The organism is Streptomyces sp. Inha503 (genome assembly GCF_047215865.1).
Taxonomy (GTDB): domain Bacteria; phylum Actinomycetota; class Actinomycetes; order Streptomycetales; family Streptomycetaceae; genus Streptomyces; species Streptomyces lycopersici.
The window spans coordinates 3490249-3947333 of record NZ_CP178360.1; the positions used below are offsets into that span (position 1 = coordinate 3490249).

Below are 457085 nucleotides of genomic sequence, written 5' to 3' on the forward strand. Positions count from 1 at the left end.
ATCAGGCCGAGGCTGACGCTGAAGGGCACCTTGGCGACGTTGACGATCAGGAAGAACCAGGCCGAGGTGCCCAGGAAGCCGAGCTTCCGGAAACCGGCGGAGAGCAGGTAGAGCGACATCACGGGGCCGCCCGCGTTGGCCACCATCGTGGTGAAGCCGCCGAGCACCCCGTACGAACCGGCCTTGAGCCGTGCGCCCGCCCCGTCGGCGGCCGGGACCTCCGGGGCCGCCGCCCGGGCGGCCGCACGGCGCCGCCACACCGTGACGCCCGCCATCAGGAGCAGGATCGCGCCGATGGAGGTCCGCACCTCCGCGTCCCCGGCCCACAGCATGAACACCGTCCCCACCACGACCCCGACCGCGACCGCCGGGAACAGCCGGAGCAGGGTCCCCCAGTGCGCGTGCCGCCGGTAGGTGCCCACGGCGAGCACATCGCCGACGATCAGCAGGGGCAGCAGCACACCGGTCGACTCCCGGGCCGGAAGCACGGCCGCGAAGATCGCGAGGCTGACGGTATTGGCGCCGCTGACGGCGGTCTTCGAGAAGCCGACGAGTATGGATGCCGCCGCGAGCGCGGCGAACTCCCAGAGGGTAACGGTGTACATGCCACGGAATCATTCCAGGCCACCGCAACCCCCCAGAGCCGGGGACCTATGGGATGCCCGGCGGAGCGTGACGCCTGCGGCGAGCTGTTCCCCTACCCGCCCCTTCCCACAACTGGGGCTCCGCCCCAGACCCGGGGGTCCAGGGACGGAGCCCCTGCCACGCGGCGGACACCCCCTCAGCGCACCGAGCCCTGGAGCGGCTCGGTGTCGAGCGTGACGCCGACCGGCGCGGGCAGCGTGAGCGGCTTGCCGAACGGCACGGTCTTGGTGCTCACAACTCCTCCGGCAGCATCTGCGGGTGCCCGGGGACAGCTATCAGGTCCTGTCCGTACGCCAGTCCGAGCAAATGTCGGGGTCGTCCTGGCGTTCCTTGCACACCTGCCAATGGATGACATCACGGCCACCCACTGACACGCTGTAATCCCTGGCCCCGGGGACGTCCTGCGGGTGCGACCTCCTCATTTCGGGCTCATGGGAGGCCACCCACGAGAAGTCGACGTAGCAGTAGTCGTCGTCATTCAGGTCCCGGTCGTCGATCCGGAACTGGTTCTGGGATGACAGCCACCGCGCCGCGCACTGCCTCTTGGACGATTCGTAGACCCAAGGAGTGTCGGCCACCGCCAGCGACGGACCGGCAAACATTCCTGCTGCGGCCATCGATACGATAACTCCACTACGTAACCGGGAAGCCCGGACTTTGGCTGATTTCATCGATTGCCTCTCCTCTCGAAGCGATTTCCCATATTCGCGCTCCTGTTCCTTACCTTGGCGGTGAGTCGTTCCGGGGGCACGCTGAAACCTCTGCCATAAAGCGCTGGCCACGGCCTTCCGGAGTGTCATACCGTCATGAAAACCGTAGGAGACGCCGTACCCGCTGAGCAATGTGCATAGTGTTCAATTCCGGGCGCCAATTGTGCACGGTGCTCAAAGGGCCCGCGCGGCGGTGATACGGAAGGCGTGGACGGCGTCGTGGATACCGACGCCGGTGGTGAGCAGATCGCGGCCGAGTGCGGCTTCGGCGGTGCGCAGATGGGCTCGGACCGTGTTGCGGCTGATGCCGAGGCGGCGGGCGGTCTGCTGCGCGTCGGTGTTGGCGTCGATCCACGCCCGCAGGGTGCGGTGCTGCGGGGCGTGCAGAGTCCCGAGGAAGCTCTGGGCCCAAGCGGCGGCGCGTTCGGTACGCAGCAGGCTCTCCAGAGTCGGGGGAGGTTGCTGCTCAACGGGTTCGGAGGCGAAGGAGGCGCTGGTGAGAGCGAGCGCCAGGTGGACGGCGGCGCGAGAGCGGACATCTGCCAGTTCCAGGCCGAGGGCCCGTTCCGCGCGTCTGATGTGGGCGGTGACGGTGTTGCGGCTGAGGTCGAGAAAGCGGGCCACAGCCGCTCGGGGTGCGCTCATGAAGAAGCGGGTGACGTCGACGGTGAGCGCCGGGAGAGAGTCCAGCGGGCGCAGCAAGTTACGGGACCAGGCGAGGGCGGGCTCCCGGGGCAGAACACCGTCCAACGACGTCTTTCCCGCATAGACGGCCACGCGGCCGGGCATGGTGCGGGCGGCGGCCAGGGCGTGGACGGCCTGGCTGTAGGCCCTGGCCGTCGCGCTGAGCGGATGCGGGCCGCTGACACCCAGCGCATAACCGGAGTTGTCGCGTACCAAGCGGGACAGCGTCTCGCCCCGGCCACCGGGCTGGATGCTGGAGCGTGTCTCATCACCGACGCCCCCGTCACCGGGTCCGTCGGTGATGAGACAGATCAGATGTTCCTTGAAGGCGGGGCACCGCACCATCAGATCCGGGCCGTGGTAGCCGGAGGGATCCTGGTAGGCCCGCTCGATCCGGTCGCGGTCGGCCGGCGGACAGTGCAGCAGATGGACCCGCAGCCGGTCGGCCTCCAACAACGGTGGAACGGCACCGGTCGTCATGCGGCGGGCCAGCATCGGCTCGCCCACCAGCAGCGCCTGGAACACCGCGAACCGCACCTGGTATGCCTTGTCGTGGAAGCCGTGCCAGGCCCGGTCGCCATTCCCGACACGGCGCAGGAGCGTGATGAGGCTGCCAGTGTGCGAGATCAGTGCGACCGCTTCCGGGCTCAGCTCCGACCGCGCGGCAGCCACCAGTACCAAGCGCGACCCATGCGCGCCGAGGGCTTCACAGCGCACGTGCCACACAGCGGTCTGGGTCGCGGCCGCGGCCAACTTCCCGCCGGATAATCGCGCGAGCAGCGGAGCGAGCGGTCGCAGAATCTCCCGGGGAAATCCCGTAGTGGACGATTCCACCGTGCCCTCATCGTCCACGACCAGCCCGATGCCCGCGCCGGTCTGTTGGTGCAGCCAGTCCAGGACCTCCCGCACATCCGGCTCGGCGTCGCGGGCCATTTGGCGTCTCATCTCGCGCAACAGCCCGGTCAGCCGTTCAACGTACCGCTGCTCCTTCGTGTCCGCCACGACGCCGTACCCCCTCTGCCCGACATCCCGTTGTCCTCTCGCACATCTCACGATGGCACCCGCGCCGCACCGGCGGGAGATGTCTGTCTCCGACTGCTCCAGGCCGATAGGGGAAAGCCGGGGATGCCGAAAATTTGCCCGCCCTCTGAACCGCGGGCTACTTGCATCCGTGTACATCCGTATGGCTCATGCCCCCAACCAGCCTTAGGGACGACTATGAGTTCCGCGCAAGCGATAGACGAACTGGCCCGCCGCCTGAGCGAGCGGTTGCGGGCCGACCGCCTTTTCCGTCCGGGCGATCCGTCGTATACCGACACGACAACACTCTGGAACGGTGCGGTGACCGCCCGACCGTCCCTGGTCGTACGGCCCCGCACCAGCGTGGAGGCCGCCGCTGCGGTCACCTCCGCGCGGGAGTTCGGTGTGGGTCTGTCCGTACGCGGAGGAGGTCATGACTGGGCCGGGCGTGCGCTCCGCGGCGGGTTGGTGATCGATCTCGGCTCTATGCGTGACGTACGGGTGGAGCGGGATACGGCTGTCATCGGAGGGGGGGCCGGGCCGGTGACGTCATAGCGGCTGTCGCTTCGTACGGTATGAACGTCGCCGCGGGCACCGCCGGTGTCGTCGGCATGGCCGGGCTCTCCCTTGGCGGAGGCTACGGCCCGTTGCTGGGCACGGCCGGGCTGGCCGCCGACAACCTGCTCGGAGCGGAGGTCGTACTCGCCGACGGCCGGCTCATCTCGACCGAGGACGACCCCGAACTGCTCTGGGCGCTGCGGGGTGGCGGCGGGAACTTCGGCGTGGCCACCTCGTTGCGCGTCCGCCTCCACCCCGATCGCGGACTCGTCGGCGGCATGGCCTTGTTCCCCTGGCAGGAAGCGTCGACCGTGCTGTCCCGTTTCGCGGGACTGATCGCCGACGCTCCCGACGGGCTCACCCTCCTGCTCGAGATGACCGTCGCCCCCGATATCGGACCGTGCCTGGTCGTCGTGCCGGTCTGGTCCGGTGAGCCATGGCATGCCGATGCCGCCATCGGCGCAGTCAAGCGACTCGGCACGCCGATCAACAGCACCGTCGCTCCGACCACACAGAAGGACCTCTGGGGGCAGTTCGATCAGAGCGTCCCCAACGGGATGCACTGGGAGCTGCGCACCCGCAACATCGCCGAACTCACACCCGACATCATCGACCTCCTGACCGGCTGGGCAGAAACACGCCCCGGACCCGGAGCAGGGATTGGGTTGCGTCAATTCCACGGCGCCGCCACTCGTGTAGGTGCTGACGACAGCGCCTTCGGCCTGCGTACCAACCATGTGGCCGTCGAAATCTCGGCGGGCCACGGACCTGATGAGGAACCTGCCGTCTACAGAGACTGGGTCGACAACGTCAGCAACGCCCTCGCACCCTTCGCTCTGCCCGGGGGCTACCCCAACTTCCTCCTGCCGGACCAGGCCGAACAGGTCGCGCACGCCTACGGCGCCCACCCGGAGCGCCTGGTCAGGGCCAAGGAATCCTACGACCCCGAACACGTCTTCACCGCGACCCCACTCCCCGACCGTGACATGCTGAAGAACTACACACCACAGAGCGAACTCAGGAGGTAATCACATGGCGGTCTGGGAGATGGTTCGAATAGTGGTGCCAGAGGGCAAGCAGGACGAATTCGAATCCATTGTCCGGTCGCATCTGCCGATCCTCGAGGAGGACAAAGGCTGTCTGGACCTGAAACTGTTTCGGGCCATTGACAAGGAAGGAGTAATCCTGCTGTGCGTTCAATGGGAGTCGCTGGAATACCATACCGAGGTGTTCGCGAAAACTGAGGGGTTCGTCAAGTTCGCCAGCGCGATGGCGCCCTTCTTCGCAGTGACCCCTGAGGCGTTTCACGCGAACGCCGTCATTGAGGGTTTCTGACGAGCGAGCTCGCCCGCAGGGTCTGGCCGCATGAGTTCCTGAGTCAACCTCACCGCGTGGGATTTGCCGGACGCTCGGGTGACGGGGGCGACGCCGGTCTCGGCGATGAACTGCTCGCAGGACTCGACGCGCTCCAGGATCGGGCCGATCTCGCCGATGATCTGCCCGAGGTTGACCTTCCCGATGCGGGGCAGGGAGGCCAGCAGCGGCGCGTAGGGATGCGCCCGAGGGTAACGGTGTACATGCCACGGAATCATTCCAGGCCACCGCAACCCCCCGGAGCCAGGGACCTCAGCGCACCCAGTCCTGAAGTGGCTCGGTGTCGAGCGTGACGCCGACCGGCGCGGGCAGCGTGAGCGGCTTGCCGAACGGCACGGTCTTGGTGCTCTCGTACCGGACCCCGTCGGGTTCACTGAAGACCGTGAGCTCACCGGCCTCCCGATCGACCAGCAGATACACCGGGATGCCCGTCTCGGCGTAGGCGCGTGGCTTCTCCACCCGGTCCCTGCGGTCGGTGTCGGAGTCGTACGAGGTGACCTCCACGACCATCAGGACGGGCTCGGCGTCGGCCCACTCCCCCTGGCCGACAAACGCGTCGCTGTGGGCGAGAGTCCCGTCGGGGCGGGCGTGGCCGTTGCGGTACGTCTCGACCTTGAGGCCCTGGTCGTGCAGCCACAGGTCGGGATGAGTCTGAATGCAGATCCGCGCCAGCCACTGGATGATCCGCCCGTGATCGCCGTCCGGCACCGGCGTGACCCCGATCTTTCCGTTGATGAACTCCCACCGCACCCCCTCCGCCACGCGGGCCGCCAACCGCGCGTACTCCTCGAACTCCTCCGGCAGCATCTGCGGACGATCGTGGGTCGCGGTCATGACCGGGAGCCTCCTTCGGGTGCGGTGCGCTCTCAGCGTAGCCGCTCTCAGTGGCCACTACCTGTGCGACTAAGGTGCACGCATGGTGACAAGGCGAACGCGGGACGGGCTGTTGGAGCTGGTGGACTGGCTCGAAGGGGAGCACGGGCCTGTCACCGAGGAGGAGCGCGCCGCCGCTCAAGCAGAGCTACGCGAAATCGACGCGGAACATGATCGCCGAACGGGCTCGCCCGCAGGGTGATACTGGGCGCATGAGCAGCCAGGAGTTCGTGCGGGCCGGGGGCGGGCTCGGGCATGGGCTCGGGGGGATGGTGGTGACGGCGGTCGGCTATCGGTCCCAGGGGGCGGCGCCGACGCTGCACCGGGGGCTGCCCTCGCCCTATCTGACGCTGATCTTTTCCCTCGACGGGCCTGTCGTCGGCGGCGTCACGCCCGAGCAGGCGCGGGGGCCCGATGCCTCGCGGGCCGAAATCGTCGTGGGCGGGCTGCACCAGCGACCGGCGTATATCGTCCAGCCCGGCCGCGAGGCCGGAGTGCAGCTGGCCGTACATCCGCTGGCGGCGCGCACGCTGCTGGGGCTTCCGGCGGGTGCGCTCGCCTCCGACGACGACCTGGTCACTTCCGGGGCCGACGTGCTGGGCAAGCGGGCCGCCGAAATTCGCGAGCGGCTGTGTGGGCAGCAAGCGTGGGAGGACCGGTTCGCCACGCTCGGCGCGTATCTGCGGGAGCGCGCGGCCGTTGGTGAGGGCGGAACGCCGGTGCGGAGCGAGGTCGGCGAGGCGTGGGCCTGGCTGGCCCGGCATCGGGGGGCCGGGACGCTGACCGGCCTGGCCGAGCATGTGTCGCTCAGCCCTCGTCGGCTGACCAGCGTGTTCCAGGCCGAGACGGGGCTGAGCCCCAAGCAGGCGGCGCGGCTCATGCGCTTCCAGCACGCCAGGAACACGGTGGTCCGGGCCGTCGCGGCGGGCCGGGCGCCGGACCTGGCCCGGGTCGCCGCCGACTGCGGCTACTGCGACCACTCCCACCTGGTGCGCGACTTCCGGCAGTACACCGGGGTGAGCCCCACCGCCTGGCTGGCCGAAGAGTGCCGGAATATCCAAGCCGGGGGCCATCTCTACGGCGAAGAGTAGAGCCCATGGACAACACCGCACCGAACCAGCAGCAGAAGCAGCACCGTGACCCCGCCATCTGGCCCACCCTCCAGGCCCACGACGCCGTCGCCCTGATCGACTTCCTGGTCGACACGGTCGGCTTCCTGCGCACGGCCGTCTACCAGGACGGGAACCGCGTCGCCCACGCCCAGCTCGACTGGCCCGAGGGCGGCGGCATCATGCTCGGCTCGTACGACCCGGAGACCAAGACCTGGTGCCTGGAGCCCGGCACCTTCGGGGCGTACGTCGTCACCGACCACGTAGACGCGCTGTACGAGCGCCTCACGGCGGCCGGTGTGCGGGTGCTCCGGCCCATCGAGGACCAGCCGTACGGCAGCCGGGAATTCGCCATCGCCGACCCGGAGGGCAACAAGTGGTCCTTCGGTACCTATCGCGGTGAGCCCCGGCCCGCCGACGGCTGACGTACGGCTATTCCTCCAGGTAGTGGAAGCCCGGCCGGGGGTGCATCAGGAACTCGTGGTGCGAGATGTTCCACGCGTACGCACCCGCCATCGCGAAGGCCACCCGGTCCCCCACCCGTAGCTCCGCGACCGGGATCCGGCTGGCCAGCACGTCCTTGGGGGTGCACAGCTGGCCGACCAGCGTGACCGGCTCCTCCCGTACGGCCGGGCGCGCCCACGGCCGGGTCCACACGGTGTCCGTGGGCAGCACCTGGAAGGGCTGGTCGTGCTGTTTGGTGGCGGGGGTGCGGATGTGGTGGGTGCCGCCGCGCACCACCGCGAACGCCTCGCCGCCGCTGTGCTTGATGTCCAGCACCTCGGTGACGTACCAGCCGCAGTAGACGGTCAGCGCCCGGCCGGGCTCGATCCGCAGGGTGAGATCGGGGTGGCGCAGGGCGAGGACCGCCATGCCCCGGCCGTAGGCGGCCCAGTCGAAGCGGCGGTCGGGGCGGGCGTAGTCCACGCCCATCCCGCCGCCGACGTTCACCTCGGTGATCTCCAGATCGTGGCGTTCGGACAGCTTCCGCGCCCAGTCGGCGATCGCGGCGGCCACGGCCACCTGGGCGGGGGCGTCAAGGCCGCTGGCGAGGTGGGCATGGATGCCGCGCAGCCGGAGGGGGCCGCCCGCGCCGCCCGGGGAGAGCTGGGGGAGGCAGCGCTCGACCGCCTCGGGGTCGAGCCCGAAGGGGCTGGGACGGCCGCCCATGGCGAGCGCCGCGCCGCCCAGGGCCGCGCCGAGCGCCCCTTCGCCATCCGCCCGCTCACCGGCCAACGGGGGATTGACCCGCAGGAGGACGTCCACGGTGTCGATCGCCGCGTCGTCCGCCGCCCCGGCCAGCAGCCGCAGCTCCTGCTCGCTCTCCACATGGAACCGCTCCACGCCCAGCGTCAGCGCCCGCCGCAGCTCCCCCTCGGTCTTGCCCGGTCCGCCGAAGGCCAGCGGCGCCCCGGGCACGGCCGCGCGGACATGCTCCACCTCACCGCCGGAGGCGACCTCGTAGCCGGTGACGTGGGGCGCGAGAGCCTGGAGGACGGCGGGCGCCGGGTTGGCCTTCGCGGCGTAGTACAGCTCGAGGCCCGGCGGCAGCGCGTCCCGTACGGCCCGCGCGTGCGCGCGGAGCGCGGCCAGGTCGTAGACGTAGGCGGGAAGGTCGTCGCCGGTGAGCTCCGTGGCGAGGGTACGGACGGCGGGGGTGATCAACGGCTGCTCCCGGGGTGCATGACGTGGGCCGCCTCGGACAGCAGGGCGGAGGCGAGCGGACTGGCGATACGGACATAGCCCGCGTGGCGGTCGGCCCGACGGCCCCAGCGGGTGAGGAGGTTGGCCTTCGCGGGCAGCGGCACGCCCGCCACGAGGGCGCGCAGCGCGGGCGGGTGGTCATGGGCCGCCGTACGCTCGCACAGCACCCGGCGGACCGCCGACCACAGCGCGGGCTCCAGCCCCGGGCAGCGGTCGGCGAGGGCGGCCACCATCTCGGCGATGTGGTTGACCAGCAGGCAGTACACCACCCGGTCCCAGCCGCGCTCCCGCTCGTACGTCAGCGGGCGGGCGACGGCCTCGGGCAGCGCGGCGAGCGCGGCGGTGTGGTGCTCGGGCACCAGCTTGGTGCCCTCCAGATCGCGGAAGAGCACCTGGTGCGGGGTGCCGTCGGCGGGATCGACGCCGATGACGACGTTCTGGAGGTGGGGTTCGAGGACCACGCCATGGTCGAAGTAGGCGGCCAGTACGGGCGGTACGAGCAGTTCCAGATACGCCTGCCACCACGCGGAGAGCCGGTCGGGGCCGGCGTCGGGGAGGAGCCGGGAGATCTGGGCGCCGCTGGTCGGGTACTCATCGGCGACGGCCGCCGCGAGCAGCGCGGTCAGGCCGGGCCGCAGCCGGGCGGCCAGCCCTTCGCGGACGATCACCCCGAAGCCCTCGATCAGCTGCCGGTCGCCGCCGTCGCCGCCGCTTTCGCGGTCGCCGAGGTCCAGCGTCCGGTACGCGGGTTCGCGCAGCAGCTCACAGCCGGGGAAGCGGGCGGCGAGATCGGCGGCGACCGGCTCCAGCAGCCGGGTCAGGGCGACGGCGCCGGACAGCTCGTAGTCGGCGTTCTTGCGCAGGCAGTTGGTGATCCGCACGTTCAGGCTGAACTTGAGGAAGTCCCGGCCGTCGTAGAGCGTACGGACCGACGCGGTGGGCGCGAACTCGGCACCGCCCGGCCCGAGGTCCAACACCTCGCCCCGGCTGATGGCCGCCCGCAGCAGCCGGTGCTCGCGCAGCATCGCGTACTGCCAGGGGTGCGCGGGCAGCAGCCGGTAGCCCTCGGGGACGGCGCCCTGCCGGTCCAGCGCGGCGAGCGCCCCGGGCCGCGCGGACTCCTCGCGCACGTACTCCTGGCGTACGGCGAGGTGGTGCAGGGGGAAGCGGGCCCCGGCCTCGGGGGCGAACCGCGACCAGGAGTCGGCGCTGCCGGTGCGGGCCTTGGGGGTGGGGTGGAAGCGGTGGCCGAAGAGGAGAGACTGCTCGGAGGCGAGGTAGAGGTCCTGGGCGCTATCGCTCTCCGCGCTCCGGTCCTCCAGGGAATCCAGGGCCTCCAGGGCGGCCGTCATCCCCTCGTGGCTGGAGGCCACTTGGCCCAGGAACTCATCGTTGGTCACCCCCGTGCGCAGCTGGAGCTCCCGGTGGATCCGCTCGGCCAGCCCGCGCCAGGACACCTCGGCCCATGTGCCGTCGCGCTCCTCGCTGACCGGCCCGGTGAAGCGGTGCGCCCCGATGAGGGAGGTGCGCCGCAACTCGACGCGCAACAGCACCCCACAGCGCGGCAGCCTCAGCCGCAGCCATCCATCGGCCACGACGGTCTGGTGCTCCGGTCCCGACACCTCACGGAGCAGACAGTTGAGGAGGGTGTGGGCGGTGGCGTGGTCGGCGGAGGCCACGGTCGCGGCGGGCGAGGAGGTCATGGGCATGGGGCGGCTCCAACGGGTGCGGAGGAGAGAGGTACGGAGGGAAAGTGCGGGGTTCGGGGGTCCGGGAAAACGGGCCGATCGGGCGCGGCGGTCATCTGCCGCTTCCCCGCAGCAGATAGTTCGGCCCGGTGACGTAGTGCTTGTTGATGTCCGCGGCGCCCGAGCGCTCCTTGGTGAACAAGGTGCCGGCGGTGACCATCGCCTTGACCGGCAGCCGGTCCGCGTCCAGCACCCGTCTGCGCAGCAGCGCGGCGGCCGCGCCGGGCCGGGTGACGGCGAGCCGGTCGACGGCGTCGGTGAGCCGGTCGCGCAGCCGCCGCAACAAGGTGTCGAGCGGGGCCCGGCCGAGGCGGGCGAGCTCGAAGAGGGGGGCGGCGGCGCAGAGGTGGACGGTGATGGTGGTGAATACATCGGCCACCGGCCCGTCGCCGGACGTCAGGATCCTGCGGTCGTCGAAGCCGCACAGATCGGCGGCCGGTCCTCCGCCGATCATGGCGGCGAGGCGTATCGCGTGGACGCGGGGGCCGTCGTGGTCCTTGATGAGCAGCCGTAGCCGGGGCACCGCACCGCCGTTCTCGCTGCCGTCCTCGAAGACCAGCGACGTGTTCTGCTGATGGGACTCCAGCGCGATGCCGTACGCGAAGAGGGTGGTGTGGAAGTCGAACAGCAGCGTGAGGTAGTCGTCCAGCAGGGCGAGGACGTCCCCGCCGTAGTGGCGTTCGGCGAGCCCGTCGATGACGAGCGTGCCGTCCGGGGCGGGGGCGAGCAGCCCGGCGAGCGGCACGATGGTGGCGTTCTCCAGACCGGGCGGGTAGCGGCGGACGAGCGTGGCGAGCAGTTCGTGTCCGGCGTGGAGGTGGGTGGTCTCGTCGGCGAGCAGCACGGTGGCGCCGAACCTGGGCTCGCGCTCGATCACGGCCGCCACGAGCCGCTGCCCCACTTCGCCGTCGATCAGCGTGCCGGGTTTGACGGACCGCCGGTTGCGCTGCCCCAGGGTGGAGGTGGTGAGGGGCAGTTTGAGGTGGACGAGGGGGTCGTCGGCCAGGTCGTCGGCGACGGCCACGGTCCGCATGGAGAGGGTGGGCCGCACGTCCAGCAGGGGGCGCTCGGCGAGCCGGGCGGCGTCGTGGAGCCCGGCCGCGCGGAGGGCGTTCTCCAGCGGGGGTCCAAGGGTGAGCGGATGTACGGGGAGGGCGAGGTGGCCGTCGCTCGGCCCTGGCCCGAGGTCCCCGGGCGCGGGCCACCAGCCGGGCAGCCGCGCCGGATCCCCGCACACCGCCTCGCGCGGGAGAACGAGCCAGCGCAGCGGAAAGGTGGGGTGGAACTCGGGTGCGTGGGCCCGTAATTGCTCCTCGCTGAAAACGGACCGCCCCCGGCTGGTCGGATAGACCGGATGGTCGCGGAAGGCGGCGAGCGTGTCATACGCGAGGGCTCCGGCCATCCCGCCCCACCGCTGCCCGTACCGCGCGCCCAACTCGGCGACGACGCGGGGCCGCACGCGGGTGTGCAGCCGCATGGCGTCGAGCGCCTGACGGCATTCGTCCACGAAGACGTCGTAGAGCGCCCGGTCCTCGTCGGGCACGGCCCGCCGCAGCCGCCCGAGGACGGCGTCGAGCCCGGTCAGCACGGTGGGCGCGGAACGACGACCGGGCGCGGACGGCGGCGCGGCCACGCCGGCACGGCCCCCGTCCCGGCCACGGTCCCGGTCGCGGTCCGGGCCGACGACGCCCGATGCCGCCCCTGCGACGTACGGGCGGCCGGGCACGGACGACGTCGCGTGAGCGCCCGAGCCCGGGTGGCGCTCAGCAGAACCGGGGCCGGGCGGGCCGGGCTCGGCGCCACCCAGCGGGGCCAGGGCCTGCTCGGCGGCGGCCGGTTCCCACTCGCCGTGCGCGGACGCACAGAGCAGCCGGGCCGGGCGGCGGGTGCGGATGTCGCATTGGAAGCCTTCGGGTTCCACCGGCAGCAGCACGCTTTCGCCCCCCTCGGACCCCTCGACCCCCGGGAGCGCGATGCGCAGCCAGTCGCCGTCGGCGCGCCGCACCGGGACGGCGTGGCTGCGCAGCTTGTAGGCGTCCTCTCGGAGGAGCGTGTCGAGCACCCGTCCGAGAAGCTCCTCTTCCTCTGTCACACGATCTCCCATCGGTGGGCCGCGAGGAACCGCGCCACCGCCGCGTCGATCCGCCCCTGGTCGGTGCCGGTGGCCCGGAGCACGCCGAGGAAGTCGCGGTTGGTGCGGTGGAGCGGGTGCTCCTCGCCGACCCCGCGCAGCGGCCGGTAGTCCAGCCGTACGCCGTCGCGCTCGGTCACACTGGCCGGAGGGGCGGAGGCGAGCCGCCCGGCGCGGTCGGCCATGACGTACTCCATGCGAACCTTGCCGTCGGTGCGCGCGCCGAGGTCGTCCGGCAGCGGCTCGCCCATGTGCGTACGGAGGATGTACTCGAAAAGGGGGATGCCGAGGAGTTCGGCGAGGACGAGGTCGCACTGGTCGCCTATGGCACGGTAGTTGACCTCGATGAGGCGGGCCCGGTCCCCCTGGACGACGTACTCGGTGTGGCACACGCCGAAGCCGACGCCCAGCGCACGCAGTTGCGCCAGCACCTGATCGGTGTGCGGTTGCGGCGGCGGGGCGGGCAGCAGGTGCAGCCGTTCCTCGATGAAGTGCGGGGGCGGCGAGAGCTCGGTGCGGAAGGCGCCGAGGACGTGGAGGGTGCGGCCGTCGCCGAGGGTTTCGAGGGTGCGCAGCTCGCCGTCGAGGAACTCCTCGACGACCAGGGCCGCGCCCGGTCGCCGTTCCCGTATCTCGGCGCAGCGCCGGACGAGTTCGTCCGCGTCGGCGACGAGGACGACGTCCTCGCTGGCCACGCCCTCGCGCGGTTTGAGCACACAGGGGTAGGGCGCGTCGAGCCCGGCGAGGGTGGCGGGGTCCTGTCCGGTGGCGAGTTCGGCGGACCAGACGGGGTCGGCGACGTCCGGGCCCGCGGCGGCGAGGGCGCGGCGCAGCTCGGCCTTGTTCTTGGTGCGCAGCGCGGCGCGCCAGTCCTTGCCCGGGAGGCCGAAGTACTGGGCGGCGAGGGCGGCCTGGGCCTGGAGGTGGTCGCTGTTGGTGAAGACGGCGCGGGGGCGGGGGCCGTCGGCGGCGATACGGCTGATGACCTCGGCGAAGTCCCGTACGTCACAGGGGGCGATGTCGAGGGCGGGGAAGTCGAGGGCGGGGAAGTCGAGGGCGGGGAAGGGGTGCGGGGCCGCGCCGTCTTCTTCCCGTCTGCCATAGGCGCGCTCATGGGCCTCGGGCTGGTCGGTGAGGAGGGTGACCGCCAGGCCGAGCCGGGCCGCCGCGGGGAGGAAGCCCTCGGTGACGGAGTCGGTGGGGTTGAGGGCAAGGAGGTGGAGCCGAGGCGGCCGCGGGGCGGCCGAGAGGCCGCTGCGGGCAGGGGAGGAGAACGGCCGTGACGCCGCATCGAGATCATTCTCGTTCACGGCCCGAGATTAGGTTAGGCATGCCTAAGACCGCTAATTCGACGTTCCGGTCCGCCCGTTTGGCCCCAATTGGCCGTCAAGATCGTCAACGCTCGGCGTCAACGGGGTAGTCCGATACGGCGATGGCGGACCCGGCGCGCGGCGAGCCGCTCGTCCGGGTCCTGGGCGCGGAGGGCGGCGAGTTCGGCGCCGAGGAGTTGGCCGAGGCGGCTGAGGAAGACATCGGGCGCCCCGAAGCCCTCCGAGTCCCCCGCCACGTCCTTCTCCACGTCCTTCTCCACATCCTCCTCCGCATCCTCCTCCACGATGCGATCGACGATGCCCTGGGCGAGGAGGTCGGCGGAACGTACGCCCTGACGTGCGGCGACCTCGTACGCCCGCTCCGTGGTGCGGTGGAGGATCGCGGACGCGCCCTCGGGCGGCAGCGGCGACAGCCAGGCGTGGCGCGCCGCCACGACCCGGTCGGCGGGCAGCAGCGCGAGCGCGGCGCCACCGGCTCCCTGGCCGAGCAGCAGACAGAGGGTGGGCGCGGGCAGGGTCACCATGTCGGCGAGGCACCGCGCTATCTCCGCCGCGAGCCCGCCCTCCTCGGCCTCGCGGCTGAGCGCGGCGCCCGCGGTGTCGATGACGGTGAGCAGCGGCAGCCCGAGCTCGGCGGCGATCCGCATCCCGCGCCGCGCGGTCCGCAACCCGGCAGGCCCCAGCGCCTGCCCCTCCCCCGGTCCCTCGGCGGTCTCGCCCTTACGGGCACTGCGCCGGTTGTGCCCGAGGACGACGCAGGGAGTCCCCCCGACCCGGGCGAGCGCGAGCAACAACCCGGGGTCGTGCTCCCCGGCCCCCGTACCACTGAGCGGACTCACATCCTCGGCGGCCACCCGCAACAAATCCCGCACCCCGGGCCGCTCCACCCGCCGCGAAGCCCGTATCGACACTTCCGCGGTCGGCACGACCGCCCCCGCGTCCGTGTCGTCGAGTGCCCCGGGTGCGGATGCCACGGAACCGCCCGGCGCCCCCGGCGCCCCGCTCCCTGGTCGACCAGGGACGGCCGCCGTGGCGGACCCGGGCGCGGCGTTCTCGCGCCGCCCGGGGTCTTCCGCCGCGGTCCCGGCGTCGGCGGTGGGGGCCGGGGCCCCGCTCTCCACACCCTCGGGCGCCTCGCCGGCCCCGGCGGAGGCCGCGAGCGCGGCCTGATCGTGGGCGGCCGACACACCCCCGGCGGGTCCGGCCGCCTCCGCCGTGGCGGCGCCCCTCGCGCCGCAACGCCCACTGCCGCCCCCGGCGGGCGACACCCCGCCACCGGGCACGTCACCCGGCGCGCCGCGGTCCGCCGCGGCGGCCCCGGCCGCGCCCCAAGCGCCCGCCGATGCGGGCGGGACGGCCGCCGGGGCGGCGGCGGGTGCGGGGGCGCCCGCGCAAAGCACCCTCAGTACTCGGGCCGCCACGCCCGACAGGCGACTGTGCGGGAGGACCGCGTCGATCAGGCCGTGGTTCATCAGGTTCTCGGCGTTCTGGACGCCGGGCGGGAACTCCTCGCCGTACAGCGCCTCGTGCACCCGTGGGCCCATGAAGCCGATGAGGGCGCCCGGCTCGGCGGCCGTGACGTGGCCCAGGGAGCCCCAGGAGGCGAGGACGCCGCCGGTGGTGGGGTGACGGAGGTGGACGAGGTACGGCAGGCCCGCCGCCTTGTGGTCCGTGATCGCCGCGGCCACCTTCACCATCTGGAGGAACGCGACCGTGCCCTCCTGCATCCGGGTGCCGCCCGACGCCGGTGCCGCCAGCAGCGGCAGCCGCTCCGCCGTGGCCCGCTCCACGGCCCGTACCAGCCGCTCCCCCGCTGCCACGCCTATCGAACCGGCCAGGAAACGGAACTCACAGGCGATCAGCGCCACCCTCCGCCCCTCGATGCGGCCCTCACCGGTGATGACCGACTCGTCCAGCCCGGTGCGCTCGCGTGCCCGCTCCAGGTCGGCCCGGTACTCGAGGTCGTCCGTCGTGATCTCCACCGGTTCGTCCCAGCCGTGCCAGCTGCCGGGGTCGACGATGGCCTCGATCAGCTCACGGGCCGACGGGCGGGAGGCGCGGGAGCCCGTGTCGCGGGAGGCGCGGGAGCCCGTGGCGCGGGAGCCGCCCTCGGGGCGGGAGCCCGTGTCGCGGGAGGCGCCCGTGGCGCTGGGCGAGTTCGTACCGGTCATATGTGTCACCCTTCCACGCCACCGACCCCTCGCAACCATCGGCGATCACCTCGGGTGGATCACCTCGGGTACCCCCGCGCCCCGCCCAGTCTCAGCTGGGCCTGAGCTGCTCCTTAACGGCGCCATAAGACCGGCGGGGAGGCCCGTGGGCGGGGCTAGCGTGCTGCGCGTCACCCCCCACCGAAGGAGTCCCCGACGATGACCGTTCGTGCGACCGTTCGCCGCAGAACCGCCCGCATCGCCGTACTCGGCATGGTGCCGCTCGCCCTCACCGCGCTGAGCGCCGACCCGGCCTCCGCGCACGGCTCGATGACGGACCCGGTCAGCCGGGTGTCGGCGTGTTTCGCGGAGGGGCCGGAGAGCCCGGACTCGGCGGCCTGCAAGGCTGCCGTCCAGGCGGGCGGCACCCAGGCGCTCTACGACTGGAACGAGGTCAACATCCCGGACGCCGCCGGGCGCCACAAGGAGATCATCCCGGACGGAAAGCTGTGCAGCGCGGGCCGCGACAAGTACAAGGGCCTGGACCTGCCGCGCGCCGACTGGCCCGCCACCGCCATGACGGCCGGTGAGCACACCTTCACCTACCGGGCCACCGCGCCCCACCGCGGCAGCTTCGAGCTCTACATCACCAAGGACGGCTACGACCCGACGAAGCCCCTGACCTGGGCCGACCTGGAGGCGAAGCCGTTCGCCAAGGTCACCGACCCCACGCTGCGGGACGGGAGTTACGTCTTCTCGGGGAAGGTGCCGGCCAAGTCGGGCCGCCATCTGATCTACAGCGTCTGGCAGCGCTCGGACAGCCCGGAGGCGTTCTACACCTGCTCGGACGTGACCTTCGGCGGAGGGGCCGCCGCGGCCGAGGGAGCCGGGACGAAAGCGGATTCCGCACCCACGCCCGCCGCGCCCAACGACGCCCAGATAGCGAAGGGCGCCGAGAAGTCCACGGTCGATCACCACGGCCACGGCGGTGACAGCGGCGCCGAGGCCAACCACCAGCCGAAGGCGGCGGAGGCGGCGGACGAGAAGGCCATGGAGGCCAAGAACGCCGAGGTCATGGCCGCGAGCACCGGACCGGAGGGCGCGCAGGGCTCGCAGGCCGGAAGCGCCGCCGACGGGCAGCGCCTAGCCGAGACCGGGGACGACGGGTCCACGGGCCCCATGGCCATCGGCGGCGCAGCGGTCCTCGCCACCGGCGCGGCCGTCCTGTTCGCCGTCGCCAACCGCCGCAAGACCGTACGGCGAGGCCGTGACTGAGGTCCCGCGTCACCACTGAGGCCGTACGTCACGGCTGAGGCCGAAGCCTTACGGCGACGCCGTTGACGCCGTGTCCGTGGCTGTAGCGGTGGCCGTGGCCGATCGGACGGAGTCGGTTCCGGGGCGGATGACGGCACCCCCGGGACCGGCTCTCTTCGCGCTCTTCCCCGTCGCCTTCCCCGTCGTCACTCCAGCTCAGTGATCACATCGCCCGCCACATGTTGGTAGATGATCGAGCTGCGGAAGTCCACGACCTCCTTGCGCCCCGACACCCGGTCCATCAAGAACGCGTGCAGCCGGTCCACATCGCGTACCGCGACATGCACCAAGAAGTCGTCGCCGCCCGCGACCACATACACCGACAGCACCTCGGGGAGTGTGACCAGATAGGCCTTGAACCCCTCGATCACCTCCCGGCTGAGCGGCCGGATTCGGACCGCGAGCAGTGCTTGCACCGGCCGCCCCAGCGAACGCAGATCGACCGTCGCGCGATAGCCAGTGATCACTCCGCGGTTGCGCAGCCCCCGCACCCGCTCCAGGCAGGTGGAGGCGGCGATGCCGAGCGTCCGGGCGAGTTCGCGGTTGGTCTGCCGTGCGTCGCGCTGTAGTTCGCGGACGATCGCCGTATCAAGTTCGTCCATGACGCCCACTTCCCGGCCCCGCCGAATTTCCTTCGGCAGGGCCGTTTTCCCCATGTTCATCCAGCTAGCTTTCTCCGGCATGACCGTACAACGCACTCCTACCACCGCTCCACACACCTCCCCCTCACCCTCCGTCCCCTCCCCTCGCCGTCTGGGGATCGGCGGCGGTACGGCGCTGTATGTGGGCGCCGTCCTCGGGCCCGGGGTGCTCGCCCTGCCCGCGCTCGCCGCCGCGGCCGCCGGACCCGCCTCGATCCTGGCCTGGGCCGTGCTGCTGGCGACGAGCGTGCCGGTGGCCGCGTGTTTCGCCGCGCTCGGCGCCCGGTTCCCGGACGGCGGCGGGGTGGCCACCTATGTCCACCGTGCGTTCGGGCCGCGCGCGGCGGCCACGGTCGGCTGGTGGTTCTACGGCTCCGTACCGGTCGGCGTGGTCGCGGGCGCCTGGATCGGCGGGCAGTACACGGCCGCCGCCGCGGGCTGGGACCGTACGGGCGCGGCGGCCGTCGCCGCGCTCGTCCTGGCGGCCGCCTTCGCCACCAACTCCCGTGGGCTGCACCTGTCCAGCCGGGTGCAGTTGCTGCTGGCCGGGCTGCTCGCGGCCCTGCTGCTGGCCGCCGTGATCGCGGCGGCGCCGCATCTGCGCACCGCGCACTTCACCCCCTTCCTGCCGGGCGGCTGGCACTCGGTCGGCTCGGCGGCGGGGGTGCTCTTCTTCGGCTTCGTGGGGTGGGAGGCGGCCAGCCATCTGTCCGCCGAGTTCGCCGATCCCCGGCGCGATCTGCCACGGGTCACCACCTTCACGCTCACCGTCGTCGGGGTGCTGTATCTGGGGCTCGCGGTGGCGACGATCGGCGCGCTGGGCCCCGGCGCCGCGACCACTGACACCCCGCTGACGGCGCTGCTGACGCTGAGCGTGGGGGACGCGGCCCGGCCGGTGGCCGCCGCCGCGGCACTCTTCCTGTCCTTCGGCGCCGTCAACACCTATCTCGCGGGCGCCGCCCGCCTCGGCGCCGCCCTCGCCCGCGACGGGGCCGCGCCCCGGGCGCTGGCCCGGGGCGGCGCGCCCGGCGAGGTGCCCCGGCGCAGTCTCGCGGTGCTGGCCGTGGGGTGTGCCGTGGTCGGGGCGGTGACCGCGACCGGCACGGCCGGGCTGGACCGGCTGATGCGGGCCACCTCGACCTGTCTCGCGGCGGTCACCCTGGCCGGGCTGCTGGCGGCGCTGACGCTGCTGCCGCGCCGTACACCGCTGTGGTGGGCGGCGGTCGGCAGCGTGGCCGCGACCTCGACCGTGCTCGCCCTCTCCGGCCCGCTGCTGCTGATTCCGCCGGCGCTGGCGGTCGTGGCCTTGTGCTTCCAGGCGTGCCGAACACTCCGGAGCCGCCGACCGCTCCCGATGTTCCAGACCTTCCGCACCCGCAACGGCACCGACAAGGCCACTACGACCGCCACGACCGCCACGAGCGAGGAGAACTCCGGATGACCACCTCCGCCGAAGTCCATTACGAGCGGCTGCTGGCCGCCCACTACACCTGGATGACTGGGGGCGATCTCCGCGCGGCGGCCGAGGAACAGACCGCGCTGCTGCGTGAGCTGGGCGTGTCCCCGGGCCCCGGCCCCGCCCGGGCCCGCGCCGTGGACCTGGGTTGCGGACCGGGCGCCCAGACGCTCGCCCTCGCCGCGCTGGGCTTCTTCCACATCACCGCCGTGGACACCAACCAGACCCTGCTCGACGAACTGGCCCTGGCCGCAGCCGGAACGTGCGGCACGGACGCCCCGGACGCCCTGGACTCCGCCGCCCCCGCGATCCGTCCCGTACGGGCCGATCTGCGCGGTGCGCTGCCGCGGTTCACCTCACCGGGCGGGGTGTCGGCGATCGTCTGCATGGGCGACACGCTGACCCATCTGCCCGCCAAGGAGGACGTGCCCGCACTGCTCGCCGACGCGGCCCGAGCCCTCGCCCCGGGCGGCCGGCTGGTCGTCACCTACCGCGATCTGACCCGGCCGCTCGAAGGGACGGCCCGCTTCCTGCCGGTCAGAAGTGATGCGGAGCGCATACTGACCTGCTTCCTGGAGTATCGCGACGCGGACACCGTCGAGGTGCACGACCTGCTCCACGTCCGTACGCCCGAGGGCTGGACGCTGCACACCAGTTCGTACCCCAAACTGCGCATCGGCACGGACTGGCTCGCCGACCGCTGCCGGGACACGGGGCTCGAGGTGGTCCATGCCGCCCCGGGGCCGCGCGGCCTGCACGTCTTGGTGGCCGTGGCACCCGCCTAGGGTCTGCCTGCTCCGGGTCCACCTACGGCGTCTCCTCGGCCAGCGCCGCGTCCAGGGCCGCCGTCAGCCGCCGGACCCGCGCCTGGAGCTCCACCGCCTCCTTCAGGTCGAGGCCGCTGGCCTCCATCGCCGCCAGGGGTACGCCCTGGGCGCGCTCCTTCAGCGCCACCCCCTCCGCCGTGAGCCGGACCGTCACCGAGCGCTCGTCGTGCGCGCTGCGCTCGCGCTGGACGAGTCCGGCCGACTGCATCCGCTTGAGCAGCGGCGAGAGGGTGCCGGAGTCCAGCCGCAGATGCTCCCCCAGCCGCTTGACCGGCATCTCCCCGTGCTCCCAGAGCACCAGCATGGCCAGGTACTGCGGATAGGTCAGCCCCGTGTCGCGCAGCACCCGGCGGTAGAGGCCGTCGAAGGCGCGGGAGGCGGCGTGCAGGCTGAAGCAGAGCTGCCGGTCGAGCCGGAGCAGTTCGTCGGAGGGCCGCGGCTCGGGGGTGGTGGGGCGGTCGGTGCCGCGATCGGCAGTGCTGTCGGTGGTGCGGTCGGGCTGGTGTGACATGCCCCCAGCGTACCCTTTAGTTGTGCGCAACTTAATTGTGTGCTCTACTTCTGCTCAAGAGGCGGGGCACCCCGAGCCCCCACCTCCATCCGACTGCCGGAACACGAAAGGGATGGTCTTCATGGACGCTCTCTACACCGCGGTGGCCACGGCCAACGGACGCGACGGCCGGGCCGTGAGCTCCGACGGACAGCTCGACCTGCCGCTGGCCATGCCGCCCGCCCTCGGCGGCAACGGCAAGGGCACCAACCCCGAGCAGCTGTTCGCCGCGGGCTACGCCGCCTGCTTCGCCTCCGCGCTCGGCCTCGTCGGCCGCCAGGCCAAGGTCGACACCAAGGACATCTCCGTCACCGCCGAGGTCGGCATCGGCAAGGACGCGGCGGACGACGGCTTCGGGCTCAAGGTGACGCTGCGCGTCGAGCTGCCGGGCGAGCTGGAGAACGAGACCGGCCGCAAGCTGGTCGAGCAGGCGCACCAGGTGTGCCCGTACTCCAAGGCGACGCGGGGCAACATCGAGGTCGAGCTCATCGCCGAGTAAGAGGTCGAGCTCATCACCGAGTAGGTCGAGCTCGTCACCGAGTGATCGGACGGCGGCCGGCCCGACGGACGACGCGCCCTGCTCGTACGGACCGAGGCAGGGCGCGCCATGACGTGCGCTTCATCCACGTGCCGTCAAGCGTCAGTCGTCCGACGCACACGTCGTCGGCGTGGCGTGTTCCGGATCGAGGGCGTTGACGGCCTCATGGAAGGCCAGACCGTCGGTCAGCCCGATGGTCACATGCTCGGAGATGTCGGTCGGGCACAGATCCTGGATCACCACGTTCTTGACGTTCGGACCGGAGAGGAACTGTGCCCGGTAGGGCGTGGCGACCTCGTCGTACTTGGTCGAGATGACGGTGTAGCGCACTCCGGGGACGGTGTCGCCGCCCTCGTTGAGGCGCCGCAGGAAGTCCGAGCCGACCACCTGGTCCATCAGCCCCGGGGCGCCCTTGGCGATGATGTCGCCGGCCCCGGGGAAGTAGTCCAGCAGCTTCGTCAGCCCGGACAGGGTGGTTCCGTGGTTGGTGGGGGCGATGCCGACCAGTGCGTTCACCTTCGGCGCGCCGCCGAGGAACTTGAGGTAGTAGCGGGGCATCATCCCGCCCTGCGAATGCCCGACCATGTCGACCTTGGCGGCGCCGGTCGCGGCGAGCACCCGGTCCACGTAGGCGGACAGCTGCTTGGCCGACTGGTCGATCGGCCCCAGGCCGTTGAACAGCGGGACGAGGGGCAGTTGGCCGTAGTCGAGGGAGAAGACGCAGTAACCGCGCTGGACCAGGTAGGGGGCGAAGCCCAGCCAGTTGTCGACGGAGTTGCCGAAGGTGCCGTGCACCAGGACGACGGGGCGGGGGTGTTGGGCCGATGGCTTGCAGGAGTAGTCGTTCCAGCCGCCGCTCGCCGCCTTCGACGCGGTGTCCGTGGCGAGCGCGGCGGTGGGGGTCGCCGCGGTCGCCGCGACCGCGAGGGCCAGGGCGGGTAGTAAGGTGCGGGTCTTGGTCTTCCGGAATCGCCGGATACGCCTCCAGGGCAGCATCACATGAACTCCTCGCTGGTGGGGGAGAGAGTCGCGCTGACGGTGCGCTTGCGCTGCGCCCTGCGATCCGGATCACAAGAGTGGTGCGCTCACTCGAAATTACGCGCGAGTAGCAAAGCCATCCAGCCATTCGTCAGTGAAGGAACGTCCACGCGATTTTCACGTGACGTCCAGGAATGCGCCGGGTTAAGCGAAGTGGGGAAATCCAGTGGGACTGGTGGGACCTGCGGCTTACGCGACGCCGAGGAACGTACGCGACGAGGAACTTACGCGACGTCGAGGAACCCGGCGGGCCGGACCGCGGAGACGCCGAAGCGGGCGCGGGCCCGGTCGGCGGCGGCCTCCAGCCTGCGTGACTTCTCGTCCGCGGGGTCGAACGTCAGCTGGTGGGAGGCGAGTCCGGCGTCCGTCAGCCCCTCGACGCGCAGCGCCACGGACCGCACCCGGGCCCGCTGGAGCCCGAGCGCGTCATGCAGCGCGTACGCGGCGGCGGTCAGCGCCGGGGTGTGGGCGGTCGGCTCGGTCAGGGTGCGGGTGCGGGTGGTCGTGGAGCGGTCGGCGTAGCGGACGGTGAGGCTGATCGCGGCCGCCACCTGCCCGCTCGTCCGCAGCCGGACACCGAGCCCGTCGGCGAGGGTGAGCAGCGCGCGGCGACGGCGGACGGGGTCCAACTCGTCGCGGCGGAAACGGTGTTCGGCGCCCATCGCACGGGCGGGGGCGTTCGGGGTGACCGGCGCCGGGTCGATACCGCGCGCCCAGGCGTGGACGCGGCGCGCGGTCGCCGCGCCGAGGATCCGCTGGAGGGTGGACAGCGGCGCGGCGGCGATCCGCGCCGCGCTGTCCAGACCGTACGCGCTCAGGGTGCGCGCGGTCGCGGGCCCCACCCCGGGCAGGGCGATGGGCGGCTTACGGGCCAGGAACGCGGCGACGGCGTCCGGATCGCCGGGTACGGTACGGACCGCCCCGGACTCCTGAGCGCCCTGAGCCCCCTGAGCACCCCGGGCCTCCTGGGCCTCGTGGGCGGCCATGCGCGCGAGCAGGGGGTTGGCGGCGACGCCGACGGTGCAGTCCACGCCGTACCGGGCCAGCGCCCGGACCCGTACGATCTCGGCCAGCCCCGCCGCGTCCCGCCCGAAGTACCGCAGCGCGCCCCGCACATCCGCGAGCGCGGCATCGGGCGGCAGCGCCTCGACGACGGGCGTCAGCTCGCCGAGCAGGGTGAGCAGCCCCTGGTAGACGTCCTCCCCGGGCGCGGGGTGGAACCGCACGTACAGCACATGCGGCACCTCGACCGCCCGCTCGGGGCCCACGGCCCGGCCGCCGCCCGGCAGGGCCATGTCCATCAGACGGGTCGGGAAGGGGGGCCGGCCGGTGGTCATCCCGCGCTCCCCGGGCTGGAGTGCCACAGTTTGCGGCCGGTGGCGGCCTGGTCGCCCGCGGGCCGGAGGTCGGCCCAGGGGTGCATGGCGTAGCCGGTGGGCATCTCGATGCGGCGGCCGGAGTCCGCTTCGCCCGTCTCCGGGCCCGCCCCCGCCAGTTCGGCGGCGACCGCCCCGAGGCCGCCCTCCTTCCTGAGCTGGGCCAGCTCGGCGAGGTTCCACACGGCCGAGCCGACGACGCTGAGGCTGCGCGGACCGCGCCGCTGGACCACGCCGCGGACGAGCAGCAGCCAGGAGTGGAAGACGGTGTGCGCGCACGCCGCGTGGCTGTCGTCGAAGAAGGCGCAGTCGACCAGCCCCGTACCGTCGTCGAGCGTGGTGAAGATGACCCGGCGCCCGGAGCGGATCGGCGGGGTCTGGGTGGCGGCCTTGGCGCCGGCGACGAGCACGACCTCGCCGTGCGGCGCGTCGCGCAGCCGCTTCGCGGGGATCGCGCCCAGCTCCTCCAGGAAGTCCCGGTGGTCGCCCATCAGATGGCGGGAGACGTCCATGCCGAGGATGCCGAGTTCGGCGCCGAGGCGTTCGTCCGCGTCGAGGTCGGGGAGTCCGGCGGGGGCGGCGGGGCCGGTTTCGGCCAACGGAAGCTGGCCCTCCGCGTTGTGCCGGGCGGCGGCGCCCCGCTGCTGCCGGTGCAGTTCGGCGATCTGGAGCAGCAGATCGCGGCGGCTCGCGCCGAACGCGTCCAACGCGCCGACCTGGGCCAGCCGTTCGGCGACCGGCCGCCCGGGGTGGGCGCGCAGCCACAGGTCCTGGAGCGAGGAGTACGGCTGTCCGGCCGCGATCCGCTCGGTCTCGGCCTCGCTGATGCCGTGGACGTCGCTCAGCGCCAGCCGGATACCGACGTCCGCTTTATGACGGCTGTCGCTCTTACTACCACTGTCATGTTTGCTACTGCTATCGCATTTGCTACCGCTGTCATGAGAAGCGCCAGACGTCAGTTCGATTCGATAGGCGACCCCCGACCGGTTCACATCCAGTGGCAGGATCGGCACCCCGCGCCGCCGCGCGTCCGCCAGCAGCAGCCGCTTCGGGTACATCCCGGGGTCATGGGTGAGCAGCCCGGCGTAGAAGGCGGCCGGATGGTGGGCCTTGAGCCAGGCGGACTGATACGTCGGAACCGCGAAGGCCACGGCATGCGCCTTGCAGAAGCCGTACGAGCCGAACGCCTCGACGATCTCCCAGGTGCGCGTCAGCACCTCCGGCGCGTAACCCCGCTTCTCCGCCTCCGCGTGGAACCAGGCCCGCACCCGCCCCTGCCGCTCGGGGTCGGACAGCGCGCGCCGCGCCTCGTCGGCGAGGTCCCGCTCACATCCGGTCATGATCGACACGATCTTGATGATCTGTTCATGGAAGACCACGACCCCGTATGTCTCGCGCAGCGCGTCCTCCAGATCCGGGTGCGGATAACGCGGGGGCTTGCGGCCGTGCCGGGCGTCGATGAAGGGCCGGACCATGTCGGCGGCGACCGGGCCGGGCCGGAAAAGCGATATGTCGACCACGAGATCGTGGAAGGAGGTGGGCTGGAGCCGGCCGAGGAGATCGCGCTGACCGGGCGATTCGATCTGGAAACAGCCAAGGGTCTCGGTGGACCGGATCAGGTCGTAGGTGGCCGAATCGCCGGGCCGCACCTGTTCGGGGTCGTCGATGTCCACGACACGCCCGGTGGCCCGCTGGATCTCGGCGACCGCGTGCGCCATCGCGGACTGCATCCGCACCCCGAGGACATCCAGCTTGAGCAGTCCGAGCTCCTCCACGTCGTCCTTGTCGAACTGCGACATGGGGAAGCCCTCGCCGCTGGTCGGCACGATGGGCGTACGGGCCAGCAGCCCGGCGTCCGAGAGCAGCACCCCGCAGGGGTGCATGGCGATGCCACGGGGCAGCCCGTCAAGCGCCTCGACCAGCTCCCAGAATCTGCCAAAACGTTTCTGCTCGGCGGTCGCCTCTCGTAGCTCCCGCAGCTCGGGCAGTTCCGCGAGCGCCGCGCGGGCATCGCGGGCGCGGATGTGCGGGAAGGACTTGGCGAGCCGGTCCACCTCGGCCGGGTCCATGCCGAGCGCCGCGCCCACGTCCCGTACGGCGTGTCGCACCCGGTAGGTCTCGGGCATCGAGACGGTCGCGACCCGCTCCGCCCCGAACCGCTCGAAGATCGCGCGATAGACGTCGAGCCGGCGCGCCGACTCCACGTCGATGTCGATATCGGGCAGCGCGGCCCGCCGCACCGACAGGAAGCGCTCCATCAGCAGACCGTTGGCCACGGGGTCGGCATGGGCGATGCCCAGCAGATGGTTGACGAACGATCCGGCGCCGGAGCCCCGGGCGGCCACCCGGATGCCCAGCTCCCGGGTGTCGTCGACGACCCGCGCGACGGTGAGGAAGTACGAGGCGAAGCCGAGCCGTTCGATGGTGCGCAGCTCGTCCTCCAGCCGCTCCCAGCGCGCCTGGTCGCGGTCGTACCCCCGCAGCACCATGGCGGCGGCGCAGCGCGACCGCAGCACCCGCTCGGCGCTCCGCCGCCCGGCCCCGACCAGCCGGGGCTCGGGGAAGTGGACGCTGCCCAGGCCGATGTGGTCCTCGGGGTCGACCAGACACCCGGCGGCGGTGCGCCGGGTCTCCTCCAGCAGCCGGTGTGCGGCGTCCCGCCGCATCCCCGCCGCCTCCACGATCCGCTCGGCCGCCTTCGCCATGTCCCGGGGGCCCTTGAGCCAGCGCTCACCGCTGTCGAGCGCCCCGGGGGTGCGCGGGTCGATGGGGACGAGCCGGCGGGCCGCGTCCAGGACGTCGGCGACCGGCCCCTCCCCCGGGTCGGCGTAGCGCACGGCGTTGCTCAGCACGGCCGGGACGCCCTGCTCGGCGGCGAAGCCGACGGTACGGGCGGCGAGCCGCAGCGAGCCCGGTCCGGTGCCGGTGCGGCCGTGCCATACGGCCTCCAGCCGCAGCGCGTCACCGAAGAGTTCACGCCAGGGGGCGATCAGCCGGGCGGCCCGGTCGGGGCGTCCGGCGGCCAGCGCCCGGCCGACGTCGGAGTCCGGGCCGAGCAGCGCGGTCAGCGGGGCGAGCGCGCCGGGGTCGCCCACCAGATCGCGCCAGTGCAGCAGGGGCGGTCCTTCGCCGTTCGTCCGGGCGGTTCCGGGGTGGCCGAGCCCCGCGTGGGCGGCGGAGACCAGCCCGCACAGCGCGGCCCAGCCGGGCGCGCCGTCCCGGGCGAGGAAGACCACCCGGGGCGCGGACTCGTCGATGAACGCCCCGCCGCGCACCGGCGTACGGCGCCGGGCCGTGCGCCCCGGCTCCGGGGCCTCCATCCGTACGGCGAGGTCCACCCCGAACAGCGGCCGCACCCCCGCGCGCTCACACGCACGGGCGAACCGCACCGCTCCGGCGAGGCTGTCGCGGTCGGTCAGCGCGATCGCGTCCATACCGCGCTCGGCGGCACGCTGCGCCAGCCGCTCCGGGTGCGCGGCCCCGTACCGCATGGAGAACCCGGACGCGGTGTGCAGATGCGTGAAGCCTGGCATCCGCACCTCCCGCTGCTCACACCCCCTGACCGACCCTGCATCTCCCACGCCCCACCATAACCCCATTCTCGAACACGCGTGCGAGTCGGCTTCGATGGCACTTCCCTCTCCACCATAAGCACCCAAAACGCCCTTTAATCCCGCGTGTCGCCTTGTGAACGCGGCACGCGGAAGCCGGTGGGTCGAAGCGGAGGCCGACGTGTCGAAGCGGAGGCCGGTGGGTCGGATCAGTAGGCGGGCCACCGGCCCGTGCGTATGCTGATCACCATGACGGAGGGATCCCTGCTCGATCTGCTACGGGAGCAGCGCACCGGCGCGCTCGTCACCCTCAAGCGGGACGGACGGCCACAGCTGTCCAATGTCGCCTTCACCTACGATCCCGCGACGCGCCTCATCCGGATCTCCGTCACCGACGACCGCGCCAAGACCCGCAATCTGCGCCGCGATCCGCGCGCGAGCTTCTATGTCACCAGCGGGGACCACTACTCCTATCTGGTGGCCGAGGGCGATGCCGAGCTGACGCCGGTCGCCGCCGACCCCCATGACGCCACCGCCGATGAACTGGTGGAGGTCTACCGCGCGATCCAGGGCGAGCATCCGGACTGGGAGGAGTTCCGCGCGGCGATGGTGGCCGAGCGGCGGCTGGTGGTGCGGTTGCGCGCGGAGCGCGGCTACGGCTGGGGGAGCCGGACCGGACCCCTGAGCGGAGGGCTGGGCCAGGGCGACTAGGGGGCCGCCAGGGATATTGACGCCTGCGGCGAGCCGTCCCCCCTCCCCACCCCTTTCCGATACCAAGGGCTTCGCCCCTGGACCCCCGCGGCGCCGGGGCATCGACCCCGGGGCAGGAGTCTGGGGCGAAGCCCCAGCTTCCGGGACGGCCCCGAGGGGCCGCGGATTCCGGGCTCCGACCCCATTCCGCCGGTCGGCTTGCCCTGGCAGGTTCTCGCTCTAGCGTGGTACGCGACAGCCCTCACCCCAGAGGCATCACGAACATCACTCGATCCCGCTCACCTGAGCACCCTTGAATCGATTTGAGCGCCTCGGCCACCTCGCTGAGCACGCCATCCACAGGAGCGCGAGACGGCGGACGAGGTCCATCGAGGGGCGCAATGCGCGCGGCGCCGCGCACCCGGTCGCCACGCGGCGTTCCGCGCCCGGACATCCACCGCACGCGACAATAAGCCACCGAACGACTACTTGTAGCGACCGGAAGTGCTCGATCGACGTGCGTTCCTGACGCACACCGCGTAGAACTCCGTCCGGTATCTGCAACGACGAGCAAGGGAGTGTTCGAAATGCGGAAGACTACTGGGGCGATCGGGCTGGGAGCCGCACTGGCCGTGAGCGCCGTGCTGGGGATCGGCACGAGCGGCGCGGCACATGCCGCGCCCGCCAAGCCGCAGAGCCTGTATCCGCCGTCCGCGCTGGTCCTGACCGTCGGCTGGGGGGCCGACGCGGCCACGACCGAGGTCCAGCGGGCGGTGACTCTGAGCTGTCGCCCCACCCCCACCGGTACCCACCCGGCTCCCGCCAAAGCATGCGCCGAACTCCACTCCGTAGGCGGCGTGTTCGGTCAGCTGCGGACCGGGGCGGAGGCCGGCCGGGTGTGCACCAAGGAATGGCACCCCATCACCGTCACCGCCGAGGGAATCTGGGACGGCCGCCGGGTGTCGTACGAGCACACCTTCGCGAACAACTGCTTCAAGAGCGCGGCCCCGACGATGGTCTTCGAGTTCTGATGGGCTGAACCGGAAAAACAGACTGACCGGAAAAGGGGAAGGCCCCCGGACACCGTCCACGGGTGTCCGGGGGCCTGCTTTGGTTCACACGGGAGCGGACCGCGGGAGCGAAACGCTCACCAGGCCGGCCAGATCGGCCGGATCAGCCGATCTCGGCGCCGAACGCCTGAAGCGCCTCCGGCACCGGCTGGAAGAAGGTCTCGCCGCCCGAGGAGCAGTCACCGCTGCCACCGGAGGTCAGACCCAGCGCCGTGTCGCCCGCGAAGAGCGCGCCGCCGCTGTCGCCGGGCTCGGCGCAGACGTTGGTCTGGATCAGCCCTTCGACCGACCCTTCCTGGTAGTTGACGGTCGCGTTGAGGCCGGTGACCTCGCCGTCGTGCACCTGCGTGGTGGAGCCGCTGCGCGTCACCTTCTGGCCAACGGTGGCGTCACCGGCCTTGGTGATCTCCTGGCTGCTGCCGTTGTAGAGGTCGACCGCGCTCGGGTGGTCGGTGTCCTTGGTGTACTTGACCAGGCCGTAGTCGTTACCGGGGAACTCGCTGCCCTCGTTGGTCCCGATCTCCTCGCCGCCCTGCGAGTCCGACCAGCTGCTGATGGCCTCGGTGCAGTGACCGGCGGTCAGGAAGTACGGCTGGCCGCCCTTGACGACGTTGAACCCGAGCGAGCAGCGCCCACCGTCGCCCCAGATGGCGTCGCCACCCGCGATGAAGGTGGAGAACTTCCCGGCCGAGCGCTTCACCTCGACCTTGTCGCCGAGCGCGTCGGCGACCTTGTTGAGGGTGGCCATCCGGGTGCCCTTGACGGAGCTGTCCGCGGTGACGACGACCTTGTTGCTTCTGGGGTCAACCGACCACGAGGTGCCGGGGATGGTGGCCTTCTGCTTCAGCGTCTCACGCGCCTTGCTCAGCTCGGCCAGGGTGTTCGTGACCACCTTGGCCTCGGCCCCGGCCTCCCGGACCTTGTCCACGACGCCCTTGTTGACCACGTTGACGACGAGCTTCTTGGCCTTGGCGTCGTAGTACGAACCCGCCGTGTCGCTCTTGAGCGAGGAGGTGAGCGTGCTGGCGAGCTTTCCGGCGGCGCCGACCGAGAGGGTGTCGGGCTGGGGCTCACCGGGGGCGGCGTTGGCGCTTTGCAGGGTGATGCCCGTGGCGACCAGGGCCGCTATGCCGGCTCCGGCGATGGCGACACGACGCTTGGGTATGCGGCGGTGCTTCAACTCTCTGCCTTCCAGTGGGGGGTTGGGCCCGTCGGCAGTGGGGTGCCAGGGCCCGGAGGGCGTAACGGCATAGCGCATCTCCCCACTCGGGGGCGCGTCCATGCCAATTTGCGCCGCCGAGTATTCCCATCACCACCGGGCGCGCACAAGGGCGCGTTCACGTCATGGGCGTGAAATTTACACTGCGGACTCATGTCCGGACATGGTGGTGCCCGCACACCTTCGAGGTGTACGGGCACCGAATCAGATATCCGGATGAGCCGTCAAACCAGGCGGATCACCCCATGGAGCCCCTAACGGAACCCCGCGACGGAATCCCCTCGCGGGGTTCCGTCGCGGGGTTCCCTAGCAGGATTCCCTCGCGGGATTCCGTGCCGGGTCACCTCCCACGGCTCATCGCTCGACCGTATGCGGCTCCGGCTCGCGCTCGGTGAGCGTCGGCATCGCCTGCCGAGCGGGCTGGGCCGGCTGGCCGGGCTGCGCGGGCGCGGCCTCCCGCTCCGGCGCGGCGGCCGGACCGGCGGCCGGGGCGCCGCCCTCCGCGCCGCCCCCCGTCCGCGCCGCCGCCGGGATCTCCTGCTGACCCTTCTCCAGGAAGCGCAGCAGCTCGACCGGGATGGGCAGCACCAGTGTGGAGTTCTTCTCGGCGGCGACCGCCATGACCGTCTGGAGCAGTCGCAGCTGGAGCGCCGAGGGGGTGTCGGCCATCTGGGAGGCGGCCTCGGCCAGCTTCTTCGACGCTTGCAGCTCCGCGTCCGCGTTGATCACCCGGGCGCGGCGCTCCCGGTCGGCCTCCGCCTGGCGGGCCATCGACCGCTTCATGGTCTCCGGCAGCGACACATCCTTGATCTCCACCCGGTCGATATGGACGCCCCATCCGACCGCCGGGCTGTCGATCATGAGCTCCAGGCCCTGGTTGAGCTTCTCCCGGTTGGAGAGCAGATCGTCCAGATCGCTCTTCCCGATGATCGACCGCAGCGAGGTCTGGGCCATCTGGGAGACGGCGAAGCGGTAGTCCTCCACCGCGACCAGCGCGTCGGCCGCGTCCACGACCTTGAAGTAGACGACGGCGTCGACCCGCACGGTCACATTGTCCCGGGTGATGCCCTCCTGGGCGGGGACGGGCATCGTCACGATCTGCATATTGACCTTCTGGAGCCGGTCGACAAACGGAGCGATCATGGTGAACCCCGGCCCCCGGATATCCGAGCGGAGCCTCCCGAGCCGGAAGACCACCCCCCGCTCGTACTGCTTGACCACTCGGGCCGCGGCCAGCACGCCCAGGGCGCCGAGGCAAGCCAGTACCACTATCAATGTCACGAGCGCATCGACCATCACGGCCACCTGCCGTCCGTATCGCGAACAATGCCCCTCGTGGGGTACTGATGTCCACGATAGTCCGACCGCCGAACAGTGGGGAGGGCTGTGGAAAACCCCCGTCAGGCCGCCCCGTAGGGCGCTTCCCACCGGCGCGGAGAGCCCCCGCCGAACGCGGAGAGCCCCCGTCCGGCAGCACGGACGGGGGCTCTCGTTCAGCCTGGTGCGGAGCTGATCAGCTTCGGGAACGACGCCGGTCAGTACACGCTCACGCCGTACGCGTTCAGCGCCTCGACGACCGGCTGGAAGAACGTGGTGCCACCGGAGGTGCAGTTGCCACTGCCGCCGGAGGTGAGGCCGAGGGCGGTGGAGCCGGCGTAGAGCGGGCCGCCGCTGTCGCCGGGCTCGGCGCAGACAGTGGTCTGGATCATGCCGTAGACGATGTCGCCGTTGCCGTAGTTGACCGTGGCGTTCAGCGCGGTGACCCGGCCGCTGTGGATGCCGGTGGTGGAGCCGCGCCGGGTGACCGTCTGGCCCACGGTCGGGTTGGCGGCCGAGGTGATGTCCTGGCTGCCGACGGTGCCCTGGGGGGTGACCGAGCCGCTGTACCGGACCAGACCGTAGTCGTTGGTCGGGAAGCTGGAGCCGGCCGTCGGGCCGATGGTGGTGGTGTGGCCGGAGTTCGACCACCAGGTGCCGGCGCCGTCGGTGCAGTGGCCGGCGGTGACGAAGTAGTTGGCCCCACTGCTGTTGCGCACGTTGAAGCCGAGGGAGCAGCGCCAGCTACTCGCGTAGATCGCGTCGCCGCCCGAGATCAGCTTCTGAATCTTGCCGGAGGTCCGCTTGACCTCGATCGCGTCGGCGTTCGAGCCGGCGGTGTTCTTGATCTTGGCTATCTCACTCTGGGACACCGTGCTGTCGGCGGTGACCACGAGCTTGTTGGTCCCCTTCTCGACATACCAGGCGGTGCCCGCGACATCGGCCTCGAGCACGGCGCTGCTCGCCGACTTGGCCTCGGCCGCGCTGAAGGTGCGGGCGCCGTCGCTACCGGCGTAGGCGGCGGGGGCGGCAAGCGCCGTTCCGGCCACCAGGGCGGAGGTCGCGGCGATCAGGGCGATACGTCTCGCCTGCTTGCTGTGGGGGGCGTTGCGCTTGATCCTCAACTCTTCCTCCGGGGGAATCGGGGGTCCGCTTGGGTGGGCAGGCCCGTGAGGCGCAGTCAATGAGCACGCCGATATGACCGATTCGGCGTGCCCCTGACAAGCGCTTCCGGAAGTATTCGTGGCTCCGGGCGCAGTGCGCAAGAGGACAATTCGGAACAGCCGTCGGGCACACGCCACATAGCCCCGGCGGGTTCAGGCCGCCGGGGCTTGTGCTCCCATCCCCTTGGGTATCCGGTGAGACGGACGCAAGGGCGATCGGGTTCCGTTATGGCGCGGACGTATCGCGTCCCGGCGGCCGGGCCGCCGCGCGGCCGCTCAGCCCCGCTCCCCCGGATGCCGAAGTCCCAGGTGATCGCGGAGTGTCGGGCCGGTGTACGCGGTGCGGAACACCCCGCGCTCCTGAAGCAGCGGCACCACCCGGTCCACGGAGTCATCGAGTCCGCCGGGGGTCAGATGGGGTACGAGGATGAAGCCGTCGGCGGCGTCGGCGGCGGCGAATTCCGCCATCTCCGCCGCGACCGCCTCCGGGGTGCCGATGAACGACTGACGCCCGGTCGCCTCGATGACGGTCTGCGGGATGGACAGCCCTTTCTCCTCCGACAGCGCCCGCCACTTGGCGGCCACGGCCAGCGGATCGCCGTGCCGCACCCGGCCCTGGACCAGTTGGGACCCGGGGTCGGGATCGCTGTCCGGAAGTGGCCCGTCCGGGTCGTAGCCGGACAGGTCCACACCCCAGATCTGCTCCAGGGTGAGGATCGCGGTCTGCGGCGAGACCTGCTGCCGCCGGATCTCGGCGGCCCTCTCCCGGGCGTCGGCCTGGGTGTCGCCGAGCACCAGGGTCACTCCGGGCATGATCTTCAGGTCCCCGGGGGCGCGTCCGTACCGCGCGAGCCGCCGCTTGACGTCGGCGTAGAAGGCGCGCCCTGCCTCCAGTGAGCCGTGCCGGGTGAAGATGATGCCGGCGGTGGAGGCGGCGAACTCCCGGCCCTGATCGGGCTCACTCCTGCTCAGTCTTCAGGAACGGTGATGTGGAAGCCGTTCACGGCACCGGCGTCATGCCGTACGGCGATCAAGTCCCGCGAGCTCCACCGGTCCCCCGCGGTACAGCGGAGGTCCGCCGGGCGTGTCGGTCAGCCGGACCGGCGCACCGCCCGTGGCCGGGGAGTTCCCGGGCGCGCCCTCCCCGTCGAGTCACGGCTTGGGCAGCCCGGGCGGGTTGATCTCGGACTTCTTCACCGCCTCGCTGGAGAGCCCCCACCGCTTCAGGACCTTGGCGTACGAACCGTCCTGGATCACGTGGTCCAGGGCCGCGGCATAGGCGTCGACCAGCCCGCTGCCCTTCTTGGTGGTCGCCGCGATCTTGCCCTGCACCTGGTCGCCACCGCCCGAGAACCGGCCGATGATCTGGGTCTGGCCGGCCGAGGCGACATGGTAGGCGGAGGTGGGGTTCGGACCGAAGTAGGCGTCGATACGGCCGGACTGGAGGGCGAGGTAGTAGTCGGTGTCCTTCTGGAAGTACTTGATGTCCACGGGCTTGCGGCCCGCCTTCTCGTTCTGCTTGCTCCAGCCGACCAGGATCTTCTCCTGATTGGTGCCGGAGGCGACCGAGACGGTCTTGCCGGCCACGTCCTTCGGCCCCTTGACCCGCCAGGAGGTGCCCTTCTTGGCCTCGAAGGCGAGGTCGTCCAGGCGGTAGGTGGCGAAGTCGTACTTCTCCTTGCGCTCCTCGGTGACCGTCACATTGGAGAACACGCCGTCGAACTTGGAGCTGTCCAGGCCGACGAAGAGGTTCTCCCAGGAGACCGGCTGGAAGTCGACCTTGAGCCCGAGGGTGTCGGCAACCAGCGTGGCGATGTCGAGCTCGGAGCCGATCCGGGTCTTGTCGTCGGTCGCGTAGAAGCCGAGCGGGGCGGAGGCGTCGGCGCTGCCGCCGATGCGCAGGGTGCCACGCTTACGGATCGCGGCCGGGACCTTCGCCGCGATCGAGTCGACCTTCTTCCCTCTGATGCGGTGCTGGTCCGGGCTGATGTTGATGGCGTTCTTCGAGCCCTTGGAGCCCACCGTCTCCTGGGCGTCGCCATCGCCGCAGCCGCCGAGCAGGGCGGAGGCGGTGAGCGCGGCGACGGCGGTGATGAGGGTGCGGCGGGTCTTCACGGGGGTGCTCCTTGCGTAGGTGGATATCGGTGATCTGGTGGAGATCTGGGATCTAGTGGACATCGGTAGCCTCAAAGGACCTTGGAGAGGAACGCCTTGGTGCGCTCGTGGCGCGGGGCGTCGAGCACCTCGGCGGGCGTGCCCCGCTCGACGATCCGGCCGCCGTCCATGAAGACGACGGTGTCGGCGACCTCCCGCGCGAAGCCGATCTCATGGGTGACGACGATCATCGTGGTGCCCTGGTGGGCCAGGTCCTTGATGACGTCGAGGACCTCGCCGACCAGTTCGGGGTCGAGGGCGGAGGTCGGCTCGTCGAAGAGCAGCAGCTCGGGCTCCAGGGCGAGGGCGCGGGCGATCGCCACCCGCTGCTGCTGTCCGCCGGAGAGCTGCCGGGGGTACGCGGCCGCCTTGTCGGCCAGACCGACCCGTTCGAGTAGCGCCTGGGCGGCGCCCACCGCCTCCTTCCTGGGGCGGCGCAACGCCGATATCGGCGCCTCGACGATGTTCTCCAGCACCGTCAGATGCGGGAAGAGGTTGAAGTTCTGGAAGACGAAGCCGATCCGGGTGCGCTGCCTGAGGATCTCGCGTTCGCGCAGCTCGTAGAGGCGGTCGCCCTGACAGCGGTAGCCGACCAGCGAGCCGCCGACGCTGATCCAGCCGCTGTCCACCTTCTCCAGGTGGTTGATGGCGCGCAGCAGGGTGGACTTGCCGGAGCCGGAGGGGCCGAGGACGACGGCCACCTCCCCGGAGCGCACCTCCAGGTCGATGCCGCGCAGCACCTGGAGCGACCCGAAGCTCTTGTGGACGGAGCGGATGTCGACCATGGCGGTCATCGGGTGACTCCCCGCGAGAAGTGGCGCTCGATGTAGTACTGCGCGATCGAGAGCACGGTGGTCAGGATGATGTACCAGACGGTCGCGACCATCAGCAGCGGCACGACCCGGCCGTTGCGTCCATAGATGACCTGCACCTGGTAGAAGAGCTCGCCGATCGCCATGACGGAGACGATCGAGGTGCCCTTGAAGAGCGAGATCACCTCGTTGGCGGCGTTCGGCAGGATCGACCGCATCGCCTGCGGGAGCACGATCCGGCGCAACTGCCGCAGCCGGGGGATGCCGAGCGCGGCCGCCGCCTCCAACTGTCCGCCGTCCACGGCGAGGACGCCGCCGCGCACGATCTCCGCCGCGTAGGCCGCCTGGTGGAGCGCGAGCCCGAGCACCGCCGCGCTCATCGCCCCGACCAGACCCGCGGTGTCGAAGGAGAAGAAGCCGGGGCCGAAGGGGATGCCGAAGTCCAGCCGCTTGTAGAGATAGGTGAGGTTGAACCAGAACAGCAGCTGGACGATGAGCGGGATTGAACGGAACGCCCAGATGTAGGTGAAGGCGACCGACTTCAGGAAGGGGCTCTGGGACAGCCGCATGAAGGCGAGGACGATGCCGAGGGCGAAGCCGAGCGCGGTGCCGTAGAAGGTGAGCTGGATGGTGATCCAGACCGCCTTGAGGATGGTCCGGGTGGTGAAGAAGTCGGCGAAGACGTCCCACTCCCAGCCGGAGTTGGTGACCAGGCCGTGGGCGAACTGGGCCACCAGGACGGCGGTGACGACGACGGCGGCCCAGCGCCAGGGGTGGCGTACCGGGACGACTTTGAGGGCGGAGTAGTCCTCGCGTTCGGCGCCGCTTGCGGCGGCCTTGCCGACGGGTGGATCGGAGGTCAGGGACATGGAGGGTCCTTCGGGGGAGAGCTGGGGGTTGTGCGGGGGATGGGTTTCCGGGGGCGGTTTCCGGGAGGGCGGTTTCCGGGGGCGCTCAGTCGGCCGGGCCATAGGCGGTGAAGCTCAGGCGGTGAAGCTCAGGCCGTGAGACTCAAGCCGTGAGGTCCAAGCCGTGCGACTCAGGCCGTGAGACTCAGCCGTGAGGGTCAGGCGGTGACCGTGGCGCGACAGGACAGCTCGCGCAGACAGCGCAGCAGGGCGCGCGCGGTGGCGTCGTTCTGCCGGAACGCGGGTGCGTTGGTGCGGGGCCGGGCGAAGGCGCCCGAGGCGCGGGCGTCGGTGTGCGGGCCGAGCGCGAAGCGGCGCGGATGCGGGCGGCCCGCCCGGTCCAGGATCCGGCCGTCGGCGGGGCTGACGGCGAGCAGTCCGGCCGGGGTGGCGGCGGCGCCGTCGCGGTGCAGGGAGCGCAGCAGGGTGTCGCGGGAGCGGTCCACGGTCGGCTCCGGCAGCCGGGCCTCGACCAGCGCACGGGCCTCGACGGCATGGCCGGGCACACTGGCGGAGCTCGCCCGGAACACCCCGCGCGCCGGATCGGTGGTCACGGTCATCTCGGCGCCGAGGAAGCGGACCACTCCGGCGCGGGAGAGCGCGAGCAGCTGCTCGAGCCGCGGTCCCGGCGGGCCGGAGGCGAGGAAGCTGAAGAAGCCGTGCCACCAGCCGCCGATGTCGCCGAGCCGGATCAGCTGACCGTAGACGGAGAGCAGGGCGAGGAAGACGGCCAGGTCGGGGCTGTGCGCGGGGTCGTGGCGACGGGCGAGGTCGGCCTCGATATGGCCGCGCAGCGCCTGTTGCAGGGTCTCGTGGTCGCTGAACCGCAGCCCGGCCAGGGGGCGGTCGAGGGTGTCGAGGTCAAGCCGGTCGGCAGGGTCGGGGACGGCCGCGGCGACCAGGACGTCCAGATCGGGGCCGCCGGGCGGGCAGGCGGCGTACTTCTCCTCGAACGCGGACCACTCCCCGGTCACGCGCTCCGGATGGGCGGTGAACAGCCGGTGGTAGTGGGCGAACCCCAGCTCCTTGGCGATCAGCGGCCAGATGTCGCGCCGGAAGTCCGGCCGCCCGGGGCGGGAGAGCAACGTATCGACCTCGGCGGGGCCGAAGAAGCGCGGCACCGGGGGCCGCTCACCGCTCAGCGAGTAGCCGATCTTGGCGTGGTACGGCACACCGCGCCGCGAACCGGCGTACAGCACGGGCTCGCGGCCGGAGGGCCGGTAGACCAACTCGCCGTCCGGGCCGCGCTCATAGCGTCCGCCGCGCCCCTCGGTGAGCAGCACCATCAGATCCACGAAGGCGAGGCCGAGGCCGCGTACGATCACCGGCTCGCCGGGACGCAGCGCGCTCACATCGCTGTCGGCGGTGAACTCCGGTGGGAGATGGACCAGTTGGTGCTCGGCGGCGAACGCGGTGAGCGCCCGCTGCTCGGCGTCGGGTTCGGCGTCGAGGTGGCCGAGGGCGAGGACCACGGCGTCGGCGGTGAGCGGCGCGGTACGCCCCTCCAGCCACACCTGCTGCCGCCCGTCGCGCGGCCCGGTGACGCGTACGGCCCGGTCCCGGTGCTCGTGGACGATGGTGCCGGGCGGCAGATCGGCCACCGAGCGCTCGTACACCCAGCGCAGATAGGCGCTCTGGAGCCGTCTGGTGGCGAAGCTCCGCCCGGTCAGGGCGGCGGCCTCGGCGGCGAGTTCGGGCGGCAGGGCGTACGGCGGCTCCGCTCCGCGGACCTCACGGGCCTCGCGGACTCCACGGGCCTCCCGGGCCTCGCGGGCCTCCCGGGCCTCCCAGGCCTCGCGGGCCCATTCGGCGAGGGAGGGGCCGGGGCGTATCGGGCCTTCGCGCTCCACCGACTCGTCGGTGAACATGGTGACGTCCTCGGCCATGGAGTTCATCCACAGCAGCGGAGACTGGTCGGGGCGCCAGATGCGGCCGCCGCCGGGCGGATGCGGGTCGACCAGGTGCAGCTCGAACGGGGCGCCATCGCCGTACAGCTCGGGGGCGTTGGCGGCGATGCGCTCGATCAGACCGGTGGCACGCGGGCCCGCGCCGACGATGACGACCGTGGCGGGTGAGCGGAAGGGTTGGTCCGAATGCGCGGGATGGTCCGGGTTCGCGGACATGCGGAGGCTCCGTGAGTTCTGAAGTGAACACACGCATGGCCTTCACACACGCCGAGCCCCTCAGCTCGACAACGGCCGGGCCCCTCAGCCCGGCATGGGCCCGAGAGTAAGACGACCCCATGGTGCGCTGTCAAGGCTGTCCGAACTGTGAGCAGTGCGTCTCACCGCGGTTGACGCGGAAGCGGAAGGCTGCTCCACTTGCCCCATGGACTCAAGGCAGCGACTGGTCACGCGCGACCACATCGACTTCGGTCGGGTGTGGTCGTCGTCCTGTTCGGGCTGACTGCCCGCCTCCGCTGCCGTAAGGGGACTCCCTTCCCCAGCACTTCGAGGCTTCGCCCGCGCCTGCCGGGCTCCCTCCCCCGGTGTGGCCGCAGCACATCCGCGTCGTCACGCGCCTTTGGCCTTCCCACACACGTCAGCGTTTCAGCCCACCCCTTCCCTCAACTCGTCGTTCGGCTACGGGGGTGTGCGGCGGTTCTCTCCCCTCCCCGCCCCTTCCCGTAACCATGGGCTCCGCCCTGGACCCCCGCGCCCGAAAGCGGAGCCCCGCCATGCGGCGAAGCCGCACACCAATGCCACGGAAAAGGACAAAGCCCCGGCCCGGGAACTGAAGCAAAGCCCCCACCCGGGGCCCCACCCCGAGCCTGAGGCCAAGCCCCCGCCCAAAGCCCGGAGCAAAGCCCCCGCCCAGGGCCTGGAACAACCCCCGCCCGGAGCCTGAGGCCCGAAGCCAAATCGCCGCCCGGAGCCCGGAGCGAAACTTCCGCCCGGGGTCTGGGGCGAAGCCCCAGTTTCGGAGGTCTGGGGCGAAGCCCGGTCCGGGGCCTGGGACGGAGCCCCGGGTCGGGGCCTGGGGCGACGCCCGGTCCGGGGCCTGGGGCGACGCCCGGTCCGGGATCTGAGGCGAAGCCCGGTCCGGGATCTGGGACGGAGCCCCGGGTCGGGGGCTGGGGCGGAGCCCCGGTTTCGGGAAGGGGCGGGGAGGGGAACAGCGCGCCGCAGGCGGCGAGGCCCGAGGGGAACAGCTCGCCGCAGGGGGCACGAGCCGTCGGGCGCCCCCGGGCGGCTAGCAGTCGCAGCCGCAGTCACACCCATCACAGCAGTCGCAGCTACAGCAGTCACCGCAGTTGCTACAGCAGTCACAACAGTCGCAGCAGTCACCGCACTTATGGCACAGGCCCTCGCGCGGCTGCCCGGACCACGGGTCGTGGTACGGATCGCGGCAGCACACCTGGCAGGTGCAGCAGAGCCCGGTCCACACCAGGCAGCCCGCGATCAACCCCCGGCGGCGGCCGTGCGGCGGCTCCGGGGGCGCGCCGCCGGGGCCGCCCGGGTTGATCCACGGCGACTGCGGCGGCCCGAAGGAAGACTCCGGGGCGCCCGGAGCGCCCGCGCCCTGGCCTCCGGTGTGCGCACAGCCGTTGGTGCCGAAGGCGCGGTCGACCGCGCGCCCCAGCTCATGGACCAGCAGTACATGGGCGAGCCGCCCGGCCCCCTTGCCCGCGAATTCGGTGTCCTTGAGCGCCAGCCGCACCCCGTGCACCGCGTCGTCGCACAGCCTGCGGACCTCGGCGAGGTCGGTCCCGGTGGCCGCGATCGGGTTCCAGGCGCCGGTCTCGGCGTCCTGGGCCAGGTCCTCCACCGCGTCCAGCAGATGCGCAAGCCGCCCGAAGAGTCGGCCCGCCTCCTCCAGCGGGCCCCGGTTGCCGGGCCGCCCGGCCAGGACCGCGGTGTGCCCGAAGGCCGCGGCGGTCGCGGTCTCGGTGGGCTCGGTGACGGTCAGCAGAGGGGTGCCGGGGCCCGCGAGGGACTCCAGCTCGCCCTGCCGGCCGACCGCGTCGAGCAGCAGCGCGGTGTCGAAGCCGAGCGCGGCGCCGCTGCGCTCCCCGGCCCGGTCCCACCGCCCGGCCACCCGGCGGGCGGCCGCGGCGACCGGCCGCCGGGCCAACGCCCCGTCGCCGTCCGCAACATGGTCGCGTACCTTCGCCGAGGCCAGCACCAGCGAGACGGTGGCCGCGAGACGCGCCCCCTCGCCCCGGGCGACCGACGCCGTCCGCATCCCGCGCAGCGGACAGGGCCCGGCGGTCCGCCGCCAGCCCTCCGACCGCCCGGCCTGGGCCTCCACCAGCACCGATATCACCAGGCCGTCGTAATTGGTGGCGATGCGGGCGAACTGCCCGTGGTCACCCCTCAACGCGAGGCACAGCCCGCACAAATGCGCCATCCACTCGGTGCGCAGGTTTTCCGACAGCCGATGCCGACAAGGCCGGATAATGCCAAACACCACGATCCCCGTTCACCCGTACGTCCCCGACGTCACCCGTCCGGCAGCGGCGGAGTCTACCCACCGCTCCGTCAGCCTTCGTAAGCAGGTGGAACTCTGATATGGCGCCAGCCGTTGTGCACCAGTAACGTCACGAATCCCCTGTGCGGCCGCAATCCACGTGGCAGACCATCCGCATCATGGACGACCATAGAGGGGCGGACAGTACACACCATCAGGGAGAGGAGGCGTCCATGGGATCGGTACGCAAGGCAAGTGCCTGGCTTGGCCTCGTCGACGACAGCGATGACGAGCGCTACTACGACGACGACTACGCCGAGGGGTCCGAGCCCGGCGACTCCTGGATGACCGACCCGCGTGCGCGGGTGGCCGACGAGACCGCGCGGGACCAGGGCACCCGGATCGCCACGGTCACCCCGGACGGATTCCGGGACGCCCGCGGCATCGGCGAGCTGTTCCGGGAGGGCGTACCGGTCATCGTGAACCTCACGACGATGGAGTCCGCCGACGCCAAGCGCGTGGTGGATTTCATGGCCGGGCTGATCTTCGGGCTGCGGGGCTCGATCGACCGGGTGGCCAATCGCGTCTTCCTCCTCACCCCGGCCGACTTCCAGATCGTCAGCGGACAGTCCGGCCACGCCACGGGCTTTTTCAACCAGAGCTAGGCCCGAGCAGGGCCCAGGCCCCGGGGCCGCTCACCGGAAGGCATCGATTCCGGTGAGCGCCTTGCCCAGCACCAGCTGGTGCATTTCGACGGTGCCCTCATAGGTGAGCACGGACTCCAGGTTCGTGGCGTGCCGCATCACCGGATACTCCAGCGAGATTCCGTTCGCGCCCAGAATCGTCCGGGCCGTACGGCAGATCTCGATCGCCTCCCGCACATTGTTCAGCTTGCCGAAGCTGACCTGCTCGGGGCGGAGCCGCCCCGCCTCCAAGCGCCGCCCCAGATGGTGGGCGAGCAGCACCCCCTTGTGGAGCTCCAGCGCCATATCGGCCAGCTTGGCCTGGGTGAGCTGGAAGCCGCCGATCGGCCGGCCGAACTGCTCCCGCTCCCGCGCGTACTCCAGCGCCGACTCGAACGCGGAGCGGGCCGCGCCCATCGATCCCCAGATGATGCCGTAGCGGGCGTGGCTCAGACAGCTCAGCGGCCCGCGCAGGCCGGTGACCTCGGGCAGCACCGCGTCGGCGGGCAGCCGCACCTCGTCCAGGACCAGCTCGCTGGTGACCGAGGCGCGCAGCGACCACTTGTGCTTGATGTCGGGGGCCGAGAAACCGGGCGCGTCGGTGGGGACGACGAAGCCGCGGATGCCCTCGTCGGTACGGGCCCACACCACGGCGACCCCGGCCACCGAGCCATTGGTGATCCACATCTTGCGGCCGGTGAGCACCCAGTCCGAACCGTCCCGCTTGGCGTAGGTGCGCATACCGGCCGGGTCGGAGCCGTGGTCGGGCTCGGTCAGCCCGAAGCATCCGATGACCTCGCCGGCGGCCATCCGGGGCAGCCACCGCTCCTTCTGCTCCTCGGAGCCGAAGCGGTGGATGGCGTACATGGACAGGGAGCCCTGCACCGACATCAGGGAGCGGATCCCGGAGTCGGCCGCCTCCAGCTCCAGACAGGCCAGGCCGTACTGGATCGGGCCGGCGCCCGCGCAGCCGTAACCGCTGAGGGACATCCCGAGCGCGCCGAGGGAGCCGAGCTCCCGGGCCAGCTCGCGGATGCCGGGCACCTCACCGCGCTCGTACCAGTCGGCGATGTGCGGCAGTACGCGGTCGGCGGCCCACTGCCGCATGGTGTCGCGGACCGCGAGATCCTCGGGGTCGAGGAGATCGTCGAGCCCCAGCGGGTCGCGCGGATCGAACGACGGCAGGGTGCCAGCGGACATGGGTGACGGCCTCCGGTGGATGCGGTTCCGGGTACACCGAGCGGATACCGGCCGCCGGGGCACGTCCTCCCGCCCGGCGGCCGGGTTGATCAGCCCGGCCGCTCCGACGCTACGACCGGGTAACCCTCGGCGTCCAGACCTGCTCACGCCGGGTCATCAGGGGCCGGGCAGCGATCGCCCAGGGCGAGGCCGGGCCTCGGGCGAGCTGCCCCGGCCCCACGACGGCCCGCCCCCCCTCCCCCCAGCGTCGCTACGCGGCCCCACCGCACGGCAAGGGCTCCACCACACGGCAAGGCCCCCGCCGCACGACAGGGATCCCGGCCCCACGGCAGCGGCTCCGCCCCACGACAGGCACTCCGCCCCACGGCAGGGGCTCCGGCCGCACGGCAGCGATAGGGACCCGACCGCACAGCAGCGGCCCCCGCACACGGCAAGGCCCCCGACGCACGACAGCGGCAAAGGACCCCGGCCGCACAGCAGCAGCCCCACCCCACGACAGGCGCTCCACTACACGACTGCGGCTCCACCCCACGGCAGGGACTCCGCCCCACGACAGAAACCCCCACCGCACGACAGCGGCAAGGACCCCGGCCGCACAGCAGCGGCCCCAGCACACCACGGCAAGGCCCCCGCCGCGCGGCAGCGGCTCCGCCGCGCGGCGGGGGCTTCGCCTCCGGATTCCGGGGTCTGGGGCGGAGCCCCAGTTGTGGGAAGGGGCGGGGAGGGGAAAGAACCGAGAACCGCCGGACACCCCGTGGACCCAGCCCAGCCCGGGTCGGGTCACCCCAGCCCGGGTCAGCCCAGCCCACCCCAGGCCGGTCAGGACTCGGCGGCGACCGTGGCGCGGTCGAGGCGGGCCGGAGCGTTCGCGCCGTCCGGCCCCTGCTGATCCGTCGGCCCCTGCTGATCCACCGACCCTGGCTGATCCGCCGGGCCCTGCTGCTCCGGCAGGCCCTGCTGGTCCGCCGGGCCCTGGGTGGACCCCTCGTCGTCGTCGGCGGCGCACTCCATGACCTTGGGCAGCCGCATCGCGGCCAGCGCGCCAAGCGTCAGCAGTCCGGCGCTGACCGCGAGCGTGACGTGCAGACCGTGTACGAAGGCGGCGCGGGAGGCCGAGCGCAGGGCCTCCCCCGCGTGGCCGCCCAGCCGGTCGGAGACCTTGTACGCGGCGCCCAGCGACTGGCTCGCGTCGGAGCTGGCGGAGGCGGGGACGCCGGGCACCGAGGAGACGCCGGGCTTGTAGGCGGCGTTCATGACGCTGCCGAGGAGGGCGATGCCGATCCCGGCGCCGAGCTGGTAGGAGGTCTCGCCGATGGCGGCCGCGCCGCCCGCGGAACCGGACGACGCCTCGTTGAGCATGGACTCGTACGCGCTGAAGAGCGTGGTCTCCAGGCCGAAGCCCAGGACGATGAAGCCGCCGACGAGCACGGCGGGCCGGTCGGACTGGCCCATGGCGGTGAGCGAGAGCACGGCGAGGGCGGTGAGCGCGAAGCCGACCGCGACCATGACCCGCGGGCCGAGCCACTGGAGCATCCGGGACCCCACGAGCCCGGCGGCCATGGCGGCGAAGGTGAGCGGCAGCAGCCGCAGACCCGTCTCGAGCGGGGTGAGCCCGAGCACGAGCTGGAGGTACTGGGCGGCTATGAGCTCCAGGCCGACGAGCGCCAGCAGGGCGAGCACGATACAGCCGACGGAGATCGAGAAGGCGGGCCGGGCGAACAGATTGAGGTCCACCAGCGGATGCGTACGGCGGCGCTGGCGGCGTACGAAGAGCACCAGCAGGACGACCCCGACCAGCACCGGGGCGGCGGTCTCGGCGTCCAGCGGCCCCACGCCGCTGCCCACCCGCTTGACGCCGAGGACGACGCAGAACAGCCCGCAGGCGGCCATGAGCGCGCCCAGCACGTCCCAGGGGCCGTTCTTGTCGCCGGTGGACTCCGGCAGCAGCCAGCGGCCGACGGGCAGCGCCACGATCATCAGGGGCAGGTTGACCAGGAAGACCGAGCCCCACCAGAAGTTCTCCACCAGGAAGCCGCCGAGCAGCGGGCCGACGGCCGCGCCGACGGCGGCGACCGCGCTCCAGACGCCTATCGCCAGCGCCCGCTCCCGGCGGTCCGGGAAGACCTGGCGCAGTATCGACAGGGTGGCAGGCATGATCATCGCGCCGCCGACGCCCAGCAGGGCGCGGGCCACGATGAGAATCTGGGGGTTGGGGGCGAAGGCGGCGATCGCGGAGGCGGCGCCGAAGAGCCCGTAGCCGAGCAGCAGGACGCGTCGTCTGCCGACGCGGTCGCCGAGGGTGCCGAAGAGGATCAGCAGCGAGGCGCAGACCAGTGGGTAGACGTCCACGATCCACAGCAGTTCGATCCCGCCGGGGCGCAGATCCTCGGTCACCGCCGGGACCGCGACATGGAGCACGGTCGCGTCCACGGCGACGAGCAGCAGACTGACGCAGAGCACGAGGAGCACGACCCAGCGGTTCGCCCCGCCGCTCGCCTCGGTGCCGCGCCATTGCCGGGGAACGCCCGCCGTCCGCCGATTGCCGGCCGTGGTCGTCCCGGACATGTACGCACCTCCCTGGGTCTTGCGCTCGCGGTCCGCCCTCGTGACGGCGGTACGCCACGTCGTAGGGACGTCCGGGTGACCCCGGTGGCGAAGGCGCGAGTGAGAGGTCAGGGTACGCGAGTCCCCGCGCGAGCCGTGTGCCGCAGGTCATGTTGGAACCTGCCCGCGGATGGTTACGGAGGCGTACGTTCCAGACTTCCCCTTTTGTCCCCCGTCCCTCTGCCGTCCCTCCTGTGTCCTCCCGGCCCCCCGCGACTCCTCCGCGGAGCGTTGTCCACAGGCTCCGCGGGCGGCCCGGATCATCCTTGATAATCGTCGCCGTGACTGATCTCGCCCAGGCCGGCACCGCGCCGCTCAGCGACGACGGCCGACCGGGCCGCGCCGCTGGTCGCGCGCTGCGCCGGGCCGCTCCAGCACTGCTCGCGTATGCGGGGACGCGCCTGCTCGGGCTGGTGGTTCTCGCGATCTGGGGAGCCTTCGCGGACAAGAGCCCGCACCAGCTGCTCTCCGCGCGCTGGGACTCGCTCTGGTACGCCCGCATCGCCGCGGAGGGATACGGCTACACGCTCCATCTGCCCGACGGCTCGGTCCACTCCAACCTGGCGTTCTTCCCCCTGCTCCCGGCGCTGGAGCGAGTGATATCGGCCATGACCCCGCTGGACGTGGCCGACGCCGGTCTGCTGGTGAGCTCGGTCACGTCCCTGTTCGCCGCCTGGGGGATCTTCGCGATCGGTGACCTGCTGTACGGGCGGCGGGTGGGCGTCACGCTGGCCGTCCTGTGGGGTGTGCTGCCGGTCGGCATCGTGCAGTCGATGGCGTACTCGGAGTCCCTCTTCACGGCGCTGGCCGCCTGGGGGGTCTACGCGGCGCTCACCCGGCGGTGGCTGTGGGCGGGGCTGTGCGCGGCGCTGGCGGGGCTCACCCGGCCGGTGGGGGCGGCGGTGGTCGCGGCGGTCTGGGTGGCGGCCGCGGTGGAGCTGCTGCCGGAGGCGCGCCGGCGCCAGGCGTGGCTCACCGCCCCTCCCGTCACCCACCACCACCCTCAGCGGAGGCGCTGCGCGCCCTTCCTCCGGCTTCTCGCGGGCGTCGCGCTCGCGCCGCTGGGCTGGCTGGGCTACGTGGTGTGGGTCGCCCTCCGCACCGGGAGCGTCACCGGCTACTTCGAGGTGCAGAACGGCTGGGGCAACGGCTTCGACGGCGGTCTGGCCTTCGCGGGCTTCATCGGGGGGCTGCTGATCGAGCCGCCCTTCGTGGGCGGGCTCGGGCTGCTGCTCGGCGTGGGGGCACTGATCTGGCTCGCGGTCCGCTGTGTGCGGCAGCGCCAGCCGCTGCCGCTGCTTGCCTACGGCGGGGCGGTGCTCGTCCTGGCGCTGGCCGCGAAGGGGTACTTCGGCTCCAAGCCCCGGCTGCTGATACCGGCCTTCCCGCTGCTGCTGCCGATCGCGGTCGCCCTGGCCCGGCTGCGCCCGGTGCGCACCGCGCTGGTCCTGGGGTCGGTGGGGCTCGCCTCGGCGGTGTACGGGGCCTTCTGGCTGCATGGCTCCGGGCCGCCCTGATCCGGCCACCGCCGCGATCCGGCCACCCCGACCGGCCGGGCGGAGCCCCACGGAGCACCGCGGAGCCCCACGGAGCACCGCGGACGATCACTCCCGGCCACCCGGCGACGCCAAGGGAAACTTCGGGGAACGCCATGGCTAATAAGCGATAAACACGCCCTGTAAGAATTCCATAAAGCCCCCGAGACACGCCCATTGGAAGGTGGGGAGCGGAAAAGTCCCGGGGCCTCGTGCATTCCTTGGAAAGGGCGCGGCCAAAAGGCGTGGACGAGACGTACTCCACATCACATCGTCATCACAAAGCGACCTGATCGACTGAACCCACCTGTCACGCAATGTAACGTCGATTAGGTGCGTACCGAAGACAAGCTCCCCGCGACCGAGGAGCGAAGGCCCGATCTCGCGCGACCGCGCATGACCCGAACACGCTTCTGGCTGCTCGGGACCACGCTGGCGGTCTACGCGGCGACCGTGATCGGCGTGCTCACCACCTCATGGCTGGTGAAGCTCGACTGGCAGGTCATGCTCTTCCGGCCCTACAAGCAGTGGCCCGAGTTCCATACCTTCCTGGACTACTTCGTGGTCATGGGCCAGCGCGGGCCCACCGCCGTGGCCGTCGCCGCCTGGCTGGGGTGGTGCTGCCACCGGCAGCGCACCCTGCGCCCGCTGCTGGCGCTGGGCACGTCCCTGCTGATGCTGAACGCCACCGTGGGCGCGGTGAAGATCGGCTTCGGCCGGCTCGGTCCGCACTACGCGACCACCGTCGGGTCCAACGAGATGTGGGGCACCGGCGATATATTTCCTTCGGGTCACACCGCGAACGCCGTGGTCACCTGGGGCATTCTGGCCTATCTGGCGACCACCCCCGTGGCCCGCAGGGTCGCCTCGCTGATCGCCGCGGGCTTCGCCTTCGGGGTCGGCATGACCACCGTCTACCTCGGCACCCACTGGCTGAGCGATGTGGTGCTTGGCTGGGCCGCCGGGGTGCTGGTGCTGCTGGCGCTGCCTTGGCTGGAACCCGCCATGGCCCGCGCCGAGGTGCTGCTGCTGACCCTGTGGCGCCGGTTGCGCGAGCGCCGGGCGCCCGTACCGGTGCCGTCCGGGCGGCCGGTCGCCGGGACCCCGCTGGCCACCCCGCGCACCGCCCGCGACGACGAACTGCCCGCCCGCGAGACCGTGGCCGTGGTCAGGCCCGGCACCGCCACCGGCCGGAGCCCCGACGGGCGGCCACTCCACCCGGTCCGCCAGCACACGATGCGCTCCGAGCGCACCCCGGTCACCCCGGTCGGCAGCCGCCGGCCGCCGCACGCCGACCGGGTGCCGCGCGCCACGGCGCCCTTCGGCCCGTCCGGCGCCTCCCGGGGCCGGACGGCCACCGGAGGCTGAGCCGAGCCGCCCACCCGGGCCGCGGGGCGGTACGCACCTCCTCCCCCGCGCCAACCGGCCACATCCGCGCCACGGCCCCGGAACGCTCCCTCAAGAGCGTTCCGGGGCCGTCGTCGTATCCGCGGCCGGGCGCACCGGCCCACCGTCGCGCACCGGGCACACCGGCGCGGACCGGCGCGCGCCGACGCGGACCCGGGCCGGTCGGCGGGCGGCCCGTCAACCGCGCCCGGTCAGCGGCCACGCCCGGTCAGCCGCGCCAGCAGCGCTTCACCGTGCCGTCGTCCACCTCGAAGTCGATCCGCCCCCGCAGATACTCCATGGTGATGATCGCGCCCGGCGGAAGCGTCCGTACGGTGCTCCAGCCGCGTGCGCGCGCCCTCTCCTCGGCGGTGCCGGCATCGAGGCCCACATAGCTGTCGAGGTCGTCGTCGGGTTCGGCCGGAAGGTTCGGTACAGGTCCCATGAGAGCCACCGTAGGTGGCTGCCCACGGGGGGCAAACCCAGAGTTGTCTTGGACCGGCATGGGACTACCACCGTCCCATGCCTCTCACGGCCGCCATTCGTCACACTTGTGTCACAGAAAACACGCCCGGGTTTGTGAACGACTTCATCACTCTTCCGGGGCTTGTGTTGACGCCTCGAAGATGATTGCGAGTTTCCGTCGATATCCCCCGCCAAACGACCGGCTCCGGTATGGGCGGCGGCGCGCGGGCGAGATCTGCCGAACAATTCACGCGGCGGCCGGAAAAGCACGGCCCGGCCCCATCCGGAGCGCACAATTCCGCCACAAATCGCCGGGGGTTGGAGTCCGAGGTTTACCCCCACCCGGGCGCGGTACCCGCCGCCCCGGAGCCAACATGACTGACAGATCCGATGAGACCCCCGAGAAGACGGCGGCCGGCGGCCCGAGCCCGCTGGCACTCCTGCGTGGCGCCCGTGAGCAGCTCGTCGAGCTGACGGGCCTGTCCCCCGAGTCCCTCCCCCGTCTGGAGCGGACCGACGACGGGTGGCTGCTGGAGGCCGAGGTGACGGAGCTGGTCCGGGTGCCGGAGACGATGAGCCTGATGGCCCTGTACGAGGTGACCCTCGACCCGGACGGCCTGCTCACCGGCTACCGGCGCCTGCGCCGCTATGAGCGCGGCCGGAGCGACCGCCGCTGACGCCGGCGGGGGACCGGACGCCACCGGAAACGAGAGGAACACACCCGACATGACCACCGTTGTCCCGGCACAGCAATCCAGGGGCGGGGGCGGCACCAGCGGCCTGTACGACGTCCTGGAACTCATACTCGACCGAGGGCTGGTGATCGACGCGTTCATCCGAGTCTCCCTGGTCGGCATCGAAATACTCAAGATCGACATTCGGATCGTGGTCGCGAGTGTCGACACCTATCTGCGGTTCGCCGAGGCGTGCAATCGCCTCGACCTGGAGTCGGGCCCGAACAAGTCCCCCGGGCTGCCCGAGGTCGTCGAGGGCGTCACCGAGAACGGCGCGCGGTCCAAGACCAAGGGCGCCCTCTCCGGCGCCGGCGACACCGTCTCCAAGGCCGCCCAGTCCGTGGCCAATGCGATCCGCCCGTCGGAGGAGGACGAGGAGGAGGAGCCGCACCGGCGCCGTCCGGCCCGTAAGGCGGCGCCGCGGAAGTCCGAGGAGTCCTCATGACCACGTATGTCTACGGCATCGCGCGCGGCGAGGTCCCGGACCTGGGCGATCGGCTGCTGGGCATCGGCGACCCCCCACTGCCGGTCCGGGCGCTGAACGAGGGAGAGCTGGCCGCGATCGTCAGCGACTGCCCGCCCGAGCTCAAACCCCGGCGCCGCGATCTGCTGGCCCACCAGCACGTACTGGCCGAGGTCAGCGACTCCCGCGCGGTGCTGCCGATGCGCTTCGGCAGCGTCTCCTCCAGCGACGACGACGTCCGCAGCGTGCTGGCCGAGCACGCCGACCGCTACCAGGACCAGCTGAACCGGCTGACCGGCCGGGTGGAGTACAACGTCAAGGCCGTGCACGACGAGGACTCGGTGCTCCACCAGGTGCTCGCCGAGGAGCCGGAGCTGCGGATGATGGCGGACGCCAACCGGGCGGCGGGCGGCGGCACCTACGAGGACCGGGTGCGCTTCGGCGAGCTGATGGCGGGCGCGGTACGGGCCCGTGAGGTGCGGGACGCCAAGCTCGTGGAGGAGGCGCTGGCTCCGACCGCCGAGGAGGTGCGGCCCGGCCCGGAGAGCGGCGGCTGGTTCGTGAGCCTGTCGCTGCTGCTCGGCAAGGACGCCGCCGATCCGCTGCTGTCGGCGGCCGCCGAACTGGAGCGGGCCCACCCCTGGCTGAAGCTGCGGATCAACGGTCCGCTGCCGCCGTACAGCTTCGTCGAGTCCTGATGCTGATGATCGGCTGGGTGCTGAGGCAGGTCGTCGCCGCGGCGGAGCGGGAGTACTACGACCCGGCCAACATCCAGCGCGCTCTGGCCGAGTTGGAGACGCGGCTCGACCAGGGCGTGATCGACGAACGAGAGTTCGAGCGGCAGGAGGACGTGCTGCTCGACCGGTTGGAGGAGGCGCGCCAGTGGGCGAACGGGACTCTGTGACCACCCGGGGCGGTGTGGCCCCGACGGCCGGCGCCTACGGCTCACCGGCGTCGTCGCTCGGCTCCTCGGGGTCGTACGGCCTGGCCGGACGGGGTGAGGGCGGGGCGAACCTCGCCGACATCCTGGAGCGGGTGCTCGACAAGGGCGTGGTGATCGCGGGCGATATCCGCATCAATCTGCTCGACATCGAACTTCTCACGATCAAGCTGCGGCTGATCGTGGCCTCGGTCGACAAGGCGAAGGAGATGGGCATCGACTGGTGGGAGCACGACCCATCGCTCTCGTCGCGCGCCCGGACCGGGGTGGACGGCGGCGAGCAGGCCGAGGCCACCCGCAGGGACGGCCACGAGAACACCGAGGTGACCAGCGGGCGGAACCGGGAGACCACCGAATGACCGAAGGACTGCGGTACGCCTACGCGGTCGTGCGCGACACCGGTGCGCCGGACGCCGCCCTGGACGCCCTCACCGCCCTGGAGGGGGTGCCCGGCGTCGCGGACGAATCGGTGTACGCCGTACGCCATCTGGGGCTCGCCGTGCTGGCGGGCGCCGTACCGGCCGAGGACTACGACGAGGGCTCGCTGCGGAAGCGGCTGGAGGACATGGCCTGGCTGGAGAAGATGGCCCGGGCCCACCAGCGGGTGGTCGACACCGCCGCTGCCGAGTCCTGTGTCATACCGGTCCGGCTGGCCACCGTGTGCCACGGCGACGAGGGGCTGCGGCGGCTGCTCGCCACCGGGCGGGAGCGATTCGTCTCGGCGCTGGACCGGCTGGAGGGCAGGGTCGAATGGGGCGTCAAGGCGTATGCCACCCAGCCCGCCGCCGAGGAGCCGCCCGCCGGGACCGCCAACGCCGCGCGCTCCCTCAGCACCGCGGACGTCCCGAGCGCCCCGAACTCCCCGGGCGCCATGTCCGGCCGCGACTATCTGCGCCGCCGCAAGGCCCAGCGGCAGGCCGCCGAGCGGCGCTGGGGCGATACGGAGGAGGGCGCGCGGCTGGTGCACGACACCCTCAGCGGGCTGGCCGAGCAGTCCCGGCTGCATCCGCCGCAGGACCCCCGGCTGTCGGGCATCTCCGACCGCAATGTGCTGAACGCCGCGTATCTGGTGCGGCGCGAGGACAGCGCCGACTTCGCCGAGCGGGTCGGTGAGCTGGCCGGGCGTACGCCCGCGCTGCGGGTGGAGCTGACCGGCCCCTGGGCGCCGTACTCCTTCACCGCCGTGGACGAGACCTCCGGCGCGGAAGGCTCGGAAGGCGCGGAAGCGGAGACCGAGAACGCGGAAGCGGAGACCGAGAGCGCGGGGGCGGACGGATGACGATGGCCCCCGAGGGCCCCCTGGCCCATCAGCGGATCGCTCTGGTGGACGTGTTGGACCGGCTGCTGGCGGGCGGCGTGGTGATCACCGGTGATCTGACCCTGCGGATCGCCGACGTCGATCTGGTCCGCATCGATCTGCGCGCGCTCATCAGCTCGGTCAACGCCAATGTGCCGTCCCCCTGGGAGGAACCGTGAGCCGCAAGCTGGAGCTGGACCAGGACACCGTCGAGCGCGATCTGATGAAGCTGGTGCTCACCGTCGTGGAGCTACTGCGCCAGCTCATGGAGCGGCAGGCGCTGCGTCGGGTGGACCAGGGCGATCTGACGGAGGACCAGGAGGAACGGATCGGACTGACGCTGATGCTCCTGGAGGACCGGATGGGCACGCTCTGCGACCGCTACGGCATCGCGCCCTCCGATCTCAATCTGGACCTTGGGCCACTCGGTCCGCTCCTGCCCCCGAGGGAGTGACGCTCGGGGCAGCTCCCCGGATCACGCCGCCCACCGGGCGATCATGGCGATACCCGCCCAGGACACGGAGGAGTCCCGATGGCGACAGAGACCGCGCGGACCGCCGGTCCAGTACAGGAGACGCGGCAGGGAAGCGTGCTGGTGGACTGGCTCACCACCACCGACCACAAGAAGATCGGGCATCTGTATCTGATCTCGTCATTCGGCTTCTTCCTGGTCGGCGGCGTGCTGGCGCTGGTGATGCGTGCCGAGCTGGCCCGGCCGGGCCTCCAGATCGTCTCGCAGGAGGAGTTCAACCAGGCGTTCACCCTGCATGGCACGATCATGCTGCTGCTGTTCGCGACCCCGGCGTTCGCGGGGTTCGCCAACGAGATCATGCCGCTCCAGATCGGCGCGCCCGATGTGGCCTTCCCACGCCTCAACATGCTGTCGTACTGGCTGTATCTGTTCGGCGGGCTGATCGTGGTGGCCGGTCTGCTGGTGCCGGGGGGCGCCGCGGACTTCGGCTGGACCGCCTACGCCCCGCTCAACAGCCCCATCCGCTCCCCCGGTATCGGCGCCGATATGTGGATCATGGGGCTGGCGCTGTCGGGGTTCGGAACGATCCTGGGCGCGGTGAACTTCCTGACCACCATCATGGCGATGCGCGCGCCGGGCATGACGATGTTCCGGATGCCGATCTTCACCTGGAACACCCTCTTCACCTCGATCATGATCCTGATGGCGTTCCCGGTGCTGGCGGCGGCGCTGCTGGCGCTGGAGGCGGACCGGCGGTTCGGGGCGGTGGTCTTCGACCCCCGGTACGGCGGGCCGCTGCTGTGGCAGCACCTCTTCTGGTTCTTCGGCCATCCCGAGGTCTACATCATCGCGCTGCCGTTCTTCGGCATCATCTCCGAGATCATCCCGGTCTTCTCACGCAAGCCGATCTTCGGCTATGTGACGCTTATCGGCGCGACCATGGCCATCACCGGACTGTCGATGGTGGTCTGGGCCCATCACATGTTCGCCACCGGATCGGTTCTGCTGCCCTTCTTCTCCCTGATGTCGTTTCTGATCGCCGTGCCGACCGGGGTGAAGTTCTTCAACTGGATCGGCACCATGCTGGGCGGCTCGGTGTCCCTGGAGGCGCCGATGCTGTGGGCGGTCGGGTTCCTGGTGAGCTTCCTCTTCGGGGGGCTCACCGGCGTCATCCTGGCCTCACCGCCGCTGGACTTCCATGTCACGGACACCTACTTCGTCGTGGGCCACTTCCACTACGTGGTCTTCGGGACGGTCGTCTTCGCGATGTTCGCCGGGTTCTACTTCTGGTGGCCCAAGTTCACCGGAAAGCTGCTGGACGAGCGGCTGGCCAAGATCCACTTCTGGACGCTGTTCACCGGCTTCCACACCACCTTCCTGGTGCAGCACTGGCTGGGCGTCGAGGGAATGCCGCGCCGCTACGCCGACTATCTGGCGGCGGACGGCTTCACCGCGCTCAACACCATCTCCACGATCGGCTCCTTCCTGCTGGGCATGTCGACCCTGCCGTTCCTCTACAACGTCTGGAAGACGGCCAAGTACGGCGAGAAGGTGGAGGTCGACGACCCCTGGGGGTACGGCCGCTCCCTGGAGTGGGCGACCTCCTGTCCCCCGCCCCGGCACAACTTCACCACGCTCCCCCGGATCCGCTCCGAATCGCCGGCCTTCGATCTGAACCATCCCGAGGTGGCGAGCCTCACGCAGGGGAGGGACCAGCGGCCGGGGCCACGGGGCTCGGTCAGCCCAGGGCCCGGTCCAACCGGTTCCTGAGCTCCCGGATGTGGTCGTTCAGCTCCACCGGCTCGCGCACCTCGAAGTCAAAGCCGCTCAATCCGATGTGGATCACCAGCGCATCGAGGCTGTGGGCGCCGGTGTGCAGCAGACAGCTGTGCTCGTCCACGGCCTCCAGCACCCCCACCGTGGGCGTGAAACGCTCGGCCGCCCGCTCGGCGGGCACCCGCAGCAGCACGGTGGCCCGCTGGGCGTAGACGGAGGTGGTGATGCCCCGGGCCACATAGGCGGCGATGTCGTCGGCGGGCGGGCGGCGCGGGGGGAAGCGGGGGCCGTGCGGCGGGGTCGGGGTGATCCGGTCGACCCGGTACGTACGCCAGTCGGCCCGTTCCACGTCCCAGGCCACCAGATACCAGCGGCGCTGCGCGGCGACCAGCCGGTGCGGTTCGACCGTGCGGCGGGTGACCGCACCGCCGTGGTCGCGGTACTCGAAGCGCAGCTGATGGCAGTCCCGGCAGGCGGCGGCCAGCTCGGTCAGCACCCCGGGGTCCACCCCGGGGCCGCCGCTCCAGCCGGACAGCGGCACGGTGAAGGCGGTCAGCGCGCCCACCCGGCGGCGCAGCCGCTCCGGGAGCACCTGCTCCAGCTTGGCCAGGGCCCGCACCGAGGTCTCCTCGATGCCCTCGACCCCGCCGCCGGTCGCCTGGCGCAGCCGCACCGCGACCGCCACCGCCTCCTCGTCGTCCAGCAGCAGCGGCGGCAGTTGGGCGCCCGCGCCCAGTTGATAGCCACCGCCGGTGCCCGGCGCGGAGTGCACCGGGTAGCCGAGCTCGCGCAGCCGGTCGACATCGCGGCGCACGGTGCGCGGGGTGACCCCGAGCCGGTCGGCGAGGTCCGCGCCGGACCATTCGCGGTGGGCCTGCAACAGGGAGAGCAGGCGGAGCAGTCGGGCCGAGGTCTCCAGCATGCGGCCGAGTCTGCCACCGGTCGAGGACAGCCTTGGTCCTCAAGGCTGTCCTCGGCTCGCTCTCAAGATGTCCTCGGCTCGCCCCAAGGCTGACCTCGGCTCGCCCTCGGACTCCCGGGCTCAGACGAGCGCCTCGATCCGCACCGCGAGATCGTTGTCCCGGGTGTAGTACGGCCGGGCCAGTGCCTCCCCGCCCCGACCGGCCACCGTACGCGGCGGATAGGTGAAGATCTCCTTCTTGTCCGCGACATCGTCCAGGATCCGGGCGAGCCGCGCCGGGGCCATGTTCTGGTCCGCCGGGCGCAGCCACAGGTCCCAGACGTCCGCGCCGCCGCCCCAGGTCCGCGCGAGCTCGGCGTAGGAGAGCGTGAAGGCGAAGTCCGAGCCCTCCACCTCCAGCGGTGCCGTGCGCACCGGGGCCTCGCCCCCGCGGCAGCGGGCCTCGACCACCGCGTCGGCGAGCCACTCGGACGGGTACGCGACACGGTAGAGCCGCCCCCGCACCGCCATCGTGTCGTCCTCCAGCCGGATCTCCCCGGCCTCGGCGTGGGGCGCCCGCCGCCAGCTGCGCAGCGAGAGGTTGCCGTGCTTGGTGGCGTACGGGATGCGCACGGACAGCGGGGACGTGCTCGGGCCGGGGCGGCGGTCCACGAGCGAGCGCAGGTCGTTCAGGCCCGGGGCGAGCCGCCGCGGCTCGGCGTCCCGGTGGGCCACATGGACGTCCCAGCGGCCCTCGGGCAGGGCAACGGTGCTGGGCAGGGCGGCCTGGAGCCCGCCGTCCGCGGTCGGGCCCAGCGGCAGCCGCACCTCCCCGTCGGGGGCGTCCCTCCCGCCCCGGCGGATCAGTACCAGCGCACCGCTCCAGTCGTCGTGGCCGCCCGGGGCCGGGCGGGCCCGGTCGGCGATGTGGAAGGTGAGCCCACCGGCGGAGTCCGCCACGCAGTCGGCGCGGGCGGGGGCGCCCTCGGCGGCCTCACTCATTCTGTCCTCCTCGACGTGCTGCGTTGCCTGTGCTGGTGCACTCATGCGACACGCACCTTCCGCAGGGAGTCCTTGGCGGCGAACGCGCCGCCGATCAGGGAGCCACGGGCGCGGTGCAGGGAACCCCGCAGGCCGCTGCGGCCGATCAGCTCGGAGAACAGCGTCTCGTAGCGCCCGGCCACCCGCGAGGGGTCGAAGCGGGCCGAGTCCTTCAACGCGGCCTGCCCCATCTGCTGGCGCAGCTCGTCGTCGTTGATGAGGTCGAGCAGCGCGGCGGCGATGGCGTCGGTGTCGCCGGTGGGCACGAGACGGCCGTCCACACCGTTGTCGATGATCTCCGCCGGCCCGTGCGGGCAGTCGGTGGACACCACCGGAAGGCCGCAGCGCATGGCCTCCACGATGGTCATGCCGAACGACTCCAGGCTGGAGGTGACGGCGGCTATGGAGCCCTTGGCCCACTCGGGGTCGAGCGGATTGGCCGGGCCCATCAGGAAGACGTTGTTGTAGAGGCCGAGCCTGTCGATGAGGGCGCGCAGCTTGGCGTGCTGGGCGCCGCCGCCGTAGATCCGCAGCCGCCAGTCGGGGCGGGCCTCACTGACCTTCGCGAAGGCGTGTATCAGCAGGTCGTAGCGTTTCACCGGGGCCAGCCGGCCGGCCGCGACCACCCACTTGCCGGTGCCGTCGGCGGGGTCGAGACCGGGCGCGGGCACGCTGTTGGGGACCGCCTCGACCCGCACGCCGGGCAGCCGCATCTGGCCGCGGTAGGTCCGGGCGTCGGCCTCGGTCACGGTGGTCACCGCGTCCAGCCGAGGGTAGACGGCGCGCAGAGCCCGCTTCAGTCCATTGGAGTGGGTGCTGAGCGTCAGATGCTCCTGGCCCACCCGTACCGGACCGCGGCGGGCCTCCCGGGCGATGTGGACATTGAGCCCGGGCCGGGTTCCGACGACGATATCGGCCTCCAGCGAGCGCAGATGATCCGCGATACGGCGGTCGGTGAGCGCGCTGTACTGCTTGTAGCGGCCCTCGGTCACGGGGAAGACCTGCGCCGGGCGACCGTGGTCAGGGTCGCCGCCGTCGTAGGACGGGCTGCTCTTCCGGAGGTCCACGAGATGGCTGAGCCCCACCCGCGGACCGGGGTCGAAGATCGGCTGGTCGCGGTGGCGGAAGACCGACACGATCTCCACATCGTGCTGCTCCCCCAGGGTGCGGGCGAGGTTGTACGTGGTCCGGATCGTCCCGCCGATCCCGTACGCGTTGTGAATAAGGAAAGAGATGTGCATCCGGCCCCGTATCCCACTGCTTCCCCGCGGACGGGTGTGTCGTCCGCCTACCACGATGTAAGACCGGGAAAAGTGGCACAGGGTTGGGTTTCATCACCTTCTTGTGCTCCAACAGATGTGAAATCGGTAGGGAGTCGGGGGAACTTTTCGGCCCGACGGCGCATCAGACCGCGGGGTGGCCGGGCGCGTGACCCCCGCCCCGCATGGCCCGTTGTCTACGTATGAGCCGGGAAACCACTCGGCCCACCCACCGAGACCGAGGAGCCACCCGTGCCGCGCATGCTCGACGTCAGCGATGACGTACGCGCCGAGATCGGCGACGAAGAAGCCGACCGGCTGCTCGCCGGGGACAACGCCCCGGGCGCTTACGACTGCACGTCCTGCCGCACCCCCGGCAACACCGAGCAGGAGCGGACCAGCACCGTGCTCTTCGTGGGGCAGGAGACGGCGGTGCTGGCCTTCGCGCACGCCACCTGCGTGCCCTCCCAGGTCGTCCCGGTCTCGGAGGACCAGTTGCGCGGCGCGGTGCGGTCCATCACGGGTGAGGACAGCGCGCCGCCGACCGCCGAGGCCTCCCACGCGCCGCCCGTACCGGCCGCGTCGCACGCCGCCACGTCGTACTTCCCCGGCCCGACGGCCCCGGCCCCGGCCACGTCGCCCGCCCCGGTCCCGTCACCGGTGTCGCCCGGCACCGTGTCCCACACCCCGGAGCCGTCCGGGCAGGCGCCGGCGCCGCAGCAGGCGGTGCTCGGTGTGACCAGCGGGGTGGTGCTGGTCGGTCAGGAGGCGTGCGCGGCGCTGGTGGTGGAGCCGACCGCGCCGATCATCCGCCCCGGTTCGATCGGCCACGGCGATGAATTCCTCCAGCTCCTCAGCGAGCAGGGGTTCGCCCCGGTGGTCGACCTGGGCCGGCCGCCCGCGCCCAACCCCGGCTGGTCGGTGCTGCTGGCCATGGGGCGGCTGCACGCGGTGCTGATGCCGGCGCCGGGCAGCGGCCGACCGGTGGCCTGGTGGCAGGCGCACAGCCCGATGCCGCTGAGCGAGGGCTGGCGGAGCGCCGTCGGCCGCTCCCAGAAGGTGCTGGTCTACGCCGCGGCCGCGGGCACGATCGGCACCCAGCCGCGCGAGGACCAACTGCGCGCGGCGCTGGACCGGGCCGCCGCGCGCGGCGCTCTGGTCGGCGCTTCGATGCCGCTCGCGGGCACATGACCGCCATGGCCGCCGCCGCCCCGGGCTCGCCCCCGGACCTCACCGATCCTTGGTGGGCAGCCCATTCGCCACCGATGCCGCATCCGACGGGCGGCCGGGTCGTTGGCACATACGTGCACGCATACGACCTCTCCTACCGTTCCCCCTCATACGGCTGCATTCCAGCCATGCGCCCAGCGCTGGAGGCGGCGCACGATCCCTGGCGCCACTCCGCCACGCCGATCTACGACGCGTTGTACGCGGAGTACCGCAGGCTGTTCCGGGCGCTGCCCGGTGACCGCTCGGACGAGGAGAACATGGAGTTCGTGGCGTTCGCCGCCATCGGTCAGCCCCGGGGCCTCGTCAGCGGCTACGGCCGCCCGGACGACCACGGCGGGGCCTGGCACACCGACGAGCTGTACTACCGCGGCTACCTCCCCGCGCTCCCGCCCGGCCGGGGTGAGGAGCCGGGGCACACGTACTGACGCGGTGCCGGGGGCCGGGGCGGCAGGAGCCCCCCGGCGCGGCCGCCGCCATGTCCCGCGGCCGCGCCACCGCCACTTCCTACGGCCCCACTTCTTACGGCCGCGCCCCCGCTCCGTCTCGCGGCCGCGCCTCCGCTACTTCTTACGGCCGCGCTTCTCGCGCACCCGCACCGAGATCTGCAACGGCGTCCCCTCGAAGCCGAACTCCTCGCGCAGCCGCCGCTCGATGAAGCGGCGGTAGCCCGCCTCCAGGAAGCCCGAGGCGAAGAGCACGAACCGCGGCGGCCGGGTCCCGGCCTGCGTCCCGAAGAGGATCCGCGGCTGCTTGCCGCCCCGGATCGGATGCGGATGGGAGGCGACGATCTCGCCGAGGAAGGAGTTGAGCCGCCCGGTCGGGACGCGGGTCTCCCAGCCGGCCAGCGCCGTCTCGATCGCCGGGACCAGCTTCTCCATATGGCGGCCGGTGCGGGCGGAGACATTGACCCGCGGCGCCCACTGGACCTGCACCAGCTCCGTCTCGATCTCGCGCTCGAGGTAGTAGCGGCGCTCCTCGTCCAGGGTGTCCCACTTGTTGTAGGCGATGACGAGCGCGCGCCCGGCCTCGACGGCCATCGAGATGATCCGCTGGTCCTGGACGCTGATGGACTCGCTGGCGTCGATCAGTACGACCGCGACCTCCGCCTTCTCCACGGCGGCCGCGGTGCGCAGCGAGGCGTAGTAGTCGGCGCCCTCCTGGAGGTGGACCCGGCGGCGGATACCGGCGGTGTCGACGAACTTCCAGGTGATGCCGCCGAGTTCGATCATCTCGTCGACCGGGTCGCGGGTGGTTCCCGCCACCTCGTTGACGACCACCCGCTCCTCGCCCGCGACCTTGTTGAGCAACGAGGACTTGCCCACGTTCGGACGGCCGATCAGGGCGATCCGGCGCGGGCCGCCGATCGTGGCCCCGAAGGTCTGGGCCGGGGCCTCGGGCAGCGCCTCCAGGACCGCGTCGAGCATGTCGCCGGTGCCGCGGCCGTGCAGCGCGGAGACCGCGTACGGCTCGCCGAGGCCCAGCGACCACAGCATCGCGGCATCGGCCTCGCCGCTGGGCCCGTCGACCTTGTTGGCGCACAGCACCACGGGCTTTCCGGCCCGGCGCAACAGCTTGACCACGGCCTCGTCGGTGTCGGTGGCGCCCACCGTGGCGTCCACGACGAAGACCACCGCGTCTGCGGCGTCGATCGCGAACTCGGCCTGGGCGGCCACGGACGCGTCGATGCCGAGCACGTCCTGTTCCCAGCCGCCGGTGTCGACCACCTTGAAGCGGCGGCCGGACCACTCGGCCTCATAGGTCACCCGGTCGCGGGTGACGCCGGGGCGGTCCTCCACGACCGCCTCCCGGCGGCCGATGATCCGGTTCACCAGGGTGGACTTGCCGACGTTGGGGCGGCCGACGACGGCCAGCACCGGCAGCGGGCCATGCCCCGCCGCGGCGAGGTCGCCCTCGACCTCCGCGGGGTCGAAGCCCTCTTGCGCGGCGAGCTCCATGAACTCCGCGTACTCGGCGTCGCCAAGCTCCCCGTGCTCGTCGCCGCCGCTGTGGATCTGGTCGTTCATGAAGATTTCCTCGTCGTCCCTCAGTACCGCGCACCGCCCCTGGGGGCTCGCGGGTCTATGTCTGTTCCGGGCGGCCGGTGAGCCGCCTGGCGGTATCCAGATGCGTGGCCAGCCGCTTCTGGATGCGCTCGGTGGCCTGGTCCAGGGCCGCCCGCGTCCGCCTGCCGCTGCCGTCCCCCGCCTCGAACGGGTCGCCGAACACCACGTCGATCCTGCCGCGCAGCCGGGGCAGCGGCCTGGACCGGCCGTCGTCACGCGGGGTGGCGGTACCGAACACCGCCACCGGCACGATCGGCGCGCCGGAGCGCACCGCGAAGTACGCGAGCCCCGAGCGCAGCGAGGCGAAGTCGCCCTCGCCCCTGGTGCCCTCGGGGAAGATGCCCAGCACCCCGCCGCGCTCCAGCACCCCCAGGGCCTGGCCGATCGCGGTGCGGTCGGCGCTCGTACGGTCCACCTTCAGCTGACCGATACCGCGCAGGAACGGGTCCAGCGGGCCGATGAACGCCTCCTTCTTGACCAGGAAGTGCACCGGCCGCGGCGAGGTGCCGATCAGCATCGGGCCGTCGATGTTGTGGGAGTGGTTCCCCGCGAGGATGACGGGCCCGGCGGACGGGATCCGCCACGCGCCCAGCACCCGCGGCCGCCACAGCCCGTACATCAGACCGATGCCGATCCGCCGCCCCACGGCGGCCCCGGCCGCGCTGGGAAGTGTCCCGTCGGTGGTGCTCACGCGACCGTCCGCTTCTCCTCGACGAGGGTGACCACGCACTCGATGACCTGGTCGAGGGTGAGCTCGGAGGTGTCCACCTCGACCGCGTCGTCCGCCTTGGCCAGCGGCGAGGTCTTGCGGCCGGAGTCCAGGGCGTCCCGCTTGGCCAGCGCGGCCTGGGTGGCGGCCAGGTCGCTGGCCTCCTTGCCCTTCAGCTCACCGCTGCGGCGGGCCGCCCGGACCTCCGGGGAGGCGGTCAGGAAGATCTTCAGGTCGGCGTCCGGGAGGACCGTGGTGCCGATATCCCGGCCCTCGACCACGATGCCGCGCGGCGCCTCGGCGGCGATGGTCCGCTGGAGCTCGGTGATCACGGACCGCACCTCGGGCACCGCGCTGACCGCGCTGACCCGCGAGGTGACCTCCTGGGTGCGGATCGGCCCGGAGACATCGGTGCCGTCGACGGTGATCGTCGGGTTGGCCGGGTCGGTGCCGGAGACGATGGCGGGCTTGCCCGCGGCGTCGGCCACGGCCACGGCGTCCTCGACGTCGATGCCGTTGGCCACCATCCACCAGGTGATCGCCCGGTACTGGGCGCCGGTGTCCAGGTAGCCCAGGCCCAGCTTGGCGGCGACGGCCTTCGAGGTACTGGACTTGCCCGTGCCTGCGGGGCCGTCGATCGCGACAATCACTGCGGCCGGGGCGGTCCGGGCGGCGGTTTCCACGGTGACAGACACCTTTCGTGTGCACGGGGCTGGGTTGAACGGGCCATGTGGGCCTCGGACAAGGTTACTGGCTTCCCCCGGGCGGCTTCGCACCGCTGGGGGGCGGCCCCGGGGCCGGGGCCGCGGGCGGTCCGGTCCGCCGCTACTGCCGGATGGACCATCCCCGCTCCCGCAGGGCCTGGGTGAGCCCCGGGGCCGCCGAGGGTTCGACCACCAGCTGGATCAGACCGGCCTGCTGCCCGGTGGCGTGCTCGATCCGGACGTCCTCGATGTTGACACCCGCCCGGCCCGCGTCGGCGAAGATCCGGGCCAGCTCGCCCGGCTGGTCGCCGATGAGCACCGTCACGGTCTCATAGGCGGCCGAGGCGGCGCCGTGCTTGCCCGGCACCCGCTCGCGCCCGGCGTTGCCCCGGCGCAGCACGTCCTCGATCCCGGCCGCGCCATCGCCGCGCTTGGCCTCGTCGGCGGACTGGAGCGCGCGCAGCGCCCGGACCGTCTCGTCCAGGTCGGCGGCGACGGCGGCGAGCACGTCGGCCACCGGGCCGGGGTTGGCGGACAGGATGTCGATCCACATGGCGGGGTCGGAGGCCGCGATCCGGGTGACGTCGCGGATGCCCTGCCCGCACAGCCGCACCGCCGTCTCATCGGCGTCCTGGAGCCGCGCGGCGACCATGCTGGACAGCAGGTGGGGGGTGTGCGAGACGAGCGCCACCGCCCGGTCGTGGGCCTCGTCCTCCATCACCACGGGCACCGCCCGGCACAGCGCGACCAGCTCGAGCGCGAGGTTGAGCACCTCGGTGTCGGTGCCGCCGGTGGGCGTGAGCACCCAGGGCCGCCCCTCGAAGAGGTCGGCGGTGGCGGCCAGCGGCCCGGAGCGCTCCCGGCCCGCCATCGGATGCGTGCCGATGTAGCGGGTCAGATCGCAGCCCAGGGCCTCCAGCTCACGGCGCGGGCCGCCCTTGACGCTCGCGACGTCCAGGACGCCGCGGGCCAGCCCGCGGCGCAGCACATCGGCCACCGTCGCCGCCACGTACGCCGGGGGCACGGCGACGATCGCCAGGTCCACGGGTCCCTCGGGCTGGCCCTGAGTCCCGGCGCCGCGCGCCTCGGCGGTCCGGGCCTGGGCCTCGTCGTGGTCGGCGAGGTGCACCTGGACGCCACGGCCGGCCAGGGCCAGCGCGGCGGAGGTGCCGATCAGGCCGGTGCCGATGACGAGGGCGGTTCTCATTGGGCGATGTCCTTGCGGAGGGAGCCGGCGGCGCCCAGGTAGACATGGGCGACATCGGACTTGGACAGGGAGGTCTCGATATGCGCCAGGATGCGGACGACGCGGGGCATGGCCCCTTGTATGTCCAGCTCCTGGGCGCAGATCAGCGGTACGTCGGTGATGCCCAGCTTGCGGGCGGCGACCGCCGGGAAGTCGCTGTGCAGATCGGGGGTGGCCGTGAACCACACGCTGATCAGGTCGTCCGGATCGAGGGCGTTCCGCTCCAGGATGGCGGTCAGCAGCGCGGAGACCCGCTCATGCATGTGCTCCGGCTCGTCCCGGTCCAGCTGGACGGCCCCGCGGACCGCTCGTACCGCCACGTCTCGCTCCCCTGTGCGTGCTGTGCCTGTCGTGCGTCGGGCGCGGCCGCGGTGTCCGGCCACACTCCCGATCAGCGTAACGAGCGGGTCGGACAGGCTCCCGGGGCGACCGCTGGGCGAGACGCCGCGGCCCGCTGACGACGCTACGGCCCGCCGACGGCCGGGTCCTTCAGCGGCGCCGGGTCCGTATCAGAGCTCGACCTCGCGCATGAGCATGCCGACCTCGGTGTTGGTCAGCCGGCGCAGCCAGCCGGACTTCTGGTCGCCGAGCGCGATCGGGCCGAAGGCCGTCCGCACCAGCTTGTCGACCGGGAAGCCGGCCTCGGCGAGCATCCGCCGCACGATGTGCTTGCGGCCCTCGTGCAGGCTCACCTCGACCAGATAGTTCTTGCCGGTGTTCTGCACCACCCGGAAGTGGTCGGCGCGGGCGTAGCCGTCCTCGAGTTCGATACCGCTCTTGAGCCGCTTGCCCAGGTCGCGCGGGAGCGGGCCCTGGATGGCGGCGAGATAGGTCTTCCGCACGCCGTAGCGGGGGTGGGTGAGGCGGTGGGCCAGCTCACCGTGGTTGGTGAGCAGGATGATGCCCTCGGTCTCGGTGTCGAGGCGGCCGACGTGGAAGAGCCGGGTCTCGCGGTTGGTCACATAGTCGCCCAGGCACTGGCGGCCGTCGGGGTCCTCCATGGTGGAGACGACACCGGCGGGCTTGTTCAGCGCGAAGAAGAGGTACGACTGGGTGGCCACGGTCAGCCCGTCGACCTTGATCTCGTCCTTCTCGGGGTCCACGCGCAGCCCCTGCTCGGTCACGATCTTGCCGTTGACCTCGACCCGGGCCTGGTCGATCAGCTCCTCACAGGCGCGGCGCGAGCCCATACCGGCGCGGGCGAGCACCTTCTGGAGCCGCTCGCCCTCCGGCTCGCCGAAGGTCTTGGGCATCTTGACCCGCGGCTTGTCGTGGCGGGCGCGGTTGCGCTCCTCTATCTGCGCCTCGTACTCGCGCGGCCGGGCCGGGCCGGGCTTGCGGCCACGGCCGCCGCCACCGCCCTTGGGGCCACCGCCCTTGGGGCCGCCACCCTGGGAGCCCTGGGAGCCCTGAGAGCCCGTCCTGGGGCCGCCCTGGGAGCCCTTCGGGCCTGCCTTCGGACCCGCCTTGGGGCCGCCACCCACGTCGTAGCGGCGCTCTTCGGGGCGGGGGCGGCCGGCGCGCTGCTGCTGCTCGTCGCGCCTGTTCCCCGCGCCTCGGTAGTTCTTGCCGCCGCTACCGCTGCCCCTGCTGTTCCTGCCGCTGCTTCGCATCAAGTTTCCGTCTGAGAGTGGCCGCTGCCGGCTCGGTGTTCTACGTCGTCGTGCGTTCTGCGTCGTCCTGCGCGTCATCGCCGTCGATGGCGTCCGGGTCGAACGACGGCACGCCCTCCTGGGACTCGCCCTCGACCGCGTCCGCCTCGGGGAGGAACGGCGCGAGCTCCGGGAGCTCGTCCAGCCCCCGCAGGCCCATCCGCTCCAGGAAGTAGTTCGTCGTCCTGTACAGGATCGCACCTGTTTCGGGTTCCGTGCCCGCCTCCTCGACCAGGCCCCGCTGGAGGAGGGTCCGCATCACGCCATCGCAGTTGACGCCGCGGACGGCCGAGACTCGGGAACGGCTGACCGGCTGACGGTACGCGACCACCGCGAGGGTTTCCAAAGCGGCCTGGGTGAGCCGGGCCTGCTGGCCGTCCAGGACGAACCCCTCGACGGCGGCAGCGTAGGCCGGGCGCGTGTAGTAGCGCCAGCCGCCCGCGACCAGCCGCAGCTCGAAGCCCCGGCCCTGGGTCGCGTACTCGTCGGCCAGTTCGCGCAGCGCGTCCGCGACGGCGCGGCGCGGCCGCTGGAGGACCTTGGCGAGGTTCTCCTCGGTGGCGGGCTCGTCGACGACCATGAGGACGGCCTCCAGGGCGGGCTTGAGGTCCAGCTCGGCGACCTCGGAGAGCCCGGCGGGTGTCCGCTGCTCGCTCAACTCGCTACCTCCTCCTTCTCCTTCTCGGGCGTGACCGTCTCCTTCTCGGGCTGCTTCTCGGGCTGCTTCTCGGGCTGCTTCTCGCGCTCCTTACGGGGCACGGCCTCCTGGTCGAACTCGTCGGTGACCAGTGGCCGCTCGCCCGCCTCGCCCGTCCAGCGGACCATGAGCGAGCCCAGCGCCTCCGGCTGGTCCAGGAGGATCGCGCGCTCGCGGTAGAGCTCCAGGAGCGCCAGGAAGCGCGCGACGACCGTAAGGACGTCGGGAGCGTCCTCGGTGAGCGCGGCGAAGGTCGCCTCCCCCAGCTCCCGCAGCCGCGCGACCACCACCTCGGCCTGCTCCCGGACGCTGACCAGCGGGGCGTGGATGTGGTCGACGTAGACCTGCGGCTTGGGCTTGGGCTGCATCGCCTTGACCGCCAGCTTGGCGAAGCCCTCGGGGCCGATGCTGATGACAACGTCGGGGAGCAGCTCGGCGTGGTGCGGCTCCAGGCCGACGGTACGGGGGTGACGGGCGGCCTCGGCGGTCAGCCGGTCGTTGAAGATGTCCGCGATCTGTTTGTACGCGCGGTACTGGAGCAGCCGGGCGAAGAGCAGATCGCGCGCCTCCAGCAGCGCCAGGTCCGCCTCGTCCTCGACCTCGGCGGCGGGCAGCAGCCGGGCCGCCTTGAGATCCAGCAGGGTCGCCGCGACGACGAGGAACTCGGTGGTCTGGTCGAGGTCCCAGTCCGGCCCCATGGCGCGGATATGGGCCATGAACTCGTCGGTGACCTTGGAGAGGGCGACCTCGGTGACGTCCAGCTTGTGCTTGGAGATCAGCTGGAGGAGGAGGTCGAAGGGCCCCTCGAAGTTGTCCAGCCGCACGGTGAACCGGTTGCCACCGTCCTCGGCTCGCGCCTCGCCCTGACCGCCCCCACCACCCGCCTCGGCCCCCTCACTCGCCTGGGCCCCCTCACCCGCCTCGGCCCCCTCACCCGCCTGGGCCCCGTCGCTCACGTCGGCCTTGTCGCTCCCGCCCCCGGCCGCCGCACCGCCGTGCCCGCCCGCGGAGGGCGCCACGTCGAGGTCGGCCCGAGCGTGCACCGGCTCCGGCTCGTCCGCCGACGCATCCTTACGGCCGCGCCCACCGCCCGCGTCCCGCCGCGCGTCCCGGGCAGCGGCGTCGACCGTCGCCGGAGACGGCTCGGGTCCGGCGTCCGGCGCCGTGAGTTCCTCCGAGGCGGCCTCGCGCACCTCGGGCGCGCCCGACGGCTCAACGGTGGCCTCGGGAGCCGTCTGAGCGCCGTCCAGCGGCCCTCCGGCCGCCGAAGGCGAGGCGGGCTCGGCCGTCGCCGTGGCAGGGGTGGCCTCCGTCGCCGTGCGTGGGGCGGTTTCGCCGCGCGGCGCGGGGCGCTCCTCCGCGGCGGTGTCCGCCTGCGGGGCCGGTGCGTCCAGGGCGGGGGACGGCGCGTCGCGGTGCTGCGTGGGCGCGGTGGACCGGTCCGGATCCGTCCCGGCCGGCGCCGTGCCGGGCCCCCGGCCGAGGGTGCGGCGAGAGGGGCGGGGCGGCGGGGCGGGGGTGTCGTTCGTCGGCATCGCGGTCCAGGGTGTTCAGGGCCGGGCGGGGCAGCCCGTACGACCGGGCAGGCTATCGCCCGGCCCGGTCAACGGCCGCGGAGGCGGCGCACCAGGATGCTCGCGTCGCCGCGCGACTCGAGGTCGGCGAGGACGACCGCGACCGCCTCGCGGACGATCCGGCCGCGGTCGACGGCGAGCCCGTGCTCGCCGCGGAGCACCAGACGCGCGTGCTCGAGGTCCATCAGCTCCTCGGCGGAGACATAGACCGTGATCTTCTCGTCGTGGCGCTCGCGCCCACTGGGCCTTCGGTTCGGGGTACGGGCGCGGCGGCGGGCCGGGCCGTTCTGCTCGGCCGCGGCCGAACCGCCCTGGGCCTGACGGCCCTTGGGCCGGTCCCCGGCGGCGGGGCGCCGCTCGCCGACCGCGTCCGGGGAGGCCGTCTCCCGTCCCGTGTGTTCGCCCGAGCCGGACTGCTCGCCGTCCGCGCGCTGCTCCTGTCCTTCGCGCGGCTCGGCGCCCGCGTCGGGTTCGGCGGCGGGCGGGGGTACCCGGGGGCCCTCGCCGTTCGCCTGGCGGCGCCCGGCGGCGGGGGCGGAGGACTGGAGGCCCATCCCTCCCGTGGTGCGGAACAGTTCGTCGGCTCCCGGCAGACTCACTCGGCGTGACACCGGGCGAGCACCTCCCTGGCGAGCTGGCGATAGGCGGCGGCACCGACGGAGTTGGACGCGTACGTGGTGATCGGCTCACCCGCGACCGTGGTCTCGGGGAAGCGGACCGTACGGCCGATGACCGTGTGGTAGACGTGATCGTCGAACGCCTCGACCACGCGGGCGAGGACCTCACGGCTGTGCACGGTGCGCGAGTCGTACATCGTGGCGAGGATGCCGTCCAGCTCCAGGTCGGGGTTGAGCCGCTCCTGGACCTTCTCGATCGTCTCCGTGAGCAACGCCACACCGCGCAGCGCGAAGAACTCGCACTCCAGCGGCACGATCACCTTGTGCGCGGCGGTCAGCGCGTTGACCGTGAGCAGACCGAGCGAGGGCTGACAGTCGATGACGATGTAGTCGTAGTCGGCCATCAGCGGCTTGAGCGCGCGCTGGAGGGTCGACTCCCGGGCGACCTCGCTCACCAGCTGCACCTCGGCGGCCGACAAGTCGATATTGCTGGGCAGCAGGTCCATATTGGGCACGGCCGTCTTCAGCAGCACCTCGTCGGCCGACATGCCCCGCTCCATGAGCAGGTTGTAGACCGTGAGGTCGAGCTCCATCGGGTTGACCCCGAGGCCGACCGACAGGGCGCCCTGCGGGTCGAAGTCGACGAGCAGGACCCTGCGGCCGTACTCGGCCAGGGCCGCGCCCAGGTTGATGGTGGAGGTGGTCTTGCCGACCCCGCCCTTCTGGTTGCACATCGCGATGATCTTCGCGGGACCGTGGTCGGTCAGCGGCCCGGGGATCGGGAAATACGGCAGCGGACGCCCGGTGGGGCCGATCCGCTCGCGGCGCTGGCGGGCAGCGTCGGGCGCGAGCGTGGCCGCGTATTCGGGGTCTGGCTCGTACTCCGCGTCCGGGTCGTAGAAGTGCCCGTCGGGGAGGTCGTCGTAGTCGGCGAAGCGGGCGGGATCCGTGCCCCCCTGGTCGCCGGCCATGGCGTTCACGTGATGGCCGTCCATGCTGTGGCTCTGGTGGGCTGTCGTCGGGCTCTGGCGGGTTGCGAAGGTACGGACAGCGACGGAGCCGACAGCCTCGAGCCCCGAGGGGCCCTGGCCCCGCGCAGCCGGTCCTGGTTGACCACCCCCGGGAGAAAATGTCGACTCATTCACAAGTCGTCCTACCTCCTTGGTGACCAGGAAATTTCTCTATAGGTCAGCGTGACACCATGCCGACGGTTGGCGACTCTATGGCGTGTCACCGGTCCGCAGCAACACAATCCACCGGACACGGCACGATGTGTCGGCAATCGAACACCCCGATGTCAAGGGCGTGTGAACGGTGCCGCGGAGATTTCACCACCGTATAAAGCGTCTGAATAGTTGCATTTAGGGCGAGTTGGCCGAGCGGTGGCCAGCAGGCGATACGGGACACAGCGGACACACCTTCGGCCGGGCCTCGTCCTTCGACAAGACCCGGCCGGATGCCCGATGTTGACATGTGGTTGACGGCCGGGGTTGACCGTCCGGCAACCGGGGTCGACGGGCCCCGGCGGCCGGGGCCGGTGAACTCCGGTCGCCCTTCAGCCGATCAGCGAGCCCAGTTCGACGACGGGCAGCTCATGGGCCTCGGCGACCGGGCCGTAGACGACCTGACCCTCATGGGTGTTGAGCCCCTTGGCCAGCGCGGCGTCCCGGCGCAGCGCGTCCCGCCAGCCGCGGTTGGCCAGCTCCACGATGTACGGGAGCGTGGCGTTGGTGAGCGCGTGGGTGGAGGTGTTCGGCACCGCGCCGGGCATGTTGGCCACGCAGTAGAAGACCGAGTTGTGGACCTCGAAGGTCGGCTCGGCGTGGGTGGTGGGACGGGAGTCCTCGAAGCAGCCGCCCTGGTCGATCGCGATGTCGACAAGGACACTTCCCGGCTTCATCCGGGACACCAGCTCGTTGGTGACCAGCTTGGGCGCCTTGGCGCCCGGGATGAGCACCGCGCCGATGACCAGGTCGGCCTCGAGGACGGCCTTCTCCAGCTCATAGGCGTTGGAGGCGATGGTCTGCACCCGGTTGCCGAAGATCCGGTCGGCCTCGCGCAGCTTGTTGATGTCCTTGTCGAGCAGGGTGACGTGGAAGCCCATGCCGATGGCGATCTGGGCGGCGTTCCACCCGGAGACACCACCGCCGATCACGACGGCCCGCCCGGCGGCCACACCCGGCACCCCGCCGGGCAGCACACCGCGGCCGCCGGCCGAGCGCATCAGGTGGTACGCGCCGACCTGCGGCGCGATCCGGCCCGCGACCTCGGACATCGGCGCGAGCAGCGGCAGGGCGCGGTTCGCGGTCTCGACCGTCTCGTAGGCGATGGCGGTGGTGCCGGACTCCAGCAGCGCGTCGGTGCAGGCCCGGGAGGCGGCCAGGTGCAGATAGGTGAAGAGCGTCTGGCCCTTGCGCAGCCGGTGGTACTCCTCCGCGATGGGCTCCTTGACCTTCAGCAGCAGGTCGGCCGTGGCCCAGACCTCGTCGGCGGTGCCGAGGACGCGCGCGCCGGCGGCGGTGTACTCCTCGTCCGTGATGGACGAGCCGAGGCCCGCACTCCGCTCGATGACGACCTCATGGCCGCCTCGGACCAGCTCGTGCACACCGGCGGGGGTGATGGCCACACGGAACTCGTTGTTCTTGACCTCGCGGGGGATGCCGACCTTCACGTCGATCACGGTCCTTGAATGGGGGAAAAGGAACATATCGCCACAACCGGCCATGGGCCGATACACCATCGACCATAGACAGGCAAACCGGCAGGCGCGTCCGCATGCCGGAGACGACCGCAACAATCGCGGTACAGCCAGTCTAATGAAGGACCTCGCGCTGTCTAGCCTTGCAATGCATCAATCTTTTGGAAGACCACTACTGATTTCGTAGGTCGACAGGGTTTCAGGCCCCACTCTGAGGTGACGGACCGGTGTCTTCCGCTTCGCCCGCCTCGATCCTCCGGGCGGTGCGCCGCAGCGACCGCGCCACCGCGGGGTCCCCGCCGAGCCGGTCCATGGCATCCGCCGCATGGCGCGCCAGCTCGGCGTGCAGCCCGGTGTCACCGCAGGTCCGGGCGGCCGCGGCGGTCTCCGCCCAGGTGCGCAGCGCCTCCCTCGGCCGCCCCGAGCGCTCCTGGGCGTCCGCGGTGCCGCTGAGCGCCCGGGCGTACCCCGGCCGGTCGTCCGCCCGGCGGCACGCGGCCGCGGCGGCCCGCCAGTCGCGCAGCGCCTCGCCCCACCGCCCGGCATAGCCGTGGACGGTGCCGAGCCGTGCGTACAGCCGGGCCGCCGCGGGCGTGTCGCGGCGGCTCAGCCGCAGCTCCAGGGCGCGTCCGAACCAGTCGGCCGCCCGGTGCCAGTCCTCCAGCGCCTGGTACGTGCCGCCGATCGACTCCAGCGCACGGCCGGTCGTATACGGATCGCCCGAGGCGCGGGCGGCCTCCAGCGCGCTCTTGTAGCGGGCGAGGGCCTTGTCCACCCGGCCCGCCCCGCCGTCCAGATCGCCGAGGTTCAGCAGCGCGGCCGCCCGCTCCACCGGCAGATCGCGGCGCCGGGCCACGTCCAGCACCAGCTCATGCAGCCCGTACAGCTCCACCGCCGCGCCCTCGAAGCCCCGGTGGGCGGTCAGGGCGTGGGTCAGCGCGGCCACCAACCGCCGTGCCAGAGTGTCGAGTTGACCGGTCTCGACGGCCAGACGGGCGGCCTCGATCAGCGTGGGCAGCCGCTCCTCCAGCCAGCCGGCCGCCTCCGCCGACGACGAAAACCGCAGCGGCCTCGGCATCCCGGCCAGCTTCTTCCGGCCCGGCGAACCGGCGGGCTCGGCGGCCAGCCGGCAGGCGTGCAGCTGCCGTACGGCGCGCTCCAGCATCCGCGCCCGCGCCAGCTCCACCTCCGCCGGGCGCTCCTCGGCCGCCAGCCGCTCCCGCAGCAGCGGATCGAGACAGCCGGGCACCAGGTAGCGGCCGGGGCCGCGCGGGCGCAGCATCCCGTACGCGGCGAAGCCCTCCAGCGCCGCCTCGCCGTCCGCCACCGAGCAGCCGGCCAGCGCGGAGGCGATCTGGGCGTCGGCCGATCCGCCGGGCGCCAGCACCAGCAGCCGCAGCATCCGGGCGGCGGCCGACGGCAGCGCGGCGTAGGCCAGCCGGAAGGCGCGGGCCAGCGGGCGGGCGCCGTGGTCGTGGTCGCCCTCGTCCGGCGGCAGTTCGCGCAGCCGGGCCAGGGCGTCGGCCACCGACGCCTGGGGACGGGCGGCGAGCCAGCCGCCGACCAGGACGAGCGCCGCGGGCTGGCCCGCGCACTCCTCGACCAGGGACTGCGCGGCCACCGGATCGCAGGTGATCCGGGTGGGGCCGGTGTACTGCGCCAGCAGCCCGACCGCCGCGCTCACATCCAGCCCGCCCACCGTGCACGGACGCACATCCGGCACTCCGGTCAGCGGCCCGCGCGAGACGGCGACCACCAGGCAGTCGGGCTCATCGGGCAGCAGCGCGTCCACCTGCTCGGCCCCGGCCACGTCGTCGAGCAGCAGCAGCACCCGCTTGCCGTCGAGCGCCTCGCGCAGCGCCTCGCTCAAATCGTCCTCGTCCGCCCCCGGCGGGGCGGTCACGCCGAGCCGTCCCAGCAGCTCACGGGCGGTGCGCTCGGTGGGCACGGGATCGCCGGCGGAGGTCGTCAGCCGGGCGGCCAGCACCCCGTCGGGGTAGTCGTCGGCGAGCCGCCGGGCGAGCTCCTCGGCCAGCGCCGTACGGCCCCAGCCGGGGCGGCCCGCGATCAGCAGCACCCGGCTGCGGGCGGCCTTACGGCCGGCGAGGGTGTCCAGGCCCGCGCGCTCGATGTCGGCCCGCAGCGAGAGCAGCTCCCGCCGCCGCCCGGCGAACCCCCGCCCCACGGAGGCGGCCGCCGCGAACAGCACGGCCCGGGTGGCCCCGCTCCACACCCCGCCGTCCTGGGCGTCCGCGGTGGAGCGCCGTTGCCGCGGCGGGGTGTCGGAGGACGATGCCCCATCCTTGGGCGGACGACCGGGGGCGGATTCCGACGGGCGGCCAGGGGCGGGTTCCGGCGGGCGGCCGGTGGATTCCGGCGAAGCGCCGGGGGCGGACGAAGCGGATGAAGCGGACGCGGTGGGCGGCGGCTGCCGCTTCCCTGGGGCCGCCGGCTCCCCATCGGTGTCGACCGCCTGCTCCGCCACCGGCCCACTCCCGTCCACCTGCGCGTACGAGCCCCTTCGGCTCACTATGAGCGTAGTTCACTCCGCGTCAGGTACCCGGTACTCGCGGCCCACAGCACGGACCGAAAATCACTCCATCGGATCTTCACCGAGGCCGAGCGGGGCCCATGCGCCCCATCAGTGGCTCAGGCGTCGAAGGGCCGGGCGGGCCAGGAGGCGTCGGCGGGCCGGAGGGCGTCGAGGCCGTCGCCGGAGAGCGCCGCCCGCAGCGCCAGCGCGCCCGTCGCGAGGCAGGTGTTGTGCAGCTCGCCCGCGAGGGCGCCGCGCACCAGCTCCTCCAGGGACACCCGGGCGAGCTCCATGTCGGCCTCCTCCTCGGCGACCTCGAACCGCTCGCCCTCGGCCGCGGAGATCTCCCGGGCCAGGAAGATCCGCACGGCCTCGTCACTGCCGCCGGGCGAGGTGTAGAGGTCGATGAGGACCCGCCAGTCCTCGGCCTTGACGTGCGCCTCCTCGTACAGCTCCCGCTGGGCGGCGTGCAGCGGGTTCTCACCGGGGACGTCCAGGAGACCGGCCGGGATCTCCCACAGCCGCTGGCGGACCGGGTGCCGGTACTGCCGCAGCACGATCACGCGGTCATCACTGTCCAGGGCGAGGACGGCCACGGAACCGGGGTGGACCTGGTAGTCGCGCTTGGCCCGGCTCCCGTCGGGCATCTCCACCTCGTCCGTGCGCACGCTCGTCTTGTTGCCGGTGAACGGCGTGGCGGTGGCGGTGACCGGCCATTCCTCGGGGGTGTCCTGGATGCGCATGCTTGCCTCAGCGTCCTTTCCGCGTGCGGTTGACGGGGCGGTGGCCGCGCCGGCGCCGCCCGCCCCTGCCAACCGTAACGGTCAGGCGCGTGCGCCAGGCGTCTGAGCTGCGACCTGTCGCTCGACCGCCGCCTTCACCAGGCCCGCGAAGAGCGGGTGCGGACGGGTCGGCCGGGAGCGCAGTTCGGGGTGGGCCTGGGTGCCGACCAGATAGGGGTGGACCTCGCGCGGGTACTCCACGTACTCCACCAGCTTGTTGTCCGGTGAGGTGCCGGAGAAGACGATCCCGGCCTTCTTCTCCAGCTCACCGCGGTAGGAGTTGTTGACCTCGTAGCGGTGGCGGTGGCGCTCCTCGACGTACGGCTGGTTGTCGTAGACCTCGCGGACGATCGAGCCCTCGGCCAGCTTGGCCGGGTACATGCCCAGCCGCATGGTGCCGCCCATGTCGCCGTCGCCCGCGACGATGTCGAGCTGCTCGGCCATGGTGGAGATCACCGGGTCGGTGGTGGCGGGCTCGAACTCGGTGGAGTTGGCGCCCTCGATGCCCGCGAGGTTGCGCGCGGCCTCGATGACGATGCACTGGAGTCCCAGGCAGAGGCCCAGCACCGGGATCTTGTTCTCCCGGGCGTAGGTGATCGCGCCGACCTTACCGATGACACCGCGGTCGCCGAAGCCGCCGGGGATGCAGACCGCGTCCACGCCGTCGAGCTGCTCCCGGGCGCCGGCCGCCGTCTTACAGTCGTCGGAGGTGACCCACTTGATCTTCACCCGGGCGTTGTTGGCGAAGCCTCCGGCGCGCAGCGCCTCGGTGACCGAGAGATAGGCGTCGGGCAGGTCGATGTACTTGCCGACGAGTGCCACGGTGATCTCGTGGTCGGGCTCGTGGACCCGCTTCAGCAGGTCGTCCCACTGGGTCCAGTCCACGTCGCGGAAGGGCAGGTCCAGCTTGCGGACGACATAGGCGTCCAGCCCCTCGGAGTGCAGCACCTTGGGGATGTCGTAGATCGACTTGGCGTCGATGGCGGCGACCACGGCGGCGTCGTCCACGTCACACATCAGCGAGACCTTGCGCTTGATGGAGGTGGGGACCTCGCGGTCGGCTCGCAGCACGATCGCGTCCGGCTGGATGCCGATGTTGCGCAGCGCGGCCACCGAGTGCTGGGTGGGCTTGGTCTTCAGCTCGCCGGACGGGCCGATGTAGGGCAGCAGGGAGATGTGCACCACGAACACGTTGTCCCGGCCGACCTCGTGCCGGACCTGGCGGACGGCCTCCAGGAAGGGCAGCGACTCGATGTCGCCGACGGTGCCGCCGACCTCGGTGATGACGACGTCCACGTCATCGGTGGCCATGCGCCGGATGCGGTGCTTGATCTCATTGGTGATGTGCGGGATGACCTGCACCGTGTCCCCGAGGTACTCACCGCGCCGCTCCTTGGCGATTACGGTGGAGTAGACCTGTCCGGTGGTCACATTGGCCGAGCCGTCGAGGTCGACGTCGAGGAAGCGCTCGTAGTGGCCGATGTCCAGATCGGTCTCGGCGCCGTCGTTGGTGACGAACACCTCGCCGTGCTGGAAGGGGTTCATCGTGCCCGGGTCGACATTCAGATACGGATCGAGCTTCTGCATGGTGACGCGCAGACCGCGCGCCTTCAGCAGCGCCCCCAGACTGGAGGCGGTAAGGCCCTTGCCGAGTGAGGAGGCGACACCCCCGGTGACGAAGAGGTGCTTGGTCGTCATGGGCTTAGCGGCAATGGCCAAGAGGGGGCTCCCGTGGTCGCGTCGTGAGGTTGCGTACGGCAGCCGCTCCGGGGTCCGGGGGCGTCGCCGCTGAGGTTCGGGGGTTTTGTGCCCGCCGCTCCACGGGCTACCAGGGTATCAGCGCCCCGGAGCGGTCGCTGCTGACCGGGTTCCCGCGTTCGGTCTGCGCAATCGTCCGAACACCATGCGTGACCTGGCCACCCGATCGGCCGTGAGATGCGAGCCACGATGTGGACGGGCTCAAGCGGATCACCGTTGTCCGTCGTATCCTCATCGGACGCACGCATGCGAGCCACCCCGGCACGGCACCACCAGCACGCCCCCGGAACAAGAGCTCGTCAGAATTTTCCGAGACCGTAAGCAACGCCCTCCGGGGTAATACGGCCGTTCGAATGGGGAATGCACGTGGCCGGGCGTATCGAGGATTACGCACTGATTGGTGATATGCAGACGGCCGCCCTCGTCTGCAGAGACGGGACCGTCGACTGGCTGTGCCTGCCGCGGTTCGACTCCCATGCCGTCTTCGCCGGTCTGCTGGGCACTGAGGAACACGGCTTCTGGCGGCTGGGGCCCGCCGCCCCCGCGGGGAGTCGGCCGCCCGCCGCCGACCGCCGCCGCTACCGCGGCGACTCCCTGGTCCTGGAGTCGGAGTGGGACACCCCGCGCGGCACCGTCCGTGTGATCGACTTCATGCCGCCCCGTGACGGCGCCCCGCAACTGGTGCGGATCGTCGAGGGGGTCAGCGGCCGGGTGCCGATGCGCTCCGCGCTGCGGATGCGGTTCTCCTACGGCTGGGTCGTGCCCTGGGTGCACCGGGTGGACACCCGTACCGTCGCCGTCGCCGGTCCGGACTCGGTATGGCTGGACACCGAGGCCGACACCTACGGCAAGGACCTCACCACCTACTCCGACTTCACGGTGGGCCCCGGCGACCGGATCGCCTTCACCATCAGCTGGCAGCCCTCGCACAGCGAACCGCCCGCCCTGCCCGAGCCGGAGGGCGCGCTGGAGGCCACCGAGGCGTTCTGGCGGGAGTGGGTCGAGCACTGCACGTACCACGGCCCTTACCGGGACGCGGTGGTCCGCTCGCTGATCACGCTGAAGGCGCTGACCTACGCCCCCACCGGCGGCATCGTCGCGGCGCCCACCACCTCCCTGCCCGAGGAGATCGGCGGCGTCCGGAACTGGGACTACCGCTTCACCTGGCTGCGGGACGCGGCGATCACCCTCTCCTCGCTGCTGCGCACCGGCTACCGCGAGGAGGCCCGCGCCTGGCGCGAATGGTTGCTCCGCGCGGTCGCGGGCGACCCGGAGAATCTCCAGATCATGTACGGCATCGCGGGCGAGCGGGAGTTGGCCGAGGCCGAGCTGACCTGGCTGCCCGGCTATGAGAACTCCCAGCCGGTCCGGGTCGGCAACGGCGCGGCGGGCCAGGTCCAGCTGGACGTCTACGGCGAGGTCACCGAGGCGCTCCACCTGGCCCATATGACCGGTCTGGCGCGCAACGACTACGCGAGCGTGCTCCAGCTGAAGCTGATCCGCTACCTCGAGGAGCACTGGGACGAGCCGGACGAGGGCATCTGGGAGGTGCGCGGACCGCGCCGCCACTTCGTGCACTCCAAGGTGATGGCCTGGGTCGCGGTCGACCGCACCGTCAAGCTGATCGAATCCGGCGATGTGGACGGGCCGTTGGATCGCTGGCGGGAGCTGCGCGACGAGATCCACCGGGACGTCTGCGAGCGGGGCTACGACGCCGAGCGGAACACCTTCACCCAGTCCTACGGCTCCCGGGAGCTGGACGCCTCGCTGCTGCTCATCCCGCAGATGGGCTTCCTGCCGCCGGACGACAAGCGCGTCATCGGCACCATCGAGGCGATCCAGCGGGAGCTGTCCACCGAGGACGGCTTCGTGATGCGCTATCCCACCGCGGGCGAGGACGCCGGGGTGGACGGTCTCGAGGGCGACGAAGGGGCCTTCCTGGCCTGCTCGTTCTGGCTCGCCGACGACCTGGCGATGATCGGCCGGGTGGACGAGGCCCGCAAGCTCTTCGAGAAGCTGCTCGCGCTCCGCAACGACCTCGGGCTGCTGGCCGAGGAGTGGGACTCGCACAACCAGCGTCTGGTGGGCAACTTCCCGCAGGCGTTCAGCCATGTGCCGCTGATCGACACCGCGCTGCGGCTGACGGCGTCCGGCGCGTACGGAGGCTAGCCCCCGGCCCGGGCCCCCGGGGTCCGGGCACCCCGCGTCCGGGCACCCCACGCCCGGGCTCGGCCCGCCGGGCGGCGTCCGCTGGGCGGGCCCAGGCGGGTCGAGGCGGGGCATCGAACGAGCGGCTGAGCAGCTCGGAGGAAGTCCGCTACGGTTCGGGCCGCGCCCCGAAGGAGCGCGGGGCTGTGTCGATGTGCGTCTCCGCCGCGGCTGTGTCGATGTGCGGCTCCGCCGCGTGGGCGACCAGCCACGGCGGCGCCGCAGCTGGCCGACGGCCCATCGCGACACTCCGAGCGGAGCGCTTAGCGTGGCGGCATGGAACCAGAGGGAACGATCACCGTGGCGCGGGCCCTCGGCCTTCCCGCCCTGCGCCGCGGACTCCCCGAGGTGGTGTCCGGGCAGGAGCTGCTGGACCGCCCGGTGCGCTGGGTGCACGCGGGCGAGGCGCCGAACATCGCCGCGCTGCTCAAGGGCGGCGAGCTGCTGCTGACCACCGGCCTCGGGGTCGGGCCGCGCCCCGCCGAGCAGCGCGCCTTCGTCCGCCGGCTCGCCGAGCGGGGCATCGCGGCCCTGGTGGTGGAGCTGGGGGCCCGGTTCCGCACCCTGCCGGGACCGGTCGTGGACACCGCCCGCTCGTGCGGGCTGCCACTGGTGCAGCTCCATCGCGAGGTGCCGTTCGTGACGGTCACCGAGGAGATCCACACCGAGATCGTCAATGAGCACTACGCCCTGCTGCGCCAGGCCGATGTGGTGCACCGGCAGGCCACCGAGGTGCTGCTGCGCGGCGGCGGGGTGCCGGAGATCGTGCGCCACTTCGCCGCCTTCGCGGCCAATCCGGTCTTCCTGGAGACCCCCGACGGACGGCTGCTGTACGCGGCCGGGCCGGGCGGCACGCCCCCGGCGGGCGCGGCCGATCCGCTCCAGGTGTGGGAGGGGCTGCGGGCGCCGCGCGCGGCCGAGCGGCCCGAGCCGCCGGCGGGCAGCGTGATCGCGGACATCCCGGGCGGCGGGCCCGGCCCCGGTGCGGTACGGGCGCGGCTGACCGTCCTTCCGGTGGCCGGGCCGCTGGGCCCGGTGCACCGGATCGCCGCCGAGCGGACGGCGGACCTGCTGGCGGTGGTGCTGCTGCGGGCGCGTCAGGAGGAGGAGTTGGCGGCGCGCGGGCGCGGTGACTTCCTCACCGATCTCGCCGAGGGCCGGATCGAGGCGTCGGACGCCCCGGCCCAGGCCCGGGTGCTGGGCTTCCGGCCGGGCCCGGGCGGACCGCTGCTGCCGGTGGTGATGCGGCTGGTGGAGGATCCGCGGCCGCTGGCCGGGGGCGGGGAGAGCTGGGCGGCTCTCGCCCACGCCGTGCAGGAGGAACTGGCCGGGGTCGGGGTTCCGGTGCTGCTCGGCGTACGACTTCCGGAGGGACGGGTTCCGCTGCTGGCGGGGCTGCGCGGCGCGACCGAGCGGAACGCGGTGGCCGAGCGGATCGCGGCGGCGCTGCGGGCCGGGGTGGAGCGGGCCTGGCCGGACCGGGCCGACGCCCGGCCGCCGGTGGTGGTCGCCGGGCTCGCGGTCGGCTGGGACACGGCCGGAGCCGAGCTGCGGCATGCGGCGGAGGCGGCGAACGCGGCCTGCGGAGCGCCGCCCGACCGGGGCTGGTACGACGTACGGAGCCTGGATGTCGACCTGTTGCTGTGGCGACTGCGCGAGCACGGCGATCTGGCCGCCTTCGTGGACCGGGTGATCGGACCGCTGCTGACCCATGACCGCACCGCCCGCCCGCCGCTGGTGCCGACGCTGGAGACATATCTGCGACATGCGGGTCGCAAGGCGGAAACGGCCCGCGCCCTGCACCTCAACCGCCAGACGCTGTACGACCGGCTGGCCCGGATCGCGTCACTGCTGGGCAGCGACCTGGAGGACCCTCAAACAGTGCTCGCCCTGGGCGTCGCCCTCCAGGCCCGCCGCCATGTCCGGTAACACAACGGCACCCCACCCCGCCCGACCCGGACAAGGCCCGCCTGACACGGATGCGACCCCGCCCGACGCGAACACGGCCCACCCTGGAGCGGATACGACCCGCCTGACACGGATGCGGTCCCGCCCGACGCGGGCACGACCCACCCCGAAGCGGACACGACCCGCCTGGCGCGGGTGCGGTCCCGCCCGACGCAGGCGGGCCGTGCTGCGCTACAGCTCTTCTCGCTGGTGGCGGACGCGGTGGGGGCGTCCGACGAGCCGGTGGAGGAGGAGTCCGCCGAAGGTCGGACGGTGCGCCGCGCGGCCCCGCCTGACGCGGACGCGGCCTACCCCGACACGGTCGCGGCCCACCCGACACGGATGTGGCCCACCGCGACGCAGGCGCGGCCCGCTGTGTCTGTGCGGGTCCCGCCCGGCGTTCCCCGGTGTCGCCGGGCGGGGAGGGGCTCCCTCGCCGTTCGCCGCGCTGCCCTCGCCGTGCGCCGCGAACACCTCCCCGCCCGGCTGCCCTGTGCCGGGCCTCGGCGGGCCCCTGCCCGGCCCCTGCCCTGCCCGGCGGATCTTCGCGGCCCCGCAAGCCCTGGCACGGCGCCCCCGGCCACCGCTGGGAGGCACCCCCCGCACCAGATGCCGCGGGCGCGAAGACGATCCACCGGACGGGCCTACGAGCCGTCCGGCGGACCTCGCCCCTGGATCCCGGGGTCTGGGGCGGAGCCCCAGTTTCGGGAAGGGGCGGGGAGGGGAACAGCCCGCCGCAGGCGTCAAGACCCGCCGGACACCCCCTACCCCCCACCCCCTAGAACGGGGTCAGCGTGAGCGTGATCCCCTTCGGGGCGGTGTCCTGGATGTAGGACGCGAACTCGGCCACGTCATCGAAGGCGAAGCCGTACGCCTTGCCGTCCACGGTCGCCGCGTGCATGGCCTTGGCGTAGTGGTTGGTGACGTCCTCGCCGTAGAAGGCGGCCGGGTCAGTGGTCGGCTGGGCGTCCGCGTTGTGCAGCGTGGAGCGGTTGAAGCCAGCACCGAGGATCGCCGCGACCGGGCCCGTGGTCCCGTCGTTGGGGGCCGCCAGGGCCCCGTCGCAGAACAGCACGTCCTTGGTGGAGGGCTTGTCGAAGGAGACCGAGGCCGGGCCGGTGAAGGCGAACTTCCCCCCGCTCACCCGGCCGGTGAAGGTGCCCGCGTTGGTGGTGACCTTGAGGTCCTTCGATCCGTAGGTGTCCCAGACCTGGTCGATGTACGACGCGAAGTAGTCCTCCGCGAACACCCCCGCGCCCATGCCATGACCGGGAGCGATCACCCGCAGATTGTCGCCCACGATCAGCTTCTTGAAGGCGTCGACGCCGGCGATGTCGGAGAAGACCTTGGCGCGGGCGCCGTCCTTGAGGGTGCCGGTCGTCTGGTCCTGGGCACCGGTGAGGTGGATCGACAGCGGAACGCTGAACATGTCCACCATGGTGGTGTTGCAGAACATCCCCGAGGAGTTGTACGTGAACTCCGCGCAGTCGTGCATGATGTCGTAGTTCGGGTCGCCGGACACCCAACCCGCCGGGTACTGGAGCGCGGCCTTGCCCGCCCCGTCCTCGACCACCTTGAGCTTGAGCTTGGAGCCCAGCGCCACATAGATCCGGCCGGACATCTGAGGCAGGTTCAGCTTGGTCTCACCGCTTCCGGCCAGCGGGATCGCGTAGTCGGTGAAGCCGTCCGAGCCGTTGTCGGAGAGCTCGACGGGGGCGATGTTGCCGTCCGGGGTGACGTGGACCTGCCGGTCGCCCTCGTTGCCGACGATGTAGAGCCATACCGAACCGTTGTCGTACTGCCCCGTCTTGTTCACGACGGTCAGGGGCAGGGAGGCGGCCGCCTTCGCGCCCGGGGCTCCGCTGGCGCGGCCGCCGGCGAACGCGAGGCCGGTTCCCGCGGCGGCGGCGGAGGCGGCGATTCCACCCAGCAGCTTCCTGCGACTGATCATGATGATGGTGCTCCTCGGCGTAGTGGGGGTTGCCGGGAAAATGGCGTGGGGGGTGACGGGAGGCGCGAAATTGAGAGCGCTCTCTCGTTCCTCTGCCCAGCACCCTGCCGATCAACGACCGGGCCCGTCAACCCCTTCACGCAGAAAGGTCTGCACCAACTCATCGTAGACGCTGAGGACATGGGCGACGGTGTCGTCCTCCGTCGGCCAACCCGCCGTCCGCGCCCGCCCCGCCGCGGCGAGCTCCACCCGGCGCACCGGATCGGCGAGCAGCCCGGTCACGGCGTGCGCCAGGGCCTCGGGGTCTCCGTACGGCACGAGTTCGGCCGCCTCCCCCACCAGCTCCGGCACCCCGCCGACCGCCGTGGCCACCAGGGGCACCCCCGCGTGCAGCGCCTCCTGGGCCAGCAGCGACCGGGCCTCCCAGCGGCTGGAGAGCACCGCGACATCGGCCGCGGAGAGCAGCTGCGGCACATCCTCGCGGCGGCCGAGCAGCCGCACCGGCAGCCCCTCGGTGTCGATCCGGCGCTGGAGCACCGCACGGTCCGGCCCCTCCCCCGCCACCACCAGCAGCGGCCGCGGATCCAGCACCCGCCAGCGCCGCGCCGCGTCCAGCAGCGGGCCGTGTCCGGCCATCGCCTCCAGCCGCCCGGCCGTGACCAGCAACGGCCGCTCCACCACGCCCAGTTCGGCCCGCGCCTTCTGACGGCGGCCGTCGGCGGTCTCCGGCGGCCGCCGCGGGGCGGGCACCGCGACCGGGGCCAGCCGGGCGTCGCGCGCACCGCGGGCCCGGGCCCGGGCTACCAGATCCGAGGAGGCCCCCAGCACGATCGCGGCGGCCCGCGCCACCCGACGCTCCATCAGCCGCACCAGCCGGGCCCGCGCGCCCTCGGCCTCCACGCGGGTGTGCCAGGTGACGATCAGGGGGACGTTCCGGCCACGCAGCGCGACCGCCGCCAGCAGCCCCGAGCGCAGCCCGTGGGCGTGCACCAGGGCCGCGCCCTGGGTGGCCCTGCGCAGCGACGCCATGCTTCCGGCGTCCGTCAGGGCGTCGAGCCCGGTGAACCACGCTCCGGTCTGGGTGAAGCCGTACCCCTGCTCGGCGCTCCAGGGACCGCATACGGTCACCCGCAGTCCGCGCGCCACCAGCCCGGCCGAAAGCGACCGCACATGCACCCCGCTGCCCGAACTCCCCTCGCCCAGCACCTGGACCGCGTGCAGCGACGACCGCCCGTGCGGCGGGACCGGGTTGTTGCTCACGGTACTGCTCACGCGGGCGGAGCTCCTGAGACGGTGTCGGGGCGATGGGGGGGACGGTGCGGACGCGCTCCGCCCAAGAATGCCAGCACTCGCCGAGCCCTCGTCGCAACGCTCCCAGGTGACGCCTGCCCCGAACTCGCCCGCGCGTCCGCGGTACCACCCGTTCGGGTGAAGGATCGGAGAAGCGTCGCGTGACGGTTCGGGGGAAGCGATGGGCAAGGGCCGGGGAAGCGTCGCGTTGAGGGTCAGCGTCCCGCGCGGGCCGCCTCCAGGAGCTCTTCCGCATGCGCCCGCGCGAGTTCGGAGTCCTCCTGGCCCGCGAGCATCCGCGACAGTTCCCGTACGCGGTCCTCGCCCTCCATGGCCTTCACACCGCTTCGGGTCACCGACCCGTCGTTGGTCTTCTCGACCACCAGATGCCGGTCGGCGAAGGCCGCGACCTGCGGCAGATGGGTGACCACCACGACCTGCGCGGAGCGGGCGAGCTTGGCCAGCCGACGGCCCACCTCAACCGCCGCCTTACCGCCGACGCCCGCGTCCACCTCGTCGAAGAGATACGTCGGTACGGGGTCGGAGCCCGCGAAGACGACCTCGACCGCGAGCATCACCCGGGACAGCTCACCGCCGGATGCGCCCTTGGCGATCGGCCGGGGCGGGGCGCCCGGATGGGGCGCGAGCAGCAGCTCGACCTCATCGGCGCCGTGCGGCCCGAAGACCACCGGGCGGCCGCCCACCTCGATGCCGTCCGCCTCCGTCTCGGTCTGGCGGATCGCGAACGTGACCCGGGCGTGCGGCATCGCCAGGGAGGCCAGCTCGGCGGTGACCGCCTCCGCGAACCGCCCCGCCGCCTCCGTACGGGCGTCGGTGAGCGCCTGCGCCAACTCGCCCAACTCGGCGCGGAGCGCGTCGTGCTCGGCGGTCAGCTCGCCGATGCGGTCGTCGTCGCCGTCGAGTTCGGCCAGCCGCGCGGCGCCCTGCTCGGCCCACGCCAGCACGTCCGCGATGGTCTCGCCGTACTTGCGGGTCAGCTGGGTCAGCGCTGCGCGGCGCTCCTCGACGGCCGCCAGGCGGATCGGGTCGGCGTCCAGGTTGTCGGCGTACCCCGCGAGATCCCCCGCCACATCGGACAGCAGGATGCCGACCTCGCCGATCCGGTCGGCGAGCCCGGCGAGGGCCTGGTCATGGGAGCGTACGGCCTCCACGGCGCGGTGGGCCCCCGCGACCAGGGTGGCCGCGTCCACGCCCTCCGGATCCTCCGGGTTTCCGGCGAGGGCGGCGTGCGCGACGGCGGCGGCGGACGCCAGGGCCTCGGCGTGCCCCAGCCGTTCGGCCTCGGCCGCCAGCTCCTCGTCCTCCCCGGGGCGGGGCTCGGCGGCCGCGACCTCCTCGAGGCCGAAGCGCAGCAGATCCGCCTCCTGCGCCCGCTCGCGGGCCCGCGTGGTCAGCTCCTCCAGCTCGGCCGAGACTGCGCGCAGCCGGCGGTAGGCCTCCGCGTACTTCTCCAGCGGCCCGGCCACCGCGGCGCCCGCGTACCGGTCCAGCGCCTGCCGCTGCCGGGCGGGCCGCAGCAGGCCCTGCTGATCGGTCTGGCCGTGCACGGCCACGAGATCGTCGGCCAGCTCGCCCAGCAGGCCCACGGGGACCGAGCGGCCGCCCACATGGGCGCGCGACCGCCCTTCGGCGGAGAGCGTACGGCTGATCAGCAGCGCACCGTCGTCGAGCTCGGCCCCCGCTTCCTCGGCCCTTACGGCCGCCGCCGAGCGGGCGTCGACCGTAAGGCGGCCTTCGACGACCGCCGCCTTGGCCCCGATCCGCACCAGGGCGGCGTCGGCGCGGCCACCCAGCAGCAGCCCGAGGCTGGTGACGACCATGGTCTTGCCCGCGCCGGTCTCACCGGTCACCGCGGTGAAGCCGGGCGACAGCTCGACGACCGCGTCGTCGATGACGCCCAGCGCACGTATCCGCATCTCCTCCAGCACGTGCACGACCATACGAGGTTTGGTCGGTGCGATGCGACGAAGGGGCGCCACTTATGGGGGCCACCCGCACATCTGCCCGGGGTGGGGTGGGGGGTGGGGCCGTGGGCGCCTCCGGAGAAGAGCCCCCACCCCGCCCCTTCCCGAACCGGTGCTCCGCCCCGGCCCCGCTCCTCAAACGCCGGAGGGGCTGGGTTGCGCCGGAGAGACTGGGACTGCGGGGCTCCGCCGCGTGGGTGGGGCCTCGTTCCCGGATCATCCCGGGGGCTGGGGCGGAGCTCCGCCTTTCAGCCCCTCCGGCGTTCGAGGAGCGGGGCCCGGGGGCGAAGCCCCCGGTTTCGGGAAGGGGCGGGGAGGGGAACAGCCCGCCGCAGGCGCCACAACCCGCCGGAGATCCCCCAGCACGGTGCCCCTTCAGCACGGTGCCCCTTTAGCGCGGTGCCCCGCTAGTGCGGCGCCCCCCGCCACCCCGCCACCGGCAGGGCGAACTTGGCGACCAAGCGGTCCGTGAACGACGCGTGGTGGAGGCGGGCCAGCCGGACCGGGACCGCGCCCCGGCGCACCTCGACCCGCGCGCCCGCCGGGAGCTCCACCGTGCGGCGGCCGTCGCACCACAGCACCCCGTGCGGGGTCTGCGGCTGCACCTCGACCGCGAGCACCGACTTCGGCGAGGTCACCAGCGGCTTGGCGAACAGCGCGTGGGCGCTGATCGGCACCATCAGCAGCGCCTCCACCTCGGGCCACACCACCGGCCCGCCCGCCGAGAAGGCGTAGGCCGTCGAGCCGGTCGGGGTCGCGCAGACCACGCCGTCGCCGCCGAACCGGGAGACCGGGCGGTTGTCGACCTCCGTGACCACCTCGAGCAGCCGCTCACGCGCGGCCTTCTCGACCGACGCCTCGTTCAGCGCCCAGTCCGTGTGCACGATGTGCCCGTCGTTGCGGACCAGCACATCGATCGTCATCCGCTCCTCGACCTCGTACTGCCGGGTCACCACCCGGTCCACGACCTTGTCGAGGTCATCCCGCTCGGCCTCGGCCAGGAAGCCCACCCGGCCGAGGTTCACGCCGAGCATCGGCACGCCCGAGACCCGGGCGAACTCCGCGCCGCGCAGCAGCGTCCCGTCCCCGCCGAGGACGACCAGCAGCTCACAGCCGTTCAGCACATCACGCTCCGCGTCGACGCGCTCGACAGCGGGGGGCAGCGGCAGATCCGCCGCCTCGGCAGCGAGTACCCGCACCCCGATTCCGCTGCGCAGCAGCCCCTGAACGACCAGTTCGGCGCTGCGGATGGCCGCCGGGCGGCCGGTGTGCGCGAGGAGGAAGACGGTGCGGTCCGCCGTCGCCTCGGCCGCCGGCATCATCGGCTCGACCGCCGGTGCCGCCACGGCGTCCCCGGCACCGGGCACGGGCACGGCTCCGGCTCCGGCTCCGGGCACGGCTCCGGGTTCGGGCACGGGCACTGCTTCCTTCTGCTGCGCTGCTTCTGAAGTGGTCAACTGGGCCCCTCCGCCACTGCACGGTCAACATCCGCCGGGTCCAGTGCCGGCGCCCCGGCGCGCATCCACAAAAAGTACTCGACGTTACCCGACGGCCCCGGGAGCGGGCTGGCCGTTACGCCCAGCACTCCCAGCCCCAGGTCCGCCGCCCGTCCGGCCACCGTGCGCACCGCCTCGGCGCGCAGTTCGGCGCTGCGGACCACTCCCCCGCTGCCCAGCCGCTCCTTGCCGACCTCGAACTGTGGTTTGACCATCAGCACCAGATCGGCGTCGGGCGCCGCGCACCGCACGAGGGCGGGCAGGACGAGCCCGAGCGGAATGAAGGAGAGATCACCGACCACCAAGTCCACCGGTTTCCCACCAATCCGCTCAAGTGTCAGCTCGCGTACGTTTGTACGGTCGTAAACACTGACGCGTTCATCGCTCTGGAGCGACCAGGCGAGCTGCCCGTAGCCGACATCCACGGCGAGCACCTGAGCGGCGCCCGCGCGCAGCAGGACGTCCGTGAAACCTCCGGTTGAGGCGCCCGCGTCCAGCGCCCGCCGCCCGGCGACCTCGAGCCCCGCACCGGCTCCCATGGCCGGGCGTACCCCGGGGTCCTGCCCCGCGCCCGCGCCCTTCCGGTACTCCTCGCTGAAGGCGTACAGCGCGCCCGCCAGCTTGTGGCCACCGCGCGAGACATAGTCCGGATCGCTGGCGTCCTCGATCACGACGACGGCCGCGCTGGTCTCCACCTGGGTGGCCGGTTTGGTCGCCACCGCCCCGCCGACGGTGACCCGGCCCGCGGCGATCAACTGGCTGGCATGCTCACGCGAACGCGCCAGCTTGCGGCGCACCAGCTCCGCGTCGAGTCGTGCGCGTCGTGGACGGGTCACTGCCACGGGTGGTTCAGCTCCTGAGGTCGTTTACGTAGCGGACGGGGGCCGTGGGCCGGGCGCCGGGGGGCCGGGCCGCCGGTCGAGTGCGGTCAACGTGTCGCGCAGGCCCTGGTGGACATCCTCGTACACCTCCAGATGTCCGCTCGTCCCGAGGTGGTCGGCGTCGGCCAGCCGGGCCAGCCGGGCGTCCACCTCGGCGACGCCGGTCGGCGTACGGTCGACGCCGAGCGGGGCCGGATCGGCGGGGCCGGGCGGCTCGGGCACGGCCTCGGGCACCGGCTCCGGCGCGACGCCCTCGGCCCCCTCGGGCACCGGCTCTGGCGCGACGTCCCCAGCCCCCTCAGCCCCTTCGGGCACTCGCTCCACCGCGACGTCCCCGGTCCCGTCGGCCCCCTCGGCCCCCTCGGCCCCTTCGGGCACCGGCTCCGGCGCGGCCTCCCGGGCCTCCTCGGCCGCCGGACCAGGCCGCGGGCCGGGCCACCCGGCCGGCATCGGCTCACTCATGGCCCCGACGCTACCGCGAATCCCTCGTTCTCCGACGTACGAGACCTGGGGTAACGTCGTCCGCGATGGCGACCTTGGAACAGTGCCGCAGCGCACTCGACAAACTGGCGGAGAACCTCGCGACCGCGAACGGGGACCTTCGCAGCGCTGCCGCGCTCGATCGCTCGGTCAGTTGCTGGATCACCGATCTGGACACCACTTTCGTCGGCCGTCTCGTGGACAGCCGGATCGAGGACGTGACGACCGCGTCGGGCCCCCCTGCCGAGCGTGCGCAGATCCGGCTGGCGATGACCGGCGACGACCTGGTGGCCCTGGTCGATGGCGAGCTGCACTTCGCACGGGCGTGGGGCGCCGGACGGATCAAGCTCGAGGCCGGGCTGCGCGACCTGCTGCGGCTGCGGAAGCTGCTCTAGACACAAGCGCCCCCGGCGCCCCGGCGCGAGCCCCGCCCCGCGCCGGTCGTCAGGACTCGCTCGCCGCGGCGGTCGCCAGAGGCGCCTCCACCCGTGCCGTACGGGACCGTCGGGCGGCCGGGATGACCAGCGGCGTCCCCGTCTCGGGGTCGTCGATCACCTGGCAGCGCAGCCCGAAGACCCGCTCCACCAGCTCCGCCGTGACCACGTCCCCCGGCGCCCCCTCCGCGACGACCTCCCCGCCCCGCATCGCGATCAGATGGGTGGCGTAGCGGGCGGCGTGGTTCAGGTCGTGGAGCACGGCGACGAGGGTGCGGCCCTGCTCCTCGTGGAGCTGGGCGCACAGGTCCAGCACATCGATCTGGTGCTGGATGTCCAGATAGGTCGTGGGCTCGTCGAGGAGCAGCAGCGGGGTCTGCTGGGCGATGGCCATGGCGATCCACACCCGCTGGCGCTGACCGCCGGACAATTCGTCGACATAGCGATCCGCGAGCTCCGCCACCCCGGTCGCCGCCATCGATTCGTCGACGATCCGCTCATCCGTCTCCGACCACTGCCGCAGCAGCCCCTGGTGCGGATAGCGGCCGCGGGCGACCAGGTCGGCGACGGTGATCCCGTCCGGGGCGATCGAGGACTGGGGCAGCAGTCCGAGGGTGCGGGCGACCTTCTTGGCGGGCAGCGAACCGATCGACTGCCCGTCCAGCAGCACCAATCCGGCAGCCGGCTTGAGCATCCGGGACAGTGCGCGCAGCAGGGTCGACTTCCCGCAGGCGTTGGGCCCGACGATGACCGTGAAGGAGTGGTCGGGGATGGTCACGGACAGCTCCTCGGCGACCGTGCGCCGGTCGTAGGCGAGGGTCAGCCCCTCCGCCATGAGCCGCTGCCGCTGGTCCTGGGTGCCACTCGTGCGGGAAGCCACGGTCTGCCGGGTGTCCTTGTCCATGTCGTCTTCCGTCCGGGTCGTATCCACAATTTCCGTCCGGGTCGTGTCCACAGTCGTCATATCCGCCCCGCCCTGCGCTCGGTCACCAGCAGCCACAGCAGATAGGCGCCGCCCAGCATCCCGGTGAGCACCCCCACCGGCAGCTGATCGGCCCCGAAGGCGCGCTGGGCGGCCCAGTCGGCGCTGACCAGCAGTGCTGCGCCCATCCAAGCCGCGGGGAGCAGGTTCGGACCGGGCGAGCGGGTGAGCCTGCGGGCCAGCTGCGGGGCGACGAGCGACACGAAGGCGACGGGCCCGGCGGCGGCCGTGGCGGACGCGACCAGCAGCACGGCCGCGCCCATCAGCACCATCCGGGTCCGCTCCACCCGCACCCCGAGGGCGTAGGCGCTGTCGTCGCCCATCTCCAGCATCCGCAGGTTCCGCGCCTGCCCGAGGACCACGGGCATGAGCACCGCGCAGACGGCCAGCAGTGGCCAGACCTGGTCCCAGTCGCGGCCGTTCAGCGAGCCGGTCAGCCACATCACCGCACGGGCCGCGTCCTCCTGGTGGGCCTGGGTGAGCAGATAGCCGTTGACGGCGGTGAACGTCGCGGAGGTGCCGATGCCCACGAGGACCAGCCGATAGCCGTGGACGCCCTGCCGCCAGGCCAGCGCGTAGACGGCCAGTCCGGTCAGCACCCCGCCGAGGACGGCCCCGGTGGCGACCACGTTCGGATCGCCCTTGATCAGCACGATGGCCGTGAGCGCCCCGGCCGCCGCCCCCTGGCCGAGGCCGATCACATCCGGACTGCCCAGCGGATTGCGGGAGATGGACTGGAAGATCGCCCCGCCCAGCCCCAGGGCCGCGCCGACCAGCAGCCCCACCAGCACCCGCGGCAGCCGCAGTTCGTTGACGATGAAGTCCTGCGCCACGGTGCCGCCGCCGAACAGCGTGCGCACCACATCGGCGGGGGCGATGGGGAAGTCGCCGGTGCCGATCAGCACGACGCCCATCACCAGCGCCACGGCGATCAGCAGCAGCCCCACGACCGCGCCGCGGACGTCCAGGCGCAGCGAGAGACCGGCGGTGCGCAGCGTGACCCCGCGCGTCCCGGACTTGGCGGTGCGCTTGTTCGCGTTCACAGTTGGGCCATCCTTCGGCGACGTACGAGGTAGATGAAGAGGGGCCCGCCGATGAAGGTGGTGACGACGCCGACCTGGAGCTCCGCGGGCCGGGTGACCAACCGCCCGATCACATCGGCGCCCAGCAGCAGAACGGGCGAGAGCACCGCGGCGTACGGCAGGATCCAGCGCATATCGGGGCCGGTGAGCGCGCGGACCAGATGCGGCACGATCAGCCCGACGAACGCGATCGGCCCGCAGGCGGCGGTCGCGGCCCCGCACAGCAGGGTGACCGCGATCATCGACAGGGCCCGGGTGCGGTTGAGGTTGCTGCCGAGCGCACGGGCGGTGTCGTCGCCGAGCGCCACGGCGTTCAGCGAACGGCCCAGCAGAACCGCCAGCACGACGCCGACCAGGAGGAACGGACTCACCTGCCGGACCACCGTCATATTGGCGGAGGCCAGTGAACCCACCGTCCAGAAGCGCATCTTGTCGAGCGCCGCGGTGTCCAGCAGCTCCACCGCGTTGACGTATCCGTAGAGCGCCGCGTACACCGCCATCCCGGCGAGCGCGAGCCGCACCGGGGTGGCGCTCCGGCTGCCGCCGAGCGCGTAGACCAGCACGGACACGACGGCGGTGCCGAGGAACGCGAACCACACATAGCCGGTGAGGGAGGTGACGCCGAGGAAGCTGATGGCCGAGACGACGGCGGCGGACGCACCCGCGTTCAGCCCCAGCAGCCCGGGGTCGGCGAGCGGGTTGCGGGTGAGGGCCTGGATGACCGCGCCCGCGAGGCCGAGACCGACGCCGACGAGCAGCCCGAGGATGGTGCGCGGCAGCCGTACGTCCCGGATCACCACATCGGTGTCACTGCCGGTGTAGTGGAACAGCCCGTGCCACACCTGGTCCAGCGGAATCGGTTTGGCACCGATCGCGATGGACGCCGCGGCGATCGCCAACAGCACGCCCAGGGAGACGACCAATCCGGTCGCACGGCGCGCGGTGCGCCGCCGGGGCGGCGCGCTCGCTGTCTCGGCCCCGGCTTTCGCCGGACTGACCAGGGTCACGCGGAACTCCACCTCACAGCACGGCCGATCAGGACTCAGGTTAAGTTAGGTTACCCTAAGTCCCACTGGTCGCATCCATGCGGGCTTCCCGGAGCGCGAGTTCGGCCTCACAGCCCTCGTCGGCTCAGGGCCCTCAGCCGCGTCGGCTCACAGCCCCAGCCGGGCCAGAGCCTTCCCCGCGTCCGCGCCGCTCACACCGTCCCCCGCCTCGGACCACGCCGCCGCGCACAGCGCCCGCAGCCCGTCCAGCGGCTCCTCGCCCCCGCCCTCCAGCACCAGCGCGCCCTTCTCGACCCACGCGGCCCAGCCGCCGCACCGGAAGCCGCCCGACTCCCCGTCGTGCGCCACCTCCGGCTGCGGGGTGAGCAGCCCCCGCAGGTCGCGGTCCACATACGACGGCCGGTGCCCGGGCTCGGCGGCCAGCAGTTGCGCGGGGGTGGTCACGCCGGTCAGCACCAGCAGCGAATCCACCCCGCCCGCGTATGCGCCCTCGATATCGGTGTCCAGCCGGTCCCCGACCACCAGCGGCCGCCGGGCGCCGGTCCGCAGGATCGTCTCCCGGTGCATCGGCGGCAGCGGCTTCCCGGCGGCCTGCGGGGACGTGCCCGCCACGATGCGTACGACCTCCACCGCCGCGCCGTTGCCGGGGGCGATGCCCCGGCCGCTGGGAATCGTCAGGTCCAGGTTGGAGGCGAACCACGGCACCCCGCGCGCCACCGCGTACCCCGCCTCCATCAGCCGTGCCCAGGGCATGTCCGGCCCGCCGTACCCCTGCGCCACCGCCGCCGGGTCGTCATCCGCCGAGTCCACCGGCGTCAGCCCGCGCTCGCGCAGCGCCACCCGCAGCCCCTCCCCGCCGATCACCAGCACCCGCGCCCCCTCCGGCAGCTGCTCGGAGATCAGCCGGGCGACCGCCTGCGCGGAGGTGATCACGTCGTCGGGGGTGGCAGGCATCCCGAGCCGGGTCAGATGCTCGGCCACCGCCTCCGGCGTCCGCAGCGCGTTGTTGGTCACATACGCCAGCCGCATCCCACCGTCCCGCGCGGTGACCAGCGACTCCACGGCATGGTCAATGGCCTCGCCGCCCGCGTACACCACCCCGTCGAGGTCCAGCAGAGCCGTGTCGTACGCCTCGTTCAGCGACTGCCGGCTCGACTCGGGCCGGGTGCGGACGGGCTGGTTCATGGGGGCCACTCCTCGCAGATCTGTGCGCTTCTCCCCCGATCATCGCGTATCGCCGCGCGGGGCATAACATTCACTGATGAGCATTCCAGGGCCTGCCGGACAAGGTCTTCAGCTCACCCCCTTCCGGGGGCTGCGCTATGTCGCGGAGCGGGTCGGCAGTCTCGCCGCCGTCACCTCACCGCCCTACGACGTGGTGGTCAGGCCCGAAGGTCTGCGCGAGCTCGAGACGTCGGACCCGTACAACATCGTCCGGCTGATCCTGCCGCAGGCCGGGACCCCGGAGGCCCGCCACCGCCAGGCCGCCGAGACGCTGCGCCGCTGGCAGGCGGACGGAGTGCTCGCCCCGGACCCCGAACCCGCGCTCTACGTCTACGAACAGCGCGACGGCCCGACCCTCCAGCGCGGGCTGATCGGCGCGCTGCGGCTGAGCCCCCGCGAGGAGGGCATCGTCCTCCCCCACGAGGAGGTCATGCCGCATATCGTCGAGGACCGAGCCGATCTGATGCGCGCCACCGCCGCCCATCTGGAGCCGCTGTTGCTCGCCTACCGCGGCAACGGAAACGGGGCTTCGGCGAACGGGGCCTCAGGGAACGGAGCCGCCGGGCAGGGGACCGGCGGGCCTGGCACCGGCGGGGCGGCAGAGGTCATCGAACGCACCATCCTGCGCGAGCCGTTGCTCTCCACGACCACCGAGGACGGCGTCGACCACCATCTGTGGCGGGTCACGAACCCCACCGATCTCGTGGAGGTCTCCACCGACCTCCGCCACCACCAGGCCCTCATCGCCGACGGCCACCACCGCTGGGCCACCTATCTGCGGCTGCGCGAGGAGCGACGGGAGCCCGGCCCCTGGGACTTCGGGCTCGTCCTGCTCGTCGACACCGCCCGCTATCCGCTCCGGGTCCGGGCCATCCACCGGCTGCTCCGCCGGCTGTCCCCGGACCAGGCGCTTCCGGCGGTACGGCGCGCCTTCCGGGTGCGGACGATCGACGGCCCGCTGCCGCGTGCCCTGGAAACCCTCGCCGAGGCCGCCGAGGCGGCGCGCGCCAAGCCCGGCGCACCGAACGCCTTCCTGCTGGCCGGGGGCGGCCGGTTCCACCTCCTGGACCGGCCGGATCCGGAACTGCTGGCCCGTACGATCCCCGACGGACGCCCGGAGGCATGGCGCACGCTGGACGCGACGGTGCTCCACCACACCCTGCTGGACCATCTGTGGAACGTCCCTGACACGCCCGAGCACATCGGCTACCTCCACGATCCGACGGCGGCCGTCGAGCAGGCGGAGCGGCTGGGCGGCACGGTGGTGCTGATGCATCCGGTGCGCGAGGACGTCGTGCACGAGCTGGCGCGGCAGGGCATCGCGATGCCCCACAAGTCGACGTCCTTCGGGCCGAAGCCCGCGACGGGGCTGGTGCTGCGGAGCCTGACGCTGGGGTGAGCGAGCGGACATGCGAAGGGGGCGGGATCCCGGTCCGGGATCCCGCCCCCTCATGTCATGGCATCAGCGGTCGTCGCCGTCCTCGTCGGGCCCGGCTGCCTGGCCCTCGGACGTGACCTCGGCCACCGGCTCGATGTCCTCGGCGTCGTCGGCCTCGGGCTCGACCAGGTCCTCGTCGGACGGAACCTCGTCGACCTCCGGCTCCTCGGCCTCCGGCTCCTCGACCTTCGGCTCCTCGACCTCCGACTCCTCGACCTTCGGCTCCTCGACGGGCTGGAGAGCATCGCCATCCGCCGCCTCCTCGGGGTCGAGGGCGTCCACGAACTCGACCCCGTCCAGCTCGGCGAGCCGGTCCGACGCGTCCGTGCTCCCGCTCTGATCCGCCTCGAGCGCCTTGGCGAACCACTCGCGGGCCTCGTCCTCACGGCCGACCGCCAGCAGCGCGTCGGCGTACGCGTAGCGCAGCCGGGCGGTCCAGGGCTGGATGGAGTTCGAGGCCAGCTCCGAGCTCTGCAAGGTGACCACGGCGGCGTCGGCCTGGCCCATGTCACGCCGGGCACCGGCGGCCACCATCCGCATCTCGACCTGACCGGCCCGGTCCAGCTTCTGCACCTCCGGCTCACCGGCCATGGCCAGCGCCCGCTCGGGACGGCCCATGCCGCGCTCGCAGTCGGCCATCACCGGCCACAGCTCGGAGTTGCCGGTCATCCGGCGCGCGGCGCGGAACTCCGCCAGCGCCTCGGCGTACTTCCCCACGGCGTACGAGGCGAAGCCCGCGGCCTCGCGCACAGCGGCCACCCGGGAGGCGAGCCGCAGAGCGACGCGCGAGTACTGGTACGCCCGTTCGGGCTCGTCGTCCAGCAGCTTGGCCACCATGACGAGGTTCCTCGCGACGTCCTCGGCGAGGGTCTTCGGCAGGCTCATCAGCTCCTGCCGCACGCCCTTGTCGATCTCTTCGCCGGTGACGTCCTCAGGGATCGGCAGCCGCTTGATCGGCTCGCGGTCGCGGTCCCTGCCGCGCTCCTCGCGACGCCCGTAGCCGCCGCGGTCGTCACGGCGATTGAACCCACCGCCGCCGGAGCGCCGGTCGTCGCGGCCCCGGCCCTGACCGTACGGACGACGCGGCCCGCGGTCGTCCCGACCGCCCCGGAAGCCACCGTCCCGGTCATCCCGGCGAGGCCCACGCGGCCGCTCGTCACGACGGTCATCCCGACGATCGTCATGGCGCTCATCCCGACGGAACCCGCCGCGGTCGTCATCGCGGCGGTACGAAGGCCGCTCATCCCGACGCTCGTCACGGCGAAACCCGCCACGGTCGTCATCGCGGCGGTACGAGGGCCGCTCATCCCGCCGGTCGTCACGCCGGAAGCCGCCACGGTCATCGTCACGGCGGTACGCAGGCCGCTCATCCCGGCGGAACCCGCCACGGTCATCATCGCGACGCGGCCCACGCGGCCGCTCATCCCGACGCTCGTAGCCGCCGCCCCGGCCACCACGGTCACGATCACGGTCATCGCGGCGGAACCCGCCGCGGTCATCATCGCGACGCGGCCCACGCGGCCGCTCATCGCGGCGGTCGTCACGCCGGAAACCACCACGGTCATCGTCACGGCGGAAGCCCGGCCGATCATCACGGTCCCGGCGGAAACCGCCCTGTCGGGAGCCACCGTCGCGGTCATCCCGGCGAGGCCCACGCGGCCGCTCATCACGGCGGTCATCCCGACGATCGTCCCTGCGGTCATCACGACGGTCGTCCCGGCGCTCAATTCGCCCGGCGGGACGGCCACCCCGGTCATCGCGGCGCCCATAACCGCCGGAGCGGCCTCCACGCTCATCGTCCCGACGCGGGCCACGCGACCGGTCGTCCCGGCGATCATCCCGGCGCTCGTCCCGCCGGTCGTCTCGCCGGAAGCCGCCACGGTCATCGTCACGGCGGTACGCAGGCCGCTCATCCCGGCGGAACCCGCCACGGTCATCATCGCGACGCGGTCCACGCGGCCGCTCATCGCGGCGGTCGTCACGCCGGAAACCACCACGACCGCCGTCGCGTCGCGGCCCGGAGCCGCGGGCCTCCCGCCGGTCGCCGGCTTCCCGGCCCCGCGGCTCGCGGCCCGACCGGTCGTCGGGAGAGTTGGTGGACATCGGCGTGACTCCTGTCTTCATGTACTTCAGCCATTCTCCCGCATCGGTCATGCCGATGGGGGCCCAGCAAAAACAAAAAGGACCCTTGGTCCCAGCATGCACGCTGGGACCAAGGGTCCTTCAAAGATTGTTCGGCGGCGTCCTACTCTCCCACAGGGTCCCCCCTGCAGTACCATCGGCGCTGAAAGGCTTAGCTTCCGGGTTCGGAATGTAACCGGGCGTTTCCCTAACGCAATGACCACCGAAACCCTATCGGGTTCTAGCGAACAAGCACACTCTTCAATTAAGTAAAGTGGAACTGATTCACCGGTGCGACTGTTCGCAACCCGGGAACCACACAGTGGACGCGAGCATCTGAGGACAAGCCCTCGGCCTATTAGTACCAGTCAACTCCACCGGTCACCCGGCTTCCATATCTGGCCTATCAACCCAGTCGTCTACTGGGAGCCTTAACCCATCAAGTGGGTGGGAGCCCTCATCTCGAAGCAGGCTTCCCGCTTAGATGCTTTCAGCGGTTATCCCTCCCGAACGTAGCCAACCAGCCATGCCCTTGGCAGAACAACTGGCACACCAGAGGTTCGTCCGTCCCGGTCCTCTCGTACTAGGGACAGCCCTTCTCAAGACTCCTACGCGCACAGCGGATAGGGACCGAACTGTCTCACGACGTTCTAAACCCAGCTCGCGTACCGCTTTAATGGGCGAACAGCCCAACCCTTGGGACCGACTCCAGCCCCAGGATGCGACGAGCCGACATCGAGGTGCCAAACCATCCCGTCGATATGGACTCTTGGGGAAGATCAGCCTGTTATCCCCGGGGTACCTTTTATCCGTTGAGCGACGGCGCTTCCACAAGCCACCGCCGGATCACTAGTCCCGACTTTCGTCCCTGCTCGACCCGTCGGTCTCACAGTCAAGCTCCCTTGTGCACTTACACTCAACACCTGATTGCCAACCAGGCTGAGGGAACCTTTGGGCGCCTCCGTTACCCTTTAGGAGGCAACCGCCCCAGTTAAACTACCCACCAGACACTGTCCCTGATCCGGATCACGGACCCAGGTTAGACATCCAGCACGACCAGAGTGGTATTTCAACAACGACTCCCCCTGAACTGGCGTCCAGAGATCACAGTCTCCCACCTATCCTACACAAGCCGAACCGAACACCAATATCAAGCTGTAGTAAAGGTCCCGGGGTCTTTCCGTCCTGCTGCGCGAAACGAGCATCTTTACTCGTAATGCAATTTCACCGGGCCTATGGTTGAGACAGTCGAGAAGTCGTTACGCCATTCGTGCAGGTCGGAACTTACCCGACAAGGAATTTCGCTACCTTAGGATGGTTATAGTTACCACCGCCGTTTACTGGCGCTTAAGTTCTCAGCCTCGCCCCATCGAAACAGAGCTAACCGGTCCCCTTAACGTTCCAGCACCGGGCAGGCGTCAGTCCGTATACATCGCCTTACGGCTTCGCACGGACCTGTGTTTTTAGTAAACAGTCGCTTCTCGCTGGTCTCTGCGGCCACCACCAGCTCAAGGAGCAAGTCCCATCACCAGCAATGGCCCCCCTTCTCCCGAAGTTACGGGGGCATTTTGCCGAGTTCCTTAACCATAGTTCACCCGAACGCCTCGGTATTCTCTACCTGACCACCTGAGTCGGTTTAGGGTACGGGCCGCCATGAAACTCGCTAGAGGCTTTTCTCGACAGCATAGGATCATCCACTTCACCACAATCGGCTCGGCATCAGGTCTCAGACACATACTGGACGGATTTACCTACCCAGCGTCCTACACCCTTACCCCGGGACAACCACCGCCCGGGCTGGACTACCTTCCTGCGTCACCCCATCACTTACCTACTACCACCTTGGACCGTCGGCTCCACCACTCCCCTCAACTCCGAAGAGATCAGGGCGGCTTCACGGACTTAGCATCAGAGGATTCGATACTGGGCGTTTCAAAGCGGGTACCGGAATATCAACCGGTTGTCCATCGACTACGCCTGTCGGCCTCGCCTTAGGTCCCGACTTACCCTGGGCAGATCAGCTTGACCCAGGAACCCTTAGTCAATCGGCGCACACGTTTCCCACGTGTGTATCGCTACTCATGCCTGCATTCTCACTCGTGAACCATCCACAACTCGCTTACACGGCTGCTTCACCCGGCACACGACGCTCCCCTACCCATCACAGCCCCCGTTAGGGGCACATGCTGCAATGACACGACTTCGGCGGTACGCTTGAGCCCCGCTACATTGTCGGCGCGGAATCACTTGACCAGTGAGCTATTACGCACTCTTTCAAGGATGGCTGCTTCTAAGCCAACCTCCTGGTTGTCTCTGCGACTCCACATCCTTTCCCACTTAGCGTACGCTTAGGGGCCTTAGTCGATGCTCTGGGCTGTTTCCCTCTCGACCATGGAGCTTATCCCCCACAGTCTCACTGCCGCGCTCTCACTTACCGGCATTCGGAGTTTGGCTAAGGTCAGTAACCCGGTAGGGCCCATCGCCTATCCAGTGCTCTACCTCCGGCAAGAAACACACGACGCTGCACCTAAATGCATTTCGGGGAGAACCAGCTATCACGGAGTTTGATTGGCCTTTCACCCCTAACCACAGGTCATCCCCCAGGTTTTCAACCCTGGTGGGTTCGGTCCTCCACGAAGTCTTACCTCCGCTTCAACCTGCCCATGGCTAGATCACTCCGCTTCGGGTCTTGAGCGCGCTACTCAACCGCCCTATTCGGACTCGCTTTCGCTACGGCTTCCCCACACGGGTTAACCTCGCAACACACCGCAAACTCGCAGGCTCATTCTTCAAAAGGCACGCAGTCACGACGCAGGGACAAGTCCCTGCGCGACGCTCCCACGGCTTGTAGGCACACGGTTTCAGGTACTATTTCACTCCGCTCCCGCGGTACTTTTCACCATTCCCTCACGGTACTATCCGCTATCGGTCACCAGGGAATATTTAGGCTTAGCGGGTGGTCCCGCCAGATTCACACGGGATTTCTCGGGCCCCGTGCTACTTGGGAAATGAGCAAGCAAGCCATCACGATTTCGGCTACGGGGGTCTTACCCTCTACGCCGGACCTTTCGCATGTCCTTCGCCTATCGCAATGGTTTCTGACTCACCCAGCCGCCGGCAGACGACTGAAGCTCACTCCCACAACCCCGCATGCGCAACCCCTGCCGGGTATCACACACATACGGTTTAGCCTCATCCAGTTTCGCTCGCCACTACTCCCGGAATCACGGTTGTTTTCTCTTCCTGCGGGTACTGAGATGTTTCACTTCCCCGCGTTCCCTCCACATACCCTATGTGTTCAGGTATGGGTGACAGCCCATGACGACTGCCGGGTTTCCCCATTCGGACACCCCCGGATCACAGCTCGGTTGACAGCTCCCCGGGGCCTATCGCGGCCTCCCACGTCCTTCATCGGTTCCTGGTGCCAAGGCATCCACCGTGCGCCCTTAAAAACTTGGCCACAGATGCTCGCGTCCACTGTGCAGTTCTCAAGCAACGACCAGTCATCCACCACCTACATGGACTCCGGCTCGTCGAGGGATTCATTCCCTCAGACACCCAACAGCGTGCCCGACACGATCTCCGATCCGACCCGCGTTCCACGCCCCAGGAGGGCAGTACTAGCGGTCATCACACGAAGAACCGTGCCGAGTAGTCAACGTTCCACCCATGAGCAACCGTGCAGGACACTTGCCTACAGTCGGCTATGCGCTCCTTAGAAAGGAGGTGATCCAGCCGCACCTTCCGGTACGGCTACCTTGTTACGACTTCGTCCCAATCGCCAGTCCCACCTTCGACGGCTCCCTCCACAAGGGTTGGGCCACCGGCTTCGGGTGTTACCGACTTTCGTGACGTGACGGGCGGTGTGTACAAGGCCCGGGAACGTATTCACCGCAGCAATGCTGATCTGCGATTACTAGCGACTCCGACTTCATGGGGTCGAGTTGCAGACCCCAATCCGAACTGAGACCGGCTTTTTGAGATTCGCTCCACCTCACGGCTTCGCAGCTCATTGTACCGGCCATTGTAGCACGTGTGCAGCCCAAGACATAAGGGGCATGATGACTTGACGTCGTCCCCACCTTCCTCCGAGTTGACCCCGGCAGTCTCCTGTGAGTCCCCATCACCCCGAAAGGCATGCTGGCAACACAGAACAAGGGTTGCGCTCGTTGCGGGACTTAACCCAACATCTCACGACACGAGCTGACGACAGCCATGCACCACCTGTACACCGACCACAAGGGGGCACCCATCTCTGGATGTTTCCGGTGTATGTCAAGCCTTGGTAAGGTTCTTCGCGTTGCGTCGAATTAAGCCACATGCTCCGCCGCTTGTGCGGGCCCCCGTCAATTCCTTTGAGTTTTAGCCTTGCGGCCGTACTCCCCAGGCGGGGAACTTAATGCGTTAGCTGCGGCACGGACAACGTGGAATGTCGCCCACACCTAGTTCCCAACGTTTACGGCGTGGACTACCAGGGTATCTAATCCTGTTCGCTCCCCACGCTTTCGCTCCTCAGCGTCAGTATCGGCCCAGAGATCCGCCTTCGCCACCGGTGTTCCTCCTGATATCTGCGCATTTCACCGCTACACCAGGAATTCCGATCTCCCCTACCGAACTCTAGCCTGCCCGTATCGAATGCAGACCCGGGGTTAAGCCCCGGGCTTTCACATCCGACGCGACAAGCCGCCTACGAGCTCTTTACGCCCAATAATTCCGGACAACGCTTGCGCCCTACGTATTACCGCGGCTGCTGGCACGTAGTTAGCCGGCGCTTCTTCTGCAGGTACCGTCACTTGCGCTTCTTCCCTGCTGAAAGAGGTTTACAACCCGAAGGCCGTCATCCCTCACGCGGCGTCGCTGCATCAGGCTTGCGCCCATTGTGCAATATTCCCCACTGCTGCCTCCCGTAGGAGTCTGGGCCGTGTCTCAGTCCCAGTGTGGCCGGTCGCCCTCTCAGGCCGGCTACCCGTCGTCGCCTTGGTAGGCCATCACCCCACCAACAAGCTGATAGGCCGCGGGCTCATCCTGCACCGCCGGAGCTTTCCACCACCAGACCATGCGGTCGGCAGTCATATCCGGTATTAGACCCCGTTTCCAGGGCTTGTCCCAGAGTGCAGGGCAGATTGCCCACGTGTTACTCACCCGTTCGCCACTAATCCCCGGCCGAAACCGGTTCATCGTTCGACTTGCATGTGTTAAGCACGCCGCCAGCGTTCGTCCTGAGCCAGGATCAAACTCTCCGTGAATGCTTCCGGGCTATCCCGGCAACACATCACGAGAGCGGAACGGAACCGGAGGAATAACCCGGCCCGTCCACAGCGTCCTCGCTGTGTTTTTCTTCAAAGGAACCTCGTCCACGAGTGGACGGGGTATCAACATATCTGGCGTTGACTTTTGGCACGCTGTTGAGTTCTCAAGGAACGGACGCTTCCTTCGAAACCGTTTCACCGGCTTCTCCGGGCGCTTCCCTTCGGTGTTTCCAACCTTACCAGACCCGATTTCCGGTCGTTTCCGATCCGAATTCCGTTTCCGGCCCCCTGCTGGAGCGGGGTCTTTCGCGCCTTCCGGCGTGTCCACTACTTTAGCGAATTTCCCGCTCGGCTCCTAATCGGAGCCCCAGGCCCTGATTTCGCGCAGCGAAACAAAACCCTGTTGGGGAATCGTCGTAGTGGTTGGCCGCTCCGGGGCCGCGGTGACTCGATCCTGGGATCGTGACGACAGCGCTGCCCGTCTCAAGCGGCTCGGGCTACGTTAGGCGTCCCGCCCAGCGGAGTCAAGTTCCGATCTGACGGCGCGTCGAATTCCGGCGACGCGGGGTGTGGGCCCGGTAGGGGCTCACCGAGGGGTCGCCGTCGATCCAGAAGCGCCAGGGGTGGGTTGCGCCCTCGCCGCCCACCCCGGTGCGCGGACCGCTGAGCACCTGCTCGGGCCGGGCCGGGTGGCCGCTGAGTATGGCGAGCGGGGCGTCGGGGCTCCCGCACACATCGCAGCCGTTCTGTCTGCGGTCCACGCCCAGGGCCGTGGCCAGCCGGGCCGGGCCCTTGGCCAGCTCATGGTCGTTGCGCGCCTTCGGCCTGCGCTGATGGGCCCACTCATGGCCGTGCAGCACCTCGCCCGCGCGCAGCAGCACCCCGCTGGCGTGGCCCTCCGGTCCGCAGACCAGGTTGAGGCAGTGCCACATGCCATAGGTGAAGTAGACATACGCATGACCCGGGGGGCCGAACATCACGGCGTTGCGCTCGGTGCGGCCACGGTAGGCGTGCGAGCCGGGGTCCGCCGGGCCCGCGTACGCCTCGACCTCGGTCAGGCGCAATTCGATCGGTCCGTCCGGGGTACGCCGGACCAGGACGCGGCCCAGGAGGTCGGGGGCGACCTCGAGGACGGGCCGGTCGAAGAAGGCACGGTCGAGGGGGGTGCGGTCAGGTCCTGCTGTCACGCGCCCCGAGCGTAGTGGAACAGATACCAACCGGTGGTTGGAGGCGGCACCGGTCCGCTGGAAGGGTAAGAGCCGCGGAACCGTCCACGGCTGTTTCGCGTTTCTAGGTGTCAACAGTGATCGAATGCGATCGAGTCAAGACGCAGTCGCGTCCTTGAGAGGGAGAACATGGGCTTCAAGAAGCTGCTCGCGAGTATGGGTGCCGGTGGCGCTTCAGTGGAGACGGTGTTGACCGAGGAGAACGTCGTCCCGGGCGGCATTGTGCAGGGCGAGGTCCGGATCCAGGGCGGCTCGGTCGCGCAGCAGATCGAGGGGCTCTCGGTCGGCCTGCAAGCGCGGGTCGAGGTGGAGGGCAACGACCAGGAGTACAAGCAGGACGTGGAGTTCACCCGGCAGCGGCTGGGCGGCGCGTTCGAGGTGCAGCCGGGCGCGGTGCACGCGGTCCAGTTCGGCCTGGAGATTCCGTGGGAGACCCCGATCACCATGTTCATGGGCCGCCATCTGTCCGGTATGAACGTGGGGGTGACCACCGAGCTGGCGATCGCGCGCGCGGTGGACTCGGGTGACCTGGACCCGGTCAATGTGCATCCGCTCCCCGCCCAGCAGGCGATCCTGGACGCCTTCGGCGCCCTCGGCTTCCGGTTCAAGAGCGCCGATCTGGAGCGCGGGCACATCCGCGGCACCCGCCAGCGGCTGCCCTTCTACCAGGAGATCGAGTTCTACGCGCCGGAGCAGTACCGGGGCCTGAACCAGGTGGAGTTGTCCTTCGTCGCGGACGACCGCGAGATGGACGTGGTGCTGGAGATGGACAAGAAGCCGGGGCTGTTCTCCGAGGGCAGTGACACCTACCGGTCGTTCACGATGAGCCTGGCCACCTTCCAGGACACCGACTGGGCCGCGTATCTGAACCAGTGGCTCGCCCAGGTCGGCGGCAAGCGCAACTGGTTCTGAGGTTCCCCCCTCCCCGGACCGGACTTCCGCGCGGGGCGTGCACCGAGGGCGGCTCGGCGCACGCCCCGCCTGCGTGTGCGAGGGGCCCCGCGGTCCCCGCAAGGGCCTTCCCGTGCGGTCAGGGGCCGTCGTCGTAGCGCACCACCAGGGGCCGTCCCCGCGCCGCCCAGTACGCCTCCGCGTCGGCCAGGATGTCGGCCGCGATCGCGGCGGCGTCGGGGTCCGCGTCGCGGAAGGCCGGCCAGCCCTGGATGTCCAGCAGACAGCCGCTGGGCTCGCCGCCCTCGGCCCACCAGGACAGATCGGTGACGCAGTCGGCGAGGGCATCCCAATTTCGCCCGTACCAGTCGGGAAAGCGCAGGTCCCGGGCGCAGCGGGCGAGGAAGCCGTCCTTGTCCGTCACGCCGTCGAGGCGCAGGTGGAGGGCGAGGGTGGGGCCGGTCATGGGCGCCATGGTGCCAGCCCGCCGGGTACCGGTCTCGTTAGGCTGGCCGCGGAGATGATCCACTGCGACTTCGAGGAGGTTCTCGACGTGTCCGAGCAGAACCGGGCCCCGCTCCCCCACGACTTCCATCCGCCGGTGCCGTCGTTCACGGTGGTGAGCGACGATGTGGCACCGGGCGGCACGCTCAAGTCCGCCCAGGTGCAGGCGGCGGGGAACACCTCTCCGCAGCTGCGCTGGGAGGGTTTCCCCGAGGGGACGAAGAGCTTCGCCGTCACCTGCTTCGACCCGGACGCGCCGACGGGCAGCGGGTTCTGGCACTGGGTGGTGTTCGACATCCCGGCCACGGTCACCGAGCTTCCGGCGGGTGCGGGCAGCGGTGGCTTCACCGGCCTGCCCGAGGGTGCCGTACAGGCGCGCAACGACTATGGGACCCGTGACTTCGGCGGGGCCGCGCCGCCGCCCGGGGACGGTCCGCACCGCTATGTGTTCACCGTCTACGCGGTGGACGCCGAGAAGCTCGGCCCGGACGCGGATGCCTCGCCCGCGGTGGTCGGCTTCAATCTGCGGTTCCACACGCTGGGGCGGGCCCAGTTGATCGGGGAGTACGAGGTGCCGGCCGCGGGCTGACGCGGCGAAATTGCGTTGTTCTCGGCCAGGCTCCCGGCCAGAGTTGATCCCGGTCCCGCCGATCTCCGGCACGGGACCGGGACACCGGGATGCGGGGGTGGTCGGGATGCGCGAGACGCTGGTTCTGAACGCGAGCTTCGAGCCGCTGGCGACGGTCACGCTGCGGCGCGCCGTGGTGCTGGTCCTCCAGGACAAGGCCGTCGTGGAACACGCTCACCCGGGGCTGCGGGTGCGGGCCGCGGAGGTCGATCTGCCGCTGCCGCGGGTGATCCGGCTGTGCCGTTACGTACGGGTCCCGTTCCGAAGACGTGCGCCGTGGTCGCGGCGCGGGGTACTGGTCCGGGACCAGCACCGGTGCGCGTACTGCGGCCGCCGGGCGACGACCGTGGACCATGTGGTGCCGCGCTCGCGCGGGGGCGGGGACACCTGGCTGAATACGGTCGCCTCGTGTGCCGAGGACAACCACCGTAAGGCGGACCGGACACCGGAGCAGGCCGGGATGCGGCTGCTCAAGGCGCCGTTCGAGCCGACGCCTTCGGATGCGCTGGTGCTGGCGCTGGGGGCGGCGGAGCGGGACGGTCTGCCGGAGTGGCTGGCGCTGCCTGCCTAAGCGCTCCGCGGGAAGCGCCGCGAGGTGCGGTCGTTCATCCGCGGCTGCGTCGTGGCCGGTCGCCCACGCGGCGGAGCCGCATATCGACACAGCCGCGGCGGAGCCGCATATCGACACAGTCCCGCGCCCCTTCGGGGCGCACCCGAACCGCACCGGACTTCAGCGAGGCCTCTTAGGCAGGGCCTGGGCACGGCCCGGGCCCGTTTTCACAGCCGCCTGGGAGGGGGCCGCCGGAGTGCCGTCCCGCCGCCGTCCGTTCAGTCGATCGTGGGCTGTTCGCGGCGCGGGGCGGGCTCCTTACCGGTGGCGGCGGGGGTGCCGCCGCCGTTTCCGCCGCCGGTCAACGGGCCGAAGTTGCCCATGGCCCCGCCGAGGCCCTTGAGGGCGTCGCCGATCTCGCTGGGCACGATCCAGAGCTTGTTGGCGTCGCCCTCGGCGATCTTCGGCAGCATCTGGAGGTACTGGTAGGACAGCAGTTTCTGGTCCGGGTCTCCGGCGTGGATGGACTCGAAGACCGTACGGATGGCCTGGGCCTCGCCCTCGGCGCGCAGCGCGGCGGCCTTGGACTCACCCTCGGCCCGCAGGATCGCGGACTGCTTCTCACCCTCGGCGCGCAGGATCTCGGACTGCCGGACACCTTCGGCCTGGAGGATCGCGGCGCGCTTGTCACGGTCGGCGCGCATCTGCTTCTCCATCGAATCCTGGATGGAGGTGGGCGGCTCGATGGCCTTGAGCTCGACGCGGTTGACGCGGATGCCCCACTTGCCGGTGGCCTCGTCGAGGACGCCGCGCAGCGCCGCGTTGATCTCCTCGCGGGAGGTCAGGGTGCGCTCGAGGTCCATGCCACCGATGATGTTCCGCAGGGTGGTGACGGTCAGCTGCTCGATCGCCTGGATGTAGCTGGCCACCTCGTAGGTGGCGGCGCGGGCGTCGGTCACCTGGTAGTAGATGACGGTGTCGATGTTCACCACCAGGTTGTCCTGGGTGATCACCGGCTGCGGGGGGAAGGGCACGACCTGTTCACGGAGGTCGACGCGGTTGCGGATCGAGTCGATGAACGGGACGACGATGTTCAGGCCCGCGTTGAGGGTGCGTGTGTAGCGTCCGAAGCGCTCCACGATGGCGGCACTGGCCTGCGGGATGACCTGGATCGTCTTGATCAGTGCGATGAAGACCAGCACCACCAGGATGATCAGGACGATGATGATCGGTTCCACAGCGGCTCCCCGTGCCCTTCATGCGGCGATTCGGATGGTCGGGATGATCAAGTCTGGCGGTTCCCGAGGGTGGAGTCTGTCAGATCGACGGTCGACTCCGCAGCTCAACCGGGGCGCCCTCAACTCCTGGTAGGACACTCCCGGTACGGCGTCTACATGACGACGGCCGTCGCACCGTCGATCTCCACCACGTCGACCTGCTGCCCTGGTTCATATGCCTGGCCGGGGTCGAGCGAGCGCGCGGACCACACCTCGCCCGCGAGCTTGATCCGGCCGCCACCGCCGTCGTCGACGCGCTCGAGGACGACGGCCTGGCGGCCTTTCAGCGCTTCGATGCCGCTGCGCAGCTCGGGCTGCTGACGGCGGCTGCGGACCGCCATCGGGCGTACGACGGCGACCAATGCCACGGAGACGGCGCAGAAGACGACGACTTGAAGCACGATGCCGCCACCGAGCGCGTCGGTGATGGCACCGGCCACGGCGCCGACCGCGACCATCCCGAATTCGGGCATCGCGGTCAGCACGAGCGGAATGCCCAGTCCTACGGCGGCGATCAGCCACCACACCCACGGATCCACATGGTCATGGTAGTTGTCCCAAGTCGCCGGGGACAGTGCGCGGATCACCTGCCGGTGGCACGGTGGGCGCAAGGGGCGGACATCAGGTCAGCGGCAGGCCCTGGGCGGTCCAGCGGTCGCCGTTGCGCTCGACGACCAGCGGGAGTCCGAAGCAGCGGGAGAGGTTGCGGGAGGTCAGTTCGGTCTCGACCGGGCCCGCGGTGAGCACCTTCCCCTGGCGGATCATCAGAACATGGGTGAAGCCGGGGGGGATTTCCTCGACATGATGTGTCACCATGATCATCGATGGGGCGAGCGGGTCGCGGGCGAGCCGTCCGAGGCGGCGGACGAGGTCCTCGCGGCCACCGAGGTCGAGTCCGGCCGCGGGCTCGTCGAGGAGCAGCAGCTCGGGGTCGGTCATCATGGCGCGGGCGATGAGGGTGCGCTTGCGCTCGCCCTCGGACAGGGTGCCGAACTTCCGGTCGAGGTACTCGGTCATGCCGAGGCGGTCGAGGAAGGCGCGGGCGCGGGTCTCGTCGACCGCGTCGTAGTCCTCCTGCCAGTGGGCCGTCATGCCGTACGCGGCGGTGAGGACGGTCTCGAGGACGGTCTGGCGGCGCGGCAGCTTCTCGGCCATGGCGATGCCCGCCATGCCGACGCGGGGGCGCAGCTCGAAGACGTCGACGCGCCCGAGTCGCTCGCCGAGGATCCGGGCGGTTCCGGTGCTCGGGAAGAGATAGCTGGAGGCGAGGTTGAGGAGGGTGGTCTTACCGGCGCCGTTGGGCCCGAGGATGACCCAGCGCTCGCCTTCTTTGATCGACCAGGAGACCTCGTCCACCAGAGCCCGCCCATCGCGGACCACCGATACGTCCAGCAGCTCCAGAACCTCGCTCATGAGCGCGTTGTCTCCCATTGCAGTCTCGAGTCGTGCGTGCGCCTGTGGGCGCAGCCCCCTGGGGAAAACCTACGCCACACCTTGTCGGTGGCAGTCCTTAGGCTGGTTCCATGCTCGATGAACCACGTTCAGGGCGCCTCGCAGCTTGGGGAAATGCCCTTCTCGCCGGACTTGTCTCCCCCGATGAGGCGGCGCATCGCATCGCGGGTGAGGACGCGTCGCACCGGGTGGCCGGGCTTCCGGGGGAGTCCGGGCAGGTGGGGCTCACCTTGGCGCTGGGGCGGCTGCGGGCGCTCGGGGCCAAGGGGCTGCGGGTGGCGCTGCCCATAGCGGGGCATCCCCTGGGGCTGAGCGGCCCGCCGGAGTTCAACGCCCACGCGCTCGACGCGGGCGAGGCGGTGATCGCCACCGGGGCGGCGCTCGGCCTGGTGCCCGAGGTGTCGGCGGCCGGGCCCGAGGGCGATCAGCACATCGAGGTGGTGTGGCGGTGTCAGGCCGTGCGGGAGGCGCCACCGGCCGATGTGCCGTCGCTGAGCGAGGCCGAGCGGGAGCTGGCGGAGGCGCTGCGGGAGGCCACGGAGGTGCTCTCGCGGCTGAACGTGGCCGGATCGGGCCCGGTGGCCGATGCGGCCCTGGAGGCGTATCGGGCGCGGGCCGAGCGGGGGCGCGAGGTGCTGGCCCCGGGCTATCCGCCGCGGGCCATACGGGTGCTGGAGCTGGCGCAGCGGGTGGGTGCGCTGGTGGACATCGCCTATATGGCGGGCGGGGACGGCCGGGAGCACGGCGGGGCGGTGAGCGCGTCGGAGATCACGGCGCGGGCCGAGGCGCTGCGGCCGGTGGAGCGCACCTCGCGCCGGGCCCAGGTGGCGGCGTACAACGCGTATGTGGAGGAGCGGGAGCGGGGCGGTCTCTGACCTTCGCGGGGGCTGGTCCTCGCGGGTGTGATGTCTCGTGTCTCGGGCCGTCTTCGGGGCTCGGCCGCCGACATGGGGCCGGCCCCGGAGGCGGGTGCCTCCGGGGCCGGCCGGTGGTGCGTCGGGATATCCGCCAGGGGGTCGGTCAGCAGACGCCGGGGACGCCGAAGACCGGGTTCATGGCCCCGACGGCCGTGACGCCGTTGCTGCATACGTTCACGGGCACGTGGATGGGCGCCTGAATGTTGTTGCCGGAAACGGTGCCCGGGGAGGTCATCGCCCCACCGTCGGCCTGGGGGCCCTGGGCGGAGGCGACACCGGCACCGGCGACGGCGAGTCCGCCGGCCACGATCGTGAGGGCAGCGAACCTCTTGATGTTCTTCACTTCTCAAGACCCTTCATTCATCAGCGCATCACCGCGGCGGTCCGCCGCGGTACGCCGTGAAGAACGGCCCGGCCGATGGCGAGTTGCGCTGTTCGAGTGATCGCCACACGTTGGTGTGATTTCACGGAGAAACGCTGGTCATGCTCCGATTCCGTGCCGTACCGCCCATAGAGCGGCCTGGGTGCGATCGGCGAGGTCCAATTTCATAAGAATGTTGGACACATGAGTTTTCACGGTCTTTTCGGACAGCACCAGCGCACGGGCGATCTCCCGATTGGACCGGCCGTCCGCGATCAGCGCCAGCACCTCGCGTTCACGCTCGGTGAGGGACCCGCCGCGGCCCTGCCCACCGCCGTCCTCCTGGGAGAGCAGCGCGAGGGCCACCTCGGGCTGGAGCAGCACATGCCCGGAGTGGACGGAGCGGATGGCGCGGGCCAGCGCCTCGGGGTCCACGTCCTTGTAGACATAGCCCGCGGCACCCGCCCGCAGGGCGGGGACCACGGTGCGCTTCTCGGTGAAGCTCGTCACCACCAGCACCCGGGCGGGGTTGTCGAGGTCGCGCAGGGTGCGCAGCGCCTCGATTCCGTCCACGCCCGGCATCTTCACGTCCATCAGGACGACGTCGGGGCGCAGCTCCTCGGCGCGGGCGATGCCCTCCTCGCCGTCCGACGCCTCGCCGACCACCTCGATGTCGTCCTGGACCTGGAGGAAGGTCCGCAGGCCGCGCCGCACCACCTGGTGGTCGTCGACGAGCAGCACCCGAATCCGTCCCGGGTCAGCCACCGGGCACCTCCATCTCGATCACGGTGCCCCCGCCGGGCGCCGACTCCACCGTCAGACCGCCGCCTACGCCACCGGCCCGGTACCGCATCGACACCAGCCCGAGGTGGCGCCCGGCGCGCCGTACGGCCGAGGGGTCGAATCCCCTGCCGTCGTCGGCGACGCGGAGCCGGGCGCCCTGGCCGTGCCGGGCGAGGGTGACGTCCACCTGCCGCGCGTCGGCGTGGCGCAGCGCGTTGTGCAGCGCCTCCTGGGCCACCCGCAGCACGGCCTCCTCCTGGGCGGCGGGCAGCGCCCGTACGCCGTGACAGGCGAAGGTGACACGGGCGGAGTGGGCCCGGTCGAGCACTTGCACCTGGGTCCTGAGGGTCGCCGCGAGGCCGTCCTCGTCGAGGGCGGCGGGGCGCAGTTCCACCACGGCGGAGCGCAGCTCGTCGGCGGCCTCGGCGGCGAGCAGCGCGATCTGCTGGAGCTCGTCCTTGGCGCGGCCGGGGTCGCGGTCCACCAGGGCCGTGGCCGCCTGGGCGGTCAGCCGCAGCGAGAAGAGCTTCTGGGAGACCGCGTCGTGCAGCTCATGGGCGAGCCTGGCCCGCTCCCCCGCGATGGTGAGCTCGCGGCCGCGCTCGTGGAGCCGGGCGTTGGTCAGGGCGATGGCGGCGTGCTGGGCCAGGATGGACAGCAGTTCCTCGTCCTCGGCGGTGAAACCGCAGCCGCCCTCGGGCTTGGGGCATCGCTTGTTGGCGAGGAATACCGCGCCGAGAACTTCATCGCCGTCGGCAATGGGAAGTCCCAAGAAATCCGACATAACGGGATGAGCTGATGGCCATCCCTCAAAACGGGCATCCAGTCGCACATCGGCGAGTCGCTGTGGAGTGGCGTCCTTGAGCATCGCGGCGAGAATGCCGTGCTGTCGCGGCAGCGGTCCGATGGCCTTCCACTGCTCCTCACTGACCCCATCTACTACGAACTGGGCGAAACCTCCGTGATCATCCGGAACCCCCAGAGCGGCATACTCCGCATCGAGCAGCTCACGGGCGGACACAACGATGGTCTTTAGGACATCACGGACTTCCAGATGTCGGCTCATGGCGAGCAGCGCCGCGCTCACCCGGCTCAGCCCGGCCTCGGCTCCGCCGCCCCGTCCTTTCGTCATGGGCATTACCGTACCCACCCCCATCCGGTGGGCATATCGGCCGGTCGGCGGCCACCTGATAAGACCTGAGCCCTAGGTCGAACGGCGCACACGAGACCCCCAAAGGGGCTGTTACAGGGGTGGAAAAAACAAACACCCTGAGCATTTGCGTGGGCACAGCCCGCAATATGAGAAGCTCCGCGATGTGAGCCCGGACACACGACCTAAATCACGTACGAACGTGCTTAGTGGACGTTTCATAGGCGACTGAGCGGGGATGACGGCCGTCCGCGTGGGCATGAACGGCCTACTTATCCACTAAGCAGCATCGTATGTCACGCCTTTGCGACAACTTTTTGCGGCAGCTAAGAATTTCACCCAGTCGCACGGCGCCGTAGATCCAGGAACGGCGCTCTGCGCGCCGATTTGGCCTGCGACTCAAGCGATTGGAAGAGGTCTACTCCGCCATGCCCCTGCCCCACATCCCCGGTTACAACCGTCTCACCAAGACGCACAAGTACTCCGCCGCCGGAATCGCAGCCGCCGGTGCGGCCGCCATAGCCTTCGCCGTCGTCCCCGGTGGTGACGCCGGCGCCAAGACCACGGCCCAGGACCTGCCGAACAAGCCGGTCGCCCTCACCTCTCAGAAGGCCGACGCCCAGGCCCACCACGAGGCCCTGGCGAAGCAGTCCGCCCTCGCCGCGAAGCAGGCCAAGGACGAGGCCGCGAAGAAGGCCGCCGCCAAGAAGGCCGCGGAAGAGGCCGCCGCGAAGAAGGCGGCCGAAGAGGCCGCCGCGAAGAAGGCCGCCGAGGCCAAGGCCGCCAAGGAGCGCGCCGCCAAGCAGGCCGCGAGCCGCTCCGCCACGCGTATCGAGACGGTCGCCGCCGAGAAGAAGACCTACCCGGACAACCTCGACGGCTGGATCCGGGAGTCCCTCGACATCATGAAGGAGAAGGGCATCCCCGGCTCCTACGAGGGCATCCACCGCAACATCATCCGGGAGTCCGGCGGCAACCCGCGCGCCATCAACAACTGGGACATCAACGCCCAGAACGGCGTGCCCTCCAAGGGCCTGCTCCAGGTAATAGCCCCGACCTTCCAGGCGTACCACGTCGAGGGCACCTCCTGGGACCCGTACGACCCGGTCGCGAACATCACCGCCGCCTGCAACTACGCCGCCGACCGGTACGGCTCGATGGACAACGTGAACGGCCCGTACTAAGCCCGAAGGGCCCGTCCAGAACCCGGCGTTCCCACGCCGAAGGGCGACGGCACCCCCTGTGTGCGAGGGGTGCCGTCGCCCTTTTCCGTAGCCGTGCCCTTCGCGACTACTTGCGCATGACCTCCGGCTCATGGCGGCGCAGCAGCCGTGCGACCGCGATGCCGCACACGATGCCCAGGACGATCAGCGCGACCATGTCGATGCCCCACTGGGTGGTGGTGTGCTCCCACAGCGGGTCGGTGTCCAGGGGCTTCTTGCTGTCCCACGGGGCCATCATGTGACCGGCGCCCGGACCCAGGTCCAGCGTGGCACCGGCCGCGCCGATCGCCCAGCGGGACGGCATCAGCCAGGCGAACTGCTCCACACCCGGCGATCCGAAGATCTTGAACAGCACACCGGTGAAGACCACCTGGACGATCGCGAACATGACCAGCAGCGGCATGGTCTTCTCGGCGGTCTTCACCAGGGACGAGATGACCAGGCCCACCATCATCGAGGTGAAGCCGATCGCGATGACGGCCACGCAGAGCTCGGCGGCCGGCGGCATCAGCAGGCCCTCTTCGGGCAGCTTGCGCGTCGAGAGACCGATGGCGGAGATGATGACGCCCTGGCATGCGGTGATGACGCCGAGCACGATCACCTTGGACATCAGATACGCGGAGCGGGACAGGCCGACCGCCCGTTCCCGTTCGTAGATGACCCGTTCCTTGATCAGTTCTCGTACGGAGTTGGCCGCGCCGGTGAAGCACATGCCGACCACAAGGATCAGCAACACCGTCCCGGCGGCCTGGTTGAAACTGCCCTTCGGGGCCATCTGGAGGCCGAACTTCGCCGGGATGACGACGCTCACCGCCCCCAGCACGGCGGGCAGGATCACCATCAGCCCCATGAAGCCCTTGTCGGAGCCGATCACCGACAGATAGCGGCGGATCAGCGTCCACAGCTGCGAACCCCAGCTCTGCGACTTCTGCATCCGGGCCGGCGGCGCCTGGACGTTCACCGACTGCGGGGCCACGGAGTCGAGGTCCGCCGCGTACATCTGGTAATGCTGCGAACCGCGCCAGCGGCCCGCCCAGTCGTAGTCGCGGTAGTTCTCGAACGCCGAGAAGACATCGGCCCAGGTGTCGTAGCCGAAGAAGTTGAGCGCCTCGTCCGGCGGGCCGAAGTAGGCCACCGAACCGCCCGGCGCCATCACCAGGAGCTTGTCGCACAGCGCCAGCTCGGCCACCGAGTGGGTGACCACCAGCACCGTACGGCCGTCGTCGGCCAGACCGCGCAGCAGCTGCATGACATCGCGGTCCATGCCCGGGTCGAGACCGGAGGTCGGCTCGTCCAGGAAGATCAGTGACGGCTTGGTGAGCAGTTCCAGCGCGACCGAGACCCGCTTGCGCTGACCGCCGGAGAGCGCGGTGACCTTCTTCTCCCGGTGGATGTCCAGCTTGAGCTCGCGCAGCACCTCGTCGATCCGGGCCTCGCGCTCGGCCTCGGCGGTGTCACCGGGGAACCGGAGCTTGGCGGCGTAGCGCAGGGCCTTCTGGACGGTCAGCTCCTTATGGAGGATGTCGTCCTGGGGCACCAGACCGATGCGCTGGCGCAGCTCGGCGAACTGCTTGTAGAGGTTCCGGTTGTCGTAGAGGACATCGCCCTGGTTGGCCGGGCGGTAGCCGGTGAGCGCCTTGAGCAGCGTGGACTTACCGGAGCCGGATGGGCCGATGACCGCGACGAGGGACTTCTCCGGGACGCCGAAGGAGACGTCCTTGAGGATCTGCTTGCCGCCGTCGACCGTCACCGTCAGATGGCGGGCCGAGAAGGAGACCTCACCGGTGTCGACGAACTCCTCGAGGCGGTCGCCGACCAGCCGGAAGGTGGAGTGACCGACGCCGACGGTGTCGGTGGGGCCGATGATCTGCTGCCGGACCGGCTGACCGTTGACATAGGTGCCGTTGTGGCTGCCGAGGTCACGTATCTCGAAGCGGCCGTCGGGCAGCGCCTGGAACTCGGCGTGGTGGCGCGAGACCTGGAGATCGGAGACGACCAGGTCGTTCTCCAGCGCACGGCCGATGCGCATCACCCGGCCGGCGGCCAGCTGGTGGAAGGTGGTCGGGCTGCGGTCACCCTGGGCGGTCGCGGTGCCGGCCGGGCCGGAGGGGCCGGCGCCGGGACCGCTCTGCGCGAGGTTGCCCAGCGGGGCCTGCTGCTGCGGCTGCTGGTGCGGCTGGGGGGCCTGCTGCTGCGGCGGCTGATGGGGCGCCTGCTGCTGCGGGATGAACGGCTGCTGCTGGTTCGGGGCCTGGGGCTGCTGCTGCCAGCCTTGGGGCGGCCCTTGGGGCTGTGCCTGGGGCGGCCCTTGGGGCGGCTGCCCGCCCGGCTGCGGCCAGCCGCCGGGGCCGGGCTGCGGCGGCGGCTGCTGGGCGGGGGGCTGCTGACCCTGGTGAGCCTGCTGGCCCTGCTGGGGCATGCCCATCGCGGCCTGCTGGCCGTAGGCGCCCGCGGCACCCATCGAGGGGGCACCGCCCGAGGGGGCACCGCCGCCGGAGACGCTGAGCCGGGGGCCATCGGTGGCATTGCCGAGATGGACGGCAGAACCTGGGCCGATTTCCACCTGTTGGATTCTCTGGCCCTGCACATAGGTGCCGTTGGTGGAACCCTGATCCTCAATGATCCAACTGCGCCCGCCCCAGCGCACCGTGGCATGTCGCCAGGAGACCCTGGCGTCGTCCAGCACCATGTCGCCCTGTGGGTCACGCCCCAGGCTGTACGACCTGGATGGATCAAGTGTCCAGGTCTGTCCGTTCAATTCCAGTACGAGTTCCGGCACTCCATGCCCCACTAGTTGTCCCCCGAGTTACCCCCTGACACAGGGAGTCTAGGGATGGCGAACATCGTGAGGAACTATTTCAGGCTCAGTCCCTTCACCGGAAGTCGGGTTTTGACAAGACCGCATCTCGGGCGTCATTGACTCATCCGAAAGGCCCTCGGAAAGTGGTAAGCCCTGACGGATAGTGCGGATCATGGTTTATCCGGGCAACTCGCGACGATCGGGGGGCGGCGGTATGAGCGCGAGCGGCGGTGTACGAGTGCCCTGGGGGCCCGCGCTGCTCGCCGCGATCGCCTCGGTGAGCTGGGCGTTCCTGGCCATGGTCGGTATCGGCGCGCTCGGTCTGCATCTGATCGGCGCGGACGGTGCGGGCGCGTTGGGGCCGATGGCCGCCGCGGCGACGGTGCTGGCCGTCGGCGGTTCCGTCACTCCGTACGGCGATGTGGGCGTCTTCGGGCTGGAGGGCGCGCAGGCCCACGCCGCCATCGATATCGCGCCACTCGGGGTGAGCCTGGTCGGCGCGCTGCTGCTGGGATGGCTGTTCGTACGGTCGTTGCGGGGCGCGGGGGCGGTGATCGGCCGGGCCGAACTCGCCGCGCGGGCCGGCCTGGTGGTCCTGCTCTTCCTGCTGCTGCTCGCCGGGCTGACCTGGGTGGGCAACGATACGGTCACGATCGACGGCGCCACGCTCGTCCGCCGCGGCCTCGGCACCGAACAGGCCGAGCACGATCTGCTGAGCCGGCTCCCCGAGCAACTGGGCGACATCGCGGACATCGGCGGCGGGCTGCTGCCGGACCGGCTGTCCGACCTCGTCGGCGCGAAGGCGTCCGTCGGCTTCACCGTGGCCCCCGGCCGCTCGCTGCTGGGCGGCCTGGTGTGGGTCGTCGCCATCCTGCTGCTCGCGCTGCTCGCCTCGCGCCGCACCCCGCTGCCGCCCGGCGGATGGGCGCTGCACCGCACGGTCCGGCCCGCGGTGTCCGCGCTGTGCGGGATGCTGGTGCTGGCGGTGGTCGCGGGCCTGGTGGCCGGGGTCTACGCGGCGATCGGGGACGACCATCCGCGGCTGGTGCTCGGGTCGGCGCTGCTCGGCGCGCCCAACGGGGTGTGGATCGGCGTACCGCTCGGGCTGTTCGTCCCCTGGTACGGCCGGGCGAGCGGTGCGCTGCGCCATGTGCTGCCCGCCCCGGTGGACGATCTGCTCGCCGGGCCGGGCGGGGAGCGGCTCACGGTGGGGCGGCTGGCCGAGTTCGACGGCCGGGTCTGGCTGCTGGTGGTCGCGAGTGTGCTGCTGATGCTCGCGGCCGGGGTGCTCACCGCGGCCCGTACGCCCGTGGCGGGCCCCCGGCCGTCACCTGCGGAGGATTCCGGGCCGTCGCCCCTTGGGGGGTCCCGGCCACCACCCCCGGGGGGCTCCCGGCCGTCACCCGTGGAGGGCTCCCGGCCGTTCGCCTTCGCGGGGTGGTGTGCGCTGCGGCTGGGCGTGGTGACCGCGCTCGCGCTGCCGCTGCTGGTGGGGCTGACCCAGGTCTCGGCGGGGGCGAGCCTGTCCGTGCTCGGCTTCGACGCCTTCGGGGCGGGGATCGAGCTGTACGGGAACGCCGCGCTGGCGCTGGCACTGGGCGCGGGGTGGGGCGCGGTGGCGGGGGCCGCCGGAGCGCTGGCGGCATGGGCGACGGGCGCGGCGGGGCGCCGGGCGGTGGCGCTCGCGCGGCTGGAGGAGGGCGGCGGCGGGCCCCGGGGGCCGGGCGGCGGGCGTGGCGCATGACGTCGCCGATCATGCGAGGGGTGACATCACGGCGACCTGGAAATGAACGTTCCGCCTCGGTCGGCCGTCCACGGTGCGGGCTGCCGCGCGCGGCGCGCGAACAGCCGGATACGGTGGGAAGACCATGAGCGCATCGCGGATCCTCCCTGTCACCACCGTTCCGGACGACGATGTCCCCACCCTCCTTGTCAAGATCTTCGGCAAGGACCGCCCCGGTATCACCGCCGGGCTCTGCGACACCCTCGCCGCCTATGGCGTGCACATAGTCGACATAGAGCAGGTCGTCACCCGGGGGCGCATCGTGCTGTGCGTCCTGGTCACGGCGCCCAAGGCCGACGGGGCGGAGGGCGATCTGCGGGCCACCGTGCACAGCTGGGCGGAGTCCATGCGGCTCCAGGCCGAGATCATCTCCGGCCGGGGCGACAACCGGCCGCGTGGCACGGGCCGGTCCCATGTCACCGTGCTCGGGAATCCGCTGACCGCCGAGTCGACGGCCGCCATCGCCTCCCGGATCACCGGCACCGGCGGCAATATCGACCGGATCTTCCGGCTGGCGAAGTATCCGGTGACGGCCGTGGAGTTCGAGGTGTCCGGCGCCGAGACGGAGCCGCTGCGCACCGCGCTCGCCACCGAGGCCGCCGATATCGGCGTCGATGTGGCCGTGGTGGCGTCGGGGTTGCAGCGCCGGGCGCAGCGGCTGGTGGTCATGGACGTGGACTCCACCCTGATCCAGGACGAGGTGATCGAGCTCTTCGCCGCGCACGCGGGCTGTCAGGCCGAGGTCGCCGAGGTCACGGCCCGGGCGATGCGCGGTGAGCTGGACTTCGAGCAGTCGCTGCACGCGCGGGTCGCGCTACTGGCGGGGATCGACGAGTCCGTGGTGGAGAAGGTGCGCGCGGAGGTCAGGCTCACGCCCGGCGCCCGTACGCTGATCCGCACCCTGAAGCGGCTCGGCTATCAGGTGGGCGTGGTCTCCGGTGGCTTTACGCAGGTCACCGACGACCTCAAGGAACGTCTTGGGCTGGACTTCGCCTCCGCCAACACCCTGGAGGTCGTGGACGGCAAGCTGACCGGCCGGGTGATCGGCGAGGTGGTGGACCGGGCGGGCAAGGCCCGGCTGCTGCGGCGCTTCGCGGCCGAGGCGGGGGTGCCGCTGGTGCAGACGGTCGCGATCGGCGACGGGGCGAACGACCTGGACATGCTGAACGCGGCGGGGCTGGGGGTCGCCTTCAACGCCAAGCCGGTGGTCCGGGAGGCCGCGCACACCGCCCTGAACGTGCCGTTCCTCGACACCGTGCTGTATCTGCTGGGCGTGACCCGCGAAGAGGTCGAGGCGGCGGACGCACACGTGGACTGACGAGCGACCGACGAGCGACCGACGAGCCCGGTCCGGAACGCGGGACGGCCCCCGCCCCCCGTACGACGGCCCCCGCTCCCAGTACGTCAAAGACGACGGTGGAGCGGGGGCCGGTGCGTTGTGGGGCGCGGCATCACGCCCGGGGCGGCACGTCCGGCGAGCGGATCATTCGTGGGGCGCCCAGAAGCTGGTCAGCCGCCCACAGCCGATCTCGACCGACTTCCACGAACCGCTGAACGTCACGACCGCGAACGCGGAGGTGGGGAAGGCGCCGCGGTCCATGCGCTCCTTGGCGTCCTCGTCGGCCTCGCCCGCCAGCGCGTCGGCGAGGCCGTGCATCCCGGGGTTGTGACCGACGACCAGCAGGTCGGTGATGTCGTCCGAAGTCTCGTTGATCACCTCGATGAGCTGACCGACCGGGGCGTCGTACAGCCGCTCCTCATAGACGGTCTTGGGGCGCCGCGGCAGCTCGTGGACCACCAGCTTCCAGGTCTCACGGGTGCGCAGCGCGGTGGAGCAGAGGGTGAGTTCGGGGGTGAGACCGGCGTCCGCGATCCGGCGCCCGGCGAGCGGGGCGTCATTGCGGCCGCGCTCCGCGAGCGGGCGCTCATGGTCGGCCACCTGGGGCCAGTCGGCCTTGGCGTGTCGAAGGAGGACAATCCTGCGGGGCACATCGACGCTCATGCGTCCCAGCTTCGCATGAATCGGTGCACGAGGCGCAGGGTGTTGGAACGACCTCGTCAAACGTGAGCACACCCGCGATACGGCGGACACAACTGATCTCCACCGCCTACCGTGGTCACGGTGCCGCCTCCCCGAAGGTCCGCCGCACCAACTCCACGACCTGCGAGACCGGCCCGGAGCCACCGCTGTCGGCGTGGGCGTCGGAGGGTCCGGTCAGCAGGAGCAGCAGAGCCGCGAAGGCCACGGCCGGGAGGGCCACGGCCCACCACGGCAGCCGGGTATCCATACCGCTGTCCACCGGATGCGCGGGCCGGGTCTGGGTGCGGGCGGACATGGGATCGCCTCCGGGGTCGCCGAACGTGTCGATGGTCCGACGGTACGGAGCGGGCGCGGCGTCTCCCATCCGGTGAGCCACCCAGTTACCCCTGAGCCCTGCCCCCTAGGGGATGGTGGGGCCAGCCCCACCATCCGGCATCCGCACCAGGTCAGGGCGAGGCGATGGTGGCGATCACACCGATGATCACGGTGATGCCCAGCATCACGCCGAAGATGACGAGGAGCTTCTTCTGGCCGTTCGGGGGGTTCTCATCGAGCACTGGCATGGCACCAGTGTCCCATCCCCGGTACGCGGGACCGCTCAGCCCTCGCCCGGCTCAGGCTTTGCGCTCGTCAGGCCTTGTCCTCGTCAGGCTCCGTGCTCGTCAGGCCTCGTCCTCGAGGTGGCGGTCGCGTCCGGCCAGTACGCCCGCGACGATCTGCGGCACCATGAACCCGGCCATCAGCGCGAGCGGCTGCCCCCAGCCGCCGCTGTGCTGGTAGAGCACGCCGACCAGCAGCGGGCCCGGGATGGACAGCAGATAGCCGACGCTCTGCGCGAAGGCCGACAGCCGGACGACGCCCGTGTGGGTCCTCGTCCGCATGCCGATCATGGTGAGGGCGAGCGGGAAGGCGCAGTTGGCGATGCCGAGCAGCACGGCCCACGCCCAGGCGCCCCCGGCCGGGGCCAGCCACAGCCCGGCGTAACCGGTGAGCCCGAAGACGCCGAGGATGACGACCAGGACGCCCTGGTGCCGCAGCCGGGCGGCGATCCGCGGCAGGACGAAGGCGAGCGGCACACCCATCGCCATCATCACGGCCAGCAGCAGACCCGAGGTGGAGGCGGAGACCCCCGCGTCCCGGAAGATCTGCGGCATCCAGCCCATGGAGATGTACGCGGCGGTGGCCTGGAAGCCGAAGAAGACGGCCATCGCCCAGGCGAGGGGGGAGCGGGTGATCCGTATCGCGGGGGCGGCCGCGGGGGCCGCGGCGGTCTCGGCCGCGGGAGGTGCGTCGGTGTCCGTACCGCCCGCCTCCGTACCGCCCGCCTCCGGTCGGCTCGCATCGGCGCGAGCGGACCGGGCGAGGAACAGCCAGGGCACCAGCGCCACCGCGGCGAGCAGCGCCCACACCCCGAGTCCGCTCCGCCAGGAGCCGCCCAGTGCGTCGGTCATCGGCACGGTGGCCGCCGCGGCGGCGGCCGTGCCCAGCGACAGACCCATCGAGTACAGCCCGGTCATCGCGCCGACCCGGTCCGGGAACCAGCGCTTGACGATCACCGGCATCAGGATGTTGCTCACCGCGATCCCGGCCAGGGCGAGCGCGCTGGCGGCCAGGAAGACCACGGTCCCCCCGGCGAAGGGGCGCAGCAGCAGACCGGTGGCGATGGCGGCGAGCCCGGCGCAGACGATGGCCCCCGGCCCCCAGCGCCGGGCCAGCCGGGGCGCGGTGAGCCCGAAGAGCGCGAAGCAGGCCGCGGGCACGGAGGTGAGCACTCCGGCGACGGTGCCGCTCATCCCGAGGTCATCGCGGACCTCCTCGAGCAGGGGGCCGAGGCTGGTGACGGCGGGGCGGAGATTGAGCGCGGCGAGCATGAGCCCTGCCGCCATGACGCGGCCGCGCCAGGGCGAGGCGGCGCGGCGCGGTCCTCCGTGGTCCGCCGGACGGGGCGCGGAGGCGGCGGTCTCGGGCGTCGCGAGGTCGTCGGACGGGGGCGTATGCATGCCGACCATCATAGAATCATGGGATGAATGCTCGTCCAGTGGATAACGACCACCAGGTAACGGCCGGACGGCATCATGGAAGGGTCGTCCGTTCGCCCACCTCGGGCCGCATCCGCATCGCACCGCATCCGGATCCGCACCCGCACCGCATCCGCCGCACGCAGCCGCACGCACAGGAGAGTCATGCCGCTGACCTCGCCCCGGCGCTCCGCCCTCGCCGACCAGGTGATCGCCCAGCTGCGCGCCCAGATCACCTCGGGCGAATGGCCGGTGGGCTCGCGGATCCCCACCGAGCCCGAGCTGGTCGAGCAGCTCGGGGTCGCGCGCAACACCGTACGGGAGGCCGTGCGCGCCCTCGCGCACAACGGGCTGCTGGACATCCGCCAGGGCTCGGGCACATACGTGCTGGCGACCAGCGAACTGGCCGGGGTGATGCACCGCCGCTTCGCCGCCGCCGACCCCCGTCATGTGGCCGAGCTCCGCAGCGCGCTGGAGACCAAGGCGGCCCATCTGGCCGCGGAGCGCCGTACCGAGCAGGACCTCAAGCAGCTGGACGCCCAGCTGGACCGGCGCGAGCGGGCCTGGGAGGCGGGTGACCCGGACGCCTTCGTCGAGGCGGACGCCACCTTGCACATGGCGGTCGTGGCCGCCGCGCACAACGATGTGCTGGCCGAGCTGTACGCGGATCTGGGCGCGGTCGTACGGGACTTCCTGCGCGCGGACGTGGACAGCGGGATGGGCCCTGACACCTATGTGGACCACGGGCGGCTGGTGGAGGCGATCCGGGAGGGGGACGGGGGACGGGCGGCGGCCGAGGCCAGCACCCACCCGTTCGGCTGCCGTTTCCGCAGCCGCTGAGCAGCCCCGCGCTCAGCGGTGGCTCACCCAGGCCTTCCGTATCTCCTTCCAGCAGCGCTCGGCGAGCCGCACATACTGCGCCGGGCCGACCTCCACCGGACGGGCGTCCATGTCCGGGTCCCACCAGTGGGCGCATTCGACATGCAGCTGCACCCGGTCGGCGCGGGGATTGGGGTTGAAGCAGCTGGCGGTGGCGTGCGAACCGCGCACCGTGGTGCTACAGGCGGCCTCGCGCGGCCGGGGCCGGTCCTGCGCGGCGGAGTTGGAGGCGGCGATGACCAGACCCACCGTGGCGACGAGCAGCACCGCGGCCGCGACACGGCGGGTCGTACGCATGCGGGACCTCCTCGGCCGTACCGCTGGCGCCGGCGCTCCGGTGAGTCGGTTCGTCGTATCAGGCGTATCGGGCGTATCAGGTGTTACGGGGTGTATGGCTCCACAGTGCGCGTGCCCGCCACCCGTACGCGCGTCCTGCTCCCCCGAACGGGTGAACGCGGAAGCGGAACGGCCGCCGCCCGGACCCGCGGTACGCGGGAGCGGGACGGCGGCCGTCGCGCGGAAACGCAGTGGGCGAGGCCGTGGGCTCAGGCACCCATCATGTGCACACCGCCGTCGACATGCACGATCTCGCCCGTGGTGCGCGGGAACCAGTCGGACAGCAGGGCGACGACGCCGCGGCCGGCCGGCTCCGGGTCGGTCAGGTCCCAGCCGATCGGCGCCCGGTGGTTCCACACGTCCGCGAGCTCCTCGAAGCCGGGGATGGACTTCGCGGCCATGGACTTGATGGGCCCGGCGGAGACCAGGTTGCAGCGCACGTTCTTCTCGCCGAGGTCGCGGGCGAGGTAACGGTTGGTCGACTCCAGCGCCGCCTTGGCCACGCCCATCCAGTCGTACTTCGGCCAGGCGAACTGTGCGTCGAAGGTCAGGCCGACGATCGCGCCGCCGCGCTCCATCACCGGCAGGCACGCCATGGTGAGCGCCTTGAGCGAGTAGGCCGAGACATGCACGGCCGTGCCGACGTCCTCCCAGGTGCCCTCGAGGAAGTTGAACGCGCCCTGCGGGCCGAAGGCGATGGAGTGCACCACGCCGTCGAGGTCGACACCCTCGCCCAGATGCTCGCGCACCTTGTCGGCCAGGCCGTCCAGCTGCTCCTGGTTCTGCACGTCGAGCTCGATGACCGGGGCGGGCTTGGGCAACCGTTTGGCGATCCGCTCGACGAGGGAGACCCGGCCGAAGCCGGTGAGGATGACCTCGGCGCCCTCCTCCTGGGCCAGCTTGGCGGCGTGGAAGGCGATGGACGCCTCGGTGATGACGCCCGTGACCAGGATGCGCTTACCGGCGAGAATTCCACTCATGACGTTCAGTGACCCATGCCCAATCCGCCGTCGACGGGGATGACGGCTCCAGTGATGTACGCGGCCTCGTCGGAGGCCAGGAAGCGGACCGAGGCGGCGATCTCCTCGGGCTGCGCGTAACGCGCGAGCGGTACCTGCTTCACGATGTTCTCGCGCTGGTCGTCGTTGAGCGCGCGCGTCATGTCCGTGTCGACGAATCCGGGCGCGACGACATTGACGGTGATGTTGCGCGAGCCCAGCTCACGGGCGAGGGAGCGGGCGAAGCCCACCAGGCCCGCCTTGGACGCGGCGTAGTTCGCCTGACCGGCCGAACCCATCAGCCCGACGACCGACGAGATCAGCACCACGCGCCCCTTACGGGCCCGCAGCATCCCCCGGTTGGCCCGCTTGACCACGCGGAACGTGCCGGTGAGGTTGGTCTCGAGGACGGCGGAGAAGTCCTCCTCGGTCATCCGCATCAGCAACTGGTCGCGGGTGACCCCGGCGTTGGCCACCAAGACCTCGACCGTGCCGTGCTTCTCCTCGATCTCCTTGTACGCCTGCTCGACCTGCTCCGGCTCGGTGATGTCGCACTTGACCGCGAGGAAGCCGGCCGGCGGCTCACCGGACCGGTAGGTGATGGCGACCTTGTCGCCAGCGTCGGCGAAGGCACGCGCGATGGCGAGGCCGATGCCGCGGTTGCCTCCGGTGACGAGAACCGAGCGGCTCAAGGGACCACCTTCTCTTGTCGATCTCTCATGTCGGTGTCGAGCCGGACGTCGCAGTGCGTGCCGACCCCTACCCTCGCAAACTATCGGTCCAAGGCCCCCGAGGAGGAATCGGGCAGCCACAGGGGCGTGTGTCCCTCCCTGTCGACTTCCTACAGAAGCCCAGTGGTCACTGAGCGCCCGCCGGACCCGATCACGACCCTGATATCACCCGGCCGCTCCGTCACCAGCGGACGGCCGTGAAGTCGATCGGCCGGGGCCGCAGCAGCGCCGAGCGCTCCGCCAGCGCCCGCAACCGCCGGGACATGTCGTCGGCGTCCAGACGGCACCGGTCCCCGTGGCCCGGCAGGATCCACTCGAAACGCAGCCGTCCGGCCACCCTCGCCAGTGAGGCGGCCAGCTCCTCGATGGAGTGCCAGGTCACGCTCTCCGCCACGGCCAGATCCCCGAGCGCGCGCGACCAGTAGACGCTGTCGCCGCTGAAGCAGTACCGGTCGTCCGCGAGGTAGAGCACGCTGCCCAGGGTGTGGCCCGGCAGCGGATGGGCGATGACCCCCGGGCCGATCTCCACGGGCTCCAGGCCCCGGATCACCTGGTCCGCGTCGGGCGCCGCGTCCAGGTCGCCCTCGTGGATCCACAGCCGGGCGCCGAAGTGATCGGCGTAGCGACGGCCGTGTGCGGCGTGGTCGCGGTGGGTCAGCAGCACATCGGTGACGGGGCCCGACGCCGCGTAACGCCCGGCCAGCTCCCGGCTCCAGCGCGGCGTGTCGATCATCATCGCCGTGCCGGACGGCCGCGGCAGCAGATAGGAGTTGGCCCCGGCGGTGTGCTGGGAGTTGTGGCCGCAGATCAGCACCCCGTCGTCCAGGGGCATGGGGAACGGGTCGAGCGCCCGGTCCGGCTGCCCGGACGCCGGGCGGATCGAGCGGGTGGGGCAGGCGAACACGGCGGCGTGCAGGCGTCGCGTATCCGCCTCGTCGCGCGGCTGACGCACGACCTCCGACCGCCCGCCGACCTCGCTGATCAGCTCGGGCGCGAACTGCCGGGCGACATCGCAGTTGGTACAGCGCTGGTCCACGTACCAGTCGTCCATGACCGGGCTCCTTCCAGGGATGCGGCCCTGATCCGGACCGCCCCTCCAGGGTCAGCCCGCCGTGGACAAAACCGGTAGACCCTGCCGATCTTGTACTTTCGGGCCGGGACCTCTCTCACGGTCCCGTGAATCTCGGCGTTGGTCCAGACCTTTGGGTTGACCCATTCATCACGCCGCGTCGCGCGGCGGTCACCAGTGGTGTCAGTCACCTGTGCGAAGATGGCCCGCATGTTTGGGGGAGGGGACAGCAGACCACCTGGTCAGCCCGGCAAGCAGACACTGGCAGACCTCATCCGCCAGGAGACCGCCGCGCGGATGACGGAGCGGGAGAAGTGGGCGGCGCTGCGGAAGGCGCGGGTGTACTTCCAGCGCCCGGAGGAGCCGGGCTTCCTGGTCTCGGAGACAGCCGAAGGCGGCCCGCTCGTGCCGGTCTTCACCTCGCTCGAAGGGTTCGCGCGCTTCGCGGGGGCGTGCGGATGGGCGTCCACGACCGTCGAGGACCTGGTGGGCCTGCTGCCCGAGGGCGTACGGGCGCTGGTGGATCCGCTGGGCGAGCGCCCCTTCCTGCTGGACGCCGCGACACTGCGCGACACGGAGGGGGCCGACGGTGGCTGATCCCGACGCGAGGAACGCGAACCGCGCCCCCAGCGAGGGCGGCGAACACGGCAAGTACGGCGGCAATGAGGGTGCCGACGGCTACAAGATCGAGATCGAGTCGGTGAAGGGTCTGATCGCCCCGCTGGAGGAGTCGGTCGTCGGGGCCCGGGCGGTGAAGAACGGCCAGGAGAAGCTGACGGCATATCTCCAGCACTGCGGCGCGCCCGAACTCCTGGAATCGGGCAAGGGCTTCCTCCGGGCGTGGGGCTTCGGCATGGGGGAGCTGGCCGATCACGCGGACGCGGTGGTGGAGCGGCTGTACGAGGCGATAGCCGGGTACATGCTGGCGGATCTGATGCGGATCAAGGACTTCTGGCCCTCGGACGAGAACATGGCCAAGCTCCCCTCGGGCGCGGCGGGCAAGTGGTCCTGGGAGCACGTGGGCGCGCCGGAGATGGAGAAGCGCCCGGAGGACACGGCATTGTCGAAGTTCTCGCGCAAGCTGCTGAGTGAGTACGGGGACGAGTCGTAATGGGCGATCCGGACGCGGGGCGGCCCCCGCAGATACGGATACCGGCCGATGCCAAGCCCAAGGATCTGATCCCCGGCAATCCGGACGACATCGACGACCTGGTGCTGGAGCTGCGCGCGTACGCGGGCGCCTTCCAGGACGGCAAGGACAAGCTGCGGCCGCTGGAGCTGGCGGACTGGTCGGGTAAGGGCGCGAGCGAGTTCCGGAAGTCGGTCGACCGGCTGCCGAAGGAACTGACCTCGGGCCACGACCAGTTCACCCATGCGGCGAGCGCGCTGGCGGCGTACGCCACCAAGCTGCGGTCGGTGCAGAAGCGCTGTGAGCCGATCATCGAGGACGCGGACGCCGCGCGGGCGGCGTCCAAGGCGTACGGCAAGAAGGTCGAGGCGTACAACGACGCGGTGACCCGCGGCGACGAGCATCTGCCGGAGAAGCCTTCGGAGACCGATCCGGGCATCGCCGCGATGGAGAGCTGTGTCGGTCGGCTGGACAAGCTGATCGAGGAGTTGCGGCTGGTCGTCGACGCGTCGAAGAAGAAGATCGACAAGGCTGCGGAGAAGGCCCCGGACAAGCCGAGCAACTGGCAGAAGGCCGGGGACAGCCTCAAGGACGGGCTGTGGAAGGTCCACCACGGCATCCTGGGCGTGGCCGAGCTCCCCGCCTCGCTCCTCAAGGGCGACGCCCAGGGCTTCGCGATGCAGCTGGCCGGCATGGTGGACGGCGCGGCGTACGCGGCCCAGCACCCCAAGGAGTTCGCGAAGGCGGTCACCAACTGGGACATGTGGTCCAAGGACCCGCTGCGCGCGGCGGGCGAGATCACCCCGTCGCTGCTGCTCGCCCTGGCCACGGGCGGTGCGAGCGCGCTGCGCAAGGAGCTCCAGACGGGCAGGACCGCCGCCCAGCGGCTGGCGGCGCGCAAGAAGGTCCTGGGCCGGGACGGCGAGGCGTCCGGGCGGGCGGACAGCGAGGGCACCCACGACCGGCACACCCGCGACAGGGACTGCGAGGACGACCCGGTCGACGTCGCGACCGGCGAGATGGTCATGTCGGCCACGGATGTGTCCCTGCCCGGGGCACTCCCCCTGGTCCTGGAGCGCACCTTCGTCTCCGGGCACACCTGCGGCGGCTGGTTCGGCCGCACCTGGGCGGCCACGCTCGACCAGCGGCTGGAGCTGGACGCGGACGGGATCGTGTTCGTCACGGCCGACGGCATGGTGCTGCGCTACGGGGTGCCGACGCCCGGGGAGGACACCTATCCGGCGCGGGGCCCGCGCTGGCCGCTGCGCTGGGACGGCGCTGCGGGCGGCACGATGCGAGTCGAGATCCCCGAACAGGGGCGCACGCTGCGCTTCGACCCGCTGGCGGGCAACGAACTCCCCCTGACGGTGATCGAGGACCGCAACGGCCGGTCCATCACCTTCAGCTACGACGAGGACGGCACCCCGCGCGAGGTGGTCCACTCCGGTGGGTACCGCATCGCGATCGACACCGATCCGGAGCTGATGCGCATCACGGGGCTGCGGCTGCTGGGCGTGGGTGACGCCGAGGAAGGGACCTTGCTGGTCTCCTTCGGCTACAACGGCGCGGGCGACCTGACCGAGGTCTTCAACTCCGCCGCCGAGCCGATGCGGTTCACCTACGACGACCAGCACCGCGTGACGTCATGGACCGACCGCAACGGCACCAGCTTCGGGTACGTCTACGACCACCGGGGCCGGGTGCTGCGCACCATCGGCTCGGACGACATGATGACCGGCCGCTTCCACTACGACGAGGCGTCCCGCACCACCGTCTACACGGACTCGCTCGGCCACCGCGTCACATATGTCTTCGACGAGGCGTACCGCGCGGTGGCCCGCACCGATGCCCTGGGCCACACCACCCGCACCGAATGGACCCCGGGACCGGGCCGCCGTCCGCTGTCGGTGACCGACCCACTGGACCACACCACGCGCTACGCGTACGACGACTCCGGCAACCTGATACGCGTCGACCGCCCGGACGGCACGGCGGCCACGGCCGCGTACGACGCGTACGGCCGGCCGCTGGAGGTGCGGGAGCCGGACGGCGCGGTGTGGCGCCACGCCTATGACGAACGGGGCAACCGCGTCCGGACGACGGACCCGGCGGGCGCGGAGACGCACTACACGTACGACGAGTCGGGGAACCTGACCTCGGTCACGGACGCGCTGGGCCACACGGTGACCGTGGTGTGCAACGCGGCGGGCCTGCCGATAGAAGTCACCGACGCGTTGGGCAACACGACACGGGTCCGCCGGGGCACCCATGGCCGCATCACCCGCGTCACCGACCCCCTGGGCCATGTCACCCGCCAGGGCTGGACCATCGAGGGCAAGCCCGCCTGGCGCGTCCGGCCGGACGGCAGCCGCGAGACCTGGACCTGGGACGCCGAGGGCAACCTCCTCGAACACACCGACCCCGCGGGCAACACCACCCGCCACACCCACACCCACTTCGACCTCCCGGCGACGCGGACCGACCCGGACGGGGCGACGTACGCCTTCGCATACGACACCGAGCTGCGCCTGACCGGGGTTACGAACCCGCAGGGCCGGACGTGGACGTACACGTACGACGGAGCCGGGCGGCTCACCGCGGAAACGGACTTCAACGGCCGCACGCTGTCGTACGAGCACGATGCGGCGGGCCGCCTGATATCCCGGGTGAACGGCGCGGGCGAAGCGCTGGCCTACACGCGTGACGCGCTGGGCCGCACGGTCGCCACGCGCACGGCGGACGGCACGGAGACGACGTTCGCGTACGACGCCGCGAGCCGCCTGACGCGGGCGGCGAACCCGGACACGGCGCTGAGCCGCACGTATGACGCGCGGGGCCGGGTGCTGGCGGAGACGGTGGGTGGTCGTACGACATCGTACGCGTACGACGCGGCGGGCAACCGCACCGAGCGGATCACGCCGAGCGGTCTGCGGTCGGCGTGGACGTACGACGCGGCGGGCCGCCCCGCGTCCCTCACCACGGCGGACAACGCGCTGAACTTCGCGTACGACGCGGCGGGCCGGGAAACGTCGCGCACCTTCGGCGACGACGTGACCCTGACCCAGGCGTGGGACGCCCTGGACCGCCTGACGGGCCAGACCGTCACCGGCCCGGCCAACGCCCTCGTCCAGCACCGGGCGTACAGCTACCGCCCGGACGACCACCTCACCGAGATCCGTGAACTGACGTCCGGCACCCGCCGCTTCGACCTCGACCCGGTCGGCCGGGTGACGGCGGTCCACGCCCACGGCTGGACCGAGACCTACGCCTACGACGCGGCGGGCAACCTGACGCACGCCACGGCCCCGGGCCATGAGTCGCCCGGCGACCGCGAGTTCACCGGCACGGTGATCCACCGCGCGGGCCGCACGGTTTACGAACACGACGCCCAGGGCCGCCTGACCCGCCGCACCCGCAAACTCCTGAACGGCCGGACCCGGACCTGGACCTACACCTGGAACGCGGAAGACCGCCTGACGGACGCGACGACGCCGGACGGCGAGCGCTGGCACTACACGTACGACCCGCTGGGCCGCCGCACGGCGAAACAACGCGTTGCGAAGGACGGCACGACCGCCGACCGAATCGACTTCGCGTGGGACGGCACGAGGCTGGCCGAACAGACGACGGCCGAGGGTACGACGCTGACGTGGGACTACACCCCGGACACCCACCGCCCCCTGACCCAAACCGAGCGCCACACGTCGCGTGAGTCGGCGGCGGAAACATCACCGGTCCTCCGTCGCTTGACCGATACGACCCCGCAATCGGAATACGACGCCCGCTTTCACGCCATCATCACCGACCTGGTCGGCACCCCCACGGAGTTGGTCACCCCTGACGGCACCCTCTCCTGGCAGCACCGCACCACCCTGTGGGGCACCCCGCTCCCCGCCCCACCCGGATCAGCCGACTGCCCCCTCCGCTTCCCCGGCCAATACGCGGACGCGGAAACCGGCCTCCACTACAACTACTTCCGCCACTACGACCCGGAAACGGCGCGGTACGCCTCTCCTGACCCCCTCGGGCTTCGGCCAGCGCCCAACCATCACGCCTATGTGCGGAACTCTCTCACGCGAATAGACCCACTAGGTCTGGAATCGGGAGCACGCGACGAAGACGAATATCTCTATCGCGGGGTTCCGAACGGACACTATAAGTACGATGAAGCCAAACAGGGGCGTGCAGTACCGCTGGGTGGCCACGATGATCCCGCAAGCCATAATGGAGGCAACACAAACAGCGAGTTCACCTCATGGACCACCGACTTCGATGGAGTAGCGGTGGACGCGGCCGACGAATTGGGATCTGGAGGAATAGTCATGAGGATTCCGAAATCCACCATACCCGAATCGCGAATAGTCGAGTCACCTGACATCTATGGCGAAAGTGAGATATTGATCAGGGGCGAAGTAACAGGGGCCCAAGTGTCCATCAACAACGGGAAGAGCTGGAAGTGTCCAGGTTGATCAAATCTCTCGAAAGGGCGATCGATCGAGGCGTTATCGACGCATCATTTCTATCGCTCATCGGAAACGCAGAGAGGGTGGATCATTCACATTCCGAAGTAAGCGTCGAGTCACTCAAACGAACTTACCAAAGGAGAATCAATAGGTTCTCCTCGGACACAACAGAATATGCGGAGATAAGTCGCCTCCTACAAGCCCTCGAGTCGGTTGCAACAGATTCCGTCAGATTGTTCACCCTGCATGGCAGCGAAGGCCGGAAGACCCTTCTTTTGGCTGACGAAACCGGCACTGAGGTCCTCTACTGGTCCCCTATGTGGGTAAGCCAATAGGCATTCACCCAGGTGCTGGCGGCCATGCCTTGAGCGATAGCAGCGAGCCAGAGTCGGCCCGAGTACGGCTAGCGCAGGCATGAATGGTTGACGCCAGGGTTCCCCACTTCCGGGGGAATTGCCGCGCCCCGGGCCCAGCCACATGGTTCACCGCCGACGGGCAACCACGCCACGTACCCGCTGACCGCCGTCAGCGGTCCTCGGGATAGGTCCGCAGGTCCGTGGTAGCAAGGGTCCAGTCACCGATGGTCACCTCGTCGCCAAAGGCGTAATCACTGCGGGTGCGGTAACGGGGGCCCTCACCGCCGAGCCCGGGACCGGGATCGGACAGGGCCGCGATGGTGCCCTTCCGTGGATCGACGAGAAGATAGAGAGGGATGCCCATCGTCGGGTAGTCGTGCATCTTCTCGACGTAGTCGGTGGAGTGATTCGACGGCGAGACGATTTCGGCGACCAAAGCGACATCTCGAGGATGGAACGGCGCCATCGTGTTCTCGGCGAACACCGCGTCCGGAACGACGATCAGATCAGGGCACCGAAGTTTCCCAAGAGAGGCATCTTCCACCTCGCCACCCGTGTGAACGACCAGAAAAGACGGGATTTGCCGGTCAAGCTGCTGGCGGATACGCAGAGCGATGAACTCGTGCGGACGCGAGCGCGACATCATCATGACGATCTCGTCACCACTGATCTCATAGCCCCGGAACGGGTCCGGCGCGTGCTCGGCAAGCCGCTCCCCGATTTCCCGTAGACGTCCGTATCCCACGGCCGACGCTCCTTCGCCACGGCGAACCTGCTCGCCGGTGCCCCCATCATCGCGCATCGCCGGCTCCACTGTCTCCCGCGACCTGCTGCGACCGGCACCCGTCCGGAGCCAGGGCGTATTCACACCACACCGTCTTCCCGACGCCCCGTTCCGCCACCCCCCACTTCGACGCGAGCGCGTCCACGAGCAGCAGCCCGCGCCCGCCCTCCGCCTCATCGTCCCGGTCACGGAGCACCGGGCGCCGCTCGTCACGGGTGTCGGACACCTCGATGCGGGCCGAGACCGGGGCGCGACTGCCGTCTCCGCCGGGCGGAGGCTGCACGCTGAGCCGCAGATAGAAGTTCCGGCCGGGCACATGCCCGTGGTTCACGGCATTCGCCGCGAGTTCGCCCGCGATCAGCGCGAGGCTCTGCGAAGCCTCGCCGTCCCGGGGGATGCCCCACTCCTCCAGTCTGCGGACGACGATGCGCCGGGCGAGCCGGGCACCGCGCCGGGAAGAGGTGAAGAACATCTCGAATGTACCGCTAGGGGGATTTTCGCCATTCACGTCACCGAGCGTGGCGAAACGCACCTAGCCTGACCAGACGGGCGGCGGGTACGCAGGGTCGCGGTACGGGCACGACGGGTGCCCGTACGGGAGGACCGCCGTGACGCCGAGGGGAAGGGGCGCGTTCTCGCGCAAGGAGGTGGGTGGGTCATGGCGGGTGACATCGTCAAATGCATCGGCAGGCAGGTGAAGCTCTTCCGCGAACGGGCGGGGCTCACGCAGGCACAGTTGGGTGAGGCGATCGGGTATAGCGAGGAGCAGGTCTCCTCGGTCGAGCAGGGACGCCGGGTGCCACAGCCGGACTTCCTGGACGCGGCGGACGAGGCACTGGAGGCGTTCGGGGTGCTGCGGGCGGCCAGGGAGGAAGTCGCCAACGTACAGCTCCCGGCGTTCTTCCGGGGCGCGGCACGGCTGGAGGCGCAGGCGGTCGAGTTCCACGCGTACGAATGCCTGGTGGTCAACGGGTTGCTCCAGACCGAGGACTACGCCCGTGCGGTGCTCAATATGCAGCGGCCGTTACTGGAGGAGGAGGCCATAGAGCGGCTGGTGTCAGCGAGGCTGGCCCGGCAGGAACTCCTCTCCCGGCAACCGGCCCCGATCATGAGCTTCGTCACCGAGGAGGCGGTACTGCGCCGACCATACGGCGGTACAGCGGTGCTGCGCGGGCAGTTGGAGCGCCTTCTGCAAATCGGGCGGATGCGAAACGTAGAGATTCAGGTCATGCCGATCAACGTGGACGATCATGCCGGAACCGCAGGTCCCTTTGCCTTGCTGGAGCCCAAAGGACGGCAGACGATGGCCTACGTCGAGGCCCAGAGCATCAGCAGGCTGCTCACGGACCGGAAATCGGTCCGGGAGATCGAGCTGCGCTACGGCATCATCAGAGCACAGGCTCTCAGGCCACGCGAGTCGTTGGAGCTCATCGAGAAGCTGCGGGGAGAAATATGAGCGACAAGCACGTCAACCTGTCCTGGTTCAAGAGCAGTTACAGCAGTAGCGAGGGCGGCATGTGCGTCGAGGTGGCCGCCACCGCCGACACCGTCCACGTACGGGACTCCAAGAACCGCCACGGAGCACGACTCGCCTTCTCCATACGCCAGTGGGACGCGTTCATCGGTCGCCTCACGGCTGAAGAGTTCGGCGCGTAACCACCCGTTCGGCCGCCCTGGGCAACCGGGGCGGCCGTTGGGCGGTCCAGGGGCAATTACCGCGCCCCACCCCGCATCGGCATGGTTCACTGCCGACGGACACCACGCGACGTACCCGACGAAGAGGAGCCGCCCGTGACGCATGAGATTGATCCGTCCTTCCTCGCGCTGCCGCTCAGGGCACTCGCGGACGCGGCGCTGGCGCGGGCCCGGGCGCTCGGGGCCGAGCATGCGGACTTCCGGTTGGAGCGGGTGCGTGGTGCCGCGTGGCGGTTGCGGGATGGCAGGGCGGCCGGGGCGTCCGACACCACCGATCTGGGGTACGCGGTGCGGGTGGTGCATGGCGGGGCGTGGGGGTTCGCCTCCGGGGTGGATCTGAGCATGGACGCCGCCGCCCGCGTGGCCTCGCAGGCCGTGGCGATGGCCAAGCTGTCGGCCAAGGTGATCGAGGCGGCCGGGTCCGATGAGCGCGTGGAGTTGGCGGACGAGCCGGTGCACGCCGACAAGACCTGGGTTTCGTCGTACGAGGTCAACCCGTTCGATGTGGCCGACTCCGACAAGACCGGACTGCTCGCCGAGTGGAGCCGGCGGCTGCTCGCGGCCGATGGGGTCGCGCACGCGGACGCGTCGCTGCTGACCGTGCAGGAGAACAAGTTCTACGCGGACACGGCGGGCACCACGACCACCCAGCAGCGGGTGCGACTCCATCCGCAGCTGACGGCCGTCGCCGTGGACCCGGCGAGCGGGGAGTTCGACTCGATGCGCACCCTGGCCCCGCCGGTCGGGCGCGGCTGGGAGTATCTGACCGGTGGGCCGGGCGCGGGCGGCTGGGACTGGGACGCGGAGCTGGCGGAGATCCCGGAGCTGCTGGCCGAGAAGATGCGCGCGCCATCCGTCGAGGCCGGGTCGTACGACCTGGTGGTGGACCCGTCCAATCTGTGGCTGACCATCCATGAGTCGATCGGCCACGCCACCGAGCTGGACCGCGCGCTCGGTTACGAGGCGGCGTACGCGGGCACCTCCTTCGCCACGTTCGACCAGCTCGGAAAGTTGAAGTACGGCTCCGAGGTCATGAACGTGACCGGGGACCGGACCGCCGAGCACGGGCTGGCCACCATCGGGTACGACGACGAAGGCGTGGCCGCCCAGTCCTGGGACCTGGTGAAGGGCGGCACGCTCGTCGGCTATCAGCTGGACCGCCGGATCGCCCGGCTGACCGGTTTCGAGCGGTCGAACGGCTGCGCCTTCGCCGATTCGCCGGGCCATGTGCCGGTGCAGCGGATGGCGAACGTATCGCTCCAGCCCGCCCCCGGCGGCCCCTCGACGGAGGAGCTGATCGGGGACGTCGAGAACGGTCTGTATCTGGTCGGCGACCGCTCCTGGTCGATCGATATGCAGCGGTACAACTTCCAGTTCACGGCGCAGAGGGCGTATCGCATCAGGAACGGCGCCCTCGCCGGGCAGGTGCGCGACTTCGCCTACCAGGCCACCACCACCGACTTCTGGGGTTCGATGACGGCCGTGGGCGGCCCGGGGACATATGTCCTGGGCGGCGCCTTCAACTGCGGCAAGGCCCAGCCCGGGCAGATCGCGGCGGTCTCGCACGGCTGCCCGTCGGCGCTGTTCCGCGGCGTCAACATCCTCAACACCACCCAGGAGGCCGGACGATGAGCGTGAAGCCCCATGAGATCGTCGAGCGCGCCCTGGAGCTGTCCCGCGCGGACGGCTGTGTGGTGATCGCCAACGAGACCTCGACGGCCAATCTGCGCTGGGCGGGCAACGCCCTGACGACCAACGGGGTCACCCGCGGCCGCACCCTGACCGTCGTGGCCACCGTGAACGGCGGGCAGGGCACCGCCTCGGGCGTGGTGTCCCGGTCCGCGGTCACCGCCGAGGAGCTGGAGCCGCTGGTCCGGGCCGCCGAGGCGGCCGCGCGGGAGGCCGAGCCCGCCGAGGACGCCCAGCCGCTGGTGGAGCGGGATCCGGGCGCGGCGGTCTCCCCCGGCTTCGCCGACGCCCCCGCCGTGACCTCCTCCGAGGTGTTCGCGGGCTTCGCGCCCGCCCTCGGCGAGTCCTTCGCCAGGGCCCGCGCGGGCGGCCGGGAGCTGTACGGATTCGCCCACCATGAGCTGGTCTCCAGCTATCTCGGCAGCTCCACCGGGCTGCGGCTGCGCCATGACCAGCCCACCGGCACGCTCGAGGTCAACGCCAAGTCACCGGACCGGACGCGTTCGGCCTGGGCCGGGCGGGCCACCCGGGACTTCACCGATGTGGACCCGGCGGCGATCGACGCCGAGCTCGCCCAGCGGCTCGGCTGGGCCGAGCGCAGGGTCGAGCTGCCGGCCGGCCGCTACGAGACGCTGCTGCCGCCGAGCGCGGTGGCCGATCTGCTGATCGACCAGCTGTGGTCGTCCTCGGGCCGGGACGCGGCCGAGGGCCGTACGGTCTTCAGCAAGCCGGGCGGTGGCACCCGGGTCGGCGAGAAGCTGTCCGAGCTGCCCTTCACGCTGCGCAGCGACCCGGCCGAGCCGGGTCTTGAGGCGGCGCCGTTCGTGATCGCGCACTCGTCCGGGGGCGATGTGTCGGTCTTCGACAACGGTCTGCCGCTGTCCGCCACCGACTGGGTCCGTGACGGGGTGCTCCAGCAGCTGATCACCACCCGGCACACATCCGCCCTGACCGGGCTGCCGCTCGCCCCCGGGGTCGACAACCTCATCGTGGACGCGGGCGGCACCCGCTCGCTGGAGGAGATGGTCGCGTCGACCGAGCGGGGGCTGCTGCTGACCTGCCTGTGGTACATCCGCGAGGTCGACCCGGCGACACTGCTGCTCACCGGGCTGACCAGGGACGGGGTCTATCTGGTGGAGAACGGCGAGGTGGTCGGCGAGGTGAACAACTTCCGGTTCAACGAGTCGCCGGTGGATCTGCTGGCCCGCGCCACCGAGGCGGGCCGCACCGAGCGGACACTGGCGCGGGAGTGGAGCGACTACTTCAACCGCGCCGCGGTGCCGCCGCTGCGCATTCCGGACTTCAATATGAGCTCGGTCAGCAAGGGGGTGTGAGGAGCCGAATAGACTGGTCCACGCCCATCCGAAGCGACCGTTTCGGATCCATCCATTTCCGTTTCGTCTATCCCCAGGAACGCCATGACACGCCTCGGCGAATCCGTCGCCCGCGCCAGCGAGCTCCTCAGCCAGGATCTCTCCTCCGACAAGACCGTCGAGCGGCTGCTCGAGGAGACGGGCTCGCGGCGCTATATCGACCTGACGGACCTCTCGCCGACGGAGCAGGCCGAGCTGATCGCGTCCCGTACGGTCGAGATCCTGCCCGGCGTGGCGGACCTGGCCAAGCGGATCGAGGAGCGCCGCGGCGCCGGCCAGGGCCTGGCCATCAAGCTGGGCATCGACCCGACGGCCGCCGATGTGCACCTCGGCCATGTGGTGCCGATGATCATCCTCAACCGCTTCCAGCGCATGGGGCATGACGTCACACTGCTGATCGGCGACTTCACGGCCAAGATCGGCGACCCGTCGGGCCGTACGGCCGAGCGCCCGCCGCTGACCGACGAGGACATCGCCCGGAACCTCGCGGGCTACCAGGACCAGGTCCGGCCGTTCTTCGACTTCGAGAAGGTCAACTTCCGGCAGAACAGCGAGTGGCTGGCGCCGTACACCTTCCCGGAGCTGCTGGGGCTGCTCTCCCAGGTGCCGGTCTCGCAGCTGCTACAGCGCGAGGACTTCCGCAACCGGCTGGCCGCCGGCTCCGGGCTGACCATGTCCGAGCTGCTCTACCCGATCGCGCAGGCCCTGGACTCGGTGGCCCTGGAGTGCGATGTGGAGCTGGGCGGCGCGGATCAGCTGCTCAACCTACAGATGGGCCGCAAGCTGATGGAGCTGCGCGGGCAGCGGCCGCAGCTGGTGGTCACGATGCCGCTGATCGAGGGCACGGACGGCACCGGCGCCAAGATGTCCAAGTCCAAGGACAACTATGTGGCGCTCTCCGCGACCGCCGAGGATGTCTTCGGCAAGATCATGTCGATTCCGGACCGGCTGATGAAGCCGTACCTGGAGGCATGGACCGAGTGGACGGACGCGGAGATCGCCGCCGCGACCGCCCGGGTCGAGGAGCGGTCGCTGCACCCGATGGATCTGAAGAAGGTCCTGGCGGGCGAGGTGGTGACGGCGATGTACGGCCTGGAGAAGGCGATGGCGGCCCGTGCGGGCTTCGTCGCCCAGTTCTCCAAGAAGAGCTTCACCGATGTCGAGACGCCGGTGGTCGACGCCGGGGAGCACGGCACCCAGTCCATCGCGACCGTGCTGAGCAAGGTGCTGGAGTTCCAGCCCAGCGCCTCGGCCGCCCGCCGGGTCGCCAAGCAGAACGGTCTGCGGCTGGTGATCGAGACCGAGGCCGGCCAGGAGTCGGTGGTGCTGCCCGAGGCCCAGGCGGTGCGCCCGCTGGCCGAGGTGGTCACGGAGACGCTGGCGTCCGCCGGGCTCACGGGGGCTTCCGGCGGGGTCTACCTCAAGGCCGGGCGGAAGATCGCCCAGGTGCGCGGGGTGTAGCCCGCGCACCCCACGACGGGAGCCCCGCCACGGGGCCCCGCATCCGCGAGGAAGCGGCGGCCGGTGCGCGTCCACCACGCGCACCGGCCGCCGCCGTCGCCGTACCGGCCGTCGTATCGGCGGCCGCCGCCGTCGCGCACCGGATCACACCGCCGCCGCGCCCCTCAGGTCACGCTGCGTCTGCGTCCGCCACCGCGGATCGAGTGCCACAGCGGGGTGCCCAGCGCGACGATCAGCACGGCCCCCGCCAGCTGGAGCAGATGCCGGATCCAGTCGAAGCCCCCGGTGTGCCTGACCCCGATCCAGCCCGCCACCGCATTGCCCAGCATGCCGCCGAGGATGCCGTAGACGCAGGTCAGCCAGAGCGGAATGGCCTGTTTGCCGGGCAGGATCGCCCTGGCGATCACACCCAGGATCAGGCCCACGACGATCGCCCATAGCCAGTTCATGTCGCCTCCCTGACACGCGGCGAGGGGATGCACATCGCTTCCAGTGTTCGGCCACTTCGAGTACGGCGCACGCCGAAGGGCCGATACGCACGTCGGCGCGGCCGGAGACGGCACCCATCAGGGTGCCCCGGTCTCGAACCGACAGCAGGCGCGGCGTAACGTTGAGTACGTCCCAGAGCGGGGGAAGCCCGCTCGGTGATCAGGTGGTGGAACGTGATGCGGAAGCACGGCGATGCGGAGGTCTTCCGAATCACCGGAGCGCGGCAGGGGCTGGCCGACGATGTCCGTGGCCGGCAGCGCCGCTATGTGATCTCGATGTCGGTCCGGACCGTCGCGGTCGTGCTGGCGGCGGTGTTGTGGAACGTGGAGCGCCATGTGGCCATAGTGGCTCTGGTGCTCGGCGCGGTGCTGCCCTACATCGCGGTCGTGATAGCCAACGCGGGCCGGGAGAACGTCACTTCGCTGCCCACCACCTTCATCCCGACCCCGCCCCGTCCGATGCTGATCGCCGGGCGCGGAGAGGAGCCGAGTGGGCCCCACGGGGCGGAATCCGTCCCGGAGGACGTCGGACATATCAGCGAGCCTGGACGCGGTGAACGTGGCTGACCTGCCACGTTTCCGTAAGCTCAAGAAAAGCTCAGATCAATAGTGCAGTACCGGTGCACCGGGCCCCATCCCTCGTGACATACTGCGTACGCGCTCCGCATCCCCCGTCGGAGCGACGGACCGACGCCGGGCGGCTCCCCCCGTGGCTGCCCGGCGTCGTCATGTCCGGCGGGCTTTTCGTAGAGTCTGCGGTGTGAACACCCGCGAGACCGCCGCCGAGACCGATACCGTGATCTGCTCCGCCAAGGGCTGCCACGCCCCCGCCGTATGGGTGCTGGCCTGGAACAACCCCAAGATCCACACCCCGGAGCGGCGCAAGACCTGGCTCGCCTGCGAGGAACACCGCGAATATCTCTCGGAGTTCCTCGGAGTGCGGGGCTTCCTCAAGGACGTGGTGACGCTGGAGGAATGGTCGGCCGCCGAAGACCGGTGATCAACCCCCGATCGCCGACATCGGTCGGTCCGGCTGGAGGAACGAGGGGTCATCGAGCCCGGATCCGGCCTTCTTGCCCCACATCGCCAGCCGCCACAGCCGTGCGATCTCCTCGTCCGGGGCGCCGGAGCGCAGCGCTCCGCGCAGATCGGACTCCTCGCGCGCGAAGAGGCAGGTGCGCACCTGCCCGTCGGCGGTCAGCCGGGTGCGGTCGCAGGCGCGGCAGAACGGGCGGGTGACCGAGGCGATAACGCCGACCCGGGCCGGGCCGCCGTCGACCAGCCAGCGCTCGGCGGGCGCGGAGCCACGCTCGTCCTCGCCCTCGGGGGTGAGGGTGAAGCGGGTGCGCAGACTGGCCAGGATGTCCCCGGCGGTGATCATGCCGTCGCGCTTCCAGCCGTGCTGCGCATCGAGCGGCATCTGCTCGATGAAGCGCAGCTCATAGCCGCTTTCCAGGGCCCAGGCGAGCAGCTCGGGGGCCTCGTCCTCGTTGAGTCCGGGCATCAGCACGGCGTTGACCTTCACCGGGGTCAGCCCAGCGGTGTGCGCCGCGTCGAGGCCGCGCAGCACATCGGCATGGCGCTTGCGCCGGGTGATGGCCTGGAACACCTCCGGACGCAGGGTGTCGAGCGAGACATTGACCCGGTCCAAGCCCGCGTCGCGCAGGGCCTGGGCGGTGCGCTCCAAACCGATGCCGTTGGTGGTGAGCGACATCCGGGGGCGCGGGTCGAGGTCCGCGCAGCGCTCCACGATGCCGACCAGACCGGGGCGCAGCAGTGGCTCACCGCCGGTGAAGCGGACCTCGGTGACCCCGAGGTCGGTGACGGCGATCCGGATCAGCCGGACTATCTCGTCGTCGGTGAGCAGATCCGGTTTGGCCAGCCACTGCAAACCCTCTTCGGGCATGCAGTAGGTGCAGCGCAGATTGCAGCGATCGGTCAAGGAGACACGCAGGTCGGTGGCTACGCGACCATAGGTGTCGATCAGCATGGTGGCGGCCCCTCCACGGTTGGCGTGCGTGCACTGCTCAATTCTCTCGCAGCGTACGTGACGGGTGTGACATGGAGGGGCCGCACGGTGGGAGTGGCTGGTCAGTGGGCTCCGTGCCCGGTGAGCGAGCGCACCTCCAGCTCGGCGTACTTCTCCTTGTCGGGCTGTTCCTTGGAGACGAGGGTGCCCAGCCAGCCGAGCAGGAAGCCCAGCGGGATGGAGATCAGTCCGGGGTTCTCCAGCGGGAACCAGTGGAAGTCCACGTCCGGGAACATCGAGGTCTCCTTGCCCGAGACGACGGGCGAGAAGAGCACCAGGAAGACCGACGAGATCAGTCCGCCGTAGATGGACCACAGCGCGCCCTGGGTGGTGAAGCGTTTCCAGAACAGGCTGTAGAGGATGGTCGGCAGGTTGGCGGAGGCGGCGACCGCGAAGGCGAGCGCCACGAGTCCCGCGACGTTGAGATCTCGTGCGAAGACGCCGAGGACGACGGCGACGGTGCCGATGCCGACGGTGGCCCAGCGCGCGGCCGAGATCTCCTCCTTCTGGGTCGCCTTGCCCTTGCGGATGACGTTGGCGTACAGGTCGTGGGCGAAGGACGACGAGGAGGCGAGGGTGAGCCCGGCGACCACGGCGAGGATCGTCGCGAACGCCACCGCGGAGATCACCGCGAGCAGGATGGCGCCGCCGGTGGAGTCCGGTCCACCGCCGATCTCCTCGGCGAGCAGTGGGGCGGCGGTGTTGCCCGACTTGTTGGAGGCGATGATGTCGTCGTGCCCCAGCAGCGCGGCGGCGCCGAAGCCCAGCGCGATGGTCATCAGGTAGAAGAGGCCGATGATGCCGATGGCCCAGTTGACCGAGTTACGGGCGGCCCGCGCGGTGGGCACGGTGTAGAACCGGATGAGGATGTGGGGCAGGCCCGCGGTGCCCAGGACCAGGGCGATGCCGAGCGAGATGAAGTCCAGCTTGGTGGTGGCGTTGAGCCCGTACTTCAGCCCCGGCTCCAGGAACGCCTCCCCCATGCCGCTGTTCTTGGCCGCCTCGCCCAGCAGGTCGGAGATGTTGAAGTTGAACTTCAGCAGCACCAGGAAGGTGATCAGCAGCGTGCCCGCGATCAGCAGCACGGCCTTGACCATCTGCACCCAGGTAGTGCCCTTCATACCGCCGATGGTCACGTAGAGGATCATCACGACGCCGACGAGGACGACGATGAGGATCTTCCCGGCCTCGCTGGTGATGCCCAGCAGCAGGGAGACCAGCACCCCCGCGCCCGCCATCTGCGCCAGCAGGTAGAAGATCGAGACGACGATGGTGGAGACGCCCGCGGCGGTGCGCACCGGGCGCTGGCGCATCCGGTAGGCGAGCACGTCGCCCATCGTGTAACGGCCGGAGTTCCGCAGCGGCTCGGCGACCAGCAGCAGGGCCACCAGCCAGGCGACGAGGAAGCCGATCGAGTACAGGAAGCCGTCGTAGCCGGAGAGCGCGATGGCGCCGGCGATGCCGAGGAAGGACGCGGCGGACATGTAGTCGCCGGAGATGGCCAGGCCGTTCTGGAAGCCGGTGAACTGGCGGCCGCCGGCGTAGAAGTCGGTGGCGTCCTTGGTCTGGCGGCCCGCCCAGACGGTGATGGCCAGGGTGGCCAGGACGAAGACGGCGAAGAGCGTGATGATCAACGGCCGGTTGTCCGAGGCGCTCTCGGCGGCGAGCAGGTGGGGGCTCATGAGCGCTCCTCCAGACGGGACTTGATGGCCTGGGCGCGGGGATCCAGCTTGGTGGCGGCGTGCCGGGAGTACCACCAGGCGATCAGGAAGGTGGTCAGGAACTGGGCGAGCCCGAACACCAGGGCCACGTTGATATGGCCTGCGACCTTGGTGCCCATGAAGCCGTCCGCGTAGTTGGACAGCAGGACGTAGAGCAGGTACCAGCTGACGAACGCGATGGTGAGCGGGAAGGCGAACGAGCGGTGGGCACCGCGCAGTTCGCCGAACTCCGCGCTCGCTTGGACCTCGGCGTAGGCAGAACGGTCAAATTGCCGCTGATCGTCGGGGCGATCGTTGGCCGGTGCGGTATCCACGGTCTCTCCTGGTGAGTGGGTCCGACGGGAATGAATACGGCGGCGAGTGATCCAGATCACGCATGGTAGGGCGGCGCGGACCCGTACGACAGAGGCCGGTTGATTGAAAGACGGATAAGAATTCGGGGGAGGGATCGGCTCCGGGTACTGTGGCGGGTTTTCTTCCGGAATGCATTGATGTCAGACCTTGATCAGCGATAGCTTCCTTCGTCATGTACCCGCCCAGCCGCCGAGGGCGTCCGGGCGGCCCGTAAGGATGAAGTGGAGACCCCATGGCTCATCTGAGATCGGCTCCTCCAAGACCCGGACGGCGGGCTTTTGACGACCCGTCGGCTTCGCACCACCCCCTCACCACTCCCCGCCGCCTCTGCCCCGGTTCCGCGGCGTCCCGGGGTATCGAGGCGGCGCGCGGGAGCCGCGCCGCGAGGGCGCGCACATTCGCTTGTGCGGATGACCCCGGCCGGACCGCCGCCGTTGACGCGGCCCGCCGGACCGCCGCCCGCGCCCGGGGGCTCCGCGTCCCCCGAGTGGCGCGCTGAGCGCGCGTCCGCGCCCCCGGTCCGGAACGCTGACGATCCAGCCCGGTCCGCCCGCCCAGAGCCTTCTCATCCACCTCGAGATGCGCCTCGAGAGAACCGTCGAGAGAACCGGAGTACCCATGACGCCGCGCCGCACCTCCCTGCCGCTGCGCACCGCCGCGATACCCGCCGCCATGGCGCTCACCACCGCGCTGGCCTTCCTGCCCACCACCGCCACCGCGCTCGGACGGGACGGCCACGCCGCCGCGGCCGCCACGGCCGACGGCCCGTCCCTGAGCTATGTCGTCAACACCCGCCCGGGCCAGGACCCGTCCCGGATCCGCAAGGCCATCGCCCAGGCCGGCGGCACGGTCGTGGTGTCCTACGACCGGATCGGCGTCATCGTCGTCCACTCCGCCAACCCGGACTTCGCCAAGACCGTCCGTAAGGTGCGCGGCGTCACCTCCGCCGGGAACACCCGCACCGCCCCGCTGCCCGCCCAGTCCACCGACGACATCGACACGCCGAAGCTGCTGAGCGAGAAGCAGCGGCAGGCGGTGGCGGCGAAGGCGAAGGCCGGGCAGGACCCGCTGGAGCCGCTCCAGTGGGATCTGCCGGCGATCAAGGCGGACAAGGCGCATGAGAAGAGCCTGGGCAGCCGTAAGGTCACCGTCGGGGTCATCGACACCGGTGTGGACGACACCCACCCCGATCTGGCGCCGAACTTCGACCGTAAGGCGTCCGTCAACTGTGTGACGGGCAAGCCGGACACCGCCGACGGCGCCTGGCGGCCGAGCGCCGAGGAGTCCCCGCACGGCACGCATGTGGCGGGCGAGATCGCCGCCGCGAAGAACGGCGTCGGCGTCACCGGTGTGGCCCCGGGCGTCAAGGTCTCCGGGATCAAGGTGTCCACGACGGCCGGGTTCTTCTACACCGAGGCGGTCGTCTGCGGCTTCGTCTGGGCCGCAGAGCACGGCGTGGACGTCACCAACAACAGCTATTACACCGACCCGTGGTACTTCAACTGCACCACGGACCCGGACCAGAAGGCCCTGGTCGAGGCGGTGCGCCGGGCCTCGTCGTACGCCGAGCGCCGGGGCGTGGTCAATGTGGCCGCGGCGGGGAACGAGAACTACGACCTGACCTCGGACACCATCACCGACCCCTCCAGCCCCAACGACACCACCCCCGGTGACCGGGAGGTGGACCCGAGCGTCTGCCTGGACATCCCGACCCAGCTGCCGGGCGTCGTCACGGTCGCCTCGACCGGCGCCAAGGGGCTCAAGTCCTCGTTCTCCAACTACGGTCTGGGGATCATCGACATCGCTGCCCCCGGCGGCGACAGCACCGCCTACCAGAAGCCCGAGCCCCCGGCCACCAGCGGCCTGATCTACAACACGCTGCCGGGCGGGCAGTACGGCTACATGGCGGGCACGTCGATGGCCTCGCCGCATGTGGCCGGTGTCGCGGCGCTCATCAAGAGCACCCATCCGCACGCCTCCCCCTGGCAGGTGAAGGCGCTGCTCAAGGCCGAGGCCGATGACCTGGCCTGCCCGACGCCGTACGACATCGACGGCGACGGCACGGTCGACGCGGTGTGCGAGGGCGGCAAGCGGTACAACGGCTTCTACGGCGCCGGGCTCGCGGACGCCCTGGACGCCGTCGAGAAGTGACCGGCTGACACAAGCACGGGCCACGGGCCGCCGGGGCGGAGCAGCCGCCCCGGCGGCCCGTGTGTGTTCGGTTCCTCGGCGCTTACGCGTCACGGCCTTACGGACGTCACGGCCTTACGCGTCACGGCCTTACCGACATCACGGCCTTACGGGTGTCACGGGCTGACGAGCGCCCGTTCCGGCGCGGGGCGCGGGACCGCGTCGCGCGTCGCCCCCGCCGCCAGCAGCCACTGGGCGGCTATATAGGTGGCCATGATCCAGAACTGGGGCACCGGCGGCCGTGGCCAGTCGGCGAGCCCGGCAGCGATCAGGGTGTCGGAGAGCATGAACAGCGCCCCGCCGAGCCCGGTCCGCACACCCGCCCCGAGCGCGGCCAGCGCCATGACCGTCAGCAGCAGGCTGTAGCCCGCGACGGGAAGCCGCAGATGCGCCGCGAGGCCGGGCCACAGCAGCGCCACCGTGCCCAGCCACGCGACCCCGTACCCGGCGGCCACCCAGGGCGCCGTACGGCGCCGCCAGGCGCGGGCGAACAGCGCCAGATAGCAGAGGTGCCCGGCCGCGAAGCACCCCATTCCGGCCAGGAACGCGGTCTCGCCGCCGATCTGCAACAGCACATCGCCCCCGCAGCCGCACAGCAGCGCGGCCGGGAGCGGCCACGGCCCGCCCCGCGCCAGGGCCCATACGGCGAGCACGGGCATCAGGGCGGGCTTGGTGAGGTGGACGGCGGTTGTGGCGTCCAGGAGCAGCGCGCCCAGATGAACGGCGGTCAGCAGCGCGAGGAGGGCACACAGGACCGTCGTCGCGCGCCCGGCGGCGACCGTCACCGCACGCTCTCGCCGACCGGCTGCGGCCGCCCGGCCTCCGAACCGGCGCCCGGGGAACCGGCCTCCGAACCGGCCTCCGGGAGACCCGCCTCCGGGACCGTCGCGGGCTGCCAGCCCGGTCCCCGGAAGACCCGGCCCGCCCGCTCGCGCCAGTCCCGCGCCGCCGCGATGTCGCGGGCGATGGCCGCGTACTCATGCGTGGCCACGCGCAGCGGGTTGTAGGTGTCGATGTTCTTCGTCAGGCCGTAGACGGGCCGCTCGGTCTCGGGGACGAAGGACCCGAAGAGCCGGTCCCAGACGATGAGGATGCCCCCGAAGTTGCGGTCCAGATAGCCGCCTTGGGAGGCGTGGTGGACGCGGTGGTGCGAGGGGGTGTTGAAGACGAACTCGACGGGGCGCGGCAGGGTGCCGATCCGCTCGGTGTGGATCCAGAACTGGTAGACGAGGTTCACCGACGAGCAGAACGCCACCGCCGCCGGATGCACCCCGAGCGCGATCATCGGCACGTAGAACGGCCAGACGGTCCAGGTGGTCCACGGCTGCCGCAGGGCGGTGGTGAAGTTGAACTTGCGACTGGAGTGGTGCACCACATGGCACGCCCACAGGATGCGGATGACATGGTGCCCGCGGTGCGACCAGTAGTAGAAGAAGTCCTGGGCGAGCAGCATCAGCGGCAGCGTCCACCACACCACCGGGACGCGCAGCGGGGTGAGTTCGTAGACGGCGGCGTAGATCGCCACAATCGGGATCTTCCACAGCAGATCGAAGACCAGGCTGCCGAGCCCCATGGTGACGCTGGTCGCGGCGTCCTTCGCCGCGTAGCCCTCGGCGTCGTCGTCGGGGTGGAAGCGGTAGCTCACCATCTCCACGACGGCGAGCAGGACAAAGGCCGGTATCGACCACATCACGGCATTGGGCAGGTGCGGCATGTCCGCAACATAGAACCGCCCTCAAGGCCGCCGCTAGGGGTAGTTACCAACAAGTATGGTAGATGCGGCGTCAACAACAGGTCTCGCCCCGGACGGCATAGCTGATGACGGCATGGCCGATGGCGGCATGGCCGATTAAGCTCCCCGCCTGTGCGCAGAGCCAGAGAACGGTTTCGGATCGGCGGCATGGCCTTCGCCTGTCTGCTGTCGGCGCTCACCACGGGGTGCTCCTCCGGGGCGGGCGGCGATGACTCCTCCTCAGCCCTGATGGACGCGGTGGGGCACATCTCGACCGCGGGCGCGAAGGGGGCCCAGGTCTCCTATCTCGACGCCGCCCGGGTGCGATCCCTGGAGAAGGGCGAGAAGGGCGGCTCCCAGCGGTTCCGCGCCGTCGGCCAGGCGGGCAGTCCGCTGATGACGAGCTACCGCTTCAACGCCCATGCCTATGGCCTCGATCCGGCCATGATCGACACCGATGTGACCAATGGATACGCCGGGCACTGGCAGGGCTCCTTCGACGCGGACCGCGTCACCGCCAAGCTCAAGGCGGGCGGATTCGCCCGGCGCACCTGGCACGGCGAGACGGTCTGGACGAAGGACGGGATCACCCTCCAGGTCGCCAAGGACGAGATCTCCTTCGGCAACGCCGACAAGGGCCTGTCGGCGGTGCGCCCGGCCAGGGGCAAGTCCGTGGCGGACGACCCGGACTACCGGGCGCTGGGCGACTGTCTGGGCGATGTCTACCGCGTCGACTTCGGCGGGAAGGACCCCAAGGACCCGGTGCGCCTCTCGGCCACCGGACAGCTGGCGAAGTCCGCGAACCAGACATCCGGGGTCATCTGCGCCCTCACCGACGGCAAACGGACCGCCGAACGGGCCGCCGACCGCCTGAAGTCCGTCATCCGCCAGCGGGCCCCGCGCTTCGACGGCGCCAAGGTGACGGTTCTCACCGGGGATTCGCCCGGGGTGAAGGTGACGGTGCCCGACCGCCCGGGCGACAAGCGCGCCGGCCGCCTCCTCATCAGCGACGTCGATCTACAGCTGGCCCTGTCCAAACTCTGACCCGCCGTATGCGGACCCCGACCCGCCGCCGGGGCCCGACGCCCCGTCAACCCCGGGGCGGCGTACGTCCCGACCGGCCCGCCGGTCAGGGTTGTCGGTGACGGCCCGTATCCTCATTGACCATGCTCGAAGACCCCACGGCAGCCGCCCCGCACCTCGCCCCGCCGTCCTCCTGGCCGGCCACCTATCCGCAGGGGTACGCGGTCGTCGACGTGGAGACCACCGGCCTCGCCCGCGACGACCGGATCGTCTCCGCGGCGGTCTATCAGCTCGACGCCCGGGGCGCGGTGCAGGACCACTGGTACACGCTGGTCAATCCGCAGCGCGATCCCGGCCCGGTGTGGATCCACGGCCTCACCGAGGAGATGCTCGCGGGCGCCCCGCGCTTCCCCGAGATCGCCGCGGAGCTCTCCGCGCGCCTGGCCGACCGCGTCCTGGTGGCGCACAACGCCGCCTTCGACTGGTCGATGCTCGCCCGCGAGTACGCCCGCACCCGCGGCGCCGCGCCCGTGCGGCAGCGGCTGTGCACCATCGCCCTCTCCAAGGAGCTGGGCCTGCCGCTGCCCAACCACAAGCTGGAGACCCTCGCCGCGCACTACGGAGTGGTCCAGCGGCGCGCCCACCACGCCCTGGACGACGCGCGGGTGCTCGCCGAGACCTTCCGGCCCAGCCTCCACCGCGCCGCCGAGACCGGGCTGCGGCTGCCGCTGCTGGCCTGCCAGCCGCTCACCGAGTGGTCCGACGGCCCGGCCATCGGCCGCCAGCGGTCGTACCAGCAGACCTGGCGCCCCAGCCGCAAGCGCCCCGCCTGCCCCTATCCCAACCCCGGGCGCTACGAGCCGGGCGGGCAGCTGGTCCAGGGCATGCGGGTGGCGTTCTCCGGGGACACCTCCGTGGACCGCGAGCTGCTGGAGGACCGGGCGATCGAGGCCGGGCTGCACGTGGCCACCAGCGTCTCCCGGCTCACCAGCGTGCTGGTCACCAACGACCCCGAGTCGCCCACGTCCAAGACCACCAAGGCCCGCTCCTTCGGCACACCCGTCATCGACGAGGCCGCCTTCATGCAGCTCCTCCAGGACGTCACCCCCGCGCCGCCGACAAACAGGTGAAGTCGGCGCGACGCGCCCGTCCGCCGCTCGCCCGCCACCGCGCGGCCCCGCACGCTGAGGCGCATGGCACGTTGTGAGGTCTGCGGAAACGACTACCGGATGACATTCGAAGTGCATGCACAGGGCAATGTGCACGTCTTCGACTGTTTCCAGTGCGCCATTCACCGCATGGCGCCCATTTGTGAGCACTGCCGGGCCCAGATCATCGGGCAGGGCGTGGAGGCCGACGGCCAGTTCTACTGCTGTGCGCACTGCGCGCGGGCGGAAGGGAAGGTGGGCATCGTCGACCATGTGTGAACCCGGCCACCTGCGTGGATTGTCCTGAGCCGCCCCCAGCGGTCGAGGGACAATCCACGCCGAGTAGGGTCAAGGATGTGTACCGCTTCCTGTTGACCCGGCAGTGGGTGATCCTCACACTCGTGGCCCTGGCCCTGATCCCGACGATGATCAGGCTGGGTTTCTGGCAGCTGCACCGCCATGAGCACCGGGTCGCGCAGAACCAGCTGATCGGGGACAACCTCGACGCCCCGGCCGTGGCCGTCGAGAAGTTCACCGCCCCCGGCCGTACGGTCCCCCGCGGTGACACCTGGCGCACCGTGACCGCCACCGGCACCTATGACACCGCCCATGAGGTCGTCGTCCGCCAGCGCACCGGCTCCGACGAGCAGTCCATCGGCTACTTCGTGCTCACCCCGCTGCTGCTCCCGGACGACCGCGCGGTGCTGGTCAACCGGGGCTGGATCCCGGCGGGCACGGACCTCACCAAGTTCCCCAAGGTCCCCGCCGCCCCCTCCGGCAAGGTCACCGTCACCGGCCGGCTGAAGGCCGACGAGACCACGGGCAACAGCGGCATCAAGGACAAGCAGGGGCTGCCGCCCCGCCAGGTCTCGCTGATCAACAGCGAACAGCAGGCGAAGGCGCTGTCCCGGCCCGTCCTCGGCGGCTACATCGAGCTCACCTCGTCCTCCCCCAAGGGCGGCAAGCAGCCCCAGCCGGTCCCCGCGCCCAACCACAGCGACATCGGCCCGCATATGGCGTACGCCGTCCAGTGGTGGCTGTTCTCCGCGGGGGTGCCCATCGGCTGGTTCGTACTGGCCCGCCGCGAGCGCCGGGACCGCGCCGCAGAGGCCGCGAAGGCGGCGGCCACTCCGGAGAAGGTCCCCGCCACGGCCGCCACGGACTAAGCGGTCCGCACGATCTGCCCAGGCCCCGGCCAGCGGGGCGTGCCACCTGCGGCAGGCCTTCCCCCTCCCCGCCCAGCGGATCTTGGCCGGGCGGGGGCCTAGAATCCCGCTTCCCCGGGAAAGCGCCGGACATGGCCCAGCACATCGACGACTACGCCCTCATCGGTGACCACCAGACGGCTGCCCTGGTCAGCCGCCATGGCTCGATCGACTGGCTGTGCCTGCCCCGCTTCGACTCCCCCGCCTGCTTCGCCGCGCTCCTCGGCGACCGCGACAACGGCCATTGGCGGCTCGCCCCCAAGGGCGCGGGCGCCTGCACCCGCCGCGGCTACCTCGACGACTCCCTCGTCCTGGAATCGGTCTGGGAGACGGGGACGGGCACGGTCAAGGTCGTCGACTTCATGCCGCAGCGCGACCGCGCCCCCGATGTCGTCCGCATCGTCGAGGGCGTCTCCGGCAGCGTCGAGATGCTCGGCGTCCTGCGGCTCCGCTTCGACTACGGGCGGATCGTCCCCTGGGTGCGCCGCACCGACGGCCACCGGATCGCGATCGCCGGGCCGGACTCCGTATGGCTGCGCTCGGAGCCCGAGGTCCACACCTACGGCGAGGACTTCAGCACCCGCTCCGAGTTCACCGTCTCGGCCGGGGACCGGGTGGCCTTCGTGCTCACCTGGCACCCCTCCCATGAGCCCCGCCCCCGGCTCGTCGACCCGTACGACTCCTTCCGCGCCAGCCTGGAGGACTGGCGCGGCTGGGCCGCCCGGTGCCGCTACGAGGGCCCGTACCGGGACGCCGTCATACGCTCCCTGATCACCCTCAAGGCGCTCACCTACGCTCCGAGCGGCGGGGTCGTCGCGGCCCCCACCACCTCGCTGCCCGAGCGGCTGGGCGGGGTCCGCAACTGGGACTACCGCTACTGCTGGCTGCGCGACTCCACCCTCACCCTGAACGCCCTGCTCCGCGCCGGCTACCACGAGGAGGCCGTCGCCTGGCGCGACTGGCTGCTGCGGGCGATCGCCGGCGACCCGGCGGAGCTTCAGATCATGTACGGCCTGGCGGGCGAGCGCCGGGTCCATGAGCAGGAGCTGACCTGGCTGGAGGGGTACGAGCACTCGACCCCGGTCCGGGTCGGCAACGACGCGGTCGACCAGCGCCAGCTCGACATCTACGGCGAGGTGCTCGACACCCTCCACCTCGCCCGCGCCTCCGGGCTGCCCGCCGAACCGCACGCCTGGAAGATCCAGACCGCGCTGATGGACTTCCTGGAGTCCGCCTGGCGCGACCCCGACGAAGGGCTGTGGGAGGTCCGCGGGCCCCGCCGCCACTTCGTCCACTCCAAGGTCATGGCCTGGGTGGCCGCCGACCGCGCCGTCCGCGCGATGGAGGCCGACCCGGAGCTGGGCGGGGACGCGAACCGCTGGCGCGCGATGCGCGACGCCGTCCACCGCGAGGTCTGCGAGAAGGGCTACGACCCCGAGCGGTCCGCCTTCACCCAGTCCTACGGCTCGGCCGAGCTGGACGCCGCGACCCTGCTCATCCCGCGCGTGGGCTTCCTCCCCGCCACCGATCCCCGCGTCCTCGGCACCATCGACGCCGTCCGCCGCGAGCTCAGCGCGGACGGCCTGATCCGCCGCTACACCACCGACGGCGGCGTGGACGGCCTCCCCGGCGCCGAGGGCGCCTTCCTCGTCTGCTCCTTCTGGCTCGCCGACGCCCTCCAGCTGGCCGGCCGCCGCAAGGACGCCCTGGCCCTCTTCGAACGCCTCCTCGCGCTCCGCAACGACGTCGGGCTGCTCGCCGAGGAGTACGACCCGGCGGCCGGCCGGCAGCTCGGCAACTTCCCTCAGGCGTTCAGCCACATCGGACTGGTGGGGACCGCCCTCACCCTCGCGGAACCGCCCAGGGCAGACTGACCCCATGGATCTTGGACTCAAAGACCGGGTGTACATCGTCACCGGGGCCACCCGCGGGCTGGGGCTCGCGGCCGCCCGTGAGCTGATCGCCGACGGTGCGAAGACCGTCATCACCGGCCGCGACGCCGATACGGCGGCCGCCGTCGCCGCCGACCTCGGGCCGAACGCGGTCGGGGTCGCCGCCGACAACGCCGACCCCGAGGCGGCGGCCCGCCTCATCGCCACCGCCCGGGAGCACTTCGGCGGCTTCGACGGCATCCTCATCAGCGTCGGCGGCCCGCCGGCCGGACTGACCGCCGACATCACCGACGCCCAGTGGCAGGCCGCCTTCGACTCCGTCTTCCTCGGCGCCGTCCGCCTCGCCCGCGCCGCCGCGGAGCGGCTCCCCTCAGGGGGCGTGATCGGCTTCGTCCTCTCCGGCTCCGTCCGCGAGCCGATCCCCGGCCTCACCGTCTCCAACGGCCTGCGCCCCGGCCTCGCGGGCTTCGCCAAGTCCCTCTCCCTCGAGGTCGGCCCCCGCGGCATCCGCGTCGTGGGCCTCCTCCCGGCCCGTATCGACACCGACCGCGTGCGCGAGCTCGATTCCCTCTCCGGCGACGCGGAGGCCTCACGGGAGCGGAACGCGGCGGCGATTGCGCTGCGGCGGTACGGGACGCCCGAGGAATTCGGCAAGGCCGCGGCGTTCCTGCTGTCGCCTGCGGCGTCGTATCTGACCGGGCTGATGCTGCCGGTGGACGGCGGGGCCCTCCACAACATCTGAGGGGTCGCCTGCGGAAGTCAGCCTCTCCGGCGTTTGAGGAGCGGGGTCCGGGGCGGAGCCCCGGTGGGGGTCCAGGGGGCGCAGCCCCATGGTTTCGGGAAGGGGCGGGGTGGGGGATTGCCCGCCGGAGGCAAACGGACCGACCGAGCGGGAATCGCCCGCCGGAGGCGGACACGGGGCGGCGGGGTCACGCCACGCATCCGCGCTCGCAGCGCTACCGCGCCCGCTCCGCCCCGTGCCGCGCCACCCTCAGCCGCACCTCCGCCGGAAGCCGCTCCAGCCCCGCCGACGTGCGGGCGCGCTCCAGGGCCTCCGCTCGCACCGCGTCCAGAGTCGACAGCGGATCCGCCCGCGCGTCCAGCGCCAAGCCCATCCGGGCCTCCGGTGTCGTCCGGCGGCCCCGTAGCAGGACGTGGGCGCGCTCCACGCCGTCCAGCGACTCCGCGTCCGACAAGAGGGCGGCCTCCAGGGCGCGACCCCGTAGCAGGGCGCCCTCGCCGTCGCCCGTCTCCACGAGGACTTCCTGGAGGCGACGGCGTCGCAGCTGGACCAGGAACCAGCACAGCGAAAGCACGAACAGCACCGCAAGCGCCGCGATGACGGCCGGCCACCACCATCCGGTGTCCCGCCACCGCGTGCGGTCCGCCCGGCTGAGCAGCACATCGTCGCGGCCGTCGAACGGCGGCCACCCGGCCAGGACCACCGCGCCCGCGGCGGCCAGCACCAGCCCCACGAGCCCGAGCAGCACCCGGTTGACGACACTCAGCATGGCGCGCTCACCCCTTCGACTTCGCGGAGCGCCGTACGCGGACGGAGAGGGCGGGCGGCCGGGCCAGGCCGAGTTGGCGGATGCCCTCGTGGAGGGCGGTGTCCAGATCCGCGCGTACCTCGTCGAGGTCGCGGAAGTGGGCCAGCGCGCGGGCCCTGATCCGCCGTCGGCCGACGTCCACGCGGGCCGACCGGACACCGGGCACCTCCATCGCCCGGTCCCGCAGCACCAGCCCCGCCGACGTTCGGTCGATTCCCGCTCGAACGGCGGCCTCGGCTTCTGCCCCCGGCCCCGCTCCCGACTCCGGCTCCGGCGCCCGCATCGGCAGCAGCCCTCGCAGCCCCGGCGCCATCGCCATGACCACCATCCACACCCCCAGCGCGGCCAGCAGCGCCGCCCCGCCCACGATCCACGCGTTGTCCAGCGGCCGCGAGGCGAGTTCATCGGCGAGCCAGTCCCGCCACCGCATGGCGCGCCGCCCCGAGCGCACGGCCGCAACGTCGTACAGCAGCAGCCCGCTGACGGCGGCGATGACCAGGGCGACGATCCCGGCCGGTACCCGCCGCTCGGACCAGAAGCGCCGGACCCGCCCGGGCGGATCCCCGTCCCCGGTACCGGAACCGGCACCCGTCCCCACCCTCGCGCCGTACGCCGACGCCGAGGTGGACTGACGCATCTTCTGGTCCGCGTTCATCGCACCCTGTCCCTCCCCCGACGCGCCCTGCGCTCCGGGCGCTCCCACTTCGGCACATGCAGCCGTTCGACCGTCACCGCGACCTCGGGCACCTCCATGCCCGTCATCTCGCCTACCCGTTCGATCACCTGACGACGCACCGCACCGCAGTGCGCGCCGATGTCCGAGGGATAGCCGAGCTCGACGGAGACCCGGACGCGCGCGACTCCGCCGCGCACCGCGGCGACCGCGTACGGCCGCGCCGCACCGACGACATCGGCGAGGACGGCCTCACCAGGGTCCACACCGACGTCCGCACCCGTGTCCGCGCCGCCGACCGCACCGGCGTTCGCGCCCGTATCCGCACCGCCGACCGCGCCAGCGCCCGCCGCGCCGCCGCCCCGGAGCGCCTCCCGCGCCGCCTGTGAGGCGATCTTCGCCACGACCCGGTCCGCGATCCGCGTCGCACCCCGCTCACCCGGCTCCACCACGGCACGTCCTTACGGTCGTCATGGCGCTCACCGTGGCCGTCCGTCACGGCCACGGGAACGGAAGAAGTCGCCCGGTTCCAGATCACCGTCCAGGAACCGACCGACGATGAACCCGACGGCTCCCAACGCCGCCACCAGCAGAAAGGCCCCGAAACCACCGAAGTAACCTGCGAAAGCCAGCGCCATTCCCGCGATCATCCCGACCACGGCCATGCTCATCGTGTGCTCCTTCGCTGGAGCCAACCGGAACCGCTGCCGGCCTACTGGAGCCGCGGCTCCGGCGATTCCTCTTCCTCGTCCGGCAACTTCACATCGCTGACCGCGATATTGACCTCGACGACCTCGAGGCCGGTCATCCGCTCGACCGCCGCGATCACGTTCTCCCGTACGGCCCGTGCGACATCGGCGATGGAGACGCCGTAGTCCACCACGATCTCCAGGTCGAGGGCCGTCTGTACCTCCCCCACCTCCGCCTTCACCCCGCGGGTGACCGACCGGCCGCCGGGCACCCGGTCCCGTACGACCCCGAAGGTACGCGCGAGACCGCCACCCATGGCGTGGACGCCGACCACGTCGCGGGCCGCCATGCCCGCGATCTTCTCGACGACGCCGTCGGCGATGGTGGTGCGCCCCCGCACTGCCGGGTCGCCTCCGCCCCGCCGGGTCCGATCGGTGGCGGCGGCCGCCGCGGCGAGGCCGGGCCCGGCGCCCAGTGTCTTGGGCGTACCGGCGGCGGGTTCCGTTGCGGGGTTCTCGGGTCGGTTCCGTGGTGCGGTCTCGGACATCACCGATCGTCCCTTCCGAGGCGAAGAGCGGTGGAAGCGATTTCCGCTCGCTCTATTTGCCACCTTAAAGGGGCCTTCCCCGAACCGCTTCGGAGATGCGGCACTCGCGCGATCGATACGGCAGGCTGAGAGCTGAGAGCGGTGGGGCTCACGTCCGTACGGCGGTAAGGGGTGACACGGTGGTCACGGACCGGCTCGCGCAGACCGTGAGGGAGCAGTTGCGGATCGGTCGGCTCCTGCCCCTGGGCGAGCGGGAGGACGGCTCCTGGATCACCGAACGGGCGGCGAGCGATGTGCTGGGGCGGGCCGCCGCCGAGGTCCCCGGCGCGCGTCTGGGAGCGCTGCGGATCGGGCCCGCCGACCCCGGCACCGCCGGGACACCCGCGGTTCCGCCGCCGCCGAGCGCGCTGCCGCCGGGGCCCCTGCGCATCGCGGCGGAGTGCGGGGCGACGCTGGAGGAACCGCTTCCGGTGACGGTGGACCGGCTGCGGGACGTACTGCTCGACGCGGTGACGGACCGGCTCGGCCTGCTGGTGGAGGCGGTGGACATACGGGTGACGGAGGTGCTGGACGAGTTCCCGGCCCCGTCCCCGGAGGCCCCGCGACCCCACCCGGTGGAAAGCCCCGCCCCGGATCCCGCCACCGCGGCCATCGCCCGCGCCGCCGCCTCCGTGCCCGGCGTCGCCCGGCTCGCGCCGGTGCTGGGCTCGCCCCGGGCCGTGCGGATCGAGGGGGCGCACATCCGGATCGAGCTGGCCGTGGCGGCGGATCACCGTGCCGTGGATGTGGCGAGGGCGGTACGAACGGCGGTGGCGGAGGCCGCCCCGGCGCCGGGGGACCAGCCGCCCACGGTGGCCGTCCTCGTCACGGCCGTGGAGCCCTGACTCACGGCCGTGCGGCCCTGACTCACGGCCGTGGGGCCCTGAGTCACCGCCGTGGAGCCCTGAGTCACCGCCGTGGAGCCCCGCCCCGGCCGGTCAGTCCTCGACGTACTTCCGCAGCTCCTCGACCGTGCGCTCCAGCTCCTCGACCCGGTCGGACAGCTGCTCCGTCCGCGCCTCGAGCCTGCGGTTCTTGCGGTGCATCTCCAGGAACACATTGACCTTCGTCCGCAGCAGCCAGGGATCGAAGGGCTTGGTGAGGAAGTCGGCGGCGCCGATCGCATAGCCCCGGTAGGCGTAGTCGGAGTCGGCGTCGGTCCCGGTCAGCAGGATGATCGGGACGTCCTTGGTCTGGTCGAGCCGCTTGATGTTGGCGGCGGTCTCGAAACCGTCCATGCCCGGCATCAGCACGTCGAGCAGAACGACGGCGAAGTCCTGCCGCAGCATCGCCTTCAGCGCCTCCTCGCCGGAGCGGGCGCGGACGAGTTGCTGATCGAGCGGGCCGAGGACCGCCTCCAGCGCGATCAGGTTCTCCTCCATGTCATCGACGATGAGGATTCCGGCCTTCTCGGACACGCTCGTAGTCATCACTCCCCCTGCCTCGGCCTCGGCGGACCGGTCTCGGCAGGCGCGGCGCCCTCTCCGGATACGGCGGTGTCGCCGTCAGACGTGGCGTCATCGCTCTCAGACTCGCCCGATTCCCCCACTTCAACGTCCGGATCGAGCAGATCGAGGATCGCCGACATCAACTGGTCGACGTCCACGGGCTTGGGGACATAGCCATTGGCACCGCTGTCGATGGCCTTCTCCCGGTCGCCGGGCATGACCTTCGCGGTCAGGGCGAGGATCGGCACATCGGCGAGGCGTGGTGTGCTCCGGATGGCCCGGATGGTCTCGTACCCGTCCATCTCCGGCATCATCACGTCCATCAGGACCAGTGAGACGTCCGGGTTGCGGTGCAGCACCTCCAGCCCCTCGCGGCCGTTCTCCGCGTACTTCACCGTCATGCCGACCCGGCCCAGCACATGCGTGAGCGCGAAGACGTTCCGGATGTCGTCGTCGACGATCAGGATGCGGCGGCCGTTCAGCACCCGGCCCGGGCGTCCGCGCTGCCACTCCTTGAGCCGGGTGGTCCCCGGCCAGCCGTCGTCGTGGTCCTCGCCCTCGCCCTCGGCCCCCCGTTCGCTCCCGGCCCCGGCCTCCGCCCCGCCGCCCGGGGCCCGGATGGCGAGCCGACTGGCGACCAGGCTTTCCGCCTCGCCGAAGACCCCGCTCGGGGCGTGGTCGGCGGTGTCCGGCAGCGTCTCGTCCGAGGCGGGGGCGGCCGCCGGGACGGTGGAGCCGGTGGCCCTGGGGTCGGAGGGGTCGGGCGCCGGGGCGACGCCGCTGTAGTGCGCGGGGACGTAGAGGGTGAAGCGGGAGCCGACGCCCAGCTCGCTCTCGGCCACGATCCGGCCGCCGAGCATTCCGGCGATCTCCCGGCTGATGGACAGGCCAAGGCCGGTCCCGCCGTACTTCCGGCTGGTGGTGCCGTCGGACTGCTGGAACGCCTCGAAGATCACCGGCAGCTTCTCCGGTGGGATGCCGATACCGGTGTCGGTGACGGAGAACGCGATGACGGCGCCCGCGGCCCGCAGCGTCTCCTCCTCGAACTCCGATCCCGGGGCGCGCTCGACGCGCAGCGTCACCCCGCCCGAGGAGGTGAACTTCAGGGCGTTGGAGAGCAGATTGCGCAGGATCTGCTGGAGCCGCTGCTCGTCGGAGAACATCTCGCGCGGCACGTCCTCGCCGACCGTGATCTCGAACGACAGGCCCCGGTCGACGGCGAGCGGCCGGAAGGTCGCGTTCACATAGTCGAGGATCTTGACCAGCGGCAGCTTCTTCGGACGGACGTCCATCCGGCCCGCCTCGATCTTCGACAGATCCAGGATGTCGTTGATCAGCTGGAGCAGATCGGAGCCGGAGCGGTGGATGGTGGCGGCGAACTGCACCTCCTGGGGGGACAGCCGGTCCTCGGGGTTGTCCGCGAGCAGCCGGGCCAGGATGAGCAGCGAGTTCAGCGGAGTGCGCAGCTCATGCGACATATTGGCCAGGAACTCGGACTTGTACTGGGAGGCGGTCGCCAGCAGCGCGGCCTTCTCCTCCAGTTCCGCGTTGGAGCGCTGGAGCTCGTTCGAGCGCTGGCGCAGCTCGGTGGTGAGCCGCTGGGACTCGGAGAGCAGCGACTCGGTCCGGGCGTTGGCGATGATGGTGTTGATCGAGACGCCGATGGTGTTGACGAACTGGTCGACGAAGGCCAGGTGGACCTCGCTGAACCGGCTGAACGAGGCCAGTTCGATCACTCCGAGCACCTGGTCCTCGTAGAGGATCGGCAGGATCACCACGCTGGCCGGGAGCGCCGAGCCCAGCCCGGAGTCGATGGTGATGTAGTCGGGCGGGACGTCGTTGATGAGGATCCGCTTCTTCTCCACCGCCGCCTGGGCGACCAGCCCGCGGCCCCTGGGGCGGGGCCGCGACGTCCGGCCGTCGCCCCCGACCGCGTCCTGATCGGTGCCGTATCCGGCGATGAGCTCGAGCCCCTCACCGGGCCTGGCGCCGGCCGCGCTGAGGAAGAACGCCCCGAACTGCGCGTTGACCAGCGGGGTCAGCTCGCTCAGGATCAGATCGGCGACCTCGACCAGATCGCGGTGGCCCTGCATCAGGGAGGCGATACGGGCGAGGTTGGACTCCAGCCAGTCCTTCGCGCGGGTGGTTTCGCGGAGGTTGGCGACCATCAGATTGACGTTGTTCTTCAGCGCGGCGACCTCGCCCTGCGCCTCGACCGAGATGGATCCGGACATATCGCCCTGGGCGACGGCGGAGGCGACCTCGGCGATCGCGCGCACCTGGGTGGTCAGGTTGAGGGCCAGCTCGTTCACGCCGGTGGTCAGCCGCTTCCAGGTGCCGTAGACGCCCTCGACCCGGGCCTGGCCGCCCAGCCTGCCCTCGCTGCCGACCTCGCGGGCCACCCGGGTCACCTCGTCGGAGAACGAGGAGAGCGTGTCGACCATGGTGTTGATGGTGGTCTTCAGCTCGAGGATCTCGCCGCGCGCGTCGACGTCGATCTTCTTGCTCAGATCGCCCTCCGCCACCGCGGTCGCGACCTGCGCGATATTGCGGACCTGAGACGTCAGGTTGGACGCCATGAAGTTCACGTTGTCCGTAAGGTCCTTCCAGACCCCGGAGACGCCCGGCACTCCGGCCCGGCCGCCCAGCTGGCCCTCGGTGCCCACCTCGCGCGCCACCCGCGTCACCTCGTCGGCGAACGAGCGCAGCTGCTGGACCATGGTGTTCACGGTGTCCTTGAGCTCCAGGATCTCGCCCCGGGCATCGACCGTGATCTTCTTCGACAGATCGCCGTTGGCGACCGCCGTGGTGACCTGGGCGATGTTGCGGACCTGGGAGGTCAGGTTCAGGGCCATGAAGTTGACGTTCTCGGTGAGGTCCCGCCAGACCCCGGAGACGCCGCGCACCTGGGCCTGACCGCCGAGGTTGCCCTCGGTGCCCACCTCGCGCGCCACCCGCGTCACCTCGTCGGCGAAGGACGACAGCCGGTCCACCATCGTGTTGATCGTCGACTTCACCTCCAGGATCTCGCCCTTGGCCTCCACCGTGATCGTCTTGCTCAGATCGCCCTCCGCCACGGCGGTGGCGACCTGGGCGATATTGCGGACCTGGGAGGTGAGGTTGTCCGCCATGAAGTTGACGTTCTGCGTGAGGTCCTTCCACACCCCGGACACGCCGCGGACCTGGGCCCGGCCGCCCAGCCGGCCCTCGGTGCCCACCTCGCGCGCCACCCGCGTCACCTCGTCGGCGAAGGCGGAGAGCTGGTCGACCATGGTGTTGATCGTCGACTTGAGCTGGAGGATCTCGCCCTTCGCATCCACGGTGATCTTCTGCGAGAGATCACCGGTGGCGACGGCCGTGGTCACCTGGGCGATGTTGCGGACCTGGGAGGTCAGGTTGGACGCCATGAAGTTGACGCTGTCCGTAAGGTCCTTCCACACCCCGGACACGCCGCGGACCTGGGCCCGGCCGCCCAGCTCGCCCTCGGTGCCCACCTCGCGCGCCACCCGCGTCACCTCGTCGGCGAACGCGCCCAGCTGGTCGACCATGGTGTTCACGGTCAGCTTGAGCTCCAGCAGCTCACCGGTGGCCTCGACGGTCACCTGGCGGGTGAGGTCACCGCGGGCGACCGCCGTGGTCACCTCGGCGATGTCACGGACCTGCGCGGTGAGCCGGGAGGCCATGGTGTTGACGGCCTCCGTGACCATGCGCCAGTCGCCGGAGAGCCCCTGCACCTTGGCGCGGCCGCCCAGCCGCCCCTCGGTGCCGACCTCGCGGGCGATACGGGTCAGCTCGCCGGTGAACAGCGACAGCTGGTCCACCGTGCGGTTCACCCCGCGTCCCAGCCGCCGCAGATCGCCGCGGAGCTGGCGGTTGCCGTCGTGCAGATCCACCCGCTGGGTCAGATCGCCGGACGCGATCGCGTCGAGCACCCGCGTGGCGTTGGACACCGGGCCGACCAGGGCGTCCACCAGCTGATTGGCCGCGTCCACATTGGCGGCCCAGGCCCCCGGGCCGGGGCTAGCGGTGATCCGCTCGTCCAGCCTCCCCTGGCGGACCACCTCGCGGCGCACCCGGTGCAGCTCCCCGGACAAATGCGCGTTGCGCACCGCGAGCTGGTTGAAGACCCCGGCCATCTCACCGACCAGACCCTCGGCCGAGGTGTCCGCGCGGACGGTGAAGTCGCCGTCGCACAGGGCGTTCATCGCCGCCAGCAGAGACCGCAGGTCGGCCGCGGACGCGGTCTCCGCACCGCGCGCCGGGCCGGAGGGCCGAGCGTTTTCCGGACATTCCACGGGCGGGTCCGGGGAAGCGTCGGTGGTGATCGGGTCGAGAGCCATGGCGTCGTCCCTTAAAGATCATTCATATCCCCCTGTCTGTCATAATATGGCACCTAGATAGCCTAAACAGCCCGTATTGCCCTGGAGCCGCACGTGGGAGCTTTGATTCCTCTCGCGCGTGAGTCCGTCTCGCGGACGACGCTGCCCGGGAGCGTGCGCGCGCCCGGCGCGGCCCGCGCCTTCGTCCGTACGGCGCTCACGGGACGGAGCGCGGCGGAGGCGTTCGCCCCGGTCACCCTCGATGAGCGGGCGATCGACGACGCGGTGCTGCTGGTGAGCGAGCTGGTCACCAATGCCGTGCTGCACGCGGGAACCCGGGTCGAGGTGGTCTGCCGGCTCCAGCCCGGCGACGGCGCCGCCGGGGAGGGCTACGGGCCGGAGGGCGGCCCCTTCGGACCCGAGGAGACGAGCGGCCCGGACGATGTGCCGAGGGACGTGCCGAGGCGGGCGGGGATCGTCATCGAGGTGGCGGACCTCCACCCCGCCAGCACCGTCTACGGAGGCCCTGAGACCCAGCGGCGGGGCCGCGGCCGCGGGCTCCAGCTGATCGGGGCGCTCGCCGAATCCTGGGGCGTGACCTATCACCGCACCCGTAAGGCGGTCTGGTTCCGGCTGGACGCCGAGCGGGCGGGCACCGAGTTCGACGCCGTCCCCACCAGCGCGCTCGGGCGCGAGCTGCGGTTCGCCGAGACCCTGGCCCCCATCGCACCGCGTGAACAGCGCGATCCGACCGCCGACTGGGTGGACCGCGGCGGACCGTCCTTCCTCGCCGAGGCCAGCGAACTCCTCACCGGCCAGCTCGACGAGAACATGGTGGCCGCCCTCGCCGGGCAGCTCCTGGTGCCCAGGCTGGCCGACTGGTGCGCGGTCTGGCTGACCACCGAGAGCGGCGGGCTCCAGCTCGCCCGCGTCTGGCACAGCGATGAGCACCGTATCGGCGAGCTCCGCGTCTCACTGGAGCGGCATCCGCCGCCGACCGGGCTCGGCTCGGCGGGCACTTCCTGGCCCTGGCCCGGGGTCGCGGACAAACAGGGGACGGGCGGATCGGCGGTGTGCTTCCCGCTGATCGCACACGGCCGCAGCCATGGGGTCCTGCTGCTCGGCCGGGCGGGCGTGCCCCGCATGGCGGAGGGCGTGGTGCGGCTCTCGGAGGACGTGGCGCGGCGGGTGGCCCAGGCGGTGGCCACGGCCCGGCAGTACACCCGTCAGGCGACGATCAGCCGGGCGCTCCAGCGCCGCCAGCTGCCCATGTCGCTCGCCCATATCCCCGGGGTGGACACGGCGATCGTCTACGAGCCGCACGGCGAGGGGCAGACCGTCGGCGGCGACTTCTACGACCTATTCCCCATGGGCGACCGCCGCTGGTGCTTCCTGCTGGGCGACGTCCAGGGCAGCGACCCGGAGGCGATGTCGGTCACCGGGCTAGCCCGCCATCTGGTCCGACTGCTGGCCCGCGAGGGCCATGGAGTGGAGTCGGTGCTCAACCGGCTGAACCAGGCGCTGGTGGAGGAGGACGCGGAGGCGGCGGAGATCGATGGCGAGCAGTCCCGGCCGCGCTTCCTGAGCCTGCTTTACGGGGAGCTGGAGCCGGACCCGGCCGGGGGCGGCGCCCGCTGCACCCTGGCGAGCGCCGGCCATCCGCTGCCGCTGCGGCTGACCACCGAGGGCGCGGTGGCACCCGCCGCCTCCCCGCAGATGCTGCTCGGCATCGACGAGAACCCGGACTTCCACGCCGACACGCTGGCCCTGGAGCCCGGTGAGACGCTGCTGTGCGTCACCGACGGGGTGACCGAGCGGCGCAACGGCCTCCGTCAGCTGGATGACGACGACGGCCTGTCGGACATCCTGCGGGACTGCGTGGGGCTGGGCGCCAAGGCGGTCGCGGAGCGGGTGCGGCGCGCCACGCATGACTTCAGCCCCGAGCCGATCGACGACGATCTGGCGGTACTGGTACTGGAGGCGGTGCCACCGGTGGCGCCGCAGCGGATGGGGTGACGGGGGCGCTCGCGCCGCCGTCGTGGCTGATCGCGCCCCGCGGCGGAGCCGCATATCGATACGGCCCCGCGCCCCTTCGGGCCGCAGACGATCGACGGCGGGTCAGGACACGTCAGCGGAGCACTTCCGCCGAGCGCTCACTCCGTCAGCCCCGCCAGGTCGCGCAGTCGGCGGGCCTGGGCGGCGCGCTCGGCGGCACGCTGCTCCTCGTAGCCGCGGTCCACGGCGCCCCGCAGCAGCGCCTTGGTCTCGACCAAGGCGTCGCGGGGTGAGGCGAGCAGGGCCGCCGCCAGGTCCTGGACCGCGCCGTCGAGTTCGGCGGCGGGCACCACGAGATTGGCCAGCCCGGTCCGCTCGGCCTCCTCGGCGTGGACGAAGCGCCCGGTCGCGCAGATCTCCAGCGCACGGGCGTATCCCACCAGCCCGACCAGCGGATGGGTGCCGGTGAGGTCCGGCACCAGCCCGAGGCTGGTCTCGCGCATGGCGAACTGCGCGTCGTCCGCGCAGACCCGCAGGTCGCAGGCGAGCGCAAGCTGGAAACCGGCCCCGACGGCATGGCCCTGGACGGCGGCGATCGACACGATGTCGTTCCGCCGCCACCAGGTGAACGCGTCCTGGTACCCGGCGATGGTCGCGTCCAGTTCGCTGTCGGAACCGCGCGCCAGGTCGAGGAACGACGGCTCGCCGTCGAACCCCTCGGGCGTGAACGCCTGGCGGTCCAGGCCCGCCGAGAAGGACTTGCCCTCGGCGCGCAGCACCACGACGCGCACGGTGCCCGGCACCAGCTTTCCGGCCTCGGCCAGCGCCCGCCACAGGGCGGGCGACTGAGCGTTGCGCTTCGCCGGGTTGTTCAGGGTCACCGTGGCGACCGTGTCATCGACGGTGAGCTGAACGCCGTCCTTGTCGAGCAGGGTCACAGGGGCCTCCGGTCGGGTGCGGTCAGTACAAGTGACTGCACAGTAACCACCCGGCCGAACCGACGATCAGCCGGGTGGCACCCCTGTCCCTACCTGCTGATGGTGATGGAGCATGCGGGCGATCAGGCCGAGGCTGTCTTCTTGCCTCGCGTCGCACCGCCGCGTCCCCGTAGGGAAACTCCGGATTCGCTGAGCATCCGGTGAACGAATCCGTAGGAACGGCCGGTCTCCTCGGCCAGCGCCCGGATGCTCGCCCCGGAGTCGTACTTCTTCTTCAGGTCTGCCGCGAGCTTTTCGCGCGCGGCGCCGGTCACCCGGCTGCCCTTCTTCAGAGTCTCGGCCACCCGTGCCTCCTCATGGGAAGTGCGCTCTGGACTCTCATGATCACCCCTACAGGCCTTCCTGGCCACCCATTCGGCAAGGTCTGTGGATGAAGGATTGCGGGAAATCGCGGCACGACGGCCTTCGGAAGCAAGGATTCCGGCGCTGTTCAACCTGACACTCTTTCGTGTTCATCGACGAAGAGGCAGGTCAGGGCATACGTGACCTACGTCGCAGACATCCGGACCGGCGCACGGCACGTGGTGTGCGCCGGTGGCCCGCGACGCGCCGCGATACCAGCCGTTCTCACTCAGATGATGGATCACGCCTAGGCCAAATGATCTACAAGAAGGGGATCGGACCGGAGGAACCGGACTCTTGGGGCGGCGCCCGGAACGCCACCCCCGACCCTCCGCCGGGCCCGCACCGCCCGCCGTCGGGCCCCGTCAGGCGAGCGCGACGAGGTCCGCGTACTCCTGGCCCCACAGATCCTCGACACCGTCCGGAAGCAGAATGATCCGCTCCGGCTGAAGCGCGTCCACGGCGCCCTCGTCGTGGGTCACCAGGACCACCGCACCGGCGAAGGTGCGCAGCGCGCCGAGGATCTCCTCGCGGCTGGCCGGGTCGAGGTTGTTGGTGGGCTCGTCCAGGAGCAGCACATTGGCCGAGGAGACCACCAGGGTGGCCAGCGCCAGCCGGGTCTTCTCACCACCGGAGAGCACCCGGGCCGGCTTGTCCACGTCGTCGCCGGAGAACAGGAAGGACCCGAGCGTCTTACGGATGTCGACGAGGTCGAGATCCGGGGCGGCCGAGCGCATGTTCTCCAGGACGGTGCGCTCCGGGTCGAGCGTCTCGTGCTCCTGCGCGTAGTAGCCCAGCTTCAGCCCGTGTCCGGGGGTCACCTGGCCGGTGTCCGGCTTCTCGACCCCGGCCAGCAGCCGCAGCAGGGTCGTCTTACCGGCGCCGTTCAGTCCGAGGATGACGACCCGGGACCCCTTGTCGACGGCCAGGTTGACATCGGTGAAGATCTCCAGGGAGCCGTACGACTTCGACAGCCCCTCCGCGGTCAGCGGGGTCTTGCCGCACGGGGCCGGGTCGGGGAAGCGCAGCTTGGCGACCTTGTCGGACCGCCGGGCCTCCTCCAGACCGGCCAGCAGCTTCTCGGCGCGGCGGGCCATGTTCTGCGCGGCCACGGTCTTGGTCGCCTTGGCGCGCATCTTGTCGGCCTGCGCGTTGAGCGCCGCGGCCTTCTTCTCGGCGTTGGCGCGCTCGCGCTTGCGACGCTTCTCGTCGGCCTCGCGCTGGGCCTGGTAGAGCTTCCAGCCCATGTTGTAGATGTCGATCACCGAGCGGTTGGCGTCGAGGTAGAAGACCTTGTTGACCACCGTCTCGACGAGGTCGGCATCGTGGGAGATGACGAGGAAGCCGCCGCTGTAGGTCTTCAGGTAGTCCCGCAGCCAGGTGATCGAGTCGGCGTCGAGGTGGTTGGTGGGCTCGTCCAACAGCAGGATGTCGGAGTCCGAGAAGAGGATCCTGGCCAGCTCGACCCGGCGCCGCTGACCGCCGGAGAGCGTATGGAGCGGCTGGCCGAGCACCCGGTCGGGCAGGCCGAGGCTGGCGGCGATGGTCGCGGCCTCCGCCTCGGCGGCGTATCCGCCCTTGGTGAGGAACTCGGTCTCCAGACGCTCGTACTTCTTCATCGCGCGCTCGCGGGTGGCGCCCTTGCCGTTGGCCATCCGGTCCTCGTTCTCGCGCATCTTACGGAGCACGGAGTCGAGCTCGCGGGCCGAGAGGATGCGGTCACGGGCGAGGACGTCGAGGTCGCCGGTGCGCGGGTCCTGCGGGAGGTAGCCGACCTGACCGGAGCGGGCGATGGTGCCGCCGGCCGGGATGCCCTCACCGGCCAGGCACTTGGTGAGCGTGGTCTTGCCCGCGCCGTTGCGGCCGACCAGACCGATGCGGTCGCCCCTGGCGATGCGGAAGGAAGCGGACTCGATGAGGACGCGGGCGCCGGCACGCAGCTCGACGCCGGAGGCGGTGATCACGGGAATTACTCCTGGGCAGGGTGGACGGCGGACGGGACGGACGAGGGCGGCCGACGCCGTCTAATGCACGAGGAGAATTGCCATGCGGCTAGTTTAGCGGGGCGGGCAAGTCGATTTTCCCCGGGCTTTCCCCCCGGCCGCCCCTGCCTCAGGCCCCGCCCGTGTGCACCTGGAAGGCCGCCCGGCGCACCGCCTTGGCCAGGGCCGGATCGGGGTGGGCCGCGGCCAGCGCCACCAGGACCTGCACGGTGCGGGGGTGCCCCACCGCCCGTACCTCCGCCAGCAGCGCGGGCACGGTGCCCTGGACGGCGGACTCCAGGTGGCGGACGAGCAGCGGGCCCTCCCCGTGGTCGGAGATGGCCGCGGCGGTGTCCACCCACAGCCAGGTGGCCTCCTCGCGGGTGAGCGCGTCCAGCGCCTCGTCCGGGTCGGCGCCCTCGTGCTCGGCGAGCCACAGGAGCGCGTACGGCCGCAGACACGATTCGTCGACGACGGCCCGCACGTTGGGCTCGGCGGGCGCCCCGACGACGCGCAGCGCCTCGAAGGCGAGCCCGCGCAGCAGCGCGTCGTCGCCACGCGCCGCGTCGATGAGCTCGACGACGGCGCTGCCGACGGGGCGGGCGGCCAGCCAGGCGCGGTACTCGGCACGGGCCGGGCCCGGGGTCAGGCCCGCACAGCCGCGCAGCATGTCGGCGGCGTGCTGCTCGATGTTCCCGGCCGGGCTCTGGGCGGCGACGCAGATCTGCTCGAGCTTGACCCACACCGCCCAGTTGCCGAGCGCGGTCAGCTCGGCCTCCCGGCGGTCGCCCTTGGCGTCGTCGGCGGCGCTCCCGGCGCCCTCCGGCCCCTCCGGCCCGTCCTGGGGTTCCTCCCGCACCGTGAGCGCCCCGACGGACGAGAGGGCGTCCAGGGCCCAGTCGAGCAGCCCCTCCAGCGTGGCGGCGTCCTCGGCGTCCTTGGCGTCGTCGGCGCTCGCGGTGCCCCCGGCGTCCCCGGCGCCCTCCGCGTGCTCCCGGTCCTCCGTGACCTCCTGGGGGACCTCGCACCGCTCGGTGCGCAGCTCGGCGACCCGCTGCCGGAGCATGTCCAGCAGGGTGGAGATCGGCACGGGACCGGCCGAGAGCTGCAACAGGGAGAGCAGCTGCGGTACGGCCTCGACGACCTCAGCGACCGCCGTCGGCTCGGCCGTCTCGGGGGCGGGGCAGGCCAGGGACCACGCGTCCAGGAGCGCGACCCAGCCCCGCAGTACGGCGCTGTCGTCCCGGTCCCACGCCTGGAGCCGCCAGCCGGGGCGGGTGGTGCCCGCGTGGTGCTCGATGAGGCCGATGAGGCGGGCGCGGTCCCAGTCGGTCCGCACCTCCCGCTCGCTCACCCCGAGCGCCTCGGTGGCGCGGGCGGCGGCCTCGTCGGACAGCGCGCCGGGCGCGCCGTGCTCGGCCGCGGCCCAGTGTGCGATCGCCACGGCCCCGGTGAGCCCCGCCCGGGCCTGCCGGGCCAGCTCCGACGGCGGCGGAGTGCCCTCCGGCGGACGGGGCGCCGGTCTTGAGCCGCGGTTCACCGCGGGCCGGCGGGCCGTGGCCATCGGCCGGTTACGGACAAGTCGGAGCCGGGAGTCGCGCGGAGTACGGGACGTCACGGAAGCAGTCTCGCCTTTGACGGCCCGAAAGCCCAATCGGCACCCGTCCGGCGGTCGCCGCGAAGGGTTCACGCCATCTTACGGACGCTTCCGCCGCCGCCCCGCGAACGCTTCCCGCGCCGCCCCGCACGCGCTTTCGCGATCGCCTTATGGGCGCTACAGGAGGTCGGACGGTGCGGGAAATCGCCTTACGGGCGCTACAGGAGCGGTATCAGAAAGCGCCGCAGCGCCTCCTCGTACGCCTTGGGGTCCGCGTTCCACATGGCCGCGTGCGGGGCCTGCCGCACCGTGTGAAGGGTCACCAGATCACGTCGGCGGTCGACGAGTTCGCGCGAGACGTGCCAGGGCGCGAGGGTGTCGTCGGGGCCGTGGGCGACGAGCGTGGGCACGGACAGCCGCTCCGGGTCGGCCACCTCCGGGAGCCTGCTGTCGTGGAGTCCGGTGCGCCCCTCGGCGGCGCGCAGGGCGAGCGGGAGCAGCGGCGCGGGGATGCCGCGGGCCGCGGCGAGGGCGCGCAGGGTGGCCTGCCAGTCGAGCACCGGGGAGTCCAGGACGAGGCCGATGACGCGGTGCCGCAGCGCGGAGTTCGCGGCGGCGTGGAGGGCCATCGAGGCGCCGATGGACCAGCCGTGCAGCACGACCCCGGTCGCCCCGTAGCCCACCGCGTAGCGGATGGCCGCGTCCAGGTCGCGCCACTCGGTGTCGCCGAGGTGGGATATGCCGTCCTCGGAGCGCGGGGCGCCGGGGTCGCCGCGGTAGGCGAGGTCGAGCACCGGCACCCGCAGCTGCCGCAGGAAGGGCATGACGACCATAGGGTGCTCACGGGTGGTGCCGAGGCCATGCGTGGTGATCACCCAAGTGGAGCGTTCGCCGGGGATGAACCAGGCGGGCAGCGGACCGAGTTCGGCGGGCACGTCCACGTCGGCGTGGTCGATGCCGAGCGTGTCCCGTGGGTTGCCGATGTGCACCTGGGGCGTCAGCCGGACCCGGGTGCCGGGGGTGAGCTCGCCGTGGGTGACCCGCTCCAGGCGGCGCACGACGCAGTCGGCGGGGTGCGGGGCGTCCTCGATGACGGGGCCGACGACGGCGTGGCAGGAGCGGCCGGTGAGGCCGTAGGTGCCGGGGCGCAGGGAGGCGAGCGAGCGGGTCAGGGTGATCTGGCCGGCCGCGGTCGCGTGGACGGTCAGCGGCGCCTCGTGCGGCAGCGGACGGTCGGGGGCCGGTTTCAGCGCAGCGCTGGTGGCGTACCGTCCGGCCGCCACCGCGGCCACGCCGACACTCAGCAGGGTGGTGGCGGCCGCGACCGCCGTTGTTCGCAGACGCATCCCTCCCAGTGTGGTCGGGGAGGCCGCGCCCGGCCAGCGGGCGTCCCCGGCCGGGTGACCGCCCGGGGCGGGGCCCGGGGCGGGGCCGAGGGTGCGCCGGGCGGGGACATGCCGGGCGGGGTCCGGGGCATGCCGGGCGGGCCTGGGACGTGCCGGGGCGGGCTCAGCCCTTCTGGCCGTAGCCGCTCAGCTTCTCGGCGGCGCGCCGCATCTCGTCCGGCGGGATCAGGGAGGGGGTGCGGCCGGGGACGGAGACCGCGGTGAGCCAGACCCGGCACATCCATTCGAGCTGGGCGGTGCGGTCGTACGCCTGGTCCAGGGTGGCGCCGTGGACGACGGTGCCGTGGTTGCGCAGCAGACAGCCGCTGCGGTCGCGCAGCGCCTCGAGCATGGCGTCGGCCAGTTCGTCCGTGCCGTAGAGCGCGTACGGCGCGACGCGGACCGGGCCGCCGAGGGCCGCGGTCATGTAGTGGATCGCGGGGAGCTCGTCGACGAGCGTGGAGACGGCCGTGGCGTGGACGGCGTGGGTGTGGACCACGGCCTCCGCGTCGGTCTCCCGGTAGACCGCCAGGTGCATGGGCAGCTCGCTGGTGGGCTTCAGCGTGCCGAGGACCTGCCGCCCGTCCAGGTCGACGGCGACGGCGTCCCTGGGGCCGAGCCGGTCGTAAGGGACACCGCTCGGGGTCACCAGGACGGTGTCGCCGACCCGGGCCGAGACATTGCCCGAGGTGCCGACGACCAGGCCGTCCGCGGTGGTCCTGCGGGCCGTACTCACCACCTGCGTCCATGCCTGCCGCAGGGGATGCGTCAGCCGCGGCTGCGGCTGCCGCGTGGATCGCGACTGGGTCACCTGCCCTCACCTCCGAGGCCCGATCCTTCCAGGCGGCCGCCGACCGCGCGGCGGCAGGACCGGAACGGGCACGGCGGGCGACTACGACCGTGCCTCGTGGGCACCCGGCTCCGGGCGGGTGAACGCAGGGGGACGACGGACGCCCGCGAGACCGGTCCCGGGGCCTGCTCCGGCGGCCCTCGATCGCGGCTCAACTCCCCTACGACATGGGAACGTAGGCTGAAATTCACTGGGCTTTAGCGATCCCGCAACCATGTCACCGCGATGCCCTGCTCAGTTCATCTCCCGTTCACCCTGTTTCCTTACGTTCACCGTGCCACTAACGACCTTCGAACTGATTGACCGGGTGTATGGAACACATCACGCTTCTCATCGGGATCGTGATCGTCACGGCCTTGGTGTTCGACTTCACGAACGGCTTTCACGACACGGCTAACGCCATGGCCACCACCATCTCCACGGGAGCGCTCGGGCCCAGGGTGGCGGTGGCGATGTCGGCCGTCCTCAATCTCGTCGGCGCGTTCCTGTCCGTGGAGGTGGCCAAGACCATCTCCGGCGGGATCATCGACGAGGGCTCCGGTATCCAGCCAGAAGTGATCTTCGCGGGGCTCGTCGGCGCGATCCTGTGGAATCTGGTGACGTGGCTCGCCGGACTCCCCTCCAGCTCCTCGCACGCCCTGTTCGGCGGTCTGATCGGCGCCACCGTGGTCTCCGTCGGCCTAGACGGGGTCAACGGCGACGCGATCGTCATGAAGGTCCTGATCCCCGCCGTCGCCGCGCCGATCGTGGCCGGCATCGCCACGCTGGCCGCCACCCGGCTCACCTACCGGCTCGGCCGCGACCGCTCCCCCGAGGACACCGCGAAGGGCTACCGCGCGGGGCAGATCGCCTCGGCCGCCCTGGTCTCCCTGGCCCACGGCACCAACGACGCCCAGAAGACGATGGGCGTGATCACCCTGGCGCTGGTCACCGGGAACGTGGTGTCGCCCGACGCCGACCCGCCGCTGTGGGTCATCGTCTCGGCGGGCCTGGCCATCGCGCTCGGCACCTACCTGGGCGGCTGGCGCATCATCCGCACCATGGGCAAGGGCATCACCGACATCCAGCCGCCACAGGGCTTCGCCGCCCAGACCGGCGCCGCCACCGTCATCCTCGCCTCCTCCCACATCGGCTTCGCGCTGTCCACCACCCAGGTCTGCTCCGGCGCCGTCATGGGCGCCGGTGTTGGCCGTAAGGGCGCCGTGGTGCGCTGGTCGACCGCGGGCCGGATGGTGGTCGCCTGGGTGCTGACCCTGCCGGCCGCCGGTCTGGTGGCCGGGGCCGCCGCGCTCCTGGCCGACCAGGGGAACGCGGGAATCACGGCGGTGGCTGTGCTCGCCGTCCTGGCCTGCGGGGCGATCTGGATGCTGTCGCGCCGCAAGCCCGTGGACCACACCAACGTCAACGAGGTCGGCACCCAGGAGCCGGTGGGCGCCGTCACGGCCGCCCTGCGGTCCGTGGCCCCGCCGCCCGCCGGTGCGTCGAGCGCCGCCCCCGAGGACGGCACCTCGGAGAGCACGCCCGAGCAGACCCCCACCCCCGCCGTCGCGAGCAGCACCACCCGCTAAGGAGCCAGGAAACATGAGCATCGACTGGGCGGCACTCGGCCAGGTCTTCGGCATCAGCCTCGCGGTGACGGTCGCCATGGTGGGCGTCTTCACCCTGGGCATCGTCGGCACCTCCCGTAAGGCGGCACCGGAGCAGGGCGGCACGGCCGCCGCCGTGCCCGGGGGCGCGGTGGGCACCTCCCCGCTCGCGCGCACCGGCGCGTACGCCTGCTTCGCGGTGTGCGCCGCGGTCGTGGCGTACGGCATCTACCTGATCGTCGCCTGATATCTGATCGTCGTCTGAGGCCCCAGCTTCCCCGAACGCCCCACCGGCCGCCGGATGGCGGCGCTGACCAGCGCCGACCGTCCGGCGGCCGTTCCGTGAGGGGCGGTTGTCTGTGGGGCTCGGCACACTCGGGCGACATGGGTCATATGCGAGTTGACGGCCATTCGCGGCCCATGGTGGACTTCCCGAGCCAAACGGCGGCAGGAGAGGAAGCCGGTGAGAATCCGGCGCGGTCCCGCCACTGTCACCGGGGAGCGCCCTCCCATCGCCTGTATTGGGGTCACGGCTCGTCCGTACGGTTCGTCGCGTACGCGGGGCTGGAAGACCGGGAGGGCCGCGGATCCGGGAGCCAGGAGACTCTCACCGCCGGTCACGTCGAACCAGGGCGCGGACCCTGAGTGAGGACATACCGCCATGCCCGGCATCGCCACGCCGCCAGCCCTCCCTGCCCGCTTCGGCTCTTCCGGCCCCTCCGGCCCGTCTGGTCCCGCATCGCCGCGCCGAGGCGTGACGGCGGCCTGACGGATGCGTGCCGACCACGCCTCGTTCGCGTGCGGTGCGGCCCTCGGCTTCCTCGGCGACCTCGCCACGGGTGATCCGCGCCGCGGCCATCCGGTGGCCGCGTTCGGGCGCGCCGCCGCGGCCGCCGAGCGCCTGCTGTGGCGCGACCACCGGGGTTACGGGGCCCTGCACACCGCGTTGTGCGCGGGCGGCGCGGCCGCCGGTGCCGCGCTGCTGACCCGCGCCGTACGAGGCCTTGACGGCCGCCGTGGCGCGGAGGTCGCGCTGACCGCCGCCGCCACCTGGGCCGTGCTGGGGGGCACGAGCCTGGGCCGTGAGGCACGGGCCGTCGGCAGGGCGCTGGCCGTCGGCGACCTCGAGGTCGCCCGGGAGCGGCTGCCGCATCTGTGCGGCCGTGATCCGCAGGCGCTGGACGGGCCGCAGATCGCCCGCGCGGTCGTCGAATCGGTCGCCGAGAACACCTCCGACGCGGTCGTGGGCGCGCTGGTGTGGGGCGCCGTGGGCGGTGTGCCGGGGCTCATAGGTTTCCGCGCGGTCAACACCCTGGACGCCATGGTGGGCCACAAGTCGCCGCGCTACCGGCGGTTCGGCTGGGCGGCGGCCCGGCTGGACGATGTGGCCGGCTGGCCGGGTGCGCGCCTTACGGCGGCCCTGGCGACGCTCGCGGGCCCCGATCCGCGCGGTGCGTGGCGCGCCTGGCGGCGGGACGGCCGGCGCCATCCGAGCCCCAACGCGGGCCCCGTGGAGGCGTCCTTCGCGGGTGCGCTCGGTGTCCGGCTGGGCGGCACCCTCGCGTACGGCGGCCGGGTCGAGCACCGGCCGGTGCTCAACTCCGGCGGGCGGCCGGTGGAGTCGGCCGACATCGAGCGGGCGATACGGCTGTCGCGGCGCGCCGGCGTCCTGGCGCTCGGGGTGTCCATGGCGGCCCGGCCGGTGCTGCGGGCGTTGACGGGACGGCCCGGGGCCTTGGGAAGGGGCGGCGGATGAGCGGGATACGCGGTAAGGGCGGCACGGACGGTTCCGGGGCGCGCGGTGGGGGGCTGCTGGTCGCGGGCACGACCTCCGACGCGGGCAAGAGCGTGGTGACGGCCGGGATCTGCCGGTGGCTCGCCCGTAAGGGCGTCAGCGTGGCGCCCTTCAAGGCGCAGAACATGTCGCTCAACTCCTTCGTCACCCGGGAGGGGGCGGAGATCGGGCGGGCCCAGGCCATGCAGGCCGCCGCCGCGCGCGTCGAGCCGAGCGCGCTGATGAACCCGGTCCTGCTGAAGCCGGGCAGCGACCGCAGCAGCCAAGTGGTGCTGCTGGGCAGGCCGGTGGGCGAGCTGAGCGCGCGCGGGTACTTCGGCGGGCCCGGAGCCCCCTCGCCCGGCGAAAGGCTCTCTGCGGGGCGTGAGGCGCTGCTGGGGACCGTCACGGAATGCCTGGAGGAGCTGCGGAGCACCCATGACGCGGTGATCTGCGAGGGCGCGGGCAGCCCCGCCGAGATCAATCTGCGCCGCACCGACATCGTCAACATGGGGCTGGCGCGCGCCGCCGGGCTTCCGGTCGTGGTGGTCGGGGACATCGACCGCGGTGGCGTCTTCGCGTCCTTCTTCGGCACGACCGCGCTGCTGTCGGCGGCGGACCAACGGCATGTGGCCGCCTACTTGGTGAACAAGTTCCGCGGCGATGTGAGCCTCCTGGAGCCCGGTCTCGAGATGCTGCGCGACCTCACCGGGCGCCCGACCGTCGGGGTGCTCCCGTTCGCCCACGGGCTGGGCATCGACGAGGAGGACGGGCTGCGGGTGTCGCTGCGCGGCGCGGTGCGGGAGAGCGTCGTGGCGCCCCCTTACGGTGCGGATGTCCTACGGATAGCGGTGGCCGCCGTGCCTCTGATGTCCAACTTCACGGACGTGGACGCGCTGGCGGCGGAGCCGGGCGTGATCGTGCGGTTCGTGGACCGGCCCGAGGAGCTGGCCGACGCCGATCTGGTGGTGCTGCCGGGCACCCGGGGCACCGTAAGGGCGCTGGAGTGGCTGCGTGAGCGCGGGCTGGCCGACGCGATCGCCCGGCGGGCCGCCGAGGGCCGTCCGGTGCTGGGCGTCTGCGGCGGCTTCCAGGCGCTCGGGGAGCGCATCGAGGACGAGGTCGAGTCGAAGGCCGGGACGGTCGCCGGGCTCGGGCTGCTGCCGGTGCGGGTGCGGTTCGCGGCCGAGAAGACCCTGGCCCGGCCGGTGGGCGAGGCGCTCGGCGAGCGCGTGGAGGGCTACGAGATCCACCACGGGGTCGCCGAGCTGCTGGACGGGGCCGAGGAGCCCTTCCTGGACGGCTGCCGGGTGGGCTCGGTATGGGGCACGCACTGGCACGGCTCGCTGGAGAGCGACGGCTTCCGGCGGGCGTTTCTGCGGCGGGTGGCCGCCGCGGCGGGCCGGGCGTTCGTCCCCGCGCCTGACACCCGCTTCGGGGAGCTGCGCGAGGAGCAGCTCGACCGCCTCGGCGACCTGATCGAGGAGCACGCCGACACGGACGCGCTGCTGCGGCTCATCGAGGAGGGCGTCCCGGAGGGCCTGCCGTTCGTCCCTCCGGGGGTGCCAGGGGGGATGACATGAGGAACCCCCGCCCCCACACCGGACCGCTGTGCCCACGCACCCCAGGAGGTATCGCCGCGTGACCACCACCTACCCCTTCAGCGCGATCGTCGGCATGGACGGCCTGCGGCTCGCCCTGCTCCTCAACGCCGTCTCCCCAGCCGTGGGCGGCGTCCTGGTGCGCGGTGAGAAGGGCACGGCCAAGAGCACCGCCGTAAGAGCGATCGCCTCGCTGCTGCCCGAGGTGGACGTGGTGGCCGGGTGCCGGTTCTCCTGCGATCCGACCGCGCCCGACCCGTCCTGCCCGGACGGGCCCCATGAGCCGGGCACCGGCGAGGCACGTTCCGCGCGGATGGTCGAACTTCCCGTGGGCGCCTCCGAGGACCGGCTGGTGGGCGCGCTCGACATCGAGCGGGCGCTGTCGGACGGCGTGAAGGCCTTCGAGCCCGGGCTGCTCGCGGACGCCCACCGAGGGGTGCTCTACGTCGACGAGGTCAATCTGCTGCACGACCATCTGATCGACCTGCTGCTCGACGCGGCCGCCATGGGCGCCTCCTACGTGGAGCGCGAGGGGGTGTCCGTACGGCATGCGGCGCGCTTCCTCCTGGTGGGCACCATGAATCCCGAAGAGGGCGAGCTGCGGCCGCAGTTGCTGGACCGCTTCGGCCTCACGGTGGAGGTCGCGGCGTCCCGGGACACCGAGGAGCGGGTCGAGGTGGTGCGGCGGCGGCTGGCGTACGACGAGGATCCCGAGGGGTTCGCGGCGCGCTGGGCGGCGGACGAGGAGGCCCTGCGGGAGCGCATCGCGGCGGCGCGCGCCCTGCTGCCGCGGGTGGCTCTCGGCGACCGCGCGCTGCGGCAGATCGCGGCGGTGTGCGCCGGGTTCGAGGTGGACGGGATGCGCGCGGACATCGTGACGGCCCGTACGGCGGCCGCGCTGGCCGCCTGGGCGGGGCGCACCGACGTCCGGACCGAGGACGTACGGGGGGCCGCGCTGCTGTCGCTCCCCCACCGACGGCGGCGGGCTCCGTTCGACGCGCCGGGGCTCGACGAGGACAAACTGGACGAGATCCTGCGGCAGTTCGAGGAGGACGACCCGGAGCCGGATCCGGACCCGGGTCCCGAGGACGGGCCGGGCGGCTCGGGGCCGGATGACGCGGGCGGCCCCGAGGGCGGACCGCGGGAGGGCGCGGGCGACGGGGCGCGCGAGCAGGCACCGCCCGCCGAGCCCGAGCCGTCCGTCCCCGACCAGCGAACGGGTGAGCACGAGACGGCCGACCGCGAATCCGACTCCGCACCGGCCGACCGCGACGGTGGGGCGGACGAAGCGGACGGCGGTGCGGGCGGGGCCGGAGGCGAGCGGGCGGCCGTGGGCGCCGCCGAACCGTTCCGGACCCGGCGGCTCGACGTCCCCGGCCTGGGCGAGGGCGCGGCAGGGCGTCGCTCGCGCGCCCGCAGCGCGCACGGCCGCACCACCGGAGCGCGCCGCCCGCGGGGCACGCTCTCCGCGCTGCACCTGTCGGCGACCGTCCGGGCGGCCGCCCCGCACCAGCTGGCGCGCGGCCGGCGCGGGCCGGGGCTGCTGGTGCGCCGGGACGATCTGCGCGAGGCGGTGCGCGAGGGGCGGGAGGGCAACCTCGTCCTGTTCGTGGTGGACGCGTCGGGCTCGATGGCCGCGCGCAAGCGGATGAGCGCGATCAAGGGCGCGGTGCTGTCGCTGCTGCTGGACGCCTACCAGCGGCGGGACAAGGTCGGGCTGATCACCTTCCGGGGCGCGGACGCCGAGCTGGCGCTGCCGCCCACCTCGTCGGTGGACACGGCCGCCGCACGGCTGGAGCGGCTGCCGACGGGCGGCCGTACGCCGCTGGCGGCCGGGCTGTTGAAGGCCCGGGAAGTGTTGCGAGTGGAGCGGCTGCGGGATCCCGCACGCCGTCCGCTGCTGGTCGTGGTGACCGACGGGCGGGCCACGGAGGCGCGGCGGTCCGGCGGGCCCACGCCGGTCGAGCGGGCCGGGCGCGCGGCGCGGATGCTCGCGGGCGACGGGGTCGCCTCGGTGGTCGTGGACTGCGAGTCGGGGCCGGTTCGGCTGGGGCTCGCGGGCGCGCTCGCCCGCGAACTGCGGGGCACACCGGTGACACTCGACGAGCTGCGCGCGGACAGCGTGACCGCGCTGGTGCGCGATGTACGAACCGTTTCGAACCCCCGGAGGGCCGCCTGATGCCGCAAGGACAACCGACCGTCGTGCCGGACGACGGGCTGACCACCCGCCAGCGCCGCAACCGTCCGCTGGTGCTCGTCCACACCGGTCAGGGGAAGGGCAAGTCGACCGCGGCGTTCGGGCTGGCGCTGCGGGCGTGGAACCAAAACTGGCCGGTCGGTGTATTCCAATTTGTAAAGTCCGCGAAATGGCGGGTCGGTGAGGAGCGTGCGCTGCGCGTCCTCGGCGACTCGGGCGAAGGGGGGACCGTCGCATGGCACAAGATGGGCGAGGGCTGGTCGTGGGTCCAGCGCGACATGGCTTCCAGCGAGGAGGCCGCACGCGAGGGCTGGGAGCAGGTCAAGCGCGATCTCGCGGCGGAGACATACCGGCTCTATGTGCTGGACGAGTTCGCGTATCCGATGCACTGGGGCTGGGTGGACCCCGACGAGGTGGTGGCGGTGCTGCGGGACCGGCCCGGGACGCAGCACGTCGTCATCACGGGGCGTAACGCGCCGGCTCAGCTGCTGGATTTCGCCGATCTGGTCACCGACATGTCCAAGGTCAAGCATCCGATGGACGCCGGTCAGAAGGGCCAGCGAGGCATCGAGTGGTGAGTGTCCCGCGCCTGGTGATCGCGGCGCCCGCCTCGGGCAGCGGGAAGACGACGGTCACGGCGGGGCTGATGGCCGCCTTCGCGGAGCGCGGTCTGGATGTGTCCCCGCACAAGGTCGGCCCGGACTACATCGACCCTGGCTATCACGCGCTCGCGATCTCCTCGGCCGCCTCTTCGGGCGCCTCGGTGGCCGGCCGGTCGCGGGTGGGGAATGCGCGCCCGGGCCGGAATCTGGACGCCTATCTGTGCGGTCCGGACCGGATCGCGCCGCTGTTCCTGCATGGGGCGGCGGGCTGCGATCTGGCCCTGGTCGAGGGGGTGATGGGCCTGTTCGACGGGGCGGCCGGGCAGGGCGAGCTGGCCTCGACGGCGCATGTGGCCAAGCTGCTGCGGGCGCCGGTGGTGCTGGTGGTGGACGCGTCGTCGCAGTCGCGGTCGGTGGCAGCGCTGGTGCATGGCTTCGCCTCCTGGGACCCCGGGGTGCGGGTCGCGGGGGTGATCCTCAACAAGGTCGCTTCGGACCGTCACGAGGCGATGCTGCGCGAGGCGCTGGAAGGGTGCGGGGTGCCGGTGTTCGGCGCGCTGCGCCGGACGCGGGCGGTGCGGGCCCCGAGCCGCCATCTGGGTCTGGTGCCGGTGGCCGAGCGCCATGCGGAGGCGGTCGATTCGGCAGCCGCGCTGGCCGCCCGAGTGCGGGAGGGCTGCGATCTCGACGGGCTGCTGGCGCTGGCGCGCAGCGCACCGCCGCTGTCCGGGCGGGCCTGGGATCCGGAGGAGGAGATACACCGGGCGATGGACGCCGTCCCCGGTGCCGGGGTCCGGGGCGGCCGGGCGGCGCGGCCGGTGGTCGCCGTGGCGGGCGGGGCCGCGTTCACCTTCTCGTACGCGGAGCACGCCGAGCTGCTCACGGCCGCCGGGGCGCGGGTCGTCCCCTTCGACCCGCTGCGGGACGAGCGCCTCCCCGAGAGCACCGGCGGTCTGGTGATCGGCGGCGGGTTCCCGGAGGTCTACGCCCCCGAGCTGTCCGCGAACGAGCCGCTGCGCACCGCCGTCGCCGGGCTCGCCGCGTCCGGCGCGCCCATCGCCGCCGAATGTGCCGGCCTGCTGTATCTGGCGCATTCGCTGGACGGGGAGCCGATGTGCGGGGTGCTGGCCGCGAAGGCACGGATGTCGGAACGTCTGACGCTGGGCTACCGTGAGGCCGTGGCCGTCTCCGACACCTCACTCGCCGCCGCGGGGACACGGGTGCGCGGCCATGAGTTCCACCGCACCACCATCGTGCCCGGAGCGGGGCCGGAGCCCGCCTGGGGGCTCGTCCACCCGGAGCGTCGTACCGAAGGGTTCGCACAGGGAGATGTGCATGCCTCCTATCTGCATGTGCACTGGGCCTCGGTCCCAGGGGCGGCGGCCCGGTTCGTCGACAGATGTGCGCCCCCTGCCGGTTGAGCCGAGGCGGTGAGCTGACGTGGAGGTCATCGGCTGGGGCACGGCGTCTCCCCCGCCCGCGGCACCGCTTGTCGTCGGGGTCGGGGCCGGCCGGGGCGTATCCGCCGACGAGGTGCTCGGGCTGGTCGAGGCCACCCTGGCGGAGGCGGGCCTTCCGCCGCGGGGCGTCGCCGAGTTGGCTACGGTCGAGGCCAAGGCCGGGGAGGCCGGGCTGCTGACGGCGGCCGAACGGCTGGGGGTGCCGCTGTGCGGATACCCGGCGGAGGCGCTGGCCGCGGTGGAGGTGCCGAACCCGTCCACGGCACCGCTCACCGCCGTGGGCACGGCCGGGGTCGCCGAGGCGGCCGCGCTGCTGGCCGCCGGTCCGGGGGGCCAACTGCTCGTCGCCAAGCGGAAGTCCACGCCACACGGCCGCCCCGGGAAGGCCACCTGCGCCGTCGCCCGCCGCCCGGCGGCGGTCAAATCCGGGCAGGGCGGGCAGCGAAGACCTGCCGTCGACCGCCCCGACGCAGGTCAGTAACGTCTCGGGGCGGAACAGCCCGCCCCCCGCCGACCGTGACACCGCACCACCTGCACCAAGGAGACCTCGTGACGACCCCGCCCGCCCTGCTCATCGCAGGCATCGGCACGCGAGACGAAAGGCATGCCGCCGCCTTCCAGGCATTCGTCAGGGAGTTGGCCGCACGCCACCCGGACCTGCCCGTGGCGGGTGGCCTCACCGGACCGGGCAGCCACCCGCTGTCCGACGCGGTCACCCGGCTCGTCGGGGAAGGGGTGACCCGTTTCGCGGTCGTCCCGATGGCGCTGATCCCGGCGGCTCCCCCCAGAGACGGCATCGCCGCCGCGCTGGCCCAGGAGGCGGAGCGGCACGCCGACGCCTCGTTCGCCTCCGCCCGGCCGCTCGGCCCGCACCGCACACTGCTGAGCCTGCTGGAGCGGCGGCTCGACGAGGCGCTGGGCAATCGGCCCCGGCTGCCCTCGGACCGCGCGGAGACGACCGTGCTGCTGGTGGGCGACGGTTCGCCGCTCCCCGAGGCCAACGCCGAGGTGCACCGCGCGGCCCGGCTGCTGTGGGAGGGCCGTGGCTTCGCGGGCGTCGAGGTGGCCTTCGCCTCGCTCGCCGCCCCCGATGTGGCCTCCGGCCTGGACCGCTGCGCCAAGCTGGGGGCGCGGCGGGTCGTGGTACTGCCGTACTTCCTGTTCGAGGGTGATGCCCTGGAGCGGGTGCGGCAGCAGGCGGAGGGCTGGGGGCTCGCCCACCCCGAGGTCGAGGTGGTCTCGGCCGATGTCATCGGCCCGGCGCGGGAGTTGGCCGACCTGGTCATGGATCGCTATGAGGAGGTGGCCGACACCAGCGAGCGCGCCGGGTTCAGCGATGAGGCCCATGCCTTCGCGCATCCGGATGCCCACGCCGATGTCCGCTGAGCCGTCGGCGATGGCCGCTGAGCCCTCGGCGATGGCCCCTGACGCATCGGCGGATCTGCCCGCGGAAGGGTCCGGCGCCGATGGCGGGGCCGCCGGGTTCGATCTGCGGCATCACGGGGACGCGGAGGTGCGGGGTGCCGATGCCGCCCTGACGGACCTCGCGGTCAACGTCCGGGCCGGTACGCCTCCGGACTGGCTCAAGGCCCATATCGCCGCGTCCCTCGACGGGCTGGCCGCCTATCCGGACGGGCGGGTGGCGCGGGAGGCGGTCGCCGCGCGCCATGGGCTTCCGGTCGGCCGGGTGCTGTTGACGGCGGGCGCCGCGGAGGCGTTCGTCCTGCTCGCCCGCGCCATACCGGCCCGGCGGCCGGTGGTGGTGCATCCGCAGTTCACCGAGCCGGAGGCGGCGCTGCGGGACGCGGGGCACACGGTGGAGCGCGTGGTCCTCGATGAGCGGGACGGTTTCCGGCTGGGCCCGGCGGCCGTGCCGGAGGATGCCGATCTGGTGGTGATCGGCAACCCCACCAACCCCACATCCGTGCTGCACTCGGCCGATGCCCTGGCCGGGCTCGCCCGGCCGGGGCGGACGCTGGTGGTGGACGAGGCGTTCATGGACGCCGTCCCGGGTGAGTCGGAGTCCCTGGCGGCCCGCACCGATGTGCCGGGGCTGGTGGTGCTGCGCAGCCTCACCAAGACCTGGGGCCTGGCGGGGCTGCGGATCGGCTATGTACTGGCGGAGCCGGACACCGTCACGGCGCTGGAGCGGGTCCAGCCGCTGTGGCCGGTGTCCAGCCCGGCCCTGGCGGCGGCCGAGGCGTGCTGCACCCCGTCCGCCCTCGCCGAGGCCGCACGGGCCGCCCACCGTACGGCCGCCGACCGGGCCCATCTGGCCGATCGGCTGGCCGAGTTGGCGGAGTCGGCGGAGTCGGCCGAGGTGCGGGTGTGCGGCCCGGCGGCCGGGCCGTTTCTGCTGATCCATGTGACGGGCGCGGCGGCGATCCGCACCCGACTGCGGGAGCTGGGCTTCGCCGTCCGCCGCGGTGACACGTTCCCGGGCCTCGGCCCGGACTGGCTCCGGCTCGCCGTCCGCGACCGCGCCACGACGGATCGCTTCGTCATCGCCTTGACGAAGGCGATAGCGGACACGGCCGCCTGAGCGCTCCGCGGGAAGTGGCGCGAGGTGCGGTCGTCCATCCGCGGCCGCGTCGTGGCTGGTCCCACGCGGTGGAGCCGCATATCGACACAGCCGCGGCGGAGCCGCATATCGACACAGCCCCGCGCCCCTTCGGGGCGCACCCGAACCGCACCGGACTTCAGCGAGGCCGCTTGGCGGACGCTGCCGCCCGACCGCGCCCCACGCGGCGCGGCGCGTGGAGCACGGTCAACTACGGCTCACCCGGGCCCTCATGAGCGGGCCCTGCGGCCGCACGCACCCATGCGTGCGGCCGCCCCGGCCCCGGCACCCGCGCCGGATGGCGCGGGTGCCGGGCCGAACGCCGGCGAACCAGCGTCAGGTGGCGTCGCCGCCGGTGGCGCCGGCTCGGCGGCGGCGGGCCAGGACGACGGCGCCACCGCCCACGGCGAGCAGCAGGGCGCCACCGGCCACCAGGTACGGCGTGGCCGAGCTGCCGCCGGTCTCGGCCAGGTGCTCCGGCTTGGGCTCCGGCTTGGTCTGGGAGCCCACGCTCGGGCTGGGCTCGACCGCCGCGGCCACGGGCGACTCACAGGTCGCCCGGGCGAGGGTGACCTGCCCCTCGACCTCCGAGACGTTCAGCTTGAGCGGGTTCACGGAGACCTTAAGGTTGAGGGCCGTGGCCGCCGCCGTGCGTGAGGTGGTGGCCGTCCGCGACAGGTCGAGCCGGACCTGGCCGAGCGACGGCACATCGACCGTGGTGGTGCCGCTCGTGCGCAAGGTGACCTTCTGACCGAGCACGCTGACGGCGCCGAGCAGGTTGGAGTGGGCGGTCGGCCGCTTCCCGACGGCGCACACCGCCTTCGAGGTCACCTGCTCGACCGTGATCAGCGGCACCGCGGCCAGGCCCGGGACATGCACCTGGGCGTTGACGAGGTTGGAGTACCCCTCGGCGCGCTGCTTGTCCGCGGCGGCCCGGGCGGTGGCCACATCGGCCCGCAGGACATTGAACGGCCGGCCCCCGTCCACGCCGTCCAAGGTCGCGCTGAGCGCCGTCTTGCTGGCGGTCGCGGGCGCTTGCACATCGTTCAACACGACCGAGAGCGGAGCATTGACGGTCTTGTTGAGCAGGGAGACATCGAGATTGGTGCGGAGCACGACCGCACCCGCCTTACCGGTGGTGGCACCGGTGTCGGCCTGCGCGGTCGTCGCGGGCAGCAGGCCCAGGACGGAGACCGCGGCAGCCGCAGTGGCGGCCGCCAGACGGCGGGTGGGCATGCCGAAGTAGGTGTTACTGGAACAGGACACGTGAGTTGACCCCCACAGGAGACATGGAGCCGCCGGCGCCTGCCGCGGGGGACTCCACGGGCGCCGACGGCCTCGACCACGCCATATTTGCGCACTGAGGGTAAACAGGCAGACACATGATGTCCGTTCATCCCAAAGGGTGTGGTTCGCCGCCCAGTTCGAACCACGTTCCCTTCCGGCACCCCTCGCCCCACCCGTCCCCACCCGTCCCCACCTGCCCCCGCCCGTATCGGCCCCAGGCGCCGCGTCAGCCGACGACCCGTCCCCGCAGCACCACCCGCCGCGGCGTCGTCAGCACCCGCACATCGGCGCACGGGTCCGCGTCGTAGACGACGAGATCGGCGGAGGCGCCCTCGGTGAGCCCCGGCCGCCCGAGCCAGTCCCGCGCTCCCCAGGTCGCCGCCGAGAGCGCGTCGCGGACCGGGATACCCGCCTTCACCAGCTCGGCGACCTCCTGCCCGACCAGCCCATGGGCCAGGCCGCCGCCCGCGTCCGTGCCGGTGTAGATCGGGATGCCCGCGTCGTAGGCCGCCCGCACCGTCTCGTAGCGGCGCGCGTGCAGCCGCCGCATATGGTCGGCCCAGCGCGGGAACCTCGCCTCGCCGCCCAGCGCCAGCCGGGGAAAGGTGGCGATGTTGACCAGGGTCGGCACGATCGCCACGCCCCGCTCGGCGAACAGCGGGATGGTCTCCTCGGTGAGCCCGGTGGCGTGCTCGACGCAGTCGATCCCCGCCTCGACCAGCGGAGCCAGGCTCTCCTCGGCGAAACAGTGCGCCGTGACCCGCGCGCCCAGCCGGTGCGCCTCCGCGATGGCCTCCTCGACCGCGCCGCGCGGCCAGCAGGACCCCAGGTCGCCGGTCTCCCGGTCGATCCAGTCGCCGACCAGCTTGACCCAGCCGTCGCCGCGCCGCGCCTCCGCGGCCACATAGGCGACCAGGTCCTCGGGCTCGATCTCATGCGCGTAGTTGCGGATGTAGCGCTTGGTGCGGGCGATATGGCGGCCGGCCCGGATGATGCGGGGCAGGTCCTCGCGGTCGTCGATCCAGCGGGTGTCGGCCGGCGATCCGGCGTCCCGCAGCAGCAGCGCCCCGGCGTCCCGGTCGGTCAGCGCCTGTTTCTCGCTCGTCGAGTCGTCCACCGCCCCATGGGCGTCGAGTCCCACATGGCAGTGGGCGTCGACGAGGCCGGGCAGCGCCCAGCCCTCGATCAGCCGGATGTCCCTGGCCCCGGAGGGCCGCTCGAAGGTGATCCTGCCGTCGACCACCCACAGCTCGTCCCGTACGTCCCCGGCAGCGTCGCCGGTGTCCGGTCCGACCAGGACCCGGCCCTTGATGTGGAGCACCGCGCTATCCCTCATGCAACGCACTGTACGAGACCGGGGCAGGGCGTTGACCGGCCAATTCCCCTCAGCGGGAACGGCGCCACTCGAACAACACGCAGAGCGCTGCTACGCTCACGCAACCCACCGGACGAGCGGCAGTGAGGAGGTCCTCGTGAGCGCTCCCGCCGATGACGCGGCCGCCTCGGGCACCGCGCGAGCCGTACGGATGGACGCGGCGCGCATGGCGGACCCGCCACGGGGTCCGGGGGCCCCGGGGCACATGTCCCCGCAGGCGCCCGACGCACCGGAGGGCCCCGACGGCTTACCCGCCGAAGCCCTATCGGCCGACGCCTTGTCCGCTGCCGCCCTACCGGCCGACGTGCCGCCCGCCGACGCCTTACCGGCCGATCCACAAGCCGAGTTCCGGGACTTCTTCGAGCGGCACCACGCCGAGCTGGCCCGCCTCGCCCATCTGCTGCTCGGCAGCTCCGACGGGGCGGACGACCTGGCGGCCGACGCTCTGGTGGCGGTCTGGCACCAGTGGGACCGGGTGCGGGCCGCCGACCACCCGGCCGCGTACGCCCGTGGTGTGGTCGCCAACCTGGCCCGGTCCCGGATCCGCAGTCTGGTGCGCGAACGGCGCCGTGTGGCGCTCTTCTCCTCGCAGCGCCCCGACCGCGTGGACGACCCGGATGTGTCCGCCGTGGTGGATGTGCAGGCCGCGCTGGTCCGGCTGCCGTTCCGCAAGCGCGCGTGTGTGGTGCTGCGCCACGCCTTCGACCTCTCCGAGCGGGAGACGGCCCGTACGCTGGGCATTTCGGTGGGCACGGTCAAGAGCCAGACCTCACGGGGCATCGCCGAGCTGGAGCGGCTGCTCGGCCCTCCGGACGGCGAGGACGAGGAGGAACTGTCCGCGGCGACCGAGCCCGAACGGACCGGACGGACGGTTCGAACGCTCCGCGCCGGAAACACGGGCCACACAGACCACATGAACCACACCAGTCACACGAGCCACACCGGTCACACAGGTCCAGCCCGCCACTCCGGTCATATAGGCCACGCCGGGCACGCAGGAGGGGGCAGTTGATGATCGAGCATCGCGAGCGCCCCGAGAGCCGCGGCCGCCCCGAGAGCCGCGACGTCGTCGCCGAGCTGCGTACGGCCGCCGCCTCCCATGAGCCGGACCGGATCCGGATGCTGGCCCGGGTCACGGCGGGCATGGCGGCCGACGACCGGCGCCGCGTCCCGCGGAGGAGCCCGCGCTGGACCCGGGTGGTGAGCCCGGTCGCCGGGCTGGCCGCGGCGGTCGCCGCGACGGGGATCGCGGTGGTGGCCACGGACGGTGCCGAGCGACCGCAGACGGTGCGCACCTCGAGCGAGCCAGCCGCGCCCCCGGCGGGCGCGGGCGCCGGCACGAGCAGCGCGGACGCGGACCGGCGGCCCGGGGACGAGCCGGACGCCGGGTCGCAGAGCGATGCTGAGCGGCACACGCCGAGCGCCTATCCCACCGCGGCCGGTCCAAACCACCTCGCCGAGCCGACCGTGCGATCCAAGGGCGCCATCAACACCCATTCCAATCCGTACTGGGCGCAGAGCGACATCACGCTCACCATCGGCAGGCCGCTGACCTCCCTGACGGTGGAGCTGCGGGTGGCGGACACCGGAGGTGTGCGGTCCACCGGGTCCTGGAGCTCGCTGCCGACCGGCGATGTGACCACCGCCACCCATGTCGAGGACGGTGTGCTGGTCTACCGCTGGACGCTCCGGAAGGGGGCGACCGTGCCCACGGGCCGGTATGTCTTCGCGGGGCAGTACAACCACGCCGAGGGCGACCGGGACACCGGCCGGGACGCGTACGCGGCCTCGGGCAACGGCGCCTCCGGGGCCTTCGCCGTGCGGGGCGACTTCCCTCAGTTCACCGTGGGAGATTGAATTCATGGCGGCTTGGCCAGAAATTCCCCGCGTTTTTCCGCTACTGCTTCCACATTCGTCTGCCCGCTTTTGTGATTCCTAAACACAAAATTTTTCACGAGATCCTGCCACCAAAATTCAAGCGGGTCACCGGCCAGTTACGCACATGTGACAGACTCCACATGCCATGCGCTATGACCCGGTAACTCCCCCACAAATCACCGCCTTTCGGCGAGCGGCCGCGCGTGCGCGCGCGGCCGCGTGATAACACATCGACCCCCTTTCACGTAACCCCCCACCACGATGCATTTTCTGATTCTGCTGGGTAAATTGAATTTGCATGACCGCCGCACAAGCAGACCTAGTCCGTAGCGAATTGGATTTGCCGGAGGGCCTGTCGCTCGACACCCCGCGCGTCGAGGACGGAGCCGCGATCTGGCGAATCGCCCGCGACTCCAAAACCCTGGACCTCAACTCCTCCTACAGCTACCTCCTGTGGTGCCGCGACTTCGCCGCCACATCCGTAGTGGCGCGCGACGCCGACGGCGGACCGGTCGGCTTCATCACCGGCTACGTCCGCCCCGAGCGCCCCGAGACCCTGGTCGTCTGGCAGGTCGCCGTCGACCACGCCTGGCGTGGCCGCGGACTGGCCGCCACCCTGCTGGACGGGCTGGTCAAGCGGGTCGCCGCGACGGGCGTCCGCGGCATCGAGACGACGATCACCCCGGACAACACCGCCTCGAAGCGGCTGTTCACCTCGTTCGCGGAACGGCACGAAGCCCCGCTCGAGCGTGAGGTGCTCTTCCACGGCGGTCTGTTCCCCGACGGTGCGCACGAGCCCGAGGTGCTCTACCGCATCGGTCCGCTCGGCCCGCTCGGCCCGAGCGCCGACCGGACCTGACCCCGACCTCGATCGACCCCCGATCCATCACCCCCTCCTCACCCCCCTCACACCCCTCTCCCAGGAGAACGCTGTGACCATCACCCCGCCCGCCCTGAGCGTCTTCGAGGCCCTGGAGTCGGAGGTGCGCAGCTACTGCCGCGGTTGGCCTGCTGTCTTCGACCGCGCGCAGGGCAGCCACATGTACGACGAGGACGGCCACACCTACCTCGACTTCTTCGCCGGGGCCGGATCGCTCAACTACGGCCACAACAACCCGGTGCTGAAACGGGCCCTGATCGACTACATCGAGCGTGACGGCGTCACCCACGGCCTGGACATGTCCACCACGGCCAAGCGCGCATTCCTCGAGTCGTTCCAGAACAACATCCTGCGGCCCCGCGACCTGCCCTACAAGGTCATGTTCCCGGGCCCGACCGGCACCAACGCCGTCGAGGCCGCGCTCAAACTGGCCCGTAAGGTCAAGGGCCGCGAGTCGATCGTCTCCTTCACCAACGCCTTCCACGGCATGTCGCTGGGCTCGCTGGCCGTGACCGGCAACGCCTTCAAGCGCGCCGGCGCGGGCATCCCGCTGGTCCACGGCACCCCGATGCCGTTCGACAACTACTTCGACGGCACGGTCGAGGACTTCCTGTGGTTCGAGCGGCTGCTGGAGGACCAGGGCTCCGGGCTCAACAAGCCCGCCGCCGTGATCGTCGAGACCGTGCAGGGCGAGGGCGGTATCAACGTGGCCCGGCCCGAGTGGCTGCGCGCCCTGGCCGAGCTGTGCGAGCGCCAGGACATGCTGCTGATCGTCGACGACATCCAGATGGGCTGCGGCCGTACCGGCGCCTTCTTCTCCTTCGAGGAGGCGGGCATCACCCCGGACATCGTGACCGTCTCCAAGTCCATCAGCGGCTACGGCATGCCGATGTCGCTCACCCTCTTCAAGCCCGAGCTGGACATTTGGGAGCCGGGCGAGCACAACGGCACGTTCCGCGGCAACAACCCCGCGTTCGTCACCGCCGCCGCCACCCTGGACACCTACTGGGCGGACGGCCAGATGGAGAAGCAGACCCTGGCCCGCGGCGAGCAGGTCGAGCAGGCCCTGCGCGCCATCTGCGAGGAGCAGTCCGGCGCCCACTTCCGCGGCCGTGGCCTGGTGTGGGGCATCGAGTTCGAGGACAAGCCGCGCGCCTCGGCGATCTGCAAGCGCGCCTTCGAACTCGGCCTGCTGGTCGAGACCTCCGGCCCCGAGAGCGAGGTCGTCAAGCTGCTGCCCGCGCTGACGATCTCCCCCGAAGACCTGGACGAGGGGCTGCGGACCCTCGCCCGCGCGGTCCGCGAGACCGCATAACCACCCTCCCGCACCGCAGAGAAGAGAAAGGCAAGATCTCACCGTGATCGTCCGATCCTTCAAGGACATCGAGGACACCGAGAGGCACATCAAGTCCAAGTCCGGCACCTGGGAGAGCAAGCGCATCGTGCTCGCCCGGGAGGGCGTCGGCTTCTCGCTCCACGAGACCATCCTCTACGCGGGCACCGAGACGTCGATGTGGTACGCCAACCACATCGAGGCGGTGCTGTGCGTCGAGGGTGAGGCCGAGCTCACCAACGACGAGACCGGTGAGAAGCACTGGATCACGCCCGGCACCATGTACTTGCTGGACGGGCACGAGAAGCACACAATGCGCCCCAAGACGGACTTCCGGTGCGTCTGTGTCTTCAACCCGCCGATCACCGGACGGGAGGACCATGATGAGAACGGCGTATACCCGCTGATCACCGAGACCGAGGAGGCATGATCCGATGACCACGGTCACTGACTTGTACCCGACCCGTGGTGCCGTGGAGGTGGCCACACCACGCGTGGACCCGGTGGTGTGGTCCGAGCCCGGGGCTCCGGGGCCGCTGCAACCGTCCGAGCTGAGCGATTTCGATCGCGACGGCTTCCTGGCGATCGACCAGCTGATCACTCCGGATGAGGTCGCGGTGTACCGCGCCGAACTGGACCGGCTGGTCACCGACCCGGACGTGCGCGCCGACGAACGCTCGATCATCGAGCCGAAGTCGAAGGACGTACGGTCGGTGTTCGAGGTGCATCGGATCAGCGAGGTCTTCGCGAACCTGGTGCGCGACCCGCGAGTGGTGGGTCGCGCGCGACAGATCCTGGGCTCGGACGTCTACGTCCACCAGAGCCGGATCAACGTCAAGCCGGGCTTCGGGGCCTCGGGCTTCTACTGGCACTCGGACTTCGAGACCTGGCATGCCGAGGACGGGCTGCCGAACATGCGGACCGTGTCGGTCTCGATCGCCCTGACCGAGAACTTCGACACCAACGGCGGCCTGATGATCATGCCGGGCTCGCACCGCACCTTCCTCGGCTGTGAAGGAGCCACGCCGAAGGACAACTACAAGCGGTCGCTTCAGATGCAGGACGCCGGCATCCCGTCGAACGAGGCCCTCACCGGCTTCGCCGACAAGCACGGCATCAAGCTGTTCACCGGCCTGGCCGGGTCGGCGACGTGGTTCGACTGCAACTGCATGCACGGGTCCGGCGACAACATCACGCCGTACTCCCGCAGCAATGTGTTCATCGTGTTCAACAGCGTGGAGAACACGGCGGTCGAGCCGTTCGCCGCACCGGTCCGCCGGCCGGAGTTCATCGGCGCGAGGGACTTCACGCCGGTACGGTGACGACCGCCGTGCGATGACGTGACGTCCGTGATCTGAGGGAAGCCGGAGCACCCCGGCTTCCCTCAGGTTTTTGTGCCGCTTCTTGCGCCGCGCATCCCCCGTACCGGGACCCGCTCAGCCGGACAGCCGCTCCAGCAGCCGGTCCACATCGGCCACGGTGTTGTACAGGTGGAAGGAGGCGCGGAGGTTCCCGGCCCGCGCCGAGACATGCACCTCCGCCTCCGCCAGCCGGGACGCGGCGTCGCCCAGGCCCGGTACGGAGACGATGGCCGAGCCGGGGGCGGCCACGGGCCGGTGGCCGAGTGCGACGACCCCGTCCCGGAAGCGGTCGGCGAGCGCGCGGTCATGCGCGGCGATGGCCTCGGTGCCCAGCTCCTCGATCAGCCCGAGCGAGTGCCGGGCCGCGACGTACGCGTACATGCTCGGGCTCTCGTCGAAGCGCCGTGCGGAGTGGGCGAGTTCCTCCACCGGGCCGTAGCAGCTGTCCCAGGGCTTCTCGCCCGCGACCCAGCCCGCGAAGACGGGGGTGAGTTCGCCGAGGTCCTCGGGCACGGTCAGGAAGGCGGCCCCACGCGGGCACATCAGCCACTTGTAGGCCACACAGACCGTGTAGTCGGCCTCGGCGGCGTTCACCGGGAACCAGCCCGCCGCCTGGCTGATGTCCACCAGTGTGCGGGCCCCGTGGGTCCGGGCGGCCTCCCGGATGGCGGCGAGGTCGGCGATCCGCCCGTCCGCCGACTGGACCGCGCTCACGGCCACCAGCGCCGTACCGGGCCGCACCGCATCCGCGATCTCCTCCAGCGGCACGATGCGCAGCTTGAGGTCGGCGCGGACGGCGAAGGGGTTGACGAGGGAGCTGAAGTCGCCGTCGGCCACCAGGACTTCGGCCCCGGGCGGCAGCGAGGTCGCGATCATCCCCGCGTACACGGCGACCGAGCTGCCGGCCGCGACGCGCCGGGCCGGTACGCCGACGAGCCGGGCGTAGGCGGCGCGGCTCGCCTCGACCGCCTCGAAGGACACGTCGGCGATGGGCTGTCCGGCGGCCGAGCCGTCGAGGACCGCCTTCACGGCGGCTACGGAACGTGCGGGGATCAGACCGCTGGACGCGGTGGTGAGATACGTCGTGTGTGGCGCGAATTCGGCGCCCGCCAGGCTCTCCATGTCCATCCACTATGGGACGGGCACACCCCGGCGTCCATCGCGTTTCCGTGTCGGATGCCTTCAAGCGATCCTTATACATACCCGCTGACCAGCGGCGATTCCAATGGCTTGGGCGGCGCCGGGGTGAACGCCGATGTGAATCGGCCGCCGGACGCACGGGTCAGATCCGCGGGTCCGGCGGCCGAGCCGTCGTTCCGGGGGTCAGCCGCGCTGCTCCCGGACGCCGTTGATCCGCCGCGGCAGCTCCAGCGGGTTCTCGTCGCGCAGTTCCGGCGGCAGCAGGGCGGGCGGGGTGTCCTGGTACGCGACCGGCCGCAGCCAGCGCTCCACGGCGGTGCCGCCGACCGAGGTGGAGGTGGAGGTGGTGGCCGGGTAGGGGCCGCCGTGGTGCTGGGCCGGGGCGACCGCGACACCGGTCGGCCAGCCGTTGACCAGGACCCGGCCGGCCAGCGGGGTCAGCTCGGCGATCAGCTCACCGGCCCGGCCCTCGGCGCCCTCGCCCTCGGCGGCGGAGAGGTGGACGGTGGCGGTGAGGTTGCCCGGGAGCCGCCCGAGCACCGCGCTGATCTCGTCGTCGCTCTCGTAGCGCGCCACGACGGTCACCGGGCCGAAGCACTCCTCCAGCAGCACATCGTGCGGGCCGCCCTCGGCGAGCCGCCGCGCCGGGACGGTCAGGAAACCCGCGCTGACCGTGTGCTCACCGCCGGATCCCGGGGTGACCGGGGCCTCCACGTCCGCCAGTTCGACGCGCTCCTTGATCCCGGCGACGAAGTTGTCCCGCATCCGGTGGTCGAGCAGGACCCCGGCGTCGGTGTTGCTGACCGCGTCGGTGAGGGACTTCAGCAGGCCGTCGCCCGCCGGGCCGGCCGGGGCCAGCACAAAGCCGGGCTTGGTGCAGAACTGGCCGACGCCCAGCGTCATGGAGCCCGCCAGCCCCGCGCCGATCTGGTCGCCGCGCTCGTTCGCCGCGGCCTCGGTGACCACGACCGGGTTGAGGCTGCCCAGTTCGCCGTGGAAGGGGATCGGCACCGGCCGGGAGGCCGCCGCGTCGTGCAGGGCGCGGCCGCCGCGGACCGAGCCGGTGAACCCGGCGGCGGCGATCAGCGGATGCTTGACCAGCTCAAGGCCCGCGTCGAAGCCGTGCACCACCGCGATCACATCGGCGGGCACCCCGACCCGCTCGGCGGCGCGGCGCAGCGCGGAGGCGGCCACCTCGGAGGTGGCGGGGTGGTCGGGGTGGGCCTTGACGATCACCGGGCAGCCCGCGGCGAGGGCGCTCGCGGTGTCCCCGCCGGGCACGGAGAAGGCGAGCGGGAAGTTGCTCGCGGCGTAGACGGCGACGACGCCGAGCGGCAGCTTGTAGCGGCGCAGATCGGGCCAGGGCGGGGTCTGGGTGGCGTCGGCGTGGTCGATGCGGACGTCGAGGAAGGCGCCCTCGTCCACGATGGCCGCGAACGACCGCAGCTGGTAGGTGGTGCGGGCGAGTTCGCCGGTGAGCCGGGCGGGGCCGAGGGCGGTCTCCGCGTCGGCGGCCTCGACCAGCTGGTCACGGGCCTCGTCGAGCAGATCGGCGGCGGTGCGCAGCAGGGCGGCGCGCACCGCACGGTCGGCCAGGGAGCCGCGCGCGGCGTGGGCCGCGCGCACCACGCGGTCGACCTCCTCCGCCGTGGCTTCGACCGCTACCTGCTCACGCTGCTTTCCGGTTCGGGGGTCGACGCTCCACACTGGTGCTGACACCGCGGATTCCTCCTGCTGTGGTGTTACCGCTGCTTGCGTCACACACATCGACGGTGTTCGATATGCTGAACGCTGTCCCGGGTGATGAATTTCCCCTCGGGACTCTATGGCTGGTCGAACAGAGGGGTCAAGGCGATGTCAGCTGCCGAGACGGGCGGGGCCCAGGTCAAATCGGCGGTCCGCACGGTCGAACTGCTGGAGTTCTTCGCCGGGCGGCCCGGGATGCACAGCCTCGCCGCGGTCCAGGAGGCCGTCGGCTATCCCAAGTCGAGCCTCTACATGCTGCTGCGCACCCTGGTGGAGCTCGGCTGGGTGGAGACCGACGCCACCGGCACCCGCTACGGGATCGGGGTGCGCGCCCTCCTCGTCGGCACCTCCTACATCGACGGCGACGAGGTCGTGGCCGCCGCCCGCCCCACCCTGGACCGGCTCTCCGACGACACCACCGAGACCATCCACCTCGCCCGGCTCGACGGCACCAATGTCGTCTACCTCGCCACCCGGCAGTCGCAGCACTATCTGCGCCCCTTCACCCGCGTCGGCCGCCGGCTGCCCGCCCACTCCACCTCGCTGGGCAAGGCGCTGCTGGCCACGTACTCCGACGAGCAGGTGCGCAAGCTGCTGCCGGAGACGCTGAGCCAGCTCACCGAGCACACCATCACCGACCGCGAGAAGCTGATCGAGGAGCTGCACCTCATCCGGGAGCAGGGGTACGCGGTGGACCGCGAGGAGAACACCCTGGGCCTGCGCTGCTTCGGCATCGCCATCCCGTACCGCACCCCCTCGCGCGACGCCATCAGCTGCTCGGTGCCGGTGGCCCGGCTCACCCCCACCCATGAGCAGATGATCAAGGACGCCCTGTTCGACGCCCGGGACCGGCTCACCCTCGCGACGCGCCGCCTCTGACCCACGGGAGGAGGGTCCCCTCCCCACGGGAGGAGGGTCCCCTCCACCGGACGGCGGAGGGAGATCGTCGGGCGGGGTGACGCGCGGCGCCCGCCGCACCGGGAGGCTGGTGGCCATGGCCCAGACCCAGCCCGGCACCCGCGAATCTGCCCTACGCTGTGCGGATGACCGTCGGATTGCCCCGGTGACCGGGGCGTGGTGGCGGCGGGCGGTCCGGGCGGTGGTCGGCCGCCGGACCCAGCTGCGCTGGGTCCATCTGGTGCTCGGCGGCGCCCTGCTGATGCCGTACTACCTGCTGACCACCGTGGTCTTCGCGATGCTGGCCCATGGGGCCGATCCCTTCACCTCCCTGGGCTGGCAGCTGGGCACCTTCGCCTCGGCCCTGCCGCTGGCCGCGCCGACCGCGCTCCTGCCGCTGGTACGGCCCCTGGAGGCCACCGCCGCGCGCTCGCTGTGCGGGCTGCCGGAGTCCGCGGAGCTCGCGGCCGGGCCCGCCGGTTCATGGGACGCGCGCGCCCGCACCGCGCTCTGGTACGGGCTGCACCTGGCCATCGGCGGGCTGGTCAGCGGGCTCTTCCTGTCCCTGCTGCCCGCCTCGGCGCTGCTGGTCGCGCTGCCGTTCACCGATGATTCGTACGCCGACGGGCTGGGCTGGCCGGACGCGTTCGGCTCGACCCCCACCGCGCTGGCGCCCCTGGCCGGGGTGGCGCTGCTGGCCATGCTCATGGGGATCGCCGCGGCCGCCGGGGCGCTGCTGGCCCGCTGTGCGCCCGCGCTGCTCGGCCCGTCCCCCGCCGAGCGGCTCGCCGCCGCCGAGCGGCGGGCCGCCCGGCTCGCCTCCCGCAACCAGCTCGCCCGTGAACTGCACGACTCGGTCGGCCACGCACTGAGCGCGGTGACCCTCCAGGCGAGCGCGGCCCGTAAGGTCCTCGACTCCGATCCGGACTTCGCCCGGGAGGCGCTGGCGGCCATCGAGGAGACCACCCGGGACGCGGTCGGCGAACTCGACAGCGTGCTGGGGCTGTTACGGGAAGGGGAGGCCGCCCCGGCCACCGTCCCCTCCCCCACCCTGATGGACCTGGACGGGCTGCTCGCCCGCACCCGGGCCGCGGGCGTCGCCGTCGAGCTGACGGCCCCCGGCACGCTGGACCGGCTGCCGCCCGTGGTCTCCCGCGAGGCGTACCGCATCGTCCAGGAAGGGCTCAGCAACGCGCTGCGCCACGCGGGCCGGGTGCCGGTGCGGCTCCGGATCGCAGAGGACCGGAAGAAAGTGGAGATCACGATGGAGAACCCGGTGGACGGAACCCCCCGGGCGCGGACCGCCGGCGGCGGCCGCGGGCTGCGCGGCATCACCGAGCGGGTCACCCTGCTGCGCGGCACCTGCGCCTGGGACACCGTGGACGGCGTCTGGCGGCTCACGGTCCGGCTCCCGGTGGAGGCGTCCCGGTGAGCACCCCGGCGTCCCCCTTGCGCATCGTGCTCGTCGACGATGAGCGGATGGTGCGCAGCGCGCTGCGCGCGATCCTCTCCAGCGAGCCGGACCTGGAGGTCGTGGGCGAGGCAGGAAGCGGCGCCGAGGCCGTGCCGGTGGTCCGTGAACTGCGCCCGGACGTGGTGCTGATGGACGTCCGGATGCCCGATGTGGACGGCATCCGCGCCACCGAGCGGATCCTGGGCACCGTACCGGACCCGCCGCGCGTCATCGTGGTCACGACGTTCGAGAACGACAGCTATGTGTACGACGCGCTGCGCGCCGGGGCCAGTGGCTTCCTGCTCAAGCGGGCCCGCGCGGCGGAGCTGGTACAGGCGGTGCGGGTGGTGGCGCGCAGCGATTCGCTGCTGTTCCCGGCCGCGGTGCGGGCGCTGGCCGCCGAGCACGGCGCCGCCCGCGGCCCGGACCGCGAGGCGACGGCGCGGGCGCTGCGCGACCGGCTCTCCGAGCGGGAGGCCGTGGTGCTGCGGCTGATGACCGACGGGCTGTCCAACTCCGAGATCGCGACCCGGATGGCGGTGGGCCCGGCCACCGTCAAGACTCATGTGGGGGCGGTGCTCACCAAGCTGGGGGTGCGGGACCGCACCCAGGCGGTGATCGCCGCGTACGAAAGCGGCTTCGTCACGCCGGGCTGACATCCGGCGGCGGGGGTGGTCTGCTGTGACGGGTCGGCCGAACGGGCGGACGAGCAGGAGGAGCAGACGCATGGAGTACGTACGGCTGGGCACGTCGGGCGTCAAGGTGTCGCGGATCTGCCTGGGCATGATGAGCTACGGCAATCCCGAGCACCGGCCCTGGCAGCTGGACATCGACGACGCGCGGCCGATCGTGCGGCGCGCGGCCGAGGAGGGGGTGACCTTCTTCGACACCGCCGACATGTACTCGGTAGGCCGCAGCGAGGAGATCACCGGTGAGCTGCTGCGGGAGCTCTTCCCCAGCCGCGACGACTACGTCCTGGCCACGAAGGTCTACAACCCGATGGGCGAGGGGCCCAACGACCGCGGGCTCTCCCGCAAGCACATCATGGCGGGCATCGACGCCTCGCTGCGGCGGCTGGGCACCGACCATGTGGACCTCTACCAGATCCACCGCTTCGACCACGAGACGCCGCTCGAGGAGACGATGGAGGCGCTGCACGATGTGGTGAAGGCAGGAAAGGCCCGGTACATCGGCGCGTCCTCCATGTACGCCTGGCAGTTCGCCAAGGCCCAGCACATCGCCGAGGCGCACGGCTGGACCCGGTTCGTCTCGATGCAGAACCACTACAACCTGCTCTACCGCGAGGAGGAGCGGGAGATGAACCCGCTCTGCCTGGACCAGGGCGTGGGCGTCATCCCGTGGAGCCCGCTGGCGCGCGGGCTGCTGGCGGGCACGCGCGACCGGGACCGCACCGGGCAGACGGTCCGGGCGGGCAACGATCCGCTGGTGGAGAGGTGGTACGCGGACGCGGACTTCTCCATCGTGGACGCCACCCGCGCGATCGCCGAGGAGCGCGGGGTGTCCCCGGCGCAGGTCGCGCTGGCATGGCTGCTCAGCAGGCCCGCGGTCACCGCGCCGATCGTCGGGGCCACGAAGACCCGCCATCTGGAGGACGCGGTCGCGGCGGTCGGGCTGACGCTCGACGAGAAGGAGGTGGCCCGCCTGGAGGCCCCCTACCGCCCGCGCCCCATCATGGGCCACAGCTGACGGGGCGGGGCGTCGCGGGTCAGGTGAGCAGCTGCTCGAGGGGGTCGATCGCGAAGTAGACCACGAACAGCGCGGCCGTCCCCCACAGCAGCCAGTGCACCTCCCGCGCCTTGCCCAGCACGGTCTTGATCACCACATACGAGATGAACCCGGCGCCGATCCCGTTGGAGATGGAGTAGCTGAACGGCATCAGCGCGATGGTGAGGAACGCCGGGACGGCGATGTCGATCCGCTCCCAGTCGATGGACCGCACCTGGCTCATCAGCAGGAAGCCCACCGCGATCAGCGCCGGGGCGGCGGCCTGGGCGGGCACCACGGTGGCCAGCGGGGTCAGGAAGAGCGCGAGCCCGAACAGCGCCCCGGTGACCACGCTGGCGAACCCGGTGCGCGCGCCCTCGCCGACCCCGGCCGCGGACTCGATGTAGCTGGTGTTGGACGAGGCGGACGCGGCGCCGCCGAACGCGGCCGCCGCACCGTCGATCAGCAGCACCCGCCCCAGCCCCGGCACCCTGCCCTCGGCGTCCAGCAGCCCGGCCTCGTTGCTCACCCCGACGACCGTGCCCATGGTGTCGAAGAAGTCGGACAGGATGAGGGTGAAGATCAGCAGGACGATGGTGACCACACCGACCTGCTGGAACGCCCCGAAGAGGCTGAAGGAGCCGAGCAGTCCGAAGTCCGGGGTGTCGACGACGCTGTCGGGGAGGGTGGGCACGGTCAGCCCCCATGCCTCCGGCCGGATGTCGGCGATCTCGTTGATGACGATCGCGAGCACGGTCGAGACGACGATGCTGATCAGAAGGGCGCCCTTGGCCTTGCGCGCCATCAGCGCGATGGTCAGCAGCACCCCCACGCAGAAGACCACCACCGGCCAGCCGCTGAGCCGCCCGTCCGAGCCGAGCTGTACGGGCGTGGAGCCGGTGGGGCCCGGGATGCGGGAGACGAACCCGGCGTCGATGAAGCCGATGAAGGCGATGAACAGCCCGATCCCCACGCTGATGGCCTGCTTCAGCGGCTGCGGGATGGCGTGCATCACCGCCTCGCGCAGCCCGGTCACCACCAGCGCACAGATGATCAGGCCCTCCAGGACCACGAGGCCCATGGCGTCGGCCCAGCTCATCTGCGGGGCGATCTGGAAGGCGACGACGGCGTTGAGCCCGAGGCCCGCGGCGAGGGCGAGCGGCAGATTGCCGCCGATGCCCATGAGGACGGTCATCACGGCGGCCACCAGGGCGGTGGCGGTGGCGAGTTGGGTGCCGGAGAGCTGCTCGCCGAACTTGTCCTTCGCCCCGCCCAGGATGATCGGGTTCAGGACGAGGATGTACGCCATCGTGAAGAAGGTGGCGAACCCGCCCCGGACCTCCCGGCCGAGGGTGGAGCCCCGCTCGGATATTCGGAAGTAGCGGTCGAGCAGGGGGAGTCCGGGCAGTGGTGGGGCCGGGGCCTTGTCCGTGATCTGTCTCGCCATGGTCGCGCTCCTCGGGGGACGGCGGGCTGGTCGGCGGCGTGCCGGATCAGGGGATTGTGCCCGCCAGGAGCGCGATTCAGGTTTTCCCGGGGTTTCAGTTCATCGGCGAACCGATCTCGGTGCGGTCCATGACCACGAGGAAGCCGGTGAGCGGCAGCGAGCCGTTCGGCCGCCGGGGTCCGAAGGCCGTGGTGGGGTCGGTGGTGACCAGAGGCGGGGTGGTCCGGCGGCCCGGCGCCCAGTTGTTCTCCCGCGAGACGGCGAGGAGGCCTGTGTCGGCGCTGCCGCGGCCGTTGGAGAGCGCGAGGTTGCGGGTCAGCTTGGCGCGGGAGCCGGCGACGGCGTAGCCCTTGCCCCAGTTGTCGAAGGAGGTGGTGCGCTGGAGCCGGAGGGCCCCGGTGTTGCCGCCCGCGTCAAAGCCGCTCTTGGTGTTGGCCCAGGCGGCGGAGGACCGTACGAGATGGGCGGGCGAGGGGGCGTCACTGCGGTCGGAGCCGAGCTGGAAGCCGCTGCCGTCGCCCTTGAAGTAGGGGATGTGCCAGCGGTTCCGGCCGTTTCCGAAGGCCCAGGAGTGCTCGATGGTGACGGGGCTCGCCCACATCCACAGGTCGAGGCCGTCGTCGCTGTTGTGGAACAGCCGGGATCCGGTGACCACATTGCCCGAGCCGGAGCCGTGGGTGATGGCTATGCCGTCGGCCCGCTGGCCGCCGGTGGCGTCGTCGTGGTTGGCGTAGGAGTCGAGGTTCCGGATGACGTTGTCGTTGGTGTCGTCGCCGCGGAGGGTGAGCCCGGTGTCGCCGTTGCCGTGGGTGCTGAGGTCCTGGAAGACGTTGCGCGCGCAGGAGGTGCAGACCAGGCCGCCGCCCGGGGCGTTGCGCAGTTCGATGCCGGAGACCGTCCAGTAGTCGGCGCTGAGGGAGACCAGTGAGGAGCCCCGGCCCAGCCGGGAGCCGTCGAGCCGGACCTTCTCCGCTCGGTACGACCGCAGTTGGACGCGCTCGCGTGGGGTGCCGCTGATGGAGCTGCGCAGGGTTCTGGAGGGGTAGTACGTGCCGCCGCGGACCTCGATGGTGGTGCCGGCCTTGGCGGTGGAGAACGCCTTCTCCAGGCTTCGGTAGGGGGACTTGAGGGTGCCGGTGTTGCCGTCGCTGCCGTTGGTGGCCACATACAGAGTGGTGGGCACGGCGCTCGCGCCCTCCGGCGAAGCCGTCAGATACACCCCGGCCACGGCCGACGCCACGATCACGGCGCTGCCCAGCGGCAGCGTGCGATCCTTGCGACGGCGGTGACGGCCCCGTTTGCGTCTCAGCCCCATGGCAACTCCTGTTCCGCGTCGAGAGAACGGGCCGGAGGATCCGGACCGGCCCGCTCCATGTCGTAGTTGCCGCCACTCCAGATTAGGTTGCCGGGCTCCCGAGGATTCTTAGATTACGAAATCCCGATCGCATCGCGATAGCTTGCGACAACACTTGATCATTTTGTGGCCGAGGATGTTCGAACGCGACGGAGATCGTGTCGGTCTGTTGCCTCATGGGCGATAGACCTTGCCCGCTTCCGGGACGGCCGGGGCCATCAGCTGGGAGACCGTCACCACCGTGTAGCCCTCCTTCTTCAGCTTCGCCAGTATCCCCGGCACGGCCGGCACCGTGCCCTTGTAGATGTCGTGCAGCAGGATGATCCCGTCGCGCTTCGTCTGCTCCAGCACCCGCTTCTCGATCAGCGCGGAGTCGTTCGTCTGGTAGTCCTTCGCCGTCACGCTCCACAGCACCTGTGCCACGCCGAGCTCACGGCAGATCTTGGAGACCCGCTCGTCGGTACGCCCCTGCGGCGGGCGCATCAGCAGTGGCGTACGGCCGGTGAGCTTCTTGACGGCGGTCTGGACGCGGGTGATCTCCGTGCGGACCTCGTCGGAGTCGGTCTTGGTCAGGATCTTGTGCGACCAGGTGTGATTGGCCAGTTCATGTCCCTCGTCGGCGATACGGCGCACCAGGTCCGGGTGGCGGTCGATGTGCTTCCTGCCGAGCATGAAGAAGGTCGCGTGGGCCTTCTCATGCTTGAGGATCTTCAGCAGCCGGGGTGTGTTGCCGCTGGGGCCCGCGTCGAAGGTGAGGGCGACGCACTTGGCGACGGCGCAGTCGACCGAGCCGTTCGCCCCGTCGCCCTTCTTGAGCACGTCCGGCTTGGAGGCGGCTGGTGTCGAGCCGTCGGCGTCCGACGCCGCGTGCTCCCGGGCGCTGCGCGGCGAGGTGGTGTCGTACGACGCCCCGCAGCCGCTGAGGCCCAGCGTCAGGCAGACCGCACCGACGAGACTGACGCACAGCCCGGATATTCGACCTTTTCGCCCCATTGATGTCCCCGAAGTCCTCTTGTGGCCAATACTGGTCGCGATGCCGCCAACGCCTGCCTAAATACGTAAAGTTGGCGGCACGCAGTGAGAGCACTATACACAGCGCGTATACATGGAGTTCATAGTCGGTCGGGGAAAGGGAGGCCGGGCGGGGTCAGTAGCGCCCGGCCTCCCTGCTCCCGGGGGGTGGCGGGCCGTCAGAGCCGACGGCCCGCGCCCGCGCCCCCGTCCACGGCACCGGGCACCGCACGCGGCGCGTCGACCCGCGGGCGCAGCGTCGGCGTCCAGCCCGCGTCATCGCCCAACGTCTCCCCGGGGACGCCCGCGTTGTGGAGGGCGAGGAGGTCCGCCGGGCGACCGCCGAGGACGTTGTTCCGCGCGGTCAGCGCCGTACCTTTCCACTTCTTGATGATCTTCGCGGGGTCGACGGAGGAGGGCGTCGTGAAGGCGTTGGCCTCGGCGACGAGCTGGGACTCGACGCCCACGCCCCAGCTGTAGGCATATCCGCTCCTCGGCGCGACGAAGTGGTTGTTGTAGACGTCCACCTTGCCGAACCGCACCCGCGGCGCGCGCTCCACGATGTTCTTGAACAGGTTGTGGTGGAGGGTGACCCGGAGCCTGCCGCGGTCCGTCGCGCCCGCGCCGTCGCTGTTGCCGATCATCAGCGTCTTGTCGTGGTCGGCGAAGACGTTCCAGGACGCGGTGACGAGATCGGCGCCGCGCACCACGTCCAGCTCACCGTCGTGCTGCTGGTAGAGCCGGCCGTAGTAGCTGGGCTGGGCGCTGTCGGGGCGGCGGCCGTCGGTGAAGGTGTTGTGGTCGATCCAGACGTGGGTGGACCCGTACACCACCAGGTTGTCGTACTCGGAGTTCCAGTTGCCGTCGTCGCCGTCGGTCGGATCCCAGGCGGGGAAGCAGTCGAAGGCGTCCTCGAAGGTCAGGTTGCGGACGATGACGTTGTCCACGCCCCGGACCTGGAGGCTGGCCCCGAGCAGCTTGGCGTTCCGGCCGACCCCGAGGAGGGTGGTGTTGGAGCCCACCGTCAGTTCGACGCGCTCGTACTGGCGCGCGGCGGACGCGGCGCGGGCGTCCTCCTGGGGGCCGGACGGCGCTGCCTTGCCCCAGGTGGCGGGGTCGTAGGCCTTCAGGTAGGCGTCCAGGGAGTATCCGCCGGTCGCGTAGTCGGCGCAGGAGAGCGGCTTTCCGGCGTCGTCGGTGTTGGCGTCGATCGTTCCCTTGACGTAGATCAGCCTCGGGGTGGCGTCCCCGTCGCCGAGGGCCTTCACCAGCTCGGCCCGGTTGGTGACCGTGAAGGTGTGCGCCCGGTCGGCCTTGGCGCCACCGGTCGTACCGCCGTCGGCGGACGCCCAGCCGTCACCGGCCGGGAGGGCGGCACGGGCGGCGGCGGACGGGCCGTGCGCAGCGGCGGGGGTGGCGGCCAGCGCGCCGAGGGCGAGCGAGGCGCAGCCGAGCACGGCGGCCACGCGGGCATGACGTCTGAACATGACGGCTCCTGTGGGCGAAGAGGAGGGAAGGGGACTGCCGGATGAGGGACTACCAGGTGATCCAGCTGTCCGGGATCGCGGCGTCCAGCCGCCGCAGGTCGCGTGGCCGCAGCACGCGCCGGGCCGCCAGCTCGCGCGCGACGAGCCGGGCCACCTCGATCGCGCCGTGCGGCTGGAAGTGGGTGTTGTCCTGGCGGCCGGCCGGGTAGTTGGGCGACTCCCCCGGCTCCAGCCAGTTGAAGTAGCCCTGGGTGGCCTCGGGTCCGAGCCGCTGCCACAGCTCGATGCTGGACGCCTGCACGTCCAGGAGCGGCACTCCCTCGGCACGGGCGAGGCGGCGTACGGCGTCGGGGTACGCGCCGTGCGTGGGCTGGGCGTTGCCCGCCGCGTCGAACATGCGGCGCTCCACGGAGGTCAGCAGCACGGGGTGCGCGCCGCGCTCGCGCGCGCCGTCGAGGTAGAGCCGCAGGTACTTCGGATAGGTGGTCCGCGGATCGGTGCCGCGCGCCGGGTCCTCGGTCTTCTCGTCGTTGTGGCCGAACTGCACGAGGAGAAGATCGCCGGGGCGGATGGCGGCCAGGATGGGGGTGAGCAGGCCCTCGTCGTAGAAGCTCTTGGAACTGCGGCCGTTGACGGCGTGGTTGGCCACCGCGAACCGGTCGTCCCACAGGAAGACCGGCAGGGCCATCCCCCAGCCGGTCTCGGGGGCGGCCGAGGGGAGCTTGGTCGCGGCGGTGGAGTCGCCCGCGAGGTAGACGGTCGTACGGCGGCCGGGACGGGGACGAGGACGGCGACGTGCCTCGGCCGTGCCGGTGGCGGCGAAGGTGGCGGCGAAGGTGAGGGGCAGCGCGGCGAGGGAAGCGGCCGCGTGTCTGCGGGTCGGGGACACGGCGAGCGGATGCCTTTCGTCCGGGGAGCGGGGCGTGACGGGTGCCGGGACGGCCGCCGCTGTGGCGCGGCCGCCCCGATGCGCGCGGCTCATACGGATGTCCAGCCATGGCGGCCGGTCCGGCTAGCCCTGGTGCTTCTTCCAGTCCGCCTGTGCGGCGTTGAGCTCCTTCGCGACCTTGTCGCAGAACGCCTTGGCGGTCATCTTGCCGAGCAGCACCTTCTGGAAGCTGGGCTCGTTGTCGGCCTTGCTGATGTTGTTCCAGTCCGGGAGGTAGTACGGCAGCTGGACGACCTTGGTCCGCGGATCGTTGAGCGACTCCAGCGCGGCCTTGGTCGGCGGGGCCTTGGCGATCCAGTCGTCGTCCGCGGCGCCGACGTTGGCGGGAATGGCGCCGACGTCCTCGTTCCAGAGGCTGTTCATCTCCGGGGAGGCCGCGAACTCGATGAACTTCCAGGCCGCCGCCTTGTTCTTGCTCGCCTTGAACAGCCCGAGGCCGTCGACCGGGTTGGAGACGATGGTGCGCGCCGCGCCCTGCCGGGACGGCGGCAGCGGTATGCCCGCGATCTTGTCCTTGCCGAGCAGCCGTACGTGGTCGACATAGCTGCCGAGGTTGTGCTGGAGCATCCCGATGTCGCCCTGGTCGAACTGGGCGACCATCTTGGCGAAGTCGTTGTTGAGGTCCGCGGCGGGGGTGACCTTCTTGAAGAGGGCGATGTACTTCTCGAGTGCGGCGACGTTCCTGGGGTCGTTGAGGGTGGTCTTGTCGCCGTCCCCGTCGCCCTCGCCGTTCTCGCCTTTCCAGAAGGACGAGATGCCGGACTGGGCGTACATCATGTCCAGCGCCTGGGCGATCGAGCCCGCGCCGCCGCGCAGGGTGAAGCCGAACTTGTTCCGGCCCTTGTCGGTCAGTTCCTCGGCGGCCTTGTAGAAGTTGTCCCAGCTGTCGGGCGCGGGCAGCTTCGCCGCCTTGAAGAGGTCGGTGCGGTACCAGAGGGTGCCCTGGTTGGCGGAGGTCGGGACGGAGTACAGCTCCTTGTCGTCACCTCCCGCCGCGCGGACGCTCTCGACCATGTTCTTGATCAGCTTGCCCTTGAGGGCGCTGTCACCGATGCGGTCGGTCACGGGGTCGAGGGCGCCCTGGGCGACGAGATTGGCCAGATACGCGGTGCCCACGCCGCCGACGTCGGGCAGGCTGTCGCCGCCGCTCTGGATGGCGGTGTCGTACTTCGACTGCACGTTGGCGATCGGTATCGGGACGTACTTGACCGTGATGTCGGGGTACTTGTCCTCGAACTTGGCGATGATCTGCTTCCAGATCTTGGTGCGGGGGCCGCCGTTGTTGTCCCAGAAGGTGATGGTGCCCTTGCCGGAGCCTTCCTCGCCGGAGGTTGAGCCGTCGTCTCCGCAAGCGGTGACCGTCAGGGCGAGGGTTACGACTGCGGTTAGGGCTGCCGCGGTTCGGGGTGCTCTGCGGGTGCGTGGGTTCATGGGTAGTTGTCCGTCTCCTTTGTGGGTTTCCTTGCGGGTAGTGGTCGCTGGGGGCGCCCACAACGTGGTTCCTAGACCGCCGCTCCCTTGTCTGAGAGGTGGCTCGCCAGGCGGGCTGACTCCCGGTGGGTCAGGTGGGTGTCGGCTATCGCTGTGACTATGCGGCGGGTGACCGTGTCGGCCGGGGCTATGGGCAGGGGGCGCTGCCAGGTGAGGGCCGAGCCGGCGCCCGGGTGGTCGCCGGTGCGGACCCACCACGGGTCGGCCCGGGTGTCGCCGGTCGCGCCGACGAAGACCAGCGTCCAGTCGTCGGTGGCCAGCGCCAGCCAGTCCGCGGGCCGTCCGTGCACCGCCGCCTCGCCCTCGCCGTCGGCGCTGAAGACATGCGCGGGCTCGGGCCGCCGGGGGACGTGCCAGAAGAAGCCGCCCGCGTGGCCCGCCCCGCCGAGGGCGATCTCCTCGCCCGTCACATTGGTGAGGGCGGAGGTGAAGTCCAGCGCCCAGCACTCCGTTCCGAGGGACCGTACGGCCACCGTGCGCCGCTCCAGCAGCAGTTGCCGCCCACCGGCCGTCCACGACAGCTCTTGCACGAATCCGTCGGGGTCGCGCAGCAGCCAGCTCAGGTGGCGCTGGCCGCCGTGGTGGTCCCGTCGGCCGGGACCGCCCCGGAAGTTCCATCCGGCCACCTCCGGGATGGCCATGGACACCCCCATGCGGTCCGGGTCCTCGGCGGGCCGCAGCCCGGTGACGGTGACACCGCCGAGGGTGCGCACGGGGTGCAGATACGGGCGCGGCGCGACCGTGCCGGGCAGTTCGGGGCGGTGCACATACGTGCCGACGACCCGGTGCTCATGGCGCAGCAGGGTGCACGGGGGACGGCGGGTGAGGGAGGGAGTGAGCGGGTTGATCGGGGTCAGGGGGCTGGAGGGGGTCAGGGATGTCATGGGTGCGGGACCTCCGTGGGGGGAGCGGCCCAGGGGGCGCGCAGTTCGGAGTACAGGGCGAGGCGCTCGGCGCCGGCGGTGACCAGTCGGTCGATGCCGGTCACCACGCGCCGCTCGGCCGCTCGCGCGGTGACGCCCGCACCGGGCTCGGTGCGCCAGGCGTCGGCGGGCAGCGGGACCGGTGCGGGGGCGGTGCGGACCGCCTCGACCACGCGCATGAACGCGCCGGTGCGGTCCGGGGGAACGAGCAGTTCGGTGCCGTCGCGCAGATGCGCGACGAGGTTGTCCAGCAGATCGGTGCGCGCGTGATCGGTGGTCTCGGGCGGCGCCCCGTCGCTTTCGATACGGATCCGGTCGAGCTTGTACCAGAAGGTGATCCGGCCCCGTTCGCCGTGGATGGCCACATAGGGCTCACCGGGTTCCTCCGCGCACAGGGTGACGGCGGCGGCCACGGTGGTGCCGCGGCTGGTGCGGATCCGTACGCAGGAGGTGTCGTCGGCCTCGATGGCGTTGGCCCGGTACAGCTCCAGCTCGATACCGGCCACGTCCTCGGCCCGGTCGGCGTCGGCGAGGTGCAGGGCGGTGGCGATGGCGTGGGCGAGGGGGTTGGTGAGGACGCCATCCACGACGTCGCGGCCGTCGAGGGTGCGGTGTCCGGCCCAGGGGGCGCGGGTGTAGTAGTCCTCGTCGCGGGCCCATGCCCCGGCCGCGCCGATGCCGCGGATCGCCCCTATACGGCCGTCGGCGACGAGCTTCCGGATGGCGGGCAGGGCATGGGAGCCGAGCGACTGGAAGCCGATCTGGCAGGCGGTTCCGTGGCCGCGTAGTCCTTCGCTCAACCGGGTGAATTCGGCGTACGAGGGTGTGGGGGGCTTCTCCAGCAGAAGGTGCGCACCGCGTTCGGCGGCGGCGAGGGCGAGGTCGGCGTGGGTGTGGATCGGGGTGCAGATGACGGCGATCCGGGCGCCGGTGCGGGTCACGAGCGCGGCGAGGTCGGCGGACTGCTCGGGCTCGCCGAGCCCGTCGCCCAGCTCCTCCCGGGTGAGCGGCGCGAGTTCGCACACCCCGGCCAGCCGGACCTTTCCCTCGGCGGTCAGCCGCCGGATGTTGTCCAGATGCCAGCGGCCGTGGCCGCGGGCGCCCGCGAGGACGAGAGGTATCACTGGAATCCCCCTCTCTGGGGGCACACCATGCGCATCTTCGGACCTCCTTGTCCGCGATAGATGTGCTCCGCCCGGCCACCGCCGGGATGAGCGTCGGCGCGGCTTTCCCCTCCCCGCCCCTTCCCCCGCTACCAGGGGGTCTGGGGCGGAGCCCCACCTTCCGGCCCCTCCGGCAATTGAGGAGCGGGGTCTGGGGCGGAGCCCCAGTTGTGGGAAGGGGCGGGGAAGAGGGGGAAGCACCGATATGCGGCTCCGCCGCGGGGCCCGCCGCAGGCGCCAAGAACCGCCGGACGCCCCCTAACCCTTGACCGCCCCCGCGCTGAAGCCGGTGATCAGCCACTTCTGGATGAAGGCGAAGACGATGACGACGGGCACCGCGGCGATCACCCCGCCCGCCGCGAGCGCCCCCAGGTCGACGCTGTCCGCCCCGATGAGGGTGTTCAGGCCGACCGGGATCGTCTGCTTGTCCTGGGAGCTGAGGAACATCAGCGCGAACAGGAAGTGGTTCCAGCTGTGTACGAAGGCGAAGGAGCCGACCGCGATCAGCCCCGGGCGCAGCAGCGGCAGCACCACCGCGCAGAAGGCCCGGAAGCGGCCGCAGCCGTCCACCCACGCCTGCTCCTCGAGCGACACCGGCACGTTCTTGATGAAGCCGCTGATGAGGATGATCGACAGGGGCAGCTGGAAGACGGTCTCCGCGATGACCACGCTCCCCAGCGAGTTGATCATCTGGAGGTTCTTGAAGATCTCGAAGAGCGGCACCAGCATCAGCGCGCCCGGGATGAACTGCGAGGCCAGCAGCGCCAGCATGAAACCCTTTTTGATCCGGAAGTCGAACCGGGCCAGGGCATAGCCCCCGGCCAGCGCGACCACCGTCGTCATCACCAGCGAGGCGACGCCGACGATCATGCTGTTCTGGAAGAAGATCCCGAAGCTGCGTTCGTTCCAGACCTTCTGGAAGTGCTCACCGGTGATCGGCCAGGGCACCAGCGCGTTCGAGCCCGCGGGGCGCAGCGCGAACAGCAGCATCCAGTAGAAGGGGACGAGGGTGAACAGCAGATACAGGCCCAGCGGCAGATAGATCTGCCAGCGCGGCACGCCCTGGTCGGACCCGCGCCGGCGCCTCCCGCGAGCGGTGGGCGGCGGGGCGGCCGCGGCGGCGGGCAGGGTGCCCTGCTCGGCGAGTGCGGCGGTCACTTGGTCTCGCCTCCGAACTTGCTCAGGCGCAGATAGAGGATTGAGCAGAAGAGGAGGATCACGAAGGCGACGGTGGTCAGCGCGGAGGCGTAGCCGAAGTCATGGCCGTTGATCCCGGTGTTGGCGACGTACAGCGGAAGGGTGGTGGTCTGCCCGGCCGGTCCGCCGCCGGTGAGGGTGTAGAGCAGATCGACGTTGTTGAACTCCCAGACGCCGCGCAGCAGCGTGGACAGGACGATCGCGTCCTTCAGGTGCGGCAGGGTGATGTGGAGGAACCGTCGCGCCCGGCCGGCGCCGTCGACCGAGGCCGCCTCGTAGAGGTCCCTGGGGATGGACTGGAGGTCGGCGAGGAGGAGGATGGCGAAGAACGGGACGCCGCGCCAGAGTTCGGCGACGACGGCGGCCCAGAAGACGGTCCCGGTGTCGGAGAGCACCGAGGTGCCGTAGGTGCCGATCCCCGCGTCCGCGAGATAGCGGCTGATGCCGGTCGAGGGGTTGTAGAGCAGCATCCAGATGGTGGTGGTCAGCACCCCGGACACGGCCCAGGGCGAGAAGACCAGGGCGCGGGCGAGGCCGCGGCCGAGGAAGGTCTGGTTCACCAGCAGGGCGAGCGCGAGGCCGAGCAGGAGCTGTAACAGCACCTCGGTGACGACCCATTTGCCGCTGAAGACGAGGGTGTCCCAGAACTGCGGGTCGTCGGTGAAGATCCGGGTGAAGTTGTCCAGGCCCGCGTAGCCGTTCCGCCAGGGCTTGGTGACGTTGTAGTTCCGCAGGCTGTAGTAGAGGACGCTGAGCATCGGATAGGCGATGAAGCCCAGCATCAGCAGCCCGGCAGGGGCGATCAGCAGATACGGGAGGCGGCGGGCCGGGCCTCCCGTACGGCGCCGGGTGACCCGGGGTGGTTTCGCCACGGCGTGGGCCATGACTGCTTCTCCGTTCTCAACAGGTGCGGGGGCGGACGGTCATCAGGGGTCTGGTGAAGCGCTTCCGTGAAGCGCTTACCGAATATCGTTCGGTATCTCGTACAAAATTTTTTGCGCTGGGAGGCGGTGTCAGCCCGCGTAGGGTTCGGGCACCGCCCCCGGGCGGGCCAGGAAGCGGAAGTCGCAGCCGGTGTCGGCCTGGGTCATCTGGTCCTGGTAGAGCGCGCCGTAGCCGCGCTCATAGCGGGGCGGCGGGGCCGTCCACCGCGCCCTGCGCCGTTCCAGTTCGGCGTCGTCCACCTCCAGCCGCAGCATCCGCGCCGCGACGTCGAGGGTGATCGGATCGCCGTCGTGGACGAGGGCGAGCGGGCCGCCCACATACGACTCGGGCGCGATGTGCAGCACACAGGCCCCGTAACTTGTGCCGCTCATCCGGGCGTCGGAGATCCGCACCATGTCCCGCACCCCCTGCTTGAGCAGATGGTCGGGGATCGGCAGCATCCCGTACTCGGGCATTCCGGGGCCGCCCAGCGGACCCGCGTTGCGCAGCACCAGCACACTGTCCTCGGTGATGCCGAGACCGGGGTCGTTGATGGTGGCCTGCATCGTCCTGTAGTCGTCGAAGACCACGGCGGGACCGGTGTGTTCCAGCAGCCGGGGCTCGGCCGCGATGTGCTTGATGACCGCGCCGTCGGGGCACAGATTGCCGCGCAGCACCGCCACTCCGCCCTCCTCGGCCAGCGGGCGGTCACGGTCCCGGATCACCTCGGGGTTGTGCACCAGGGCGCCGTCGAGCTGTTCGCGCAGTGTGGGGTGGGCGACGGTGGGGCGGTCCAGGTGCAGGACGTCCGTCAGCCGGGAGAGGAAGCCCGGGAGCCCGCCCGCGAAGTGGAAGTCCTCCATCAAGTACCGGCCGCCGGGCCGCAGATCGGCCAGTACGGGGACGGTACGGGCGATCCGGTCGAAGTCGTCGAGGGTCAGCCGCACCCCGGACCGGCCCGCCATGGCGATCAGATGGATCACCGCGTTGGTGGAGCCGCCGAGGGCGAGCACGGCCGCGACCGCGTCCTCGTACGCCTCCCGGGTGAGCAGCTCCGAGAGCCTGAGGTCCTGCCAGACCAGCTCGACCACGCGTAACCCGGAGGCGGCCGCCATCCGGTCGTGCCCGGAGTCCACGGCCGGGATGGACGAGGCGCCGGGCACGGTCACGCCCATCGCCTCGGCGGCGGCCGTCAGCGTGGAGGCGGTGCCCATCGTCATGCAGTGGCCGGGCGAACGGGCCAGCCCCCGCTCCAGCTCGGAGATCTCGCAGTCGCCGATCAGCCCGGCCCGCTTGTCGTCCCAGTACTTCCACATGTCGGTGCCCGAACCCAGCACCTCGTCGCGCCAGTGCCCCGGCAGCATCGGCCCGGCCGGGACGAAGACCGCCGGGAGGTCGGCGCTGGCCGCGCCCATCAGCAGTGCCGGGGTGGACTTGTCGCAGCCGCCCAGCAGCACGGCGCCGTCGACCGGGTACGAGCGGAGCAGTTCCTCCGTCTCCATGGCGAGGAGGTTGCGGTAGAGCATGGGGGTGGGCTTCTGGAAGGTCTCGGAGAGCGTGGAGACCGGGAACTCCAGCGGGAAACCGCCCGCCTGCCAGACCCCGCGCTTGACCGCCTGGGCGCGGTCGCGAAGGTGCACATGGCAGGGGTTGATGTCGCTCCAGGTGTTGAGGATCGCGATGACCGGCTTGCCCAGGTGCTCCTCGGGAAGGTAGCCGAGCTGGCGGGTGCGGGCCCGGTGGCTGAAGGAGCGCAGGCCGTCGGTGCCGTACCACTGGTGGCTGCGCAGTTCCTCGGGGCGTTTGCGCGTTCTGCGTTGCGTACTCATACCGACCACCCCTCGACGATCGCGGCGACTTCCGCGCGCCTCGGCTCGGGCAGCGGCTTGCTGGGGGCGCGGACGTCGCGCCGGCATAAGCCCATCGCGGCAAGCGCTTCCTTGACCACCGTGACGTTGTTGGCGGACTGCCGCTCGGCCCTGAGGTCCTCGAACCGCCGGATCTGCTCCCACACCTTCATCGCCCCCGGGTAGTCCCCCGCGCGCAGCGCGCCCAGCATGTTGAGCGAGACGTTGGGGGCCACGTTGACCAGGCCCGAGGTGAAGCCGGTGGCGCCGACCGCCCAGTACGAGGGCGCGTACAGCTCGGCGAGCCCGGCCACCCAGACGAACCGGTCAAGACCGGCGTCGCGTGCCACGGCGGCGAAGCGGGTGGCGTCGTGGACCGCGTACTTGACCCCGATGACATTGGGGCACTCCTCGCCGAGCCGGGCGATCGCCGCGCCCTCGATGAGCGGATTGCGCAGATACGGCACCACGCCCAGCTCGGGGACGGCCTCGGCGATGGTGCGGTGGTAGTCGATCCAGCCGTCCTGGGCGACGTACGGATGCACCGGCTGATGGACCATCACCATGTCGGCCCCGGCCGCGCGGGCGTGCCGGGCGGCCTCGACCGCGGTGGCCGCGTCATGGCCGACCCCGACGAGGACGGCGGCCCGCCCGGCGGCCTCCTCGACGGTCAGCTCGGTGACCAGCCGCCGCTCTTCGAGGGTGAGGGCGTAGAACTCCCCGGTGTTGCCGTTCGGCGTGACGGCCTTGACCCCGCCGTCGAGGAGCCGGCGGAGCAGGGCCCGGTAGGCGGCGCGGTCCACGGCGCCCCCGGCGTCGTACGGGGTCACCGGGATCGCCACGACGTCCGCGAGCGCCGTCCTCAGCGGTGAGTAGTCCATACGAACCCTTTCTCTCGATGTTCGGCATCGGGACGAGCTGTTCGGATGGTGCTGCGTGCTGAGTGCTGCGTGCTGAGTGCTGCGTGCTGAGTGCTGCGTGCTGAGTGCTGGGGTCGGGGCCCGGGGCCGCCGGGTGCTACTCCCCGTCCGGGAAGGCGCGCCGGACGAAGGACGCGATGTGCTCGTGCAGTGCGCGGGCCGCCCCGTCGGCGTCGCCGTCGAGCGCGCGGGCCAGGATCTCCCGGTGCTCACGGGCCTCCCGCTCCCAGGAGGGCACCGCCTGCCAGGCGATGGCGGACACCAGCGCGGCCTGGTCCCGCAGTTCGTCGAGCATCCGGGTCAGCAGGGGGTTGCCGCAGGGCAGATAGAGCGCCCGGTGGAAGTCCCGGTTGGCGAGCGACCGCCCGGCCGGATCGGCGGCCGCGTCCGACCGCTCCAGCGCGGCCCCGGCGTCCTCAAGACCGGCCCGCGCCGCCACGGTCCGGCGCAGCGCCTCGGGCTCCAGGAGCAGCCGCACATCGTAGACGGAGTGCGCCATCGCGGTGTCCACGGTCCTGACCGTGGCCCCCTTGTACTCGCTCATCACCACGAGCCCCCGCCCCGCGAGCGTCTTGAGCGCCTCCCGCACGGGCGTCTTCGACACCCCGAACTGCGCGGCCAGCTCGGCCTCCACCAACGCCTGCCCGGGCCGCAGCCCCCCGGTGAGAATCGCGTGCTTGACCGCCTCCAGCACGTACTGGGTGCGGGAGGGGATCGGGCTCGGGGCGATGTCCATGGATACTCTCAGATCTCACATATCGCGTCTCATATATGACATACGAAGTACGACGCGATGAAGTTAGGGCGGTCCCGGGGGTTCGTCAACGGTTCTGACAAAAACTGTCCCAGAGCGCCAAGGCCGGGCGCGTCCCGCCCTCACGCCCGCTCGGGGGCGTCGACCGGGTGGGGGCGTTGGGCGATGGCTTCGGGGAGGGCGGGTTCGCGCAGGGGGCGGATGAGGAGGCAGCCGAGGGCGGGGAGGGCTATCAGGGGGGCCAGGGCGGTCTGGAGGGTGGTGGCGTCGGCCAGGGCGCCGATGAGGGGGCTGGCCAGGCCGCCGACGCTGACCGTCAGGCCCAGGGTGACCCCGCTGGCGGTGCCCACACGGCGGGGCAGGTAGTCCTGGCCGAGGGTGACGTGCAGGGAGAACGGCACATAGAGCCCGGCCGAGGCGAGGGCCACGCAGAGGTAGAGCGCCGGACCGGGGACGAGGACGACGCCCGCGACGGCGAGGACGGTCAGGGCGTACGACCACCGGACGACCGGGACACGGCCGTGGCGGGCGGCGAGTCCGCCGCCGGCCACCGTGCCCACCGCGCCCCCGGCGTAGAGCACGAACAGGGCGGCGGTACCGGCCAGTTCGCCTCCGCCCGCGCGCTCGCGCACGTACAGGGAGATGAACGCGCTCAGCCCGACGAAGACGATCGAGCGGCACATGATGGCGCCGGACAGCCGGAGGAAGGAGGGCCAGTCGTCCCGTCCCCCTCCCCCGCGGCTCGCCCGCGCGGGCCCGGCCGCCGCGCCCGGGGCCCTGAGCGCACGTAGCGCGGCCACGCACAGGGCGGCTCCGGCGACGGCGGGGACGGCCAGCAGCGGGGAGGCCCGCAGACCGCCGGTGGCGATGACGGCGGCGACCGCGAGCGGCGCGGCGGCGAAGCCGATGTTGCCGCCGAGGGAGAACCAGCTCATCGCGGTGTGGCTGCCCCGGCTGGCGAGCCGGGCCACCCGGGCGGACTCGGGGTGGTACGCGGCGACGCCGATGCCGGAGACGGCGATCACCGCCAGGGTCGCCGCATAGGAGCCGGTGACCCCGCTCAGCGCCACACCCGCCCCGCCCACCAGCGTGCTCACCGGCAGCAGCCACGGCATGGCCCACCGGTCGGTGAGCGCCCCGAACAGCGGCTGTACGACGGACGACAGCAGCGAGGCGGCCAGTACGACGCCGGAGGCGGCGGCGTAGCCGTAGGCCCGTTCCGAGACGAGGAACGGCACCAGCGCGGCCACCGCTCCCTGGTAGATGTCCACGCAGGCGTGTCCCAGGGACATCAGCGCGATGGGCCTGCGGGGTGAGGGGGTCCGTTTCGTCGACACCCTTTGATCGTGGCGATGCCACCGGGTGTCGCGCTTCCGATAATCCGCCGGGCCGTCCCGGAAACCCGCCAGCGGGCGACGGGTCCCCGAGCTCGGCTCAGCTCAGCTCGGCCAGGGCCGTGCGGACGGCCGCCAGATCCTGGTCCGAGGCCAGACCGGCGTGGTAGAGACGGAGCTCGTCCGCGCCCAGCTCCACCGCGTGGGCCGCGTCCTGGGCCAGCGTCGCCGGGCTGCCGCCCATCCCCGACACCACCGTGAAGTTGGCGGCGAGCACGGTCCGTTCGGTCCGGTACGGGACGAACGAGGGCAGGACCCCGGAGCGCGCTGCCTCGCCCCCCGTACACGGCAGTACGACCCCGTCGGCCTGGGCCAGCACATCGGCCGGGTCCACGCCCACGTTGGCGCCGAGCCGGTGCGGGGCCGGGTCGGCGTGCAGCAGAACCTGGAAGTCCCCGTCCGCCGCGGCCCTTACGGCGGCCACGGCCTCGCCCCGCAGCCCGCTCGCGATCCGGTCGCGCCAGGTGGCGAAGAGCGCGGCGTGGTCGGCGCCGAGCAGCTTCTCGACCTCGGCCCACTCCCCCGCGCGGTCACCGCCGTCCGCGGTGGTCTCGCCCGCCCACACCGGCCGCAGGGCGCGCACCACCAGCGCGCGCAGCTCCTCGGGGTCGGCGCCCAGCCCGGCGTAGCCCGCCTCGCAGCTCTCGCAGAAGCACAGCGACATCAAGTACTGGCCGGCGCCGCCCAGCGGCACCCCGCCGATCTTGTCGTGGGCGTGCAGATGCGCGAGTCCGTACCAGCCGCAGGACTCCAGCTCGGTGCCCCGGGCTCCGGGCCGTACGGCCGCCTCGGCGGCCAGGTCCACCAGATAGGCGCGCACCTCGGGGCGGGCGATGCAGGGCGCCCACGGGTAGCGGTCGCCATAGGCGTTGCGCACGGTGATCCGCGGATGCTCCTCGCCCAGCCGGGTGTTGTGCGCGAGCACCACCCAGGCGTGGACCTCGAGACCGGCGTCGGCCAGCGCGGCGGCCGCCTCCCCGTACGGATCGTCGCCGGGCACCCACGACTGCTCGTACGGCCGCAGCTCGCGCCCCTGCCAGCGCTCCGCGCTCGGCGGGTAGAGCACGGCCGCGTGGCGGGCGGTGACGATGCGGTGGCCGGGGTGGCGCGGGGTCAGGGCCCGGGTGGAGTGGTAGGCGGAGGCCAGCGTCACCTGCTGGACGCCGAGGTCGGCGATGCGGCGCGCGGCGTCCGGGTCGCCGACGACGTCCCAGGGGTAGACGAAGGCGGAAGCCTTCACCGCGCCTCCCCGTCCCCGGCCCCGTTCCCGTCCTTGTCCGCGTCCCCGTCCCCGACCAGCGCCATGCCGCGCTCGATCAGCTCGGCCAGCTCCTTGACGTGGGCGGGGTTGGGCTCGCTCAGCGGCGGCCGCACCTCACCGACGTCCAGCCCGCGCAGCCGGACTCCGGCCTTGACCAGCGACACCGCATAGCCGCGGCCCTGGTTGCGGAGCTCGACCAGCGGCCGGTAGAAGCCGTCCAGCAGCTTGTTGACGGTCTCGTCGTCGCCCGTCATGAGCGCCTTGTGGAAGGCGAGGGCGACCTCGGGAACGAAGCAGAAGACGGCGGAGGAGTAGAGCGTCACGCCGATGCCGCGGTAGGCGAGGCCGGTCAGCTCGGCGGTCGGCAGCCCGTTGAAGTACCGGAAGCCCTCGTCGGGGGCGTCCGCCCGCACGGCGCTCACGACGCGCTGCATCAGGTCGAGGTCGCCGATGCCGTCCTTGAGGCCGATGATGCCGGGCACCTTGGCGAGCCGGGCCACGGAGTCCGGGGCCAGGACGGCGTTGTCCCGCTGGTAGACGATGATGTCGAGGTCGGTCGCGCCCGCGAGGGCGCTGTAGTGGCGGATCAGCCCTTCCTGACCGGCCACGACCAGATACGGCGGCATGGCGAGCAGCCCGTCCGCGCCGGCCCGCTCGGCCAGCTTGGCGTACTGGATCGCCAGCGCGGTCCCATACCCGGCGCCCGCGACCACCGGCACCCGCCCGGCGGCCTCCTCCACGGCGACCACGACGCAGTCGTGGAACTCCTCCGGCGTCAGGGCGTGGAATTCGCCCGTGCCGCAGCACGCGAAGACGGCGCCCGCCCCCGCCTCGATCCCGGCGCGGATGTGCGCGCGGTAGATCTCCAGGTCCAGGGCGCCATCGGGACCGTAGGCGGTCACGGGGAAGAACAGCAGTCCGTCAAGGCGCTCGGCGAGTGAAGCTGAGGTCACGGGCTTCTCCCTGTCGTGTACACCGACCCGCCGTCACCCACCGACGCCGTGTGCACGTTTCTGATCGTCATCTACATTCGTGAACAAGTTCACCGTAAGGCAGCCATCGGCCGCCGGTCAAGGGCGCCAACCGGGTGACGCCACTCACCCGAAGGTGAATTCGCCGACATCGCGCCACCCTTGACGACCCATGCGTCGATCCTTACGGTGTCCATGAATCTGAACCACATACATGAATAAAAACCACATACGCAAGAGCCCTGCGCGACAACCCCATAACGCGATACCCCCACGGAGGAGATCCGCCCATGCCCGCTCCCCGCACCGTCCTCCTCACCGGCGCCGCCGGCGGCATGGGCACCCTGATGCGCGAGCTGCTGCCGCCGTACGGATACCAGCTGCGGCTGCTCGACCAGCTCCCCATCGAGGGCGAGCCGGACGCGATCACCGCGGATCTGTCCGACCGGGACGCCCTGCGCGAGGCCGTGCGGGGCGTTGACGCGATCATCCATCTCGCGGGCATCTCCCTGGAAGCCCCGTTCGAGAAGATCCTGCGGGCCAATATCGAGGGCACGTACAACGTGTACGAGGCGGCGCGCGAAGCGGGGGTCCGCCGGATCGTCTTCGCCTCCAGCAACCACGTCGTGGGCTTCACCCCGCGCCCGGTGGGGGACGACCCGCTCATCCCGCTCGACGCCCCGCGCCGCCCCGACACCTACTACGGGGTGTCGAAGGCGTTCGGCGAGGATCTGGCCGCGTTCTACTGGGACAAGCACGGCATCGAGACGGTCGCCATCCGCATCGGCTCCTGCTTCCCCGAGCCGACGACGGTCCGCATGCTGTCCATCTGGATGAGCCCGGCGGACGGCGCCCGGCTGCTCCACGCCGCCCTCACGGCGGAGAACGTGGGCTGCACGACGGTCTACGGCAGCTCGGCCAACACCCGCCTGTGGTGGGACCTCTCCTCGGCCCGCGCCCTGGGGTACGAGCCCCAGGACGACTCCGAGCCGTACGCCGCGAAGCTGATCGCCGAGCAGGGCGAGCTGGAGCCGGGCAACCCGGACCATGACCACCTCGGCGGGGCGTTCTGCACCAACCCGCCGATCTGGCCGCGTTGAGGCTCCCCCTCCCGGGGGCCGGGCCACACCGAGGTTTTCGGGCGAGCCCTTGTGCGCAGGGGCGCCGCTTACCGAAGCGAGGTGGTTTTGAGCATGGGGGCGGAGGTGGGGGGCGGGGCGCCGCCGCCGACCGCCGGACCGGTGGGGTGTTGGCGGTCGTGGCGGCTCAGCGACGTGGGAGGAGCGGCTCTCTGTCCGGAGTGCGGACCGGCGGGGCCCAGGACGGCCCCTCCGGGTACCCCCGCAAAAAACGCTTGATCTGAAGCAACTAATTTGTCAAGCAATTTCGAGAGGGGTACCCCCCGGGGCCATCCGGAAGACGGTCCGACCCCGGCCCCGATCGACCCGCCAGTCCGGCAACGACCCCTGCCCCCCGAGCACGGAGGCCGCCACCGGGCCCCGCCCCCACCGGCCCGGCGCCCGGCGACGAGGGCCGGGCCCCCACCCGCCGACCCATGCTCAAATGCGCCGAAGGCGCGAAACGGCGCCGCACCCGACCGAGCCGACCAGCCCAACGCCACGTCCGCGCCCACCCGGAGCCGCTCAACCCCCCGCCTTGGCCCACTCCTCCACCGTCATGACCTCGGCCTGCGACGGAAACACCTTCTCGATGAGCAGTCGGTGGACCTCCGGGTCCGGGTCGTAGCAGGCGTCGGACAGCACCGTGAGCCGGAAGTCCAGGTCGGCGGCCTGGCGCAGGGTGGACAGAACGACGCCGCCGGTCGCGACGCCGGTCAGGACGAGATGGGTGATGTCGCCGGACCGCAGCACCACGTCCAGGTCGCTGCCGGCGAAGGCGCTGACCCGCCGCTTGGTGACCACGACCTCGTCCGGCCGGGGCGCCACACCGGCATGGATGGCGATCTTGGGGTCGTCCTCGGTGTAGAGACCCGGCGGCAGGGAGCCGACGATCTTGTTGCGGGCCGAGGCCTCGGGGCGGCCGGAGCGGAAGCCGACGACGACGTACACGACGGGGATTCCGGCGTTGCGGGCCGCGTCGACCGCACGGCTCACGCGCGGCACATAGCCGGGTTCCTGGACGCGGGCCACGATGCCCTCCTGGACGTCCATCACGAGCAGAGCCGTCTTGTCCGCGTTCATGTCCGCGTTCATGTTCACGTTCATGTCCAAGTTCACGAAGCCTTTCGCTGCGTCGATTGTTGTGCGGAAGAGGAATCGTCGGAACCGATACGGGCCAGCGAGCGGTCCATGAGCGTCAGCGCCAGGCACAGGCCGGTGATGGCGAGCGTGAACCAGGCCAGGCCGTGCAGCCCGCCGGTGTCGGCGCGGGCGCCGAAGAAGGCGCCGTTGGCGCTGGAGGCGACGATCGCGCCGAGGTAGAAGAAGGTGCGGAGCAGCCCCGCCGAAGAGCCCATCCGCTCCGGATCGGCCTGGTGGTACACCGCGTTCTGGAGCGCGAGGTTGATCAGCCCCTGCGGTACGCCGAAGACGATCCCCACCACGATCAGCAGCCATATCGCGCTGTGCGGCTGGAGCGGGAGCAGCAGGGCGCAGGCGACGATCTGCCCTACGGTCCCCACCAGCAGCTTGCCGCGCACGGCGGCGCGGCGGCCGGTAGCGGTGGACACCGCGATACCGGTCAGGAACAGGGGCAGTTGGGCGAGCCCCGCCTGTGAGGCCGTCAGTCCCCGGCCGTCCTGGAGCCACTGGGTGTAGCCGTACAGGAAGACATACGAGACGACGGAGACGAGGAGCGCGCGGGCGTAGGTGAGCAGCAGGGGCAGATTGCCGCCGAACACCCGCAGGTCGATGAACGGTTCGGCCGCCCGCAGCTCCCGCACCGCGAACCCGGCCGCCGCCACCGCCATCAGCACCGGCAGATACCACCGGCCGGCTCGCGGCTCCATCAGGAACAGCAGCAGCGAGACGAGCATCGCGGCGAACAGCCCCATGCCGATCAGATCCAGCCGGACGCGCTCGCCGGTGCGCTCGGCCGGGGGCCGCTCCTTCGGCAGGCGCCGGACGCCGAGGATCAGACCGGCCGCCGCCAGCGGGATGTTGACGGCGAACGTGCTGCGCCAGCCGCCCAGCCCGATCAGCAGTCCGCCCAGGGGCGGTCCGATGACCGCGATGGTCTGGCTGGCGACCGCGAGCATAGCGAGGATCCCGGCGGGGCTCTCCTGACCGGTCCGCCGGGCCTCCCCGCGGATGAGGTACATCGAGGCCGGATAGCCCGCGCAGGTGCCGAACCCGAGCACCACCCGCGCGACGATCAGCGTCCCCAGGTTCGGGGCGAGCAGACCGATCAGCCCCGCGATCCCGGTCAGGGCCGCCCCGGCGAGGAAGAGGCGGCGCGGCCCGTAGAGGTCGATCAGCCGGCCCATGACCGGCTGGCCTATCGAGGTGGCCAGATAGAGCGCGGAGACCAGCCAGGCCGTCTGCGACGGCGGCGCCCCGAACGCGGCGCCGATCGGCACCAACGACACGGAGATGATGGAGGAGTTGACCGGGTTCAGTACCGAACCCAGCATCATCGGCGCGAGCAGCCTCCGGTCGAAGGCGCTCCCCGCGTCCGCCCTGCCCTTTCCCCTTCGCCGCGTCAGCCGCTCGATCATGCGCGGCTGAGCCGGTCCAGCAGGGCCAGCGCCTCGAGGATGGTCTCCCGTTCCGCTTCCGTATAGCCGCTCTCCAGGGCCCGGGCGAGCCATTCCTCGCCCGCCCGCCGCTTGTCGTCGAGGAACGCGCCGCCGGTCTCGCTCACCGAGACCAGCTGCCGCCGCCCGTCGCCGGGGTCGGGGCGCCGCTGGATCAGCCCGCGCTCGTCCAGCGCGGCGAGCGTGGCCGCCATCGACTGCGGCCGTACGCGCTCGGCCGCCGCCAGCGCGCTGGCCGAGGCGGGTCCCTCCTTGCTGAGCCGGCTGAGCGCCGACGTCTGAGAGGGGGTGAGTTCCTCGAGGTCGTACGACTCCTTGATCCGCCGCCGCAGCCGGCCGACGACCACACGGATCTCATGCGCGGCGCGCACGGCGGACGCGGACATGCCGCCAGGGGTCTCTGCCATGCCCCGCACGATATTTCCTTCAGTCCAGGCTGTCCAGTTCAAACTGAGCAGCCTGGACTGTCTATCTACTCCGTGACGGCATCGACCCCCGTGAGCTCGGCCGACAGCGCCCACAGCCGCGCCGCCCGCTCCGGATCGGTGGCCCAGGCGCTCACCCCACTGCCCAGTTCGGTGCCCTCCGGCGCGGGCTCGGCGATGTCGCAGTCCTCGCAGTACACCCCGCCCAGGCCCGCGAGCCGCGGCGAGGTCGCCGCCCAGACCTGGGTGGCCGCGCCCTCCTCGGGCGTCTTCCAGCCGATGTTGGTGGGGCTGGCCTCGATCGTCTCGCTCAGCTCCGCCAGTTCCTCCGGGGACATGTGGCGGCCCAGCTGGGTGGCGATCGTGCCGGGGTGCACGGAGAACGCCCGCACACCGGTGTTCCGCCCCAGCGCGTCGAGGTGCAGCGCGAACAGGGCGTTGGCCGTCTTCGCCTGCCCATACGCCTGCCACTTGTCGTAGGCGTGCCGCTCGAAGTGGGGGTCGTCCCAGCGAATGTCCGAAAGCTGATGCCCATTGGAGGAGACCGACACCACGCGTGCGCCGCCGCGCGCGATGGCGGGCCAGAGCCGGTTGGTCAGGGCGTAGTGCCCCAGGTGGTTGATGGCGAACTGGGCTTCCCAGCCGGGGCCGACCCGGGTTTCGGGCGCGGCCATGATCCCGGCGTTGTTGATCAGAATGTCGATATCGCGACCGGACGCGAGGAATTCCTCCGCGAAGGCCCGAACGCCGTCCAGGTCCGCGAGGTCCAGCTCGGCGACCTCCGTACCCTCGATCCCGCCGAGCGCCTCGACGGCGGTCGAACGCCGCCGTGCGGGCACCACGACATGGGCCCCCGCACCGGCGAGAGCCCGCGTCGTCTCCAGCCCGAGCCCCGAATATCCCCCGGTCACGAGCGCGAGCTTGCCGGACAGGTCGATGCCCGCGAGGACGTCACTCGTCGTACTGCGCACCCCGAAACCGGAGCCGATCGCATGCTGTTCGGTCGTCATGCGGGGAACGTACGGTTTCGAGCGCGCTCAAGGTCAAGCAACGCGCTCGGGTGTCGCGCCCGGGTCAGGCCGCCCGAGCCCGCTCCAGCGCCCGTCGGGCCAGCTCACGCGCGGTGGCGACCGGATCGCCGACCACCGAGAGCCCGTTCAGCACCGTGGCCCCCTCGTGGAGCAGCAGCAGCTCGTCCGCCGGCCCGTCGGGGGCGGTCACGCCCGCCTCCTCGCACAGCTGCCGCAGATAGCCGCGTAGCCAGCGCTTCTGGTCGGCGATCACCTGCCGGGCCGGATGTCCGGCGTCCGGCAGTTCGGCCGCCGCGTTGACGAAGCCGCAGCCGCGCGGGTTCTCGCGGCGCACCCACTCCGCGAGCGCGTCGAACGTGGCCAGGGCGCGGTCCGCCGGGGGCGACTTCTCGACCTCGGCGGTGAGCCAGGCCCGCCACCGCTCATCGCGCTCCCGCAGATACGCGGTGACCAGCGCCTCCTTGGAGCCGAAGCGGTCGTACAGCGTCTTCTTGGTGACTCCGGCGCGCTGGGCGATCAGATCCACGCCGACCGCGTTGATCCCCTGCCGGTAGAACAGCTCGGCGGCGGTGTCGAGGATGCGGCGCCCGGCGGGGGTGAGCACATCGATACGCGCTTCCATGCCGTGATCACCTCCGGGTGAAGGGTTGACGTGTATACCGATCTGTTTAGTCTAGTGGGTGAGGCAGTAAACAGACCAGTATACCCGGAACCGACCCGGAACCTCGAGCAGAACCCCGAGCGGAACGAGGAACGCCCCATGCCCGTCAGCGCCGCCGTCACTGCCATCGGCCTCGTCGTGATGTGGAGCTCCGGCTTCATCGGAGCCGAGCTCGGCACCCGGGAGGCCCCCGCCGACACCCTGCTGATGTGGCGCTTCCTCGCCGCGGCGGCGGTCCTGGGCGGCGCCTGGGCGCTGCTGAGGCGCCGCCGACCGCGCCCGCGCGCCATGGCCGAGCAGGCGGTGATCGGGGCGCTTTCACAGGGCGGCTATCTCGGCGGGATCGTCTGGGCGGTCGGGCTCGGCGTGCCGTCCGGCACCGCCGCCCTGATCGCCGCGTTGCAGCCGCTCGCGGCGGGCGCGCTGGCGGGGCGGCTGCTCGGCGAGACGGTCAGCCCGCGCCAGTGGGCGGGACTGGCCATCGGCCTCGGCGGGGTCGCGCTCGTCGTCCAGGGCGATCTGTCGGCGGGTCCGGCCGCCCCGGCGTGGGCGTACGGGCTGCCCTTCGCCGCCATGGCGGCGCTGCTGGCCGCGAGCTTCCTGGAACGCAGGGTGCGGGCGCCGCTCGACCCCGTGGACGCCATACCGCTGCACTGCCTGGTCAGCGCCGTGCTGTTCACCGGGGTCGCCGTGGCCGGAGGCCATGCCGCGCCCCCGGCGGGCGGGGGTTTCTGGGCCGCCGTGGCCTGGACGGTGCTGCTCTCCACGGTCGGCGGCTACGGCTTCTACTGGCTGAGCCTGCGCCGCAACGGCGTCACCCGCACCAGCGCGCTGATCTACCTCACGCCCCCGACCACGCTGGTGTGGGCGTACGCGATGTTCGGGGACGCGCCGGGGTGGGCGGCCCTCGCGGGCATGGCGGTGTGCGTGATCGGGGTGACGGCGGCCACCGCGCGCCGCCGCCCCGACCGGTCAGCGCAGCTCGCGGAGGATCCAGTCGGTGATCGAGCGGTGTCGCGGGTGCCAGCCGAGTAGCTCGCGGGCGCGGCGCGCCCGTACGCGGCTGTTGGAGCCCAGGGCGTGCCGGGCGAACCGGGGGTCCCAGACGTTGTCCGGCGCGTCGGGGTCCCAGGGGCGGGGGCCGGGCAGGCCGAGGGAGCGGGCGATGGCCCCGGCGATCGCGCCGAACGACTCCTCCCCGTTCTCCACGAAGCAGAAGGTGCCCGGAGGCGCCTTCTCCAGCGCGAGGAGGTACAGGTCGGCGACGTCGTCGACATGGACGGTGGACCAGATGTTGCGGCCGGGGCCGACATGGCGGACCACTCCCCCGGCGCGGGCCTGCCGGACCAGTGCGGCGATCAGGACACTGTCCCGGCCGAGGCCCCGCCCGCGCCCGTAGATCAGGCTGTCGCACAGCACCGCCGACCGTACGCCCCGCTCGGCCGCGCTCAGGACCAGGCGGTCGATGGCGACCCGGGCCGCGCGGATCGGGTGGTCGGGCTCCCAGGCCGAACCCGGGTCGAGGATGTCCTCGCCGTGGACCGCCTCCGACACCTCGCCCTCCGTGCCGGTGCCGACCGTACTGGAGCCACTGGTGTGGATCAGCGGCTTGTCCGATCCGGCCAGCGCGGCGATCAGCGTCTCCACGGCCGCGCGATGGTCACTGTCGGCCGCGTTGACCACGGCGTCGGCGCGGCGGGCCCGCGCGGCGAGGAGGTCCGTGTCGTCGAGCGAACCCACCACGGGCTCGATGCCCAGCCGGGCGAGTTGTCCGGTCTTGCCCGGATCACGGGTCAGACCGCTGACGTGGTGGCCTGCCTGGCGGAGGCGGACGGCGACGGTGCCGCCGATATAGCCGCTCGCGCCGGTGAGGAAGACATGCATGGGAGAAGTGCCTCTCTGACGGGGTCAGAGCGCCCAGAATCGACCGGGGCACGAGGGACCCCCAACGCGGTTTGCCGCGACGGCAAATGCCGTCAGCAGCACTGCCAGGCGAACAGGGCCTTCTCGAAGCGGCCCGCGGCGAGGTCGTCGGGGCGGATCAGCCAGTACAGCGCGCCGCAGTCGCCCCACATCATGTCCGCGTCCTCATCGGAGTCGAACCGGCCCAGGTGTCCGAGTCGGCGGTGTCGACCACCGCGTCATAGTCCTCGTCGCCGTAACTGAGCAGTCCACCGAGCCGCATGCGGACCATGATGGCGGGGGCCACCGACAGCCGGACGGTCACGGCGGGACCGGGTGAGGCCACCGTGGAAGTCACTCCGCAGGTCAAGGAACCGTAAAGCGGGGACGTTCGTTACCCCGGGCATGACCGCTATGACACCCGGCTCGAACCTCCCCCTCTCCGTCGCGCGCGTGGCGGTTGACGTCACCGCTCCGGTGCGGCTCGACGTATCGGGCCTGCTGCTCACCGCCAACGGCAAAGTGCGTTCCGACGACGACTTCGTCTTCTACAACCAGCCCACCGGACCGGGTGTGGCCCACCGCGCCGGGACGGCGGGCGCGGGCGACACCATCACCGTGGACACCGCCGCCGTCCCCGCCGACATCGAGAAGATCGTGGTGACCGCGAGCCTGGACGCGCCCGGGGCGACGTTCGCGGGCACCGAGCCGACCGCCACCGTGCGCGGCGCCGACGACGGCGCGGCGATCGCCACGTTCACCCCGCCGCGGCTGGGCAACGAGACCGCGCTGGTGGTCGTGGAGGTGTACCGGCGCAATGGGGCGTGGAAGGTGCGCGCGGTCGGGCAGGGGTATGCCAACGGTCTGGCGGGCATCGCCACCGACTTCGGCGTGACGGTCGAGGAGCCCGCCGCGCCGCCCGCCCCCACCGCCCCCGCCGCCCAGACGCCGCCCCCGCCGAGCGGTCCGCCCGCCGGTTTCCAGCCCCCGCCGCCCATGCCGTCCGCTCCCCCGGCCGCGGAGCCCGCGGCGGCGGCCCCGGCCACCGGAAAGATCAACCTGGACAAGGGCCGGGTCAGCCTCCAGAAGAACCAGACGGTGTCCCTGGTCAAGGGCGGCCGTCCGGTGCTCAGCTCGGTGCGGATGGGCCTGGGCTGGGAGCCCGCCTTCCGCGGCAAGGACATCGACCTGGACGCGTCCGTGATCGCCTTCGGCGTCGACCGCAAGAAGATCGACGCCTGCTTCTTCGGCAAGCTGGCCATCCTCAACGGCGCCATCCAGCACTCCGGCGACAACCTCACCGGTGAGGGCGGAGGCGACGACGAGTCCATCACCGTCCACCTGGGCGGCCTCCCGCCCGAGGTCACCGGCCTGGTCTTCACGGTCAACTCCTTCTCCGGCCAGAAGTTCACCGACGTGGCCAAGGCGTACTGCCGCCTCCTCGACGCCCAGACCGGCGAGGAGCTGGTCCGCTTCGACCTCACCCACGCCGAGCCGCGCACGGGCGTGATGATGGCCAAGCTGATCAAGCAGTTCTCGGGCGAGTGGGAGATGACCGCGATGGGCGAGTACGTGGACTCGCGCACCGTCCGGGGCATGGCCAAGCCCGCCGGCAAGGCCCTGTGACACAGCTGATCCAGGGGAGCTCCCGCGTCACCGCGGATGCCCGGCCCATGCCGATGGCCCGGCATGCGCGAGCGAACCCGGGCCGGAGGCCGACAGACCCGCCACGCGGGCCAGGCGGCGGTAGGAGTCCAGGAGGGCATCGCGGTCGTAGGTGCTCGTCGTGACCAGCACCTCGTCGGCGTCGCTGCGCTCGATCAGCTCGTCGAGCGCGGCGGCGACCTCGTCCTCCGTGCCGTACAGCTGGCCGCGCAGACCGCGCTCGTAGAAGCCGCGCTCCTTCTCGGTCATCTCCCGGGCCTCGATCTCCGGGGCCGGGGCCAGGGGTGGGAAGACGCCGTGGGTACGGGAGTGGGCCATCGACCACGCCTCGGGGAGCAGCAGCCGGCGGGCCTCCTCCGTGGTGTCGGCGACCGCGACATTGCCCGAGACGACGACGTACGGGGCGGAGGACCAGGCGGAGGGGCGGAAGCCCGTGCGGTAGCGGTCGATCGCGCGCAGCATCTCGTCCCGGCCGCGTAGATCGCCGATCACCAGGGACAGCCCGGCCCGCGCCGCCAGATCCGCGCCGGCGCCGGTGGCCAGGACGAAGACGGGCAGCCGCAGCCCCTCCGCCGGGTGGGCGTGGACCTGGGGGTGGGCGTCCTGCTCACCGGTGAACCAGCCGAGCAGCTCGTCCAGTTGGGCGCCGAAGTCCCGTGCGGCGTCCTTCTCGGCGCCCAGGGCGCGGCGGATGCCGTCGGTGAAGCCGACGGAGCGGCCCAGGCCCATGTCGATCCGGCCCGGGAAGAGGGATTCGAGCACCCCGAACTGCTCGGCCACGACGAGCGGGCGGTGGTTGGGGAGCATCACGCCGCCCGTGCCCACGCGGATGCGGACCGTCGCCGCCGCGACGGCGGACGCCAGCACCGTGGGCGCAGAACCGGCCACGCCGGGCACGCTGTGGTGCTCGGAGACCCAGAAGCGGTGGTAGCCGAGCGCCTCGGCGGCTTGCGCGAACCGTACGGTGTCGCGCAGCGCCTGCGACCGCTCCCGCCCCTGGCGGGTGCGGGAGCGGTCCAGGATGGAGAAGGGGGTGGTGCGCAGGCGTGAGGTCACGCTCACGTCAACGCGTGCCCCGGCCGGGAGGATTCCCCCGGGCCGTCGACCTCAGCCCTGGCGGCGCCAGGGGCCGGTGATCGCGAGCATGATGCCGGGCACCTGGATGTTGGCGTACAGCGTCGAGCCGTCGGGCGAGAAGACCACCCCGGTGAACTCGCTGAACTCCGGCTCCTCCGCGCTGCCGATGTTCAGGTCGTTGCGCGCGATCGGGTAGGTCCGGCCGTCCTCGGTGGCGCCGAAGAGGTGCTGGATGCCCTCGCCGTCCTCGGCGATGACCAGACCGCCGTACGGCGAGACCGTGATGTTGTCCGGGCCGTCGAAGGCGCCGTCCTTCGACGGGTCCGGGTTGACGCCCAGCAGCACCTTGAGGGTGAGGGTGCGGCGCTTGGGGTCGTAGAACCAGACCTGGCCGTCGTGCTGGACCGGGCTCTCCTCGCGGGCGTACGAGGAGACGATGTACGCGCCGCCGTCCCCCCACCACATGCCCTCCAGCTTGCGGGCCCGGGTGATCTCGCCGTCCTTGAACTGCTTGCGCACCGACACCGACTTCGCGTCGCGGTCCGGCACCGGCGCCCAGTCCACGCCGTAGACCGTGCCGATCTTGGTGGCGCGGGACAGGTCGTCCACGAAGTTGCCGCCCGAGTCATAGCACTTGGGCGCCTGGAGCACGCCCGCGTCGTCCTTGAGCGTGTCGAGCTTGCCGCGGCCGTGCTCGAAGCCGTGCGGCGGGACCCAGCGGTAGAGGAGGCCGTTCGGTCCCGAGGCGTCCTCGGTGAGGTAGAGGTGGCCGCGCTTGGGGTCCACGACGACGGCCTCGTGGGCGTACCGGCCCAGGGCCTTGATCGGCTTCGGGTCGCGGTTGGCCTTGCGGTCGTGCGGGTCGACCTCGAAGACGTAGCCGTGGTCCTTGGTCATGCCGTTCTGGCCGGCCTTGTCCTCGGTCTCCTCGCAGGTCAGCCAGGTGCCCCAGGGGGTACGGCCACCGGCGCAGTTGGTGGCGGTGCCCGCGATGCCCACCCACTCGGTGACGTGGTCGCCGTGCTTGGAGACCTCGACGACGGTGCAGCCGCCGGAGGCCGCCGGGTCGTAGACCAGCCCCTCGGTCAGCGGGACCGGGTGCGGCCACTTGCTGCGGGGGCCGGCCAGCTCGTGATTGTTGACCAGCAGCGTCGCACCGCGCGGGCCTTCGAAGGTGGCGGTGCCGTCGTGGTTGGACGGGGTGGACTCGCCGGACTCCAGCTTCGTCTCACCGGTACGAGTGATGATCTTGTAGCTGAAGCCCTTGGGGAGGGCCAGGATGCCCTTGGGGTCCGCGATGAGCGGACCGTAGCCGAGCGACGAGCCGCCGTGGCCCTCGACCCCCGCGAGGCCCTCCTCCGTCGCCTCAGCGGCGAGTGCGCCGGGTGCGGTGGCGAGCACCCCCGCGCTTCCGACCAGGGCGAACCCGGCCCCGGTGTAGGCGGAACGCCTCGCGAAGTCTCTTCGGCTGAGCGGCATGTCTTCTCCCGAACGCAGGGTGGTGTCCTCCGGACTGCGGCCATACGTTTCCGTCCCCGGCCGAACATCAGTTGAACGGCGCGCGACATCAGCGGACGAATGGCTGCCGATCCCGTATACGGTGCGCAGGCCGATACGGCTCTACGCAGCGCACGACTTCCCGGGCCGACGGGCCTTTCCCCTCCCCGCCCCTCCCCGCTACCAGGGGCACCACCCCTGGACCCCGGGGACCGGGACAGACCCCCGCCACCCAGCGAACCCCGGGGTCCGGGGCAGAGCCCCGGTTTCGGGAAGGGGCGGGTAGGGGAACGCTCCGCAGGCGTCACCACCCGTCCAGCATCCCCCTTGGCGCGGTTACGCCCTCGATCGAGCCTTGAAGGCGGCCTTGCGGGCCTCCTTCGCGGCCTTCTTGTCCGGGTGCAGACGCCCCATCGCCTCCAGCACATCCGCCGTCGCCGGATGGTCCACCCGCCAGGCCGAGTCGAAGAAGCTCCCCGACTGGTCGACCAGGCCCCGCACCAGGTCGCGCAGCTCCGCCGAGTCGCCCTCGGAGGCGAGCTGGGCCGCGAGGGTGTCCACGGTGAGCCAGAAGACCATCTCCTCCGACGGCTCCGGAACGCCCGCCACCCCGTGCTCGGCCAGCCAGACCCGGGCCAGCCCGCCCAGGTGGCGGTCGTCGAGCACCTCGCGCAGGGCGGGCTCGGCCTCGGTCCCGGCCAGCGAGAGGGTCTGCTGGCAGGTGAGGCGGCGCAGCGGCGCGTCCTCGTCGTCGCCGCGGGCGGCGGCCAGCAGCTCGCGGGCGGCCTCCTCGGGCGTACGGCGGGCCAGCCACCGCTCGGCCTCGGCCTGCGCGGCGGGCTCGGGGTGGCCGGGGAGCGCGTCCAGCAGGATGTCGGCGCCCTTGTCGGCCAGGTCGCCGACGGCCGGGGCGTCGATGCCCGCCTCGAGCATCCGGGCCCGTACGGCGTAGACGCCGAGCGGGGTGAGCCGCACCATGCCGTAGCGGGAGACGTCCTCGTCCTCGAGCTCCTGCGCCGTCTCGGGCTCCTGGATCCGGCCCTCGCCGTCGACCTCCTGGATCAGCGCCTCGTCCACCGGCTGGTAGTCGACGAGGCCGGTCGGGGCGAGCAGCCGGAACTGGTCGTCCAGCCGCACCATCGCCTCGGAGACCTCTTCGAGGATGTCGTCGGTGGGCTCGTCCATGTCCTCGGGCACGATCATGGAGGCGGCGAGCGCGGGCAGCGGTACGGGGGCCGTGGCGGCGTCCTCGTCCAGGGCGGTCAGCAGATAGAGGTTGCCCAGTACCCCGTCGAGGAATTCGGCCTCCTCCTCCGGGTTCCAGTCGAACGCGTCGAGGTCGAGCTCACCGCTCTCGCTGATCTGGGCGGCGATGTCGCTCAGATCGGGGGCGGCGGCGTCGGCCAGCACCGTCTCGAAACCGTCGAGCCAGATGTCCAGGACGTCGCGCGGGCCGCCCTCGGTGATCAGCCGCAGCTCCTCGCCGCTGGTCGCGACGGCGGAGAACTCGTCCTCGGCCGTCGCCTCACCGTCCACGTCAACACCGGCACCGTCACTGTCGCCGTCGCCGTCGCCGTCGCTGTCGCTGTCGTCGTCGGCCCCCGCCGGCTCCTCGATCTCGACCAGACCGGTGTCCACCGCCAGCTGCCACGCCTGCGCCGCGTACAGCGGCCCGTCCTCGTCCCCCGCGAGCTCCAGCAGCTCGGTCGCCTCCCGCAGCTCGCCCTCCGGCAGCGCCCCGCCCGACGCCACCGGCTTCCCCTGCTCGGCCCAGCGGGCGAGCCGGACCGCGCGGGCGAGCAGCGGCGCGGCGAGTGCGTCCCGCGCGAGTTCCGCGTCGGTGCGAAGCCGCACGGGCGGCATGGTGGGGCGCTCTTCTGGCATGGGCGGACGTCACTCCTCGAGGGCACGGAAGTCGCGGGCGCGGAGGTCGCGGGCGCGAATGCGGGGCTATGGGGCTGTGGGGCCATGGGTCCACGGGAGCGTGGAGCCATGGGGGTACGGCGGTGCGGGGCGTACCGGCGCGGGTGCGCGGATACGGCCCGGCCCCCAGCGTAGACGGAACGGGACGGCACTTTCGTCCCGATGTGGTCCGCGCCCCGTCCCGCGCTCTGTTCCACGCCCCTCCCGCACCACATCCCACGGCCCTCGTTCATGTTTCCGCCCCGCTTCCGCCATGTCCGGGCCATCCGCCCTCCCTTGACAACTTCCGTGGCGAGGAAAGAGATTGACGCGCGTAGAGGCAGATTCCTCGCCGTTCACTCCTTTCCGGAGGCCACCACCATGTCCCTTCGCGCCCCGCGCGGGCCCGTCGCCCGCACCGCCGTCGCCGCCTCCGCCCTCGCGGCCGGGCTGCTCGCGGTCCCCTCGTCGGCCTCCGCCGCCGAGGTCCGCATCCATGACATCCAGGGCAGTACCCGGATATCCCCGCTCGCCGGACAGCAGGTGAGCGACGTCCCCGGCACGGTCACGGCGATACGCGCCTTCGGCTCCTCGCGCGGCTTCTGGATCCAGGACCCCCGGCCCGACAAGGACCCGGCCACCAGCGAGGCGATCTTCGTCTTCACCGGGTCGACCACGCCCTCGGTCGCCGTGGGCGACTCGGTGCTGGTCTCCGGGACGGTGTCCGAGTACTACCCGGGCGGCAAGGACGCCGGTGGGCAGTCGCTCACCGAGCTCTCCAAGGGGACCTGGACGGTCCAGTCCTCCGGCAACGCGCTGCCCGCCGCCCACCGGCTCAACCCCTCCACGATCCCCGACCGCTACGCCCCGGACGCCGGTGGCGACTCCATCGAGGGGCTGACGCTGCGGCCGCGCTCATACGCCCTGGACCGCTACGAGTCGCTGGAGGGCATGCGGGTCTCGGTCGAGGACGCCCCCGTGGTCGGCGCGACCAACACCTACAAGGAGCTGTGGGTCACCGCCGAGCCCCGCCACCAGCGCACCGCGCGCGGCGGCGCCCTCTACGGCTCGTACCGCGACCCGAACGCGGGCCGGGTGAAGGTGGTCTCGCTGCTCCCCTACGCCCAGCACCCCTTCCCCGTGGCGGACGTCGGCGACGCGCTGACCGGCACCACGGCCGGGCCGATGGACTACGACAACTTCGGCGGCTACACGATCGCGGCCACCGCGATGGGCGAACTGACCGACCACGGCCCGCGGCGGGAGACCACCCGCAAGCAGAAGGCGGACGAACTCTCCATCGCCACCTACAACGTGGAGAACCTCTCCCCCAAGACCGCCCAGTCGAAGTTCGACCGGCTGGCCACCGGTCTCGTGGAGCACCTCGCCTCGCCGGACATCGTCGCCCTGGAGGAGGTCCAGGACGACAACGGCGCGACGAACGACTCGGTGGTGAGCGCCGACGCCACGCTGAAGAAGCTCACCGACGCGATCAAGGCGGCGGGCGGTCCCGCGTACGAGTGGCGGCAGATCAACCCGGTGGACGACCAGGACGGCGGCGAGCCGGGCGGCAACATCCGCGTGGCGTTCCTCTACAACCCCGAGCGGGTCTCCTTCACCGACATCCCCGGCGGCGACTCCACCACCCCCGTGAAGGTCGAGAAGAAGGACGGCAAGGCCACGCTGTCGGCCTCACCCGGCCGTATCGACCCGGCGAACGGCGCCTGGAAGGACAGCCGCAAGCCACTGGCCGGGCAGTTCTCCTTCCGGGGCCGCCCGGTGTTCGTGGTCGCGAACCACTTCAACTCCAAGGGCGGCGACCAGGGCCTGGACAGCCGCTTCCAGCCCCCGGCCCGCTCCTCGGAGACCCAGCGCACCGGGCAGGCCACGGCGGTCAACACCTTCGTCAAGGCACTGCTGAACGCCGATCCGAAGGCGTCGGTGGTCGTCGCGGGCGACCTCAACGACTACCAGTTCTCGCCCGCGCTGGCCGAACTCACCAAGGGCGGTGTGCTGACGGACCTGGTGACCGGGCTGCCGAAGGACGAGCGCTACGGCTATGTCTACAACGGCAATTCGCAGGCGCTGGACCACATCCTGACCAGCCACGCACTGCGCCGCGCCGACTACGACATCGTGCACATCAACGCCGAGTTCTCGGACCAGTCCAGCGACCACGACCCACAGATAGTACGAGTGCGCCCCTGAGGGACGCTTTCCGGGGGTGTTGTGGGCAATCGTCCCGCGGGGCGGGACGGGTGGGCACAACACCACCCACCGTCCCGCACCCAGCGACGAAACCCAAAGGGCCGGACCCCAACTCAGTTGTGGCTGTGCAACGCCTCGTTCAACCCGCCCCAAGAACCCGTCCGAGGCAGCGCCTCCACCGTGCCGGTGATGGAGTTGCGGCGGAAGAGCAGGTTGTTGACGCCGGAGAGCTCCAGGGCCTTGGCGAGCTTGCCGTCCGGGAGCGTGATGCGGGTGCCCGCCGTCACATACAGCCCCGCCTCGACGATGCAGTCGTCGCCGAGCGAGATGCCCAGGCCCGCCTCGGCGCCGAGCAGGCAGCGCTCGCCGATGGTGATCGTCTGCTTGCCGCCGCCGGAGAGCGTGCCCATGATCGAGGCGCCGCCGCCGACGTCGGAGCCGTCGCCGACCACGACGCCCGCGCTGATCCGGCCCTCGACCATGGAGGTGCCGAGCGTGCCGGCGTTGAAGTTGACGAAGCCCTCGTGCATGACCGTGGTCCCGGGGGCGAGGTGGGCGCCGAGGCGGACCCGGTCGGCGTCGCCGATACGGACGCCGCCGGGGACGACGTAGTCGGTCATCCGGGGGAACTTGTCGACACTGGTCACCGACAGCTGAAGCCCCTCGGCGCGGGCGGCGAGCCGGGCCCGCTCCACCTGGTCGGCGGCGATCGGGCCGAGCGAGGTCCAGGCCACGTTGGCCAGCAGGCCGAACTGGCCGTCCAGGCTCAGGCCGTGCGGCTTGACCAGCCGGTGGCTGAGCAGATGCAGCCGCAGATAGACGTCGTGGGCGTCCCTGGGCTTCTCGTCGAGCGAGGCGATGACCGTGCGGACGGCGACGACCTCGACGCCGCGCCGGGGGTCCGGTCCGACCGCCTTGAGGGCGGTCTCGCCCAGCAGCCGCGTGGTGTGCTCGGCGTCGAGCCGCTCGGTCCCGGCCGGGCCGGGCTCGGCGGTCAGCTCGGGGGCCGGGAACCAGGTGTCCAGGACGGTGCCGTCCTCGGTGAGGGTGGCGAGACCGGCGGCGACGGCGCCGGTGGGGGCGGTGGTGGGTGCATCGGTCATGGTCAGAACGCTAACCGGAGCCGGGCCCGGGAGGCGAACCGGTCTCAGCGAGCGGTCCGGGCAATCCGGGCGGTCCGCCGTACGATCTCGTCCGACAATCCGGGCGCCCGGCCCGCCGTAGGGCCTCAACCGGCGGGCGAACCGCCGTGCGGTCTCAGCTGACGCGGATCATGGGCTGCCGTCGTCGCCGCCCACGCCCATGATCCGCGCCAGCGCCGCGCTGGTGCCCTCCCGGTCGTACGGCCGGTCCGCCAGCAGCACCTGCAAGGTCAGCCCGTCGATCAGGGCCACCACCGCGCGCGCCGTGGCCTCGTCGGGCACCAGCCGCGTCAGCATCCGGGCCATCTCGTCCAGGCATTCGGCGGCGAGCGGCCGCAGCCCCTCGTGGCGCAGCGCGGCGAAGTACAGCTCGTACTCCAGCTCCATCCGCGCCCGGTCGCCCGTGAGCTGCTCCCCCAGCCACCGGGCCAGCTCGTCGGCGGGCGGTGCGGCCGGATCGACGCCCTCCACCCAGCGCCTCACCTCCGCCAGCCACTCCGCGTTGATCTGGCGGAGCGCCGCGATCAGCAGGTCGTCGAGGGTCGCGAAGTGGTAGGTCGTCGAGCCCAGCGGTACATCGGCCGCGGCGGCCACGGCCCGGTGGCCGAGTCCGGCGATGCCGCGCTCGCGGACCACGGCGGCGGCGGCGTCGATGATCCGCTGCCGCCGCTCGGGGTCGTAGCGGCGGCCCATCAGTGGGCGCCGTTCAGATTGAGCACCACCACTCCGGCGATGACCAGCAGCACGCCGAGCACCTTGGCGGCGGTCATCGCCTCCCCCAGGAAGAGCATGCCGATCGCGGCGATGACGGCGGTCCCGGCCCCGGCCCATATGGCGTAGGCGGTGCTGACGGAGATGGTCTTGAGCGTGTGCGCGAGCAGCACGAAGGACACCAGATAGCCCGCGCCGGTGGCCAGGGAGGGCCAGAGCCTGCTGAAGCCTTCGCTGTACTTCATCGAGGTGGTCGCCAGGATCTCGGCCAGGATGGCCCCGGAGAGCGTCACATATCCCATGCGTACAATCGTACACAACGATACGTACGGACGTACACAAAGATGCGTACGGGCGTACACAACGATCCACGGCATACGAAACGGCCCCCGCGCCGAAGCGCGGGGGCCGCTCGAAAAGCCCTGAGGGAGCCGTCAGACGTTGAAGCCCAGCGCCCGCAGCTGCTCACGCCCATCGTCGGTGATCTTGTCCGGGCCCCACGGCGGCATCCAGACCCAGTTGATCCGCAGCTCGTTCACGATGCCGTCGGTCGCGGACTTGGCCTGGTCCTCGATGACATCGGTCAGCGGACAGGCCGCCGAGGTGAGCGTCATGTCGATGGTGGCGATATTGCCGTCGTCGACATGGATGCCGTAGACCAGACCGAGGTTGACCACGTCGATGCCCAGCTCGGGGTCCACGACGTCGTACAGGGCCTCGCGGACCTCTTCCTCGCTGGCGGGCTTGGTGGTGGTGGCGGCGTTCTCAGTCATGCGGTCTTCCCTCCGGCGGTCTCGCCCAGTGCCTGCGCCGTGGCGTCCTTCCATGCCATCCAGCTCAGCAGGGCGCATTTCACCCGGGCCGGGTACTTGGAGACGCCGGCGAACGCGATCGCGTCCTCCAGCACCTCCTCCATGGCGTCGTCCGGCTCGGCCTTGCCCCTGGACTGCATCAGCTCCAGGAAGGTCTCCTGGATCTTGCGGGCCTCGGCCAGCTCCTTGCCCACCAGCAGCTCATTGAGCACCGAGGCGCTGGCCTGGCTGATGGAACAGCCCTGACCCTCGTAGCTCACGTCCTCGATGGTGTCGCCGTCAAGCCGCACCCGGAGCGTGATCTCGTCACCGCAGGTGGGATTGACGTGGTGTACCTCTGCGTCGCCGTTCCTCAGCCCCCGGCCGTGGGGGTTCTTGTAGTGGTCCAGGATCACGTCCTGGTACATCGAATCGAGCTTCACGCGGCACGCCCCTACCCGAAGAAGTTCCGTACGTGCTCCAGGCCCTCCACCAAGGCGTCGACCTCGGCAGGCGTGGAGTACAGATAGAACGACGCTCGGGTGGTCGCCGGAATTCCGTAGCGCAGGCATACGGGGCGGGCGCAGTGGTGGCCCACCCGGACCGCGATCCCCTGCTCGTCCAGTACCTGGCCCACATCGTGGGGGTGGATGTCACCGAGCGTGAAGGAGATCGTGGCACCGCGCTCCTCGGCCGTGGTGGGGCCGATGATGCGCAGGTCCGGCACCTCCAGGAGCCTGCCGACCGCATAGTGCGTGAGGGCGTGCTCATGGCGGGCGATGTTGTCCATGCCGATCGAGGTGAGGTAGTCCACGGCCGCGCCGAGGCCGACGGCCTGGGCGATCGGGGGCGTACCGGCCTCGAACTTGTGCGGCGCCGGGGCGTAGGTGGACGAGTGCATCGAGACGGTCTCGATCATCTCGCCGCCGCCGAGGAACGGGGGCAGGTCCTCCAGCAGCTCCTGGCGGCCCCACAGCACCCCGATACCGGTCGGACCGCACATCTTGTGGCCGGTGAAGGCCACGAAGTCGGCCTGGAGCGCCTGCACGTCCAGCAGCATGTGCGGGGCGGCCTGGGAGGCGTCGATCACCACGAGGGCGCCGACGTCCTGGGCGCGGCGGACGATCGCCTCGACCGGGTTGACCGTGCCGAGGATGTTGGAGACCAGCACGAACGAGACGACCTTGGTCTTCTCGGTGATGATCTGCTCTATCTCCGACAGGTCGAGGCGGCCGTCCTCGGTGAGGCCGAACCACTTCAGCTTCGCGCCGGTGCGCTGCGAGAGCAGCTGCCACGGAACGATGTTGGAGTGGTGCTCCATCTCGGTGATGACGATCTCGGTGTCCTGGTCCACTCGGTAGGGCTCATCGGCCCAGCCGAGCATGTTGGCCACCAGGTTCAGCGACTCCGACGCGTTCTTGGTGAAGATCACCTCATCGCGGCTGGGAGCGTTGATGAAGTCGGCGACCTTGTCGCGGGCGCCCTCGTACAGCGCCGTGGCCTCCTCGGCGAGCACATGGACGCCCCGGTGCACATTGGCGTTGGAGCGCTCGTAGTAGTCGTTCAGCACGTCCAGCACCTGGCGCGGCTTCTGCGAGGTCGCCGCGTTGTCCAGATAGACGAGCCGCTGGCCGTCGTGGACGACCCGGTCCAGGATCGGGAAGTCCTTACGGATCGCCTCGGTGTCGAGGAGGCCCGGCAACTGTGTCACTCGGACGCGCCTCCCTTCACGTACTCCTCGTAGCCCTCTTCCTCCAGCTTGTCGGCGAGCTCGGGACCGCCGGACTCGGCGATCCGGCCCGCCGCGAAGACGTGGACGTGGTCGGGCTTGATGTACCGCAGGATGCGGGTGTAGTGGGTGATCAGCAGGGTGCCCACCTGGCCGGACTCGCGGACCCGGTTGACGCCCTCGGAGACCACCCGCAGCGCGTCCACGTCGAGGCCGGAGTCGGTCTCGTCGAGGATCGCGATGGCCGGCTTCAGCAGCTCCAGCTGGAGGATCTCGTGGCGCTTCTTCTCACCGCCCGAGAAGCCCTCGTTCACGTTCCGCTCGGCGAAGGAGGGGTCGATGTGGAGGCGCTCCATGGCCTCCTTGACCTCCTTCACCCAGGTGCGGAGCTTGGGCGCCTCGCCGCGGATCGCGGTCGCGGAGGTACGCAGGAAGTTGGAGACCGAGACGCCGGGGACCTCGACCGGGTACTGCATGGCGAGGAAGACACCGGCGCGGGCGCGCTCGTCGACGGACATCGCGAGTACGTCCTCGCCGTCCAGCGTCACGGTGCCGCCGGTGACCGTGTACTTCGGGTGACCGGCGAGCGAGTAGGCCAGGGTGGACTTGCCGGAGCCGTTGGGGCCCATGATGGCGTGCGTCTCGCCCTGCTTCACGGTCAGGTCGACACCGCGCAGGATCTCGCGGGGGCCGCCTTCGGCGTCGACGGAAACGTGCAGGTCGTGGATCTCAAGCGTGGCCATGGGTGCCTCAGGACTCCTGGGTGACGGAGACGAGCACATCGTCCCCTTCGATCTTTACGGGGTATACGGGGACCGGGCGCGTCGCGGGGAGGCCGGACGGCTTTCCGGTGCGCAGGTCGAAGCTGGAGCCGTGCAGCCAGCACTCGATCTGGCAGTCCTCCACCTCGCCCTCGGACAGCGAGACGTTCGCGTGCGAGCAGATGTCGTTGACCGCGAACACCTCGCCCTCGGTGCGTACCAGAGCGACCGGCACGCCCTCGAGCTCGACCCGCTTGGGGGTGTCTTCCTCGAGTTCGTCCAGCGCACAGGCGCGTACGAAGGTCGGGGTCATCCTACGGACGCCTCCAGCTCGGCCTCGATCTTGGCGATGAGCCGCTCCTCCAGCTCGGGGAGGCCGATCTGCTGGACGAGCTCGGCGAAGAAGCCGCGGACCACCAGACGGCGGGCCTCCTCGGCCGGGATGCCGCGCGCCATCAGGTAGAACAGCTGCTCGTCCTCGAAGCGGCCGGTCGCGCTCGCGTGACCGGCGCCGACGATCTCACCGGTCTCGATCTCCAGGTTCGGCACCGAGTCGACGCGGGCGCCGTCGGTGAGGACCAGGTTGCGGTTGAGCTCGTAGGTGTCGGTGCCCTCCGCGGCGGCCCGGATCAGCACATCGCCGATCCACACCGCGTGCGCCTCCGCGCCCTGGAGCGCGCCCTTGTAGGCCACGTTGCTGCGGCAGTGCGGGGTGTCGTGGTCGATGAAGAGCCGGTGCTCCTGGTGCTGGCCGTTGTCGGTGAAGTACAGGCCGTAGAGCTCGGCCTCACCGCCCGGGGCGCCGTAGACGACCCGCGGGTGGAGCCGCACCAGATCGCCGCCGAAGGTGACGACCACGGACTTGAAGGTGGCGTCCCGGCCGACCAGCGCGGTGTGCTGACCGGCGTGGACCGCGGTGTCGTCCCAGTCCTGGACCGAGACCACGGTGAGCTTGGCGCCGTCGCCGATCAGGTACTCCACATTGGCGGCGACCGTGGCGTCACCGGTGTGGTCGATGACCACGACCGCCTCGGCGAAGGCGCCGACCTCGATCACCTGGTGGCCGAAGGCGGTGCCGCCCTCGCCGTGCACGGCGATCCGCACCGGCTCGGTGAGCACCGTCTCCTTGGGCACCGAGACGACCGACGCCTTCTCGAAGGAGCTGTACGCCTGCGCCGCCACCCGGTCCACCGGCTTGCCGGCCTTCCCCAGGCGCGCGTCGTCACGGCCCACGGTCTCGACCGTGACGCCCTCGGGGGCGGTCACCTCGACCTTGACGCCGCCGTCGGCGACGGCCGTGCCGTCGTGGAGACCGCGCAGCCGCTCCAGGGGGGTGAACCGCCAGTCCTCCTCGCGGCCGTGGGGCACCGGGAAGTCGGCCACGTCGTACGACGCGGGCGCGCTCACCCGGGCATCGGTGGGCTGGCCCACCTGGATGACGCCGTCCGTGGTGGATCCGGCCGGGATGGTTTCAGCCATGGCTGTCGTACTGCTCGCTTTCTGCCTGATGGGCCTGAGTGGGGTGCCCGGGCGGAGGATTTCAAGCCCCCGCCGGGCGGGGAGGGGGCGGCGTCAGCCGACCGCGCCCTCCATTTGCAGCTCGATCAGCCGGTTGAGCTCCAGCGCGTACTCCATGGGCAGCTCGCGCGCGATCGGCTCGACGAAGCCGCGCACGATCATCGCCATGGCCTCGTCCTCGGACAGACCTCGGCTCATCAGGTAGAAGAGCTGGTCGTCGCTGACCTTGGAGACGGTCGCCTCATGGCCCATGGACACGTCGTCCTCGCGGACGTCCACATACGGGTAGGTGTCCGAGCGGGAGATCGTGTCGACGAGCAGGGCGTCGCACAGCACATTGGACTTGGAGCCCTCGGCGCCCTCGCCGATCTCGATCAGACCGCGGTAGGAGGTGCGGCCGCCGCCGCGCGCCACCGACTTGGAGACGATGTTCGACGAGGTGCGGGGTGCCATGTGGACCATCTTGGCGCCGGCGTCCTGGTGCTGGCCCTCGCCCGCGAAGGCGATGGACAGGGTCTCGCCCTTGGCGTGCTCACCCATCAGGTAGACGGCCGGGTACTTCATGGTCACCTTGGAGCCGATGTTGCCGTCGACCCACTCCATGGTCGCGCCCTCGTAGGCCACGGCGCGCTTGGTGACCAGGTTGTAGACGTTGTTCGACCAGTTCTGGATGGTCGTGTAGCGGCAGCGGGCGCCCTTCTTGACGATGATCTCGACGACCGCGGAGTGCAGCGAGTCCGACTTGTAGATCGGCGCGGTGCAGCCCTCGACGTAGTGGACGTAGGCGTCCTCGTCGACGATGATCAGCGTCCGCTCGAACTGGCCCATGTTCTCGGTGTTGATGCGGAAGTACGCCTGGAGCGGAATCTCCACGTGCACGCCCTTCGGCACGTAGATGAACGAGCCGCCGGACCAGACCGCCGTGTTCAGCGAGGCGAACTTGTTGTCGCCCGCCGGGATCACGGTGCCGAAGTACTCCTTGAAGAGCTCCGGGTGCTCCTTGAGCGCGGTGTCGGTGTCCAGGAAGATGACGCCCTGCTCCTCCAGGTCCTCACGGATCTGGTGGTAGACGACCTCGGACTCGTACTGGGCCGCGACACCCGCGACGAGGCGCTGCTTCTCGGCCTCCGGGATGCCCAGCTTGTCGTACGTGTTCTTGATGTCCTCGGGCAGGTCCTCCCAGGAGGCGGCCTGCTGCTCGGTGGAGCGGACGAAGTACTTGATGTTGTCGAAGTCGATACCCGACAGGTCCGAGCCCCAGGTGGGCATGGGCTTCTTGTCGAAGAGCCGCAGGCCCTTCAGACGGAGCTTGAGCATCCACTCCGGCTCGGACTTCTTCGCCGAGATGTCGCGTACGACCTCCTCGGAGAGGCCGCGCTTGGCCGAGGCGCCGGCCACGTCGGAGTCGGCCCAGCCGTACTCGTAGTTGCCCAGACCCTCGAGCTCGGGGTGAGCGGTCTCCGTGGGGAGAGTCATTCGGGGTTCCTCCCGGCCGTGCTGGCAGATGCGGTGGTGGTCTTGGTGGTGCTGGTGTCGGTCTTCTCGACCTTGCCTGTCTTCGGAACGAACGTCGTGCACACCCCGTCGCCATGGGCGATGGTGGCCAGACGCTGCACATGGGTTCCGAGCAGCTGGGAGAAGACCTCGGTCTCCGCCTCACACAGCTGCGGATATCGCTCGGCTGCGTGGGCGACCGGGCAGTGGTGCTGGCAGAGCTGTTCGCCGACCGGCGCGCTGCGCGCCGTAGCAGCGTACCCGTCCGCGGAGAGTGCTCCGGCGAGCGCTTCGGTGCGGCTGCCGGGGGCGGCGGCCTCGATGGCGCCGCGGTACCCCTCCGCCTGGGCGGCGAGCCTGGCGCGGGCGAACGCCGCGACCGCGGCACGCCCCGCCTCGCCGCCTCCGGCGCTCTGCTCGATCCAGCGGAGAGCGTCGACGGCGAGCTTGTCGTAGGCCTGGTCGAAGGCGTCGCGACCGCAGTCGGTGAGCGCGAAGACCTTGGCCGGGCGGCCGCGCCCCCGCGCCCCGTACACCCTCTTCTCGCGGGGCTCGACGACGCCGTCGGCGACGAGGGTGTCCAGGTGGCGGCGGACGGCCGCCTGGGTCAGCTCCAGCCGCAGGGCGAGCTCCGCCGCGGTGGAGGGGCCGTGGTCGAGGATGGAGCGCGCCACCCGGTTGCGGGTGCCGTGCTGCTCTTCCGGCGCGGACACGGGCGTGCCAGACCGCGCGGCCGCTTCGGCCGCGCGTTCGTTCGAAGCCTCGCTCGCGTATTTCACAACGCCATTGTTGCGTAATTCTCCGGCGATCCACAAGCGAGGAGTTCGCCGGTTCCGGTGGGGTACATCACTTAGGTCTGCCTAAGTCCGAGACCGGGGCTCACCTGCGGCGACGCGTCCGGGCCCGGATGGCGGACTCCGCGCCTTTCGGCCCTGCCGCCCACGGACGCCCCCGGGATTCGTAGACTGCCGGGCATGCGAGAAGAGCCCGCGGTCGACATCGTCGGCCTGGTCAAGCGGTACGGCCCGAAGACCGCGGTCGACGGGCTCGACCTGTCCGTCGGCCGGGGCACCGTGACCGCCGTTCTGGGTCCCAACGGAGCCGGTAAGACCACCACCGTCGAGACCTGCGAGGGGTATCGCCGCCCCGATGCCGGGACGGTCCGGATATTCGGGCTCGACCCGGTCGCGGACGCCCCGGCGCTGCGCCCCCGGGTCGGGGTGATGCTCCAGTCCGGAGGCGTTTATTCCGGCGCGCGCGCAGAAGAGATGCTGCGCCACACCGCCTCCCTCCACGCGCATCCGGTCGATGTGAATCTGCTGATCGAGCGGCTCGGCCTCGGCTCCTGCGGCCGGACCACCTACCGGCGGCTCTCCGGGGGCCAGCAGCAGCGGCTCGCGCTCGCCATGGCCGTCGTCGGCCGACCCGAGCTGGTCTTCCTCGACGAGCCGACCGCCGGGCTCGACCCGCAGGCCCGCCGCGCCACCTGGGACCTCATCCGAGATCTGCGGGACGACGGGGTCACCGTGATGCTGACGACCCACTACATGGACGAGGCCGAGCAGCTCGCCGACGACGTGGCGATCATCGACGGCGGCAGGGTGATCGCCCGGGGCACCCCGGAGGAGCTGTGCCGGGGCGGCGCCGAGAACACCCTGCGCTTCATCGGCCGCCCCGCGCTCGACCTGGCCTCGCTGCTGAAGGCGCTGCCCGCCGACTCCACGGCCGCCGAGCTGACGTCCGGCTCGTACCGCGTCACCGGCAAGGTCAACCCCCAGATGCTGGCCACCGTCACCTCCTGGTGCGCGCAGAACGGGGTGATGCCGGACCGGATCTCGGTCGAGCGGCACACCCTCGAGGACGTCTTCCTGGAGCTCACCGGTAAGGAGCTGCGAGCGTGACCGCCACGGGCACTTTCCTCCCCCAGCCGGGGGCGGCCCCGCTGCCGCGGATGATCCGGGCGCAGGCCGCGCTGGAGACGCGGATGCTGCTGCGCAACGGCGAGCAGCTGCTGCTGACCGTCGTCATCCCGTCCCTGGTGCTGGTGCTCTTCAGCACCGTCGACATCGTCGACACCGGCTCGGACGGCAGCACGGTGGACTTCCTGGCGCCCGGTGTGCTGGCGCTCGCCGTGCTGTCCACGGCGTTCACCGGGCAGGCCATCGCCACCGGCTTCGAGCGGCGCTACGGCGTGCTCAAGCGGCTCGCCGTCTCACCGCTGCCGCGGTGGGGGCTGATGGCCGCCAAGACCTGTGCGGTGCTGGTCACCGAGGTGATGCAGATCGTGCTGCTGACCGCGATCGCGCTGGCGCTCGGCTGGTCGCCGCACGGCGACCCGCTCTCCGTGGCGCTGCTGCTGATCCTCGGCACCGCGGCGTTCTCCGGCCTCGGGCTGCTGATGGCGGGCACCCTGAAGGCCGAGGCGACGCTGGCCGCCGCCAATCTGGTCTTCCTGCTGCTGCTGGTGTCCGGCGGCGTCATCGTGTCGCTGGACAAGTTCCCGGGCGCCGTGCGGAGCGCGCTGGAGCTGCTGCCGATCTCGGCGCTCTCGGGCGGGCTGCGGGACGTCCTCCAGGACGGGGCCGGGATGCCGTGGCGGGATCTGGGGATCCTGGCGGTCTGGGCGGTGCTGGGACTGGGCGCGGCGGCCAGCTTCTTCCGCTGGGAGTAGCCCGGGTCCCGCGGGGACGGCCTTACAGCCTGCGGCTTTACCGGAACACAACCCCCTCGTGAAAAGCTGCACAAGCGGCGGCCTACGATGGGCGGGTGCCGAATTCGCTGAATCCGTTCGAGCTGATCGCCCGGCGCTGGCAGCCCTCCGCGCGCTTCGTGGAGCGGGCCGCGCTGGCCACCGTGGTGATGGCCGTGGTCATCGTGGTGACGGGGGGCGCGGTCCGGCTCACCCAGTCCGGCCTGGGCTGTGACACCTGGCCCAAGTGCACCCCGTCCAGTCTGACGCCCACCGCCGACATGGGCATCAACGGTGTCATCGAGTTCACCAACCGGATGCTGACGTACGTCCTGTGCGTCTTCGTCGGTGTGCTGATCATCGCCGCGCGGGCCCGTACACCGGTGCGCCGCTCCCTCACCCGGCTGGGCTGGACCCAGTTCTGGATCGTGATGGGCAACGCCGTCGTCGGCGGCATCGTGGTCCTCACCGGACTCAACCCGTACATCGTCAGCTCGCACTTCCTGCTGTCCTCCGCGCTCCTCACGGTGGCGATGGTGGTCTGGCAGCGGGCTCGCGAGGGTGACGGTGAGCCACGCGACCTCATCGCCCGGCCGGTGCGCCAGCTGACCTGGCTGCTGGTCGGCGCGACCCTGGCGCTGATCCTGATCGGCACGGTGGTCACCGGCGCGGGCCCGCACGCCGGTGACGCCCGTGAGGTGCACCGCATCCCGCTGAACTGGCAGGAGATCACCCAGCTGCATGTGGACTTCGTCTACATCGTGCTGGGCCTCACCGTCGCCCTGTGGTTCACGCTGCGGGCCGTGAAGGCCCCCGCCGCCCAGCGCCGTACGGTCCTTGAGCTCCTCGTCGTACTGCTCGCGCAGGGCGTGATCGGGTACGTCCAGTACTTCACCCATCTGCCCGAGGTCGTCGTCGGCATCCACATGTTCGGCTCCTGCCTGGTGTGGATCGCGGTGCTGCGGGTGCTGCTCGCCCAGCGCGAGCGCGCCGCCCTTCCGGCGGCCGCGCCCGCCCCCACCGGCGACCACGAGACCGTTCAGCCCGAGCCGGCCGCGTCCAGCCGGTAGACCCGGCGCGCGGTCCCGGCCGCGACCAGCCCGGCGATCCGCTGGGCCTCGGCCCGGGTGCAGATCCCCTCGCCGACCCACTCCTCGGCCAGCCGGGCCATGGCCTGGCCGAACAGCCGGGACGCGGTCACATACAGCTCGGGCAGCGCCCGCGCGCCCGTCGAGAACAGCAGCTTGCCGAACGGCGCCTCGCCCAGGGTCTCCCCGGGCCGCGGCCCGGCGTCCGCGTAGACGTGCGGGAAGGCGGCGGCGAGCTGGGCCGCCCGCCGGTGGTGCGGCCGGTCCGGAAGCAGCACCAGATCGGTGCCGAAGCCCGCCGTGGCGCGCAGGAAGCCGATGAGCGACTGCGGATCGGCACAGTGCAGCTGCACCGGAAGACCGGTCGCCACGGCGCTCCACAGCAGATGCTGGGCGAGCGCGGGGTCGGGAGCGCGGCCTGGGGCCGGGCGGACGGTGAGCGCGAGCCAGCGGGCGGCGGCGCGCCGCACCTCCCGCGGGTCGGGCGGGATCTCGTCGCAGAAGGCGATCCCCATGGCGAAGGCGGTCGCGTGCTGGGCCGCCGCGTACAGGGCCTCCGCGGTGTTGCCGATGAAGGCGTCGACCGTGCCCGAGGTGTCGGCGACCTGTTCGGCCAGCGGCTCCAGCCGGACCACTTCGAGGACCGTGCCGTCGGCGGCCGCGGCCAGCTCGTCCGGGGTGCTGAGGTCGTCCCGGGCGCCGGACTCCAGCAGGAAGGTGCCGATGCCCGCGCCGCGCAGCAGCAGTCGCGCGGCGCGGTAGGCGCCCAGCTCACGACGGCGGGCGAGATAGCTGACGGGCGCGCAGTGGGGCTCCATGCCCAGCAGCGGGGGGCACCAGCGGCGCACCGCGAGGCCGGTCCAGCTGTCGAAGAAGGTGGTGTCGGCCGGGGCCGCGCCGGACCCGGCGGCGGCCGCCAGATGGGTTTCGAACGAGCCGACTCCGAGCTCGCCGTCGACCGTGCCGTGGCTGTGCTGGTCGACCAGCGGCGGCAGGGTGATCGGTCCCGCCGCCGGGGCCGGCCCGTCGCGGGGGACCGGGCCGGTCGGCGGGCCCACGGTGTCCGGGGAGTCCGTCGCCTCGTGCATCGCCGCCCGCCTCCTCGCCCTCCGGCATCGATGGGCTTAACGGACGGAAGGGGCGCGAGGTGTCGCCGGACCCGTTCTCAGGCGTTCTGCGAGGCTCAGGCGTTCTACGAAGCTCAGGCGTTCACGAGGCTCAGGCGTTGAGGCTCAGGCGTTCTACGAGGCGGCTGCCGGAGGGTTGCCGGGTCCGCCGAGCTGGATGCCCGCCATGCGCGTCCACTCGTACGGACCGGTGCGGACCTTGGCGGCGAGTTCGCCGTCGAAGTCGTCGCTGAGGGTCAGCCCGGCGATCTCGGCGGCGCGCCGCGCGCTGTCCTGGGAGGGGGCCACGAGGACGCCCCATTCGCCGTCGGCGCCGACGAGTGCGATCCGGACGGCGCCGCGTCCGATGTGCGCGATCTGCCCCTCGGCGCCGCCGTGGCCCCCGGCGAAGGCCGTGATCTGGCGGGCGAGCCGCTCGGCCCGCTTCTCGTCCTTGGACGGCTTGGCGGGCTTGGGCGGCTTGGCCGGTGCTTCCGGCGCGGAGGGCTGGGCGGCCGACTCGCCGCTCTCGGGTGTCTCCGGCTGGGTGGTGTCTGCCATACAGCCGATGCTACCCGCCGGTAATCACCGCAGGAAAGGGTCCACGGCGACGGCGACGAACAGCAGCGACACATAGGTGATCGACCAGTGGAACAGCCGCATCTCCTTGAGCTTCGCGCCCGTGATCCCGGCCCTGGCGCGCGCCTGGAGACCGTGCGCCTCCTTGAGCCAGAACCCGCCCAGCACGGCCGCGACCACGGGATAGAACCAGCCGGTGTAGCCCAGCGGCCACAACAGCAGCGATACACCCACCATGGCCCAGCTGTAGAGGACGATCTGGCGCGCGACCGCCTTGTTGCCCGCGATCACCGGCAGCATCGGCACGCTGGCCCGCTCGTAGTCGTCCTTGACCTTCATCGACAGCGGCCAGTAGTGCGGCGGCGTCCAGAAGAAGATGACGAGGAAGAGGATGACGGCGGCCCAGGAGACCTCGTTGGTCACCGAGGACCAGCCGATGAGCACGGGCATGCAGCCCGCGATGCCGCCCCAGACGATGTTCTGCGAGGTACGGCGCTTGAGCCACATCGTGTAGACGACGACGTAGAAGACCAGCGCACCGAGCGACAGCATCGCGGACAGCGGGTTGACCAGCGCCCAGAACCAGGCCGTCGACCCCACCGCGAGCGCGAAGGCGAAGACGAGGCACTCCCGCGGCGAGACCATCCCGGTCACGAGCGGGCGCTGCGCGGTGCGCTCCATCAGCGCGTCGATGTCCCGGTCGTAATACATGTTGAACGCGGCGGCACCACCGGCGGACAGATAGCCGCCGACGCAGGTGGCGACCACCAGCCACAGGTCCGGCACGCCCTGGGCGGCCAGGAACATGACCGGCACCGTCGTCATCAGCAGCAGTTCGATGACGCGCGGCTTCGTCAGCGCCACGAACGCCTTGACACGGGCCCCGAACGGCCGGTGACCGGAGCTCGTTTCGCTCGTCTCGAGCACCCCCGCAGGACGGGATTCGACGGCCGTCACGCACACCCCTGGTGGAAGACAAGAACCAGCAAGCACCGGACATGAAGAGCCGGTAAAGACTTGCGCGTACCACGCCACTCTAGACGTAGCGGATGCGCCGCCCGCCGCCGGGGTCCCTCGTGTTGTAGGGGCACGGCAAGGCGCCCGTAAGGCGGCCACGCCCGGGGGACGACGGGCCCGGCAGAGCCCGGAACGGCGCCTTCCGTAGGGCCCGGGACGCCCCTCGGACGGGCCCCGGAGGGAATGCGGCAACCTCGGAATTCGTTCCTTATCCCGTTGGGTGGAACTCGAAAAGATGACCGTTGTTCCAGGGGTAGGCTCGACATCGCCGGTGTACATACGGTCACCGGATTTCGACATTGTGGAGAGGAGCCCTGACTCAGGGTGAGCACCAAGCCGACTACCACAGACCTCGAGTGGACCGATCTGGACCAGCGAGCCGTCGACACGGCCCGGGTCCTGGCCATGGATTCCGTACAGAAGGTCGGTAACGGCCACCCTGGCACGGCCATGAGTCTCGCGCCCGCCGCGTACCTGCTCTTCCAGAAGCTGATGCGGCACGACCCCTCCGACGCGGGCTGGGCGGGCCGGGACCGCTTCGTCCTCTCCCCCGGGCACACCAGCCTGACCCTCTACGTCCAGCTGTACCTGGCGGGCTTCGGTCTTGAGCTCGACGATCTGCGGTCGTTCCGCACCTGGGGCAGCAAGACCCCGGGGCACCCCGAGTTCGGCCACACCACCGGTGTCGAGACCACCACCGGCCCGCTGGGCCAGGGCATCGCCAACGCGGTGGGCATGGCGATGGCCGCCCGCTACGAGCGTGGCCTGTTCGACCCGGAGGCGCCCGAGGGCGCCTCTCCGTTCGACCACACCATCTGGGCGATCGTCTCCGACGGCGACCTGGAGGAGGGCATCTCCGCCGAGGCGTCCTCGCTGGCCGGCCACCAGAAGCTGGGCAACATCGTCGCCCTGTACGACGACAACCACATCTCGATCGAGGGCGACACCGCGACCGCGCTCTCCGAGGACGTGCTGAAGCGCTACGAGGCGTACGGCTGGCACGTCCAGCGCATCGAGCAGGCCGAGAGCGGCGACTTCGACATCCACGCGCTCCACGCGGCGCTCAAGGCGGCGCAGGCCGAGACCGAGCGCCCCTCGATCATCGCGGCCCGTACGATCATCGCCTGGCCCGCCCCGAACGCGCAGAACACCGAGGCGTCCCACGGCTCGGCGCTGGGCGCCGACGAGGTCGCCGCCACCAAGCGCGTCCTCGGCTTCGACCCCGAGCAGCACTTCGCGGTCGACACCGACGTCATCAACCACACCCGCGCCCTGGTCGAGCGCGGGCGCGAGGCCCACGCCGCCTGGGACAAGAAGCTCCAGGAGTGGCGGAACGCCAACTCCGAGCGGGCCGCCCTGTTCGACCGGATCACCGCGGGCGAGCTGCCCGAGGGCTGGGAGAGCGCGCTGCCGGTCTTCGAGCCGGGCAAGGACGTCGCCACCCGTAAGGCGTCCGGCCAGGTGCTCAAGGCGCTCGGCGGGGTGCTCCCCGAGCTGTGGGGCGGCTCCGCCGACCTCGCGGGCTCCAACAACACCACGATCGACGCGTCCTCGTCCTTCCTCCCGAAGGGCAACCCGCTGCCGGAGGCCGATCCGTACGGCCGCACGATCCACTTCGGCATCCGCGAGCACGCCATGGGCTCGACCATGAACGGCATCGCGCTGCACGGCAACACCCGTGTCTACGGCGGTACCTTCCTGGTCTTCTCCGACTACATGCGCCCGGCCGTCCGGCTCGCCGCGCTGATGAAGCTGCCGGTCACCTACGTGTGGACGCACGACTCCATCGGCCTCGGCGAGGACGGCCCGACCCACCAGCCGGTGGAGCACCTGTCCGCGCTGCGCGCCATCCCGGGCCTGAACGTGGTCCGCCCGGCCGACGCCAACGAGACGGCCATCGCCTGGCGGGAGATCACCCGCCGCCACACCGCGAACCCGGCTCCGCACGGCCTGGCGCTGACCCGGCAGAACGTGCCGACCTACGAGGCCGACGAGAACGCCGCCAAGGGCGGTTACGTCCTCTTCGAGGCCGAGGGCGGTCAGCCGCGGGTCATCCTCATCGGCACCGGTTCCGAGGTCCAGCTCGCCGTGGAGGCGCGCGAGCAGCTCCAGGCCGCCGGGATTCCCACCCGCGTTGTGTCGATGCCCTCGGTCGAGTGGTTCGAGGAGCAGGACAAGGGGTACCGGGAGACAGTGCTGCCGCCGTCCGTCAAGGCTCGTGTGGCCGTCGAGGCGGGTATCGGACTGACCTGGTACCGCTACGTCGGCGAGGCCGGCCGCATCGTCTCGCTGGAGCACTTCGGCGCCTCGGCCGACTACAAGGTGCTCTTCCGGGAGTTCGGCCTCACCGCCGAGGCCGTGGTCACCGCCGCCCGCGAGTCCCTCGACGCCGCCGGGCGCTGACCCCCACAGACGACGTAAGTGCGACGAGTAGGAGAACACACCCCATGACAGACGCACTCAAGCGGCTGGCCGACGAAGGCGTCGCGATCTGGCTCGACGACCTCTCCCGCAAGAGGATCACCTCCGGCAATCTGGCCGAGCTGATCGACCAGCAGCATGTCGTAGGCGTCACCACCAACCCGTCGATCTTCCAGAAGGCGATCTCCGGCGGCGATGGCTACCAGCAGCAGGTGGCCGACCTCGCCGTCCGCCGGGTCACCGTCGAAGAGGCCGTCCGCATGATCACCACGGCGGACGTCCGCGACGCGGCCGACATCCTCCGGCCGGTGTACGACGCGACGGGCGGCCAGGACGGCCGGGTATCCATCGAGGTGGACCCGCGCCTGGCCCACAACACGGCCGCCACCATCGCCGAGGCCAAGCAGCTGGCCTGGCTGGTGGACCGGCCCAACACCTTCATCAAGATCCCGGCGACCGAGGCGGGGCTGCCCGCGATCACCGAGGTGATCGGCCTGGGCATCAGCGTCAATGTCACGCTGATCTTCTCCCTGGAGCGGTACCGCGCGGTCATGGACGCCTTCCTGGCCGGTCTGGAGAAGGCCAAGGCCGCCGGTCTCGACCTCCAGAAGATCCACTCGGTGGCGTCCTTCTTCGTCTCCCGCGTGGACACCGAGATCGACAAGCGCATCGACAAGCTCGGCACCGATGAGGCCAAGGCGCTGCGCGGCAAGGCCGCCGTCGCCAACGCCCGCCTCGCCTACCAGGCGTACGAGGAGGTCTTCAGCTCCGACCGCTGGGACGTCCTGGACCGGGCGAACGCCAACAAGCAGCGTCCGCTGTGGGCCTCGACCGGCGTCAAGGACCCGGCGTACAAGGACACCATGTACGTCGTGGACCTGGTCGCCCCCGGCACCGTCAACACCATGCCGGAGGCCACCCTGGAGGCGGTCGCCGACCACGGCGAGATCCGCGGCGACGCCGTGCGCGGCACGTACGAGCAGGCCAAGGCCGACCTCGACGCGCTGGCCGGGATCGGGATCTCCTACGACGACGTCGTCCAGGTGCTGGAGGACGAGGGCGTCGAGAAGTTCGAGTCCTCGTGGAACGACCTGCTGAAGTCCACCGAGGCGGAGCTCAAGCGCCTCGCACCCTCGGAGGCGTGAAAACGTGAGCAGCAGCAATCCGCTGCGTGACCCACGAGACCGGCGGCTCCCGCGCATCGCGGGGCCGTCCGGCCTCGTGATCTTCGGCGTCACGGGCGACCTGTCCCGTAAGAAGCTGATGCCGGCCATCTACGACCTGGCCAACCGCGGGCTGCTGCCCCCGGGCTTCTCACTCGTCGGCTTCGCCCGCCGCGACTGGGAGAACGAGGACTTCGCCCAGGTCGTGCATGACGCGGTCAAGGAGCACGCGCGGACCCCGTTCCGCGAGGAGGTCTGGCAGCAGCTGGCCGAGGGGTTCCGCTTCGTCCCCGGCGTGTTCGACGACGACGACGCGTTCGTCCAGCTGCGGGCGACCATAGAGGAGCTCGACAAGGCGCGCGGCACCGGCGGCAACTTCGCCTTCTATCTGTCGGTCCCGCCGAAGTTCTTCCCCACCGTCGTCCAGCAGCTCAAGAAGCACGGGCTGTCGCACGGACAGGGCGACTCCTGGCGGCGCGCGGTCATCGAGAAGCCCTTCGGGCACGACCTGAAGAGCGCCCAGGATCTCAACCAGGTCGTCCACGAGGTCTTCCGGCCCAGTGATGTCTTCCGGATCGACCACTACCTGGGCAAGGAGACGGTCCAGAACATCCTGGCGCTGCGCTTCGCCAACACGATGTTCGAGCCGATCTGGAACCGGTCGTACGTCGACCACGTACAGATCACCATGGCCGAGGACATCGGCATCGGCGGGCGCGCGGGCTACTACGACGGCATCGGCGCGGCCCGCGACGTCATCCAGAACCACCTGTTGCAGCTGCTCGCGCTGACCGCCATGGAGGAGCCCGCCTCCTTCGAGGCGTCCTCCCTGGTCACCGAGAAGCTGAAGGCGCTCAGGGCGGTCAAGCTGCCCAAGGACCTGGGCAAGCACACGGTGCGCGCCCAGTACGCCACCGGCTGGCAGGGCGGTGAGGAGGTGCACGGCTACCTCGAGGAGGAGGGCATCGACCCCCACTCGAAGACCGACACCTACGCCGCGATCAAGCTGGAGATCGACAACCGCCGCTGGGCGGGTGTCCCCTTCTACCTGCGCACCGGCAAGCGGCTGGGACGGCGGGTGACCGAGATCGCGGTGGTCTTCCAGCGCGCCCCGCACTCCCCCTTCGACGCCACCGACACCCAGGAGCTCGGGCAGAACGCCCTGGTCATCCGGGTGCAGCCGGACGAGGGCGTCACCATCCGGTTCGGTTCCAAGGTGCCCGGCACCTCCATGGAGATCCGGGACGTGACGATGGACTTCCAGTACGGCGAGTCCTTCACCGAGTCCAGCCCCGAGGCGTACGAGCGGCTGCTGCTGGACGTCCTGCTCGGCGAGGCGAACCTCTTCCCCCGCCATGAGGAGGTCGAGCAGTCCTGGCGGATCCTGGACCCGATCGAGGAGTACTGGGACCAGCACGGCAGGCCCGAGCAGTACACCTCCGGGACCTGGGGGCCGAAAGCCGCGGACGAGATGCTCGCACGAGACGGACGGAGCTGGCGGCGGCCATGAACATCGATCTCACGGACACCACGTCCAGCCGGATCAACTCCGCTCTGGTCCAGGCACGCCGGGCCACCGGTACCCCGGCCGTGGGCATGGTGCTCACCCTCGTCATCGTCACCGACGAGGGCAACCACTACGACGCGCTGCGGGCGGCGAGCGAGGCGTCCAAGGAGCATCCCTCGCGCACCCTGGTCGTCATCAAGCGGCCGGGCCGGTCGCCGCGCGACCGCAAGATGGCCCGGATGGACGCCGAGGTGCGGGTCGGCGGCGAGACCGGCACCGGCGAGACGGTGCTGCTGCGACTGCACGGCGAACTCGCCAACCACGCCTACTCGGTGGTCCTGCCGCTGCTGCTGCCGGACGCCCCGGTGGTGGTGTGGTGGCCGGAGGACGCCCCGGAGCACCCCGCCGAGGATCTGCTCGGGCAGCTGGCCCAGCGCCGGATCACCGACGCCCAGGCCACCGAGGACCCGGTCGCGGCCCTCGGGCTGCGGGCCGCCACCTACACCCCGGGCGACACCGATCTGGCGTGGACCCGGATCACCCCGTGGCGCAGCGTGCTGGCCGCGGCCCTGGACCAGCGGCACTCCCCGATCACCTCAGCGGTCGTCGAGGGCGAGGCGTACAACCCGAGCAGCGAACTGCTCGCGCTGTGGCTCGCCCAGCGGCTGGGGGTGCCGGTGGACCGGCAGGTCTCGGAGGGCCCGGGGCTGACCGCGGTCCGGCTGGAGACGGCCGACGGCGTGATCTGCCTGGACCGGGCGAACGGCTCGCTGGCCGAGCTGGCCATGCCGGGCCAGCCCGACCGGCATGTGGCGCTCCAGCGGCGTGAGATGTCGGAGCTGATCGCCGAGGAGCTGCGCCGGCTGGACCCCGACGAGAGCTACGAGTCGTCGGTGAAGTACGGCGTCAGCAAGCTGGGCAAGGGCGGCGTGGGGACGCTGGAGCGGGACGCCAAGGCCGCCCCCGCGACCCAGGTGGTGCCGCCCGGCGCGGACCTGCCGCCGCTGCCGACCCGGGACCCGGAGACGCCCTCGGAGCACGCCCCGGGCTCGCCGAAGAACCCGCCGCAGGCACCGGCACAGCCGCCGGTTCCCAAGCCCCACCCCCCGAAGTCCCAGGAGCAGAAGGCGGACGGGAAGGCGGACGAATGACCGCACCACAGGTGGTCGTCCACCGCGACAAGGAGCTGATGGCCCAGGCCGCGGCGGCCCGGCTGATCACGAAGATCGTGGACGCCCAGGCCGCCCGCGGCTCGGCCTCGGTCGTCCTGACCGGCGGGCGCAACGGCAACGGCCTGCTGGCCGCGCTCGGCGCCTCCCCGGCGCGCGACGCGGTCGACTGGTCGCGGCTGGACCTGTGGTGGGGCGATGAGCGATTCCTGCCCGAGGGCCATGCGGACCGCAATGTCACACAGGCCCGCGAGGCGCTGCTGGACGCGGTGGAGCTGGACCCGGCGCGGGTGCACCCGATGCCCGCGTCCGACGGGCCCCACGGCGGCGATGTGGACGCCGCGGCCGAGGCGTACGCGGCCGAGCTGGCCGGGGCCGCGCGGCCGGAGAACCACGGCGCGGTGCCGTCGTTCGACGTGGCTCTGTTCGGCGTCGGCCCGGACACCCATGTGGCCTCGCTCTTCCCCGAGCTGCCCGCCGTCCGGGAGACCGAGCGGATGGTGGTCGGGGTGCGCGGCGCGCCCAAGCCGCCGCCGGTACGGATCTCGCTGACCCTGCCCGCGATCCGCGCGGCACGGGAGGTGTGGCTGCTGGCGGCCGGTGAGGACAAGGCGAAGGCGGTCACGATAGCGCTGTCGGGCGCCGGGGAGTTGCAGGCTCCGGCGGCGGGCGCGCGCGGTCGCGGCCGGACGCTGTGGCTGCTGGACCGGGCCGCGGCGGCGGGGCTGCCGCGCGAGCTGTACCCTCCGGCGTCGCCGTGACCCTCGTATCGCACAGCAACGATCCCCCGGGCGCTTCGGGCGCCCGGGGGATCGTTCGTTGTTCGCCTTGGAGGCCTCAGCGGCCGCGCAGCGAGCGGTAGGTGGCGACCAGGTGCTCGGTGGAGGCGTCCAGACCGGGCACCTCGGCGCCCTCGGTCAGGGCGGGCTCGACGCGCTTGGCGAGCACCTTGCCCAGCTCCACTCCCCACTGGTCGAAGGAGTCGATGTTCCACACCGCGCCCTGGACGAAGACCTTGTGCTCATAGAGGGCGACCAGCTGGCCCAGCACCGACGGGGTCAGCTCGTGGGCGAGGATCGTGGTGGTGGGGCGGTTGCCGTCGAAGGTCTTGTGCGGCACCAGTTCCTCGGGCACTCCCTCGGCGGCGACCTCCTCGGCGGTCTTGCCGAAGGCCAGCGCCTGGCCCTGGGCGAAGAGGTTGGCCATCAGCAGGTCGTGGTGGGACTCCAGGCCTGGCGGCAGGTCCTTCACCGGCCGCGCGAAGCCGATCAGATCGGCCGGGACCAGCTTGGTGCCCTGGTGGAGCAGCTGGTAGTAGGCGTGCTGGCCGTTGGTGCCGGGGGTGCCCCAGACGATGGGGCCGGTCTGCCAGCCGACGCGGTTGCCGTCGCGGTCCACATGCTTGCCGTTGGACTCCATGTCCAGCTGCTGCAAATAGTCGGTGAACCGCGACAGATAGTGGCTGTAGGGCAGGACGGCGTGCGCCTGGGCGCCGTGGAAGTTGTCGTACCAGATGCCCAGCAGGCCCATCAGCAGCGGGACGTTCCGCTCCGGCGGGGCGGTGGAGAAGTGCTCGTCGACCAGGTGGAAACCGGCCAGCATCTCGCGGAAGCAGTCCGGGCCGATGGCGACCATCAGGGAGAGGCCGATGGCCGAGTCGTAGGAGTAGCGCCCGCCGACCCAGTCCCAGAACCCGAACATGTTGTCCGTGTCGATGCCGAACTCGGCGACCTTCTCTGCATTGGTCGACACCGCCACGAAGTGCTTGGCGACGGCCTCCTGACCGGCCCGGAGCCCGGTCAGCAGCCAGTCGCGGGCGGAGACGGCGTTGGTGATGGTCTCGATGGTGGTGAAGGTCTTGGAGGCGACGATGAACAGCGTCTCGGCGGGGTCCAGGTCGCGCACCGCCTCGTGCAGATCCGCGCCATCCACATTGGAGACGAACCGGAACGTCATCGAGCGGTCGCTGTAGGAGCGCAGCGCCTCGTACGCCATCTTCGGGCCCAGATCGGAGCCGCCGATGCCGATGTTGACGACGTTTTTGATCCGCTTGCCGGTGTGGCCGGTCCAGTCGCCGGACCTGACGCGGTCGGCGAAGACGGCCATCTTGGAGAGCACGGCGTGCACTTCGCCGACGACGTCCTGCCCGTCCGCCTTGATCTCCGCGGAGTGCGGTGCGCGCAGCGCGATGTGCAGCACCGAGCGGTCCTCGGTGGTGTTGATCCGCTCGCCGCGGAACATGGCGTCGCGCAGCTCGGCCACCTTGGTGGCGCTCGCCAGTTCGCGCAGCAGCCGCAGGGTCTCGTCGGTCACCAGGTGCTTGGAGTAGTCGACGTGGAGATCGCCGACCTGAAGGGTGAGGCGGCTCCCGCGCTCCGGGTCGCCCGCGAACAGGTCGCGCAGATGAGCGTCGCCCAGCTCCTTGCGGTGTGCGGCCAGCGCGTGCCATTCCGGCAGCTGGTCCAGCCTGGTGCGGCCTTCCATGTTCATCTCGGACATCAGCCCACTTCTCGTCGGTACCTGGCCCCCGTGCCACCAACCTAATTGATGACGGACCGCATTCCCGGAACGAGGGCCGCCACCCCGCAGACGAAGAGCGCGGCGGCCCCCAGCGCCGGGGTGTTGAGCCCCCACGCCTGGGCCATCACCCCGCCCAGCAGCGCGCCGAGCGGGGCGCCCGCGATCGACAGGGTGCGGAAGGCCGAACTCACCCGCCCGAGTGCCCCGTCGGGGCTGCGCTGCTGCATCATCGTCACCTCGGTGACGTTCCAGACGATCCCCGCGAAGCCGAAGAGGCCCATGGCGGCGACCGCGACCGGCAGGTTCCGTATCGCCCCGAGGGCGACCAGGGCGCCGATCTGCGCGGTGCCGCACACCACGAGGGCTCGGACGCGCCCCAGTTTCTCGGTGAGCCGGGCGGCCACCAGGCCCCCGGCCACGCTGCCGATTCCGTAGACGGTGATGGTGGCCGCGTAGCCGGTGTTCCCGGCATCCAGCCAGCCGGTGATGTGCAGTACCAGGGTGGCTATGAGCGCGCCGATGCCGATGTTGCACAGCGTGGTGGAGGCGCACAGCGCCCGCAGCGTGCGGTCCCGCCACAGCACGGCCAGGCCCTCGGCGATATCGCGCCGCAGCGACCCGCCCGCCGGGCGCGGGGCCCGCTCGGGGGGTGCCGCCCGCAGCGAGGCCACCAGCGCGGCAGCGGCGAGATAGGTGGCCGCGTCCGCCGCGTACGGCATCGCGGCGCCGAGGCCGAGCAGCACCGGCACCAGCGGGGCGCCCACGAACCGGCCCATGACCTCCTGCCCGGTCATCAGCCGGGCGTTGGCCCGGCCCAGCGCCCGCTGCCCCACCACGGACGGCAGCAGCGCCGTGGCCGCGTTGTCGAACAGGGTCTGGAGCGTGGTGAGGGCGAAGGCGAGGACGAGCAGCAGCCCGATGGTGGCCCGGTCCAGCCACACCGCGACGGCGAACCCCGCCATCAGGACGGCCCGCACGCCGTCCACCGCCCACATCGCCCGCCGCTGGTCCACCCGGTCCGCGATGGCCCCGCCGATCAGCCCGAACAGCAGCCAGGGCAGAAAGCCGCAGGCGGTCACGAGCGAGACCAGCACCGGCGAATCGGTCAGCGAGACGGCCAGCAGCGGCAGCGCCGCACCCCGCAGCGCGTCCCCGAACCGGGAGACGACGGCGGCCGCCCACAGCCGCCCGAACCCCCCGCGCCACGCGGGCCCCGCCGGTTTCCCGGCACTCAGCTCACCGGCGTCCACCGCGGCCATGACGATCCCCCCTACGTCCCGTGAACCGGCCCCACCCGGCGGGACGGCTCCCCCGGTGATCCAGCACCCCCATGACCGTAGCCCGCACCACTGACAACGGCCCGGCCGCGCACCCCTCGCAGGAGGTGCCCGGCCGGGCCGTCGTACCGCGTTGTGTGTCTAGATCTCGCCCCGGAGCTTGGCGAGTGCCTCGGCGAGGATCGCCTCGCCGTCGGCGTCGCTGCGCCGCTCCCGTACGTACGCCAGATGCGTCTTGTAGGGCTCGGTGCGCGGCGGGTCCGGCGGGTTGTCCCGGTCCTTGCCGGCCGGGAAGCCGCAGCGGGGGCAGTCCCACGTGTCAGGGATCTGCGCGTCGCTGGCGAAGCTCGGCACGGTCTCATGCCCGTTCGAGCACCAGAAGGAGATGCGCAGGCGCGGCGCCGATTCGCCTCGCTCGGCTTCTCCCATCGGCCCCGCCCCGACCCGACTTCCACGGATCGCGTTGCCACTTGCCACGGTCGTAACTCCCTGCGTGATGGTGCCGCGAAGCCTCGATTGGCAGCTTCGCCGCCCGGCGCCCCAGTCTACGTAAGGCCCAACGCGCGTCCAGTGAGAGGAGTTACACCCGTCACCGTGGACGCCATGCCATCATAGGCCGCATATGGGCCCCGCTGACGACGGTACGTCAGTTATCGGGCGTCAGCCGGGCCCCGGACGGGCCCCGCCGGCGGACCCTCAGTCGAGCTTCATCAGCAGCCCGAGCACGACGATGCAGACGAACCACAGCAGCCCGACCACCACGGTGATGCGGTCCAGGTTGCGCTCGGCGACCGAGGAGCCGCCCACCGAGGACTGCATGCCGCCACCGAACATGTCGGACAGGCCGCCGCCCTTCCCCTTGTGCATGAGCACCAACATCATCAGCAGCAGGCTGAAGATGATGAGGGCGATCGAGAACCCCATGATCACAGCTGGACCAACCTTCTCGGGCTTGTACGGACGTCGGGGGCCGGACGGTGCGATTTCCACCGCCTCGACCCCCGACAGGGTACGACGACGCGCGCGCTAGGGCCTACTCACTGGTCGCGGAAACGAACGATCTTGACGAATTCGTCCGCGTCCAGCGACGCGCCGCCGATCAGGGCGCCGTCCACATCCGGCTTGGCCATGATCGCGGCGACGTTCCCGGACTTCACCGAGCCGCCGTACTGGATCCTGACCTTGTCGGCGACCTCCTGGCCGTAGAGCTCGGCGAGCCGGCCGCGGATGGCCCCGCAGACCTCCTGGGCGTCCTCGGGGGTCGCGACCTCGCCGGTGCCGATCGCCCAGACCGGCTCGTAGGCGATCACGATGGTCTCGGCCTGCTCGGCCGGGACGTCCTTCAGGCCCCCGTCCACCTGGGCGAGGGTGTGCGCGACCTGGTTGCCCGCCTTACGGACGTCGAGGCCCTCGCCGACGCACAGGATCGGGGTGAGGTCGTTGCGGAAGGCCGCCTTGACCTTGGCGTTGCACAGCTCGTCGGTCTCGTCGTGGTACTGGCGCCGCTCCGAGTGCCCGACGACGGCGTAGGCGCACCTGAGCTTGGCCAGCATCGGGCCGGAGATCTCGCCGGTGTAGGCGCCGGAGTCATGCGCCGAGATATCCTGGGCGCCGTACTTGATCTTCAGCTTGTCGCCGTCGACCAGGGTCTGCACGGACCGCAGATCGATGAAGGGCGGCAGCACCGCGACCTCCACGGCCTCGTAGTCCTTGTCGGCGAGCCCGAAGGCGAGCTTCTGGACGTGGGCGATGGCCTCGAGGTGGTTGAGGTTCATCTTCCAGTTGCCCGCCATCAGCGGAATGCGGTCACTCACGGTGTTCAGTCCTCCAGTGCGGCGAGGCCGGGGAGCGTCTTGCCCTCGAGGTATTCGAGGCTCGCTCCACCGCCGGTCGAGATGTGGCCGAAAGCGTTCTCGTCAAAGCCCAGGATGCGTACGGCCGCGGCGGAGTCGCCGCCGCCGACCACGGTGAAGGCCGGGCTGTCCAGGAGCGCCTGGGCAACGGCGCGGGTGCCCTCGGCGTAGTCGGGGTGCTCGAAGACGCCCATGGGGCCGTTCCAGAAGACGGTGGCCGCGTCGGCCAGCTTCGAGGCGTAGAGCTTGCGCGTCTCCGGGCCGATGTCCAGGCCCTGGAGGTCGGCCGGGATCGCGTCCGCGGCGACGGTCCGCGGGTTCGCGGGGGCCTTGGTCTTCAGGTCCGGGAATTCGGCCGCGGCCGTGACGTCGACCGGGAGCACGAACTCCACCCCGCGCTCCTTGGCCCGGCGCAGATAGTCCTGGACCGCCGGGACCTGGTCCTCCTGGAGCAGCGAGCCGCCGACCTCGTGGCCCTGGGCCTTGAGGAAGGTGTAGGCCATGCCGCCGCCGATCAGGATGCGGTCGGCCTTCTCCAGCAGGTGGTTGATCACGCCCAGCTTGTCGGAGACCTTGGCGCCGCCGAGGACCACCGCGTAGGGCCGCTTGACGTCCTCGGTGAGCTTCTTCAGGACCGAGAGCTCGGCGGCGATCAGGTCACCCGCGGCGTGCGGCAGCCGCGCCGGGAGGTCGTACACCGAGGCGTGCTTGCGGTGGACCGCGCCGAAGCCGTCGCCCACGTAGAGGTCGGCGAGGGCGGCGAGCCGGTCGGCGAAGGCGCCGCGCTCGGCGTCGTCCTTACTGGTCTCACCGGCGTTGAAGCGCAGGTTCTCCAGCAGCGCGACCTCGCCGTCGCCCAGGGCCGCCACGGTGGCCCGGGCGCCGTCGTCCACGGTGTCGGTCGCGAAGGCGACCTGCCTGCCGAGGAGTTCGCCGAGCCGCCGGGCGACCGGGGCGAGCGAGTACTGGGGGTCCGGGGCGCCCTTGGGGCGGCCCAGGTGCGAGGCGACGATCACCTTGGCACCCCGGTCCAGGAGCTTGGTGATCGTCGGGACGGCGGCGCGGATCCGGCCGTCGTCGGTGATGGTCTCGCCGTCGAGCGGGACGTTCAGATCGGCGCGGACGAAGACCCGCTGCCCGGCGACCTGAAGATCGTCAATCGTCTTCACTGGGATGACTCCTTGATCATGGATCGGGGCCCGTTACGACGGCGTCGTAGCGGGCCCCGTTTCCTAGCTCATCGGGACAGCGGTCAGAGCCGGCCGCCGACGAAGACGGTCAGGTCGACGAGGCGGTTGGAGTAGCCCCACTCGTTGTCGTACCAGCCGACGACCTTGACCTGCTTGCCCTGGACCATGGTCAGGGAGGAGTCGAACGTGCAGGACGCGGGCCAGTTGACGATGTCCGAGGAGACGATCGGGTCCTCGGTGTACTCGAGGATGCCCTTGAGCTGACCCTCGGCGGCCTTCTGGAAGGCGGTGTTGATCTCGTCCTTGGTGACCTCGCGGTCGAGCTCCAGGACGAGGTCGGTGACCGAGCCGGTCGGGACCGGGACGCGCATCGCGATGCCGTCCAGCTTGCCCTTGAGCTGCGGGAGGACCAGCGCGGTGGCCTTGGCGGCACCGGTGGAGGTCGGGATGATGTTCTCGGCCGCCGCGCGGGCGCGACGCAGGTCCTTGTGCGGGAAGTCCAGGATGCGCTGGTCGTTGGTGTACGCGTGGACGGTCGTCATCATGCCCTTGACGATGCCGAAGTTCTCGTCGAGGACCTTGGCCATCGGCGCCACACAGTTGGTGGTGCAGGAGGCGTTGGAGATGACGTGGTGGTTCGCCGGGTCGTACTTGTCCTGGTTGACGCCCATCACGATGGTGATGTCCTCGTTCTTGGCGGGCGCGGAGATCAGGACCTTCTTGGCGCCGGCGGCGAGGTGCTTGGCGGCGTCCTCGCGCTTGGTGAAGATGCCGGTGGACTCCACCACGACGTCGGCGCCGAGCTCGCCCCACGGAAGGGCGGCCGGGTCGCGCTCGGCCATCGTCTTGAAGGTCTGGTTGCCCACCGTGATGGTGTCCTCGGTGTGGCTGACCTCGTGCTTCAGCCGGCCGAGGATGGAGTCGTACTTGAGCAGGTGGACCAGGGTGGCATTGTCGGTCAGGTCGTTGACACCGACGATCTCGATGTCCGCGCCCTGCTCAAGGAGCGCGCGGAAGTAGTTGCGACCGATGCGGCCGAAGCCATTGATGCCTACGCGGATCGTCACGAACCGATCTCCTCGTTGGTGTGCCGGTCTGGACGCCGGCGAACGTGTAATGGGATGTCCCCGACCGCCTCCGACCCTACCGCTATCACGGGACGTACGTGACATTGGCATCGGCGGCCCATGACCACCGGAAAGTGGTACGGACCGCCGATTCAGTCACGATGTGTCACGCGCTGTCAACGACGCAGCGCACGTAGCGCGTCGCCCATCAGCCGGGCCCGCTGGCCGGCGTCGGGGACGTGCTCCAGGCCGAATCCCAGCAGCACGGTGTCCCGCGTGGTGACGCCCGCGACGGTGTGGAAAAGCTCCCGGGAACGGGACCAGTCCCCGGCGTTGGCCGGGCTGCCCTCCGGCGCCCCCGGCACCGTCCACGGGCCGAGAGCGGTCTCGAAGCCCTCGGAGTCCTCGGCGGTGCCGCCGACGGTGAGCTCGGTGCCGTCCACGAAGGCGCCCCGGCCGCCGGTGCCCGGGTCGGTGACGTACGAGATGGCCAGCTCGACCTTCTTGCCCGCGTAGCCGCTCAGGTCCAGCGAGACCGGCCGCCACCCCTCGGAGGAGCCCGTCAGGCTGTTCCAGGAGCCCGTGCTGCCCTTCGCGGTGCAGCCGTCGTCGCCGGGGGTCAGGTAGTGCTTCAGCCTGTCCTTGCGAGGAACCCCGGGTGTTCACGCTCGGGAGATATCGCATCCTTCGCAGTCGGGCCGCGCAGCGGTCCGGCAATCACTTCGCATCCGTTCGCGAGCCTGCAACTCACGAACCGGCTTGCCGGGGATGCGGCTCAGATGGCGCTGACCGAACGGATGCCACTGGGCGCGCCCCAATGTGGGGCCCCGTCAACGGTTCCGCACCACAGTCCTGCGGTGGATGTGACTCCCGGCGCGGACGCCAGCCGCGCGGGAGAACTTGAATCGGTGTGGCCGACTGAGTCAACAAGCTCGGTCCGTTCACGGCCGAGAAGTTGACGAACGGGTGCAGATTGAGCAGGGAGCCCGCGTGGCACCCGGTGGGCACCTTGGCCGGGGAGCCGCCGTTGGCGTCGGGGAGGGTGGTCCAGTCGTCCTGGCCCGCGGTGCGCGCTCAATGATCACATGAGCGGGCTCGGTGTCATAGGTCAACTGCTCGGCGGCAAACGACCGAGTTCGTTGACTCGGTTCGATGCGGCTCCGCTTATGCTCCCGACTGCCCCCTACGGCAGGACGGTCACGGGTCACATCTACCGGTCCCTGCTAGGCGGGGACCGGATCGGGCATGTTGACGAATACCCACGCCGTGGCCCCTCGCTGCGCGATGTTGACCCCGGCGACGTGATCGGCCGACCCAGCGAGGCCGCACCGACGACAGCGGAAGTGATCCCGAGTGGGCCGGTTGGCTTTCTCGGTGTGGCCGCAGCGCGGACAGCGCTGCGAGGTGTAGGCCGGGTCCACCTCGATGAACGGCACGCCGACACGTTTGGCCTTGTAGGCGATGAACGAGCCGAGTTGGTGGAACGGCCAAGAGGACTGGCGTGCTCGCTGGTCGCGGGGAACCGTAACCCGCTCGCGGATGCCCTTTAGCTGTTCCAGGGCAAGGCCGCGTTCGGTGCGTTGGGCGACAGCAACAACAGTCTTGGCGATCTTGTGGTTGGTGTGGGTCGCGTGCCGCGCCTCACGGCGCGGCACGCTTCTTCAAAAGCTGCTTCGCACTCCGGGTCCGCCTGGCCTGGAGTTCGGCCTTCTTGCGGGCCTGCCAGCGGCGGTACCGTCCCAGACGACGCCCGGAGTGGTTGTCCCCGTCGGAGGTGGTGGCGAGGTTGGTGATGCCCCGGTCCACGCCGAGGAAGCCCTTCGGCTCGAACCGGGGCGCTTCGGGGATCTCGCAGGTGGCGATCAGGAACCACTTGCCGTCGCGGAACACCAGGTCGGATTCGCCCTGGCGGTGTTCGGCAAGCTGCTTGAGAGCGCCGGGCGAGCAGGCGAACCGCACGTTCTTGACCCGACCCTCCAGGGTCCAGACGCTCACGGTCCGGGTGTCGTAGTTCCAGCTCAGGCACCGGTCGTCAAAAGCGTGCGCGGCGTGCGGACGGAAGACGACCGGCTTGGACTCCGCCAGGCGCCGACGCTTGGAGTGCTCGGGGCCGAGATTCCCGGCCTTGATGTTGGCCCGCAGCGTCGTATGGGCGTCGGCCACGCGCTTGATGATGTGCTGCGCGGCCTGTGCACCGAACCCACGGGCCTTCAGCTCGCCGTAGCACAGTTTCCGCAGCTCACGCACGCTGCCCTTGAGCTTGAAGTACTCGAAGGACACGGCGGAGACCCAGTTTGCGGCCTCGTTGATCGCGGGCAGGGTGCGCTCAAATGCCGGAGCCTGCAAGGCATCCGGCATCAGCTTCACCTGCGTCACGAGCTTCACGGTCTCGGACCGTAGTACGACCGCCGCACGCAAGCCCGCCTTTACCCATCGCTCACCATAACTAGTGACTCACAGGGCGGTTGTTCGATTCTCCGGCTCCACCAACCGTCCGGGCGTTCTGTGCTGAACAGACAGCAGAGCGGCGACGCTCCGCAACGCCACTACGGGAGGCGATGAACTCCCCATCGCGAACACCAAGCAAGCGCTCCGGCGCATGACCCGGGGGACGTATGCGCCGCCGGATCGCTCGTGTGCTTCAGGGGCGCGAGGTGCTTTGGCGGGAAGCGGGGACGCGGCTTCCGCGCCGTTCACTCCTGAGGCGGTCAGCCGACCACGCCCTCGGTCTGCTGCTGCTTCAGCCCGCCCTCGCCGCTGTAGGGGCGGAAGACGCCGTCGCCCGCGGCCTTCAGCCGGTCGCGGCTCTGTGCGGAGACCTTCTTCCCGGCGAGCCGCACGCCCTTGCCGCGCAAGCGGGCGGCCTGCCCGGCGGTGAGGTAGAGCTCGACCGGGCCGGTGCCCTTGTCGGGCACCTGCCGCCTCAGTTCGGTGCCGTCCGCTCCGGCGCGGAGCAGCAGCGGAATGTCAACTTCTCGGCCGTGAACACAAGGCTCACACCAATTCATGCTCTCCTGCGCAGCCGGCTTCCGCGCCCGGACTCACATCCACCGCAGGACTGCGGTGTGGGACCGTTGACGGGGCCCCACGCCAGGCATCGCCCGGCGACATCCGCCCGGTCAGCGCCATCTGAGCCGTATCCCCGGCAAGCCGGTTCGTGCCTTGCAGGCTCGCGAGCGGATACGAAGAGACTACCCGACCGCTACGCGGTCCCGGGGCGGTCGGCCCTGGGTGCGGGACGCCGTCAGCCGACCATGCCGTCGGCCATCTCCTCGGTCAGGCTGGACTCGGTGCCGGGGATGCCCAGGTCCTGGGCGCGCTTGTCGGCCATGGCCAGCAGTCGGCGGATACGGCCCGCGACGGCGTCCTTGGTCAGCGGCGGATCGGCGAGGGCGCCCAGCTCCTCCAGGGACGCCTGCTTGTGCTCCATGCGCAGCCGCCCGGCCGCGGCCAGGTGCTCGGGCACCTCGTCGCCCAGGATCTCCAGGGCGCGCTGTACCCGGGCCCCGGCGGCGACGGCGGCGCGGGCCGAGCGGCGCAGATTGGCGTCGTCGAAGTTGGCGAGGCGGTTGGCGGTGGCCCGCACCTCGCGGCGCATCCGCCGCTCCTCCCAGGCGAGGACCGACTCATGCGCCCCCAGCCGCGTCAACAGCGCGCCGATGGCATCACCGTCCCGGACGACCACCCGGTCCACCCCGCGCACCTCGCGCGCCTTGGCGGCGATCTGGAGCCGGCGGGCGGCGCCGACCAGGGCGAGCGCGGCCTCCGGGCCGGGGCAGGTCACCTCCAGGGAGGACGAGCGGCCGGGTTCGGTGAGCGAGCCATGGGCGAGGAAGGCCCCTCGCCAGGCGGCCTCGGCATCGCAGGTGGCGCCGGAGACGACCTGCGGCGGCAGTCCGCGGATCGGCCGGCCGCGGCCGTCGACCAGGCCGGTCTGCCGCGCCAGCTGGTCACCGCCCGCCACCACCCGCACCACGTACCGGCTGCCGCGGCGCAGCCCGCCGGGGGCCATCACCACCAGGTCCGAGGAGTGGCCGAAGATCTCCAGGATGTCCTTGCGGACTCTGCGGGCCGCGATCCCGGTGTCCAGCTCCGCCTCGATCACGATGCGCCCGCTGACCAGGTGCAGCCCGCCCGCGAACCGCAGGATCGCCGAGACCTCCGCTTTCCGGCAGCAGGTCCGGGTGACGGGGAGCCGGGAGATTTCGTCCTTCACCGCTGCCGTCATCGCCATGGGCCGATCCTTCCATGCATCCGAAAAATACGGTCGTACGCGGCCGCCAGAAGCTCCGGGTCATGCTTCGGGGCACCGTCGGTCGCGGCCACCGGCGCCAGCTCGACTGTGCCGCCCAGCCGCTTGGCGGCGTCGCACAGACTGCTCTGGTCGGGGACGGCGGCCTCGTCGGCCAGCACCACGTCGAAGGCGAGTTTAGGGGCGTGTCGGGCCAAAACCTCCAAATGACGCTGCGGGGAGAAGCCATCGGTTTCTCCCGGCTGAGGGGCGAGGTTCAGCGAGAGCACGCGCCGGGCCTTGGTCTCGGTGAGCGCCTTGAGCAGATCGGGGACCAGCAGATGCGGGATCACGGAGGAGAACCAGGAGCCGGGCCCCAGCACCACCCAGTCGGCGTCCATGACCGCCTCGACGGCCTCGGGGACGGCCGGCGGATCGTGCGGCACCAGATGGACCGACTGCACCTCGCCGGGGGTGAGCGCCACGGTGGCCTGCCCGGCGACGGTGGAGACGTCGTCCGGGCGCGCCGGGTCATGGCCCCGGACGTACGCCTGGAGCTCCAGGGGGACGGCCGACATGGGCAGCACCCGGCCATGGGCGCCCAGCAGCTTGCCCACCAGGTCGAGCGCCTTCACATGGTCGCCCAGCTGCTCCCACAGGGCGACGATCAGCACATTGCCGACCGCGTGGCCGTGCAGCTCGCCCTCGCTGGCGAAGCGGTGCTGGATGACCCGCGCCCAGGTCTGGCCCCAGTCGTCGTCGCCGCACAGCGCGGCCAGGGCCTTGCGCAGATCGCCGGGCGGCAGCACGCCCAGCTCGTCGCGGAGGCGTCCGCTGGACCCCCCGTCGTCGGCCACGGTGACGACGGCGGTCAGATCGCCGGTGATCCGGCGCAGCGCGGCGAGCGACGCCGACAGGCCCATGCCGCCGCCCAGGGCGACGACCTTGGGCTGTGCGCCCCGGTTCGTCCGCGCCCCGACCAGGCGTCGCAGCCGGTTGCTACGAATGGTCACTCGCGCCCCATGTCCCGGTGGACGATGACGGTCTCCACTCCCTCGGCGGCCAGCCGCGGGGCGAGCCGCTCGGACATCGCGACGCTGCGGTGCTTGCCGCCGGTACAGCCGACGGCGATGGTCACATAACGCTTGCCCTCACGGCGGTAGCCCGCGGCGATGAGCTGGAGCAGCTCCGCGTAGCGGTCCAGGAACTCCTTGGCGCCGGGCTGGTTGAAGACATAGCTGGAGACCTCCTCGTTGAGCCCGGTGAAGGGGCGCAGCTCGGGGACCCAGTGCGGATTGGGCAGGAAGCGGCAGTCCACCACCAGATCGGCGTCGACCGGCAGCCCGTACTTGTAGCCGAACGACATCACGGTGGCCCGCAGCTCGGGCTCCTCCTCGCCCGCGAACTGGGCGTCCATCTTGGCGCGCAGCTCATGGACGTTGAGACTGGAGGTGTCGATCACCAGATCGGCGTCCCCGCGCAGCTCGCGCAGCAGATCGCGCTCGGCGGCGATGCCGTCCACGATCCGGCCGTCGCCCTGGAGGGGGTGCGGGCGGCGCACGGATTCGAAGCGGCGCACCAGCGCCTCGTCGGACGCCTCCAGGAACAGCACGCGCCGCTTGACGTTCTTGGCGGCGAGGTCGGCGAGGGACTCGCGGAGGTTGTCGAAGAAGCGGCGGCCGCGGACGTCCACCACCACGGCGATCCGGGCCACATTGCCCTGGGAGCGGGCGCCCAGGTCGACCATGGTGGGGATCAGCGCGGGCGGCAGGTTGTCCACGACGAACCAGCCGAGGTCCTCAAGACACTTGGCGGCGGTGCTGCGGCCCGCGCCCGACATTCCAGAGATGATCACCAGCTCGGGGATGGCCGCCGCCTCGGCGGGCTCGCCCGACGTGCCCGTATTCACCTGCGCTCCGTCTCCATGGTTCGCGTGCTCGGTCATGGTCTGGTCCCCCCGTTCGACGAAGCCGCGCCGGCGGCCTCGTCCTCAATGATCTCTCCTGTGGCGGTGTTCACGGCGGGCGCGGCCGGGGCGGCCCCGGCGAGCGCCGCGGCGACCGTCTCGGCCGTCTTACGGCCGACGCCGGGCACCTCGCAGATCTGCTCGACGGTGGCGGCGCGCAGCCGCTTGACCGAGCCGAAGTGCTTCAGCAGGGCCTGCTTACGGCTGTCACCGAGGCCCGGAACGGTGTCCAGCGGTCCCGCCTTCAGCGACTTGGCGCGCTTGCTGCGCTGATAGGTGATGGCGAAGCGGTGGGCCTCGTCGCGGACCCGCTGGAGGAGGTAGAGCCCCTCGCTGCTGCGGGGCAGCACCACCGGGTCCTCCTCGTCCGGCAGCCACACCTCCTCGAGTCGCTTGGCGAGGCCGCAGACGGCGACATCGTCGACGCCGAGCTCGTCCAGGGCCCGCTTGGCGGCGGCCACCTGCGGCTTGCCGCCGTCGACCACGACGAGCTGGGGCGGGTAGGCGAACCGCTTCGGCCGACCCTCCTCGTCGATCGGACCGGAGGGCCCCTGGTCGGGTCCGTCGGGTCCGTCTGGTCCGTCAATGGGCTGCCCGGCGGTCCCGGTGGCCCCGGGAGCCCCGGCGGGCTCGGACGCTTCGGCAGCCCCCGGAACCCCGGAAGCCCCGGCGGTTTCCTCCTGCCACTCCCCCGTCTTCTGCTTCTCCTGGAGATAGCGGCGGAAGCGGCGGCTCACGACCTCGTGCATGGAGCGGACATCGTCCTGCCCGGCGAAGCTCTTGATCTGGAAACGGCGGTACTCACTCTTCCGGGGGAGCCCGTCCTCGAAGACCACCATGGAGGCCACCACGTCATCGCCCTGGAGATGGGAGATGTCGAAGCACTCCACGCGCAGTGGAGCGGAGTCCAGACCCAGGGCCTCGGCGATCTCCTCCAGCGCCCGGGAGCGGGTGGTGAGGTCGGAGGCGCGCTTGGTCTTGTGCAGCGCGAGCGCCTGCTGGGCGTTGCGCTGCACGGTCTCCATGAGGTCCTTCTTGTCGCCGCGCTGCGGGATGCGCAGATCGACCCGGGAGCCCCGGCGCTCGGCGAGCCACTGGGTGACCGGCTCCGCCGGTTCCGGCACGGCGGGCACCAGGACCTCCTTGGGGACCGCGTCGCCGCGCTCCTCCCCGTACAGCTGCTGGAGGGCGTGCTCGACCAGCCCGGCGGTGTCGACGGCCTCGACCTTGTCGGTGACCCAGCCGCGCTGACCGCGCACCCGGCCGCCGCGCACATGGAAGATCTGGACGGCCGCCTCCAGCTCGTCCTCGGCGACCGCTATCAGGTCCGCGTCGGTGGCGTCGGCGAGCACCACCGCGTTCTTCTCCATGGCGCGCTTGAGCGCCCCTATGTCGTCACGGAGCCGGGCCGCCTTCTCGTACTCCATCTCCTCGGCCGCCTCCTGCATCCGCTCCTCCAGGCGGCGCAGATAGGTGCCGGTGCGGCCCGCCATGAAGTCGCAGAACTCCTCGGCCAGTTGGCGGTGCTCCTCGGCGGTGACACGGCCGACGCAGGGGGCCGAGCACTTGCCGATATAGCCGAGCAGGCAGGGGCGGCCGATCTGGGCGGAGCGCTTGAACACCCCGGCGGAGCAGGTCCGGACGGGGAACACGCGCAGCATCAGGTCGACGGTCTCGCGGATGGCCCAGGCGTGGGCGTACGGGCCGAAGTAGCGCACGCCCTTCTTCTTGGCGCCGCGCATCACCTGGACCCGGGGGAACTCCTCGTTGAGGGTCACGGCGAGGGAGGGGTAGCTCTTGTCGTCGCGGTACTTGACGTTGAACCGGGGGTCGAACTCCTTGATCCAGGAGTACTCGAGCTGTAGGGCCTCGACCTCGGTGGAGACCACGGTCCACTCCACGGCGGCGGCCGTGGTGACCATGGTGCGGGTCCGCGGGTGGAGGTTCGCCAGGTCCTGGAAGTACGACGAGAGCCGCTGGCGCAGGCTCTTCGCCTTTCCGACGTAGATCACCCGGCCGTGTTCGTCACGGAACTTGTAGACCCCCGGCGAGTCGGGGATCTGTCCCGGCTTGGGGCGGTAGCTGCTCGGGTCGGCCATGGTCACCACCCTACTTGCGGGGAGTGACACATCCGGCGCCCTCGGGACGCGGTGCGGTGAGGTCCAGGGGATTTGGGAATCGCGCGGCCGCCGGGCGCACGCCGGGCGCCCGCTCAGGCGTCAGGACCCGCTCAGGCGTCAGGACCCGCTCAGGCGTCGGAACCCGCTCAGGCGTCGGAACCCGCTCAGGCGTCGGAACCCGCTCAGACGTCAGGGCCCGCTCAGCCGCCAGGACCCGCTCAGGCGTCGGGGCCCGCGACGAGCCGTCCGCCCTTCGCGGTGACCGGGACCGACGGCAGCGGCTTCTCCGCGGGCCCCTGCACGACCTTGCCGGTGCGGGCGTCGAACTGGCTGCCGTGGCAGGGACAGTTGATCTTGCCGTCCTCGACCGTGTCGACGACGCACCCGGCGTGGGTGCACACCGCGCTGAACGCCGTGAACTCCCCCTTGGCGGGCTGGGCGACCACCACCCGCTGCTCGCGGTAGATCTTGGCGCCGCCGACCGGCACGACACCGGCCGAGCCGAGCTCGACGGGGGCGGTGGGCGTCGGGGGCGCCTTCTTGCCCGATCCGTCCGGGGAGCAGGCCGCCGCCCCGAGCCCGGCGGCCCCGGCCAGCGCGGCGCGGCACAGCACGGTTCGACGGGAGGCGGGCTGGCTGGACATCTGCGGCTCCTGGGGGTGTGAGGGCCCTCCGACCATACCGGCACAGATCCTTCCGTTCGCCGCCACCCCCGGGGAGGACGTAAGCGTTTGCGCAAACGTTTACGTCCGACGGTCGATGCGATACGTTACGGGCCCCCAGCAGGGCTCGGCAGAGATCTCGACATTAAGGACCGCAGCGGATGGCAACCATGGTCGATGTCGCCCGTCGCGCCGGGGTGTCCGTGGCCACCGTCTCGCATGTGCTCAACGAGACCCGGCCGGTCCGCCCCGGCACCCGTAAGGCCGTACTGGACGCCATCGACGACCTCGGCTACATCCCCAATACGCTGGCGCGCTCCCTGGTGACCGCGCGTACCCGCTCGATCGGCCTGGCCGTCTCGGCGATCAGCAATCCGTACTTCACCGAGATCCTCCAGGGCGTCGAGTCCAGCGCCCTGGAGCGGGACTACGGCCTGCTGATCGCCGATCCGCATGACGACCCGGCGCATGAGCTCACCGTCGTCCGGCTGCTCCATGAGCGACGGGTGGACGGTGTGATCGTCGCCCCGTCGGCCGAGCCCGCAGGGCTGCTGGAGTATCTGGCCCGCCGCAAGATCCCCGCCGTCTTCCTCGACCGGCTGGTCGGCGACGCCCATGACCAGGTGTGCGCCGAGAACGCGCACCCCGTCGAACAGCTGGTCGGCCATCTCGCCGAGCTCGGCCACCTCCGCATCGGGCTGGTCGCGGGGCTGCCGGGGCTGAGCACCACCACCGAGCGGATCGCGGGTTACCGGGCCGGGCTGGAGCGGCACGGACTGCCGTTCCGCCCCGGGCTGCTGGCCGAGGGCCACTCCGAGGCGCGGGGCGCGGAGGAGGCCGTCCACCGGCTGCTGGCCTCGCCCGAACCGCCCACCGCGGTCATCACCGCGAACAACGCGATGACCATCGGTGCGCTGCGCGCCCTGCGGACGGCCGGGCTGAGCGTGCCGGACGATCTCGCGCTGGTCTGCTTCGACGACTTCTCCTGGGCGGATGTCTTCTCCCCCGGGCTCACCGCGATCTCCCAGCCCAGCCGGGAGGTCGGCGCCACCGCCGTCCGGCTGCTGCTCGAGCGGCTGGAGAATCCAGGGCGGCCGCCGCGCACCGTACGGCTGCCCTGTGCCTTCGTCCACCGCACCTCGTGCGGCTGTGTGGCCGAGGCCCTCGACCGACCACCGCTCCCCGGAACTCCCGGACTCGCCGGAAAGGACCCCGTCTCGTGATCGTCGTCGCCGGAGAAGCCCTGATCGACCTCGTGCCCGAGCGCACGTCGAGCGCCGCGGCGGGGGGCCAGTTGCCCGCGCTGCGCCCCGCGCGCGGCGGCGGCCCGTACAACACCGCGCTGGCGCTGGGGCGGCTCGGCTCGCCCACCGCGTTCTGCTCGCGGGTCTCCACGGACGGCTTCGGGGAGGCGCTGCTGGAGGGCCTGCGGAAGGACGGCGTGGACACCGCGCTGGTGCAGCGCGGCGAGGAGCCGACGACCCTGGCCGTCGCCTCCATCGGGGCCGATGGCTCGGCCGGGTACGGCTTCTATGTGCAGGGCACCGCGGACCGGCTCTTCACCCTGCCGCCGTCCCTGCCCGAGGGGGTGAGCGCGCTGTCGCTGGGCACCTGCTCGCTGGTGCTGGAGCCGGGCGCGAGCGCGTACGAGGAGCTGCTGCGGCGCGAGGCCGCGCGCGGGGTCTTCACCACGCTTGACCCCAATATCCGCACCGGCCTGATCCCCGATGCCGACGCCTACCGGGCCCGCTTCCACGGCTGGCTGCCCCATATCGGCCTGCTGAAGCTGTCCATAGAGGACGCCAGGTGGCTGGCCGACTCGGAGGACGCGGGAGATGTCGAGAGGGCCGTGGGCGCGTGGCTGGCGGCGGGCCCGGCGGCCGTGGTGCTCACCCATGGCGGGGAGGGGCTGAGCGTACGGCGCCAGGACGGCTCGGTGATCTCGGTGCCGGGTGAGCGGGTGGACATCGTGGACACCATCGGGGCGGGCGACACCGTGAACGCCGCGCTGCTGCACCGGCTGGCCGGGCACCAGGCGCTGTCGGCGCCCGCACTGGCCAAGCTGGACGAGGCGGCCTGGCGGGATGTGCTGGGCTTCGCCGCCCGCGCCGCCGCGATCACCTGCTCCCGCGCGGGCGCGGAGCCGCCCTACGCGTCCGAGCTGGTCTGAGCTGGTCTGAGCCCAACCGGTTACGCCCGCGCTCGCACCGCCCTCGCACCGCGCCCGGGTCGGTCCGGGCGCGGCGCCGGCACAGCGGCCCGGGCTACTTCGCGGCCGCCCGCTTGGAGGCGGCCGTGGTCTTGGCCGCCGCCTTCTTGGCCACGGTCTTCTTCGCCGCGGTCTTCTTGGCCGCCGTGGACTTCGCGGCGGCCTTCTTGGCGGGCGCCTTCTTGGTGGTCACGCCGCCCTTGCGCGCGGCGGGCACCGTGGCGTCGCTCACCCGGTCGCCCAGCATGTCCCGCAGGAACTTCCCGGTGTGGCTGACCGGGATCGAGGCCACGTCCTCCGGGGTGCCCTCGGCGATCACCAGACCGCCGCCGCTGCCGCCCTCGGGGCCCATGTCCACGACCCAGTCGGCCGTCTTGATCACATCGAGGTTGTGCTCGATGACGATCACCGTGTTGCCCTTGTCGACCAGGCCGGAGAGCACGCTGATCAGCTTGCTGATGTCCTCGAAGTGCAGACCGGTGGTCGGCTCGTCGAGCACATACACCGTGCGGCCGGTGGACCGCTTCTGGAGCTCGCTCGCCAGCTTGACGCGCTGGGCCTCACCGCCGGAGAGGGTCGGCGCGGGCTGTCCGAGCCGGACGTAGCCCAGCCCGACCTCGTTGAGGGTGCGCAGATGGCGGGCGATGGTGGGCACGGCCTCGAAGAAGTCCAGGGCCTCCTCGATGGGCATGTCCAGCACCTCGGCGATGGACTTGCCCTTGTAGTGCACCTCCAGGGTCTCCCGGTTGTAGCGCGCGCCGTGGCAGACCTCGCACGGCACATACACATCCGGCAGGAAGTTCATCTCGATCTTGATGGTGCCGTCGCCGGAGCAGTTCTCGCAGCGGCCGCCCTTGACGTTGAAGGAGAACCGTCCGGGCTGATATCCGCGGACCTTGGCCTCCATCGTCTCCGCGAACAGCTTGCGCACATGGTCGAAGACGCCGGTGTACGTGGCCGGGTTCGAGCGCGGGGTGCGGCCGATGGGCGACTGGTCGACATGCACCACCTTGTCGACGAGATCGTCGCCGGCGACCCTGGTGTGCCGCCCGGGAACCGCCCGCGCACCGTTCAGCTCGCGGGCCAGATGGGTGTAGAGGATGTCGTTGACCAGCGTGGACTTACCCGATCCCGAGACACCGGTGACGGCGGTGAGCACCCCGAGCGGGAAGGACACATCGATGTCCTGGAGGTTGTTCTCCCGGGCGCCATGGACCGTGAGGCGCCGCTTGGGGTCCATGGGCCGGCGCGCCGCCGGCAGCGGGATGGCCCTCTTGCCGGACAGATAGTGCCCGGTCACCGACTCCTGGTTGACCAGCAGCTCGCTCAGCGGCCCGCTGTGCACCACCTTGCCGCCGTGCTCGCCCGCGCCCGGGCCGATGTCCACCACCCAGTCCGAGGTCTTGATGGTGTCCTCGTCGTGCTCCACGACGATCAGGGTGTTGCCGAGGTCGCGCAGCCGCACCAGCGTCTCGATCAGCCGGTGGTTGTCGCGCTGGTGCAGACCGATGGACGGCTCGTCCAGCACATAGAGCACACCGACCAGGCCGGAGCCGATCTGGGTGGCCAGCCGGATGCGCTGGGCCTCGCCGCCGGACAGGGTGCCCGCCGCGCGGTTGAGCGAGAGATAGTCCAGGCCGACGTCGACCAGGAACCGCAGCCGCTCGTTGACCTCTTTGAGGACCCGCTCGGCGATGGTCTTCTCACGCGCGCTCAGCTCCATGCCGCGCAGGAACTCGGCGCATTCGCTGATCGACATCGCCGAGACATCCGCGATGGACTTGTCCTGCACGGTGACGGCCAGGACGATCGGCTTGAGGCGGGTGCCCTCACAGGTGGGGCAGGGCACCTCGCGCATATAGCCCTCGAACCGCTCCCGGCTGGCGTCGCTCTCCGCCTCCGAGTGGCGCCGCTTCACATAGGGCAGCGCGCCCTCGAAGGCCGTGGTGTACGCCCGCTGGCGGCCGTAGCGATTGCGGTAGCGGACCTCGATCTGGGTCCGGTGTCCATTGAGCAGCGCCTTCTTGGCGCGCTGCGGAAGCCCGGCCCAGGGGACGTCGGTACGGAAGCCGAGCGCGTCGGCGAGCGCGCCGACCAGACGGCCGAAGTAGTCCTTGGTGTGGCCGTGGGACCAGGGGTGGATGGCGCCCTCGTCCAGTGACTTCTCCTCGTCCGGGACGATCAGCTCCGGGTCGACCTCCATCCGGGTGCCGATGCCGGTGCACTCCGGGCAGGCGCCGAACGGCGAGTTGAAGGAGAAGGTGCGCGGCTCCAGCTCCTCGAAGGACAGGTCGTCGTACGGGCAGTAGAGATGCTCGGAGAACATCCGCTCCCGCTGCGGGTCGTCCTCCGCCAGGTCCACGAAGTCGAGGATCACCATGCCGCCGGAGAGGCCGAGCGCGGTCTCCACCGAGTCCGTCAGCCGGCGCTTGGCGCTGTCCTTGACGGTGAGGCGGTCCACGACCACCTCGATGGTGTGCTTCTCCTGCTTCTTCAGCTTCGGCGGGTCGGACAGCTGGATGGTGGCGCCGTCCACCCGGGCGCGGCTGTAGCCCTTGGTCTGGAGATCGGCGAAGAGGTCGACGAACTCCCCCTTGCGCTCGCGCACCAGCGGGGAGAGCACCTGGAAGCGGCTGCCCTCGGGGAGCTCCAGCACCCGGTCCACGATCGCCTGCGGCGACTGGCGGGCGATCGGACGGCCGCACTCGGGGCAGTGCGGCTTGCCGATACGGGCGAACAGCAGCCGGAGGTAGTCGTAGACCTCGGTGATGGTGCCGACCGTCGAGCGCGGGTTCCGCGAGGTCGACTTCTGGTCGATCGACACCGCGGGGGACAGGCCCTCGATGAAGTCCACATCGGGCTTGTCCATCTGCCCCAGGAACTGGCGGGCGTAGGAGGAGAGCGACTCGACGTACCGGCGCTGCCCCTCGGCGAAGATCGTGTCGAACGCGAGGGACGACTTGCCCGACCCGGACAGCCCGGTGAAGACGATGAGCGAGTCGCGAGGAAGGTCGAGTGAGACGTTCTTGAGGTTGTGCTCGCGAGCGCCACGAACGATGAGACGGTCGGCCACGCCGGTCGGCACCTTTCTTGAGAGAGTCGGGGTGCGCCGAGCCCGCTCGCGGGGCGGCCCTGCCGGTCGGAGCAGAGGCGGAGCGGAGCGAAGCCCCCAACCCAGGGTATGAGGGCACGACGACGATGTCTTAAGGATGCAGCACACCGAGCCTATAGCACGCACATTCGATTTGCGGGACGCGGGAGCCGACTTCACCCGATCGTGTGGTGCGCACTACGGGGCTCCCCGGCGGGACCCGCGGCCATGTCGTGGCCGTCTGGTACAAGGTTCGCCGGTCGGCCGGATATTCCCCCGCCGCCCCGCTGGGCCGGCTCACCGGCCGTACGGACGGTGCCGATCTCTCCTGCCCCGGCGGTCCCTTGCCCGCGATGCCCGCACTAGGCTGAGGCCATGACCTACAGCGGAGTGGTGACGGTCGGCGGACCGGCCGACGTGCATGAACTGCCCGATCTCATGATCTCGAAGGTCGCGGTGGGCCCCATGTCCAACAACGCCTATCTGCTGCGCTGCCGGGCCACCGACGAACAGCTGCTGATCGACGCCGCCGCGGAGCCGCACACCCTGCTCTCCCTCATCGGCGAGAGCGGGATCGCGTCCCTGGTCACCACTCACCGCCACCCCGACCACTGGGGCGCGCTGCGCGAGGTGATGGAGGCCACCGGCGCGACTACCTACGCGGGCCGCTACGACGCGGAGGGCATCCCGGCGCGCACCGACGTCCTGGTCGAGGACGGCGACACACTGCGGGTCGGCCGGGTCGAGCTGACCGCCCGCCATCTGGTCGGCCACACCCCCGGCAGCATCGCCCTGATCTACGACGATCCGCACGGCCATCCGCACGTGTTCACCGGCGACTGCCTGTTCCCGGGCGGGGTCGGTAACACCCGTAAGGATCCCAAGGCGTTCGAGAGCCTGATCAACGACGTCGAGACCAAGCTCTTCGACCAGCTCTCCGACGAGACCTGGGTCTACCCCGGCCACGGCGACGACACCACCCTCGGCGCCGAGCGCCCGCATCTCGGGGAGTGGCGCCAGCGCGGCTGGTAACGGCGCTCGCACGGCCCCGGAGCGCCGCGCGCCTCCGTACGCCCCGTGACCCCCGGCGGGCCGGGGCGGTTGTCGCGTCATGCAGCACGACCGCTCACCGCAACACGACCGCTCACCGTCCATGGTCCGCCTCGCCGCCGCGTCCCTGGTCGGCACCGCGATCGAGTTCTACGACTTCTTCGTCTACGGCACGGCTGCGGCGCTCGTCCTCGGCCCGCTGTTCTTCCCCACCTTCTCGCCGCTGGCCGGCACCCTCGCCGCCTTCGGCACCTTCGCCGTCGGCTTCGTCTCCCGGCCGCTGGGCTCGATGCTCTTCGGGCCCCTCGGCGACCGCCACGGGCGCCGTCCGGTGCTCATCGCCTCGTTGCTGCTCACCGGTCTCGCGACCATCGCCGTGGGTTTCGTCCCGACCTATGACTCCATCGGCATCGCCGCCCCCGTCCTGCTGCTCGTGCTGCGCTTCCTCCAGGGGCTGGGGCTCGGCGGCGAATGGGGCGGCGCGGTGCTGCTGACCGCCGAGCACGCGCCCGCCGCGAGGCGCGGGCTGTGGTCGGGCTTTCCGCAGGTCGGCCCGTCCATCGGCTTTCTGCTGGCCAACGGCACCATGCTGGCCCTGTCGGCCACGCTGAGCGACGGCGAGTTCCGGTCCTGGGGGTGGCGGGTGCCGTTCTGGGGCGCGGGGCTGCTGGCGGGCGCCGGGCTGCTGCTGCGGGCCCAGGTGACCGAGTCCCCGCAGTTCCGGGAGCTGGCCGAGCGCGGCGAGCAGGCCGTGGCGCCGCTGGCCGAGGTGGTGCGCGGCCACTGGCGGCTGGTCCTGCTGACCGCGGGCGGGCTGGCGGTGGGCTATGCCGTCTTCTACGCGGTCACGACCTGGTCGCTGGCGTACGGCACGGAGCGGCTCGGGGTGGCCCGCACCACCCTGCTGGGCTGCATCATGGCGGCCGTGGCGGTCCTGGGCGCCCTGACGCCCCTGGCGGCCCACCTCGGCGACCGCTTCGGGCGGCGGCCGATGTGCCTGGTGGGCTGCGCGGCCATCGTGGTGTGGATGTTTCCGCTGGTCGCGCTGTTGCGCACCGGTGAGCCGCCGCTGATGTTCCTGGGCTTCCTGGGCGCGCTGCTCTCCTTCATCACCATGTTCGCCGTGACCTCGGCCTATCTGCCCGAGCTGTTCGAGGCGCGGGTGCGCTGTACGGGGGCGGCGCTCGGCTACAACCTCGCGGGCGTCCTGGGCGGAGCGCTCACCCCGATCGTGGCGACGGCGGTGTCCCACGGCGACGGCCCGCCCTGGGGCGTCGCCGCGTATCTGACCGCCGTGGCGCTGCTGAGCCTGGGCTGTTTCGCCCTGCTGCCGGAGACACGGCCGACGGCCGACCGTCCGGACGGTGGACGGTCGGCCGTACGGCCTCTGGAGGCCGGGGAGGCGGCTGTGTGAGCCCGTCTCCCGGGTCCGGGACGTGGGAGGCTGTCGGACGCCGCCGGGCGCTCTCGGGCGCCGTCAGGGCGGTGACGCCGCGGGCGCCGTCAGACGTCGACGCTGTCCTTGTCCCGGGCCCGGTCCTCCCCGCTCCCCGCCTCCGCCAGGGCCTGTTTCCTCGAGGCGTACAGACTGGTGGCCGTGGTGACGGCGAGCACCGCGCAGATGACGCCGAGCGAGACCGGGATGCTGATCTCCGGGACATGCACCCCGGACTCGTGCAGCGCGTGCAGCACCAGCTTGACGCCGATGAAGCCGAGGATGATCGAGAGCCCGTACGAGAGGTGGACCAGCTTCTTGAGCAGGCCGCCGATGAGGAAGTACAGCTGGCGCAGGCCCATCAGCGCGAAGGCGTTGGCGGTGAAGACGATGTACGGATCCTGGGTGAGGCCGAAGATCGCGGGTATCGAGTCCAGCGCGAAGAGGACGTCGGTGGTGCCGATCGCCAGCATGACGATCAGCATCGGGGTCATCAGCCGCTTGCCGTTCTCCACGATGAACAGCTTGGTGCCGTGGTACCGGTCGGTGGACGGGAACCGCTTCTCGACCGCCTTGAGCACCCGGTTCTCCTCGAACTCCGCTTCCTCCTCATCGGCCCGCGCCTCCTGGATGAGCTTCCAGGCCGTCCAGATGAGGAAGGCGCCGAAGATGTAGAAGACCCAGGCGAAGGTCGAGACGATCGCGGCGCCGGCGGCGATGAAGACCGCGCGCAGCACCAGGGCGATGAGCACACCCACCATCAGCACGCGCTGCTGGTAGATCGTCGGCACGGCGAACTTCGCCATGATCAGGACGAAGACGAAGAGGTTGTCGACGCTCAGCGACTTCTCGGTGATGAAGCCCGCGAAGAACTCGCCGGAGGGCTGGCCGCCCGCGAAGACCATCAGCCCGAGCCCGAAGAGCCCGGCGAGGGCGACCCAGACGGCGGTCCAGATCCCGGCCTCCTTGATGGAGACCTCATGCGGTTTGCGGCCGCCTATGAAGAAGTCGACGGCGATCAGGGCGCAGAGGCCGATGATCGTCAGCCCCCACATGGTCACGGATACGTCCACGGTTCCTCCGGCATTCGTACGGCAGTCTCAGCGTCGTCGCTGCCGGAGGTCTCTTCCGCCCATGGACCGCGCCCTGGACCGGTGTCCCGGGATTCCGTCCGGCCTCCTGGTGCCGGACGGAATCCGTGGTGACGGGAACACCGCTAAGGAGTACTCCCCTCCGCGCAAAAGAGAGTACAGGAATCCCCATGGGAGAGTAAAGAGAAGGGCAAAAGCCCTGGTCAGAGCAGAGTCAGCCCTGGTCAGCCGCCATAGGACTGGCGGGCCCGCGCCGCCCTCAGAGCCCGCACGGCCCTCCCCACCTCCCCCAGCACCTGGTCCAGCACCCGGCTGCCCGGCGGCACCATCGGCGGCTCGTACGTCCACGCGTGGCCCACCCAGGGGTCGGCGAGGTGGTCGTCGGCAACCGGCGTGAGCCGCAGCAGCGACCGCCACAGCGGGTCCAGCACCGGACCGTAGGCCCGCGCGTCCTCACGGTCGGCGACCATCATCAGATGCACGCCCACCGAGGGCCCCTCGTCCGCCAGATAGCGCAGCTGGGTGACGGCCCGGTCGTCGAAGCCGTGCGGGAAGTCATGGACGATCAGCAGCTGCTCGGCGGTGTCCAGATCCGGCGGCAGCGCGTCCGTGGCCTGGCTGCGGATCGCCATCTGCACCAGGTCGACACGCTGGGTCAGCGCGGCGAGCACCGCCGAGACCCCCTGGGCCCCGGCCGCCGGCGGCTCGGCCAGCACACCCGCCCCCACCAGCGGCGCGAAAGAACCCGCGGCCGAACCCGCCGGGTCGATCACATGCACCGCGAACTCCCCGGCCGGATAGACGGCCAGCATCCGCGCCGCGATCGCCACCGCGGCGTCCGCCGCCAGCCTGCGCAGCTCACCGGAGTCGGCCGGCCCGTCGAACGAGCCCGAACGCCCGGCGTCGATCCACAGCCCCCGCTCCAGCGGCAGCCGCACCAGCATCGGGATGCGCAGATCGGCGCGCTCCGGAAGGTGCAGATCGCCCAGGCGCAGGGCCATCGGCACCTCCATCGGCACCTGGTACGCCTGCCACACCGGGCTGTCCCAGCGGGCGTACGCGTACGGCAGCGCGGGCTCCACCACCTCGGCCTCGGCGATGAGCTGCGCCACATCGCGGTCGAGGGCGATCCGGGCCTGCTCGACGAGGTCGGTCTGCTTGGCGCGCGCCTCGGCGCGCGCGGAGTCGGCGGCCGGGCCCACCCGGGTGCGCGGGTCGGAGAGCACCCGGTCCAGCTCCTGCTCCATGCGGGACTCGGCGAAGTCCACCGCGCTGCGGTAGGCCGCGGTCGTCCGGGCCAGGTCCTCGAACATGCCCCAGACCTGGTTGTAGAGCCGCTCGTCCATGGACCAGCCGGAGGCGTCGCCCGCGACCGGCTGGGCGGGCTGCCCGGGCGCGGCGGGCGGCGCCACGGGCGGGGGTGTGGGCAGCGCGGCCGTACGACGGCCCGGGTGCTGGTAGTCGATGGACCCTCCGGCCGCGGGCGTGCCCTGCGGCTGCTGCGGTGGGGTCTGCGGCGGGGCGGGGGCCGGGTCGGTGGCGCCGCCCGCGGCGGCCGTGCGCACCCGGCCGTCGCCGTCCGGGCGGGGCGGGGGCTGGGCGACCGAGCGGGCCATGCCGCGGGCCACCGCCTCGTTGATCCGCGCCGCGAGGTCGGTGCCCTGCTCCAGCCCCTGGTCGTGCAGCATGGCGGCCAGCCCGCCCGCGTACCCCTGGCCGATGGCGCGCACCTTCCAGGCGCCCTGCCTGCGGTAGAGCTCCAGGGCCGACACCGCGGACTCCGAGTCCAGATCGGTGATGGTGTAGCTGGCGATCTCGGTGCCGTCGAGGCCGGTGACGGCGACGAACGGCGCGGCCATGGCGCCGAACCGGGCCGGTCCGCCGACGCCGGTCGGCAGCGCGAGCAGCACGGTGACCCGGTGGATGTGCTCGGGCATCGCGTCGAGGTCCACGGCGAGCCGGTGGTCGGCCGCCGCCTGTTTGGGCACCTCTATCCCGGCCAGCTGGGGCGAGGCGGGATGCGCGACCCATTCGGCGCCGTGCACCGTGCCCCGCTCATCGCCGAGTGTCGCCCCGGCCACGATCGGATTGCCCGCAGAGATCCGGATCTCCAAACGGGTCTGGGGCAGCGGGTGGTTCTGCCCTCGGACCAGCTCGGCCGTCATGGCTGCGTCCCCTCGTTGTGTTCCGCTGTGTGCCGTACGTGTTGTGTGGTGATGCGGTGGTGCGGTGAGCGCGTCGGCCCGGCGAGCTCTGCTCAACCGGGCCGACGCGCTCACCTGGGCGGTACGCCTCTACAGATGCCGTACGCCTCTACAGACGCGGTACACCTTTACAGATGCGGCAGGATGTGCGGCATCAGGTCCTGGAAGGTGCGGCCGTTGGCCGGCTCGCCGACCGCCTTCATCTGCCAGGAGCTGCCCGCGCGCTGGACCGTGGCCATGATCTGGGCGGTGTACTGCCCGCCGCCGGTGAGGGTGTAGCGGGCGAGCTCCTGGCCGTTGGTCTCGTCCACCAGCCGGCAGAACGCGTTCTGCACCTCGGCGAAGGTCTGGCCGGTGAAGGAGTTCACCGTGAAGACGATCTGGTCGATGTGGACGGGCACCCGCTGGAGGTCGACCAGGATCGCCTCGTCGTCGCCGCCCTGTCCGGCGCCGCCCACGAGGTTGTCACCGGTGTGGCGGACCGAGCCGTCGTCGCTGACCAGGTGGCGGAAGAAGACGACGTCGGTCGGCTGCTTGTCGGCGAAGAGGACGGCCGACGCGTCGAGGTCGATCTCCCGCGTACGGGAGCCGAACAGCCCGCGGCGGGGCGCCGCCTGCCAGCCCAGCCCCATCCGCACCGCGGTCAGGGTGCCCCCGTCGGCCTTTTGCAGGCTGATGGCCTGTCCCTTGGACATGTTGACCGTCACGCGCTGTCCCTACTCTCATCTCTCGATTCCCCGTGGCCGCCGCGGGTGTGCGGCCGTGACCGCGCCGTACGCACGGCCCTTCCGAAAACCCTATGCACTGTGGCCAGGGCTCCGGCCGGACGAGCGGACTTTTGTGTCGGTCTTGCAACACAGGGAACCCGCGGGCGCCCCGGTGAGGACCCGGGGCGCCCGGTGATCAGGAAACTCCGGCCTCCCTCATCTGCCGCAGCTCCTTCTTCAACTCCGAGACCTCGTCGCGCAGTCGGGCCGCCACCTCGAACTGGAGCTCCGCCGCCGCGGCCCGCATGCGGTCGGTCATCTCCTCGATCTGCTCGGCGAGCTCGGCCGCGGGCCGGTCGGTCAGCACGGCCTCCTTGGCCTTGCCCTTGGCGGCCTTGGCCTTGCCGCCCTTGGCCGCCTTGCCGCCGGCCGTCGGCTCGGCCGCCTTCGCGCCCTTGCCGTCCTTCGCCTTGCGGTAGCCGGTGCCGAGCAGCTCCTCGGTGTCGACGTCCTCGCGGGCGATCTGGGCCACGATGTCGTTGATCTTCTTCCGCAGCGGCTGCGGATCGATCTTGTTGGCCTTGTTGAACGCGACCTGCTTCTCGCGGCGACGGTTGGTCTCGTCGATGGCCTTCGCCATCGCCGGGGTGACCTTGTCGGCGTACATATGCACCTGACCCGAGACGTTACGGGCGGCACGGCCGATGGTCTGGATCAGCGAGGTGCCCGAGCGCAGGAAGCCCTCCTTGTCGGCGTCGAGGATGGCGACCAGCGAGACCTCCGGAAGGTCGAGGCCCTCCCGCAGCAGGTTGATGCCCACCAGTACGTCGAACTCACCGGCGCGCAGCTCGCGCAGCAGCTCCACCCGGCGCAGGGTGTCCACATCGCTGTGCAGATAGCGCACCTGGATGCCCAGCTCGAGCATGTAGTCGGTGAGGTCCTCGGCCATCTTCTTGGTGAGGGTGGTGACCAGGACGCGCTCGTCCTTCTCGGTGCGGGTGCGGATCTCATGGATGAGATCGTCGATCTGGCCCTCGGTCGGCTTGACGACGACCTCCGGGTCGACCAGGCCGGTCGGGCGGATGATCTGCTCCACGAAGCCGTCGCCGCGGGACATCTCGTACGTCCCCGGGGTGGCCGAGAGATAGACCGTCTGGCCGACGCGCTCCAGGAACTCCTCCCACTTCAGCGGGCGGTTGTCCAGTGCGGAGGGCAGCCGGAAGCCGTGCTCGATCAGGGTCCGCTTCCGGGAGGCGTCGCCCTCGTACATCGCGCCGATCTGCGGCACCGTGACATGCGACTCGTCGATGACCAGGAGGAAGTCCTCCGGGAAGTAGTCCAGCAGGGTGTGCGGCGGGGAGCCGGTCTCACGGCCGTCGATGTGCAGCGAGTAGTTCTCGATGCCGGAGCAGGTGCCGATCTGCCGCATCATCTCGATGTCGTAGGTGGTGCGCATCCGCAGCCGCTGGGCCTCCAGCAGCTTGCCCTGCTTCTCCATCCGGGCCAGCGTCTCGGCGAGCTCGGCCTCGATCCCGGCGATGGCCTTCTCCATGCGCTCGGGCCCGGCCACATAGTGGGTGGCCGGGAACACATACAGCTCCTGGTCATCGCTGATCACTTCGCCGGTGAGCGGATGGAGCGTGGACAGCGCCTCGATCTCATCGCCGAACATCTCGATGCGGACCGCGAGCTCCTCGTAGACCGGGAAGATCTCGATGGTGTCGCCGCGGACCCGGAAGGTGCCCCGGGTGAACGCCATGTCATTGCGGTTGTACTGAATATCGACAAAGCGACGCAGCAGCTGATCGCGGTCGATCTCCTCGCCGACCTTGAGCGGCACCATACGGTCCACGTACTCCTGCGGCGTACCGAGGCCGTAGATGCAGGAGACGGAGGCCACCACGACCACGTCACGCCGGGTGAGCAGCGAGTTCGTCGCCGAGTGGCGCAGCCGCTCCACCTCCTCGTTGATCGAGGAGTCCTTCTCGATATAGGTGTCCGACTGCGGGACGTACGCCTCCGGCTGGTAGTAGTCGTAGTACGAGACGAAGTACTCGACCGCGTTGTTCGGCAGCAGCTCGCGGAACTCATTGGCCAGCTGGGCGGCCAGCGTCTTGTTCGGAGCCATGACCAGGGTGGGCCGCTGAAGTTTCTCGATCATCCACGCGGTGGTCGCGGACTTGCCGGTGCCGGTCGCGCCGAGCAGCACGACGTCCCTCTCCCCCGCGCGGACGCGCCGGTCGAGGTCGGCGATGGCGGTGGGCTGGTCACCGCTGGGCTGATAGGGGCTGACGACCTCGAAGGGCGCCACCTTGCGTTCGAGCTGAGTTACGGGCCGCATGAGACCCACCGTACGACTCGCCACTGACAACGGCGGAGCACTCGTCCGCGCCACCCTCCCCCCGGCCCGCTGGCCGGATTCAGATGATCATGCACACGATGTCGCTCGTGGCACGAATTTTCCGCCCATCCGGCATCTATCCTCCACTGCCGCCCATCTGGGACCCTCTGCCCGTCCATGAGTCGGACGAGAACCAGACGATGCGAGGAGTCCGTATGCAGATCCGCCCGGCCGCCGCGTTAACCGGCGCGCTCATCGGGATGTCCGCGCTCTTCCTCCCCACGGCCACGGCCCAGGCCACCGGCCGGACGACGCACCACCACACGGTCACCGTGGCCCATCGCGGTGCCTCCGCGTACGCCCCCGAGAACACCCTGGCCGCCGTCGACGCCGCCGACGACCTGGGCATCGACTGGGTGGAGAACGACGTCCAGCGCACCAGGGACGGCGAGCTGATCGTCATGCACGACACCACGCTGAGCCGGACCACCGACGTCGAGCAGGTCTTCCCGGACCGCGCGCCCTGGAAGATCTCCGACTTCACCCTCGACGAGATCGAGAAGCTGGACGCCGGAAGCTGGTTCGGCCCCGAGTTCCAGGGCGAGGGAGTGCCCACCCTGGAGGAGTACATGGACCGGGTTTCGGACAACCACCAAAAGCTCCTGCTGGAGCTCAAGGCTCCCGAGCTCTATCCGGGGATCGAGCGCCAGACGCTGCGGGAACTGCGAAGAGAGGGCTGGCTGGACCACCGGCACAAGCGCCGGCTGATCGTCCAGAGCTTCAGCGCCGACTCCGTGCGGGCGGTCCACCGGCTGCGGCCGGACGTCAAGACCGGCTTCCTGGGCACCCCGGCCGTCGCCGACCTGCCGGAGTACGCCGAGTTCTCCGACCAGATCAACCCCAGCTACACGACCATCGACGCCGGCTATGTGTCCGCGGTGCGGTCGGTGGACGGGGCGCATGGCAAGCCGCTGGAGGTCTACACCTGGACCGTCAACGACGGCCCGACGGCGGTCTCGGTCGCGGCCATGGGCGTGAACGGCATCATCACCAACAAGCCCGATGTGATCCGGGACGCCCTCGACGACGCCTCGTGAGCCACGGCTCCCCCTGACGAGGCGCCCCGCCGGCCGGCCGGCGGGGCGCTGTGGGACGGCGCTGTGGACGTCGCTTTTGGTGGCGCTGTCGGTGGGGGGTTCTACGCTGAGGGCGTGACGATCGCAGAGCGGCAGACACAGCCGGACCCGCCGGAGCGCCCGGAGGGGCCGGACGCGCGCGCCTGGGCCTGGGCGGTCCTGGCCACGCCCATCGGCCCGCTGCTGCTCGCGGCCACCGACGAGGGGCTGGCCCAGGTGGTCTTCCACGCGGAGGAGAAGACGGCGGCCGAGGCCGTCGCCAGGCTCACCCGCCGCCTCGGCACCGAGCCCACCGCGGTGCCGCCCACGGCCCCCGGCACCTCGACCGCCCCGTCCGGCACACCTCGCCGCGCCGGGCATCTCGCCGAGGCGATACGGCAGCTGGAGAGCTATTTCGCCGGGGACAGCAAAGTGTTCACCCTCTCCCTGGACTGGTCCCTGAGCACCGGCTTCAACCGCCGGGTGCTGCGCGAACTGGCCGCCCATGTGCCCTATGGCACGGTCGTCGGCTATCAGAACCTCGCCGACCGGGTGGGTGAGCCGGGCGCGGCCCGCGCCGTCGGCATGGCCATGGGGAGCAATCCGCTGCCGGTCGTGGTGCCGTGCCACCGAGTGGTGGAGAGCGGCGGGGGCATCGGTGGCTTCGGCGGCGGGCTGGAGACCAAGCGCATCCTGCTGGCACTGGAAGGCGTTCTTCCGCAACCGCTCTTCTGAATCGTTCTTCCCGGCCGGACGGAAATATCTTGTTCCGGAATTCCGCGGCCGTCTTGTGGTGCTTGTCTATCGCCCTTATCTTAAGAGCGCCCATCGCCCTGGCTTTCCGTCACCAGCCGGGCATGGGGCTCGCATTGCGTTCGGCCGTACGAACCGTACCGCGCGATAACGCTCTTCCGCTCTTCAGCTCTTCCCGCTCCACCGATCGCGCGTGCCACCCGCTCCGCCGGTACTTCCCGAACGTCCCGCACCCCCGCTCTTCCCCGCTCTTCCCCGCCCTTCCTCGCTCTTCCCGCTCATCGGAAATTCATCGCTCAACTACGTCCCCACAAGTGATCGAATTGGAGAGCCATGTCCGGTGTTCTACTCGCGGGCGGCGCGGCCGCGGCACTATTCGCCTCGGTCCTTTCCACCCAGGGTGTTTCCTCGGCCCCTGATGGGCCGCCGGAAAAGATCCAGATAAGCGTCAAGACGGTGAACGGCTCCGGCTGCCCCAAGGGCACCACCGCCGTGGCCGTCGCCGCCGACAACTCGGCGTTCACCGTGACCTACAGCGACTATCTCGCCCAGGTCGGGCCCGGCGCGGACCCGACCGACATCCGTAAGAACTGCCAGCTCAGCCTGGGCGTGCATGTGCCGCAGGGGTTCACCTACGCCATCGCCCAGGTCGACTACCGGGGCTATGGCTACCTCGAAAAGGGCGCCAAGGGAACCGAGAAGGCGAGCTACTACTTCCAGGGCTCGTCGGACACCGCGTCACGGACCCATGACTTCAGCGGTCCGTACAACGACAACTGGCAGACCACCGACAGCACCGACTACAGCGCCCTGGTGTGGGCCCCCTGCGGCCAGGACCGCAACTTCAACGTCAACACCGAGCTGCGGGTCAACGCCGGCACCTCTCCTGCGGGCACCACCAGCTTCATGGCCATGGACTCGACGGACGGCGGGGTCAACACGGTTTACCACCTCGCCTGGAAGGAATGCCCTTCCGCCGTCCGGTAGCCCGGTAAATCCACCATCGAATGGAGAATCATGCCCGGTGTTCTGTACGCAGGCGGCGTGGTCGCGGCGTTATTCGCCTCCACGCTCACTTCCCAGGCATATGCACAACCCCCGTTCGACACCGTGCCGCCCGACAAGATCGTGATCACCGTCGCGACCGTCAATGGGTCGGGCTGCCCGGCGGGCACCGCGGCGATCGCCGTCTCCCCGGACAACACTGCCTTCACCGTGACCTACAGCGAGTATCTCGCGCAGGTGGGCAAGGGATCCAAGCCGACGGACTTCAGAAAGAACTGTCAGCTGAGTCTGGTCACGCATGTGCCACAGGGATTCTCCTACGCCATCGCCAGTGTCGACTACCGTGGTTTCGCCCATCTGGAAAAGGGCGCGTCCGCCACGCAGAAAGCCTCGTACTACTTCCAGGGGCAGTCGCAGACCTCGTCGAACACGCATAGCTACAACGGCGCCTACGACGACAACTGGCAGGCCACCGACGTATCCGATATCGCCACTGTGGTGTGGTCGCCCTGCGGTGAACTCCGCAACTTCAACATCAACACCGAGCTGCGGGTCAACGCCGGAACGTCCAACACCCAGGAAACGACCAGCTTCATCGCCATGGACTCGACGGACGGCGATGTGAGCACCACCTATCACTTCGCCTGGAAGGAATGCCCGCCGACCAAGAAGTGACCCCCGCGCGCCAACCCGGACATAACCCCCTGCGCACCGCCTCGAAACGTACCCGGCTACGACTCCGGGCGGTGCCAGGCCGGATGCCGGGGGTCGTCCATCCGCACCACCACATCCGCCGCCTCACCGGGCCCCACCTCGTCCTCGTAGCGCGCGAAGGCGGGCAGGGTCCAGCGGTCGCCCTCGTCGGTGCGGCGGGCGAGGGCCGCCGGGGACAGCCGCAGATGCACCGAGAGGTCGAACGGGAACCAGTGCCCCAGCAGCAGCGCGCCGTACAGCAACAGCACCCCGCCCGGCGCGAGTTCGGCGTACGGGCTGCGCGTGGCCCGGTCGGTCTCCGGATCCCACAAGTCGGGCAGCACCCGCCCGGTGCCGCCCGGCCCCGGTTCCAGCGGATCGAAGACCTCGCGCCACAGGGCGCCGGTGTCCAGCCAGCGGTCGTAGTACGCGTCGGGGTCCCGCTTCCCGTACTCGTACCGCAGCGAGGCGGGCCGCCAGAACCCCGCCGCCGCGACCACCAGCGCCGGCCGGCCGAGGACGCGCAGCGTCTCCGCCAGATCCCGCGCCAGCTCGCCGGTGGGCGCCGCCGGAGCCCCGTCGACGGCCACTCTCAGCCAGGGGCTGCCGTCCGCCGCCGTCAGCCCGGCGATACGGTCGGCGGTCGCGTCGGTCAGCCGTTCCCAGGTGATCGCTTCGAGCCGCACGCCCCCATCATGCCGTGGGCCCGGGGGCTGCGGGCTCCGGGGGCCAGAGGCCACAGGCCAAGAGCCCGGGGCCAGGGGCCAGGGGCCAGGGGCCAGGGGCCAGGGGCTCCGGGAGCGGTACCCTCCGGCCATGACATCTCAGATAGCGCTGCTCCGCGGCATCAATGTGGGCGGGAACAGGAAGTTCCCCATGGCGCGGCAGCGTGAGCTGATGGCCGAGCTGGGCTTCGAGGACGTCACCGTCCACCTCCAGACTGGCAATATCGTCTTCGCCGACCCCGGCACCCCGCCCGAGCGGACGGCCCGTACCCTCGAGGACCACTTCGCCGCCGGTCTCGGCTTTCCCGTGGACGTCATGGTCCGTACGCGCGACGAGCTGGCCGCGGCGATCGAGGCCAATCCCTATCCGGAGGCCGCGGCCGAGCCCAAGACCCTGCATGTGGTCTTCCTGGCGGCCGTGCCCGCGGACACGGCCGCGCTGGACGCGCTGGATCCGGCCGCCTACGCCCCGGACGCGTTCCGCCTCATCGGCCGCGAGATCTTCCTGCGCTGCCCGGACGGGGTCGGCCGCTCCAAGCTGGCGGCGAAGGTCACCAACGCCCGGCTGGGGGTGCCGGCCACCGCCCGCAACTGGAACACCGTCACCAAGCTGCTGGCGCTGGCCGACGGCTGAGACGCCTCCTCGGCGTCGGCCGGGGAAGCGCCGAGCCGCGCTCAGCTCCAGCCGTACCGCTGCCGCAGCCGCAGCACGACCAGGTCGAAGTGCGCCCGGTCGAGCGCGCACGCCTCGCGCCGCATCCCGTCCGGGTGCACCCTCAGCACCCGGTCCACATCGACCCATGACTCCCGCCCGGCGCGGTCCCACGGCCCGGAGCCGATCGGCACCCACTCGCGGTCGCCGTCGTGCCGCTTGCTCGACAGCTGCACGGCGAGCAGCGTCCCGGCCCGCTCCCGCGCGACCACCAGCACCGGCCGGTCCTTGCCCCGGCCGTCGTTCTCCTCGTACGGCACCCATGTCCACACGATCTCGCCGGGGTCCGGATCCCCGTCCGGATCGGGTGCGTAACTGGTCCGTACCCGCCCGACCTGGCGCGGATGAGCCTCGACGGTGGCGGCCGGGCCGGTGCTTCCGGGAAGCGCCGCGCCGTCCCCCGTCCCCTGCGTTCCGTTGAATGGGCTGATCACGCCCGACACGTTAACCCGTCCGCGAAACCCGATGACATGGCGGCCCCCTCGGCGTGGAAGGGGCATGTACGTGCCCGATGTTCTCGACCCACTGGCGGAGCTCGTCAAACGGCGCCATGATCCGGTCGTCGTCCAGACCGTGCGCTCCACCGCGGCCGCGACCATCGCCTACGTCGTCGCCCTCGAGCTCAGCAAGGAACCCGCCCCGCTCACCGCGCCGCTGACCGCCCTCCTCGTCGTCCAGGTCACCCTGTACGCGACCCTCACCAGGAGCCTCCGCAGGGTCGAGGCCGTGGTCGTGGGCGTCCTGATCGCCGTCGCCTTCAGCGTGCTGGTGGGGCTGACCTGGTGGAGTCTGTGCCTGATCATCCTCGCCGCCCAGACCGCCGGATACCTCACGCGCGTGGGCGACTGGGTCCAGGAGGTGGCGATCAGCGCCATGCTGGTCCTGGGCGTGGCGCAGGTGACCACCTACGCCTGGGACCGGGTGCTGGAGACCCTCATCGGGGCCGGTGTCGGGATGGCCTTCAACTTCTTCCTCGCCCCTCCGGTGTGGGTCGAGACGGCCGGCAAGTCCATCGAGGACCTGGCCCGCCGGATGCGTCAGCTGCTGCTGCACATCGGCGAGGAGCTGGGCAGTCAGATCGCCGTCGACCGCGCCGCCGCCCGGCTCTACGAGGCCCGCCGCCTCGACCACGACATCTCCCAGGTCGACGCGGCCCTCCGGCAGGCGGAGGACAGTGTGCGGCTCAACCCCCGCGTCAAGGAGGGCCTTCTCTATCGCGTGGTGCTCCGCACCGGCCTGGACACGCTGGAGATCTGCACCGTCATCCTGCGCGTCATGTCCCGCACCCTGACCGACCTCGCCAGGGAGCGGACGGATGAACCCCTCTTCCCCCCGGACGTGGCTGACGCCCTTAAGGACCTCTTCATCCATCTCGCCGCCGCCGTCGAGAGCTTCGCCATCCTGGTCACCACCCAGGTCAGCGCCAACGCCGAGGAGGCCGAATCCCGCCTCTCCAGCGAGCTCGTCAAGGCCCACGCCAGCCGTGACCGCGGCGCCGACCTCCTGCTGCGCCGCGTCCAGGAGCACCCCCGTCAGTGGCAGCTGCACGGTGCCCTGCTGGCGGAGATCGACCGCGTCCTCGACGAACTCGACATGGAGCAGCGCTCCAAGCGGCTCATGGAAGAGCTCGACCGGAGCACCCGCGAGAAGCGCGAGCGCTTCCTCTTCCTCCAGAAGCTGCGGCGCCGGTTCCGGCGCGGCCGTACGGACGGCTCCGGAGCGGTCTGAGCCCAGGGGGCGGTCCGAGCCCGGGGGCGGTCAGCTGAGCGGGTAGCGGTCGCGGGGGAAGACCACGTCGTCGTAGGGCTCGTACAGCTCCACCGAACGGTGGAACTCGGAGGCGAAGTCGTCGGCGAGTTCGGCGATCGTGCCGCGGCCCTCGGTGAGGGACAGCCAGGACGGCGGGAGGCGGAGGTCGCCGTGGTGGGCGCCGAGGATGTTGCCGCAGATCGAGCCCGTCGAGTCGCTGTCGCCCGAGTGGTTGACGGAGAGCAGCAGGGCCGCCTGGACGGGGGTGCGCGGGGGCGCCGGGTCATAGCTGATCTTGCCGCCGGGGCCGTACAGGATCTGCTGGGCCGGGGTGCGGGCCAGGGCGCTGTAGACCGCGATGGCCAGCGCCTCCTCGGCGACCCAGCCGCCGCCGAGCGATTCGGCCTTCTCGGGCGTCGGATCGCCCTCGGCCGCCAGGTCGACCGCCTTACGGAGGGCGGCGGTGGTCTCCTCGTGGCCGGGGTAGCGGGCGAGGAGTTCCAGGGTGCGCAGGGTCGCGCCCTCCAGGGACTCGCCGTCGAGCAGGCAGGCGATCATGGCGGCCAGGGCACCGGCCGCGTAGTAGCCCGTCGGATGGCCATGGGTGATCTGGGCGCAGCGGGCGGCGAGTTCGAAGCAGTCGCGGGGGTCGAGCCCGGTGAGGCCGAACGGCGCCGAGCGCATCACGGTGCCGCAGCCCTTGGAGCCGGTGTTCACCGGGCCGGGGGTGCCGTCGAGGGGGGCTCGCGAGGCGGGGACGTGTTTCGCGGCGAGGCCGGAGAGGCAGGCGTTGCCGGGGGCGCGGCGGGCGTACAGCCAGGGCTGGGTGCGCAGCCAGCCGGAGCGGACTAGGTCCCCGGTGCCCTCGGCGGGCGGCGGCCCGGGGTGGTTCTGGGTGTCCAGCCAGCGCAGATAGGCATGGCGGACGACGGCGGTCTCGGACCCTTCGAGGCCCTTGGACGAGGTTCTGGCGTGGGCCCGTATCAGGCCCTCGGCCGTGAAGAGTGTCATCTGGGTGTCATCGGTGACCCGGCCCACGACTCCGCTGCCGTCCGGGACGAGGGTGGTGACGCCCGCGGCGCCGTGGGTCTCGCGGATCGACCGCAGGGACAGGAACTCGATGGGATTGCCGAGGGCGTCGCCGATCGCACCGCCCAGCAGGCAGCCGCGGATGCGGGCCCGCTTGGCGGCCGTTTCGTCCCATGACTGGCGGATCACTGGCAGCTCCTCATCGTCCTGGTCCCATGCCGTCCCGTATGGATGCACACGACATGATCTCAGGTGTCGGTGGGCGTCCCTCGGCGGTAGATTCGAGAGGGCGGAAAGTGTAAGGAAGCAGCCGAAAACGGGAGATGCGGTGCCATGCCGATGCGGCTGATCCGAACGGGCGATGAGCCGATCCACGCGCGCAGTCCGCTGCGGATGCGGCTGGGGCTGGCCACGTGGGGGCTGCTCTGGACACTCGGCGGCGCGGTGGCCTTCGCGACCGCGGGGCGGCCGGGGTGGGCGGCGGCGTGCGGGGCGCTCGCGGTCGTCACGCTGATCGACCTCGTCCTGGTCATCCGGCACATCCGGCAGGGGCCGCACTATCAGCCGGGCCGGGATGTGCCGCCGTACGCGCCGGTCGCCGAGCGCAGGCGGAGCCGCGGGCGGCGAAGGACTCCGTAAGGGCGGCGCCGCTGAAGCGTGGGCACCGTAAGGGCGGCGTCGCGGCGCTCCGGCGGTGACGGGATATCGACGGCGGGGAGCACCGCGTTCCGGGGGATACTGCCCAGTACCAGCTGAGTACCTGCCGCGACAGGGGGGCCGTCATGGGGGTGCTGGCGATCGGCATCGCGCTCTGTGCGCTCGGGCTGATGCTCTCCGGGAGCGGAGAGCCGTACGGGCGGCGGGAGACCCGGCGGGGACCGGAGGCCGACCCGTACGACTTCGCACGTCAGCGCGGAGTGGCACTCGGCCTCGGCGGGGTGGTGCTGCTGGGCGCGGTGGTCCTCGGTGGCTTCGCCCTCTGGCGCTGACCGGAGCCCAGGCGCCCGCCGCGCCCCGGCCCGCGCGTACGGCGGCACGCGGGCCCCGGCGAGCGCCGCGGCTCAGCCCGCGCCCCGCTTATCCGTCCCGGCCGCCCTTCTCGCCGAACCGGGCCGCCTCCACGAAGTCCGGGCGCGGATCGAGCGCCGCGGCCAGCCGGAAGTGACGGGTGGCCTCGGCCGGGCGGTTGGCCCGCTCCAGGGTGCGGGCCAGGGCGAAGTGGGCGAAGGCGTTGTCCGGCTCACGCTCCAGGACGAGCTGGAACTCCAGCTCCGCCGAGCGCAGCTGGGCCGCCCCGAAGAACGCGCGCGCCCTGAGCAGCCGGGCCGCCGTGTTCTCGGGGTGGGCGCTGATGACCGAGTCGAGCAGCTTGACGGCGCCCCGTGGATCTCGGGCGGCGAGCAGGTGCTCGGCGGCGCGGAAGTCGATGACGTGGGTCTCGGGCGTGGGCTCGGGCACAGCCGTTTCCTTCCCCGGGTACGTACTCGGTGGTGAGGCGGTGGATGGAGTGAGGGGATGGGATGAACCGTCACGGATGATCGTTCGTCGCTACGGGGTGCACAACAATCACCCCGCACGCCGCATTCCCCGCCACGGGCCGCCGCACGCTCCGCACCGCGCCCCGGCTCGGCCCCGGCACGCACCGCGCTCCGGCTCGGCCCCGGCACGCACCGCGCCCCGGCTCGGCCCCGGCACGCACCGCGCTCCGGCTCGGCTCCGGCCGCTCCGCGCGCCGTGGCCCCGCTCGGCCCCGGTACGCACCGCGCCCCCGCTCAGCCCTCCGCGGCCGCCGCCCGCCGCACCAGGTCCGCCCAGGCCTTTCTGACCTGCGGCTCCAGCGCCTCGATCGGGCCATTGTTGTCGATCACGACATCGGCGATCGCCAGCCGTTCCGCGCGGGTGGCCTGTGCGGCCATCCGGGCCCGCGCCTCGTCCTCGGCCATGCCGCGCAGCCGTACCAACCGGTCCAGCTGGGTCTCGGGCGTGGCATCCACGACCATGACCAGGTCGTAGAGCGGCGCCAGCTTGTTCTCGGCCAGGAGCGGAACGTCATGGACGACCACGGCGTCGGGCGCGGCCACTGCCTGGAGTTCGGCGGAGCGGTCCCGGACCAGCGGATGGATGATCGCGTTCAGCGCGCTCAGCCGCTCCGGGTCGTTGAAGACGATTCCGCCGAGCCTGGGCCGGTCCAGACGGCCGTCGGCGGTCAGCACCTCGGGGCCGAACTCGGCGACCACGGCGGCCAGTCCCGGCGTGCCCGGCTCGACCACCTCGCGAGCGATCCGATCCGAGTCGATCAGCACCGCTCCCAATGAGGTCAGTATCCGTGAGACCTCGCTCTTGCCCGCGCCGATTCCGCCCGTGAGCCCCAGGTTCAGCATGGGGCCCACGCTATACGGCGCGCCGGTGGGGTCATCGGTCAGGCTCCGCCGTCGCCCTCGCGCTCGGCGAGGAACCGTTCGAACTCCGCGCCCAGTTCATCCGCCGAGGGCAGCTCGGCCGGCTCCGCGACCAGATTGCCGCGGCTCTCGGCCCCGGCCACCGCGTCGTACTGGTGCTCCAGGCCCCGTACGAGCGCGACCAGTTCCTCGTCGCCCTCCGAGATCTGCCGCTCGATCTCCTCCTGCGTCCTCAGGGCCTCGTTGCGCAGGGCGTGCGTCGGCCCCGGCAGCACCAGACCGGTGGCCGCGGTGATGGCCTCCAGTGCGGTGAGCGCCGCGTCCGGATAGGCCGACCTGGCCAGATAGTGCGGCACATGCGCGGCCACGCCGAGCACATCGCGGCCCGCCTCGGCGAGCCGGTACTCGATCAGGGACTCGGCGCTGCCGGGCACTTGGGCCTCGTCGAAGTAGCCCCGGTGACCGGGCATCAGATCGGTGCGATTGCCGTGCGGGGTGATGCCGACCGGCCGGGTGTGCGGCACGCCCATCGGGATGCCGTGGAAGTTCACCGCGAGCCTGACGCCCAGCCGCTCGACCATCTGGCCCACGGCCGCCGCGAACCGCTCCCACTCCACATCCGGCTCCGGTCCGCTGAGCAGCAGAAACGGGGCCGCGGTCGCGTCGCGCACCAGATGCAGCTCGATCTTCGGGGTCTCGTACGCCGTCCACCGGTCGCGCTGGAAGGTCAGCAGCGGGCGCCGGGCCCGGTAGTCCACCAGCCGGTCATGGTCGAAACGCGCGACCACCTTGCGGGGCAGACCGTCGAGCAGCCGCTCCACGATCTGGTCCCCGGTCTCGCCGGCGTCGATATAGCCGTCGAAGTGGTACAGCAGCACCAGCCCGGCCGAGTCCCGCGAGGCTATCGCGTCGACCTCCGCCAGCCCGCTCGGTTCCCATGCGTACAACTCCTGCGGATCATGCACTGTGACCGCTCCTCCTCGTGTTCGCACCGAAGAACACCGAACGGGGGCGGGGGCATTCCCCGGGCGGGACCTTCGATGGCCGAGCGGCCCTGAACCCCGTCTCCGAGGGGCCCACTTGGGCGACCTCCCCATGGCCCACCGGGGCGAGCGGGAGCGGCCCGATCTCGACGTCGGCGCACGTCGCGGGGTTGACGCGCATATGCGGCACGCCTATCTTCGCCAGCCGTCAGCGGTTCATCATGTCATTCGGCGTTCACTGTCCCGAACCCAGCGTGTTCACCTCTGGCCACGGCACAGGAAGGCAGCCTCCTATGCACTCCCCCGGCCGCACACCCACCCGATTACGCACCCTCCTCACCGCCCTCGCCACCGGACTGATCGCCACCGGCGGGCTGATGGCGGCGGGCACGACCGGGCGGGAGGCCCCCGCCACCGCCGTCCCGATCTCCGTCGATGACGCGGACGGGCTCAGGGAGGCCCTCGCCGGGGCCCGGCCCGGCGATACGATCCGGCTCGCCGACGGCAGGTACCACGGCAGCTTCGAGATCACCGCCTCCGGCACCTCCGGCTCGCGGATCACCCTCACCGGCTCCCCGAAGGCGGTCCTCACCGCGAGCGGCGGCTATGGGCTGCGGCTGAACGGCGCCTCGTACTGGACCGTCAGGGGGATCACGGTCGACGGCGGCAAGGAGGGCATCAGGATCGACGGCGCCCGGGGCGTGACCGTGGAATCCGTTTCGGTCAGTGTGCGGCGCCATGGGCATGCGTAAGGCCCGCTCCCCAGGGGGAGCGGGCCTTACCTGCTCAGCTGGTGCCGACTAGCGGCGGCTGGTCAGCTCTGGCCACCGGCCAGCTTCTCGCGAAGCGCGGCCAGCGCCTCGTCCGAGGCCAGGGCGCCGGAGTTGTCGGCCGACTCCGAGGAGTACGAACCGCCACCGCCGCCGGCCGCCTGCCCGCCGGGCGCCGGGGCGGCGTTGCCCGCCTCGGCAGCGGCCTGCTCGTCGGCCTCGCGGGACTTGATGACCTGCGCCTGGTGCTGCTCGAAGCGCTGCTGCGCCTCGGCGTACTGGCGCTCCCACTCCTCGCGCTGCTTCTCGTAGCCCTCGAGCCAGTCGTTGGCCTCGGGGTCGAAGCCCTCGGGGTAGATGTAGTTGCCCTGGTCGTCGTAGGACGCGGCCATGCCGTACAGGGTCGGGTCGAACTCGACCGCGGACGGGTCGGCACCGAAGGACTCGTTGGCCTGCTTCAGCGAGAGGCTGATGCGGCGGCGCTCGAGGTCGATGTCGATGACCTTGACGAAGATCTCGTCGTTGACCTGGACGACCTGCTCCGGGATCTCCACGTGGCGCTCGGCCAGCTCGGAGATGTGGACCAGGCCCTCGATGCCCTCGTCCACGCGGACGAACGCACCGAACGGCACGAGCTTGGTGACCTTACCCGGGACGACCTGACCGATCTGGTGGGTCCGGGCGAACTGCTGCCACGGGTCCTCCTGGGTCGCCTTGAGCGACAGGGAGACGCGCTCGCGGTCCATGTCGACGTCCAGGACCTCGACCGTGACCTCCTGGCCGACCTCGACGACCTCGGAGGGGTGGTCGATGTGCTTCCAGGACAGCTCCGAGACGTGGACGAGACCGTCGACGCCGCCCAGGTCCACGAACGCACCGAAGTTGACGATGGAGGAGACGACGCCGGAGCGCACCTGGCCCTTCTGGAGGGTGGTGAGGAAGGTCTGGCGGACCTCGCTCTGGGTCTGCTCCAGCCAGGCGCGGCGGGACAGGACCACGTTGTTGCGGTTCTTGTCGAGCTCGATGATCTTCGCCTCGAGCTCCTTGCCCACGTAGGGTTGCAGATCGCGGACGCGGCGCATCTCCACCAGGGACGCGGGGAGGAAGCCCCGGAGGCCGATGTCGAGGATGAGACCACCCTTGACGACCTCGATGACGGTACCGGTGACGATCCCGTCCTCTTCCTTGATCTTCTCGATGGTGCCCCAGGCGCGCTCGTACTGGGCGCGCTTCTTCGAGAGGATCAGTCGGCCTTCCTTGTCCTCCTTCTGGAGGACGAGGGCCTCGATCTCGTCGCCGACGGCGACGACCTCATTGGGGTCGACGTCGTGCTTGATCGACAGTTCGCGAGAGGGGATGACGCCTTCGGTCTTGTATCCAATGTCGAGCAGGACCTCGTCCCGGTCGACCTTCACGATGACGCCGTCGACGATGTCGCCGTCGTTGAAGTACTTGATCGTCTCGTCGATCGCGGCGAGGAAGGCTTCCTCGGAACCGATGTCGTTGACCGCCACCTGCGGGGTGGTGCGGGTTGCCTCGGTGCTGCTCGTCATGTGGAAAAGGGCTCCGGTACGGACATGAAGTCGTAGGTACTGCTACGCCGAGGACCCTTATCGCACTGCCGAAGCCGGACAGCCTTGGAGACGCTGAATCTTTCCGATTTCAGGTATCGAAAAACCCGAGCGCCTCGACAACCGAGGGGACATACAACAGATGCGAGCGCGGCCTGCTCCGTCCGAGGCGCACAGGCCCGCAGCGCAACTTGTAGCATACGGGGGCAGCCGGGCATGGTCAATGCACGAAGAGCACACGCGGGGAATAACGCCCCAAACCCGGCAAATTGCATGGTCCGTACTGCGACGCGGTTCCACCGTGCCCCGCAGCCACAGGTCGATACAGAGAGTACGACGACGCGCGCGATGGTCCAAGAACACGAGCCCAGCACCCCTGGGGTGGCCGCCGAGCCGACGGCCACCCGCCGGACCGCCGACACGGCGGAGAGCAGCCGGGCCAACCGGGGGTGGTGGGACCGCAACGCGGATGAGTACCAGGAGGAGCACGGCGCCTTCCTGGGCGACGACCGGTTCATATGGGGCCCGGAGGGGCTGGACGAGGCGGAGGCCGGGCTGCTGGGCCCGGTGGAGGCGCTCAAGGGGCGCGATGTGCTGGAGGTGGGCGCGGGCGCCGCGCAGTGCGCCCGCTGGCTGGCCGCGCGGGGGGCGCGGCCGGTGGCGCTGGACCTCTCGCTCCGGCAGTTGCGGCACGCACGGCGGATCGACGCGGAGGCGGCGGCCTCGGGGGCGGCCTCCGGGAGCTCCGAGCCCTCGGGGGTTTCCGGGGGCTCCGGGGCGTTCCGGTCCGGCGACCGGGCCGGGGTCGCGCTGGTGCAGGCCGACGCCACCGCCCTGCCCTTCCGGGACGGCTCGTTCGACCTGGCCTGCTCGGCGTACGGGGCGGTGCCGTTCGTGGCCGAGCCGGTGCGGGTGATGCGCGAGGTGCGCCGGGTGCTGCGGCCGGGCGGGCGGTGGGTCTTCTCGGTGACGCATCCGATCCGCTGGGCGTTCCCCGACGAACCGGGGCCCGAGGGGCTGTCCATCGCCGCCTCCTACTTCGACCGCACGCCCTATGTGGAGCAGGACGAGTCTGGCCGGGCCGTCTATGTGGAGCACCACCGGACACTGGGTGACCGGGTGCGGGACGTGGTGGCCGGGGGTTTCCGGCTGGTCGACCTGGTCGAACCGGAGTGGCCCGCGTGGAACCACCAGGAGTGGGGCGGCTGGTCCCCGCTTCGGGGGAACCTCATCCCCGGCACGGCGATCTTCGTATGCGAGCGGGACCGGGGCGAGCGTTGACCAACCCCGCCCCCGCGGACGCGCGCGCCGAGGCCCTGGACCGCCTTCCCGTACGCGAAGCCGTGCCCGAGCTGCTGCGCGCGCTCGACGACCGCGGGGTCGCCGTGCTGTGCGCGCCCCCGGGGACCGGTAAGACGACGCTGGTGCCACTGGTGCTCGCCGGGCTGGTGGGCGGCGGGCCGGGGGTGCGGCGGGTGCTGGTGGCCGAGCCGCGGCGGATCGCGGCGCGGGCCGCCGCGCGGCGGATGGCGTGGCTGCTGGGCGAACGGCCGGGCGGCAGGGTCGGCTTCACCGTGCGCGGGGAGCGGCGGGCCGGGCCCGGGACCGTGGTCGAGGTGGTCACCACCGGGGTGCTGTTGCAGCGGCTGCAACGCGATCAGGAGCTGGCCGGCGTAGATGTGGTCGTGCTCGACGAATGCCATGAGCGCCACCTGGACGCGGACACGGCCGCCGCCTTCCTGCTGGACGTCCGGGCCGCCCTGCGCCCCGATCTGCGGCTGGTCGCCGCGTCGGCGACCACGGACGCGGAGGGCTGGGCGCGGCTGCTCGGCGACGGCGGGGAAGGCGGCGACGGCGGGCATGTGGGGGATGGCGGGGACGCCGGGGATGGCGGGGCGGGCGGCGGAGAGGGCTCTGGGGAGCCCGCGCCGGTCGTCTCGGCGCCGGGGATCTCCCATCCGGTGGAGGTGGTGTGGGCGCCGCCCGAGCGCCCCGTAAGGCCGCCGCACGGGATGCGGGTGGACCCCACCCTGCTGGACCATGTCTCGGCCGTGGTGCGGCGGGCGCTGCGCGAGCGGGAGGGCGATGTGCTGTGCTTCCTGCCGGGTGTCGGGGAGATCGCCCGGGTGGCCGGGAAGCTGGGCGGGCTCGCCGACGCGGAGGTCCTCCAGGTGCACGGGCGGGCGCCCGCCGCCGTCCAGGAGGCGGTGCTCGCGGGCGCGGACGGCGGGCGGCGGCGGGTGGTGCTGGCCACCTCGGTCGCCGAGTCGAGCCTGACCGTGCCGGGCGTACGGATCGTCGTGGACTGCGGGCTGGCACGTGAGCCCCGGATGGACCACGCACGCGGGCTGAGCGCGCTGACGACCGTAAGGGCGTCACGGGCCGCCGCCCGGCAGCGCGCGGGCCGTGCGGGGCGCGAGGCGCCCGGGGTGGTCTACCGCTGCTGGCCGGAGGCGGAGGACGCCCGGCTGCCGCGTTTCCCGTCCCCGGAGATCGCCGGTGCGGACCTTACGGCCTTCGCCCTCCAGGCGGCGTGCTGGGGCGATCCGGACGCCTCTGGGCTGGCCCTGCTCGATCCGCCGCCCACCGGGGCGATGGCGGCCGCATGCGAGACGCTGACCGCGATCGGCGCCGTGGACGCCGTAGGACGGGCCACCGAACGCGGCACCCGGATGGCCCGCCTCGGCCTCCACCCCCGCCTGGCGCGGGCGCTCATCGACGGCGCGAAGGAGGTCGGGGCGCGTCGGGCGGCCGAGGTGGTGGCCCTGCTGAGCGAGGAGCCCCCGAGGGAGTACGGCGACGACCTCGCGGCCGCCTGGCGCACCGCCCGCCACGGCGGCGACCCCTACGCCGCCCGCTGGCGCCAGGAGGCCCGGCGGCTCGAACACGCCCTGACCGCCGAGGCAAGCGCACGACCGGGCAGGGCCCGGGGCGTAGATGGCCCGGGGCGGGACGAAGACGGTCCGGCGCTGGGCGACGGCGGCCCGGCCCGCGGCGGAGACCATCTGGGGCACGGCGGCGATCCGCGCGGCGGTGATGGTCCGGCGCACAGCGGTGGCGGCCCGGCACACGGCAGTGGCAGTCCGCACGGCGACGATGCCGTGGCGGGGCTGATCGCCGCGCTGGCGTTCCCGGAGCGGGTGGCCCGGCGGCGCGGCGAGCGGGCGTACCTCATGGCCGCCGGGACGGGCGCGGAGCTGGGCGACGGTTCGCGGCTGGGCGGGGCGCCGTGGCTCGCGGTGGCCGTGGCGGACCGGCCGGTGGCCTCCGCGTCGGCGCGGGTGCGGCTCGCGGCGGTGACCGACGAGGACACCGCCCGGGCGGCGGCCGCGGCGCTGGCCTCGGAGGGTGAGGAGGTGCGCTGGGCCGACGGGGACGTCCTGGCGCGCCGGGTGGCCCGGCTCGGCGCGATCGAGCTGGTGTCCCGGCCGCTGGCCGACCCCGATCCGGAACTGGTGCGTCGGGCGCTGCTGGAGGGGCTGCGCCGCGAGGGCACGGGGCTGCTGCGCTGGTCGGCGCAGGCCACGGCGGTCCGGCAGCGGATGGCGTTCCTCCACCGGGAACTGGGCGGGGCCTGGCCGGACGTCTCCGACGAGGCACTCCTGGAGCGCGCGGACGACTGGCTCGGGACGGAGCTGGCGCGGGCCCGCGGGCGCGCCGATCTGGGTCGGGTGGACGCCGGGCAGGCGCTGGCCCGGCTGATGCCGTGGGCCACGGGCGAGGCCGCGCGGTTCGAGGAGCTGGCGCCGGAGCGGATCGAGGTGCCGAGCGGCTCGCGGGTGCGGGTGGACTACGGCGCGGACCGGCCCGTGCTGGCGGTCAAGCTTCAGGAGCTGTTCGGCTGGCAGGAGGCGCCCCGGATCGCGGGCGGCCGGGTGCCGTTGCTGATCCACCTGCTGTCCCCGGCGGGACGCCCGGCCGCGGTCACCGCCGATCTGGCGTCCTTCTGGAAGGACGGCTATCGCTCGGTCCGCGCCGAACTGCGCGGCCGGTACCCCAAGCACCCCTGGCCCGAGGACCCGACCACGGCCGAACCAACCCGCCGCACCAACACCCGCCGCTGAGCGATGCGGCCGAGAGACCGCACGACCGCCATCGCTCAGTGGGCAGCGAGGCGCGGTGGGCCACGCGGCGCGGCGGGACGACGGGACGCCGCAGGACGCGTGGGGCGCTGGGGCGCGCGGCCAAGCGGGCCCACGCGGTGAGTCGTGGGGGACGCAGAAGGAAACCGGAGCCCGGGGAGCCGCGCGGCGGGTCAGTCCGGTGTCAGTCGGCCCAGGCGCGTAGGCGGCGGGCGGTTTCGCCGAGGCGGAAGCCGCTGATCTCCCGTATGTCGCGGACCAGTTTGACCATGGCGCCCGGCGGGGGCGCGATCGGCTCTCCGGACTCCTCCATGTACATCTGCGCGCAGGCCGCGCCGATCGTGGCGTTGTAGTCGGAGAACGGCTCGAGGATCAGTGAGGTGTGCAGAAAGGTCGCGGCGCGGGCGGCGGCCTCCTCGTAGTAGGGCTCGCCCGCGAACCGCTCGTAGCGGTGGCGCTCGGTCATGCAGTGCAGCGCACCCCAGTCCCGGACCGGGGTGTTCACCGGGGAGACCTCGACCTGGACGTTCAGCACCCAACCGGCGTCGACATACAGGATCACCGCATGCCGTGCGGGAACTCCCGCTCGAACTCGGCCTTGTAGGCCAGGGCGAACTTCACGGCGCCCTCGACGAAGCGCTGCTTCTGACGCCTCCGCACCACGTCCTCGGTCAGTATGTCGTGCGCCAGCCGCTTGATCGCGACGCCCTTCTCCCTCGCCTCGGCACGCAGCTCGGCCAGCTCCTGCTCGGTGAACTCAATCGTGATGCCAGGCATGGGCGGCATGCTAGCCACGCCCTCACCCTGATCACTACCGGCTTGGCCACCACGGGCGAATCGCGAGGACGGAAGTTGACGCGACGGCCGTGCCGCTCGGCGCTCTCCTCCCCCGGCTCGGCGTTCGCCCCCGCTCAGCACTCGCGCCCGCTCAGCGTTCGTGCCCGCTCAGCGTTCGTGCCCGCTCAGCACTCCAGCCTCAGGGCGAACTGCTCCCCCGTCGGGAACGGCTCGTCCACGGGGTGCGGCCCGACCCATATGAGCGCCTGCTCGAAGGTCATGTACGAGCCGTTGTCGACGCACTGGCCGACCACCACCGCATTGCCGCCGCAGCGCCATGCCGCGTAGTTCCACGGGTGGTCGCCCTTCTCGTCCCGCACCACGGCCTCCGGCTCGCCCAGGCGCTCGCCGAAGGCGTCCACGGCGGCGCGCCACCTGCCGTCGAAGCCGGAGCGGTCGGCGTCGCGGTCGAAGACCCAGCCGGGGTCGCCGGAGTGGTACCCGGCGAGCCAGTCGACATTGCCGCTGAGCCCGTCGGCCTGCAACTCCGCGTCGAAGTCGTCCGGTTCGTAGTAGTAACAGAACGGGATCATGCATTCGGTGTCCGCGTCGTCCGGACCGCCGAACCACTCCGGGAGGACATAGTGTCCGGTGTTGGTTGCGTACGAAGACGTACGGGAGCCGTCGGGCACCCAGCCGAAGCGCTTCGCGGCGGCCGCCGTCGCGCCCGGGGTCCATTCCAGGCTTGCCAAGTCGGCGATGTGGCCGATGAGTTCGGGACCGGGGACGCAGCTGTTCACTGGCATGGTCATACGCTATGGCCCGCCACTGACAACGCGGCCGGCGCCGCCGGGGCGGACGGCGGGCGCGTGGCGCGGCCGCGCGCCTCCAGCAGCAGCGCGAGCGCGAGCAGTGCCAGCCCCAGGATCAGGAAGCCCCATGGCAGATAGGCCGTGAGCAGCAGGACCAGCTGGCGCTGGGACTTGACCATGTCCACCGTGTGCCGGATGTAGTCCTCGCGCATCTTCACATGGCCGGAGAAGACGGTCACCCGGTCGCGGTCGCCCAGCAGCGTGCCGCCGCGCAGCTCCTCCTTATGGATCTCCTGCCCGTTGACCGGGGCGCCCGTGGTGGGCTCGACCCAGAACATCCGCTTGGTGCTGTACCAGCGCGAGGTGCCGGCCTTGCGGACGGTCTCGGGGGTGACGCCGTTGACCGGCATGGTCTTGGGCAGCGGCACCTTGGTCCAGGGGATGGTCTGCTCGAAGTAGTAGACCTCCAGGCCGCGGAAGTTCCGGGTGCCCTTGTAGTGGATGGGGGCGGAGGTCCGGGTCTGGGCGTCGAAGTAGTCGTAGTCGCGCTTCTCGGTGAGGAACGGCCACTTGTACTCGATGCCGTCGCGGCGCACCGCGTCCCCGTCGACATGTTCGCCGCCCGCGTGCACCGGATCCTGGGAGTGGGCGTCGAAGACATAGCGCTCGGGGATCTTGGAGACCATCTTGCCGTCGGGCCCGGCCACATACGACAGGGTGTCCCAGACGACGACATCGCGCCCGGTCGCCTTGCCGACCTTCTTCGCGGCGGGCACATTGCCACGCAGGGTCTGCACGATGCTGACCTTGGGGACGGTGCGGGGCCGCATCGTGCCGTAGTCGAGCAGCGTGGCCGGGCTGGCCTCCATCACCGCCGTCTGGTACTCGCTGGGCGGGATCTTGGCCAGCCGGGGATAGGCGTACCAGCGCAGCAGCGGCGCGAGGACCGCGAAGAAGACGGCGAAGGCCAGCAGCACCAGGCTTGCTCTGCGGCGCATGGCGGATGTCCCTCCCTCAGGGGTGCTTGGGGACGGTGGTGAGCAGGGGTTCCGGGGAGGTCTCACCGCTGGGGGCGCCGATGGCCGTCACCGTGAGAACGATGGCGAGGGCGGCGGCGAGTCCGATCGCGGCGGCGGCGAGGGCACGCATACGGGGCCTCCTCGTGGTCGGTACGAGGCGCTGCCTGACGCTTCGTCAGGGATGGGGCACCGTAGCAACGGGGGGCGCAGATGAGAACACGAAAGCGTGAACGCGTCACACCGCCCCTGGGCCCGGTGGGGGCTCAGGGGCGGTGCGGTGAACCGTATGAGGGGCGCTTGGCTACGCGGCGGGGGCCTGGGTGACCGTCAGCTCGATGTCCAGGACGGCGCCGCCCTCGGCGGTGAGGCGGAGCAGGAAGGTGCCCGCCTGGTCATCGGTGAGGATCTTCGGCAGCGTGAGCTGGCCGAGGACGTTGGTCTTCAGGGCGGCCAGGGTGCGCACCGGCTTGCCCTTGTCGTCCAGGAAGTAGGGCCCCTTGTCGTTGGGCTTGGGGTCCTTCGCCGAGGTGATCATGGTGGCGGTCACCGGGACGTCCGCCATGAGCTTGCCCTTGTCGGTGGCCTTGACGGTGAGCGCGTCGGCGAAGGAGGCACCGGCCTGGGCCGTGAGCTTCTTGTCGCCGATCCGGGCCAGCGCGTCGGCCTGCGGCACGGGCCGGGCCTTGACGGTGGCGGTGAACTCGACCGGGGCGGCCTCGCGCCCCACGGCGGTGGCGCGCACGGTGAAGGTGCCGGTCTTCTCGCCCGCGAGCAGCTTCGGCGCGGCGGCGGTGCCATCGGCGGCGGTCAGCACGGTGGCGGAGTTGACCAGGCCGAGGAAGCGCGTGTCGGTGTCGCCGAGGATCTCGTACCGCACCCGGGCGGCGGCCACCGGCTTGCCCGCGGTGTCCACGGCCTTGACGCGCGGCGACCGGTCGAACCCGGTGCCCGCGATGGTGGACAGCTCCTTCGCGCCGACGGTGGTGAGCTTGCTGGTGCCGCTCGGGGTGGACGGCGGAGTGGTGGGAGGCTTCGGGGTCGGGGTCCCGGTGCCGGGGGTGCCCTCGTTCCCGTCGGCCGGCGGGGTCGGGGTGGTGGTGTCGGGCTCGTCGTTGGGCTTGGGCAGGGTGTGGGCGTCGTTCTCCTCGCCCTTCCCTGGGTCCTTGCCACCGCCCTTACCCGGATTCCTGCCCGAGTCCTTGCCCTTGTCGCCCGAGCCGGAGTCCTTCCCCGAGGGGATCCCACCGGTGCCGTCGGGGACCTCATGGGTGCCGCGCTTGTAGTACTCGAACCACGACAGGACGGTGTTCAGGTATTCCCGCGAGTGGTTGTAACCGAGGATCGCGCGGTCCAGGTCTGCCTTGACGGACAGATCGCGGCCGTCCGCGCAGAGGTAGCCGCCCGCGGCGAGGGCGGCGTCATAGACGTTGTTGGGGTCCTTCTCGCCGTCACCGTTGCCGTCCCGGCCCCAGCTGGCCCAGGTGGACGGGATGAACTGCATGGGGCCGACCGCCCGGTCATGCGTACTGTCGCCGTCGTAGGCACCGCCGTCGGTGTCCTTGATCAGGGCGAAGCCGTCGCCGTTGAGGACCGGGCCGAGGATGGGCGAGACGGTGGTGCCGTCCGCGTCCACATTGCCGCCGCCGGCCTGGCCGGACTCGACCTTGCCGATCGCGGCGAGCAGCTCCCAGGGCAGATTGCAGCCGGGGTTGGACTCCCTCAGGGTCGCTTCCGCCTTCTTGTAGGCGGCCAGGACGCTCGCTGGTATGCCCGCCTCGGGCTTGGTGCTGCTGCCCCCGGGGAGCCCGGGCAGATCGATCGAGGAGCCCGGCTTGTCGGGGGTGACCAGAGGTGGCAGATCGGTGTGGTACGAGGAACCACCGTCGATGGGCGTGTCGTCCGGCGCCGGTGCCTCCCCCGCCCGCTGCTCCCGGTCCCGGTCGCCATGGTCGGAATTGGCGAATCCCGGCGCCTGGGACGCGGTGAGGGCGGCCATCGCGGCCGCCGCCACCGCTGTCGTGGCCGCCCCCTTGCGCAGTCGTCGGCCGATTAGCGGTGCCATCCGTGTGCCCCTCCCGTCGAACACGATGCGCTCCCCCGGCGCGTCAACTCTGGTGACACTACGACAACTTATGGCCCGCAGCTACCGGTGCAAACACCCCATCGGGCGAACTCTCAGTGAGCCGCGGACTCCCAGTCGGCACCGGATCCTACCGATACGTCCAGCGGAGCGCTCAGTTGGAAGGCGCCCGTCATCTCCCGGCGCACCAGCTCCTCGACCCGCTCCCGCTCACCGGGGGCGATCTCCAGCACGATTTCGTCGTGGACCTGCAACAGCATCCGCGACGAGAGTTTCTCCTTCGTCAACGCCGCGTCCACCTTGAGCATCGCGATCTTCACGATGTCGGCGGCGGTGCCCTGGATCGGGGCGTTGAGCGCCATCCGCTCGGCCATCTCGCGGCGCTGGCGGTTGTCGCTGGTGAGGTCCGGCAGATAGCGGCGGCGGCCGAGCATGGTCTCCGTATAGCCGGTGGCGCGCGCCTCCTCGACGACCCGCTGGAGATAGTCGCGCACCCCGCCGAACCGCTCGAAGAAGTTCTCCATCAGCTTGCGGGCCTCGTCGGGGGTGATGCCCAGCTGCTGGGAGAGTCCGAACGCCGAGAGGCCGTACGCCAGCCCGTAGGACATGGCCTTGATCTTGCGGCGCATCTCCGGGTCGACCGCCGACTTGTCGACGGAGAAGACCTGGGAGGCGACCGTGGTGTGCAGGTCCTCACCGGAGGTGAACGCCTCGATCAGGCCCTCGTCCTCGGAGAGATGGGCCATCACACGCAGCTCGATCTGGCTGTAGTCGGCGGTCATCAGCGACTCGAAGCCGTCGCCGACGACGAAGCCGCGCCGGATCGCCCGGCCCTCGTCCGTGCGCACCGGGATGTTCTGGAGGTTGGGGTCGGTGGAGGAGAGCCGGCCGGTGGCCGCCACGGTCTGGTTGAAGCTGGTGTGGATGCGGCCGCCGGGGGCGATGGTCTTGATCAGACCCTCGACGGTGGAGCGCAGCCGCGCCTGCTCACGGTGGCGCAGCATGATCACCGGGAGCTCGTGGTCGGTCTGCGCGGCCAGCCAGGCCAGCGCGTCGGCGTCCGTGGTGTACCCGGTCTTGGTCTTCTTGGTCTTGGGCAGGCCCAGCTCGCCGAAGAGCACCTCCTGGAGCTGCTTGGGCGAGCCGAGGTTGAACTCATGGCCCACCGCGGCGTGGGCCTCCTTCACGGCGTGCTGCACGGCGGCCGCGAACTGCTGCTCCATGCGCTCGAGCCAGCCGCGGTCGGCGGCGATGCCCGACCGCTCCATCCGGGCCAGCAGCTCGGAGACGGGCAGCTCCATGTCGTGCAGCAGCCCGGCCGCGCCCACGTCCTTCAGCCGGCCGCCGAAGGCCTCGCCCAGGTCCAGGATGGTCCGCGCCTTGATCATCAGGGCGTCCCGCTCGGCCTCCTCATCGGCGCCGAAGGCCAGCTGTCCGCTGTCCGCGGCCACCGCAGGGGACAGCTCACGGCCCAGGTACTCCACCGACAGGGCGTCCAGCTCGAAGGAGCGGCGGCCTGGCTTGACCAGATAGGCGGCGAGGGCGGTGTCCATGGAGACGCCCGCTACGGACCAGCCGTGCTCGGCGAAGACCCGCATGATCCCCTTGGCGTTGTGCAGCACCTTGGGCCGGTCCGGGTCCGCGATCCACTCGGCGAACGCCCGCTCGTCGGCCTCGTCCAGCTGCGAGGGGTCGAAGAAGGCGGCGGGGCCGGAGCCGGTGGCCAGCGCGACCTCGCTGACGCTGCCGCTGCCCAGCGCCCAGGTGTCGACGGTGGCCAGGCCCAGCGGGGCGTCGCGGTGGCTCTCCAGCCAGGGGGCGAGCTCACCCGCGCCCAGCGCCGCTCCGTCGACCGCGACACCCGGCTCGGCGGCCACGGGCTCGTCCGCCGCCGCGCCCGGGTCGACGGCCATGATCCGGTCGCGGAAGTTCTGGTGGCGGAACTCCAGCGCGTCCAGGATCACGCCGAGCGCCTCCCGGTCGTACGGGGCGCGCGCGAGCTCCTCGGGGCCGGCGGTGAGCTCCACGTCCCGCACCAGCTCGGTCAGCTGGCGGTTGAGCTTCACGGACTCCAGGTGGTCGCGGAGCTTCTCGCCGACCTTCCCCTTGACCTCCTCGACCCGCTCCACCAGCTCCTTGAAGGAGCCGAACTGATTGATCCACTTCGCCGCGGTCTTCTCGCCGACGCCCGGGATACCGGGGAGGTTGTCCGAGGGGTCGCCGCGCAGGGCCGCGAAGTCGGGGTACTGGCTCGGGGTGAGGCCGTACTTCTCCTGCACCTTCTCGGGGGTGAACCGGGTCAGCTCGGAGACGCCCTTGGTGGGGTAGAGCACCGTGACATGGTCGGTGACCAGCTGGAAGGAGTCCCGGTCGCCGGTGACGATCAGGACGTCGAAGCCCTGCTCCTCGGCCTGGGTGGCGAGGGTGGCGATCACATCGTCGGCCTCGAAGCCCTCCACCGCGAAGCGCGTGATCTTCATGGCGTCGAGCAGCTCGCCGATCAGCTCGACCTGGCCCTTGAACTCATCGGGGGACTTGGAGCGGTTCGCCTTGTACTCGGTGAACTGCTCGGAGCGCCAGGTCTTGCGCGAGACGTCGAACGCCACGGCGAGGTGCGTGGGCCGCTCATCACGGAGCGTGTTCGCCAGCATCGAGGTGAAGCCGTAGATCGCGTTGGTGGTCTGGCCGGTGGTCGTGTTGAAGTTCTCCGCCGGCAGCGCGAAGAACGCCCGGTATGCCAGGGAGTGCCCGTCCAGCAGGAGCAGGCGGGGACGGTCATCCCCCGTGCGGTCGGGCGCGGGCGCTGCGGTCTTCTTCGATGCTTTCTCTGCCACGCCCCCGATCCTGCCACGCCCCACCGACAATGCCTCCCGCTCCGGCCACCGGACCGGACCGGGCGCACGACCGGACCGGTCCGCGCGGCCGGAACGGCCGTACCACCGGGCCAGACCGGGCCGGGCCGCCGAAGCCGGACCGGGCCGCCGCCCCGGCTGTCGGTGGCCCGTGACAGGATCGGACCCAGTAGGTCCACACACAGGTCCCGCAACGCCCGAGCCAAGGGGAGCGACATGGCAGCGAAGCCGCCCGCAGGCGATCCGATCCAGGACGCGCCCGAGGTCACACCCCCACAACATGCCGCCGCCGGGTTGCCGGCCGTGGGGCATTCGCTGCGCATCGCCCACCAGCAGATGGGCGTGCGCCGCACCGCGCTCACGCTGCTGCGCGTCAACCAGAAGGACGGCTTCGACTGCCCCGGCTGCGCCTGGCCCGAGCCGGACAAGCGCCATGCGGCCGAGTTCTGTGAGAACGGCGCGAAGGCCGTCGCCGAGGAGGCCACCCTCCGCCGGGTGACGCCCGACTTCTTCGCCGCCCACCCGGTGGCCGACCTCGCCACCCGCAGCGGCTACTGGCTCGGTCAGCAGGGCCGGCTGACCCAGCCCATGTATCTGCCCGAGGGCGCCGAGCGGTACGAGCCGGTGAGCTGGGACCGCGCGTTCGACATCATCGCCGACGAGCTGACCGCGCTCGACTCCCCCGACGAGGCGGTCTTCTACACCTCGGGCCGCACCAGCAACGAGGCGGCCTTCCTCTACCAGCTCTTCGCCCGCGAGTTCGGCACCAACAACCTGCCAGACTGCTCCAACATGTGCCATGAGTCCTCCGGCTCGGCGCTCACCGAGACCCTCGGCGTCGGTAAGGGCAGCGTGCTGCTGGAGGACCTCTACAAGGCCGACCTGATCGTCGTGGCCGGGCAGAACCCGGGCACCAACCACCCGCGCATGCTCTCCGCCCTGGAGAAGGCCAAGGCCAACGGCGCGAAGATCATCTCCATCAACCCGCTGCCCGAGGCCGGTCTCGAGCGGTTCAAGAACCCGCAGAACGCCCGCGGTATCGCGGGGGGCGGCACCGCGCTCACCGATCTCTTCCTCCAGATCCGGATCGGCGGCGACCAGGCCCTCTTCCGCCTCCTCAACAAGCTCATCCTGGAAGCGTCCGACAGCGCCTCCGGCGCGGGGGAGGGAGCCATCGACGAGGAGTTCATCCGCGAGCACACCCACGGCTTCGAGGAGTTCGCCGCCGAGGCCCGCGCCGCCGACTGGGACGAGACGCTGCGCGCCACCGGTCTCGACCGCGCCGACATCGACCGCGCGCTGCGCATGGTCCTCGACTCGAAGCGGACCATCGTGTGCTGGGCGATGGGCCTGACCCAGCACAAGCACTCGGTGCCCACCATCCGTGAGGTGGTCAACTTCCTGCTGCTGCGCGGGAACGTCGGCCGCCCCGGCGCCGGGGTCTGCCCGGTGCGCGGCCACAGCAATGTGCAGGGCGACCGCACCATGGGGATCTTCGAGCGGCCCGCCCCGGCCTTCCTGGACGCCCTGGAGCGCGAGTTCGGCTTCGCCCCGCCCCGCGAGCACGGCTTCGACGTCGTCCGGGCCATCCGCGCCCTGCGCGACGGCCAGGCCAAGGTCTTCTTCGCCATGGGCGGCAACTTCGTGGCGGCCTCCCCCGACACCGAGGTCACCGAGTCCGCGATGCGCACCGCGCGGCTGACCGTCCATGTCTCCACCAAGCTCAACCGCTCCCATGTGGTGACCGGCGCGCGGGCGCTGATCCTGCCCACCCTCGGCCGCACCGAGCGCGACGTCCAGGGCGGCGGCCCGCAGTTCGTCACCGTCGAGGACTCCATGGGCATGGTGCACGCCTCCCGCGGGCGCCTGGAGCCCGCGAGCTCCCATCTGCTCTCCGAGCCCGCCATCGTCTGCCGGCTGGCCCGCCGGGTGCTGGGCCCCGAGAGCCGCACCCCCTGGGAGGAGTTCGAGAAGGACTACGCGCACGTCCGCGACCGCATCGCCGCGGTCATCCCCGGCTTCGAGGACTTCAACGAGCGGGTGAGCGACCCCTCCGGTTTCGCCCTGCCGCACGCCCCGCGCGACAGCCGCAGCTTCCCCACCGCCACCGGCAAGGCCAACTTCACCGCGGCCCCCGTCGAGTACCCCGAGGCGCCCGAGGGCCGGCTGCTGCTACAGACCCTGCGCTCCCACGACCAGTACAACACCACCATCTACGGCCTGGACGACCGCTACCGCGGCATCAAGAACGGCCGCCGGGTGGTGCTGGTGCACCCCGAGGACGCCCAGGAGCTCGGGGTGGCCGACGGCTCCTACGTCGACCTGGTCGGCGAGTGGAAGGACGGCACCGAGCGGCGCGCCACCGGCTTCCGCGTGATCCACTACCCGACCGCGCGCGGCTGCGCCGCCTCGTACTACCCGGAGACCAACGTCCTGGTCCCGCTGGACGCCACCGCCGACACCAGCAACACCCCGGCGAGCAAGTCCGTGGTCGTCCGCCTGGAACAGACAACCCCGGCCTAAGCGTTTGCTCAGTTGCCTGGTAAGAAGGTGGCCACCACAAGCAAAGGTGGCCACCACAGCAACCGAACGGAGCCTGTCCCGATGGGCGAGCAGACCAGCGTGAAGTTCCCGCAAGAGGTACTCGAGGAGTACGCGGCGCTCGGCGTGGATCTTCCCGCGCTGTTCTCCGCCGGGCACCTCGGCACCCGCATGGGCGTGCGGATCCTCGAGGCCTCGGCTGAGCGGGTCGTGGGCACCATGCCGGTGGAGGGCAACACCCAGCCGTACGGGCTGCTGCACGGCGGCGCCTCCGCCGTGCTGGCCGAGACCCTGGGCTCGGTCGGCTCGATGCTCCACGGCGGCAGCGGGCGGATCGCGGTCGGCGTGGACCTCAACTGCACCCACCACCGGGGCGCCCGCTCGGGCCTGGTCACCGGCGTCGCCACCCCCGTCCACCGGGGCCGCTCCACCGCCACCTACGAGATCGTCATCAGCGATGAGCAGGACCGGCGGGTGTGCACCGCCCGCCTCACCTGCCTGCTGCGCGAGGTGGACGACGCCGGCCGGGCCAGGACGGTCGCCGACATCACTGAGGCGAAGGACCGCGCCGAGCTGTGACGCCCGGCGCCATCGCCGTTGTCCCCCTGGGAGGCCGGGTCTACCGTGACCCTCCATGGGGGCAACGACCCGGGCGGGCCCCCGGCCCGCCGCCGTCCGTGGATGCGTTCTCGTACTCGCCGTGACGCTGGCCGGATGCGGCGGCTCCGGTTCCGGCCCTTCGGACGACTCCCACAACTCCGGTGACTCCCGTAACGCCCCGGCGTCCGCACCCGCCCCTCACAGCCCCACGCCGCGGGCCGCCTCCCCCGTACGGCTCTGCGCCGACCTCACCTCCTACTGGGCCGAGCAGGATCTCGCGGGCAGCCATTGGGCCGGGCTCGACTGGGAGCAGAAGGGGCTCTCCAACGAGCAGTACGAGATCTACGACGACATCGTCCGGGCCGCGCGCACCGAGCGGAAGCGGCATGGCACCCCGGCGGCCAAAGCACTGATCAAGCGACTGGCCGAGCGCCGCTGCGCGGCCGCGGACGGCGCCACCCACAGCTCCGAGAACTGGCGCCCGCCGACCTGAGCCGCACCGACGCGACACATCCGCGCGGCACCGGTCCGACACCATTCCGGAACCCCGCCCACCGCCCCGGACAGGCTCCCGACCCGCACCGCCAGCCGTAACACTGCGTAACACTGACGCAATATAAGATCGCGTTTTCGACACGCTCGGCGACCCCGAAAACGATCTTTCCGCGCTCATCCGCGCACCCGCTTCCGCGCTTCGTTCACAAGCTCACCGCACTCCTTAGCGGAACTGCACCTTCTCAGGATCCGGACCTAATGATTGGCCCAAATCCGCCCCATTCGTCCCTTCCGTTCCGCTACACGGACATCCCGGGGTGACGCGCGTCATAACAAGACAGTCACATCATCGTCTAGCCCTCTGCCCCCGGTCGCGCCCCGCGCTTAGAGTCACAGCCAGTCACGGCCCCGTGGGATGTACGCCGCACCCACCCGGCCCTTCCAGGTTCATCCGGCGAGGACACGGCACCCCCCGAACCCGGGGTGCCGGGCCAGCGAAAGGATTCCTCGTGCGACACCGTTCCTTGCTCATCATGACGACCGCCATCACGGCGGGCGCACTCACTCTCAGCGCCTGCGGGTCGCGGGACGACAAAGACGACAGTGGCGGCAAGGACAGCAAGACGACCGTGGTCATCGGTGTCGACGCCCCGCTCACCGGCTCGCTGTCCGCCCTCGGCCAGGGCATCAAGAACTCCGTCGACCTCGCGGCGAAGGTAGCCAACAAGAACAACGAGGTGGACGGGGTCACCTTCAAGGTCAAGTCCTTCGACGACCAGGCCGTGCCCTCCTCCGGCAAGGCGAACGCGACCTCGATGGTCGACGACGAGGACATCCTCGGCGCGGTGGGGCCGCTCAACTCGGGCGTCGCCCAGTCCATGCAGGGCGTCTTCGACAGAGGCGACCTCGCCCAGGTCTCCCCCGCCAACACCAACCCGGCGCTGAGCCAGGGCGACGACTGGGCCTCGGGCAAGAAGTCGCGCCCCTTCAAGACCTACTTCCGCACCGCGACCACCGACATCATCCAGGGCCGCTTCGCCGCGCAGTACTACTTCAAGGACGCGAAGAAGCGGAAGGTCTTCGTCATCGACGACAAGCAGGCGTACGGCAACGGCCTCGCCACCATCTTCGCCGAGGAGTTCAAGCGCCTCGGCGGCAAGGTCGTCGGCCGGGACCACCTGACCGTCAAGGAGACCGACTTCTCCGGCATCGCCAACAAGGTGAAGTCCTCCGGCGCCGACTCGGTCTACTTCGGCGGCCAGTACCCCGAGGGCGGTCTGCTGTCCGACCAGGTCAAGCAGGCCGGCGCGCAGGTCCCGATCATGGGCGGCGACGGCATCTACGACCCCGCCTTCATCAAGGCGTCGGGCACCAACAACGACGGTGACCTCGCCACCTCCGTCGGCTACCCGGTCGAGCAGCTCGACTCCGCCAAGACGTTCGTGAAGAACTACGCGGACCAGCACTACAAGGACCCGTACGCGGCCTACGGCGGCTACTCCTACGACGCCGGCTGGGCCATCATCCAGGCCGTCAAGGCCGTGGTCGAGGACAACGACGGCAAGCTCCCGGACGACGCCCGCGCCAAGATCACCGAGGCGCTCGGCAAGGTCTCCTTCGACGGCGTCACCGGCAAGGTCTCCTTCGACCAGTACGGCGACACCACGAACAAGCAGCTGACCGTCTACAAGGTCACCAAGGGCGCCTGGAAGTCCGTGAAGAGCGAGACCTTCAAGGACTGACCCCCGGCAGCGATCGCACACCCACGAAACGAATCCGCGCGAGGGCGTACCCATCGCCCTCGCGCGGCGTCATATCCGACACGCTCATCGGAGGCCCTGCGGTGCACGAACTGCCGCAAACGCTGGTCAACGGCCTGACCCTTGGCGCCCTCTACGGCTTGATCGCCATCGGGTACACCATGGTCTACGGCATCGTCCAGCTCATCAACTTCGCCCATGGCGAGATCTTCATGATCGGGGGCTTCGGGGCCCTCACCATCTACATCTGGCTGCCCAGCGGCACCGCGCTCTCCCTCGCCCTGCCCCTGATGCTGATCGGCGGCATCGTCGCCTCGGTCGCCATCGCCACCGCGGCGGAACGCTTCGCCTACCGGCCCCTGCGCGGCGGCCCCCGGCTCGCCCCCCTGATCACCGCGATCGGTCTGTCCATCGCACTGCAACAGGCCGTCTGGGCCTTCTACCCCGACGCCAAGAAGCCCCGCAGCTTCCCGCAGTTCGAGGGATCGTCGTTCGAGATCCTCGACAATCTGCACATCCAGCGCGGCGACGCCTTCCTCCTCATCGCCGCCCCGCTGTGCATGCTCGCCCTGGGTCTTTTCGTCTCCAAGAGCCGGGCCGGCCGCGCCATGCAGGCCACCGCGCAGGACCCCGACACCGCCAAGCTCATGGGCATCAACACCGACCGCATCATCGTGATGGCCTTCGCCATCGGCGGTGCGTTCGCCGCCGTCGCCGCCCTCTCCCACGGGCTCAAGTACGGCCAGATCAACTTCGAGATGGGCTTCATCGCCGGTCTCAAGGCGTTCACCGCCGCCGTGCTCGGCGGCATCGGCAACATCTACGGCGCCATGCTCGGCGGCGTCGTCCTGGGTGTCGTCGAGGCCCTGGCCATCAAGTACATCCAGGACATACCCGGGATGGACCAGCTCGGCGGCGGTGCCTGGAAGGACGTATGGGCCTTCACCCTGCTCATCGTCGTCCTGCTGGTCAGGCCACAGGGTCTGCTCGGCGAACGCGTAGCGGACCGGGCGTGAGGGAGTGAACCGATGACCACCGACAAGACCCAGCCCACCGCCGTGCGCAAGGCCGAGGCCGGCGCACCCGCCCCGCGCACCACCCTGCTCCGGGCCCTCACCGCGGCCGGCGGCGCCGCCGCCGTCGTCTCCACCTTCCTGGCCTGGACCTGGACCGCCGAGTTCCCCGGCGATCTGACCGTCTACGGCTACCCCGGCGGACTACAGCTGCTCACCCTCGTCCTGTCCATCGCCACCGGCGTCTTCGCGCTGGCCGCCCTCGACCTGAAGGGGCTGCGCTGGCTCACCCCCAGCGGCTCCACCCAGGCCCTGCGGATGCTGGCCCTCGGCACCTTCGCCGTCACCTGGTTCACCGTCATCGCCATCGCGGTGGATCTGGACGGCCTGGTCAACCTGGAGCCCGGCGGCTGGATCGCCGCAGTGGTGACCGCCGCCCCCGTGGCCACCACCTTCCTGCTCCCGGACGACAGCCGTCCGCTGTGCCGCCCGAAGGAGCTGCCCTCCTGGGCCGAGATCCTGATCATCGCGGCGGTCTTCGCCGTCGGCCTCTACGTGGTCAACTACGGCATCCAGACCGACAACGACCACCCCGAGCCGTTCCTCGGCTACCTCATCGCCGTCGGATTCGCGGCCGTCGCCCTGGTCAAGGCCGGGCTCATCAGCCGGATCAGCGAGCTCACCAGCTCCTACCGCTCCGTCACCCTGGTGGCGGCGCTGATCACCGCGATCGTCTTCCCCTTCTTCCAGGACAAGTCCAGCTTCACCGAACTGGGCGTCAACATCGCCATCTTCGCGACCGTCGCCCTCGGCCTGAACATCGTCGTCGGCCTCGCGGGCCTCCTGGACCTCGGGTATGTCGCCTTCCTCGGCGTCGGCGCCTACACCGCCGCCCTGGTCTCCGGGTCCACCGCCTCGACGATCGACGTCAAGTTCCCGTTCTGGGCCGCCGTGATCACCGGCGGCGTGGTCTCCCTGATCTTCGGCGTGGTCATCGGCGCCCCGACCCTGCGGCTGCGCGGCGACTACCTCGCCATCGTGACCCTCGGCTTCGGAGAGATCTTCCGTCTCGCCATGCTGAACCTCGACGGCACCTCCGGCCCCTCCGTCACCAACGGCCCCGACGGCATCCCCAACATCCCGCCGCTGGAGATCTTCGGGTTCAACTTCAACGATGACCACAGCATCGGCGGCATCAGCCTCGACTCCAACGGCAACTACTACCTGCTGATGCTGCTGGTCACGGTGGTCGTCGTGCTGATCTTCAGCCGGGCGGGCAACTCCCGTATCGGCCGCGCCTGGGTCGCCATCCGCGAGGACGAGACCGCCGCCACCGCCATGGGCATCAACGGATTCCGGGTCAAGCTCATCGCCTTCGCGCTCGGCGCCACCCTGGCCGGGGTCGCCGGCGCCGTATGGGCCCACTTCCAGTCCACGGTCGTCCCCGAGCAGTACGTCTTCGCCGGACCCGTCCCGCCCAACTCCACCTTCCTGGTGGCCGCCGTCATCCTCGGCGGCATGGGCACCATCGGCGGCCCGCTGCTCGGCGCCACCCTGCTCTATCTGATCCCCAAGAAGCTGGAGTTCCTCCAGGACTACCAGCTCCTCGCCTTCGGCGTCGCGCTCATCCTGCTGATGCGCTTCCGCCCCGAGGGGATCGTCCCCAACCGGCGGCAGCAGCTCGAATACCACGAGACCGGCCAGCTCGACGTCCCGGGCGCCACCGGACTCAAGGACAGTGCCGTCGGCGTCACCAAGGCGGAGGCATGACAGCGATGACCACCACCACGACCTCCCCCGTGCTCACCGCCACCGGCGTCACCATGCGCTTCGGCGGGCTCACGGCCGTACAAGCGGTCGACCTCGACGTCCACCCAGGCGAGATCGTCGGCCTCATCGGGCCCAACGGCGCGGGCAAGACCACCTTCTTCAACTGCCTCACCGGTCTCTACGTCCCCACCGAGGGCAGCGTCGCCTACCGGGGCACCGTGCTGCCGCCCAAGCCCCACCTCGTCACCCAGGCGGGCATCGCGCGCACCTTCCAGAACATCCGGCTCTTCGCCAATATGACGGTCCTGGAGAACGTGCTCGTCGGCCGCCACACCCGCACCAAGGAGGGTCTGTGGTCGGCCCTGCTGCGCGGCCCCGGCTTCAAGCGCGCCGAGGCCGCCTCCAAGGCCCGTGCCATGGAACTCCTGGAGTTCACCGGCCTCGCCGACAAGGCCGACCACCTCTCCCGCAACCTCCCCTACGGCGAACAGCGCAAGCTGGAGATCGCCCGCGCCCTCGCCAGCGACCCCGGACTGCTGCTGCTCGACGAGCCCACCGCCGGAATGAACCCCCAGGAGACCCGCGCCACCGAGGAACTGGTCTTCGCCATCCGGGACCTGGGCACCGCCGTGCTCGTCATCGAGCACGACATGCGCTTCATCTTCAACCTCTGCGACCGGGTCGCCGTGCTCGTCCAGGGCCAGAAGCTCGTCGAGGGCACCTCGGAGGTCGTCCAGAGCGATGAGCGCGTCATCGCCGCCTACCTCGGCACCCCCTTCGAGGGCGCGCCGGGCGAGGAGGAGGCCGCCGAGGTCGAGGCCGCGGAGGCCGGGGCCACGACCGGAGCCACGGACGGGGCCGCGCAGGACGAGGCCCAGCGGGGCACCACAGCACGTACGGAGGACGGACAGTGACCGCACTGCTCGAGGTCGAGGACCTGCGGGTCGCCTACGGCAAGATCGAGGCCGTCAAGGGCATCTCGTTCAGCGTCGAGGCCGGACAGGTCGTCACCCTCATCGGTACCAACGGCGCGGGCAAGACCACCACGCTGCGCACCCTGTCCGGCCTGCTCCAGCCGCTCGGCGGGGAGATCCGCTTCGACGGCAAACCGCTGCGGGGCGTCCCCGCGCACAAGATCGTCGCCCTGGGGCTGGCCCACTCGCCCGAGGGGCGGCATATCTTCCCGCGGCTGTCGATCGCCGAGAACCTCCAGCTCGGAGCGTTCCTCCGGAAGGACGCGGACGGCATAGCCGCCGACATCCGGCACGCCTACGAGCTCTTCCCCATCCTCGGCGAGCGCCGCAACCAGGCGGCGGGCACCCTCTCCGGCGGTGAGCAGCAGATGCTCGCGATGGGCCGGGCCCTGATGTCCCGCCCCAAGCTGCTGATGCTCGACGAGCCCTCGATGGGCCTCTCACCGATCATGATGCAGAAGATCATGCAGACCATCGCCGAGCTCAAGTCCCAGGGCACGACGATCCTGCTGGTCGAGCAGAACGCCCAGGCGGCCCTGTCGCTGGCCGACCAGGGCCATGTGATGGAGATCGGCAAGATCGTGCTGTCGGGGACCGGCGAGACGCTGCTGCACGACGAGTCGGTGCGGAAGGCGTACCTCGGCGAGGACTGAGGCCGACGGGAAGGGCCCGCACCGCCGCTCGGGCGGTGCGGGCCCTGTCCGTTCGTCCCTCTTCTACTGCTCCTTGTTGCCGGCCTTCTTCTCCGCCGCGTCCTCGATGACGGCCTCGGCCACCTGCTGCATCGACAGCCGGCGGTCCATCGAGGTCTTCTGGATCCAGCGGAAGGCGGCGGGCTCGGTCAGCCCGTACTGCGTCTGGAGAATGCTCTTGGCCCGGTCGACCAGCTTGCGGGTCTCCAGCCGCTGGGAGAGGTCGGCGACCTCCTGCTCCAGGGTCTTCAGTTCGGTGAAGCGGGAGACGGCCATCTCGATGGCGGGGACCACATCGCTCTTGCTGAACGGCTTCACGAGATACGCCATCGCCCCGGCGTCCCGGGCCCGTTCGACCAGTTCGCGCTGGGAGAAGGCGGTCAGCATCAGCACGGGGGCGATGCGGTCGGCGGCGATCCGCTCGGCGGCGGAGATGCCGTCGAGTACCGGCATCTTCACGTCGAGGATGACGAGGTCGGGGTGGTGCTCCTGGGCGAGCGCGACAGCCGTCTCGCCATCGCCCGCCTCGCCTACGACGGAGTACCCCTCCTCCTCGAGCATCTCCTTCAGGTCGAGGCGGATGAGGGCCTCGTCCTCGGCGATGACGACGCGAGTTGTCTGCGGTGGGACGTGCGACTGCGCGTCGGGGGCGTCAGCGGTGCTCACTGTGCTCCTCGTTTTCCTGGCAGGTGGGCACCACGAGCCTACCTAGCTGCGGTAAGGTGGACGCGCAGCGGGTCATTGGTGACCTTCGAAACTGCAAGCCCCGGTAGCCCAATTGGCAGCAGGCAATGGATTCAAAACCCATACAGTGTCGGTTCGAGTCCGACCCGGGGCACTTTTCCTTCGATTCCAAGGTCACATTGGAATCGGTCTTCTTCACTCGATGAAGTGAACGTTTCGCCGGAATGCCATGTCGGGCCGAAGTACTGAACCAGTACTTCGGCCCCAGGATCGAGGCTCGGCTACCTCAGGTCGTCCGCGCCGATGTGGTGGACGCGGACCAGGTTGGTGGAGCCGGAGACGCCGGGCGGGGAACCGGCGGTGATGATGACCAGGTCGCCCTTCTTGCAGCGGCCGAGGCGCAGCAGTTCCTCGTCCACCTGGGCCACCATCTCGTCCGTGGAATCGACCATCGGGCCGAGGAAGGTCTCCACGCCCCAGGTCAGATTGAGCTGGGAGCGGGTGCCCGGTTCCGGGGTGAAGGCCAGCAGCGGGATCGGGGAGCGGTAGCGGGAGAGGCGGCGCACGGTGTCGCCGGACTGGGTGAAGGCGACGAGGAACTTCGCGCCGAGGAAGTCGCCCATCTCGGCCGCCGCGCGGGCCACCGCGCCGCCCTGGGTGCGGGGCTTGCTGCGCTCGGTGAGCGGGGGCAGGCCCTTGGCGAGGATGTCCTCCTCGGCGGCGGCCACGATGCGGCCCATCGTCTTGACCGTGACGATCGGGTACTTGCCGACGCTGGTCTCGCCCGAGAGCATCACCGCGTCCGTGCCGTCGATCACCGCGTTGGCGACGTCGGACGCCTCGGCCCGGGTGGGGCGGGAGTTCTCGATCATCGAGTCGAGCATCTGGGTGGCGACGATCACCGGCTTGGCGTTCCGCCTGGCCAGCTTGATCGCGCGCTTCTGGACGATCGGCACCTGCTCCAGCGGCATCTCCACGCCGAGGTCGCCGCGGGCGACCATGATGCCGTCGAAGGCGTCGACGATCCCCTCGAGGTTCTCCACCGCCTGCGGCTTCTCGATCTTGGCGATGACCGGGAGCCGGCGGTCCTCCTCGTCCATCACCCGGTGGACGTCCACGACGTCGTTGCCGTTGCGGACGAAGGAGAGGGCGATGACATCGGCGCCGATGCGCAGGGCCCAGCGCAGGTCCTCGATGTCCTTCTTGGACAGCGCGGGGACGGAGACGGCCACGCCGGGGAGGTTGAGCCCCTTGTGGTCGGAGATCATGCCGCCCTCGATGGCGATGGTGTGCACCCGGGGGCCGTCGATGTCGACGACCTCGAGGGTGACCCGGCCGTCGTCGACGAGGATCCGCTCACCCTTGCTGACGTCGCCGGCCAGCCCCTCGTAGGTGGTGCCGCAGCGGAACCGGTCGCCCTCGATGGGTTCGACGGTGATGATGAACTCATCCCCGCGTTCAAGGAGTACCGGCCCTTCACGGAAACGGCCGAGCCGAATCTTCGGACCTTGAAGGTCGGCGAGGATGCCGACGCTGCGGCCGGTTTCCAGCGAGGCTTTGCGCACTCGCCGATAACGCTCCTCGTGCTCGGCATAGGTGCCGTGGCTGAGGTTGAAGCGGGCCACGTCCATTCCGGCCTCGATGAGTGCCTTGATCTGCTCGTACGAGTCGGTGGCGGGTCCCAAAGTACAGACGATTTTTGCTCGGCGCATGATGCCGAGCCTATGACTTACCCGCGAGTAAAGAACCGGGAACTTCATACTCCCCCATGGCCTTTGCATGGCAGGTTATTGACAACTAATGAAACGTGCAGTGGGCCGCTCCGATGAGCGTTTCGGAGGGTGGTTCCGGAGCTCCGGAGGAGGTGTTTCAGAGCTCGGGCGGGGTCATGGTGAAGCGCGCGTTGACGTGCGCGTAGACCGTCTGGCGCCGCGGTTCCAGGTCGAGCGCGGCCACGGCGTCCCGGTCGGCGGGGCCGCCGTAGCCGGACCGGGCGCGCGGGGCCGCGACGGCCACGGGCTGGAACGGGCCCTCCTCCGCCTCCAGGTCGGCGAGCTCGGTGAGCGCCACCAGCCGGGCGCCGAGCGCTCCGGCGTACTCGCGGGCCCGCTGCACCGCCTCGCGCACCGCCTGCTGCCGGGCCCGGCCATACGCGGGTGAGTCGGGGCGCAGCCCCCACCAAGGGCCGTCGACGCGGGTGAGCTCGAGGTCGGCGAGGCGGGTGGTGAGCTCGCCCAGGGCGGTGAAGTCGATGAGGGTCGCGGTGAGGTGCACCCGGCCGTGATAGGCCCGTACGCGCTCGTGGCGGCTCTTGGGGTTGATCTCGGGGGTGACCGAGAAGGCGCCGGTCTCCAGCTTCTCGACCGCCTCGCCGTAGGACTTCACCAGCTCCAGGACCTGGTTGTTGCGGCGGGTGAGGTCCTCCAGCGCGGCGCGCCGGTCGGCGCCGCGGGCGCTGACGGTGATGGTGAGCCGGGCGATCTCGGGGTCGACCTCCAGGGTCGCCTCGCCGCGGACGGCGACGCGCGGGATCTCGGGGGTGCCGTACGGCACGTGGGCGGTGGGCTGGGGCGGCGGGCCGGACTGGGCGGACTGCGACGGCGGGCCAGGCTGGGCGGGCTGGGGCGGCTGATTCATTACGGCTCCCGGTCAAGTGCGCGAGGGCTGGTGCGAAGCGGTGCGGCTGGGCCAGAATCTACGCGCGTTGTGCCCAATTCGCAGGTATCTCAGGGGAGATCAGCCATGCCGCTCAACCGTCGGAAGTTCCTCGGCCGCACCGCGGCGACCAGTGCGGGGGCCGCCCTCGCCTCCGCCGCGGCCGCCGTCCCGGCGGAGGCGCGAGGCCATGAGCGGCCCCGGCGGCGGTACGCCTTCACCGTGATGGGCACGACCGATCTGCACGGCAACGTCTTCAACTGGGACTACTTCACCGACGCCGAGTTCGACGACGCGGCGCACAACGATGTGGGCCTGGCGAAGATCTCCACGCTGGTCGACCAGGTCCGCGAGGAGAAGGGGCGCCGCAATACGCTGCTGATCGACGCGGGCGACACCATCCAGGGCACCCAGCTGTCGTACTACTACGCCCGGGTGGACCCGATCACCGGGGAAGGCGGCCCGGTGCATCCCATGGCGCAGGCGATGAACGCGATCGGCTATGACGCGGCGGCGCTGGGCAACCATGAGTTCAACTACGGCATCCCGGTGCTGCGGAAGTTCGAGGAGCAGTGCGACTTCCCGCTGCTGGGGGCGAACGCGCTGGACGCGAAGACGCTGCGGCCCGCCTTCCCGCCGTACTGGATGGCGCGGCTGCGCACCCCCTGCGGACGGGATGTGAAGGTGGCGGTGCTGGGGCTGACCAACCCGGGCATCGCGATCTGGGACAAGGTCAATGTGGGGGGCAAGATGACCTTCCCGGGCCTGGAGGAGCAGGCCGCGAAGTGGGTGCCGCGGCTGCGGTCGATGGGCGCGGACGTGGTGATCGTCTCGGCGCATTCGGGGACCAGCGGCACCTCCAGCTACGGCGACCAGGTGCCGTACGTGGAGAACGCGGCGGCGCTGGTGGCCGAGAAGGTGGCGGGGATCGACGCGATCCTGGTGGGCCATGCGCATGTGGAGATCCCCGAGTCACGGGTGGTCAACAAGGAGACCGGGCGCGAGGTCGTCCTGTCGGAACCGCTCAAGTGGGGTCAGCGGCTCACCCTCTTCGACTTCGAGCTGGCGTGGGAGCGGGGCCGCTGGCAGGTGGCGTCGGTGTCGGCGAAGGTGCTGAACTCCAACACGGCCGGGGAGGACCCGCGGATCGTGCGGCTGCTCGACGCCGAGCACAAGAAGGTCGTCGGCTATGTGAACCAGGTCATCGGCACCTGCTCGGCGGCGATGGCGGCCACCGAGGCGCCGTACAAGGACGCGCCGATCGTCGACTTCATCAACCATGTGCAGGCGGAGACGGTGAAGGCGGCGCTGGCGGGGACGGAGTACGCGGAGCTGCCGGTGCTCTCGCAGGCGTCCTGCTTCTCCCGTACGGCGGCGATCCCGGCCGGGGAGGTCACGATCCGGCAGGTGGCGGGGCTGTACCCGTTCGAGAACACCCTGGAGGCGCGGGTGGTGACGGGCGCCCAGCTCAAGGACTATCTGGAGTTCTCGGCGCGCTACTACGTCCAGACCCCGCCGGGCGGCGACGTGGACCCCGCGAAGCTGACGAACGCCTCGGACATCCCGGACTACAACTACGACGCGGTCGGCGGCCTCCGTTACGAGATCGACATCGCGAAGGCGCCGGGCTCGCGGATCGCGAAGCTCAGCTTCGACGGCGAGCCGGTCGACGAGAAGGCGCAGTTCGTACTGGCGGTCAACAACTACCGGGCGAGCGGGGGCGGCAACTTCCCGCATGTGGCCTCCGCGAAGCAGGTGTGGGCCAATTCGGAGGAGATCCGGAACACGATCATCGCCTGGGTGCAGGCGAAGGGGACGATCGATGTGTCGCTGTTCGGTTCGGTGGACTGGAAGCTGACCCGCGACGGCGTTCCGGTGTTCTAGGGCGTCCTCCGGGGGTGCCGCCGCGCTCACACCGTTCCGGCGGGCCGCCGCGCCGGAACGGCGTGAGCCGACAGCGGCACGGCACCCTCACCCGGTCGTGATGACGAGCTTGCCGCCCTTGGGTATGCCGCGATCGAACTCCGTGAGCGCCGGGATCGCTTGTGTGAGCGGCACCGTGCGAGCGATCGGCAGCCGCAGCGTTCCCTGCCCGGCGGCTCGCGCGACCTCCTCCAGGTCCTCTGTGACAGCTTGGGCGATCAACACCTTGAAGGGCCCCGGCAGGGCACTTCTCGCGAATTTCGCGGGGGTGGGGGTGATGTCGACGATGCGGCCGCCGGGCTTCAGCAACGTCTGCGCCGCCTTGACCGGGAGCGTGCCCGCCGTGTCGAGGACGATGTCGAACCGCCCTCTGAGCGCCGTCGGGTCGAAGTCGAACTCGACGATCGGGTCGATGCCGAGGTCGCGCGCGTCTCGTGTGGCGGTGGAGCGGCAGCTGCCTGCCACCGAGGCGCCCCGCGCCGAGGCCAGCTGGACGGCGGCCCGGCCCACTCCGCCAAGGCAGCCGTGGACGAAGACGGCCTGCCCGGGTCGCGGCTTCCCCAGGTTGGCCAGGGCCTGAAAGGCGGTGATCCCGACCGTCGGGATCGCGGCGGCATCCTCGAACGAGAGATCCGCCGGCTTCTCCACGACCCCCTTCGCTTCGACGACGACCAGCTCGGCGAAGGCTCCCGCCGTCTTGAGCGGCGCCCCGCCGAGCACTTCGTCGCCGACGCCGAGCCGGGTGACGCCGTCGCCGACCGCCTCGATGACGCCCGCGAAGTCGTGGCCCAGCCCGCGCGGGAAGCGCCGGCCGGTCAGCATCTTCATGGCGCCACTGCGGATCTTCCAGTCCATCGGGTTGGCCGCCGCCGCCCGCACACGGACCAGAACCTCGCCGGGGCCGGGCCGTGCCGGTTCGAAGTCCTCGAGCCGCAGGACCTCGGGCCCGCCGTACTGGTGGTACTGGATGCGCTTCGCCGTTGTCATTCGAGGCCTCCACCGGCCAGTGATGTCATCAGGTGACATCACTCTAGCACGGCGATGTCACCTGATGACATCACTGGCGGCACGGTTTCATCAGGTGACATCACATAAACTCGCCGCATGGGACGGTGGGAACCTGGAGCCAGTAGCCGGCTGCGCGAGGCCGCGCTGGCGCTGTATCTGGAACGTGGCTTCGAGCAGACCATGGTCGCCGATATAGCCGAACGGGCCGGTGTCACCGCCCGCACCTTCTTCCGGCACTTCGCCGACAAGCGCGAGGTTCTCTTCGACGGGGCGTCCGAACTGGAGGAACTGTCGGTTGCCGCCCTGGAGGCGGCGCCGGCCACGGCGTCGGCGCTGGATGCCGTCGCGGCCGCGCTCGACGCGGTGGCCGGGGTGGTCGGCGGCGACCGTGAGTTCGCGCGGACGCGGCAGACGGTGATCATGGCCAACGCCGATCTCCGCGAACGTGAGTTGATCAAGCTCGCGTCCATGTCGGCCGTCCTGGCCGACAGATTGCGACGGCGGGGTATCGACGACGCCGAGGCCAGTCTGGCCACCGAGACCGGCGTCGCCGTGTTCCGCGTCGCCTATGAACGATGGATCAACGCCACCGAGGACGGCGACCTGCGCGACGTCATCCGCGAGACGCTGGCCCGGCTGCGGGCGCTGACCGCCGCCGGCTGAGGTGCGATTCCCGTAGTCCGGGCACCCCTCGCCCCGGCGCGGTCAGGTCCGCGTCGGGGCGAGGGGGGTGCGCTGGTCGGGGAGGCGCGGGTCGCCGATGACGGTGCCGCACCGCCCCGACGGCTGGAGGCCGAAGGCGGTGAACGCGGTGCGGGACGGCAGCCGGTAGGCGGGGTCGGTGAGCAGCGAGTTGAGGATGACGGCGGAGCGCCAGGCGGCGAGGCCGAGGTCGGGGGTGCCGACGCCGTGGGTGTGGCGCTCGGCGTTCTGGACGTACACCGAGCCCTTGATCATGGGGTCGAGGACCAGCCGGTGGTCGGCGTCGACGCGGGGGCGCTCGGAGGCGTCCCGGCGGATGTAGGGGTCGAGGGCGGCGAGGAGGGTGTCGACGCGGCGCTCGCGGTAGCCGGTGGCGAGGACGACGGCCTCGGTGGTGTGGCGGGCCCGGGTGCCCTGCTCGGTGTGTTCCAGGTGGAGTTCGAGCTGGGCGGCGGCGATACGGCCGGCGGTGCGGACGGTGACCCCGGGCGTGAGGACGGCACCGGGCCAGCCGTCGGAGTGCAGGGCGCGGCGGTAGAGCTCGTGGTGGATGGCGTCGAGCGTCGCATGGGCGATGCCCTTGTAGAGCTGCCACTGGCGGGGCAGCAGCTGGTCGCGGACGGGCTCGGGCAGGGTGTGGAAGTAGCGGGTGTAGTCGGGGCTGAACTGCTCCAGGCCGAGCTTGCCGTACTCCATGGGCGCGAAGGCTGGGGTGCGGGCCATCCAGTGGAGCCCCTCGGCGCCGAGGGGGCGGTTGCGCAGCAGGTCGAGGAAGACCTCGGCGCCGGACTGGCCGGAGCCGATGACGGTGACGTGGCCGGTGGCCAGGAGCCGCTCGCGGTGTTCGAGGTAGTCGGAGGAGTGGAGGACGGGGACGTTGGGGGCGTCGGCGAGCGGGCGGAGGGGTTCGGGGACGTATGGCTCGGTGCCGACGCCGAGGACGAGGTCGCGGGCGTATGCGCGGCCGAGGGTCCTGCCCTCCTCGTCGGTTCCGGCCGCGTCGGAGGCGGGGGCGCCGGCGGCCGGGCCGAGCCGGGTGAAGTCGATTTCGAACAGCTCGTATTCGTGGTCCCAGCGGACGGCGTCGACGCGGTGGTCGAAGTGGAGTCCGGGGAGCCGTTCGCTGACCCAGCGGCAGTAGGCGTCGTACTCGGTGCGCTCGATGTGGAAGCGCTCGGCGACGTAGAAGGGGAACAGCCGCTCATGGGCCTTGAGGTACTGGAGGAAGGTCCAGGGGCTGCCGGGGTCGGCGAGGGTCACCAGGTCGGCGAGGAAGGGGACTTGGATGGTCGCGCCGTCGATGAGGAGGCCGGGGTGCCAGTGGAAGGCGGGCCGCTGCTCGTAGAAGGCGGTGCGCAGGGCGGGGACGCCGTGGGCGAGGGCGGCGAGGGAGAGGTTGAACGGGCCGATGCCGATACCGGCCAGGTCCACGGGCCGGTCGGCGGTGGAGGCGGGATCGGCGGCGGGGTTGGGGGGTTGTGCGGTGCTCATGGGGTGGTGTCGCCTTCCACGAGTTCGAGCAGCCCGCGCAGATCGTCGGGCTGGATGTGCGGGTTGAGAACGGTGGCCTTGAGCCACAGCCCCTCGGAGGTGGCGGCGCGGCCGAAGACGGCCGCCCCGTGGTGGAGCAGGCGGCGGCGCAGCGCGGCGACGGCGGCGGGCGGTGCCCCGGTGGGGCGGAAGAGGACGGTGCTGAGGGTGGGGCGGGCGTGGAGCTCGAGCCCGGGGCGGGCCTCGATGAGGTCGGCGAGGTGCTGGGCGGCCGCGCAGACGTGGTCCACGAGCTCGCCGAGACCGCGTCGGCCCAGCGCCCGCAGCGTGACGGCGATCTTGAAGATGTCGGGGCGGCGGGTGGTGCGGAGCGAGCGGCCGAGCAGATCGGGCAGGCCCGCCTCGGTGTCGTCGTCGGCGTTGAGGTAGTCGGCGTGGTGGGCAAGCGCGGTGAGCGCGGCGCCGTCGGGCACGGCGAGCAGGCCCGCGGCCACCGGCTGCCAGCCGAGTTTGTGCAGGTCGAGGGCGACGGTACGGGCGCGGTCGAGCCCGTGGAGCCGCTTGTGGAGGGTGTCGCTGAACAGGAGGGGCGCGCCGTAGGCGGCGTCGATGTGGAGGGTGGCGGCGTGGTGGTCGCAGACGTCGGCGATGTCGGGGAGCGGGTCGATGGCCCCGGTGTCGGTGGTGCCGGCGGTGGCGACGACGAGGACGGGGGCGTCGGACGGCCGGTCGAGGACGGTGTGGAGCGCGACCGGGTCGAGGACGCCGCCGGGGGTGGGGAGGGTGAGCGGCTCGGGCAGCCCGAGCAGCCAGGCGGCGCGCTGGACGCTGTGGTGGGCGTTGGCGCCGCGGACGATACGGAGCGGAGCGCCTTGGGCGGCCTCGCGGGCCAGGAGCAGGCCGAGCTGGTTGGATTCGGTGCCGCCGGTGGTGACGAGGGCGTCGGGGTCGGGGCCGTGGGGGTGGACGAGTTCGGCCAGGGCACGGCAGGTCAGCGCCTCCAGCGCACAGGCGGCCGGAGCCTGGTCCCAGGAGTCGAGGGAGGGGTTGAGCGCGGAGACCGCGAGGTCGGCGGCGGTGGCGACGGCGAGCGGCGGACAGTGCAGATGGGCGGTGCAGCGGGGGTCGGCGGGTTCGGCGGCGCCATGGGCGAGGGCGCGGACGAGGCTGCGCAGCGCGTGGTGGGGCCCCTCCCCCTCGTCGGGGATGAGCGGCCGGGCCGCACCGCGTATCCGCCGGGCCACCGCGGCCGGTCCCCCGGCCGGGAGGGGCCCACCGCGGTCGGCGGCGCCGTGGGCGAGGGCGTCGAGGACGGTGTCGACCATCGGGCGGAGCACGCCCGGTCCGCTCTGGCCCCCGGCGAGGAGGCGGGCGGTTCCGGATGCGGGCACGGGCATGGGTGTGCCCCTAGGGGGTGTCTGGGCGGCGGTCAGGGCTGCCTAAATTACTTCGCCCGCCGACGGTCCGATCCGGGGTCGGGTCCAAGTGCACCCGTACGTGGTACGGCGCGGCCCCGCGGATTGATCGGTTACTCGATGTGCCCCGTCTCGGGGTCCACCTGGCCGAGGAAGTCCCGTGCGGACTCCTCCAGTTCCCGCTCGCTCAAGGAGTCGGCTCCGTGCACATGCGTGGTGAAGCCGTATCCCGGGTTCGGCCCGGTCAGCCAGGTGAAGTCGTACGTCCCGGGCTCGTCGGGACGCTCGGCGACGTCGAACCCCTCCCCGCCGACCGTCAGTGTCCACCGGCGCGTTCCTCGATCCATGACCGCCAGTCTGCCCCGTGCCCGGACCGGGCTGAGATCGGCATCGGCGGCGCCCACTGTCGGCTAGCGGCGCTAGTAGTTGTGCCGACGACAGTCATTACCCTCGGCAGGATGTCTAGCGGCGCTAGGATGTCGATATGTCCGCCATCAAAGAGCGCCGTGAACGTGAACGCGCCCAACGCCATCAGCTGATCATCACAGCAGCCCGCGAACTCGCCGAGGCCGAAGGCTGGGAGGCGGTGACGACGCGAAGGCTCGCTGAGCGCGTCGAGTACAGCCAGCCCGTGCTCTACAGCCACTTCAGCGGCAAGGACGCCATCGTGCGCGCCGTCTCGATCGACGGCTTCGGCGAACTCGCCGCCCAGCTGCGCCGTGCCCGGCTGGCCGCCCCCGAGCCAGGGCAGGCCCTGCACGCCGTCTGCCGCGCCTATCTGGCGTTCGCCACCGAGCGGCCCGCCCTCTACCAGGCCATGTTCGTCATGCCGACCGACGTGAAGTTCGCGCACGCCGAGACACCGCCCCAACTACGCGCCGGCTTCGACGAATTCGTCAGCTGCTTCCGCCCGGACAACGCACGGCGCGAACTGTTCGCCGAGGTCATCTGGAGCGCGCTGCACGGCATCGCCGTGCTGTCGGACAGCGGCCGTATCCCCGCGGACACTCAGGATGAGCGTCTCGACCTCCTCGTCACCCGGCTCGCCGACACCCCGAGCTGATCGGCCCCATGCCATGACCGCGCGGCAGGGGCGGCGGGGCGACCGGGTGCCCACGCCGTCCCCGTCGGCGCGGGGTCACTCGCCCTGCTTCTCCCGTACCCGCAGGGCGCGCCGCAGGTCGTCGATCTGGTCGGCGAGGCGGCGGCGGAGGGCGGGTACGGCCTCGGGGGAGGCGAGGCACTCCTCGCCCAGGCGCAGGGTCTCGGCGTCCACGGTGCTCGGGAAGCCGAAGCGGGCGACGGTGTCGGCGATGGCGGGGCCACGGCGGGCGCCGAGCGCGACGGCGGCCGGGAAGTAGCGCGGCACGTAGTCGGCGAGGACGTCGTGGTGCTCGGGCTGCCAGAAGCCCGCGACGGTCGCGGTGACCAGGTAGTTGGAGAGCTCGGCCCGCTGAGCGCCGGTCCCCCGGCCGTCGGCCCCCTGACCGCCGGTCACCTGGCCGCCGGTCACCTGGCCGCCGGTGTTCTGGTCATCGGTGTTCTGGTCGTCCTCGCCGCCGAAGAGGGTCTGCCACGCGGCCTCCTTCGCGGCGGGGTCCGGCAGGGCGGCCCGGCAGCGGGCGGCGCCCTCCTGGCCGGTGGCGCTGGAGTCGCGGGCGAGCTCGGCGTCGATGTCGGCGGGGCCGACGGCGCCGAGGACGGCGAGGCGGCCGAGGATCTGCCAGCGCAGCTCGGGGTCGAGGGCGGGGCCGCCGGGGACGGTGTCGCCGTCGAGCCAGTCGCTGAGCTCGGCGGGCGCGGTGGCGCTGCCGATGAACGTACGGACGGCGGCGAGCCGCAGCCCGTCCCCGGAGCCGTCCTCGGTGCGGCGCAGCAGATCGCGGCAGGTGGCGCTGATGGTGGCCAGGGCGGCGGGGCGCTGCTCCGCGGGGAGGTAGCGGTCGGCGATCTGGGTGCGGGCGAAGGCGAGGACGCCCTGGACGATCGCTATGTCGGTCTCGTGCGGCAGATGGGCGCGGGCGGCCTCGAGGTAGTCGGTGGCCGGGAGGTCGCCGTCGCGCACCATGTCGCGGGCGGCGTTCCAGACCACGGCGCGGCTTACGGCGTCGGGGAGGCCGGACAGCGAGCGGTGGACGGCCTTCCAGGAGGCGGGGTCGAGCCGGATCTTGGTGTAGGTGAGGTCGCCGTCGTTCAGCAGCAGCAGATCGGGGCGGGGCCCGGTGAAGGAGAGGCTGAGGCCGGGCTCGGCGCCGTCGAGCTCGGCCTCGACGCGTTCGCGCAGGACCAGCTGGTGCGGGGCGGCGGGCGCGTGGTCGTACAGGCCGATGGCGATGCGGTGCGGGCGCCTGGCGGGGGCGTCCCCGTCGGGGCCGCCGCCCTGGTGGCGGATGTCGGCGCTCCAGCGGTCGCCGTTCGCGGTGACGACGGGGGCGAGGGTGTCGACGCCGGTGGTGCGCAGCCAGCGGTCGGCCCAGGCGTGGACGTCACGGCCGGAGGAGCGGGCGAGGGAGTCGATGAAGTCGGCGAGGGTGGCGTTGCCGAAGCGGTGCCGGGTGAAGTGGTCGTTGATGCCGTCGAGGAAGGTCTTCTCGCCCAGCCAGGTGACGAGCTGGCGCAGCGCCGAGGCGCCCTTGGCGTAGGAGATGCCGTCGAAGTTGAGGCGGGCGGCGGCGGTGTCGGGGACCAGCTCGGGCGCGGGGGCGACCGGGTGGGTGGAGGGGCGCTGGTCGGCGTCGTAGCCCCAGTTCTTGCGGCGGACGCCGAAGTCGGCCCAGGTGTCGGTGTAGCGGGTGGTCTCGGTGAGGATCTGGTAGCCCATGTACTCGGCGAAGGACTCGTTCAGCCAGATGTCGTCCCACCACTTCATGGTGACGAGGTCGCCGAACCACATATGGGCCATCTCATGGGCGATGACCATGGCGCGGGTCTGGCGCTCGGCGTCGGTGACGGCGGAGCGGAAGACGTATTCGTCGCGGAAGGTGACCAGGCCCGGGTTCTCCATGGCGCCGGAGTTGAACTCGGGGACGAACGCCTGGTCGTAGGAGTCGAAGGGGTACGGCTCCTCGAAGATCTCGTGGTAGCGGTCGAAGCAGCGCCGGGTGATGTCGAAGAGCTCGTCGGCGTCGGCCTCGAGGTAGGGCGCGAGGGAGCGGCGGACATGCAGCCCGAAGGGGAGTCCGGCGTGCTCGGTGCGCACCGAGTGGTACGGGCCGGCGGCCAGGGCCATCAGATACGTGCTGATGGGCGGGGTGGGCGCGAGCTGCCAGCGGCCCTCCTCGGGGGCGCCGACGCGGGTGGCGATGCCGTTGCCGAGGACGGTCCACTCGGGCGGGGCGGTGACGCGGACGTCGAAGACGGCCTTGAGGTCGGGCTGGTCGAACGCGGCGAAGACGTCGTTCGCGTCCGACATGCAGCACATGGTGTAGAGGTACGTCTCACCGTCGGCGGGGTCGGTGAAGCGGTGCATGCCCTCGCCGGTGTGGGAGTAGCGCATGTCGGTCTCGACGCGCAGCTCGTGCTCGCCCTCGCCGAGCCCGGTGAGCGGGAGCCGGCCGCCCGCGAGCGCCTCGGCGGTCTCACCGGTGAGGTCGAGCTCCCGGCCGTCGAGCACGGCGCGGTGCAGGGCGGCCGGCTGGAGTTCGGCGAAGGTGTCCGCGCCCGCCTGGCGCGCGCTGAAGCGGATGGTCGTGGTGGAGCCGAAGAGCTCCTCCCCGCGGGTGAGGTCGAGGTCGATGGTGTAGCGGTGGACCTCGATGAGGCGGGCTCGGTTCTGCGCTTCCTCGCGCGTCAGTACGGACATGGGGACATGCTGCCCTACGTGCGGCGGGCCGCACACGGGTGGGAAGTGGTTGCCCGGCGCGTACGACCGCCCGGGCGCACTACCGGAGTGCGCCCTCGGGGCCCTCGGGGCCGTTGTCGGAGCGCGCGATGGTCTCGTGGTGCCGGATGACCTCGGCGATGATGAAGTTGAGTAGCTTCTCGGCGAAGCCGGGGTCGAGCTTGGCGCTCTCGGCGAGCTGCCGCAGCCGGGTGATCTGGCGCGCCTCGCGGGCCGGGTCGGCCGGGGGGAGCCGGTGGGCGGCCTTGAGGTGGCCGACCTGCTGGGTGCACTTGAATCGCTCGGCGAGCATATGGACCACGGCCGCGTCGATGTTGTCGATGCTGTCGCGCAACCGGGTCAGCTCGTCGAGGACGGACGGGTCGATCCCCTCGGGGTTCCCCGGCGTCGCCGGCTGTCCGGCGGTGTGGTCGCTCATGCTGTGCGTCATGCCTCCCGAGAGTACTTTTCCCCGGAGCCCGGTTCCGCTCGGGGGCGCTTCGGCCTGGGTCGGCCCGCGTCGGCCCGGTCCGGGGTCTGCCCTCGGTCGGCCCCGGGCCTCCGGACCGCCCCGACCCCTGTGGGGGGTTCGGGGTCCGGCCCGCGGGGGCGCGGAAGGGGGCGGGGCGGTCGTGGTGGAGGACCGCTCCCGGTACGGCGCCTCCACCGTGGAGGAGTCGCCCGGGCGGGGAGAGGTTCCACTTCCGGCCGACTTTCCGGAGACCTCCGGCCCGGCTTTCCCGGTGACCTCCGGCCCGGCTTTCCCGGTGACCTCCGGCCCGGCTTTCCCCGTGGCCGCTCCGGGCGGAGCCGTTTCCGGGCCAGGGGCGGGCGTCCGACGGGTCTTGACGCCTGCGGCGGGCTGCTCCCCTCCCCGCCCCTTCCCGAAACTGGGGCTCCGCCCCAGACCCCGGAGGCGAAGCCGCTGCCGCGCGACGCAGACGCATATCGGCCCCTACGGAAGCGGACGGGGACGGGGACCAGGCCCCGGGGGCAGGACCCTCGCCAGGCGGCGCCAACCGCATACCGGGGTGCAGGGTCCAGCTCCGCCCCGGGCCCCAGGGGCGAAGCCCCTGCGCGCGGCGCAGACGCATATCAACCCCTGCGGAAACGGGCGAGGAGAGGAAAACGGGGATCCGCCCCGGACGCCGGGAGGCGGGGCCCCTGCCAGACGGCGCCAACCGCATACCGGCGTGCGGGGTCCAGCTCCGTCGCGTGGGGGCTCCGCCCCGGGCCCCAGATCCCAACGGCGAAGCCCCGCCGCGCGGCGCAGCCGCATATCGGCCCCTGCGGGAAGGGGCGGGGTCCAGGGGTGGAGCCCCTGGTAACGGGAAGGGGCGGGGAGGGGAAAGCCACCGGATACCCCATACCCCGTAGGGTCCCCACATGATCGCGACACTTCAGTGCACCGTCATCGACTGCCCCGACCCCGCCGCGCTGGCCGCCTTCTACGGCAGGATCCTGGGCTGGCGGTTGGACGACAGCGATCCCGAGTGGGCGACCCTGACGGCCGAGGACGGCCGTAAGCTGGCCTTCCAGCTGGCGCCTGATCACCAGCCGCCGCGCTGGCCGGATCCGGCCCACCCGCAGCAGATCCATCTGGACTTCGACGTGGAGACGCGCGCGGACGCGGAGCGGGCGCAGCGGGAGCTGATCGAGCTCGGGGCGACGTTCCTGCGGGACAGCGGCGGGGAGCGCTCGGGGTTCCGGGTCTTCAACGATCCGGCCGGGCACCCGTTCTGCATCTGCTACGGACAGATGGAACCGAGCTGACCGGGGCCGGCACGGTGGCCGGGCCCCGGTCAGTGCCCGTCGAAGGCGATGCTGAGGAGAGGTCAGCCGCCGAGCTGGGTCGCGCCCGCCTTGATGTCCTTGGCGAAGGTGCTCACCTCGGTGTAGACGCCGGGCTTACCGGGCCGTGCGCAGCCCTCGCCCCAGCTGACGATGCCGACCTGGATCCACTGGCCGCTGTCGTCCTTGCGGAACATCGGGCCGCCGGAGTCGCCCTGGCAGGTGTCCACGCCGCCCTCGGCCATCTTCCCGGCGCAGATCTCCTCGCCGGTGACGAGCTCGTCGTAGGCGGACTTGCAGGTGGCGTCGTCGACGAACGGCACGGTGGCCTTCAGCAGATAGCGCTGCTGGCCGCCGCCCTCGACCGCGGCGCCCCAGCCGGCCACGGTGAAGTCGCCCTTGTTGTACGCCGTGGTCTCGGCGATCTTCAGGGTGGGCTGGTTGATCGGCTTGGCGAGCTTGATGAGCGCCCAGTCCTTGCCGGTGCCGTCGTAGCCGGGGGCCTGGAGCACCCGGGTGGACTTGACCTTGATGGCGCTGGAGCTCTGGAGGTCCACGACGCCCGCGGTGGCCGTGATGGAGGTGTTGGCGCCACTGCCGTCCACACAGTGGGCGGCGGTGAGGACGATGTCCTGGGTGTAGAGGGCGCCACCACAGCCCATGGAGAGCCGGACCATGAAGGGGAATTCGCCCTGCGCGGCGCGGGTGCCGCCGACCACGGAGGGGCTCGGCTCGGGGCCGGTGGGCTGGGCGTTGGCGCTGCCGGGGGTGAGGCTGAAGGCGGCGAGGGCGACCGCGCCGAGGGCCGAGGCTCTCTTGATGTGCTTCAGCGTGTTCCGCAACGGACTGTCCTTTCGTGGGGGGTTCGAGGCGCATGTCAGGCTCATGCCAACCACAGAAATCCGGAAACCTCTCTGAAATCCCGTGGATGAGCCGGTAAAACGCCCTGTGATTATGTGGACCGGGTCAACGGAGTGACAAGGGTCGGTTTCCAGCCAGCGCGGCCTACCCACTGCCCCACCGAACGACCGTAAGGTTGAGGCGAGACAGGGCGCACGGCTGGCGACGGGCACGGGGTGACGGCGTGGCGGCACCGGGCAGCGACATCGAGCACGGCTATCCCCACCTGGACACCGTCCGGGCCGCGATCACCGCGCTCTACCACCGGCTGTCCCGCGACACGGTGGACACCTTCGGGCTCAGCGTGGTCCCCGGCGATGTGGCCTTCTCCGACCAGGACGACCTCTACCTGGGCGTACAGCGGGTGGCCCGGGTCATGGTGCAGCATCTGCGGCTGCCCGACGCCCGGATGATCGTGAGCTTCCGGGAGATGCGGCACGCGGGGAACGTGGAGCTGGCCGCGGGCCCGGAGTACTTCATCGAGCTCAACTCCCGCTTCAAGACCCACCGCCGGGACATCGGCGCGGCCCTGGCCCACGAGGTCACACATGTGTATCTGCACCGCCTGGACCTGTCGTTCCCCGGCACACGCGACAACGAAATCCTCACCGACACCACCGCCGCCTATCTCGGCACGGGCTGGTTGCTGCTCGACGCCTATCGCCAGGACTCGGTTTCCAGCCAGAAACTGGGCTATCTGACACCGGAGGAGTTCGGCTACGTCCTGGCCATGCGGGCGCTGCTCTTCGACGAGGACCCCTCCCCCTGGTTCACCTCTCCGCAGGCGTACGACGCGTACACCAAGGGGCTGGAGCTGGCCCGCCGGGAGCGGGCCCGGCCGCCGCTCACCGCCGCCGGCTGGACCGGCCGCCGCCGCTACGCCAAGGACCGCCGGTCGGCCCAGTCCGGCCGACCCTCGCCCACCGGAGGGGAGTACGCCTTCGACACCGGCCCCCCGCTGAGCGTCTCCTTCCCCTGCCCGACCTGCCGTCAGCGCATCCGGGTCCCGGTGCGCGGGCGGCTGCGGGCCCGCTGCGGGCTGTGCCGCACGGTGCTGGAGTGCGACACGTGACGCGGCACATGAGGCGACACGTGACGCGGCAGCCGACCACGTGACCGCGGCTTCTGACGCGCCTCCGGTCCGCGGCGCCGTACGGCCTTGGAGTGCGCTCGACGTCGTACGCTCGCCTGCATGAGCCCCTCCATCGCCACCAACACCCAAGTCGGCCTCGACGAACTGCTGGAGTTCGTACGCCCGCGCCACCGTGCGCTGCTGATGACCCGCCGGACGGATGGCTCGCCCCAGGCGTCCCCGCTGACCTGCGGAGTCGACGACTCCGGCCGGATCGTGATGTCCACCTACCCCGAGCGCGCCAAGGTGCGCAACGCCAAGCGGGACCCCGCCGTGAGCCTCGTCGTGCTGTCCGACGAATGGAACGGCCCGTGGGTGCAGATCGACGGTACCGCCGAGGTGATCGACACCCCGGAGTCCGTCGAGCCGCTGGTCGAGTACTACCGCAATATCGCGGGCGAGCACCCGGACTGGGACGAGTACCGCGAGGCCATGCGCAAGCAGGGCAAGTCGCTGATCCGGGTCACCCCCGAGCGCTGGGGCCCGGTGGCCACGGGCGGTTTCCCGGCCCGGCTGGTGGAGGACGAGGGCTGACGGCGCCCGGCGGCGTTCAGCACGTCCCCGCGCGCCACTTCCCCTCGCGCCGCTCCCCCGCGCGCCGGGTCCCCTCACGCCACTTCCCCTCGCGCCCGTAGAGCACGATCCGCATCCCGGTGACGTCCCTGACGGCGCATCGGTGGAAGTGCTCCGCGAGCACCTCCCGTTTCACCCGCTCCTGGGAGGTGTCGTCCAGCGGCTGGCCGGGCGGGTCGTTCACCGTGACGATCCGCCCGGCCGTCAGCATCCGGGCCCGGATCAGCGGTGCGGGCAGCTCGATGCCGTGCAGCGTGCCCGAGGGGATCGCGTGCCGGGCCAGCGCCAGCTCCCGCAGGCCCCGGAAGTCCCCCGGTCTTGACATGACCGGCTCCCGGCGCCGCGCGGGCAGGAAGAGCACCCCGTCGCCAGGGCGGCTCAGCTCCCGTACGGCGCGCGCGGCCGCGAGGGGATCGTCGAGCCGGCTCTGCGGGGTCCGCAGCTGGAGCGAGTACGGCAGCAGGGCCGCCACGGCGGCCACCGCCAGCCCCCCGGCCAGCGCACCCGGGACCACGGCGGTCCGCGACAGCGCGTCCAGCCGGGCCCCGATCAGCAGCGCGAGACCGACGTAGGCGTAGAGCACATACCGGTCGACGTAGAGCGGATGGAGATACGACACCGCCAGCAGCGCGGCCGGGGGCAGGATCAGCAGTCCGAGCGCGAGGTCGCGCAGCGGGACGGGCCCGCGCGCGGGCAGCGGTCCCCGGGCGCAGCCGAGGCCCACCAGGGCGAGCGCGCCGAAGCCGAGCAGTTCGGGCGGGCCCGGCGGGGAGATCCAGCCGACCAGCGCCGCCTGCTGCTGACTGACGATCACCAGCGGTGCCAGCACCACCGCCACCACGGAGGCCGCCTGCCCCCACGCCCAGCCGAAGCGCGCGCCCACCCGCGCCCGGTACAGCGCGACACCGTGCGCGACGACGGCCAGGATCGCGAACTCGTGCAGCAGACAGGCCAGCGAGGCGACGGCGGCGTATCCGGCCCAGGTGCGCTTGCGGGGCCGGGCCACGGCGCTCAGCAGCAGATGGGTGGCCGCGACGACGGCGGCGCAGACCAGGGCGTACGACCGCCCCTCCTGTGCGTACCGCTGCACCGCCGGGGCCAGCGGGAAGACCAGCCCGGCGGCGAGTCCGGCGCGGGGCCCCGCGAGCCGCCGCCCGAGCAGTCCGACCCCGGCGGCCGCGGCGGCCATGGCCAGCACCGAGGGGAGCCGGAGGGCGACGAGCCCGCCGTCCCAGAGGGCGAAGACGCCATGCATGAGCAGGTAGTACAGACCGTGGGCGACATCGGCCTGGCCGAGCAGCTGCCAGATGTCGGCGACGCTCCGGTGGGCGACTTGATACGTCGTCGACTCGTCCCGCCACATGCTGTTCTCGCGGCGGATCCCCCACAGCCCGAGCGCCAGCGTCAGCCCGGCCGGAACGAGCCCGACGACGGCGCGCCCGGTAAGCCCGGTGCGCCCGGTAAGCCCGGTGCGGCGGGGCGCCGGGGCCGGGGGCGCCGGGCGGGCGCGCGGGGTGGCCCCGGCGGTGTCGAGGGCAGGCGAGACGGCCATGGGAAGGGGAACTCCGATCGGAGCGGAAGGTGATGCCGTGGATGCCGTGAATACCGTGGCGGGGAGGGGCCCGGGTCAGGCCCTTCTGCGGCCGATCCACCACACGCAGAGGGCGGCGAGCGCGGCGGCCGCGGCCAGGCAGATTCCGGCCTGCATCCACTGCATGGGCCAGTAGTGGCTCGCCGGGTGCAGCTCCTCGTACCACCTCCCGGTGGCGCCGAGCCGGGCGAAGCAGCGTTCCCAGCCGGCACCGACGGCGGACGAGCAGCTCTCCAGGGGGATCTTCTCCCCGGACCGGGTCAGATAGCCGTTGCCCATGCCACGCCACGCGTTGAAATAGATCTGCGGAGGGGTGTCCGCGGAGAGGGCGGAGCCGACCGTCCGCGGCGTCATCAGATGGGGGCGCAGGGCGTCCAGCCCGTACTGGGCACCGGCGGTGGCCCCCAGCGTGACCACCATGGCGGCCACGGTGCGCCGCAGCAGCAGCCCGGCCGCCGCGCCGAGGAGGAAGGCCAGCGGGGTGAGGGCGACCGCCGCCGGGCCGGTCGCGTCGAACGGTGCGGCGGTGCCCCAGGCGATGTCCTGGAACTGCGCCCGGGCCGCCCGCCACCACCAGGTGTAGAGGGCCGCGAGAACCGCGGTGCCGGCCGTGACGGCGGCGAGCGGGAGCGCGAGTTTGGCGATGAGCCAGCGGGTCCTGCCGACGGACTGGGTCCACACCACCTGGTGGGTGCCCGTCTCCAGCTCCCGGGCGAACAGCGGCGCGCCGATGAAGACGCCGATCAGCGCGGGCAGCGCGATGAGCAGCCGTCCGGTGTTGAGCAGCGGTGTGCGGTAGGTGTCGAGGAGGTGGCGGAACGCTTCGGCCGTCGGGTTGGTCCCCTCCTGGGGGCTGATCTCCCTGCCGCGGCAGAGCGCCCCCGCGTTCAGGTCCGCGCAGCCCTGGATGTCGTGCGCCCGTATATAGCCGACCATCTCGGCGCGCTGCCAGACGATGTACGCGGCGATCGCCACGACCACGGCCAGGCCCGCCCACAGGGCGGCCCGGTGCTGGCGCGCCACCAGCCACACCAGCCCTCGGGCGCGGAGCCGTGCGCCGGGTGTCCGGAGCCGTATGCCGATCGTGCTCATGCCCCCACCTCCGTAACGGTCGCGCGCGCCTCGGCCGTGAACATCGGCGGGGCGTCGGGGGCGCGCAGATAGCCGAGCAGTACGTCCTCGAGGGAGGGTTCGGTGACGATCCAGCCGTCCCCGGCCGGGGTGCCCTCCGGGCGTATCAGCGCGGTGAGCTGACGGCCCGTCGTACGGGTCTCGACCACGGTGTGGCGGGCGAGCGCGTCCGGTGTTCCGCCCCCGGCCACGCGGGGTCCGGTGACGAGACTGTGCGCGGCTTGGATGTCGTCCGTCCCGCCCGCCAGGCGGATCCGGCCGCCGCCCATCAGCAGCAGGTAGTCGCAGACGCCGTCGAGTTCGGCGAGCACATGGGTGGAGATGACCACGCCGGTGCCGCGCTCGGCGGCCTCGGCCATCAGGGCGCCCATCATCCGGCGGCGGCGCAGTGGGTCCTGATCGGCCATCGGCTCGTCCAGGAGCAGCAGATCGGCGCGTTTGCCGAGGGCGAGGGCGAGGGCCACACAGGTGCGCTGGCCGCCGGAGAGCGAGCCGACACGGGCGGACAGCGGCACATCGGCCTCCGCCACCACCCGTTCGGCGGCCCCCTGGTCCCAGCGGGGGTTGAGCTCCCGGCCCAGGCGCAGGGTGTCGGCCACGGAGAAGCGGGGGTAGAGCGGCTTGTCCTGGGCGACGAAGGCGATGCGCTCGCGGGTGCCGGGGTCGGAGGCGGGCCGGCCGAAGACCCGCAGGGTCCCGGTGTCCGGGGTCAGCAGCCCGGCGGCGAGGGACAGCAGGGTGCTCTTGCCGGAGCCGTTGGGGCCCACCAGGGCGCAGATCCGCCCGGCGGGCAGCCGGAAGGCGACGTCTCTGAGGGCCCAGCCGCGTCGGTACTTCTTGCCCAGCCCGGACGCCTCCAGCGCGCCGGCCGCGTCGATCTCGTCGGTCACCCGTTCTCCTCGTGTCCACGCTCGCCGGGGGCGGCGGTCTCGCCGAAGCGCTCTTCGAGGACCGAGGCCACCAGCGCCGTCACGTCCTCGCGGCCGAGCCCGGCGGCGCGGGCCCGGTCGGTCCAGTCGGCGAGCTCCGCGCGCAGCGGTGAGTCCGCGGCGGCGCCGGGCCGGGCCAGCGACCGGCGGACGAAGGTGCCAAGACCCGGCCGGGGCTCGACCAGCCCTTCGCGCTCCAGCTCGCGGTACGCCTTCAGGACGGTGTTGGGGTTGATGGCGGTGGCCGCGACGACCTCCCTGGCCGTGGGCAGCCGGTCCCCGGGCTCCAGCAGTCCGAGGCGGAGTGCCTGCTTGGTCTGCTGGACGATCTGCATATAGGTGGCGATGCCGCTGCGCCGGTCGATGCGGTATTCGACCATCCGCCCTCCACCACCCTTTCACTAATCAGTTAGTGGAATGATGGTGGAGTGCGCCCGGGGGAATGTCAACCGACCTGTTCAGCCGGTCCGAGAGAACGTCAACCGAAACGCCACGCGGCGCCTTCCCCCGGTCGGGAGGGGGGAAGGCGCCGCGCGGCCGGTCCGTACGCCGTTGTACGGGCGGAGATCCGGGAAAGCCGGGAGACCGGGTCAGACCATGAGGGCCCGGTCGGTGGGGCGGATCGGGGCGGGCAGCTCGCTGGCCCCGGCCAGATGGCGGTCCACCCCGCGCGCCGCGGAGCGGCCCTCGGCGATGGCCCAGACGATCAGCGACTGGCCGCGGCCCGCGTCACCGGCCACGAAGACACCCGGCACATTGGTGGCGAAGTCGGCGTCGCGCGCGATGTTGCCGCGCTCGTCGAGCTCCAGGCCGAACTGCTCGACCAGGCCGTTCTTCTGGTCGGTGCCGGTGAAGCCCATGGCGAGGGTGACCAGCTGGGCCGGGATCTTCCGCTCGGTGCCCGGCTTCTGCTCCAGCTTGCCGTCCTTGAACTCCACCTCGATCAGGTGCAGCCACTGGACATTGCCGTCCTCGTCGCCCTCGAAGTGGGTGGTGGAGACGGAGTAGATCCGCTCGCCGCCCTCCTCGTGCGCCGAGGTGACCTTGTAGAGCATCGGGAAGGTGGGCCAGGGCTGGCCCGGGGCACGCTCCTCGCCCGGCTTGGGCATGATCTCCAGCTGGGTGACGGAGGCGGCGCCCTGCCGGTGGGCGGTGCCGACGCAGTCCGCGCCGGTGTCTCCGCCGCCGATGACCACGACGTGCTTGCCCTCGGCGGTGATCGGGGACGTGGTGAGGTCGCCCTCCTGCACCTTGTTGGCGAGCGGCAGGTACTCCATCGCGAAGTGGATGCCGTTCAGCTCCCGGCCCGGGACCGGGAGGTCGCGCGAGGTGGTGGCGCCGGCCGCGATGACCACGGCGTCGTACCGCTTGCGCAGCTTGGCGGCGTCGATGTCGCGGCCGATCTCGGTCTCGGTGCGGAACTTGGTGCCCTCCGCGCGCATCTGCTCGATACGGCGGTTGATGTGCCGCTTCTCCATCTTGAACTCGGGGATGCCGTAGCGCAGCAGCCCGCCGATGCGGTCGGCCCGCTCATAGACGGCGACCGTGTGACCGGCGCGGGTGAGCTGCTGGGCGGCGGCCAGGCCCGCCGGGCCCGAGCCGATCACGGCGACGGTCTTGCCGCTGAGCCGCTCGGGCGGCTGCGGGGTGACGTCACCGGCGTCCCAGGCCTTGTCGATGATGGTGACCTCGACGTTCTTGATGGTCACCGCCGGCTGGTTGATGCCGAGCACACAGGCCGACTCGCACGGGGCGGGACACAGCCGCCCGGTGAACTCCGGGAAGTTGTTGGTCGCGTGCAGCCGCTCGCTGGCCTCGCGCCAGTCCTCCCGGTAGGCGTAGTCGTTCCACTCGGGGATGAGGTTTCCGAGCGGACAGCCGTTGTGGCAGAACGGAATGCCGCAGTCCATGCATCGGCCGGCCTGCTTGCTGATGATCGGCAGCAGCGAGCCGGGGACGTAGACCTCGTTCCAGTCCTTGACGCGCGTCTCCACCGGACGGGTCTCGGCGACCTCGCGGTCAGTGCTCAGGAAGCCCTTGGGGTCAGCCATTGATCGCCGCCTCCATCATCTTCTCGTGGGTCTCGGACTCGGAGAGCCCGGCACGCTCGGCGGCGTCCTTGGCGGCGAGCACGGCCTGGTACGTAGCGGGGATGATCTTGCTGAAGCGGGTGACGGCGGTCTCCCAGTCGTCGAGCAGCGCGCCCGCGACGGTGGAGCCGGTCTCCTCGTGGTGGCGGCGCACCGCGTCGTGCAGCCACCGCTGGTCGGTTTCGTCCAGCGCGCCGAGGGCGTCCCGCAGATCGACGTTGACGTTGTCCGGGTCGAGGTCGATCACATAGGCGATACCGCCGGACATCCCGGCCGCGAAGTTACGGCCGGTGGGGCCGAGGACGACCGCGTGGCCGCCGGTCATGTACTCACAGCCGTGGTCGCCCACGCCCTCGGAGACGACCGTGGCGCCGGAGTTGCGGACGCAGAACCGCTCGCCGACCCGGCCGCGCAGGAACATCTCACCGCCGGTCGCGCCGTACGCGAGGGTGTTGCCCGCGATCGTCGAGTACTCGGCGAGGTGGTCCGCGCCCCGGTCCGGGCGGACGATCACGCGGCCGCCGGACAGGCCCTTGCCCACGTAGTCGTTGGCGTCGCCCTCGAGCCGCAGGGTGACACCGCTGGGCAGGAACGCGCCGAAGGACTGGCCGGCCGAGCCGGTGAAGGTGATGTCGATGGTGTCCTCGGGCAGGCCCGCACCGCCGAACTTCCGGGTCACCTCATGGCCGAGCATGGTGCCGACGGTCCGGTTGATGTTGCGGATCGCGACCTGGGCCCGGACCGGCTCGGCGGCCTCGGCGCTCTCGGCGTTCAGCGCGTCGGCCGCCAGCTTGATCAGCTGGTTGTCGAGCGCCTTGGCCAGCCCGTGGTCCTGCTCGATCGCCTGGTGGCGGACGGCGCCCTCGGGCAGCTCGGGCACGTACAGCAGCGGGGCGAGGTCCAGGCCGCGGGCCTTCCAGTGCTGCACGGCACGGGTGGTGTCCAGCAGCTCGGCGTGGCCGATGGCCTCGTCCAGGGAGCGGAAACCCAGCTCGGCGAGGAGCTCGCGGACCTCCTCGGCGATGAACTGGAAGAAGTTCACCACGAACTCGGCCTGGCCGCTGTAGCGCTCGCGCAGCACCGGGTTCTGGGTGGCGATGCCGACCGGGCAGGTGTCCAGGTGGCAGACGCGCATCATGACGCAGCCGGAGACCACCAGCGGCGCGGTGGCGAAGCCGAACTCCTCGGCGCCGAGCAGCGCGGCGATCACCACGTCGCGGCCGGTCTTCAGCTGGCCGTCGGTCTGCACCACGATGCGGTCGCGCAACCCGTTGAGCAGCAGCGTCTGCTGGGTCTCGGCGAGGCCGAGCTCCCAGGGGCCGCCCGCGTGCTTGAGCGAGGTGAGCGGCGAGGCGCCGGTGCCGCCGTCGTGGCCGGAGATCAGCACCACATCGGCGTGGGCCTTGGAGACGCCCGCGGCCACGGTGCCGACGCCGACCTCGGAGACCAGCTTGACGTGAATGCGCGCCTTCGGGTTGGCGTTCTTCAGGTCGTGGATCAGCTGGGCGAGATCCTCGATCGAGTAGATGTCGTGGTGCGGCGGCGGGGAGATCAGGCCCACGCCCGGAGTGGAGTGCCGGGTCTTGGCCACCCAGGGGTAGACCTTGTGGCCGGGCAGCTGGCCGCCCTCGCCGGGCTTGGCGCCCTGGGCCATCTTGATCTGGATGTCATCGGAGTTGACCAGGTATTCGCTGGTCACGCCGAAGCGGCCGGAGGCCACCTGCTTGATCGAGGAGCGACGCGCCGGGTCGTGCAGTCGGTCGGAGTCCTCGCCGCCCTCACCGGTGTTGGACTTTCCGCCCAACTGGTTCATGGCGATGGCGAGGGTCTCGTGCGCCTCCTGGGAGATGGAGCCGTACGACATGGCGCCGGTGGAGAACCGCTTGACGATCTCGCTGACCGGCTCGACCTCCTCGATCGGGATCGAGGTGCGCTCACCCTTGAAGGAGAACAGACCGCGCAGCGTCATCAGCCGCTCGGACTGCTCGTTCACCCGCTCCGTGTACTTCTTGAAGATGTCGTAGCGGCGCGACCGAGTGGAGTGCTGGAGCCGGAAGACCGTCTCGGGGTCGAACAGGTGCGGCTCGCCCTCGCGGCGCCACTGGTACTCGCCGCCGATCTCCAGCGTGCGGTGGGCGGAGGGGACGCCGGAGGCGGGGTACGCCTTGGCGTGGCGGGCGGCCACCTCCTTGGCGACGACGTCCAGGCCCGCGCCGCCGATCTTGGTGGCGGTGCCGTGGAAGTAGGTGTCCACGAAGGACTCGTCCAGGCCGACGGCCTCGAAGACCTGCGCGCCCCGGTAGGAGGCCACGGTCGAGATGCCCATCTTGGACATGACCTTCAGGACGCCCTTGCCGAGCGCCTTGATGAGGTTCTTGATCGCGGTCTCGGCCTCGACACCGGGCAGGAAGGTGCCGGCCCGGACCAGGTCCTCGACCGACTCCATGGCCAGGTACGGGTTGACCGCCGCGGCGCCGTAGCCGATCAGCAGCGCGACATGGTGGACCTCGCGGACGTCGCCCGCCTCGACCAGCAGCCCCACCTGGGTGCGCTGCTTGGTGCCGATGAGGTGGTGGTGGACAGCGGAGGTGAGCAGCAGCGAGGGGATCGGGGCGTGCTCGGCGTCCGAGTGGCGGTCGGAGAGCACGATCAGCCGGGCGCCGTCCTCGATGGCGCGGTCGGCCTCGGCGCAGATCTCGTCCAGCCGGGCGGCGAGCGCCTGACCGCCGCCACCGACCCGGTACAGGCCCGAGAGGTTCGCCGCCTTGAGGCCCGGCATGTCCCCGTCGGCGTTGATGTGGATGAGCTTGGCCAGCTCATCGTTGTCGATCACCGGGAAGGGCAGGGTGACGCTGCGGCAGGAGGCCGAAGTCGGCTCCAGCAGGTTGCCCTGCGGGCCCAGCGAGGAGATCAGCGAGGTGACCAGCTCCTCGCGGATCGCGTCCAGCGGCGGGTTGGTGACCTGCGCGAACAGCTGGGTGAAGTAGTCGAACAGCAGCCGCGGCCGCTCGGAGAGGGCGGCGATCGGCGAGTCGGTGCCCATCGAGCCGATCGGCTCGGCGCCGGCCTTGGCCATCGGCGCGAGCAGGACCCGCAGCTCCTCCTCGGTGTATCCGAAGGTCTGCTGACGGCGGGTGACCGAGGCGTGGGTGTGCACGATGTGCTCGCGCTCGGGAAGGTCGGCCAGGTCGATCAGACCGGCCTCCAGCCACTCGCCGTACGGCTGCTCGGCGGCCAGCTCGGCCTTGATCTCGTGGTCCTCGATGATGCGGTGCTCGGCGGTGTCCACCAGGAACATCCGGCCCGGCTGGAGCCGGCCCTTGCGGACCACCCTGGCCGGGTCGATGTCCAGGACGCCGACCTCGGAGGAGAGCACGACCAGACCGTCGTCGGTGACCCAGTAGCGACCGGGCCGCAGACCGTTGCGGTCCAGCACGGCGCCGACCTGGACGCCGTCGGTGAAGGTGACACAGGCCGGGCCGTCCCAGGGCTCCATCATCGTGGAGTGGTACTGGTAGAAGGCTCGCCGGGCCGGGTCCATGGAGGGGTGGTTCTCCCACGCCTCGGGGACCATCATCAGCACCGAGTGCGGCAGCGAGCGGCCGCCGAGGTGGAGCAGCTCCAGGACCTCGTCGAAGGTCGCCGAGTCGGAGGCGTCCGGGGTGCAGACGGGGAAGATCCGCTCCAGGCCCTTCTCCCCGAACAGATCGCTGACCAGCTGGGACTCCCGGGCCCGCATCCAGTTGCGGTTGCCCTGGACGGTGTTGATCTCACCGTTGTGGGCGACGAAGCGGTACGGGTGGGCCAGCGGCCAGCTCGGGAAGGTGTTCGTGGAGAACCGGGAGTGGACCAGCGCGACGGCCGTGGCGAAGCGGCGGTCGGAGAGGTCCGGGAAGAACGGCTCCAGCTGACCGGTGGTCAGCATGCCCTTGTAGACCAGGGTGCGGGCGGACAGCGAGGGGAAGTAGACCCCCGCCTCGCGCTCGGCGCGCTTGCGCAGCATGAACGCCTTGCGGTCCAGGGCCACGCCGGTGCTGGTGCCGTCGGCGACGAAGAGCTGGCGGAAGGCGGGCATGGTGGCCCGGGCCCCGTTGCCCAGCAGTTCGGGGGCGACGGGCACCTCGCGCCAGCCGAGGACGGTCAGGCCCTCCTCGGCGGCGAGCCGCTCGATGTGCTCCGCGGCGGCCGCGCCCTCGGTCTCGCCCTCCGGGAGGAACGCGATGCCCACCGCGTAGGCACCGGCTTCGGGCAGCTCGAAGCCGGTCACACTGGCCCGCAGGAAGGCGTCCGGAACCTGGATGAGGATGCCCGCGCCGTCTCCGGAGTCGGGCTCGGAACCGGTGGCGCCGCGGTGCTCGAGGTTCCTCAGCACGGTGAGAGCCTGCTCCACGAGCTCGTGGCTGGCCTCGCCGGTGAGGGTCGCCACGAAGCCGACGCCACAGGCGTCGTGCTCATTGCGCGGGTCGTACATCCCTTGGCGGGCAGGGTGGGATGCGGAACGCATCGGCTCTCCCGTCGTCGTCATGGCATTTTGCGTGTGCCGAGGGACGACGTTGGCCCTCCGCGAGAATTTCGTGCAGGTTACATGATGGGGCGAATCTCGGGAAGCGGAAATTCCGTTCCATCATGCGGACACCCCAGGAGTGGGGTGAGGTGAGGCAGTACGGGCATTGGGGATGGGGCGACCGGCGTCGCCATGGCGCGGATCGGGCGACACTGCCCAAGCGCTTCGGGCTTATGCCCGCCCGTAAAAGGATCGAAACCGAGGAGTAACGGCGTGATTATGCGGCTCGCCGTATGACTGTCATCCTACGGCCGTTCCGAAGAAAGCGCCCAGGGCATAGGTCACACCCGCCGCCGCGCCGCCCAGCGCCAGCTGCCGCAGCCCGCTGTACCACCAGCTCCGGGCGGTCACCCGCGCCACCACGGCACCGCAGCCGAAGAGCCCGATCAGCGCCAGCACCAGGGCCGGCCACAGCGCCGAGGCGCCCAGCAGATACGGCAGCACCGGCAGCAGCGCGCCCAGCGCGAACGAGCCGAACGAGGAGACCGCCGCGACCAGCGGCGACGGCAGATCGTCCGGGTCCACGCCCAGCTCCTCGCGGGCGTGTATCTCCAGCGCCTGCTCGGGGTCGCGGGAGAGCTGCTCGGCCACCTCACGGGCCAGGGCCGGCTCCACCCCGCGCGACTCGTAGAGCGCGGCCAGCTCCTCCAGCTCGTCCGCCGGGTGCTTGCGCAGCTCGCCCCGCTCCACCTCCAGCTCGGCCTGGACCAGATCGCGCTGGGAGGCGACGGAGGTGTACTCACCGGCGGCCATCGAGAAGGCACCGGCCGCGAGGCCCGCCAGACCGGTGATCACGATCGTCTGCCGGTCCACGGCGCCACCGGCCACACCGGTCATCAGCGCGAGGTTGGAGACCAGTCCGTCCATGGCCCCGAAGACGGCGGGGCGCAGCCAGCCGCCGTTCACATCACGGTGGGTGTGGTTGTCGCGGTGGGCGATGTGCGGTGACTCGGCACTGTCGATGACGGACATATGAAGATGTGCTCCCTTCGAGAAGGGTGTGGCGATGCGGCCCTCACCCCAACGGTTCGAAGGTACGCACGAATTCCCCCGCTCCGCCAGCAAGGAAGGCCGAACTTACCTCGCTGACCTGCACAAACGCAGAAGGGCCGCCAAACCCCGAGGGGTCCGGCGGCCCGGTGGACGCGCGTCAGGGTTTCTTGGTGGGCTCCGCCTCGGCGGCCACCGCACCGGCCTCGTCCGCGTCGCCGCCCTTGGCCGGAGTGCCGTCGCCCTTGGCCAGAGTGGAGCCGCCCTTGGCCGCGCTCCCGGCCGGGGCGTCGCCGCCCGTCCCGGTGGCCGGGGCCGCGCCGTCCTCGATCGCGGCCGGTTCCACGACCTCCTCGCGGCCCGGGGACCGCTTCGCGGAGATCACCAGATAGGCCACCGCGGCCAGGAAGACCACGACGGACGTCCAGTTGTTGAGCCGCAGCCCCAGCACATGGTGGGCGTCGTCCACCCGGAGGTACTCGATCCAGAAGCGGCCCACGGTGTACGCCGCGACGTAGAGGGCGAACGCCCGGCCGTGCCCCAGCTTGAAGCGGCGGTCCGCCCAGATCACCAGCAGCGCCACGCCGACGCACCACAGCGACTCGTACAGGAAGGTCGGGTGGTACGTGCCGGCCACCCGGCCCGCGTCGGCGTCGCCGTCGATCTTCAGCGCCCAGGGCAGCGTGGTGGCCTTGCCGTACAGCTCCTGGTTGAACCAGTTGCCCCAGCGCCCGATGGCCTGGGCGAAGGCGATTCCGGGGGCGATGGCGTCCGCGTACGCCGGGAGCGGGATCCCCCGGCGGCGGCAGCCGATCCAGGCGCCGAGCGCGCCCAGCGCGATGGCCCCCCAGATCCCCAGGCCGCCCTGCCAGATCTTGAAGGCGTCCACCCAGTCACGGCCGTCGGTGAAGTACAGCTCGTAGTCGGTGATGACGTGGTAGAGGCGGCCGCCGACCAGGCCGAACGGCACCGCCCAGACGGCGATGTCGGCGACGGTGCCGACCCGGCCGCCACGGGCGACCCAGCGCCGACCGCCGTACCAGACCGCGACGAAGACGCCGATGATGATGCAGAACGCATAGCCGCGCAGCGGGACCGGACCGAGATAGATCACGCCGGACGACGGGCTGGGAATATAAGCGAGGAGGTCCATGACAGGACCGACGCTACCGTGCCGGGCGGGAGATGCGGCAACCCACCCGGCAACGGCTGCGTAACAAGGATCAGTCGCGGGCCGCCGCGAGGACCATGCGCTTGAGCTTGTTGGGGCTCAGCGGCTTCTTGGGGTCGCCGTAGATCGACTTCCCGCCCAGCAGCACGGTCGGCGTGGAGGCGTAGCCGGAGTGGGCGAAGACGTCGTTGGACTTGCGCACCCAGGCGTCGTGGCGGCCGTCCTCGACGCAACGCCGGAAGCCGGGCGTGACCAGCCCGGGGACCTGGTCCGCGAGCTTGATCAGCCTGCCGTTGTCGGCGTATGTGTCCCGGGTCTCCTGGGGCTGGTGGCGGTAGAGCACATCGTGGTATGCCCGGAACTTCGCGGAGCCCTTGTCCTGGGCACAGGCCGCCGCGTTCGCGGCGCGGACCGAACCGGTGCCGCCGAGGTTTCCGTCGATGATCGTCACCAGGTGGTACTCGACCCTCATCCGGCCGGTGTCCTGGAGCTCGTGGACGGTCTTGCGGAAGACGTCCTCGAACTGCTTGCACCCCGGGCAGCGGAAGTCCTCGTAGACCGTCAGGGTCACCGGGCCCGCCTTCCCCGCCGCCCCCGCCTTCCCCTCCTGCCCGGCCTTCTCCGACCTCCCCGAGGGGATCACCAGGCGCCCCTTGCCGACGGCTCCGCGCGGCGGCACCAGGGCGCTGCCCGACTTCCCCGAGTCGTCGTCGGTCCTGGACGCGAAGATGCCCACGCCCACCGCCGCACCGAGGACGGCCACCACCGTCCCCAGGACGCCCAGCGTCCGCTTACGCTTCGCACGCGCCCGGTCCCGCTCGCGCTGTTCCCGCAGGCGCTCTCGGGCGCCGCGCTTTCCCTCACGGTTTCTCTGGCTCACGCCCTCGCCTAACGAGGCGGAGGAGCACCGCTGAGCTCCTCCGCCCCGTTGTTCCCTCGAACGAGCGACCCTCTAACGGGCGGCGCGGACGCCCTCCGCCAGCTCGCCCGCGAGTTCGCGCAGCCCCGCCAGACCGGCCTCGGTGTCACCCTCGGCGTCCAGCAGCCGCTTGACGAAGGCCGAGCCCACGATGACCCCGTCGGCGAACGCCGCGACCTCCGCCGCCTGGGTGGCGTTGGAGACGCCGAGGCCCACGCAGACCGGGAGCGAGGTGGTGGAGCGGGTGCGCTCCACGAGAACGCGCGCCTCCTGGCCCACCGATTCCCTCGTTCCGGTGACGCCCATCAGGGACGCCGCGTAGACGAAACCGCTGCCCGCCGCCGTGATCTTCGCCAGTCGCTCATCACGGCTGCTGGGCGCGACCACGAACACGGTCGCCAGACCGTGCTGCTCGGCGGCCTTCCGCCAGATCTCCGACTCCTCGACCGGCAGATCGGGCAGGATGCAGCCCGCGCCGCCCGCCTCGGCGAGATCGGCGGCGAACCGCTCGGCGCCGTACCGGTCCACGGGGTTCCAGTACGTCATGCACAGGATCGGGGCGCCGGTGCGGGTGTGCACCTCCCCCACCGTGCGGATCACATCGCGGATCCGCACCCCGTTGCGCAGCGCGATGTCGTCGGCGGTCTGGATCACCGGCCCGTCGAGCACCGGATCGCTGTGCGGCAGCCCGACCTCGACGATGTCGCAGCCGCCCTCGATCATGGCGGTCATCGCGTCCACCGCGCCGTCGATGGTGGGGAAGCCGGCGGGCAGATAGCCGACGAGCGCGGCGCGCCCCTCGTCCTTGGCGCCCGCCAGGACCGACCCCAGCAGCTCCAGGTTCCCGGCCATCACTTCGCCCCCTCGTCGCCCTGCTGCTCGTAGAGCCCGAAGTACCGGGCCGCCGTGTCCATGTCCTTGTCGCCGCGCCCGGAGAGATTGACCAGCACCAGGCCGTCGCTCCCCAGCTCCCGGCCGAGGTCCAGGGCGCCCGCGAGCGCGTGGGCGCTCTCGATCGCCGGGATGATGCCCTCGGTCTCCGAGAGCAGCCGCAGCGCCCGCATGGCCTCGTCGTCGGTGACCGCCCGGTACTCGGCGCGGCCGATGTCCTTCAGATACGCGTGCTCGGGGCCGACACCGGGGTAGTCGAGACCGGCCGAGATCGAGTACGGCTCGGTGATCTGGCCGTCCTCGTCCTGGAGGACGTAGGACCGGGAGCCGTGCAGGATCCCGGGCTCACCCTGGCTCAGCGTGGCCGCGTGCTCTCCGGTGGCCACGCCGTGCCCGGCGGGCTCGAAGCCGACGATCCGCACGCTCTCGTCCGGCAGGAAGGCGTGGAACAGCCCGATCGCGTTGGATCCGCCGCCCACACAGGCCGCGACCGCGTCCGGCAGCCGCCCGGTCCGCTCCAGGATCTGCCGCCGCGCCTCCACGCCGATCACCCGGTGGAAGTCGCGCACCAGCGCCGGGAAGGGGTGGGGTCCGGCCACGGTGCCGAAGAGGTAGTGGGTACGGTCCACATTGGCGACCCAGTCCCGGAACGCCTCGTTGATGGCGTCCTTGAGGGTGCGGCTGCCGGACTTCACGGCGATGACCTCGGCGCCCAGCATCCGCATCCGCGCCACGTTGAGCGCCTGCCGCTGGGTGTCGATCTCGCCCATGTAGATGGTGCACTCGAGACCGAACAGCGCGCACGCGGTGGCCGTGGCCACCCCGTGCTGGCCGGCGCCGGTCTCGGCGATGACGCGGGACTTGCCCATCCGCCGGGTGAGCAGGGCCTGCCCCAGCACGTTGTTGATCTTGTGGGAGCCGGTGTGGTTGAGATCCTCCCGCTTGAGGAAGATCCGGGCACCCCCGGCGTGCTCGGCGAACCGCCCCACCTCGGTCAGCGCGCTCGGCCGGCCGGTGTAGTTGACCAGCAGATCCTCGAGCTCGGCCGCGAAGGCGGGATCCGCCTTGGCCTTCTCGTACTCGGCGGCGACCTCGTCGACCGCGGCGACGAGCGCCTCGGGGATGAACTTGCCGCCGAAGGCACCGAAATACCCCTCGGCGCTGGGCACCTGACCCTCCGGGTCAGGGATGAAGAAATCAGAGGACATGCGACGTACTCCTCGATCGGGGCAGCGCCCCGCGACAATCGGGGCATCGCCCCGCAACAGGTGGAATGGATAGGAACGCGTGCGGCGTGCGCTCAGCGCGCCGCCGCCCGGCGCCATCGCCGCCCGTTGATCTGCCCCGGCTCGCATCCGATGTGGTAGCGCACGCGCCGCCCCCGCACCCGCCTCGCGGGCGCGCGGCAGCCCCGGGGCCGACAGCCCCGTGCCAGTCGCGCGTACGTCTCCATGGTCCGCCGATCCCGCCCCGTCGTCAGTCCCGGCCGTGGCGCAGCGCCGGATGGGCGCCCGCCGCCACCAGATCGGCCACCGCGGCCTTGGGGTCGCGCCCGGTCACCAGGGACTCGCCGACCAGCACCGCGTCCGCGCCGTCGTTGGCGTAGGCGATCAGGTCGTGCGGGCCGCGCACCCCGGACTCCGCGATCTTGACGATATGGTCCGGGATCTCCGGTGCGATCCGGGCGAAGTTCGAGCGGTCCACCTGGAGGGTCTTGAGATCGCGCGCGTTGACGCCGATCACCCGGGCACCGGCGTCGACCGCGCGGGCGGTCTCCTCCTCGTCGTGCACCTCGACCAGGGGCGTCAGCCCGATCGACTCGGCCCGCTCGATGAGCGAGACCAGCGCCTGCTGCTCCAGCGCGGCGACGATCAGCAGGATGACGTCGGCGCCGTGCGCCCGCGCCTCCCACAGCTGGTACGAGGTGACGATGAAGTCCTTACGGAGCACCGGGATGTCGACCTTCGCCCTTACGGCTTCCAGGTCGGCCAGCGATCCGCCGAAGCGCCGCTGCTCGGTCAGCACGCTGATCACGGCCGCGCCGCCCGCCTCGTAGTCCGCGGCGAGCCCGGCGGGGTCGGCGATCGCGGCGAGCGCGCCCTTGGAGGGGCTGGACCGCTTGACCTCGCAGATCACCTTGACGCTGTCGCCCTTGAGCGCCGCGACACCGTCCTTCGCGGGCTGGGCCTTGGCCGCCCGCTCCTTGAGCTCGTCGAGGGCGACGCGCGCCTGCCGCTCCGCGAGGTCGGCACGGACTCCGTCGATGATCTCGTCGAGCACACTCACCGAGCGGCCCCCTTCCGTGACGGGGATGAAGCTTCTGATCTGTACCGGGTGCGGCGGTCCACCGTGTCACCTGGCACTGCGATGGTAGCCGTCGGTAGGCCGAGGTCTCGCATCCGGTTGACGCGGACGCCCGCCACATGCACATACACAACAACGGTCACGGCACCAGCAGTCCCCCGAACGGGAGATTCCGGACGATTGCGAAGACCAGGGCCACCACGCCGAGCGCCCCCGCGTGCCACACCCGTGGCGCCGGGAAGCGTCCGCGTACGCACCACACCACCCAGCAGACCGCGAAGACCGCGTAACAGCCGACGGCGAGGGCGTTGTCACGCAGCGCGGCCGCCAGATCGCCATGGGCCAGGGCATGGGCGCCGCGCAGCCCACCGCAGCCGGGGCAGTACAGCCCGGTGAGCCGCAGCAGCGGGCAGACGGGGTAGTGGCCGGGCTCCCGGGGGTCCACGGCGCCGACATAGCCGAAGGCGGCGAGAACGCCCGCGAGCACACCGAACGGGGCGGCCAGACGCCGCACCAGGGGGACGAGGGCGGTCGGCAGTGGTTCGGTCACACCGCCGAGTCTGCCCGGGGAGCCGCTAAGGCGCAGCTCAGGGCCGATGCGCCGACCTCCGTACGGCTCAGTGCCGCATGCGATGGAGGCGGACGCGGCCCCGGGCCGCGCCGGGGCTCAGCTCTGGGTCTGGGTCTGCGCCTGGGTCTGCGACTGCGCCGCGGGCCGCGGCTGCGGCGGGTGCTGCGTCTTGGGCATGCCCAGCCCGGCCGCGCGCATCGCCGCGCCGACGACACCGCCGAGGGCGATGATCACCATGCCCGCCCAGAAGCCGAGCGGGTTGGCCGCCACGGTGAACGCGCCGGCGACGCAGAAGCCGATGAAGGCGATGGTGACACCGGTCCAGGCGGCCGGGGTGTGTCCGTGGTCGTGACCCGCCATGAATTCTCCTCGTATCTGTACGCGCCTGGTCCGGGCGCTCGGGGGCGAACGCTCCCACGCCATTGTCCCCGATGCGCGAAACGCCCTTGAGCGGGGGTGGGACCTTACGGCGCGAGGCGGGAAGGCGGGCGCGAGGGCAGGCGTCGAGGGCAGCGCTCTGGGGCGGGGCCTACGGGGTGTCCGGCGGATCTTGACGCGCGTGGCCCGCCGCAGGCGTCACGAGCCGCCGGACGCCCTAGGCGCCGCGCTCAGCCTCCTGCTCCTGCCGGGCCGTGGCCTCCGTCGGGTCCTCGCCGCGGTCCAGGGCCTTCCACAGCTCCTCGGGGCGGTCCGGGTCGGCGGCGGCGCCGCCGACCCGGGTGCGGCTCCGGCCCGGGGTGCCCGGGGCGCCCGCGCGCTCGTACCGCCCGGACATGGCGGGCCAGTGACGGCCGTAACCCAGGGCGAGCACGCCCGCGAGCAGCAGCAGCACCCCGCCCGCCGCGGCGACCCACGGCCAGGGGGTGTACGCCACGTCGTGGATGGGGCTGTGGGTCAGCCCGCTCACCTTGGACGCCTTCTCCTCCAGCGCCGCCTTGTCGGACGCGCCGAGGGCGGAGCTGATCACGATGCCCGCGCCGCAGAGGGCCAGCAGCGCCGCGACGACGGCACGGCCGAGGCGGCGCACGGCGAAGACCGCGACCAGCGCGGCCAGGCCGACGACCGCCAGCGCACCGGGGAGTCCGGTGATGTCATCGCCGTTGGCGCTCTGCGAGAGGGATCCCTGGGCGACGGAGGCGGTGCCCTCGGCCCACTTGCGGCTGGTGGCCAGCAGGACCAGGGCGGCGCCGAGCGCACCGGCGAGCAGGGCGATGGCAAGGCTGCTTCGGCGGCCGCGCGCGGCGGGGGCGGAGGGCTCGTGCTCGGCCCTGGGCTGGGGTACGGCTGCGGCAGTCACGCCTACTACTATCCCCCACCCGGGTACGCGATCGTTCCCGGGTGGGGGATATGGGACCTACCGGGAGCCACCGGCCACCCGGAACCACCGCCCCCGGGAGCCACCCGCCACCGGAAACCACCGCCCCGGGGAGCCACCCGCCACCGGGACTACCGCCCCAGGCGGCCCGCCGCGTGCACCGCCCGCAGCACCGCCGCCGCCTTGTTGCGGCACTCCGCGTCCTCGGCCACCGGATCGGAGTCGGCGACGATCCCCGCGCCCGCCTGGACATACGCCGTGCCCTCGCGCAGCAGCGCGGTGCGGATGGCGATCGCGGTGTCGGAGTCGCCCGCGAAGTCGAGATAGCCGACACAGCCGCCGTACAGCCCGCGGCGGCTCGGCTCCAGCTCCTCGATGATCTGGAGCGCCCGCGGCTTGGGGGCGCCGGAGAGGGTGCCCGCGGGGAAGCAGGCGGTGAGCACGTCGAAGGCCGTACGGCCCTCCGCGAGGCTGCCGGTGACGGTCGAGACGATGTGCATGACATGGCTGTAGCGCTCGATCGACATGAAGTCGACGACCTCCACGCTGCCGGGCTCGCAGACCCGCCCGAGGTCATTGCGCCCGAGGTCGACGAGCATCAGATGCTCGGCCCGCTCCTTGGGGTCGGCGAGCAGTTCCTCGGCGAGCGCGGCGTCCTCCTGCGGGGTGGCCCCCCGGCGGCGGGTACCGGCGATGGGGTGCAGCATCGCCCGGCCGTCCTCGACCTTGACCAGCGCCTCCGGGCTCGAGCCCACCACATCGAAGCCCTCGAACCGGAAGAGGTACATATAGGGGCTCGGGTTGGTGGCCCGCAGCACCCGGTAGACATCGAGGGCGCTGGCCGAGCACGGCGTCTCGAACCGCTGCGAGGGGACGACCTGGAACGCCTCGCCCGCGCGGATCCGCTCCTTGATGTCCTCCACGGCTTCCATGAAGTCCTCGCCGCCCCACAGCGCGGTGTACTCGGGCAGCTCGGAGTCGGGCAGCGCGGCGGGGTCGGTCGCCATGGGGCGGACCAGGTCGGCGGCCATCGCGTCGAGCCGGGCCACGGCGTCCGCGTACGCCTCGTCCACACCCGTGTCGAGGTCGTTGTGGTTGATCGCGTTGGCGATCAGCAGCACGGTGCCGTCCCAGTGGTCCAGCACCGCGAGGTCCGAGGTGAGCAGCATGGTCAGCTCGGGCAGGCGCAGATCGTCCCGGCCGTGCTCGCCGACCTTCTCCAGGCGGCGGACGATGTCGTAGCCGAGGTAGCCGACCATGCCGCCCGTGAACGGCGGCAGCTGGACCAGCCCGCCGAGGTCGCGCGGGGTGTGCAGGGTCTCGACGGTGGCGCGCAGCGCCTGGAGGGGATCGCCGTCGGTGGGGACGCCGACCGGCGGGGTGCCCAGCCAGTGGGTGCGGCCGTCGCGCTCGGTGAGGGTGGCGGCGCTGCGGACGCCGATGAAGGAGTAGCGGGACCAGGAGCGGCCGTTCTCGGCGGATTCGAGGAGGAAGGTGCCGGGGCGCTCGGCGGCCAGCTTGCGATAGAGGCCCACGGGGGTGTCGCCGTCCGCGAGCAGCTTGCGGCTGACGGGGATGACGCGGCGGTCGGCCGCCAGCTTGCGGAAGGTCTCGAGATCCATCGTGACAGCGTCCTGGGTCTGGGGCTCGGGAGCCCGGCGGGGCACGGGGCTGGGGCTGGGAGGCTGGGCGGGGTGGTGGCCGGTCTACTGGCCGGTCCGCGGGCCCGTCCGCAGGCCGGTCTGCGGGCCGAGGGGGAGCTCGTCGGCGTCGAAGCAGGTGCGGTCGCCGGTGTGGCAGGCGGCGCCGACCTGGTCGACCTTGACGAGGACGGTGTCGGCGTCGCAGTCGAGCGCGACGGACTTGACCAGCTGGACATGGCCGGAGGTGTCGCCCTTGACCCAGTACTCCTGGCGGCTGCGGCTCCAGTAGGTGCAGCGGCCGGTGGTGAGGGTGCGGTGCAGCGCCTCGTCGTCCATCCAGCCGAGCATCAGCACCTCACCGGTGTCGTACTGCTGGGCGATGGCGGGCAGCAGGCCGTCGGCGCCGCGCTTGAGGCGGGCGGCGAGGGCCGGGTCGAGGGCGGAGGGGCAGTCGGAGCCGGTCATGCGACCATTCTGCACGTCCGGAGGGGGGTCCCCCGAATGATCTCCGCCGGACCGGGATCGGACCGGGGCCGGGGCTGGGGAACCGGGCCGGGAAACCGGCCGGCAGGCCGGGCCCGATGGGCGGATTGTCAGTGGAATGGGGCATGCTTCGGGCATGACGTTTCCGCCGCCGTCGAACGAGCCCAACCGGCCTGGAAACGGCGGGGGGTTCGGTCCACCACCGCCGCAGCCGCAGCAGCAACCACCACAGCCACAGCCCGCGCAGCCGCAGCAGCCCGCGCAGCCCCCGCAGGCGCAGCAGCCGCAGCAGGGCTTCGGGCCGCCGCCCCCGGCGGACCAGCCCGCGCAGCCCAGCGGCGGTTTCGGTCCGCCCACCCCGCCGGCCCTGCTGCCCGGCGGCCCGCCCCCGGGCGCGCTGCCGCCGGGGTCCATACCCCCGGGGGCGCTGCCGCCCCCTCCCCCGCCGCCCGGCAGCGGCGGCTCCAGGACCACGGCGATCGTCATCGCGGCGGTGGTGGCCGTGGCGGTGGTCGTCGGCGCGATCGTCATCGGCACGAAGGACGACGGCGGCAAGGAGACGTCGGCCGACGCCGGCTCGTCCGCCTCGGCCTCGGACCGTCCCCTCTCCTCGCCCTCGGACGCCGAGTCGTCCGCCGCCCCGTCGGGCTCGGAGGACCCCGGCGAGGGCGCGCCGCTGGGCGGCGGAAGCGAGGCCCCCGACGGGGATCCGGGCGCCTCGGAGTCGGCGGCCCCGGACGCGTCGGAGTCCGGCGCGCCCGGTGACAAGGTGCCGTATGTGGTGCTCGCCCCAGGCCGGTGCTTCGACCATCCGGCGATGGACAGCAGCGTCACCAAGGTCGAGAAGCGGTCCTGCCACGGTCCGCACGACGGCGAGGTGATCGCCAACGAGACGCTGAGCGGCGACTTCTCCACCGAGAAGGCGATTCAGACCAAGGCGCTGGCGCTGTGCGCGACGGATGCCAAGAAGCGGCTCAAGAGCATCCCCAACGACGGCCGGATGTACTACTACTACGCGCTGTACCCCGCGCTGGGCACGTACTCCATCCAGGGTGAGGACCAGGTCTCCTGTGCGCTCACGTTGAGCGCCGGGCGCGACGGCAAGAAGCTGAGCAAGCCGCTGCCGGGTTAGTTAGGGCGGCGTGTCGTCCGGCGGATTGCGGGGTACCGCTCAGATCCTGGGGTCCAGGGGCGGTGCCGCCGCCACGCGGCGGAGCCGCACACCGCGTAGGCCTGGCAGGAGGGGGCGCCGCGCCGGGGTGCGGCGGCGCTCCTCGTGGCAGTGGGCGGGTCCCGGTCGTAGGGTGGACGCATGTCCACTCACGCGAAGCGCGAACGCCTGCTTCTCGCCGACCTCTTGGACGGCGCGGGCCCCGGGGCCCCGACGCTGTGCGAGGGCTGGAGCACCCGCGATCTGGCGGCCCATCTGGTGGTCCGCGAGCGCCGCCCCGACGCGGCCGCCGGGGTGCTGGTCAAGCCGCTGGCCGCGCGGCTGGCCCGGGTGCAGCAGGAGTTCGCGGCGCGGCCGTACGAGGAGCTGCTCCAGCTGTTCCGCACCGGTCCGCCGCGGATGTCGCCGTTCGCGCTGAAGCAGGTGGACGAGGCGGCCAACAGCTTCGAGTTCTACGTCCACGCCGAGGATGTGCGCCGCGCCCGCCCGGACTGGACACCGCGCGAGCTGGACCCGGTCTTCGCCGACACGCTCTGGTCCCGCATCGAGCGCGGCGCCCGGATCTTCGGCCGCCGCTCCCCCGTCGGCCTGGTGCTGCGCCGCCCGGACGGCCGTACGGCGGTGGCCAACCGCGGCACCCCGGTCGTCACGGTCACCGGCGAACCGGGCGAGCTGGCGCTCTTCCTCACCGGCCGCCAGGATTCCGCCCGGGTCGAGCTGGAGGGCGACAAGGAGGCCGTGGCCGCGGCGCACGAGGCCAAGCTGGGCATCTGAGCCGCCCCCGCCCCGGACGCCACGCGTCCCCGCCCGCGCGGGGCGGGCGGGGACGACACGAGGGAATCCCCTAACAGGTCTCGCGAACGTAGCCGTCCTCGCCCGCGGGCGAGACGCCCTCGTCCCGCCGGACGACGCTGAGCCGGTCGCCCCAGCCCTCGCACGCCTTGGCGAAGCCCTCGTCGCCGTACTCGACCACCACCACATGGTCGTCGTACGCCTTGGCGAACTCACCGCACTCGTCGTACTCGCCGCACTCCTCGACCACCGCGAAGTCCAGCCCGGCCGCCTCCCGGTCGGGCAGCAGCTCCGCGGTGTTCTTCTGCGCGATGGCCAGCCCCTGGGCGTGGGCGTGCTCCGAAAGCAGGGCCATGAACGCCTTGGCGTGGGCGGTGGTCAGCAGCTTCTTGGAGCGTTCGTAGCTGTCGTAGTTGTCGGGCTCGACGGCGTCGAACCCCTTGTCGGCACAGCCGTCGATCCACCCGTCGACCTTGTCCGCCACGCGCTCGCGCTTCTCGGCGGTACGGAGGTCGAGCAGCGGTTCCTTCCACTTGGTGTCGATGACGAGATCGCCGTTGCGGTCGCGCAGCAGCAGGTCGTCCGGCCACTGGTCGCGCTCGCCCGGCTGGACCTGGAAGGCGTTGACGTAGCAGATGTTGTACAGCCCCTTCGCCGGGGAGTCCCCGCGGTCGCGGCTGACGATGTCGACACCCTTCGGCGGGGTGTAGGCCCCGCCGATCTGGTAGTCGAAGCCACCGTGGACGGGCGGCAGCGCCACTTCGGACGCGCTGGCTCCCGAGGACATGGACACGGTCACGACGGCGGCCGCAGCGGCGGCGGCCGTCACCACCGACGCGAGGGCCCAGCGGCGACGAAGGCGTGCGGCATGGCTGGCTGGCATGAAAACTCCAACACTCGCGGGTAGCGTCCCCGCCTCGGATGGCATCCGCCGTCCTGGCGACTGTGTCCGGGCTCGGGACCGGCACCGGGTCCCCTACCGGCTGGGCGCACCTCTTGCGCGGCACGGGGCAAGTACACCGTGCGGCTGCTGCGATCAAAGCGGGCCCCGGCAACGGCGTCAAGTCAGCGGTCCCCGGACCAGATCCGCTGGAGCGGCCGGTAGTCGATCACCACGACGCCCTCCTCCGCGAGCAGTTCGCGGGCCCGCGCCGACGTCAGGAACGTGTGGTCGCCGTGGCGCACCCGCCATCCACCGCCGGGCTCGGCGGCCCGCGACCGGGCGTCGTCAAGACCGGGGTGGACCGCCCACTCGCTGAGCCCGGGTGGCAGGGCGCGCAGCAGCTCGGCGTAGCGGGCCGCCTTGCCGTCGACGTCGAGGGCGAAGCTGTCCAGGAAGTCATGGTCGGTGACCGGCAGCCCTCGCCCGCGCGCCGTCCGGCGGCCGCCGTCGAGCCAGACCCGCGCCGCCAGTCCGTACTCCCCCGCCAGCGCCACGGTCAGCTCGAAGACGTCCGCACGGCCGCCGTCGGCCAGACAGTGCCAGTCCAGATGAGTCGGCGTCAGTCCCGCGTCGGCCACGGCCTCGATCTGGGCCCGGAACTCCCGCTCGACCTCCTCGGGGCGCGCCCGCGCGAACAGCTCCTCCCGCCGGCCGGCGGTGAAGAGCTCGCCCCGCTCGTCGAGCAGCGACGCCACCGTCCCCTTCGCGCTCAGCGGCCCCCACCGGAGGTGGTCCGCGTCGCGGACGAGCGTGAGGTGGATGCCGAACGGGATGGCCGGCCGCGCGCGCAGCATCCGCAGGGCCTGCGGCGCCCCCGGGCACGGCACCATCAGACTGCACGAGCTCGCGATCCCCTCCTCGATCGCGTCGATGACGGCGACGTTGACCGACTCGTGCATGCCGAGGTCGTCGCAGTTGACGATGAGCACCCGCGCCTCGGGCGGGAACCCCAGCAGCTGACTCGACATGGCTCCGTCCATGCCCTCAGTGTGAGCCGCCGTCACCGATCGCCCCACCGGTTTTCCACCCGCCCCGCGGACGACCCGCCCCTCCTGGACGGCCCGCCTCTCCTGGACGGCCCGCCCCTACTGGGCGCTCGCGGCCGGGCGCACCACGATCTCGTTGACGTCGACCTCGGGCGGCTGTCCGATGGCGTATGCGATGGCGTCGGCGATCGCGGAGGCGGGGAGGGCCACCGAGCGGTAGGTCTTCATGGCCTCGCGGGCGCTCGGATCGGAGATGGACTCGGCGAGTTCGGACTCGGTCACGCCCGGGGAGACCAGGCTGACCCGGATGTCACCGGCCGACTCCTGGCGCAGCCCCTCCGAGATGGCGCGCACGGCGAACTTGGTGGCGCAGTACACCGCGGCGGTGGGCGACACCTCGTACGCGCCGACCGAGGCGATGTTCACGACATGCCCGCCGCCCTGCTCCCGCATCACCGGCAGGGCCGCGGCGATGCCGTACAGCACACCGCGCACATTCACATCGAGCATCCGGTCCCACTCGTCGACCTTCAGCGCCTCGAGCGGTGAGAGGGGCATCACCCCGGCGTTGTTGACCATCACATCCACCCGCCCGAACCGCTCCCGGGCGGCCGCCACGAAGGCCCGCATCTCATCGGCCGAGGTGACGTCCAGCCTCTGGTACGCCGCGCTGCCGCCCCCGGCGGTGATCTCCCCGGCCAGCTCCCCCAGCCGCTCGGTCCGCCGCGCCCCCAGATGGACCCGATGCCCGTCGGCGGCGAGCCGACGCGCGGTCGCCGCCCCGATCCCGCTGCTGGCCCCGGTGATGAGCACGACCTTGCCGGTCCCGGTCGTGGCGTGCATGGCGTTCATGGCGGTATCCCTTTCCGTCCTGGTGCCGCTCTGTCCTGACCCCACCGAGTCTGCGCAGGTCAGAGCCCCTGTACCAGGACGCGCTCCTCCTGGGTGGGACACTCCCAGTCAGCACGGCACGATGGGCGGGAGCCAGTTCCGCCACCGCTGGGACACGAAGGGGAGGCACAGACGATGGGCCGACAGCACACCTACCGCGCAACCGTCCGGTGGACCGGTAACACCGGTTCGGGGACGACTGGTTACCGGGACTACGGGCGGTCGCACGACATCCTCGGCGAGGGGAAGCCGACCCTGCGGGGCAGTGCCGATCCCGCGTTCCTGGGGGATCCGGAGTGCTGGAACCCGGAGGAGTTCCTGCTGGCCTCGCTCTCACAGTGCCACATGCTGACCTACCTCTCCGTATGCGCCCGGGACGGGGTGACGGTCACGGCGTACGAGGACGTCGCCGCCGGGGTCATGGAGGAGACGGCCGGGCACAGCGGGCGCTTCACCGAGGTGGTGCTCAATCCGGTGGTCACCGTCGCGGACGAGGCGATGCTGGAGCGGGCGCGTTCGGCGCACACGGACGCCCATCAGGCGTGCTTCATCGCGAACTCGGTCAACTTCCCCGTCCGCCACCAGCCGGCCGTCCGGGTCGGCTGAGCTCAGGCCGCGTGACGGCCGAGCGCACCCCGGGCGGCCATCGCGAGTACGGGGAGGGCGCGGTGGACCGCGTCATCCGCATCCAGGAGCTGCTCGCGCCCGCGCCCCACATGTGGCACAGGTCACGGGAACCACCTCCGCCGTGCGGAGAGGCACGGGTGTGAGGTGTGAACGAGATGAGTGATGGCCTGCGGGCGCGGATACGGGCGGGTGACCGTGAGGCGTTCGCGGAGCTCTACGAGAGTTACGCGCGCACGGTCTACAACCATGCCTTCCGGCTGACCGGCGACTGGTCGGTGGCCGAGGAGGTGATGGGCGATACGTTCCTCGACGCCTGGCGCACCCGGGAGCAACTGGAGCCGGGCGACGGCACGTTGAAACCGTGGCTGCTGGGCGTGGCGACGAACAAGGCGCGCAACGCCAACCGCGGCATCGGCCGCCGCCTGGCCTTCCTGGCCCGCCGCCCGCCGCCCGCCCCGGTGGCGGACTTCGCGGACGAGGCGGCGGGCCGGATCGACGACGCCCGCCGGATCGCCGCCGTGCGCACGGTGTTCGGCCGGCTGCGGCGCGGGGAGCAGGAGGTGCTGGCGCTGTGCGTCTGGTCCGGTCTGGACTACGCGCAGGCGGCCGAGGCCATGGGCATCCCGGTGGGAACGGTCCGCTCGCGGCTGTCCCGGGCCCGCGCCCGGCTGCGCACCCTCGCCGACCAGCGGCTCGCGGAAGAAAAGAAGGAACCGCCGCACCGCCGCGGAGAGGTACAGCGTGAAGCCGCGTTCGCGGCCCTGCCCTTTCAGGAGTTTCAGGAGGACCCCCGATGAACGCCGTCGGCTCCGGGCCCGCCCGGCCCGAGCGCGAGCGCGAGGACGCCGCGTACGAGGACACCGCGCGCGACGCGTACGAGGACATCGCGCGCGAGGAGCTCGCCCGGCTGCTTCCTCCCGTCCCGGCCGAACGGGACGTGCCCTCCGCTCCGTACCTCCATCACAAGGACCGATTGATGCAGCACATCGATGACGACCAGAACCGCACCCCCGCGCCCGCCCGGAAGGCCCTGCGGCGGCTGCCGCGCCCGGCGCTGCTGATTCCCGCCGCGGCCCTGGCGCTGGCCGGGGCGCTGGCCGTCACCTTCACCGGGGGCGGGACGTCCGGCGACACCACCGCCCAGCCGCGCGAGACCGCCACCGTCCTGCTCGACCGGATCGCCGGGACCGCGGCGAAGTCGGACGTCAAGCCGGTGCGACAGGACCAGTTCGTCTACGTCAAGAGCCTTACGGCGGGGGCCGAGATGAAGGAGGACGGCTCCTCGAAACTGGAGCCGCGGCATGAGCGCGAGGTCTGGATGTCGCAACAGGTGAAGCGGATCACCAAGACCGGCGAGATAAGGGAAAACGGGGAGTGGGGCCGGATGGCCGAGTTGGGCGGGTCCCCGGCGGGCCCCTACCGCCCCACGTACCAGTGGCTGGCGTCCCTGCCGACCGACCCGGACGTCCTGCTCAAGGAGCTCTACCGGATGGCCGAACCGGACGACGAGGGGGAGAAGGCACAGGCCGTCTTCAACCGGATCGGTTCCTTCCTGGGTGAGACGGTGATGCCGCCGGAGAACGCGGCCGCTCTCTACAAGGCCGCCGCGAAGCTCCCCGGGGTGACGCGGAAGGAGGACGCGGTGGACGCGGCGGGGCGCCACGGGGTCGGCGTCGCCCGCGTCGACAAGAGGACGGGGGAGATCACCGAGTGGGTCTTCGACCGGGACAGCCTGACCCTGCTCGGTGAGCGCAGCTACCTGACGAGGGACGTCGGCGCGGGCAAGAAGGGCGACGTCATGGAGAAGACCGCGTACCTGAAGCGCGGGATCGTCGACCACTACCGCGAGCGGCCGGGCTCCGCCGCGAAGTGATACCAGGCGCGCCTGCGGCATAGATATGCGCCCCAGACCCCCGGCCGGGGCCTGGGGCGCAGCGCACGTCCCGGGGTCCGGGGTGCGGCCCCGCCTCGGGGGTCTGGGGCGAAGCCCCAGTTGAGGGAAGGGGCGGGGAGGGGAAAGCATCGATATGCGGCTCCGCCGCGTGGCCCGCCGCAGGCGTCACAATCCGCCGGACAACCCACCCCCTGGGTGGCGCGCAGGCGCCTCAGCGGACCGGATGCCCCGCGTCCCGCAGCGCGTCCTTCACCTGGCCGATCCGCAGATCGCCGAAGTGGAAGACGGACGCCGCGAGCACCGCGTCGGCCCCCGCGGCGATGGCGGGCGAGAAGTCGGCCGCCTTGCCGGCGCCGCCGCTGGCGATCACCGGGACGGTGACGTGCTTGCGGACGGCCTCGATCATGGCCGTGTCGTAGCCGTCCTTGGTGCCGTCCGCGTCCATGGAGTTCAGCAGGATCTCCCCGGCGCCCAGCTCCGCCGCGCGGTGGGCCCATTCGACGGCGTCGATGCCGGTGCCGCGGCGGCCGCCGTGGGTGGTGACCTCGTAGCCGGAGGGGGTCACCGTCCCCTCGAGGCAGCGGCGGGCGTCGACCGAGAGGACGAGCACCTGGCTGCCGAAGCGCTCGGCGATCTCGCGGATCAGCTCGGGGCGGGCGATGGCGGCGGTGTTGACGCCGACCTTGTCTGCCCCGGCGCGCAGCAGCTTGTCGACGTCCTCCGGGGTGCGGACGCCGCCGCCGACCGTGAGCGGGATGAAGACCTGCTCGGCGGTGCGGCGGACCACGTCGTAGGTGGTCTCGCGGTCGCCCGAGGAGGCGGTGATGTCGAGGAAGGTGAGCTCGTCCGCGCCCTCCTCGCCGTAGATCTTGGCCATCTCGACCGGGTCGCCCGCGTCGCGCAGATTCTGGAAGTTGACGCCCTTGACGACCCGGCCGTTGTCCACGTCCAGGCAGGGGATGACTCGGACCGCCAGGGTCATGACTGTCGTGCTCCTCGGAATGCTTCCAGTTCGACTTCCACCAGGACGCGCGAGTCGACGAAGCCGGACACCACGACCAGCGTCGCGGCCGGGCGCACGGCGTCGAAGAGCTCCTTGTGGGCGCGGCCCACCTCGTCCACGTCGCGGGCGTGGGTGAGGTACATACGGGTGCGGACCACCGATTCGACGCCGAGGTCGAACCTCTTCAGCGCGTCCAGCGCATGGCGGAAGGCCGCGAGCGTCTGCTCGTACGGATCCCCCTCGCCCTCCAGGACGCCGCGCTCCGCGAGCGGCATCGTCCCGGCGACGAGCACCAGGTCACCGGCCTCGACGGCCCGGGCGAACCCGATGGTCTGCTCCCAGGGGCTCTCGGTCTGGACCCGTCGCCCGATCTCGGGTGAGGTCATACGGCCACCGCCTCCAACGCCTCTTCCAAGGTGAACGCCTTGGCGTAGAGCGCCTTGCCCACGATGGCGCCCTCGACACCTTCCGGTACCAGGGTCGCAAGGGCACGCAGGTCGTCAAGCGAGGAAACGCCGCCTGAGGCGACGACGGGCCGGTCGGTCGCGGCACAGACATTGCGCAGCAGCTCCAGGTTGGGGCCCTGGAGGGTGCCGTCCTTGGCGATGTCGGTGACGACGTAGCGGGCGCAGCCCTCGGAGTCGAGGCGGGCCAGCGTCTCGTACAGATCGCCGCCGTCCCGGGTCCAGCCGCGGCCGCGCAGCGTGGTGCCGCGCACGTCGAGGCCCACGGCGATCAGCTCGCCGTGCTCCGCGATGACCTTGGCGACCCACTCCGGGGACTCCAGCGCGGCCGTGCCGAGGTTCACCCGGGCGCAGCCGGTGGCGAGGGCGGCGGCCAGCGAGGCGTCGTCGCGGATCCCGCCGGACAGCTCGACCTTGAGGTCCATGGCGCGGGCCACCTCGGCGATCTGCGCGCGGTTGTCCCCGGTGCCGAAGGCGGCGTCGAGGTCCACCAGGTGCAGCCACTCGGCACCCGCCCGCTGCCAGGCCAGGGCGGCCTCCATCGGGTCGCCGTACGACGTCTCGGAGCCGGACTCGCCGTGGACGAGGCGGACGGCCTGGCCGTCGCGGACATCGACGGCGGGGAGGAGTTCGAGGCGGTGGGTGCGCATGCGGGCAACCTTCGGTGAGAGCGTGCGGGCGGTGAGAGCTGGCGCGGGGCCGGTCAGAGGGTGTCGAGCCAGTTGCGGAGCAGCCGCGCCCCGGCGTCGCCCGACTTCTCGGGGTGGAACTGGGTGGCCCACAGCGGGCCGTTCTCGACGGCGGCGACGAACGGCTCGCCATGGGTGGACCAGGTGACCTTGGGGGCGGGGATATGCGGGTTGGTGACCTCGAGCTCCCAGGTGCGGACCGCGTAGGAGTGGACGAAGTAGTACCGCTCGCCCTCGTCCAGGCCCGCGAAGAGCCGGGAGTCGCCGGGCGCCTTGACCGTGTTCCAGCCCATGTGGGGGACGACGGGGGCGCGCAGCGGCTCGACCGTGCCGGGCCACTCGTCCAAGCCCTCGGCCTCGACGCCGTGCTCGATACCGCGCCCGAAGAGGATCTGCATGCCGACGCAGATGCCCATGACGGGGCGGCCGCCGGACAGCCGGCGCCCCACGATCCAGTCGCCGCGCGCCGCGCGCAGCCCCTTCATACAGGCGGCGAAGGCACCGACACCGGGGACGAGCAGGCCGTCGGCGGCCATGGCCTTGTCGTAGTCACGGGTGATCTCGACCCGCGCGCCGGCATGGGCGAGGGCCCGCTCGGCGGACCGGACGTTGCCGAATCCGTAGTCGAGGACAACGACGCTCTTGTTGCTCAATTCCATACCTCAAGCCGCAGGACGCCGGCGAGCAGCGCCATCGTGGCGCCGATGCCGAGCAGCGTGATGATGCTCTTGGACATGCCCTGCTTGACGAAGGAGATGACCCCGCCGAGCAGAAACAGCCCCACGAGGATGAATACGGTCGACAGGCCGTTCACGCAGCTACCTCGTTCGCTTCTCCGCCCGCGCGGCGAAAGCGCGGGTCGAGTGTTGTCTGCGGCCCGGCGGCCGCGCGGGCGACGCTCACGGTTAAAGAGCGCCCTTCGTGGAGGGGAGGATCCCGGCGGCGCGGGGGTCGCGCTCGCTGGCGTAGCGCAGGGCCCGCGCCAGGGCCTTGAACTGGCACTCCACGATGTGGTGGGCGTTGCGCCCGTAGGGCACGTGGACATGCAGGGCGATCTGCGCCTGGGCCACGAAGGACTCCAGGATGTGCCGGGTCATCGTGGTGTCGTAGCTGCCGATCATCGGCGCGATGTTCTCCGGCTCGGTGTGCACCAGGTACGGGCGGCCGGAGAGGTCGACGGTCACCTGGGCCAGCGACTCGTCCAGCGGCACCGTGCAGTTGCCGAAGCGGTAGATGCCCACCTTGTCGCCGAGCGCCTGCTTGAAGGCGGCGCCGAGCGCGAGGGCGGTGTCCTCGATGGTGTGGTGGCTGTCGATGTGCAGGTCGCCCTCGGTCTTGACGGTGAGGTCGAAGAGGCCGTGGCGGCCGAGCTGGTCGAGCATGTGGTCGTAGAAGCCGACCCCTGTCGACACATCGACCTGGCCGGTGCCGTCGAGGTCGATCTCGACGACGACCGAGGTCTCCTTGGTGCTGCGCTCCACGCGTCCCACGCGGGTCATGCGCTCTTCTCCTTCATCAGCTCGCGTACCGCGTCGAGGAACGCGTCGTTCTCGGCCGGGGTCCCCGCGGTGACCCGCAGCCATCCCGGTACCCCGTTGTCCCGGACCAGGACGCCCCGGTCCAGCAGGCCCTGCCACGCCGCGTGGGCGTCCTCGAAGCGGCCGAACTGGACGAAATTGGCGTCGGAGTCGGTCACCTCGCAGCCGATGGTGCGCAACTCGCTCACCAGCCGGTCGCGCTCGGCCTTGAGCGCCTCGACGTACCCCAGCAGCGTATCGGTGTGCTCCAGGGCGGCCAGCGCGGTGGCCTGGGTGACGGCGGACAGGTGGTACGGCAGGCGGACCAGCTGTACGGCGTCGACGACCGCGGGGTCGGCGGCGAGGTAGCCGAGCCGCAGCCCGGCCGCGCCGAACGCCTTGGACATGGTCCGCGAGAGGACCAGCCGCGGCCGCCCCTCGATCAGCGGCAGCAGCGACGGACGGTGGCTGAACTCCCCGTACGCCTCGTCCACCACGACGAGCGCCCCGGCGGTGTCCGCCCTGGCGTCCTGCGCCGCGTCGTGCAGCGCCAGCACCGCCTCGGCGCCGACCGCCGTCCCCGTCGGATTGTTCGGCGAGGTGATGAAGACGACATCGGGGCGGTGTTCGGCGATGGCCTTACGGGCGGCATCGACATCGATGGTGAAATCGGCGTTCCGGGGACCGGAAATCCAGCCGGTGCCGGTGCCACGGGAGATCAGCGCGTGCATCGAGTACGAGGGCTCGAAGCCGATCGCGGTGCGCCCCGGGCCGCCGAAGGTCTGCAACAGCTGCTGGAGCACCTCGTTGGACCCGTTGGCCGCCCAGACCTGGGCGACACCGACCTCGAGACCGGCGGTGCGGCTGAGGTAGCGGGCCAGCCCGGTGCGGAGCTCGACCGCGTCCCGGTCCGGGTAGCGGTTGAGGTTACGGGCCGCCTCGGTGACCCGCTCGGCGATCCGGGCGACCAGCGGCTCGGGCAGCGGATAGGGGTTCTCGTTGGTGTTCAGCCGTACGGGCACGTCCAGCTGCGGAGCGCCGTACGGGGATTTGCCACGGAGCTCGTCCCGGATCGGGAGATCGTCAATGCCGGTCACTTGCTCGGTGGCACCTTCCAGTCGAACCTTGCCTTCACCGCGGCGCCGTGGGCGGGCAGATCCTCCGCCTCGGCCAGCGTCACCACATGGCCGGCGATCTCGGCCAGCGCGTCCCGGGTGTAGTCCACCACATGGATGCCGCGCAGGAAGGACTGCACGGACAGCCCCGAGGAGTGACAGGCGCAGCCGCCGGTGGGCAGCACATGGTTGGAGCCCGCCGCGTAGTCGCCGAGCGACACCGGGGCGTAGGCCCCGACGAAGATCGCCCCGGCGTTGCGCACCCGGGCCGCGACGGCCGCCGCGTCCTCGGTCTGGATCTCCAGGTGCTCGGCCGCGTACGCGTCCACGACGGCCAGGCCCTGCTCCAGACCGTCCACCAGCACGATGCCGGACTGCCGCCCGGCCAGCGCCGGACCGATCCGGTCCGCGACATGCTTGGTGGCCCCGACCTGGACCTCGAGCTCCTTCTCGACCGCGGCCGCCAGCTCCTCGGAGTCGGTGACCAGCACGGACGCGGCCAGCGGATCGTGCTCGGCCTGGCTGATCAGGTCCGCGGCGACATGCACCGGGTCGGCGGTGGCGTCGGCGAGGATGGCGATCTCGGTCGGACCGGCCTCGGCGTCGATGCCGATCCGGCCCTTGAGCAGCCGCTTGGCCGCGGCGACCCAGATGTTGCCGGGCCCGGTCACCATCGAGACCGGACGGCAGTCCTCGGTGCCGTAGGCGAACATCGCCACGGCCTGGGCGCCGCCCGCCGCGTACACCTCGTCCACGCCCAGCAGCGCGCACGCCGCGAGGATGGTGGGGTGCGGCAGCCCGCCGAACTCCGCCTGCGGCGGGGAGGCCACGGCCATCGAGGCGACCCCGGCCTCCTGCGCGGGCACCACGTTCATCACCACGGACGAGGGGTAGACCGAGCGCCCGCCCGGTACGTACAGCCCGACGCGCTCGACCGGCACCCAGCGCTCGGTGACCGTGCCGCCCGGCACCACCTGGGTGGTGTGGTCGCTGCGCCGCTGGTCGCGGTGGACCAGCCGGGCCCGCCGGATGGACTCCTCCAGGGCGGCCCGCACGGCCGGGTCCAGCTCGGCGAGGGCGCTCTCCAGCGCCTCCGCGGGGACCCGTACCCGCTCCAGCGTCACGCCGTCGAACCGATGGGCGTAGTCGATCAGCGCAGCGGTTCCGCGATGGCGCACGTCGTCGCAGATGGGCCGCACCTTCTCCAGGGCGGCCTCCACGTCGAGCTCGGCACGGGGCAGCAGGTCGCGGTCGATCCCGCCCTCCGGGAAGGCGGCGCCGCGCAGATCGATACGGGAGATCACGCGATCAATTGTCTCAGACCCGCCACGAGGCCCCTCCCCCCGTATCAGTCAGTGATACGGACCCCCTAAGTTGACCCTGACCGTTGGCGTTCAACCGGTTACTCAGCGGGAATGTGCTCCGTACGGGGACACGGAGAATCAGGAGGGGACACGGCTGTGACCGAGCCGCACGATGGCGACCCACCCCCGGGCCTCGATCTGACCACCGCCGAATGGGGCATGTGGCAGGCGTTCCGCAATGGCAGCACCCATGATCTGCGCACCTCCCACCCCCAGCGGAACGACCCCTCAGGACCGTACGCCTGGGGCCCGGAGCGCAGTGTCCGCGCGCGTGTCGTGGCCCTCCTGCTGCTGGACGGGCCGCCCGCGCAGCCGGGCCGGGTCTCGGCGCTCAAGCTCAACGGGGTGCACATCACCGGCACGCTCGATCTGGCCGGCGGGAACATCGAGCCCTATGTGGAGCTCAAGAACTGCCGCTTCGAGCGGGAGGTGCTGGTCCCCGAGGCGCAGTTCACCACCCTGCGCCTGGTGGGCTGCTCCCTCCCCCGGCTGGAGGCGGCCCGGCTGCGCACCGAGGGCGATCTGCATCTGCCGCGCTGTGTGGTCGAGCACGGCATCAGGCTCACCGACGCCCATATCGGCACCGATTTACTGCTCAACCAGCTCATCGTGCGCCGCGACCGCCGGGGCATGTCGATCAGTGCCGACGGGCTGACCGTCGCCCAGGACTTCCAGGCCGACATGATCGAGTCGTACGGCGAGCTGAGCCTGCGCGGGGCGCAGATCGGCGTGTCGCTCAGCCTGCGCGGCAGCCGGCTGCGCAACCCTTACGGCCGCCGCGCGCTGAACGCGCCGCAGCTGACCGTGGAGCGCAGCCTGTACCTCACCGCGGGCGGGGTGAGCACGTACTCCAGCGGCTCCACCCCGCCGTACGGCACCGCCTCCACCCCCACCCGTGGCACCCGGATCCAGCGCTTCGAGTGCGAGGGCGGGATCCGGCTGGACGACGGGCGGATCGGCGACGCGATCGACTTCGACCAGGCCCGCTTCATCATGGAGAACGACCAGGAGCTGTCGCTGCGCCGGGTCCAGACGCCCGAGCTGCGCTTCCTCGGGGAGCGGCCGCAGCGCGGACGGGTGATCCTCTCCGGCGCCCGGGTGGTCAACCTTGTCGACAAGTCGGTGAGCTGGCCGGGGCCCGGCGGGCTGACCATGGCCGGGTTCAGCTATGAGTGCCTGATTCCGCGCGGCCACTTCCCGCTGGCCCGGCGGCTGGAGTGGGTGGCCGCCGCCACGCCCGAGTACGCGCCCGAGCCGTACGAGATGCTGGCCAACACGATGCGGGCCAGCGGCGAGGACGCCGACGCGCGCGAGGTGCAGCTCGCCAAGCAGCGGCGCCGCCGGGAGACGCTGCCGCTCGCCGGGAAGGTGTGGGGCTACCTCCAGGACTGGACGGTGGCCTACGGCTACCGGCCGGGCCGGGCGGCGGTGTGGATGGCGGTGCTGTGGGCGGTCGGCTCGGTGTTCTTCGCCCACAACCGGCCGGAGGCGCTGAAGCCCGATGAATCACCGAACTGGAATGCCTCGCTCTACACGCTCGATCTGCTGATCCCGGTCATCGATCTGGGCATGGACGGCTACTGGAAACCCCAGGGCGCCGTCCAATGGGCCTCCATCGTCATGATCCTTCTGGGCTGGGTGCTGGCCACCGCGGTCGCCGCCGGCGCGTCCCGGCTGCTGCGGCGCCAGTGACCGCTGCTCCGGCGCCAGTGAAAGGGAACGCGTGGGGCCATTAGGCTTACGCCCCGTGACCTCCGCGCGCCTTCCGCTCTTCCCGCTGAACACGGTGCTGTTCCCGGGGCTCGTCATGCCCCTGAACGTCTTCGAGCAGCGGTATCGCTCCCTGATGCGCGATCTGTCGGCGCTCCCCGAGGACGCGCCGCGCCGGTTCGGGGTGATCGCGATCAGGGACGGCCATGAGGTCGCGCCGAGTGCGATCGGCCTCCCGGACTCCCTCACGCTGCCGGACCCCGGCCCCACGGCCGGGTTCGGCCCGGACCCCGCCAAGTCCTTCTACTCCGTGGGGTGCGTGGCGGACGCGGCCACCATCCGGGAGCAGGAGGACGGCACCTTCGAGGTGCTGGCCACCGGCACCACCCGCTTCGAGCTGGTCTCCGTGGACTCCTCGGGCCCGTATCTGACGGCCGAGGTCAAGGAGCTGGAGGAGGAGCAGGGCGACGGCGCCGGGGCGCTGGCCTCGGGAGTCGTACGGGCCTTCCGCATGTACCAGAAGCGGCTCGCGGGCGCCCGGGAGCGCACCCTGGCGGCCGAGCAGGACCTGCCGGGCGAGCCCTCCGTCCTCTCCTACCTGGTGGCCGCCGCGGCCGTGCTCGACACGCCCGCGAAGCAACGGCTGCTCCAGGCGCCGGACACCGCGAGCCGCCTCGCCGACGAGCTGAAACTCCTTCGCGCCGAGAGCGCGGTCATCGGTAAGCTCCCGTCGCTCCCCGCCGTCGATCTGACCCGCGGTCCCACCAGCCCCAACTGACGCGGACGAACATGCCGAAGAAGACCAGGAAGAACTCGGCGGGCACCCCCGCCACCACCGCCCTCACCGCCGCGGGCACGGACTTCACCGTGCACTCCTACGAGCACGACCCGGCGGCCCCGTCCTACGGCGAGGAGGCCGCGCAGGCGCTCGGCGTCGAACCGGAGCGGGTCTTCAAGACCCTCGTCGCAAGCGTCGATGACCGCCTTACGGTCGCCATCGTGCCCGTCTCGGCCACGCTCGACCTCAAGGCGCTCGCCTCGGCGGTCGGCGGCAAGCGCGCCACGATGGCGGACCCGGCGGTGGCCGAGCGCACCACGGGCTATGTGCGGGGCGGGATCTCCCCGCTCGGCCAGCGCAAACGCCTCCCCACGGCCCTGGACGCGTCGGCCGACGGCTACGAGACGATCTGCGTCTCGGCGGGCCGCCGCGGCCTGGAGGTCGAACTGTCCCCCAAGGACCTGGCGTCGCTGACGGACGCGGTGGTGGCACCGATCGCCCGCTCGTAGCCCTCACGGCGGGCCCGCTCATGGCCCGCGAGCCAGGTGCGGGCCCGCACCACGTGCCCGTCGCGGATCTCCACGTCGTACCCGGCGGCGGGACCGAGCGCGCCCCGGACGGCGAGGGCGTCCCCGTCCAGCCGGCCGCTCTGCCGGATCCACTCCAGCCGGACCAGGGTGTCGGCGGCCAGGGCGCAGGGGCCCGGGCCGGTCGGCGGTGGCCACAGGGCGGGCGCGGGACGGGCCCAGGCGTCCGCCACGCCCTCCACCCGCTCCAGATAGCGGCGGGGGGACCAGCGGGGCGAGGCGAGCGCGGCGATGACGGCGCGGGCCGTGACCCCGGAGTCCACCACCGCCACCGTCCCGGGCGCCTCCAACGCGGCGTCGGCGTGGCGGGCCCCGCCCGGGGCGACGCGCAGCACCACGCCCCGGCGCCGGTCCTCCTCCCCGGGCACGGACAGCGGCCCGGACGGCCGCGCGCGGTCCGGAGATGGTGGTTCCGCTCCGGGGGCCCAGTGCCGTACGGCAGCCACCAGGTCGACCAGCCCCGCACAGGCCGTGGTCGCTCCGGTGGGTCCGGTCACCAGCCAGCCGCCGCTCCCGGCCGCCACCCGCAGCCCGGGCCGGTCCACCGCGCCGACCGCGGCGGCCACCGCCCGGCGGGCGGCGACCCCGCTGACCCAGGGCCGCGCCCAGTCGAACGCGCCCCGCTCACCGCAGGCCCCGCACATCCCGCCACCTTCCTTCTTCTGTCGTTCCCGGCTACGGCATCACATCGCCGCTGTTGGGGCCGAGGGTCTGGCCGACGTACAGATTGCCGCCGGGGTCGCTGGCGAGCAGCACGGCGGTCGGGGCGACCTCCTCGGGCCGGCCGAACCGCCCCAGTGGCAGTTCGGCCTGTTTGGCCGCCTTCCACTCCGGGGTGATCCCGGCGACCAGCGGGGTGTCGATCGGCCCCGGCGCGATGGCGTTCACCAGGACGCCCCGCTCCGCGACCTCCAGGGCCAGCGACTTGGTCAGCCCGATGACCCCGGCCTTGGCGGCCGCGTAGTGGGACAGCGACCGGCCGCCCTTGATACCGAGCTGCGAGGCGATGTTGATGACCCTCCCCCAGCCCCGTTCCGCCATCTGGGGAACGGCGTAGCGGCAGCACAGGAAGACGCCCGTCAGATCGACCGCGAGGGTCTCGGACCACATCCGCGGGTCCATCTCCATCAGCGGCGCCTCGGTGAGGATGCCCGCGGCGTTGACGAGGATGTCGATCCCGCCGAACTCCCCTACCGCGGCCGACATCACCGCCTCCACGGCGGCCGGATCGCTCACGTCCACCGCCGTGTGCCCGGCGGCGCCGGTCCGCTCGGCCACGGCCCTCGCCCGCTCCCCGTCGCGATCGGCCACCACCACCCGGGCCCCTTCGGCCGCGTAGGCCTCGACGACGGCACGGCCGATCCCGCTGGCCCCGCCGGTGATGAACGCGGTCCGTCCGGCCAGCGCACCCATCAGCACTCCCTCCTCATGCCGGCATCCTCACGGTGAGGCCGCCGTCGACGACCAGGCTCTGACCGGTGATGTACGAGGCGCCGTCCGAGGTCAGATAGGCGATCGCCGAGGCGATCTCCCCGGGCCTCCCGACCCGTCCCCAGGGGATGTCCCCGGCGGCACGGGACAGCCCCTCGGGACCGAGCGAGTTGACGGGATCGGAGGACTGGGGGGTTTCGATGAGCCCCGGAATGACGGAGTTGACGCGGATGCCCCGCGGGGCGAGTTCGACCGCGAGACTGCGGCACAGCCCGAGCACACCGGCCTTCGCGGCGGCGTAGTGGGCATGGTCGTCCCAGCCGTAGACGCCGCCCGCGATGGAGGACACCGCCACCATCGCGCCCGGTCCGTCCATCCGCCGCGCGGCGGAGCGCAGGGTGCGCAGCACCCCGGTGAGGTCGACGGAGAGCATGTCGTCCCAGGCGTCGTCGGTGAGCTGATCGAGCGGTGCCCGGCGCAGCACCCCGGCGTTGGCCACGGCGATGTCCAGGCGGCCGAAGGCCGTAAGGGCGTGTTCGGCGAACGCCTCGACCTGAGCGGGGTCGCGCACATCGACCTCGTACCGCGTGCACTCCCCGCCCGCCGCCTTCACCAGGCGCTCGGTCTCGGTGGGGTCGTGGGGGTCGCCGGGGTAGCTGCCGATGACGGTGCGCACCCCGTGGCGGGCGTACTCCACGGCGAGCGCGCGGCCGATGCCGCTGGCCGCCCCGGTGATGACGGCGACCCGCCGGTCCGTGGGATGGTCGGTCCTTGCCACTGTGGTTTTCTCCCGATGGTTTCAGTCGTCGACGGTGTCGACGCGCCGGGCGGCGAACATCACGAAGCCGGACAGAAAGATGCCGACCGCCCCGACGAGCAGCGCGGTGCGATCCCAGTGGGCGCCGGAGGCGAGCATCGCGGTGGCGATCGCCCCGGCGGCGATGGCCCCGGGCTGGCTGAACGCGTTGATGAACGAGGTTCCGGTGGCCCGGCAGCGGGTGTCGTAGCACTCGCCCATGTAGAAGAGCATCGCGGCGTACGGGCCGACCAGGAAGAACATCCCCAGGGAGTAGAGCACCACCACGGCGACGGTGCCGTGGGCGACGGTCAGCATGAGGGCGAAGAGCACGCCCGAGAGGATCCAGCCGCAGGCGATCACATTCCGGCGTCCGAAACGGTCACCGGCCCAGCCGTGGAAGAGATATCCGGCGAAGGCCACGGCGTTGATGATGATGAAGAGCACCAGGGAGTTGGCGAAGCTGACCCCCTTGGCCTTGGTGAGCACCGTGGTGCCCAGGACGCTGAAGGTCTGGATGCCGAACCAGTTGGCCAGCCAGGCGAAGCTGAGCACCAGGGTGTTGCGCCGGGCGCGGCCGCGGAAGATCTCCAGCAGCGGTGCGGAGGACCCCTCGTCCACGCCGTACTCCGCCGCGACCCGCCGTGCCTCGTCCGCCTTGCCCTCCCGGCGCAGCCGACGCAGCCGCCGCTCCAGTTCGAACTGCGGGGTCTCCGGCAGTCCGCGGCGCAGCAGGGCGATGACGACGGCGGGGAAGGTGGCCAGCAGGAAGCAGCCGCGCCAGCCGACGAGCGGGAGGAACACGGCGACGAACGCCGCGGCCACGAGCGTGCCGGTCGGCCAGCCGGCCTGCACCATGCTGTAGACGAAGCCACGGCGCTTCTTGATCGCCTCGTCCTCGGTGACGGCGTAGATCTCGTTGAGGTAGGTGGTGTTGACGGACTGTTCGGATAGCCCGATGCCGCCCAGGGAGCGGACACCGACCAGATACCCGGCGTTCACGGTTCCGGCCGAGGCGGCCGATGCCAGAGCGGTGCCCGAGACGGTGAGGATCATGCCCTTACGGCGGCCGAGCCGGTCGACGAGCGGACCGACCCCGAGGACCACGATGGCCGTTCCGGCGGAGATCAGGGTGGAGACCAGCGCCGCTCGTTCCTCGCTCCAGCCGAAGCGGTCGGAGATCTCCGGCAGCAGGGTGCCGAAGAGGATGTAGTCGTAGACGGCGAAGACCCATGCGAAGAACGCGATGGCCGTCGCCTTACGGGTGTGCCGCACCCCGATGCGCGGCAGTCTGCGGGTGGGCGCGACGGGATCGGAGGAGACTGTGGTCATGACGGGTGCCCCTTGTCGGAAGCGGGGGATCGCCGCGCCGTCGCGGCGGGGGGAACGGAGATGCGGGGACGGAGATGCGGGGACGGAGATGCTTCGGCCGGGGGTGGGGCCGGGGCCCGGCGGCATGAAACCTGTCGCCCGGGAATGGGCCGCGCCACGCACGGGATGACCGCGCAGGGAGCGAGGGGGCACCTCCCAGCGGTAGCTGGGGGAGACTGAGGCGCCCGGAGGCGAACCGAGCCTTCATTCAAGAAAGGGGGAAACGCGCCTTGAAGTCGGTGGCGATGTCGTCGAAGGTCGACCAGCGCACGCCCTCGTGGCCGCCGATGTATTCGATGAGCCGCTCCAGCATCAGCAGCGTCTGGGGCCTGCCGGAGACATCGGGGTGGATCGTCATGGTGAAGGCCGCGTAGTCCATCTCCCGGTACACCCAGTCGAACTGGTCGCGCCAGGTCTGCTCCAGTTCGCGCGGGGAGACGAAACCGTGGCTGTTGGCGCTGGCCTTGACGAACATCATGGGCGGCAGATCGTCGAGGTACCAGTTGGCCGGGATCTCGACCAGTCCGGTCTCCTGACCGCGCACCAGCGGTTTCATCCACTCCTCGGCCGGGCGCGAGTAGTCGATCTTCGTCCAGCTGTCGCCCACCCGGACGTAATAGGGCGTGAAGTCGTTGTGCATCAGCGAGTGGTCGTAAGTGATACCGCGCTCGATCAGCAACTCGTTGGTCACCGGCGAGAACTCCCACCAGGGGGCGACATAACCGGTCGGGCGGCGCCCGGAGACCTTCTCGATCAGATCGATGCCGCGGTCCAGGACGGCGCTCTCCTGGGCCCGGGTCATCGCGATCGGGTTCTCGTGCGAGTAGCCGTGGGCGCCGATCTCATGGCCCGCGTCGACCACCTGACGGGTCTGATCGGGGAAGGTCTCCAGGGAGTGGCCGGGGATGAACCAGGTGGTGCGCAGCTCCTTCCGCTCGAACAGCCGGAGCAGCCGCGGCACCCCGACCTCCCCGGCGAACATCCCCCGGGAGATGTCACAGGGCGAGTCCTCGCCGCCGTAGGAGCCCAGCCAGCCGGCCACCGCGTCCACATCGACGCCGAACGCCACGAAGATCTCTTTAGCCATGGGTGTTCCTCTCCAGTGAATCGTTGAATTCGGCCCGCACCCGCTCCGGATCGCCGTAGGCGCCGAGCAGGGCGATGAGCAGGACCCGCGCCTGGGAGGGGCGCAGGGTTCCGGTGGGGACGGCCCCGGCCCGCACCAGATCCGCGCCGCCGCCGTTTCCGTAGAGCCCGGCCACCGGGCCCGCGTGCACCCGGGTGGACAGCGCGACGACGACGCCGCACGCGGTGAGCCGGGCGACCTCCGCGGCGACCTCCGGGTTGGCGTTGCCCGCCCCGGTGGCTTCGAGCACGATCCCGCGGGCGCCCGCGTCGGCCACCGCGCGCAACGCCCGGACATCGCATCCGGGGTAGCAGGCCACGATGTCGGCGCGGATCCCGTCGGGGCGGAAGGCGCCGAGGTCCAGCGGTTTGGGACGCACCGGCACCGCCGAGATCCGCACCTCGCCGTCGCCGACCCGCCCCAGCGGGCCGCCGTCGGGTGCGGCGAACGCGGCGGGCGCCGTGGTGTGCGCCTTACGGGTGCCACGGGCCGGGTAGACCTGGCCGTCGAAACAGACCAGCACCCCCAGGTCGCGGGCGGCGACGGCGTCCGCGACCGCGATCGCGTCCGCCAGGTTGCGCGGGCCGTCACCGTCCGGGGCGTCCGCCGGGCGCATCGCCCCGGTGAACACCACGGGCCGGGGGTCGCCGTGAAAGAGATCGACCAGATAGGCGGTCTCCTCCAGGCTGTCGGTGCCGTGGGTGACGACGACCCCGGCCACCGACTCGTCGGCCAGCGCCTTGCGGACGGCCAGGGCGACGCCGTGCATATCGGCCGGGGTCAGCAGATAGCTGCCCAGGCAGAACACGTCCCTCGCCTCGATCGCCACCCCCGGCGGCCACGGGAGCCGCTCCAACAGGGCGTCCGCGGGCTCGGCTGCGAGCCTGGTGCCATGGGCGTCCTGCCGCGTGGCAATGGTTCCGCCCGTCGACAGCACGACGATCCTGCGCACCCTGCCTCCTCATCGATGACGCGAAACCGACCTCGGATGGCTCGATCTCGCACCCAAACGTTTGGGCCAATCGTTTGGGTAGAATGTGGGTCACCGGCAGCGGGTGTCAAGGGGGCCGCTGTTACCATCGCGCCAACTGGCCGTAACCGAGGTCCGGCTGCGGCGGCGGAACAACCGGAGGCCGAGCGGAGTGGGTACGCAGCGATCACGACCGGTCACCCTGCGCACCATCGCCGATCAGCTCGGCCTACATGTCTCGACCGTCTCGCGGGTGCTGCACGCCAAACCGGACGAGAGCCTGCGCGCCGCCTCGACCAGCACGGTCGAGCGCATCCGCCGCCTCGCCGACGAGCTCGGCTATCAGCCCAACCCGCACGCCACGAGCCTGCGCACCCGGCGCAGCAACCTGGTGGGCGTGCTGGTGCCCCGGCTGTCCGACATGGTGCTGGCCACGATCTACGAGGGCATCGAGGAGGCCGCGGCCGAGCACGGACTGTCCACGTTCGTCGCCAACACCGGCGACCGCCCCGAGGCACAGCGCACCCGCACCAATATGGTCATCGGACGGCGCGTCGACGGCATGATCTTCGGCGACGCGTATGTGGACGGGCGATTCCTGGACGAGGTGGCCGGCCGCGGCATTCCGTTCGTCCTGGTCAGCCGCACCGCCGGGGCCCATCCCTCGGTGACCTGCGACGACTATCTCGGCGGGCGGCTGGTGGCCGAGCATCTGCTGGAGCTGGGCCACCGCGATGTCGCCGTCGTCGCGGGCGAGCCGTACGCCAGCACCGGTATCGACCGCACCGCGGGCCTGGTGGACCGCTACCGGGAGGCGGGACTGTCCGTTCCGGCGGACCGCATAGCCCAGTCCCGCTTCGACGTCTCCGGCGGCCACGCCGCGACGGCGCGGCTGCTGGACACCCCGAACCCGCCGACGGCCATCTTCGCGGTCAACGACTTCGCGGCCATCGGCGCGATAGGCGCGCTGCGCAACCAGGGGCTGCGGGCGGGGGACGACGTGGCCGTCGTGGGCTTCAACGACACGCCGCTGGCGGCGGAGTTGCCGGTGCCGCTGACGACGGTGCGGTCACCCATGCTCGACATGGGGCGCGAGGGGCTGCGGACGCTGGTGCGGCTGCTGGAGGGCGAGGCCGTGGAGTCCAAGCGGCTACGCCCCGAACTCATCGTCCGCGCGTCCAGCGTCCCGTCTCCCTGAGCCGGGGTCCAGCGTCCCGTCTCCCTGAGCCGGGAGGGGGCGGCGGACCGGGCCAGGGACACTGGACCCGCGGACACCGGGCCCGGCAGGAGACGCGCTCCGGTCAGCGCGCTCCCGGCGTCGCCGGGGGCGGCAGGGCGGGCTCCGGGTCCCTCGGGCCGAAGAGCCCGGTCAGCGCCAGGTGGATCACCATCGCCGCCACCGACCACGCCAGCAGGGCACCCTTGGCGCCCAGCTTGAGCGGCCCGTCGAAGGTGACGCCCTTACCGGCCGCCTTGGCATGCGCCACGACGTCCGAGGTGGGCCCCAGCCATACGCCCAGCCGCCACGCGATCACCGAGGCGAGCACCCCGCCGATCGCCAGTCCGATGACCAGCGCGATACCGCCGTGGCGGAAGAACAGAAAGACGATGATGGCCGAGACGGCCCCGAAGGCGAGACCGAGCAGCGTGAACATCCCGTCCGCGCCGACCGCGTCCTCCCCCTCGGCGTTCTTCAGAAGGACGGCGGAACCGTCCGAGACCAGGGGAACCTTCGGCGCCAACCACAGCCACAGCAGCCCGAGGAGCACCCCCGCGACAGCCACGGCGATGGCGACCAGCGACGCCTGCACCAGTTCGGCACGCAACTCGGGCCCGGGCTCGGAGTGCTCCGCGTGCTCCGCGTGCTCTGCGTGCTCTGCGTGCTCATCGGAGTGCTCGGCGTGCTCCGGATGCCCCGAAGCCTGCCCCGGATGCGCGGGGTACCCGGTGGGGTACGGCACGGCCGAGTCCCCGGCAGGCTGCTCGGGGGACGGCGGCCGGCCCTCGGCGGGCTCGTCGTGCGGCGAGTGCTGATCATGTGGCGTCAACGGTGCGGTCACCCCGTCATCGTGCCAGGCGGATGGCGTACTTCGGTCGGCGGGACGTTCGCTGCGGCGCGTCACCGCACCGCCGCCCGCCGATAGGCCCAGGTCGCGGCGGCGAGGGACACCACGGCCACCCCGGCGCACACCCCGAGGTCGGCGCAGACCACCCACCAGTCGGGCTGCCCGTCGAAGGACCGGGCCAGGGCCTCCACACCGTACGTCGACGGCAGCAGATCGCGCGCGTACGACACCACCTGCGGCATCCGGGCCGCGGGCAACACGCCGAGCAGCAGGGCGGCGGACATCCCCAACTGCCCGCACAGCGTGGCGAGTTCCTGGCGCGGGGCGAGCAGCCCCAGCGCGGCGCCGAGTCCGGCGAGGGCGGCGCCGGACAGGGGGATCACGGCGAGGAGGATCCACAGGTTGGTCATGGGCAGTTGGAAGAGCACACTGCCCATCACCGCGGTCACGGCGGTCCCGGGCACGGTGAAGGAGGCGTACGCGGCGGCCGCCCCGAGCACCACGGCCGAGGGCGGCACCGGCAGGGTCGCGTAGTGGTCGAGACCGCCGCTGGCCCGCAGCTGGCCGAAGTACTGCGCGAGCAGGTTGAGCGCCACGAAGGCGACGACCAGCACGCTCGACCCGGCCACCACCGACCGCGCCTCGCTTCCGCCGTCCACCACCCCGCGCATCAGGATCATGATCCCGATGGACTGGAAGGTGGCCACGAAGAGCAGCGGGATCCGGGCCACCCGGGCCCGTGAGAGCTGGGCGCGGTAGACCGCGACGAGCGCGGGGAAGAGCCGCGCCCGAGCCGCCAGCGGCGCGGGCACGTCACCGACCTCACCGGCGTCCCCGGACGCACCCGAGGCACCGGAGACACCGGGCACACCGGAGGCACCAGAAGCACCGGGCAGCCCAGCAGACGCACCGGACACACCAGGCACACCAGTGGTCCCGGACACACCGGATACACCGGACACGGCGGGCATGACACTCACGTTGTGCTGCTCCTCTTCGCCTCTTACGGCTCGAATACGGCCACGGTCACCGACGCGTTCACCGACGCGTTCACGGGCTCGCCCCGGCGGTCACGCCTTCACCAGCCCCTCCGCGCCCTCCGCGCGGCCCCCCAGGGCGAGGTACACATCCTCCAGGCTCGGCGTGGTCAGGGTGAAATCGTCCAGCGCGGCGAAGGCGGGGCCGCCGGTCACGGTGGCGATGGCGGTGCGCGCGTCGTCCGGCGGCAGCCGGAGCGTCCAGCGGCGCCCGGAGGCGCCGCCAGCGGCCCTGGCCGCCTCGGCGGTTTTCCACAGGGCGGCGACCTCTGGCACCTCCAGCGGCGGCTCGGTGCGCCACACCAGCTCCAGCCGCACCTCGTCGGCCACCAGCGCCTTGAGCCCGGCGGGCGTGTCACAGGCGATGACCCGGCCGCGGTCCAGCACGGCGACCCGGTCCAGGACCGTCTCCGCCTCGATCACATTGTGGGTGACCAGCACCACAGTCACCCCCCGCTCGGCCCGCCGCCGGTCCACGGCCGCCCATACGGCGCGCCTGGCGACGGGGTCCATCCCGCTGGTGGGCTCGTCCAGCACCAGCAGCGGCCGCTCCCCCACCAGCGCGGCGGCGACGCAGGCCAGCCGCCGCTGGCCCCCGGAGAGCTTCTTCAGCGGGCGCCCGGCGACCTCGCCGAGCCCCAGCTCCTCGATCACCGCGTCGCGCTCGGCGCGGGCCGCGCGGGTCTCCAGACCGCGCAGCCGCGCGGTGGTCTCGGCGGCGAGGCCGACGGTCAGCTCGTCCAGCGCGGTCGAGTCCTGGCCGAGATAGCCGAGCAGCCGGGCGGCGCGCTCGGGGTGGCGTACGAGATCGTGGCCGAGCACCCGCACCTGGCCTTCGTCGGGCCGCAGCAGGCCGGTGAGCTGCCGTACGAGGGTCGACTTGCCGGCGCCGTTGGGCCCGAGCAGCCCGAAGACCTCGCCGCGCACCACATCGAGGTCGATGCCGTTGCTGGCCCGGACGGCGGGCGTGGCGGGCGCCCCGCGTCGGCCGCGCGCCGCGGGATAGGTCTTGACCAGGCCGCGCACGGTGCACACCACATCGCCACTCGTCGCCTGTTTCGCGCCCGTCCTCACGAGCTATGAGGGTACGCGCCCAAACACCCGCTCCCGTCCTTGGGGCCCTCGGGGCACGGCTCGCAGGACAGGGCCGAGCCGCGGCCTACGGGGTGTCCGGGGGTCTCTCCCCTCCCCGCCCCTTCCCACTACCAGGGGCTTCGCCCCCGGACCCCGAACCCGCGACGGGCCCCCACCACACGGCCGAGCCGCATATCGACACCGCGTCGGGCCCTGGGGCGGAGCCCCCCACGCGGCGGAGCCGCATACCGATGCCGCGGGAAAGACGGAAACGGAAGGGGAGCAGCCCGCCCCTTCCCGCGGCGCGCCGACACAGCGGATGACCGGGCGGACGCCCGCGCGCATCCGGGCCGCCCGGCCGGATCCAGCGGCGAAGCCCCACCACGCGGCGGAGCCGCGTATCGATGCTGCGGGGGGACGAAGCCCCCGGCCCGGGGGCTGAGGCGGAGCCCTCACAGGGACCCGAACACAAAGCGCCCGCCCGAGACCCGAAACAAAGCCCCCACCCGGGACCCGAAACAAAGCGCCCACCCAGGACCCGAGGCAAAGCCCCCGCCCGGGACCCGAAACAAAGCCCCCACCCGGGACCCGAAACAAAGCCCCCACCCGGGACCCGAAACAAAGCCCCCACCCGGGACCCGAGGCAAAGCCCCCACCCGGGACCCGAAACAAAGCCCCCACCCGGGACCCGAGGCAAAGCCCCCACCCGGGGCCTGGGGCGGAGCCCACCACGCGGCCGAGCCGCATATCGAAACTGCGGGAAGGGGCGGAGCCCGAGTCCGGGGGCTGGGGCGGAGCCCCAGTTTCGGGAAGGGGCGGGGAGGGGAACAAGGCCCACCCCCTCCCGCGGCACGCCGACGCGGCGGACACCCGCGCACATCCGGGCCGTCCAGCCCGGGACCTGGGGCGGAGCCCCCCACACAGCGGAGCCGCGCAGCGACGCTACGGGAGCAACGCTGCGGGACGGGCGGGGCGGGGAGCAGGGCCGCCGCAGGCGGCACCACCCGCCGGATGCCCCTAGCCGCCGGTCTGGGCGTGTTCCGCCGCCGAGCGGAGGTCGATCTCGCGCCAGAAGCCCGCCCGGATCGCATAGCGGTCGTGCTCGTCGATCTGGTCGTCCTTGTGGGCCAGCAGCCCGAAGCGGGCCGCGTAGCGCAGCAGTTCACCGTCGATGCGGTGCGGGATGCGGGGGTACTCCGTGGAGAGCTGCTGGAGGTGGCCCGAATCGGCGAGCCGGTCGGTCCAGCGGCGGGCGAAGACCTGGCCGACCTCGAACGGGTCGCCACTGACCGCGGTGATGTCCTCCTCGCGGTCGGCCCAGCGCTGCTCGGCGCTGGTGAGCTGGGCCAGCATGGGGAGGTTGGCGGTCTCCGGCGGCTCCCCCACCCCGGAGCCGGGCCCCCGGTCGATCCAGCCCTTGTCGGAGGACCAGCGCAGCGTGGCACCGGCCGGCTGCCGGTCCGCCTGGCCGCCGGGCCCGGCGGGACCGGCGGGCCCGCGGCCCAGGTCGGCGAGGTCCTTGGGGGTGGGTACGCCCTTGGCCGCGGCCCCCGCCGCGACGTCCGCGCCCGCCTCGGCGGCCGCGGCGGCGGGACGGCCGGGGGCGGCGGCCGGGCCGGTCACATCGGTGCCGGGCCGGGCGGCGCCGTTACGGCCGGGGGCCGCCTCCGCCGCGCCGGGCGACGCCGCCGCGGCGGCAGCGGCAGCGGCCGCCGTGGCGGTCTCCGGCAGCGGGGCGGAGAGAATGGCCGCGATCTCCGGGCGCGGCTCGGAGACGGGCGCACAGGGCCCGGGAAGCTCCTTGGCGCGCACCGCCCGGGTGATCCAGGCGCGGTCCAGGACGCGCCGCTCATCGGCCTCGGCCACGAGGTCCTCGGACTGGTTGTAGTCGCCGTCGGCGGCCTGCACCGCCCAGAGGTGGACGGCGACGCCGTGCTCCTTGGCCGACATCAGCCCGGGCAGCAGATCCCCGTCGCCGGTGACGAGGACGATGTCGGAGCAGGCCCGGTTGCGGGCGAGCTCGGTGAGCTCGGCGTGCATGGCGGCGTCCACGCCCTTCTGGGCCCAGCGGCCGTCGCTGCGGGTGAGCGCGCCGAGCCGCACGGTCACCCGGGGCATCACGCGCAGCCGCCGGTGCTCGGGCTGGGGTACGCGGTCGGGGGCGCCGTCGAACCAGTAGATCCGCAGCAGCGGGCGCTCGGTCTCGGCCTCGGCCCGCTCCCGCAGGCCCTGGATGAGGGTCGCGTGGTCAACGGAAATACGCGATCGGGCGGGCTCCCCGGCCAGCAGGCTCGCGGCGGCGCCCAGCAGGTACCCGGCGTCCACCAGGACGACGCAGCGGTCCACGTTCCACCCTCTTCCCTGACGAATCCAGTCCTCGGTCGCCCCCCGCGCACAGCCGTCCCCGGATGCGGTCTTTCGGCTTTCCTTCGAGTCTGCCCGACCGTGCGGGGGTTATCAGTCCGAACTGGATCACCGGCGTGGCGGATACGGCTTACCCGCCAAGACCCCCCTTCTCACTCACCGTAATTGCCCGAAATGCACGGGTCACCGCGGCATGTCACTGTTCTTCCCGAAGGGCTTCTTCCGAAGGGCATCTCCCGGAAGGCCCTGCACCGGGGGGCTGATCCCAACTGGAGGAACACCACCATGGGCAAGAACAAGAACCGCGATCGCAAGCAGCAGCAGGAGCGGCGTCAGGAGCGCGGCATGGCCGACCGCCCCGCCGACCAGCAGTCCTCGATGGACGCGCAGTCGCAGGCGATGCGGTCGGAGGGCAGCCCCTCGGCGCCGCGCAAGGACCGGCAGAAGAGCTTCGGCCACAACTGACGCACCGCGCACCGGCGCTGGGCCACCGCGGCGGCAGGCCGTGTGACATGGCCACAAGGGGCGCGCCCGACACGGGCGCGCCCCTTGGACGTTATTTCATCGCCTTCGTCAGCGCCGGGCGGTCACCCGGCCGGGCAGGAAGCCCCCAACTGCGGCGGTCACCCGGCCAGGCAGGACGCCCCCAACAGCACCTTGAGATCCCCGAAGAGGGCCGGGTCGGCGGTGACGCGGTGCCGGTCGAGCCGCAGCACGGTGGTCTTCCGCGCCCCCTGGAGCTTGATCCGCACCTCGGTGGAGCCGCGGTGGTGGGTGAGCACCTCGCCCAGCTTCTCGACCAGCGGCGGGGTGACCTTGACCGTGGGAATGGTGATCGTCACGGGCGCGTTGGCGCCCGCCTCGGACAGATCGGGGACCATCAGCTCCATGGCGACCAGCCGGGGCACGTCCTCGCGCTTGTCCAGCCGACCCTTGACGAAGACGACCACGTCCTCGATCAGCTGGGTGGAGACCAGCTGATAGGTGGCCGGGAAGAACATGCACTCGATGGAGCCGGCCAGGTCTTCCACGGTGGCGATGGCCCAGGCGTTCCCCTGTTTGGTCATCTTGCGCTGGAGACCGGAGATGATGCCGCCGATGGTGACGATCGCGCCGTCCGCGTGCTCACCGCCGGTGAGCGCGGAGATCGCGGCATCCGCCTTCTCGTTCAGCACATGCTCGATGCCGAACAGCGGATGGTCGGAGACATACAGGCCCAGCATCTCCCGCTCCTGGGCCAGCAGATAGCTCTTGTCCCATTCGACGTCCGCGAACTCGACGTCGAGCCCGAAGCCAGGCCCGTCGCCGTCCCCGCTGTCGCCGCCCATGCCGCCGAAGAGGTCGAACTGCCCCTCGGCCTCCTTGCGCTTGACCGCGACCACATTGTCGATCAGGGCTTCGTAGTGTGCCGTGAGCCCCTTACGGGTGTGGCCCATCTCGTCGAAGGCGCCCGCCTTGATCAGCGATTCGGTGGTGCGCTTGTTGCAGACGACCGCCTCGACCTTGTCCAGGTAGTCCGGGAACGAGGTGTACTTCCCCTTGGCCTTACGGCCGCGGATGATCGCCTCCACCACGTTCTGACCGACGTTACGGACCGCCGTGAGACCGAAGAGGATCACATCGTCACCCTGGGCGGTGAAGTTGGCCTCGGACTCATTGACGTTCGGCGGCAGCACCTTGATGCCCATGCGGCGGCATTCGTTCAGATAGACCGCCGACTTGTCCTTGTCGTCGCGGACCGAGGTGAGCAGCGCCGCCATGTACTCGGCGGGGTAGTTGGCCTTGAGGTACGCGGTCCAGTAGGTGACCAGGCCGTACGCGGAGGAGTGCGCCTTGTTGAACGCGTATCCGGCGAACGGGACCAGGACGTCCCACACCGCCTGGATGGCCTCGTCGGAGTAGCCGCGCTCGCGGCAGCCCTTCTGGAAGGGCACGAACTCCTTGTCGAGGACCTCCTGCTTCTTCTTGCCCATCGCGCGGCGCAGCAGGTCGGCCTGTCCGAGCGAGTAGCCCGCGAGCACCTGGGCGGCCTTCTGCACCTGCTCCTGGTACACGATGAGGCCGTAGGTGATGCCCAGGACCTCCTTGAGCGGCTCCTCCAGCTCGGGGTGGATCGGGGTGATCTCCTGCTGGCCGTTCTTCCGCAGCGCGTAGTTGATGTGCGAGTTCATGCCCATCGGGCCCGGCCGGTAGAGGGCCGAGACGGCGGAGATGTCCTCGAAGTGGTCGGGCTTCATCATGCGCAGCAGGGAGCGCATGGGGCCGCCGTCGAACTGGAAGACGCCCAGGGTGTCACCGCGGCAGAGCAGTTCGAAGGTCTTGGGGTCGTCCAGGGACAGATCGAGCATCTTCAGGTCGACGCCCTTGTTGGCGCGCACCATCTTGACGGCGTCGTCCATGATGGTGAGGTTGCGCAGGCCCAGGAAGTCCATCTTCAGCAGGCCGAGCGACTCACAGGTGGGGTAGTCCCACTGGGTCACGACCTGGCCGTCGTTCTTCGGCGAGAAGACGGGCACATGGTCGGTGACCGTCTCGCTGGACATGATCACGCCGGCCGCGTGCACGCCCATCTGCCGGACCAGGCCCTCGATTCCGCGCGCGGTGTCGATGACCTTCTTCACATCCGGCTCGTTCTCGTACATCCCGCGCACCTCGCCCGCCTCGCTGTAGCGGGGGTGCTTCTCGTCGGTGATGCCGGAGAGCGGGATGCCCTTGCCGAGGACGTCGGCGGGCATGGCCTTGGTGATGCGGTCGCCCATCGCGTACGGATAGCCGAGGACCCGGGCGGAGTCCTTGATGGCGTTCTTGGCCTTAATAGTGCCGTACGTACCGATCTGGGCGACCTTGTCGGCGCCGTACTTCTCGGTCACGTACCGGATGACCTCACCGCGCCGACGCTCGTCGAAGTCGATGTCGACATCGGGCATGGACACACGCTCGGGGTTGAGGAACCGCTCGAAGATCAGCCCGTGCTCGACCGGGTCGAGGTCGGTGATGCCCAGGGCGTACGAGACGATCGAACCGGCCGCGGAGCCTCGGCCGGGGCCCACCGCGATGCCGTTGTTCTTGGCCCACATGATGAAGTCCGCGACCACGAGGAAGTACCCCGGGAACCCCATCTGGATGATGACGTCCATCTCGTACTCGGCCAGCTTCTGCCGGTCCTCGGGGACGCCGCCGGGGAAGCGCTGGGCCATCCCCTTGCGGACCTCCTCCTGGAACCAGGTGACCTCGGTGTACCCCTCGGGCACGTCGAACCGCGGCATCAGGTCGCGCTTTTCGAACCAGCCGTTGTTGTCGATCTGCTCGGCCACCAGGAGGGTGTTGCGGCACCCCTCCTGCCAGGCGTCCGAGGAGTCGATGGCGTACATCTCGTCGGTGGACTTGAGGTAGTAGCCGGTGCCGTCGAAGCGGAAGCGGTCCGGGTCGGAGAGGTTCTTGCCGGTCTGGACGCACAGCAGCGCGTCGTGCGCCACGGACTCGCGGGAGTAGGTGTAGTGCGAGTCATTGGTGACCAGCGGCGGGATGTCCAGCTTCTTGCCGATCTCCAGCAGCCCGTCCCGGACCCGGCGCTCGATCTCGATGCCGTGGTCCATCAGCTCCAGGAAGTACCGCTCCTTGCCGAAGATGTCCTGGTACTCGGAGGCGGCCTTGAGGGCCTCGTCGAACTGGCCGAGCCGCAGCCGGGTCTGGAGCTCGCCCGAGGGGCAGCCGGTGGAGGCGATCAGGCCCTCGGACCACTGGGCGATGGTCTCCTTGTCCATCCGCGGCCACTTGACGAAGTAGCCCTCCATATAGGCGTCCGAGGAGAGCCGGAAGAGGTTGTGCAGACCGGTCTTGTTCGACGCCCAGATGGTCTTGTGGGTGTAACCACCGGAACCGGAGACGTCATCGCGCTTCTGGTGCGGCTGGCCCCACTGGACACGCCGCTTGTAGCGCCGCGACTCGGGGGCCACATACGCCTCGATGCCGATGATCGGGGTGATCCCCGCGCTCGTCGCCTGCTGATAGAAGTCGTACGCGCCGTGGAGGTTGCCATGGTCGGTCATGGCGATGTGGGTCATGCCCATCTCATTGCACGCGTTGAACATGTCCTTGAGCCGCGCCGCACCGTCCAGCAGCGAGTACTGGGTATGGACATGCAGGTGCGTGAAGGGCGGCTTGGTCACGGTGGAAGACCTCCGGCGAACAATCGATGACGGCAGGGCGAGACAGCTCCGAAGGTTACCCCTCCGCACTGACAACGGCCGGGCACTCGCGAGTAGCCTCAGGCGTTGATCCCGACGGGTCATCCGGTCTTCCCGCGCACCCGGCGAGACGGAACATACCCTGTCGTATCCGCACCACCGATCATCTCTCTCATGCCCCAGGAGGCGTTCCGCGATGTCGACCCAGCAGACCCAGGCGGAACAGCGCGGCGAGCACATCCTCGCCGTATTCGACACCGCCTTCGGCGAGCTGCTCGCCGCCGACCCGGCCGCCTTCCGCGTCAAGTTCCGGAAGATGGCCGCCTCGGCGTTCGCGTTCTACCGCGGTACCGCCTGCCTGTTCTATTCCGATGTGGAGCGGGAGCGCTCCGGCGGGCCGTACCTGGACGACCGCACCAGCCGGGTGTGGATCCACGGCGACCTCCACGCCGAGAACTTCGGCACCTACATGGACGCCAACGGCCGGCTGATCTTCAATGTGAACGACTTCGACGAGGCGTACGTCGGCCCCTTCACCTGGGACCTCAAGCGCTTCGCCGCGTCCGTGGCGCTCATCGGCTACACCAAGGCGCTCAGCGACGAGAAGATCACCGAGCTGGTGCGGACGTACGCCGGCGCCTACCGCGAGCGCGTCCACGCCCTGGCCACCGGCGCCAAGAACGACGAGGTGCCGCCCTTCACCCTGGAGACCGCGGAGGGCCCGCTGCTGGACGCGCTGCGCGACGCCCGCTCGCTGACCCGCTTCGGGCTGCTGGACTCGATGACCGAGATCCGCGACTTCGAGCGCCGCTTCACGGCCGGCGGCGGGTCCATCGAGCTGGACGCGGCCACCCGCTACAAGGTCCTGGCCGCCTTCGACGGCTATCTGGAGACGCTCCCCGAGTCCAGTCTCTCGCGCCCGGACTCCTACCGCGTCAAGGACGTGGTGGGCCGCCGGGGCATCGGCATCGGCAGCGCCGGGCTGCCCTCGTACAACATCCTTCTGGAGGGCAACAGCGACGCCCTGGAGAACGATGTGGTGATCTACATGAAGCAGGGGCAGACCCCGGCGGTCTCCCGGCACATCACCGATGAGCAGGTGCGGTCGTACTTCCACCACGAGGGCCACCGCACGGTGATCTCCCAGCGTGCGCTCCAGGCCCACGCCGACCCGTGGCTGGGCTGGACCGAGCTGGACGGGGCGGGGCAGTTGGTCGCCGAGGTGTCGCCGTACGCGGTGGACCTGGACTGGTCCGACATCGACGACCCGGCCGAGATCGCGGCCGTCGTGGCCGACCTGGGCCGGGCCACGGCCACCATGCACGCGGCCGCGGACGACCAGAGCGGCCACTCGCTGGTGCCGTTCTCCACCGAGCGGGCCATCGACGCGGTGATCGCCGCCGACGAGGACGGCTTCGCCGAGCTCCTGGTGGACTTCGCGCACTCCTACGGTGCGCGCGCCCGCGCCGACCACCAGATCTTCGTGGACCTCTTCCGCAACGGCCGCATTCCCGGCCTCTGATCGCCTCCCCCGGGGGGCGCCCCGTCCCCCGGGGCCGTTGATCGTCACCCCGGCCATGGCCGGGGTGCGCCCGCCCCCCTATCGTTGTCTGTCATGTGGCCTGGACAGCAGCCGCCGGGGGGCGAGCGAGACCCGCAGCAGAATCCGTACCAGCAGCCGGGTCATCCGCCGCCCCCGGATCAGCCTCCGGGCTTCCCGTCCGCTCCCCCGCCGCCCCAGGGCCCACCGCCCGGCCCGGGTGGCGGGCCCTGGGGCGGCGCTCCCGCACCGGCGGACCGGCAGCGCAAGGGCGGCCTTACAGCCGTCATCGCGGTGGCGGCCGCCGCCGCGGTGGTCGCGGGCGTCCTCGTGTTCACGGATGACGACCAGGGCTCCCGGGTCGGCGCGTCGGACGATGTCGTCCAGGGCCCGCCGGGCTCGGGCGGTTCCGGGGACCCGGACGGCTCCGGTGGCTCACAGGGCCCGGGAAACCTCGTCACGCCCGCCCACAGCTCCGGGCCGAGCGGCACCACCGTGGTGATCGGCGAGGCCGATGCCGAGCACACCCTCGACGTCTACGAGGATCTGCGCTGCCCGCCGTGCGCCTCCTTCGACCAGGCGGTCGGGCCGACCATCGCCAAGGACATCAAGGCCGGCAAGTACAAGGTCTCGTTCCACTTCGCCGCCATCCTCGACAAGAGCATGGGCGGCAGCGGCTCCGCGAACGCCCTGAGCGCCCTCGGGGCGGCGCTGGACGTGAGCACCGACACCTTCCTCGACTACAAGGCCGCCCTGATGTCGTCGAAGAACCACCCCGAGGAGAGCAAGGACTCCTACGCCGACGACGACCGGCTGCTGGCCGTCTCCCAGGAGGTGTACGCGCTCAAGACGAACGCCTCCTTCCGGGAGGCTCTGCGCGAGGGCACCTACGACCCGTGGGCGAAGAAGATGATCGCCGACTTCGACGCCTCCGGGGTGAACGGCACCCCCACCGTCAAGCTCGACGGCTCCCAGCTGACCGGCGGCGGCTCCACCCCCGCGACCGCGGCGGAGTTCACGGAAGCGGTGAACAAACAGCTCAAGGGGTGAACCAGCAGGTCAGGCGGGGTAGCCAAGCGCCGGGCCGACTCTTCACATGGTCCCTACAGCCGTTCATGGCAGAATTCGAAGTCATGGATGGCACCGGACCGCAGCTGAGGGCAGTGCGCGCGGCGCTCTTCACGGCGCTGTGCGTCACGCTGTCCTCGGCTTCGCATGTCCTGCTGTCGCGGGCCCCGCTTCCGCTGGGCACCGTCGCCGCGCTCGCGGTGGCCGTCTTCGCCGTCGCGTACGCCCTCGCGGGCCGGGAGCGGGGCTTCTGGTCCATAGCGGCCCTGATGATCCCCCTGGAGCTGGCCGCCGACACGATCTTCACCACCGGCCAGCAGGCGTGTTACGGACAGTCCGGCGGCCCGGTGGCGGGCTCCCTGCGCTCCATGGGGGTCACCGTGCTGTGTGGCGGTGGCGACCTCGGCGGTCCGCTGCCCGGGGTCTCCCAGAACGGCGTCGCCACCCCGCTGGCGGCCGCCGTGAGCACCGCCACCCCCTGGCTGCTGCTCGCCGCGCATATCGCGGTGGGTCTGATCGCCTCGGCCTGGCTGCGGCGCGGCGAGGCCGCCCTGAGCCGTCTGCTGGCCTCCGTGGCCGCCTTCGCCTTCCGGCCGCTGCTGCTGGCCGTCGCGGTCCACGCGGCGGTCCTGCTGCCCCACCGCCGGGCCCCGCGGCCCGTACGGCCGGTGCGCCCGGCGCCCGCCCTCCCTCTCCTCGTGCACTCCGTGGTGCGTCGTGGACCGCCCCGCTCGGCCGCTGCCTGAGCACAGCGCTCCACACCCTCGTACGCATCACTGACGACGCACACCCACGGAGATCGAACCATCATGAGCAATCGCAACAGCCAGCAGAACAAGCAGGCCGCGCGCGAACGGCTGCGCGCCGAGCGCGAGCGCCAGGCCAAGAAGGACCGGATGCGGCGCCAACTGTTCGTCGGCGGCGCCGTCGTCGCGGTCCTCGCGATAGCCGGCGGCATCGGCTACGCCGTCACCAACATGAGCTCGGACAACCCCAACGAGAAGTGGCGGGCGGCGGCCGAGAAGAAGACGTTCGCCAAGCCCGCCAACGCCACCGGCCCCCAGGGCACGACGGTCGTCATCGGCGACAAGAAGGCCAAGAACACCCTGCACGTCTACGAGGACATGCGCTGCCCGGTCTGCGCCCAGTTCGAGAAGTTCACCGGCCCGACCGTGCTCAAGGACATCAAGGACGGCACCTACAAGGCGCAGTTCACCATGGGCACCTTCCTCGACGACAACAAGCAGCAGCCCGGCGCCGGGTCGAAGAACGCGCTGAGCGCGCTCGGCGCGGCCCTCAACGTCAGCCCGCAGGCGTTCCTGGACTACAAGGAGGCGCTGTACGCGCCGAAGAACCACCCGCAGGAGACCGATGACGCCTTCGCGAACGACCAGAAGCTGATCGACGTCGCACAGCAGGTCAAGGAGCTGAAGGGCAACACGGCCTTCGAGAAGGCCGTGAAGAACGGCACCTACGACCGGTGGGCGCTGGCCATGTCCAAGTCGTTCAACGACACCAAGGACGTCGACGCCACCCCGTCCTTCAAGATGAACGGGAAGAAGCTGATGGTGGGCCAAAACCCGCCGATGACCCCGGACCAGTTCACCCCGCTCGTCAAGCAGAACCTCAAGAAGTAACGTCCGGCCCTTCTCAGGCCGAGTCGGCGGGCGTGCCCTCGAGGGCGCGCCCGCCGACGGCGTTATGGCCCGGTGCCGTTGGTGACCTGGCGGCGACGGGTGGGCGAACATCCCCCAAGTCCCCTGTCCGCGCGGGCTACTTGTCAGTAATCTCCTCGGCCGTGACCGACCTCCACATATCGCGCCGAAGCGCCGTCACGGCCGCGGCGGCCGCCGCCGCCCTGCTGCCCCTCGTCCCGGGCCCCACCGCCACCGCCGCCTCCGGGCCCGCCTTCCTGCACGGCGTCGCCTCGGGCGACCCGCTGCCCGACGGGATCCTGCTGTGGACCCGTATCACGCCCGCCCCCGACGCCGTGCCCGGCTCGGGGCTCGGGCCCGCCGTCGAGGTGACCTGGGAGGTCGCCGAGGACCGGGACTTCCGCTCGGTCGTCGCCCACGGCACCGTCAAGGCCGCCGCCCAGACCGACCACACCGTCAAGGCCGATGTGCGCGGGCTGCGGCCCGCCACCGGTTACTTCTACCGCTTCGGCGTGGACGGCGGCGTCCGCTCCCCCGTGGGGCGCACCCGCACCGCCCCCGCGCACGACGCGGCGACCGAGGGGGTGCGCTTCGGCGTGGTCTCCTGCGCCAACTGGGAGGCGGGCTGGTTCTCCCCGTACCGCCATCTGGCCGCCCGCACCGATCTGGACGCGGTGCTCCATCTGGGCGACTACATCTACGAGTACAAGAGCGGCGAATACCCGGAGGCCAGGTACGTCGTCCGTCCGCACGCCCCCACCCACGAGATCGTCGCACTCGCCGACTACCGCGTCCGGCACGGGAACTACAAGACCGACCCCGACGCCCAGGCGCTGCACGCCGCGCTCCCCCTGATCGCGATCTGGGACGACCACGAGTTCGCCAACGACGCCTGGTCCGGCGGGGCGGAGAACCACACGCCCGGCACCGAGGGGGCGTGGGCCCAGCGGGTGACCGCCGCCAAGCAGGCGTACTTCGAGTGGATGCCGGTGCGCCCCTCCACCCAGGGCACCACCTACCGGCGGCTGCGCTACGGCAGCCTGGCCGAACTCCACCTGCTCGACCTGCGCTCGTTCCGCTCCCAGCAGGCGGCCACCGGCAGCGGGGACGTGGACGACCCGGAGCGCACCCTGACCGGGCGCGCCCAGCTCGACTGGCTGAAGTCGGGCCTGACCGCCTCGGACACCACCTGGCGGCTGGTGGGCAACTCGGTGATGATCTCACCGGTCGCCTTCGGGGCCCTCCCCGCCGAGCTGCTGGGCCCGCTGGCCGAGTTGCTGGGGCTGCCCAAGGGCGGGCTGGCCATCAACACCGACCAGTGGGACGGCTATACGGACGACCGGCGCGAGCTGCTCGCCCACCTCACCGCCCACGGGATCGGCAATACGGTCTTCCTCACCGGTGACATCCATATGGCGTGGGCCAACGACGTACCGGTGAAGGCCGCCACCTATCCGCTCTCCCGGTCGGCCGCGACCGAGTTCGTGGTCACCTCGGTGACCTCGGACAACCTCGACGATCTGCTGCATGTGGCGCCGCAGACGGTGTCCCTGGCGGCGGCCGCCGCGATCAGGGCCGCCAACCGCCATGTGAAGTGGGTGGACATGGACTCACACGGCTACGGCGTGCTCGATGTCACCCCGCGGCGGGCCCAGATGGACTACTACACCGTCTCCGACCGGACCGATCCGCACGCCACGAGCGCCTGGACGCGGTCGTACCGCACCCAGGCGGGCAGCCAGAAGATCGAGCGCGCCGACGCGCCCGTGCGCTAGAGACTCGCCCCGTGCGTTAGAGACTCGCCCGTGCGCCAAGGGCTCAGAGGCTCGCCAGGAAGCCGAGCGCCACCCGCCAGGTGGCCTCGGCGGCCTCCTTGTCGTAGTCCGGCAGCTCGGGGTCGGTGAAGATGTGCCCGGCCCCGCCGTAGCGGAAGACCTCCACATCGGCACCGGCCCGCCGCATCCGCAGGTACCAGGCGTTGAGCCAGTCGTGCGGCTCGAACGGGTCGGGGTCGGCCACATGGAGCTGCACCGGCAGGTCGTCGGCCGCGGCGTCGTCGGCGATGTCCGAGGTGCCGTGCAGCAGGAGCAGTCCGCGCGCCTTGTCGTCGGCCAGCGCCAGGTTCTGCGCGAGGGAGCCGCCGAGCGAGAACCCGGCGTAGACCAGCCCGCGGTCCGAGTACGGAGCGGCGGCGGCGATGGCCCGTTTCAGCAGCTCGTCCCGGCCGATCCGCTCCTTGATCACCATGCCGTCCTCGACGGTCTCGGCGGTCTGCCCCTCGTACAGGTCCGGCACGACCACCTCATGCCCGGCCGCGCGCAGCCGGTCGGCCGCCTCGTGGACGGCGGGCCGCAGTCCGTACGCGGAGTGGAACAGCACAATCGTCGAGGTATCGGCCACCGCCGTCACTTTCCTTCCCGTTTCACTTTCCGTGGATCGCCCCCTCCTATCGTGCCAGTCACAGTCTGAGGACACCGGATCCGGGGAAGGCGGCACAGGACGCCCTGGAGTCTCCCCTGGGGAAGGATGAGGTAGGTGTCCATGGAGGACGTGCTGCGTCCGCTCATCGTCATCGGCGGCTCACTGGCAATCACGCTGTTCATCGGCTGGGCCGTCGACTGGCTGCTGCGGAGGGTCGACGCCCGGCATCCCGAGACCCCCCTGTGGGGCCATCTGCGCCGCTGCCGGCTCCCTCTTCAGGTGACCGTGTGCACGGCGTTGCTGAGCGGTTCGTACGACAAGACCGAGGCGAGGGTCGTCAAGGAGCACGGGTCGGCGATCGGCCAGTTGCTCGCGCTGGTGCTCATCGCGGCCACGGCGTGGCTCATGGTGCGGGTCTCCTCGGCCGTGGTGGAGTCCTCCTACTTCCGCTACGCCTCCTCCAGCGCGCACGACCCCGCGCGGGTGCGCCGGGTGCGCACCCAGGTGACGCTGATCCAGCGGGTGGTGGCCGCGATCGTCGGCGTGGTGGCGGCCTCCGCCATGCTGCTGACCTTCCCGACCATGCGCACGGTCGGCACCTCCATGCTGGCCTCCGCCGGGATCCTCGGGGTGGTCGCCGGTGTGGCCGCCCAGTCCACGCTGGGGAACCTCTTCGCGGGGCTCCAGATCGCCTTCGGCGACATGGTGCGGATCGGCGACACGGTGGTCGTGGACGGCGAGTGGGGCACGGTCGAGGAGATCACGCTGACCTTCCTGTCCGTACGGACCTGGGACGAGCGCCGGATCACCATGCCGGTGTCGTACTTCACCAACAAGCCGTTCGAGAACTGGTCACGCGGCGGCACCCAGAAGGTGGCCACGGTCTTCTTCCACCTGGACCACACCGCGCCGATCGAGGAGATGCGGGAGCACCTGCGCGAGATCGTGCAGAAATCCCCGGCCTGGGACGGCCGGGACTGGAATCTGGTGGTGACGGACACCACCCCGAGCACCATCCTGGTGCGGGCGCTCATCACGGCGCGGGACCCGGACGACGCGTGGACCGTGCGCTGTGAGGTGCGCGAGAAGATGATCACCTGGCTGCGGGACGCCCATCCGTACGCCCTGCCGCGGATCGCCACCGCCCCGGCCGCGCAGGCCCCGCAGGCGCTGTTGGAGAGCGAGCGCCGCCGTGAGCGCCACGATCACTTCGCCCGCTTCGAGGAAGGGCTGCGCAAGGACGCCCGGCACCCACGGTGAGCCCGGCGGCGCGCCGCTACAGCGACCGCCGCATCGCTCGCCAGTCGCTACAGCGACCGTCGCATCGCCCGGTGCGGGATGCCGCTGCCCTCGTCGAACTCGGGGCCGAACGCCTCGTAGCCCAGCCGCTCGTAGAAGCCGAGCGCATGGGTCTGGGACTCCAGATAGACCTCGGCCAGACCGCGCCGGTGGGCCTCCGCCTCGACGGCCCGGACCAGCTCGGCCCCCAGCCCCGTGCCCCGCGCCGCGCGGGCCACCGCGAGGCGGCCGAGCACGGCGGTGGTGGCGCCGTCGACACCCGCGCGGCCGTACTTCTTGTCCGCGGCCGCGCCGTGCAGAAAGCGGACGGTGCCCACCGGGCGGCCCCCGTCGTCGGTGGCCAGGAGGTGGACGGCGTGCGCGTCGTACGCGTCCATCTCCTCTTCCTCGGGGATCCGCTGCTCCACCACGAAGACCTCGCGGCGGACCGCGAAACAGCCGGAGAGGTCCCCGTCGGTCACGACCTCGATCACGCGCTCTCCGCCTTCACGATGTCCAGCGCCCCGCGCAGGTCGTCCGGGTAGCGGCTCTCGAACTCGACCCATCCGCCGTGCGCGGGGTGCTCGAAGCCGAGCCGCACGGCGTGCAGCCACTGCCGGGTCAGCTTCAGCCGCTTGGCGAGCGTCGGGTCCGCGCCGTAGGTGAGGTCGCCGACGCAGGGGTGGCGGTGGGCCGCCATGTGCACCCGGATCTGGTGGGTGCGGCCGGTCTCCAGCTTGATGTCCAGCAGGCTCGCGGCCCGGAACGCCTCGATGAGGTCGTAGTGGGTGACGCTCGGCTTGCCGTCCGCGGTCACCGCCCACTTGTAGTCGTGCTGAGGATGGCGGCCGATCGGGGCGTCGATGGTGCCGCTCAGCGGGTCCGGGTGGCCCTGGACCAGCGCGTGGTAGCGCTTGTCCACGGTGCGCTCGCGGAACTGCTGCTTGAGCACGGAGTACGCGAGCTCGGACTTGGCGACGACCATCAGCCCGGAGGTGCCGACGTCCAGCCGGTGCACGATCCCCTGGCGCTCGGCGGCGCCCGAGGTGGAGACCCGGAAACCGGCGGCGGCGAGCCCGCCGATCACGGTGGGGCCGCTCCAGCCGGGGCTGGGGTGGGCGGCGACGCCGACCGGCTTGGAGACGACCACGATGTCCTCGTCGTCGTGCACGATCTCCATGCCCTCGACGGGCTCGGCGACGATCCGCACCGGCGGCGCGGCCTGCGGCATCTCGACCTCGAGCCAGGCACCCCCGGAGACCCGGTCGGACTTCCCGGCGACACTGCCGTCGAGCTGCACCTTTCCGGCGGCGGCGAGCTCGGCCGCCTTGGTCCGGGAGAAACCGAACATACGGGCGATCGCGGCGTCGACGCGCTCGCCCTCCAGACCGTCCGGTACGGGCAGGGTGCGGATCTCGGGAATCGTACTCACCCGACGAGTATGCCGGACCGGGAGCACCGGTTCGTACGCCCGTCGGATACGCCCTCCCGGGGACCGGACCGGTGTCGGCCCCGGTCAGTCCTTGTGGACCGTGCCGTCCGGGTCCAGACCGCGGAAGGACAGGATCACGATCAGGAAGCCACCGCACACGATGGCCGAGTCGGCGAGGTTGAAGACCGCGAAGTGGGAGGGCGCGATGAAGTCGACGACCGCCCCCTGGAAATCCCCGGGCGCCCGGAAGACCCGGTCGGTGAGATTGCCGAAGGCGCCGCCGAGCAGCAGCCCGAGCGCGATGGCCCAGGGCAGGCTGTGGAGCTTGCGGGCCAGCCGCGCGATCACCACGATGACGCCGACCGCGATCACCGTGAAGACGATGGTCATGGCCTCGCCGAAGCCGAACGCGGCCCCCCGGTTGCGGATCACCTCGAACTGGAGCCAGGTGCCGATCACCTCCACCGGAGCGTGGTGCTCCAGCTTCGCGACCACGGCCAGCTTGCTGGTCAGATCGATCAGATAGGCCAGCGCCGCGACCGCGAGGAGCACCCCGACACGCCGCTTCCCCCTGTCCGGCGCGGCCTCACCGGATCCGGCGGCGCTGGTCCCGGCGCCCCCCTCTGCCTTCCCCGCGTCCGGCGTACCGATGGCCTGCTCCGCCTCTGTCACGTGAGTCCCTCAACCTCGTGAGTCTGTCTCCCCCTGTGAGGGACGAGGGTACGGCACACGCGTACGGGCGTCAGCGCCGCTCCTGGCGCTGCTTGCACTCGACACACAGCGTGGCCCGGGGGAACGCCTGCATCCGCGCCTTGCCGATCGCGTTGCCACAGCTCTCGCACAGCCCGTACGTCCCGGTGTCCAGCCGATCCAGGGCCCGCTCGGTCTGGAGCAGCATCTCGCGGGCGTTTCCGGTCAGGGCCATCTCATGCTCGCGGGTGATGTTCTTGGTGCCGGTGTCGGCCTGGTCGTCGCCCGCGCCGTCGCCGGAATCGCGCATCAGCCCGGTGATCGCCTCCTCGGAGGCGAGGATCTCGGTGCGCAGCCGGCCGGCCTCGGTCAGCAGCCCGGCGCGCGCCTCGTCCACCTCCTCGGCCGACCAGGGGTCCTCGCCCGGCCGGACCGCGAGCTCGCCGGGGTCGACGAGGGCGCCCGCCGCACGGGCCTTGGGCAGGGGCGGCGCGGTCGTCGTGGCCTTCTTGCCAGTCGGCGCACCACCCGAGGTTTTCTTCGCAACCACTTTCCTGGCTCCCGTCTTCTTCGCGGGCACCGCCTTGTCGGCGGGCGCGGCCTTCTTGGCGGGCGTCTCCGACTTCTTCTTCGGTGCGCTCTTCTTCGCCGCCTTGGCGGCGCCTTGCGCGGCGGCCCTGCCGGGTGCCGCGGTCTCGTTGACGGCCTTCTTGCCCGAGGCGCTCTTCTTGCCGGGCGCGGCCTTCGTCGCCTTCGCCGTGCTCTTCCGCACGGTGGTCTTTCTCGCCACCATGGCCGCGGCCCCTTCACATATTGTGATCTTGCGCGCGAATCGTTCCGGAACGATAAATCGACTCCGGGCGGGCGGCAACGGGGCACGCCGCCCGATTCGCCCGGCTTGCCCGTACGACAACCCGGTCTCCACCGTTGTGCCCCACTCCGCCTCCGGTAATCCGTCCGGGATCCGATACCCGGGGGTGACCCAGCGTGACCATCCGGATCGCGGCCCCCGGCGTCCGGCCATCCGGGTCAGTCGCCGGACCCGGGCGTCCCCCACTCGGCGTAGCGCCTTATTCGGTCGGCCCCGGCCTCCCCGGCCCCGTACACTGGGGCGCAGCGAAAGGCGTGGATGGGGACGAGTAGCGTCGCAGGCGGCCCAGAGCGACCCGGGGACGGTGTGAGCCCGGGGGCGAGCGCGATGTGAAGGATCACCCCGGAGCCGCCGGAAGAACGCCCGCACTGGGTCAGTAGAACCGGCATCGCGATCCCAATGAGGGGGCCGGGAGCCAGCCGCTGCCGGCCAAGGAGGGTGGTACCGCGGGAGCGCACGGCTCTCGTCCCTCCGACGGAAACGAAGAGCACGTGTCCGCCGGAGGAAGAAGAGCCCCGATGACGCCGCAGTACCGCCAGGTGCCCGCCCAGGTCGACCTGCCCGCCCTCGAGCACGCCGTGCTCGACTTCTGGCGGGAGAACAAGATCTTCGCCCGTAGCCTCGAGCAGTCCGAGGGGCGGCCCGAGTGGGTCTTCTACGAGGGCCCCCCGACCGCGAACGGCATGCCGGGCGCCCACCACATCGAGGCCCGCGTCTTCAAGGACGTCTTCCCGCGCTTCCGCACCATGCGGGGCTACCACGTCGACCGTAAGGCGGGCTGGGACTGTCACGGCCTGCCGGTCGAGCTGGCGGTCGAGAAGGAGCTGGGCTTCAACGGCAAGAAGGACATCGAGGCGTACGGCATCGCCGAGTTCAACGCCAAGTGCCGGGAGTCCGTCACCCGGCACACCGACGCCTTCGCCGAGCTCACCACCCGGATGGGGTTCTGGACCGACCTCGACGGCGCCTACTGGACCATGAACCCCGGGTACATCGAGTCGGTGTGGTGGTCCCTGAAGGAGATCTTCAACAAGGGGCTGCTGGTCCAGGACCACCGGGTCGCCCCCTGGTGCCCGCGCTGCGGCACCGGGCTGTCCGACCACGAGCTGGCCCAGGGCTATGAGACGGTCGTCGACCCCTCGGTCTTCGTGCGCTTCCCGCTGACCTCGGGCCCGCTGGCGGGCGAGGCGGCGCTGCTGGTGTGGACGACCACACCCTGGACCCTGGTCTCCAACACCGCCGTGGCCGCGCACCCGGAGGTGCGCTATGTGGTCGCCACCAACGGCGAGGAGAAGCTGGTCGTCGCCGAGCCGCTGGTCGAGAAGGCGCTCGGCGAGGGCTGGACGGTCACCGGCGAGTCCTTCACCGGGGCCGAGATGGAGCGCTGGAGCTATCGGCGCCCCTTCGAGCTGGTGGAGATCCCCGACGCCCACTTCGTCGTCAACGCCGACTATGTGACGACCGAGGACGGCACCGGTCTGGTCCACCAGTCCCCCGCCTTCGGTGAGGACGACCTGCTGACCTGCCGGGCCTACGGGCTGCCGGTGGTCAACCCGGTCCGCCCGGACGGCACCTTCGAGGAGGGCCTGGACCTGGTCGGCGGCCAGTTCTTCAAGAAGGCCGACGAGGCGCTGACGGCGGACCTCAAGGAGCGCGGGCTGCTGTTCCGGCACGTGCCGTACGAGCACAGCTACCCGCACTGTTGGCGCTGCCACACGGCGCTGCTCTACTACGCCCAGCCGTCCTGGTACATCCGCACCACCGCGATCAAGGACGCGCTGCTGCGGGAGAACGAGAAGACCAACTGGTATCCCGAGTCGGTCAAGACCGGTCGCTATGGCGACTGGCTCAATAACAACATCGACTGGGCGCTGTCGAGGAACCGCTACTGGGGCACCCCGCTGCCCATCTGGCGCTGCGCCGAGTCCCATCTCACCTGCGTCGGCTCCCTCGCCGAGCTCTCCGAGCTGACCGGCACCGACCAGAGCGGTCTGGACCCGCACCGGCCGTACATCGACGCGGTCACCTTCACCTGCACCGCCGACGGCTGCTCGCTGACGGCCGAGCGGGTGCCCGAGGTCATCGACGCCTGGTACGACTCGGGCTCGATGCCGTTCGCCCAGTACGGCTACCCGTACCGCAACAAGGAGCTCTTCGAGCGGCGCTACCCGGCGCAGTTCATCTCCGAGGCCATCGACCAGACCCGCGGCTGGTTCTACACGCTCATGGCGGTCGGCACGCTCGTCTTCGACAGGTCCTCGTACGAGAACGTGGTCTGCCTCGGTCACATCCTGGCCGAGGACGGCCGGAAGATGTCCAAGCACCTGGGCAACATCCTTCAGCCGATCCCGCTGATGGATCAGCACGGCGCGGACGCGGTGCGCTGGTTCATGGCCGCGGGCGGCTCGCCGTGGGCGGCCCGCCGGGTGGGCCACGGCACCATCCAGGAGGTCGTGCGCAAGACGCTGCTCACCTACTGGAACACCGTCGCCTTCCAGGCGCTGTACGCCCGCACCTCGGGCTGGGCCCCGTCCGCGGCCGACCCGGCCCCGGCCGAGCGGCCGCTGCTGGACCGGTGGCTGCTGGGCGAGCTGGGCACGCTCACCGAGCAGGTCACCGAGTCCCTGGAGGCGTACGACACCCAGCGCGCCGGAAAGCTGCTGTCGGCGTTCGTCGACGACCTGTCCAACTGGTACGTGCGCCGGTCGCGCCGCCGCTTCTGGCAGGGCGACGCCGCCGCGATGCGCACCCTCCACGACGTCATCGAGACGGTCACCCGGCTGATGGCACCCCTGGTGCCCTTCATCACCGAGCGGGTCTGGCAGGACCTGGTCGTCCCGGTGAGCCCGGAGGCCCCGGCCTCCGTGCACCTGACCACCTGGCCGGAGCCGGACCGGTCGATGATCGACCCGGCTCTCTCGGAGCGGATGGCGCTCGTGCGGCGCCTGGTGGAACTGGGGCGCGCGACCCGCGCGGAGTCCGGTGTGAAGACGCGCCAGCCGCTGTCGCGCGCGCTGGTCGCCGCCTCCGGCTTCGAAACCCTCGGAGCCGAACTGCGCGCCCAGATCGAGGAGGAGCTGAACGTCTCCTCGCTCGCCTCGCTGAGCGAGGTCGGCGGCTCGCTGGTCGACACGACCGCGAAGGCCAACTTCCGCGCCCTGGGCAAGCGCTTCGGCAAGGGCACCCAGCCGGTCGCCAAGGCGATCGCGGAGGCCGACGCCGCGGCGCTGTCGGTCGCGCTGCGCGAGGGGAACGCGTCGGTCGTGGTGGACGGCGAGACGGTCGCCCTCTCCCCCGACGAGGTCATCATCACCGAGACCCCGCGCGAGGGTTGGTCCGTCGCCTCCGACGCGGGCGCCACGGTCGCCCTCGACCTGGAGATCACCCCGGAGCTGCGGCGCGCGGGGCTCGCCCGTGACGCGATCCGGCTGATCCAGGAGGCCCGTAAGAACAGCGGGCTGGATGTGGCCGACCGGATCGCACTGCGGTGGCAGTCGGCGGACGAGGAGCTGCGTCAGGCTCTCGCCGACCACGCCGAGCTGATCGCGGACGAGGTCCTCGCGACCGACTTCGCCTCCGGCGACGGGGAGGAAGGCTACGGCGACGAGTTCACCGACGCCCCGCTGGGCCTCACCTTCCGCCTCCGCAAGGCGTAACCCCGGCCGGGGGTTTGTTCCCCACCCCGCCCCTCTCCACAACCGGGGCTCCGCCCCGGACCCCGGTCCTCAATCGCCGGACGGGCTGAAATCAGCCCGTCCGGCGATTGAGGACACGCCCGGAGGGCGTCCGGGGGTCCGGGGGCGGAGCCCCTGGTTCGGGAAGGGGCGGGTAGGGAAAAGCCCCCGCAGCCAGCGCGCGCACGGCAAAGGGCCGGGTCCCAGGAGGAGGCTCCTGGGACCCGGCCCTTGTGATTGCCGAACGCTCCGCGCTTACGCGCCCCGCGTCAGTTGTCGTCCTCGTCGATGAGGAAGCCCCGCATCGGGCTCGGCGCCTGCTGCATCGGCTGCGGACTCTGCGGCCGCACCGGTGCCATCGGCTGGGTCATCGCGGGAGACATCTGCTGCTGGCCACCGTAGGACGGCGCTCCGCCGTTCTGGTTGTGGCCGCCCATGGACTGGTTGCCGCCCATCGTGTGGCCACCCATCGTGCCGGCGCCGGCCGAGGCCATGGAGCCGCTCATCGAGGGGGACGGCGGCAGCGACGCGGTTGCCGGGGTGCGCGGCGGGGCGAGCGAGTCGTCGGCCTGGTTCTCCAGCTGGCGCAGCTGGCTCTCCAGGTACGACTTCAACCGCGTGCGGTACTCGCGCTCGAAGCCGCGCAGATCCTCGACCTTGCGCTCGAGCGTGGCGCGAGCGGACTCCAGGGAGCCCATCGCGACACGGTGCTTCTCCTGCGCGTCCCGCTCCAGCGCGTCGGCCTTGGCGCGGGCGTCCCGCTCCAGGCCCTCGGCGCGGCTACGGGCCTCGCCGACGATCTTGTTGGCCTCGGAACGGGCCTCCGCGATCGCCTGGTCGGCGGTCTGCTGCGCGAGCGAGAGCACGCGCGCGGCGCTGTCGCCGCCCGGGCCCTGCCCCGGCTGCGGCAGCTGCGGGCCACCGGGGCCGCCAGGACCGCCGGGGCCACCCGGGCCACCGGGACCGCCCATCGGGCCACCCATGGGCCCGCCGGGACCCATGGGTCCGTTCTGGCCCATCGGGCCGGGTCCGCCCTGCTGCATCGGGCCCGGACCGCCCTGCTGCATCGGACCGGGGCCACCCTGCTGCATCGGCCCGGGGCCGTTCTGGCCCATCGGGCCGGCCGGCAGCTGCGGGGCTCCGCCCGGGAGTTGGGGCGGGCCACCCATCTGCTGCTGGCCGGGCGGCACCGGCTGCTGCGGCGGTCCAGATATGGCGGCGGGCACGGGTGCGCCTGGCCGCTCCTGCTGTTCGGGAGGCTTGCGCATGCCTTGTTGTTGGCTCTGGGCCGCGGCACGTGTCGCGGCGGCCAGTTTGGCGCGCAGATCCTCGTTCTCCCGCAACAGCCGGGTCAGTTCGGCTTCGACCTCGTCGAGGAAGGCATCGACCTCGTCCTCGTCATAGCCTTCTCGGAGGCGGACGGTCGTGAACTGCTTGTTCCGCACGTCCTCGGGGGTCAACGGCATCTCTACTTCACCTCAACGTAGTCGTCGGCAATCGGCAAGACCGTATCGTTCACACCCTGCTCGCAAAATTGCTCACGACGGTGATCAGGATCCAGACGATGATCATCAGCACGAAGAAGGACAGGTCGAGCGCCACACCCCCGAGACGCAACGGCGGAATGAACCGCCGGAGCAGCTTGAGTGGCGGATCGGTCACAGTGTAGGTGGCCTCGAGGATGACCACCATCGCCCTACCGGGTTGCCACGAGCGCGCGAACTGGAAGACGTAGTCCATCACGAGCCTGAAGATCAGCACGATCAGGTAGCAGTAGAGCGCGATGTAGATCACCTGTAGTGCGATGCCCATCCCGCGCGTCCCTCTCCCCTGGTTCGTACTCGGCCTTTCGGCCTCGGATGACTCGGTGTTGCCGGTTTGCCGTTTTTGCGTCTCAGCTCTGGTTGAAGAACCCGCCCTCTGCGATACGGGCCTTGTCCTCCGCCGTGACATCGACGTTAGCAGGAGACAACAGGAACACCTTCTGCGTCACCCGCTCAATGCTCCCATGGAGACCGAACACCAGACCGGCCGCAAAGTCGACAAGTCGCTTCGCATCCGTGTCGTCCATCTCCGTCAGATTCATGATCACGGGAGTGCCCTCACGGAAGTGTTCCCCGATAGTACGGGCCTCGTTGTAGGTCCGGGGGTGCAGCGTGGTGATGCGGTACGGCTCCCGCTCGGACACGACCTTGGGCATGATCACTGGCGCGTTCTTCTCCAAGTTCTGACGTTCAGGTGTGATGGACGCCACGGGGGCAATTCGCGCGGGTCGCCCGGTTTCCACCGCAAGTGGGGCCGGTTCGCGTTGTGCGGGAGGGTGGACGACTCGCACAGATTCGCCCCTTTCCGGCCGCGGTTCGGTCTCCACCACCTGATGCCGCCGACGGTCCCGCTCCCGCTCGGGCTCCGGCTCGGGCTCGAACTCGTCGTCGGGGTCGAATCCCCGGCCGTCGTACCCATCGTCCTCCACGAGGCCGAGGTAGACCGCCATCTTGCGCATCGCGCCGGCCATTTTCTGCGTCCTCCGCTCTGTGGTGGATCGGCTCCGCCACCGGATGCCATGGATCCACGTGGCCCGCCCGCCTTTTGACGGGAATGACCATATTTTCTGCTGTGGTCCGACTTCTTCGCGACGTTACCGGAGCCTGGGTCGGACTCCGAGTACCGCAGTGCCGACGCGCACATGTGTCGCCCCCGCCGCCACCGCTTCCTCCAGGTCCGAGCTCATCCCCGCCGAGACCATGTTCGCAGCCGGATGGGCCACGCGCAGGCGGGATGAGATTTCCATCAGCCGGTCGAACGCCGCCCGCGGCCGCCCCTCGTAGGGACCCGACAACGGGGCGACGGTCATCAGACCGTCGAGCCGGAGCCCTTCGGCCTCGGCCACGGACTCGGCAAGCCGTTCCACTCCGTCCGGCCCAACCCCTCCGCGCTCTCCCCGGTCACTGGAGTCCACGTCGAGCGCGACCTGAATCAGGACGCCCAGTTCCCGCGCGGCCCCCACAGCCGCACGGGAGAGCGCGTCGACCAATCGCTTGCGATCGACAGATTGCACCACATCGGCGTAACTCGATACGGAACGCACCTTATTGGTCTGCAATTGCCCGACAAAGTGCCAGATCAATGGCAGATCCGCGCATTCCGCGGCTTTGGGGGCGGCCTCCTGATCGCGGTTCTCGGCGACATGCCGTACGCCGAGTTCCGCGAGCAAACGGACATCGCTCGCCGGATAGGTCTTGGTGACCACGATCAGGGTCACCTCTTCGCGCTTGCGACCGGCCCCGGCGCAGGCGGCAGAGATACGTTCCTCCACCCGGGCCAGATTCGCGGCCAGTTCCGCCTTGCGATCCGTCACAGCTCAGCCGCCCAACCAGACATAGCTCGCGAGCCGCCCCGTGGTGCGCTCGCGCCGGTACGAGAAGTGGTCCGCCGACTCCAGGGTGCAGATGTGAGATTGTCCATCCATCTCGTCCATCCGCACACCCGTGCATGCCAGTTGGGCCCGAACACCGGCCGCCACATCCACGGCGGGGGTACCCCAGCTGGTTTCGGCCCACGCCTCCGGCACCGTCCGGGCGACGTCGGCGCGCATCTCCGCGGGGACCTCGTAGCAGCGGCCGCAGACCGCGGGACCGGTGCGGGCGACGATCCGGGCGGGCTCGGCGCCCTGTTCGGTCATCGCCTTCACCACCGCCGGGACCACTCCGGCGACCAGTCCCGGCCGCCCGGCGTGGGCGGCGCCGACGACCCCGGCCACCGGATCGGCCAGCAGCACCGGGGTGCAGTCGGCGGTGAGGACGGCCAGGGCGAGGCCCCGACGCCGCGTCACCACCGCGTCCACCGCCGGGATCTCGTCGTCCGGCCACGGTCCGTCGACCACCGCGACGTCCCGGCCGTGCACCTGGTTCATCCAGACGACCGCCGCCGGGTCCAGGCTCATCGCCTTGGCGGCCAGCTCTCGGTTGGTCCGTACGGCCTGGGGGTCGTCGCCGACCGCCCCGCCGAGGTTGAGCTCCTCATACGGAGCGGCGCTCACCCCGCCCCACCGGTCGGTGAAGGCGAAGTGCGCGCCGCTCGCGTCGTGCTGTTGCGCTATCACGTCTGGTTCACTTCAAAGTCGCCGCCGAGCCATACCGGACGGCTCACTTCAGGAAGTCCGGGACGTCCAGCTCCTCGGCCTGGCTCTCCGGGTAGGGGCGAGCCGGGGGGACCTGGGGGTGCGGGGTGGGCACCGGCGGCGGCACCTCGGCGACCGGGGCCGGGTCCGCCGGGGCGGGCTCCTCCTCGCGCGGGGTGACGCTGCCGAGCCCGCCGAAGGACGGGCGGCTGCCGGTGTCCTGGCCGGCCGGGCGGTTCGAGGAGCTGCCGGATCCCTCTTCGCGGCCGCCACCGCTGTAGGAGCCGAGCACCTTGTCGCGGTTCTTCGCGGGCGGCTGACCGCCGTCGAAGCCCGCCGCGATCACGGTGACCCGGACCTCGTCGCCGAGCGCGTCGTCGATCACCGCGCCGAAGATGATGTTGGCCTCGGGGTGGGCGGCCTCGCTCACCAGCTGGGCGGCCTCGTTGATCTCGAACAGACCGAGGTCCGAGCCGCCGGAGATGGAGAGCAGCACGCCCCGGGCGCCGTCGATGGACGCCTCCAGCAGCGGCGAGGAGATCGCCATCTCGGCCGCGGCCACCGCGCGGTCGTCGCCGCGGGCCGAGCCGATGCCCATGAGCGCCGATCCGGCCTCCGACATCACGGACTTGACGTCCGCGAAGTCGAGGTTGATCAGACCCGGGGTGGTGATCAGGTCGGTGATGCCCTGAACACCCGACAGCAGCACCTGGTCGGCCGACTTGAACGCGTCGAGCACGCTCACCTGACGGTCCGAAATGGACAGCAGCCGGTCGTTCGGGATCACGATGAGCGTGTCGACCTCGTCCCGCAGACCCGCGATACCGTCCTCCGCCTGATTGGCACGGCGGCGGCCCTCGAAGGTGAACGGACGGGTGACCACACCGATCGTCAGTGCGCCCAGCGAGCGGGCGATGTTCGCGACCACCGGGGCACCGCCGGTGCCCGTGCCGCCGCCCTCACCCGCCGTCACGAAGACCATGTCGGCCCCCTTGAGGACCTCCTCGATCTCCTCGCGGTGGTCCTCGGCCGCCTTACGGCCGACATCGGGGTTGGCGCCGGCTCCCAGGCCCCGGGTGAGCTCGCGACCGACGTCCAGCTTGACGTCCGCGTCACTCATCAGCAGGGCCTGCGCATCGGTGTTGATCGCGATGAACTCGACGCCCTTGAGCCCGACCTCGATCATCCGGTTGATGGCATTCACGCCACCGCCGCCGATGCCGACGACCTTGATGACTGCGAGGTAGTTCTGCGGTGCTGCCACGTCGAAGGCCTCTCGCCTCGAGTTACGTGTCGCCACCCCGCTGTTGCCGCGGTGCGCCGACTGATGCCGAATGGGACGGTTCCGATTGCCGACCCCAACCCTAACGCTGAAGTTTAGGGTTACCAGTGCCTCTGTTTCCCGGACTCTTCGGAACAGGACACTAAGTCGACAAGTGTCGCGCGTTCAATGAACACGCCGAACCTCCCGCTTTTCTTTTCACCCTATGTGATCACCCAGCGGGCTAGCCAACCAGGGTGCTGGCCTGCCGCTATCCACGTCAACTGCGAGACACCGCGGGGGCACTCGGCGCTTGGACATCGAAGTGGTCGGCGTCCGGCCGCGCTTTCATCAGGGCGGTGAGCGCCTTCGCCTTCGCCTCGCCGCGCTCTCCGCTCCCCCAGGCGATGGTACGGCCCCCGGTCAGCTCCAGGGTGATCGAATCGTACGAGCGGACCCGGAGGGAACGGGTGTCCTGGCGGACCTTCTCGGGGAGTTGGGTGACCACCCGGACCGCCTCGCGACGCAGTCGGGTCGGGCCGAAATGGCGCGAACTCGGCGACCGATCCGACTCCATTTCCAGCAGCGGAACCCCCTTCGGGCGCTTGCTCAGCGTGGAGAACCGGACTCCCGTGGCGTCCACTTCGTGGAACTTCCCGTCCTCTTCGACAATGGCTTCGGGCCTGCGTTCCGTCACCACCAGACTGACGGTGTGCGGCCATGACCGGGATACGTCCACTTTCGCAATCCGCTTCAGCCGCTCGCGCACACGGTGTTCGATCGCTCCGCCGTCCACCGCCACCAGCGGGGTGTTCAGGGATACATCGGCGGCGTCGCGCACCTCGTCGGCGGTGAGGACGGTGGTGCCGGCGACCCGCACCCGCTCGGCCCGCAGCCAGCTCGAGCCGTAGAGCAGCCACACGGCCCCGGCGCCGAGCAGGGTCACCGCCACCGCCGTCACCAGCAGGGTGCGGCGGCGGGGCGGCCGGAGCCTGCGGCGGACCCGGAGGAGGCGTGGGGGCGGGCCGGACGGAGTCGTCCCTCGTGCGCCGCGCTCGGCGGTCGACGGTCCGGCCACGCTCCCTGCCTCCTCACGCCTGGCGGCGTGCGCTGATCGCCTCGTACACCATGCCGACCAGCAGCTCGTCGGCGTCCCTGCGGCCGAACTCGGCGGCGCGCCGGGACATCTCGTACAGCCGGTGCGGGTCGCCGAGCACCGGCAGCACATTGCTCTGCACCCACTCGGGGCTCAGCTCGGCGTCGTCGACCAGCAGCCCGCCGCCCGCCTTGACCAGCGGCTGGGCGTTGAGCCGCTGCTCGCCGTTGCCGATCGGCAGCGGGACGTAGGCGGCGGGGAGCCCGACGGCGGACAGTTCGGCGACGGTCATCGCGCCCGCGCGGCAGAGCATCATGTCGGCCGCGGCGTACGCGAGGTCCATACGGTCCACATACGGTACCGGGATATAGGGCGGCATTCCGGGCATGTTGTCAACATGCGGCAATTCGTTCTTCGGGCCGACCGCGTGGAGCACCTGGATCCCGGCGCGCTGGAGGAACGGCGCCACCGTCTGGACCACCTCGTTCAGCCGTCGCGCGCCCTGCGAGCCGCCGGAGACCAGCAGCGTCGGCAGGTTCTGGTCGAGCCCGAAGGCCGCGCGGGCCTCGGGGCGGACCGCGGCCCGGTCGAGGGTGGCGATGGAGCGGCGCAGCGGGATGCCCACATAGCGGGAGTTGCGGAGCTTGCTGTCCGGGGTGGAGACCGCCACGAAGTGGGCGTACCGGGAGCCGATCTTGTTGGCGAGGCCGGGGCGGGCGTTGGCCTCGTGGACGACGATCGGCACGCCGAGCCGCTTGGCGGCCAGGTAGCCGGGCAGGGCCACATAGCCGCCGAAGCCGACGACGCAGTCGGCCTTGGTGCGCTCCAGGATCTGCTCGGCGGCCTTGATGGTGCCGCGCAGCCGCCCGGGGACGGTGATCAGTTCGGGGGTGGGCTTGCGCGGCAGCGGTACGGCCGGGATGAGCCCGAGCTCATAGCCGCGCTCCGGTACGAGCCGGGTCTCGAGCCCGCGCTCCGTGCCGAGCGCCGTGATCCCCACGGTCGGGTCCTGCCTGCGCAGGGCGTCCGCGAGGGCGAGCGCGGGCTCGATGTGGCCGGCGGTCCCCCCACCGGCGAGTACGACATGCACCGAAATTCACCGCTCTCCGGACGGCCGCCTCTTGACGGGCCGTCTCATCGTCTTCCGTCTCACCCGAGCCAGCTTCTTCCGCAAAGCAGGCTGCCGCATGGCCAGCGCCGCCCGCGCACCGGGCTCTGCCCGTGCGAAGGCGATCAGCAGGCCGACGGCGAACATGGTCGGCAGCAGGGCGGACCCTCCGTAGGAGAACAGCGGGAGCGGAACACCCGCGATCGGCAGCAGACCCAGCACCGCGCCGATGTTGACCACGGCCTGGGCCGTGATCCAGGTGGTCACGCCTCCCGCGGCGTACCTCACGAAGGGGTCCTCCGTGCGTCCGGCCACGCGGATACCCGCATAGCCTAGAGCCGCGAAGAGAACGAGAACGGACAGCGTCCCCGCCAGACCGAGTTCCTCCCCGGTAATGGCGAAGATGAAGTCAGTATGCGGTTCGGGCAGTTCGCCCCATTTCTCCATACTTGCCCCGAGCCCTGAGCCGAACCATCCGCCGTTGGCGAGCGCGTAGATCCCGTGCACCGCCTGCCAGCACTGATCGTGCGCACCGGGCTCGGTGGCGCCGATACAGGCGAGCCGGGACATCCGGTTGGCGCTGGTCTTGATGAGCAGCATGCCGATGACCCCGGCGAAGGCGAGGACGCCCACGAAGAGCCGGGTGGGGGCGCCGGCCAGCCACAGCAGGCCGAAAAGGATCGCCGTGAGGATGATCGCGGTACCCATGTCCCCGCCCAGCATGATCAGGCCGAGGAGCATACCGGTCGCGGGCACCAGCGGGACCAGCAGGTGCTTCCACTGGGCCAGCAGCCGCTTGTCCTGTTTGCGGGCGAGAAGATCGGCGCCCCACAGGACCAGCGCGAGCTTGCCGAACTCACTGGGCTGGAGCAGGAACGGGCCGCCGAAGGAGATCCAGTTCTGGTTGCCGTTGACCGCGATGCCCATGCCCGGGACCTGCACCAGACACATCAGGAAGACCGAGACCGCGAGCAGTGGATAGGCGAAGGCGCGGTGCAGTTTGATGGGCATCCGCACGGCGAGCAGCATCAGCGCGCCGCCGAGCGCGGCGGCGAAGAGCTGTTTGCGGAAGAAGTACGACGGTGAGAGCCCGGACTGGAGCGCCTTGATCTGGGAGGCCGAGTAGACCATGACCAGCCCGAGCACCAGGATCAGCAGCGAGCCGCCGAGCAGCAGGTAGTACGCGGTCAGCGGCCGGTCCCAGGCCCGCCTGACACGCTGCTGAAGCCCGCGCAGGGCTTCAGGGACGCTCACCCTCGACGGGCGGCGCGGAGGCCGGGTGGCGCCCGCCGTACCGCGCGGACGGGCCGGTGACGCCGCCCGGCCCTTGCCCCGTACGGCCTCCCGCAGCCGCGGGGCACCGCCCGAGCGCGGCACCGGGCGGCCGGTGCCGGGGCGGGCCGTCCGGGAGCGCGGGGCGGCGGGCTGGTCGGGCGTCATGTCGTATCCCCTCCGGTTTCCCCGCGCGGGCGGTCCTCGCGGGGGACCGGCGGGCTACTGATCGTCCGGGACCCGGCCGGAGGCCAGGTCATGAACGGCCGCGGCGAAGGCGTCGCCCCGCTTGTTGTAGTTGGTGAACATGTCCATCGAGGCACAGGCCGGGGCCATCAGGACGGTATCGCCCGGCCGGGCGAGCCGCGCCGCTTCGCGCACAGCCGCAGCCATCGCCCCAGTGTCGGTCCGGTCGAGGTCCACGACCGGGACATCTGCTGCGTGTCGCGCGAGCGCTTCCCGGATCAGGGCGCGGTCGGCGCCGATCAGCACCACGCCGCGCAGCCGCTTGGCCGCCGTAAGGACGAGCTCGTCGAAGGTGGCCCCCTTGGCGAGGCCGCCCGCGATCCACACGATGTGCTCATAGGCGCCCAACGACGCCTCCGCGGCATGGGTGTTGGTCGCCTTGGAGTCGTCGACGTAGGCCACGCCGTCGACGTCCGCCACATGCTCCACCCGGTGCGGGTCGGGCCGGAAGGCGCGCAGACCGTCCCGTACGGCCGTCGGCGGGACGCCGTAGGCGCGGGCCAGGGCGGCCGCCGCGAGGGCGTTGGCGATGTTGTGCGGGGCCGGCGGGTTCACGTCGGAGACCTCGGCGAGCTCCTGCGCCTGCTTCTGCCGGTCCGGCACGAAGGCCCGGTCGACGAGGATGTCCTCCACGACGCCGAGCTGGGAGGGGCCCGGGGTGCCGAGGGTGAAGCCGATCGCCCGGCAGCCCTCCTCGACGTCGGCCGCGCGCACCAGGTCCTCGGTGGCGGGGTCGGCCACGTTGTAGACGCAGGCCACCTGGTTGCCCTCGTAGATCCGGCCCTTGTCGGCCGCGTAGGCCGCCATGGAGCCGTGCCAGTCCAGGTGGTCGGGGGCGAGGTTGAGCACCGCCCCGGAGTGGGCGCGCAGCGAGGGCGCCCAGTGCAGCTGATAGCTGGAGAGCTCGACGGCCAGCACGTCGTACGGCTCGTCGCCCAGCACGATGTCCAGGAGCGAGACGCCGATGTTGCCGACGGCGGCGGTGCGCAGCCCGGCCGCCTCCAGGATGGCCGCCAGCATCCTTACGGTGGTCGTCTTGCCGTTGGTGCCGGTGACCGCGAGCCAGGGCGGGGCGTCCTTCCCGCGCAGCCGCCACGCCAGCTCCACATCGCCCCAGACGGGCACGCCCGCCTCGGCGGCGGCCAGGAAGAGCGGGCTGGTGGGCTTCCAGCCGGGGGTGGTCACGATCAGCTCGGTGCCGTCGGGAAGAGTCGCCCCGTCGCCGAGGCGGACCGTGATGCCCAGTGGCTCCAGCTCGGCCGCCTGGGCGCGCTGCGGTTCGCCGTCGCTGCCGTTGACCACGGTCACCGAGGCCCCGAGGCCCCGCAGCGCACGCGCTGCGGGGACCCCGGAGACGCCGAGTCCGGCGACGGTGACCTGCCGTCCGGCGAGGTCGGACACGTCGAGGGAGGCGGCGCCCGACGTCACGAGGCCCGCCACCCCGCGTAGAAGAGGCCGAGGCCGACGATCACGCACATGCCCTGGATGATCCAGAACCGGACCACCACAAGGACTTCGCTCCACCCCTTGAGTTCGAAGTGGTGCTGGAGCGGTGCCATCCGGAAGACCCGTCGCCGGGTGAGCCGGAAGGAGCCGACCTGGATGACCACGGACAGGGTGATCAGGACGAAGAGACCGCCGAGGACGGCCATCAGCAGCTCGGTGCGGGAGCAGATGGCCAGGCCCGCGAGCGCGCCGCCGAGGGCGAGGGAGCCGGTGTCGCCCATGAAGATCTTGGCGGGCGAGGTGTTCCACCACAGGAAGCCGAAGCAGGCGCCCATCAGTGCGGAGGCGACGACCGCGAGGTCGAGCGGGTCGCGCACCTCGAAACAGGACGAGGGGTTGGTGAGGGTCAACGCGTTGGCGCAGGACTCCTGGTACTGCCAGACGCCGATGAAGGTGTAGGCGCCGAAGACCATCACGGAGGCGCCGGTGGCCAGACCGTCGAGGCCATCGGTGAGGTTCACGCCGTTCGACATCGCGAGGATCATGAACAGCGCCCAGATCGCGAAGATCACCGGGCCGAAGGACCAGCCGAAGTCCTGGACGAAGGACAGCCGGTCGGAGGCCGGGGTCTGCTGGCGCGAGTCGGCGAAGTTCAGGGCGAGGATCGCGAAGGCGACGCCGACGATCAGCTGGCCGGCCATCTTGGCCTTGGCCCGCAGGCCCAGGCTGCGCTGCTTGACGATCTTGATGTAGTCGTCCAGGAAGCCGACCAGGCCCATCCCCGCGAACAGGAAGAGCACCAGCACCCCGGAGAAGGTCGGCTGGCTGCCCGTGAGCACCTTGGTCACGGCGTAGGCGATCAGCGTGGCCAGGATGAAGGAGATGCCGCCCATGGTGGGCGTGCCCTTCTTGCTGCCGTGCGTCCGCGGGCCGTCGTCCCGGATGAACTGGCCGTAGCCCTTCCGGGCCAGCAGTTTGATCAGCAGCGGGGTGCCGATCAGGGTCAGGAAGAGACCGATGGCTCCCGAGAAGAGGACCTGCCTCATGGCGGGTACGTGGTCTTCCGCCCCCGCGGCGATCGCTTCAGCGAAGAGGGTATGCCCCATGCTCATCGGCCGGCGACCTCACCCTCACTGTCGAGCAGCGCCTGCGCGAGCGCCTCCAGGCCGACCGACCGGGACGCCTTCACCAACACGACGTCCCCCGGTCGCAGCTCGCTGCGCAGCAGATCGACCGCTGCCCGCACGTCGGACACGTGCACCGACTCCTCACCCCACGAACCCTCGTTCTTGGCGCCCATGTCCAGCCAGGCGGCCTCCTGGCCGCCGACCGCCACGAGCTTGCTGACGTTGAGCCGGACGGCCAGCCGCCCGACCGCGTCGTGCTCGGCCAGTGACTCCTCGCCCAGCTCGGCCATCGGGCCGAGCACCGCCCACGTGCGACGCCCCGGTGTGACAGCGCCCATGGCGACCAGCGCGCGCAGCGCTGCTCGCATGGACTCGGGGTTCGCGTTGTAGGCGTCGTTGACGACCGTCACGCCGTCCGAGCGCTCGGTGACCTCCATCCGCCAGCGGGAGAGCTGCCCCGCCTCGGAGAGCGCCACGGCGATCTCGTCGACGGACATGCCCAACTCATGGGCGACGGCGGCCGCGGCGAGCGCGTTCGACACGTGGTGCTCACCGTACAGGCGCATGGTCACTTCGCTGCACCCGGTAGGGGTTTGAAGCGTGAAGGCGGGGCGGCCGCCGTCGGCGAGCCGGACATTCCCGGCGCGCACATCGGCGTCCTCGGCCTCGCCGAACAGGACGGTACGGGCCTTGGTGCGCGACGCCATGGCGCGCACGAAGGGATCGTCGGCGTTGAGCACCGCCACCCCGCCCTCCACGGCGGACGGCAGGGACTCCACGAGCTCGCCCTTGGCCTCGGCGATCTGCTCCCGGCCGCCGAACTCCCCGATATGGGCGGTGCCGACGTTGAGCACGAGTCCGATACGGGGTGGGGTGAGAGTGGCCAGATACCGGATGTGGCCCTTACCGCGGGCGCCCATCTCCAGCACCAGGTGCTGGGTGGCCTCGTCGGCGCTGAGCGCGGCCACAGGCAGCCCGATTTCGTTGTTGAAGTTGCCCGGCGTCCATACGGTGGGGCCGCGGCGCTGGAGCAGCTGGGCGATGAGGTCCTTGGTGCTCGTCTTGCCGGCGGAGCCGGTGAGGGCGACCACGGTGGTGCCCAGGCGCTCCACGACGGCGCGCGCGAGCGCTCCCATGGCGGCGATGACGTCGGGGACGACGATCGCCGGTACGGGGGCGTCCGGGGTGCCGACGGGGCGGGCGGCCAGGACCGCCGCGGCGCCCGCCTCGACCGCGCCCCTGGCGAAGTCGTGGCCGTCCACGCGCTCCCCGGGGAGCGCGGCGAAGAGGCTGCCGGGCCGCACCTCACGGGAGTCGATCACGACAGGGCCCGTGACCTTCAGGTCCGGGTCCGGTATGTCGTGCGGCTGTCCACCGACTAGGCCGGCGATCTCGGCGAGGGACAGTACGATCACTGATCACCTCCGGCCGTGCGGGAGAGCTGCCTGGAGGGTGCTGGTGCGCGCATGGCGGTCTGTCATCCCTGGTCGTGTAGGTGTTTGTCCCGGTGCTGTGGGCTCGCCCCGGGGCGCGTGGCATCGCGCCTGTGGGCTCGCTCACTGAGCTCGATGGCTTCGCGGAGTACCTGGCGGTCGTCGAAGGCCCGGATCACGCCCGCGATGTCCTGGCCCAGCTCGTGGCCCTTGCCCGCCACGATGACGGTGTCACCCGGTTCGGCGCGGGCGACGGCGGCCGCGATGGCGTTGGCCCGGTCCTCCTCGACCAGCACATCACCGCGCTCGTGGGCCGGCACCTCGGCGGCGCCCGCGAGCATGGCGGCGAGGATCGCGAGCGGGTCCTCGGAGCGGGGGTTGTCGGAGGTGAGGACGGCCGTGTCGGCGTACCGGGCCACCGCGGCGCCCATGGGGCCGCGCTTGAGCCGGTCGCGGTCGCCACCGCAGCCGAGGACGGCGTGCAGCCTGCCGTCGGTCACCTTGCGGAGGGCACGCAGCACCGACTCCACGGCGTCGGTCTTGTGGGCGTAGTCGACGACCGCGAGGTAGGGCTGGCCCACGTCGACCCGCTCCAGCCGGCCCGGTACGCCGGGGACGGCGGCGACGCCGTCGGCGGCGGTCTGCGGGTCGATCCCGGCGACGGCGAGCGCGACCACGGCGGCGAGCGCGTTGGCCACGTTGAAGGGGCCCGGGAGGGGCGCGGCGGCCCGTACGGACTCACCATTCGGGCCGACGGCGGTGAAGGTCGAGCCGAGCGGGCCCACCTCGACGTCCGCGGCGCGCCAGTGGGCGTCGGGGTGGCCCTCGGCGGAGAAGGTGGTGACGGGCACCTCGGACTGCTCGATCAGGCGGCGGCCGTACTCGTCGTCGTAGTTGATCACTCCGAGGCGGCTGCGGGCCTTGGTGAACAGCTGGGCCTTGGCCTGGAAGTAGTCCTCCATACCGGAGTGGAACTCCATGTGCTCCGGGCTGAGGTTGTTGAACACCGCGACGTCGAAGACGCAGCCGTCGACGCGGCCGAGGACCAGGGCGTGGCTGGAGACCTCCATGACGACCGAGCGGACCTCGCGCTCCCGCATCACCGCGAACAGGGCCTGGAGGTCGGTGGCCTCGGGGGTGGTGCGCTCGGACTTGATGCGCTCGTCGCCGATCCGCATCTCCACGGTGCCGATGAGACCCGTAAGGCCGCCGTCGTGCTTCGCGGCGGCCTTGAGGCCGCCCTCGATGAGATACGCGGTCGTGGTCTTGCCGGAGGTGCCGGTGATGCCGATCTGGAGCAGGTCGTGACCCGGCTCGCCGTAGATCGTGGCGGCCAGCGCGCCCATCCGGCCGCGCGGGTTGTCCACCGCGAGGACCGGCAGGCCGGTGGCGGCGGCGCGCTCGGCGCCGGCCGGGTCGGTCAGCACCGCGACCGCGCCGAGGTCGGCGGCCTGGGCGGCGAAGTCCGCGCCGTGGAGGCGGGCACCGGCCAGCGCGGCGTACACATCGCCGGGGCGCACGGCCCGCGAGTCATGGGTGATCCCGGTGGCCGCGGCCCCTTCCGAGGCTGCGGGGGTTTCGACGCCCAGCTGATCCGCCAGCTCCGCCAGCGGGATCGGGCGGACCTGGAGGGGACGGGGCGCTCCCGGGTATTCCACAGAAACGTCCTTCTGAGGGGTTTGGGACTGATCAGCGTGGGGCACGGCGGTGAGCGTACCCGGGACACCCGCTCCCCCGCGAAATGAGGCGGCGGTGCGGGGCCGTACCGGACCGTGGTTCCCGGGGTCCGGCGTGATCGTCATCACTGCTGGGCCCGCTCACTGGCCCGGGTTGTAGCTCACCGGGAGCCGTTTGGGCTGCTTCCCGGAGGGCGGGACCTGCAAGGCCTTGAGGCCGAACTCCATGACCTTCTTGTAGACCGGTCCGCAGACCTGACCGCCGAAGTAGCTGCCCTTGGTCGGGTTCTGAACGGCACAGTAGACCGTCAGCCGAGGTTTGTCGGCCGGGGCGAAGCCGGCGAAGGACGCGGTGTAGCCGCGGTAGCGGCCGGTCTTGGGGTCCACCCGGTTGGAGGTGCCGGTCTTGCCCGCGACAAGATAGCCCGGGATCTTCGCCTTGGCGCCGGTGCCCTGCTCATCGTCGACGACCGACTCCAGCATCTCGGCGAGCGTCTTCGCGGTCTCCTTACTGACGACACGGGTCTTCTTGGGGGCGGGCGCCGCGGTGAAGTCGCCGCCGGGCCCCCTGGCGCCGCGGACGAGGGTGGGCGCGATGCGCTCGCCCCCGTTGGCGATGGTGGAGTACACCGAGGCCGCCTGGATGGCGTTGAGCGAAAGCCCCTGGCCGAAGGGGATGGTGTACTGCTGCGAGGCGCTCCAGTCCTGCGGCTTGGCCAGGATGCCCGGGGTCTCGCCGGGGAAGCCGAGCCCGGTGGGCCGGCCGATCCCGAACTTGCGCAGGTAGGAGTAGAGGATCTGGTTCTTCTCCCGCTTGGTCTTGGCCAGCTGCTCGGTGGCGAGGATCGTGCCGATGTTGCTGGACTTGGCGAGCACGCCGTTGAGCGTGAGGTACCAGGTCGAATGGTCGATGTCGTCGGCGAAGGCCCGGTCGGCGCGCGGCAGCCGGTTGGGGACCACCACATGGGTGTCCCAGCGCGCCACGCCCTCCTGGAGGACGGCGGCCATGGACATCAGCTTGCTGACGCTGCCGGGCTCGTAGGCGTCGGAGACCGCGGCGTTGCCCAGGGCGTCGGCGTCCGTGGTGGTGATGTCGTTGGGGTCGAAGCCGGGGGCGTTGGCCATGGCCAGGAGCTGTCCGGTGCGGGTGTCCTGGACGATGACGTAGCCGCGGTCGGCCCCGGACTTGCGCACCTGGTCGGCGATGGCGCTCTGGGCGGCCCACTGGATGTCCCGGTCGATGGTCAGCTCGTAGTCGCTGCCGGGGACCGCGGGCTGCTCCCTGACGTCGCCGGTGGGCACCTGGTGGCCGCCGGACTGGGCGTAGACGCGCTTGCCGTCCTTGCCCGCGAGCTTCTTGTCGAGCTGCTGCTCGAGCCCGGCGGAGCCGCGTCCGTCGGCGTCCACGAATCCCAGTATCCCGGCGGCGAGGTCCCCGTTCGGATAGACCCGCTTGCTGTGCGCCTCGCGGTTGACCCCGGCCAGGACATTGGTGCCCTTGCCCTTGGCCGCCGCGTCGTCCAGGGCGCTCTTCAGGTCCTTGATCTGGTTCCAGACCTGCGGGGACTGCTGCCGGGCGAGCACGACGTACTGCGACCTGGGGTTGTCGGTGAGCTTCTTCTCCAGGTCCGCCTGGTCCTTGCCGAGGATGGGCGCGAGCAGGGCCGCGGCCTGGCGGGGCGCGTCGTGGGTCTTGGCCGTCTTGGGGGTGAGGAGGTCGGGGGCGGCGGTGATGTCGTAGGCGTCCACCGTGGTCGCCAGGTCGACGCCGTTGCGGTCGGTGATGGAGCCGCGCTCGGCGGACAGCTTCACCGGGATGTAGCGGTTGACGTTGGCCTTGGCCGCGTAGGCGCTGGCGTCGACGGCCTGCACCTGGAGCAGCCGTACGACGAAGACCAGCATGACGAGGGTGAGGCCGAGGCTGATCAGCCGCAGCCGGGGGCGCGGGCTGCCCAGCCGCAGTTGCTGGGGGGCGCCGGGGCGGGGGCGCGGGGCCGGACGGCCGGAAGGTTTTCCGGGGCGGTCGACGGGGCGCCGCGCCGACTCCTGGCGCGGGCGGCGGTCGCCGCGCGGACCGGCCGGGCCGGGCACCCCGCGGCGGCGGGGGTCCTGGGGCGCGCTCACGCGACGGCCGCCTTCGGGTCGGTGACCGCCTTCGGCTCGTCGGCCGTCCTCGGATCAGTGGCCGTCCTCAGGTCGGTGGCCGTCCACCGGGCGTGGGCGGGCGTCCGCGCGGGCGGGGTGGGCTGGGCGCAGGCTGGGGATCGCGTCACCGTGTCACCTACTGAGGGGCCGGGGTGGAGTTCGCGGAGGCGGAGGCAGAGGTGGATACGGAGGCGGAGGGACCGGTGGGCAACCCCCACGGGGTCACCGAGGGCGTGGCGGACGGCGGCGACGGCGGCGCGAGGGCGGACGGAGTGGGCGACGCCTCGGACACGGGCGACGCCTGGGATGGCGTGGCGCCGAGTGCGGGCGGCAGCACCCGGCCGGGGCCGCCGAGCACCGAGGGCTGCCCCGTGGCCGGGGCGGGCACCCCGCTGACCGAGCCGTCCGGGTTGAGGAAGGCGGGGGTGCCGCCGGGCACCATCCCCAGCTCCCGGGCGCGCCGCTCCAGCTCGCCGGGCGCGGAGAGCTTGTCCACGTCCTGCTGGAGGGCCTGGCGCTCGTCGGTGAGCTCCTTGGTCTGCTTCTCGAGCCTGGTGAGCTCGAACGACCCCTGGTTGAGGGAGGAGTTCAGCAGCAGCAGCGCGATCAGGCCGGAGCCGAGCAGGACCACGACGAGCAGCACGAAGGGTGTGCGCCTGGCCGTGGCGGCGCCCGGCGCCGGCCGTCCTTTCGGGCCCGTCCCCCGCGCACTCATGGGGCGACCTCTTCCCGGATGCGCTCCGCCCCCCGGAACCGCGCCGGGGCGGCCCGGCGGTTCTCGGCGATCTCCTCCTCGGTGGGCAGCTCCGCGCCACGGGTGAGCAGCTTCAGCCGGGGCTGGTACTGCTCGGGGATGACCGGCAGCCCCGGGGGCGCCGTATGGCTGGCACCGGCCGCGAGCACCTGCTTGACCAGGCGGTCCTCCAGCGAGTGATACGACAGCACGGCGATCCGCCCGCCGACCGCGAGCGCCCTTACGGCCGCCGGGATGGCCCGCTCCAGGACCGCGAGCTCGCCGTTGACCTCGATCCGCAGCGCCTGGAAGGTGCGCTTGGCCGGATTGCCGCCGGTGCGCTTGGCGGCCTGCGGCAGCGCCTCGCGAATCAGCTCGACGAGCCGGGCGCTGTTGGTGAACGGCTCCTTGGCGCGCTCGCGCACCACCGCGTCCACGATCTTCCTGGCGAACTTCTCCTCGCCGTACGTCCGCAGGATGCGCACCAGGTCGCCCGGCGGATAGGTGTTGAGCACCTCGGCCGCGCTGACTCCGGTGGTCTGGTCCATCCGCATGTCCAGCGGGGCGTCCTGGGCGTAGGCGAAACCGCGCCCGGCCTCGTCCAGCTGCATGGACGACACACCGAGGTCGAAGAGGATCCCCTGGACGCGCGGGACGCCGAGCCGGTCGAGGACCTCGGGCAGCTCGTCGTAGACCGCGTGGACCAGCGTCGCCCGGTCGCCGTAAGGGGCGAGCCGCTCCCCGGCGAGCCGCAGTGCGGACGGGTCGCGGTCCAGGGCGATCAGCCGGGCCTCGGGGAAGTCGCGCAGCAGCGCCTCGCTGTGGCCGCCGAGGCCCAGGGTGCAGTCGACCACGACCGCGCCGGGCTGGGCGAGAGCGGGGGCCAGCATGTCCAGGCAGCGCTGGAGCATGACGGGAACATGGAGAGCGTTGCTGCTCATTGCGCTGCTCGTGCGCCCTTCTGAGGATCGGGCGAGGATGATACGCACCGCCGGGTCCCCGCCCGCTCTGAAGGGGAAGTGGCCTACTGGCGCCGGGGAAGTGACGTCAGGCGACCGGAGCGGGAGGAGGCCGAGGGGTACGTACGCACCGCGCTCACGCGAAATTCCGGGATCCGAGGGGAGCGTCACGCCTCCCACTTCGCGCCACTTTAGTCCACTCGTCCCTTCGGTCAACCAACCGGCCTGCGCGTCCCGCCCCAGGGGTGATATCCCCTCCCCCGGGCACCGGACCGCGGGGCGCGGGGGGTTGTGGACTGCCTCACATCACCCCTTCGGCCCACCTCGTTGCCCCCGTTTGCCCTACCTAAAGAGAAGACAAAATTCCCTGGTGAGAGGTAGCGTCGTCATCATGTCGATATCAGCGCCGCAGCCGAACCCATCCACCGACCGCGACGCCCGCACGGGAGACACGGTCACCGACAGCCTCGTGGAGGCCAACCGCAGTTACGCCGCGAAGTTCACCGACCCGGGGATGGACGCGCGCCCGGTGCGGCGCGTCGCCATCGTCGCGTGCATGGACGCCCGTCTGGACCTGCATGAGGCACTCGGCCTGGAACTGGGCGACTGCCATACCATCCGCAACGCGGGCGGTGTGGTCACCGACGACATCATCCGCTCCCTGACCATCAGCCAGCGGGCCCTCGGGACCCGCAGCGTCGTGCTCATCCACCACACCGGCTGCGGTCTGCTGAACCTCACCGAGGACTTCCGGCACGAGCTGGAGGCGGAGGTGGGACAGCGGCCGTCGTGGGCGGTCGAGGCGTTCAAGGACCTCGACGCCGACGTCCGCCAGTCGATGCAGCGGGTGCGCACCTCGCCGTTCCTGTTGCACACCGACGATGTCCGCGGCTTCATCTTCGATGTGACGACGGGTCTGCTGCGGGAGGTCACGCCGCGGACGTGAGAGGTGCTGGAGATACGGAAGGGATTCAGCACTCGAACTCGTACAAGCGTGACAAATAACCCCGGGTTATCCACAGCCGAGTGACGCGAGGCCGCGGAGACCGCAAGAATGCATAGGTGACATCGTCCCCCGCAACCACGCGGGGGTCCGATGTCAGCGTTTGCGGTGGGCCGGTCCGTTCCGAGGGCAACGGCCCTGAGAACGGGCCGAGGAGGGCCGGGTGACGACCTATGACGAGCGAGCGAGCCTCAGCGATCTGACCACCACAGCGGATCGGATCCGCAGGTCGGTGGAGGGTGTGATCGAGGGCAAGCCCGAGGTCGTACGGCTTTCGCTGACCGTGCTGCTCGCCGAGGGGCATCTGCTGATCGAGGACGTCCCGGGCGTGGGCAAGACCATGCTGGCCAAGGCGCTCGCCCGGTCCATCGACTGCTCCGTGCGGCGTATCCAGTTCACCCCGGACCTGCTGCCGTCCGACATCACCGGCGTGAGCATCTTCGACCAGCAGCGCAAGGAGTTCGAGTTCAAACCGGGCGCCATCTTCGCCCAGATCGTGATTGGCGACGAGATCAACCGCGCCTCGCCCAAGACCCAGTCCGCGCTGCTGGAGTCGATGGAGGAGCGCCAGGTCACCATCGACGGCGAGAGCCATGAGCTGCCCAACCCGTTCATGGTGGTGGCCACGCAGAACCCGGTCGAGATGGAGGGCACCTATCCGCTGCCCGAGGCGCAGCGCGACCGCTTCATGGCCCGTGTCTCCATCGGGTACCCCAGCCCGCAGGCCGAGCTCCAGATGCTGGACGTCCACGGCGGGGTCTCCCCGCTGGACGACCTACAGCCCGTGGCGCATGCCCATGAGATCGTCAAGCTGATCGAGGCGGTGCGCTCGGTGCACGTCGCCGAGGCCGTCCGGCGTTACGCGGTGGAGCTGGTGGCCGCCACCCGCAACCACCCCGATCTGCGGCTGGGCGCCTCGCCGCGCGCCACGCTGCATCTGCTGCGGGCCGCCAAGGCGTCGGCCGCGCTGGCCGGGCGGGACTTCGCACTGCCGGACGATGTGCAGACCCTCGCCGTCGCGGTGCTGGCCCACCGGCTGCTGCCCACCGCGCAGGCCCAGCTGAACCGCCGCACCTCCGAGCAGGTCGTCGCGGACATCGTGCAGCGCACCCCGGTGCCCACCTCCGCCCAGCGCGGCGCGGGCGGGATGCCCCCCATGCCACCCATGCCCCCGGCCGACTTCGGACGGCAGCAGCCGGGCGCGCGGAGGCTGTGATGACCGCAGGGGGGACGGGCATGGGCCCGGAGGGGCCCGGCGCCGGCGAGCAGCCGGGCGGGCTGCGGGCCGCCCTCGCCGGTCTGACCACCCGCGGCCGTTCCTTCCTGGCCGCCGGGGTGGCCGCCGCGGTGTGCAGCTATGTCCTGGGCCAGGCGGATCTGCTGCGGGTCGGGCTGCTGCTGGCAGCCCTGCCGCTGGTCTGCGTGGCCGTGGTCTACCGCACCCGGTACCGGGTGGCGGGCAGCCGACGGCTCGCGCCCGCGCGGGTGCCCGCGGGCTCCGAGGCCCGGGTGCACCTGCGGATGGACAATGTCTCGCGGCTGCCCACCGGGCTGCTGATGCTCCAGGACCGGGTGCCCTATGTGCTGGGGCCGCGCCCGAGGTTCGTACTGGACCGGGTGGAGCCGGGCGGCCGCCGCGAGGTGTCCTACCGGGTCCGCTCCGATCTGCGCGGCCGCTATCCGCTGGGCCCGCTCCAGCTGCGGCTGAGCGATCCGTTCGGGATGTGCGAGCTCACCCGCGCCTTCAGCGCCTACGACACGCTCACGGTGGTGCCCCGCGTCGAGCCGCTGCCCCCGGTGCGCCTGACCGGCGAGGCCGCGGGGTACGGGGACGGGCGGCACCGCTCGCTGGCGCTGGCCGGTGAGGACGACGTCATCCCGCGCGGCTACCGCATAGGCGACGATCTGCGCCGGGTGCACTGGCGCTCCACCGCGCGCTACGGGGAGCTCATGGTCCGCCGGGAGGAGCAGCCGCAGCGGGCCCACTGCACGGTGCTGCTGGACACCCGGCGCACCGCCCACTACGGCTCCGGGCCGGACTCGGCCTTCGAATGGGCGGTCTCCGGGGCGGCCTCGGCCGCGGTCCACCTGCTGGAGCGGGGCTACGCGGTCCGGCTGCTGACCGACACCGGCAGCTCGGTGCCCGGCCCGGACGGCGGAGGCGGCTTCGCCGGTTCCACCCATGACTCGGCGGAGACGGCCGGGCTGATGCTGGACACCCTCGCCGTGGTGGACCACTCCGACGGCGGAGGGCTGTCGCCCGCCTATGAGGTGCTGCGCGGCGGCGGTGAGGGGCTGCTGGTGGCCTTCCTGGGCGATCTGGACGAGGAGCAGGCGGCGATGGCCGCCCGGATGCGCCACCGCACCACGGCCGCGCTGGCCTTTGTGCTGGACGGCGCCGCCTGGTCGCGCGGGGCGGAGCTCGGCAGCACACAGGAGCTGGAGGACCGGCTGCGGCGGCTGCGCGAGGCGGGGTGGACGGCGCTGCCGGTCGGCCCCGGGGCCTCGCTGGCGCAGCTGTGGCGGCAGGCCGACGCCCAGGGCGCCACCCGGGCGGACGCCGGAAGCCGCGCGGTCGGCGGCATGACAGGGAGCTGGGCATGAGTGGAAGCGTTCGGCTCGCGATATGCGCGGCGCTGGCCACGGTGGCGGCGGCCTGTGCGCTGCTGCCGCTGGTGGATCCGGCGAGCTGGCTGTTGCAGGCCGTCCTGTTGCTGACGGTCCAGAGCGCCGCGGGCGTGGCGGCCCGCCGGGTGCCGCTGGCCCGCCCGCTGACGCTGGCCGCACAGGCCGTGGTGACGCTGCTGCTGCTCACCCTGGTCTTCGCGCACGACCAGGCGCTGGGCGGGCTGCTGCCGAGCCCGCAGGCGCTCCACGAGTTCGCGCTGCTGCTGCGCGACGGCGCCGACGACGTGGGGCAGTACGCGATCCCCGCACCGCTCACCGACGGCATCCGGCTGATGCTGGTGGGCGGGGTGCTGGTGATCGGCCTGGTGGTCGACGCGCTCGCGGTCACCTACCGCAGCGCGGCCCCCGCCGGGCTTCCGCTGCTCGCGCTCTACTCGGTCGCGGCCGGTCTGTCCGACGACGGGAGCGACTGGCTGTGGTTCCTGCTGGCGGCGGCCGGCTATCTGCTGCTGCTCCTGGCCGAGGGCCGGGACCGGCTGTCCCAGTGGGGCCGGGTGTTCAGCGGCGGAGCCCCGCATCCGGCGGGGATGCCGCCATCGGGCCTGGCCGGGGCGGGAGGCAGCCCGGCGCTCGCCCCGGTGCGCACCGGCCGCAGGATCGGCGTGCTGGCGCTCGGTATCGCGCTCGCGGTGCCCGCGGTGCTGCCCTCCCTGGACGGCGGGCTGCTGGACCGGCAGGGCGGCGGCGGCGGGGCGGGCAGCGGCGGCGGCACGATCTCGGCGGTCAACCCGCTGGTGTCGCTCCAGGACAGCCTGAACCAGCCGGAGAACAAGGAGGTGCTGCGCTATCGCACATCCTCGCAGACCACCCAGGACCTCTATCTGCGGATCGTGGCGCTGGACCGGTTCGACGGCACCTCGTGGAAGTCGTCCGAGCGGCATGTCACCGATGTGCCCAGTCAGCTTCCCTCGCCCACCGGGCTCGGCCCCTCGGTCCGGGTCTCCTCGATCGACACCTCGATCTCGGCCGCCGACTGGTACGCGCAGAACTGGCTGCCCCTCCCCTACCCCGCCTCCAGGGTCGAGATCGACGGGCGCTGGCGCTATGAGCCGGAGGGCCGCACGCTGGTCGGCGACCGCGGCCAGACCACCCGGGGCGCGCGCTACCGGGTCACCAGCCTGCTGGTGGAGCCGACGGCCGACCAACTGGCGGCCGCCCCGGCACCGCCCTCCCGGCTGCGGAGTGAGTACACCGAGGTGCCGGACTCGCTGCCGTCCGTGGTGGCCCGTACGGCGCGGGAGGTGACCGCCGGCGCGGCGAACGCGTACGAGAAGGCGGTCAAGCTCCAGGACTGGTTCGCGGTGAACGGCGGATTCCGTTACGACACCCAGGTGCAGTCCGGCAGCGGCTCGGCCGCCATCGTCCGGTTCCTGAAGCAGAAGGAGGGCTTCTGCGTCCACTTCTCCTTCTCGATGGCGGCGATGGCCCGGACGCTGGGCATTCCGGCGCGGGTCGCGGTCGGGTTCACCCCCGGCACCGCCCAGGCGGACGGCTCGGTGTCGGTGGGTCTGAAGGACGCGCACGCCTGGCCCGAGCTGTACTTCGAGGGCGTGGGCTGGACCCGTTTCGAGCCCACCCCGAGCCGGGGCACCCAGCCCGACTACACGATGGAGCAGACGCCCTCGGGCACCCCGACCGACGAGCCCACGACCGAGCCCACCGAGACCTCCGAGCCGACGGCCGCGCCGACCGCGTCCGACAGCTGCCCCCCGGACATGAAGAAGCTGGGCACCTGTGGCGGCGCCGCGGCCCAGCAGCCGGACAACGGCGCCTCGGGCGGGGGCTGGTCGGCCACCAAGGTCACCAGCTGGAGTTCGCTGGCGGTGCTGCTGGCCGTGGTGCCCCTGCTGCCCATGCTGTGGCGGCGGCGGACACGGACCCGCAGACTGAACGGCTCGGGCGGGCGCACCGAGCAGGACGCCGCCGACCGGGTGCTCGCCGCATGGCGTGAACTCACCGACTCGGCCTGGGACTTCGGCGTACTGCCGGACGACTCGCTGACCTCGCGCAGAGCGGTGGCCCGGATGGTGCGGATCGCCGGGCTCGACGACGAACCGGCCCGGGCGGCGCGGCGGGTGGCCGAGGCGGTCGAGCAGGCGCTGTACGCACCGCGGCCGCGCCCGGTCACGGGCGTCGCTGACGACGTCCGGCTGGTACTGGCCGGATTCCGGGCCAAGGCGGGGCGGCGGGAGCGGCTGCGGGCGCTGCTGGCCCCGCGGTCCGCGGCCCAGCTGGCGTGGGCGGCGGGACAGCGCTGGTCGGCGCTGGTCGAGCGGTGGGGGGCGCCCCGCTGGGCCCGCTGGGCCTCCCAGCTCCGGACCCCGCGCGGCCAGCAGGAGAACTGATCCCCGGGCGGCCCTGAGCGCCTGTGACCGAGCCCCCGCGCATGGCGCGGGGGCTCGGCCGTGAGCTACGGCACGGTCCAAGGGCCGTGCCCCAGCAGCGCACCGCACGGTTGAGGGGCGGTCGCCAGTCGGCGACCGCCCCTCAACCGCTCATCCGTGAATTCTCAGTGGCCCTGCTCATCACGGCGCCGCTGCCACCGCTCCTCGATGCGTGTCATCATCGAACGGCGCTGACGGCCCTGACGGCGGGGAGCCGCCCCGCCGCGCTGTGCCTCACCGGGTTTGGGAGCCTTGCGCCAACCGGTCACCGCGAGCACCGCGCATCCCAGCATGATCAGGAAGCCCACCACGCTGATCCAGATCTGGGGAACGATCACCCCGACCATGAGGAGTGCGATGCCCACCAGAAAACCCGCGACCGCCTGGTAGACCCGTCGCCGGGTGTACGTTCGCAGGCCGCTTCCCTCAAGCGCTGTCGCGAACTTGGGATCTTCGGCGTACAGCGCTCGCTCCATTTGCTCGAGCATGCGCTGCTCGTGCTCCGAGAGCGGCACGGAGTCCTCCTACTCGTCGGTCGCGGGGGGCGACCGGGTGCGACCCTTTCAGGATAGGCAGGGAATCGCCCCCGTGAAACCCGCCCCTCAACGCCAATTCGCCCACCCCTTCGGGCGTGGCGAAAGTTGACGCTGAGACGTCCATTCCCCTCCCGCCGATTGGCCATGCCGGACGGTGTACCCCGATCATACGGCGCCGGGCGGCCGATCGGGTCTCCTGTGGCCGACTCCACCTGCGCCGCCCGTCGTCGGACGGGGCGGGAGGAGCGCTCTAGTCCCGCTCGGCGAGAACGTGCAGCTGAGTGGCGACGGAGCGGAAGGCGGGCAGCTCGGCGGCGGCCTCCTCCAGCTGCAACAGGGCGTCCAGCGCCCCGGGCTCGGTGTCCACGAGCACCCCGGGGACAAGATCGGCGAAGACCCGCACCCCGTGCACCGCGGCGATCTCCAGACCGGCCGCGCGCACCAGCCCGGACAGCTGGTCCTCGGTGAAGCGGCGCGGCATCGGGTCCCCGGAGCCCCAGCGGCCCTCGGGGTCGGTAAGCGCTTGCCGGGCCTCGGTGAAGTGACCGGCCAGCGCGCGGGCCAGCACGGCGCCGCCCAGGCCCGCGGCGAGCACGCTGAGGGTCCCGGCCGGGCGCAGGGCCGCCGCCGCGTTCCGCAGGCCCTCGGCGGGGTCGTCCACGTACTCCAGGACGCCATGGCAGAGCACCACGTCGTGACCGCCGCGCTCGACCACGTCGAACAGCCCGTGGGCATCGCCCTGGACCCCGCGCACCCGGTCGGCGACCCCGGCCTCGGCGGCCCGCCGCTCCAGCGCGAACAGCGCGTTCGGACTCGGGTCGACCACGGTGACGCGGTGGCCGAGGCGGGCCACGGGGACGGCGAAATTACCGCTGCCGCCGCCGGTGTCCAGGACGTCCAGCGCGCCGTGCACGGCCTCGCCCCCGGCGGGCTCCCGGCCCGCGGCCTTGGCCCGCCGGTCCAGGGCGTCTTTCAGGACCTCCCAGACCACGGCGGTACGGAGGGACGCACGGGGGCGCTGCGGGTCTGACACGGCGGGTGGCTCCTCGGCGCGGTGCCGCCACTGCCCGTAGGCGGTGACGACGGCTTGCTGAACGTCGGCGCTCCCAGCCTATTGCCTCCGTGGGGCGGGCCGCGCCGAGGCGGCCGGCGGACCGGCGCCACCCACGGATACCGCCCCCAGCGGACACCCGACCGTCCCCGCGCGGTGCCGGACCACTCCCACGCGGACCCCGGACGACCCCCAGCGCGGGTACGGGGGCCGCCCTCACGCCCATGCCGGAGCACCTTCCGACGCCCATGCCGGAGCGCCTCCCACACCCATATCGGAGCGCCCCCCGCGCCGATACCGGCCGCCCCTCAGGCCCCCGACGGGCCCGGCTCGTCGTCCGGCCTCTGGTGGGGCAGGGCGGGCTGGAGCATCAGCATGCGCTCCACCAGACGCAGGAACATCGCGGTGGCGCGCAGCAGATCGTCCGCGTCCCGCGGGCTCGCGGCGCCCTGTATCCCCGCCTCGGCGCGGGCCCGGCGATCGGCGCCGGAGGCGAACAGGGCGCTCCACTCGGCCAGTTCGGGAGCGACCTCGGGCAGCACCTCCCAGGCGCTGCGGATCCGGGCGCGGCGGCGCGCGGTGGGCTCGGGGCGGCCGCGCACGGCGAGCACGGCGGCGGCCGTGCGCAGGGCGGCCAGATGTGCGGTCGCAAAGCGCTCGTTGGCGGTCTCGAGCGCGGCGGCCTCCTCCAGCCCCTCATGGGCCTGGGTGAGCAGGGCCGCGGCGGCGGGTGGGGCGGACGCGCGGCGCAGCACGGGGTGAACATCGCTCGCGGGACCGGTCAACGAGGGGGCAGGGGCGGCGGCACGGTGCCGGCGCGCTGCGGCGGTACTGGCCATGACGAACCTCCTGTCGTCGCGTGGCGGCCGCTCGTGTGGTAAAGCGACCGCCGTATGGGGCCATCGTGGGGCACACCACTGACAATCGGCCCTGACCAGCGCGAACACCCCCGATGCCACGCCCCGCCCGGCCATGCTCCATACTGGTTTTTGCACTGACCAGTCAGTTCAAAAATCAAGGAAGTGATCTGTGTGGGGGGCACCCCAGAGGCGGAGACCGGGGCGGCGGTGACGGCCGAGGGACTCGGCGTCAGGGGGTCGCACGGCTGGGCGTTCCGCGGTGCCGACATCGCCGCCGACCCGGGTGCGCTGATCGCCGTCGAGGGCCCGTCGGGCTCGGGCCGCACCTCCCTGCTGCTCACGCTCACCGGCCGGATGCGCCCCACCGAGGGACACGGCGGTGTCGGTGGCTTCCGAGTGCCCCAACAGATGGCGCGCATACGCCGGATCAGCGCACTCGCGCATGTGCCGGGCGTCACCGAGCTCGACCCGGCGCTCACGGTCGCCGAGCATCTGCGCGAGCGGGCCCTGCTGCGGCGCCGGTTCGCCGACTCCCCGCGCGGGCTGCTGCGCCGACGCCGGGAGCGGACCGCCACGTCCCGGGCCGGGATCGACGCCGCCCTCACGGCCGCCGGGCTGGACCTCGACACGCTGCCCAAGGGGCCGCGTACGGCCGTACGGGACCTGGAGCGGCTGGAGGCGCTGCGGCTGTCGATCGCGCTCGCGCTCATCGCCCGGCCGCGGCTGCTGGCCGTCGACGACGCCGACCTGAAGCTCTCGGACGACGATCGCGAGCGGGCCTGGGCGCTGCTGCGGGAGATCGCGGAGGACGGCACCACGGTCCTCGCGGTGTGCAGCCAGGCCCCGCCCGGCGCGGTCGTGGTCCGCACCGCGCGCACCAGCGCCGCCGAGAACGCCGAGAACGGCGAGAAGGGCGGAAACGGCGAGAAGGCGCGCCGGACCCAGCAGGCCGACGCGCCCGCCGCCGAAGGACACGCACACGACGAGAACGAGGAGGGGTCGGCGGATGCGCTCGCCGAAACTCGCCGCGCTTGAGCTGAAGCGGTTCGGGAGGGGCAAGCTGCCGCGCGCGGCGCTCGCCGCCCTGCTCCTGCTGCCGCTGCTCTACGGCGCGCTGTACCTGTGGTCCTTCTGGGATCCGTACGGCAAGCTCAACAAGATCCCGGTCGCCCTCGTCAACTCGGACACCGGCGCCACCGTGAAGGGCGAGCACCTCACCGCGGGCGACGACATCACCGGCAAGCTGCTCGGCAGCGAGACCTTCGACTGGCACCCCACGAGCGCCGCCGAGGCCCGTAAGGGCGTCGCGAACGGCACGTACTACCTCTCGCTGACCGTCCCCCCGGACTTCAGCCGGCAGATCGCCTCCAGCTCCGGGAAGTCCCCGGAGACCGGCGCCCTCAAGGTGCGCACCAACGACGCCAACAACTACATCGTCGGCCAGATCTCCCGCTCGGTCTTCTCCGAGGTGCGCGCCGCGGCCTCCACCAAGGCGTCCCGCGGCTTCTACGACAACATCTTCATCTCCTTCGCCGACATCCACGGCGAGACGGAGAAGGCCGCCGACAGCGCCGACAAGCTCGGTAAGGGCATCGGCAAGGCCAAGAAGGGCGCTGACGACCTCGCCAAGGGCCTGGCGAAGGCCAAGGAGGGCAGCCGCGATCTGAAGTCCGGGCTCGGCACGCTCTACAAGGGCTCCGGGACGCTCGAGACCGGCGCGGGCGGGGTCGCCGACGGCACCCAGTCCCTGTCCGACAAGGTCAACGACGTGGCGGCCAAGGTCCGCCCGTTCCTCAAGGAGCACGGCAAGGAGATCGGGGACATCTCCCAACTGGTCGCCGACGCCTCCCAGAAGGCGTCCGACAACCTCGACACCCTGCCGGAGAAGACCTCCACGGCGGCCACCAAGGCCCGTAAGGCGTCCGACGACCTCGCCGCCGACTACCGGACCCGCTGCGGGGGCGCGGTGCCCACTGACCCGGACTGCCCCGCGCTGAAGAAGTCGGTGGCGGCGGCCGACACCGCCGCCGATGTGGCCGAGGACGTCGACAAGCTGGTCCAGGACCACACCGGCCAACTCGACGCCCTCGGCGGTCATCTGGACGATCTGCACGACCAGGCGCTCTGGCTCGCGCACAACGCCCCGCACCTGGACACCGACCTCGACTCCGCCGTACGGAAGATCAACACCCTCAACTCCGGGGCGCGGAAGGTCGCCAAGGGCGCCGGAACCCTGCACACCGGGCTGAGCACCGCCAGGACCGGCGCCTCCGACCTCGACAGCGGCGTCGGTAAGGCGCGCGGCGGCGCGGACACCCTGGGCGGCGGGATGTACCGGCTCGTGGACGGCTCCGGGAAGCTCTCCGGCGGTCTGCACGACGGCGCGGCCAAGATCCCCGACTACGGCAAGCAGGACCGGGACGCCCGTACGGAGGTGATGTCGGATCCGGTGCGGCTGGTGAACCAGGCGCTGCACAAGGCGCCCAACTACGGCACGGGCTTCGCCCCGTACTTCATCCCGCTCTCCCTGTGGGTCGGCGCGATGGTGGCCTACATGCTGATCCAGCCGCTCAACGGGCGCGCCCTGGCGGCGGGCGCGTCCTCCTGGCGGATCGCGTTCGCGGGCTGGCTGCCGGTCGCCGCGATCGGTGTGCTCCAGACGGCGGCCCTGATGGCGGTGTTGCACTGGGCGATCGGCCTCGAGATGGTGCGGGCCGCGGGCACGCTCGGTTTCCTGATGCTGGTGACGGCCTGTTTCGCGGCGATCGTGCAGTGGCTGAACGCCCGCTTCGGACCGGCCGGCCGGATCCTGGTACTGGCCCTGCTGATGCTCCAATTGACCTCGGCGGGCGGCACCTATCCGGTGCAGACCAGTCCGCGCTTCTTCAACGCCATCCACCCCTTCCTGCCGATGACCTACGTGGTGGACGGGTTGCGCCGGCTGATCACCGGCGGCGGGCTCGGACCGGTGTGGCTGGCCTGCGGAGTGCTCCTCGGTTTCACCGCGGCCGCCCTGGCGCTCACCGCGTGGTCGGCGCGGCGCCGGCAGGTGTGGACGGTGGACCGGCTGCACCCGGAACTGAGCCTGTGAGCGGGATAACATCGACAACGGGCAGAATCGGCGCCATGGACAGCAGCAGCACGCGCCGCCAGGCCACCCGGCAGAAACTCTTCGAGGCAGCGGTCACCCTCATCGCCGAACAGGGCTTCTCCTCCACCACCGTGGACGAGATCGCCGAGCGGGCCGGGGTGGCCAAGGGCACGGTGTACTACAACTTCGCCAGCAAGACCGTGCTCTTCGAGGAGCTGCTGCGGCACGGCATCGAGTTGCTGACCGCCTCGCTCCAGACCGCCGCCGACGAGAACGCCGAGCGCGGCGGCAGCCATGTGGACGCGCTGGACGCCATGGTCCGGGCCGGGCTGGACTTCATCTCCCGCTATCCGTCGCTGACCCAGCTGTACGTGGCCGAGCTGTGGCGCACCAACCGCGCCTGGCAGTCCACCTTGATGATGGTCCGGCAGCGGGCCATAGCGGTGATCGAGGCCGAGCTGCGGGCCGGGGTGGCCGCGCATGAGCTCAGCGAGGACATCGACATCCCGCTGACGGCCTCGGCGCTGTTCGGGATGGTGCTGGTGGCCGCGCTGGACTGGCAGTCCTATCAGCCGGAGCGGTCGCTGGAGGATGTGCACGCGGCGCTGTCACGGCTGTTGCAGGGCCGCGTCGGCGGGACCGTGGCCTCGGGGTGAAAGCAGAAGGCGCTGTTCCGGCAGATCGACTTTCGTCGGCCTGACCGGAACAGCGCCTCCCCCCGTAACTCCCCCGTACTTCCCCCGTTGGAGGCTCCTGGTCCGGAGACTCCCGGTGACTCCCACCTTTCGTCCGGGCCCGCGCCGTTCCGCCGCCCCGTGCCGGCGGTGCGGCGCGTGCCCTTCCGTGTGCTCCACTCTCCCGTCCGCGCAGGTGGCGGCCCATCCGCGCGGCTACTCATCTCCCCGGCTGAGTACGCGTACTCAGCTCTGCGCGTTCGTCCCCAGGCACGGTGACCCGGCTGTCGGTGGGGGCGGATAAAGTCGCGGTCATGGCACGGATTGTGGTGATCGGCTCCGGGATGGGCGCCATGGCGGCGGCCGCCCGGCTGGCCGTGGCGGGCCACCGGGTGGTGGTGTACGAGCGCGGGCGCACCCATGGCGGCGGGGTCGGCCGCTTCGAGCGGGACGGCTTCCGCTTCGACACGGGCCCGGGGCTGCTGCATCTGCCCGCCGTCCACCGGGATCTGTTCGTGAAGACCGGCAAGCAGACCCTGGAGCAGAGCGTGGAGCTCGTCCAGGTCGACCCGGCGAGCCGGCACCTCTTCGCGGACGGCACGGACGTCCGGCTGCCCAACGCCTCGCGGGCCGGGGTGCTCCGGGCGCTGGACGGCGCCTTCGGCGCGGGCGCGGGCGAGCGCTGGAGCGATCTCGTCAACCGGGCGCGCGAGGTGTGGGACGCCACCCGCAGGCCGCTCCTGGAGGAGCCGCTGCGCGCCGACTGGCGGGTTCTGGGCCGCGACCCCTATCCGGCCGCCCCGGTGCGGCGCGGCCGGCTCGGCGGGCTGTTCCGCCGGGGCGGCACCGCCGGGCCGCCCACGCTCGCCGAGGTGGCCCGCCGTGAGCTGGGGGATCCGCGCGCCGTGGCCCTCCTGGAGAGCCATGCGCTGGCGCACGGCCTGGACCCGCGATCAGCCCCCGCCGCGGCCACCGTGCTGCCCTACGTCGAGCAGACATTCGGCACCTGGTACGTGCGCGGGGGGATGCGGGCGCTCGCCGACGCCCTCCACGAGCGCTGCCGTCAGCGGAAAGTGGAATTCCACTTCGATGCCGAGGTCACCGGCATCGTGGAGAAGGACGGCCGTGCGGCGGGTGTGGAGCTGGCCGACGGCACCGTCGCGGAGGCCGACGCGGTGGTCTCGGGCATCGACCCCGCGCTGCTTCCCCCACTGCTCGGCGGGCAGCGGCCCTGGCGGGAGGGGGACGTGCGGCCGGAGCCGGGCGCGGGCGGCGGCGCCCCGGGGCGGCTGACCGTCTTTCTGGCGCTGCGCGGAGCCCGCCCCGAGGACACCGCACACCGCACCGTGGTCCACGCCCCGGACCGCGACGCGGAGTTGGCCGCCGTCTTCGGCGACGGCCAGGGGCTCCGCGAGCCCTGCCCCCGCCCCACGGTGACCGTGCTGCGTCCGGACGACCCCACGGTGCGCCCGGACGCGGAGCACGAGGCCGTCACCCTTACCGCCGTCGTCGCCCCGCACGGCCCGGTGGACTGGACGGACGGCGCGGCGGCGGAGCGGGACGCCCAGCGGCTGATCACGGCCGCCGAGGCCGCGATACCGGACTTGCGGGGGCGGCTGCTGTGGCATGAGGTCCGCACCCCCGCCGACACCGCGGCGGAGACGGGCGCCCGGGGCGGCGGCGTTCCGGGCCCGGTGCTCGCCGGGGCGGACGGCGCGTTTCTGCGGCCCGCCAATGCCACCCGGATACCGGGTCTGTATCTGGCGGGCGGCTGGGCCCATCCGGGCGGCGGGCTCGCCCACGCGGGGATGTCGGGCGCGCTGGTGGCCGGGCTGATCGTCGAGGGCGGGGACTGGCGCGGCTCCCAGTAACGCGGGCCAGAGCGGCGCGTCCCAGCCGTAGCGCGGACTCGGGTGGCGCGTCCCAGCCGTAACGCGCGCTTGGGCGGCGCGTCCCAGCCGTAGCGCGGGCCCGGGAAACCAGCAGCGTGGGCCCCGGGGACGCACGGGTGGGTGCCGCTTCCGGGAGCGGCACCCACCTGTCGGCCGAGCTCAGTAGCGGTACTGCTCGTCGAAGCCCTGGGGGTAGCCCTGGTTCTGGCCCTGCTGCTGGTACGGGTACGCCTGCTGGTCCGCCGGGGGCGGGGCGTCGCCCTCGCGCTGCTGCGGCACCCAGGGCCCGCCGGACTGCGTCACGTCGTACGCCGGGTCCGGCGAGGGGTAGCCGGCCTCGGCCGCCCAGTGGTCGCCGCCGCCGTAGGTCCCGCCGTACGGATCCTGCTGGCCGTAGGCCGCGTACTGGTCGGCGTACTGCTGCTGGCCGTACCCCTGCTGGTCGTAAGGCTGCTGGTCGTAGGGCTGGGCCTGGGGCTGGGCGCCGCCGTACGGGTCCTGGCCGTACGCCGCGTACGCCTCGTTCCCATAGCCGTACTGCCCGGCCTGGCCCATCTGGTCCGCGTAGACGTCCTGGCCGTAGTTGTGGCCCTGCCCCTGGCTGTGGTCCTGCTGCGCGCCGTAGCCGCCGTACGTCTCGTACGCGCTGTAGCCGTCCGCCGTCGCCTCGCTGTACGCGCCCGAGGCCGGGGTGAAGGGGGACGGCTCCTCGTAGACGCCGTACTCGCCGGTGTCGTCGGGCATCGGCTGCGGCTGGTAGGTGGGCGGCTCCGGCTGGTACGCGGGCGGCTCCGGCCGCGCCGCCGGGACCGCCTCCAGGTCGGAGACCTCGAGGATCGGCTCCTTGTCCGCGTCGTCCGGCCAGACGCTCCTCCCCTCGCGCCCGAGCAGCCCCGGCAGCCCGCCGCTCAGGGCCCAGCCCGCGGCGAAACCGCGGCGGAAGGAGAGGGTCACATACGTCTGGCCGACGGCGAAGGCGATCGCGCCCGCACCGATCACCGGAACCGACGGGATCAGCACACCGAGGACCACGCCCAGGAAGCCGACGAAGGCCAACAGCCGCCAGCGGAGCCGCGCCTTGTACTGAAGGAGGACCTCTCCCAGCAGCCATAGCGCGACGACGCCGAAAGCGATGTAGAGGACCGTCCAGCCCATGCCCGCCCCTCTCAATGCGGCCGCCCGTCGGCTGCCGTCGTCAGGACCGCTGATGCAGTCCCAGATTCTCGTAGATTTCCAGCGTCGCCGTGGAGTGGTTCAGGGTAATGAAGTGCAGCCCGGGGATCTCCTCGGCCATCAACCGCGCGCACAGCTTCGTGGCGTAGTCGATCCCGATCGAGCGTACAGCCGCCGGGTCGTCCTTCACCGCCAGGATCCGCTCAGCCAGTTCGGGCGGGAACGCCGCATTGCTGAGCTGCGCGAACCGCTCGATCTGCTTGACGTTCGTGACCGGCATGATCTCAGGGATGATCGGCGTCGTACAGCCCGCTGCGGCGACCCGGTCGCGCAGCCGCAGATAGTCCTCGGGGTAGAAGAACATCTGCGTGATGGCGAAGTCGGCGCCCGCGCGGCACTTGTCGATGAAGTGACGGATGTCGGTGTCCCAGTCCGTCGAGCGGGGGTGCATCTCGGGGAACGCGGCCACGCCGACACAGAAGTCGCCGGACTCCTTGATCAGCTGGACCAGATCGGCGGCGTAGGTGAGACCGTCGGGGTGTTGGATCCACTCCCCCATGGGGTCGCCCGGCGGGTCGCCGCGCAGGGCCAGCATGTTCCGGATCCCGGCGCCGGCGTACTGCCCGATGATGTTGCGCAGCTCGGCCCGGGAGTGATTGACCGCGGTCAGATGGGCGACGGGGGTGAGCGTGGTGTCCGTCGCGATGCGCTCGGTGGCACGCACGGTGCCCTCGCGGGAGGAACCGCCGGCTCCGTAGGTCACGGAGACGAAGGTGGGCGAGACGGCTTCCAGCCTGCGGATGGCGTTCCACAGCGTCTGCTCGCCCTTCGCCGTTTTGGGGGCGAAGAATTCGAAGGAATACGACTGCTCGCCCGACGCGAGCAGATCGCGCACGGTTCGGGCGCGATCGGTCCTGGTGGAAGCGGTGCCTAGGGCCATATGTGCAGGCTATCGACCCGGCTCGGCTACGCCCACCCGGCCTCGGAGATATGGGGGTTTTGCCAGCTTTCTGTCCGCAGTGCGGACAGTTCCGTACGCCTTCGACCGGCGGGCGGGCCGGGCCGGATGAAAGGTGGGTGAAGCCCAGGTGAAAAGCCGGGCCGGGCCGCGGGGCGGGCCGCGCCCCGGTCGGATCGCGTCCCGGTCAGGCCGCCATGCGGACCCGCTTCGCCAGTTCGGCCGTCGCCCCCGCCGGGTCGTCGGCGGCCGTGATGGCCCGGACCACGACGATGCGGCGGGCGCCCGCCTCCAGGACCTGGTCCAGGTTGGAGGCGTCGATTCCGCCGATGGCGAACCACGGACGCTCCGTGCCCAGCGCGGCGGCGTAACGCACCAGGGACAGCCCCGGGGCGGGGCGGCCCGGCTTGGTGGGGGTGGGCCAGCAGGGGCCGGTGCAGAAATAGTCCACACCGGGCTGGACGGCCGCCGCGTCCACCTCCGCCTCCGCGTGGGTGGAGCGCCCGATCAGCACGTCCTCGCCGAGGATCGCGCGCGCCGCGGCCACCGGGAGGTCGCCCTGGCCCAGATGGAGCACATCCGAGCCGATGGCATGCGCGATGTCGGCCCGGTCGTTGACGGCCAGCAGCTTGCCGTGCCGTCGGCAGGCGTCCGCGAAGACCTGGAGGCGCTCCAGCTCCTCGGCCGCCTCCATCTCCTTGTCCCGGAGCTGGACGATGTCCACCCCCGCCCCCAGGACGGCGTCCAGGAACTCCGGCAGATCGCCCTGGCGCTTCCGGGCGTCGGTGCACAGATAGAGGCGGGCGTCGGCCAGCCGCTCGCGAGCGGTGGTGGTGGCGGTGGCGGCGGTGGACATGGGTCCCCCCGGAGGGTCGGGCGGCGTACGGGCCGTGAGTGGATCGCGGCCCGTACGCCAGGTGCGATCAGGGTGCGGTCAGGTGCGAAAAGCCACGGAAGGCTGGGCGCTGAAGGCGTCAGTTGGTGTTCAGACGGCGTTCAGACGGCGAGGGCCTGGGCGCGCCGCTTCACTTCCGTACCGCGATTCTCGCTCAGCGCCCGCGCCGGGGTGCCGGGCAGGCTTGGGTCGGGGGTGAAGAGCCACTCCAGCATCTCTTCGTCGCTGAAGCCGTCGTCCTTCAGAAGCGTCAAGGTCCCCACGAGGCCCTTGACGACCTTTCCGTCACCGATGAACTCCTCGGGCACCTGAAGGACCCTGTTCTCGCCACGGCGCACGGCGATCAGCTGGCCCTCCTTGACCAGCTGCCGGACGCGCGTCACCTCGACCCCCAGCCGTTCGGCGACGTCGGGGAGGGTGAGCCAGGCGGGGACGAGAGCATCGATCTTTGCGTCAATCTCGGTCACGGAACAAGCCTGCCATCTGGGACTGACAGTGGGTAGCCGGGCGTCCGCCGCACGGGGCGCCCGGCCCGCCCCGGGCGCCCCGGCCGACGGCCGATCGGCGGTCGGCCCGCCGGTCAGAGGACGGCCGACTTCAGCGGCACCGAGGGGTCCTCGGCCCGCGTCCGGTCCAGCCGGGCGCCGCGCTCGATCAGCTTGCGCCCCTGGGCCAGATCGCGCGGACGGCCGACGGCCAGCAGGGCGACCAGGGCGCCCTCGCGCAGCCAGCACACCGACCAGGCGGCACCGGCCGGATCGCCGCGCCAGACCAGCTCGTCGGCCTCCGAGTGGTGCCCGGCGTACTGCACGAAGCGCCCGAACTGCTCGGACCAGAAGTACGGCACCGGGTCGTACACCACACCGGGGAAGTGAGCGGCCGTCCGGCTCCCCACCACATTGGCGGCGACGGTGCGCGGGCCCTGGAGCGCGTTGTCCCAGTGGTGCACCAGCAGTCGCGTTCCGTAGCGGGCGGACGGGAAGGAGGCGCAGTCGCCGACCGCGTAGACGTCCGGCGCGGAGGCGCGCAGCCGGTCGTCGGCGGCGACGGACCGGTCCTCGGCCAGCTCCACGCCCGAGCCCGCGAGCCAGTCCGTGGCGGGCCGGGCCCCGATCCCGACGACCACCGCGCCCGCGCGCAGCCGGGTGCCGTCGCCGAGCAGCAGCCCGCTCTCGTCGACGGAGGCCACTCGGGCGCCCGTGACCAGCCGGGCGCCGTAGTCCTCGTACCAGGCCGCCATGGGGGCCGCGACCTCGGCCGGGAGCGCGCCCGCCAGCGGCCGGTCGGCGGCCTCGACGACGGTCACGGCGCAGCCCGCCTCGCGCGCCGCGGTGGCGAACTCCGCGCCGATCCAGCCCGCCCCGACGACCGCGATCTCGCGCTGCCGGGCGAGTACCGGGCGCAGCCGTTGGGCGTCGTCCAGGGTGCGCAGCAGATGGACGCCGGGCTCTCGTTCGCTGCCGGGCAGACTGGCCGGCAGGCTGCCCGGCAGCGGGATCGGCTCGGCGCCGGTGGCGATCACCAGGACGTCATACGGGAGCTGGACGGTCGCGGTCTCGACCTGTCGCTTGTCCGGGCGCAGGCCGGTGACCTCGACGCCGAGCCGCAGCCCGATGCCGAGCCCGGCGAAGTCCACGTCGAGCGTCGAGCCCTCGGCCTTTCCGAGCAGTACGGCCTTGGACAGCGGGGGGCGGTCGTAGGGCTGGTGGGGCTCCGCGCCCAGCAGGACGATCTCCCCGGTCCAGCCGTGCTCGCGCAGCGCGACGGCGGTTTGCACCCCCGCCATGCCCGCGCCGACGATCACCACGCGCTGACCGGCGCCGTTCGAGGACGGCTTCGTCGTCGTCTCATCGCTCACACGATCACTGTATTGCGGCTGGTGGGGCGGACTGGAGAGCGGCTTACGAGAGGTCGGACACAGAGCGGGGGGTCGGAGGGGGGTGGGCGAGGGTTGGGCGGGGGTCGGGGGCGGGGTGCGGGTTGTGGGCGCCTTCGGCGGTGAGCCCCCACCCCGCCCCTTCCCGAAACGAGGGGGCTCCGCCCCCTCGGCCCCCGCCGGGGCTCCGCCCCGGACCCCGCTCCTCAAGCGCCGGAGGGGCTGGAATGGGAACCGCCGGGGCTGAATGGGGAGCCGCCGGGGTTGGGCTTCCTGGTGTACGGCCGGTCTTTCGGGCTATTCGGGGCACGTACTAGGGTGGCGGGACAGAGCACTCGCGGGAGCCCGGGCGGACCGGGCTGAGAGGGAGGCTGGGACGGCCTCCGACCGTACGAACCTGATCCGGGTCATGCCGGCGAAGGGAGGGGCAGCGTGTCCACGCACGCACCAGGTCACCGTCACGACCACAGTCACGACCACGGTCACGGTCACGGACCTCGTACATCAGGCGGGTCGCCACCCGGCGGACGCTACGACGCCCTCGTCATCGGCGGCGGCATTATCGGGCTGGTCACGGCCTGGCGGGCGGCCCAGCGCGGGCTGCGCACCGCGCTCGTCGACCCCGCGCCCGGCGGCGGAGCCGCCTGGGTCGCGGCCGGGATGCTGGCGGCCGTCACCGAACTGCACTACGGCGAGCAGACCCTGCTCGGCCTCAACATGGCCTCCGCACGCCGCTATCCGGACTTCGTGGCCGAGCTCGAGGAGGCCGGTGGCCAGGACGTGGGCCACCGTGCGTGCGGCACGCTCGCCGTCGCGTTCGACGCCGACGACCGCGCCCATCTGCGCGAGCTCCACACCTTCCAGCAGGGGCTCGGGCTGGAGTCCGAGTGGCTGTCGGGGCGTGAATGCCGTCGTCTGGAGCCGATGCTCGCGCCGGGCGTACACGGCGGGCTGCGTGTCGCCGGTGACCACCAGGTGGATCCACGGCGGCTGACCGCGGCGCTGCTCACCGCGTGCGAGCGGGCCGGGGTCGCCTTCCACCGCGACCGCGCGGAACGGCTGCTGCTGGACGGCGACCGCGCCATCGGGGTCGAGCTGACCGGGGGCACGCGCCTGGCCGCCGAGCGGACCGCACTGGCCGCGGGCAGCCTCAGCGGACGGCTCGCGGGCGTTCCCGAGGACGTCCTGCCGCCCGTACGGCCCGTCAAGGGGCAGGTGGTGCGGCTGTCGGTGCCCGAGCGGTACGCGCCGTTCCTCTCCCGGACCGTACGGGCCGTGGTGCGCGGCGCGCCGGTCTACCTGGTGCCTCGCGAGAACGGCGAGTTGGTCATCGGCGCGACCAGCGAGGAGCTGGGCTGGGACACCACGGTCACCGCGGGCGGGGTGTACGAACTGCTGCGGGACGCCCATGAGGTGGTACCCGGCATCACCGAACTGCCGCTGGTGGAGACGTCCGCCGGGCTGCGCCCCGGCTCCCCCGACAACGCCCCGATGCTCGGCCCGACCGCGCTGCCGGGGCTGTTGGTGGCCAGCGGCCACTTCCGCAACGGCGTGCTTCTCACCCCGATCACCGGCGATGTCATGGCCGAAGCCCTCACCAGCGGAGAACTCCCCCCGGAGGCCCGGCCGTTCAGCCCGCGGCGCTTCACGGCTCCCTCGGCGACTCCCTCTCCCGGTGCCCCCGGCGCCGCGCACTCCCCAGCACAGGAGCAGCACACATGACCGTCTCCGTCAACGGCGAGCCTCGCGAAGTGCCCGAGGGCACCACGCTCGACCGGCTCGTCGCGACCCTCACCCAGGCACCCTCGGGTGTCGCCGCCGCCGTCAACGAGACGGTCGTCCCGCGCACCCAGTGGTCCGCGACCTCGCTCGGCGACGGTGATCGCGTCGAGGTCCTCACCGCGGTCCAAGGAGGCTGATCCCAACCATGGCTCCCACCACGACCACCCCGGCCACCGCGACCACCCAGGCCACCCCGGCCGCCGTCACCACCGCCCCCGACGCCACGACGGCCCACGGCGCCGCCGACCGCGCCGCCGACCACGCCGCCGACCACGCGACGCTCGCCACGCCCGACCCGCTGACCATCGCCGGGACCGACTTCGGCTCCCGGCTGATCATGGGCACGGGCGGCGCACCCAGCCTGGACATCCTGGAGCGCTCGCTGCTGGCCTCCGGCACCGAGCTGACGACCGTCGCGATGCGGCGGCTCGACCCCACGGTGCAGGGGTCGGTGCTCTCCGTGCTCGACCGGCACGGGATCCGCCCGCTGCCCAACACCGCCGGGTGTTTCACCGCCGGTGAGGCCGTGCTCACCGCCCGCCTCGCCCGGGAGGCCCTGGGCACGGACTGGGTCAAGCTGGAGGTGGTCGCCGACGAGCGCACCCTGCTCCCCGATCCGATCGAGCTGCTGGACGCGGCCGAGATCCTGGTGGACGACGGGTTCACGGTTCTGCCGTACACCAATGACGATCCGATCCTGGCCCGGAAGCTGGAGGACGTCGGCTGCGCCGCGATCATGCCGCTCGGCTCCCCGATCGGCTCCGGGCTCGGCATCCGCAACCCGCACAACTTCCAGCTGATCACCGAGCGCGCCACCGTGCCGGTGATCCTGGACGCGGGCGCGGGCACGGCGTCGGACGCCGCGCTGGCCATGGAGCTGGGGTGCGCGGCGGTGATGCTCGCCTCGGCCGTCACCCGAGCCCAGGAGCCGGAGCTGATGGCGGGGGCGATGCGGCACGCCGTGGAGGCGGGGCGGCTGGCCCACCGGGCGGGCCGGATCCCGCGCCGCCACTTCGCCGAGGCGTCGAGCCCGGCCGAGGGCCTGGCCGCCCTCGACCCCGAGCGCCCGGCCTTCGGCTGAGCGCTCCGCTGGAAGTGTCGCGATGCGTCGCCGGCCGACCGCGGCGCCGTCGTGGCTGGGCGCGCCCGCGCGGCGGAGCCGCACGTCGACACAGCCCCGCGCCCCTTCGGGGCCCTGGCCTTCGGCCAGCCCGGTGTCCGGGCCCCCCGGGGCCCTACCGTGGAGGGAGGGAGCAGCCCACAGCCCGGAGGTGGTCGCCGTGACCGTGACCGTGGACGACCGGATCGAGCGCGAGGTGTACGTACCGGCGCCGATCGACCGGGTGTGGCGGGTGCTGACCACGCCCGAGCACATCCGCGCCTGGTACGCCCCCGGCGGCTGCGAGATCGATCCGCACCCCGGCGGGCGGCTCCGGTTCCGCTGGGACGAGCACGGAGAGTTCCACGGCATGGTCGAGCGGGCGGTTCCGGACGCCCTCTTCCGCTTCCGGCTGGCCCTGGAGCCCGATCACGCCCCCTCGGACCCCGGCGAAGCCACCCTCGTGGAGTTCGCGCTCTCGCCCGAGGGGCGGGGCACCCGGCTGCGGTTCGCGGAGAGCGGTATCCGCGCCCTGGCCGTCCCCGACGACGCCAAGGCCAAGCACGCCGAGTACGCCACGCTGTCCTGGACCTCCGCGCTGGAGGAGCTGGCCGCGATCGCCGCCGCGTCGCACAACTGACCCGCAAGTGTCACGGTCACTGACCCGCAAGTGTCACCGTTCCGCTGTAGTGCCCGCCCTGCCTGGGGCGGGCGGTCCTGGCCGATATCGGCGCCTCGTAGACTTCCCCCGTGGATACGACCCTCCAGGACCCCCTCGTCGGGCAGGAGCTCGACGGCCGCTACCGCATCGAGGCGCGCATCGCCGTTGGCGGGATGGCGACGGTCTACCGGGCCGTCGACACCCGGCTGGACCGTGTGCTCGCGCTGAAGGTGATGCACCAGAGCCTCGCCTCCGACGCCGCCTTCGTCGAGCGCTTCATCCGGGAGGCGAAGTCCGTCGCGAGACTCGCGCACGCCAATGTGGTCGCCGTCTACGACCAGGGGACCGACGGCAGCCACGTCTATCTGGCCATGGAGTACGTCTCGGGCTGCACCCTGCGCGATGTGCTCCGCGGGCGCGGAGCGCTGCGCCCGCGCGCCGCGCTGGACATCCTGGAGCCGGTGCTGGCCGCGCTCGGGGCGGCCCACCGGGCCGGGTTCGTCCACCGCGACATGAAGCCCGAGAATGTGCTGATCGGGGACGACGGCCGGGTCAAGGTCGCCGACTTCGGCCTGGTCCGGGCGGTGGACACCAACACCAGCGCCTCCACCGGCAGCGTGCTCGGCACCGTCTCGTATCTCGCGCCCGAGCAGATCGAGCACGGCACGGCCGACACCCGCGCCGATGTCTACGCCTGCGGTGTGGTGCTGTACGAGATGCTGACCGGTGCCAAGCCGCACGGCGGCAGCACCCCGGCGCAGGTGCTCTACCAGCATCTGAACGAGGACGTCCCGCCGCCCTCCGCCCTCGCGCCCGGGGTCGCCCCGGAGCTGGACGCGCTGGTGGCCTCGGCCACCGCGCGCGCCGTCGACGCGCGCCCCGCCGACGCCGTCGCGCTGCTGAGCACGGCCCGTGCGGTACGGGCCGCGCTGACCGACGACCAGCTGGACGCGGTGCCGCCGCAGGCCAAGGAGGACGACTCGGCCGGGTCCGAGAACCGTACGGCGGTGATTCCGCGCCCGGCGGCGGCCGTCGACGGCCAGGACCAGCTCAACCACACCAGCCGTCTGGAGCTGCCCCCGGAACCGCCCCGGCAGGAGGGGCACCGCGGGGGCGGCCGCGGCGGCCGGGGCCGGCTGCCGCGGCGCGGGATCGTGACGATCGCCGCCGCGGTGCTGCTGGCGATCGCCCTCGGCGTCGGGGTCTGGTACATCAGCGTCGGCCAGTTCACCGAGGTCCCGCCGGTGCTGCGGAAGACCCAGGCGGAGGCCGAGAAGAAGCTGCGCGGCGCGGGTCTCGATGTGAAGGTCGTCAACGAGTTCAGCGATGTCGTCCCCAAGGGGAAGGTCATCGGCTCCAAGCCGGGTCCGGGTGAGCGCGTCCGCGACACCGGCACCGTGACCATCCGGGTCTCCCAGGGGCGCCCGCGGGCCGAGGTGCCCAATGTGGTGGGCATGCCGCTCGCCGAGGCCAAGCGGAAGATCGCGGACCAGGGGCTGACGGTCGGCAAGGTCACCGGCCGCTTCAGCAGTGAGACGGCCCAGGGCTCGGTCCTCTCCACCAGCCCGGGGCCCGACTCCGTGCGCCGCCCCGAGACGCCGGTGTCGATCGTGGTCAGCAGGGGCCAACCGGTCGACATCCCGGATGTGGTGGGCGATCCGGTCGACGAGGCCCGGTCCACGCTGGAGGACGAGGGCTTCAAGGTGAAGATCGCCGAGCGGCAGGTGTTCTCGGAGGAGGACAAGGGCTCGGTCGCCGAGCAGTCCCCGTCGACGGACGACGAGGCGGCCAAGGGCGACACGGTGACGCTGACCATCTCCAAGGGCGTGCAGATGGTCGAGGTGCCGGACGTCACGGGGATGAACGTGGACGACGCCAAGGCGAAGCTGGAGGACGCCGGGTTCGAGGTGGACGTCGAGAAGGCGCTGCTGTTCCCCGGGGACAAGGTGCAGGACCAGTCGGTGGAGGGCGGCGACGAGGCGCCCAAGGGCAGCACGATCACCATCAGGACCAAGGGCGGCGTGTTCTGAGGGCGCGGGGACGGATGGCGGCGGCCGGACGGCCGACGCCATCCGTCCGGCGGCCCATCCGGCCAACGCCATCCGTCCAGCGGCCCATCCGACCAACGCCATCCGTCCAGCCGCTCATCCGGCCGACGCCATCCGTCCGACGGCTCGTCCGACCGACGCCACCTGTCCGGCCGCTCATCCGAAGCTGACCCGCTCCAGCCAGAAGTCCAGCAGCTTCTCGTCGCCCAGGATCTCCACGCCCGCGCCGCGGGCCGGGCGCCGCTTGTAGATGATCAGCAGCAGGTCGGTCAGCGGCCCGCGCACCGCGACCGCGGCCTTCTCATGCGCCCGCCGCCAGATGATCGCGTCGCCGGTGAGGTCGACCACCCACTCCGCCGCCACCTCCGGCGCGGTGTCGGTCGCGTGGAAGTGCAGGGTGCGGCCGGGGCCGAGCAGCTCGCGCATCCAGGGGTGGACCTCGAAGTGCATCGGCAGCGAGCCGAGCGCCAGCCACTCGTCGAACCCGTCCAGCGCCACCTCCTGGTCGAGGGTGTACTCCGCGCCGAGGGCCAGGACCGCGTCGGCCCGGTGGATCGCCGTCTCATGGGCGAAGCGGCGGGCGTAGAAGTCCGCGCGCCCTCCGGCGATCTGCCCGAAGTCCGGCACCGGGGTCCACAGCCGCGCCTCGGGCCCCGCCTCGCGCAGCGTGTCGGCCAGCATCTGGGCGCCCTCGACCAGCCAGGGGGCGAGCCCGGCGGGGTCCTCCTCCGCGTACGGCGACAGATCGCGGAAGTGCTCATCGGGCAGCGCTTCGGTGGCCCGGGTGCGCACCAGCTCCTCGGCCCACCGATGGGTCCCGCCGAGATGGCGCAGCAGCTGCCCGACGTTCCAGCCCGGGCAGGTGGGCACGGGACGCGTCGGATCCGCGCCCTCGATCGAGCCCAGCAGCAGCTGGGTCTGCGCGACGATCTCGGAGCAGCGACGGTCAAAGCTCAGCAGAGTCATGTACGTCACAGTAGGGGCGCCCACCGACAACGGCTCCCGGCCCGGGGCCATGACCTCACCGAGGGGGCGGCAACGGGGGCCCTTCGCACCTGGGACCCTTGATGGCGTGAGTACGCATCGCATCCGCAACCCCATCGGTGGCCATATCCGTGTGGCCGGCGGCCTGGCCACGGTCGGTCTGGCGCACGCCGCCGACATCGGCGCCGAGACCGTCCAGGTCTTCGTCGCCAATCCGCGCGGCTGGGCCACGCCCGCCGGTACGCCCGCCCAGGACGAGGCCTTCCGCGCCGGCTGCGCCGAGCGGTCGATACCGGTGTACGTCCACGCCCCCTACTTGATCAACTTCGGTTCGCACACCGAGGCCACGGCCGAGCGCTCCGTCGCGTCCCTGCGCCATTCGCTCCACCGCGGCAGGGAGATCGGCGCGCTCGGCGTGGTCGTCCACACCGGCTCGGCGACCGGGGGACGCCCGCGTGCCACCGCGATCGCGCAGGTACGGGAGCGGATGCTGCCGCTGCTGGACGAGCTGACCCGGGACGACGACCCCTGGCTGCTGCTGGAGCCGACCGCCGGGCAGGGCACCTCGCTGTGCGCGCTGGTGGAGGATCTGGGGCCGTACTTCGAGGCGCTGGACCGGCACCCACGGCTCGGTGTCTGCCTGGACACCTGCCATGTGTTCGCGGCCGGCCATGACCTCGCCGCCCCGGGCGGTGTGAAGCAGACGCTGGACGAGCTGGTGGCCGTCGCCGGTGAGGGGCGGCTCAGGCTGATCCACGCCAATGACTCCAAGGACGTGGTCGGCGCCCACAAGGACCGGCACGCGAACATCGGCGCCGGGCACATCGGGGCGGAGCCGTTCCGCGAGCTGTTCACCCACCCCGCGACCGACGGGGTGCCGCTGGTGATCGAGACACCGGGCGGTACGGAGGGGCATGCGGCGGATGTGGCCCGGCTGAAGGAGCTGCGCGCCGGGGTGGCGTGAGAATGTGTCCGGCACATTGAGGAATACCCCTAGGGGGTATAGCGTTGACGTGGTCGACAAATCCGCGATCACCGCTGGGGGTACGGACATGCGACAGCATGAGCACGCACAGAGCGGGTCTCATGAGCATCAAGACCATGACCATCAGCACCACGGGGGCGCGACGAGCTGGTCGATGGCCGCCCAGGCCACCCTGCACTGCCTCACCGGCTGCGCCATCGGCGAGGTCGTGGGCATGGCCATCGGCACGGCCCTGGCCTGGCACAACGTCCCGACCATGATCCTCGCGATCGTGCTCGCCTTCGTCTTCGGCTACTCCCTGACGATGCGGGGCGTGCTGCGGGCGGGGCTGGATGTGCGCAGCGCGCTGCGGGTGGCGCTGGCGGCCGACACCGTATCGATCACGATCATGGAGCTGGCCGACAACGCGACGATCGTCGTCTTCCCGGGCGCGATGGACGCGACACTGTCGGACGCCCTCTTCTGGCTCAGCCTGGCCCTGTCGTTCGCGGTGGCGTTCCTGATCACCACGCCGGTCAACAGGTGGATGATCAGTCGGGGCAAGGGGCATGCGGTGGTCCACCAGTACCACTGACCGCGCCACGGCGGCGTGACCGAACACCGCTACCCGGCGGCCCGGCCTAGAGCTCCGGGCCGTCGCCCGGCTCCTCCTGGTAGGAGTAGCGCTTCTCCGTCCAGGGGTCGCCGATGTTGTGGTAGCCCCGCTCCTCCCAGAAGCCGCGGCGGTCGGCGGTCATGTACTCCACCCCGCGCACCCATTTCGGGCCCTTCCAGGCGTACAGATGGGGCACCACCAGCCGCACCGGAAAGCCGTGCTCCGCGGTGAGCAGCTCGCCGTCCTTGTGGGTGGCGAAAATCGTGGCCTCCGCCATGAAGTCGGACAGCCGCAGATTCGAGCTGAACCCGTATTCGGCCCACACCATCACATGGGTGACATCGGGCGCCGGCGGTGCGAGCTTCGCGATCTCCAGCGAGGAAACCCCGCCCCATTCGGCGTCGAGCATGCTGAATTTGGTGACGCAGTGCAGATCGGCCACGACCGTCGAGTACGGCAGGGCCGAGAACTCCTCATGCGTCCAGCAGTGTTTTTCGCCGTCCGCCGTGGCGCCGAAGACCCGGAACTCCCATCGGTCCGGCTTGAACTTCGGGACCGGCCCATAGTGCGTAACCGGCCAACCGCGCTGGAGTCGCTGACCAGGAGGCAGCTTCGCGAGCTCCCCCTCGCGGCTTTCCGACTGACCCATGGGCTCCATGGTCTCAGACCGCCGGGGGTGGTCGTGACCAGGGCATCGGGGACAGGCACAACTCGTACTAAGCGTGCACTTACTGGACGCCCCAACAGGCGCGGTGCGACGATGCGCGGAACCTGCCGTTCCCGATCGGATTGGAAGGAGCCCCTCCGATGCAGGGTGACCCCGAGGTCCTCGAGTTCCTCAACGAGCAGCTGACCGGCGAGCTGACCGCGATCAATCAGTACTTTCTGCACTCAAAGATGCAGGACCACTTTGGCTGGACTCGGCTTGCCAAATACACCCGGTCGGAGTCTTTCGACGAGATGAAGCATGCGGAGATCCTCACCGACCGCATCCTTCTTCTGGATGGGCTGCCCAATTACCAGCGGCTCTTCCATGTCCGGGTGGGCCAGACACTGACCGAGATGTTCCAGGCCGACCGGCAGGTGGAGATCGAGGCGATCGACCGCCTCAAGCGGGGCATCGAGCTGATGCGGTCCAAGGCGGACATCACCTCGGCGAATCTCTTCGAGTACATCCTCGCCGACGAGGAACTCCACATCGACTATCTCGACACCCAGCTGGAGCTGATCGAGAAGCTCGGTGAGCCCCTCTACATCGCCCAGCAGATCGAGCAGCCCAGCGACAACGGCGACAACTACTCCGGGAGCGGCAAGGGCCACTGAGCCCGCGGCGACACGGCGAGGAACCGGTCCGCCGGTCAGGCCGCCTCGGCCGCCGTCGCCTCCGGAAGGGAAGCGGCAGCGGATGCCGTCGTCGCGGCCGTCGTCAGGACGACCGGGTCCAGCGCCTCGCGCCGGGGGCAGGCACCGCGGCCCAGCAGCGCCTGGATCTTCCGCACGCACGATCCGCAGTCCGTGCCCGCCTTGCAGGCACCGGCGATCTGGCGCGGGGTGCACGCGCCCGTTTCCGCGTGCTGACGCACCTGCTGCTCGGTGATCCCGAAGCATGAGCAGACGTACACGGGCTCTCCAGCGGTGGCATCGACGATGGCATTGATCAGTGAGGTAACCCTTACCTTACCTGCCGCGCCGGGCCCCCACAACGCACAGCGGGCGCGGATCCCTGTGATCCGCGCCCCACCTGCGTCTTTATGATCTCTACCGACCGAGCCCTACTGGTCCCGGTACATCTCCGCCACCAGGAACGCCAGGTCCAGCGACTGGCTGCGGTTGAGCCGCGGGTCGCACGCCGTCTCGTAGCGCTGGTGCAGATCGTCGACGAAGATCTCGTCGCCGCCGCCCACGCACTCCGTGACATCGTCGCCGGTCAGCTCCACATGGATGCCGCCCGGATGGGTGCCGAGCTCCTTATGGACCTCGAAGAAGCCCTTGACCTCGTCCAGCACATCGTCGAAGCGGCGGGTCTTGTGCCCGGACGCCGCCTCGAAGGTGTTGCCGTGCATCGGGTCGCAGACCCAGGCGACCTGCGCACCGGAGGCGGTCACCTTCTCCACCAGGTTGGGCAGCTTTTCGCGGATCTTGTCCGCGCCCATCCGGGTGATGAAGGTCAGCCGACCCGGCTCACGGTCCGGGTCGATCCGCTCGATCAGCGACAGCGCCTCTTCCGGCGTGGTGGTCGGGCCCAGCTTCACACCCACCGGGTTACGGACCCGGGAGGCGAACTCGATATGCGCCCCGTCCAGCTGCCGGGTGCGCTCGCCGATCCAGACCATGTGCCCGGAGACGTCGTACAGCTCACCGGTGCGCGAGTCGGTGCGGGTCATCGCCGTCTCGTAGTCCAGGACCAGCGCCTCGTGCGAGGAGAAGAACTCGACGGTCTTGAACTCCTCCGGGTCCACCCCGCAGGCGTTCATGAAGGCCAGCGCCCGGTCGATCTCGCGCGCCAGGGCCTCGTAGCGCTGACCCGAGGGCGAGGACTTCACGAAGTCCTGGTTCCAGGCGTGCACCTGCCGCAGGTCCGCATAGCCGCCGGTGGTGAAGGCGCGCACCAGGTTCAGCGTCGAGGCCGACGCCTGGTACATCCGCTTCAGCCGCTGCGGGTCCGGGATCCGCGCCTCGGGGGTGAACTCGAACCCGTTGACGGAGTCGCCGCGGTAGGTGGGCAGGGTCACCCCGTCCCGGGTCTCGGTCGGCTTGGAGCGCGGCTTGCTGTACTGCCCGGCGATCCGGCCCACCTTCACCACCGGGACGGACCCGGCGTAGGTCAGCACGGCGCCCATCTGGAGGAGCGTCTTGAGCTTGTTGCGGATCTGGTCGGCGCCCACGCCGTCGAATGCCTCGGCGCAGTCACCGCCCTGGAGCAGAAACGCCTCGCCCCGCGCCACGGCCCCCAGGCGGTGCCGCAGCGCGTCGCACTCGCCCGCGAAGACGAGCGGCGGATAGGACTCGAGCTCAGCGATCACATCGCGCAGAGCCGCTCGGTCCGGCCAGTCGGGCTGCTGCGCCGCGGGAAGAGACTGCCAGGTGTGGCCACCGGCGTGGGTTTCAGCGTTCACGGTCACCCGCACAAGGTTACGGGGTCTCCACGGCCGTCCAGCCCGTTGCCCACAGGGTGAGACACCGCCCCTCACGCTTTGAGCTCCGCGCACTAAAGGTCCGCACCAAGCACACTCAGGACGCGTCGCGCAAGAACGGGCGTTCGGGCATCCTCTGACCGTTTACGGTCATGTCGTGAAGATACCGTGATGGAACCGTGCGTTCCTCGGACGCTGTTCGGGTGACCGGCCCACCCCCGTGGCCGGTACTCATCCGAAGGAGTGCCCCATGAGGAAGTTGCTCCGCCGCGGTGCCGCCGCCTTCGCGGCCGCCGCCTCGCTCGTACTGATGTCGCTCAACGCCACACCCGCCCAGGCGGACTCATCGGCCATCCCGTCCGGGATGACCTGGACCGTACTCGCGAAGGGGACCAACGGCACGATCAGGGTGGGCGCGGACTCCGCGACCGACGCGTACAACGGTGACACCGCCGCCACGGCGACGCTCCCCCTGCTGTGCCTGAGAGTCAGCGGCAGCGCCGTGCCCAGTGGGATCACCCCGGACTTCTACGCGGGCTGGTCACGCGGCACCGTGGCGGCGACGCCGCCCGTGCTGGGCAAGTCGCTGACCAGCCGGGCCGCGGCGGACGCGATCTGTGCGCAGTACTACGGCGCGGACTGGCGGGAGGCCGAGTTCCACGACGGCCGGTACGGCGCCAACCTGGAGGCGAGCGGTGGCTGGTCCTTCTGGGCGTACGGCTACGTGCCCGAAGGCACCCGCTTCTGGACCGCGATCAACGATCAGCCGGCCAACCCCTGGAACTGATCCTGTAGGGTCCTCGACATGCACGCGCGACTGACCATGACCTGGTGGTGGACCGCTCATCCGGCGGCCCACTGAATCGCGCGCTCCCAAGATCTCGCGAAGGCCGCCCGAGGGGCGGCCTTCTGCGTTTCCGCGGGTCGTTCCTCATTCCGGAAGGAATCACCCGCCATGCCGAACCCCGATGCCCAGGCCGTCGTCACACGGCTGCTCTCCGACGACGCGCCGCCCTTCGCCCTGCTGCACCGCCGCACCCCCGGCCGGGCGCCCGACACCGTCGAGGTGCTGCTCGGCCCGGTCGGCGAGGTGGAGCGGCTGACCGACATCCCGCTGCCGACCGGGACCCCACGGGACGGCGCCCCGGTGGCGGACGCCCTCGCGCTGGTGCCGTTCCGGCAGATCCGCGAGCGCGGGTTCGAGGTACGCGACGACGGGACGCCGCTGGCCGTGCTGCGCCCGGAGGAGAGCTACGAGCTGCCGCTCGCCGAGGCGCTGGAGGCGCTGCCCGCGCATCCGGTGCGGGTCGAGGACGGGGCGTTCGACGTGGCCGACGACGCGTACGCGGAGATCGTGAGCCGGGTCATCGAGGACGAGATCGGCACCGGGGAAGGCGCCAATTTCGTCATCCGAAGGACCTTCACGGGCGAGATCCCGGGGTTCGCGAGTACCGACGCGCTCGCGCTCTTCCGGCGGCTGCTGGCCGGGGAGCGGGGCGCCTACTGGACCTATGTCGTGCGGCTGGCGGACGGGCGGACGCTGGTGGGGGCCAGCCCCGAGGTCCATGTGCGGATGTCCGGGGGGACTGTCGTGATGAACCCGATCAGCGGGACGTACCGCTACCCCGAGGGCGGGCCGAGCGCCGAGGGGCTGCTGGAGTTCCTGCACGACCGCAAGGAGGTGGAGGAGCTGTCCATGGTCGTGGACGAGGAGCTGAAGATGATGTGCACCGTCGGCGACATGGGCGGGACGGTGATCGGGCCCCGGCTCAAGGAGATGGCGCACCTCGCGCACACCGAGTACGAGCTGCGCGGCCGCTCCTCGCTCGACGTCCGGGAGGTGCTCCGCGAGACGATGTTCGCGGCGACCGTCACCGGCTCCCCGGTGCAGAACGCGTGCCGGGTGATCGAGCGGTACGAGCCCGGTGGCCGTGGCTACTACGCGGGGGCGCTCGCGCTGATCGGACGGGACGGCGGCGGCGCCCAGACCCTGGACTCACCGATCCTCATCCGCACCGCCGACATCGACGCCGGCGGATCGCTGAAGGTGGCCGTCGGCGCCACGCTGGTCCGCCACTCGGACCCGCGCGGCGAAGTGGCCGAGACGCATGCGAAGGCGGCCGGAGTGCTGACCGCGCTGGGCGTGCGGCCCGCGCCCGTACGGCCGGAGGAGGCGGGCCCCCGGCCGCGGCTCACGGACGATCCGCGGGTACGGGCGGCGCTGGACGCGCGGCGGGCGGACCTGGCGCCGTTCTGGCTGCGGATGCAAGCCCCCGAGGAGCCCGGGGCCGGGGTC

Annotated in this window: 405 protein-coding genes, 1 tRNA gene, 3 rRNA genes, 7 pseudogenes and 2 riboswitches (2 of these 418 only partly in view); of the genes and pseudogenes, 156 read left to right on the forward strand and 260 right to left on the reverse strand. The window is 71.4% G+C overall.

Annotated elements, in window-relative coordinates; genetic code table 11:
* The 3 genes from ACJX2R_RS14225 to ACJX2R_RS14235 all read right to left on the reverse strand — a co-directional run.
* Positions 1-605, reverse strand: the 5' portion of a protein-coding gene (locus ACJX2R_RS14225) for a sulfite exporter TauE/SafE family protein (protein WP_086885537.1). The gene continues 160 nt to the left of window position 1, outside the view; the window shows 605 of its 765 coding nt (coding positions 1-605); the start codon lies at positions 603-605; its stop codon lies off the left edge, out of view.
* 315 nt (positions 606-920) lie between these two features.
* The gene (locus ACJX2R_RS14230) at positions 921-1262 is read right to left on the reverse strand and encodes a hypothetical protein (RefSeq protein ID WP_413100417.1); all 342 of its coding nucleotides are present in this window, start codon (positions 1260-1262) and stop codon (positions 921-923) included.
* Positions 1263-1529: 267 nt separating this feature from the next.
* A complete protein-coding gene (locus tag ACJX2R_RS14235) occupies positions 1530-3041 on the reverse strand; it encodes a helix-turn-helix domain-containing protein (RefSeq protein ID WP_413100418.1) in 1512 nt (503 codons plus the stop codon).
* A 216-nt stretch (positions 3042-3257) separates the two neighbouring features.
* Here ACJX2R_RS14235 and ACJX2R_RS14240 point away from each other — a divergent pair, with 216 nt between their 5' ends.
* The 3 genes from ACJX2R_RS14240 to ACJX2R_RS14250 are packed head-to-tail and all read left to right on the forward strand — an operon-like array spanning position 3258 to position 4952.
* Positions 3258-3614, forward strand: coding sequence for an FAD-binding oxidoreductase (locus ACJX2R_RS14240; protein WP_413100419.1), 357 nt, complete (start codon positions 3258-3260; stop codon positions 3612-3614).
* Between the two features lie 20 nt (positions 3615-3634).
* Complete coding sequence (locus ACJX2R_RS14245; RefSeq protein WP_413100420.1) at positions 3635-4645, forward strand: FAD-binding oxidoreductase; 1011 nt, start codon at positions 3635-3637, stop codon at positions 4643-4645.
* A 4-nt stretch (positions 4646-4649) separates the two neighbouring features.
* Complete coding sequence (locus ACJX2R_RS14250) at positions 4650-4952, forward strand: antibiotic biosynthesis monooxygenase family protein (RefSeq protein ID WP_262703716.1); 303 nt, start codon at positions 4650-4652, stop codon at positions 4950-4952.
* On the opposite strand, the gene ACJX2R_RS14255 is transcribed toward ACJX2R_RS14250, so the two are convergent.
* Together ACJX2R_RS14255 and ACJX2R_RS14260 are read right to left on the reverse strand one after the other, a co-directional pair.
* A complete protein-coding gene (locus ACJX2R_RS14255; RefSeq protein WP_413100421.1) occupies positions 4922-5209 on the reverse strand; it encodes a transposase in 288 nt (95 codons plus the stop codon). The genes ACJX2R_RS14250 and ACJX2R_RS14255 overlap by 31 nt on opposite strands.
* Positions 5210-5243: 34 nt before the next feature.
* On the reverse strand, positions 5244-5825 hold the full coding sequence (locus ACJX2R_RS14260) for a Uma2 family endonuclease (RefSeq protein WP_413100422.1): 582 nt from the start codon (positions 5823-5825) through the stop codon (positions 5244-5246).
* A gap of 251 nt (positions 5826-6076) precedes the next feature.
* Between ACJX2R_RS14260 and ACJX2R_RS14265 the strand changes: the two genes are divergently transcribed.
* On the forward strand, positions 6077-6955 hold the full coding sequence (locus ACJX2R_RS14265; RefSeq protein WP_413100423.1) for a helix-turn-helix domain-containing protein: 879 nt from the start codon (positions 6077-6079) through the stop codon (positions 6953-6955).
* A 5-nt stretch (positions 6956-6960) separates the two neighbouring features.
* Positions 6961-7398: a VOC family protein gene (locus ACJX2R_RS14270; RefSeq protein WP_413100424.1), complete on the forward strand. Its 438-nt coding sequence runs from the start codon at positions 6961-6963 to the stop codon at positions 7396-7398.
* A 7-nt stretch (positions 7399-7405) separates the two neighbouring features.
* Here the strand turns inward: ACJX2R_RS14270 and ACJX2R_RS14275 are convergent, their stop codons facing one another.
* From ACJX2R_RS14275 to ACJX2R_RS14295, 5 genes are all read right to left on the reverse strand, one after another.
* A complete protein-coding gene (locus ACJX2R_RS14275) occupies positions 7406-8638 on the reverse strand; it encodes a type III PLP-dependent enzyme (RefSeq protein ID WP_413100425.1) in 1233 nt (410 codons plus the stop codon).
* Complete coding sequence (locus tag ACJX2R_RS14280) at positions 8635-10386, reverse strand: IucA/IucC family protein (protein WP_413100426.1); 1752 nt, start codon at positions 10384-10386, stop codon at positions 8635-8637. The genes ACJX2R_RS14275 and ACJX2R_RS14280 overlap by 4 nt, the downstream gene beginning before the upstream one ends.
* Positions 10387-10477: 91 nt before the next feature.
* Positions 10478-12517, reverse strand: a complete 2040-nt coding sequence (locus ACJX2R_RS14285) for an IucA/IucC family protein (protein WP_413100427.1) — start codon at positions 12515-12517, stop codon at positions 10478-10480.
* Entirely contained in the window at positions 12514-13866 is a 1353-nt protein-coding gene (locus ACJX2R_RS14290; RefSeq protein ID WP_413100428.1) for an ATP-grasp domain-containing protein, read from the reverse strand. The genes ACJX2R_RS14285 and ACJX2R_RS14290 overlap by 4 nt, the downstream gene beginning before the upstream one ends.
* A 98-nt stretch (positions 13867-13964) precedes the next feature.
* Positions 13965-16058, reverse strand: coding sequence for a carboxyl transferase domain-containing protein (locus ACJX2R_RS14295; RefSeq protein ID WP_413100429.1), 2094 nt, complete (start codon positions 16056-16058; stop codon positions 13965-13967).
* Between the two features lie 198 nt (positions 16059-16256).
* On the opposite strand from ACJX2R_RS14295, the gene ACJX2R_RS14300 reads away from it, so the two are divergent.
* Positions 16257-17312, forward strand: coding sequence for a lytic polysaccharide monooxygenase (locus ACJX2R_RS14300; RefSeq protein WP_413100430.1), 1056 nt, complete (start codon positions 16257-16259; stop codon positions 17310-17312).
* A 185-nt stretch (positions 17313-17497) separates the two neighbouring features.
* Here ACJX2R_RS14300 and ACJX2R_RS14305 read toward each other — a convergent pair whose 3' ends face one another.
* The gene (locus tag ACJX2R_RS14305; RefSeq protein WP_182471018.1) at positions 17498-17953 is read right to left on the reverse strand and encodes an Lrp/AsnC family transcriptional regulator; all 456 of its coding nucleotides are present in this window, start codon (positions 17951-17953) and stop codon (positions 17498-17500) included.
* A gap of 79 nt (positions 17954-18032) precedes the next feature.
* Here ACJX2R_RS14305 and ACJX2R_RS14310 point away from each other — a divergent pair, with 79 nt between their 5' ends.
* Together ACJX2R_RS14310 and ACJX2R_RS14315 are read left to right on the forward strand one after the other, a co-directional pair.
* Positions 18033-19433, forward strand: coding sequence for an APC family permease (locus ACJX2R_RS14310; protein ID WP_413100431.1), 1401 nt, complete (start codon positions 18033-18035; stop codon positions 19431-19433).
* Positions 19430-20233 (forward strand): methyltransferase domain-containing protein, encoded by an 804-nt coding sequence (locus tag ACJX2R_RS14315; RefSeq protein ID WP_413100432.1) that lies wholly within the window; start codon positions 19430-19432, stop codon positions 20231-20233. The genes ACJX2R_RS14310 and ACJX2R_RS14315 overlap by 4 nt, the downstream gene beginning before the upstream one ends.
* A 22-nt stretch (positions 20234-20255) precedes the next feature.
* Here the strand turns inward: ACJX2R_RS14315 and ACJX2R_RS14320 are convergent, their stop codons facing one another.
* The gene (locus ACJX2R_RS14320) at positions 20256-20786 is read right to left on the reverse strand and encodes a MarR family winged helix-turn-helix transcriptional regulator (RefSeq protein ID WP_413100433.1); all 531 of its coding nucleotides are present in this window, start codon (positions 20784-20786) and stop codon (positions 20256-20258) included.
* 121 nt (positions 20787-20907) lie between these two features.
* Between ACJX2R_RS14320 and ACJX2R_RS14325 the strand changes: the two genes are divergently transcribed.
* Entirely contained in the window at positions 20908-21324 is a 417-nt protein-coding gene (locus tag ACJX2R_RS14325) for an organic hydroperoxide resistance protein (RefSeq protein WP_078559105.1), read from the forward strand.
* A gap of 141 nt (positions 21325-21465) precedes the next feature.
* Here the strand turns inward: ACJX2R_RS14325 and ACJX2R_RS14330 are convergent, their stop codons facing one another.
* The 3 genes from ACJX2R_RS14330 to ACJX2R_RS14340 all read right to left on the reverse strand — a co-directional run bounded on the left by ACJX2R_RS14330 (position 21466) and on the right by ACJX2R_RS14340 (position 27310).
* Positions 21466-22359 (reverse strand): esterase/lipase family protein, encoded by an 894-nt coding sequence (locus tag ACJX2R_RS14330; protein WP_413100434.1) that lies wholly within the window; start codon positions 22357-22359, stop codon positions 21466-21468.
* A 266-nt stretch (positions 22360-22625) separates the two neighbouring features.
* Positions 22626-23738: a DNA polymerase Y family protein gene (locus tag ACJX2R_RS14335; protein WP_413100435.1), complete on the reverse strand. Its 1113-nt coding sequence runs from the start codon at positions 23736-23738 to the stop codon at positions 22626-22628.
* The gene (locus tag ACJX2R_RS14340) at positions 23735-27310 is read right to left on the reverse strand and encodes a DNA polymerase III subunit alpha (protein ID WP_413100436.1); all 3576 of its coding nucleotides are present in this window, start codon (positions 27308-27310) and stop codon (positions 23735-23737) included. The genes ACJX2R_RS14335 and ACJX2R_RS14340 overlap by 4 nt, the downstream gene beginning before the upstream one ends.
* 267 nt (positions 27311-27577) lie before the next feature.
* Between ACJX2R_RS14340 and ACJX2R_RS14345 the strand changes: the two genes are divergently transcribed.
* Both ACJX2R_RS14345 and ACJX2R_RS14350 read left to right on the forward strand, forming a co-directional pair.
* Positions 27578-28039 carry a PPOX class F420-dependent oxidoreductase gene (locus tag ACJX2R_RS14345; protein ID WP_413100437.1) on the forward strand — a complete coding sequence of 154 codons (462 nt, stop codon included), beginning with the start codon at positions 27578-27580 and terminating at the stop codon, positions 28037-28039.
* A gap of 566 nt (positions 28040-28605) precedes the next feature.
* Positions 28606-29049 carry a subtilase-type protease inhibitor gene (locus ACJX2R_RS14350; protein WP_413100438.1) on the forward strand — a complete coding sequence of 148 codons (444 nt, stop codon included), beginning with the start codon at positions 28606-28608 and terminating at the stop codon, positions 29047-29049.
* A 142-nt stretch (positions 29050-29191) separates the two neighbouring features.
* On the opposite strand, the gene ACJX2R_RS14355 is transcribed toward ACJX2R_RS14350, so the two are convergent.
* The 9 genes and pseudogenes from ACJX2R_RS14355 to ACJX2R_RS14395 form a co-directional block, all read right to left on the reverse strand.
* Positions 29192-30268 carry a S1 family peptidase gene (locus tag ACJX2R_RS14355; protein ID WP_262705113.1) on the reverse strand — a complete coding sequence of 359 codons (1077 nt, stop codon included), beginning with the start codon at positions 30266-30268 and terminating at the stop codon, positions 29192-29194.
* A 393-nt stretch (positions 30269-30661) separates the two neighbouring features.
* Complete coding sequence (locus ACJX2R_RS14360) at positions 30662-31603, reverse strand: slipin family protein (RefSeq protein WP_413100439.1); 942 nt, start codon at positions 31601-31603, stop codon at positions 30662-30664.
* Positions 31604-31842: 239 nt separating this feature from the next.
* Complete coding sequence (locus ACJX2R_RS14365) at positions 31843-32748, reverse strand: S1 family peptidase (protein WP_198281587.1); 906 nt, start codon at positions 32746-32748, stop codon at positions 31843-31845.
* A gap of 315 nt (positions 32749-33063) precedes the next feature.
* Positions 33064-33738 (reverse strand): annotated as a pseudogene (locus ACJX2R_RS14370) (LLM class flavin-dependent oxidoreductase); the annotation flags it as partial.
* A gap of 201 nt (positions 33739-33939) precedes the next feature.
* Positions 33940-34902: an ABC transporter substrate-binding protein gene (locus ACJX2R_RS14375; RefSeq protein WP_413100440.1), complete on the reverse strand. Its 963-nt coding sequence runs from the start codon at positions 34900-34902 to the stop codon at positions 33940-33942.
* Between the two features lie 71 nt (positions 34903-34973).
* Positions 34974-35726 carry an amino acid ABC transporter ATP-binding protein gene (locus ACJX2R_RS14380; RefSeq protein WP_413105853.1) on the reverse strand — a complete coding sequence of 251 codons (753 nt, stop codon included), beginning with the start codon at positions 35724-35726 and terminating at the stop codon, positions 34974-34976.
* 5 nt (positions 35727-35731) lie between these two features.
* Complete coding sequence (locus ACJX2R_RS14385; RefSeq protein ID WP_413100441.1) at positions 35732-36622, reverse strand: amino acid ABC transporter permease; 891 nt, start codon at positions 36620-36622, stop codon at positions 35732-35734.
* Positions 36623-36819: 197 nt separating this feature from the next.
* Positions 36820-38784, reverse strand: a complete 1965-nt coding sequence (locus ACJX2R_RS14390; RefSeq protein ID WP_413100442.1) for an FAD/NAD(P)-binding protein — start codon at positions 38782-38784, stop codon at positions 36820-36822.
* Between the two features lie 1069 nt (positions 38785-39853).
* Positions 39854-41071, reverse strand: a complete 1218-nt coding sequence (locus ACJX2R_RS14395; RefSeq protein ID WP_413105854.1) for a DUF5685 family protein — start codon at positions 41069-41071, stop codon at positions 39854-39856.
* 233 nt (positions 41072-41304) lie between these two features.
* Between ACJX2R_RS14395 and ACJX2R_RS14400 the strand changes: the two genes are divergently transcribed.
* Entirely contained in the window at positions 41305-41736 is a 432-nt protein-coding gene (locus tag ACJX2R_RS14400) for a cell division protein SepF (RefSeq protein WP_037949899.1), read from the forward strand.
* Positions 41737-41766: 30 nt separating this feature from the next.
* On the opposite strand, the gene ACJX2R_RS14405 is transcribed toward ACJX2R_RS14400, so the two are convergent.
* Together ACJX2R_RS14405 and ACJX2R_RS14410 are read right to left on the reverse strand one after the other, a co-directional pair.
* The gene (locus ACJX2R_RS14405; protein WP_262705120.1) at positions 41767-42954 is read right to left on the reverse strand and encodes an acyl-CoA dehydrogenase family protein; all 1188 of its coding nucleotides are present in this window, start codon (positions 42952-42954) and stop codon (positions 41767-41769) included.
* An 819-nt stretch (positions 42955-43773) separates the two neighbouring features.
* On the reverse strand, positions 43774-45519 hold the full coding sequence (locus ACJX2R_RS14410; protein ID WP_413100443.1) for an MFS transporter: 1746 nt from the start codon (positions 45517-45519) through the stop codon (positions 43774-43776).
* 320 nt (positions 45520-45839) lie between these two features.
* Here ACJX2R_RS14410 and ACJX2R_RS14415 point away from each other — a divergent pair, with 320 nt between their 5' ends.
* Both ACJX2R_RS14415 and ACJX2R_RS14420 read left to right on the forward strand, forming a co-directional pair.
* Positions 45840-47075 carry a hypothetical protein gene (locus ACJX2R_RS14415; RefSeq protein WP_413100444.1) on the forward strand — a complete coding sequence of 412 codons (1236 nt, stop codon included), beginning with the start codon at positions 45840-45842 and terminating at the stop codon, positions 47073-47075.
* 351 nt (positions 47076-47426) lie between these two features.
* The gene (locus ACJX2R_RS14420; RefSeq protein WP_262705123.1) at positions 47427-48461 is read left to right on the forward strand and encodes a phosphatase PAP2 family protein; all 1035 of its coding nucleotides are present in this window, start codon (positions 47427-47429) and stop codon (positions 48459-48461) included.
* 247 nt (positions 48462-48708) lie between these two features.
* On the opposite strand, the gene ACJX2R_RS14425 is transcribed toward ACJX2R_RS14420, so the two are convergent.
* The gene (locus ACJX2R_RS14425; RefSeq protein ID WP_262705124.1) at positions 48709-48924 is read right to left on the reverse strand and encodes an I78 family peptidase inhibitor; all 216 of its coding nucleotides are present in this window, start codon (positions 48922-48924) and stop codon (positions 48709-48711) included.
* Between the two features lie 394 nt (positions 48925-49318).
* Here ACJX2R_RS14425 and gvpO point away from each other — a divergent pair, with 394 nt between their 5' ends.
* The 9 genes from gvpO (at position 49319) to ctaD (ending at position 54620) form a co-directional block, all read left to right on the forward strand.
* Positions 49319-49621 (forward strand): gas vesicle protein GvpO, encoded by a 303-nt coding sequence (gene gvpO / locus ACJX2R_RS14430; protein ID WP_413100445.1) that lies wholly within the window; start codon positions 49319-49321, stop codon positions 49619-49621.
* 49 nt (positions 49622-49670) lie between these two features.
* A complete protein-coding gene (locus tag ACJX2R_RS14435; RefSeq protein WP_413100446.1) occupies positions 49671-50123 on the forward strand; it encodes a gas vesicle structural protein GvpA in 453 nt (150 codons plus the stop codon).
* A complete protein-coding gene (locus ACJX2R_RS14440; protein WP_413100447.1) occupies positions 50120-50839 on the forward strand; it encodes a GvpL/GvpF family gas vesicle protein in 720 nt (239 codons plus the stop codon). Before ACJX2R_RS14435 ends, ACJX2R_RS14440 begins: the two co-directional genes overlap by 4 nt.
* Before the next feature lie 17 nt (positions 50840-50856).
* Positions 50857-51045, forward strand: coding sequence for a gas vesicle protein GvpG (locus ACJX2R_RS14445; RefSeq protein WP_413100448.1), 189 nt, complete (start codon positions 50857-50859; stop codon positions 51043-51045).
* Positions 51046-51125: 80 nt separating this feature from the next.
* A complete protein-coding gene (locus ACJX2R_RS14450) occupies positions 51126-51440 on the forward strand; it encodes a gas vesicle protein (RefSeq protein WP_413105855.1) in 315 nt (104 codons plus the stop codon).
* A complete protein-coding gene (locus tag ACJX2R_RS14455) occupies positions 51437-52360 on the forward strand; it encodes a GvpL/GvpF family gas vesicle protein (RefSeq protein WP_413100449.1) in 924 nt (307 codons plus the stop codon). Before ACJX2R_RS14450 ends, ACJX2R_RS14455 begins: the two co-directional genes overlap by 4 nt.
* Complete coding sequence (locus tag ACJX2R_RS14460) at positions 52357-52557, forward strand: gas vesicle protein (protein ID WP_262705130.1); 201 nt, start codon at positions 52357-52359, stop codon at positions 52555-52557. Before ACJX2R_RS14455 ends, ACJX2R_RS14460 begins: the two co-directional genes overlap by 4 nt.
* Positions 52554-52832, forward strand: coding sequence for a gas vesicle protein K (locus ACJX2R_RS14465; RefSeq protein WP_037949869.1), 279 nt, complete (start codon positions 52554-52556; stop codon positions 52830-52832). Before ACJX2R_RS14460 ends, ACJX2R_RS14465 begins: the two co-directional genes overlap by 4 nt.
* A gap of 78 nt (positions 52833-52910) precedes the next feature.
* Positions 52911-54620 (forward strand): cytochrome c oxidase subunit I, encoded by a 1710-nt coding sequence (gene ctaD, locus ACJX2R_RS14470; RefSeq protein ID WP_413100450.1) that lies wholly within the window; start codon positions 52911-52913, stop codon positions 54618-54620.
* On the opposite strand, the gene ACJX2R_RS14475 is transcribed toward ctaD, so the two are convergent.
* From ACJX2R_RS14475 to ACJX2R_RS14485, 3 genes are all read right to left on the reverse strand, one after another.
* Entirely contained in the window at positions 54589-55548 is a 960-nt protein-coding gene (locus ACJX2R_RS14475) for a helix-turn-helix transcriptional regulator (protein WP_413100451.1), read from the reverse strand. The two genes, ctaD and ACJX2R_RS14475, sit on opposite strands and share 32 nt — an antisense overlap.
* A gap of 120 nt (positions 55549-55668) precedes the next feature.
* Positions 55669-56529 (reverse strand): hypothetical protein, encoded by an 861-nt coding sequence (locus tag ACJX2R_RS14480; RefSeq protein WP_413100452.1) that lies wholly within the window; start codon positions 56527-56529, stop codon positions 55669-55671.
* A 41-nt stretch (positions 56530-56570) separates the two neighbouring features.
* The gene (locus ACJX2R_RS14485) at positions 56571-57809 is read right to left on the reverse strand and encodes a glycosyltransferase family 4 protein (RefSeq protein WP_413100453.1); all 1239 of its coding nucleotides are present in this window, start codon (positions 57807-57809) and stop codon (positions 56571-56573) included.
* Positions 57810-58079: 270 nt separating this feature from the next.
* Here ACJX2R_RS14485 and ACJX2R_RS14490 point away from each other — a divergent pair, with 270 nt between their 5' ends.
* Positions 58080-59018 (forward strand): hypothetical protein, encoded by a 939-nt coding sequence (locus tag ACJX2R_RS14490; protein WP_262705134.1) that lies wholly within the window; start codon positions 58080-58082, stop codon positions 59016-59018.
* 167 nt (positions 59019-59185) lie between these two features.
* Positions 59186-59482 (forward strand): hypothetical protein, encoded by a 297-nt coding sequence (locus ACJX2R_RS14495; protein ID WP_413100454.1) that lies wholly within the window; start codon positions 59186-59188, stop codon positions 59480-59482.
* 135 nt (positions 59483-59617) lie between these two features.
* Here the strand turns inward: ACJX2R_RS14495 and der are convergent, their stop codons facing one another.
* From der to ACJX2R_RS14565, 14 genes are all read right to left on the reverse strand, one after another.
* On the reverse strand, positions 59618-61081 hold the full coding sequence (gene der, locus ACJX2R_RS14500) for a ribosome biogenesis GTPase Der (protein ID WP_413100455.1): 1464 nt from the start codon (positions 61079-61081) through the stop codon (positions 59618-59620).
* Positions 61082-61136: 55 nt separating this feature from the next.
* Positions 61137-61850 (reverse strand): lysophospholipid acyltransferase family protein, encoded by a 714-nt coding sequence (locus ACJX2R_RS14505; protein ID WP_413100456.1) that lies wholly within the window; start codon positions 61848-61850, stop codon positions 61137-61139.
* On the reverse strand, positions 61808-62512 hold the full coding sequence (cmk, locus tag ACJX2R_RS14510; protein WP_262705136.1) for a (d)CMP kinase: 705 nt from the start codon (positions 62510-62512) through the stop codon (positions 61808-61810). Before cmk ends, ACJX2R_RS14505 begins: the two co-directional genes overlap by 43 nt.
* Before the next feature lie 142 nt (positions 62513-62654).
* Complete coding sequence (locus ACJX2R_RS14515) at positions 62655-63740, reverse strand: prephenate dehydrogenase (RefSeq protein WP_413100457.1); 1086 nt, start codon at positions 63738-63740, stop codon at positions 62655-62657.
* Positions 63737-64099, reverse strand: a complete 363-nt coding sequence (aroH, locus tag ACJX2R_RS14520; RefSeq protein ID WP_262705138.1) for a chorismate mutase — start codon at positions 64097-64099, stop codon at positions 63737-63739. Before aroH ends, ACJX2R_RS14515 begins: the two co-directional genes overlap by 4 nt.
* Before the next feature lie 189 nt (positions 64100-64288).
* Positions 64289-65392: a pseudouridine synthase gene (locus tag ACJX2R_RS14525; RefSeq protein ID WP_413100458.1), complete on the reverse strand. Its 1104-nt coding sequence runs from the start codon at positions 65390-65392 to the stop codon at positions 64289-64291.
* Positions 65393-65432: 40 nt separating this feature from the next.
* Positions 65433-66089 carry an SMC-Scp complex subunit ScpB gene (gene scpB, locus ACJX2R_RS14530; RefSeq protein ID WP_138911310.1) on the reverse strand — a complete coding sequence of 219 codons (657 nt, stop codon included), beginning with the start codon at positions 66087-66089 and terminating at the stop codon, positions 65433-65435.
* Positions 66086-67663, reverse strand: coding sequence for a segregation/condensation protein A (locus ACJX2R_RS14535; protein WP_413100459.1), 1578 nt, complete (start codon positions 67661-67663; stop codon positions 66086-66088). The genes scpB and ACJX2R_RS14535 overlap by 4 nt, the downstream gene beginning before the upstream one ends.
* Positions 67664-67731: 68 nt before the next feature.
* Positions 67732-68313, reverse strand: coding sequence for a hypothetical protein (locus tag ACJX2R_RS14540; RefSeq protein ID WP_262705142.1), 582 nt, complete (start codon positions 68311-68313; stop codon positions 67732-67734).
* On the reverse strand, positions 68298-69314 hold the full coding sequence (locus ACJX2R_RS14545; protein WP_020872375.1) for a ParA family protein: 1017 nt from the start codon (positions 69312-69314) through the stop codon (positions 68298-68300). The genes ACJX2R_RS14540 and ACJX2R_RS14545 overlap by 16 nt, the downstream gene beginning before the upstream one ends.
* 560 nt (positions 69315-69874) lie before the next feature.
* Positions 69875-70990 carry an alanine dehydrogenase gene (gene ald, locus ACJX2R_RS14550; protein WP_413105856.1) on the reverse strand — a complete coding sequence of 372 codons (1116 nt, stop codon included), beginning with the start codon at positions 70988-70990 and terminating at the stop codon, positions 69875-69877.
* A 226-nt stretch (positions 70991-71216) separates the two neighbouring features.
* The gene (locus ACJX2R_RS14555) at positions 71217-73250 is read right to left on the reverse strand and encodes a tetratricopeptide repeat protein (protein ID WP_413100460.1); all 2034 of its coding nucleotides are present in this window, start codon (positions 73248-73250) and stop codon (positions 71217-71219) included.
* A gap of 416 nt (positions 73251-73666) precedes the next feature.
* On the reverse strand, positions 73667-74293 hold the full coding sequence (locus ACJX2R_RS14560; protein ID WP_413100461.1) for an NUDIX domain-containing protein: 627 nt from the start codon (positions 74291-74293) through the stop codon (positions 73667-73669).
* A gap of 81 nt (positions 74294-74374) precedes the next feature.
* Complete coding sequence (locus tag ACJX2R_RS14565) at positions 74375-76030, reverse strand: CTP synthase (RefSeq protein ID WP_413100462.1); 1656 nt, start codon at positions 76028-76030, stop codon at positions 74375-74377.
* A 420-nt stretch (positions 76031-76450) separates the two neighbouring features.
* Between ACJX2R_RS14565 and ACJX2R_RS14570 the strand changes: the two genes are divergently transcribed.
* Together ACJX2R_RS14570 and ACJX2R_RS14575 are read left to right on the forward strand one after the other, a co-directional pair.
* Complete coding sequence (locus ACJX2R_RS14570) at positions 76451-78259, forward strand: glycoside hydrolase family 15 protein (protein ID WP_413100463.1); 1809 nt, start codon at positions 76451-76453, stop codon at positions 78257-78259.
* A gap of 315 nt (positions 78260-78574) precedes the next feature.
* The gene (locus ACJX2R_RS14575; protein WP_413100464.1) at positions 78575-80227 is read left to right on the forward strand and encodes a PucR family transcriptional regulator; all 1653 of its coding nucleotides are present in this window, start codon (positions 78575-78577) and stop codon (positions 80225-80227) included.
* Positions 80228-81023: 796 nt separating this feature from the next.
* On the opposite strand, the gene ACJX2R_RS14580 is transcribed toward ACJX2R_RS14575, so the two are convergent.
* The 6 genes from ACJX2R_RS14580 to ACJX2R_RS14605 form a co-directional block, all read right to left on the reverse strand.
* The gene (locus ACJX2R_RS14580) at positions 81024-82196 is read right to left on the reverse strand and encodes a glycoside hydrolase family 64 protein (RefSeq protein ID WP_413100465.1); all 1173 of its coding nucleotides are present in this window, start codon (positions 82194-82196) and stop codon (positions 81024-81026) included.
* Between the two features lie 111 nt (positions 82197-82307).
* Complete coding sequence (locus tag ACJX2R_RS14585) at positions 82308-83468, reverse strand: glycosyltransferase family 4 protein (protein WP_413100466.1); 1161 nt, start codon at positions 83466-83468, stop codon at positions 82308-82310.
* A 233-nt stretch (positions 83469-83701) separates the two neighbouring features.
* Positions 83702-85447: a DNA repair protein RecN gene (recN, locus tag ACJX2R_RS14590; RefSeq protein WP_413100467.1), complete on the reverse strand. Its 1746-nt coding sequence runs from the start codon at positions 85445-85447 to the stop codon at positions 83702-83704.
* A 431-nt stretch (positions 85448-85878) separates the two neighbouring features.
* A complete protein-coding gene (locus ACJX2R_RS14595; RefSeq protein WP_413105857.1) occupies positions 85879-86790 on the reverse strand; it encodes an NAD kinase in 912 nt (303 codons plus the stop codon).
* A 134-nt stretch (positions 86791-86924) separates the two neighbouring features.
* Positions 86925-87803, reverse strand: coding sequence for a TlyA family RNA methyltransferase (locus tag ACJX2R_RS14600; protein ID WP_262705162.1), 879 nt, complete (start codon positions 87801-87803; stop codon positions 86925-86927).
* A gap of 30 nt (positions 87804-87833) precedes the next feature.
* Complete coding sequence (locus tag ACJX2R_RS14605) at positions 87834-88163, reverse strand: hypothetical protein (protein ID WP_413105858.1); 330 nt, start codon at positions 88161-88163, stop codon at positions 87834-87836.
* Between the two features lie 212 nt (positions 88164-88375).
* On the opposite strand from ACJX2R_RS14605, the gene ACJX2R_RS14610 reads away from it, so the two are divergent.
* The gene (locus ACJX2R_RS14610) at positions 88376-88723 is read left to right on the forward strand and encodes a sterol-binding protein (protein ID WP_413100468.1); all 348 of its coding nucleotides are present in this window, start codon (positions 88376-88378) and stop codon (positions 88721-88723) included.
* Between the two features lie 49 nt (positions 88724-88772).
* On the opposite strand, the gene ACJX2R_RS14615 is transcribed toward ACJX2R_RS14610, so the two are convergent.
* The 4 genes from ACJX2R_RS14615 to ACJX2R_RS14630 form a co-directional block, all read right to left on the reverse strand.
* Positions 88773-89666 (reverse strand): ABC transporter ATP-binding protein, encoded by an 894-nt coding sequence (locus ACJX2R_RS14615; protein WP_413100469.1) that lies wholly within the window; start codon positions 89664-89666, stop codon positions 88773-88775.
* Positions 89667-89722: 56 nt separating this feature from the next.
* Complete coding sequence (locus tag ACJX2R_RS14620) at positions 89723-90787, reverse strand: FecCD family ABC transporter permease (protein ID WP_413100470.1); 1065 nt, start codon at positions 90785-90787, stop codon at positions 89723-89725.
* Positions 90784-91833 carry a FecCD family ABC transporter permease gene (locus ACJX2R_RS14625; RefSeq protein ID WP_262705151.1) on the reverse strand — a complete coding sequence of 350 codons (1050 nt, stop codon included), beginning with the start codon at positions 91831-91833 and terminating at the stop codon, positions 90784-90786. The genes ACJX2R_RS14620 and ACJX2R_RS14625 overlap by 4 nt, the downstream gene beginning before the upstream one ends.
* A 147-nt stretch (positions 91834-91980) precedes the next feature.
* Positions 91981-93018: an HAD hydrolase-like protein gene (locus ACJX2R_RS14630; protein ID WP_262705152.1), complete on the reverse strand. Its 1038-nt coding sequence runs from the start codon at positions 93016-93018 to the stop codon at positions 91981-91983.
* Between the two features lie 76 nt (positions 93019-93094).
* Between ACJX2R_RS14630 and ACJX2R_RS14635 the strand changes: the two genes are divergently transcribed.
* Positions 93095-94456: a DUF1015 family protein gene (locus ACJX2R_RS14635; protein ID WP_413100471.1), complete on the forward strand. Its 1362-nt coding sequence runs from the start codon at positions 93095-93097 to the stop codon at positions 94454-94456.
* 63 nt (positions 94457-94519) lie between these two features.
* Here the strand turns inward: ACJX2R_RS14635 and ACJX2R_RS14640 are convergent, their stop codons facing one another.
* From ACJX2R_RS14640 to ACJX2R_RS14665, 6 genes and pseudogenes are all read right to left on the reverse strand, one after another.
* Entirely contained in the window at positions 94520-95440 is a 921-nt protein-coding gene (locus tag ACJX2R_RS14640; RefSeq protein WP_413105859.1) for a hypothetical protein, read from the reverse strand.
* Between the two features lie 39 nt (positions 95441-95479).
* Positions 95480-96619 (reverse strand): annotated as a pseudogene (locus ACJX2R_RS14645) (hypothetical protein); the annotation flags it as partial.
* A gap of 108 nt (positions 96620-96727) precedes the next feature.
* A 5S ribosomal RNA gene (rrf, locus tag ACJX2R_RS14650) occupies positions 96728-96844 on the reverse strand.
* Positions 96845-96954: 110 nt separating this feature from the next.
* Positions 96955-100076 (reverse strand): 23S ribosomal RNA (locus ACJX2R_RS14655).
* A gap of 259 nt (positions 100077-100335) precedes the next feature.
* Positions 100336-101862: ribosomal RNA gene (locus tag ACJX2R_RS14660) — 16S ribosomal RNA — on the reverse strand.
* Together the 16S, 23S and 5S rRNA genes form the textbook arrangement of a ribosomal RNA operon.
* 527 nt (positions 101863-102389) lie before the next feature.
* Complete coding sequence (locus ACJX2R_RS14665) at positions 102390-103052, reverse strand: DNA-3-methyladenine glycosylase (protein ID WP_413100472.1); 663 nt, start codon at positions 103050-103052, stop codon at positions 102390-102392.
* A 168-nt stretch (positions 103053-103220) separates the two neighbouring features.
* Between ACJX2R_RS14665 and ACJX2R_RS14670 the strand changes: the two genes are divergently transcribed.
* Positions 103221-104003: a sporulation protein gene (locus tag ACJX2R_RS14670; protein WP_262706314.1), complete on the forward strand. Its 783-nt coding sequence runs from the start codon at positions 103221-103223 to the stop codon at positions 104001-104003.
* A gap of 118 nt (positions 104004-104121) precedes the next feature.
* Here ACJX2R_RS14670 and ACJX2R_RS14675 read toward each other — a convergent pair whose 3' ends face one another.
* The gene (locus ACJX2R_RS14675; RefSeq protein ID WP_223863993.1) at positions 104122-104448 is read right to left on the reverse strand and encodes a barstar family protein; all 327 of its coding nucleotides are present in this window, start codon (positions 104446-104448) and stop codon (positions 104122-104124) included.
* Between the two features lie 87 nt (positions 104449-104535).
* Between ACJX2R_RS14675 and ACJX2R_RS14680 the strand changes: the two genes are divergently transcribed.
* A complete protein-coding gene (locus tag ACJX2R_RS14680; RefSeq protein WP_413100473.1) occupies positions 104536-105075 on the forward strand; it encodes a YbhB/YbcL family Raf kinase inhibitor-like protein in 540 nt (179 codons plus the stop codon).
* Positions 105076-105181: 106 nt separating this feature from the next.
* On the forward strand, positions 105182-105685 hold the full coding sequence (locus tag ACJX2R_RS14685; protein ID WP_413100474.1) for an HNH endonuclease: 504 nt from the start codon (positions 105182-105184) through the stop codon (positions 105683-105685).
* A gap of 257 nt (positions 105686-105942) precedes the next feature.
* Here the strand turns inward: ACJX2R_RS14685 and ACJX2R_RS14690 are convergent, their stop codons facing one another.
* From ACJX2R_RS14690 to ACJX2R_RS14700, 3 genes are all read right to left on the reverse strand, one after another.
* On the reverse strand, positions 105943-106902 hold the full coding sequence (locus ACJX2R_RS14690; RefSeq protein WP_059147117.1) for an SPFH domain-containing protein: 960 nt from the start codon (positions 106900-106902) through the stop codon (positions 105943-105945).
* A 152-nt stretch (positions 106903-107054) separates the two neighbouring features.
* Complete coding sequence (locus tag ACJX2R_RS14695; protein ID WP_037963495.1) at positions 107055-107480, reverse strand: NfeD family protein; 426 nt, start codon at positions 107478-107480, stop codon at positions 107055-107057.
* Between the two features lie 82 nt (positions 107481-107562).
* Positions 107563-108354 (reverse strand): ABC transporter ATP-binding protein, encoded by a 792-nt coding sequence (locus tag ACJX2R_RS14700; RefSeq protein ID WP_413100475.1) that lies wholly within the window; start codon positions 108352-108354, stop codon positions 107563-107565.
* A gap of 110 nt (positions 108355-108464) precedes the next feature.
* Between ACJX2R_RS14700 and ACJX2R_RS14705 the strand changes: the two genes are divergently transcribed.
* Entirely contained in the window at positions 108465-109268 is an 804-nt protein-coding gene (locus ACJX2R_RS14705; protein WP_413100476.1) for a hypothetical protein, read from the forward strand.
* A gap of 145 nt (positions 109269-109413) precedes the next feature.
* On the opposite strand, the gene ACJX2R_RS14710 is transcribed toward ACJX2R_RS14705, so the two are convergent.
* From ACJX2R_RS14710 to ACJX2R_RS14720, 3 genes are all read right to left on the reverse strand, one after another.
* Positions 109414-109653, reverse strand: coding sequence for a chaplin (locus ACJX2R_RS14710; protein ID WP_262706319.1), 240 nt, complete (start codon positions 109651-109653; stop codon positions 109414-109416).
* Between the two features lie 138 nt (positions 109654-109791).
* Positions 109792-110436 (reverse strand): response regulator, encoded by a 645-nt coding sequence (locus ACJX2R_RS14715; RefSeq protein ID WP_262706320.1) that lies wholly within the window; start codon positions 110434-110436, stop codon positions 109792-109794.
* Entirely contained in the window at positions 110429-111586 is a 1158-nt protein-coding gene (locus ACJX2R_RS14720; RefSeq protein ID WP_413100477.1) for a GAF domain-containing sensor histidine kinase, read from the reverse strand. The genes ACJX2R_RS14715 and ACJX2R_RS14720 overlap by 8 nt, the downstream gene beginning before the upstream one ends.
* Before the next feature lie 446 nt (positions 111587-112032).
* On the opposite strand from ACJX2R_RS14720, the gene ACJX2R_RS14725 reads away from it, so the two are divergent.
* Positions 112033-112788: a transglycosylase SLT domain-containing protein gene (locus tag ACJX2R_RS14725; RefSeq protein ID WP_413100478.1), complete on the forward strand. Its 756-nt coding sequence runs from the start codon at positions 112033-112035 to the stop codon at positions 112786-112788.
* A 106-nt stretch (positions 112789-112894) separates the two neighbouring features.
* On the opposite strand, the gene ACJX2R_RS14730 is transcribed toward ACJX2R_RS14725, so the two are convergent.
* The gene (locus ACJX2R_RS14730; RefSeq protein ID WP_413100479.1) at positions 112895-115618 is read right to left on the reverse strand and encodes an FHA domain-containing protein; all 2724 of its coding nucleotides are present in this window, start codon (positions 115616-115618) and stop codon (positions 112895-112897) included.
* Between the two features lie 223 nt (positions 115619-115841).
* On the opposite strand from ACJX2R_RS14730, the gene ACJX2R_RS14735 reads away from it, so the two are divergent.
* Together ACJX2R_RS14735 and serB are read left to right on the forward strand one after the other, a co-directional pair.
* Positions 115842-117371: a streptophobe family protein gene (locus tag ACJX2R_RS14735; RefSeq protein WP_413100480.1), complete on the forward strand. Its 1530-nt coding sequence runs from the start codon at positions 115842-115844 to the stop codon at positions 117369-117371.
* Positions 117372-117495: 124 nt separating this feature from the next.
* The gene (gene serB, locus ACJX2R_RS14740; protein ID WP_262702606.1) at positions 117496-118728 is read left to right on the forward strand and encodes a phosphoserine phosphatase SerB; all 1233 of its coding nucleotides are present in this window, start codon (positions 117496-117498) and stop codon (positions 118726-118728) included.
* Between the two features lie 165 nt (positions 118729-118893).
* Here serB and ACJX2R_RS14745 read toward each other — a convergent pair whose 3' ends face one another.
* The 4 genes from ACJX2R_RS14745 to ACJX2R_RS14760 form a co-directional block, all read right to left on the reverse strand.
* Positions 118894-119412 (reverse strand): SixA phosphatase family protein, encoded by a 519-nt coding sequence (locus tag ACJX2R_RS14745; protein ID WP_413100481.1) that lies wholly within the window; start codon positions 119410-119412, stop codon positions 118894-118896.
* Positions 119413-119527: 115 nt separating this feature from the next.
* Positions 119528-119746 (reverse strand): hypothetical protein, encoded by a 219-nt coding sequence (locus ACJX2R_RS14750; RefSeq protein WP_262702608.1) that lies wholly within the window; start codon positions 119744-119746, stop codon positions 119528-119530.
* Positions 119747-119897: 151 nt separating this feature from the next.
* A complete protein-coding gene (locus tag ACJX2R_RS14755) occupies positions 119898-120014 on the reverse strand; it encodes an SGM_5486 family transporter-associated protein (RefSeq protein WP_251983317.1) in 117 nt (38 codons plus the stop codon).
* A gap of 99 nt (positions 120015-120113) precedes the next feature.
* On the reverse strand, positions 120114-121451 hold the full coding sequence (locus tag ACJX2R_RS14760; protein ID WP_413100482.1) for a CynX/NimT family MFS transporter: 1338 nt from the start codon (positions 121449-121451) through the stop codon (positions 120114-120116).
* Positions 121452-121634: 183 nt separating this feature from the next.
* Here ACJX2R_RS14760 and ACJX2R_RS14765 point away from each other — a divergent pair, with 183 nt between their 5' ends.
* Positions 121635-122309 (forward strand): FadR/GntR family transcriptional regulator, encoded by a 675-nt coding sequence (locus ACJX2R_RS14765; protein WP_413100483.1) that lies wholly within the window; start codon positions 121635-121637, stop codon positions 122307-122309.
* A gap of 12 nt (positions 122310-122321) precedes the next feature.
* On the opposite strand, the gene ACJX2R_RS14770 is transcribed toward ACJX2R_RS14765, so the two are convergent.
* The 4 genes from ACJX2R_RS14770 to ACJX2R_RS14785 form a co-directional block, all read right to left on the reverse strand.
* The gene (locus tag ACJX2R_RS14770) at positions 122322-122645 is read right to left on the reverse strand and encodes a hypothetical protein (RefSeq protein ID WP_413100484.1); all 324 of its coding nucleotides are present in this window, start codon (positions 122643-122645) and stop codon (positions 122322-122324) included.
* A gap of 248 nt (positions 122646-122893) precedes the next feature.
* Complete coding sequence (gene fabI, locus ACJX2R_RS14775; protein ID WP_413100485.1) at positions 122894-123664, reverse strand: enoyl-ACP reductase FabI; 771 nt, start codon at positions 123662-123664, stop codon at positions 122894-122896.
* Positions 123665-123669: 5 nt separating this feature from the next.
* A complete protein-coding gene (fabG, locus tag ACJX2R_RS14780) occupies positions 123670-124374 on the reverse strand; it encodes a 3-oxoacyl-[acyl-carrier-protein] reductase (protein WP_262702612.1) in 705 nt (234 codons plus the stop codon).
* 220 nt (positions 124375-124594) lie between these two features.
* Positions 124595-125464 carry a 4Fe-4S domain-containing protein gene (locus ACJX2R_RS14785; RefSeq protein WP_413100486.1) on the reverse strand — a complete coding sequence of 290 codons (870 nt, stop codon included), beginning with the start codon at positions 125462-125464 and terminating at the stop codon, positions 124595-124597.
* A gap of 228 nt (positions 125465-125692) precedes the next feature.
* Between ACJX2R_RS14785 and ACJX2R_RS14790 the strand changes: the two genes are divergently transcribed.
* The 3 genes from ACJX2R_RS14790 to ACJX2R_RS14800 are packed head-to-tail and all read left to right on the forward strand — an operon-like array spanning position 125693 to position 131080.
* Positions 125693-126079, forward strand: a complete 387-nt coding sequence (locus ACJX2R_RS14790) for an SseB family protein (RefSeq protein WP_413100487.1) — start codon at positions 125693-125695, stop codon at positions 126077-126079.
* Positions 126072-126593, forward strand: a complete 522-nt coding sequence (locus tag ACJX2R_RS14795; protein ID WP_413100488.1) for a hypothetical protein — start codon at positions 126072-126074, stop codon at positions 126591-126593. Before ACJX2R_RS14790 ends, ACJX2R_RS14795 begins: the two co-directional genes overlap by 8 nt.
* Positions 126593-131080 carry a putative T7SS-secreted protein gene (locus ACJX2R_RS14800; RefSeq protein ID WP_413100489.1) on the forward strand — a complete coding sequence of 1496 codons (4488 nt, stop codon included), beginning with the start codon at positions 126593-126595 and terminating at the stop codon, positions 131078-131080. The genes ACJX2R_RS14795 and ACJX2R_RS14800 overlap by 1 nt, the downstream gene beginning before the upstream one ends.
* Positions 131081-131599: 519 nt before the next feature.
* Here the strand turns inward: ACJX2R_RS14800 and ACJX2R_RS14805 are convergent.
* Both ACJX2R_RS14805 and ACJX2R_RS14810 read right to left on the reverse strand, forming a co-directional pair.
* Positions 131600-132175, reverse strand: a complete 576-nt coding sequence (locus ACJX2R_RS14805) for a Uma2 family endonuclease (RefSeq protein ID WP_413100490.1) — start codon at positions 132173-132175, stop codon at positions 131600-131602.
* 46 nt (positions 132176-132221) lie between these two features.
* Positions 132222-132686, reverse strand: coding sequence for an ATP-binding protein (locus tag ACJX2R_RS14810; RefSeq protein ID WP_413100491.1), 465 nt, complete (start codon positions 132684-132686; stop codon positions 132222-132224).
* A gap of 186 nt (positions 132687-132872) precedes the next feature.
* On the opposite strand from ACJX2R_RS14810, the gene ACJX2R_RS14815 reads away from it, so the two are divergent.
* From ACJX2R_RS14815 to tyrS, 5 genes are all read left to right on the forward strand, one after another.
* On the forward strand, positions 132873-133670 hold the full coding sequence (locus tag ACJX2R_RS14815) for a helix-turn-helix domain-containing protein (RefSeq protein WP_413100492.1): 798 nt from the start codon (positions 132873-132875) through the stop codon (positions 133668-133670).
* Entirely contained in the window at positions 133667-133870 is a 204-nt protein-coding gene (locus ACJX2R_RS14820; RefSeq protein WP_401647063.1) for a DUF397 domain-containing protein, read from the forward strand. Before ACJX2R_RS14815 ends, ACJX2R_RS14820 begins: the two co-directional genes overlap by 4 nt.
* Before the next feature lie 135 nt (positions 133871-134005).
* Complete coding sequence (locus ACJX2R_RS14825; RefSeq protein WP_413100493.1) at positions 134006-135541, forward strand: TldD/PmbA family protein; 1536 nt, start codon at positions 134006-134008, stop codon at positions 135539-135541.
* Entirely contained in the window at positions 135538-136932 is a 1395-nt protein-coding gene (locus tag ACJX2R_RS14830) for a metallopeptidase TldD-related protein (RefSeq protein ID WP_413100494.1), read from the forward strand. The genes ACJX2R_RS14825 and ACJX2R_RS14830 overlap by 4 nt, the downstream gene beginning before the upstream one ends.
* A gap of 84 nt (positions 136933-137016) precedes the next feature.
* Entirely contained in the window at positions 137017-138432 is a 1416-nt protein-coding gene (gene tyrS / locus ACJX2R_RS14835) for a tyrosine--tRNA ligase (RefSeq protein WP_413100495.1), read from the forward strand.
* A 164-nt stretch (positions 138433-138596) separates the two neighbouring features.
* On the opposite strand, the gene ACJX2R_RS14840 is transcribed toward tyrS, so the two are convergent.
* Positions 138597-138881 (reverse strand): GlsB/YeaQ/YmgE family stress response membrane protein, encoded by a 285-nt coding sequence (locus ACJX2R_RS14840; RefSeq protein WP_262702622.1) that lies wholly within the window; start codon positions 138879-138881, stop codon positions 138597-138599.
* A 216-nt stretch (positions 138882-139097) separates the two neighbouring features.
* Between ACJX2R_RS14840 and ACJX2R_RS14845 the strand changes: the two genes are divergently transcribed.
* Both ACJX2R_RS14845 and ACJX2R_RS14850 read left to right on the forward strand, forming a co-directional pair.
* Complete coding sequence (locus ACJX2R_RS14845) at positions 139098-139487, forward strand: DUF3099 domain-containing protein (protein WP_413100496.1); 390 nt, start codon at positions 139098-139100, stop codon at positions 139485-139487.
* Between the two features lie 193 nt (positions 139488-139680).
* On the forward strand, positions 139681-139920 hold the full coding sequence (locus ACJX2R_RS14850; RefSeq protein WP_262702624.1) for a hypothetical protein: 240 nt from the start codon (positions 139681-139683) through the stop codon (positions 139918-139920).
* Here ACJX2R_RS14850 and moaA read toward each other — a convergent pair whose 3' ends face one another.
* The 3 genes from moaA to ACJX2R_RS14865 all read right to left on the reverse strand — a co-directional run bounded on the left by moaA (position 139921) and on the right by ACJX2R_RS14865 (position 142984).
* The gene (moaA, locus tag ACJX2R_RS14855) at positions 139921-140910 is read right to left on the reverse strand and encodes a GTP 3',8-cyclase MoaA (RefSeq protein ID WP_413100497.1); all 990 of its coding nucleotides are present in this window, start codon (positions 140908-140910) and stop codon (positions 139921-139923) included. It lies immediately after the preceding gene.
* A 101-nt stretch (positions 140911-141011) separates the two neighbouring features.
* Complete coding sequence (locus ACJX2R_RS14860; protein WP_413100498.1) at positions 141012-142631, reverse strand: cation acetate symporter; 1620 nt, start codon at positions 142629-142631, stop codon at positions 141012-141014.
* Entirely contained in the window at positions 142628-142984 is a 357-nt protein-coding gene (locus ACJX2R_RS14865; RefSeq protein WP_413100499.1) for a DUF485 domain-containing protein, read from the reverse strand. Before ACJX2R_RS14865 ends, ACJX2R_RS14860 begins: the two co-directional genes overlap by 4 nt.
* 658 nt (positions 142985-143642) lie before the next feature.
* On the opposite strand from ACJX2R_RS14865, the gene ACJX2R_RS14870 reads away from it, so the two are divergent.
* A complete protein-coding gene (locus ACJX2R_RS14870; protein ID WP_262702628.1) occupies positions 143643-145175 on the forward strand; it encodes a S8 family peptidase in 1533 nt (510 codons plus the stop codon).
* A gap of 155 nt (positions 145176-145330) precedes the next feature.
* Here the strand turns inward: ACJX2R_RS14870 and ACJX2R_RS14875 are convergent, their stop codons facing one another.
* Entirely contained in the window at positions 145331-145999 is a 669-nt protein-coding gene (locus tag ACJX2R_RS14875) for a lysoplasmalogenase (protein WP_413100500.1), read from the reverse strand.
* Positions 145996-146928, reverse strand: coding sequence for a sterol desaturase family protein (locus ACJX2R_RS14880; protein WP_413100501.1), 933 nt, complete (start codon positions 146926-146928; stop codon positions 145996-145998). The genes ACJX2R_RS14875 and ACJX2R_RS14880 overlap by 4 nt, the downstream gene beginning before the upstream one ends.
* A 150-nt stretch (positions 146929-147078) precedes the next feature.
* Here ACJX2R_RS14880 and ACJX2R_RS14885 point away from each other — a divergent pair, with 150 nt between their 5' ends.
* From ACJX2R_RS14885 to ACJX2R_RS14910, 6 genes are all read left to right on the forward strand, one after another.
* On the forward strand, positions 147079-147990 hold the full coding sequence (locus ACJX2R_RS14885; protein WP_413100502.1) for a hypothetical protein: 912 nt from the start codon (positions 147079-147081) through the stop codon (positions 147988-147990).
* Between the two features lie 122 nt (positions 147991-148112).
* A complete protein-coding gene (locus ACJX2R_RS14890; RefSeq protein WP_413100503.1) occupies positions 148113-149099 on the forward strand; it encodes a DEDDh family exonuclease in 987 nt (328 codons plus the stop codon).
* A 63-nt stretch (positions 149100-149162) separates the two neighbouring features.
* Positions 149163-149396: a hypothetical protein gene (locus ACJX2R_RS14895; protein ID WP_037949523.1), complete on the forward strand. Its 234-nt coding sequence runs from the start codon at positions 149163-149165 to the stop codon at positions 149394-149396.
* Between the two features lie 77 nt (positions 149397-149473).
* Positions 149474-150283, forward strand: a complete 810-nt coding sequence (locus ACJX2R_RS14900) for an SURF1 family protein (protein WP_413100504.1) — start codon at positions 149474-149476, stop codon at positions 150281-150283.
* Positions 150284-150414: 131 nt separating this feature from the next.
* The gene (locus ACJX2R_RS14905; protein ID WP_413100505.1) at positions 150415-152196 is read left to right on the forward strand and encodes a glycoside hydrolase family 15 protein; all 1782 of its coding nucleotides are present in this window, start codon (positions 150415-150417) and stop codon (positions 152194-152196) included.
* Positions 152197-152200: 4 nt separating this feature from the next.
* Positions 152201-152956 (forward strand): SDR family oxidoreductase, encoded by a 756-nt coding sequence (locus ACJX2R_RS14910; protein WP_262702635.1) that lies wholly within the window; start codon positions 152201-152203, stop codon positions 152954-152956.
* Positions 152957-153170: 214 nt separating this feature from the next.
* Here the strand turns inward: ACJX2R_RS14910 and amaP are convergent, their stop codons facing one another.
* From amaP to ACJX2R_RS14935, 5 genes are read right to left on the reverse strand one after another with little or no spacing between them, the layout of a single operon-like run.
* Positions 153171-153725, reverse strand: coding sequence for an alkaline shock response membrane anchor protein AmaP (amaP, locus tag ACJX2R_RS14915; protein WP_413100506.1), 555 nt, complete (start codon positions 153723-153725; stop codon positions 153171-153173).
* Between the two features lie 7 nt (positions 153726-153732).
* A complete protein-coding gene (locus ACJX2R_RS14920; protein WP_413100507.1) occupies positions 153733-154419 on the reverse strand; it encodes a DUF6286 domain-containing protein in 687 nt (228 codons plus the stop codon).
* Positions 154416-154886, reverse strand: a complete 471-nt coding sequence (locus ACJX2R_RS14925) for a hypothetical protein (protein ID WP_413105860.1) — start codon at positions 154884-154886, stop codon at positions 154416-154418. The genes ACJX2R_RS14920 and ACJX2R_RS14925 overlap by 4 nt, the downstream gene beginning before the upstream one ends.
* Before the next feature lie 30 nt (positions 154887-154916).
* On the reverse strand, positions 154917-155108 hold the full coding sequence (locus ACJX2R_RS14930; RefSeq protein ID WP_020872298.1) for a hypothetical protein: 192 nt from the start codon (positions 155106-155108) through the stop codon (positions 154917-154919).
* A gap of 41 nt (positions 155109-155149) precedes the next feature.
* Positions 155150-155674, reverse strand: a complete 525-nt coding sequence (locus ACJX2R_RS14935; protein WP_413100508.1) for an Asp23/Gls24 family envelope stress response protein — start codon at positions 155672-155674, stop codon at positions 155150-155152.
* A 179-nt stretch (positions 155675-155853) separates the two neighbouring features.
* On the opposite strand from ACJX2R_RS14935, the gene ACJX2R_RS14940 reads away from it, so the two are divergent.
* The gene (locus ACJX2R_RS14940) at positions 155854-156558 is read left to right on the forward strand and encodes a hypothetical protein (RefSeq protein WP_413100509.1); all 705 of its coding nucleotides are present in this window, start codon (positions 155854-155856) and stop codon (positions 156556-156558) included.
* Positions 156559-156651: 93 nt separating this feature from the next.
* Here ACJX2R_RS14940 and ACJX2R_RS14945 read toward each other — a convergent pair whose 3' ends face one another.
* Both ACJX2R_RS14945 and ACJX2R_RS14950 read right to left on the reverse strand, forming a co-directional pair.
* The gene (locus ACJX2R_RS14945) at positions 156652-157143 is read right to left on the reverse strand and encodes a two-component system response regulator (RefSeq protein ID WP_413100510.1); all 492 of its coding nucleotides are present in this window, start codon (positions 157141-157143) and stop codon (positions 156652-156654) included.
* Positions 157143-161501, reverse strand: coding sequence for a HAMP domain-containing protein (locus ACJX2R_RS14950; protein WP_413100511.1), 4359 nt, complete (start codon positions 161499-161501; stop codon positions 157143-157145). The genes ACJX2R_RS14945 and ACJX2R_RS14950 overlap by 1 nt, the downstream gene beginning before the upstream one ends.
* A 93-nt stretch (positions 161502-161594) precedes the next feature.
* On the opposite strand from ACJX2R_RS14950, the gene ACJX2R_RS14955 reads away from it, so the two are divergent.
* Entirely contained in the window at positions 161595-163496 is a 1902-nt protein-coding gene (locus ACJX2R_RS14955) for a SpoIIE family protein phosphatase (protein ID WP_413100512.1), read from the forward strand.
* A 137-nt stretch (positions 163497-163633) separates the two neighbouring features.
* On the opposite strand, the gene ACJX2R_RS14960 is transcribed toward ACJX2R_RS14955, so the two are convergent.
* The 6 genes from ACJX2R_RS14960 to ACJX2R_RS14985 all read right to left on the reverse strand — a co-directional run bounded on the left by ACJX2R_RS14960 (position 163634) and on the right by ACJX2R_RS14985 (position 170590).
* Entirely contained in the window at positions 163634-164413 is a 780-nt protein-coding gene (locus ACJX2R_RS14960) for an enoyl-CoA hydratase/isomerase family protein (RefSeq protein ID WP_413100513.1), read from the reverse strand.
* A gap of 122 nt (positions 164414-164535) precedes the next feature.
* Entirely contained in the window at positions 164536-164757 is a 222-nt protein-coding gene (locus tag ACJX2R_RS14965) for a helix-turn-helix domain-containing protein (RefSeq protein ID WP_020872291.1), read from the reverse strand.
* A 423-nt stretch (positions 164758-165180) separates the two neighbouring features.
* Positions 165181-166779, reverse strand: a complete 1599-nt coding sequence (gene abc-f / locus ACJX2R_RS14970) for a ribosomal protection-like ABC-F family protein (RefSeq protein WP_413100514.1) — start codon at positions 166777-166779, stop codon at positions 165181-165183.
* A gap of 148 nt (positions 166780-166927) precedes the next feature.
* Complete coding sequence (locus ACJX2R_RS14975) at positions 166928-168415, reverse strand: hypothetical protein (RefSeq protein WP_413100515.1); 1488 nt, start codon at positions 168413-168415, stop codon at positions 166928-166930.
* A gap of 197 nt (positions 168416-168612) precedes the next feature.
* Entirely contained in the window at positions 168613-169740 is a 1128-nt protein-coding gene (locus ACJX2R_RS14980; protein ID WP_413100516.1) for an alpha/beta hydrolase, read from the reverse strand.
* A 163-nt stretch (positions 169741-169903) separates the two neighbouring features.
* Positions 169904-170590 carry a class II aldolase/adducin family protein gene (locus ACJX2R_RS14985; protein ID WP_413100517.1) on the reverse strand — a complete coding sequence of 229 codons (687 nt, stop codon included), beginning with the start codon at positions 170588-170590 and terminating at the stop codon, positions 169904-169906.
* Positions 170591-170940: 350 nt separating this feature from the next.
* Here ACJX2R_RS14985 and ACJX2R_RS14990 point away from each other — a divergent pair, with 350 nt between their 5' ends.
* The 10 genes and pseudogenes from ACJX2R_RS14990 (at position 170941) to cobC (ending at position 182391) form a co-directional block, all read left to right on the forward strand.
* A complete protein-coding gene (locus ACJX2R_RS14990; protein ID WP_262702646.1) occupies positions 170941-172197 on the forward strand; it encodes an inorganic phosphate transporter in 1257 nt (418 codons plus the stop codon).
* 13 nt (positions 172198-172210) lie between these two features.
* Entirely contained in the window at positions 172211-172462 is a 252-nt protein-coding gene (locus ACJX2R_RS14995; RefSeq protein WP_413100518.1) for a hypothetical protein, read from the forward strand.
* Between the two features lie 205 nt (positions 172463-172667).
* Positions 172668-172822: riboswitch (cobalamin riboswitch) on the forward strand.
* Positions 172823-172987: 165 nt separating this feature from the next.
* Entirely contained in the window at positions 172988-173971 is a 984-nt protein-coding gene (locus ACJX2R_RS15000; protein ID WP_413100519.1) for a cobalamin biosynthesis protein, read from the forward strand.
* Positions 173968-175572, forward strand: a complete 1605-nt coding sequence (locus tag ACJX2R_RS15005) for a cobyric acid synthase (protein ID WP_413100520.1) — start codon at positions 173968-173970, stop codon at positions 175570-175572. The genes ACJX2R_RS15000 and ACJX2R_RS15005 overlap by 4 nt, the downstream gene beginning before the upstream one ends.
* A gap of 58 nt (positions 175573-175630) precedes the next feature.
* Positions 175631-177769, forward strand: a complete 2139-nt coding sequence (locus tag ACJX2R_RS15010) for a putative cobaltochelatase (protein WP_413100521.1) — start codon at positions 175631-175633, stop codon at positions 177767-177769.
* Entirely contained in the window at positions 177769-178365 is a 597-nt protein-coding gene (cobO, locus tag ACJX2R_RS15015) for a cob(I)yrinic acid a,c-diamide adenosyltransferase (RefSeq protein ID WP_037949564.1), read from the forward strand. Before ACJX2R_RS15010 ends, cobO begins: the two co-directional genes overlap by 1 nt.
* Complete coding sequence (locus ACJX2R_RS15020) at positions 178359-179810, forward strand: cobyrinate a,c-diamide synthase (protein ID WP_413100522.1); 1452 nt, start codon at positions 178359-178361, stop codon at positions 179808-179810. The genes cobO and ACJX2R_RS15020 overlap by 7 nt, the downstream gene beginning before the upstream one ends.
* Positions 179811-179862: 52 nt before the next feature.
* A pseudogene (locus tag ACJX2R_RS15025) lies at positions 179863-180261 on the forward strand (cobalamin biosynthesis protein); the annotation flags it as partial.
* 137 nt (positions 180262-180398) lie between these two features.
* Positions 180399-181235, forward strand: coding sequence for a sirohydrochlorin chelatase (locus tag ACJX2R_RS15030; protein ID WP_413100523.1), 837 nt, complete (start codon positions 180399-180401; stop codon positions 181233-181235).
* A 31-nt stretch (positions 181236-181266) separates the two neighbouring features.
* Entirely contained in the window at positions 181267-182391 is a 1125-nt protein-coding gene (gene cobC, locus ACJX2R_RS15035) for an Rv2231c family pyridoxal phosphate-dependent protein CobC (RefSeq protein WP_413105861.1), read from the forward strand.
* 354 nt (positions 182392-182745) lie between these two features.
* Here cobC and ACJX2R_RS15040 read toward each other — a convergent pair whose 3' ends face one another.
* Entirely contained in the window at positions 182746-183645 is a 900-nt protein-coding gene (locus tag ACJX2R_RS15040; protein WP_413100524.1) for an SCO1860 family LAETG-anchored protein, read from the reverse strand.
* 277 nt (positions 183646-183922) lie between these two features.
* Complete coding sequence (locus ACJX2R_RS15045) at positions 183923-185032, reverse strand: amidohydrolase family protein (RefSeq protein WP_262702655.1); 1110 nt, start codon at positions 185030-185032, stop codon at positions 183923-183925.
* A 343-nt stretch (positions 185033-185375) separates the two neighbouring features.
* Between ACJX2R_RS15045 and ACJX2R_RS15050 the strand changes: the two are divergent.
* The 6 genes and pseudogenes from ACJX2R_RS15050 to thpD form a co-directional block, all read left to right on the forward strand.
* Positions 185376-185939: pseudogene (locus tag ACJX2R_RS15050) on the forward strand (SigE family RNA polymerase sigma factor); the annotation flags it as partial.
* A gap of 143 nt (positions 185940-186082) precedes the next feature.
* A complete protein-coding gene (locus ACJX2R_RS15055) occupies positions 186083-186928 on the forward strand; it encodes a hypothetical protein (RefSeq protein ID WP_413100525.1) in 846 nt (281 codons plus the stop codon).
* 319 nt (positions 186929-187247) lie between these two features.
* The gene (gene ectA / locus ACJX2R_RS15060) at positions 187248-187808 is read left to right on the forward strand and encodes a diaminobutyrate acetyltransferase (protein ID WP_413100526.1); all 561 of its coding nucleotides are present in this window, start codon (positions 187248-187250) and stop codon (positions 187806-187808) included.
* 73 nt (positions 187809-187881) lie between these two features.
* Positions 187882-189144 carry a diaminobutyrate--2-oxoglutarate transaminase gene (gene ectB, locus ACJX2R_RS15065; RefSeq protein ID WP_413100527.1) on the forward strand — a complete coding sequence of 421 codons (1263 nt, stop codon included), beginning with the start codon at positions 187882-187884 and terminating at the stop codon, positions 189142-189144.
* A gap of 43 nt (positions 189145-189187) precedes the next feature.
* Complete coding sequence (locus tag ACJX2R_RS15070) at positions 189188-189592, forward strand: ectoine synthase (RefSeq protein ID WP_137977423.1); 405 nt, start codon at positions 189188-189190, stop codon at positions 189590-189592.
* A gap of 4 nt (positions 189593-189596) precedes the next feature.
* Entirely contained in the window at positions 189597-190484 is an 888-nt protein-coding gene (thpD, locus tag ACJX2R_RS15075) for an ectoine hydroxylase (protein WP_262702660.1), read from the forward strand.
* 114 nt (positions 190485-190598) lie between these two features.
* On the opposite strand, the gene ACJX2R_RS15080 is transcribed toward thpD, so the two are convergent.
* Together ACJX2R_RS15080 and ACJX2R_RS15085 are read right to left on the reverse strand one after the other, a co-directional pair.
* Positions 190599-191645, reverse strand: a complete 1047-nt coding sequence (locus ACJX2R_RS15080) for an aminotransferase class V-fold PLP-dependent enzyme (RefSeq protein ID WP_413100528.1) — start codon at positions 191643-191645, stop codon at positions 190599-190601.
* Positions 191646-191846: 201 nt separating this feature from the next.
* The gene (locus ACJX2R_RS15085) at positions 191847-193382 is read right to left on the reverse strand and encodes an aldehyde dehydrogenase (NADP(+)) (RefSeq protein ID WP_413100529.1); all 1536 of its coding nucleotides are present in this window, start codon (positions 193380-193382) and stop codon (positions 191847-191849) included.
* Between the two features lie 135 nt (positions 193383-193517).
* Here ACJX2R_RS15085 and ACJX2R_RS15090 point away from each other — a divergent pair, with 135 nt between their 5' ends.
* The 4 genes from ACJX2R_RS15090 to ACJX2R_RS15105 all read left to right on the forward strand — a co-directional run bounded on the left by ACJX2R_RS15090 (position 193518) and on the right by ACJX2R_RS15105 (position 197466).
* A complete protein-coding gene (locus ACJX2R_RS15090) occupies positions 193518-194288 on the forward strand; it encodes an IclR family transcriptional regulator (RefSeq protein WP_020872266.1) in 771 nt (256 codons plus the stop codon).
* Between the two features lie 115 nt (positions 194289-194403).
* Entirely contained in the window at positions 194404-195738 is a 1335-nt protein-coding gene (locus tag ACJX2R_RS15095; protein WP_413100530.1) for a sensor histidine kinase, read from the forward strand.
* The gene (locus tag ACJX2R_RS15100) at positions 195735-196415 is read left to right on the forward strand and encodes a response regulator (RefSeq protein WP_413100531.1); all 681 of its coding nucleotides are present in this window, start codon (positions 195735-195737) and stop codon (positions 196413-196415) included. Before ACJX2R_RS15095 ends, ACJX2R_RS15100 begins: the two co-directional genes overlap by 4 nt.
* 70 nt (positions 196416-196485) lie before the next feature.
* Positions 196486-197466: an aldo/keto reductase gene (locus tag ACJX2R_RS15105; RefSeq protein ID WP_211834152.1), complete on the forward strand. Its 981-nt coding sequence runs from the start codon at positions 196486-196488 to the stop codon at positions 197464-197466.
* Positions 197467-197485: 19 nt separating this feature from the next.
* Here ACJX2R_RS15105 and ACJX2R_RS15110 read toward each other — a convergent pair whose 3' ends face one another.
* The 16 genes from ACJX2R_RS15110 to ACJX2R_RS15185 all read right to left on the reverse strand — a co-directional run bounded on the left by ACJX2R_RS15110 (position 197486) and on the right by ACJX2R_RS15185 (position 216559).
* Positions 197486-198931 (reverse strand): NCS2 family permease, encoded by a 1446-nt coding sequence (locus tag ACJX2R_RS15110; protein ID WP_262702666.1) that lies wholly within the window; start codon positions 198929-198931, stop codon positions 197486-197488.
* Positions 198932-199025: 94 nt separating this feature from the next.
* The gene (locus tag ACJX2R_RS15115) at positions 199026-200246 is read right to left on the reverse strand and encodes a right-handed parallel beta-helix repeat-containing protein (protein ID WP_413100532.1); all 1221 of its coding nucleotides are present in this window, start codon (positions 200244-200246) and stop codon (positions 199026-199028) included.
* 213 nt (positions 200247-200459) lie between these two features.
* On the reverse strand, positions 200460-201278 hold the full coding sequence (locus ACJX2R_RS15120; RefSeq protein ID WP_413100533.1) for a polysaccharide deacetylase family protein: 819 nt from the start codon (positions 201276-201278) through the stop codon (positions 200460-200462).
* Positions 201279-201475: 197 nt separating this feature from the next.
* The gene (locus ACJX2R_RS15125; protein ID WP_413100534.1) at positions 201476-202783 is read right to left on the reverse strand and encodes a pectate lyase family protein; all 1308 of its coding nucleotides are present in this window, start codon (positions 202781-202783) and stop codon (positions 201476-201478) included.
* Between the two features lie 49 nt (positions 202784-202832).
* Positions 202833-203672, reverse strand: coding sequence for a rhamnogalacturonan acetylesterase (locus ACJX2R_RS15130; protein ID WP_413105862.1), 840 nt, complete (start codon positions 203670-203672; stop codon positions 202833-202835).
* Positions 203673-203795: 123 nt separating this feature from the next.
* Complete coding sequence (locus tag ACJX2R_RS15135) at positions 203796-205163, reverse strand: ABC transporter substrate-binding protein (RefSeq protein WP_413100535.1); 1368 nt, start codon at positions 205161-205163, stop codon at positions 203796-203798.
* A gap of 71 nt (positions 205164-205234) precedes the next feature.
* The gene (locus tag ACJX2R_RS15140) at positions 205235-206107 is read right to left on the reverse strand and encodes a DUF6807 family protein (RefSeq protein ID WP_413100536.1); all 873 of its coding nucleotides are present in this window, start codon (positions 206105-206107) and stop codon (positions 205235-205237) included.
* The gene (locus ACJX2R_RS15145) at positions 206104-207270 is read right to left on the reverse strand and encodes a Gfo/Idh/MocA family protein (RefSeq protein ID WP_413100537.1); all 1167 of its coding nucleotides are present in this window, start codon (positions 207268-207270) and stop codon (positions 206104-206106) included. The genes ACJX2R_RS15140 and ACJX2R_RS15145 overlap by 4 nt, the downstream gene beginning before the upstream one ends.
* 297 nt (positions 207271-207567) lie before the next feature.
* Positions 207568-208467, reverse strand: a complete 900-nt coding sequence (locus ACJX2R_RS15150) for a carbohydrate ABC transporter permease (protein WP_413100538.1) — start codon at positions 208465-208467, stop codon at positions 207568-207570.
* Positions 208464-209390 (reverse strand): carbohydrate ABC transporter permease, encoded by a 927-nt coding sequence (locus ACJX2R_RS15155; protein ID WP_262702674.1) that lies wholly within the window; start codon positions 209388-209390, stop codon positions 208464-208466. The genes ACJX2R_RS15150 and ACJX2R_RS15155 overlap by 4 nt, the downstream gene beginning before the upstream one ends.
* 129 nt (positions 209391-209519) lie before the next feature.
* Entirely contained in the window at positions 209520-211259 is a 1740-nt protein-coding gene (gene araD / locus ACJX2R_RS15160; protein ID WP_413100539.1) for an L-arabinonate dehydratase, read from the reverse strand.
* Positions 211256-212158, reverse strand: coding sequence for a dihydrodipicolinate synthase family protein (locus tag ACJX2R_RS15165; protein WP_262702676.1), 903 nt, complete (start codon positions 212156-212158; stop codon positions 211256-211258). Before ACJX2R_RS15165 ends, araD begins: the two co-directional genes overlap by 4 nt.
* Positions 212159-212294: 136 nt before the next feature.
* Positions 212295-212933, reverse strand: coding sequence for a GntR family transcriptional regulator (locus ACJX2R_RS15170; RefSeq protein ID WP_413100540.1), 639 nt, complete (start codon positions 212931-212933; stop codon positions 212295-212297).
* Positions 212934-213073: 140 nt separating this feature from the next.
* Entirely contained in the window at positions 213074-214243 is a 1170-nt protein-coding gene (locus tag ACJX2R_RS15175) for an MFS transporter (RefSeq protein ID WP_413105863.1), read from the reverse strand.
* 142 nt (positions 214244-214385) lie between these two features.
* The gene (locus tag ACJX2R_RS15180) at positions 214386-215585 is read right to left on the reverse strand and encodes a hypothetical protein (protein ID WP_413100541.1); all 1200 of its coding nucleotides are present in this window, start codon (positions 215583-215585) and stop codon (positions 214386-214388) included.
* Positions 215582-216559, reverse strand: a complete 978-nt coding sequence (locus tag ACJX2R_RS15185; RefSeq protein WP_413100542.1) for a 5-dehydro-4-deoxyglucarate dehydratase — start codon at positions 216557-216559, stop codon at positions 215582-215584. Before ACJX2R_RS15185 ends, ACJX2R_RS15180 begins: the two co-directional genes overlap by 4 nt.
* Positions 216560-216867: 308 nt before the next feature.
* On the opposite strand from ACJX2R_RS15185, the gene ACJX2R_RS15190 reads away from it, so the two are divergent.
* Complete coding sequence (locus ACJX2R_RS15190; RefSeq protein ID WP_262702680.1) at positions 216868-217677, forward strand: NAD-dependent epimerase/dehydratase family protein; 810 nt, start codon at positions 216868-216870, stop codon at positions 217675-217677.
* A 543-nt stretch (positions 217678-218220) separates the two neighbouring features.
* On the opposite strand, the gene ACJX2R_RS15195 is transcribed toward ACJX2R_RS15190, so the two are convergent.
* The 5 genes from ACJX2R_RS15195 to ACJX2R_RS15215 all read right to left on the reverse strand — a co-directional run bounded on the left by ACJX2R_RS15195 (position 218221) and on the right by ACJX2R_RS15215 (position 222370).
* On the reverse strand, positions 218221-218790 hold the full coding sequence (locus tag ACJX2R_RS15195) for a cysteine hydrolase family protein (RefSeq protein ID WP_413100543.1): 570 nt from the start codon (positions 218788-218790) through the stop codon (positions 218221-218223).
* 20 nt (positions 218791-218810) lie between these two features.
* Positions 218811-220253, reverse strand: coding sequence for an MFS transporter (locus ACJX2R_RS15200; RefSeq protein ID WP_413100544.1), 1443 nt, complete (start codon positions 220251-220253; stop codon positions 218811-218813).
* A complete protein-coding gene (locus tag ACJX2R_RS15205; protein ID WP_413105864.1) occupies positions 220250-220678 on the reverse strand; it encodes a MarR family winged helix-turn-helix transcriptional regulator in 429 nt (142 codons plus the stop codon). The genes ACJX2R_RS15200 and ACJX2R_RS15205 overlap by 4 nt, the downstream gene beginning before the upstream one ends.
* Before the next feature lie 86 nt (positions 220679-220764).
* Positions 220765-221727: an SDR family NAD(P)-dependent oxidoreductase gene (locus tag ACJX2R_RS15210; RefSeq protein ID WP_413100545.1), complete on the reverse strand. Its 963-nt coding sequence runs from the start codon at positions 221725-221727 to the stop codon at positions 220765-220767.
* Between the two features lie 64 nt (positions 221728-221791).
* Positions 221792-222370: a TetR/AcrR family transcriptional regulator gene (locus ACJX2R_RS15215; protein WP_413100546.1), complete on the reverse strand. Its 579-nt coding sequence runs from the start codon at positions 222368-222370 to the stop codon at positions 221792-221794.
* A 138-nt stretch (positions 222371-222508) separates the two neighbouring features.
* On the opposite strand from ACJX2R_RS15215, the gene ACJX2R_RS15220 reads away from it, so the two are divergent.
* Positions 222509-223444 carry a DMT family transporter gene (locus ACJX2R_RS15220; protein ID WP_413100547.1) on the forward strand — a complete coding sequence of 312 codons (936 nt, stop codon included), beginning with the start codon at positions 222509-222511 and terminating at the stop codon, positions 223442-223444.
* Here the strand turns inward: ACJX2R_RS15220 and ACJX2R_RS15225 are convergent.
* From ACJX2R_RS15225 to ACJX2R_RS15235, 3 genes are all read right to left on the reverse strand, one after another.
* Positions 223382-224293 carry an NAD-dependent epimerase/dehydratase family protein gene (locus tag ACJX2R_RS15225; protein ID WP_413100548.1) on the reverse strand — a complete coding sequence of 304 codons (912 nt, stop codon included), beginning with the start codon at positions 224291-224293 and terminating at the stop codon, positions 223382-223384. The genes ACJX2R_RS15220 and ACJX2R_RS15225 overlap by 63 nt on opposite strands.
* A 92-nt stretch (positions 224294-224385) precedes the next feature.
* Positions 224386-224487, reverse strand: a complete 102-nt coding sequence (locus tag ACJX2R_RS15230; protein WP_413100549.1) for a DUF1963 domain-containing protein — start codon at positions 224485-224487, stop codon at positions 224386-224388.
* Positions 224484-224657: a hypothetical protein gene (locus tag ACJX2R_RS15235; protein WP_413100550.1), complete on the reverse strand. Its 174-nt coding sequence runs from the start codon at positions 224655-224657 to the stop codon at positions 224484-224486. The genes ACJX2R_RS15230 and ACJX2R_RS15235 overlap by 4 nt, the downstream gene beginning before the upstream one ends.
* A 68-nt stretch (positions 224658-224725) precedes the next feature.
* Between ACJX2R_RS15235 and ACJX2R_RS15240 the strand changes: the two genes are divergently transcribed.
* Positions 224726-225937, forward strand: coding sequence for a TerD family protein (locus tag ACJX2R_RS15240; RefSeq protein ID WP_413105865.1), 1212 nt, complete (start codon positions 224726-224728; stop codon positions 225935-225937).
* A gap of 27 nt (positions 225938-225964) precedes the next feature.
* On the opposite strand, the gene ACJX2R_RS15245 is transcribed toward ACJX2R_RS15240, so the two are convergent.
* From ACJX2R_RS15245 to ACJX2R_RS15255, 3 genes are all read right to left on the reverse strand, one after another.
* Positions 225965-227038, reverse strand: a complete 1074-nt coding sequence (locus ACJX2R_RS15245) for an LLM class flavin-dependent oxidoreductase (RefSeq protein ID WP_413100551.1) — start codon at positions 227036-227038, stop codon at positions 225965-225967.
* A 45-nt stretch (positions 227039-227083) separates the two neighbouring features.
* Positions 227084-228532 carry an alkaline phosphatase PhoX gene (locus tag ACJX2R_RS15250; protein WP_413100552.1) on the reverse strand — a complete coding sequence of 483 codons (1449 nt, stop codon included), beginning with the start codon at positions 228530-228532 and terminating at the stop codon, positions 227084-227086.
* A gap of 354 nt (positions 228533-228886) precedes the next feature.
* Complete coding sequence (locus ACJX2R_RS15255) at positions 228887-230434, reverse strand: hypothetical protein (protein WP_413100553.1); 1548 nt, start codon at positions 230432-230434, stop codon at positions 228887-228889.
* Positions 230435-230833: 399 nt separating this feature from the next.
* Between ACJX2R_RS15255 and ACJX2R_RS15260 the strand changes: the two genes are divergently transcribed.
* A complete protein-coding gene (locus tag ACJX2R_RS15260; protein ID WP_413100554.1) occupies positions 230834-232660 on the forward strand; it encodes an endonuclease/exonuclease/phosphatase family protein in 1827 nt (608 codons plus the stop codon).
* A 113-nt stretch (positions 232661-232773) separates the two neighbouring features.
* On the opposite strand, the gene dapD is transcribed toward ACJX2R_RS15260, so the two are convergent.
* From dapD to ACJX2R_RS15315, 11 genes are all read right to left on the reverse strand, one after another.
* Positions 232774-233763, reverse strand: coding sequence for a 2,3,4,5-tetrahydropyridine-2,6-dicarboxylate N-succinyltransferase (gene dapD / locus ACJX2R_RS15265; protein WP_413100555.1), 990 nt, complete (start codon positions 233761-233763; stop codon positions 232774-232776).
* A 168-nt stretch (positions 233764-233931) separates the two neighbouring features.
* Entirely contained in the window at positions 233932-234495 is a 564-nt protein-coding gene (locus ACJX2R_RS15270; protein ID WP_413100556.1) for a TetR/AcrR family transcriptional regulator, read from the reverse strand.
* Positions 234495-234815, reverse strand: a complete 321-nt coding sequence (locus tag ACJX2R_RS15275) for a DMT family transporter (RefSeq protein ID WP_262702694.1) — start codon at positions 234813-234815, stop codon at positions 234495-234497. The genes ACJX2R_RS15270 and ACJX2R_RS15275 overlap by 1 nt, the downstream gene beginning before the upstream one ends.
* A gap of 132 nt (positions 234816-234947) precedes the next feature.
* A complete protein-coding gene (locus ACJX2R_RS15280; RefSeq protein ID WP_037949638.1) occupies positions 234948-235286 on the reverse strand; it encodes a metal-sulfur cluster assembly factor in 339 nt (112 codons plus the stop codon).
* Complete coding sequence (gene sufU / locus ACJX2R_RS15285; protein WP_317259579.1) at positions 235283-235747, reverse strand: Fe-S cluster assembly sulfur transfer protein SufU; 465 nt, start codon at positions 235745-235747, stop codon at positions 235283-235285. Before sufU ends, ACJX2R_RS15280 begins: the two co-directional genes overlap by 4 nt.
* 11 nt (positions 235748-235758) lie before the next feature.
* The gene (locus tag ACJX2R_RS15290) at positions 235759-237015 is read right to left on the reverse strand and encodes a cysteine desulfurase (protein ID WP_413100557.1); all 1257 of its coding nucleotides are present in this window, start codon (positions 237013-237015) and stop codon (positions 235759-235761) included.
* Positions 237012-237776: a Fe-S cluster assembly ATPase SufC gene (gene sufC / locus ACJX2R_RS15295; protein WP_037949644.1), complete on the reverse strand. Its 765-nt coding sequence runs from the start codon at positions 237774-237776 to the stop codon at positions 237012-237014. Before sufC ends, ACJX2R_RS15290 begins: the two co-directional genes overlap by 4 nt.
* Before the next feature lie 7 nt (positions 237777-237783).
* Positions 237784-238107, reverse strand: coding sequence for a bifunctional 3-phenylpropionate/cinnamic acid dioxygenase ferredoxin subunit (locus ACJX2R_RS15300; RefSeq protein ID WP_262702696.1), 324 nt, complete (start codon positions 238105-238107; stop codon positions 237784-237786).
* The gene (gene sufD / locus ACJX2R_RS15305) at positions 238104-239273 is read right to left on the reverse strand and encodes a Fe-S cluster assembly protein SufD (RefSeq protein WP_262702697.1); all 1170 of its coding nucleotides are present in this window, start codon (positions 239271-239273) and stop codon (positions 238104-238106) included. Before sufD ends, ACJX2R_RS15300 begins: the two co-directional genes overlap by 4 nt.
* A gap of 93 nt (positions 239274-239366) precedes the next feature.
* The gene (sufB, locus tag ACJX2R_RS15310) at positions 239367-240788 is read right to left on the reverse strand and encodes a Fe-S cluster assembly protein SufB (protein ID WP_413100558.1); all 1422 of its coding nucleotides are present in this window, start codon (positions 240786-240788) and stop codon (positions 239367-239369) included.
* Complete coding sequence (locus tag ACJX2R_RS15315; RefSeq protein WP_413100559.1) at positions 240785-241585, reverse strand: helix-turn-helix transcriptional regulator; 801 nt, start codon at positions 241583-241585, stop codon at positions 240785-240787. The genes sufB and ACJX2R_RS15315 overlap by 4 nt, the downstream gene beginning before the upstream one ends.
* Positions 241586-241780: 195 nt before the next feature.
* Here ACJX2R_RS15315 and ACJX2R_RS15320 point away from each other — a divergent pair, with 195 nt between their 5' ends.
* The 3 genes from ACJX2R_RS15320 (at position 241781) to ACJX2R_RS15330 (ending at position 244565) form a co-directional block, all read left to right on the forward strand.
* A complete protein-coding gene (locus tag ACJX2R_RS15320) occupies positions 241781-242707 on the forward strand; it encodes an ABC transporter ATP-binding protein (RefSeq protein ID WP_413100560.1) in 927 nt (308 codons plus the stop codon).
* Entirely contained in the window at positions 242704-243477 is a 774-nt protein-coding gene (locus tag ACJX2R_RS15325) for an ABC transporter permease (RefSeq protein ID WP_413100561.1), read from the forward strand. The genes ACJX2R_RS15320 and ACJX2R_RS15325 overlap by 4 nt, the downstream gene beginning before the upstream one ends.
* A 95-nt stretch (positions 243478-243572) precedes the next feature.
* A complete protein-coding gene (locus tag ACJX2R_RS15330) occupies positions 243573-244565 on the forward strand; it encodes a COX15/CtaA family protein (RefSeq protein WP_262702702.1) in 993 nt (330 codons plus the stop codon).
* On the opposite strand, the gene ACJX2R_RS15335 is transcribed toward ACJX2R_RS15330, so the two are convergent.
* The 3 genes from ACJX2R_RS15335 to ACJX2R_RS15345 all read right to left on the reverse strand — a co-directional run bounded on the left by ACJX2R_RS15335 (position 244535) and on the right by ACJX2R_RS15345 (position 247225).
* Positions 244535-245671: an amidohydrolase gene (locus ACJX2R_RS15335; RefSeq protein WP_413100562.1), complete on the reverse strand. Its 1137-nt coding sequence runs from the start codon at positions 245669-245671 to the stop codon at positions 244535-244537. The two genes, ACJX2R_RS15330 and ACJX2R_RS15335, sit on opposite strands and share 31 nt — an antisense overlap.
* Before the next feature lie 153 nt (positions 245672-245824).
* The gene (locus ACJX2R_RS15340) at positions 245825-246250 is read right to left on the reverse strand and encodes a hypothetical protein (protein WP_413100563.1); all 426 of its coding nucleotides are present in this window, start codon (positions 246248-246250) and stop codon (positions 245825-245827) included.
* 24 nt (positions 246251-246274) lie between these two features.
* The gene (locus tag ACJX2R_RS15345; RefSeq protein WP_413100564.1) at positions 246275-247225 is read right to left on the reverse strand and encodes a heme o synthase; all 951 of its coding nucleotides are present in this window, start codon (positions 247223-247225) and stop codon (positions 246275-246277) included.
* A gap of 384 nt (positions 247226-247609) precedes the next feature.
* On the opposite strand from ACJX2R_RS15345, the gene tkt reads away from it, so the two are divergent.
* The 5 genes from tkt to pgl are packed head-to-tail and all read left to right on the forward strand — an operon-like array spanning position 247610 to position 254306.
* Positions 247610-249688, forward strand: coding sequence for a transketolase (tkt, locus tag ACJX2R_RS15350; protein WP_413100565.1), 2079 nt, complete (start codon positions 247610-247612; stop codon positions 249686-249688).
* Between the two features lie 44 nt (positions 249689-249732).
* The gene (gene tal, locus ACJX2R_RS15355) at positions 249733-250851 is read left to right on the forward strand and encodes a transaldolase (protein WP_262702707.1); all 1119 of its coding nucleotides are present in this window, start codon (positions 249733-249735) and stop codon (positions 250849-250851) included.
* 4 nt (positions 250852-250855) lie between these two features.
* Entirely contained in the window at positions 250856-252379 is a 1524-nt protein-coding gene (zwf, locus tag ACJX2R_RS15360; protein ID WP_413100566.1) for a glucose-6-phosphate dehydrogenase, read from the forward strand.
* Positions 252376-253527 (forward strand): glucose-6-phosphate dehydrogenase assembly protein OpcA, encoded by a 1152-nt coding sequence (gene opcA / locus ACJX2R_RS15365; protein ID WP_413100567.1) that lies wholly within the window; start codon positions 252376-252378, stop codon positions 253525-253527. The genes zwf and opcA overlap by 4 nt, the downstream gene beginning before the upstream one ends.
* The gene (gene pgl / locus ACJX2R_RS15370; RefSeq protein ID WP_413100568.1) at positions 253524-254306 is read left to right on the forward strand and encodes a 6-phosphogluconolactonase; all 783 of its coding nucleotides are present in this window, start codon (positions 253524-253526) and stop codon (positions 254304-254306) included. Before opcA ends, pgl begins: the two co-directional genes overlap by 4 nt.
* Before the next feature lie 76 nt (positions 254307-254382).
* On the opposite strand, the gene pgi is transcribed toward pgl, so the two are convergent.
* From pgi to ACJX2R_RS15445, 15 genes and pseudogenes are all read right to left on the reverse strand, one after another.
* A complete protein-coding gene (gene pgi, locus ACJX2R_RS15375; protein ID WP_262702745.1) occupies positions 254383-256035 on the reverse strand; it encodes a glucose-6-phosphate isomerase in 1653 nt (550 codons plus the stop codon).
* Between the two features lie 50 nt (positions 256036-256085).
* On the reverse strand, positions 256086-257324 hold the full coding sequence (locus tag ACJX2R_RS15380; RefSeq protein ID WP_413100569.1) for an MFS transporter: 1239 nt from the start codon (positions 257322-257324) through the stop codon (positions 256086-256088).
* 159 nt (positions 257325-257483) lie between these two features.
* Positions 257484-257819: an RNA polymerase-binding protein RbpA gene (locus tag ACJX2R_RS15385; protein WP_009718803.1), complete on the reverse strand. Its 336-nt coding sequence runs from the start codon at positions 257817-257819 to the stop codon at positions 257484-257486.
* A 219-nt stretch (positions 257820-258038) separates the two neighbouring features.
* Complete coding sequence (secG, locus tag ACJX2R_RS15390) at positions 258039-258266, reverse strand: preprotein translocase subunit SecG (RefSeq protein ID WP_014059875.1); 228 nt, start codon at positions 258264-258266, stop codon at positions 258039-258041.
* A 113-nt stretch (positions 258267-258379) separates the two neighbouring features.
* A complete protein-coding gene (gene tpiA / locus ACJX2R_RS15395) occupies positions 258380-259156 on the reverse strand; it encodes a triose-phosphate isomerase (protein WP_262702712.1) in 777 nt (258 codons plus the stop codon).
* 5 nt (positions 259157-259161) lie between these two features.
* Positions 259162-260364, reverse strand: a complete 1203-nt coding sequence (locus ACJX2R_RS15400) for a phosphoglycerate kinase (protein ID WP_413100570.1) — start codon at positions 260362-260364, stop codon at positions 259162-259164.
* Positions 260365-260447: 83 nt separating this feature from the next.
* Entirely contained in the window at positions 260448-261452 is a 1005-nt protein-coding gene (gene gap / locus ACJX2R_RS15405; RefSeq protein WP_262702714.1) for a type I glyceraldehyde-3-phosphate dehydrogenase, read from the reverse strand.
* Between the two features lie 176 nt (positions 261453-261628).
* Positions 261629-262087 (reverse strand): annotated as a pseudogene (locus ACJX2R_RS15410) (zinc carboxypeptidase); the annotation flags it as partial.
* 588 nt (positions 262088-262675) lie between these two features.
* Positions 262676-263810: pseudogene (locus tag ACJX2R_RS15415) on the reverse strand (RNA-guided endonuclease InsQ/TnpB family protein).
* Positions 263811-264160: 350 nt separating this feature from the next.
* Positions 264161-264367: a hypothetical protein gene (locus tag ACJX2R_RS15420; protein ID WP_413100571.1), complete on the reverse strand. Its 207-nt coding sequence runs from the start codon at positions 264365-264367 to the stop codon at positions 264161-264163.
* Between the two features lie 329 nt (positions 264368-264696).
* Positions 264697-265686 carry a DNA-binding protein WhiA gene (whiA, locus tag ACJX2R_RS15425; protein ID WP_020872204.1) on the reverse strand — a complete coding sequence of 330 codons (990 nt, stop codon included), beginning with the start codon at positions 265684-265686 and terminating at the stop codon, positions 264697-264699.
* Positions 265677-266696 carry a gluconeogenesis factor YvcK family protein gene (locus ACJX2R_RS15430; RefSeq protein WP_413100572.1) on the reverse strand — a complete coding sequence of 340 codons (1020 nt, stop codon included), beginning with the start codon at positions 266694-266696 and terminating at the stop codon, positions 265677-265679. Before ACJX2R_RS15430 ends, whiA begins: the two co-directional genes overlap by 10 nt.
* Positions 266693-267628 (reverse strand): RNase adapter RapZ, encoded by a 936-nt coding sequence (gene rapZ, locus ACJX2R_RS15435; RefSeq protein WP_262702717.1) that lies wholly within the window; start codon positions 267626-267628, stop codon positions 266693-266695. The genes ACJX2R_RS15430 and rapZ overlap by 4 nt, the downstream gene beginning before the upstream one ends.
* Positions 267625-269748 carry an excinuclease ABC subunit UvrC gene (gene uvrC, locus ACJX2R_RS15440; RefSeq protein ID WP_413100573.1) on the reverse strand — a complete coding sequence of 708 codons (2124 nt, stop codon included), beginning with the start codon at positions 269746-269748 and terminating at the stop codon, positions 267625-267627. Before uvrC ends, rapZ begins: the two co-directional genes overlap by 4 nt.
* A 239-nt stretch (positions 269749-269987) precedes the next feature.
* On the reverse strand, positions 269988-270413 hold the full coding sequence (locus ACJX2R_RS15445; RefSeq protein WP_413100574.1) for a ubiquinol-cytochrome c reductase iron-sulfur subunit: 426 nt from the start codon (positions 270411-270413) through the stop codon (positions 269988-269990).
* Positions 270414-270592: 179 nt separating this feature from the next.
* Between ACJX2R_RS15445 and ACJX2R_RS15450 the strand changes: the two genes are divergently transcribed.
* On the forward strand, positions 270593-271654 hold the full coding sequence (locus ACJX2R_RS15450) for a LacI family DNA-binding transcriptional regulator (protein WP_413100575.1): 1062 nt from the start codon (positions 270593-270595) through the stop codon (positions 271652-271654).
* The gene (locus tag ACJX2R_RS15455; protein ID WP_413100576.1) at positions 271651-272601 is read left to right on the forward strand and encodes a carbohydrate kinase family protein; all 951 of its coding nucleotides are present in this window, start codon (positions 271651-271653) and stop codon (positions 272599-272601) included. The genes ACJX2R_RS15450 and ACJX2R_RS15455 overlap by 4 nt, the downstream gene beginning before the upstream one ends.
* 94 nt (positions 272602-272695) lie before the next feature.
* Here the strand turns inward: ACJX2R_RS15455 and uvrA are convergent, their stop codons facing one another.
* A complete protein-coding gene (gene uvrA / locus ACJX2R_RS15460; protein WP_413100577.1) occupies positions 272696-275713 on the reverse strand; it encodes an excinuclease ABC subunit UvrA in 3018 nt (1005 codons plus the stop codon).
* 206 nt (positions 275714-275919) lie between these two features.
* Here uvrA and ACJX2R_RS15465 point away from each other — a divergent pair, with 206 nt between their 5' ends.
* The 3 genes from ACJX2R_RS15465 to ACJX2R_RS15475 all read left to right on the forward strand — a co-directional run bounded on the left by ACJX2R_RS15465 (position 275920) and on the right by ACJX2R_RS15475 (position 278195).
* Entirely contained in the window at positions 275920-276102 is a 183-nt protein-coding gene (locus ACJX2R_RS15465) for a hypothetical protein (protein ID WP_413100578.1), read from the forward strand.
* A 4-nt stretch (positions 276103-276106) separates the two neighbouring features.
* Positions 276107-276763 carry an MBL fold metallo-hydrolase gene (locus ACJX2R_RS15470; protein ID WP_413100579.1) on the forward strand — a complete coding sequence of 219 codons (657 nt, stop codon included), beginning with the start codon at positions 276107-276109 and terminating at the stop codon, positions 276761-276763.
* Positions 276764-276884: 121 nt separating this feature from the next.
* On the forward strand, positions 276885-278195 hold the full coding sequence (locus ACJX2R_RS15475) for an MFS transporter (protein ID WP_413105866.1): 1311 nt from the start codon (positions 276885-276887) through the stop codon (positions 278193-278195).
* Between the two features lie 89 nt (positions 278196-278284).
* Here ACJX2R_RS15475 and ACJX2R_RS15480 read toward each other — a convergent pair whose 3' ends face one another.
* The 4 genes from ACJX2R_RS15480 to uvrB all read right to left on the reverse strand — a co-directional run bounded on the left by ACJX2R_RS15480 (position 278285) and on the right by uvrB (position 284559).
* A complete protein-coding gene (locus tag ACJX2R_RS15480) occupies positions 278285-279289 on the reverse strand; it encodes a TerC family protein (RefSeq protein ID WP_413100580.1) in 1005 nt (334 codons plus the stop codon).
* 242 nt (positions 279290-279531) lie between these two features.
* Positions 279532-281472 carry a TerD family protein gene (locus ACJX2R_RS15485; RefSeq protein WP_413100581.1) on the reverse strand — a complete coding sequence of 647 codons (1941 nt, stop codon included), beginning with the start codon at positions 281470-281472 and terminating at the stop codon, positions 279532-279534.
* Between the two features lie 167 nt (positions 281473-281639).
* Entirely contained in the window at positions 281640-282218 is a 579-nt protein-coding gene (locus ACJX2R_RS15490) for a TerD family protein (protein ID WP_020872192.1), read from the reverse strand.
* Positions 282219-282414: 196 nt separating this feature from the next.
* Entirely contained in the window at positions 282415-284559 is a 2145-nt protein-coding gene (gene uvrB, locus ACJX2R_RS15495) for an excinuclease ABC subunit UvrB (protein WP_413100582.1), read from the reverse strand.
* Between the two features lie 215 nt (positions 284560-284774).
* Between uvrB and ACJX2R_RS15500 the strand changes: the two genes are divergently transcribed.
* The 4 genes from ACJX2R_RS15500 to ACJX2R_RS15515 all read left to right on the forward strand — a co-directional run bounded on the left by ACJX2R_RS15500 (position 284775) and on the right by ACJX2R_RS15515 (position 288107).
* A complete protein-coding gene (locus tag ACJX2R_RS15500; RefSeq protein ID WP_413100583.1) occupies positions 284775-285656 on the forward strand; it encodes a glycerophosphodiester phosphodiesterase in 882 nt (293 codons plus the stop codon).
* A 114-nt stretch (positions 285657-285770) separates the two neighbouring features.
* Positions 285771-286409, forward strand: coding sequence for a methylated-DNA--[protein]-cysteine S-methyltransferase (locus ACJX2R_RS15505; RefSeq protein ID WP_413100584.1), 639 nt, complete (start codon positions 285771-285773; stop codon positions 286407-286409).
* A 351-nt stretch (positions 286410-286760) separates the two neighbouring features.
* Complete coding sequence (locus ACJX2R_RS15510) at positions 286761-287414, forward strand: DUF4360 domain-containing protein (protein WP_262702728.1); 654 nt, start codon at positions 286761-286763, stop codon at positions 287412-287414.
* Between the two features lie 30 nt (positions 287415-287444).
* Entirely contained in the window at positions 287445-288107 is a 663-nt protein-coding gene (locus ACJX2R_RS15515; protein ID WP_044577138.1) for a DUF4360 domain-containing protein, read from the forward strand.
* A 56-nt stretch (positions 288108-288163) separates the two neighbouring features.
* Here the strand turns inward: ACJX2R_RS15515 and ACJX2R_RS15520 are convergent, their stop codons facing one another.
* Positions 288164-288811 (reverse strand): uridine kinase, encoded by a 648-nt coding sequence (locus ACJX2R_RS15520; protein WP_413100585.1) that lies wholly within the window; start codon positions 288809-288811, stop codon positions 288164-288166.
* 130 nt (positions 288812-288941) lie between these two features.
* Between ACJX2R_RS15520 and ACJX2R_RS15525 the strand changes: the two genes are divergently transcribed.
* The gene (locus ACJX2R_RS15525; protein WP_413100586.1) at positions 288942-289484 is read left to right on the forward strand and encodes a DUF1697 domain-containing protein; all 543 of its coding nucleotides are present in this window, start codon (positions 288942-288944) and stop codon (positions 289482-289484) included.
* 41 nt (positions 289485-289525) lie between these two features.
* Here ACJX2R_RS15525 and ACJX2R_RS15530 read toward each other — a convergent pair whose 3' ends face one another.
* Complete coding sequence (locus ACJX2R_RS15530) at positions 289526-289996, reverse strand: type II toxin-antitoxin system PemK/MazF family toxin (protein ID WP_413100587.1); 471 nt, start codon at positions 289994-289996, stop codon at positions 289526-289528.
* 64 nt (positions 289997-290060) lie between these two features.
* On the opposite strand from ACJX2R_RS15530, the gene ACJX2R_RS15535 reads away from it, so the two are divergent.
* Positions 290061-291290, forward strand: coding sequence for an FUSC family protein (locus tag ACJX2R_RS15535; protein WP_413100588.1), 1230 nt, complete (start codon positions 290061-290063; stop codon positions 291288-291290).
* A 30-nt stretch (positions 291291-291320) separates the two neighbouring features.
* Here ACJX2R_RS15535 and ACJX2R_RS15540 read toward each other — a convergent pair whose 3' ends face one another.
* The gene (locus ACJX2R_RS15540; protein WP_413100589.1) at positions 291321-292529 is read right to left on the reverse strand and encodes an ADP-ribosylglycohydrolase family protein; all 1209 of its coding nucleotides are present in this window, start codon (positions 292527-292529) and stop codon (positions 291321-291323) included.
* 144 nt (positions 292530-292673) lie between these two features.
* Between ACJX2R_RS15540 and ACJX2R_RS15545 the strand changes: the two genes are divergently transcribed.
* Both ACJX2R_RS15545 and ACJX2R_RS15550 read left to right on the forward strand, forming a co-directional pair.
* A complete protein-coding gene (locus tag ACJX2R_RS15545; protein WP_413100590.1) occupies positions 292674-292979 on the forward strand; it encodes a DUF6343 family protein in 306 nt (101 codons plus the stop codon).
* A gap of 143 nt (positions 292980-293122) precedes the next feature.
* Positions 293123-293329 carry a hypothetical protein gene (locus ACJX2R_RS15550; protein ID WP_413100591.1) on the forward strand — a complete coding sequence of 69 codons (207 nt, stop codon included), beginning with the start codon at positions 293123-293125 and terminating at the stop codon, positions 293327-293329.
* Between the two features lie 88 nt (positions 293330-293417).
* Here ACJX2R_RS15550 and ACJX2R_RS15555 read toward each other — a convergent pair whose 3' ends face one another.
* The 3 genes from ACJX2R_RS15555 to ACJX2R_RS15565 all read right to left on the reverse strand — a co-directional run bounded on the left by ACJX2R_RS15555 (position 293418) and on the right by ACJX2R_RS15565 (position 295704).
* Positions 293418-293798 carry a tetratricopeptide repeat protein gene (locus tag ACJX2R_RS15555; protein WP_044577125.1) on the reverse strand — a complete coding sequence of 127 codons (381 nt, stop codon included), beginning with the start codon at positions 293796-293798 and terminating at the stop codon, positions 293418-293420.
* A gap of 314 nt (positions 293799-294112) precedes the next feature.
* On the reverse strand, positions 294113-294721 hold the full coding sequence (gene coaE, locus ACJX2R_RS15560; RefSeq protein ID WP_262704739.1) for a dephospho-CoA kinase: 609 nt from the start codon (positions 294719-294721) through the stop codon (positions 294113-294115).
* Positions 294722-294759: 38 nt separating this feature from the next.
* Complete coding sequence (locus ACJX2R_RS15565; RefSeq protein WP_262704738.1) at positions 294760-295704, reverse strand: PAC2 family protein; 945 nt, start codon at positions 295702-295704, stop codon at positions 294760-294762.
* Between the two features lie 311 nt (positions 295705-296015).
* Here ACJX2R_RS15565 and ACJX2R_RS15570 point away from each other — a divergent pair, with 311 nt between their 5' ends.
* Entirely contained in the window at positions 296016-296474 is a 459-nt protein-coding gene (locus ACJX2R_RS15570; RefSeq protein WP_413100592.1) for a hypothetical protein, read from the forward strand.
* A 62-nt stretch (positions 296475-296536) separates the two neighbouring features.
* Here the strand turns inward: ACJX2R_RS15570 and rpsA are convergent, their stop codons facing one another.
* Positions 296537-298045, reverse strand: coding sequence for a 30S ribosomal protein S1 (gene rpsA / locus ACJX2R_RS15575; RefSeq protein ID WP_413100593.1), 1509 nt, complete (start codon positions 298043-298045; stop codon positions 296537-296539).
* A gap of 366 nt (positions 298046-298411) precedes the next feature.
* On the opposite strand from rpsA, the gene ACJX2R_RS15580 reads away from it, so the two are divergent.
* Entirely contained in the window at positions 298412-299344 is a 933-nt protein-coding gene (locus ACJX2R_RS15580; protein WP_413100594.1) for a class I SAM-dependent methyltransferase, read from the forward strand.
* The gene (locus ACJX2R_RS15585) at positions 299317-302127 is read left to right on the forward strand and encodes an ATP-dependent RNA helicase (RefSeq protein ID WP_413100595.1); all 2811 of its coding nucleotides are present in this window, start codon (positions 299317-299319) and stop codon (positions 302125-302127) included. The genes ACJX2R_RS15580 and ACJX2R_RS15585 overlap by 28 nt, the downstream gene beginning before the upstream one ends.
* A gap of 202 nt (positions 302128-302329) precedes the next feature.
* On the opposite strand, the gene ACJX2R_RS15590 is transcribed toward ACJX2R_RS15585, so the two are convergent.
* From ACJX2R_RS15590 to polA, 7 genes are all read right to left on the reverse strand, one after another.
* A complete protein-coding gene (locus tag ACJX2R_RS15590; protein WP_020872173.1) occupies positions 302330-302707 on the reverse strand; it encodes a hypothetical protein in 378 nt (125 codons plus the stop codon).
* The gene (locus ACJX2R_RS15595) at positions 302704-302922 is read right to left on the reverse strand and encodes a hypothetical protein (RefSeq protein ID WP_020872172.1); all 219 of its coding nucleotides are present in this window, start codon (positions 302920-302922) and stop codon (positions 302704-302706) included. Before ACJX2R_RS15595 ends, ACJX2R_RS15590 begins: the two co-directional genes overlap by 4 nt.
* A 185-nt stretch (positions 302923-303107) precedes the next feature.
* Positions 303108-303728, reverse strand: coding sequence for a hypothetical protein (locus tag ACJX2R_RS15600; RefSeq protein ID WP_413100596.1), 621 nt, complete (start codon positions 303726-303728; stop codon positions 303108-303110).
* A 2-nt stretch (positions 303729-303730) separates the two neighbouring features.
* Positions 303731-304732, reverse strand: coding sequence for a DUF3068 domain-containing protein (locus tag ACJX2R_RS15605; protein ID WP_413100597.1), 1002 nt, complete (start codon positions 304730-304732; stop codon positions 303731-303733).
* 16 nt (positions 304733-304748) lie between these two features.
* Positions 304749-304883 (reverse strand): SPW_0924 family protein, encoded by a 135-nt coding sequence (locus tag ACJX2R_RS15610; protein ID WP_198269355.1) that lies wholly within the window; start codon positions 304881-304883, stop codon positions 304749-304751.
* A 171-nt stretch (positions 304884-305054) separates the two neighbouring features.
* Positions 305055-306815, reverse strand: coding sequence for a lytic transglycosylase domain-containing protein (locus ACJX2R_RS15615; RefSeq protein ID WP_413100598.1), 1761 nt, complete (start codon positions 306813-306815; stop codon positions 305055-305057).
* A gap of 113 nt (positions 306816-306928) precedes the next feature.
* Complete coding sequence (gene polA, locus ACJX2R_RS15620; RefSeq protein ID WP_413100599.1) at positions 306929-309667, reverse strand: DNA polymerase I; 2739 nt, start codon at positions 309665-309667, stop codon at positions 306929-306931.
* A 234-nt stretch (positions 309668-309901) separates the two neighbouring features.
* Here polA and ACJX2R_RS15625 point away from each other — a divergent pair, with 234 nt between their 5' ends.
* The 8 genes from ACJX2R_RS15625 to ACJX2R_RS15660 all read left to right on the forward strand — a co-directional run bounded on the left by ACJX2R_RS15625 (position 309902) and on the right by ACJX2R_RS15660 (position 319491).
* Entirely contained in the window at positions 309902-312208 is a 2307-nt protein-coding gene (locus ACJX2R_RS15625; RefSeq protein ID WP_413100600.1) for an FdhF/YdeP family oxidoreductase, read from the forward strand.
* Between the two features lie 81 nt (positions 312209-312289).
* On the forward strand, positions 312290-312805 hold the full coding sequence (locus ACJX2R_RS15630) for a hotdog fold thioesterase (RefSeq protein WP_413100601.1): 516 nt from the start codon (positions 312290-312292) through the stop codon (positions 312803-312805).
* A gap of 55 nt (positions 312806-312860) precedes the next feature.
* Entirely contained in the window at positions 312861-313319 is a 459-nt protein-coding gene (locus ACJX2R_RS15635) for a hypothetical protein (protein WP_413100602.1), read from the forward strand.
* A gap of 511 nt (positions 313320-313830) precedes the next feature.
* Positions 313831-315063, forward strand: coding sequence for a branched-chain amino acid ABC transporter substrate-binding protein (locus ACJX2R_RS15640; protein WP_413100603.1), 1233 nt, complete (start codon positions 313831-313833; stop codon positions 315061-315063).
* A 101-nt stretch (positions 315064-315164) separates the two neighbouring features.
* The gene (locus ACJX2R_RS15645) at positions 315165-316097 is read left to right on the forward strand and encodes a branched-chain amino acid ABC transporter permease (RefSeq protein ID WP_164434188.1); all 933 of its coding nucleotides are present in this window, start codon (positions 315165-315167) and stop codon (positions 316095-316097) included.
* A 12-nt stretch (positions 316098-316109) separates the two neighbouring features.
* The gene (locus ACJX2R_RS15650) at positions 316110-317864 is read left to right on the forward strand and encodes a branched-chain amino acid ABC transporter permease (protein WP_413100604.1); all 1755 of its coding nucleotides are present in this window, start codon (positions 316110-316112) and stop codon (positions 317862-317864) included.
* Positions 317861-318778, forward strand: coding sequence for an ABC transporter ATP-binding protein (locus ACJX2R_RS15655; RefSeq protein WP_413100605.1), 918 nt, complete (start codon positions 317861-317863; stop codon positions 318776-318778). Before ACJX2R_RS15650 ends, ACJX2R_RS15655 begins: the two co-directional genes overlap by 4 nt.
* Positions 318775-319491 (forward strand): ABC transporter ATP-binding protein, encoded by a 717-nt coding sequence (locus ACJX2R_RS15660; protein WP_262704724.1) that lies wholly within the window; start codon positions 318775-318777, stop codon positions 319489-319491. The genes ACJX2R_RS15655 and ACJX2R_RS15660 overlap by 4 nt, the downstream gene beginning before the upstream one ends.
* Before the next feature lie 63 nt (positions 319492-319554).
* Here the strand turns inward: ACJX2R_RS15660 and ACJX2R_RS15665 are convergent, their stop codons facing one another.
* Positions 319555-320196 carry an ANTAR domain-containing response regulator gene (locus tag ACJX2R_RS15665; RefSeq protein ID WP_413100606.1) on the reverse strand — a complete coding sequence of 214 codons (642 nt, stop codon included), beginning with the start codon at positions 320194-320196 and terminating at the stop codon, positions 319555-319557.
* Between the two features lie 97 nt (positions 320197-320293).
* Here ACJX2R_RS15665 and ACJX2R_RS15670 point away from each other — a divergent pair.
* A tRNA-Leu gene (locus ACJX2R_RS15670) sits at positions 320294-320368 on the forward strand.
* Positions 320369-320495: 127 nt separating this feature from the next.
* Here the strand turns inward: ACJX2R_RS15670 and pyk are convergent.
* Positions 320496-321926 (reverse strand): pyruvate kinase, encoded by a 1431-nt coding sequence (pyk, locus tag ACJX2R_RS15675; protein ID WP_044577084.1) that lies wholly within the window; start codon positions 321924-321926, stop codon positions 320496-320498.
* Between the two features lie 157 nt (positions 321927-322083).
* The gene (locus tag ACJX2R_RS15680; protein WP_413100607.1) at positions 322084-322851 is read right to left on the reverse strand and encodes an SIMPL domain-containing protein; all 768 of its coding nucleotides are present in this window, start codon (positions 322849-322851) and stop codon (positions 322084-322086) included.
* Between the two features lie 105 nt (positions 322852-322956).
* Between ACJX2R_RS15680 and ACJX2R_RS15685 the strand changes: the two genes are divergently transcribed.
* Positions 322957-324753 (forward strand): bifunctional metallophosphatase/5'-nucleotidase, encoded by a 1797-nt coding sequence (locus ACJX2R_RS15685; protein WP_413100608.1) that lies wholly within the window; start codon positions 322957-322959, stop codon positions 324751-324753.
* 87 nt (positions 324754-324840) lie between these two features.
* Here the strand turns inward: ACJX2R_RS15685 and ACJX2R_RS15690 are convergent, their stop codons facing one another.
* Positions 324841-325779, reverse strand: a complete 939-nt coding sequence (locus tag ACJX2R_RS15690; RefSeq protein ID WP_413100609.1) for an NADP-dependent oxidoreductase — start codon at positions 325777-325779, stop codon at positions 324841-324843.
* A 117-nt stretch (positions 325780-325896) separates the two neighbouring features.
* Between ACJX2R_RS15690 and ACJX2R_RS15695 the strand changes: the two genes are divergently transcribed.
* Positions 325897-326463, forward strand: coding sequence for a TetR family transcriptional regulator (locus ACJX2R_RS15695; protein WP_413100610.1), 567 nt, complete (start codon positions 325897-325899; stop codon positions 326461-326463).
* A 42-nt stretch (positions 326464-326505) separates the two neighbouring features.
* Here the strand turns inward: ACJX2R_RS15695 and ACJX2R_RS15700 are convergent, their stop codons facing one another.
* The 3 genes from ACJX2R_RS15700 to ACJX2R_RS15710 form a co-directional block, all read right to left on the reverse strand.
* Positions 326506-327993 (reverse strand): lysine N(6)-hydroxylase/L-ornithine N(5)-oxygenase family protein, encoded by a 1488-nt coding sequence (locus ACJX2R_RS15700; RefSeq protein WP_413100611.1) that lies wholly within the window; start codon positions 327991-327993, stop codon positions 326506-326508.
* On the reverse strand, positions 327990-329390 hold the full coding sequence (locus ACJX2R_RS15705; RefSeq protein WP_413100612.1) for a pyridoxal phosphate-dependent decarboxylase family protein: 1401 nt from the start codon (positions 329388-329390) through the stop codon (positions 327990-327992). The genes ACJX2R_RS15700 and ACJX2R_RS15705 overlap by 4 nt, the downstream gene beginning before the upstream one ends.
* A gap of 131 nt (positions 329391-329521) precedes the next feature.
* The gene (locus ACJX2R_RS15710) at positions 329522-329755 is read right to left on the reverse strand and encodes a hypothetical protein (RefSeq protein WP_413100613.1); all 234 of its coding nucleotides are present in this window, start codon (positions 329753-329755) and stop codon (positions 329522-329524) included.
* 137 nt (positions 329756-329892) lie between these two features.
* Between ACJX2R_RS15710 and ACJX2R_RS15715 the strand changes: the two genes are divergently transcribed.
* Positions 329893-330471 (forward strand): TetR/AcrR family transcriptional regulator, encoded by a 579-nt coding sequence (locus ACJX2R_RS15715; RefSeq protein WP_413100614.1) that lies wholly within the window; start codon positions 329893-329895, stop codon positions 330469-330471.
* 75 nt (positions 330472-330546) lie between these two features.
* Here ACJX2R_RS15715 and pepN read toward each other — a convergent pair whose 3' ends face one another.
* Together pepN and ACJX2R_RS15725 are read right to left on the reverse strand one after the other, a co-directional pair.
* On the reverse strand, positions 330547-333210 hold the full coding sequence (gene pepN, locus ACJX2R_RS15720) for an aminopeptidase N (protein ID WP_413100615.1): 2664 nt from the start codon (positions 333208-333210) through the stop codon (positions 330547-330549).
* Between the two features lie 79 nt (positions 333211-333289).
* Complete coding sequence (locus ACJX2R_RS15725; RefSeq protein ID WP_262704742.1) at positions 333290-333667, reverse strand: chorismate mutase; 378 nt, start codon at positions 333665-333667, stop codon at positions 333290-333292.
* Between the two features lie 947 nt (positions 333668-334614).
* On the opposite strand from ACJX2R_RS15725, the gene ACJX2R_RS15730 reads away from it, so the two are divergent.
* Positions 334615-335001: a VOC family protein gene (locus ACJX2R_RS15730; RefSeq protein ID WP_262704714.1), complete on the forward strand. Its 387-nt coding sequence runs from the start codon at positions 334615-334617 to the stop codon at positions 334999-335001.
* A 62-nt stretch (positions 335002-335063) separates the two neighbouring features.
* Here ACJX2R_RS15730 and ACJX2R_RS15735 read toward each other — a convergent pair whose 3' ends face one another.
* Entirely contained in the window at positions 335064-335861 is a 798-nt protein-coding gene (locus ACJX2R_RS15735) for a S1 family peptidase (protein WP_413100616.1), read from the reverse strand.
* Between the two features lie 242 nt (positions 335862-336103).
* Between ACJX2R_RS15735 and ACJX2R_RS15740 the strand changes: the two genes are divergently transcribed.
* Both ACJX2R_RS15740 and ACJX2R_RS15745 read left to right on the forward strand, forming a co-directional pair.
* Positions 336104-336991 (forward strand): hypothetical protein, encoded by an 888-nt coding sequence (locus tag ACJX2R_RS15740; protein WP_413100617.1) that lies wholly within the window; start codon positions 336104-336106, stop codon positions 336989-336991.
* A 120-nt stretch (positions 336992-337111) separates the two neighbouring features.
* Positions 337112-337585: a PPOX class F420-dependent oxidoreductase gene (locus tag ACJX2R_RS15745; RefSeq protein ID WP_210947068.1), complete on the forward strand. Its 474-nt coding sequence runs from the start codon at positions 337112-337114 to the stop codon at positions 337583-337585.
* Positions 337586-337601: 16 nt separating this feature from the next.
* Here the strand turns inward: ACJX2R_RS15745 and ACJX2R_RS15750 are convergent, their stop codons facing one another.
* From ACJX2R_RS15750 to hisI, 18 genes are all read right to left on the reverse strand, one after another.
* Positions 337602-339176 (reverse strand): glycosyltransferase family 39 protein, encoded by a 1575-nt coding sequence (locus ACJX2R_RS15750; RefSeq protein WP_413100618.1) that lies wholly within the window; start codon positions 339174-339176, stop codon positions 337602-337604.
* A gap of 75 nt (positions 339177-339251) precedes the next feature.
* Entirely contained in the window at positions 339252-340307 is a 1056-nt protein-coding gene (locus tag ACJX2R_RS15755; RefSeq protein WP_413100619.1) for a translation initiation factor IF-2, read from the reverse strand.
* Complete coding sequence (locus ACJX2R_RS15760; RefSeq protein WP_413100620.1) at positions 340304-341236, reverse strand: ABC transporter ATP-binding protein; 933 nt, start codon at positions 341234-341236, stop codon at positions 340304-340306. Before ACJX2R_RS15760 ends, ACJX2R_RS15755 begins: the two co-directional genes overlap by 4 nt.
* A complete protein-coding gene (locus tag ACJX2R_RS15765) occupies positions 341233-341655 on the reverse strand; it encodes a GntR family transcriptional regulator (RefSeq protein ID WP_413100621.1) in 423 nt (140 codons plus the stop codon). Before ACJX2R_RS15765 ends, ACJX2R_RS15760 begins: the two co-directional genes overlap by 4 nt.
* Before the next feature lie 210 nt (positions 341656-341865).
* Positions 341866-343326 (reverse strand): glutamate synthase subunit beta, encoded by a 1461-nt coding sequence (locus ACJX2R_RS15770; RefSeq protein WP_413100622.1) that lies wholly within the window; start codon positions 343324-343326, stop codon positions 341866-341868.
* The gene (gene gltB, locus ACJX2R_RS15775; protein ID WP_262704705.1) at positions 343319-347869 is read right to left on the reverse strand and encodes a glutamate synthase large subunit; all 4551 of its coding nucleotides are present in this window, start codon (positions 347867-347869) and stop codon (positions 343319-343321) included. The genes ACJX2R_RS15770 and gltB overlap by 8 nt, the downstream gene beginning before the upstream one ends.
* A 300-nt stretch (positions 347870-348169) precedes the next feature.
* Entirely contained in the window at positions 348170-348901 is a 732-nt protein-coding gene (locus ACJX2R_RS15780) for a VIT1/CCC1 transporter family protein (RefSeq protein ID WP_413100623.1), read from the reverse strand.
* A gap of 178 nt (positions 348902-349079) precedes the next feature.
* Positions 349080-350072 (reverse strand): prolipoprotein diacylglyceryl transferase, encoded by a 993-nt coding sequence (gene lgt / locus ACJX2R_RS15785; RefSeq protein ID WP_413100624.1) that lies wholly within the window; start codon positions 350070-350072, stop codon positions 349080-349082.
* A 70-nt stretch (positions 350073-350142) separates the two neighbouring features.
* On the reverse strand, positions 350143-350970 hold the full coding sequence (locus tag ACJX2R_RS15790) for a DsbA family protein (protein WP_413100625.1): 828 nt from the start codon (positions 350968-350970) through the stop codon (positions 350143-350145).
* A gap of 72 nt (positions 350971-351042) precedes the next feature.
* Positions 351043-351861, reverse strand: a complete 819-nt coding sequence (trpA, locus tag ACJX2R_RS15795) for a tryptophan synthase subunit alpha (protein WP_413100626.1) — start codon at positions 351859-351861, stop codon at positions 351043-351045.
* Positions 351861-353108 (reverse strand): tryptophan synthase subunit beta, encoded by a 1248-nt coding sequence (gene trpB, locus ACJX2R_RS15800; protein WP_413100627.1) that lies wholly within the window; start codon positions 353106-353108, stop codon positions 351861-351863. Before trpB ends, trpA begins: the two co-directional genes overlap by 1 nt.
* 92 nt (positions 353109-353200) lie before the next feature.
* Complete coding sequence (trpM, locus tag ACJX2R_RS15805) at positions 353201-353353, reverse strand: tryptophan biosynthesis modulator TrpM (protein WP_369075658.1); 153 nt, start codon at positions 353351-353353, stop codon at positions 353201-353203.
* Between the two features lie 23 nt (positions 353354-353376).
* Complete coding sequence (gene trpC / locus ACJX2R_RS15810) at positions 353377-354186, reverse strand: indole-3-glycerol phosphate synthase TrpC (RefSeq protein WP_137977522.1); 810 nt, start codon at positions 354184-354186, stop codon at positions 353377-353379.
* 157 nt (positions 354187-354343) lie between these two features.
* Positions 354344-354754, reverse strand: a complete 411-nt coding sequence (locus tag ACJX2R_RS15815) for a DUF2752 domain-containing protein (protein ID WP_413100628.1) — start codon at positions 354752-354754, stop codon at positions 354344-354346.
* 117 nt (positions 354755-354871) lie between these two features.
* Complete coding sequence (locus ACJX2R_RS15820; RefSeq protein ID WP_262704698.1) at positions 354872-355135, reverse strand: HGxxPAAW family protein; 264 nt, start codon at positions 355133-355135, stop codon at positions 354872-354874.
* A gap of 235 nt (positions 355136-355370) precedes the next feature.
* Positions 355371-356072, reverse strand: a complete 702-nt coding sequence (locus ACJX2R_RS15825; RefSeq protein ID WP_413100629.1) for a TIGR02234 family membrane protein — start codon at positions 356070-356072, stop codon at positions 355371-355373.
* A gap of 149 nt (positions 356073-356221) precedes the next feature.
* Complete coding sequence (locus ACJX2R_RS15830; RefSeq protein ID WP_413100630.1) at positions 356222-357757, reverse strand: anthranilate synthase component I; 1536 nt, start codon at positions 357755-357757, stop codon at positions 356222-356224.
* A 39-nt stretch (positions 357758-357796) separates the two neighbouring features.
* Positions 357797-358198: a phosphoribosyl-AMP cyclohydrolase gene (gene hisI, locus ACJX2R_RS15835; RefSeq protein WP_413100631.1), complete on the reverse strand. Its 402-nt coding sequence runs from the start codon at positions 358196-358198 to the stop codon at positions 357797-357799.
* Between the two features lie 154 nt (positions 358199-358352).
* Between hisI and ACJX2R_RS15840 the strand changes: the two genes are divergently transcribed.
* Together ACJX2R_RS15840 and ACJX2R_RS15845 are read left to right on the forward strand one after the other, a co-directional pair.
* The gene (locus ACJX2R_RS15840) at positions 358353-359348 is read left to right on the forward strand and encodes a hypothetical protein (RefSeq protein WP_413100632.1); all 996 of its coding nucleotides are present in this window, start codon (positions 358353-358355) and stop codon (positions 359346-359348) included.
* Between the two features lie 180 nt (positions 359349-359528).
* A complete protein-coding gene (locus ACJX2R_RS15845; RefSeq protein WP_413100633.1) occupies positions 359529-360161 on the forward strand; it encodes a TIGR03085 family metal-binding protein in 633 nt (210 codons plus the stop codon).
* 70 nt (positions 360162-360231) lie between these two features.
* Here the strand turns inward: ACJX2R_RS15845 and ACJX2R_RS15850 are convergent, their stop codons facing one another.
* The 3 genes from ACJX2R_RS15850 to ACJX2R_RS15860 all read right to left on the reverse strand — a co-directional run bounded on the left by ACJX2R_RS15850 (position 360232) and on the right by ACJX2R_RS15860 (position 362951).
* Complete coding sequence (locus ACJX2R_RS15850) at positions 360232-361062, reverse strand: endo alpha-1,4 polygalactosaminidase (RefSeq protein ID WP_262704692.1); 831 nt, start codon at positions 361060-361062, stop codon at positions 360232-360234.
* 182 nt (positions 361063-361244) lie between these two features.
* On the reverse strand, positions 361245-362102 hold the full coding sequence (locus ACJX2R_RS15855; RefSeq protein ID WP_413100634.1) for a polysaccharide deacetylase family protein: 858 nt from the start codon (positions 362100-362102) through the stop codon (positions 361245-361247).
* A 105-nt stretch (positions 362103-362207) separates the two neighbouring features.
* Positions 362208-362951, reverse strand: a complete 744-nt coding sequence (locus tag ACJX2R_RS15860) for an SDR family oxidoreductase (protein ID WP_413105867.1) — start codon at positions 362949-362951, stop codon at positions 362208-362210.
* A 183-nt stretch (positions 362952-363134) separates the two neighbouring features.
* On the opposite strand from ACJX2R_RS15860, the gene ACJX2R_RS15865 reads away from it, so the two are divergent.
* The 4 genes and pseudogenes from ACJX2R_RS15865 (at position 363135) to ACJX2R_RS15880 (ending at position 365499) form a co-directional block, all read left to right on the forward strand.
* Positions 363135-363605 carry an OsmC family protein gene (locus ACJX2R_RS15865; protein WP_262704690.1) on the forward strand — a complete coding sequence of 157 codons (471 nt, stop codon included), beginning with the start codon at positions 363135-363137 and terminating at the stop codon, positions 363603-363605.
* Positions 363606-363610: 5 nt separating this feature from the next.
* Positions 363611-363703, forward strand: a pseudogene (locus tag ACJX2R_RS15870) (MerR family transcriptional regulator); the annotation flags it as partial.
* A 78-nt stretch (positions 363704-363781) separates the two neighbouring features.
* Positions 363782-364423: an RNA polymerase sigma factor gene (locus ACJX2R_RS15875; RefSeq protein ID WP_413100635.1), complete on the forward strand. Its 642-nt coding sequence runs from the start codon at positions 363782-363784 to the stop codon at positions 364421-364423.
* Complete coding sequence (locus ACJX2R_RS15880) at positions 364420-365499, forward strand: CU044_5270 family protein (RefSeq protein WP_413100636.1); 1080 nt, start codon at positions 364420-364422, stop codon at positions 365497-365499. Before ACJX2R_RS15875 ends, ACJX2R_RS15880 begins: the two co-directional genes overlap by 4 nt.
* Before the next feature lie 232 nt (positions 365500-365731).
* Here ACJX2R_RS15880 and hisF read toward each other — a convergent pair whose 3' ends face one another.
* The 8 genes from hisF to hisD form a co-directional block, all read right to left on the reverse strand.
* Positions 365732-366502: an imidazole glycerol phosphate synthase subunit HisF gene (gene hisF / locus ACJX2R_RS15885; protein WP_413100637.1), complete on the reverse strand. Its 771-nt coding sequence runs from the start codon at positions 366500-366502 to the stop codon at positions 365732-365734.
* Positions 366499-366909: a Rid family hydrolase gene (locus tag ACJX2R_RS15890; RefSeq protein WP_037948918.1), complete on the reverse strand. Its 411-nt coding sequence runs from the start codon at positions 366907-366909 to the stop codon at positions 366499-366501. Before ACJX2R_RS15890 ends, hisF begins: the two co-directional genes overlap by 4 nt.
* A complete protein-coding gene (priA, locus tag ACJX2R_RS15895; protein WP_262704685.1) occupies positions 366906-367637 on the reverse strand; it encodes a bifunctional 1-(5-phosphoribosyl)-5-((5-phosphoribosylamino)methylideneamino)imidazole-4-carboxamide isomerase/phosphoribosylanthranilate isomerase PriA in 732 nt (243 codons plus the stop codon). The genes ACJX2R_RS15890 and priA overlap by 4 nt, the downstream gene beginning before the upstream one ends.
* A gap of 53 nt (positions 367638-367690) precedes the next feature.
* Positions 367691-368329, reverse strand: a complete 639-nt coding sequence (gene hisH / locus ACJX2R_RS15900) for an imidazole glycerol phosphate synthase subunit HisH (protein ID WP_413100638.1) — start codon at positions 368327-368329, stop codon at positions 367691-367693.
* Positions 368326-368490, reverse strand: a complete 165-nt coding sequence (locus ACJX2R_RS15905) for a hypothetical protein (RefSeq protein ID WP_037948925.1) — start codon at positions 368488-368490, stop codon at positions 368326-368328. Before ACJX2R_RS15905 ends, hisH begins: the two co-directional genes overlap by 4 nt.
* 91 nt (positions 368491-368581) lie before the next feature.
* Positions 368582-369175 (reverse strand): imidazoleglycerol-phosphate dehydratase HisB, encoded by a 594-nt coding sequence (gene hisB / locus ACJX2R_RS15910; RefSeq protein ID WP_262704682.1) that lies wholly within the window; start codon positions 369173-369175, stop codon positions 368582-368584.
* Entirely contained in the window at positions 369172-370290 is a 1119-nt protein-coding gene (locus ACJX2R_RS15915; RefSeq protein WP_262704681.1) for a histidinol-phosphate transaminase, read from the reverse strand. The genes hisB and ACJX2R_RS15915 overlap by 4 nt, the downstream gene beginning before the upstream one ends.
* A complete protein-coding gene (gene hisD / locus ACJX2R_RS15920) occupies positions 370287-371612 on the reverse strand; it encodes a histidinol dehydrogenase (protein WP_413100639.1) in 1326 nt (441 codons plus the stop codon). The genes ACJX2R_RS15915 and hisD overlap by 4 nt, the downstream gene beginning before the upstream one ends.
* Before the next feature lie 156 nt (positions 371613-371768).
* On the opposite strand from hisD, the gene ACJX2R_RS15925 reads away from it, so the two are divergent.
* From ACJX2R_RS15925 to ybaK, 3 genes are read left to right on the forward strand one after another with little or no spacing between them, the layout of a single operon-like run.
* Positions 371769-373364 (forward strand): oxidoreductase, encoded by a 1596-nt coding sequence (locus ACJX2R_RS15925; protein WP_198276801.1) that lies wholly within the window; start codon positions 371769-371771, stop codon positions 373362-373364.
* A gap of 55 nt (positions 373365-373419) precedes the next feature.
* A complete protein-coding gene (locus tag ACJX2R_RS15930) occupies positions 373420-374160 on the forward strand; it encodes an LON peptidase substrate-binding domain-containing protein (RefSeq protein ID WP_262704679.1) in 741 nt (246 codons plus the stop codon).
* A gap of 11 nt (positions 374161-374171) precedes the next feature.
* Positions 374172-374669 carry a Cys-tRNA(Pro) deacylase gene (gene ybaK, locus ACJX2R_RS15935; protein ID WP_262704678.1) on the forward strand — a complete coding sequence of 166 codons (498 nt, stop codon included), beginning with the start codon at positions 374172-374174 and terminating at the stop codon, positions 374667-374669.
* Here the strand turns inward: ybaK and ACJX2R_RS15940 are convergent.
* From ACJX2R_RS15940 to ACJX2R_RS15965, 6 genes are all read right to left on the reverse strand, one after another.
* Positions 374558-375391, reverse strand: coding sequence for a hypothetical protein (locus ACJX2R_RS15940; RefSeq protein ID WP_413100640.1), 834 nt, complete (start codon positions 375389-375391; stop codon positions 374558-374560). The genes ybaK and ACJX2R_RS15940 overlap by 112 nt on opposite strands.
* Positions 375392-375422: 31 nt before the next feature.
* A complete protein-coding gene (locus ACJX2R_RS15945; protein ID WP_413100641.1) occupies positions 375423-376160 on the reverse strand; it encodes an SDR family NAD(P)-dependent oxidoreductase in 738 nt (245 codons plus the stop codon).
* Positions 376161-376173: 13 nt separating this feature from the next.
* Entirely contained in the window at positions 376174-376956 is a 783-nt protein-coding gene (locus ACJX2R_RS15950) for an SDR family NAD(P)-dependent oxidoreductase (RefSeq protein ID WP_413100642.1), read from the reverse strand.
* A gap of 21 nt (positions 376957-376977) precedes the next feature.
* Positions 376978-378306 carry an MFS transporter gene (locus ACJX2R_RS15955; protein WP_413100643.1) on the reverse strand — a complete coding sequence of 443 codons (1329 nt, stop codon included), beginning with the start codon at positions 378304-378306 and terminating at the stop codon, positions 376978-376980.
* A gap of 247 nt (positions 378307-378553) precedes the next feature.
* Positions 378554-379432 carry a polysaccharide deacetylase family protein gene (locus ACJX2R_RS15960; protein WP_020872100.1) on the reverse strand — a complete coding sequence of 293 codons (879 nt, stop codon included), beginning with the start codon at positions 379430-379432 and terminating at the stop codon, positions 378554-378556.
* Positions 379425-380423: an asparaginase gene (locus ACJX2R_RS15965; RefSeq protein WP_413100644.1), complete on the reverse strand. Its 999-nt coding sequence runs from the start codon at positions 380421-380423 to the stop codon at positions 379425-379427. Before ACJX2R_RS15965 ends, ACJX2R_RS15960 begins: the two co-directional genes overlap by 8 nt.
* A gap of 190 nt (positions 380424-380613) precedes the next feature.
* Here ACJX2R_RS15965 and ACJX2R_RS15970 point away from each other — a divergent pair, with 190 nt between their 5' ends.
* The gene (locus ACJX2R_RS15970; RefSeq protein WP_262704671.1) at positions 380614-381639 is read left to right on the forward strand and encodes a LacI family DNA-binding transcriptional regulator; all 1026 of its coding nucleotides are present in this window, start codon (positions 380614-380616) and stop codon (positions 381637-381639) included.
* Between the two features lie 103 nt (positions 381640-381742).
* On the opposite strand, the gene ACJX2R_RS15975 is transcribed toward ACJX2R_RS15970, so the two are convergent.
* The 4 genes from ACJX2R_RS15975 to ACJX2R_RS15990 form a co-directional block, all read right to left on the reverse strand.
* A complete protein-coding gene (locus tag ACJX2R_RS15975) occupies positions 381743-382501 on the reverse strand; it encodes an ABC transporter permease (protein ID WP_413100645.1) in 759 nt (252 codons plus the stop codon).
* Between the two features lie 59 nt (positions 382502-382560).
* On the reverse strand, positions 382561-383478 hold the full coding sequence (locus tag ACJX2R_RS15980; protein WP_413105868.1) for an ABC transporter permease: 918 nt from the start codon (positions 383476-383478) through the stop codon (positions 382561-382563).
* Between the two features lie 99 nt (positions 383479-383577).
* Positions 383578-384618: an ABC transporter ATP-binding protein gene (locus tag ACJX2R_RS15985; protein WP_413100646.1), complete on the reverse strand. Its 1041-nt coding sequence runs from the start codon at positions 384616-384618 to the stop codon at positions 383578-383580.
* A gap of 1017 nt (positions 384619-385635) precedes the next feature.
* Entirely contained in the window at positions 385636-386964 is a 1329-nt protein-coding gene (locus tag ACJX2R_RS15990) for an NYN domain-containing protein (protein ID WP_413100647.1), read from the reverse strand.
* A gap of 303 nt (positions 386965-387267) precedes the next feature.
* On the opposite strand from ACJX2R_RS15990, the gene ACJX2R_RS15995 reads away from it, so the two are divergent.
* On the forward strand, positions 387268-387447 hold the full coding sequence (locus ACJX2R_RS15995; RefSeq protein ID WP_262701392.1) for a hypothetical protein: 180 nt from the start codon (positions 387268-387270) through the stop codon (positions 387445-387447).
* 158 nt (positions 387448-387605) lie between these two features.
* Here ACJX2R_RS15995 and dnaE read toward each other — a convergent pair whose 3' ends face one another.
* On the reverse strand, positions 387606-391151 hold the full coding sequence (dnaE, locus tag ACJX2R_RS16000; protein ID WP_413100648.1) for a DNA polymerase III subunit alpha: 3546 nt from the start codon (positions 391149-391151) through the stop codon (positions 387606-387608).
* Positions 391152-391365: 214 nt separating this feature from the next.
* On the opposite strand from dnaE, the gene ACJX2R_RS16005 reads away from it, so the two are divergent.
* From ACJX2R_RS16005 to ACJX2R_RS16025, 5 genes are all read left to right on the forward strand, one after another.
* Complete coding sequence (locus tag ACJX2R_RS16005; RefSeq protein ID WP_262701394.1) at positions 391366-392691, forward strand: DUF2252 domain-containing protein; 1326 nt, start codon at positions 391366-391368, stop codon at positions 392689-392691.
* A gap of 93 nt (positions 392692-392784) precedes the next feature.
* Entirely contained in the window at positions 392785-393759 is a 975-nt protein-coding gene (locus tag ACJX2R_RS16010; RefSeq protein WP_413100649.1) for a thioredoxin domain-containing protein, read from the forward strand.
* An 83-nt stretch (positions 393760-393842) separates the two neighbouring features.
* Positions 393843-394523, forward strand: a complete 681-nt coding sequence (locus tag ACJX2R_RS16015) for a hypothetical protein (protein ID WP_413100650.1) — start codon at positions 393843-393845, stop codon at positions 394521-394523.
* A 63-nt stretch (positions 394524-394586) separates the two neighbouring features.
* Positions 394587-395414 carry a thioredoxin domain-containing protein gene (locus ACJX2R_RS16020; RefSeq protein ID WP_413100651.1) on the forward strand — a complete coding sequence of 276 codons (828 nt, stop codon included), beginning with the start codon at positions 394587-394589 and terminating at the stop codon, positions 395412-395414.
* Positions 395415-395575: 161 nt separating this feature from the next.
* A complete protein-coding gene (locus tag ACJX2R_RS16025; protein ID WP_413100652.1) occupies positions 395576-397207 on the forward strand; it encodes an alkaline phosphatase D family protein in 1632 nt (543 codons plus the stop codon).
* Between the two features lie 43 nt (positions 397208-397250).
* On the opposite strand, the gene ACJX2R_RS16030 is transcribed toward ACJX2R_RS16025, so the two are convergent.
* Positions 397251-397841, reverse strand: a complete 591-nt coding sequence (locus tag ACJX2R_RS16030) for a dienelactone hydrolase family protein (protein ID WP_413100653.1) — start codon at positions 397839-397841, stop codon at positions 397251-397253.
* Between the two features lie 132 nt (positions 397842-397973).
* On the opposite strand from ACJX2R_RS16030, the gene ACJX2R_RS16035 reads away from it, so the two are divergent.
* The gene (locus ACJX2R_RS16035) at positions 397974-399113 is read left to right on the forward strand and encodes a mechanosensitive ion channel family protein (protein ID WP_413105869.1); all 1140 of its coding nucleotides are present in this window, start codon (positions 397974-397976) and stop codon (positions 399111-399113) included.
* A gap of 47 nt (positions 399114-399160) precedes the next feature.
* Here the strand turns inward: ACJX2R_RS16035 and ACJX2R_RS16040 are convergent, their stop codons facing one another.
* The 4 genes from ACJX2R_RS16040 to ACJX2R_RS16055 form a co-directional block, all read right to left on the reverse strand.
* Positions 399161-399625: a GNAT family N-acetyltransferase gene (locus ACJX2R_RS16040; RefSeq protein ID WP_413100654.1), complete on the reverse strand. Its 465-nt coding sequence runs from the start codon at positions 399623-399625 to the stop codon at positions 399161-399163.
* Positions 399622-400563, reverse strand: a complete 942-nt coding sequence (locus ACJX2R_RS16045; RefSeq protein WP_413100655.1) for an RluA family pseudouridine synthase — start codon at positions 400561-400563, stop codon at positions 399622-399624. The genes ACJX2R_RS16040 and ACJX2R_RS16045 overlap by 4 nt, the downstream gene beginning before the upstream one ends.
* An 84-nt stretch (positions 400564-400647) precedes the next feature.
* A complete protein-coding gene (gene lspA, locus ACJX2R_RS16050) occupies positions 400648-401235 on the reverse strand; it encodes a signal peptidase II (protein WP_262701402.1) in 588 nt (195 codons plus the stop codon).
* A 70-nt stretch (positions 401236-401305) separates the two neighbouring features.
* A complete protein-coding gene (locus tag ACJX2R_RS16055; protein ID WP_413100656.1) occupies positions 401306-402046 on the reverse strand; it encodes a TraR/DksA family transcriptional regulator in 741 nt (246 codons plus the stop codon).
* Positions 402047-402642: 596 nt separating this feature from the next.
* On the opposite strand from ACJX2R_RS16055, the gene ileS reads away from it, so the two are divergent.
* Positions 402643-405780 (forward strand): isoleucine--tRNA ligase, encoded by a 3138-nt coding sequence (ileS, locus tag ACJX2R_RS16060; RefSeq protein WP_413100657.1) that lies wholly within the window; start codon positions 402643-402645, stop codon positions 405778-405780.
* Between the two features lie 287 nt (positions 405781-406067).
* Here the strand turns inward: ileS and ACJX2R_RS16065 are convergent, their stop codons facing one another.
* From ACJX2R_RS16065 to rsmH, 17 genes are all read right to left on the reverse strand, one after another.
* Complete coding sequence (locus tag ACJX2R_RS16065; RefSeq protein WP_413100658.1) at positions 406068-407264, reverse strand: DivIVA domain-containing protein; 1197 nt, start codon at positions 407262-407264, stop codon at positions 406068-406070.
* A 49-nt stretch (positions 407265-407313) separates the two neighbouring features.
* Entirely contained in the window at positions 407314-407610 is a 297-nt protein-coding gene (locus ACJX2R_RS16070; RefSeq protein ID WP_014060001.1) for a YggT family protein, read from the reverse strand.
* An 82-nt stretch (positions 407611-407692) separates the two neighbouring features.
* Entirely contained in the window at positions 407693-408313 is a 621-nt protein-coding gene (locus tag ACJX2R_RS16075; RefSeq protein WP_030831675.1) for a cell division protein SepF, read from the reverse strand.
* Between the two features lie 123 nt (positions 408314-408436).
* Positions 408437-409156: a YggS family pyridoxal phosphate-dependent enzyme gene (locus ACJX2R_RS16080; RefSeq protein WP_413100659.1), complete on the reverse strand. Its 720-nt coding sequence runs from the start codon at positions 409154-409156 to the stop codon at positions 408437-408439.
* A 3-nt stretch (positions 409157-409159) separates the two neighbouring features.
* The gene (gene pgeF, locus ACJX2R_RS16085; RefSeq protein WP_413100660.1) at positions 409160-409900 is read right to left on the reverse strand and encodes a peptidoglycan editing factor PgeF; all 741 of its coding nucleotides are present in this window, start codon (positions 409898-409900) and stop codon (positions 409160-409162) included.
* A 43-nt stretch (positions 409901-409943) separates the two neighbouring features.
* Positions 409944-411182: a cell division protein FtsZ gene (ftsZ, locus tag ACJX2R_RS16090; RefSeq protein ID WP_262701409.1), complete on the reverse strand. Its 1239-nt coding sequence runs from the start codon at positions 411180-411182 to the stop codon at positions 409944-409946.
* 277 nt (positions 411183-411459) lie between these two features.
* Positions 411460-412257, reverse strand: a complete 798-nt coding sequence (locus tag ACJX2R_RS16095) for a cell division protein FtsQ/DivIB (RefSeq protein ID WP_413100661.1) — start codon at positions 412255-412257, stop codon at positions 411460-411462.
* Positions 412258-412270: 13 nt separating this feature from the next.
* Positions 412271-413365: an undecaprenyldiphospho-muramoylpentapeptide beta-N-acetylglucosaminyltransferase gene (murG, locus tag ACJX2R_RS16100; protein WP_262701411.1), complete on the reverse strand. Its 1095-nt coding sequence runs from the start codon at positions 413363-413365 to the stop codon at positions 412271-412273.
* 6 nt (positions 413366-413371) lie between these two features.
* Positions 413372-414823 (reverse strand): putative lipid II flippase FtsW, encoded by a 1452-nt coding sequence (ftsW, locus tag ACJX2R_RS16105; RefSeq protein WP_413100662.1) that lies wholly within the window; start codon positions 414821-414823, stop codon positions 413372-413374.
* 54 nt (positions 414824-414877) lie between these two features.
* On the reverse strand, positions 414878-416329 hold the full coding sequence (murD, locus tag ACJX2R_RS16110) for a UDP-N-acetylmuramoyl-L-alanine--D-glutamate ligase (RefSeq protein WP_413100663.1): 1452 nt from the start codon (positions 416327-416329) through the stop codon (positions 414878-414880).
* Positions 416326-417393, reverse strand: a complete 1068-nt coding sequence (gene mraY / locus ACJX2R_RS16115) for a phospho-N-acetylmuramoyl-pentapeptide-transferase (protein WP_413100664.1) — start codon at positions 417391-417393, stop codon at positions 416326-416328. The genes murD and mraY overlap by 4 nt, the downstream gene beginning before the upstream one ends.
* A gap of 62 nt (positions 417394-417455) precedes the next feature.
* Positions 417456-418889: a UDP-N-acetylmuramoyl-tripeptide--D-alanyl-D-alanine ligase gene (locus ACJX2R_RS16120; RefSeq protein ID WP_413100665.1), complete on the reverse strand. Its 1434-nt coding sequence runs from the start codon at positions 418887-418889 to the stop codon at positions 417456-417458.
* Positions 418890-418951: 62 nt separating this feature from the next.
* The gene (locus tag ACJX2R_RS16125; RefSeq protein ID WP_371106042.1) at positions 418952-420712 is read right to left on the reverse strand and encodes a UDP-N-acetylmuramoyl-L-alanyl-D-glutamate--2,6-diaminopimelate ligase; all 1761 of its coding nucleotides are present in this window, start codon (positions 420710-420712) and stop codon (positions 418952-418954) included.
* Positions 420713-420724: 12 nt separating this feature from the next.
* Complete coding sequence (locus tag ACJX2R_RS16130; protein WP_413100666.1) at positions 420725-422707, reverse strand: peptidoglycan D,D-transpeptidase FtsI family protein; 1983 nt, start codon at positions 422705-422707, stop codon at positions 420725-420727.
* Positions 422704-422856, reverse strand: a complete 153-nt coding sequence (locus ACJX2R_RS16135; RefSeq protein ID WP_413100667.1) for a hypothetical protein — start codon at positions 422854-422856, stop codon at positions 422704-422706. Before ACJX2R_RS16135 ends, ACJX2R_RS16130 begins: the two co-directional genes overlap by 4 nt.
* Positions 422857-422864: 8 nt before the next feature.
* Positions 422865-423443 (reverse strand): septum formation initiator family protein, encoded by a 579-nt coding sequence (locus ACJX2R_RS16140; RefSeq protein ID WP_413100668.1) that lies wholly within the window; start codon positions 423441-423443, stop codon positions 422865-422867.
* Complete coding sequence (rsmH, locus tag ACJX2R_RS16145) at positions 423440-424402, reverse strand: 16S rRNA (cytosine(1402)-N(4))-methyltransferase RsmH (protein ID WP_413100669.1); 963 nt, start codon at positions 424400-424402, stop codon at positions 423440-423442. Before rsmH ends, ACJX2R_RS16140 begins: the two co-directional genes overlap by 4 nt.
* Before the next feature lie 409 nt (positions 424403-424811).
* On the opposite strand from rsmH, the gene ACJX2R_RS16150 reads away from it, so the two are divergent.
* From ACJX2R_RS16150 to ACJX2R_RS16165, 4 genes are all read left to right on the forward strand, one after another.
* The gene (locus tag ACJX2R_RS16150) at positions 424812-425366 is read left to right on the forward strand and encodes a beta-class carbonic anhydrase (RefSeq protein WP_413100670.1); all 555 of its coding nucleotides are present in this window, start codon (positions 424812-424814) and stop codon (positions 425364-425366) included.
* Between the two features lie 220 nt (positions 425367-425586).
* The gene (locus tag ACJX2R_RS16155; RefSeq protein ID WP_262701421.1) at positions 425587-426639 is read left to right on the forward strand and encodes an AAA family ATPase; all 1053 of its coding nucleotides are present in this window, start codon (positions 425587-425589) and stop codon (positions 426637-426639) included.
* Complete coding sequence (locus ACJX2R_RS16160; protein ID WP_413100671.1) at positions 426639-428027, forward strand: DUF58 domain-containing protein; 1389 nt, start codon at positions 426639-426641, stop codon at positions 428025-428027. Before ACJX2R_RS16155 ends, ACJX2R_RS16160 begins: the two co-directional genes overlap by 1 nt.
* On the forward strand, positions 428024-430456 hold the full coding sequence (locus ACJX2R_RS16165) for a transglutaminaseTgpA domain-containing protein (protein WP_413100672.1): 2433 nt from the start codon (positions 428024-428026) through the stop codon (positions 430454-430456). The genes ACJX2R_RS16160 and ACJX2R_RS16165 overlap by 4 nt, the downstream gene beginning before the upstream one ends.
* Before the next feature lie 164 nt (positions 430457-430620).
* On the opposite strand, the gene ACJX2R_RS16170 is transcribed toward ACJX2R_RS16165, so the two are convergent.
* The 3 genes from ACJX2R_RS16170 to ACJX2R_RS16180 all read right to left on the reverse strand — a co-directional run bounded on the left by ACJX2R_RS16170 (position 430621) and on the right by ACJX2R_RS16180 (position 432921).
* Positions 430621-431010 carry a DUF3040 domain-containing protein gene (locus tag ACJX2R_RS16170; RefSeq protein ID WP_262701424.1) on the reverse strand — a complete coding sequence of 130 codons (390 nt, stop codon included), beginning with the start codon at positions 431008-431010 and terminating at the stop codon, positions 430621-430623.
* Positions 431011-431281: 271 nt separating this feature from the next.
* The gene (locus tag ACJX2R_RS16175; RefSeq protein ID WP_413100673.1) at positions 431282-432064 is read right to left on the reverse strand and encodes a methyltransferase; all 783 of its coding nucleotides are present in this window, start codon (positions 432062-432064) and stop codon (positions 431282-431284) included.
* A gap of 326 nt (positions 432065-432390) precedes the next feature.
* Positions 432391-432921 (reverse strand): SAV_6107 family HEPN domain-containing protein, encoded by a 531-nt coding sequence (locus tag ACJX2R_RS16180; RefSeq protein WP_413100674.1) that lies wholly within the window; start codon positions 432919-432921, stop codon positions 432391-432393.
* 192 nt (positions 432922-433113) lie between these two features.
* Between ACJX2R_RS16180 and ACJX2R_RS16185 the strand changes: the two genes are divergently transcribed.
* The 4 genes from ACJX2R_RS16185 to ACJX2R_RS16200 all read left to right on the forward strand — a co-directional run bounded on the left by ACJX2R_RS16185 (position 433114) and on the right by ACJX2R_RS16200 (position 438578).
* Positions 433114-433977: an ATP-binding cassette domain-containing protein gene (locus ACJX2R_RS16185; RefSeq protein ID WP_413100675.1), complete on the forward strand. Its 864-nt coding sequence runs from the start codon at positions 433114-433116 to the stop codon at positions 433975-433977.
* Positions 433949-436033 (forward strand): YhgE/Pip family protein, encoded by a 2085-nt coding sequence (locus ACJX2R_RS16190; RefSeq protein WP_413100676.1) that lies wholly within the window; start codon positions 433949-433951, stop codon positions 436031-436033. The genes ACJX2R_RS16185 and ACJX2R_RS16190 overlap by 29 nt, the downstream gene beginning before the upstream one ends.
* A 35-nt stretch (positions 436034-436068) precedes the next feature.
* Positions 436069-436689: a TetR/AcrR family transcriptional regulator gene (locus ACJX2R_RS16195; RefSeq protein WP_413100677.1), complete on the forward strand. Its 621-nt coding sequence runs from the start codon at positions 436069-436071 to the stop codon at positions 436687-436689.
* Positions 436690-437021: 332 nt separating this feature from the next.
* The gene (locus tag ACJX2R_RS16200; protein WP_413100678.1) at positions 437022-438578 is read left to right on the forward strand and encodes a phytoene desaturase family protein; all 1557 of its coding nucleotides are present in this window, start codon (positions 437022-437024) and stop codon (positions 438576-438578) included.
* A gap of 180 nt (positions 438579-438758) precedes the next feature.
* On the opposite strand, the gene ACJX2R_RS16205 is transcribed toward ACJX2R_RS16200, so the two are convergent.
* The 5 genes from ACJX2R_RS16205 to ACJX2R_RS16225 form a co-directional block, all read right to left on the reverse strand.
* Positions 438759-439754 carry a hypothetical protein gene (locus ACJX2R_RS16205; protein WP_413100679.1) on the reverse strand — a complete coding sequence of 332 codons (996 nt, stop codon included), beginning with the start codon at positions 439752-439754 and terminating at the stop codon, positions 438759-438761.
* 40 nt (positions 439755-439794) lie between these two features.
* Positions 439795-440712, reverse strand: coding sequence for a methylenetetrahydrofolate reductase [NAD(P)H] (metF, locus tag ACJX2R_RS16210; RefSeq protein WP_262701432.1), 918 nt, complete (start codon positions 440710-440712; stop codon positions 439795-439797).
* A 205-nt stretch (positions 440713-440917) separates the two neighbouring features.
* Entirely contained in the window at positions 440918-441586 is a 669-nt protein-coding gene (gene thiE, locus ACJX2R_RS16215) for a thiamine phosphate synthase (RefSeq protein WP_413100680.1), read from the reverse strand.
* Between the two features lie 140 nt (positions 441587-441726).
* Positions 441727-442092 (reverse strand): Rv2175c family DNA-binding protein, encoded by a 366-nt coding sequence (locus ACJX2R_RS16220; RefSeq protein ID WP_037949046.1) that lies wholly within the window; start codon positions 442090-442092, stop codon positions 441727-441729.
* 113 nt (positions 442093-442205) lie between these two features.
* The gene (locus ACJX2R_RS16225; RefSeq protein ID WP_413105870.1) at positions 442206-443411 is read right to left on the reverse strand and encodes an NAD(P)/FAD-dependent oxidoreductase; all 1206 of its coding nucleotides are present in this window, start codon (positions 443409-443411) and stop codon (positions 442206-442208) included.
* Positions 443412-443828: 417 nt separating this feature from the next.
* Positions 443829-443942, forward strand: a riboswitch (TPP riboswitch).
* A gap of 105 nt (positions 443943-444047) precedes the next feature.
* Between ACJX2R_RS16225 and thiO the strand changes: the two genes are divergently transcribed.
* The 5 genes from thiO to pknB all read left to right on the forward strand — a co-directional run bounded on the left by thiO (position 444048) and on the right by pknB (position 449073).
* Positions 444048-445223, forward strand: a complete 1176-nt coding sequence (gene thiO, locus ACJX2R_RS16230; RefSeq protein ID WP_413105871.1) for a glycine oxidase ThiO — start codon at positions 444048-444050, stop codon at positions 445221-445223.
* Positions 445220-445420, forward strand: a complete 201-nt coding sequence (gene thiS / locus ACJX2R_RS16235; protein ID WP_020872049.1) for a sulfur carrier protein ThiS — start codon at positions 445220-445222, stop codon at positions 445418-445420. The genes thiO and thiS overlap by 4 nt, the downstream gene beginning before the upstream one ends.
* Before the next feature lie 200 nt (positions 445421-445620).
* Positions 445621-446364 carry a thiazole synthase gene (locus tag ACJX2R_RS16240; protein ID WP_413105872.1) on the forward strand — a complete coding sequence of 248 codons (744 nt, stop codon included), beginning with the start codon at positions 445621-445623 and terminating at the stop codon, positions 446362-446364.
* A 199-nt stretch (positions 446365-446563) separates the two neighbouring features.
* Positions 446564-447022, forward strand: a complete 459-nt coding sequence (locus ACJX2R_RS16245; protein ID WP_256649975.1) for an SRPBCC domain-containing protein — start codon at positions 446564-446566, stop codon at positions 447020-447022.
* Between the two features lie 110 nt (positions 447023-447132).
* Positions 447133-449073, forward strand: a complete 1941-nt coding sequence (gene pknB / locus ACJX2R_RS16250; RefSeq protein WP_413100681.1) for a Stk1 family PASTA domain-containing Ser/Thr kinase — start codon at positions 447133-447135, stop codon at positions 449071-449073.
* Positions 449074-449247: 174 nt separating this feature from the next.
* Here the strand turns inward: pknB and ACJX2R_RS16255 are convergent, their stop codons facing one another.
* Entirely contained in the window at positions 449248-450057 is an 810-nt protein-coding gene (locus ACJX2R_RS16255) for a maleylpyruvate isomerase family mycothiol-dependent enzyme (protein ID WP_413100682.1), read from the reverse strand.
* A gap of 106 nt (positions 450058-450163) precedes the next feature.
* Here ACJX2R_RS16255 and ACJX2R_RS16260 point away from each other — a divergent pair, with 106 nt between their 5' ends.
* Both ACJX2R_RS16260 and ACJX2R_RS16265 read left to right on the forward strand, forming a co-directional pair.
* A complete protein-coding gene (locus ACJX2R_RS16260) occupies positions 450164-451039 on the forward strand; it encodes a deoxyribonuclease IV (protein ID WP_413100683.1) in 876 nt (291 codons plus the stop codon).
* Positions 451040-451127: 88 nt separating this feature from the next.
* Positions 451128-451634: a DUF4396 domain-containing protein gene (locus tag ACJX2R_RS16265; RefSeq protein ID WP_413100684.1), complete on the forward strand. Its 507-nt coding sequence runs from the start codon at positions 451128-451130 to the stop codon at positions 451632-451634.
* Positions 451635-451680: 46 nt separating this feature from the next.
* Here the strand turns inward: ACJX2R_RS16265 and ACJX2R_RS16270 are convergent, their stop codons facing one another.
* Entirely contained in the window at positions 451681-452304 is a 624-nt protein-coding gene (locus ACJX2R_RS16270; RefSeq protein ID WP_262701439.1) for a sulfite oxidase-like oxidoreductase, read from the reverse strand.
* A 158-nt stretch (positions 452305-452462) separates the two neighbouring features.
* Between ACJX2R_RS16270 and bfr the strand changes: the two genes are divergently transcribed.
* Positions 452463-452978 (forward strand): bacterioferritin, encoded by a 516-nt coding sequence (bfr, locus tag ACJX2R_RS16275; RefSeq protein ID WP_138911075.1) that lies wholly within the window; start codon positions 452463-452465, stop codon positions 452976-452978.
* Between the two features lie 35 nt (positions 452979-453013).
* On the opposite strand, the gene ACJX2R_RS16280 is transcribed toward bfr, so the two are convergent.
* Both ACJX2R_RS16280 and ACJX2R_RS16285 read right to left on the reverse strand, forming a co-directional pair.
* Positions 453014-453277: a bacterioferritin-associated ferredoxin gene (locus ACJX2R_RS16280; RefSeq protein ID WP_413100685.1), complete on the reverse strand. Its 264-nt coding sequence runs from the start codon at positions 453275-453277 to the stop codon at positions 453014-453016.
* Positions 453278-453427: 150 nt separating this feature from the next.
* A complete protein-coding gene (locus ACJX2R_RS16285; RefSeq protein ID WP_413100686.1) occupies positions 453428-454777 on the reverse strand; it encodes a class II 3-deoxy-7-phosphoheptulonate synthase in 1350 nt (449 codons plus the stop codon).
* 262 nt (positions 454778-455039) lie between these two features.
* Between ACJX2R_RS16285 and ACJX2R_RS16290 the strand changes: the two genes are divergently transcribed.
* From ACJX2R_RS16290 to ACJX2R_RS16300, 3 genes are all read left to right on the forward strand, one after another.
* Positions 455040-455576 (forward strand): hypothetical protein, encoded by a 537-nt coding sequence (locus ACJX2R_RS16290; RefSeq protein WP_413100687.1) that lies wholly within the window; start codon positions 455040-455042, stop codon positions 455574-455576.
* An 18-nt stretch (positions 455577-455594) separates the two neighbouring features.
* Positions 455595-455651 (forward strand): trp operon leader peptide, encoded by a 57-nt coding sequence (locus tag ACJX2R_RS16295; protein ID WP_198268090.1) that lies wholly within the window; start codon positions 455595-455597, stop codon positions 455649-455651.
* 93 nt (positions 455652-455744) lie between these two features.
* Positions 455745-457085, forward strand: partial view of an anthranilate synthase family protein gene (locus tag ACJX2R_RS16300; protein WP_413100688.1) — the 5' portion only. It continues 597 nt past the right edge of the window; only the first 1341 of its 1938 coding nucleotides appear in the window; its start codon is at positions 455745-455747; its stop codon lies beyond the right edge, outside the window.

Excerpts from the sequence above, each read along its gene's own strand:
- ACJX2R_RS15230 (WP_413100549.1), bottom strand. The coding sequence starts at position 224,487 with ATGATGTGGGGCGACTGCGGCGCGCTGTACTGGCTGATCCGCCCCGAC.
- sufC (WP_037949644.1), bottom strand. The coding sequence starts at position 237,776 with ATGGCCACGCTTGAGATCCACGACCTGCACGTTTCCGTCGACGCCGAA.
- ACJX2R_RS15615 (WP_413100598.1), bottom strand. The coding sequence starts at position 306,815 with ATGGCACCGCTAATCGGCCGACGACTGCGCAAGGGGGCGGCCACGACA.
- ACJX2R_RS15980 (WP_413105868.1), bottom strand. The coding sequence starts at position 383,478 with ATGCCCGCCGTGTCCGGTGTATCCGGTGTGTCCGGGACCACTGGTGTG.
- ACJX2R_RS15115 (WP_413100532.1), bottom strand. The coding sequence starts at position 200,246 with ATGGGGCTGAGACGCAAACGGGGCCGTCACCGCCGTCGCAAGGATCGC.
- ACJX2R_RS15095 (WP_413100530.1), top strand. The coding sequence starts at position 194,404 with ATGGCCCAGACCCAGCCCGGCACCCGCGAATCTGCCCTACGCTGTGCG.
- ACJX2R_RS15000 (WP_413100519.1), top strand. The coding sequence starts at position 172,988 with ATGCGTGCCGACCACGCCTCGTTCGCGTGCGGTGCGGCCCTCGGCTTC.
- coaE (WP_262704739.1), bottom strand. The coding sequence starts at position 294,721 with ATGCTGAACCTGGGGCTCACGGGCGGAATCGGCGCGGGCAAGAGCGAG.
- ACJX2R_RS14335 (WP_413100435.1), bottom strand. The coding sequence starts at position 23,738 with ATGACCACCGGCCGGCCCCCCTTCCCGACCCGTCTGATGGACATGGCC.
- recN (WP_413100467.1), bottom strand. The coding sequence starts at position 85,447 with ATGGTCGTGCACGTGCTGGAGGAGATGCGGATACGTGCGCTGGGCGTC.
- serB (WP_262702606.1), top strand. The coding sequence starts at position 117,496 with ATGAGCGCATCGCGGATCCTCCCTGTCACCACCGTTCCGGACGACGAT.
- pgl (WP_413100568.1), top strand. The coding sequence starts at position 253,524 with ATGACCGCACCACAGGTGGTCGTCCACCGCGACAAGGAGCTGATGGCC.
- ACJX2R_RS14765 (WP_413100483.1), top strand. The coding sequence starts at position 121,635 with ATGCCGCTGACCTCGCCCCGGCGCTCCGCCCTCGCCGACCAGGTGATC.
- ACJX2R_RS14615 (WP_413100469.1), bottom strand. The coding sequence starts at position 89,666 with ATGGACAAGGACACCCGGCAGACCGTGGCTTCCCGCACGAGTGGCACC.
- ACJX2R_RS15165 (WP_262702676.1), bottom strand. The coding sequence starts at position 212,158 with ATGGACTACTCACCGCTGAGGACGGCGCTCGCGGACGTCGTGGCGATC.
- ACJX2R_RS15110 (WP_262702666.1), bottom strand. The coding sequence starts at position 198,931 with ATGGCGAGACAGATCACGGACAAGGCCCCGGCCCCACCACTGCCCGGA.
- ACJX2R_RS15630 (WP_413100601.1), top strand. The coding sequence starts at position 312,290 with ATGGGCGAGCAGACCAGCGTGAAGTTCCCGCAAGAGGTACTCGAGGAG.
- ACJX2R_RS15755 (WP_413100619.1), bottom strand. The coding sequence starts at position 340,307 with ATGAGCACGATCGGCATACGGCTCCGGACACCCGGCGCACGGCTCCGC.
- ACJX2R_RS14575 (WP_413100464.1), top strand. The coding sequence starts at position 78,575 with ATGGAACCAGAGGGAACGATCACCGTGGCGCGGGCCCTCGGCCTTCCC.
- ACJX2R_RS15300 (WP_262702696.1), bottom strand. The coding sequence starts at position 238,107 with ATGACCCCGACCTTCGTACGCGCCTGTGCGCTGGACGAACTCGAGGAA.
- ACJX2R_RS14725 (WP_413100478.1), top strand. The coding sequence starts at position 112,033 with ATGCCCCTGCCCCACATCCCCGGTTACAACCGTCTCACCAAGACGCAC.
- ACJX2R_RS14880 (WP_413100501.1), bottom strand. The coding sequence starts at position 146,928 with ATGCCGCACCTGCCCAATGCCGTGATGTGGTCGATACCGGCCTTTGTC.
- ACJX2R_RS15485 (WP_413100581.1), bottom strand. The coding sequence starts at position 281,472 with ATGACGGCCGAGCTGGTCCGAGGGCAGAACCACCCGCTGCCCCAGACC.
- ACJX2R_RS14840 (WP_262702622.1), bottom strand. The coding sequence starts at position 138,881 with ATGAACTGGCTATGGGCGATCGTCGTGGGCCTGATCCTGGGTGTGATC.
- ACJX2R_RS15545 (WP_413100590.1), top strand. The coding sequence starts at position 292,674 with ATGCCGATGCGGCTGATCCGAACGGGCGATGAGCCGATCCACGCGCGC.
- ACJX2R_RS14495 (WP_413100454.1), top strand. The coding sequence starts at position 59,186 with ATGCGCCCAGCGCTGGAGGCGGCGCACGATCCCTGGCGCCACTCCGCC.
- ACJX2R_RS15655 (WP_413100605.1), top strand. The coding sequence starts at position 317,861 with ATGACAGCGATGACCACCACCACGACCTCCCCCGTGCTCACCGCCACC.
- ACJX2R_RS16055 (WP_413100656.1), bottom strand. The coding sequence starts at position 402,046 with ATGGTGGCGAGAAAGACCACCGTGCGGAAGAGCACGGCGAAGGCGACG.
- ACJX2R_RS15960 (WP_020872100.1), bottom strand. The coding sequence starts at position 379,432 with ATGGCTAAAGAGATCTTCGTGGCGTTCGGCGTCGATGTGGACGCGGTG.
- ACJX2R_RS15255 (WP_413100553.1), bottom strand. The coding sequence starts at position 230,434 with ATGCCAGAAGAGCGCCCCACCATGCCGCCCGTGCGGCTTCGCACCGAC.
- trpA (WP_413100626.1), bottom strand. The coding sequence starts at position 351,861 with ATGGCCGGGAACCTGGAGCTGCTGGGGTCGGTCCTGGCGGGCGCCAAG.
- opcA (WP_413100567.1), top strand. The coding sequence starts at position 252,376 with ATGAACATCGATCTCACGGACACCACGTCCAGCCGGATCAACTCCGCT.
- ACJX2R_RS15880 (WP_413100636.1), top strand. The coding sequence starts at position 364,420 with ATGAACGCCGTCGGCTCCGGGCCCGCCCGGCCCGAGCGCGAGCGCGAG.
- ACJX2R_RS14260 (WP_413100422.1), bottom strand. The coding sequence starts at position 5,825 with ATGACCGCGACCCACGATCGTCCGCAGATGCTGCCGGAGGAGTTCGAG.
- priA (WP_262704685.1), bottom strand. The coding sequence starts at position 367,637 with ATGCGCACCCACCGCCTCGAACTCCTCCCCGCCGTCGATGTCCGCGAC.
- ACJX2R_RS15335 (WP_413100562.1), bottom strand. The coding sequence starts at position 245,671 with ATGCACGAGGCGACGGACTCCCCGGACACCGTGGGCCCGCCGACCGGC.
- thpD (WP_262702660.1), top strand. The coding sequence starts at position 189,597 with ATGACCACGGTCACTGACTTGTACCCGACCCGTGGTGCCGTGGAGGTG.
- ACJX2R_RS14685 (WP_413100474.1), top strand. The coding sequence starts at position 105,182 with ATGCGCGAGACGCTGGTTCTGAACGCGAGCTTCGAGCCGCTGGCGACG.
- ACJX2R_RS15135 (WP_413100535.1), bottom strand. The coding sequence starts at position 205,163 with ATGAACCCACGCACCCGCAGAGCACCCCGAACCGCGGCAGCCCTAACC.
- ACJX2R_RS14790 (WP_413100487.1), top strand. The coding sequence starts at position 125,693 with ATGTTTGGGGGAGGGGACAGCAGACCACCTGGTCAGCCCGGCAAGCAG.
- ACJX2R_RS15240 (WP_413105865.1), top strand. The coding sequence starts at position 224,726 with ATGACACCCGGCTCGAACCTCCCCCTCTCCGTCGCGCGCGTGGCGGTT.
- ACJX2R_RS14265 (WP_413100423.1), top strand. The coding sequence starts at position 6,077 with ATGAGCAGCCAGGAGTTCGTGCGGGCCGGGGGCGGGCTCGGGCATGGG.
- ACJX2R_RS14305 (WP_182471018.1), bottom strand. The coding sequence starts at position 17,953 with ATGGACGAACTTGATACGGCGATCGTCCGCGAACTACAGCGCGACGCA.
- ACJX2R_RS16065 (WP_413100658.1), bottom strand. The coding sequence starts at position 407,264 with ATGCCGTTGACCCCCGAGGACGTGCGGAACAAGCAGTTCACGACCGTC.
- ACJX2R_RS14300 (WP_413100430.1), top strand. The coding sequence starts at position 16,257 with ATGACCGTTCGTGCGACCGTTCGCCGCAGAACCGCCCGCATCGCCGTA.
- hisB (WP_262704682.1), bottom strand. The coding sequence starts at position 369,175 with ATGACCCGCGTGGGACGCGTGGAGCGCAGCACCAAGGAGACCTCGGTC.
- ACJX2R_RS15120 (WP_413100533.1), bottom strand. The coding sequence starts at position 201,278 with ATGGGGCGAAAAGGTCGAATATCCGGGCTGTGCGTCAGTCTCGTCGGT.
- ACJX2R_RS15105 (WP_211834152.1), top strand. The coding sequence starts at position 196,486 with ATGGAGTACGTACGGCTGGGCACGTCGGGCGTCAAGGTGTCGCGGATC.
- ACJX2R_RS15445 (WP_413100574.1), bottom strand. The coding sequence starts at position 270,413 with ATGTCCAGCCAGCCCGCCTCCCGTCGAACCGTGCTGTGCCGCGCCGCG.
- ACJX2R_RS14890 (WP_413100503.1), top strand. The coding sequence starts at position 148,113 with ATGCTCGAAGACCCCACGGCAGCCGCCCCGCACCTCGCCCCGCCGTCC.
- tyrS (WP_413100495.1), top strand. The coding sequence starts at position 137,017 with ATGACACGCCTCGGCGAATCCGTCGCCCGCGCCAGCGAGCTCCTCAGC.
- ACJX2R_RS14255 (WP_413100421.1), bottom strand. The coding sequence starts at position 5,209 with ATGATTCCGTGGCATGTACACCGTTACCCTCGGGCGCATCCCTACGCG.
- secG (WP_014059875.1), bottom strand. The coding sequence starts at position 258,266 with ATGGGGTTCTCGATCGCCCTCATCATCTTCAGCCTGCTGCTGATGATG.
- ACJX2R_RS14250 (WP_262703716.1), top strand. The coding sequence starts at position 4,650 with ATGGCGGTCTGGGAGATGGTTCGAATAGTGGTGCCAGAGGGCAAGCAG.
- rpsA (WP_413100593.1), bottom strand. The coding sequence starts at position 298,045 with ATGACGAGCAGCACCGAGGCAACCCGCACCACCCCGCAGGTGGCGGTC.
- cobO (WP_037949564.1), top strand. The coding sequence starts at position 177,769 with ATGCCGCAAGGACAACCGACCGTCGTGCCGGACGACGGGCTGACCACC.
- ACJX2R_RS15190 (WP_262702680.1), top strand. The coding sequence starts at position 216,868 with ATGCCCGCTCCCCGCACCGTCCTCCTCACCGGCGCCGCCGGCGGCATG.
- ACJX2R_RS15585 (WP_413100595.1), top strand. The coding sequence starts at position 299,317 with ATGCGAGCGGGACCGGGGCGAGCGTTGACCAACCCCGCCCCCGCGGAC.
- ACJX2R_RS15250 (WP_413100552.1), bottom strand. The coding sequence starts at position 228,532 with ATGCCGCTCAGCCGAAGAGACTTCGCGAGGCGTTCCGCCTACACCGGG.
- rsmH (WP_413100669.1), bottom strand. The coding sequence starts at position 424,402 with ATGAGCAGCAACGCTCTCCATGTTCCCGTCATGCTCCAGCGCTGCCTG.
- ACJX2R_RS15210 (WP_413100545.1), bottom strand. The coding sequence starts at position 221,727 with ATGACGACCGAACAGCATGCGATCGGCTCCGGTTTCGGGGTGCGCAGT.
- ACJX2R_RS16020 (WP_413100651.1), top strand. The coding sequence starts at position 394,587 with ATGAGCAATCGCAACAGCCAGCAGAACAAGCAGGCCGCGCGCGAACGG.
- whiA (WP_020872204.1), bottom strand. The coding sequence starts at position 265,686 with ATGGCGATGACGGCAGCGGTGAAGGACGAAATCTCCCGGCTCCCCGTC.
- ACJX2R_RS15225 (WP_413100548.1), bottom strand. The coding sequence starts at position 224,293 with ATGCATGTCTTCCTCACCGGCGCGAGCGGCTATATCGGCGGCACCGTC.
- ACJX2R_RS16075 (WP_030831675.1), bottom strand. The coding sequence starts at position 408,313 with ATGGCCGGCGCGATGCGCAAGATGGCGGTCTACCTCGGCCTCGTGGAG.
- cobC (WP_413105861.1), top strand. The coding sequence starts at position 181,267 with ATGGCCCCTGACGCATCGGCGGATCTGCCCGCGGAAGGGTCCGGCGCC.
- der (WP_413100455.1), bottom strand. The coding sequence starts at position 61,081 with ATGAACGACCAGATCCACAGCGGCGGCGACGAGCACGGGGAGCTTGGC.
- ACJX2R_RS15635 (WP_413100602.1), top strand. The coding sequence starts at position 312,861 with ATGGGGGCAACGACCCGGGCGGGCCCCCGGCCCGCCGCCGTCCGTGGA.
- ACJX2R_RS15955 (WP_413100643.1), bottom strand. The coding sequence starts at position 378,306 with ATGACCACAGTCTCCTCCGATCCCGTCGCGCCCACCCGCAGACTGCCG.
- ACJX2R_RS14785 (WP_413100486.1), bottom strand. The coding sequence starts at position 125,464 with ATGGACGACTGGTACGTGGACCAGCGCTGTACCAACTGCGATGTCGCC.
- ACJX2R_RS16205 (WP_413100679.1), bottom strand. The coding sequence starts at position 439,754 with ATGGGCTGGACGGTCCTCTACATCGCTTTCGGCGTCGTCGCGCTATGG.
- ACJX2R_RS14995 (WP_413100518.1), top strand. The coding sequence starts at position 172,211 with ATGAGCATCGACTGGGCGGCACTCGGCCAGGTCTTCGGCATCAGCCTC.
- amaP (WP_413100506.1), bottom strand. The coding sequence starts at position 153,725 with ATGCTGAGTGTCGTCAACCGGGTGCTGCTCGGGCTCGTGGGGCTGGTG.
- ACJX2R_RS15475 (WP_413105866.1), top strand. The coding sequence starts at position 276,885 with ATGGTCCGCCTCGCCGCCGCGTCCCTGGTCGGCACCGCGATCGAGTTC.
- sufB (WP_413100558.1), bottom strand. The coding sequence starts at position 240,788 with ATGACTCTCCCCACGGAGACCGCTCACCCCGAGCTCGAGGGTCTGGGC.
- uvrB (WP_413100582.1), bottom strand. The coding sequence starts at position 284,559 with ATGCGGCCCGTAACTCAGCTCGAACGCAAGGTGGCGCCCTTCGAGGTC.
- ACJX2R_RS15005 (WP_413100520.1), top strand. The coding sequence starts at position 173,968 with ATGAGCGGGATACGCGGTAAGGGCGGCACGGACGGTTCCGGGGCGCGC.
- moaA (WP_413100497.1), bottom strand. The coding sequence starts at position 140,910 with ATGCTGATCGACACCTATGGTCGCGTAGCCACCGACCTGCGTGTCTCC.
- ACJX2R_RS14310 (WP_413100431.1), top strand. The coding sequence starts at position 18,033 with ATGACCGTACAACGCACTCCTACCACCGCTCCACACACCTCCCCCTCA.
- ACJX2R_RS15090 (WP_020872266.1), top strand. The coding sequence starts at position 193,518 with ATGTCAGCTGCCGAGACGGGCGGGGCCCAGGTCAAATCGGCGGTCCGC.
- ACJX2R_RS15470 (WP_413100579.1), top strand. The coding sequence starts at position 276,107 with ATGACCTACAGCGGAGTGGTGACGGTCGGCGGACCGGCCGACGTGCAT.
- ACJX2R_RS14475 (WP_413100451.1), bottom strand. The coding sequence starts at position 55,548 with ATGCTGGAGACCTCGGCCCGACTGCTCCGCCTGCTCTCCCTGTTGCAG.
- rapZ (WP_262702717.1), bottom strand. The coding sequence starts at position 267,628 with ATGACCGAGCACGCGAACCATGGAGACGGAGCGCAGGTGAATACGGGC.
- ACJX2R_RS15270 (WP_413100556.1), bottom strand. The coding sequence starts at position 234,495 with ATGGGCCGCCGCTACGACCCCGAGCGGCGGCAGCGGATCATCGACGCC.
- ACJX2R_RS14325 (WP_078559105.1), top strand. The coding sequence starts at position 20,908 with ATGGACGCTCTCTACACCGCGGTGGCCACGGCCAACGGACGCGACGGC.
- ACJX2R_RS15650 (WP_413100604.1), top strand. The coding sequence starts at position 316,110 with ATGACCACCGACAAGACCCAGCCCACCGCCGTGCGCAAGGCCGAGGCC.
- bfr (WP_138911075.1), top strand. The coding sequence starts at position 452,463 with ATGCAGGGTGACCCCGAGGTCCTCGAGTTCCTCAACGAGCAGCTGACC.
- ACJX2R_RS16035 (WP_413105869.1), top strand. The coding sequence starts at position 397,974 with ATGGAGGACGTGCTGCGTCCGCTCATCGTCATCGGCGGCTCACTGGCA.
- ACJX2R_RS14440 (WP_413100447.1), top strand. The coding sequence starts at position 50,120 with ATGACCACGTATGTCTACGGCATCGCGCGCGGCGAGGTCCCGGACCTG.
- ACJX2R_RS15725 (WP_262704742.1), bottom strand. The coding sequence starts at position 333,667 with ATGAGCGACCACACCGCCGGACAGCCGGCGACGCCGGGGAACCCCGAG.
- ACJX2R_RS15715 (WP_413100614.1), top strand. The coding sequence starts at position 329,893 with ATGTCCGCCATCAAAGAGCGCCGTGAACGTGAACGCGCCCAACGCCAT.
- ACJX2R_RS14635 (WP_413100471.1), top strand. The coding sequence starts at position 93,095 with ATGAGCATTCCAGGGCCTGCCGGACAAGGTCTTCAGCTCACCCCCTTC.
- ACJX2R_RS16010 (WP_413100649.1), top strand. The coding sequence starts at position 392,785 with ATGTGGCCTGGACAGCAGCCGCCGGGGGGCGAGCGAGACCCGCAGCAG.
- pgi (WP_262702745.1), bottom strand. The coding sequence starts at position 256,035 with ATGAACATGGAAGGCCGCACCAGGCTGGACCAGCTGCCGGAATGGCAC.
- ACJX2R_RS14595 (WP_413105857.1), bottom strand. The coding sequence starts at position 86,790 with ATGCCGGCGGCCGAGGCGACGGCGGACCGCACCGTCTTCCTCCTCGCG.
- ACJX2R_RS15450 (WP_413100575.1), top strand. The coding sequence starts at position 270,593 with ATGGCAACCATGGTCGATGTCGCCCGTCGCGCCGGGGTGTCCGTGGCC.
- ACJX2R_RS14545 (WP_020872375.1), bottom strand. The coding sequence starts at position 69,314 with ATGGACGGCCATCACGTGAACGCCATGGCCGGCGACCAGGGGGGCACG.
- metF (WP_262701432.1), bottom strand. The coding sequence starts at position 440,712 with ATGGCCCTAGGCACCGCTTCCACCAGGACCGATCGCGCCCGAACCGTG.
- ACJX2R_RS16255 (WP_413100682.1), bottom strand. The coding sequence starts at position 450,057 with ATGACTCTGCTGAGCTTTGACCGTCGCTGCTCCGAGATCGTCGCGCAG.
- trpB (WP_413100627.1), bottom strand. The coding sequence starts at position 353,108 with ATGTCCTCTGATTTCTTCATCCCTGACCCGGAGGGTCAGGTGCCCAGC.
- ACJX2R_RS15510 (WP_262702728.1), top strand. The coding sequence starts at position 286,761 with ATGTCCGGTGTTCTACTCGCGGGCGGCGCGGCCGCGGCACTATTCGCC.
- ACJX2R_RS16200 (WP_413100678.1), top strand. The coding sequence starts at position 437,022 with ATGGCACGGATTGTGGTGATCGGCTCCGGGATGGGCGCCATGGCGGCG.
- ACJX2R_RS15840 (WP_413100632.1), top strand. The coding sequence starts at position 358,353 with ATGACGTTTCCGCCGCCGTCGAACGAGCCCAACCGGCCTGGAAACGGC.
- gltB (WP_262704705.1), bottom strand. The coding sequence starts at position 347,869 with ATGCGTTCCGCATCCCACCCTGCCCGCCAAGGGATGTACGACCCGCGC.
- ACJX2R_RS14410 (WP_413100443.1), bottom strand. The coding sequence starts at position 45,519 with ATGTCCGGGACGACCACGGCCGGCAATCGGCGGACGGCGGGCGTTCCC.
- ACJX2R_RS15750 (WP_413100618.1), bottom strand. The coding sequence starts at position 339,176 with ATGGCCGTCTCGCCTGCCCTCGACACCGCCGGGGCCACCCCGCGCGCC.
- ACJX2R_RS14485 (WP_413100453.1), bottom strand. The coding sequence starts at position 57,809 with ATGCACATCTCTTTCCTTATTCACAACGCGTACGGGATCGGCGGGACG.
- ACJX2R_RS15500 (WP_413100583.1), top strand. The coding sequence starts at position 284,775 with ATGCAGATCCGCCCGGCCGCCGCGTTAACCGGCGCGCTCATCGGGATG.
- ACJX2R_RS15195 (WP_413100543.1), bottom strand. The coding sequence starts at position 218,790 with ATGAACGCGGACATGAACGCGGACAAGACGGCTCTGCTCGTGATGGAC.
- pepN (WP_413100615.1), bottom strand. The coding sequence starts at position 333,210 with ATGTCCGTACTGACGCGCGAGGAAGCGCAGAACCGAGCCCGCCTCATC.
- ACJX2R_RS14810 (WP_413100491.1), bottom strand. The coding sequence starts at position 132,686 with ATGTTCTTCACCTCTTCCCGGCGCGGTGCCCGGCTCGCCCGGCGCATC.
- ACJX2R_RS14980 (WP_413100516.1), bottom strand. The coding sequence starts at position 169,740 with ATGCGTCTGCGAACAACGGCGGTCGCGGCCGCCACCACCCTGCTGAGT.
- ACJX2R_RS14935 (WP_413100508.1), bottom strand. The coding sequence starts at position 155,674 with ATGTCCGAGACCGCACCACGGAACCGACCCGAGAACCCCGCAACGGAA.
- ACJX2R_RS16240 (WP_413105872.1), top strand. The coding sequence starts at position 445,621 with ATGGGCACGGGCGGCGCACCCAGCCTGGACATCCTGGAGCGCTCGCTG.
- ACJX2R_RS16225 (WP_413105870.1), bottom strand. The coding sequence starts at position 443,411 with ATGGCGGGGGTGCAAACCGCCGTCGCGCTGCGCGAGCACGGCTGGACC.
- uvrC (WP_413100573.1), bottom strand. The coding sequence starts at position 269,748 with ATGGCCGACCCGAGCAGCTACCGCCCCAAGCCGGGACAGATCCCCGAC.
- ACJX2R_RS14820 (WP_401647063.1), top strand. The coding sequence starts at position 133,667 with ATGAGCGACAAGCACGTCAACCTGTCCTGGTTCAAGAGCAGTTACAGC.
- ACJX2R_RS15535 (WP_413100588.1), top strand. The coding sequence starts at position 290,061 with ATGTACGTGCCCGATGTTCTCGACCCACTGGCGGAGCTCGTCAAACGG.
- ACJX2R_RS14345 (WP_413100437.1), top strand. The coding sequence starts at position 27,578 with ATGACGGAGGGATCCCTGCTCGATCTGCTACGGGAGCAGCGCACCGGC.
- ACJX2R_RS16165 (WP_413100672.1), top strand. The coding sequence starts at position 428,024 with ATGAGTGGAAGCGTTCGGCTCGCGATATGCGCGGCGCTGGCCACGGTG.
- trpM (WP_369075658.1), bottom strand. The coding sequence starts at position 353,353 with ATGGAGACGTACGCGCGACTGGCACGGGGCTGTCGGCCCCGGGGCTGC.
- ACJX2R_RS15695 (WP_413100610.1), top strand. The coding sequence starts at position 325,897 with ATGGGACGGTGGGAACCTGGAGCCAGTAGCCGGCTGCGCGAGGCCGCG.
- ACJX2R_RS16265 (WP_413100684.1), top strand. The coding sequence starts at position 451,128 with ATGCGACAGCATGAGCACGCACAGAGCGGGTCTCATGAGCATCAAGAC.
- thiS (WP_020872049.1), top strand. The coding sequence starts at position 445,220 with ATGACCGTCTCCGTCAACGGCGAGCCTCGCGAAGTGCCCGAGGGCACC.
- ACJX2R_RS14705 (WP_413100476.1), top strand. The coding sequence starts at position 108,465 with ATGCTCGATGAACCACGTTCAGGGCGCCTCGCAGCTTGGGGAAATGCC.
- ACJX2R_RS14745 (WP_413100481.1), bottom strand. The coding sequence starts at position 119,412 with ATGAGCGTCGATGTGCCCCGCAGGATTGTCCTCCTTCGACACGCCAAG.
- ACJX2R_RS15820 (WP_262704698.1), bottom strand. The coding sequence starts at position 355,135 with ATGGCGGGTCACGACCACGGACACACCCCGGCCGCCTGGACCGGTGTC.
- araD (WP_413100539.1), bottom strand. The coding sequence starts at position 211,259 with ATGAGTACGCAACGCAGAACGCGCAAACGCCCCGAGGAACTGCGCAGC.
- ACJX2R_RS14270 (WP_413100424.1), top strand. The coding sequence starts at position 6,961 with ATGGACAACACCGCACCGAACCAGCAGCAGAAGCAGCACCGTGACCCC.
- ACJX2R_RS15765 (WP_413100621.1), bottom strand. The coding sequence starts at position 341,655 with ATGGTCGAATACCGCATCGACCGGCGCAGCGGCATCGCCACCTATATG.
- ACJX2R_RS15600 (WP_413100596.1), bottom strand. The coding sequence starts at position 303,728 with ATGCCAGTGAACAGCTGCGTCCCCGGTCCCGAACTCATCGGCCACATC.
- ACJX2R_RS14750 (WP_262702608.1), bottom strand. The coding sequence starts at position 119,746 with ATGTCCGCCCGCACCCAGACCCGGCCCGCGCATCCGGTGGACAGCGGT.
- ACJX2R_RS15595 (WP_020872172.1), bottom strand. The coding sequence starts at position 302,922 with ATGCCTGGCATCACGATTGAGTTCACCGAGCAGGAGCTGGCCGAGCTG.
- ACJX2R_RS14535 (WP_413100459.1), bottom strand. The coding sequence starts at position 67,663 with ATGCCGACGAACGACACCCCCGCCCCGCCGCCCCGCCCCTCTCGCCGC.
- ACJX2R_RS14945 (WP_413100510.1), bottom strand. The coding sequence starts at position 157,143 with ATGACTACGAGCGTGTCCGAGAAGGCCGGAATCCTCATCGTCGATGAC.
- hisI (WP_413100631.1), bottom strand. The coding sequence starts at position 358,198 with ATGACCGGCTCCGACTGCCCCTCCGCCCTCGACCCGGCCCTCGCCGCC.
- ACJX2R_RS16190 (WP_413100676.1), top strand. The coding sequence starts at position 433,949 with ATGCGCTCGCCGAAACTCGCCGCGCTTGAGCTGAAGCGGTTCGGGAGG.
- ACJX2R_RS15155 (WP_262702674.1), bottom strand. The coding sequence starts at position 209,390 with ATGGCCCACGCCGTGGCGAAACCACCCCGGGTCACCCGGCGCCGTACG.
- ACJX2R_RS14460 (WP_262705130.1), top strand. The coding sequence starts at position 52,357 with ATGACGATGGCCCCCGAGGGCCCCCTGGCCCATCAGCGGATCGCTCTG.
- ACJX2R_RS15875 (WP_413100635.1), top strand. The coding sequence starts at position 363,782 with ATGAGTGATGGCCTGCGGGCGCGGATACGGGCGGGTGACCGTGAGGCG.
- ACJX2R_RS15125 (WP_413100534.1), bottom strand. The coding sequence starts at position 202,783 with ATGTTCAGACGTCATGCCCGCGTGGCCGCCGTGCTCGGCTGCGCCTCG.
- thiE (WP_413100680.1), bottom strand. The coding sequence starts at position 441,586 with ATGTCCACCGCCGCCACCGCCACCACCACCGCTCGCGAGCGGCTGGCC.
- ACJX2R_RS14515 (WP_413100457.1), bottom strand. The coding sequence starts at position 63,740 with ATGAGAACCGCCCTCGTCATCGGCACCGGCCTGATCGGCACCTCCGCC.
- ACJX2R_RS14800 (WP_413100489.1), top strand. The coding sequence starts at position 126,593 with ATGGGCGATCCGGACGCGGGGCGGCCCCCGCAGATACGGATACCGGCC.
- ACJX2R_RS15705 (WP_413100612.1), bottom strand. The coding sequence starts at position 329,390 with ATGCCCGTGCCCGCATCCGGAACCGCCCGCCTCCTCGCCGGGGGCCAG.
- ACJX2R_RS15340 (WP_413100563.1), bottom strand. The coding sequence starts at position 246,250 with ATGGCAGACACCACCCAGCCGGAGACACCCGAGAGCGGCGAGTCGGCC.
- ACJX2R_RS14455 (WP_413100449.1), top strand. The coding sequence starts at position 51,437 with ATGACCGAAGGACTGCGGTACGCCTACGCGGTCGTGCGCGACACCGGT.
- ACJX2R_RS14570 (WP_413100463.1), top strand. The coding sequence starts at position 76,451 with ATGCACGTGGCCGGGCGTATCGAGGATTACGCACTGATTGGTGATATG.
- ACJX2R_RS14990 (WP_262702646.1), top strand. The coding sequence starts at position 170,941 with ATGGAACACATCACGCTTCTCATCGGGATCGTGATCGTCACGGCCTTG.
- ACJX2R_RS14320 (WP_413100433.1), bottom strand. The coding sequence starts at position 20,786 with ATGTCACACCAGCCCGACCGCACCACCGACAGCACTGCCGATCGCGGC.
- ACJX2R_RS15995 (WP_262701392.1), top strand. The coding sequence starts at position 387,268 with ATGGGCAAGAACAAGAACCGCGATCGCAAGCAGCAGCAGGAGCGGCGT.
- ACJX2R_RS16070 (WP_014060001.1), bottom strand. The coding sequence starts at position 407,610 with ATGGGCATCGCACTACAGGTGATCTACATCGCGCTCTACTGCTACCTG.
- ACJX2R_RS15605 (WP_413100597.1), bottom strand. The coding sequence starts at position 304,732 with ATGCGCCGCAGAGCAAGCCTGGTGCTGCTGGCCTTCGCCGTCTTCTTC.
- dapD (WP_413100555.1), bottom strand. The coding sequence starts at position 233,763 with ATGACCGATGCACCCACCACCGCCCCCACCGGCGCCGTCGCCGCCGGT.
- gvpO (WP_413100445.1), top strand. The coding sequence starts at position 49,319 with ATGACTGACAGATCCGATGAGACCCCCGAGAAGACGGCGGCCGGCGGC.
- ACJX2R_RS15040 (WP_413100524.1), bottom strand. The coding sequence starts at position 183,645 with ATGCCCACCCGCCGTCTGGCGGCCGCCACTGCGGCTGCCGCGGTCTCC.
- ACJX2R_RS16140 (WP_413100668.1), bottom strand. The coding sequence starts at position 423,443 with ATGAGTGCGCGGGGGACGGGCCCGAAAGGACGGCCGGCGCCGGGCGCC.
- ftsW (WP_413100662.1), bottom strand. The coding sequence starts at position 414,823 with ATGACGCCCGACCAGCCCGCCGCCCCGCGCTCCCGGACGGCCCGCCCC.
- ACJX2R_RS16015 (WP_413100650.1), top strand. The coding sequence starts at position 393,843 with ATGGATGGCACCGGACCGCAGCTGAGGGCAGTGCGCGCGGCGCTCTTC.
- ACJX2R_RS14720 (WP_413100477.1), bottom strand. The coding sequence starts at position 111,586 with ATGACGAAAGGACGGGGCGGCGGAGCCGAGGCCGGGCTGAGCCGGGTG.
- ACJX2R_RS15860 (WP_413105867.1), bottom strand. The coding sequence starts at position 362,951 with ATGCACGCCACGACCGGGACCGGCAAGGTCGTGCTCATCACCGGGGCC.
- ACJX2R_RS15170 (WP_413100540.1), bottom strand. The coding sequence starts at position 212,933 with ATGGACATCGCCCCGAGCCCGATCCCCTCCCGCACCCAGTACGTGCTG.
- ACJX2R_RS16290 (WP_413100687.1), top strand. The coding sequence starts at position 455,040 with ATGAGGAAGTTGCTCCGCCGCGGTGCCGCCGCCTTCGCGGCCGCCGCC.
- ACJX2R_RS14315 (WP_413100432.1), top strand. The coding sequence starts at position 19,430 with ATGACCACCTCCGCCGAAGTCCATTACGAGCGGCTGCTGGCCGCCCAC.
- ACJX2R_RS14870 (WP_262702628.1), top strand. The coding sequence starts at position 143,643 with ATGACGCCGCGCCGCACCTCCCTGCCGCTGCGCACCGCCGCGATACCC.
- ACJX2R_RS15515 (WP_044577138.1), top strand. The coding sequence starts at position 287,445 with ATGCCCGGTGTTCTGTACGCAGGCGGCGTGGTCGCGGCGTTATTCGCC.
- ileS (WP_413100657.1), top strand. The coding sequence starts at position 402,643 with ATGACGCCGCAGTACCGCCAGGTGCCCGCCCAGGTCGACCTGCCCGCC.
- ACJX2R_RS15940 (WP_413100640.1), bottom strand. The coding sequence starts at position 375,391 with ATGTGCGGGGCCTGCGGTGAGCGGGGCGCGTTCGACTGGGCGCGGCCC.
- ACJX2R_RS15945 (WP_413100641.1), bottom strand. The coding sequence starts at position 376,160 with ATGGGTGCGCTGGCCGGACGGACCGCGTTCATCACCGGCGGGGCCAGC.
- ACJX2R_RS14230 (WP_413100417.1), bottom strand. The coding sequence starts at position 1,262 with ATGGCCGCAGCAGGAATGTTTGCCGGTCCGTCGCTGGCGGTGGCCGAC.
- ACJX2R_RS15680 (WP_413100607.1), bottom strand. The coding sequence starts at position 322,851 with ATGAATCAGCCGCCCCAGCCCGCCCAGCCTGGCCCGCCGTCGCAGTCC.
- ACJX2R_RS15380 (WP_413100569.1), bottom strand. The coding sequence starts at position 257,324 with ATGGCCGCGGTGGACGCCGGTGAGCTGAGTGCCGGGAAACCGGCGGGG.
- ACJX2R_RS14770 (WP_413100484.1), bottom strand. The coding sequence starts at position 122,645 with ATGCGTACGACCCGCCGTGTCGCGGCCGCGGTGCTGCTCGTCGCCACG.
- ACJX2R_RS15700 (WP_413100611.1), bottom strand. The coding sequence starts at position 327,993 with ATGAGCACCGCACAACCCCCCAACCCCGCCGCCGATCCCGCCTCCACC.
- ACJX2R_RS15275 (WP_262702694.1), bottom strand. The coding sequence starts at position 234,815 with ATGGGATATGTGACGCTCTCCGGGGCCATCCTGGCCGAGATCCTGGCG.
- ACJX2R_RS14610 (WP_413100468.1), top strand. The coding sequence starts at position 88,376 with ATGGCGACCTTGGAACAGTGCCGCAGCGCACTCGACAAACTGGCGGAG.
- ACJX2R_RS15730 (WP_262704714.1), top strand. The coding sequence starts at position 334,615 with ATGATCGCGACACTTCAGTGCACCGTCATCGACTGCCCCGACCCCGCC.
- fabI (WP_413100485.1), bottom strand. The coding sequence starts at position 123,664 with ATGAGTGGAATTCTCGCCGGTAAGCGCATCCTGGTCACGGGCGTCATC.
- tal (WP_262702707.1), top strand. The coding sequence starts at position 249,733 with ATGACAGACGCACTCAAGCGGCTGGCCGACGAAGGCGTCGCGATCTGG.
- ACJX2R_RS15690 (WP_413100609.1), bottom strand. The coding sequence starts at position 325,779 with ATGACAACGGCGAAGCGCATCCAGTACCACCAGTACGGCGGGCCCGAG.
- ACJX2R_RS15215 (WP_413100546.1), bottom strand. The coding sequence starts at position 222,370 with ATGGAAGCGCGTATCGATGTGCTCACCCCCGCCGGGCGCCGCATCCTC.
- ACJX2R_RS14760 (WP_413100482.1), bottom strand. The coding sequence starts at position 121,451 with ATGCATACGCCCCCGTCCGACGACCTCGCGACGCCCGAGACCGCCGCC.
- ACJX2R_RS15080 (WP_413100528.1), bottom strand. The coding sequence starts at position 191,645 with ATGGAGAGCCTGGCGGGCGCCGAATTCGCGCCACACACGACGTATCTC.
- ACJX2R_RS15175 (WP_413105863.1), bottom strand. The coding sequence starts at position 214,243 with ATGTCCCTGGGACACGCCTGCGTGGACATCTACCAGGGAGCGGTGGCC.
- ACJX2R_RS15205 (WP_413105864.1), bottom strand. The coding sequence starts at position 220,678 with ATGTCCGCGTCCGCCGTGCGCGCCGCGCATGAGATCCGTGTGGTCGTC.
- ACJX2R_RS15780 (WP_413100623.1), bottom strand. The coding sequence starts at position 348,901 with ATGTCCGTCATCGACAGTGCCGAGTCACCGCACATCGCCCACCGCGAC.
- ACJX2R_RS15855 (WP_413100634.1), bottom strand. The coding sequence starts at position 362,102 with ATGGACGGAGCCATGTCGAGTCAGCTGCTGGGGTTCCCGCCCGAGGCG.
- ACJX2R_RS15260 (WP_413100554.1), top strand. The coding sequence starts at position 230,834 with ATGTCCCTTCGCGCCCCGCGCGGGCCCGTCGCCCGCACCGCCGTCGCC.
- ctaD (WP_413100450.1), top strand. The coding sequence starts at position 52,911 with ATGGCGACAGAGACCGCGCGGACCGCCGGTCCAGTACAGGAGACGCGG.
- ACJX2R_RS14380 (WP_413105853.1), bottom strand. The coding sequence starts at position 35,726 with ATGGTCGACATCCGCTCCGTCCACAAGAGCTTCGGGTCGCTCCAGGTG.
- ectA (WP_413100526.1), top strand. The coding sequence starts at position 187,248 with ATGACCGCCGCACAAGCAGACCTAGTCCGTAGCGAATTGGATTTGCCG.
- ACJX2R_RS14910 (WP_262702635.1), top strand. The coding sequence starts at position 152,201 with ATGGATCTTGGACTCAAAGACCGGGTGTACATCGTCACCGGGGCCACC.
- ACJX2R_RS14350 (WP_413100438.1), top strand. The coding sequence starts at position 28,606 with ATGCGGAAGACTACTGGGGCGATCGGGCTGGGAGCCGCACTGGCCGTG.
- ACJX2R_RS15685 (WP_413100608.1), top strand. The coding sequence starts at position 322,957 with ATGCCGCTCAACCGTCGGAAGTTCCTCGGCCGCACCGCGGCGACCAGT.
- ACJX2R_RS15525 (WP_413100586.1), top strand. The coding sequence starts at position 288,942 with ATGACATCTCAGATAGCGCTGCTCCGCGGCATCAATGTGGGCGGGAAC.
- ybaK (WP_262704678.1), top strand. The coding sequence starts at position 374,172 with ATGCCGAAGAAGACCAGGAAGAACTCGGCGGGCACCCCCGCCACCACC.
- ACJX2R_RS15610 (WP_198269355.1), bottom strand. The coding sequence starts at position 304,883 with ATGCGTGCCCTCGCCGCCGCCGCGATCGGACTCGCCGCCGCCCTCGCC.
- ACJX2R_RS15865 (WP_262704690.1), top strand. The coding sequence starts at position 363,135 with ATGGGCCGACAGCACACCTACCGCGCAACCGTCCGGTGGACCGGTAAC.
- ACJX2R_RS15055 (WP_413100525.1), top strand. The coding sequence starts at position 186,083 with ATGATCGAGCATCGCGAGCGCCCCGAGAGCCGCGGCCGCCCCGAGAGC.
- ACJX2R_RS14280 (WP_413100426.1), bottom strand. The coding sequence starts at position 10,386 with ATGCCCATGACCTCCTCGCCCGCCGCGACCGTGGCCTCCGCCGACCAC.
- ACJX2R_RS14630 (WP_262705152.1), bottom strand. The coding sequence starts at position 93,018 with ATGAACCAGCCCGTCCGCACCCGGCCCGAGTCGAGCCGGCAGTCGCTG.
- ACJX2R_RS15580 (WP_413100594.1), top strand. The coding sequence starts at position 298,412 with ATGGTCCAAGAACACGAGCCCAGCACCCCTGGGGTGGCCGCCGAGCCG.
- ACJX2R_RS16005 (WP_262701394.1), top strand. The coding sequence starts at position 391,366 with ATGTCGACCCAGCAGACCCAGGCGGAACAGCGCGGCGAGCACATCCTC.
- sufD (WP_262702697.1), bottom strand. The coding sequence starts at position 239,273 with ATGGCTGAAACCATCCCGGCCGGATCCACCACGGACGGCGTCATCCAG.
- ACJX2R_RS14895 (WP_037949523.1), top strand. The coding sequence starts at position 149,163 with ATGGCACGTTGTGAGGTCTGCGGAAACGACTACCGGATGACATTCGAA.
- ACJX2R_RS15625 (WP_413100600.1), top strand. The coding sequence starts at position 309,902 with ATGGCAGCGAAGCCGCCCGCAGGCGATCCGATCCAGGACGCGCCCGAG.
- ACJX2R_RS14480 (WP_413100452.1), bottom strand. The coding sequence starts at position 56,529 with ATGAGTGAGGCCGCCGAGGGCGCCCCCGCCCGCGCCGACTGCGTGGCG.
- ACJX2R_RS16180 (WP_413100674.1), bottom strand. The coding sequence starts at position 432,921 with ATGGCCAGTACCGCCGCAGCGCGCCGGCACCGTGCCGCCGCCCCTGCC.
- ACJX2R_RS14700 (WP_413100475.1), bottom strand. The coding sequence starts at position 108,354 with ATGAGCGAGGTTCTGGAGCTGCTGGACGTATCGGTGGTCCGCGATGGG.
- ACJX2R_RS15770 (WP_413100622.1), bottom strand. The coding sequence starts at position 343,326 with ATGGCTGACCCCAAGGGCTTCCTGAGCACTGACCGCGAGGTCGCCGAG.
- ACJX2R_RS14930 (WP_020872298.1), bottom strand. The coding sequence starts at position 155,108 with ATGAGCATGGCCGTGGTCGGGATGATCGCGGGAATGGCGCTGGCTTTC.
- ACJX2R_RS14845 (WP_413100496.1), top strand. The coding sequence starts at position 139,098 with ATGCGGAAGCACGGCGATGCGGAGGTCTTCCGAATCACCGGAGCGCGG.
- ACJX2R_RS14560 (WP_413100461.1), bottom strand. The coding sequence starts at position 74,293 with ATGCGCATCCAGGACACCCCCGAGGAATGGCCGGTCACCGCCACCGCC.
- ACJX2R_RS14675 (WP_223863993.1), bottom strand. The coding sequence starts at position 104,448 with ATGACCGGCCCCACCCTCGCCCTCCACCTGCGCCTCGACGGCGTGACG.
- ACJX2R_RS14385 (WP_413100441.1), bottom strand. The coding sequence starts at position 36,622 with ATGTCCCTGACCTCCGATCCACCCGTCGGCAAGGCCGCCGCAAGCGGC.
- ACJX2R_RS14860 (WP_413100498.1), bottom strand. The coding sequence starts at position 142,631 with ATGAGCCCCCACCTGCTCGCCGCCGAGAGCGCCTCGGACAACCGGCCG.
- ACJX2R_RS14815 (WP_413100492.1), top strand. The coding sequence starts at position 132,873 with ATGGCGGGTGACATCGTCAAATGCATCGGCAGGCAGGTGAAGCTCTTC.
- ACJX2R_RS14240 (WP_413100419.1), top strand. The coding sequence starts at position 3,258 with ATGAGTTCCGCGCAAGCGATAGACGAACTGGCCCGCCGCCTGAGCGAG.
- ACJX2R_RS14735 (WP_413100480.1), top strand. The coding sequence starts at position 115,842 with ATGAGCGCGAGCGGCGGTGTACGAGTGCCCTGGGGGCCCGCGCTGCTC.
- ACJX2R_RS14425 (WP_262705124.1), bottom strand. The coding sequence starts at position 48,924 with ATGGGACCTGTACCGAACCTTCCGGCCGAACCCGACGACGACCTCGAC.
- lgt (WP_413100624.1), bottom strand. The coding sequence starts at position 350,072 with ATGGACCTCCTCGCTTATATTCCCAGCCCGTCGTCCGGCGTGATCTAT.
- ACJX2R_RS14580 (WP_413100465.1), bottom strand. The coding sequence starts at position 82,196 with ATGATCAGTCGCAGGAAGCTGCTGGGTGGAATCGCCGCCTCCGCCGCC.
- ACJX2R_RS14755 (WP_251983317.1), bottom strand. The coding sequence starts at position 120,014 with ATGCCAGTGCTCGATGAGAACCCCCCGAACGGCCAGAAGAAGCTCCTC.
- ACJX2R_RS14920 (WP_413100507.1), bottom strand. The coding sequence starts at position 154,419 with ATGAACGCGGACCAGAAGATGCGTCAGTCCACCTCGGCGTCGGCGTAC.
- ACJX2R_RS15140 (WP_413100536.1), bottom strand. The coding sequence starts at position 206,107 with ATGACATCCCTGACCCCCTCCAGCCCCCTGACCCCGATCAACCCGCTC.
- ACJX2R_RS15280 (WP_037949638.1), bottom strand. The coding sequence starts at position 235,286 with ATGACTGAGAACGCCGCCACCACCACCAAGCCCGCCAGCGAGGAAGAG.
- ACJX2R_RS14670 (WP_262706314.1), top strand. The coding sequence starts at position 103,221 with ATGGGCTTCAAGAAGCTGCTCGCGAGTATGGGTGCCGGTGGCGCTTCA.
- ACJX2R_RS15320 (WP_413100560.1), top strand. The coding sequence starts at position 241,781 with ATGCGAGAAGAGCCCGCGGTCGACATCGTCGGCCTGGTCAAGCGGTAC.
- ACJX2R_RS14245 (WP_413100420.1), top strand. The coding sequence starts at position 3,635 with ATGAACGTCGCCGCGGGCACCGCCGGTGTCGTCGGCATGGCCGGGCTC.
- ACJX2R_RS15570 (WP_413100592.1), top strand. The coding sequence starts at position 296,016 with ATGCACTCCCCCGGCCGCACACCCACCCGATTACGCACCCTCCTCACC.
- ACJX2R_RS14360 (WP_413100439.1), bottom strand. The coding sequence starts at position 31,603 with ATGGTCGATGCGCTCGTGACATTGATAGTGGTACTGGCTTGCCTCGGC.
- ACJX2R_RS14295 (WP_413100429.1), bottom strand. The coding sequence starts at position 16,058 with ATGACCGGTACGAACTCGCCCAGCGCCACGGGCGCCTCCCGCGACACG.
- ACJX2R_RS14330 (WP_413100434.1), bottom strand. The coding sequence starts at position 22,359 with ATGCTGCCCTGGAGGCGTATCCGGCGATTCCGGAAGACCAAGACCCGC.
- ACJX2R_RS15045 (WP_262702655.1), bottom strand. The coding sequence starts at position 185,032 with ATGAGGGATAGCGCGGTGCTCCACATCAAGGGCCGGGTCCTGGTCGGA.
- ACJX2R_RS15200 (WP_413100544.1), bottom strand. The coding sequence starts at position 220,253 with ATGATCGAGCGGCTGACGCGGCGAAGGGGAAAGGGCAGGGCGGACGCG.
- ACJX2R_RS14400 (WP_037949899.1), top strand. The coding sequence starts at position 41,305 with ATGGGATCGGTACGCAAGGCAAGTGCCTGGCTTGGCCTCGTCGACGAC.
- ACJX2R_RS14390 (WP_413100442.1), bottom strand. The coding sequence starts at position 38,784 with ATGTCCGCGAACCCGGACCATCCCGCGCATTCGGACCAACCCTTCCGC.
- ACJX2R_RS15845 (WP_413100633.1), top strand. The coding sequence starts at position 359,529 with ATGTCCACTCACGCGAAGCGCGAACGCCTGCTTCTCGCCGACCTCTTG.
- ACJX2R_RS14950 (WP_413100511.1), bottom strand. The coding sequence starts at position 161,501 with ATGGCTCTCGACCCGATCACCACCGACGCTTCCCCGGACCCGCCCGTG.
- ACJX2R_RS16150 (WP_413100670.1), top strand. The coding sequence starts at position 424,812 with ATGTCGATATCAGCGCCGCAGCCGAACCCATCCACCGACCGCGACGCC.
- ACJX2R_RS14830 (WP_413100494.1), top strand. The coding sequence starts at position 135,538 with ATGAGCGTGAAGCCCCATGAGATCGTCGAGCGCGCCCTGGAGCTGTCC.
- ACJX2R_RS15745 (WP_210947068.1), top strand. The coding sequence starts at position 337,112 with ATGAGCCCCTCCATCGCCACCAACACCCAAGTCGGCCTCGACGAACTG.
- ACJX2R_RS16270 (WP_262701439.1), bottom strand. The coding sequence starts at position 452,304 with ATGGGTCAGTCGGAAAGCCGCGAGGGGGAGCTCGCGAAGCTGCCTCCT.
- ACJX2R_RS15890 (WP_037948918.1), bottom strand. The coding sequence starts at position 366,909 with ATGACCTCACCCGAGATCGGGCGACGGGTCCAGACCGAGAGCCCCTGG.
- ACJX2R_RS15710 (WP_413100613.1), bottom strand. The coding sequence starts at position 329,755 with ATGGATCGAGGAACGCGCCGGTGGACACTGACGGTCGGCGGGGAGGGG.
- ACJX2R_RS14405 (WP_262705120.1), bottom strand. The coding sequence starts at position 42,954 with ATGTCCGCTGGCACCCTGCCGTCGTTCGATCCGCGCGACCCGCTGGGG.
- ACJX2R_RS15850 (WP_262704692.1), bottom strand. The coding sequence starts at position 361,062 with ATGCCAGCCAGCCATGCCGCACGCCTTCGTCGCCGCTGGGCCCTCGCG.
- ACJX2R_RS15550 (WP_413100591.1), top strand. The coding sequence starts at position 293,123 with ATGGGGGTGCTGGCGATCGGCATCGCGCTCTGTGCGCTCGGGCTGATG.
- ACJX2R_RS14565 (WP_413100462.1), bottom strand. The coding sequence starts at position 76,030 with ATGACGACCAAGCACCTCTTCGTCACCGGGGGTGTCGCCTCCTCACTC.
- ACJX2R_RS16160 (WP_413100671.1), top strand. The coding sequence starts at position 426,639 with ATGACCGCAGGGGGGACGGGCATGGGCCCGGAGGGGCCCGGCGCCGGC.
- ACJX2R_RS14340 (WP_413100436.1), bottom strand. The coding sequence starts at position 27,310 with ATGCCAGGCTTCACGCATCTGCACACCGCGTCCGGGTTCTCCATGCGG.
- hisF (WP_413100637.1), bottom strand. The coding sequence starts at position 366,502 with ATGACCCTGGCGGTCCGAGTCATCCCCTGCCTGGACGTGGACAACGGC.
- ACJX2R_RS16195 (WP_413100677.1), top strand. The coding sequence starts at position 436,069 with ATGGACAGCAGCAGCACGCGCCGCCAGGCCACCCGGCAGAAACTCTTC.
- pyk (WP_044577084.1), bottom strand. The coding sequence starts at position 321,926 with ATGCGCCGAGCAAAAATCGTCTGTACTTTGGGACCCGCCACCGACTCG.
- ACJX2R_RS14435 (WP_413100446.1), top strand. The coding sequence starts at position 49,671 with ATGACCACCGTTGTCCCGGCACAGCAATCCAGGGGCGGGGGCGGCACC.
- ACJX2R_RS15220 (WP_413100547.1), top strand. The coding sequence starts at position 222,509 with ATGCCCGTCAGCGCCGCCGTCACTGCCATCGGCCTCGTCGTGATGTGG.
- ACJX2R_RS14525 (WP_413100458.1), bottom strand. The coding sequence starts at position 65,392 with ATGCGAAGCAGCGGCAGGAACAGCAGGGGCAGCGGTAGCGGCGGCAAG.
- mraY (WP_413100664.1), bottom strand. The coding sequence starts at position 417,393 with ATGAGGCAGGTCCTCTTCTCGGGAGCCATCGGTCTCTTCCTGACCCTG.
- ACJX2R_RS14905 (WP_413100505.1), top strand. The coding sequence starts at position 150,415 with ATGGCCCAGCACATCGACGACTACGCCCTCATCGGTGACCACCAGACG.